Source organism: Lentilactobacillus kosonis, from assembly GCF_003864335.1.
Classification (GTDB): Bacteria; Bacillota; Bacilli; order Lactobacillales; family Lactobacillaceae; genus Lentilactobacillus; species Lentilactobacillus kosonis.
In genome coordinates, this window is the sequence record NZ_BEXA01000003.1 from 1 (window position 1) to 422,355 (window position 422,355).

Annotated in this window: 361 protein-coding genes, 9 tRNA genes, 100 pseudogenes, 4 riboswitches and 1 other annotated feature; of the genes and pseudogenes, 136 read left to right on the forward strand and 334 right to left on the reverse strand. The window is 38.1% G+C overall.

What is annotated here, in order from left to right:
* Positions 1-98 precede the first annotated feature (98 nt).
* Together NBRC111893_RS05325 and NBRC111893_RS05330 are read right to left on the reverse strand one after the other, a co-directional pair.
* The gene (locus NBRC111893_RS05325; protein WP_125008274.1) at positions 99-1,415 is read right to left on the reverse strand and encodes a DEAD/DEAH box helicase; all 1,317 of its coding nucleotides are present in this window, start codon (positions 1,413-1,415) and stop codon (positions 99-101) included.
* Between the two features lie 30 nt (positions 1,416-1,445).
* Entirely contained in the window at positions 1,446-2,441 is a 996-nt protein-coding gene (locus NBRC111893_RS05330; RefSeq protein WP_125008275.1) for a Gfo/Idh/MocA family protein, read from the reverse strand.
* Positions 2,442-2,597: 156 nt separating this feature from the next.
* Here NBRC111893_RS05330 and NBRC111893_RS05335 point away from each other — a divergent pair, with 156 nt between their 5' ends.
* A complete protein-coding gene (locus tag NBRC111893_RS05335; protein WP_160114450.1) occupies positions 2,598-2,930 on the forward strand; it encodes a DUF4828 domain-containing protein in 333 nt (110 codons plus the stop codon).
* Here the strand turns inward: NBRC111893_RS05335 and NBRC111893_RS05340 are convergent.
* From NBRC111893_RS05340 to NBRC111893_RS05345, 3 genes are read right to left on the reverse strand one after another with little or no spacing between them, the layout of a single operon-like run.
* Positions 2,924-3,694 carry a GH25 family lysozyme gene (locus NBRC111893_RS05340; RefSeq protein ID WP_125008277.1) on the reverse strand — a complete coding sequence of 257 codons (771 nt, stop codon included), beginning with the start codon at positions 3,692-3,694 and terminating at the stop codon, positions 2,924-2,926. The two genes, NBRC111893_RS05335 and NBRC111893_RS05340, sit on opposite strands and share 7 nt — an antisense overlap.
* A gap of 28 nt (positions 3,695-3,722) precedes the next feature.
* Positions 3,723-4,013: a MurR/RpiR family transcriptional regulator gene (locus tag NBRC111893_RS11235; protein ID WP_225417666.1), complete on the reverse strand. Its 291-nt coding sequence runs from the start codon at positions 4,011-4,013 to the stop codon at positions 3,723-3,725.
* Positions 3,961-4,569, reverse strand: coding sequence for a MurR/RpiR family transcriptional regulator (locus tag NBRC111893_RS05345; protein ID WP_225417606.1), 609 nt, complete (start codon positions 4,567-4,569; stop codon positions 3,961-3,963). The genes NBRC111893_RS11235 and NBRC111893_RS05345 overlap by 53 nt, the downstream gene beginning before the upstream one ends.
* A gap of 284 nt (positions 4,570-4,853) precedes the next feature.
* Between NBRC111893_RS05345 and gntK the strand changes: the two are divergent.
* Together gntK and NBRC111893_RS05355 are read left to right on the forward strand one after the other, a co-directional pair.
* Positions 4,854-6,418, forward strand: a pseudogene (gene gntK / locus NBRC111893_RS05350) (gluconokinase).
* Between the two features lie 44 nt (positions 6,419-6,462).
* On the forward strand, positions 6,463-7,815 hold the full coding sequence (locus NBRC111893_RS05355) for a gluconate:H+ symporter (protein ID WP_125008278.1): 1,353 nt from the start codon (positions 6,463-6,465) through the stop codon (positions 7,813-7,815).
* An 87-nt stretch (positions 7,816-7,902) separates the two neighbouring features.
* Here the strand turns inward: NBRC111893_RS05355 and NBRC111893_RS05360 are convergent, their stop codons facing one another.
* The 25 genes and pseudogenes from NBRC111893_RS05360 to NBRC111893_RS05480 form a co-directional block, all read right to left on the reverse strand.
* Complete coding sequence (locus NBRC111893_RS05360; protein ID WP_125008279.1) at positions 7,903-8,475, reverse strand: TMEM175 family protein; 573 nt, start codon at positions 8,473-8,475, stop codon at positions 7,903-7,905.
* Positions 8,476-8,595: 120 nt separating this feature from the next.
* Entirely contained in the window at positions 8,596-9,165 is a 570-nt protein-coding gene (locus tag NBRC111893_RS05365) for a TMEM175 family protein (protein WP_160114451.1), read from the reverse strand.
* 109 nt (positions 9,166-9,274) lie between these two features.
* Positions 9,275-10,896: pseudogene (locus NBRC111893_RS05370) on the reverse strand (ABC-F family ATP-binding cassette domain-containing protein).
* A 285-nt stretch (positions 10,897-11,181) separates the two neighbouring features.
* On the reverse strand, positions 11,182-12,006 hold the full coding sequence (locus NBRC111893_RS05375) for a biotin--[acetyl-CoA-carboxylase] ligase (RefSeq protein WP_125008281.1): 825 nt from the start codon (positions 12,004-12,006) through the stop codon (positions 11,182-11,184).
* 126 nt (positions 12,007-12,132) lie between these two features.
* A pseudogene (gene fabI, locus NBRC111893_RS05380) lies at positions 12,133-12,890 on the reverse strand (enoyl-ACP reductase FabI).
* A 20-nt stretch (positions 12,891-12,910) separates the two neighbouring features.
* The gene (accA, locus tag NBRC111893_RS05385) at positions 12,911-13,678 is read right to left on the reverse strand and encodes a carboxyltransferase subunit alpha (RefSeq protein ID WP_125008282.1); all 768 of its coding nucleotides are present in this window, start codon (positions 13,676-13,678) and stop codon (positions 12,911-12,913) included.
* Positions 13,679-13,688: 10 nt separating this feature from the next.
* Positions 13,689-14,516: an acetyl-CoA carboxylase carboxyltransferase subunit beta gene (locus NBRC111893_RS05390; protein ID WP_125008283.1), complete on the reverse strand. Its 828-nt coding sequence runs from the start codon at positions 14,514-14,516 to the stop codon at positions 13,689-13,691.
* Positions 14,503-15,876: an acetyl-CoA carboxylase biotin carboxylase subunit gene (locus NBRC111893_RS05395; protein WP_125008284.1), complete on the reverse strand. Its 1,374-nt coding sequence runs from the start codon at positions 15,874-15,876 to the stop codon at positions 14,503-14,505. Before NBRC111893_RS05395 ends, NBRC111893_RS05390 begins: the two co-directional genes overlap by 14 nt.
* Positions 15,877-15,894: 18 nt before the next feature.
* Positions 15,895-16,311 (reverse strand): 3-hydroxyacyl-ACP dehydratase FabZ family protein, encoded by a 417-nt coding sequence (locus NBRC111893_RS05400; RefSeq protein ID WP_125008285.1) that lies wholly within the window; start codon positions 16,309-16,311, stop codon positions 15,895-15,897.
* Between the two features lie 4 nt (positions 16,312-16,315).
* Positions 16,316-16,759: an acetyl-CoA carboxylase biotin carboxyl carrier protein gene (gene accB / locus NBRC111893_RS05405; protein ID WP_225417607.1), complete on the reverse strand. Its 444-nt coding sequence runs from the start codon at positions 16,757-16,759 to the stop codon at positions 16,316-16,318.
* Positions 16,760-16,791: 32 nt separating this feature from the next.
* Positions 16,792-18,021 carry a beta-ketoacyl-ACP synthase II gene (fabF, locus tag NBRC111893_RS05410; protein ID WP_125008286.1) on the reverse strand — a complete coding sequence of 410 codons (1,230 nt, stop codon included), beginning with the start codon at positions 18,019-18,021 and terminating at the stop codon, positions 16,792-16,794.
* Between the two features lie 13 nt (positions 18,022-18,034).
* Entirely contained in the window at positions 18,035-18,766 is a 732-nt protein-coding gene (locus NBRC111893_RS05415) for a 3-oxoacyl-ACP reductase family protein (protein ID WP_125008287.1), read from the reverse strand.
* Positions 18,767-18,771: 5 nt separating this feature from the next.
* Complete coding sequence (locus tag NBRC111893_RS05420) at positions 18,772-19,680, reverse strand: ACP S-malonyltransferase (protein ID WP_125008288.1); 909 nt, start codon at positions 19,678-19,680, stop codon at positions 18,772-18,774.
* A 9-nt stretch (positions 19,681-19,689) separates the two neighbouring features.
* Positions 19,690-19,932, reverse strand: a complete 243-nt coding sequence (locus tag NBRC111893_RS05425) for an acyl carrier protein (protein WP_125008289.1) — start codon at positions 19,930-19,932, stop codon at positions 19,690-19,692.
* Positions 19,933-19,964: 32 nt separating this feature from the next.
* On the reverse strand, positions 19,965-20,948 hold the full coding sequence (locus tag NBRC111893_RS05430; RefSeq protein ID WP_125008290.1) for a beta-ketoacyl-ACP synthase III: 984 nt from the start codon (positions 20,946-20,948) through the stop codon (positions 19,965-19,967).
* Entirely contained in the window at positions 20,945-21,358 is a 414-nt protein-coding gene (locus NBRC111893_RS05435; RefSeq protein WP_125008291.1) for a MarR family winged helix-turn-helix transcriptional regulator, read from the reverse strand. The genes NBRC111893_RS05430 and NBRC111893_RS05435 overlap by 4 nt, the downstream gene beginning before the upstream one ends.
* 77 nt (positions 21,359-21,435) lie before the next feature.
* Positions 21,436-21,882 (reverse strand): 3-hydroxyacyl-ACP dehydratase FabZ, encoded by a 447-nt coding sequence (gene fabZ, locus NBRC111893_RS05440; RefSeq protein WP_125008292.1) that lies wholly within the window; start codon positions 21,880-21,882, stop codon positions 21,436-21,438.
* Positions 21,883-22,147: 265 nt separating this feature from the next.
* Positions 22,148-23,449, reverse strand: coding sequence for a pyrimidine-nucleoside phosphorylase (locus NBRC111893_RS05445; RefSeq protein WP_125008293.1), 1,302 nt, complete (start codon positions 23,447-23,449; stop codon positions 22,148-22,150).
* A 45-nt stretch (positions 23,450-23,494) separates the two neighbouring features.
* Positions 23,495-24,438: pseudogene (locus NBRC111893_RS05450) on the reverse strand (sugar-binding transcriptional regulator).
* A 17-nt stretch (positions 24,439-24,455) separates the two neighbouring features.
* The gene (deoD, locus tag NBRC111893_RS05455) at positions 24,456-25,172 is read right to left on the reverse strand and encodes a purine-nucleoside phosphorylase (RefSeq protein ID WP_125008294.1); all 717 of its coding nucleotides are present in this window, start codon (positions 25,170-25,172) and stop codon (positions 24,456-24,458) included.
* An 11-nt stretch (positions 25,173-25,183) separates the two neighbouring features.
* A pseudogene (locus NBRC111893_RS05460) lies at positions 25,184-26,376 on the reverse strand (phosphopentomutase).
* A 27-nt stretch (positions 26,377-26,403) separates the two neighbouring features.
* Positions 26,404-27,063, reverse strand: a complete 660-nt coding sequence (gene deoC / locus NBRC111893_RS05465) for a deoxyribose-phosphate aldolase (RefSeq protein WP_125008295.1) — start codon at positions 27,061-27,063, stop codon at positions 26,404-26,406.
* 154 nt (positions 27,064-27,217) lie between these two features.
* Positions 27,218-28,132 carry a glycine betaine ABC transporter substrate-binding protein gene (locus NBRC111893_RS05470; RefSeq protein WP_439957178.1) on the reverse strand — a complete coding sequence of 305 codons (915 nt, stop codon included), beginning with the start codon at positions 28,130-28,132 and terminating at the stop codon, positions 27,218-27,220.
* A 3-nt stretch (positions 28,133-28,135) separates the two neighbouring features.
* Positions 28,136-28,986: pseudogene (locus tag NBRC111893_RS05475) on the reverse strand (ABC transporter permease).
* A pseudogene (locus tag NBRC111893_RS05480) lies at positions 28,979-30,177 on the reverse strand (quaternary amine ABC transporter ATP-binding protein). Before NBRC111893_RS05480 ends, NBRC111893_RS05475 begins: the two co-directional pseudogenes overlap by 8 nt.
* Before the next feature lie 333 nt (positions 30,178-30,510).
* On the opposite strand from NBRC111893_RS05480, the gene NBRC111893_RS05485 reads away from it, so the two are divergent.
* Positions 30,511-31,158: an MIP/aquaporin family protein gene (locus NBRC111893_RS05485; RefSeq protein ID WP_125008296.1), complete on the forward strand. Its 648-nt coding sequence runs from the start codon at positions 30,511-30,513 to the stop codon at positions 31,156-31,158.
* 40 nt (positions 31,159-31,198) lie between these two features.
* Here the strand turns inward: NBRC111893_RS05485 and NBRC111893_RS05490 are convergent, their stop codons facing one another.
* From NBRC111893_RS05490 to NBRC111893_RS05545, 12 genes and pseudogenes are all read right to left on the reverse strand, one after another.
* Positions 31,199-31,561 (reverse strand): DUF1304 domain-containing protein, encoded by a 363-nt coding sequence (locus tag NBRC111893_RS05490; RefSeq protein ID WP_125008297.1) that lies wholly within the window; start codon positions 31,559-31,561, stop codon positions 31,199-31,201.
* A 104-nt stretch (positions 31,562-31,665) separates the two neighbouring features.
* On the reverse strand, positions 31,666-33,033 hold the full coding sequence (gene rlmD / locus NBRC111893_RS05495; protein WP_125008298.1) for a 23S rRNA (uracil(1939)-C(5))-methyltransferase RlmD: 1,368 nt from the start codon (positions 33,031-33,033) through the stop codon (positions 31,666-31,668).
* Positions 33,034-33,107: 74 nt separating this feature from the next.
* Positions 33,108-34,120: pseudogene (locus NBRC111893_RS05500) on the reverse strand (diacylglycerol kinase).
* Positions 34,121-34,136: 16 nt separating this feature from the next.
* Positions 34,137-35,558, reverse strand: a complete 1,422-nt coding sequence (gene gatB / locus NBRC111893_RS05505; protein ID WP_125008299.1) for an Asp-tRNA(Asn)/Glu-tRNA(Gln) amidotransferase subunit GatB — start codon at positions 35,556-35,558, stop codon at positions 34,137-34,139.
* Positions 35,558-37,021, reverse strand: coding sequence for an Asp-tRNA(Asn)/Glu-tRNA(Gln) amidotransferase subunit GatA (gene gatA / locus NBRC111893_RS05510; protein WP_125008300.1), 1,464 nt, complete (start codon positions 37,019-37,021; stop codon positions 35,558-35,560). Before gatA ends, gatB begins: the two co-directional genes overlap by 1 nt.
* Positions 37,021-37,332 (reverse strand): Asp-tRNA(Asn)/Glu-tRNA(Gln) amidotransferase subunit GatC, encoded by a 312-nt coding sequence (gene gatC / locus NBRC111893_RS05515; RefSeq protein WP_125008301.1) that lies wholly within the window; start codon positions 37,330-37,332, stop codon positions 37,021-37,023. Before gatC ends, gatA begins: the two co-directional genes overlap by 1 nt.
* Positions 37,333-37,376: 44 nt before the next feature.
* Positions 37,377-38,507, reverse strand: a complete 1,131-nt coding sequence (locus tag NBRC111893_RS05520; protein WP_125008302.1) for a CamS family sex pheromone protein — start codon at positions 38,505-38,507, stop codon at positions 37,377-37,379.
* Positions 38,508-38,521: 14 nt separating this feature from the next.
* Positions 38,522-40,551, reverse strand: a pseudogene (gene ligA / locus NBRC111893_RS05525) (NAD-dependent DNA ligase LigA).
* Positions 40,552-40,564: 13 nt separating this feature from the next.
* Positions 40,565-42,807 (reverse strand): annotated as a pseudogene (gene pcrA / locus NBRC111893_RS05530) (DNA helicase PcrA).
* Between the two features lie 89 nt (positions 42,808-42,896).
* Positions 42,897-44,057 carry an ATP-grasp domain-containing protein gene (locus NBRC111893_RS05535; RefSeq protein ID WP_125008303.1) on the reverse strand — a complete coding sequence of 387 codons (1,161 nt, stop codon included), beginning with the start codon at positions 44,055-44,057 and terminating at the stop codon, positions 42,897-42,899.
* A gap of 30 nt (positions 44,058-44,087) precedes the next feature.
* The gene (locus tag NBRC111893_RS05540; protein WP_125008304.1) at positions 44,088-44,663 is read right to left on the reverse strand and encodes a xanthine phosphoribosyltransferase; all 576 of its coding nucleotides are present in this window, start codon (positions 44,661-44,663) and stop codon (positions 44,088-44,090) included.
* 14 nt (positions 44,664-44,677) lie between these two features.
* Complete coding sequence (locus tag NBRC111893_RS05545; RefSeq protein ID WP_125008305.1) at positions 44,678-45,253, reverse strand: glycoside hydrolase family 73 protein; 576 nt, start codon at positions 45,251-45,253, stop codon at positions 44,678-44,680.
* A gap of 210 nt (positions 45,254-45,463) precedes the next feature.
* Between NBRC111893_RS05545 and NBRC111893_RS05550 the strand changes: the two genes are divergently transcribed.
* The gene (locus tag NBRC111893_RS05550; RefSeq protein ID WP_125008306.1) at positions 45,464-45,724 is read left to right on the forward strand and encodes a DUF2187 domain-containing protein; all 261 of its coding nucleotides are present in this window, start codon (positions 45,464-45,466) and stop codon (positions 45,722-45,724) included.
* Positions 45,725-45,764: 40 nt separating this feature from the next.
* Here NBRC111893_RS05550 and NBRC111893_RS05555 read toward each other — a convergent pair whose 3' ends face one another.
* The 40 genes and pseudogenes from NBRC111893_RS05555 to rpsL all read right to left on the reverse strand — a co-directional run bounded on the left by NBRC111893_RS05555 (position 45,765) and on the right by rpsL (position 68,833).
* Positions 45,765-46,364: an ECF transporter S component gene (locus tag NBRC111893_RS05555; protein WP_125008307.1), complete on the reverse strand. Its 600-nt coding sequence runs from the start codon at positions 46,362-46,364 to the stop codon at positions 45,765-45,767.
* 219 nt (positions 46,365-46,583) lie between these two features.
* Positions 46,584-46,940, reverse strand: coding sequence for a DapH/DapD/GlmU-related protein (locus NBRC111893_RS11820; protein WP_305775322.1), 357 nt, complete (start codon positions 46,938-46,940; stop codon positions 46,584-46,586).
* Between the two features lie 172 nt (positions 46,941-47,112).
* Positions 47,113-47,504, reverse strand: a pseudogene (gene rpsI / locus NBRC111893_RS05565) (30S ribosomal protein S9).
* 13 nt (positions 47,505-47,517) lie between these two features.
* A pseudogene (gene rplM / locus NBRC111893_RS05570) lies at positions 47,518-47,960 on the reverse strand (50S ribosomal protein L13).
* 132 nt (positions 47,961-48,092) lie between these two features.
* Positions 48,093-48,881, reverse strand: a complete 789-nt coding sequence (truA, locus tag NBRC111893_RS05575; RefSeq protein WP_439957179.1) for a tRNA pseudouridine(38-40) synthase TruA — start codon at positions 48,879-48,881, stop codon at positions 48,093-48,095.
* A gap of 14 nt (positions 48,882-48,895) precedes the next feature.
* Positions 48,896-49,689: pseudogene (locus NBRC111893_RS05580) on the reverse strand (energy-coupling factor transporter transmembrane component T family protein).
* Positions 49,682-50,547 (reverse strand): annotated as a pseudogene (locus NBRC111893_RS05585) (energy-coupling factor transporter ATPase). The pseudogenes NBRC111893_RS05580 and NBRC111893_RS05585 overlap by 8 nt, the downstream one beginning before the upstream one ends.
* On the reverse strand, positions 50,517-51,350 hold the full coding sequence (locus NBRC111893_RS05590) for an energy-coupling factor transporter ATPase (protein WP_125008309.1): 834 nt from the start codon (positions 51,348-51,350) through the stop codon (positions 50,517-50,519). The pseudogene NBRC111893_RS05585 and the gene NBRC111893_RS05590 overlap by 31 nt, the downstream one beginning before the upstream one ends.
* 164 nt (positions 51,351-51,514) lie before the next feature.
* A complete protein-coding gene (gene rplQ / locus NBRC111893_RS05595) occupies positions 51,515-51,898 on the reverse strand; it encodes a 50S ribosomal protein L17 (RefSeq protein WP_125008310.1) in 384 nt (127 codons plus the stop codon).
* A gap of 23 nt (positions 51,899-51,921) precedes the next feature.
* A complete protein-coding gene (locus tag NBRC111893_RS05600) occupies positions 51,922-52,872 on the reverse strand; it encodes a DNA-directed RNA polymerase subunit alpha (RefSeq protein WP_125008311.1) in 951 nt (316 codons plus the stop codon).
* Positions 52,873-52,970: 98 nt separating this feature from the next.
* Positions 52,971-53,360, reverse strand: coding sequence for a 30S ribosomal protein S11 (gene rpsK / locus NBRC111893_RS05605; RefSeq protein WP_125008312.1), 390 nt, complete (start codon positions 53,358-53,360; stop codon positions 52,971-52,973).
* 25 nt (positions 53,361-53,385) lie between these two features.
* Positions 53,386-53,751, reverse strand: coding sequence for a 30S ribosomal protein S13 (gene rpsM, locus NBRC111893_RS05610; protein ID WP_125008313.1), 366 nt, complete (start codon positions 53,749-53,751; stop codon positions 53,386-53,388).
* A 24-nt stretch (positions 53,752-53,775) separates the two neighbouring features.
* Positions 53,776-53,895 carry a 50S ribosomal protein L36 gene (rpmJ, locus tag NBRC111893_RS05615; RefSeq protein WP_008855781.1) on the reverse strand — a complete coding sequence of 40 codons (120 nt, stop codon included), beginning with the start codon at positions 53,893-53,895 and terminating at the stop codon, positions 53,776-53,778.
* A gap of 33 nt (positions 53,896-53,928) precedes the next feature.
* Positions 53,929-54,147 carry a translation initiation factor IF-1 gene (gene infA, locus NBRC111893_RS05620; protein WP_125008314.1) on the reverse strand — a complete coding sequence of 73 codons (219 nt, stop codon included), beginning with the start codon at positions 54,145-54,147 and terminating at the stop codon, positions 53,929-53,931.
* A 120-nt stretch (positions 54,148-54,267) separates the two neighbouring features.
* A complete protein-coding gene (locus NBRC111893_RS05625; RefSeq protein ID WP_125008315.1) occupies positions 54,268-54,924 on the reverse strand; it encodes an adenylate kinase in 657 nt (218 codons plus the stop codon).
* 32 nt (positions 54,925-54,956) lie between these two features.
* Positions 54,957-56,272: pseudogene (gene secY / locus NBRC111893_RS05630) on the reverse strand (preprotein translocase subunit SecY).
* The gene (rplO, locus tag NBRC111893_RS05635; RefSeq protein WP_125008316.1) at positions 56,272-56,706 is read right to left on the reverse strand and encodes a 50S ribosomal protein L15; all 435 of its coding nucleotides are present in this window, start codon (positions 56,704-56,706) and stop codon (positions 56,272-56,274) included. Before rplO ends, secY begins: the two are co-directional and overlap by 1 nt.
* A 29-nt stretch (positions 56,707-56,735) precedes the next feature.
* Positions 56,736-56,921, reverse strand: a complete 186-nt coding sequence (gene rpmD / locus NBRC111893_RS05640; RefSeq protein ID WP_035168186.1) for a 50S ribosomal protein L30 — start codon at positions 56,919-56,921, stop codon at positions 56,736-56,738.
* Positions 56,922-56,934: 13 nt separating this feature from the next.
* On the reverse strand, positions 56,935-57,438 hold the full coding sequence (rpsE, locus tag NBRC111893_RS05645; RefSeq protein WP_125008317.1) for a 30S ribosomal protein S5: 504 nt from the start codon (positions 57,436-57,438) through the stop codon (positions 56,935-56,937).
* A 21-nt stretch (positions 57,439-57,459) separates the two neighbouring features.
* The gene (rplR, locus tag NBRC111893_RS05650) at positions 57,460-57,822 is read right to left on the reverse strand and encodes a 50S ribosomal protein L18 (protein ID WP_305775323.1); all 363 of its coding nucleotides are present in this window, start codon (positions 57,820-57,822) and stop codon (positions 57,460-57,462) included.
* Positions 57,823-57,848: 26 nt separating this feature from the next.
* Positions 57,849-58,388 carry a 50S ribosomal protein L6 gene (gene rplF, locus NBRC111893_RS05655; protein ID WP_125008319.1) on the reverse strand — a complete coding sequence of 180 codons (540 nt, stop codon included), beginning with the start codon at positions 58,386-58,388 and terminating at the stop codon, positions 57,849-57,851.
* 31 nt (positions 58,389-58,419) lie between these two features.
* The gene (gene rpsH / locus NBRC111893_RS05660; protein WP_125008320.1) at positions 58,420-58,818 is read right to left on the reverse strand and encodes a 30S ribosomal protein S8; all 399 of its coding nucleotides are present in this window, start codon (positions 58,816-58,818) and stop codon (positions 58,420-58,422) included.
* A gap of 27 nt (positions 58,819-58,845) precedes the next feature.
* Entirely contained in the window at positions 58,846-59,013 is a 168-nt protein-coding gene (locus NBRC111893_RS05665) for a type Z 30S ribosomal protein S14 (protein ID WP_225417668.1), read from the reverse strand.
* 32 nt (positions 59,014-59,045) lie between these two features.
* Complete coding sequence (gene rplE / locus NBRC111893_RS05670) at positions 59,046-59,588, reverse strand: 50S ribosomal protein L5 (protein ID WP_125008321.1); 543 nt, start codon at positions 59,586-59,588, stop codon at positions 59,046-59,048.
* Positions 59,589-59,618: 30 nt separating this feature from the next.
* On the reverse strand, positions 59,619-59,927 hold the full coding sequence (gene rplX / locus NBRC111893_RS05675; RefSeq protein ID WP_125008322.1) for a 50S ribosomal protein L24: 309 nt from the start codon (positions 59,925-59,927) through the stop codon (positions 59,619-59,621).
* 31 nt (positions 59,928-59,958) lie between these two features.
* Positions 59,959-60,327, reverse strand: coding sequence for a 50S ribosomal protein L14 (gene rplN / locus NBRC111893_RS05680; protein WP_125008323.1), 369 nt, complete (start codon positions 60,325-60,327; stop codon positions 59,959-59,961).
* Positions 60,328-60,389: 62 nt separating this feature from the next.
* Positions 60,390-60,655: pseudogene (gene rpsQ / locus NBRC111893_RS05685) on the reverse strand (30S ribosomal protein S17).
* A gap of 25 nt (positions 60,656-60,680) precedes the next feature.
* Positions 60,681-60,875, reverse strand: a complete 195-nt coding sequence (gene rpmC, locus NBRC111893_RS05690; RefSeq protein WP_125008324.1) for a 50S ribosomal protein L29 — start codon at positions 60,873-60,875, stop codon at positions 60,681-60,683.
* Entirely contained in the window at positions 60,865-61,299 is a 435-nt protein-coding gene (gene rplP, locus NBRC111893_RS05695) for a 50S ribosomal protein L16 (RefSeq protein ID WP_125008325.1), read from the reverse strand. Before rplP ends, rpmC begins: the two co-directional genes overlap by 11 nt.
* A gap of 2 nt (positions 61,300-61,301) precedes the next feature.
* A pseudogene (gene rpsC, locus NBRC111893_RS05700) lies at positions 61,302-61,966 on the reverse strand (30S ribosomal protein S3).
* Positions 61,967-61,969: 3 nt separating this feature from the next.
* Positions 61,970-62,326, reverse strand: a complete 357-nt coding sequence (gene rplV / locus NBRC111893_RS05705) for a 50S ribosomal protein L22 (RefSeq protein ID WP_125008326.1) — start codon at positions 62,324-62,326, stop codon at positions 61,970-61,972.
* 17 nt (positions 62,327-62,343) lie between these two features.
* Positions 62,344-62,607: pseudogene (rpsS, locus tag NBRC111893_RS05710) on the reverse strand (30S ribosomal protein S19); the annotation flags it as partial.
* A gap of 51 nt (positions 62,608-62,658) precedes the next feature.
* A complete protein-coding gene (rplB, locus tag NBRC111893_RS05715) occupies positions 62,659-63,498 on the reverse strand; it encodes a 50S ribosomal protein L2 (RefSeq protein ID WP_125008327.1) in 840 nt (279 codons plus the stop codon).
* A 27-nt stretch (positions 63,499-63,525) separates the two neighbouring features.
* A complete protein-coding gene (gene rplW, locus NBRC111893_RS05720) occupies positions 63,526-63,813 on the reverse strand; it encodes a 50S ribosomal protein L23 (protein WP_125008328.1) in 288 nt (95 codons plus the stop codon).
* The gene (gene rplD / locus NBRC111893_RS05725) at positions 63,813-64,436 is read right to left on the reverse strand and encodes a 50S ribosomal protein L4 (RefSeq protein WP_125008329.1); all 624 of its coding nucleotides are present in this window, start codon (positions 64,434-64,436) and stop codon (positions 63,813-63,815) included. The genes rplW and rplD overlap by 1 nt, the downstream gene beginning before the upstream one ends.
* Before the next feature lie 20 nt (positions 64,437-64,456).
* The gene (gene rplC, locus NBRC111893_RS05730) at positions 64,457-65,089 is read right to left on the reverse strand and encodes a 50S ribosomal protein L3 (RefSeq protein ID WP_125008330.1); all 633 of its coding nucleotides are present in this window, start codon (positions 65,087-65,089) and stop codon (positions 64,457-64,459) included.
* A gap of 28 nt (positions 65,090-65,117) precedes the next feature.
* Positions 65,118-65,426, reverse strand: coding sequence for a 30S ribosomal protein S10 (gene rpsJ / locus NBRC111893_RS05735; RefSeq protein WP_035168163.1), 309 nt, complete (start codon positions 65,424-65,426; stop codon positions 65,118-65,120).
* Positions 65,427-65,701: 275 nt separating this feature from the next.
* Positions 65,702-67,804: an elongation factor G gene (gene fusA / locus NBRC111893_RS05740; RefSeq protein WP_125008331.1), complete on the reverse strand. Its 2,103-nt coding sequence runs from the start codon at positions 67,802-67,804 to the stop codon at positions 65,702-65,704.
* 90 nt (positions 67,805-67,894) lie between these two features.
* On the reverse strand, positions 67,895-68,365 hold the full coding sequence (gene rpsG / locus NBRC111893_RS05745; protein WP_125008332.1) for a 30S ribosomal protein S7: 471 nt from the start codon (positions 68,363-68,365) through the stop codon (positions 67,895-67,897).
* A gap of 54 nt (positions 68,366-68,419) precedes the next feature.
* Positions 68,420-68,833: a 30S ribosomal protein S12 gene (rpsL, locus tag NBRC111893_RS05750; RefSeq protein WP_125008333.1), complete on the reverse strand. Its 414-nt coding sequence runs from the start codon at positions 68,831-68,833 to the stop codon at positions 68,420-68,422.
* A 241-nt stretch (positions 68,834-69,074) separates the two neighbouring features.
* Here rpsL and NBRC111893_RS05755 point away from each other — a divergent pair, with 241 nt between their 5' ends.
* Positions 69,075-69,761, forward strand: coding sequence for a prepilin peptidase (locus NBRC111893_RS05755; RefSeq protein WP_125008334.1), 687 nt, complete (start codon positions 69,075-69,077; stop codon positions 69,759-69,761).
* Positions 69,762-69,819: 58 nt separating this feature from the next.
* Here NBRC111893_RS05755 and rpoC read toward each other — a convergent pair.
* From rpoC to NBRC111893_RS05900, 30 genes and pseudogenes are all read right to left on the reverse strand, one after another.
* Positions 69,820-73,466 (reverse strand): annotated as a pseudogene (gene rpoC / locus NBRC111893_RS05760) (DNA-directed RNA polymerase subunit beta').
* A gap of 15 nt (positions 73,467-73,481) precedes the next feature.
* Positions 73,482-77,067 (reverse strand): annotated as a pseudogene (gene rpoB, locus NBRC111893_RS05765) (DNA-directed RNA polymerase subunit beta).
* A gap of 250 nt (positions 77,068-77,317) precedes the next feature.
* Complete coding sequence (locus tag NBRC111893_RS05770) at positions 77,318-79,807, reverse strand: ATP-dependent Clp protease ATP-binding subunit (RefSeq protein WP_125008335.1); 2,490 nt, start codon at positions 79,805-79,807, stop codon at positions 77,318-77,320.
* Between the two features lie 15 nt (positions 79,808-79,822).
* Positions 79,823-80,290: a CtsR family transcriptional regulator gene (locus tag NBRC111893_RS05775; protein ID WP_125008336.1), complete on the reverse strand. Its 468-nt coding sequence runs from the start codon at positions 80,288-80,290 to the stop codon at positions 79,823-79,825.
* Between the two features lie 84 nt (positions 80,291-80,374).
* A tRNA-Pro gene (locus NBRC111893_RS05780) sits at positions 80,375-80,448 on the reverse strand.
* Between the two features lie 164 nt (positions 80,449-80,612).
* Positions 80,613-80,686: transfer RNA gene (locus NBRC111893_RS05785), tRNA-Pro, on the reverse strand.
* Between the two features lie 28 nt (positions 80,687-80,714).
* Positions 80,715-80,788 (reverse strand) — tRNA-Arg (locus tag NBRC111893_RS05790).
* A 44-nt stretch (positions 80,789-80,832) separates the two neighbouring features.
* A tRNA-Gly gene (locus NBRC111893_RS05795) sits at positions 80,833-80,904 on the reverse strand.
* 4 nt (positions 80,905-80,908) lie between these two features.
* Positions 80,909-80,982 (reverse strand) — tRNA-Thr (locus tag NBRC111893_RS05800).
* Positions 80,983-80,998: 16 nt separating this feature from the next.
* Positions 80,999-81,080, reverse strand: a tRNA-Leu gene (locus NBRC111893_RS05805).
* A 22-nt stretch (positions 81,081-81,102) separates the two neighbouring features.
* Positions 81,103-81,175: transfer RNA gene (locus NBRC111893_RS05810), tRNA-Lys, on the reverse strand.
* A 3-nt stretch (positions 81,176-81,178) separates the two neighbouring features.
* Positions 81,179-81,251 (reverse strand) — tRNA-Val (locus tag NBRC111893_RS05815).
* Positions 81,252-81,549: 298 nt separating this feature from the next.
* Positions 81,550-82,839, reverse strand: coding sequence for a serine--tRNA ligase (serS, locus tag NBRC111893_RS05820; protein WP_125008337.1), 1,290 nt, complete (start codon positions 82,837-82,839; stop codon positions 81,550-81,552).
* Between the two features lie 272 nt (positions 82,840-83,111).
* Positions 83,112-83,750 (reverse strand): deoxynucleoside kinase, encoded by a 639-nt coding sequence (locus tag NBRC111893_RS05825; protein ID WP_125008338.1) that lies wholly within the window; start codon positions 83,748-83,750, stop codon positions 83,112-83,114.
* An 83-nt stretch (positions 83,751-83,833) separates the two neighbouring features.
* Positions 83,834-84,877 carry a tagatose 1,6-diphosphate aldolase gene (locus tag NBRC111893_RS05830; protein WP_125008339.1) on the reverse strand — a complete coding sequence of 348 codons (1,044 nt, stop codon included), beginning with the start codon at positions 84,875-84,877 and terminating at the stop codon, positions 83,834-83,836.
* A gap of 135 nt (positions 84,878-85,012) precedes the next feature.
* Positions 85,013-86,488 carry an amino acid permease gene (locus NBRC111893_RS05835; RefSeq protein WP_125008340.1) on the reverse strand — a complete coding sequence of 492 codons (1,476 nt, stop codon included), beginning with the start codon at positions 86,486-86,488 and terminating at the stop codon, positions 85,013-85,015.
* Positions 86,489-86,581: 93 nt separating this feature from the next.
* A riboswitch (Lysine riboswitch) is annotated at positions 86,582-86,759 on the reverse strand.
* 82 nt (positions 86,760-86,841) lie between these two features.
* Entirely contained in the window at positions 86,842-87,345 is a 504-nt protein-coding gene (locus NBRC111893_RS05840) for a GNAT family N-acetyltransferase (RefSeq protein ID WP_125008341.1), read from the reverse strand.
* A 42-nt stretch (positions 87,346-87,387) separates the two neighbouring features.
* Positions 87,388-88,074, reverse strand: a complete 687-nt coding sequence (locus NBRC111893_RS05845; protein ID WP_125008342.1) for a phosphatase PAP2 family protein — start codon at positions 88,072-88,074, stop codon at positions 87,388-87,390.
* 195 nt (positions 88,075-88,269) lie between these two features.
* Positions 88,270-89,610: a DUF4097 family beta strand repeat-containing protein gene (locus tag NBRC111893_RS05850; RefSeq protein WP_230402950.1), complete on the reverse strand. Its 1,341-nt coding sequence runs from the start codon at positions 89,608-89,610 to the stop codon at positions 88,270-88,272.
* Positions 89,611-89,621: 11 nt separating this feature from the next.
* Positions 89,622-89,777, reverse strand: coding sequence for a hypothetical protein (locus NBRC111893_RS11245; RefSeq protein ID WP_225417608.1), 156 nt, complete (start codon positions 89,775-89,777; stop codon positions 89,622-89,624).
* A 2-nt stretch (positions 89,778-89,779) separates the two neighbouring features.
* Positions 89,780-90,091: pseudogene (locus tag NBRC111893_RS05860) on the reverse strand (PadR family transcriptional regulator).
* A gap of 123 nt (positions 90,092-90,214) precedes the next feature.
* A complete protein-coding gene (locus NBRC111893_RS05865; RefSeq protein ID WP_125008343.1) occupies positions 90,215-90,679 on the reverse strand; it encodes a threonine/serine exporter family protein in 465 nt (154 codons plus the stop codon).
* Between the two features lie 10 nt (positions 90,680-90,689).
* The gene (locus tag NBRC111893_RS05870) at positions 90,690-91,445 is read right to left on the reverse strand and encodes a threonine/serine exporter family protein (RefSeq protein WP_125008344.1); all 756 of its coding nucleotides are present in this window, start codon (positions 91,443-91,445) and stop codon (positions 90,690-90,692) included.
* Positions 91,446-91,468: 23 nt separating this feature from the next.
* Positions 91,469-92,377 carry a cation diffusion facilitator family transporter gene (locus NBRC111893_RS05875; protein ID WP_125008345.1) on the reverse strand — a complete coding sequence of 303 codons (909 nt, stop codon included), beginning with the start codon at positions 92,375-92,377 and terminating at the stop codon, positions 91,469-91,471.
* Positions 92,378-92,736: 359 nt separating this feature from the next.
* Positions 92,737-92,958, reverse strand: coding sequence for a hypothetical protein (locus tag NBRC111893_RS05880; RefSeq protein ID WP_125008346.1), 222 nt, complete (start codon positions 92,956-92,958; stop codon positions 92,737-92,739).
* 62 nt (positions 92,959-93,020) lie between these two features.
* Positions 93,021-93,416 carry a hypothetical protein gene (locus NBRC111893_RS05885; RefSeq protein WP_125008347.1) on the reverse strand — a complete coding sequence of 132 codons (396 nt, stop codon included), beginning with the start codon at positions 93,414-93,416 and terminating at the stop codon, positions 93,021-93,023.
* A gap of 77 nt (positions 93,417-93,493) precedes the next feature.
* Positions 93,494-94,084: a GNAT family N-acetyltransferase gene (locus tag NBRC111893_RS05890; protein WP_125008348.1), complete on the reverse strand. Its 591-nt coding sequence runs from the start codon at positions 94,082-94,084 to the stop codon at positions 93,494-93,496.
* 86 nt (positions 94,085-94,170) lie between these two features.
* Positions 94,171-94,899, reverse strand: coding sequence for a DUF1003 domain-containing protein (locus tag NBRC111893_RS05895; protein ID WP_125008349.1), 729 nt, complete (start codon positions 94,897-94,899; stop codon positions 94,171-94,173).
* 114 nt (positions 94,900-95,013) lie between these two features.
* Positions 95,014-95,190, reverse strand: a complete 177-nt coding sequence (locus tag NBRC111893_RS10820; RefSeq protein WP_191984827.1) for a hypothetical protein — start codon at positions 95,188-95,190, stop codon at positions 95,014-95,016.
* A gap of 149 nt (positions 95,191-95,339) precedes the next feature.
* On the reverse strand, positions 95,340-96,134 hold the full coding sequence (locus NBRC111893_RS05900) for an RluA family pseudouridine synthase (RefSeq protein WP_125008350.1): 795 nt from the start codon (positions 96,132-96,134) through the stop codon (positions 95,340-95,342).
* 393 nt (positions 96,135-96,527) lie between these two features.
* Between NBRC111893_RS05900 and NBRC111893_RS05905 the strand changes: the two genes are divergently transcribed.
* The 4 genes and pseudogenes from NBRC111893_RS05905 to crcB all read left to right on the forward strand — a co-directional run bounded on the left by NBRC111893_RS05905 (position 96,528) and on the right by crcB (position 99,255).
* On the forward strand, positions 96,528-97,865 hold the full coding sequence (locus NBRC111893_RS05905) for an FAD-dependent oxidoreductase (protein WP_125008351.1): 1,338 nt from the start codon (positions 96,528-96,530) through the stop codon (positions 97,863-97,865).
* Between the two features lie 190 nt (positions 97,866-98,055).
* A pseudogene (locus tag NBRC111893_RS05910) lies at positions 98,056-98,378 on the forward strand (heavy metal-binding domain-containing protein).
* Positions 98,379-98,516: 138 nt separating this feature from the next.
* The gene (locus tag NBRC111893_RS05915) at positions 98,517-98,972 is read left to right on the forward strand and encodes a fluoride efflux transporter FluC (protein WP_125008352.1); all 456 of its coding nucleotides are present in this window, start codon (positions 98,517-98,519) and stop codon (positions 98,970-98,972) included.
* Positions 98,905-99,255 (forward strand): fluoride efflux transporter CrcB, encoded by a 351-nt coding sequence (gene crcB, locus NBRC111893_RS05920; protein ID WP_125008353.1) that lies wholly within the window; start codon positions 98,905-98,907, stop codon positions 99,253-99,255. The genes NBRC111893_RS05915 and crcB overlap by 68 nt, the downstream gene beginning before the upstream one ends.
* On the opposite strand, the gene NBRC111893_RS05925 is transcribed toward crcB, so the two are convergent.
* From NBRC111893_RS05925 to NBRC111893_RS11825, 11 genes and pseudogenes are all read right to left on the reverse strand, one after another.
* On the reverse strand, positions 99,248-99,649 hold the full coding sequence (locus tag NBRC111893_RS05925) for a GNAT family N-acetyltransferase (protein ID WP_125008354.1): 402 nt from the start codon (positions 99,647-99,649) through the stop codon (positions 99,248-99,250). The two genes, crcB and NBRC111893_RS05925, sit on opposite strands and share 8 nt — an antisense overlap.
* Positions 99,625-99,798 (reverse strand): hypothetical protein, encoded by a 174-nt coding sequence (locus NBRC111893_RS10685; RefSeq protein WP_160114452.1) that lies wholly within the window; start codon positions 99,796-99,798, stop codon positions 99,625-99,627. Before NBRC111893_RS10685 ends, NBRC111893_RS05925 begins: the two co-directional genes overlap by 25 nt.
* 57 nt (positions 99,799-99,855) lie before the next feature.
* Complete coding sequence (locus tag NBRC111893_RS05930; RefSeq protein ID WP_369689710.1) at positions 99,856-100,893, reverse strand: endonuclease/exonuclease/phosphatase family protein; 1,038 nt, start codon at positions 100,891-100,893, stop codon at positions 99,856-99,858.
* Between the two features lie 127 nt (positions 100,894-101,020).
* Positions 101,021-102,208, reverse strand: a complete 1,188-nt coding sequence (locus tag NBRC111893_RS05935; protein ID WP_125008356.1) for an MFS transporter — start codon at positions 102,206-102,208, stop codon at positions 101,021-101,023.
* Between the two features lie 159 nt (positions 102,209-102,367).
* Positions 102,368-103,018 (reverse strand): CBS domain-containing protein, encoded by a 651-nt coding sequence (locus NBRC111893_RS05940; RefSeq protein WP_125008357.1) that lies wholly within the window; start codon positions 103,016-103,018, stop codon positions 102,368-102,370.
* 4 nt (positions 103,019-103,022) lie between these two features.
* Entirely contained in the window at positions 103,023-103,727 is a 705-nt protein-coding gene (locus NBRC111893_RS05945; RefSeq protein WP_125008358.1) for an ABC transporter ATP-binding protein, read from the reverse strand.
* Positions 103,728-103,729: 2 nt separating this feature from the next.
* Entirely contained in the window at positions 103,730-104,509 is a 780-nt protein-coding gene (locus NBRC111893_RS05950) for an ABC transporter ATP-binding protein (protein ID WP_125008359.1), read from the reverse strand.
* A pseudogene (locus NBRC111893_RS05955) lies at positions 104,506-105,458 on the reverse strand (branched-chain amino acid ABC transporter permease). The gene NBRC111893_RS05950 and the pseudogene NBRC111893_RS05955 overlap by 4 nt, the downstream one beginning before the upstream one ends.
* Positions 105,459-105,467: 9 nt before the next feature.
* A pseudogene (locus tag NBRC111893_RS05960) lies at positions 105,468-106,375 on the reverse strand (branched-chain amino acid ABC transporter permease).
* An 8-nt stretch (positions 106,376-106,383) separates the two neighbouring features.
* Positions 106,384-107,575 (reverse strand): annotated as a pseudogene (locus NBRC111893_RS05965) (ABC transporter substrate-binding protein).
* 185 nt (positions 107,576-107,760) lie between these two features.
* Positions 107,761-107,883, reverse strand: coding sequence for a hypothetical protein (locus NBRC111893_RS11825; RefSeq protein WP_261341430.1), 123 nt, complete (start codon positions 107,881-107,883; stop codon positions 107,761-107,763).
* 440 nt (positions 107,884-108,323) lie between these two features.
* Positions 108,324-108,578, forward strand: a binding site (T-box leader).
* A 60-nt stretch (positions 108,579-108,638) separates the two neighbouring features.
* Between NBRC111893_RS11825 and asnA the strand changes: the two genes are divergently transcribed.
* From asnA to NBRC111893_RS11830, 3 genes and pseudogenes are all read left to right on the forward strand, one after another.
* On the forward strand, positions 108,639-109,646 hold the full coding sequence (gene asnA, locus NBRC111893_RS05970) for an aspartate--ammonia ligase (protein WP_125008360.1): 1,008 nt from the start codon (positions 108,639-108,641) through the stop codon (positions 109,644-109,646).
* Between the two features lie 10 nt (positions 109,647-109,656).
* A pseudogene (gene asnS / locus NBRC111893_RS05975) lies at positions 109,657-110,951 on the forward strand (asparagine--tRNA ligase).
* Between the two features lie 90 nt (positions 110,952-111,041).
* Entirely contained in the window at positions 111,042-111,167 is a 126-nt protein-coding gene (locus tag NBRC111893_RS11830) for a hypothetical protein (RefSeq protein ID WP_261341431.1), read from the forward strand.
* 34 nt (positions 111,168-111,201) lie between these two features.
* On the opposite strand, the gene NBRC111893_RS05980 is transcribed toward NBRC111893_RS11830, so the two are convergent.
* Positions 111,202-111,669: a MerR family transcriptional regulator gene (locus tag NBRC111893_RS05980; protein ID WP_125008361.1), complete on the reverse strand. Its 468-nt coding sequence runs from the start codon at positions 111,667-111,669 to the stop codon at positions 111,202-111,204.
* A 71-nt stretch (positions 111,670-111,740) separates the two neighbouring features.
* Between NBRC111893_RS05980 and NBRC111893_RS05985 the strand changes: the two are divergent.
* Positions 111,741-112,471: pseudogene (locus tag NBRC111893_RS05985) on the forward strand (SDR family oxidoreductase).
* 59 nt (positions 112,472-112,530) lie between these two features.
* Here NBRC111893_RS05985 and NBRC111893_RS05990 read toward each other — a convergent pair.
* Positions 112,531-115,066 (reverse strand): annotated as a pseudogene (locus NBRC111893_RS05990) (M1 family metallopeptidase).
* A gap of 170 nt (positions 115,067-115,236) precedes the next feature.
* Between NBRC111893_RS05990 and NBRC111893_RS05995 the strand changes: the two are divergent.
* Both NBRC111893_RS05995 and NBRC111893_RS06000 read left to right on the forward strand, forming a co-directional pair.
* Positions 115,237-115,652, forward strand: a pseudogene (locus tag NBRC111893_RS05995) (HIT family protein).
* A gap of 52 nt (positions 115,653-115,704) precedes the next feature.
* Positions 115,705-115,965, forward strand: coding sequence for a hypothetical protein (locus NBRC111893_RS06000; RefSeq protein WP_125008362.1), 261 nt, complete (start codon positions 115,705-115,707; stop codon positions 115,963-115,965).
* A 57-nt stretch (positions 115,966-116,022) separates the two neighbouring features.
* Here the strand turns inward: NBRC111893_RS06000 and NBRC111893_RS06005 are convergent, their stop codons facing one another.
* Positions 116,023-116,391 carry a rhodanese-like domain-containing protein gene (locus NBRC111893_RS06005; RefSeq protein WP_125008363.1) on the reverse strand — a complete coding sequence of 123 codons (369 nt, stop codon included), beginning with the start codon at positions 116,389-116,391 and terminating at the stop codon, positions 116,023-116,025.
* Positions 116,381-116,899, reverse strand: coding sequence for a MarR family winged helix-turn-helix transcriptional regulator (locus NBRC111893_RS06010; RefSeq protein ID WP_125008364.1), 519 nt, complete (start codon positions 116,897-116,899; stop codon positions 116,381-116,383). The genes NBRC111893_RS06005 and NBRC111893_RS06010 overlap by 11 nt, the downstream gene beginning before the upstream one ends.
* A gap of 230 nt (positions 116,900-117,129) precedes the next feature.
* Between NBRC111893_RS06010 and NBRC111893_RS06015 the strand changes: the two genes are divergently transcribed.
* Positions 117,130-117,981 (forward strand): DegV family protein, encoded by an 852-nt coding sequence (locus tag NBRC111893_RS06015; RefSeq protein ID WP_125008365.1) that lies wholly within the window; start codon positions 117,130-117,132, stop codon positions 117,979-117,981.
* A 22-nt stretch (positions 117,982-118,003) separates the two neighbouring features.
* Positions 118,004-118,504: a DUF1836 domain-containing protein gene (locus NBRC111893_RS06020; RefSeq protein WP_125008366.1), complete on the forward strand. Its 501-nt coding sequence runs from the start codon at positions 118,004-118,006 to the stop codon at positions 118,502-118,504.
* Between the two features lie 37 nt (positions 118,505-118,541).
* Here NBRC111893_RS06020 and NBRC111893_RS11250 read toward each other — a convergent pair.
* Together NBRC111893_RS11250 and NBRC111893_RS06030 are read right to left on the reverse strand one after the other, a co-directional pair.
* Positions 118,542-118,655: pseudogene (locus tag NBRC111893_RS11250) on the reverse strand (peptidoglycan endopeptidase); the annotation flags it as partial.
* Between the two features lie 115 nt (positions 118,656-118,770).
* Positions 118,771-119,697 carry a spore germination YkwD domain-containing protein gene (locus tag NBRC111893_RS06030; protein ID WP_125008367.1) on the reverse strand — a complete coding sequence of 309 codons (927 nt, stop codon included), beginning with the start codon at positions 119,695-119,697 and terminating at the stop codon, positions 118,771-118,773.
* Positions 119,698-120,006: 309 nt separating this feature from the next.
* Between NBRC111893_RS06030 and NBRC111893_RS06035 the strand changes: the two genes are divergently transcribed.
* From NBRC111893_RS06035 to NBRC111893_RS11260, 4 genes are all read left to right on the forward strand, one after another.
* A complete protein-coding gene (locus tag NBRC111893_RS06035; protein WP_125008368.1) occupies positions 120,007-120,555 on the forward strand; it encodes a MarR family winged helix-turn-helix transcriptional regulator in 549 nt (182 codons plus the stop codon).
* A gap of 122 nt (positions 120,556-120,677) precedes the next feature.
* Complete coding sequence (locus NBRC111893_RS06040; protein WP_125008369.1) at positions 120,678-122,393, forward strand: ABC transporter ATP-binding protein; 1,716 nt, start codon at positions 120,678-120,680, stop codon at positions 122,391-122,393.
* 93 nt (positions 122,394-122,486) lie between these two features.
* Entirely contained in the window at positions 122,487-123,155 is a 669-nt protein-coding gene (locus NBRC111893_RS11255; RefSeq protein ID WP_225417610.1) for an ABC transporter permease, read from the forward strand.
* A 27-nt stretch (positions 123,156-123,182) separates the two neighbouring features.
* On the forward strand, positions 123,183-124,181 hold the full coding sequence (locus NBRC111893_RS11260) for an ABC transporter ATP-binding protein (protein ID WP_225417612.1): 999 nt from the start codon (positions 123,183-123,185) through the stop codon (positions 124,179-124,181).
* A gap of 73 nt (positions 124,182-124,254) precedes the next feature.
* On the opposite strand, the gene NBRC111893_RS06050 is transcribed toward NBRC111893_RS11260, so the two are convergent.
* The 3 genes from NBRC111893_RS06050 to mmuM all read right to left on the reverse strand — a co-directional run bounded on the left by NBRC111893_RS06050 (position 124,255) and on the right by mmuM (position 127,446).
* On the reverse strand, positions 124,255-124,836 hold the full coding sequence (locus NBRC111893_RS06050; protein WP_125008370.1) for a hypothetical protein: 582 nt from the start codon (positions 124,834-124,836) through the stop codon (positions 124,255-124,257).
* A 143-nt stretch (positions 124,837-124,979) separates the two neighbouring features.
* Positions 124,980-126,386 (reverse strand): C69 family dipeptidase, encoded by a 1,407-nt coding sequence (locus tag NBRC111893_RS06055; RefSeq protein WP_125008371.1) that lies wholly within the window; start codon positions 126,384-126,386, stop codon positions 124,980-124,982.
* A gap of 97 nt (positions 126,387-126,483) precedes the next feature.
* Positions 126,484-127,446 carry a homocysteine S-methyltransferase gene (gene mmuM, locus NBRC111893_RS06060; RefSeq protein ID WP_125008372.1) on the reverse strand — a complete coding sequence of 321 codons (963 nt, stop codon included), beginning with the start codon at positions 127,444-127,446 and terminating at the stop codon, positions 126,484-126,486.
* An 87-nt stretch (positions 127,447-127,533) separates the two neighbouring features.
* Between mmuM and NBRC111893_RS06065 the strand changes: the two are divergent.
* Positions 127,534-128,947, forward strand: a pseudogene (locus NBRC111893_RS06065) (amino acid permease).
* Between the two features lie 48 nt (positions 128,948-128,995).
* Here NBRC111893_RS06065 and guaA read toward each other — a convergent pair.
* The 4 genes and pseudogenes from guaA to helD all read right to left on the reverse strand — a co-directional run bounded on the left by guaA (position 128,996) and on the right by helD (position 134,898).
* Positions 128,996-130,547: pseudogene (guaA, locus tag NBRC111893_RS06070) on the reverse strand (glutamine-hydrolyzing GMP synthase).
* 82 nt (positions 130,548-130,629) lie between these two features.
* Positions 130,630-131,553 (reverse strand): type I pantothenate kinase, encoded by a 924-nt coding sequence (gene coaA, locus NBRC111893_RS06075; protein WP_125008373.1) that lies wholly within the window; start codon positions 131,551-131,553, stop codon positions 130,630-130,632.
* 206 nt (positions 131,554-131,759) lie between these two features.
* Positions 131,760-132,590: a magnesium transporter CorA family protein gene (locus NBRC111893_RS06080; RefSeq protein WP_160114453.1), complete on the reverse strand. Its 831-nt coding sequence runs from the start codon at positions 132,588-132,590 to the stop codon at positions 131,760-131,762.
* A 10-nt stretch (positions 132,591-132,600) separates the two neighbouring features.
* Positions 132,601-134,898, reverse strand: a complete 2,298-nt coding sequence (gene helD / locus NBRC111893_RS06085) for an RNA polymerase recycling motor HelD (protein WP_125008375.1) — start codon at positions 134,896-134,898, stop codon at positions 132,601-132,603.
* Between the two features lie 190 nt (positions 134,899-135,088).
* Here helD and NBRC111893_RS06090 point away from each other — a divergent pair, with 190 nt between their 5' ends.
* Positions 135,089-135,742: a histidine phosphatase family protein gene (locus NBRC111893_RS06090; RefSeq protein WP_125008376.1), complete on the forward strand. Its 654-nt coding sequence runs from the start codon at positions 135,089-135,091 to the stop codon at positions 135,740-135,742.
* 52 nt (positions 135,743-135,794) lie between these two features.
* Here NBRC111893_RS06090 and NBRC111893_RS06095 read toward each other — a convergent pair.
* The 5 genes and pseudogenes from NBRC111893_RS06095 to NBRC111893_RS06115 form a co-directional block, all read right to left on the reverse strand.
* Positions 135,795-136,753 (reverse strand): annotated as a pseudogene (locus tag NBRC111893_RS06095) (ABC transporter ATP-binding protein).
* On the reverse strand, positions 136,753-137,850 hold the full coding sequence (locus tag NBRC111893_RS06100) for an ABC transporter ATP-binding protein (RefSeq protein WP_125008377.1): 1,098 nt from the start codon (positions 137,848-137,850) through the stop codon (positions 136,753-136,755). The pseudogene NBRC111893_RS06095 and the gene NBRC111893_RS06100 overlap by 1 nt, the downstream one beginning before the upstream one ends.
* 11 nt (positions 137,851-137,861) lie before the next feature.
* A complete protein-coding gene (locus NBRC111893_RS06105; protein ID WP_125008378.1) occupies positions 137,862-138,893 on the reverse strand; it encodes an ABC transporter permease in 1,032 nt (343 codons plus the stop codon).
* Between the two features lie 12 nt (positions 138,894-138,905).
* Positions 138,906-139,823: pseudogene (gene opp3b / locus NBRC111893_RS06110) on the reverse strand (oligopeptide ABC transporter permease).
* A gap of 87 nt (positions 139,824-139,910) precedes the next feature.
* Positions 139,911-141,531: pseudogene (locus tag NBRC111893_RS06115) on the reverse strand (peptide ABC transporter substrate-binding protein).
* A gap of 391 nt (positions 141,532-141,922) precedes the next feature.
* Here NBRC111893_RS06115 and hflX point away from each other — a divergent pair.
* Positions 141,923-143,213 (forward strand): annotated as a pseudogene (hflX, locus tag NBRC111893_RS06120) (GTPase HflX).
* A 30-nt stretch (positions 143,214-143,243) separates the two neighbouring features.
* On the forward strand, positions 143,244-144,614 hold the full coding sequence (locus NBRC111893_RS06125) for an APC family permease (protein WP_125008379.1): 1,371 nt from the start codon (positions 143,244-143,246) through the stop codon (positions 144,612-144,614).
* Between the two features lie 68 nt (positions 144,615-144,682).
* Here NBRC111893_RS06125 and NBRC111893_RS06130 read toward each other — a convergent pair whose 3' ends face one another.
* The 10 genes and pseudogenes from NBRC111893_RS06130 to NBRC111893_RS06175 all read right to left on the reverse strand — a co-directional run bounded on the left by NBRC111893_RS06130 (position 144,683) and on the right by NBRC111893_RS06175 (position 152,236).
* Positions 144,683-145,399, reverse strand: a complete 717-nt coding sequence (locus NBRC111893_RS06130) for an amino acid ABC transporter permease (RefSeq protein WP_125008380.1) — start codon at positions 145,397-145,399, stop codon at positions 144,683-144,685.
* Between the two features lie 13 nt (positions 145,400-145,412).
* Positions 145,413-146,053 (reverse strand): annotated as a pseudogene (locus tag NBRC111893_RS06135) (amino acid ABC transporter permease).
* Positions 146,050-146,879, reverse strand: a pseudogene (locus NBRC111893_RS06140) (transporter substrate-binding domain-containing protein). The pseudogenes NBRC111893_RS06135 and NBRC111893_RS06140 overlap by 4 nt, the downstream one beginning before the upstream one ends.
* A gap of 29 nt (positions 146,880-146,908) precedes the next feature.
* Positions 146,909-147,648, reverse strand: a pseudogene (locus NBRC111893_RS06145) (amino acid ABC transporter ATP-binding protein).
* Positions 147,649-147,958: 310 nt separating this feature from the next.
* Positions 147,959-148,762, reverse strand: a complete 804-nt coding sequence (locus tag NBRC111893_RS06150) for a DUF6681 family protein (protein ID WP_125008381.1) — start codon at positions 148,760-148,762, stop codon at positions 147,959-147,961.
* A gap of 38 nt (positions 148,763-148,800) precedes the next feature.
* Positions 148,801-149,421 carry a hypothetical protein gene (locus NBRC111893_RS06155; RefSeq protein ID WP_125008382.1) on the reverse strand — a complete coding sequence of 207 codons (621 nt, stop codon included), beginning with the start codon at positions 149,419-149,421 and terminating at the stop codon, positions 148,801-148,803.
* Positions 149,422-149,493: 72 nt separating this feature from the next.
* Positions 149,494-149,934: a Fur family transcriptional regulator gene (locus NBRC111893_RS06160; protein WP_125008383.1), complete on the reverse strand. Its 441-nt coding sequence runs from the start codon at positions 149,932-149,934 to the stop codon at positions 149,494-149,496.
* Positions 149,935-150,080: 146 nt separating this feature from the next.
* A pseudogene (locus NBRC111893_RS06165) lies at positions 150,081-150,637 on the reverse strand (guanylate kinase).
* Complete coding sequence (locus NBRC111893_RS06170) at positions 150,630-151,067, reverse strand: bis(5'-nucleosyl)-tetraphosphatase (RefSeq protein WP_125008384.1); 438 nt, start codon at positions 151,065-151,067, stop codon at positions 150,630-150,632. The pseudogene NBRC111893_RS06165 and the gene NBRC111893_RS06170 overlap by 8 nt, the downstream one beginning before the upstream one ends.
* A 2-nt stretch (positions 151,068-151,069) precedes the next feature.
* Complete coding sequence (locus tag NBRC111893_RS06175; RefSeq protein WP_125008385.1) at positions 151,070-152,236, reverse strand: cation:proton antiporter; 1,167 nt, start codon at positions 152,234-152,236, stop codon at positions 151,070-151,072.
* A 126-nt stretch (positions 152,237-152,362) separates the two neighbouring features.
* Here NBRC111893_RS06175 and NBRC111893_RS12120 point away from each other — a divergent pair.
* From NBRC111893_RS12120 to NBRC111893_RS06185, 3 genes and pseudogenes are all read left to right on the forward strand, one after another.
* Positions 152,363-152,779: pseudogene (locus NBRC111893_RS12120) on the forward strand (Xaa-Pro dipeptidyl-peptidase); the annotation flags it as partial.
* Positions 152,777-154,776, forward strand: a pseudogene (locus tag NBRC111893_RS12125) (Xaa-Pro dipeptidyl-peptidase). The pseudogenes NBRC111893_RS12120 and NBRC111893_RS12125, both read left to right, overlap by 3 nt.
* A gap of 64 nt (positions 154,777-154,840) precedes the next feature.
* Positions 154,841-155,752, forward strand: coding sequence for a proline iminopeptidase-family hydrolase (locus NBRC111893_RS06185; protein ID WP_125008386.1), 912 nt, complete (start codon positions 154,841-154,843; stop codon positions 155,750-155,752).
* 47 nt (positions 155,753-155,799) lie between these two features.
* Here NBRC111893_RS06185 and NBRC111893_RS06190 read toward each other — a convergent pair whose 3' ends face one another.
* The 3 genes and pseudogenes from NBRC111893_RS06190 to NBRC111893_RS06200 form a co-directional block, all read right to left on the reverse strand.
* Positions 155,800-156,951: an MFS transporter gene (locus NBRC111893_RS06190; protein ID WP_160114454.1), complete on the reverse strand. Its 1,152-nt coding sequence runs from the start codon at positions 156,949-156,951 to the stop codon at positions 155,800-155,802.
* A 176-nt stretch (positions 156,952-157,127) separates the two neighbouring features.
* Positions 157,128-157,709, reverse strand: a complete 582-nt coding sequence (locus tag NBRC111893_RS06195) for a peptidylprolyl isomerase (RefSeq protein WP_125008388.1) — start codon at positions 157,707-157,709, stop codon at positions 157,128-157,130.
* Positions 157,710-157,721: 12 nt separating this feature from the next.
* Positions 157,722-159,283 (reverse strand): annotated as a pseudogene (locus NBRC111893_RS06200) (ABC-F family ATP-binding cassette domain-containing protein).
* 135 nt (positions 159,284-159,418) lie between these two features.
* Between NBRC111893_RS06200 and NBRC111893_RS11270 the strand changes: the two are divergent.
* The 3 genes from NBRC111893_RS11270 (at position 159,419) to NBRC111893_RS06210 (ending at position 160,455) form a co-directional block, all read left to right on the forward strand.
* Positions 159,419-159,547 (forward strand): VOC family protein, encoded by a 129-nt coding sequence (locus tag NBRC111893_RS11270; protein WP_225417613.1) that lies wholly within the window; start codon positions 159,419-159,421, stop codon positions 159,545-159,547.
* Between the two features lie 77 nt (positions 159,548-159,624).
* On the forward strand, positions 159,625-159,771 hold the full coding sequence (locus tag NBRC111893_RS11275; protein WP_225417614.1) for a hypothetical protein: 147 nt from the start codon (positions 159,625-159,627) through the stop codon (positions 159,769-159,771).
* Positions 159,772-160,455 (forward strand): CPBP family intramembrane glutamic endopeptidase, encoded by a 684-nt coding sequence (locus NBRC111893_RS06210; protein ID WP_125008389.1) that lies wholly within the window; start codon positions 159,772-159,774, stop codon positions 160,453-160,455. It begins immediately after the preceding gene.
* Between the two features lie 47 nt (positions 160,456-160,502).
* On the opposite strand, the gene NBRC111893_RS06215 is transcribed toward NBRC111893_RS06210, so the two are convergent.
* The 5 genes and pseudogenes from NBRC111893_RS06215 to NBRC111893_RS06235 form a co-directional block, all read right to left on the reverse strand.
* A complete protein-coding gene (locus NBRC111893_RS06215; protein WP_125008390.1) occupies positions 160,503-160,862 on the reverse strand; it encodes a YxeA family protein in 360 nt (119 codons plus the stop codon).
* Positions 160,863-160,899: 37 nt separating this feature from the next.
* Positions 160,900-162,072, reverse strand: coding sequence for a DUF2075 domain-containing protein (locus NBRC111893_RS06220; RefSeq protein ID WP_225417615.1), 1,173 nt, complete (start codon positions 162,070-162,072; stop codon positions 160,900-160,902).
* 17 nt (positions 162,073-162,089) lie between these two features.
* Positions 162,090-162,803, reverse strand: coding sequence for an alpha/beta hydrolase (locus tag NBRC111893_RS06225; protein WP_125008392.1), 714 nt, complete (start codon positions 162,801-162,803; stop codon positions 162,090-162,092).
* A gap of 332 nt (positions 162,804-163,135) precedes the next feature.
* Positions 163,136-163,379: pseudogene (locus NBRC111893_RS06230) on the reverse strand (cytochrome b5 domain-containing protein).
* A 95-nt stretch (positions 163,380-163,474) separates the two neighbouring features.
* A pseudogene (locus NBRC111893_RS06235) lies at positions 163,475-164,847 on the reverse strand (uracil-xanthine permease family protein).
* Between the two features lie 553 nt (positions 164,848-165,400).
* On the opposite strand from NBRC111893_RS06235, the gene trpX reads away from it, so the two are divergent.
* From trpX to NBRC111893_RS06300, 13 genes and pseudogenes are all read left to right on the forward strand, one after another.
* Positions 165,401-166,411: a tryptophan ABC transporter substrate-binding protein gene (gene trpX / locus NBRC111893_RS06240; protein ID WP_125008393.1), complete on the forward strand. Its 1,011-nt coding sequence runs from the start codon at positions 165,401-165,403 to the stop codon at positions 166,409-166,411.
* Positions 166,408-167,301, forward strand: a complete 894-nt coding sequence (locus tag NBRC111893_RS06245) for an ABC transporter permease (RefSeq protein WP_125008394.1) — start codon at positions 166,408-166,410, stop codon at positions 167,299-167,301. The genes trpX and NBRC111893_RS06245 overlap by 4 nt, the downstream gene beginning before the upstream one ends.
* The gene (locus NBRC111893_RS06250) at positions 167,294-168,067 is read left to right on the forward strand and encodes an ABC transporter ATP-binding protein (protein ID WP_125008395.1); all 774 of its coding nucleotides are present in this window, start codon (positions 167,294-167,296) and stop codon (positions 168,065-168,067) included. Before NBRC111893_RS06245 ends, NBRC111893_RS06250 begins: the two co-directional genes overlap by 8 nt.
* Before the next feature lie 150 nt (positions 168,068-168,217).
* Entirely contained in the window at positions 168,218-168,739 is a 522-nt protein-coding gene (locus tag NBRC111893_RS06255) for a TetR/AcrR family transcriptional regulator (RefSeq protein ID WP_125008396.1), read from the forward strand.
* Between the two features lie 11 nt (positions 168,740-168,750).
* Positions 168,751-169,806 carry an ABC transporter permease gene (locus NBRC111893_RS06260; RefSeq protein WP_125008397.1) on the forward strand — a complete coding sequence of 352 codons (1,056 nt, stop codon included), beginning with the start codon at positions 168,751-168,753 and terminating at the stop codon, positions 169,804-169,806.
* 3 nt (positions 169,807-169,809) lie between these two features.
* A complete protein-coding gene (locus NBRC111893_RS06265; protein ID WP_125008398.1) occupies positions 169,810-170,481 on the forward strand; it encodes an ABC transporter ATP-binding protein in 672 nt (223 codons plus the stop codon).
* A gap of 154 nt (positions 170,482-170,635) precedes the next feature.
* A pseudogene (locus tag NBRC111893_RS06270) lies at positions 170,636-172,155 on the forward strand (YfcC family protein).
* Between the two features lie 21 nt (positions 172,156-172,176).
* Positions 172,177-173,520 carry a M20 family metallopeptidase gene (locus NBRC111893_RS06275; protein ID WP_125008399.1) on the forward strand — a complete coding sequence of 448 codons (1,344 nt, stop codon included), beginning with the start codon at positions 172,177-172,179 and terminating at the stop codon, positions 173,518-173,520.
* A 319-nt stretch (positions 173,521-173,839) separates the two neighbouring features.
* Positions 173,840-175,194 (forward strand): annotated as a pseudogene (locus tag NBRC111893_RS06280) (gluconate:H+ symporter).
* 173 nt (positions 175,195-175,367) lie between these two features.
* Complete coding sequence (locus NBRC111893_RS06285; RefSeq protein WP_125008400.1) at positions 175,368-176,129, forward strand: lysophospholipid acyltransferase family protein; 762 nt, start codon at positions 175,368-175,370, stop codon at positions 176,127-176,129.
* A gap of 33 nt (positions 176,130-176,162) precedes the next feature.
* Positions 176,163-176,975 carry a glycosyltransferase family 8 protein gene (locus NBRC111893_RS06290; protein WP_125008401.1) on the forward strand — a complete coding sequence of 271 codons (813 nt, stop codon included), beginning with the start codon at positions 176,163-176,165 and terminating at the stop codon, positions 176,973-176,975.
* Between the two features lie 148 nt (positions 176,976-177,123).
* The gene (locus NBRC111893_RS06295; protein WP_125008402.1) at positions 177,124-177,981 is read left to right on the forward strand and encodes a lysophospholipid acyltransferase family protein; all 858 of its coding nucleotides are present in this window, start codon (positions 177,124-177,126) and stop codon (positions 177,979-177,981) included.
* Between the two features lie 21 nt (positions 177,982-178,002).
* Positions 178,003-179,910 (forward strand): ABC transporter ATP-binding protein, encoded by a 1,908-nt coding sequence (locus NBRC111893_RS06300; protein ID WP_225417617.1) that lies wholly within the window; start codon positions 178,003-178,005, stop codon positions 179,908-179,910.
* Positions 179,911-179,931: 21 nt separating this feature from the next.
* Here the strand turns inward: NBRC111893_RS06300 and NBRC111893_RS06305 are convergent.
* From NBRC111893_RS06305 to NBRC111893_RS06315, 3 genes and pseudogenes are all read right to left on the reverse strand, one after another.
* Positions 179,932-180,576, reverse strand: a pseudogene (locus tag NBRC111893_RS06305) (glycosyltransferase); the annotation flags it as partial.
* Positions 180,577-180,679: 103 nt separating this feature from the next.
* Positions 180,680-181,996 carry a solute carrier family 23 protein gene (locus tag NBRC111893_RS06310; protein ID WP_125008404.1) on the reverse strand — a complete coding sequence of 439 codons (1,317 nt, stop codon included), beginning with the start codon at positions 181,994-181,996 and terminating at the stop codon, positions 180,680-180,682.
* Between the two features lie 191 nt (positions 181,997-182,187).
* Positions 182,188-182,676: a GNAT family N-acetyltransferase gene (locus tag NBRC111893_RS06315; protein ID WP_125008405.1), complete on the reverse strand. Its 489-nt coding sequence runs from the start codon at positions 182,674-182,676 to the stop codon at positions 182,188-182,190.
* Positions 182,677-182,745: 69 nt separating this feature from the next.
* Here NBRC111893_RS06315 and NBRC111893_RS06320 point away from each other — a divergent pair, with 69 nt between their 5' ends.
* The 5 genes and pseudogenes from NBRC111893_RS06320 (at position 182,746) to NBRC111893_RS06340 (ending at position 187,965) form a co-directional block, all read left to right on the forward strand.
* On the forward strand, positions 182,746-183,363 hold the full coding sequence (locus tag NBRC111893_RS06320; protein ID WP_225417619.1) for a hypothetical protein: 618 nt from the start codon (positions 182,746-182,748) through the stop codon (positions 183,361-183,363).
* 20 nt (positions 183,364-183,383) lie between these two features.
* On the forward strand, positions 183,384-183,887 hold the full coding sequence (locus NBRC111893_RS06325; protein WP_125008407.1) for a YbhB/YbcL family Raf kinase inhibitor-like protein: 504 nt from the start codon (positions 183,384-183,386) through the stop codon (positions 183,885-183,887).
* Between the two features lie 68 nt (positions 183,888-183,955).
* A pseudogene (locus NBRC111893_RS06330) lies at positions 183,956-184,433 on the forward strand (universal stress protein).
* A gap of 162 nt (positions 184,434-184,595) precedes the next feature.
* A pseudogene (locus tag NBRC111893_RS06335) lies at positions 184,596-186,208 on the forward strand (FAD-dependent oxidoreductase).
* A 157-nt stretch (positions 186,209-186,365) separates the two neighbouring features.
* A pseudogene (locus tag NBRC111893_RS06340) lies at positions 186,366-187,965 on the forward strand (APC family permease).
* 265 nt (positions 187,966-188,230) lie between these two features.
* Here the strand turns inward: NBRC111893_RS06340 and arcD are convergent.
* Positions 188,231-189,673, reverse strand: coding sequence for an arginine-ornithine antiporter (gene arcD / locus NBRC111893_RS06345; protein WP_125008408.1), 1,443 nt, complete (start codon positions 189,671-189,673; stop codon positions 188,231-188,233).
* A gap of 205 nt (positions 189,674-189,878) precedes the next feature.
* On the opposite strand from arcD, the gene NBRC111893_RS06350 reads away from it, so the two are divergent.
* Positions 189,879-190,535 carry an SDR family NAD(P)-dependent oxidoreductase gene (locus tag NBRC111893_RS06350; RefSeq protein ID WP_125008409.1) on the forward strand — a complete coding sequence of 219 codons (657 nt, stop codon included), beginning with the start codon at positions 189,879-189,881 and terminating at the stop codon, positions 190,533-190,535.
* A 61-nt stretch (positions 190,536-190,596) separates the two neighbouring features.
* On the opposite strand, the gene NBRC111893_RS06355 is transcribed toward NBRC111893_RS06350, so the two are convergent.
* On the reverse strand, positions 190,597-190,965 hold the full coding sequence (locus NBRC111893_RS06355; RefSeq protein WP_125008410.1) for a MerR family transcriptional regulator: 369 nt from the start codon (positions 190,963-190,965) through the stop codon (positions 190,597-190,599).
* A 99-nt stretch (positions 190,966-191,064) separates the two neighbouring features.
* On the opposite strand from NBRC111893_RS06355, the gene NBRC111893_RS06360 reads away from it, so the two are divergent.
* Positions 191,065-191,790, forward strand: a complete 726-nt coding sequence (locus tag NBRC111893_RS06360) for an SDR family NAD(P)-dependent oxidoreductase (RefSeq protein WP_125008411.1) — start codon at positions 191,065-191,067, stop codon at positions 191,788-191,790.
* 99 nt (positions 191,791-191,889) lie between these two features.
* Here NBRC111893_RS06360 and NBRC111893_RS06365 read toward each other — a convergent pair.
* Together NBRC111893_RS06365 and NBRC111893_RS06370 are read right to left on the reverse strand one after the other, a co-directional pair.
* Positions 191,890-194,031: pseudogene (locus NBRC111893_RS06365) on the reverse strand (heavy metal translocating P-type ATPase).
* A complete protein-coding gene (locus NBRC111893_RS06370; RefSeq protein WP_125008412.1) occupies positions 193,988-194,446 on the reverse strand; it encodes a CopY/TcrY family copper transport repressor in 459 nt (152 codons plus the stop codon). The pseudogene NBRC111893_RS06365 and the gene NBRC111893_RS06370 overlap by 44 nt, the downstream one beginning before the upstream one ends.
* Before the next feature lie 371 nt (positions 194,447-194,817).
* Here NBRC111893_RS06370 and NBRC111893_RS06375 point away from each other — a divergent pair, with 371 nt between their 5' ends.
* Positions 194,818-195,426: a LysM peptidoglycan-binding domain-containing protein gene (locus tag NBRC111893_RS06375; RefSeq protein ID WP_191984829.1), complete on the forward strand. Its 609-nt coding sequence runs from the start codon at positions 194,818-194,820 to the stop codon at positions 195,424-195,426.
* Positions 195,427-195,827: 401 nt separating this feature from the next.
* Positions 195,828-196,469: a LysM peptidoglycan-binding domain-containing protein gene (locus NBRC111893_RS06380; protein WP_125008414.1), complete on the forward strand. Its 642-nt coding sequence runs from the start codon at positions 195,828-195,830 to the stop codon at positions 196,467-196,469.
* Positions 196,470-196,526: 57 nt separating this feature from the next.
* Here NBRC111893_RS06380 and NBRC111893_RS06385 read toward each other — a convergent pair whose 3' ends face one another.
* From NBRC111893_RS06385 to NBRC111893_RS06400, 4 genes and pseudogenes are all read right to left on the reverse strand, one after another.
* The gene (locus NBRC111893_RS06385; protein WP_125008415.1) at positions 196,527-197,516 is read right to left on the reverse strand and encodes a glycoside hydrolase family 3 N-terminal domain-containing protein; all 990 of its coding nucleotides are present in this window, start codon (positions 197,514-197,516) and stop codon (positions 196,527-196,529) included.
* A gap of 254 nt (positions 197,517-197,770) precedes the next feature.
* Positions 197,771-199,535: pseudogene (locus NBRC111893_RS06390) on the reverse strand (ABC transporter ATP-binding protein).
* A 130-nt stretch (positions 199,536-199,665) separates the two neighbouring features.
* Positions 199,666-200,088, reverse strand: a complete 423-nt coding sequence (locus tag NBRC111893_RS06395; RefSeq protein ID WP_160114455.1) for a MarR family winged helix-turn-helix transcriptional regulator — start codon at positions 200,086-200,088, stop codon at positions 199,666-199,668.
* A gap of 162 nt (positions 200,089-200,250) precedes the next feature.
* Entirely contained in the window at positions 200,251-200,625 is a 375-nt protein-coding gene (locus NBRC111893_RS06400; protein WP_160114456.1) for a winged helix-turn-helix transcriptional regulator, read from the reverse strand.
* Positions 200,626-200,758: 133 nt separating this feature from the next.
* Here NBRC111893_RS06400 and NBRC111893_RS06405 point away from each other — a divergent pair, with 133 nt between their 5' ends.
* The gene (locus NBRC111893_RS06405; protein WP_125008417.1) at positions 200,759-201,940 is read left to right on the forward strand and encodes an MFS transporter; all 1,182 of its coding nucleotides are present in this window, start codon (positions 200,759-200,761) and stop codon (positions 201,938-201,940) included.
* Positions 201,941-202,041: 101 nt separating this feature from the next.
* On the opposite strand, the gene NBRC111893_RS06410 is transcribed toward NBRC111893_RS06405, so the two are convergent.
* The 15 genes and pseudogenes from NBRC111893_RS06410 to NBRC111893_RS06480 form a co-directional block, all read right to left on the reverse strand.
* Entirely contained in the window at positions 202,042-202,287 is a 246-nt protein-coding gene (locus tag NBRC111893_RS06410) for a hypothetical protein (protein ID WP_125008418.1), read from the reverse strand.
* Positions 202,288-202,503: 216 nt separating this feature from the next.
* Positions 202,504-203,894: pseudogene (locus NBRC111893_RS06415) on the reverse strand (amino acid permease).
* A 325-nt stretch (positions 203,895-204,219) separates the two neighbouring features.
* The gene (locus NBRC111893_RS06420) at positions 204,220-205,158 is read right to left on the reverse strand and encodes a GGDEF domain-containing protein (protein ID WP_160114457.1); all 939 of its coding nucleotides are present in this window, start codon (positions 205,156-205,158) and stop codon (positions 204,220-204,222) included.
* A gap of 29 nt (positions 205,159-205,187) precedes the next feature.
* Entirely contained in the window at positions 205,188-205,343 is a 156-nt protein-coding gene (locus NBRC111893_RS10690; RefSeq protein WP_160114458.1) for a hypothetical protein, read from the reverse strand.
* A gap of 26 nt (positions 205,344-205,369) precedes the next feature.
* Positions 205,370-206,719 carry an FAD-dependent oxidoreductase gene (locus NBRC111893_RS06425; protein ID WP_125008420.1) on the reverse strand — a complete coding sequence of 450 codons (1,350 nt, stop codon included), beginning with the start codon at positions 206,717-206,719 and terminating at the stop codon, positions 205,370-205,372.
* Positions 206,720-206,738: 19 nt separating this feature from the next.
* A complete protein-coding gene (locus NBRC111893_RS06430) occupies positions 206,739-207,419 on the reverse strand; it encodes an EAL domain-containing protein (RefSeq protein ID WP_125008421.1) in 681 nt (226 codons plus the stop codon).
* A 102-nt stretch (positions 207,420-207,521) separates the two neighbouring features.
* Positions 207,522-208,241, reverse strand: coding sequence for a hypothetical protein (locus NBRC111893_RS06435; protein WP_125008422.1), 720 nt, complete (start codon positions 208,239-208,241; stop codon positions 207,522-207,524).
* A gap of 67 nt (positions 208,242-208,308) precedes the next feature.
* Positions 208,309-208,668 carry a hypothetical protein gene (locus NBRC111893_RS06440; RefSeq protein WP_125008423.1) on the reverse strand — a complete coding sequence of 120 codons (360 nt, stop codon included), beginning with the start codon at positions 208,666-208,668 and terminating at the stop codon, positions 208,309-208,311.
* Between the two features lie 11 nt (positions 208,669-208,679).
* A complete protein-coding gene (locus NBRC111893_RS06445) occupies positions 208,680-209,540 on the reverse strand; it encodes a GGDEF domain-containing protein (RefSeq protein WP_125008424.1) in 861 nt (286 codons plus the stop codon).
* On the reverse strand, positions 209,533-211,581 hold the full coding sequence (locus tag NBRC111893_RS06450) for a cellulose biosynthesis cyclic di-GMP-binding regulatory protein BcsB (protein WP_225417672.1): 2,049 nt from the start codon (positions 211,579-211,581) through the stop codon (positions 209,533-209,535). The genes NBRC111893_RS06445 and NBRC111893_RS06450 overlap by 8 nt, the downstream gene beginning before the upstream one ends.
* A 22-nt stretch (positions 211,582-211,603) precedes the next feature.
* Positions 211,604-212,872 (reverse strand): annotated as a pseudogene (locus tag NBRC111893_RS06455) (glycosyltransferase family 2 protein).
* Positions 212,873-212,883: 11 nt separating this feature from the next.
* Complete coding sequence (locus NBRC111893_RS06460) at positions 212,884-213,594, reverse strand: hypothetical protein (protein WP_125008426.1); 711 nt, start codon at positions 213,592-213,594, stop codon at positions 212,884-212,886.
* A complete protein-coding gene (locus tag NBRC111893_RS06465) occupies positions 213,573-214,439 on the reverse strand; it encodes a hypothetical protein (protein ID WP_125008427.1) in 867 nt (288 codons plus the stop codon). Before NBRC111893_RS06465 ends, NBRC111893_RS06460 begins: the two co-directional genes overlap by 22 nt.
* Positions 214,439-215,814: pseudogene (wsfD, locus tag NBRC111893_RS12300) on the reverse strand (glycan biosynthesis hexose transferase WsfD). Before wsfD ends, NBRC111893_RS06465 begins: the two are co-directional and overlap by 1 nt.
* Positions 215,815-215,970: 156 nt before the next feature.
* Positions 215,971-216,492 (reverse strand): GNAT family N-acetyltransferase, encoded by a 522-nt coding sequence (locus NBRC111893_RS06480; RefSeq protein ID WP_125008430.1) that lies wholly within the window; start codon positions 216,490-216,492, stop codon positions 215,971-215,973.
* A 101-nt stretch (positions 216,493-216,593) separates the two neighbouring features.
* Here NBRC111893_RS06480 and NBRC111893_RS06485 point away from each other — a divergent pair, with 101 nt between their 5' ends.
* Positions 216,594-217,559: a D-2-hydroxyacid dehydrogenase gene (locus tag NBRC111893_RS06485; protein ID WP_125008431.1), complete on the forward strand. Its 966-nt coding sequence runs from the start codon at positions 216,594-216,596 to the stop codon at positions 217,557-217,559.
* Between the two features lie 232 nt (positions 217,560-217,791).
* Positions 217,792-219,486, forward strand: coding sequence for an oleate hydratase (locus tag NBRC111893_RS06490; RefSeq protein ID WP_125008432.1), 1,695 nt, complete (start codon positions 217,792-217,794; stop codon positions 219,484-219,486).
* Positions 219,487-219,535: 49 nt separating this feature from the next.
* On the opposite strand, the gene NBRC111893_RS06495 is transcribed toward NBRC111893_RS06490, so the two are convergent.
* Complete coding sequence (locus NBRC111893_RS06495) at positions 219,536-220,576, reverse strand: zinc-binding dehydrogenase (protein WP_125008433.1); 1,041 nt, start codon at positions 220,574-220,576, stop codon at positions 219,536-219,538.
* Positions 220,577-220,745: 169 nt separating this feature from the next.
* Between NBRC111893_RS06495 and NBRC111893_RS06500 the strand changes: the two genes are divergently transcribed.
* Both NBRC111893_RS06500 and NBRC111893_RS06505 read left to right on the forward strand, forming a co-directional pair.
* On the forward strand, positions 220,746-221,258 hold the full coding sequence (locus tag NBRC111893_RS06500) for a hypothetical protein (protein ID WP_125008434.1): 513 nt from the start codon (positions 220,746-220,748) through the stop codon (positions 221,256-221,258).
* A complete protein-coding gene (locus NBRC111893_RS06505; RefSeq protein ID WP_125008435.1) occupies positions 221,231-221,647 on the forward strand; it encodes a hypothetical protein in 417 nt (138 codons plus the stop codon). Before NBRC111893_RS06500 ends, NBRC111893_RS06505 begins: the two co-directional genes overlap by 28 nt.
* A 34-nt stretch (positions 221,648-221,681) precedes the next feature.
* Here the strand turns inward: NBRC111893_RS06505 and NBRC111893_RS06510 are convergent, their stop codons facing one another.
* Together NBRC111893_RS06510 and NBRC111893_RS06515 are read right to left on the reverse strand one after the other, a co-directional pair.
* The gene (locus tag NBRC111893_RS06510; protein WP_125008436.1) at positions 221,682-222,698 is read right to left on the reverse strand and encodes an aldo/keto reductase; all 1,017 of its coding nucleotides are present in this window, start codon (positions 222,696-222,698) and stop codon (positions 221,682-221,684) included.
* A gap of 117 nt (positions 222,699-222,815) precedes the next feature.
* Positions 222,816-224,194, reverse strand: a pseudogene (locus tag NBRC111893_RS06515) (amino acid permease).
* 414 nt (positions 224,195-224,608) lie between these two features.
* Between NBRC111893_RS06515 and NBRC111893_RS06520 the strand changes: the two are divergent.
* A complete protein-coding gene (locus tag NBRC111893_RS06520; RefSeq protein ID WP_125008437.1) occupies positions 224,609-224,839 on the forward strand; it encodes a hypothetical protein in 231 nt (76 codons plus the stop codon).
* A gap of 626 nt (positions 224,840-225,465) precedes the next feature.
* On the opposite strand, the gene NBRC111893_RS06525 is transcribed toward NBRC111893_RS06520, so the two are convergent.
* The 4 genes from NBRC111893_RS06525 to NBRC111893_RS06540 form a co-directional block, all read right to left on the reverse strand.
* Complete coding sequence (locus tag NBRC111893_RS06525; RefSeq protein WP_125008438.1) at positions 225,466-226,323, reverse strand: hypothetical protein; 858 nt, start codon at positions 226,321-226,323, stop codon at positions 225,466-225,468.
* A 133-nt stretch (positions 226,324-226,456) separates the two neighbouring features.
* Entirely contained in the window at positions 226,457-227,302 is an 846-nt protein-coding gene (locus NBRC111893_RS06530) for a D-alanyl-D-alanine carboxypeptidase (protein ID WP_125008439.1), read from the reverse strand.
* Between the two features lie 374 nt (positions 227,303-227,676).
* Positions 227,677-227,748: transfer RNA gene (locus NBRC111893_RS06535), tRNA-Arg, on the reverse strand.
* A 46-nt stretch (positions 227,749-227,794) separates the two neighbouring features.
* Positions 227,795-228,118 (reverse strand): hypothetical protein, encoded by a 324-nt coding sequence (locus NBRC111893_RS06540; protein WP_125008440.1) that lies wholly within the window; start codon positions 228,116-228,118, stop codon positions 227,795-227,797.
* Positions 228,119-228,252: 134 nt separating this feature from the next.
* Between NBRC111893_RS06540 and NBRC111893_RS06545 the strand changes: the two genes are divergently transcribed.
* From NBRC111893_RS06545 to NBRC111893_RS11290, 5 genes and pseudogenes are all read left to right on the forward strand, one after another.
* Positions 228,253-228,897 carry an NAD(P)H-hydrate epimerase gene (locus tag NBRC111893_RS06545; protein WP_125008441.1) on the forward strand — a complete coding sequence of 215 codons (645 nt, stop codon included), beginning with the start codon at positions 228,253-228,255 and terminating at the stop codon, positions 228,895-228,897.
* A 25-nt stretch (positions 228,898-228,922) separates the two neighbouring features.
* Positions 228,923-229,476, forward strand: a pseudogene (locus tag NBRC111893_RS06550) (M15 family metallopeptidase).
* Between the two features lie 18 nt (positions 229,477-229,494).
* Positions 229,495-230,391: an FAD/NAD(P)-binding protein gene (locus tag NBRC111893_RS11280; RefSeq protein WP_225417620.1), complete on the forward strand. Its 897-nt coding sequence runs from the start codon at positions 229,495-229,497 to the stop codon at positions 230,389-230,391.
* On the forward strand, positions 230,370-230,627 hold the full coding sequence (locus tag NBRC111893_RS11285; RefSeq protein ID WP_225417621.1) for a hypothetical protein: 258 nt from the start codon (positions 230,370-230,372) through the stop codon (positions 230,625-230,627). Before NBRC111893_RS11280 ends, NBRC111893_RS11285 begins: the two co-directional genes overlap by 22 nt.
* Before the next feature lie 85 nt (positions 230,628-230,712).
* Positions 230,713-231,372: a hypothetical protein gene (locus NBRC111893_RS11290; protein ID WP_225417623.1), complete on the forward strand. Its 660-nt coding sequence runs from the start codon at positions 230,713-230,715 to the stop codon at positions 231,370-231,372.
* Positions 231,373-231,429: 57 nt separating this feature from the next.
* Here NBRC111893_RS11290 and NBRC111893_RS06560 read toward each other — a convergent pair whose 3' ends face one another.
* Positions 231,430-232,053, reverse strand: a complete 624-nt coding sequence (locus NBRC111893_RS06560) for an LVIS_2131 family protein (protein ID WP_125008442.1) — start codon at positions 232,051-232,053, stop codon at positions 231,430-231,432.
* A gap of 90 nt (positions 232,054-232,143) precedes the next feature.
* Here NBRC111893_RS06560 and NBRC111893_RS06565 point away from each other — a divergent pair, with 90 nt between their 5' ends.
* Positions 232,144-233,085 (forward strand): linear amide C-N hydrolase, encoded by a 942-nt coding sequence (locus NBRC111893_RS06565; RefSeq protein WP_125008443.1) that lies wholly within the window; start codon positions 232,144-232,146, stop codon positions 233,083-233,085.
* Here the strand turns inward: NBRC111893_RS06565 and NBRC111893_RS06570 are convergent.
* Positions 233,077-233,883 (reverse strand): HAD family hydrolase, encoded by an 807-nt coding sequence (locus NBRC111893_RS06570; protein WP_125008444.1) that lies wholly within the window; start codon positions 233,881-233,883, stop codon positions 233,077-233,079. The genes NBRC111893_RS06565 and NBRC111893_RS06570 overlap by 9 nt on opposite strands.
* 114 nt (positions 233,884-233,997) lie before the next feature.
* Positions 233,998-234,088, forward strand: a riboswitch (TPP riboswitch).
* Positions 234,089-234,194: 106 nt separating this feature from the next.
* Between NBRC111893_RS06570 and NBRC111893_RS06575 the strand changes: the two are divergent.
* The 6 genes and pseudogenes from NBRC111893_RS06575 (at position 234,195) to NBRC111893_RS06595 (ending at position 237,557) form a co-directional block, all read left to right on the forward strand.
* A pseudogene (locus NBRC111893_RS06575) lies at positions 234,195-234,798 on the forward strand (ECF transporter S component).
* A 15-nt stretch (positions 234,799-234,813) separates the two neighbouring features.
* On the forward strand, positions 234,814-235,728 hold the full coding sequence (locus tag NBRC111893_RS11295; protein WP_225417625.1) for an ABC transporter ATP-binding protein: 915 nt from the start codon (positions 234,814-234,816) through the stop codon (positions 235,726-235,728).
* Positions 235,629-236,243 (forward strand): ABC transporter ATP-binding protein, encoded by a 615-nt coding sequence (locus tag NBRC111893_RS11300; protein ID WP_225417626.1) that lies wholly within the window; start codon positions 235,629-235,631, stop codon positions 236,241-236,243. Before NBRC111893_RS11295 ends, NBRC111893_RS11300 begins: the two co-directional genes overlap by 100 nt.
* Positions 236,240-236,886: pseudogene (locus NBRC111893_RS06585) on the forward strand (energy-coupling factor transporter transmembrane component T family protein). Before NBRC111893_RS11300 ends, NBRC111893_RS06585 begins: the two are co-directional and overlap by 4 nt.
* Positions 236,887-236,985: 99 nt before the next feature.
* On the forward strand, positions 236,986-237,216 hold the full coding sequence (locus tag NBRC111893_RS06590) for a hypothetical protein (RefSeq protein WP_125008445.1): 231 nt from the start codon (positions 236,986-236,988) through the stop codon (positions 237,214-237,216).
* A gap of 158 nt (positions 237,217-237,374) precedes the next feature.
* Positions 237,375-237,557, forward strand: coding sequence for an LBP_cg2779 family protein (locus NBRC111893_RS06595; RefSeq protein WP_125008446.1), 183 nt, complete (start codon positions 237,375-237,377; stop codon positions 237,555-237,557).
* Between the two features lie 42 nt (positions 237,558-237,599).
* Here the strand turns inward: NBRC111893_RS06595 and NBRC111893_RS06600 are convergent, their stop codons facing one another.
* The 10 genes and pseudogenes from NBRC111893_RS06600 to NBRC111893_RS06640 form a co-directional block, all read right to left on the reverse strand.
* Positions 237,600-238,202, reverse strand: coding sequence for a sugar O-acetyltransferase (locus NBRC111893_RS06600; protein ID WP_125008447.1), 603 nt, complete (start codon positions 238,200-238,202; stop codon positions 237,600-237,602).
* Positions 238,203-238,351: 149 nt separating this feature from the next.
* Entirely contained in the window at positions 238,352-239,254 is a 903-nt protein-coding gene (locus NBRC111893_RS06605; protein ID WP_125008448.1) for a hypothetical protein, read from the reverse strand.
* Between the two features lie 11 nt (positions 239,255-239,265).
* Positions 239,266-240,051, reverse strand: a complete 786-nt coding sequence (locus NBRC111893_RS12130; protein ID WP_369689718.1) for an ABC transporter ATP-binding protein — start codon at positions 240,049-240,051, stop codon at positions 239,266-239,268.
* Between the two features lie 147 nt (positions 240,052-240,198).
* A pseudogene (locus NBRC111893_RS12135) lies at positions 240,199-241,142 on the reverse strand (ABC transporter permease); the annotation flags it as partial.
* A complete protein-coding gene (locus NBRC111893_RS06615) occupies positions 241,135-242,874 on the reverse strand; it encodes an ABC transporter ATP-binding protein (RefSeq protein ID WP_125008449.1) in 1,740 nt (579 codons plus the stop codon). The pseudogene NBRC111893_RS12135 and the gene NBRC111893_RS06615, both read right to left, overlap by 8 nt.
* Before the next feature lie 196 nt (positions 242,875-243,070).
* On the reverse strand, positions 243,071-243,340 hold the full coding sequence (locus NBRC111893_RS06620) for a hypothetical protein (protein ID WP_125008450.1): 270 nt from the start codon (positions 243,338-243,340) through the stop codon (positions 243,071-243,073).
* Positions 243,341-243,371: 31 nt separating this feature from the next.
* Entirely contained in the window at positions 243,372-243,587 is a 216-nt protein-coding gene (locus NBRC111893_RS06625; RefSeq protein ID WP_125008451.1) for a zinc-ribbon domain-containing protein, read from the reverse strand.
* A gap of 5 nt (positions 243,588-243,592) precedes the next feature.
* Complete coding sequence (locus NBRC111893_RS06630; protein ID WP_125008452.1) at positions 243,593-243,949, reverse strand: hypothetical protein; 357 nt, start codon at positions 243,947-243,949, stop codon at positions 243,593-243,595.
* A gap of 11 nt (positions 243,950-243,960) precedes the next feature.
* On the reverse strand, positions 243,961-244,998 hold the full coding sequence (locus NBRC111893_RS06635) for a hypothetical protein (RefSeq protein ID WP_225417628.1): 1,038 nt from the start codon (positions 244,996-244,998) through the stop codon (positions 243,961-243,963).
* Positions 244,999-245,145: 147 nt separating this feature from the next.
* The gene (locus NBRC111893_RS06640; RefSeq protein WP_125008453.1) at positions 245,146-246,120 is read right to left on the reverse strand and encodes an asparaginase; all 975 of its coding nucleotides are present in this window, start codon (positions 246,118-246,120) and stop codon (positions 245,146-245,148) included.
* Between the two features lie 83 nt (positions 246,121-246,203).
* On the opposite strand from NBRC111893_RS06640, the gene NBRC111893_RS06645 reads away from it, so the two are divergent.
* From NBRC111893_RS06645 to NBRC111893_RS11310, 8 genes and pseudogenes are all read left to right on the forward strand, one after another.
* Positions 246,204-246,575, forward strand: a complete 372-nt coding sequence (locus NBRC111893_RS06645) for a hypothetical protein (RefSeq protein ID WP_125008454.1) — start codon at positions 246,204-246,206, stop codon at positions 246,573-246,575.
* Positions 246,576-246,602: 27 nt separating this feature from the next.
* A pseudogene (locus NBRC111893_RS06650) lies at positions 246,603-247,696 on the forward strand (ABC transporter ATP-binding protein).
* A gap of 5 nt (positions 247,697-247,701) precedes the next feature.
* Positions 247,702-248,517, forward strand: coding sequence for an ABC transporter permease (locus NBRC111893_RS06655; protein ID WP_125008455.1), 816 nt, complete (start codon positions 247,702-247,704; stop codon positions 248,515-248,517).
* Positions 248,514-249,334: pseudogene (locus NBRC111893_RS06660) on the forward strand (ABC transporter permease). Before NBRC111893_RS06655 ends, NBRC111893_RS06660 begins: the two are co-directional and overlap by 4 nt.
* Positions 249,334-250,404 carry an ABC transporter substrate-binding protein gene (locus tag NBRC111893_RS06665; RefSeq protein WP_125008456.1) on the forward strand — a complete coding sequence of 357 codons (1,071 nt, stop codon included), beginning with the start codon at positions 249,334-249,336 and terminating at the stop codon, positions 250,402-250,404. Before NBRC111893_RS06660 ends, NBRC111893_RS06665 begins: the two are co-directional and overlap by 1 nt.
* Positions 250,405-250,452: 48 nt before the next feature.
* Entirely contained in the window at positions 250,453-250,785 is a 333-nt protein-coding gene (locus NBRC111893_RS06670) for a hypothetical protein (RefSeq protein ID WP_125008457.1), read from the forward strand.
* Between the two features lie 288 nt (positions 250,786-251,073).
* Positions 251,074-251,607: an acyltransferase family protein gene (locus tag NBRC111893_RS11305; protein ID WP_230402956.1), complete on the forward strand. Its 534-nt coding sequence runs from the start codon at positions 251,074-251,076 to the stop codon at positions 251,605-251,607.
* A 161-nt stretch (positions 251,608-251,768) separates the two neighbouring features.
* Positions 251,769-251,996, forward strand: coding sequence for a hypothetical protein (locus tag NBRC111893_RS11310; RefSeq protein WP_225417630.1), 228 nt, complete (start codon positions 251,769-251,771; stop codon positions 251,994-251,996).
* A 49-nt stretch (positions 251,997-252,045) separates the two neighbouring features.
* Here NBRC111893_RS11310 and NBRC111893_RS06680 read toward each other — a convergent pair whose 3' ends face one another.
* From NBRC111893_RS06680 to lysA, 8 genes and pseudogenes are all read right to left on the reverse strand, one after another.
* Entirely contained in the window at positions 252,046-254,757 is a 2,712-nt protein-coding gene (locus NBRC111893_RS06680; protein ID WP_125008458.1) for an HAD-IC family P-type ATPase, read from the reverse strand.
* A gap of 148 nt (positions 254,758-254,905) precedes the next feature.
* The gene (locus NBRC111893_RS06685) at positions 254,906-255,985 is read right to left on the reverse strand and encodes an aspartate-semialdehyde dehydrogenase (protein ID WP_125008459.1); all 1,080 of its coding nucleotides are present in this window, start codon (positions 255,983-255,985) and stop codon (positions 254,906-254,908) included.
* A gap of 24 nt (positions 255,986-256,009) precedes the next feature.
* A pseudogene (locus NBRC111893_RS06690) lies at positions 256,010-257,157 on the reverse strand (aminotransferase class I/II-fold pyridoxal phosphate-dependent enzyme).
* Positions 257,158-257,201: 44 nt separating this feature from the next.
* Positions 257,202-257,978, reverse strand: a complete 777-nt coding sequence (dapB, locus tag NBRC111893_RS06695; RefSeq protein WP_125008460.1) for a 4-hydroxy-tetrahydrodipicolinate reductase — start codon at positions 257,976-257,978, stop codon at positions 257,202-257,204.
* Positions 257,979-257,996: 18 nt separating this feature from the next.
* A pseudogene (gene dapA / locus NBRC111893_RS06700) lies at positions 257,997-258,880 on the reverse strand (4-hydroxy-tetrahydrodipicolinate synthase).
* Positions 258,881-258,898: 18 nt separating this feature from the next.
* Complete coding sequence (locus NBRC111893_RS06705) at positions 258,899-260,053, reverse strand: N-acetyldiaminopimelate deacetylase (protein WP_125008461.1); 1,155 nt, start codon at positions 260,051-260,053, stop codon at positions 258,899-258,901.
* A 4-nt stretch (positions 260,054-260,057) separates the two neighbouring features.
* Positions 260,058-260,767: pseudogene (gene dapD, locus NBRC111893_RS06710) on the reverse strand (2,3,4,5-tetrahydropyridine-2,6-dicarboxylate N-acetyltransferase).
* Positions 260,768-260,783: 16 nt separating this feature from the next.
* A pseudogene (gene lysA, locus NBRC111893_RS06715) lies at positions 260,784-262,087 on the reverse strand (diaminopimelate decarboxylase).
* Between the two features lie 105 nt (positions 262,088-262,192).
* Positions 262,193-262,374, reverse strand: a riboswitch (Lysine riboswitch).
* 208 nt (positions 262,375-262,582) lie between these two features.
* On the opposite strand from lysA, the pseudogene NBRC111893_RS06720 reads away from it, so the two are divergent.
* A pseudogene (locus tag NBRC111893_RS06720) lies at positions 262,583-263,955 on the forward strand (aspartate kinase).
* Entirely contained in the window at positions 263,952-264,944 is a 993-nt protein-coding gene (dapF, locus tag NBRC111893_RS06725) for a diaminopimelate epimerase (RefSeq protein WP_125008462.1), read from the forward strand. Before NBRC111893_RS06720 ends, dapF begins: the two are co-directional and overlap by 4 nt.
* Before the next feature lie 39 nt (positions 264,945-264,983).
* Here the strand turns inward: dapF and NBRC111893_RS06730 are convergent, their stop codons facing one another.
* Positions 264,984-265,199 carry a hypothetical protein gene (locus NBRC111893_RS06730; RefSeq protein ID WP_125008463.1) on the reverse strand — a complete coding sequence of 72 codons (216 nt, stop codon included), beginning with the start codon at positions 265,197-265,199 and terminating at the stop codon, positions 264,984-264,986.
* Positions 265,200-265,330: 131 nt separating this feature from the next.
* Between NBRC111893_RS06730 and NBRC111893_RS12305 the strand changes: the two are divergent.
* Both NBRC111893_RS12305 and NBRC111893_RS06740 read left to right on the forward strand, forming a co-directional pair.
* Positions 265,331-267,686, forward strand: a pseudogene (locus tag NBRC111893_RS12305) (ATP-dependent DNA helicase).
* Positions 267,687-267,762: 76 nt separating this feature from the next.
* Positions 267,763-268,614: a fumarylacetoacetate hydrolase family protein gene (locus NBRC111893_RS06740; protein ID WP_125008464.1), complete on the forward strand. Its 852-nt coding sequence runs from the start codon at positions 267,763-267,765 to the stop codon at positions 268,612-268,614.
* A gap of 59 nt (positions 268,615-268,673) precedes the next feature.
* Here NBRC111893_RS06740 and NBRC111893_RS06745 read toward each other — a convergent pair whose 3' ends face one another.
* Positions 268,674-269,705, reverse strand: coding sequence for a lactonase family protein (locus NBRC111893_RS06745; protein ID WP_125008465.1), 1,032 nt, complete (start codon positions 269,703-269,705; stop codon positions 268,674-268,676).
* A gap of 267 nt (positions 269,706-269,972) precedes the next feature.
* On the opposite strand from NBRC111893_RS06745, the gene NBRC111893_RS06750 reads away from it, so the two are divergent.
* From NBRC111893_RS06750 to NBRC111893_RS06770, 5 genes and pseudogenes are all read left to right on the forward strand, one after another.
* Positions 269,973-270,314 carry a hypothetical protein gene (locus NBRC111893_RS06750; protein WP_125008466.1) on the forward strand — a complete coding sequence of 114 codons (342 nt, stop codon included), beginning with the start codon at positions 269,973-269,975 and terminating at the stop codon, positions 270,312-270,314.
* 86 nt (positions 270,315-270,400) lie between these two features.
* Positions 270,401-270,868, forward strand: coding sequence for a Fur family transcriptional regulator (locus NBRC111893_RS06755; protein WP_125008467.1), 468 nt, complete (start codon positions 270,401-270,403; stop codon positions 270,866-270,868).
* 258 nt (positions 270,869-271,126) lie between these two features.
* Positions 271,127-272,281: a peptidoglycan recognition protein family protein gene (locus tag NBRC111893_RS11975; RefSeq protein WP_125008468.1), complete on the forward strand. Its 1,155-nt coding sequence runs from the start codon at positions 271,127-271,129 to the stop codon at positions 272,279-272,281.
* A 233-nt stretch (positions 272,282-272,514) separates the two neighbouring features.
* A pseudogene (gene proB / locus NBRC111893_RS06765) lies at positions 272,515-273,344 on the forward strand (glutamate 5-kinase).
* Positions 273,341-274,585 carry a glutamate-5-semialdehyde dehydrogenase gene (locus NBRC111893_RS06770; RefSeq protein ID WP_125008470.1) on the forward strand — a complete coding sequence of 415 codons (1,245 nt, stop codon included), beginning with the start codon at positions 273,341-273,343 and terminating at the stop codon, positions 274,583-274,585. The pseudogene proB and the gene NBRC111893_RS06770 overlap by 4 nt, the downstream one beginning before the upstream one ends.
* A 65-nt stretch (positions 274,586-274,650) precedes the next feature.
* On the opposite strand, the gene NBRC111893_RS06775 is transcribed toward NBRC111893_RS06770, so the two are convergent.
* The 4 genes from NBRC111893_RS06775 to NBRC111893_RS06790 all read right to left on the reverse strand — a co-directional run bounded on the left by NBRC111893_RS06775 (position 274,651) and on the right by NBRC111893_RS06790 (position 277,677).
* On the reverse strand, positions 274,651-275,415 hold the full coding sequence (locus tag NBRC111893_RS06775) for a YibE/F family protein (RefSeq protein WP_125008471.1): 765 nt from the start codon (positions 275,413-275,415) through the stop codon (positions 274,651-274,653).
* Positions 275,415-276,515: a YibE/F family protein gene (locus NBRC111893_RS06780; protein ID WP_125008472.1), complete on the reverse strand. Its 1,101-nt coding sequence runs from the start codon at positions 276,513-276,515 to the stop codon at positions 275,415-275,417. The genes NBRC111893_RS06775 and NBRC111893_RS06780 overlap by 1 nt, the downstream gene beginning before the upstream one ends.
* A 162-nt stretch (positions 276,516-276,677) precedes the next feature.
* Positions 276,678-277,103 carry a universal stress protein gene (locus NBRC111893_RS06785; RefSeq protein WP_125008473.1) on the reverse strand — a complete coding sequence of 142 codons (426 nt, stop codon included), beginning with the start codon at positions 277,101-277,103 and terminating at the stop codon, positions 276,678-276,680.
* Positions 277,104-277,179: 76 nt separating this feature from the next.
* Positions 277,180-277,677: an acyl-CoA thioester hydrolase gene (locus tag NBRC111893_RS06790; protein ID WP_125008474.1), complete on the reverse strand. Its 498-nt coding sequence runs from the start codon at positions 277,675-277,677 to the stop codon at positions 277,180-277,182.
* A 133-nt stretch (positions 277,678-277,810) separates the two neighbouring features.
* On the opposite strand from NBRC111893_RS06790, the gene NBRC111893_RS06795 reads away from it, so the two are divergent.
* On the forward strand, positions 277,811-279,742 hold the full coding sequence (locus NBRC111893_RS06795; protein WP_191984830.1) for a M13 family metallopeptidase: 1,932 nt from the start codon (positions 277,811-277,813) through the stop codon (positions 279,740-279,742).
* 175 nt (positions 279,743-279,917) lie between these two features.
* Positions 279,918-283,010, forward strand: a complete 3,093-nt coding sequence (locus NBRC111893_RS06800) for a YfhO family protein (RefSeq protein WP_125008476.1) — start codon at positions 279,918-279,920, stop codon at positions 283,008-283,010.
* Positions 283,011-283,061: 51 nt separating this feature from the next.
* Here the strand turns inward: NBRC111893_RS06800 and NBRC111893_RS06805 are convergent, their stop codons facing one another.
* From NBRC111893_RS06805 to NBRC111893_RS06815, 3 genes are all read right to left on the reverse strand, one after another.
* A complete protein-coding gene (locus NBRC111893_RS06805; protein ID WP_125008477.1) occupies positions 283,062-283,670 on the reverse strand; it encodes a matrixin family metalloprotease in 609 nt (202 codons plus the stop codon).
* Positions 283,640-283,966 carry a hypothetical protein gene (locus NBRC111893_RS06810; RefSeq protein WP_125008478.1) on the reverse strand — a complete coding sequence of 109 codons (327 nt, stop codon included), beginning with the start codon at positions 283,964-283,966 and terminating at the stop codon, positions 283,640-283,642. The genes NBRC111893_RS06805 and NBRC111893_RS06810 overlap by 31 nt, the downstream gene beginning before the upstream one ends.
* A gap of 144 nt (positions 283,967-284,110) precedes the next feature.
* Positions 284,111-285,811, reverse strand: a complete 1,701-nt coding sequence (locus tag NBRC111893_RS06815) for a phosphoenolpyruvate carboxykinase (RefSeq protein WP_125008479.1) — start codon at positions 285,809-285,811, stop codon at positions 284,111-284,113.
* Positions 285,812-286,097: 286 nt separating this feature from the next.
* Here NBRC111893_RS06815 and NBRC111893_RS10825 point away from each other — a divergent pair, with 286 nt between their 5' ends.
* The 3 genes and pseudogenes from NBRC111893_RS10825 (at position 286,098) to NBRC111893_RS06825 (ending at position 287,811) form a co-directional block, all read left to right on the forward strand.
* Positions 286,098-286,268, forward strand: coding sequence for a hypothetical protein (locus tag NBRC111893_RS10825; protein WP_191984831.1), 171 nt, complete (start codon positions 286,098-286,100; stop codon positions 286,266-286,268).
* A gap of 103 nt (positions 286,269-286,371) precedes the next feature.
* Positions 286,372-287,166: a type I methionyl aminopeptidase gene (gene map / locus NBRC111893_RS06820; protein ID WP_125008480.1), complete on the forward strand. Its 795-nt coding sequence runs from the start codon at positions 286,372-286,374 to the stop codon at positions 287,164-287,166.
* Between the two features lie 143 nt (positions 287,167-287,309).
* A pseudogene (locus NBRC111893_RS06825) lies at positions 287,310-287,811 on the forward strand (phosphatidylglycerophosphatase A family protein).
* A gap of 25 nt (positions 287,812-287,836) precedes the next feature.
* On the opposite strand, the gene NBRC111893_RS06830 reads toward NBRC111893_RS06825, so the two are convergent.
* Positions 287,837-288,430, reverse strand: coding sequence for a DNA-3-methyladenine glycosylase (locus NBRC111893_RS06830; RefSeq protein WP_191984832.1), 594 nt, complete (start codon positions 288,428-288,430; stop codon positions 287,837-287,839).
* A gap of 37 nt (positions 288,431-288,467) precedes the next feature.
* Here NBRC111893_RS06830 and NBRC111893_RS06835 point away from each other — a divergent pair, with 37 nt between their 5' ends.
* A complete protein-coding gene (locus tag NBRC111893_RS06835) occupies positions 288,468-288,830 on the forward strand; it encodes a DUF488 domain-containing protein (protein WP_125008481.1) in 363 nt (120 codons plus the stop codon).
* Here the strand turns inward: NBRC111893_RS06835 and pgmB are convergent.
* The gene (gene pgmB / locus NBRC111893_RS06840; RefSeq protein WP_125008482.1) at positions 288,815-289,486 is read right to left on the reverse strand and encodes a beta-phosphoglucomutase; all 672 of its coding nucleotides are present in this window, start codon (positions 289,484-289,486) and stop codon (positions 288,815-288,817) included. The two genes, NBRC111893_RS06835 and pgmB, sit on opposite strands and share 16 nt — an antisense overlap.
* Before the next feature lie 124 nt (positions 289,487-289,610).
* Complete coding sequence (locus NBRC111893_RS06845; protein WP_125008483.1) at positions 289,611-290,054, reverse strand: VOC family protein; 444 nt, start codon at positions 290,052-290,054, stop codon at positions 289,611-289,613.
* A gap of 120 nt (positions 290,055-290,174) precedes the next feature.
* Here NBRC111893_RS06845 and NBRC111893_RS06850 point away from each other — a divergent pair, with 120 nt between their 5' ends.
* Positions 290,175-290,738, forward strand: a complete 564-nt coding sequence (locus NBRC111893_RS06850) for a DUF2179 domain-containing protein (RefSeq protein ID WP_125008484.1) — start codon at positions 290,175-290,177, stop codon at positions 290,736-290,738.
* 112 nt (positions 290,739-290,850) lie between these two features.
* Here NBRC111893_RS06850 and NBRC111893_RS11335 read toward each other — a convergent pair whose 3' ends face one another.
* Entirely contained in the window at positions 290,851-291,075 is a 225-nt protein-coding gene (locus tag NBRC111893_RS11335; RefSeq protein WP_225417635.1) for a ribonuclease H family protein, read from the reverse strand.
* Between the two features lies 1 nt (position 291,076).
* Positions 291,077-291,604 (reverse strand): ribonuclease H family protein, encoded by a 528-nt coding sequence (locus NBRC111893_RS06855; protein WP_225417637.1) that lies wholly within the window; start codon positions 291,602-291,604, stop codon positions 291,077-291,079.
* Between the two features lie 106 nt (positions 291,605-291,710).
* Here NBRC111893_RS06855 and NBRC111893_RS06860 point away from each other — a divergent pair, with 106 nt between their 5' ends.
* Positions 291,711-292,142: a hypothetical protein gene (locus NBRC111893_RS06860; protein ID WP_125008485.1), complete on the forward strand. Its 432-nt coding sequence runs from the start codon at positions 291,711-291,713 to the stop codon at positions 292,140-292,142.
* 124 nt (positions 292,143-292,266) lie between these two features.
* On the forward strand, positions 292,267-293,127 hold the full coding sequence (locus NBRC111893_RS06865) for a fructosamine kinase family protein (RefSeq protein WP_125008578.1): 861 nt from the start codon (positions 292,267-292,269) through the stop codon (positions 293,125-293,127).
* A 59-nt stretch (positions 293,128-293,186) separates the two neighbouring features.
* Here NBRC111893_RS06865 and NBRC111893_RS06870 read toward each other — a convergent pair.
* Positions 293,187-294,222: pseudogene (locus NBRC111893_RS06870) on the reverse strand (YeiH family protein).
* Between the two features lie 101 nt (positions 294,223-294,323).
* On the opposite strand from NBRC111893_RS06870, the gene NBRC111893_RS06875 reads away from it, so the two are divergent.
* Positions 294,324-294,788: a LysR family transcriptional regulator gene (locus NBRC111893_RS06875; protein ID WP_125008486.1), complete on the forward strand. Its 465-nt coding sequence runs from the start codon at positions 294,324-294,326 to the stop codon at positions 294,786-294,788.
* Positions 294,785-295,207: a LysR substrate-binding domain-containing protein gene (locus tag NBRC111893_RS06880; protein WP_160114459.1), complete on the forward strand. Its 423-nt coding sequence runs from the start codon at positions 294,785-294,787 to the stop codon at positions 295,205-295,207. Before NBRC111893_RS06875 ends, NBRC111893_RS06880 begins: the two co-directional genes overlap by 4 nt.
* A 58-nt stretch (positions 295,208-295,265) precedes the next feature.
* Here the strand turns inward: NBRC111893_RS06880 and codA are convergent.
* Positions 295,266-296,505 (reverse strand): annotated as a pseudogene (gene codA / locus NBRC111893_RS06885) (cytosine deaminase).
* Positions 296,506-296,625: 120 nt separating this feature from the next.
* Between codA and NBRC111893_RS06890 the strand changes: the two are divergent.
* Positions 296,626-297,962, forward strand: a pseudogene (locus NBRC111893_RS06890) (TrkH family potassium uptake protein).
* 13 nt (positions 297,963-297,975) lie between these two features.
* Entirely contained in the window at positions 297,976-298,644 is a 669-nt protein-coding gene (locus NBRC111893_RS06895) for a potassium channel family protein (protein ID WP_125008488.1), read from the forward strand.
* Between the two features lie 60 nt (positions 298,645-298,704).
* Here the strand turns inward: NBRC111893_RS06895 and NBRC111893_RS11835 are convergent, their stop codons facing one another.
* A complete protein-coding gene (locus NBRC111893_RS11835) occupies positions 298,705-298,827 on the reverse strand; it encodes a hypothetical protein (RefSeq protein ID WP_261341432.1) in 123 nt (40 codons plus the stop codon).
* A gap of 151 nt (positions 298,828-298,978) precedes the next feature.
* On the opposite strand from NBRC111893_RS11835, the gene thiD reads away from it, so the two are divergent.
* Entirely contained in the window at positions 298,979-299,785 is an 807-nt protein-coding gene (gene thiD / locus NBRC111893_RS06900; RefSeq protein WP_125008489.1) for a bifunctional hydroxymethylpyrimidine kinase/phosphomethylpyrimidine kinase, read from the forward strand.
* 3 nt (positions 299,786-299,788) lie between these two features.
* Here the strand turns inward: thiD and NBRC111893_RS06905 are convergent, their stop codons facing one another.
* Together NBRC111893_RS06905 and NBRC111893_RS06910 are read right to left on the reverse strand one after the other, a co-directional pair.
* On the reverse strand, positions 299,789-299,968 hold the full coding sequence (locus tag NBRC111893_RS06905; RefSeq protein ID WP_125008490.1) for a hypothetical protein: 180 nt from the start codon (positions 299,966-299,968) through the stop codon (positions 299,789-299,791).
* Between the two features lie 163 nt (positions 299,969-300,131).
* Positions 300,132-300,659, reverse strand: coding sequence for an NAD(P)H-dependent oxidoreductase (locus tag NBRC111893_RS06910; protein ID WP_225417639.1), 528 nt, complete (start codon positions 300,657-300,659; stop codon positions 300,132-300,134).
* Between the two features lie 86 nt (positions 300,660-300,745).
* Between NBRC111893_RS06910 and NBRC111893_RS06915 the strand changes: the two genes are divergently transcribed.
* Positions 300,746-301,162: an OsmC family protein gene (locus tag NBRC111893_RS06915; RefSeq protein WP_125008491.1), complete on the forward strand. Its 417-nt coding sequence runs from the start codon at positions 300,746-300,748 to the stop codon at positions 301,160-301,162.
* A 99-nt stretch (positions 301,163-301,261) separates the two neighbouring features.
* Positions 301,262-301,864: a YczE/YyaS/YitT family protein gene (locus tag NBRC111893_RS06920; RefSeq protein WP_125008492.1), complete on the forward strand. Its 603-nt coding sequence runs from the start codon at positions 301,262-301,264 to the stop codon at positions 301,862-301,864.
* Positions 301,865-301,926: 62 nt separating this feature from the next.
* Here NBRC111893_RS06920 and NBRC111893_RS06925 read toward each other — a convergent pair whose 3' ends face one another.
* Entirely contained in the window at positions 301,927-302,319 is a 393-nt protein-coding gene (locus NBRC111893_RS06925; RefSeq protein ID WP_125008493.1) for a DUF1398 family protein, read from the reverse strand.
* A 489-nt stretch (positions 302,320-302,808) separates the two neighbouring features.
* Between NBRC111893_RS06925 and NBRC111893_RS06930 the strand changes: the two genes are divergently transcribed.
* On the forward strand, positions 302,809-303,012 hold the full coding sequence (locus NBRC111893_RS06930) for a cold-shock protein (protein WP_125008494.1): 204 nt from the start codon (positions 302,809-302,811) through the stop codon (positions 303,010-303,012).
* A 181-nt stretch (positions 303,013-303,193) separates the two neighbouring features.
* On the opposite strand, the gene NBRC111893_RS06935 is transcribed toward NBRC111893_RS06930, so the two are convergent.
* The 3 genes from NBRC111893_RS06935 to NBRC111893_RS11345 all read right to left on the reverse strand — a co-directional run bounded on the left by NBRC111893_RS06935 (position 303,194) and on the right by NBRC111893_RS11345 (position 305,247).
* Positions 303,194-304,177 carry a ketopantoate reductase family protein gene (locus tag NBRC111893_RS06935; RefSeq protein ID WP_125008495.1) on the reverse strand — a complete coding sequence of 328 codons (984 nt, stop codon included), beginning with the start codon at positions 304,175-304,177 and terminating at the stop codon, positions 303,194-303,196.
* A gap of 166 nt (positions 304,178-304,343) precedes the next feature.
* Positions 304,344-304,925, reverse strand: a complete 582-nt coding sequence (locus NBRC111893_RS11340; protein ID WP_225417640.1) for a lipoate--protein ligase family protein — start codon at positions 304,923-304,925, stop codon at positions 304,344-304,346.
* Positions 304,888-305,247 (reverse strand): lipoate--protein ligase family protein, encoded by a 360-nt coding sequence (locus NBRC111893_RS11345; protein ID WP_225417642.1) that lies wholly within the window; start codon positions 305,245-305,247, stop codon positions 304,888-304,890. The genes NBRC111893_RS11340 and NBRC111893_RS11345 overlap by 38 nt, the downstream gene beginning before the upstream one ends.
* Before the next feature lie 179 nt (positions 305,248-305,426).
* On the opposite strand from NBRC111893_RS11345, the gene NBRC111893_RS06945 reads away from it, so the two are divergent.
* On the forward strand, positions 305,427-305,807 hold the full coding sequence (locus NBRC111893_RS06945) for a glycine cleavage system H family protein (RefSeq protein ID WP_125008496.1): 381 nt from the start codon (positions 305,427-305,429) through the stop codon (positions 305,805-305,807).
* Positions 305,808-305,871: 64 nt separating this feature from the next.
* Positions 305,872-306,090 (forward strand): P8 family protein, encoded by a 219-nt coding sequence (locus tag NBRC111893_RS06950; protein ID WP_125008497.1) that lies wholly within the window; start codon positions 305,872-305,874, stop codon positions 306,088-306,090.
* 45 nt (positions 306,091-306,135) lie between these two features.
* Here NBRC111893_RS06950 and NBRC111893_RS06955 read toward each other — a convergent pair whose 3' ends face one another.
* From NBRC111893_RS06955 to NBRC111893_RS06970, 4 genes are all read right to left on the reverse strand, one after another.
* Positions 306,136-306,903: an ABC transporter ATP-binding protein gene (locus NBRC111893_RS06955; protein ID WP_125008498.1), complete on the reverse strand. Its 768-nt coding sequence runs from the start codon at positions 306,901-306,903 to the stop codon at positions 306,136-306,138.
* The gene (locus NBRC111893_RS06960) at positions 306,896-307,813 is read right to left on the reverse strand and encodes an ABC transporter permease (RefSeq protein WP_125008499.1); all 918 of its coding nucleotides are present in this window, start codon (positions 307,811-307,813) and stop codon (positions 306,896-306,898) included. The genes NBRC111893_RS06955 and NBRC111893_RS06960 overlap by 8 nt, the downstream gene beginning before the upstream one ends.
* A gap of 29 nt (positions 307,814-307,842) precedes the next feature.
* Entirely contained in the window at positions 307,843-308,808 is a 966-nt protein-coding gene (locus NBRC111893_RS06965; protein WP_125008500.1) for an ABC transporter substrate-binding protein, read from the reverse strand.
* A 329-nt stretch (positions 308,809-309,137) separates the two neighbouring features.
* On the reverse strand, positions 309,138-309,446 hold the full coding sequence (locus tag NBRC111893_RS06970) for a DUF7671 family protein (protein WP_125008501.1): 309 nt from the start codon (positions 309,444-309,446) through the stop codon (positions 309,138-309,140).
* Positions 309,447-309,568: 122 nt separating this feature from the next.
* On the opposite strand from NBRC111893_RS06970, the gene NBRC111893_RS06975 reads away from it, so the two are divergent.
* The gene (locus NBRC111893_RS06975; protein ID WP_125008502.1) at positions 309,569-310,408 is read left to right on the forward strand and encodes a DegV family protein; all 840 of its coding nucleotides are present in this window, start codon (positions 309,569-309,571) and stop codon (positions 310,406-310,408) included.
* A 53-nt stretch (positions 310,409-310,461) separates the two neighbouring features.
* On the opposite strand, the gene NBRC111893_RS06980 is transcribed toward NBRC111893_RS06975, so the two are convergent.
* The 3 genes from NBRC111893_RS06980 to NBRC111893_RS06990 all read right to left on the reverse strand — a co-directional run bounded on the left by NBRC111893_RS06980 (position 310,462) and on the right by NBRC111893_RS06990 (position 314,499).
* The gene (locus NBRC111893_RS06980) at positions 310,462-311,244 is read right to left on the reverse strand and encodes an MMPL family transporter (protein ID WP_125008503.1); all 783 of its coding nucleotides are present in this window, start codon (positions 311,242-311,244) and stop codon (positions 310,462-310,464) included.
* A complete protein-coding gene (locus NBRC111893_RS06985) occupies positions 311,241-313,190 on the reverse strand; it encodes an MMPL family transporter (protein WP_125008504.1) in 1,950 nt (649 codons plus the stop codon). Before NBRC111893_RS06985 ends, NBRC111893_RS06980 begins: the two co-directional genes overlap by 4 nt.
* A gap of 295 nt (positions 313,191-313,485) precedes the next feature.
* Entirely contained in the window at positions 313,486-314,499 is a 1,014-nt protein-coding gene (locus NBRC111893_RS06990) for a LacI family DNA-binding transcriptional regulator (RefSeq protein WP_225417644.1), read from the reverse strand.
* Positions 314,500-314,664: 165 nt separating this feature from the next.
* Between NBRC111893_RS06990 and NBRC111893_RS06995 the strand changes: the two are divergent.
* The 4 genes and pseudogenes from NBRC111893_RS06995 to NBRC111893_RS11350 all read left to right on the forward strand — a co-directional run bounded on the left by NBRC111893_RS06995 (position 314,665) and on the right by NBRC111893_RS11350 (position 319,350).
* Positions 314,665-316,385: pseudogene (locus NBRC111893_RS06995) on the forward strand (phospho-sugar mutase).
* Between the two features lie 135 nt (positions 316,386-316,520).
* Positions 316,521-317,929 (forward strand): annotated as a pseudogene (locus NBRC111893_RS07000) (MFS transporter).
* 81 nt (positions 317,930-318,010) lie between these two features.
* Positions 318,011-319,231, forward strand: a complete 1,221-nt coding sequence (locus tag NBRC111893_RS07005) for a dihydrolipoyl dehydrogenase family protein (protein ID WP_225417645.1) — start codon at positions 318,011-318,013, stop codon at positions 319,229-319,231.
* 11 nt (positions 319,232-319,242) lie between these two features.
* Positions 319,243-319,350 (forward strand): hypothetical protein, encoded by a 108-nt coding sequence (locus NBRC111893_RS11350; protein WP_225417674.1) that lies wholly within the window; start codon positions 319,243-319,245, stop codon positions 319,348-319,350.
* Here NBRC111893_RS11350 and NBRC111893_RS11840 read toward each other — a convergent pair.
* From NBRC111893_RS11840 to NBRC111893_RS07020, 5 genes and pseudogenes are all read right to left on the reverse strand, one after another.
* Positions 319,341-319,472, reverse strand: coding sequence for a hypothetical protein (locus NBRC111893_RS11840; RefSeq protein ID WP_261341433.1), 132 nt, complete (start codon positions 319,470-319,472; stop codon positions 319,341-319,343). The two genes, NBRC111893_RS11350 and NBRC111893_RS11840, sit on opposite strands and share 10 nt — an antisense overlap.
* Positions 319,457-319,726, reverse strand: coding sequence for a hypothetical protein (locus tag NBRC111893_RS11355; protein WP_225417646.1), 270 nt, complete (start codon positions 319,724-319,726; stop codon positions 319,457-319,459). Before NBRC111893_RS11355 ends, NBRC111893_RS11840 begins: the two co-directional genes overlap by 16 nt.
* Positions 319,723-320,310 (reverse strand): ATP-binding cassette domain-containing protein, encoded by a 588-nt coding sequence (locus tag NBRC111893_RS07010; protein ID WP_225417649.1) that lies wholly within the window; start codon positions 320,308-320,310, stop codon positions 319,723-319,725. Before NBRC111893_RS07010 ends, NBRC111893_RS11355 begins: the two co-directional genes overlap by 4 nt.
* Before the next feature lie 2 nt (positions 320,311-320,312).
* A pseudogene (locus NBRC111893_RS07015) lies at positions 320,313-321,838 on the reverse strand (ABC transporter permease/substrate-binding protein).
* A gap of 53 nt (positions 321,839-321,891) precedes the next feature.
* Positions 321,892-322,547, reverse strand: a pseudogene (locus tag NBRC111893_RS07020) (histidine phosphatase family protein).
* Positions 322,548-322,779: 232 nt separating this feature from the next.
* Between NBRC111893_RS07020 and NBRC111893_RS07025 the strand changes: the two are divergent.
* Complete coding sequence (locus NBRC111893_RS07025; protein WP_125008505.1) at positions 322,780-323,805, forward strand: aldose epimerase family protein; 1,026 nt, start codon at positions 322,780-322,782, stop codon at positions 323,803-323,805.
* Between the two features lie 113 nt (positions 323,806-323,918).
* Here NBRC111893_RS07025 and NBRC111893_RS07030 read toward each other — a convergent pair whose 3' ends face one another.
* The 4 genes from NBRC111893_RS07030 to NBRC111893_RS11850 all read right to left on the reverse strand — a co-directional run bounded on the left by NBRC111893_RS07030 (position 323,919) and on the right by NBRC111893_RS11850 (position 328,959).
* Complete coding sequence (locus NBRC111893_RS07030) at positions 323,919-325,088, reverse strand: acetate/propionate family kinase (protein WP_125008506.1); 1,170 nt, start codon at positions 325,086-325,088, stop codon at positions 323,919-323,921.
* 177 nt (positions 325,089-325,265) lie between these two features.
* Positions 325,266-326,171, reverse strand: coding sequence for a phosphogluconate dehydrogenase (NAD(+)-dependent, decarboxylating) (gene gnd / locus NBRC111893_RS07035; RefSeq protein WP_125008507.1), 906 nt, complete (start codon positions 326,169-326,171; stop codon positions 325,266-325,268).
* Between the two features lie 197 nt (positions 326,172-326,368).
* Complete coding sequence (locus NBRC111893_RS11845) at positions 326,369-327,283, reverse strand: YfhO family protein (protein ID WP_369689712.1); 915 nt, start codon at positions 327,281-327,283, stop codon at positions 326,369-326,371.
* Between the two features lie 20 nt (positions 327,284-327,303).
* Entirely contained in the window at positions 327,304-328,959 is a 1,656-nt protein-coding gene (locus NBRC111893_RS11850; RefSeq protein ID WP_160114461.1) for a YfhO family protein, read from the reverse strand.
* Between the two features lie 357 nt (positions 328,960-329,316).
* Here NBRC111893_RS11850 and NBRC111893_RS07050 point away from each other — a divergent pair, with 357 nt between their 5' ends.
* Complete coding sequence (locus NBRC111893_RS07050) at positions 329,317-330,213, forward strand: GH25 family lysozyme (protein WP_125008510.1); 897 nt, start codon at positions 329,317-329,319, stop codon at positions 330,211-330,213.
* 92 nt (positions 330,214-330,305) lie between these two features.
* Positions 330,306-330,731, forward strand: a complete 426-nt coding sequence (locus NBRC111893_RS07055) for a C40 family peptidase (RefSeq protein WP_125008580.1) — start codon at positions 330,306-330,308, stop codon at positions 330,729-330,731.
* Positions 330,732-330,856: 125 nt separating this feature from the next.
* Here NBRC111893_RS07055 and NBRC111893_RS07060 read toward each other — a convergent pair whose 3' ends face one another.
* Together NBRC111893_RS07060 and NBRC111893_RS07065 are read right to left on the reverse strand one after the other, a co-directional pair.
* The gene (locus NBRC111893_RS07060; protein WP_125008511.1) at positions 330,857-331,075 is read right to left on the reverse strand and encodes a DUF4430 domain-containing protein; all 219 of its coding nucleotides are present in this window, start codon (positions 331,073-331,075) and stop codon (positions 330,857-330,859) included.
* Positions 331,076-331,088: 13 nt separating this feature from the next.
* Entirely contained in the window at positions 331,089-331,886 is a 798-nt protein-coding gene (locus NBRC111893_RS07065) for a helix-turn-helix transcriptional regulator (RefSeq protein ID WP_160114462.1), read from the reverse strand.
* A 360-nt stretch (positions 331,887-332,246) separates the two neighbouring features.
* Between NBRC111893_RS07065 and NBRC111893_RS07070 the strand changes: the two genes are divergently transcribed.
* Both NBRC111893_RS07070 and glpK read left to right on the forward strand, forming a co-directional pair.
* Positions 332,247-332,684: a EutP/PduV family microcompartment system protein gene (locus NBRC111893_RS07070; protein WP_125008513.1), complete on the forward strand. Its 438-nt coding sequence runs from the start codon at positions 332,247-332,249 to the stop codon at positions 332,682-332,684.
* An 87-nt stretch (positions 332,685-332,771) separates the two neighbouring features.
* A pseudogene (gene glpK / locus NBRC111893_RS07075) lies at positions 332,772-334,291 on the forward strand (glycerol kinase GlpK).
* Between the two features lie 57 nt (positions 334,292-334,348).
* On the opposite strand, the pseudogene NBRC111893_RS07080 reads toward glpK, so the two are convergent.
* From NBRC111893_RS07080 to NBRC111893_RS07325, 57 genes and pseudogenes are all read right to left on the reverse strand, one after another.
* Positions 334,349-335,055, reverse strand: a pseudogene (locus NBRC111893_RS07080) (MIP/aquaporin family protein).
* 26 nt (positions 335,056-335,081) lie between these two features.
* Positions 335,082-335,876, reverse strand: coding sequence for a tyrosine-protein phosphatase (locus NBRC111893_RS07085; RefSeq protein WP_225417651.1), 795 nt, complete (start codon positions 335,874-335,876; stop codon positions 335,082-335,084).
* A gap of 2 nt (positions 335,877-335,878) precedes the next feature.
* On the reverse strand, positions 335,879-336,865 hold the full coding sequence (locus NBRC111893_RS07090) for an oxidoreductase (RefSeq protein ID WP_160114463.1): 987 nt from the start codon (positions 336,863-336,865) through the stop codon (positions 335,879-335,881).
* 10 nt (positions 336,866-336,875) lie between these two features.
* The gene (locus tag NBRC111893_RS07095; protein ID WP_125008516.1) at positions 336,876-337,220 is read right to left on the reverse strand and encodes a BMC domain-containing protein; all 345 of its coding nucleotides are present in this window, start codon (positions 337,218-337,220) and stop codon (positions 336,876-336,878) included.
* A gap of 13 nt (positions 337,221-337,233) precedes the next feature.
* Positions 337,234-338,417, reverse strand: a pseudogene (locus NBRC111893_RS07100) (acetate/propionate family kinase).
* 16 nt (positions 338,418-338,433) lie between these two features.
* A pseudogene (locus NBRC111893_RS07105) lies at positions 338,434-339,553 on the reverse strand (1-propanol dehydrogenase PduQ).
* Positions 339,554-339,557: 4 nt separating this feature from the next.
* A pseudogene (locus NBRC111893_RS07110) lies at positions 339,558-340,993 on the reverse strand (aldehyde dehydrogenase family protein).
* 1 nt (position 340,994) lies between these two features.
* Positions 340,995-341,471: a GlcG/HbpS family heme-binding protein gene (locus NBRC111893_RS07115; RefSeq protein WP_125008517.1), complete on the reverse strand. Its 477-nt coding sequence runs from the start codon at positions 341,469-341,471 to the stop codon at positions 340,995-340,997.
* A gap of 4 nt (positions 341,472-341,475) precedes the next feature.
* Positions 341,476-342,050: pseudogene (locus NBRC111893_RS07120) on the reverse strand (cob(I)yrinic acid a,c-diamide adenosyltransferase).
* Between the two features lie 13 nt (positions 342,051-342,063).
* Positions 342,064-342,345 carry a EutN/CcmL family microcompartment protein gene (locus tag NBRC111893_RS07125; RefSeq protein WP_125008582.1) on the reverse strand — a complete coding sequence of 94 codons (282 nt, stop codon included), beginning with the start codon at positions 342,343-342,345 and terminating at the stop codon, positions 342,064-342,066.
* A pseudogene (gene pduM, locus NBRC111893_RS07130) lies at positions 342,275-342,631 on the reverse strand (PduM family microcompartment protein); the annotation flags it as partial. The pseudogene pduM and the gene NBRC111893_RS07125, both read right to left, overlap by 71 nt.
* A gap of 207 nt (positions 342,632-342,838) precedes the next feature.
* A complete protein-coding gene (gene pduL / locus NBRC111893_RS07135; RefSeq protein WP_125008518.1) occupies positions 342,839-343,471 on the reverse strand; it encodes a phosphate propanoyltransferase in 633 nt (210 codons plus the stop codon).
* A 23-nt stretch (positions 343,472-343,494) separates the two neighbouring features.
* Positions 343,495-343,770: a BMC domain-containing protein gene (locus NBRC111893_RS07140; protein ID WP_305775324.1), complete on the reverse strand. Its 276-nt coding sequence runs from the start codon at positions 343,768-343,770 to the stop codon at positions 343,495-343,497.
* A 23-nt stretch (positions 343,771-343,793) separates the two neighbouring features.
* Complete coding sequence (locus NBRC111893_RS07145) at positions 343,794-344,240, reverse strand: BMC domain-containing protein (RefSeq protein WP_125008520.1); 447 nt, start codon at positions 344,238-344,240, stop codon at positions 343,794-343,796.
* The gene (locus NBRC111893_RS07150) at positions 344,218-344,604 is read right to left on the reverse strand and encodes a glycerol dehydratase reactivase beta/small subunit family protein (protein ID WP_225417652.1); all 387 of its coding nucleotides are present in this window, start codon (positions 344,602-344,604) and stop codon (positions 344,218-344,220) included. Before NBRC111893_RS07150 ends, NBRC111893_RS07145 begins: the two co-directional genes overlap by 23 nt.
* Positions 344,604-346,436: a diol dehydratase reactivase subunit alpha gene (locus NBRC111893_RS07155; protein WP_125008521.1), complete on the reverse strand. Its 1,833-nt coding sequence runs from the start codon at positions 346,434-346,436 to the stop codon at positions 344,604-344,606. The genes NBRC111893_RS07150 and NBRC111893_RS07155 overlap by 1 nt, the downstream gene beginning before the upstream one ends.
* Before the next feature lie 14 nt (positions 346,437-346,450).
* Positions 346,451-346,987, reverse strand: coding sequence for a diol dehydratase small subunit (locus NBRC111893_RS07160; protein ID WP_125008522.1), 537 nt, complete (start codon positions 346,985-346,987; stop codon positions 346,451-346,453).
* Positions 346,988-346,999: 12 nt separating this feature from the next.
* Complete coding sequence (locus NBRC111893_RS07165; protein ID WP_125008523.1) at positions 347,000-347,737, reverse strand: propanediol/glycerol family dehydratase medium subunit; 738 nt, start codon at positions 347,735-347,737, stop codon at positions 347,000-347,002.
* A gap of 18 nt (positions 347,738-347,755) precedes the next feature.
* Positions 347,756-349,430: pseudogene (locus NBRC111893_RS07170) on the reverse strand (propanediol/glycerol family dehydratase large subunit).
* A 16-nt stretch (positions 349,431-349,446) separates the two neighbouring features.
* On the reverse strand, positions 349,447-350,133 hold the full coding sequence (gene pduB, locus NBRC111893_RS07175) for a propanediol utilization microcompartment protein PduB (protein WP_125008524.1): 687 nt from the start codon (positions 350,131-350,133) through the stop codon (positions 349,447-349,449).
* 93 nt (positions 350,134-350,226) lie between these two features.
* Positions 350,227-350,513 (reverse strand): annotated as a pseudogene (locus NBRC111893_RS07180) (BMC domain-containing protein).
* A gap of 246 nt (positions 350,514-350,759) precedes the next feature.
* On the reverse strand, positions 350,760-351,164 hold the full coding sequence (locus tag NBRC111893_RS07185; protein ID WP_125008525.1) for a uroporphyrinogen-III synthase: 405 nt from the start codon (positions 351,162-351,164) through the stop codon (positions 350,760-350,762).
* Positions 351,165-351,460: 296 nt separating this feature from the next.
* The gene (cobC, locus tag NBRC111893_RS07190) at positions 351,461-352,042 is read right to left on the reverse strand and encodes an alpha-ribazole phosphatase (RefSeq protein WP_125008526.1); all 582 of its coding nucleotides are present in this window, start codon (positions 352,040-352,042) and stop codon (positions 351,461-351,463) included.
* Positions 352,039-352,815 (reverse strand): adenosylcobinamide-GDP ribazoletransferase, encoded by a 777-nt coding sequence (locus tag NBRC111893_RS07195; RefSeq protein ID WP_125008527.1) that lies wholly within the window; start codon positions 352,813-352,815, stop codon positions 352,039-352,041. Before NBRC111893_RS07195 ends, cobC begins: the two co-directional genes overlap by 4 nt.
* Positions 352,816-352,824: 9 nt before the next feature.
* Positions 352,825-353,409: a bifunctional adenosylcobinamide kinase/adenosylcobinamide-phosphate guanylyltransferase gene (cobU, locus tag NBRC111893_RS07200; protein WP_125008528.1), complete on the reverse strand. Its 585-nt coding sequence runs from the start codon at positions 353,407-353,409 to the stop codon at positions 352,825-352,827.
* Positions 353,409-354,167: an AIR synthase related protein gene (locus NBRC111893_RS11365; protein WP_369689719.1), complete on the reverse strand. Its 759-nt coding sequence runs from the start codon at positions 354,165-354,167 to the stop codon at positions 353,409-353,411. The genes cobU and NBRC111893_RS11365 overlap by 1 nt, the downstream gene beginning before the upstream one ends.
* Positions 354,159-355,436 (reverse strand): annotated as a pseudogene (gene hemL, locus NBRC111893_RS11370) (glutamate-1-semialdehyde 2,1-aminomutase); the annotation flags it as partial. The gene NBRC111893_RS11365 and the pseudogene hemL, both read right to left, overlap by 9 nt.
* Before the next feature lie 2 nt (positions 355,437-355,438).
* A complete protein-coding gene (gene hemB / locus NBRC111893_RS07210; protein WP_125008530.1) occupies positions 355,439-356,422 on the reverse strand; it encodes a porphobilinogen synthase in 984 nt (327 codons plus the stop codon).
* Positions 356,423-356,447: 25 nt separating this feature from the next.
* Entirely contained in the window at positions 356,448-357,359 is a 912-nt protein-coding gene (gene hemC, locus NBRC111893_RS07215; RefSeq protein ID WP_125008531.1) for a hydroxymethylbilane synthase, read from the reverse strand.
* Positions 357,360-357,363: 4 nt separating this feature from the next.
* On the reverse strand, positions 357,364-358,017 hold the full coding sequence (locus NBRC111893_RS11375; RefSeq protein ID WP_230402951.1) for a glutamyl-tRNA reductase: 654 nt from the start codon (positions 358,015-358,017) through the stop codon (positions 357,364-357,366).
* Positions 358,018-358,150: 133 nt separating this feature from the next.
* Complete coding sequence (locus NBRC111893_RS11855) at positions 358,151-358,375, reverse strand: hypothetical protein (RefSeq protein ID WP_369689714.1); 225 nt, start codon at positions 358,373-358,375, stop codon at positions 358,151-358,153.
* Positions 358,320-358,625, reverse strand: a complete 306-nt coding sequence (locus NBRC111893_RS11860; RefSeq protein ID WP_261341435.1) for a glutamyl-tRNA reductase — start codon at positions 358,623-358,625, stop codon at positions 358,320-358,322. The genes NBRC111893_RS11855 and NBRC111893_RS11860 overlap by 56 nt, the downstream gene beginning before the upstream one ends.
* Before the next feature lie 15 nt (positions 358,626-358,640).
* The gene (locus NBRC111893_RS07225; RefSeq protein WP_125008532.1) at positions 358,641-359,087 is read right to left on the reverse strand and encodes a precorrin-2 dehydrogenase/sirohydrochlorin ferrochelatase family protein; all 447 of its coding nucleotides are present in this window, start codon (positions 359,085-359,087) and stop codon (positions 358,641-358,643) included.
* A gap of 14 nt (positions 359,088-359,101) precedes the next feature.
* Positions 359,102-360,603: pseudogene (locus NBRC111893_RS07230) on the reverse strand (cobyric acid synthase).
* A 13-nt stretch (positions 360,604-360,616) separates the two neighbouring features.
* Positions 360,617-361,441, reverse strand: coding sequence for an energy-coupling factor ABC transporter ATP-binding protein (locus NBRC111893_RS07235; protein WP_125008533.1), 825 nt, complete (start codon positions 361,439-361,441; stop codon positions 360,617-360,619).
* On the reverse strand, positions 361,438-362,133 hold the full coding sequence (gene cbiQ, locus NBRC111893_RS07240; RefSeq protein ID WP_125008534.1) for a cobalt ECF transporter T component CbiQ: 696 nt from the start codon (positions 362,131-362,133) through the stop codon (positions 361,438-361,440). Before cbiQ ends, NBRC111893_RS07235 begins: the two co-directional genes overlap by 4 nt.
* Before the next feature lie 9 nt (positions 362,134-362,142).
* Entirely contained in the window at positions 362,143-362,466 is a 324-nt protein-coding gene (locus NBRC111893_RS07245) for an energy-coupling factor ABC transporter substrate-binding protein (protein WP_125008535.1), read from the reverse strand.
* Positions 362,463-363,211 (reverse strand): annotated as a pseudogene (locus NBRC111893_RS07250) (energy-coupling factor ABC transporter permease). Before NBRC111893_RS07250 ends, NBRC111893_RS07245 begins: the two are co-directional and overlap by 4 nt.
* 16 nt (positions 363,212-363,227) lie before the next feature.
* Positions 363,228-363,737: a precorrin-2 C(20)-methyltransferase gene (locus tag NBRC111893_RS07255; protein WP_369689715.1), complete on the reverse strand. Its 510-nt coding sequence runs from the start codon at positions 363,735-363,737 to the stop codon at positions 363,228-363,230.
* Positions 363,734-363,928, reverse strand: a complete 195-nt coding sequence (locus tag NBRC111893_RS12140; protein ID WP_369689716.1) for an SAM-dependent methyltransferase — start codon at positions 363,926-363,928, stop codon at positions 363,734-363,736. Before NBRC111893_RS12140 ends, NBRC111893_RS07255 begins: the two co-directional genes overlap by 4 nt.
* The gene (locus tag NBRC111893_RS07260) at positions 363,921-364,697 is read right to left on the reverse strand and encodes a sirohydrochlorin cobaltochelatase (RefSeq protein WP_125008536.1); all 777 of its coding nucleotides are present in this window, start codon (positions 364,695-364,697) and stop codon (positions 363,921-363,923) included. The genes NBRC111893_RS12140 and NBRC111893_RS07260 overlap by 8 nt, the downstream gene beginning before the upstream one ends.
* On the reverse strand, positions 364,690-366,069 hold the full coding sequence (gene cobA / locus NBRC111893_RS07265) for a uroporphyrinogen-III C-methyltransferase (RefSeq protein ID WP_125008537.1): 1,380 nt from the start codon (positions 366,067-366,069) through the stop codon (positions 364,690-364,692). The genes NBRC111893_RS07260 and cobA overlap by 8 nt, the downstream gene beginning before the upstream one ends.
* Before the next feature lie 10 nt (positions 366,070-366,079).
* Positions 366,080-366,574, reverse strand: coding sequence for a precorrin-6A/cobalt-precorrin-6A reductase (locus NBRC111893_RS07270; protein ID WP_261341436.1), 495 nt, complete (start codon positions 366,572-366,574; stop codon positions 366,080-366,082).
* A gap of 43 nt (positions 366,575-366,617) precedes the next feature.
* On the reverse strand, positions 366,618-366,815 hold the full coding sequence (locus NBRC111893_RS11865; RefSeq protein ID WP_225417654.1) for a precorrin-6A/cobalt-precorrin-6A reductase: 198 nt from the start codon (positions 366,813-366,815) through the stop codon (positions 366,618-366,620).
* A complete protein-coding gene (cobJ, locus tag NBRC111893_RS07275) occupies positions 366,812-367,537 on the reverse strand; it encodes a precorrin-3B C(17)-methyltransferase (RefSeq protein ID WP_125008538.1) in 726 nt (241 codons plus the stop codon). The genes NBRC111893_RS11865 and cobJ overlap by 4 nt, the downstream gene beginning before the upstream one ends.
* Positions 367,538-367,541: 4 nt before the next feature.
* On the reverse strand, positions 367,542-368,042 hold the full coding sequence (locus NBRC111893_RS11390) for a cobalamin biosynthesis protein (protein ID WP_225417657.1): 501 nt from the start codon (positions 368,040-368,042) through the stop codon (positions 367,542-367,544).
* Entirely contained in the window at positions 368,039-368,299 is a 261-nt protein-coding gene (locus NBRC111893_RS11395) for a hypothetical protein (protein ID WP_225417659.1), read from the reverse strand. Before NBRC111893_RS11395 ends, NBRC111893_RS11390 begins: the two co-directional genes overlap by 4 nt.
* Before the next feature lie 73 nt (positions 368,300-368,372).
* Positions 368,373-368,609 (reverse strand): hypothetical protein, encoded by a 237-nt coding sequence (locus tag NBRC111893_RS11400; RefSeq protein WP_225417660.1) that lies wholly within the window; start codon positions 368,607-368,609, stop codon positions 368,373-368,375.
* Positions 368,590-369,369 carry a cobalt-precorrin-4 methyltransferase gene (locus NBRC111893_RS07285; RefSeq protein WP_125008539.1) on the reverse strand — a complete coding sequence of 260 codons (780 nt, stop codon included), beginning with the start codon at positions 369,367-369,369 and terminating at the stop codon, positions 368,590-368,592. The genes NBRC111893_RS11400 and NBRC111893_RS07285 overlap by 20 nt, the downstream gene beginning before the upstream one ends.
* Before the next feature lie 5 nt (positions 369,370-369,374).
* A complete protein-coding gene (locus NBRC111893_RS07290; RefSeq protein ID WP_125008540.1) occupies positions 369,375-369,935 on the reverse strand; it encodes a decarboxylating cobalt-precorrin-6B (C(15))-methyltransferase in 561 nt (186 codons plus the stop codon).
* The gene (locus NBRC111893_RS07295) at positions 369,928-370,527 is read right to left on the reverse strand and encodes a cobalt-precorrin-7 (C(5))-methyltransferase (RefSeq protein WP_125008541.1); all 600 of its coding nucleotides are present in this window, start codon (positions 370,525-370,527) and stop codon (positions 369,928-369,930) included. Before NBRC111893_RS07295 ends, NBRC111893_RS07290 begins: the two co-directional genes overlap by 8 nt.
* Positions 370,524-371,653, reverse strand: a pseudogene (gene cbiD, locus NBRC111893_RS07300) (cobalt-precorrin-5B (C(1))-methyltransferase CbiD). Before cbiD ends, NBRC111893_RS07295 begins: the two are co-directional and overlap by 4 nt.
* A 10-nt stretch (positions 371,654-371,663) precedes the next feature.
* Positions 371,664-372,317 carry a cobalt-precorrin-8 methylmutase gene (locus NBRC111893_RS07305; RefSeq protein ID WP_125008542.1) on the reverse strand — a complete coding sequence of 218 codons (654 nt, stop codon included), beginning with the start codon at positions 372,315-372,317 and terminating at the stop codon, positions 371,664-371,666.
* Between the two features lie 18 nt (positions 372,318-372,335).
* Entirely contained in the window at positions 372,336-373,304 is a 969-nt protein-coding gene (gene cbiB, locus NBRC111893_RS07310; RefSeq protein WP_125008543.1) for an adenosylcobinamide-phosphate synthase CbiB, read from the reverse strand.
* Positions 373,305-374,663 (reverse strand): cobyrinic acid a,c-diamide synthase CobB, encoded by a 1,359-nt coding sequence (locus NBRC111893_RS07315; RefSeq protein ID WP_125008544.1) that lies wholly within the window; start codon positions 374,661-374,663, stop codon positions 373,305-373,307. It abuts the gene before it with no gap.
* A gap of 18 nt (positions 374,664-374,681) precedes the next feature.
* Positions 374,682-375,761, reverse strand: coding sequence for a threonine-phosphate decarboxylase CobD (gene cobD, locus NBRC111893_RS07320; protein WP_125008545.1), 1,080 nt, complete (start codon positions 375,759-375,761; stop codon positions 374,682-374,684).
* A complete protein-coding gene (locus tag NBRC111893_RS07325) occupies positions 375,758-376,243 on the reverse strand; it encodes an ECF transporter S component (RefSeq protein ID WP_225417662.1) in 486 nt (161 codons plus the stop codon). Before NBRC111893_RS07325 ends, cobD begins: the two co-directional genes overlap by 4 nt.
* Positions 376,244-376,639: 396 nt before the next feature.
* Between NBRC111893_RS07325 and NBRC111893_RS07330 the strand changes: the two are divergent.
* Positions 376,640-377,213, forward strand: a pseudogene (locus tag NBRC111893_RS07330) (cob(I)yrinic acid a,c-diamide adenosyltransferase).
* Positions 377,214-377,302: 89 nt separating this feature from the next.
* Here NBRC111893_RS07330 and NBRC111893_RS07335 read toward each other — a convergent pair.
* From NBRC111893_RS07335 to lplA, 8 genes are all read right to left on the reverse strand, one after another.
* On the reverse strand, positions 377,303-377,728 hold the full coding sequence (locus tag NBRC111893_RS07335) for an OsmC family protein (protein WP_125008547.1): 426 nt from the start codon (positions 377,726-377,728) through the stop codon (positions 377,303-377,305).
* A gap of 132 nt (positions 377,729-377,860) precedes the next feature.
* Positions 377,861-378,277 carry an amino acid permease gene (locus tag NBRC111893_RS11625; RefSeq protein ID WP_230402952.1) on the reverse strand — a complete coding sequence of 139 codons (417 nt, stop codon included), beginning with the start codon at positions 378,275-378,277 and terminating at the stop codon, positions 377,861-377,863.
* Positions 378,246-378,458: a hypothetical protein gene (locus NBRC111893_RS11630; protein ID WP_230402953.1), complete on the reverse strand. Its 213-nt coding sequence runs from the start codon at positions 378,456-378,458 to the stop codon at positions 378,246-378,248. Before NBRC111893_RS11630 ends, NBRC111893_RS11625 begins: the two co-directional genes overlap by 32 nt.
* Positions 378,401-378,775, reverse strand: coding sequence for an amino acid permease (locus NBRC111893_RS11870; RefSeq protein ID WP_261341437.1), 375 nt, complete (start codon positions 378,773-378,775; stop codon positions 378,401-378,403). The genes NBRC111893_RS11630 and NBRC111893_RS11870 overlap by 58 nt, the downstream gene beginning before the upstream one ends.
* Positions 378,721-379,212 (reverse strand): amino acid permease, encoded by a 492-nt coding sequence (locus NBRC111893_RS11875; protein ID WP_261341438.1) that lies wholly within the window; start codon positions 379,210-379,212, stop codon positions 378,721-378,723. Before NBRC111893_RS11875 ends, NBRC111893_RS11870 begins: the two co-directional genes overlap by 55 nt.
* An 87-nt stretch (positions 379,213-379,299) precedes the next feature.
* Positions 379,300-380,013: a hypothetical protein gene (locus NBRC111893_RS07345; RefSeq protein ID WP_125008548.1), complete on the reverse strand. Its 714-nt coding sequence runs from the start codon at positions 380,011-380,013 to the stop codon at positions 379,300-379,302.
* Positions 380,014-380,020: 7 nt separating this feature from the next.
* Complete coding sequence (locus NBRC111893_RS07350) at positions 380,021-380,458, reverse strand: hypothetical protein (protein ID WP_125008549.1); 438 nt, start codon at positions 380,456-380,458, stop codon at positions 380,021-380,023.
* An 81-nt stretch (positions 380,459-380,539) separates the two neighbouring features.
* Entirely contained in the window at positions 380,540-381,550 is a 1,011-nt protein-coding gene (lplA, locus tag NBRC111893_RS07355) for a lipoate--protein ligase (RefSeq protein ID WP_191984833.1), read from the reverse strand.
* A 153-nt stretch (positions 381,551-381,703) separates the two neighbouring features.
* Here lplA and NBRC111893_RS07360 point away from each other — a divergent pair, with 153 nt between their 5' ends.
* A complete protein-coding gene (locus NBRC111893_RS07360) occupies positions 381,704-382,180 on the forward strand; it encodes a universal stress protein (RefSeq protein WP_125008550.1) in 477 nt (158 codons plus the stop codon).
* A gap of 63 nt (positions 382,181-382,243) precedes the next feature.
* Positions 382,244-383,158, forward strand: coding sequence for an RluA family pseudouridine synthase (locus tag NBRC111893_RS07365; protein ID WP_125008551.1), 915 nt, complete (start codon positions 382,244-382,246; stop codon positions 383,156-383,158).
* On the opposite strand, the gene NBRC111893_RS07370 is transcribed toward NBRC111893_RS07365, so the two are convergent.
* Positions 383,155-383,496: an APC family permease gene (locus tag NBRC111893_RS07370; RefSeq protein WP_125008552.1), complete on the reverse strand. Its 342-nt coding sequence runs from the start codon at positions 383,494-383,496 to the stop codon at positions 383,155-383,157. The two genes, NBRC111893_RS07365 and NBRC111893_RS07370, sit on opposite strands and share 4 nt — an antisense overlap.
* Entirely contained in the window at positions 383,460-384,419 is a 960-nt protein-coding gene (locus NBRC111893_RS07375) for an APC family permease (protein WP_125008553.1), read from the reverse strand. The genes NBRC111893_RS07370 and NBRC111893_RS07375 overlap by 37 nt, the downstream gene beginning before the upstream one ends.
* Before the next feature lie 268 nt (positions 384,420-384,687).
* Between NBRC111893_RS07375 and yjeM the strand changes: the two are divergent.
* Positions 384,688-386,174: pseudogene (gene yjeM, locus NBRC111893_RS07380) on the forward strand (glutamate/gamma-aminobutyrate family transporter YjeM).
* A 62-nt stretch (positions 386,175-386,236) separates the two neighbouring features.
* Here the strand turns inward: yjeM and NBRC111893_RS07385 are convergent.
* Both NBRC111893_RS07385 and NBRC111893_RS07390 read right to left on the reverse strand, forming a co-directional pair.
* Positions 386,237-387,247, reverse strand: a complete 1,011-nt coding sequence (locus tag NBRC111893_RS07385; RefSeq protein WP_125008554.1) for an AEC family transporter — start codon at positions 387,245-387,247, stop codon at positions 386,237-386,239.
* 25 nt (positions 387,248-387,272) lie between these two features.
* Positions 387,273-388,894 (reverse strand): annotated as a pseudogene (locus NBRC111893_RS07390) (malolactic enzyme).
* A gap of 108 nt (positions 388,895-389,002) precedes the next feature.
* Between NBRC111893_RS07390 and NBRC111893_RS07395 the strand changes: the two are divergent.
* Both NBRC111893_RS07395 and NBRC111893_RS07400 read left to right on the forward strand, forming a co-directional pair.
* The gene (locus NBRC111893_RS07395) at positions 389,003-389,875 is read left to right on the forward strand and encodes a LysR substrate-binding domain-containing protein (RefSeq protein ID WP_160114464.1); all 873 of its coding nucleotides are present in this window, start codon (positions 389,003-389,005) and stop codon (positions 389,873-389,875) included.
* Positions 389,876-389,896: 21 nt separating this feature from the next.
* Positions 389,897-391,360, forward strand: a complete 1,464-nt coding sequence (locus NBRC111893_RS07400; protein ID WP_125008556.1) for an amidase family protein — start codon at positions 389,897-389,899, stop codon at positions 391,358-391,360.
* A gap of 80 nt (positions 391,361-391,440) precedes the next feature.
* Here the strand turns inward: NBRC111893_RS07400 and NBRC111893_RS07405 are convergent, their stop codons facing one another.
* Both NBRC111893_RS07405 and NBRC111893_RS07410 read right to left on the reverse strand, forming a co-directional pair.
* Positions 391,441-393,831 (reverse strand): phosphoketolase family protein, encoded by a 2,391-nt coding sequence (locus tag NBRC111893_RS07405; protein ID WP_125008557.1) that lies wholly within the window; start codon positions 393,829-393,831, stop codon positions 391,441-391,443.
* Between the two features lie 185 nt (positions 393,832-394,016).
* Positions 394,017-394,748, reverse strand: coding sequence for a GntR family transcriptional regulator (locus NBRC111893_RS07410; RefSeq protein WP_125008558.1), 732 nt, complete (start codon positions 394,746-394,748; stop codon positions 394,017-394,019).
* 92 nt (positions 394,749-394,840) lie between these two features.
* Between NBRC111893_RS07410 and ybaK the strand changes: the two are divergent.
* Together ybaK and NBRC111893_RS07420 are read left to right on the forward strand one after the other, a co-directional pair.
* A pseudogene (gene ybaK, locus NBRC111893_RS07415) lies at positions 394,841-395,372 on the forward strand (Cys-tRNA(Pro) deacylase).
* A 66-nt stretch (positions 395,373-395,438) separates the two neighbouring features.
* Positions 395,439-396,098 (forward strand): hypothetical protein, encoded by a 660-nt coding sequence (locus tag NBRC111893_RS07420; protein ID WP_125008559.1) that lies wholly within the window; start codon positions 395,439-395,441, stop codon positions 396,096-396,098.
* Between the two features lie 10 nt (positions 396,099-396,108).
* Here NBRC111893_RS07420 and NBRC111893_RS07425 read toward each other — a convergent pair.
* Positions 396,109-396,761 (reverse strand): annotated as a pseudogene (locus NBRC111893_RS07425) (HD domain-containing protein).
* A 49-nt stretch (positions 396,762-396,810) separates the two neighbouring features.
* Here NBRC111893_RS07425 and NBRC111893_RS07430 point away from each other — a divergent pair.
* On the forward strand, positions 396,811-397,221 hold the full coding sequence (locus NBRC111893_RS07430; protein ID WP_125008560.1) for a peptide deformylase: 411 nt from the start codon (positions 396,811-396,813) through the stop codon (positions 397,219-397,221).
* A gap of 58 nt (positions 397,222-397,279) precedes the next feature.
* On the opposite strand, the gene adhE is transcribed toward NBRC111893_RS07430, so the two are convergent.
* The 3 genes and pseudogenes from adhE to NBRC111893_RS07445 all read right to left on the reverse strand — a co-directional run bounded on the left by adhE (position 397,280) and on the right by NBRC111893_RS07445 (position 403,108).
* Entirely contained in the window at positions 397,280-399,883 is a 2,604-nt protein-coding gene (gene adhE, locus NBRC111893_RS07435) for a bifunctional acetaldehyde-CoA/alcohol dehydrogenase (RefSeq protein WP_125008561.1), read from the reverse strand.
* A 227-nt stretch (positions 399,884-400,110) separates the two neighbouring features.
* On the reverse strand, positions 400,111-400,635 hold the full coding sequence (locus NBRC111893_RS07440; protein WP_125008562.1) for a DUF1836 domain-containing protein: 525 nt from the start codon (positions 400,633-400,635) through the stop codon (positions 400,111-400,113).
* Between the two features lie 103 nt (positions 400,636-400,738).
* Positions 400,739-403,108: pseudogene (locus NBRC111893_RS07445) on the reverse strand (HAD-IC family P-type ATPase).
* Between the two features lie 165 nt (positions 403,109-403,273).
* On the opposite strand from NBRC111893_RS07445, the gene NBRC111893_RS07450 reads away from it, so the two are divergent.
* The 3 genes from NBRC111893_RS07450 (at position 403,274) to NBRC111893_RS07460 (ending at position 406,798) form a co-directional block, all read left to right on the forward strand.
* A complete protein-coding gene (locus tag NBRC111893_RS07450) occupies positions 403,274-404,116 on the forward strand; it encodes an aldo/keto reductase (RefSeq protein WP_125008563.1) in 843 nt (280 codons plus the stop codon).
* A gap of 288 nt (positions 404,117-404,404) precedes the next feature.
* Positions 404,405-405,646 carry a hypothetical protein gene (locus NBRC111893_RS07455; RefSeq protein ID WP_125008564.1) on the forward strand — a complete coding sequence of 414 codons (1,242 nt, stop codon included), beginning with the start codon at positions 404,405-404,407 and terminating at the stop codon, positions 405,644-405,646.
* 18 nt (positions 405,647-405,664) lie between these two features.
* Positions 405,665-406,798 carry a D-alanyl-D-alanine carboxypeptidase gene (locus NBRC111893_RS07460; RefSeq protein WP_125008565.1) on the forward strand — a complete coding sequence of 378 codons (1,134 nt, stop codon included), beginning with the start codon at positions 405,665-405,667 and terminating at the stop codon, positions 406,796-406,798.
* 57 nt (positions 406,799-406,855) lie between these two features.
* On the opposite strand, the gene NBRC111893_RS07465 is transcribed toward NBRC111893_RS07460, so the two are convergent.
* Complete coding sequence (locus NBRC111893_RS07465) at positions 406,856-407,176, reverse strand: hypothetical protein (protein ID WP_125008566.1); 321 nt, start codon at positions 407,174-407,176, stop codon at positions 406,856-406,858.
* A 164-nt stretch (positions 407,177-407,340) separates the two neighbouring features.
* Between NBRC111893_RS07465 and NBRC111893_RS07470 the strand changes: the two genes are divergently transcribed.
* From NBRC111893_RS07470 to nrdI, 3 genes are all read left to right on the forward strand, one after another.
* A complete protein-coding gene (locus NBRC111893_RS07470) occupies positions 407,341-408,717 on the forward strand; it encodes a hemolysin family protein (RefSeq protein ID WP_125008567.1) in 1,377 nt (458 codons plus the stop codon).
* A gap of 119 nt (positions 408,718-408,836) precedes the next feature.
* Entirely contained in the window at positions 408,837-411,932 is a 3,096-nt protein-coding gene (locus NBRC111893_RS07475; RefSeq protein ID WP_125008568.1) for a YfhO family protein, read from the forward strand.
* A 76-nt stretch (positions 411,933-412,008) separates the two neighbouring features.
* Complete coding sequence (nrdI, locus tag NBRC111893_RS07480; protein WP_125008569.1) at positions 412,009-412,461, forward strand: class Ib ribonucleoside-diphosphate reductase assembly flavoprotein NrdI; 453 nt, start codon at positions 412,009-412,011, stop codon at positions 412,459-412,461.
* A gap of 47 nt (positions 412,462-412,508) precedes the next feature.
* On the opposite strand, the gene NBRC111893_RS07485 is transcribed toward nrdI, so the two are convergent.
* Both NBRC111893_RS07485 and NBRC111893_RS07490 read right to left on the reverse strand, forming a co-directional pair.
* Positions 412,509-413,687 carry an MDR family MFS transporter gene (locus NBRC111893_RS07485; RefSeq protein ID WP_125008570.1) on the reverse strand — a complete coding sequence of 393 codons (1,179 nt, stop codon included), beginning with the start codon at positions 413,685-413,687 and terminating at the stop codon, positions 412,509-412,511.
* A gap of 131 nt (positions 413,688-413,818) precedes the next feature.
* Positions 413,819-414,559 carry an Ig-like domain-containing protein gene (locus NBRC111893_RS07490; RefSeq protein ID WP_125008571.1) on the reverse strand — a complete coding sequence of 247 codons (741 nt, stop codon included), beginning with the start codon at positions 414,557-414,559 and terminating at the stop codon, positions 413,819-413,821.
* A gap of 292 nt (positions 414,560-414,851) precedes the next feature.
* On the opposite strand from NBRC111893_RS07490, the pseudogene zwf reads away from it, so the two are divergent.
* Positions 414,852-416,335: pseudogene (zwf, locus tag NBRC111893_RS07495) on the forward strand (glucose-6-phosphate dehydrogenase).
* A gap of 151 nt (positions 416,336-416,486) precedes the next feature.
* A pseudogene (gene gnd, locus NBRC111893_RS07500) lies at positions 416,487-417,919 on the forward strand (NADP-dependent phosphogluconate dehydrogenase).
* A 52-nt stretch (positions 417,920-417,971) separates the two neighbouring features.
* Here the strand turns inward: gnd (NBRC111893_RS07500) and NBRC111893_RS07505 are convergent.
* A complete protein-coding gene (locus NBRC111893_RS07505; RefSeq protein WP_225417664.1) occupies positions 417,972-418,130 on the reverse strand; it encodes a hypothetical protein in 159 nt (52 codons plus the stop codon).
* Positions 418,131-418,241: 111 nt separating this feature from the next.
* Complete coding sequence (locus NBRC111893_RS07510; protein WP_125008572.1) at positions 418,242-418,586, reverse strand: hypothetical protein; 345 nt, start codon at positions 418,584-418,586, stop codon at positions 418,242-418,244.
* A 99-nt stretch (positions 418,587-418,685) separates the two neighbouring features.
* On the opposite strand from NBRC111893_RS07510, the pseudogene NBRC111893_RS07515 reads away from it, so the two are divergent.
* Positions 418,686-420,200, forward strand: a pseudogene (locus tag NBRC111893_RS07515) (multicopper oxidase family protein).
* A gap of 56 nt (positions 420,201-420,256) precedes the next feature.
* Positions 420,257-420,423, forward strand: a riboswitch (M-box (ykoK) riboswitch).
* 605 nt (positions 420,424-421,028) lie between these two features.
* On the opposite strand, the gene NBRC111893_RS07520 reads toward NBRC111893_RS07515, so the two are convergent.
* Positions 421,029-422,306 carry a cation:dicarboxylate symporter family transporter gene (locus NBRC111893_RS07520; RefSeq protein ID WP_125008573.1) on the reverse strand — a complete coding sequence of 426 codons (1,278 nt, stop codon included), beginning with the start codon at positions 422,304-422,306 and terminating at the stop codon, positions 421,029-421,031.
* Between the last annotated feature and the right edge of the window lie 49 nt (positions 422,307-422,355).

Consider the following 422,355-nt stretch of genomic DNA (forward strand, 5'->3'; position numbering starts at 1 on the left):
CCGGGATCAACCGCTTAGGAGGCGGGTGCCCTATCCAGTTGTGCTATGAGGCCAAAACAACCTCTTAATTTTCTCATTTTTCAAAGAGGTTGTAAAGCTTAATTATTGCTCTGACGCTGATGACGCATTCCTTTACGCTTTGAATGCTTATTCTTTTTCTTCTTAGAACTCTTAGGCTGACTCGTGACGGTCTTATCCGATTTAACTACTGGTTTACCCGATTTCAAACCTGGTTCTGTTGACTTAGACTCGGTATTCTTCAACTGCTTTGTGTCTTTGCCTCGTTGGGCCGGCTTCTTGTCAGCAGCCGGACGTTTATCAACCAACTTGTTTTCATCAAAGTATAGTTGCGTTAACTCAGTCTTATCCCCAAGCAATTTCTTAAAATCACGGAAATCATGATCATCGCCTAAACTTAACACTAGTCCTTCTTGGTGCATACGAGCTGTTCGACCAGAGCGGTGAGTATACGTCTTATCATCTCGAGGCAACTCATAGTTAATGACTGCCGGCAGGTTATCAATATCGATTCCCCGAGCGGCAACATCCGTTACCATTAACAACCGAATCTTACCTTTACGAAAATCGCGCAAGGCATTTTTCCGGGCTAGCTTAGTTTGTTCACTCGTTAGCCGGCCAACTTCACGAATGTTTCGATGAGTTAAGTTACTGTATGTTTTTTGAAGTGTCGTTACCTTATCAAAAAATACTAAAGCTTTAAAGTTCGGAATGGCTAGTAATCTGGCTAGCATCAAGGGCTTTTTAATATTGGAAACCATCAAAAAGCCATGTGTCATTTTACCTTTACTATCATCAATATCGGTAACATCAATTAATTCAATATTCTGGTTAAACCATTGGTTAATGTTATCAATCACATTATTTCTCGTGGCTGAGAATAATCCTAACGTAACATCATCTGGAGCCATGTCAGCCATATCTCTAATGGGATCCAAGGTTTCTTCACTAAGCAAATTATCAGCTTCATCAATTACGATTGAATCAAGTTCGTGTAGATTCAACTTTCCTTTATCGATTAATTCAGAAATCCGGCCAACCGTACCAACGACAATTTCAGGATGCTCCTTTAATTTATCAATTTGCCGACTAATATTGGCTCCACCAATCGCTGACATAGCGGTTAAACCAATCTCTTTAGCCCAATCAGAAACCACTCGAAAGACTTGCATTGCTAACTCCGCCGATGGTTCCAAGATTAACATACTAATCTCACCGTCAACGCTCTCAATTCTTTCTAATAACGGCTCCATAAACGCAACCGTTTTTCCGGAACCAGTTGGAGAAATTCCAACCACACTTCTACCATCCAAAAGTGGTTTATAAACCTCGCGTTGGATAGCAGTTACCTCAGTAAATCCTAAGCGTTTCTTAAGTTGTTCAAATTCAACTAACAATAAATCTCTCCTATACTGCTCTTATGACTATTATTCATTAACAAAAACGATATTTGCGTCTTGGCGCAAATTATATAATACCTTATTAACATTAATACTTAATTGATTCCAATAACGATATAGCTTTTGATTATCGACATCATCTGGTGCCAAGATCACCTTTGCAAAATCAGCCGCTTCCTCAAGCATCGGATTATCTAAATTCTTATTACCAATTACAGTTCGCTTACTTTCATCATTATGGTAACTAACCTCAGTAATTTCACCGGCATCATCAATTTCAATAAAGTCTTTTAGCCCAGCAATTTCTGATGTCATTTCTGAATTCGACATCTTTGAAAAATTAAGTGTTACCACAAACTCAACATATTTCAATACTGCGGTTCCTTTGCCATCCACCCCAGTGTTAACCAATTTAGGGAAATAAGCCACTTCATCCGGTAAACCGAATAAGGTGACTGCATCATAAACCGTGTAAACTCCTAGATCTTGTAAGGCTCCCCCCGCATACTTCAGTGAAAAGACGTTTGGCTCTTCGCCAGCTAGCACCTTATCATATCTTGATGAGTATTTCGAGTACGTAAATTCAGCTCCAGAGATCGTATCCATTTCATTAACTTGCTTTTCAATTGCATGAAAATTAGCTGTATGGATATTACGAGCAGCTTCAAAGAACTTCACTTCAGGATGAGCTGCCAAAATTTCCTGAAATTGGGCCATTTGTCGCTGATTACTAAATGCTGGTTTTTCAATAATTACATTTTTACCATTTTCAACGGCTAACTTAGCTTGTTCAAAGTGCAAACTATTGGGTGATGCAATATACACCGTGTCAAAATCATCACTATTAAAAAATTGTTCTAAATCAGTAACTGTATTTTTCGCACCATTTCTAGTAGCAAATTCTTCAGCAGTCTCAATCTTTCGCGAATAAACAGTTGTTAATTCATACTCCTGTAAAGTCTGAATTGCCTCAACGAATTGTTGCGTAATCCAATTTGTGCCAATAACTCCAAGTTTAATCATTCGAACAACCTCCCTTTATTTATAATTGTAACAATGTTTTTACATGATTGACATTATTCATTAGTCATCCTGTCATTTTCTTTCGTTACAATACTACAAATTACGATAATCGCGAAACCTAACAACTATTGAATTAATGAATTGGGAGGTAATTCTTTGAAGTTAAACTTATTAAATAATCTTTGGCCCGCTAACAAGCCAGCCTATAAAAATCACAATCAAAATTCAGATCAAATTCCAGTATCTTTAGGAAAATACCAATATACTGATAAACAAGCTAATACCCATATTCTCGAAATCAATTCGACAGATAATTTCAAAATTGATCGTCATCCCTTAACTGTTCGCATGCAGCAAGCTATCCAAAATAAGCTTGTTTTTGTTGACAACTTTGGGTACAAGATCGAAATTAAAACTAACGCTGGCCAACCAGTTAAGTTTTATGATGAATCAACTAACTCAACTTATGATTTATCTGCTGCCTACTGACTCAAGTTACGGTTTAGATAGTTATGCCACTGATGGGCATTACCATTAAATACTGATTCGTTTAAAAAGACTGTCTGATTGTCCATCTTAACGTCAGCGTTTGAATCAACAAAAATAAACATTGCATCCGAGTTAGGGTGCCCTAGTTTACCATCACTTGTCCATAGTTGCTGACGACTATTTATTCTCATTCCTAGTTTCGATATCATTGACCGTCTAGTCCAAATTAAAACGGGGCGTTTATAATAATTCTTCAGCTTAGATATGAATAGTTTCAAATCCTTAGACACTCTCTTATAATTGAGAGTGTCTTCGTTATATTTATCGTAAGGTTGAACGGAAATTGCAATGGGCAAGCTTCCGGTATCGTATCCCACCTGCCGGGTAAAGTTTTTAAATTGTGCGTTTGGCGAACTACTAAAAGAAAAGACATGATACACTCCGATTGGGAGCTGAGACCCTTGGCTCCGCTGAAAATTATTGCTAAAACTGTCATCCGTGTAGACTGATCCTTGCGATGCCCGGAGATATACAAATTTATAACCATCGGTTTTTAACTGTTCAAAATCGATATAACCATCAGTTTGACTTAACGAGACACCTTTAATTGGATACTGTTTTAATAATTGGTTACGTTGATACCGATAAATTCCGTAACTCCCACCAACCACAATTAAGACCACAAAAAAGACAAGACTCCATCTCCAAAAGAGCCTATGCTTCTGAGCTCGTTTATATATTGGCTGAACGTCTTGTCTTTTCATTTAATAACATCACCCTATTGAGTTAAATTCAATTACGAGTACTTTCGATGATTCCTTGCACATTTAGAATCGTTTCCTCAGTATCTGGCCCCATGCGAACCGTTGACATCATAAATAAGGTATCAATGATGGTCATCTGAGCAATTAATGAATACATTCCTTCAGACCGATAATTTGCTTCGTCACTAGAAGAAATAAATGTAATATCACTATGCATCGCCAATGGTGAATCTCGATAACTCGTAATTCCAATGACAGTTGTTCCGTTATTTTTTAATGTTTCTAATATTTTTAAAGTTTTGCCGGTTTTTTCCTGAATGTGATACTACAACTGCACAATCTTCAGGCCCTAATTTCACTGCTTGCATCAACTGAACATCAAAGTCTGGATGATAAAAACAGTCAATTGAAGTTCTTAAAAATTTATGATATCCATCCAAAGCAGCAACCGCAGAACCACCTAGGCCAAAAAAGCCCAGTTGACGACAATTGATAATTCTAAGGACACTTCTAGCAAAATCACTTTCTTCAATACCTGCTCGAGTATCCTGCAATGCTCGCTGGGAACTATTAAAGGTCTTATCAGCGATAGTATTCAATGTATCATTAGCATCAATATCTTTAAATATTGGCAAATTCTGTGGACGAAGCTGAGTATAAGCAAGCGCCAGCGTGAACTCTCTAAAATTATTGTATCCTAACGTCTTAACCAGTCGCGAAACTGAGGCCGTTGATGTATTAGTCTTATCAGCCAGCTCTTCAATATTTGCTTCAGATGCCTCTTGTGGATGTTCAATAACATACCTAGCAATCTTTTTATTTGTTCTACTTAAATCGTCAAAATACTGTTTTAATAACTGCACCGGTGTACTCACAAACTTCACCCCTTAATGTTTTTCGTAATCTTTGTAAATATTTTACAACAAAAAGGTTGCTTTGTGAAATTTTTTTCCATATAATCTATTATAGCAATTAATTACAAACTTATAGAACACTTTAGTTGTTCTCGGGTTTACAAAATGCTAAATTTTAATTTGAAAGCGGTATCTGTAGAGAAAAATGTCTTAATTTGTTGATACAATTTATATTTTATCATTTAAGCTATTATATTTCGATACGATACCGCTCTTTTTGACTTTAAGAAAGGAAGTTATTTTTTATGGATTACACTTTGGGAGTAGACATTGGAACAACCAGTGTAAAAACCGTCCTTTTCGATACAAACGGAAAAGTTCATGGTTATTCAAACAATGGCTACACTTTGTATCAAGACATTCCTGATATGGCTGAAGAAGATCCAGATGAAATTTTCTCTGCAATGTCAGACGGAATTTCTTCAGTTATTAGAAAAGCGAACCTGGGAGAAAACGAACTTAAAGGTGTTTCGTTCTCTTGCGCCATGCACAGTTTGATTCTATTAGATGCTGACCACAAACCTCTAACCCGGGCTATCACTTGGGGTGACAACCGGGCCGTTAAGTACGCTGATGAATTGAAGAACAGTGATAAAGGTATGGAAATTTACCAACACACTGGTACGCCAATCCATCCAATGACCCCACTTTCTAAAATCATTTGGTTACGTAATGACAAGCCTGAATTATTCAAGAAGGCTCACTGCTTTGTCGGAATCAAAGAATATATCATTTACAAATTATTTGGTGTATTAAAAGAAGATTACTCAATTGCTAACGCAACTGGTCTATTTAACATTTACAACATGGACTGGGATGAAGAGGCCCTATCAGTTGCCGGTATTACTGCTGATCAACTGCCTGAACTAGTTGATACAACTTATCAATTAAAGGGTATTCATGAAGAATATGCTAAGGTATTAGGCATCTCTGCCGATGTACCATTTATTATCGGTGCTTCTGATGGCCCATTGGCTAACTTAGGTGTTAACGCTATTAAGCCAGGAGTTGTCGCTGTAACTATTGGTACTTCAGGTGCCGTTCGGGTGATCACTGACAAACCTCGGACCGATCCTAAGGCTCGAGTATTCTGTTACTACTTGGCTAAAGATATGTGGGTTGTTGGTGGACCAGTTAACAACGGTGGGGTTGTCTTCCGTTGGGTTCGTGATCAACTTTGTGCCCCAGAAAAAGTTACTGCTGAACAAATGCAAATCGATCCATATGACTTACTTACTGACATTGCAGCTAAAATTCCAGCAGGTTCTGATGGATTATTATTCTTCCCATTCCTTGGTGGCGAACGTGCCCCAATCTGGGATGCTACGCCCGTGGTTCATTCTTCGGTCTTACTAGAACCCATACCCGTGCTCACATGATTAGAGCCGCTCTTGAGGGTATCGTTTATAACCTGTACACAGTTATGTTGGCGCTCGAAGAAGTTGTTGGTAAGCCAACTAGCATTCAAGCTAGTGGTGGATTTGCCCGATCTGAGTTATGGCGCCAAATGTTAGCTGATATCTTCGAACAAGATGTGGCTATTCCTGAAAGTTTTGAAAGTACTGCACTTGGTGCCGCTACTCTTGGAATGTACAGTCTTGGCTTGATTGATAATTTATCAGATGTTGCACAATTTGTGGGGACAACCAATGTGCATCACCCAGAACCAGAAAACTTCACTGCTTACCGTGAATTGATTCCAATTTACATTCGCTTAAGCCGCTCACTTCAACCTGAATACAAAAACATTGCGGAGTATCAACGTCGAAATGTTAATCCAGATGAAAATAGTAGCGAAAGTAAAGCATAGTTTTTATTAAATAAGATACCAAATATTTTTAAAGGGGAATGAATATGAAATTAATTGCATTAGTAATCGGAATTATATTCCTATTAGTATTAATCATAAGATTCAAGATCAACACTTTTGTTTCATTAGTTTTAACCGCTGTAGTTACTGCTATTATGTTAGGGATGCCTCTTGGAAGCATTGCTGATTCAGTATCAACTGGTATTGGTAGTCAGTTAGGTGAACTTTCCATGGTCTTTGGTTTTGGTGCCATGCTGGGGAGGTTAGTCTCTGACTCAGGTGGTGCTTATATTATCGCTGAAACTATGATTCAACGATTTGGTAAGCAACGTCTTCAATTAGCTATTATGATTGCTTCATTTATTCTTGGAATTGCCCTCTTCTTTGAAGTTGGGATGGTTCTGTTAGTACCAATCGTATTCGCTATTGCCACTGAAGCCGGTGTGCCAATTCTGTTCCTAGGAATTCCAATGGCTGCCGCCCTTTCAGTTACCCACGGATTCTTGCCACCTCATCCAGCACCAGTTGCTATTGCTCAAGTGTTAGGTGCAAATGATGGTCACGTATTACTATACGGTTTCATTATTGCGATTGTGGCTGCTTATATTGCCGGCCCGCTATTCTCAAAAATTGCTCGTAGATACGCACCTGCTGCTTTTGATCGTAAAGGTAACCTTTCATCAATTGGTGAAATTAAACAATACACACCTGAAGAAGCTCCTTCATTTGGTATTTCAGTATTAACTGCTCTATTCCCAGTTATTTTGTTAGCAATTACTACGATTTACACGATGGCGGTTCACGGTGGTCAAGCACCAAAGAATCCATCAACTATTGACTCAATCATTGAATTTATTGGTTCACCAAGTATCGCAATGTTGATTTCACTATTCTTCGCAATGTGGAGCATGGGCTGGAATCGTAAACGAACTACTACCCAAATCATGGAATCACTTGAAAATGCCGTTAAATCAATCGCTATGCTACTATTAGTTATTGGTGGTGGTGGTGCCTTCAAGCAAGTTCTTATTGATGGTGGTGTAGGTAAAGAAGTTGCTAAACTCTTCATTAACTCATCTCTATCACCATTAATTCTTGGTTGGTTAGTGGCTGTTGTTCTCCGGGTTGCTTTAGGTTCTGCTACAGTTGCTTCACTAACTGCCGCAGGTATTGTTGCTCCTTTAATGACTCAGTCTGGAGTTAACCCTGCATTAATGGTTCTAGCCATTGGAGCTGGATCATTAGCCGCATCTCACGTTAACGATGCTGGTTTCTGGATGTTCAGAGAATATTTCGATTTAACAGTTAAACAAACATTACAAACTTGGACAGTCCTTGAAACGGTTATTTCCGTTGTTGGTATTGCCATGGTTATGCTACTAAGCTTAATTGTTTAGTTACTTGTAATTAATAAATAATAAGTAAAGCACCTCAGAGATTATCTCTGAGGTGCTTTTTTATGCCTTAACTTTATTTAGATAAACCTATAATCGTTCTCGCTTTTCATCTCTAAAATTAAATCTAACACTAATAATCATCAATATAAACGTACTAATTAAACCAATCGGTGGCCAAAATGACAAAGCAATCAACGCGACAAACAGGATTGTATATCTAATAACGACAGCAATCGTAGTTTCTCGATTAATCTTGACTTCCGAACTAGGATTAATTCTCACTAGGGTCATTTGCGTCACTGAATACATAATTGTCCATAATGTGGTAATTAACATATATGTTAGCTCTGGTTGCCAGTGAGTTGGATATTTACCCACCCAAGATGTTGCAAACGGGATGCCGGTTAGCACTAAAACCCAAATCGTATTAGCCAAGTAGACCATTAAATCCACCCGTTTAGCCCTAGCAAACATCATATGATAATTATACCAGGACAACATTACAAGTAAGAAACTGACTAAGTAAGCAAGCATTGCTGGGACTTGATGACGTAGTGCTTCAAAAGTAAAACTATCCGGCGCATGGATTTCCAAAACCATGATGGTTGCAGCGATTGCAACAATTCCATCGGTTAAAGCTTCCATTCGACTTTTATTCAATTTTTACCACCATCCTTATCTCAAATATATCGTACCGCAAATCATTAAATATTAAGGAAAATTCAATATGATGCTTGGTTTTCAAAATACATAAAATCATATTATTAAGAGTATGGCGGACTAATGAGGACGTTTTTCATCTCTAAAGTTAAATAACAGGCTGATTATCATTAGAATAATAGTACCAACTAATCCAACTGGTGGCCAGAAAGGCAAGATAATTAACGCGCCAATCAGAATTACATACCGTAAAATAATTGCTGATACAGATTCTTGATTAACATCGTTCTTAAGTGCTGGGTTAGCTCGTTTTAACATTTGAGCCGTTAATGAGTACATAGCGGCCCATAACGTGGTAATCACCAAGTATGTTAATTCAGGCTGCCAATGAGTTGGAAACATCCCGACCCATGAAGTGGCAAACGGAATTGCTGTTAGCACGAGTAACCACATTGTATTTGATAAATATACCCGCAAATCAACCCGCTTAACGTGTAAAAACATTAGATGATAACTATACCATGACAACATCACCAATAAGAAACTAATTAAGTAAGCAAGCATTGCAGGAACTTGATTGCGTAAAGTGACAAAGGTAAAGCTTTCTGGAGCATGAATTTCCAGTACCATGATTGTGGCCGCAATGGCAATAATTCCGTCAGTTAGTGCTTCCATCCGATTTTTATTCACGATTTCCCCCCTTTTATATATCATAACTCATCCTGATAATTTGCTAATAAAGTAACCTCAATAAAAAAGAACCCGCATAAACTAAGGTTTATGCGGGTTCTTTTTTTAATTAATCGTATAGATTAGCTAATTTATTTTGAACATCTGGATGGTTAAGAAAATCATCATAAGTAGTATCAGCTTTGTCAATAATTCCATTATTTGAAACTTCAACAATTCGATTAGCAATCGTTTGAATAAATTCATGGTCATGAGAAGTAAAGAGAATAGCTTCAGGAAAACTAACTAATCCATCATTTAAAGAAGTAATTGATTCCAAGTCCAAATGGTTAGTTGGATCATCTAAAAGTAAAGTATTTCCCTTCTCCAACATCATCTTAGATAGCATACAGCGGACTTTTTCGCCCCCTGAAAGAACTTTGACTTTCTTATCAACGTCATCCCCAGAAAATAGCATTCTACCTAAGAATTGGCGTAAAAAGGCATCATCGTCGCTACCTTTGGGTGCATATTGTCTTAACCAATCGATGATTCGAAGATCATTATTATTAAACTCACTAGTAAAGTCCCGGTTGATTGATGACAACTTAACCGTCTGTCCCCAAATCACTTCGCCAGAATCTGGCTCGACTTTACCAGCTAAAATTGCATCAAGGTCGTTGTGATTAAATCATTTCGACTAACAAACGCTGTTTTATCACCTGGTCTTAATGTGAAGGAAACATTGTCCAACACCTTAACTCCATCAATTGTTTTTGAAATCTTGTCAACTTGCACAAGATCATTACCTAATGGGCGTTCTGGTTCGAATTTGATAAATGGGTATTTTCTTGAAGATGGTTTAATATCATCAAGGGTAATCTTCTCAAGTTGCTTTTTCCGAGAAGTAGCTTGCTTAGATTTAGAGGCGTTAGCACTAAAACGTGCGATAAATTCTTGCAATTCTTGAACCTTTTCAGCTTTTTAGCGTTCGAATCTGAACGCATTTGGCAGCTAGTTCGCTTGATTGTAACCAAAATCGTAGTTACCCACGTACATCGTAATTTCACCATAATCCACATCACACATCATCGTACAAGTCTGATTCAAGAAATGCCGGTCATGAGAAACAATGATCACAATTTTTGAGTAATCAGCTAGGAAATTTTCCAACCAATTAATTGTATAAACATCAAGTCCGTTAGTAGGTTCATCCAGCAGCAAAATATCTGGTTCACCAAATAGTGCTCTGGCTAGCAAGACCTTAACTTTTTGCCCTTCAGTTAGTTCACTCATTAATTGTTGATGCATTTCTTCAGGAATTTCTAGTGATTGGAGTAATTGGGAAGCATCCGGTTCAGCATTCCAACCATCCATCTCAGCAAATTCTGCTTCTAAATCAGCAGCTTTAATTCCGTCTTCTTCAGTAAAATCAGCCTTGGCGTACAGAGCATCCTTGGCTTCCATTACATCAGCAAGATGTTGGTAACCTTGAATTACTGTCTGCATGACTGTTTGATCTTCAAAGCCATAATGATCCTGGCTTAAACTAGAAATCCGTTCGTTTTTATCCACATGAACTTCACCAGTGCTAGGTGAGAGTCGGCCATCAAGTAACTTTAGAAACGTTGATTTTCCAGCTCCATTGGCCCCAATTACTCCATAACAGTTACCTGGAGTGAACTTCAAATTAACATTATCGTACAGTTTTTTCCCTGAAATCTGTAATCCCATTTCTGAAATTGTAATCATTTAAACTAACCTCATATCCTTCTTGTATTATCTCTGTATTATCATCTATTGTTAATTTTAAATATATTAATCAGTGCAACGTTTATTTCTCTAGAATACCATGACGATTGCAATTCAATCGTTGGTTAAACCACCTGACATGTTACTCAGGTTAGTTATTAACACTGATATATTTTTAAACTACCAAGATCATTCATTTTATCATAGATACCCATAGCTTCGTCAAATATATTAAAAACTTAATCGCATAACGTGAGCTCATTTAATCAGCACTTTATTAAATCTTTAATGATAGTTACTATCAGGAATATTAACTTTTAACACATCCCCACTAACAATATGCCGTAATTCACCATTACTTAATTCAACGATGAGGTTACCACTATCATCAATATCACGAGCAATGCCCCGTATAAAGCTATTTCCAACTTGTACTTCAACTTTTTTACCGATTGTATCTAACACTTGCCGGTATCGGTCAATAATATTAACCGAGTTCAGACTATTTAGTTCCGCTATCAAATTCAAATAAATTTGAGCAATAATCGCTTCTCGACTAATTTTATTAATACTAGTGATAGACATTATTGCGCCTGCTTTGTTTTTTAAATCATTAGGAAACTCTTGCGTATTAAGATTAATGCCAATCCCTAAAATTAAATTGGACTTTCCAGAAACATCATCAATCAACTCTGCGAGGATGCCACCTATTTTAAACCCATGTGACAATATATCATTAACCCATTTAGCCGTCAGCTCTACATTAGGAAAATACTTTTTAAGAGCCTTTATAACAGCTACGGCAGCCCCCATTGTAATACGTCCTGGTTGCTCAAAATCAGGCTTAATATCTGGAACCAAAACACTCATATAAATTCCTGTGCCCTTAGGTGAATAAAATGATCGCCCCCGTTTTCCATAACCGTTAGTTTGAGAATCGGCTAATATGATCATTGGCTTGTCTTGAGTTGACTCGCTCAATAACCGTTTCAGATAATCATTAGTCGAGTCAATTTCATCAAAAATTCTGATAGTAAGATTTGGTCTACTTACCATTTTTTTCATTATTAATTTGTAAATCATTTGGTCATCCAATAAGCTTGTTTCCATATTAATTCACCATACTTAACATAAAATCATTTAAATCGATAATCGAAAAAGCCGTCCGGAATTTCCGGACGGCTTTCCTTATATATAAATAATAGCATAATTTTAAAAATCAAAATAAATCAAATATTACATTAGGTGGACGCCTTTGTCGACAAACACAGTGTCACCAGTCATCCCGGTTGAAAGGTCACTCATCAAAAATGCGGCCACATTACCAATTTCTTCAATTGTCACCCCCGCGTTGTCGACCGTAAATCCTTGAGACATTTTCAGCAACTCACTATGGCCTTTAATTCCGGTTACTGCCAACGTTTTAACGGCTCCAGCGGAAATTGCATTAACTCGGATGCCTGCTGACCCTAATTCCTTCGCTAAGTAACGCACGCTGGCCTCAAGCGAAGCTTTAGCAATCCCCATCATATTATAGTTTGGAATAGCTCTGATTGAACCGAAGTAAGTAAGAGTAATAATACTTCCTGGGTTGTTCAAGTATTGCTTAGCATATCTAGACACTGCAATGAATGAATATGCACTAATATTCTGAGCAAGGTCATAGCCTTCCTTTTTAGTATTAATCACACCATTCGTTAAGGTTTCTTTATCAGCAAACGCAATAGCGTGAATCACTCCATCGATTTTGCCATATTTATTACCGATTTTTTAAATGCAATTTCAATATTCGTATCTTCGGCAACATCACACTCAATCAAGTCTAAGTCTTCAGGAACAAATCGTTGAAGGCTGGTTTTAATTCGGTCATTTTGGTAAGTCAAAATAACTTTAGCGCCTTGATTAATCAACGCATTAGTACATCCCCAAGCAATACTTCTTTTATTAGCAACCCCCATTACCACAATGGTTTTGCCTGCTAAAATCCCATCCATTTTTTCTCCTCCGAATCTCTTCAAAACCTATCATAACGCTGATTTCGCTGCTCGATTAGTTCGTCAACACTCAAATCTCTTAACAGTTTAAATCGTTCATTTAAAAAATGTTTAAGGTCGGTAACGTCATCATTTGATTGAATCTCTGGTAAAATCCCTTCAATTACGTGTTCCTTTAGTAAAACCTCTGGAGTTAACCCCAACTCCTCAGCAGCTTCCGGAACTCGTTTGGAATCTTTCCACATAATACTAGCGTATCCTTCAGGAGATAGTACTGAGTAAATACTGTTTTCTAACATGTAAACCTCATCCCCGCAGCAAAGTGCGAGCGCTCCTCCGCTACCGCCTTCCCCAAGAATGATACTAATGTATGGCACCTTGAATTGTAGTCCCCGAATGATGCATTTAGCCACCGCCGAACCTTGTCCATGATATTCTGAATCAACATCTGGATATGCCCCTGGAGTATTTACCAAGGCTAAAATTGGGCGGTTAAACTTTTCTGCTTGTTCCATTGCTCTCAATGCCTTTTCATAACCAGCTGGCGTTGGACTGCCAAAATGACGATCAATATTACTCTCAGTGTCATCCCCCTTTGAGATCCCAACTACGGTGATTGGTTGCTCATATAAATAACCAATTCCAGCAATCACTGCATGGTCATCAGCATAACGACGATCCCCGTGAATTTCAAAGAAGTTCGTTAATAGTTGATTAACCAATGCCGTGGTCATAATTTTACTTTGACTTCGAGCAGCCAATACTTTTTCATAAGCTGAATTTTTCATTGTCAATCTCCTACAATTCATGCAATTTAAGCAATTGATACAATGTTTGCTTCATATTTCGCCGTTCAACGATCGCATCAATAAATCCATGTTGTAAAACCGTCTCAGCTTGCTGAAAATCAACTGGTGGTTTCTGGCGAATTGTTTGTTCAATTACTCGCCTGCCAGCGAACCCCACTAGCGCATGAGGTTCAGCAAGAATAATATCACCGTCCATAGCAAAGCTAGCGGTGACTCCCCCCGTGGTTGGGTCACAAAGGACCACCGCATAGAATAGTCCGGCCTTAGCATGTTCACTAATCGCAGCCGAAACCTTAGCCATTTGCATCAATGACATGATTCCTTCCTGCATCCTAGCTCCCCCTGAAGATGTGAACATAACTACGGACATTGATTTTTTAGTTGCTAGCTTAAATAAACGAGAGATTTTTTCTCCCGTCATTGAACCCAGACTTCCCATTACAAAGAACGGATCCATAATTCCGGCAGCAAATTTGATATCCTTAATTTCAGCAATCCCTGTCAATACACTTTCGTTAATTCCAGTAACCTGCTTCGCCTTTTTTAATTTAGCTAAATATTTGGCATCTTGATAACGACTAGGAGTTGTTAATTCTGCGGCAATTTCTTCAAAATCATCGAAAGTAATATCAACACGTTTTTTGGCTGTGATCCTAAATCCATAACCACATTTTGGACAAACATTTAAAATTCCAGCTCGATTGGCAAAAAATACTTCATGACAGATTGGACATTCTTTAATGAGGTTGTCGGGAATCCCATTCATTCGTTTCCTAAGAATATCATTGCTGGGAGTTTTAAATTTACCTGGTTCCATTTGCAACCTCCTGATGTTTAAGGATTCTATTTTCAAGATATCCAGTATCAAATTCACCACTGGTAAAGCCATCGCTGTTAATAATCACTGTCAGAAAATCTTGGTTAGTAGTGACACCACCAATTTCAAGCTCTGACAGTACCCGTTTCATCTTATTAACAGCAGTTTGTCGATCATCTAAGTGAACAATTACTTTGGCAATCATTGAATCATAAAAAGGCGATATAAAACTTCCCTGGACAATTCCTGAATCGAATCTAACTCCCAAAGTACCATCGGGAAGATAAAGATGGTCAATTTTACCGGGCTGAGGAACGAATCCTTGATATGGATTTTCAGCGTTCAAACGGCACTCGATCGCATATCCTTTTAGTGCTGCCTTATCCTGATTAAATGGTAATTCATCATTATTGGCTACTAAGACCATTGCTTTAATTAACTCAATGCCAGTAACTTCCTCAGTAATTGTGTGTTCTACCTGAAGTCTGGTATTCATTTCCATAAAGTAAAAATTATGATCTTGATCCATCAAAAACTCAAAAGTACCAGTATTAGTGTACTTAAGGCTTTTAGCAGCCTTAGTAACAATGTCACCAAGATACTGTCTTTCCTCAGGACTAATTAATGCACAAGGACTTTCTTCAATGACCTTTTGATGATTTCTTTGTAAAGAACAGTCTCGTTCCGGTAAGTAAACCACGTTGCCAAAGTTATCGGCAATTACCTGCATTTCAATATGCTTGGTATGCGTCAATAATTTTTCAACATAGATGTCATCATCATTATAAGAGATGCGCGCTTCTTGTTGAGTTGATAAGAATGCTGATTCCAAGTCGGCGTCCTTATCAACTCTGCGAATCCCCTTACCGCCGCCCCCAGCAGCTGATTTTAGCAAAATTGGATAACCGATTTTATCGGCAATTTGTTTAGCCGTTGAGACGTCACTAACGACACCATCACTACCCGGAATTACTGGTACGCCTGCCTTCTGCATTGCAAATCTGGCATTCGACTTATCACCCATTAACTTAATCACATCAGAGTTAGGACCAATAAATTTAATATGACATTCTTCACACAACGCAGCAAATTCAGCGTTTTCAGATAAAAATCCGTAACCCGGATGAATTGCTTCACAACCGGTTAAGTTGGCCACACTAATAATTTCGGCCATATTTAAATATGATTCGCTTGGCTGAGGGCCGCCAATTTTAATGGCTTCATCCGCCAAAGAAACAAATAAACTATCCTGATCAGCGCTTGAATAAACTGCTACAGCGGCAATATCCATATCATGAAGCGCGCGAATGATTTGCACAGCAATTTCACCACGATTAGCAACTAAAACTTTTTTAAACATATTCTCACCTCAGGATGTCTATTCGATTGCAAATACAAGATCTGCTTCCGTAACTATCTGATTATCACGAAGAATCTCACCATGACCAACCCCAACATTTAGCTTCAGCTTTTGTAACTTAACCACCATGACTAATTCATCACCGGGTCTAAAATCATCGTAAAATTTGGCTGATCTAATTCCACCAAAGAAGACGTTTTTACCTTGATACTCATCCATGCTTAAGATTGCCGCGACACCGGTTTGCGCAACTGCTTCAATCAGAATTGGCCGGGGAACTATTAAATGATTTTGCGGTTGATTAGCAAAAAACCATTCATTAATAGTTATTAGCTTGGTCGCAGATGCGCTTTCACCAGGAATTATTTCATTAAAGTAATCAATCATTTGAAATGGGTAACGTTGAGGAATAACATCTTGCACATTTAAATCCATTAGTTTACTCCTCCTCTACTTTGAAAATGGGTTGATCAAACTCAACCATGGCACCATCTTCAACTAGCGTGTCCTTGATTACACCATCTATATTACTTTTGACCTCATTGATCATCTTCATTGCTTCAATTACGCAAACAACTTCGCCTTTTGAAACACGATCACCCACACTTTTGAAAACTGGCTTGTCAGGACTTGGCGAGAAGTAAACCACCCCAACTAATGGGGCCTTAATTTCAGACAAGTTTGGATCATCGACTGAACTAATTTCTTCATTTGATTCAGTAGAATCTGTTGTTTCATTAACCAATTGGTCAGCATTTTGCTTATGGTAGTCAGGATTATCAACAATCGTTGGTTCCCCTAACTCTCGCTTACTCAATGAAAGTTTAAAATCTTCATCTTGTAACTCAAAATTCATCATTGATGATTGATCAAATTTTTCCATTTAATTTTTCAATTGATTTCTCATCCATTAGGCTATTCAACTCCCTTGAATGCCAATACAGCGTTATGCCCTCCAAAACCAAATGAATTACTAATCGCAACGTTTACTAAACTGTTCTTGTTGTTCTCAGTAACTAAATCTACTGGGCATTCTTCGTCTTGATTCTTCAAGCCAACGTTGACCGGCATTTCGTTTCTTTGAATTGAACCAACGACTGCAACTGCCTCAATCGCCCCAGCAGCACCCAGCAAATGGCCAGTCATTGATTTAGTGCTACTTACCTTCACATGGTCATTATCCTTGAAGACATTAACGATGGCCTTTGATTCAGCACTATCGTTAGCCTTGGTACTAGTCCCATGAGCATTAATATAATCAACATCTTTGGTCGAAATATCGCCTTCATCCAATGCTTGTTGCATTGCCCGAATAGCACCCTTTCCTTCAGGATCCGGCGCCGTCATATGGTAAGCATCACTGGTTGTCCCATAGCCAACGATTTCGCAAAGCATCTTGGCCCCGCGGTTCTTAGCATGATCGTAACTTTCAAGAATCAGTGTACCGGCTCCCTCACCAAGTACAAAACCATCGCGATCTTTATCAAAAGGAATTGAGGCCCGCATAGGATCTTCACTCTTGCTTAATGCGGTTAAGGCCGCAAATCCAGAAATTCCAATCTCATTGACTGAAGCTTCTGAACCACCAGCGATCATCACGTCAGCTTTACCAGATTTGATAAATTCAAATGCATTACCAATTGAATTGGTACCTGATGAACACGCAGTTACCACAGCTTGACTAGTGTTCAAAGCATTAAATTCAATCGCAATATTACCAGCTGCCATGTTAGCAATTGAATTAGGCACAAACAGTGGTGACACTCGTTTTGGTCCCTTATCATGCATTTTGATAACTTGTTCCTCAATGGTAGTTAAGCCACCAATCCCTGAACCATAGATAACTCCTAACTGATAAGGATCGAGATTATCTTCATTCAAACCGGCCATTTCCATGGCTTCTTTGGCACTGTATACTGCGTAATTACTAAATGCATCATTTCTTCGAGCAGATTTCTTATCTAATCTAACAGTTGGCTCAAAGTCCTTAACTTCACCCGCAACCGTTATTCCAGTTGCAGTAGCGTCAAACTTAGTAATTTTACTAATTCCTACTTTAGAATCGAACATATTATCTAAAAATGAATTGACGTCATTTCCCAATGGGTTAACCGTGCCGATTCCTGTAACAACAACTCTAGTCATAAACGTGCTCCTTTTAAATAGTTAAACCACCATCAACTGTCAAAACCTGACCAGTGATATATTTGTTATTGGCTAAGAACGAAATTGTATCTGCAATTTCTGCAACATTCCCAAATCTTTTTAATGGAATTTGTTCTGCAAATTCTTGCTGACGTTTTTCACTCATCGCTTCAACCATATCAGTCCGCACCATTCCTGGTGCAACCGCATTAACTCGAATTCCTCTTAAAGCGCCTTCGCGAGCAGCAGTCTTAGTCAAGCCAATCACCCCAGCTTTACTGGCTGAGTAGTTTGCTTGACCAACATTGCCATGAATTCCAGAAATACTTGAAAGATTAATGATTGCTCCTGAACGTTGCTTCTGCATGTATTTCATTACATATTTGGTCATATTAAATGTCCCAACTAAGTTAGTATTAATCACAGTTTTAAAATCATCGATGCTGATTCGCGTAAGCAATTTATCTCGAGTAATCCCAGCGTTATTAACTAAAACATCAATTCTGCCATATTTTTCGAATACGCTATCAATAATTGTTTTAGCAGACTTATCATCCGAAACGTCTCCAACCACCACTTCAAAATCATATCCTGATTGGTTAAAAGCATTTTTTTGTTCATCTGAGAGTTCAGCGTGAACGTTAATTACGACGGTAAAGCCATCATCATAGAAACGCTTAGCGGTCGCTAACCCAATTCCCTTTGCTGCACCCGTAACTATGGCCACTTTCTTATCAACTGTCATTAAGATTACCCCAATTTCTTTCTTAGTTCTGTCAATGTTGCGGCACTATCAACGTGATATGTTTCAACCCCGCGATTAATTTTTTTAGTTAATTTACTCAAAGTAGCCCCTGGCCCTAATTCAACAAATGTCGTTGCTCCTAAGTTAGTCATTTTCTGAACTCCGTCCACAAAATGGGTAGGCTCAACTAGTTGCCGTTTTAACACCATTTTAATATTAGTTTGCGTAAATGAATCTGAAATCGTGTTACTAATAACCGGAAAGACCGGTTGATCAAAAGAGATTGTCTCCAATCTCTGTCCTAATTGATCAGCGGCACTTGTCATCAATGGCGTATGCGAGGCAACCGCAACCTTCATGGGAATGACACGCTTAACCCCATGTTGTTTTAAATAAGACGATGCCTTAGTCACCCCAGAATCATCCCCACCTATCACCACTTGCGAACTGGTGTTGTAATTAGCTGGGTACACTCGTCCGGCCTCGTTACCAAATTTAAGAGCTGCTTCTAATAAGTCATTATTCGCATTCAATACTGCAGCCATACTTCCAGGATTGATCTTACCTGCAACGTCCATGTATCTCGATCGATCACGGACTAATTGCAATGCGTCACTAAAAGCAATCGCCTTACTAGCAACTAGGGCACTATACTCACCCAGACTTAAGCCTGCTGCAACCATTGGGTCACCTAGATCTTGACTAATTATTCGATGAATTCCTGTGCTCATCGTTAACACTGCTACTTGAATATTATTAGGATCATCGAAAATCGCCGCATCACTTAGATTAATTCCTAAAATTTCTGCCGCTTCATCAACGGTTTGCTTATAAACTGGTTCGGTTTGGTAAAGGTCTTGGCCCATTTTTTCAAATTGACTTCCCTGACCACTAAACAAATATCCTAACTTCAAAATGACTACCTACTTTTTATTAACCTGATTTGTAACATAGTCTACTAATTCGCCAACGGTTGACATACCATCATCAGTTTCAATTTCAATTTCGTATGTATCTTCTAATTTATCAACAATTTCAAAAATATCTAGACTATCAAGATCCAAATCATTTTTGAAGTTAGTCGTTTCTTTAACCTTGTCAGCTTCTACATCCAATTGGTCCACGATAATATCTTTTACGTTGTTAAATACTTCTTCTTTTGTCATTATAAAATCCTCCAAATATTTTTAATAATAATCTAGTACCTTAAAACAATCGTGCCAATTGTTAAGCCACCACCAAAGCCGGAAAGCACCACAATGTCACCACGGTTAATTTTGCCAGCTTTTACCAACTCATCGAACAAAATTGGTTCGCTTGCAGCAGCAGTATTCCCATACTCGCTAATGTTAGTATCAAACTTATCAAAATTTACCCCAAGCTTTTCAGAAATTCGCTCTATAATACGTACATTTGCTTGGTGTAGGACAAAATGATCGACATCAGCAAGTGAAACTCCAGCTTGCTTGAGGGCTGCTTCGATTGAAAGTGGCACGTTCTTGACTGCAAAATTGTAAACTCTACGACCATTCATAGTGAAAAATCGATTAAATTCTACTGATTCACTTTGAAATGGCGTCGTATCTCCAGTTTGACCTGCCGTTAAGTACTTACCTAACTCACCTAAAGTGTTAAGGTCAGTGCCTAAAATTGCACCAGTATCTTTTGAACTATTCTCTAGTAACATTCCTGCTGCCCCATCGCCAAATAAAACAGCAGTACTACGATCGTGCCAATCAATCAATTTACTTAAAACTTCTCCACCGATTAAAATGGCTTTTTTAGATTCATCACTAACTAATAACTTTTGGACTACTGACAGTCCGTACGAAAATCCAGAGCATGCCGCATTTAAATCAAATGCAATGGCATTTTTAGCTCCAATTTCCCCTTGAACTGTTGCAGCTACCGAAGGAGTTAAATAATCAGGAGACATAGTGGCAATGACAATATAATCAATTTCTTCAGGATTAGTATCAGATGTTGCCATCAGTTCTCGACTAACATCAACACACAAACTAGTAGTTGTCTCTGTATTAGCAATATGTCGCCGTTTAATTCCGGTTCGTTGGGTAATCCACTCATCAGAAGTGGCCATTATTTTAGCTAGGTCATTATTAGTAACTACCCGAGACGGAACTTTTCGTGCTGATTGGCGCACGGAAATATTTTCATATTTCATTTATTTGATACCTCATCAATAAATCCTAATAATTTCTTTAAAACCTGTTCAATTATCTCTATATTGTCATCCGAAAATCCGTCTAATACGCTTTTGACCAAGGTTGAATGAAAAGCACTATGAGCACGATACAAAAGACGTCCTCTATCAGTAAGTTTAAGATTAATTATCCGTCGATCGACTTGATTTGGAATCCTAGTTACGTATCCCTTACGGACCAGAGTATTAATATTCGCTGTTAACGTTCCTTTACTAAGCTTTAAGTAATTCGCAACCTCTGAAGTGGTTTTCTGGCGATGAAGACCAATTGCATGAATTAAATGAAGTTCTTTGGCAGTAATATCTTTAAAACGACTCTTACGAATTTCCGCTTCTTCAATTCTCATAATACTATCGTACACATCAATCATTGACTCACTAATAAAATTAAAATCGGATTTCTTTTTTCTATGCTTCGATCAGCCACTAGTTCCATTTACCTCCAAAACTATAATTTCTGATCAGCATCAGCGACGATAAACGTTAGCTTACATGAACAAGCAACTTTATCATCAACATTAGCTGAACACTTAACCGTTCCCATATTTGATCTTACTTTTTCCAAATCAACATGCAATTTAAGAACGTCGCCAGGTCGAACAACCTTTCTAAACTTGGCGTTATCAATTGCCCCAAGATAAGCTGTCTTACCCTTGAATTCTTCAGATTTTAAAATTAAGATTGACGCTGCTTGTGCTAGCGCCTCAATAATTAAAACCCCGGGCATAACTGGGTTACCAGGAAAATGTCCTTGAAAAAATTCTTCATTAATCGTTACGTTCTTAGTAACCGTAATTGACTTGCCAGGGTTTAATTCGTCCACCTTATCCATAAATAAGATAGGATATCGGTTCGGAATTAAATCCATAATCTCAGACGTATCTAAAACACTCATTGATATTTCTCCTTATCCTTTTAAGCAAAATGTGCGCTTAAATTTAGTTTGAATGTCAAACTATTAGGTAAAAATAAAGCGTCCTTAGTGGACGATAGTCATAATAATATAAATTAGTTTGAATATCAAACTAATTTATTGAAATTATTTTTAGTAGTCTAAGCACACACTTACGGAGGTAACGATTGTAGCCAATTAAAATACAAAAAATATTTTTTATAAATTAATAAAAACCGCTTGCGTATTATTACAAGCGGCTAATAAATTATTCAATTGTTTCATAAATCAAAGTCGGTGCCGTAGCCGAATCAGAAATTTCAATATTATCGTACAAAAGATCCTTGATATCATCAATTTTTTCTCGGTTACTATAAATCGTTAGCAATGATTCTCCAGCGCTAATCGAATCACCAATCTTATGGTGCAAATAAATTCCAACGGAATAATCTAATTTATCATCAGCTTTTTGACGACCACCACCGAGTAACATACTAGCAATTCCAATCTCATCAGCTACAATTTTCGAAACCACTCCTGACACCTTGGCTGGTAATTCAATTTGGTACTTGGCTTGAGGTAAGACACCATCGGGGTTGTCAACGACTGTCGCATCACCATGTTGATCAGCAACCATCTTTTTGAAGCTAGCTAATGCGTCGCCATTTTCAATTACCCGCTGACACATTTGCTTACCATCTTCAGGAGTCGTTGCTACGTTACCCATCACTGCCATATAACCACCGATTGTCGTAGTTAATTCCACTAAATCATGAGGGCCATTATTCTTTAGTAACTCAATGGATTCCTTAATTTCTAGCGCATTTCCGACAGCATTTCCAAGGGGTTGATTCATATCAGTAATCATTGCCATACACTGCATTCCTACCCCTTTGCCAATTCCTACCAAGGCTTTAGCTAAATTCCGAGAATCATCCAATGTCTTCATAAATGCACCGGCACCAGTCTTTACGTCAATAATCAGGGCATCAGTCCCTGAAGCGATTTTCTTGCTCATAATTGACCCAGCAATTAATGGAATTGAATCTACAGTATCAGTAACATCTCTGAGAGCATAGATTTTTTTATCGGCTGGAGCAATATTGCCAGTCGCTCCAATAATGGCACACTTATCCTTGGTAACTTGGTTAATAAAGTCCTGTTCAGAGATTTCAACCTGATATCCAGGAATCGCTTCTAATTTGTCTAACGTTCCCCCAGTGTGACCTAAACCTCGTCCAGAGATCATTGGCACCGGAATCCCTAACGCTGCAACGACGGCAGCTAAAGGAATACTAACCTTATCGCCAACGCCACCAGTTGAATGCTTATCAACTTTAACCCCAGGAATTGAACTCAAATCAAGGTGATCACCTGATTCCATCATCTTCATGGTCAATGATGACTGCTCTTGATCAGTCATTCCCTGAAAATAAATCGCCATTAATAAGGCACTTGTCTGATAATCAGGAATGTCTCCACTTACAACTCCATCCACAAAGAATTGAATTTGATCATCAGTTAATTCTAAGCCTGAACGTTTAGCGTGAATAATATCAACCATTCTCATAAAAAATTCCTCCGCCTTCGGTAACCGCTTACAAAAAAGCAAAACCTAAAAATCTAATAGTAATTGAGCTAGGGTCTGATCAAGAATCACACAATTAGTATACCCAGCTTTAATCGCAGCATGAACTCCGGCTGTCTTCTGATTTCCGTAAGCTACTAAAATCGCATGCTCTTTTTGTTTAAGATCAGCTAGATCGATGCCAATAGTGCGCGCATCAATTTCTGGAGCGACTACTTTTCCATTTTCGTCAATAAACCGTGAGACAATATCGCCAACCGCAGACTCTTGCAGCCGCTTAATTTCTGGTTCTGCAAAATATCCTAATTGAAAAACTAAAGCTTCAGATCTAACTGTGCCGACTGTGAATAAAGCGAAGTTAGCCCGTTTTCCTAACATCAAGATATTATTAATGTACCGATCTTGTTCCACCATTTGTTTGGTAGTAACATTATCAAAAATCACTGGCAATGGTAGGTATTCAGGTGTTACATGATAAGCCTTAGCTAACTCATCTACACTTTCATGAGCATATGTTTTTTCATTAGCGAAACTCACACTTCCCTTTAACTGAACCACCCGCACTCCAGGTACGAACTGATCATCTAAATGTTTAGTGACACTATGAATCGTTTTCCCCAACCAATTCCAATTATGTCCTGAGGTTTAACAATAGTAGTTAAATAATCGGCCGCATACTTACCAACACTATCTTGAATTGCAGTTGTTCCAACATATTTATTAGGAACCACATGAAATTCAATTCCGTACTTAGCTTGTAATTTCTCAGCCAGAACTTGAATGCTAACAACTGGATTAATTATCTGAATCTTAACGATTCCGGCATCCTTAGCATACTGAAGTAGTCTGGAGACGGTTGGTCGAGAAATGTTCAATGATTCTGCAATCACTGATTGACTTTCATTGTCCTGATAATACATTTCTGCCACTCGTAGGCTTAATTTTAATTTATCGGTATCTCGATTTGCCATCATCCAAACCACCTCAATTAGTCTTTCATGTTTTTAACAGCTGTATTTAACGCTAATCTCATCATTTCATCAAATGAAGTTTCCCGGTCCTTGGCTGACATGGCTTCGCCAGTCAATAGATGGTCTGATACTGTCAGAATCGTCAATGCTCGAATATGGTATTTGGCTGCCAATAAGTACAACCCACTGGTTTCCATTTCAGTAGCTAACACCCCATAGTCGATGAGTTTTTGAGTATCAATCTCATCATTATAGAATCGATCAGCCGCAAAGATGTTTCCGACCTTAGTCTTAATGCCCATCTCTTCGGCCGTATGGTATGCAGAATCCAATAATTCAAAGTCAGCAATTGGAGAATAATACACATTAGGACCAAACGTATTTTCAATGATTGATGAGTCAGTCGTTCCAGCTTGACCAAGAATAACGTCGCGCATGTGAACATCCGGACTCATGCCACCGCAACTTCCAACCCGATAAATAGTTTTGACCCCGTATTCTTTGATCAATTCAGTAGTATAAATAGCTAACGAAGGGATCCCCATTCCTGATCCTTGAACTGAGATTCGTTTACCTTGATAGGTTCCAGTAAATCCAAACATATTTCTGACGCTACTATATTGGACCACGTCTTCCAAAAAGTTATCTGCGATAAATTTAGCTCGTAATGGATCTCCTGGCATTAAGACAGTTTCAGCAATTTCACCTGGTTTTGCACCAATATGTGTACTCATTGTGTCGCCCCCTATTTTAATTCGTTAAGAAAACTAGTTCCAACTGGATTACCAGTTACTTCAAAGTTATCTAAGATTGTGGCACCGAAGTCAGCAAAGGTATCCCTGACCCCTAAACTTGCTGTCTTAGCCATGGATGGTGAATATGCAAGTAATGGCACATATTCTCGCGTATGATCGCTACCAGTAAATCCGGGATCATTTCCATGGTCCGCAGTAATCAATAGCAAATCATCGTCTTTAAGGTTATTTAATACCCGTTCTAATCGCTGATCAAAATCCATTAAGGCTTGACCAAATCCAATCGGATTACGACGGTGGCCGTACATTGCATCAAAATCAACCAAGTTAGTGAAGCAGAATCCTTCAAAATCTTCAGCCATTACGTGATCAACATGATCCATTCCATCCATGTTGCTTTCATTATGGTAGCCTTCATCAATGCCATGACCTGAGAATATATCGTTGATTTTACCAACTCCTACCGTGTGAACCCCGGACTTTTGTAAATAATCCAAGTCAGTGGTCCCAGTAGGTTCTAACGTGAAGTCATGTCGGTTAGCGGTTCGAGTAAAGTGATCCTTATCAGGACCAACATATGGTCGAGCAATAATCCGTCCAACGATGTACTCAGGTCCATTCACAATTGACCTGGCAAATTCACAAATTCGATAAAGTTCTTCGAGCGGAATCACTTCTTCATGAGCAGCAATTTGTAATACCGAGTCTCCGGATGTGTAAACAATCAGATCTCCAGTCTTCATCTGCTCTTCACCTAATTCAGCGATAATCTTAGTACCTGATTCAGGACGATTACCAATAACTTTACGACCAGAAAAATCTTCAATTTGGCTAATGATCGAATCTGGGAAACCATTTGGAAAAGTACTTAATGCCTGTTCAACTGGTAAGCCCATCATTCCCAATGGCCATCCATACTATCTTTACCTGCGGAGATTTCTTTCATCTTGCCATAATATCCTAATGGCTGATCAACCTTATCTACCCCTAGAATTGGTGCATCTCTCAAATTAGCTAGTCCTAATTTTTGTAAGTTAGGAATTTTCAAATCGCCCTTGTACGCTTCTCCAACGTGACCAAGGGTATCTGAACCAACATCACCGTACTTGGCAGCATCAGCTGCTTCACCAGTTCCAACAGAATCCAAAACAATTCCAAAAATACGTTTATATTTCTTAGCCATTAAAATGCCCCCTAAAATAAATCCCGATTATGAAAGAATTGTAACTGTAGCACTAACTCCTAATCGACTTGCACCAGCATCAATCATTGCTAATGCTTCTTCTTTAGAATGAATCCCACCTGAAGCTTTAACACCTAATCTAGCGCCAACAGTTTTCCGCATCAGCTTAACATCTTCAAGTTGAGCTCCTGCAGATGAAAATCCAGTCGATGTCTTAACGTAATCTGATCCGGCTTCTTCAGAAGCTTTACAGCCGGCCACGATTTGATCATTGCTTAAATATGAAGTTTCCAAAATTACTTTAAGCAATTTTCCTTTTTCGTGTACAGCATCAGCTACGGCTTTAATATCTTCAGTAACGAACTTAGTATTGCCAGCAAGTAGTTCGCCAATATTCAATACCATATCGACTTCTTCGGCACCATCATCAATTGCTGTTTGGGCTTCAAACACTTTTGTTTCAGTATTGGTTGCCCCAAGTGGAAAGCCAACAACGGTAATTGGATTTACATCGGTATCTTCAAGTTGTTCTGCAACCAATGGAATCCAATGTGAATTTACACATACGGAAGCCGTGTTATATTTTGCAGCTTCCTCACATGTTTTGATAATTTCGTCTCTAGTGGCTTCAGGTTTTAAATTAGTGTGATCTAAATATTTTGCGAGTTCTGAATTTGTAAGTGTCATAATAAATGTAACCCCTTTCATTCTTCCTATGTATTTATCATATCGGAGTCCTGAACAAATGTAAACGCTTTTATAGAAAAAATGTTCATACATTTTATGCACAAAAAAGTGTGAACTACCTGTTAAGGTGGTTCACACTTTGATTTTAGAGCGATTACTTCTTTAAATCTTCGATTGAGTTAACGTTTGTCATGTAGTAAGGAACTGCTAATCCAACCTTAGCTCCTCGCAAATTAATCCCTAAATCATCAATTTGACTTCGGTAATCTTTATAGAAGACAGCTGAAGTATTAGGTAACCAAGCACTAACCATTGCATCAGCGTCGTTACCAGCAACTGATGCCCACATTGGCTGCATCTCCATTGCTTGGATGGTTACTTTGTAGCCCAATGATTTCAAAACCTCAGCCACTACGTTAGTAGAAGCAATTTCAGAATCCCAAGCCACATAAGTCATCTTTATTGATTGGTTATGCACGTGTTTGATTCCTTTGGTCCATTCAGCAACTTGCTTAGGATTGTTTTTAATCCAAGCTTTAGCGGCTTTAGCTGGCTCTTCACCATTATTTACCTTAATCATTACTGATGACATCTGGGCAGGCGTCCAGTAGAATCGATCCAGCATCTCATAAGCTTCAGGTTTATCCTGTTTTAAATTCTTTCTGGTAATAGTATGAATATCTTCAGCCTTACCGTAGACATTTTTAGGATCTTTTAAGAATTTAAGCTTATATTTAGTGAACATCCAGTGGGGAGTCCAACCAGTAATTATAATTGGTAACTTCTTCTGATAATCCTTATCCAAAGTACTAGTCATGGCAGCTGTTGAACTTGTCTGCAATTGCCAATTATTTTTATCTAGCCCATAATCCTTAATTACATTTTGAGTACTAGCCATAATTCCAGCTCCGGCATCGATTCCAGTAATCGTATAGTTTACTTGTTTGCCGATTGACTCCTTAGGATTATATTTAGCAACCTGACTTGAACATCCGGCAAGCACTACTGCTAGAATTCCTAACGCTAAGAAAGTCGTTAATTTAGTGATTTTCTTTAAAATAGTAACCACCTCCTAAGACTTATCTGATGGTGTCTTATTAATTGCCTGAGTTACTCGGTCCAAGATGATAGCTAGAATTACGATTGCTAATCCAGCAGCAAAACCACTACCAGCATCATTCCGACCGACCGCAAAGTAAACTTTGTTTCCAAGTCCCATGGCACCAATCATTGAGGCAATAACGACCATTGACAATGACAACATCATACTTTGGTTAATTCCAGCCATTAACGTTGACTTAGCTAATGGTAATTGTACTTTAAATAACTTTTGCCATGATGTTGATCCATATGAATCAGCCGCTTCAATTAACTCAGTTGGTACTTGTCTAATTCCTAAGTTAGTCATTCTAACTGTTGGTGGCATTGCAAAAATAACTGAGGCAATTACACCAGGAACCATTCCAATTCCAAAAAAGCAACCGCCGGGATCAAATAGACAAAGGCCGGCATTGTCTGCATAAAGTCTAAAATTGGTTTAGCAATCAATTGAACCGTATTTGACTTAGCCATCCAAATTCCAATAGGAATTCCAATTACTAAGGCAATCAGGCTCGATGTCAAAACCAGAGTTAACGTTTGCGTCATATCACGCCAATATCCTTGATTCCAAATATATAGCAATCCAATCACTTCAAAACCAATTAATGTCCAATGCTTCTGGGCTCTTAACAAGTAATAAGTTAATCCAACAATCAAAACAATAAATAACCAAATTGGGATTAAATCAAAAATCCATTGGAAACCATCAATAATGCCTCCAATAAAGTTAGTTATCGCGTTGAAGAAACCTTCAAAACCTGATAGCCACTTAACTAAACTATTGATCCAATCTGAAACTGGTAATTGAGGGATATTATTCATCTTCAGCCACCTCGTTTCCTGAAATTGCGCCAAGAACGGCACCTCTAATGATAATTCCTAATAAATGATTTTGTTTATCAACAACCGCATATGGGTATGGTGATTTAGAGATTTGATCCAAGATTGTAGTGATTGGGGTATCTTCTTGAGTAGTTGGGATGTTGTTTTCAACGATTGAATCCAACCTACGTTCACCCTTTTCAATTAATTCCAACGCATGCTTAGCATCAACGATTCCAACAAATTCACGTTTACTATTAACCACGTAAACAGATGAAATTTCATTTTCACGCATTCGTCGAATAGCAATTCTTGGGCCGTCTTTATCAATATTGACCGTATTTGGTCGAATCATAACATTAGCAGCCGTTAGGACCTTAGTCCGATCAACATCTTCAATAAATCTTTCAACATAAGCATCAGCTGGCTGGGTAAGAATCTCTTCAGGGGTTCCAGTCTGAACAACTTCTCCGTCCTTCATGATCATAATTCGGTCACCAATTCTCAAAGCTTCATTCAAATCATGAGAAATAAAGACGATTGTCTTATGGAGATTTTCTTGTAAATCTAACAATTCATTTTGCATATCTTTACGGTTAAGTGGATCCAAAGCAGAAAAAGCCTCATCCATTAGCAAAATCTCAGTATCGTTAGCTAACGCTCTAGCCAACCCTACCCGTTGTTGCATCCCACCAGATAGTTGAGTTGGCAATTGATCATCGTATCCATGCAGGCCCACTAACTCAAGGGCATCATGGGCTTTTTTTAGCCGTTCTTCTTTATCAACACCCTTAACTTCCAAACCGTAGGCAGTATTTTCAATAATCGTCCGGTTAGGTAGTAAAGCGAATCCTTGAAAGACCATGCTCATTTTTTACGACGAACTTCTAATAGTTCTTTCTTGCTTAAGCTAGTTAAATCTTGACCATCAATTAAAATGTGCCCAGACGTAGGTTCAATTAATCGGTTGATCATTCTAATCATCGTTGACTTTCCTGAACCAGAAAGTCCCATGATTACAAAAATCTCGCCTTCATTTACCTCAAAACTAGCATTTTTAACGCCCACCGTAGATCCGGTTTCTTCTAGGATCTCAGCCTTTGACTTACCAGCGTCAATTAATTCTTGGGCCCGGCCAATCCGGCGACCAAATATTTTGGTAAGATTTTGCACTTGAAGTTTAGTTGTCATGTGCTCCTCCTTACATTCTTTAAAATAAAAAATTTATTTTTATAAGGGCTTAAATTAGTCCCCAAAAATAAATTAACAGATACAACCGTAACAAAATCAGTGAACTAATTCAAATGATTATCCCCTGGTTAAAATTAGTTTACCCGCTTAATTTACCTATATGATAAGGATAGCACTAATTTAATTTATATTGAAAAAATAGTCTTTTTATCATTGCTTCAATGAAATTTCTAGATAATTTATGATGCATAATTGCATTTTTCTTGACACCTAGATACAAAATAATTTAGCATATATCGTGCATTAATATTTTATTTTTATAGGAGAATCGTCATGAAGAAATATCTCGCAGAGTTTTTCGGTACTATGATTCTAGTTTTACTAGGAACCGGTACTGTCGTTATTGCCAAGGGTGATGTTCTAGCCATTGGGCTTGCCTTCGGATTAGCAATCACCATTTCAGCATACTCATTTGGTGCTGTATCTGGTGGTCACTTCAACCCAGCCGTTACAACAGCAATGTTGATCAACCATAAAATTAATGTAACAAATGCCATTGGTTACATTATTGCTCAATTTGTTGGTGCGACAGTTGGTTCTGGTTTTGTATTATACTTTGTTAAATCATTAGGTTTATCAAGTACCTCACTAGGGCAAACTGATTTCCCTAACATTTCTACTCTCACAGCTATTATTGTGGAAATCTTGATTACATTTATTTTTGTAACTATTATATTATTAGTTACTAGCGAAACATTTGGTAATCCTAATATGGCAGGATTGATCATTGGTATCGCTCTTGCATTCTTAATTATTATTGCCTTAAATCTAACTGGTGGTTCATTAAACCCAGCTAGATCATTTGGACCAGCAATTTTCGCTGGGGGCTCAGCTCTTTCTCACTACTGGGTATTCCTAGTCGCTCCCGAAATTGGGGCTATCTTAGCAGCATTTGTGGCAAGATACTTGAAGACTAACTAATTAGTTATCAAAAAGACACTACAATAACGTAGTGTCTTTTTTATAATCCAATAAAAATTGCAATCATGGTAATCATTGCGACCCCACCTTGCAATAAGATAATTTTAGGATTACTAGTTATCCCACCATAAATGGCAACTAACACCGTATAAATCATCAAAATCAGCAATGCAGGCTGACTATTATACATAAAAATTGCTAATAAAATTAAGCCACCAATTAAGCCATTATAAACCCCTTGATTCTTTAATAATGCATTAACAGTTGGCCGCTCGAGCTCCTCTTGAGTTTGATTAAAGACTTTTGCAGTGCGCTTAGATGTCGTTGCAAACGTTTCAAGATATAAAATATAGACAAACTCTATGGCCACTAATGTTCCCAATATTTTGATAATAACACTCATGTTCTTAATGCCCCCACTCCATTATAAATAAAAAGCCGCTATCCACGTATATTGCATTGGGATAACGGTTTTTATTATACTTTAAAATTAGTAAACACGTTGGTTTAAGCGCGTTCCAAAACCGAAACACTTTCCACATGAACGGTTTGTGGGAATTGATCAACAGGTTGAATTGGCTGGTTAAGATGGTAACCAAGGTCACCAAATAACTTAACGTCTCGAGCCAATGTAGCTGGATTACATGATACGTAAACTACCCGTTTAGGATTCATGTCAGCCACACTCTTAATCAATGATTCAGCTAGGCCTTTACGTGGTGGATCAACAATAACAACATCTGGTTTTAAGCCATCCGCTTGCCATTTTTCCATCTGCTCTTCAGCCTTGTTCGTTACGAACTTAACATTTTTAATTTTGTTAATCTTGGCGTTAGTTTCAGCATCCTTAACGGCGTCTTCAACAACTTCAACCCCATAAACTTGCTTAACTGCGTTCGCAACTGACAATGAAATGGTTCCAATTCCACTATAAGCATCGATAACCACGTCATCCTTACTCAGTTCAGCCTTATCAATTGCTAATTGGTAAAGTTTTTCAGTTTGTACAGGATTAACTTGGTAGAAAGAGTTAGCAGAGATTTCAAAATCTAGTCCCATTAGTTGATCATGAATTCGGTCAACTCCACTTAATAAGACATTCTTCTTACCTAACACAACGTTAGTCTTCTCTGGATTGATGTTTTGAATCAAACTAGTTAAACCAGGAATCTTTTCGTTGATTTCTCTAGTAATTTCTTCCACACTAGGTAACTTCTTAGTTCTAGTAACCAGAACAATCATCATTTCGTCAGAGTATTTACCCACTCGAACCATGATGTTTCGAACTACTCCAGTATGGTTCCGTTCATCATATGCTTCCAATTGGAATTTTCGAAGAACATCTCGCACAATCAATACAGCCTTATCGATTCTTTCATCCTGAATCTTAAAGTCTTCCAAAGGAATCATTTCATGTGAATGCTTCTTATAAAAACCAGTTGATAGTAATCCATTAACATTTCTAACGGGAATCTGAGCTTTGTTTCGGTAATGGAATGGATCTTCCATCCCAATAGTTTCATTAACTTCTGCTGGAATCTTTAATTTATCAAAATCAACTTGAACTTGGTGTTGCTTAAATTTCAATTGGGCAGGGTAATTCAAATGTTGTAATGGTGTGATCCCAGTTTGGGTATATGCCTTTTCGATTCCGTGAACCCGGTCTGGACTTTCAACCAATACCTTATCCACTCGCCCAAAGGCGAAGTTTTTCTTAACTTTAGTAACTAAGGCAATTACCTTCTCACCAACTAAAGCATTTTCAATAAAGATTGGAAAATCTTCAATCTTGGCAACACCCATTCCTTCGTAAGTTAAGTCTTGAATCGTTACTTCATAAGTTTCGTTCTTGGCAACTGGGGCCGTAAATTTCATGTATACACCTTTTCCTTTAACCAAATAAAAATTGCGAAGCAAAGTAATCGCCACGCAATCTCTTATTTTATCTCTTAGTTATTATCGTCAGTATCGTTATCTGGAAGCTTATCGACATTTTCAATAAATGTCTTTTCTAAGTTAATTAGTTCTTCACTGTCATCAGTGTACGCCTTATTTGGAATATCGTCTAGGTTAGCGAACGTTTCAATGTGCTGTTTAAGTTAACAAACTTCATTGGTGCATCACCACCATACTCACCATCAAGGTTTATCTGCATACGATTCTTAACAGGTTTGGCAACGACCTTCTTGGTTTTTTTGTAAATAATCCGAGGATCATTGATGTGCTTGCCGCCATTAATTACCTTAGCAGCTAAATGCATGATCTCCACTAAATTACTGGTTTTAACAATAATTAATGTAAATTTACCATCATCAAGAGCAGCGTCTGGGACGATTTGTTCAAAACCGCCAACCGAATTGGTGAGAGCCAAGAAAAACATTGAAGCTTTACCATTGAATTCACCATCATCATACTTAATATTCATTTCAATTGGCTTAATTCGTGGTAATAGTTCAGCTCCCCTAACTAAATAAGCTAAATATCCAAATAAAGTTTTTAAATCTGAAGGAACATCATACGTCAGCTCGGTTAATAATCCACCAGCTGCAATATTGATAAAGTAATTCTCATCAGCCTTACCAACATCCATACGAATTGTTTGATTCTTTAAGACAACCTTAGCTGCCTCAACAGGATCTTCACGGGGAATGTGCAACGCCCTAGCGTAATCATTAGTCGTTCCCGCCGGAATAATGGCCATTTTAGGTCGCTTTTTTAATGGGGCAAGCCCATTTACGACCTCATTAATGGTCCCGTCCCCACCAGCTGCAACCACTAAATCGAATCCTTCTTTTCCAGCTCGACTAGCCTCATTTTTAGCCGAATCGGGCTCTGGTGTTGTAGCAAAAGCACTTGTCTCATATCCCGCTTGTTCGAAAATATTCAGAATATCAACTAGCTTTTGCTTTAATAATTCCCTTCCAGATGTTGGGTTATAAATTACTCTGGCACGTTTACGCATACCCTTACCTGTCCTTCTATTTATTCATTGATGCAATTAATAACTTGTTTACAACCGATGGATTGGCTTTTCCTTGGGTCTTCTTCATAATCTGACCAACTAAGAAACCAATGGCCCGGTCTTTACCATTATGGAAATCTTCGATTGATTGAGGATTATCAGCAAGAACTTCATCAACGATTGGTTGAATTTGAGCAGGATCCGAAAGCTGAACCATGCCTTTTTCTTCAACAAATGCCTTAGGTTCTTTACCTTCTGAAACTGCCTTGAAGACCTTTTTAGCCATCTTTGATGAAATTGTTCCATCTGTAATCAACTTAACCATTGTTGCTAAGTTTTCAGCGGTAATATCGGTTTTTTGCAAATCAACGTGGTTATCATTCAAGTAGGCGTTAACGTCACCTTGAAGATAGTTAGCTGATAATTTAGGATCAGCACCTTGAGATACCATTTCATCAAAGAAATCAGACATCTCCTTGGTTTGAGTAAGCACCATCGCATCGTAATCAGTAATTCCTAATTCATTAACGTAACGATTACGACGCTTCTTAGGAGCCTCAGGAAGCTCTGTTTCAATTGAATCAATCCATGCTTGAGAAATATCCAATTCAGGTAAGTCTGGTTCTGGGAAATAACGATAATCGTCAGCGCCTTCCTTAACCCGCATCAAAATTGTTTGACCTGTAGTTTCATCAAAACGACGAGTTTCTGGTTGAATCACTTCACCTGACATCAGTAGTCGTTGTTGACGTTGTTCTTCATAGGCCAATCCCTTACGAACATAATTGAATGAGTTCAAGTTCTTAAGCTCAGTCTTAACCCCATATTCTTTTTGACCAACTGGACGGATTGAAATGTTAACATCAACCCGCATTGATCCTTCTTCCATCTTAACATCAGAAACACCTGTAAATTGGATAACTTGGCGAAGTTCTTCCAAGTAAGCATATGCCTCATCTGGTGAAGCAATATCTGGTTTGGAAACAATTTCAACCAATGGGGTTCCTTGACGGTTCAAATCAACGTAAGAATATTGATTACTATGGGTGTTTTTCCCAGCATCTTCTTCAATATGAAGTTCTTGAATTCCGATACGTTTCTTCTTACCATCAACTTCAATCTCTACATAACCATCGTGACCTAGTGGTGTCTCAGATTCAGTAATTTGATACGCCTTAGGATTATCTGGGTAAAAATAGTTTTTCCGATCGAAATGTGGATGGCGTTCAATATCAGCATGTAAGGCTAACGCAGCCTTAATTCCTGATTCAACAACCCCTTTGTTGGTTGAAGGTAAAACACCAGGATAACCCCAATCAATAACGTTAGTGTTTGAGTTAGGGTCATCACCGAATTCAACGGGAGATGGACTAAAAATTTTCGAGTTAGTTTTTAACTCCACGTGGACTTCAAGTCCAATTGTTGTTTCAAAATTCATTAGTTGTTTCCTCCCATCTTTGGTGTTTGTTTATGAAAATCAGTTGCTTGCTCAAACGCACTACCAGCTTGGTAAATCGTTGCTTCATCGAATGGCTTACCAATTAATTGCACACCGACTGGAAGTCCGTCAGCAAAACCAGCTGGAATTGACATTCCTGGCAAACCAGCCAAGTTAACTGGTAATGTCAGTACGTCATTCATGTACATTGTCATTGGATCACTAACATCTTCGCCAATTCCATACGCAGGAGTTGGGGCAGTAGGTGCTAAAATTAAGTCATAGTCTTTAAAAATCTTGGTGAAATCATTAATCATTAAAGTTCTAACTTGTGCTGCCTTCTTGAAGTAAGCATCGTAGAACCCAGCGGAAAGTGAAAATGTTCCTAACATAATCCGACGCTTAACTTCATCACCAAATCCTTCTGAACGAGACTTGACGTATAATTCTTCAAGATTCTTCACATCTTCAGCGCGATAACCATAACGAATCCCGTCAAAACGCTGTAAGTTAGATGATGCTTCTGATGAAGAGATAATGTAGTACGCAGCTACCCCATATTCGGTATGCGGTAATGAGACCTCTTCAACTGTCGCACCCATTTTTTTATAGGTTTCCGCTGCATCAAGGACCGTTTGCTTAACGGCATCGTCAATCCCAGCAGCCATAAATTCAGTCGGAATTCCGATTTTCATTCCCTTAACACCAGCATTTAAATTAGCTGTAAAGTCAGGAACTTCCTTATCTGAACTGGTCATATCATGTTCATCATGGCCAGCAATTGCATTTAACAAAGTCGCATTGTCTTCAACGTTTCTAGTAATTGGACCAATTTGGTCTAATGATGAACCAAATGCAATTAGCCCCCAACGAGAAACTCGACCATACGTTGGCTTCATCCCAACCACACCATTAAATGATGCTGGTTGACGAATTGAACCACCCGTATCTGAACCTAAAGCAGCAATCACTTCACCAGCAGCAACGGCTGCAGCAGAACCACCTGATGAACCACCAGGGACTTTGGTTGTGTCCCAAGGATTATGAGTGATCTTAAAAGCAGAATTTTCAGTAGAACCACCCATGGCAAATTCGTCCATGTTAGTTTTACCAATACTAATTGCGTTTAAATTAGCAAGCTTATCAACAACAGTTGCGCTATAAATTGGTTTAAAGTTTTCCAACATCTTTGAGGCAGCAGTAGTTGTAAATCCTTTAGTAACTAAGTTATCCTTTAATGCAATTGGCATTCCTGATAATAAGTTATCAGCATCGATGCCAGCTTCATCAACTGCTTTAGCACGCTTCAAAGCGCCATCTTCGTCAACATTGATGAAAGCATTAATATCTTTATCAACATCAGCAATGTTAGCAAGGGTTTGTTTCGTTAGTTCTTCAGAAGTAATTTCTTTGTTAACTAACTTTTCATGAAGTGAACTCAATGATTGATCAAAATAATTCATTATTCGTTATCCCCACTTTCATCGATAATTGCAGGAACCTTAATATAGCCATTTTCAGCGTCTGGAGCATTATCTAGTAACTCTTCACGTTGATTCCAATTATCAGCAATATCTTCTCTCATCGTGTTTAATTGATCACTAACACTGGTTGTTGGTTCAACCCCTTCGGTATTAACTTTACTTAGGGTTTCAAACATTCCGATAATTTTATCTAGTTGATTCGTGAAATATGGAAGCTGATCTGCTTCCAACTTTAATTTTGCTAGTTCAGCAACGTGGTTTACTTGGTCTTCTGAAATTCTTTCGCTCATTTCGACCCTTCCTTTCAATTAATCACAAGTGACATTTTACCATATCAGTAACTGTTAAAAATATGTGATGTGAAGTTCTTTTCACCAGTTTTTCTACTTAAGAAACTTTGAATTCCATCAGTCGACTGAACCGTGATATCGATTGGGGCATTCCCAGGCAGGTACTTTTGGGCCGCTTGTTGTAAGTATTGTGTGAAACTAATAATCTCAGTTTGACTATAGAACTGAGTAGTTATGCTAACATTCATGCCATTCAGCGTATTACCACTATATTGAGCTTGGGCTGTTACCCCGCTCAGATTTGGAAAGAAATTTTGAACTTGTGACTTAAAGTTGTCAAATGCATCTTCATCATTTTTGTTTGGAGCGGATTTTCCCGATTGAATTGGGAAGACATAATTCTTTTCATTAACATTGGTCCAATTAGAAACCTTAGTTTTACCACTATCATTTACTGAATAAGCGAAGAAGTTTCCACCGACCAAACTATCATCAGAAGCTTGCTTATAAAGGGCAATAACGATTGGAACATTTTTAAGTGATTTTTTAGCTCTTAACCGCTTTAAAACTCGGTTAGCAATAGCCTTTCCTTGCTTCTTAACTTGAGCATCAGAAATATTTGCCTCTAATGTTGGACCATCAGTTTTTTTCGTATAATAATCAACCGAATTGATGGCCAATCCAATTGTAACCCCTGAAAGTGAGATTTTTTGACCATTAGCAGTCATAAAATCTTGTTCACTAATTTGCGATAAGTAGTTAGGTACATATGTGCCAGATTTTTTAGTCTTAGTAGGATTTAGCCCAGTAGGGTTTGACTTAGACTTTCTATCAAGCCAATTCTCAACCGTACCAGTGGACAAATATTGTCCTTCTTGGAAAACATATTTATTAGTTGAAAACTCCTTCTTTGAAATATTCAATAGACCGTTTTCAAAACTTTTGATGTTTAGTTGGTTAGAGACCTGTGAGACGCTAACGCCCCGAGACTTACTTGTTTGGTAATGTCCATTTTTAATAACTCCCTGATAGTAACCACTATCAGTTTGACCAGTCAATTCAGTCTTAGTTGAATTGGATGATTTACCGCTATCATTTAAATTATCGGCACTCCCACACGCTGCTAATAACATCCCCATCAGCGCAACTGAAATTGCCATCCATACTTTTTTCACTGAAACTTCCTCCGTTATTGATTCTCTTTATTCATTTCAGAAACAAACTGCTCCTCATTCCAAATGTCAATTCCTAACTGCACTGCTTTTTCATACTTACTTCCAGGATCAGCACCAACAACTACTAAGTCAGTATTCTTAGATACTGAACCTGTGACCTTAGCCCCACGATTCTCTAGCCATTCACTAGCCGTTCCTCGAGAGGTTGTTTGAAGTTTTCCAGTTAAAACGACTTTTTTTCCATTAAAGAATGAATCGCTGGCTTGGATATCTTCAGGACTATCGCCCAAGTACTCCATGTTTACGCCAACTTGTTTAAGTCGTCCAATTAGGTCGATGGATTCCGGTTGAGAAAAGTAAGTCGCAACACTGTCAGCGATAATCATTCCCATTGTATCAATTTCTGCAATATCTGAAGCATCAGCTTTGATAATTTCATCAATATCTTTAAATTTTTGGGCAATTAACCTGGCAGCCTTGGCACCAACATGTCGAATTCCTAATCCAAATAACAAACGTTCTAACGAATTGTTTCGACTGCTATCAATTGAATTTAATAAATTAGTTGCTGACTTATCCCCGAATTTATCCAGAGTCAATAAATCTTGCATACCAATGGTATACAAACCACTAACATCAGCCAATAATTTCTTATCAAACAATTGGGCAATAATTTTAGGACCTAAACCATCAATATTCATCGCATTTCTTGAAGCAAAGTGGGTTAATCCTTCAGTTAGCTGAGCTGGACATTGTGGATTAATACATCTCAATGCCACTTCATCATCCAGGTGAACTAATTCAGAATCACAGGATGGACAATTGGTCGGAATTTCATAAACCACACTATCTGCCGAACGTTCTTCAGGCAAATACTTCGAAATTTCTGGAATAATATCACCAGCTTTATGCAGTTCAACAGTATCTCCAATTCTGATATCCTTCTCAATCAAGTAATCCGGATTATGCAATGAAGCTCGGGCAACTGTGGTACCTGCCAACTCAACGGGATCCATTACAGCTGTCGGCGTGACAACCCCAGTTCTACCAACCGTCCACTCAATGTCTCTAACAATTGTTCTTGCTTCTTCTGGCGGAAACTTATATGCAATTGCCCAACGTGGGGCTTTAACTGTTGCTCCTAATCTAAGCTGAGTATTTAGATCATTAACCTTAACTACAATTCCATCGATTCCATACGGTAAGCTATCACGTTTTTCATTAAATTCGTCAATATAACTATCAACTTCAGCCATGGAATTGGCAACTCTTGAAGCTGGGTTAGTTGTGAATCCTAATTCGCTTAACTCGGCTAGTAACCCACTTTGAGTATTAGTTTGCAAATCATCATAATCGGCAACGTTATACATAAATGTACTTAATTTTCTTTTAGCCGTCTCTTTAGAATCTAGTTGTCGTAAACTTCCTGCAGCGGCATTTCGAGGGTTAGCAAATGGTGATTTACCATCTCGTTGCCGCTGTTCATTTAAATTAACAAATGATGCTTTAGGCATATAACACTCCCCACGCACCTCAATATCAACTGGACGGGTAAGCGTTTGAGGAATTGATTTGATAGTTTTTAAATTTTCGGTAATATCTTCACCAATTTGACCATTGCCCCTCGTTGAACCTTGGACTAATTTTCCCTGCTCATAACGTAGAGAAATCGCTAGTCCGTCAATTTTTAATTCGCAATTATATTCAAAGTTAACGGCCTCGTTATCAGTCAATCGGGTCACAAAGTTAGCCAATTCAGTTTCTGAAAAACATCTCCTAATGACAGCATCGGAATGTCATGAGTAACTTTACTAAATCCTGGTAATGTATGGTCCCCTACCTTTTGTGTTGGTGAGTCAGGTTCCACGATATTAGGAAACATGGTTTCCAAATCGACTAAACGTTGGTAAGTTGCGTCATACTCAGCATCTTCAACGCTTGGAGCATCATAAGTATAGTACTCATCAGCCCACTTATTTAACTTAGCTCTTAATTCAGCAGCTTGACTTCTAGCTGAATTTTCATCTATCTTTTCAGCCGCCATAGTATAACTTCCTTTAATCTTGTTTTTGAATTGGCGCAAATGCAGCTAACAATCGTTTGATTCCTTGCGAATCAAACGCAATATCTAATTCCATATCTTCACCAGTTCCAGAGACTTTAACCACTGTCCCCACTCCCCATGCTTTATGCGATACCTTGTCGCCGACAGTCCATGTCTTTTTATCAGCGCCTGATCCTTTTGGTTTCTCAACCGTTTGATTGGGTCGATGATACGGGGTAGCAAATGCTCGCTCTGAACGGCGGTCAAACGGTGTCTTTAATGGTTGACTTTCATTACCAACATTTTCTTGTTTCAATAATTCAGGTGTAATCTCCTCGATAAATCTAGATTGCGGATTATTTTGGCGCCGACCATATAAAGTCCGTGAATAGGCATTGGTAATATATAACTTTTTCTTTGCCCGTGTAATTCCAACATATGCAAGTCGCCGTTCTTCCTGAAGATCATCTTCATCAGCAGCAGCTCGACCCAACGGGAATAATCCTTCTTCCATTCCCATAATAAATACAACTGGGAATTCCAGACCCTTAGCAGCATGCAAGGTCATCAAAGTTACTTCGGACGCTTCTTCTTCAACATTATCTTGATCAGATACCAATGCTAAATCGCTCAAGAAATCAACTAAGTTGTCAATTCCCACAGACTCCTGATTTTCATCGTCATATTTTTTTGTTACTGACATAAATTCTTCCAAGTTTTCTACTCGGGATTGAGCTTCCAAGGTCTTAGAACTCTTTAGCACATCCATATAACCACTTTTTTCGAGAATTGCTTCTGTAATATCAGAAACTGATGATTCTTGAGCATCTTTAGCAATCTTATCCATCATATCGGCAAATTGAAATAATGAATTCTTAGTTCGGGCAGCAATTTCATTCGCCAAATCAACATTGAGGGCAGCTTCCAATAAGCTCCAAGAATGATCGTTAGCAAATCTTCTTAATTTTTCAACACTAGTTGCGCCAATACCACGCTTAGGTTCATTAACTACCCGTTCAAAACTCATTGAGTCATTCGGATTAGCAATCAACGTTAGATAAGCCAGTACATCCCGAATCTCTTTTCGGTCATAGAACTTATGACCACCAACCATGGTATATGGAATATTTGATTTCAATAAGGTTTCTTCCATTACCCGTGATTGAGCGTTAGTTCGGTATAAAATGGCAATATCGCCATAGCTTTGGCCATTCTCATTAACTTCCTTTTGAATGTTAGAGACCACATACCGTGCTTCATCATTTTCAGTTTGTCCACGATAATATGAAATTCGATCCCCTTCGTTATTTTCAGTCCAGAGGTTCTTGTCTTCACGATTATCATTGTTAGCAATTACCGCATTAGCAGCATCCAAAATCGTCTTAGTTGATCGATAATTTTGCTCCAACATAGTAACGTGTGCATCTTTATAATCATCTTTAAAGTTCAAAATATTTTGCATGTTAGCGCCCCGCCAACCGTAAATACTTTGGTCAGCATCCCCAACCACACAAATATTTCGATATTTTTGAGCCAATAAGGTTACCAATTGATACTGAGCTTCGTTAGTATCCTGATACTCATCAACGTGAATATATTTAAATTTGTCTTGATAATACTCAAGAACATCCTTATGCTGATCAAATAATTCAATCGTCATCATAATCAAATCATCAAAATCAAGTGATTGATTTTGCTTAAGTTCAGCTTGATACCGTTCATAAACATCTGCAACTAATTCTTCAAATGGCCCTTTAGCCGCTTGACGAAAACTTACAGGATCTTGCATGTCATTTTTAGCATTGGAAATTGCAGATAAGATTGATCTAGGATCAAACTTTTTAATATCAACATTCTTATCAGTTAGAATTCGTTTAACTAATGTTCGCTGCTCGCTTGGATCAGCAATTGTAAACGCTCGATTGTAACCAAGCAAATCAATATTTCTTCTTAAGATTCTCACACACAATGCATGGAACGTTGATACCCAAACATCATTCCACTCTCATCAAGTAAAGCAGAAACTCGCTCGCGCATCTCACGAGCGGCTTTGTTAGTAAATGTAATGGCTAAAATATTCCATGGCATTACGTCCCTACTCTCGATGATGTAGGCAATTCTATGAGTCAACACTCTAGTTTTACCACTTCCTGCTCCAGCCATAATTAAAACTGGTCCCTCAGTATGCAAAACTGCATCGCGTTGCTCTGTATTAAGTCCCTTTATTAAATCTGAATCAGCCAAATTACTGTCCATCCTCTCGCACAATTATCCAATCAATTATACCAGAAAAGCATTATCACTGCTTTCCTGAAAGCAAGCAAAAAAGCCGACGTGACGCCGACTTATGACATTTTCTTATACTTTGTTTCAAAATCAACATCTCGCCAAATATTGGTACCTTCCAATTGCATCAACGTCTTAGAAATTGATTCAGTTGGAATTAATATATGACCAACGATTTTATGAGTACCATTACTTAAACCATAAAAATTAAAATGCCAATTATCTTTAATGACCCATTGTGTCTGAATACGACCATAATCTTCCTCACTAATCGTTTGAAGAACGGTTGGAATGCCGTTAATCGGTTGCATTAATGGTAATCCAGCTACCGCTCTTAAGTGTTGTTCAATCTGATCGATGCTCAATGAATATTCAAACACGAAGCCTGCAATACCAACGTTAGGAGCAATTTTATTGACATAAATCGAACCATTATCAGAAACAAAAAACGAAACTTCAAAGGTACCGACATAATCCAAATTATTAGCAATTTCATTGGCAATTCGCTTCATTTCTTGTTCCATACTCGATTCTATCTTGGTGGGCGTAAACGAAGTAATTAAACGGGTTTGATGATAGATATCTTCAATTACCGGGAATACGACCCGCTCACCTTCAGCGTCTCTAGTTACCACGACTGTATAATCGATATTATGCTTAACATACGACTCCAAGATATATGTCCCTGTATCAAGCATTCCTGACGCCTTAACGATGTCGCTTTGCTTTTCGATATATAGTTCCCTACCGCCAAGTAAACCGCGCTGAATAGGCTTTAAAATGGCAGGATAACCAATTGAATTAATTGCTTGATAAATATCCTCTAACTCAATAATAGTTGAATAAGGAACCATGTTCATATTTAGTGTTTCGAAAAAGCTTCGTTCAATCAATCTATCTTGATTGATATCCAATAATTCAGTCTTTTGCGGAATTCTAGTGTAGTCAGCAAGATAGTTGATAATATCAGAACCAATTTGGTCGTCATTATACATAACTACATCACATCGTTCAGCAAACATTTTAAGCGCTGCTTTATCATCATAATCGCCCATATATTGATAATCAGATACATGGATCATTGTTGGATCTTCATTACTACTAAAGATAGCCACCTTAAAGCCCATCTTTTTTGCGGTAGAAATTAATGAAAGATTACTATTACTTTCACCAATTACCCCAATAATTTGTCCTGGATAAACAACATTATCATTTGCCAATGCCCTCACTACCTCTTCCGCTATTAAAAATTAATCAGTAACAAACTCCACTGTTTCATTATCTAAAGAAGCAATTCTAGCAAGTGATTCTAATCTTACTCCAGCTTCTTCAATCATTTCGCGGCCTTTTTGGAAACTCTTTTCGATGACAATTCCAATTCCGGCCACTTCGACGTTAGCAACTTTAGCAATTTCTAGCAATCCTGAGACCGCTTGACCATTTGCCAAAAAGTCATCGATAATCAAAATTTTATCATTTGGATCCAAAAAGCGCTTGTCAACACTGATATCATTGCTTACACGCTTAGTATACGAGTATACACTGGCAGTATATAAATTATCAGTTAACGTTAGGCTTTTGTGCTTCCTAGCAAAAATCATTGGTACATCTAAGTGAAGGGCCGCCATAAGTGCTGGAGCAATTCCAGAAGATTCAACGGTAACAACTTTAGTTACTCCTTCATCCTTGAATAACCTAGCAAATTCCTTGCCAACTTCATCCATTAATTTGGTATCAACTTGGTGATTAAGAAAGTTATCAACCTTCAGCACATTACCTGGTAATACCGTGCCGTCTTCTCTTATCTTGTCTTCTAATAACTTCATGATTAATATCCTCTCTAATTGTCATATTGATATAAATTATAGGTCCGAATGATTTGAATTAATTTTTGCGTATAAGTAGGATCCGTAGCGTAGCCATCAGTTTGAAGCCCTTTCGCAGCATCGACATAATTGGTCGCGTTCACCACGTCAGTATACTGATTAGGATTCCACTTAGTACCTAACGCTAATAACTGAGCATGATCTCTAAGCGATTCATCATACGATGAATACACTTGGAATTTTGCCTTAATAGTGACATACTCGCCATTAACAAATTCTTGGGTATCAAGATAAACAGATTTCTGTGCACTGCCTTGAGCCTTTACTCCAAATAGATTGTTGTATTTACTAGCTAATTGACTATCTCCCCACTGAGATTCTAAAATGGCTTGAGCGATAGTAATACTAGGCAAAATATTATACTGCCCCTGTAATCTCTGGGCTTCAGGAACAATTTGACTAATAAAGTTTTGTTGATGCTTAGTCATTCCCTGAGTAGGCACTTCAACCTGTTGTGATGGTAAACGATTCTCGTATAAGGCATGGAATCCTAATATTACGAAGAGTCCAAACGCAATAAATACGAACATAACTATTCTATTAGACTGCTTTTTTCGGCTTTTACGGTTTTTATTATATGCTGACAATTAATTTCCAATCTTTCTACGATAAATTAATTCTAACGGTAAACTCTGTTAAAGACAATTAATAAATTATCATTTAAGTGATTTTGTTTGACATAGATGGTAATTTCGGTTATTTTATCATTTGATACTTAAAAAACCTTGGAGATGTGAGCATTGGCAAAAAATACTGAACTTTCAGAACAACAAGCAAAATTTCACGTTGGCGACGAAGTCGAATTCATGATCGAAAAACAAAAATTTACTGGCTTTATCGATAAAGGTTACACCAACTCATTCCTAGTTACATTTGAATCAAAGGACCCTGAGATTATCGATAAATATCATAATAAAGTCATTGTTAACAACGAAGAGCTTAAAATTATCAAAGCGGCTCCTCAAGTAGAAACTGAAGACAACGCTAACGAAGAAGAATAAACCTGTTAAGGCCCCGTTAATCGGGGCCTTTTATTTTATCTTATTTCTGTAGACGCTTGCCAAATGCCTTTTGCAAGGGAACAGCAATCATTGGTGCTACTATCCCACTAAAAATTGCCTCTGGAATCCCATTGGTGCCGACAACCCCTAGCAAGTAAGGCAATAAATCTTTGATATTCAAGTTGTATAATTGTGGGGCTTTAGCTTTGTAAAATAGATAAATCATCCCCAAAACTAACACGGTGTTAGTTAAGCTTCCAAGTACTGCTGCAATTGAAATACTGGCTGGCTTACTTTTAAGACGTTTACTTAAATAGTTATAAGTTGCACCAGCAACTACCGCAATCAAAATTCTTGGAACCACCGAAACAACTGGATTAACAAATACAATGGCTGCTAATGGGCTCGTCGGCCAAGCAAACGCACGGACAAAGGTGATTAGTCCCCAAACTCCGCCAATTACCGCTCCATTAATCGTTCCCATTAAAATGGTAGCAATCACAACTGTAACCTGAATAATCGTGATTTCTAGTGGTCCAACTGGAATATAGCCAATAATTGGAATTGAAGTTTGTAAAATAATAATTGCAATAAACATCGCAAGAACACTTAATCTGAATGTTCTGTTCATTTGGTTCATTGTTATGCCTCCAACAAGTTTAAGTAATTATATACTACCAGATTAACACTTGAAATGACCTATTAATAATCTTGAAGAAATGTTTATTATCTTCGAGAAAACTTTATGATTGTTACAAATTCATAATTAATATGGTCCTTATTAGTTTATTACTATTAGATCTGGATTTATACAAAAGTGCTTGGCAAAATACCAGGACGCTTTTATCGTTATCAATCGCTACTCTTTATCTTTTCTTTGATCAATACTTCTAAGAATTCGACACGGATTTCCAACTGCCACGCTGTTAGCTGGAATGTCTTTGGTCACAACGCTACCAGCACCAATTACTGATCCATCACCTACAGTAACGACCGGTAAAATAATTGCTCCACCGCTTACCCAACAACCTTCACCAATCGTGATTGGTAACGCATAAGTCTTGCAAAAGTATTTTCCACTTTCAGGCTTCCAATCAGGAATTACCCGTTCAGATAATTCAACTGGATGAGTAGCGGTATACATCTGCACATTAGAAGCAATTAAGGTGTTACTACCGATAGTGATTTTATTACAATCAAACAACGTACAGTTCATATTAATAGAGACATTATCTCCAAGATGAATATTGACTCCATAGTCGCAAATAAACGGATTGCCAACAAACCCCGAGCGACATTTGGCTATCATTCTAATTACTTCATATTTAAGTATTAACAAAAAGACACTCTCCAAAAGGAAAGTGTCTTGAACAATAATATATTGTATATTAACGTTTTGAGAATTGTGAAGCTTTACGGGCTTTCTTAAGACCTGGCTTCTTACGTTCTTTCATACGTGCATCACGAGTCAAAAGACCGGCACGTTTTAATGGTCCACGGAAGTCTGGGTCAACTTCTAGAAGCGCACGGGCAATTCCGTGACGAGTTGCGCCAGCTTGTCCAGAGTAACCACCACCATTAACGTTAACTAAAACATCATAGTTTCCTAGAGTTTCAGTAACATTGAATGGTTGAACAACAACTTCACGTAAGTCAGCTGCTGGAATGTAGTCTTCGATTGAACGATCATTCATAGTAATTTTACCAGTTCCTGGTACTAAACGTACACGAGCAACTGAATCTTACGACGGCCAGTGCCGCGATATTGTACTTGAGCCAATGCAATTTCCTCCTTAAATTAGGTTAGTAATGTCTAAAACTTCAGGTTTTGAGCTTGTTGTCCATGTTCTGCACCAGTGTAGACATGTAACTTCAAACCAATTTTGTGACCTAATGAGTTGTGAGGAAGCATTCCCTTAACTGATGTTTCAATCAATTTTTCAGGATCTTTTTCACGAAAATCACCAGCAGTTCTTTGCTTCAAGCCACCGATAAAGCGACTGTGACGGTAATAAATCTTGTTTTTAGCTTTTTTACCTGTCAAGGCAACTTTTTCAGCATTAATTACGATTACATTATCCCCAGTATCAACGTTAGGGGTGAAAGTTGGCTTGTTCTTACCTCTTAAGATAGAAGCAACAACAGTTGAAAGACGTCCCAAAGGAACATCTGTAGCGTCAACCACGTACCAATTACGTTCTACTTCACCAGGTTTTGCCATATATGTTGTACGCACGTTAATTTCCTCCATGTTTCTGTGTTTGTTCGACACCAAAAATAAGTTTCCGGGGCTTATCGTGGGGCAAACAATACCAGTTACAATAATACAAATAAATGTAGTTAAAGTCAATTACTTTTAAAACTATAATCAGAACTTCGGTAACTTAGTCGGATGAAGGGGGTCATCCCCTTCGTAATAAACCTTCTTTAAATATAGTCCGGAAGCAGGCATCGTTAATCTTGCTTGGTCTCGATCCTTAACTTCAAATAACCTCAGTACATCATGTTCCGGTCGATTTCCAGAACCAATTTCCATGGCCACACCAACCATTATTCGAACCATGTTGTACAAGAATCCGTTACCATAAAATTCAATATTAATTTCATTTGCTTCTTTGTCCAAAAAACATTTTGCATCGTAAATTGTTCGAATGTTACTTTTAGCCGTTGATCCTGCTGCTACGAAGCTTGAAAAATCATGCTGTCCAACTAATTCATGAATTGCCGTATCAACTTTATTAATATCAACTGGAAACTTCCAATGACCAGTATAATTACGCTTAAAAGGATTGGTGAATTCCCCAAGATATGCCCGATACATGTAACGTTTACCAGAAACATCGAATCGTGCATGAAATGTATCACTAACCTTCTCAACTTTTAAAATCTCAACATCCAGTGGAAGCATACTATTTAGTCCTCGATACATAGCATCAGTTGGAATATCAAACGGAAAGTCAAAATGGGCCACTTGGGCGAGTGCATGAACTCCTGAATCAGTTCTCCCAGAACCAAATACTTCTATGTGTTGAACAGGATTCTTAGCCATTGTGTTTATTTTACTGGTTAAAATCCCCTCAACGGTTCTTTGCTTTGGTTGTCGCTGAAACCCATTAAAATTAGTCCCATCGTAAGCAAAGGTTACTTTATAACGAATGACGCTCACCTCAATTAATTTCTCAAATAAATAATTAAACTAAAAATCACAATTATTGATAGCCAACTAACTGTATCTTGCATCTGCCACCGATAGACTCGGTATTTAGACCGATGCTCACTATCGCCAAAGCCACGGGCCTCCATTGCTGTAGACAAGTTTTCTGCATGCGTAATCGCGCCACTGAATAATGGAACTAATAAGGGAACAGCAGATTTTATCCGACTAGTTATACTCCCAGACCCGAAATCAACCCCCCTGGAACGCTGAGCATTCATGATTGACTCTAACTCATCCATTAGTGTAGGAACAAATCTAAGCGCAATAGATAGCATCAAGGCTAACGTATCAACAGGGAAATGAACCAACTTTAATGGCTTTAAAATTGTTTGTACCCCATCAGCAATTGCTAGTGGTGTAGTGGTTAACGTTAGAACTGTGGACACCATAATAATTAATATAAATCTGACAAAAATAAACCCACCATTGACCAAGCTTTGATCAGTTATTGAAAATGGCCCCCATGCCCAAATGACTGTTCCATCAGTACTAAACAAAATTTGAAGCAGAACTGTAAAGATAATTAACCATATTAATGGTCGAATTCCTTTAATAAAGTATGAAATTGACACTCCGGACAAAATAATAATACCTAAAATCGTGACAATTAATATACCGTAAGTTGCATAATTATTAGCGAAAAAACTACTAAGACAAAGAAAAAGCACAGTAGCAGCTTAGATTGCGGGCTCATTTTATGAACCCACGATTCTCCAGGTAAGTACCGACCAAAGATAAAATTACTCATCTAACTTATCCTCCCCAGCTTGTGCAACAATTGCATTAGCCAACTCATCAACTGTTAATGGCAAGCCCTCTCGTTTAATTCCTAATGCAACTGCAAATTGGGCAGCCTTAGGTAACGTTAGCTGTTTATCCTTCAACCATTCTGGATCAGCAAATACATCTATCACTCTGCCATCCTTAACTATTTTTCCAGACTCCATCACAATTACGTGAGTTGCGTATGAAACCACATCTTCCATTTGATGAGTAACCAGAATAATTGTAACGTTACGATCAGTGTTTAGTTTTTTACTAATGTCATGATTTCTCGATGTCCCTCAGGGTCTAAACCGGCCGTCGGCTCATCCAAGATTAGAATTTCTGGGTTCATTGCAAGCACTCCGGCAATGGCGACTCGCCGCATTTGTCCACCAGATAAATCAAATGGTGACTTTTCAAATAATTCTTCGTCAATATTAACTAATTTCAAGGCAGCAATTGCAGCCTGTTGAGCATCAGCTGGTGTCTGCCCATAATTTTGTGGGCCAAACATCACATCTTTAATTACAGTTTCAGCAAACAGTTGTTTTTCGGGAAATTGAAATACCATGCCAACATGCTGCCTAAAACGTTTCAAATTTTTATTAGTAGTATGATTCGTTATCTCATACGCCCCTACCTGAATACTACCCGATGTCGGTTTAATTAGTGCATTAATATGTTGAGCAAGGGTCGATTTTCCGCTACCTGTATGACCAATAATTGCTGTAAAGCTTCCCCTATTAATAGTTAAATTAACATTGTCTAAAGCAAGTTTAGCAAGCGGTGAATCAGGTTCATACACATGGTTTACATTCGAAAAAGAGATTTCTTTATCCACGAGATCAGCTCCTCATCATTCATATACTTATCAGGGACGTCAATCCCTAATGTCTTTAATTTAGCAACTAATTTAGTAGTAAATGGCGTATCCAATTCGAATTTGCTGAGAAATTCAGATTGATTTAATAAACTATCAGGAGTGGTATCGGTGACAATAACCCCTTTATCAAGAATCACAATTCGATCAGCCAAAGCAGCCTCTTCAATGTCATGGGTGATTGAGATGATTGTTAAGTTATCACCTCGCTTAACATCTTTAACTAATTGAATGATTTCTTGTCTGCCTAATGGATCAAGCATGCTAGTAGACTCATCCAAGATCAAAATCTGTGGCTTAATTGCTAAAATTCCAGCGATGGCAACTCGCTGCTTTTGACCACCAGACAAACTAGCAGGAATCCGGTCCCGAAATTCCCACATGCCAACTTCTTTAAGACTCATCTTGACAATTTCTTGCATCTCAGACCGTTCAATCCTACGATTTTCCAATCCAAATGCCACATCGTCCTCAACCGTTGCGCCAACAAATTGATCTTCAGGATTCTGAAAGACTAGCCCAATTTTACTACGAACTGCTAACAGATTTTCATCGTTCACTTTGAGTCCCGCAACTCGAATATCACCATTTTCTGGAACCAATAAGCCGTCAACTAATCTGGCTAAAGTACTTTTCCCACTACCATTTTGTCCCAGAATAGCAGTCCATTTATTAGCTTCGATTGTCAAATTTAGATTATTAAATAAGCTATCTTGATCAGGGTATTTAAATGAAAGATTACTAATCTCAATTATATTTTCCATATTAACAGTCCTAAAATTAAATTTATGTACAAAAAATCACTTACAAGTAATCAGTGCTTGGGCAAACCCACATTCAAACTAGACTAGGAATAATCCACCATCATAACGTTCTATACCGAAAACTTGAGTGATTCTCGTAAAACTATGTTAATTATCTATGATAATTAGTCAACCAATTGTAGGATAACCATCTCAGCACCATCACCACGACGTGGCATAGTCTTGTAGATTCGGGTGTATCCACCATTACGGTCAGCGTATTGTGTAGCTAGATCACCAAACAATTTTTGTAAAGCAGTAGTAACAGTAATATCGTCACCGTCTTCTTTAACATCAGCAACAACATCGCGAATGTATGCAGCAGCTTGACGACGAGCATGTAGGTCACCGCGCTTACCAAGTGAAATCATTTTGTCAGTAGTTGAGCGAACTTCCTTTGCTCTTGCTTCAGTAGTAACAATTTGGCCATGAATAATCAATTCAGTAGTCAAGTTACGAAGCATTGAACGACGATGTTCACTAGTACGTTGTAATTTACGATTACGCATAAGTTTAGATATCCTCCTTTAATTTAGTCTTCTTTACGAAGTGACAAACCTAAAGCACCGAGTTTTTCTTTAACCTCTTCCAATGATTTACGACCCAAGTTACGGACCTTCATCATATCTGGTTCGGATTTTTCAGTTAACTCTTGAACAGTATTAATGCCTGCACGCTTAAGACAATTATATGAACGAACTGATAAATCAAGTTCTTCAATAGTCATTTCGAGCATCTTTTCTTTGTGTGTTTCTTCTTTTTCGACCATGATCTCTGTATTTTTAGCTTCATCAGTAAGATCAACAAACATCTCAAGATGTTCAGTTAAAATCTTAGCAGCTAAACTTACAGCCTCACTTGGAGTAATTGAACCATTAGTCCAAACGTCCAAAGTAAGCTTATCAAAGTCATCACGTTGACCAACCCGGGTACTCTCAACTTGATAGTTGACACGTTCAATTGGGGTATAAATAGAATCGACGGGAAGTACACCAATAGGCATTTCTGAACTACGTTGTTTGTTTTCAACAGCAGAAACATACCCACGACCCTTGTTAGCAGTTAGTCGCATATGGAAGTTAGTTCCTTCAGCAACTGTGGCAATATGAAGATCAGGATTTAAAACAGTTACGTCGCTATCCCCAACAATATCACCAGCTGTAACATCAGCAGGTCCAATAACATCAATTTCTAAGTTCTCTTCTTCGTCTTCAGGTCCATCTAATTTTAATGAAATTTTCTTAACATTTAAGATAATCTGAGTGACATCTTCGACAACACCTTTGATGGTTGAGAACTCATGAAGGACATTATCAATTTGGATACTAGTAACTGCTGCACCAGGTAGTGAAGAGAGTAAAGTTCTTCTAAGTGAATTACCTAGAGTTGTACCATAACCTCTTTCTAACGGTTCAACAACAACTTCACCATAGTTATCGTTTTCTTCTATCTTATGAATGTTAGGCTTTTCAAATTCAATCATTCTTATCATTAACCCCTTTCAAAACGCGTGAGTCTTGTTCGTACAATTTGTAAATATGCGGGTACATATTCCACTTAATGAATTGAGTGCGCAAAATACTAAACTCGACGACGCTTTGGAGGACGAGATCCGTTGTGAGGCACTGGAGTAACATCTCTAATAGCTGTAACTTCCAAACCAGTTGCTTGAAGTGCACGAATTGCAGCTTCACGACCTGAACCAGGTCCCTTAACAGCAACTTCAACAGACTTCATGCCATGTTCCATTGATGCCTTAGCAGCAGCTTCAGCGGCCATTTGAGCAGCAAAAGGTGTTGACTTACGACTACCACGGAAACCTAATGCACCAGCAGATGACCATGAAACAGCATTACCTTGTACGTCAGTAATCATCACAAGAGTGTTATTGAATGTTGAGTGAATATGAGCAACACCTGATTCAATATTCTTCTTGACACGACGTTTACGACTTGTCTTCTTGTTTACCATAAAAGCATACGACCTCCCTTTTTAATTATTTTTTCTTACCTGCAATAGCAGTTTTCTTACCCTTACGAGTACGGGCATTGTTCTTTGTGTGTTGTCCACGAACTGGCAAACCACGACGGTGACGCATACCACGGTATGAGCCGATTTCTTGAAGACGCTTAATGTTCATGCTTACTTCACGACGTAAGTCACCTTCGATTTTCAAATCGCCAACAACTGCACGAATCTTATCTTCTTGGTCAGGTGTCAAATCACGCACACGAATATCTTCTGAAACGCCAGCGTCGGCTAAGATCTTTTGTGCAGTGGTGTTACCAATACCAAAAATATATGTTAAGCCAATGACAATACGCTTGTCACGTGGCAAATCAATTCCGGCAATACGAGCCATTTAACAGCACCTCCTATTAATAAATTATTTACCTTGACGTTGTTTATGCTTAGGGTTTGCAGAGCAAATAATCATTACTCGACCCTTACGCTTAATAACTTTACAATGTTCACACATTGGTTTTACAGATGGTCTTACCTTCATCATTAACCCTCCTTGACAGAAATGAAGACATTATTACTTAAATCTATAAGTAATTCTACCCTTACTTAAATCGTAAGGCGACATTTCAACAGTAACTTTATCACCTGGAAGGATTCGAATATAATGCATTCTGATCTTTCCAGAAACGTGTGCCAAAATTTCATGTCCGTTTTCTAATTCAACTCTAAACATTGCATTGGGCAACGTTTCGATGACTTTTCCTTCAACTTCAATGACATTATCTTTTGCCAATAAAAAACACCTCCAACCATTAATGTTAGATTATTTGTTCAAAATATCATGTAATAGCCAAACGATAGTCTACCACATTAAACTAAAATCTTCAATCTAACGCATTCTTACCAATTAAATTTATAGCGAACCAAGAATTTTGTCTAAATCTACCCAAACTTCATTGATGTCCTTGTTACCATCAACATTAAATAACAAGTCTCTATCTTTGTAGTAAGAAATTAATGGCGTATTCATTTTAATGTTTACATCGAGACGATTCTTAACGGCTTCAGGTTTATCATCCTCACGTTGATAGAACTCATGGTGGCCACACACGTCACAAGTGTTTTCAACTTTTGGCATGTGATAAATCTTGTGATAAGTCGCACCACAGTTCTTACAAATGAACCGACCAGTTAACCGATCAGTAAGTATCTTAGGATCAACATCGATATTAATAACTGCATCTAATGGTTTAGCCAGTTCTTCAGACATATCTGAAAGTGCATCAGCCTGTTCCAAAGTTCTTGGATAACCATCTAGAAGAAAACCGTCATCGGTATCAGATTTTGCAAGCCGATCCTTAACGATTCCATTAGTTACTTCATCAGGAACCAAGTTCCCTTTGTCAGTGTATTCCTTAGCCTTCAATCCCATTGGAGTTTCGTTAGAAATTGCTTCTCTAAACATATCTCCAGTTGAAATATGAGGAATTTGATACTTATCAACGATGAACTGAGCTTGTGTACCTTTTCCTGCTCCTGGTAGTCCCATTAAAATTAAATTTAATGACATTATTAGATTTCCTCCTCGATTATAGGTTCTTATTAATCAGTGGTTGGTTTTGTATCCTTAATAAAACCAACGTATTGTCGCTTCATCATCAAACCTCTGATTTGACGAATAGTTTCAATAGCAACACCAACAACAATCAATAAACTAGTTCCACCTAAACCGATTGATTCATCCAAATTCCACACATTTGAGCAATTAATGGAATCAAAGCAACAATACCCAAGAAAACCGATCCAACAGTACTTAGCTTCATTAGTAAACTTGATACATATGCTTGCGTTTCATGACCAGGCCAAACACCCGGAATATAACTCCCTTGCTTTTGCAAGTTTTCAGAAAGTTTTTCTGGATTAACTTGAACAAACGCATAGAAGAAAGTAAACATGACAATCAATACAGTGTATAAAGTTGCACCAGTTGGTGTCTGCATGTTAAATATGTCGGAAAGCACTTGATACCATGTATCTTGTGAGTGAGTAGCAGTAAATGCCATTAGGATAGTTTGCGGAGTTGCGATAAATGAACTCGCAAAGATTACTGGAATAACACCAGCAACATTAACCTTTAATGGAAGATAACTACTATCAGAAGCTCCAGCAACCCGACGAGTATATTGAATAGGTACTCTTCGTTCTGCCTGTTGAACCCAAGTTACAAAAGTAACGATTGCTAACACAGCAATCAACAATACAATACCGAATAAAATTGCCAACCACAATTCGCTTCCACTAGCTCCAACAATGTTTTCTTGATAAAGCTTTTGAAGGCCAACCGGAAGTCGAGCAATAATTCCAGCAAAGATAATCATTGAAATTCCGTTTCCAATACCTCTTTCAGTGATCATGTCACCCATCCATGTGGTAAGCATTGTACCACCGGTAAGAATAACACCAATCATAATGAAAGTTTGGGCATTAGGATGCGAAACTAGATTCAAACTACTTAGTTGGTTAAAACCAGCGGTGATTCCGATAGATTGGAAAAATCCAAGGATAACAGTGAGATACCTTGTCCATTGGTTAAGCTTCCGTCTACCAACTTCACCTTGTTTACCCCATTCGACGAATCTGGGAACGATATCCATTTGTAATAATTGAACGATGATTTGAGCAGTGATGTATGGTGATACTCCCATCGCAAATATCGAGTAGTTAGTCAAACCTCCACCACTAAATGTGTTTAAGATATTAACTAATCCAGATGATGCAACAGATTGAAGTGCTTTCGCATTAATTCCCGGAACCGTAATATAGGCACCTAAACGGAAGATAATCAGTACACCTAACGTAAATAGGAGTTTGTTTCTTATTTCCTTAACTTGAAATGCACTCTTTAATGTTGAGAGCATTAGATCACCTCGATTTTACCGCCCGCATTTTCAATAGTTGTTTGAGCTGTCTTTGAGAATTTGTTAGCTTTAACAGTTAACTTCTTTGATAACTCACCTTCACCAAGAATTTTGATGCCAGATTTAACATTCTTGACAATTCCTGATTCAACAAGTAATTCAGGAGTTACCTCGGTGTCATTATCAAAGGCTTCAAGTTTGGCAACATTCACTACTGCATATTCCTTGCGGTTAATGTTGTTAAAACCACGTTTTGGAATACGACGGTAAAGTGGCATTTGGCCACCTTCAAAACCGATACGTGTCTTACTACGAGCCTTTTGACCTTTTTGGCCACGACCAGCAGTCTTACCCTTACCAGCTGAACGACCACGTCCCTTACGAGTACGTAGTGAACGAGAACCTTCAGCGGCTTTCAATTCGTTCATTTCCATGAAATTAGCACCTCCTTACAAAATAATAATTAGTCTTTAACTTGTTCTACATCAATTAAGTGTGCAATTTGGAAAAGTGCACCCCGAGTTGCTTCATTGTCGGGCTTTACAACTGAGCTGTTAACTCTGTTTAATCCAAGAGCCTTCACAATTTTACGTTGCTTTGGGAGGCGATGTGCAGCACTACGAATTAATGTAATTTTCAATTGAGCCATTACAATAACCTCCTTATTCAGCTAGATGTTGGGCTGAAACACCACGTAAAGCTGAAACTTCTTCAGCATTTCTCAAAGCTTTCAAGCCTTCAAAAGTAGCTCTAATAACATTGACCGGAGTGTTTGATCCCAAACGCTTACTTGTAACATCGTCGATACCGGCAAGTTCCATAACGTTACGTACGGCACCACCAGCAGCAACTCCAGAACCTTCAGCAGCAGGCTTAAGTAAAATTCTACCACCGCCGAATGTTCCTACGATTTCATGAGGAATTGTTGTACCAACAATCGGAACCTCAATCAAGTTCTTGCGAGCTGCTTCGACTGCTTTACGAATAGCTTCAGGAACTTCTTGAGCTTTACCAGTACCAAATCCAACATGACCTTGTTTGTCGCCAACAACAACCAAAGCTGCAAAACGAAGACGACGTCCACCTTTAACAACCTTTGTGATCCGGTTGATTGAAACGACAGTATCTTCAAGCTCTAACTTATCTGGATCAATAAACTTCTTCATGTGCGGTTATTCCTCCTTTTATTAAAATTCTAGTCCGTTTTCACGAGCAGCATCTGCAAGAGCTTGAACACGACCATGGTAAATGTATCCTCCACGATCAAAAACAACATTTTTAATGTTCTTTTCATTAGCGCGTTCTGCGACTAATTTACCAACACTAGCTGCTTGTTCAGTCTTGTTTCCACTGACTGCAGTATCAAGTGTTGAGGCACTAACAAGCGTTACACCCTCTACGTCATCAATTACTTGAGCGTAGATGTTTTTGTTTGAACGGAAAACATTTAAGCGTGGGCGCTCGGCAGTACCAGAAATTTTACTACGGACACGACTATGACGACGTTTCCGGTTTTTGTTTTTATCTGGTTTAGAAATCAAAATAGTCACCTCAATTTAATTTAAACTAGTAAGTACTACTTACCAGTCTTTCCTTCTTTACGGATAATGTGTTCGTTTTCGTAACGAATACCCTTACCCTTGTATGGTTCTGGTGAACGAACGGCACGAATATCGGCAGCTAGGTCACCAACGTGTTGTTTGTTAATACCACTAATATTAATAGTAGTGTTATCAGGAACTTCAACAGTCAAATCTTCAGGAACGGTCATTTCAACCGGGTTAGAATAACCAACATTAAGAGTTAATGTCTTTCCTTTCAATTGAGCACGGTATCCAACACCGACAAGTTTAAGGGTCTTAGAAAATCCGGTAGTAACGCCTTCAACCATGTTGTTGAAGTTTGCCCGAGTTGTCCCATGAAGGGCACGAACACGGTTATTGTATGCACCAATTGGTTCAAAAGTAACTTCGTTTCCGTTAACGTTCATCTTAATATCAGATGAAAGTTCGCGGGTCAAAGATCCTTTAGAACCTTTAACAGTTACAACGTTCCCTTCAGATTTAATTTCTACACCTTCAGGAATAGTAACAGTTTTATAACCAATACGACTCATTGAAATTACACCTCCAGTTTTTTGAAATTTTTTACCAAATGTAAGCTAATACTTCGCCACCGACTTTTTGAGCGCGTGCTTCTTTGTCAGTAACAACTCCATTTGAAGTAGAAATAATTGCGATTCCAAGACCATTTAGGACCTTAGGAACTGAGTCAGATTTAACGTATGAACGTAGACCTGGCTTAGAAATTCTCTTTAAACCTGTGATGACACGTTGCTTGTCCTTACCGTATTTTAGAAATACGCGGATCACGCCTTGTTTATCATCTTCAATATATTCAACATCGCGAATGAAACCTTCTCGTTTGAGGATTTCTGCGATATCACGTTTAATCTTTGATGCAGGAACTTCAACTGTTTCATGGCGAACCATGTTCGCATTACGAATGCGAGTTAAAAAGTCTGCAATTGGGTCAGTCATAGACATTAACGTACAACCTCCTTTTTTAAAATATTACCAACTAGCTTTTTTCATACCTGGAATTTGACCCATGTGGGCAAGTTCACGGACGCATAAACGGCATAAATGGAATTTTTTGTAAACTGAATGAGGTCGTCCGCAGCGTTCGCAACGTGTATAGTTTTGTGTTGAGAATTTAGCAGGGCGTTCACTTTTTACAATTAATGATTTTTAGCCAATGTGAAACCTCCTCATTATTTGGCAAATGGCATACCGAATTGAGTCAACAATTCACGTGATTCTTCATCAGTATTTGCAGTAGTTACGACTACAATGTCCAAACCTCTAACACGGTTAACATCATCGTAATCAATTTCAGGGAAAATCAATTGTTCTCTAACACCTAAGGTATAGTTACCACGGCCATCAAAGGCACGGTTGCTAACACCATGGAAGTCACGAACACGTGGCAATGATACATTGATCAACTTGTCCAAGAAATCATACATTCTGTCACCACGAAGGGTAACTTTGGCACCGATTGACATTCCTTCACGGAGTCTAAAACCGGCAATAGATTTCTTAGCTTTTGTAACTAATGGCTTTTGACCTGAGATCAAAGCAAGTTCAGCAACTGCTTCATCCAAGTTCTTGGCGTTAGTAACTGCATCACCAACACCCATGTTCAAAACAATTTTCTCAATCTTTGGAGCTTGCATAGTTGAGCTGTAATTGAATTTTTCCATCATGTGTGATTTGATTTCACTATCAAATTTTTCTCGTAAACGACTTGACATTTAAAAGGTATCCTCCTTTCGCTTATAAAATTAATCGATTGCTTTTTGAGATTTCTTAGAAAAACGAACCTTTTTACCATCTTCAATTTTGAAACCAACACGAGTTGGTTCATTAGTTGATGGGTCAATAAGCATTACATTTGAAACATGAATAGCGGCTTCAGTATCAACAATTCCACCTTGTGGGTTGGTAGTTGAAGCTTTAGCATGTTTCTTAATCATGTTAACGCCTTCGACAATAACACGGTCTTTTGAAGCAATAGTCTTTTTAACTGTTCCTTCTTTACCTTTGTCCTTACCACTAATAACACGAACTTTGTCACCAGTTTTAATGAACATAACGGCACCTCCTTATATCCTTGGGTTGAAATTAAAGTACTTCTGGGGCCAATGAAACGATCTTCATGAAGTTGTGATCACGCAATTCACGAGCAACCGGGCCAAAGATACGAGTACCTTGAGGGCTTTTATCATCACGAATTAATACCGCAGCATTTTCGTCAAAACGGATGTATGAACCATCGTTACGACGTGTAACTGCCTTAGTACGGACAACAACAGCTTTAACAACGTCACCCTTTTTGACAACGCCACCTGGTGTTGCTTGTTTAACAGTAGCAACGATTGTATCACCGATTCCGGCATATCTTCTAGTTGAGCCACCTAGGACCTTGATTGTTAAAATTTCTCTTGCGCCTGAGTTGTCAGCAACTTTTAAACGGCTTTCTTGTTGAATCAAAGGTATATCCTCCCTTCATTTTTTAAGATCAGAATACGATAAAAAATGATAAATATTTATTATTAAATAATAACCGCTTTTTCAACAATGTCTAAAAGACGGAAACGTTTTGTCTTAGATAATGGACGAGTTTCCATGATACGTACAACATCATTAACTTTTGCTTCATTGTTTTCATCATGAGCAGTGTATTTTTAGAATACTTAACGCGCTTACCGTATACGGGGTGAGTCTTGTATGTTTCGACAACAACAGTGATAGTCTTATCACTCTTAGCAGAAACTACTCGTCCTTGGTATACTTTACGTTGGTTGCGTTCTTCAGCCATTAAACAGTTACCTCCTTATCGTATTCTATTTGTTAAGTTCTTGTTGACGAAGTGCTGTCTTGATACGAGCAATGTTCTTACGAACTTGCTTTAGACGAGCAGTGTTTTCAAGTTGACCAGTGGCCAATTGGAAACGAAGATTGAACAATTCGTCTTTGTAGTCTTGTTCTTTTTCAATCATTTGAGCAGTGGTTAATTCATTAATTTCTTTAGCCTTCATTGGATTCGCCACCTACTTCCTCACGTTTTAAAATCTTAGTTCTAACGGGAAGTTTCATTGATGCAAGTCTTAATGCTTCGTTGGCAACTTCTTCAGTAACGCCACCAACTTCAAAAAGTACCTTGCCCCGCTTAACAGGTGCAACCCATCCAGCAGGTGTACCTTTACCATTACCCATTCGAACTCCGACACCCTTTTCGGTATATGACTTGTGAGGGAAAATCTTAATCCAAACTTTTCCACCACGTTTCATATAACGAGTCATTGCTATACGAGCGGCTTCGATTTGTCTGTTTGTGATCCATTTTGAATCCAAAGCTTGCAAACCGTAATCGCCGAAGCTCACTTGCTTACCACCTTTGGCTTGCCCACGGAGCTTACCACGATGTTCACGACGATGCTTAACACGTTTTGGTACTAACATGTTTATTTCCCTCCTTTGTCCTCATTCTCGGTGTTCTTTTTTTCAGGAAGAATTTCACCACGATAGATCCAAGTTTTTACACCAATTGATCCATATGTTGTGTGTGCTTCTACCCATGCATAATCAATGTCAGCTCTAAGTGTATGCAAAGGAACTGTACCATCTGAGTATGTTTCGATACGAGCCATGTCGGCACCGTTCAAACGACCAGCTGATTGAGTCTTAATACCCTTTGCACCAGAACGCATTGTTCTTTGCATTGCTTGACGCATTGCACGACGGAAGGCAACACGACCTTCAAGTTGACGAGCAATGTTTTCACCAACTAGTTTAGCATCTAAATCAGGTTTCTTGATTTCGATGATGTTGATGTGAACTCTCTTACCAGTAAGGTTGTTAAGTTCTTTACGAAGGTTTTCAACTTCTGAACCACCTTTACCAATAACCATACCTGGTTTGGCAGTGTGGATAGAAACGTTAACCCGGTTTGCAGCACGTTCAATTCAACAGTTGAAACTGATGCGCTTGCAAGACGTTTTTCAATATATTTACGGATTTGTAGGTCTTCACGTAAGTATGCTGCGTATTCTTTATCAGCGTACCATTTAGCTTCCCAGTCGCGAATAACACCTACACGGAATCCATTAGGATTAATTTTTTGTCCCACGTGTTATCCCTCCTCTTTTTCTGAAACTACGATCGTAATGTGACTAGTACGTTTGTTAATTGGTGAAGCAGAACCCTTTGCACGAGGGCGGAAACGCTTGAGCGTTGGTCCTTCATTTACAAAAACTTCGCTTACATACAAATTATCACTGTCTAAGTCAAAATTGTTTTCTGCGTTAGCAACTGCAGATTTCAAAACTTTTGCTACCACTGGTGAAGCTCCACGAGGTGTGAAGTCCAAGATAGCTGCTGCTTCAGCAACGTTCTTGCCTCTAATAAGATCAACTACAAGGCGGACCTTACGAGCGGCAATACGAACAGTTTTAGCAGTTGCTTGTGCTGATGTAACTTGTTCAGCCATTAGTTATCCTCCTTGCTTTACTTAGTTTTCTTATCGTCACCACTGTGACCATGGAAAGTACGTGTTGGAACAAACTCACCGAGTTTATGTCCAACCATGTCTTCTTGAACATACACTGGTACATGTTTACGACCATCATAAACTGCGAATGTATATCCAATAAAACTTGGGAAAATCGTTGACCGACGAGACCAAGTCTTGATTACAGACTTCTTTTCTTGGTCTTTTTGAGCATCAACCTTTTTAAGTAAGTGCTCGTCAGCGAATGGTCCCTTTTTAAGCTACGACTCATTTTGTGACCTCCTCTGTTGACATGCATTAAATGCTATTTATTACATCTTCGATCCTTTACGACGACGAACGATAAATTTATCAGAACGTGCCTTCTTAGAACGAGTCTTCTTACCAACTGTCTTCTTACCCCATGGTGATAATGGTGATGGAAGACCAACTGGAGCTTTACCTTCACCACCACCATGTGGGTGATCGTTAGGGTTCATTACAGATCCACGAACGTGTGGACGTTGGCCCTTGTAACGAGTACGTCCAGCTTTACCAACATTAACAAGTTCATGTTCTTCATTACCAACAGCACCAATAGTGGCACGGTTAACAGAAAGAATCATACGAACTTCGCCTGAAGATAATCTAACAAGTACGTATTTACCGTCACGACCTAATAATTGAGCTGATGTACCAGCAGAACGAACAAGTTGTCCACCCTTACCAGGCTTTAACTCAATATTATGAATAACTGATCCGACAGGAATGTTTGCAAGTGGCAATGTGTTACCAGTCTTAATATCAGCGTTAGGACCTGATTCAACTTTGTCCCCTACCTTCAAGCCTTTAGGTGCGATGATGTATGCTTTGATACCATCTTCATACACGATAAGGGCAATATTAGCAGTTCTGTTTGGATCATATTCAATAGCTTTAACAGTAGCTGTAATATCATCTTTATTACGTTTGAAATCAATAATACGATATTGATTCTTGTTTCCGCCACCACGGTGACGAACAGTCATGTGACCGTAGTTATTACGGCCGGCAGTCTTGCTCTTTGATTCAAGCAATGACTTTTCAGGTTTTGACTTAGTGATATCACTGTAGTCAAGACTAGTCATGTTACGTCGACCATTACTGGTTGGCTTGTATGTCTTAATACCCAAGATGTTTCCCTCCTATATTAAGTATTTTTATTCTTCACCGAATAATTGGATTTCTTTTGAATCGTCGGTTAACTTAACGATTGCTTTACGACGCTTTTTAGTGAAGCCAACATATCTACCTTGGCGTTTTTCCTTACCTTTAACGTTCATAATGTTAACTTTAGTAACTTTAACATCAAAAATGTCTTCGATAGCTTTTTTCACTTGGGTCTTAGTTGCTCGTACATCAACGTCGAAAGTGTACTTCTTGTCGTCCATCTTACTTGTTGATTCTTCGGTAATAACGGGACGTAAAATAATATCGCGTGATTCCATTATGCGAGCACCTCCTCTACTTGAGAAAGGGCAGCTTTTGTAATAACGACTTTGTCGCTGTTAGCAACATCAAGTACGTTAACTCCCTTTGCAGGAACAACTTTAACGTTTTTAAGATTGCGAGCAGATAACAATGCTTTTTCGTTGTCGTCTTCCAAAACTACCAATGTCTTAGTTGCAACTTCCAACTTGTCTAACATTGCAGAAAATTCTTTAGTCTTTGGTGCATCAAATGCAATAGCATCAAGAACTAGGAACTTGTCGTCTGCAACCTTTGCAGATAAAACAGACTTCAATGCTAAACGAGTAACTTTACGTGGTAAATGGTATGCGTATGAACGTGGAGTAGGTCCAAAGACAATTCCACCGCCACGCCATTGTGGTGAACGAATTGATCCTTGACGAGCTCTACCAGTACCTTTTTGACGCCATGGTTTCTTACCACCACCGCGAACAGCTGAACGGTTCTTAACAGCGTGAGTTCCTTGGCGCATTGAAGCACGTTGCATTAAGATTGTATCAAAAACTACGTTTTCGTTTGGTTCGATACCAAAGATAGCGTCATTTAATGAAACACTACCATTCTTACTTCCATCTTGTTTATATAATGCTACATCAGTCATTTATGGTTGCCTCCCTTCTATTATTTTGCACCGCGAGCTGCGGTTTTAATTGTAATGTATGATTTGTTCGCTCCAGGTACGTTACCTTTAACCAAAATCACGTTGTTCTCAACATCAGCACGAACAACTTCAAGGTTCTGAATAGTAACAGTCTTGTTACCCATTCGACCTGGTAGTTTCATACCAGCTGCAACACGGTTAATGATTGGTCCCAATGAACCTGGACGACGGTGATAACGAGAACCATGAGTTTCTGGTCCACGACGTTGACCATCTTTATGAACGTTACCTTGGTATCCATGACCCTTAGTAATACCAGTTACATCAACGATGTCGCCTGGTTCAAAGATGTCAGCCTTAACTTCACCTGATAATTCGTAATCTCCCAGCTCAACATCTTTGATTTCTTTAATGAAGCGCTTAGGAGTAGTTTTTGCCTTCTTTGCATGACCTTCTGCTGGCTTGTTAGTAAGCACAGCACGTTTGTCTGCATAACCCAATTGAATAGCATCGTAACCGTCAGTTTCAGCAGTTTTAACTTGCATAACGACGTTAGGGCTAACTTCAATTACAGTAACGGGAACTAATTCTCCGTTGTCTGTGAAAACTTGGGTCATTCCAACTTTCTTTCCTAAGATTCCTTTTTTGGTCATGAGTACACCTCCAATTTAAATATAATTTTTATAACTTAATTTCAATATCCACACCACTTGGTAAGTCAAGCTTCATTAATGAGTCGACTGTCTTTGGTGTTGGATTAGTAATATCGATTAAACGCTTATGTGTTAAGATCTCAAATTGTTCACGCGCATCCTTAAACTTATGTGGTGAGCTTAAAACAGTATAGATAGTACGTTCTGTTGGCAATGGAATTGGACCTGAAATAGTAGCTCCAGTTCTTTCTGCCGTAGCAACGATCTTTTCTGCTGATTGATCTAAAATACGATGTTCATATGCCTTTAAGCGAATACGAATCTTTTGTTTTGCCATTGTGTTCCCTCCTTCGTCTATTTTAAAAATATGACTAACTCCGTGAAAATTACCGCCGCATCCATGGCAAAGCATCCGGGTGTGTCGCAACCTTTCACATCAAAGCTATCATGTATCATTTTTTGAGCATACTTACCCTTAAAAACAATTACTAGAACAGTGTACAAGAAAAGCTGCCTTATGACAAGACCTATTACTGATAAATTTTAATTTGTAATGTTTTTGTCATAGGTAATAAAAAAAGCGATGAGCTATGTAGCTCATCGCTTAAGGAATTAATCTTCTGAAGATGCGTTTCCGCCGTTCTTCTTAATGATTTCTTCTTGAATGCTCTTTGGAACTGCTTCGTAGTGATCAAATGTCATAGTAAATGTACCACGACCTTGTGATGCAGAACGTAAAGTAGTTGCATATCCAAACATTTCTGAAAGAGGAACAAAAGCATGAATTTCTTCTGATCCGGCAACAGCTTCCATACCTTCAACACGACCACGACGGGCAGTAATTTGGCCCATGATATCACCCATGTACTCTTCTGGCACACGAACTTCAACCTTCATGATTGGTTCAAGGATAACTGGAGCGGCCTTCTTAGCGGCTTCACGCAAAGCGATTGAAGCGGCAACCTTAAATGCGGCTTCACTTGAATCGACATCATGGTAACTACCATCGTATAACTTGGCTTTCAAGTCAACCAAAGGATAACCGGCAAGGACACCGTTATTCATAGCTTCTCTCAAACCTTGTTCAACTGATGGAATGTACTCACGAGGAACAACACCACCAACGATGGCATCTTCGAATTCAAAACCTTTACCTTCTTCATTAGGTGAAAATTCAACCCAAACATCACCATATTGACCTTTACCACCAGATTGACGAACAAACTTACCTTGAGCTTGAACATCTTTGGTGAATGCTTCACGATATGAAACTTGTGGAGCACCAATAGTAGCTTCAACGTTAAATTCACGTTTCATACGATCAACAATAATGTCCAAGTGCAACTCACCCATTCCGGCGATAATTGTTTCACCAGTTTCAGGATTGGTTTCAGCATGGAATGAAGGATCTTCTTCAGCAAGCTTTTGAAGAGCAACATCCATTTTATCTTGGTCAGCCTTTGACTTAGGTTCAACGGCAACCTGGATAACTGGGTCAGGGAATTCCATTGATTCCAAGTGAAGTGGATGATCTGGATCAGTTAAAGAATCACCAGTAGTAGTGTTCTTCAAGCCAATGGCAGCAGCGATATCACCTGAGAAAACTTCAGGAATTTCTTGACGTTGATTGGAATGCATTTGTAGCAAACGACCAACACGTTCACGTTTGTCCTTAGTTGAGTTAAGAACATATGATCCTGATTCAAGAGTACCTTGATATACACGAATAAATGTTAAACGACCAACGAATGGGTCAGTAGCAACCTTAAATGCTAAGGCAGCAAATGGCTTGTCGTCTCCGGCAACCAATTCAACTGTTTCATCAGTATCAGGGTCAGTAGCGTTGTATGGTTTAACATCCAAAGGTGATGGCAAGTAATCAACAACCGCATCAAGCATCATTTGAACACCCTTGTTCTTAAATGCTGAACCAGCAAGAACTGGGAATAGTTCTAGCTTCAATGTACCCTTACGGATGGCAGCCTTAATTTCATCAACTGGAATTTCTTGACCATCCAAGTATTTTTCCATGATGTCATCATCGATATCAGCTAACTGTTCGAGCATTTGTGCACGACGCTTTTCAGCTTCTTCCTTATATTCATCAGGAATATCAACAGTATCCCATTCTGAACCAAGTTCGTCTTCATCGTAGATATCGGCCTTCATTTCAACAAGGTCAATAACTCCTTCGAATTCGTCTTCGGCACCGATGGGCATTTGAATAGCCAAAGCATTTGCTTGCAAACGGTCGCGAAGTGATTTAACAGAAAAATCAAAGTCCGCACCCATCTTATCCATCTTGTTCGCAAAAACAATTCTTGGAACACTGTAATCTGATGCTTGACGCCAAACCGTTTCAGTTTGAGGTTCAACACCAGCTTGAGCATCAAGAACAGCTACGGCACCATCTAGAACACGAAGTGAACGTTCAACTTCAATAGTAAAGTCCACGTGTCCTGGGGTATCAATAATGTTGATACGGTGATCCTTCCATGCAGCTGTAGTAGCAGCGGAAGTAATAGTAATACCACGTTCTTGTTCTTGGTCCATCCAGTCCATTTGTGAAGCACCATCATGGGTTTCACCAATTTTGTGAATTTTACCGGTATAGTACAAGATACGTTCAGTAGTAGTTGTTTTACCAGCATCGATATGCGCCATGATACCGATGTTACGAGTTTTTTCTAGCGGAAATTCTCGTTTGTTTGCCATTGTGTAACTCCTTCCGAAAATCGTGCTTACTTACAGGAAAAACGGTCTAGCGACCGCTATCCTAAAATTATTAGCAATGGTCTGTGCTTATTACCAGCGGTAATGTGCAAATGCACGGTTAGCTTCAGCCATCTTATGAGTGTCTTCACGCTTCTTAACAGCAGCACCTGTGTTGTTAGCAGCATCCATGATTTCACGTGCAAGTCGTTCAGTCATAGTATGTTCACCACGTAGACGAGCATAACTAACGATCCAACGAAGACCAAGAGTAGTACGACGGTCTGGACGAACTTCGATTGGAACTTGGTAGTTTGATCCACCAACACGACGAGCCTTAACTTCAAGTACAGGCATAACGTTCTTCATAGCTTCTTCAAACACTTCAACTGGTTCGTTACCAGTTTCTTCTTTAATCATATCGAACGCTGCATATAAAATCTTTGCAGATGTTCCTCGCTTACCGTCTAACATCATACGGTTAATCAAGCGAGTAACCAATTTAGAGTTGTACATTGGATCTGGAAGTACTTCTCTCTTTTGAACATTTCCTTTTCTAGGCATTTCGTTATCCTCCTATTAATAGATAGAACTTAATTTGAATTAATCGAATAGATATTATTCTTTAGGCTTCTTTGTACCGTATTTAGAACGACTCTTACGACGATCTGTAACACCGGCAGTATCGAGGGCACCACGAATAACGTGATAACGAACACCAGGTAAATCTTTAACACGGCCTCCACGAATAAGAACAACACTATGTTCTTGCAAGTTGTGTCCAATACCTGGAATATAAGCAGTAACTTCGATCAAGTTTGACAAACGTACACGAGCGTACTTACGTAAAGCAGAGTTAGGCTTCTTTGGTGTCATAGTACCGACACGGGTAGCAACCCCACGCTTTTGAGGAGCAGGTACGTTAACTTGCTTCTTCTTGTAAGAGTTATAAGCATAGTTTAAAGCTGGTGCATCTGATTTAGAACTTCTAGATTTACGTCCTTTACGAACCAATTGGTTAATTGTAGGCATCTAAAAAGTCTCCTTTCACAAATATCATTTATAGTATAAGTCCACACATCCAGGCGGTTCTTTTTTAGGTAAAAAAGAATGTGTACCGCCCAACACTTTTTGCCAGAACAGTCAGCATGTCTGATCAATTCAGAAACCTGTTACAAAAAGCACCTTGTATAATTTATCATGAGGATAGATTTCTGTCAATGTTGAATGTTTTATTACTTTTCCCCGTAATTAACTATCAGGGGGATATCAAATGGAAATACTTAAACCAATTATTTTATTTATTTTGGGTAGCTCAATAGCTTCATTCCTTGTGGTAATTGTAATTCGTGGACAACATTGCGAATCCATCTTATGGCCAAAATCACACTGTGATAGTTGTAATAATTCGTTAACCATCATTGAGCTTATTCCAATATTTAATTTTATATATTTACATGGCCTATGTCGATATTGCAAACAATCAATCAATCCAACAAGCTTTATTTCAGAAATTATTTTAGGTAGTCTATTTGCGTCTAGCATCTTTTACTCAACCTCAATTGAAATGATAACCATCAGTACTTGGATGTTATTCCTTAGTCTCGATGATTTAAACGATACTCAGGTGTCCAGACTAGCATTAGTCAGTTTTATAATCATCTGTATCTTATTTGGAAAACCACCGCTTGCCACTCTGACGATCACCTTATCAATAATGATTGTTTTGATTTTGATAAACCGTCAGGAATTATTCATTGGGAATGCTGATATAGAATTCGGTGGTGCCTTAGTCTTACTAATCGGCCTAAAGTTAACCTTACTGGCCATCTTTATCGCTTGTCTGCTTGCATTATCTTATATTTTCCTACGACACGACTGCCACTTAAAATTGCCTTTTGTTCCCTTCTTATCGGTCGCTTATTTAATAACCCAGCAAATTGAAAGTTTTATTTATTAAAAACAAAAAAGGTATCGAGATTAAATCTCGATACCTTTTTGCGAATAACTGGAATAAATTACTTACCTTGTTCTTCGGCTTTCATTTTCTCTTCTAATTCACTAATTGAGTAAACTCCATCAGTTGATGAATCGCCAGTTTCTTCAGGTTTAATTCCACGGTAGTCACCCATACCAGTTCCGGCAGGAATTAACTTACCAATGATAACATTTTCTTTAAGTCCAACAAGCGGATCATTCTTACCACGAATAGCAGCGTCAGTAAGAACTCTAGTTGTTTCCTGGAATGAGGCAGCAGACAAGAAACTGTTAGTTTCAAGAGCAGCCTTAGTGATTCCAAGTAGTACAGGACGAGCAGTAGCAGGAACTGCACCAGAAACAACTGCATCAGCATTACTTTCTTTAAAGTCGTTGATATCCATCAGGGTACCTGGAAGAACATCTGTGTCACCTGGATCCATGATTCTAACCTTACGAAGCATTTGTCTAACCATGATTTCCACGTGCTTATCAGAAACTTCTACCCCTTGTTTACGATAAACGTTTTGTACTTCATGTAGCAAGTAGTTTTCAGTTGAAAGAACATCACGAACTTTAAGAAGTTCTTTAGGATCAATAGAACCTTCATTAAGTGCTGCCCCACGGTGAATGTAATCACCTTCAGTAACTCTCATTCTAGCAGTCATTGGCACAGTATAAGTTCTAGTATCTGATTCACCCTTAATAGTAATCTCTTTGGTTCTCTCAGCAGGATTTTCTTCAATTGATTCAACCGTACCAGTTACTTCAGTGATTTCAGCTTTACCTTTAGGATTACGTGCTTCAACGATTTCTTGAACACGAGGAAGTCCTTGAGTAATATCAGCGTTACCAGCAACACCACCAGTATGGAAGTTACGCATGGTTAACTGAGTACCTGGTTCACCAATTGATTGAGCAGCGACTGTACCAACTGCTTCACCAACTTCAACTTCATCACCAGTAGCCATGTTACGACCATAACATTTCTCACAAACCCCATGAACAGTGTTACAAGTAAATGCAGAACGAATAGTAACTTCTTCGATACCAGCATCAACAATTGCTTGTCCCATTGCTTCATCGATCATTACTCCGGCAGGAACAATTACATCACCTGTCTTAGGGTTCTTAACAGTCTTCAATGCATAACGTCCAACGATTCGGTCATATAATGATTCAATCAATTCGTTACCATCAGTAATTTCACTGATAGTAAGACCACGATCGGTACCACAGTCTTTTTCACGAACGATAACATCTTGGGCCACATCAACCAAACGACGAGTCAAGTAACCAGAGTTGGCAGTCTTAAGAGCTGTATCGGTCATACCTTTACGAGCTCCATGGGTAGAAATGAACATTTCCAAAACAGAAAGTCCCTCACGGAAGTTTGCAGTGATAGGTAATTCCATGATTTCCCCGTTAGGAGCAGCCATCAATCCACGCATCCCGGCAAGCTGAGTAAAGTTAGAAACATTACCACGAGCTCCGGAATCACTCATCATGTAAATAGGGTTTTGAGGATCGAAGTTCTTCATAAGACGATCTTGAATTTCGTCCTTAGCATCATTCCAGATACCAATAACTCGTTCATAACGTTCTTGATCAGTAATCAATCCACGACGGAATTGTTTAGTAACCATGCCAACCTTCTTATGAGCATCATCAATGATTTCTTGCTTGTCAGGAAGTTCAGTAACATCAACAATTCGACAGTAAGACCTGATTTAGTCGAATCGTCATAACCTAAGTCCTTCATTCTATCAAGTAGAAGAGAAGTTTCAGTTACCTTGTATTGTTTGTACACTTCGGCGATAACATCACTTAGGAAGCCCTTCTTAAACGGAAGAACTACTTCAGCGTCTTTAAGATGTTCATGGATATCTTCACCGGGTGCAAGGAAGTAATTATCATCAATGTAACCACCGATGTTAGTATCAGTTGGTTCATTCAAATATGGGAAACCTTCTGGCAGAATTTGGTTAAACAAAATCTTACCAACAGATGTCACCATAATTTTATCACGTTGATCATCAGTAAATGGCTTCTTAGGGTAAGCATCAACCTTGATACCAACTCTAGTATGCCAGTGAACTAATCCGTTTCTGAAAGCTAAGTCAGCTTCATCAGGAGAGTTAAAGATCATACCCTCACCAATCTTATTAACTTCTTCCATAGTTAGATAATAGTTACCGATAACCATATCTTGTGAAGGAACGACAACTGGCTTTCCATCATTAGGAGCAAGGATATGTCCAGCAGCTAACATCAATAAACGTGATTCAGCTTGAGCTTCATCAGATAAAGGAACGTGGATGGCCATCTGGTCACCATCAAAATCGGCATTATAAGCTTCACACACAAGTGGATGCAAACGCATTGCCTTACCGGATACTAGAACTGGTTCGAATGCTTGAATACCTAAACGGTGAAGTGTAGGGGCCCGGTTTAATAGAACTGGATGTTCTTTAATAACGTCCTCTAATACACTAAATACATCATCATCTTGACGTTCGATTTTTCTCTTAGCGTTTTTAATGTTAGAAGCTAAGTTACGACCAACTAACTCTTTCATGATGAATGGCTTAAATAATTCCATAGCCATAGGAACTGGAAGTCCCATTTGGTTCATCTTCAAGTTAGGACCAACATCAATAACTGAACGGCCTGAGTAATCAACCCGCTTACCAAGTAAGTTTTGACGGAAACGTCCTTGCTTACCTTTAAGCATGTGAGAAAGTGACTTAAGTGGACGGTTACCAGGACCAGCTACTGGACGGCCACGACGACCATTATCAATCAAAGCATCAACGGCTTCTTGCAGCATCCGTTTTTCGTTTTGAACGATAATTCCAGGAGCATTAAGATCAAGTAATCGTTTAAGACGATTGTTACGGTTAATAACTCGACGATATAAATCATTCAAGTCAGAAGTAGCAAATCGGCCACCTTCAAGTTGAACCATAGGACGTAAGTCAGGTGGAATAACTGGAACAGTGTCCATTACCATCCATGAAAGATCGTTATTTGAGTTAACGAAGGCTTCCAAGATATCCAAACGTCTTACGGCACGAGTCCGCTTTTGACCAGTTGCTTCCTTAAGTTCTTCCTTAAGTTCTTCAACTTCTTTTTTAACATCAACATTTTTTAATAATGTCTTAATTGCTTCAGCACCAATTTGGGCTTCAAAACGTGGACCATATTCTTGCTTCTTATCACGGTATTCACGTTCTGAAAGTAATTGCTTGTTTTCCATTGGTGTGTTACCTGAGTCAGTAACAACGTATGAAGCAAAGTAAATAATTTCTTCAAGGGCACGTGGGCTCATATCAAGTACAAGACCCATTCGGCTAGGAATTCCTTTGAAGTACCAGATGTGAGTTACGGGTGCAGCTAATTCGATATGACCCATTCGTTCACGACGAACCTTTGAACGGGTAACCTCAACACCACATCGATCACAGACAATTCCCTTATAACGAATCCGCTTGTACTTACCACAAGCACATTCCCAATCCTTGGTAGGACCAAAAATTCTTTCATCAAAAAGCCCATCTTTTTCAGGCTTTAAAGTCCGATAGTTGATTGTTTCTGGCTTCTTAACCTCACCATATGACCAACTACGGATCTTATCAGGAGATGCTAGACCAATCTGCATACTTTCGAATTTGTTAACATCGACCACTAGTTCAACCTCCCATTACTGTTCGTTGTTCGTTTGCGTAGATTCTGCCTGTGATGCTGGCTTAGCAGCAGCTTCTTGCTGTGCCTTTTGTTCAGCCATCTTACTAATTGCATCAACATTTAAGACATCATCTTCTTCGTCTAAATCACGAAGTTCAATTTCTTTCTTGCTATTATCAAGCACTTTCATATCAAGACCAAGTGATTGAAGTTCTTTAACAAGAACTCGGAATGATTCAGGACTCCTGGCTTAGGAATTGGTTCGCCCTTAACGATTGCTTCATAGGTCTTAACTCGTCCAGTAACATCATCAGACTTGTAAGTTAAGATTTCTTGCAATGTATAAGCGGCACCATAAGCTTCAAGAGCCCAAACTTCCATTTCACCAAAACGCTGTCCACCAAATTGTGCTTTACCACCAAGTGGTTGTTGAGTAACTAATGAGTAAGGTCCAATTGAACGAGCATGAATTTTGTCATCAACCATGTGGGCAAGCTTCATGTAATGCATAACCCCAACGGCGATTCGCTTGTCAAATGGTTCACCAGTTCGACCATCATAAACAACTGTCTTACCATCATCAGCCATTCCGGCTTCTTTAACAGCATCCCAGATATCACTATCACGAGCACCATCGAAAACTGGTGTAGCAATGTGAATACCTAATTTCTTAGCAGCCATTCCTAAATGGATTTCCAAAACTTGTCCAATGTTCATACGTGAAGGCACACCCATGGGACTAAGCATGATATCAATTGGTGTTCCATCTGGTAAGTAAGGCATATCTTCTTCAGGAATAACCACTGAAACAGTACCCTTGTTACCATGACGACCGGCCATCTTGTCACCAACTTGAAGTTTACGTTTTTGAGCGATGTAAACTCGAATCATCTTGTTAACACCAGGTGATAATTCATCACCATTTTCTCTAGTAAACACTTTAACGTCTTGGACTGTACCGCCACCACCATGAGGAACTCTCAATGACGTATCACGAACTTCACGCGATTTTTCACCAAAGATGGCATGTAGCAATCTTTCTTCAGCAGATAATTCAGTAACTCCCTTAGGTGTTACCTTACCAACTAAGATGTCACCATCATGAACTTCAGCACCAATCATAACAGTACCGTTTTCATCAAGGTTCTTAAGTGCATCTTCACCAACATTAGGTAATTCACGAGTCATTTCCTCAGGTCCTAATTTAGTATCCCGAGTTTCTGATTCATATTCTTCAATATGAATTGAAGTATAAACATCGTCCTTAACTAATCGCTCATTAATAGCGATGGCATCTTCGAAGTTATATCCTTGCCAAGTCATAAAGGCAACAACTGGGTTTTGACCAAGAGCAAGCTCTCCACCCTCCATTGATGGACCGTCAGCTAAGATTTCGTCAGCATCAACTTTATCGCCAACTTTAACAATTGGACGTTGGTTATAGTTCTTACCACCATTTGAACGATGGAATTTCATCAACTTATAATTGTCTAATGTGCCGTCTTCACGACGAACTCGGATTTCACGAGAATCAACGTATTCAACAGTTCCATCATATTTACAAATTAATGCCACTCCAGAGTCATGGGCAGCTTTATATTCAATACCAGTACCGATCAATGGTGCATGGGGATCAACCAAAGGAACAGCTTGACGTTGCATGTTAGCACCCATCAAGGCACGGTTAGAATCATCATTTTCCAAGAAAGGAATACATGCAGTGGCAACGGCAACTACTTGTTTTGGCGAAACATCCATGTAGTCAATGTTATCGATATTAGTTTCAATGTTATTTGATTGAGAACGGGCCATAACAACGTCATTTACAAATGAACCGTCGTCAGTCAATGGTGAATTGGCCTGAGCGATAACAAAGTTATCTTCTTCATCTGCAGTTAAATAGTCAATTCGGTCAGTAACCTTATGAGTAGTCCAATCAACACGACGATATGGTGTTTCAATGAAGCCATAACGGTTAATGCGAGCATAACTAGATAAACTGTTAATCAAACCGATGTTAGGTCCTTCAGGAGTCTCAATAGGACACATACGGCCGTAATGGGTATAGTGAACGTCACGAACTTCATATCCGGCACGATCACGAGTCAAACCACCAGGTCCAAGGGCTGATAAACGACGTTTATGTGTCAATTCGCCCAATGGGTTAGTTTGATCCATGAATTGGGAAAGTTGTGATGAACCAAAGAATTCTTTAATTGAAGCAACAACTGGTCGAATGTTAATCAATTGTTGTGGAGTTACAGTTGAAGAATCTTGAATTGACATTCTTTCGCGAACAACACGTTCCATTCTTGAAAGTCCAATTCTAAATTGGTTTTGCAATAGTTCCCCAACCGAACGAATCCGTCGATTACCCAAGTGATCAATATCGTCAGTTGAACCAATACCTTCTTGTAAGTTAAAGAAGTAGTTCATTGAAGCAATAATATCAGCGGGAGTAATGTGCTTGAAGTCAAGACTAATGTTGTCATTACCAATAACAGGGACAACTCTTTCAGGATCATTTTCAGATTGAACTTTAATGATTTGAACAGTCATTGGTTCAGTAACAACAGCTTCTTCAGAAGGGTTAAATGTGTAAGCCTTGAAGTCTTTGTTATCAAGATAAGGAGCTAAGTCCTTCATTACATCTTTAGTAATTAAAGTTCCTTTTTGAGCAATAACTTCACCAGTTTCTGGATCAGCTAATGTTTCAGCAAGAGTAAGACCTAATAAACGAGTCTTTAAACTTAGTTTTTTATTAGTTTTGTAACGACCAACTGGAGCCATGTCGTAACGTTTTGGATCGAAGAAACGGGCAGTTAGCAAGCTTCTTGATGAGTCAGCAGTTTTAGGTTCACCTGGCCGTAAACGCTCGTAGATGTCCTTCAATGACTCTTCAACACGTGAATCATCAGTATCTTTGTGGACATCCTTTCAAGAGTAAGTTCCAAACTATCATTATCACCAAAGATTTCGCTGATTTCTGAATCTGAGCCGAAACCTAAGGCACGAACTAATTCCGTTAACGGAATCTTACGAGTTCTATCAATACGTACGTATGAAACGCCCTTTGCATCAGTTTCAAATTCCAACCATGCACCACGGTTAGGGATGATGGTCGTTCCAAAGGAAACCTTACCGTTCTTATCATTTTCTTCATGGTAATAAACCCCTGGAGAACGAACTAATTGAGAAACGATAACTCGTTCTGCACCATTGATGATAAAAGTACCTTGATTAGTCATCAATGGGAAGTCCCCAAAGAACACATCCTGAGTCTTGATTTCGCCAGTTTCGTGGTTGGTCAACTTCAGAGTAATGTGTAATGGAGCTGAATAGTTGGCTTCATGTTCGCGAGCCTCGTCAACGGTATACTTTGGTTCCAAAAGTTGATAATCAACAAACTCTAAGGATAGCTTTCCTTGGAAATCGTCAATTGGCATAATGCCGTCAAATGTTTCCCTTAATCCATCATCCAAAAACCAATTATATGAATCACTTTGGATTTCAATCAGATTAGGTAAATCAAGCACTTCTTTAATCCGTGCATAACTTCGACGGGTGCGGTGTTTTCCATATTTAACTAAATGTCCTGCCAAGTTTTTCACCTCTCACAAAAATTCCAGAATCGAAATGTTACAGTTTGATTACAATTTTGCTTTTTTTTAGCAAATTCACCGGATTTTAAGCAAAAAAAATCCAAAAACAAGCTACGACTTGCTTTTGGTTTTTATGCAGGTCAACCCGGACAATAGATCGCGCCGACCATTTCGATTCACAACAAATACAACAACTAATATAACAACTTATCTAATCAATGTCAATAATTTGCTTGTCTCGAAAACTATTCTACTTTTTACCTTTAACCAAATCCTTACGTTCCGGTTTCTTAACGGAAATTGTGATTTGATCATTACGACCACCAACCGTTACTGAATCTCCTGGAACAATTTCTTTAGCTAATAGTTTAGCGCTTAAACTGTCCTCAAGCTGAGTTTGGATAGCTCTTCTAATTGGTCGAGCGCCATACTCAGGGTCATAACCATTCTTAGCAATGATATTAATAGCAGTTTTGGTTACCTTAATATCAATTCCTTGATCATGGATTCGTTTAACAACTGGTTTAGTCATTAAATTAACAATTTTAGCAAGTTCATCCTTAGTTAATGAATGGAAGATAACAGTTTCATCAATCCGGTTCAAGAACTCAGGCCTGAAGTTTTGCTTTAATTCTTCCTGAATAGTTGACTTCATTGCTTCGTAATCTTCAGTTGCTTCATCAGCACCAAAACCAACCGTCTTCTTATCACGAAGAGTTGTAGCACCTAAGTTAGAAGTCATAATAATTACTGTGTTTCTAAAATCGATCTTGCGGCCCTTAGAATCAGATAAGTAACCATCATCCAGCACTTGTAATAGTAAATTAAATACGTCCGGATGAGCCTTTTCAACCTCATCAAATAGGACAACTGAGTATGGTTTCTGCCGAACTTTTTCAGTTAATTGGCCGCCTTCATCATAACCAACATATCCAGGAGCCGAGCCAATTAATCGACTAGTTGAATACTTCTCCATGAACTCGCTCATATCAACTCTAATAATATCGTTTTCTGAGCCAAACACGGCTTCGGCGACAGCCTTAGCTAATTCAGTCTTACCAACTCCTGTTGGCCCAAGAAACATAAAGGAGCCAATTGGACGGTTAGGATCCTTAAGGCCACTTCTAGCCCGCCGAATTGATCTAGATACGGCCGAAACCGCCTCTTCTTGACCAATTACCCGCTTATGCAAAACGTTTTCCAAGTTAACCAATCGATCTGCTTCAGTTTGCGTCATTTGAGTTACTGGAATTCCAGTCCACTCAGAAACAACTGCAGCAACATCATCGGCAGTTTCTTTTGCCTTATAGCTTTGTTGTTCGTCAGAATCAGTACTTTTAGCCAATTTGGCCTCAAGGTCATTCACTTGCTTGCGCAATTTAGCAGCCGCTTCATAATCTTGAGAAAGCAATGCTTCGTTTAACTCACTATATAGTTCAGAAACTTTTTGGTGGTCCGTTTTAACCTTACCAGTTTCTAACTTATCAATTCTAACCTTGGCAGCTGCTTCATCCATCAGATCAATTGCCTTATCAGGCAAGAATCGGTCCGAGATGTATCGGTTAGAAAGTGAGACCGCTGCTTCCAAAGCCCCATCGGTAATCTCTACCTGATGATGAGCTTCATATTTAGGGCGTAATCCCTTGATAATTTCCAGCGTTTCATCAGCACTAGGTTCGTTAACCGTTACCTTGGCGAAACGACGTTCTAACGCTGAATCAGATTCAATGTATTTTTGGTATTCATCAAGCGTAGTGGCTCCAATTAATTGCAATTCACCACGAGCTAGGGCTGGCTTTAAGATGTTAGAAGCATCAATGGCACCTTCAGCGCCACCAGCACCAATTAACGTATGCAATTCATCAATAAACAAGATAATTTGACCATCTTGATAAATTTCATCAATAACTTTCTTTAGTCGATCCTCAAACTCACCACGATACTTAGTACCTGCAACTAAAGAACCCATGTCAAGCATCATTAAGCGCTTGTTTTCCATGTCTGATGGCACTTCACCGTTAACAATTTTTTGTGCCAATCCTTCAGCAATCGCAGTTTTACCAACTCCGGGTTCGCCAATTAAAACAGGGTTATTCTTGGTTCGGCGAGCAAGAATTTGGATAACCCGCTTAACTTCTAAATCACGACCAATGGTAGGATCTAGTTTATCTTCACGAGCCAACTCAGTTAGATCACGAGCCAAGGAATCAATGGTTGGTGTAGCAGAACCATCTTGCTTATTAGTTTGACCGTTTTGACGACGGTTATTTTTATTATTAGGAGATATTGAATTACCGCTCACTCCCATTTTACGTAACGTTACTTTTCTAATTTGTGCTAAATCCAAACCAAGATTAGTCAAAATTCTTGAAGACAGTGCTTCATCATCAGTTAGTAATGCTAATAAAATATGTTCAGTTCCAACTTTGGGAACTCCATTACGCTTAGCAAAGTCCCCGGCTTGAGCAAGAACTTCTTTAGCCTTTGGAGAGTACGGTAAATAATCATTCGAATCAAGATCCTTTAAAGTACCATATCCAGCAAATCGTTCTACTTCTTCAACGATATCCTCAGAAGTTACTGAAAACTGTGAAAGTGCCTTGTAGGCAATTCCGTTAGTTTCCATTAATAACCCAAGAAGTAAGTGTTCCGTTCCAATTGCTTGGTGTTTGAAACGCTTTGCCTGTTGTTGAGCTACTGAAAGAACATTCTTTGCGCTTGGTGTGAATAAATTATCCATATATACCCTCGCTTCCTAGCGGTCATACTTCAGCCGATTTAAAATTGAAATCATTATATTGGCTCGCAGTATATCCGTTAATTCATTATTGTTCAAGTCAATTGCACTTTTATCAATTGCAGAAAGAATTATACTCGCTTCTTTCCGATTGATTAATTCATTATTATATAACGTCGAAACGATGGTTTCACTATCTCTTTTAGAAAGCCCGTTCCCGATGGCGCTAATTAACGAATCTAAAATTTCAATATCATCTAGCAGATTAACCTTTTCAATTCTAATGTAGCCCCCACCGCCACGTTTACTCTCGACAATGTAACCATTTTGAATAGTAAATCGCGTATTGATCACATAATTTATCTGTGAAGGCACGACGTCAAATAAACCGGCAATTTCCGAGCGACGAATCTTAACAGTCTCATTTTCCGCTAGAATCTTTTTCAAATACTTCTCAATTAAATCTGAAATGTTTTCGTCAGCCATATAATCACCCAATCTTTGACTAATCCTGACTATTATTATACAAACTCAGCCCTAAATTGCAATTAATAACTACCAACGAAAAAATCGGGAAAACAAGATTTGAACTTGCGACCCCTACGCCCCGAACGTAGTGCTCTACCAAGCTGAGCTATTTCCCGATAAATACCAACTATTCAATTACTACCTATTATAGTAGCACATTCTTTAAATTATATTATGGAAAAACTAAACAGGACATGAAGTCTTAAGCTTCATGTCCTGCATTTTATTCATAACCAAAATCAATCATCGATAAACTAACTAATGGTTAACTTATTAACTATCGGGAAGACAGGATTCGAACCTGCGACCCCCTGGTCCCAAACCAGGTGCTCTACCAAGCTGAGCTACTTCCCGAAATATGCCAAAAATTGACATAAAAAAATGCACCCAGTAGGAGTCGAACCTACAACCTTCTGATTCGTAGTCAGACACTCTATCCAGTTGCGCTATGGGTGCAAAATAAATATATAAATGTAAGTGATGCTCCGTCCGGAGACGGAAGCGGAAGACGGGATTCGAACCCGCGACCCCCACCATGGCAAGGTGATGTTCTACCACTGAACTACTTCCGCAAAATGCCGACTAGACGATTCGAACGCCCGACCTCTTCATTACTAGTGAAGCGCTCTAACCAACTGAGCTAAGTCGGCATAAAAATGGAACAACTGCGGGCGAAGGGATTCGAACCCCCACGTCAATAGACACTAGAACCTAAATCTAGCGCGTCTGCCAGTTCCGCCACGCCCGCAATACTTCCGAAAAACCGGCAATGAGCCGTGGCAGTCTCGAACTGCCGACCCTCTGATTAAAAGTCAGATGCTCTACCAACTGAGCTAACGGCTCATATGGAGGATACAGGGATCGAACCTGTGACCTCCTGCTTGTAAGGCAGATGCTCTCCCAGCTGAGCTAATCCTCCATGATACGTTTATTAAAAATGGATGATAGAGACATCATCAACGCAACTATTAAATTATATCATCGCTATCAAACCGCGTCAATAACTAATTTCAACAATTTACTAAGTCGTCATTTCCAATTTTTCGACAAGAATTATTATAGCGTATCTTAGGTTTTTATGGGAAGCCTTTTTTAGCATTTTTTTCATTTTTATTTGCAAAGCTTAAAATCACTGCGATCTTCACATCATTAATCACGGTAAAAAACACTGACCAATAAAGGGATTGTCCCTATTAGTCAGTGCTCTTAGTTAATAATTAATTTTGTTTTTCAATCTTAGTCTTACCATGCATGTACGGTACCAACACATCCGGAATAGTAACTGTGCCGTCAGCGTTTTGGTAATTTTCTAAAATAGCAGCCACTGCTCGCCCAACAGCTAAGCCAGATCCATTCAATGTATGAATGAATTGAAGTTTGCCTTCATCGTCTCGGTATTGGATATGAGCTCGGCGTGCCTGAAAATCAGTCGTATTAGAGCAGCTAGAAATTTCTCGATAACGATTCTGGGCTGGAAACCAAACTTCCAAATCGTTGGTCTTAGCTGCGGTAAAACTCATGTCTCCTGTAGTCAAAGTAATTACGTGATATGCCAAACCTAACTTTTGTAGCAACGACTCTGCCTGGTGAGTTAAGTCTTCAAGAGCATCCCATGATTGTTCTGGCTTAGTAAACTTCACCATCTCGACCTTATTAAATTGATGAAGTCTAATTAATCCTCTGGTATCCTTACCAGCACTACCGGCTTCGGATCTAAAAGCTGGTGACAATGCCGTTACTGACATTGGCAACTTTTCCGCTGGTAATACTTCTTCTCTATGATAGTTAACCAATGGCACTTCAGCAGTTGGTATCAAAGTATATTCTCGGTCACCATCCATAGTTTCATATCCAGATTTATTTTCCTTAAACTTCGGAAATTGTCCAGTTCCAAACATTGCATCTTCGCTGACCATGTAAGGCGTTAACATTTCTTGATACCCAGCCTTAGCATTTTCATCTAAGAAGAAATTATAAACAGCCCGTTCTAGTAAAGCCCCGTCACCAACATAGTAAACAAACCGACTACCAGAAACCTTAGCAGCTCGTTCAAAATCTAAAATTCCAAGATCTTCACCAATTTCGAAGTGTTCCTTGGGTTGAAAATCATAGCTAGGAATTTCGCCAACTTTCCTCAATTCCACTGCACCCTCTTCAGTCAAACCAACTGGAACATCATCAGCTGGCACATTAGGTAAGTGCGCAATTAAATCTTTTTGGTCAGTTTCAATTTGGCGAAGTTGTTCATCAAGGCCCTTAATTTCAGCTCCAACTTCTTTCATATCGTTAATGGCGGTTGAAGTGTCTTCTTTATTGCGCTTAAGCTGTGAAATTTGTTCAGAAACTTCATTTCGCTTAGCCTTAAGTGACTCAGATTGTACAATTAATTCTCTTCGTTTGGCATCAAAAGTTAATAATTCATCGATTTTCTCTGGCTTAACATTTCTGGTTGCTAACTTATCCTTAAAAAATTGTGGATCTTTTCTAATTAATTTAATATCTAACATAACTTATCCCTCCGAAAGTATAAAAAAGGACCCCTCGTCATTGGGACGAAGGATCCTGTTCGCGGTACCACCCATGTTTTTAGCCTATATTCCAGCTAAACACTCTAAGTATGGTAACGGCATACAACCGTGCAGAATTACCTGCCCATTTTATCGTACTGGAAGTTTCGATAACAATTCTCACCAACCATTGTCTCTCTGAAATCTACTTAAAGGTACGAAACGTTTTTAACTGATTAAAGTATAACTAATCCAATGAAAGACTGCAATCATTAAATGGCTAGTTCATTGATTTTATCATCGATCAAACCAAGCACTTGCTTGCGATCACTTTCATTTTCTACAAAATCATAACGATCACCGTCAATTTGAATTTTTGGTGATTTATCATAACTATCATACCAGTTAGAATATCTAGAGTTCAAATCTTTATAGTACTCAAATAAGCTAGGATCTGTGTCAATTTGTTCATATGGTCGTCCACGCTTTTGAATTCGTTCAAGCATGGTATCAAATGAAATATTGATGTGAATCAACAAATCAGGGTTCTTTGAATGTTTAGAACTAGGCATCTCTTGCATCATATTTTGCAATAATGAATCGTAAATTTGCACCTCAGTATCAGTCGAACGTCCCAAATCTGCATTTAAATGAAATAATAACGAATCCTCGAAAATCGATCGATCCATTACACTTTGGCCATCCTGCCAAGCTTGCTTGATGTCATCCATTCTTCGATTCAAAAAATCAATTTGTAGTAAAAAAGCATACTTTTTAGGATTTTCGTAAAACAATGGCAAGATTTTATTATTATCAACCGACTCGTAGTAAGCAGGCGTGCTTAGATGGTCTGACAACATTTGTGTCAAAGACGTCTTGCCCGCTCCAATAGTTCCAGCTAACACTAGCATTATAAGTACCCCTTATTCGCAATTATTAATTAACACTATATATTGTACTATCTTAAACAAGGGTTATCAATATCTAGTATTAACTATTTCAATTCAGAGATATCTTCCACTTCAATATTGTCTAGACCGCCATACACGTCATACCATGGAATTGCCGTTTCATTAAGAATCGTCGTTAATCCAGTGACGTTTTTAGTTCCTCGATCCTTCAACCAATCAATTAATGCTTCCCGGCCGTCCTTAACAAAAATGTTAATTCCATCAATCCAAGTTGCTCGACCACTAAGAACTCCAGAGAATGGCACCTTAGCATCTCCAGCAAGTCTTAATTCTCTTTGGAACGTGTCCATCGGCACCCCAGCACTCAAGTAAATAAATGGGCGTGTAGCTTCTTCACCCATTGTCTTCATGTACTCTTGGGCCTCTGCTTCAGTATAAGCAGCCTCTTCAAGTTCAGGATTCCATTCTTTAATGTACTTAGGATTAAATGGCACTTCCATTTTCAAGACATCAATATGGTACTTATCCTGAGTGAATTCCTTCATAGACTTTATGACTAATTCCGGCTTGATCTTAGCAAATTCCAACGAATCGGCAGCATAACGATCATCATAGGTAACAACTTCAAAGAACGTTGGTACTTGGGCAGCGATTGCTTCAGTTCCATAACGTTCAGCAAATGCTCGTTTTAAATCGTTGATCTCATCAGGATCATTAGGATTATAGTAAACCAATACCTTGAGGGCGTCAGCGCCCTTTTCAATCATAATTTGAGCTGATTGTTCTGGGATCAATGCTGGTTGTCTGCCTGGAGTATCTGCATCATAACCAGTCTTTTCGTAAGACATGATTAATCCGGTTTCATCTGCCTTGGCAGCAATTCCCTTAAAGCCCATTTGTTCGTCCAATAAAACTGCTGAGCTAAGTGGACTTAAATATTCGGAAACTGTTTCCTTGAAGTCATATACCATGTTCATTGACCATAGTTTACCAGCATCTTCAGCTGCTTGCTTAGTTGCTTTTACAAGTGATCCTCGTTGGTCAATAGCTAAAGCATCAATTACCCCGTGATCATTGGTAAGTTTTAACATTCGTTCATACTTACCCTTTGAAATAAATTTTTTCATATAAATCCCCACCTTTATCATTAGATATACCAATTAGTTTCAATAATACATAAATCGGCTCAAAACGTCAACGAAAACCCTCTACAAACGCAAACTGGTCTATTCCATAACGGAATAGACAGTTTGATTAACTATTTAGTTTTGATCATTCAACTCTGAAAGATTTTGTTCTTCATTTGAAGGACTAACATCTACCTTATCAAGTGGAATAACTTTAGTATGATGCTTGAACTTGTAAGCCAAGTAAAGAATGACTACTAAAGGAACACTCATGTAAGTTACTAAAATCTGGACCCAATCAAAATTAGCAAAAGCTTGCGGGTTTTGTCCAACAATAACTAATACACATAGAATCAAGCAAAGTACTGGTCCAAATGGGAACCACTTAGCATGATATTTCAATTCAGATAACTGATGTCCTTGCTTAATGAAAGCTCGTCTGAAGCGATAATGAGAAATTGCGATTCCAAACCAAGCAATAAATCCAGTTAACCCAGATGCTGCCACTAACCACATGTAAATTTTAGGACCTGCAATACTAGAAACAAATGTTAATAATGAAACAAATGTCGTTATCAATAACGCATTGTAAGGAATTCCATTGGAACCAGTCTTACCAAGAGCCTTTGGTGCATAGCCACTATTTGACAATGAATATAGCATCCGAGTTGATGCATACATCCCTGAGTTAGCTGATGAGATAACTGAAGTTAAAATAACTGCGTTCATAATACTTGCGGCGGCAGCTAATCCAGCTCGTTGAAATACCAGTGTGAATGGACTAATAGCAATATCGCTAGCACTAGATCCTAATAGTGAATGACTAGTGTAAGGTAAGATGGCGGCAATAACTGCAATTGCTAAAATATAAAATAAGATAATCCGCCAGAACACTTCATTAATTGCTTTTGGCACACTATGTGTTGGATCCTGTGATTCACCAGCTGTGATTCCAACTAGTTCAGTTCCTTGAAATGAGAAACCAGCTACTACGAAAACTGAAATAATTGGCGAAATTCCACCAACGAATGGCGCATCTTTAATAGTAAAATTTCGAAGACCAATAAAGTGGCCACCCATGATTCCAAAAATCGTCAACAGACCTATTACCAAGAAGATAATGATTGTGACTACTTTAATCAACGACATCCAGAATTCTGTTTCACCAAATGTCTTAACTGACATTGCGTTAATTAGGAATATCAAAGCCAACGCAACTCCACTCCAAATCCAAGATGGAACGTCCGGTAACCAGAACTTCATAACTAACGCAACAGTACTAACATCAACTGCAACCGTGATTGCCCAATTAAACCAATAGTTCCAACCCATGGCAAATCCTAATGCTGGATCAACATACTTAGCTGAATAAGCAGCGAAGGATCCGGAAATTGGCATATTAGTTGCCATTTCCCCAAGACTAGTCATCAAGAAGTACACCATCAGGCCCATCAAACCATATGCAACCAAAGCCCCTCCAGGGCCAGCAACACTAATTGCTGAACCACTAGCGACAAATAGTCCCGTTCCAATACACCCACCTAAGGCAATCATCGACACATGTCGTGACTTTAGCCCCCGCTGAACCTGATCATTAGAATTATCACTCATAAAACTCTCTCCCAATCCTTCAAAGTATCATAGAGTTTCAAGTACAAAAAAAGATCTTCCTCAAGAATATTGAAGAAGACCCCTTAATTTCAACATCTTGATAGCACCCCGTAGTAAACAACTACGACAGTTCTTAACTTATTGAGTTAAGCCCCAATCAACAATCGGAAAAGCAATTGCTGATTTCGGCGAACATCCCTTTCACTTTCAATCGTCACTTCTGTTCAAGTTCCTGAAAGCTACTCTTAATGATCGCGCCTCTACTTCGAATATTTATTATTAAATTTTTACAACTGCCAGTGTACTCCTTAAAACGAATTTTGACAAATTTAATCACATTTTGTCTAATCAATTCATTTTTTACTAATTTGAAGTGACCAAATTGATTTAGCTTTTAACGCCAGTGGATCCATCAGTTGAACTTCTTCCACAAAGTTTAGTCGCTTTAATAAATCCATAGAACGTTGGTTTTCTAAAAAGACTTCCGCCTGTAGATGATCAATTCCATTCTTGGGTAGCCGTTTAATCAAAGTGTTTAACGAATTAAACATGATTCCCAGCCCCCAATAATTAGGCTCAAGATAATAACTGATTTCTCGGCCAGTATCGTCAATTTCACCTTCATCAATCAGTATTTCGTTGAATAAGATTCCGCCGACAACTTGACCTGATCTCTCAATTGCATATTCATCGGCCATCGCAAGTTCTTGCACAAACATCTTATTGGTAAACTTGCTCAACGATTCACCGAGTCCCTGAATAATCTCAGGTCTATTACGTAATTCCACTACTATTTCTTGGTCAGAATTATCCATTGGCCTGACTAAAATATCATGCATTGTGAATTTTTCAATCATTAATTGTCACCACCCGATAAAAAAAGAGGCGTCATCCGCCTCTTAGATCTTTGAATTTGAAATAAAGTTAATTTGCTTTAAGTTCGGAGCATATAACGAGTACAAAATTTCAGCTAATTGTAACCAAGTATAAGCAACAAAGCCTGCTCCAATAGTATCAGTCGGATAATGAGCGTTTAAATACACCCGTGAAAACATGACTAACATTAACCCAATTATTAGAATTGCTCTAATCAATATTCGAACACTTGCCTTGCCAATTAGTGGTACTACAAATATCCAAATTATTGCCAACACAATGAATGCACCTAATACGTGACCACTAGGAAAACTATAGCCATCATCAGTAGCCATATGTAATGGTGGACGATCACGTTTAACGACATTCTTAATTATAAAACCAATCACGTCAGCGCCACCTAGTGTAAAGATTGCAAACAAGGCCGGAATTTTGTATTTGAATCCCCATAAGAAAAACGCAATTATCAAAATCCAAAAGATATCCATCTTAGGACTAGCTAAAAATGAAATCATCGTGTAAAAGCCTTCTAGTGGCTGACTGACAGCCTTTCCTTGAATCCCTGTGGTAATCATTGAATCAAGAAACTGAAGATAATCAAAATTCATTGATACTGAAACTGCAATAAATGCCGTTAGCAAAAAGCTAACAATTAATTTAGCCCATCGATTATGATCAGGTTCGATAAACATATAATCTTCGTCATACATTTAAAAACAATCCTCTCTTAACATATACTAACGTTGAGTATATCACAGTTAATCACTATGTTTGATACCTCAAAATTGATTTATCATTCTTTTAATTAAATTGATCAAGAAAATCAGATATTTTTACAAGCATTTACTTTTAATTACCATCACTTTTTAACAGTTATGTCACCATCATTGAGTTTAATTTATAAGTTACTTTACTATGCTTAGCGGACTGACGACTGTTTTTCGTCCAAAAATTGCTAAGTCACCATCTAGTGTCTTAGCCTTGATGTTTATTAGCTTCGGATTAACACCTGCAATTAAGATATCACCGTCTTGAGAACTTGCCGTCATCTTACGATTAAACTTACTATCGTTAATCGTGATGTCTCCATCGCCACTTACGGCTCTCAGCTCACTAAACACCGAGCCCTTAATATCAATATCGCTATCGTTAGCTGTTATTAAGCTTTTATTAGCAGTAAAACTACTATGTTCCACATAAATATCACCATCTGACATCGTTGCCTCAACATTTGGTGCAGTAACTCGGGACAACGTAACATCTCCACTACTATCAAGCGAAAGTTTATGCTTAACGTTGACTTGATTTAAATTGACCTCAGCATCACCATTTAGCGAAATTTGATTAACATTCAGGTGATCAATTGAAATAGAATCTGATGAATTTCCTGAAACAGATTTTAAGGACAGCTTATTAGGCACGGTCACTTGAACCAAATTTCTGCGAGTATTGAGGACTGGATGTAATTCAAATCCTATTGAATTACGTTCATTGACATTATTATTTATTTTCAAAACTTTGTTAGCTGAATCCTTATGAATTTTAATACTGCTTATATAATGAACCCTAACTTGTCTGACGTTTCCCTTTTTAATAATTATCGGATCATCAGACTGAAGCTTAATTGAATCGACATTCGGAAAGCTCTCGGTTACATATTTAGAATTATCGATTCTAAATCCACCATTTTGCCAATAAATATTTTTACTGCCTCCCTTGGAATATCCTAGGCCAAATAAAAAGGTCCCTACGATTACCAAAACCACTCCAGTAATTAGCATTTTTTTCATTGGTAATCCTCCTATTTTTCGTCCCCGATTTTTCGGTACCACTTTACTGTATATCCACTTTGAAATGGTAGAAGTTATGTGAATAACTAAATCTATAAACCATTTGCCAATAGGAACCGCCACTGTAAATATTCCCAAAACTGCTAATCCGATTCCTAGATAATACATTCCCGTCCACAAACTGGCCGGAAGTAACGTAACCCCAGCAAATAGCGATCCAAATGCCATAACTACTAATCCAATTAGCATCATTGCCAGTCCAAAAATGATTCCTACTACCGCAATAATCACCCCAATACCAACAAGAACCAACGCAATTGCTAAGGGAATCGTAACTGGTGTCGATAGTAATGCTAAGACAATTAACCATATCGTTTTGGCATCTGACTTAGACTTTTTGACACGTTTATCATTATCAGTAACAGATTCATTTTCTTTAATTGAATAGTCAGCCAAAATTTTTCTAGCTAATTGTTTGGGTAATCCAAGTTCACTAACCGCGGCATCATAATCTTTAAAGCCACCATCCTGTAAATATTCACGGTAAAATCCACTGCATTCTGTCGTTCATCCATTGATAAATTATGTAGATATGATGTTAGTTCATCAATATATCTATCCATATTTACTCACTTCCCCCTAGTAATAGATCAACTTGCGTTTTAAAAGTTGTCCATTCATTTTTTTATTTTTTCAAATCGTTCTTTACCTTGAACCGTAATCCGGTAATAACGTCGATTTCGACCTTGATATGGTTCGTCGTAAGTTTCTAAAAATCATTCTTGGTCAGCCTTCTCAAGACCGGATACATTGTAGATTCCGATACAGGTAAATATTCCTGCACCTTTTGTGTCAACGAATATCCGTAATAATCGGCTTCTTTAAGTAGCGCTAATACACTGCCATCTAATAATTCTGACGTTATTTGAATTGCCATACTATCACCTCTGTAATACTATACATCATATAATATACTTTTAAATATATCATAACGATTAATTTGTGCCTGGTCAACCCACAAAAAAGAGTGAGACAAATGTCTCACTCTTTTTAAATTAGCTTATCTACGTTTAACTCGCCTCAGGCGTATGGCCCGTCGCACTTTATTATCAATTTTCAGGCATAGTTCGGCGACAATAAAGCCTAACGCAATCGAACCAGCAATCCAAATTACCTCGGACAAGTACGAGAAGGCTGCCTCATAGTGACCAGTTGCAAAACTCTTGATTGAATTATAAGCCTGGCCTCCTGGGACCAAAGGAACTAATCCTGGAACATCAAATAAAATAGCTGGCATTTTTTTAATTCTAGCAAACACGATCGAGCAGACCCCAATCGTTAAGCCACCTAGGAAGTTGGCCGACCCAAGGCCACCATTAACCTGCATCATCATATAATAAACTAACCACCCAATCACTCCAACAAATCCAGCAGAGTTGAGGGCCTTATGTGGCAGGTTAACGATAATGCCAAACCCAACCGCGGCTAAGTACACACATACTATTTTAACGATAAAATCTGTCATGAATTACTCCTCAGAAAAAATGTAGACCAATTGCAACTCCGAAGCCTAATGCGCAAGCACTAATCAAAGCTTCAATTCCACGAGCTGGGCCACTGATTAAATTACCAGACAAAGCGTCACGAACCGCATTGGTTATAGGAATTCCCGGCACTAAAGGCATCATTGCGCCAATGATAATATCATCGGATTGCGACCCAATACCTAATCTAACTGAAATAATTGCGGCAGCTGCAATCACAACCGCAGCTATAAATTCACTTAAAAATCTAATTCTAATGTAAATACTCAAAAAATAATAAATCGACCAGCCAAGCATACCAACGATTCCCGTAATTATTAAATCCGTTGGATCATTACGAAACACCACCACTAACGGTCCTGAAATCAGAGCGGCCCCCAGCATCTGTAGCCATATAGGAAATCGATTTATAATATCGTCGATGTGCTTCAATTGATAATTAAATTTATCGATATCAATCTTATGATTGGCAAAATCTCGGGATAGTTCATTAACCTTCGCAACCTTTTCCATGTCAAATTCCCGTTTTTCAATCTGACCTACCTTAGCCCCAGCTCCATTACTACCAGACATGATAATTCCCGTTAACGTTACGTATGCAGAGACATCTGGCAAGCCGGCATTAACCGCAATCCGGTTAATCGTATCGTTTACTCGATTCATTTCAGAACCACTTTCAATCATTATTGTACCGGCTAATACACAAGTATCAATCACGCGCTGTTCATATTCATCAAATTTTGCCAATTTATACTCTCCAATATTGAAAATTAAATATCTTCACCTTGATCATAAATAATGTCTTCATCTTTTCCCCGATCAGCTTCAGCCTGAATAGTAATATGACAAATATCATATTTTTGTCTCAATACCGCTTCAATCTCCCGATAAATCGGCTGAGCTTCACTGATTTTCATATCATGTAAATTAACGTGTGCTGAAAACACAATATTATGTTCATCGATTAGCCAAGCGTGAACATGATGGACATTGTAGACCCCGTCAATTTTTAACAAGTCATTCTTGATCTGTTCGTAATCAAGTTTTGGAGCCCCTTCCATCAAAATTCGGTTGGTCTGACGAATAATTGGCCAGGATTCATATGCAATATACCCAGCTACTAAAATCGTAACCAACGGATCAACCCAGTTCCAATGAAAAATTTGAATCAAAATACCACCAACAATAATAGCCACTGATGATAGGGCATCACTCATAATGTGTAGATAAGTCGCCTTCATATTAAGATTATGCTTAGCCCCTGAATTCAGTAATAAAGCTGAAGCGGCATTTGCCAATAGACCGATTACTGCCACGGTCAACATCACTGGCCCATCAATTGGTTCAGGATGTGAGAATCGTCTCACGGCCTCAACAATCAAAATAAGACAAATGATTACCAAGGCAATCGAGTTTAAAAACGCCGTAATGATCTGCGCCCGTTTATAACCATATGTATTACTTTCATCCTGATTTCTCAAACTAATTCGACTAGCCGCGTAACTTATGACAATGGACAAACTATCTCCTAAATTATGAAAGGCATCAGAAACCAACGATAAACTTCCAGAGAAAATTCCACCAATAAATTCGGCAATTGTTATCAACACATTTAGGACTGTGACCACAAAAAACCTGCTTCTGGACATTTCTTCGTGATTGTGACTATGTTCAATCATATTAATCACTCCAATCTAGACATCATTATCTCATTGATGAAGTGACAATTCCATACTCACTATCAATAATCTTGCCAAACAAAAAAGGCTAGGACAAATGTCCTAGCCTTCCTTGGAGGGAACCCTACACCTTGCTTTTTTAATTAAATTACACTCCGTTCATAATCGAATCCTGACTCAGCTTAAGCTGAGTACTCAAAGTGCTTTGCTCGCACGCTAAATTCATTATCATGTTCTTAAAAAGTTACAATCCAACATTAGTCTACAAACGACAATCCAATTAATTCAACAATGGTGGTGTAAGGTTCCCCCTATAATTAGGGTAGCATTCCCCAACCAAATTAACAATTGAAACGCTCTTAAGGGTGGCAACGTTTGAGAACTGTTTTTAGTTCTGACATTGGGGTCCCAGTCTCAAGAAAACTGTCAATGGTATTAAGCCAGAATCGATCAGTATCATCTAAGACAACTGCTTGGCTTTCGGCAGTCAAATGACCAATCAAACCATTTTTAGCATATGTTTCAACTGACGCCATTTCAACATCGTAGCGGTGCGCAAATTCACTAATTGATAATTCCATTTCTCTTCTCCAAATTTTAAAATACCAGAATATTCTAACAAATTTGGAGCGAAAAGCAATCCCTATTCAATCATTCGCCAATTTCCTTCGGCCGCTTTTGAGATTTGATTTAAAAAGTGTAGTACACTTTTGGACCTAGTCTCGTTATGCTCGTTCAGCAAGTTGAGCCCTTCACCAGTGATCATGGGTTCACTAAGCGAAAAACCATCTGCTGATTGATTGCCAGTTGAAAACGCCATTACCGTGTTACCATCATCAATTTCGGTGATAATAAAGAACATGCTAAAATCATCATCTTCTTTCATGTAAGCCGGCATGGCCCAAATGCCATCAGCAATTTCGATTAACTCCTCATTTTCATACCGATAATCACGGTGGTTCTTTTTGGTAATTTTTTTATCAAGTACAAACATCATTTTGGCAAACGCAGCGTCACCCATTTTAATATCATCTTTCATTGTCATTCATCCTTTCAAAATTAAAAAGGAGCGAAAAGATTCTATTACTTAATCTCTTCACTCTTTTACCTATTAGTTTAAGCAAACGAAAGGTCAGGAACTACAGCTTCACGCTGCATATGATAATATCGATGATCACCGATCATTTGAATACCAACATCCTTGAATCCTTTTCGCTCATACAATTTTTTGGCATTAGGATTTTCAAAATCAACGTTTAATCCAATTACTGATTCACCATCATTTTCCGCCATTTTGGGAATAGCGTTCAATAGTTTCGAACCAATTCCCATCCCTTGATAATCGGGGTCGACCGCAATCGAATCCAAGTACCATTCGTCAGAATTAGTCTCTGAGTCAGAAATCAGTGGTTGATCAAATTCAGCACAGTTTTTAGATAAGTCGTACAGAACTTGGTTAACAGCATCTTCGTTATCACTTGGATAACCAAATGCCACTCCCACAACTTGACCATCGGCCTCGGCCACCACAGTGGTTGCTTTTTCACCCAGATATTCATCTGTTTGATAAGCACCTGTGATGACCTTCTCTAATCCAGGTTCGGGAACGTCTTCAAGTTCACTCAATTCCATCTCATCATAAATAATATCTATCAGCGGCGCTATCTGACCAGCGTCATCTTGCTGTGCTTCTCTAATGGTTATCAAAAAATCCTCCTAAAATTAAATCATTCATCATAGTCATAAGCAAAAGGATACCTATAATGGTTAAATTTGTCAAAAACTAACTCCGATTAATCATTTTCTTTATCCTTTTGTAAAGAATCAATCTCGCTTCTAATTTGTCCTAAAATCTCGATCTCTAACTTTTGGATTTCCAAAGTATGGGGAATCTGATTCTGGGCCAAGTTATCAAGTTTCGCATGCAAAATTCTTAGTTCGTGTTCCGACTTCAAATTAACATGATAATCATTTTCTGAATTCATTCGATCGCGATCAGCTGCTCGGTTCTGACTCATCATAATGATTGGTGCTTGAATGGCAGCAATACAACTTAATGCTAAGTTAAGTAAGATAAATGGAAACGGATCAAAATGAACTCCAAATAAACTCAACCCGTTAATTAGCATCCAAACAATCAACACTAATGAAAATATTAAAATAAATCCCCAGCTACCACCAAATCTGGCAACCGCATCCGATACTTTTTGTCCCATGGTTAAACTCTTATTCAACGTATCATTGACATCGATAATGTCATAATCATCGCTTTGCATCGCTTTAGTTAACCGCCGATTAATCTTATTAGTTTGTTTAACATCGGCATTAATTAAACCGTCCACCCGCATCAGTTGATATTTAAGTAAATGATGATCACAAATAAAGTCCGTTACCTTCGCCTCAGGATAATCACCCTTAATCAAATTCCTAACGGCTGGATCGAGCTCTCTAAGTAATCGGCCATCTGTGATTGGATGAGTCCGGTGGTCAACGATACACGCTACTTGTTGTTCTTGTTCCATCAAAATTCCTCCCAAAAATATCAGTAAAAAAGTCCTACCGATATTATATCAGTAAGACTTCTACGATCATTAGAATTTTAAAAACTAGTTAGTCGCCAACATCATAACAGTTAATTATGCCTTTACTAAATCTTGCTTAGCATCTAGAAGTGCAGCCTTCAAGGCACGGATATGCTCTGCAGTTCCTTCATCATGCTTGGATGCATTCATCCAAGTTAACACACTTAAGTTAGTTTCCATTTCAGCAATAATTTTTTGAATAGCCTGGTCAGATTCCCCATTGGTAGACATGTCTAGTCTCCTCCTAATATTTGATAACGATATCATAACCGATATTTCGCTTTATCTCAACCCAAATGGCCCACTTTTCATACTTTTATAATTTTTTCACATAGTAATCAATTTAACCCTATGCTTATAGGCTTTTAAATGAGAGTAACCTAATCAAAATACTGTTTCATGTCACTTGGAAGATCCACATTAAATTTCAATTCTTTATTAGAGAACGGATCAATAAATGATAGCTTGGCAGCATGTAATGCTTGCCGGTCAATCCCTAATTCCATTGGTCCTGAATATAGTTCATCTCCGATCAAGGGATGCCCGATTGATGCAAAGTGTACCCGAATTTGATGAGTCCTACCAGTATGCAAGACAACTCTCACGGTCGTGTAACTTTTACTATCACTAATTTTCCAATATTCCGTTCTAGCTGGTTTTCCATCATCAGAAATCATTTGACCAAAGCCAACATCTCGTTTAGCAATTGGCTTATCGATTTCCGCATGGTCTGATAATCCAGTACCAGATACTACAGCAACATATTCTTTAAAAATTTCTTTTTCATCCATTAACACATTTGCAAGACTGTTAGCCAGTCGATGCTTAGCCACTAACACCACGCCACTAGTGAATCGATCTAATCTAGTAATGATGTGAGGAACTAAGTTTTCTTCATGATTTTCCAACCAGTGGCCTTTAACTCGATTAACTAATGTATCCGTTCGGTTAGCCGGACCTGGAACAACTGTTAGGCCAGCAGGTTTGTTAACCACTAACCAGTTTTTGTCTTCATATAAAACATCTAATTCAGCATCACTAGCCGGAACGTCCAGATCACCTTGTTCTGGTGGAAATCTAACGCTCACGACATCCCCTTCGCTAACTCTAGCATCTGAGACTGGCCGGTTGTTCAGATAGAATTTTCCATCACCATCTCGAAGGTCCTTATACATTCGATGACTAATACCAACACTATTTAGAAATTTTCTTAATGTTTCAGTTGGACCTTGGTTATATTCAAATCGATTTTCATCTATTATTTTCCTTGCTTCCCGGTTTAAATTTAAAATTAATTTTAATAACTGATTGCGAGCGTAATTATATCACAGTTCCTGATTGGACAACTGGGGCTTAATATTTCGATTAATTTTATAAATTAACATTGTGCACAATTTTTTTGTAGACGTTTAAACCCCAATTGCCTCTAAGTGTGAATGATAATTTATTAATTCACAAGACAGGCTTCTTTGAAAATTAGGCTTTAATGCGCTTACATTTAGATATATAATGAATATACAAGTTCATTTGTGAACTGATTAATTACCTATTTTGGGGAGGAATTTAAAATGAAAATTGCTGTAATTGGTTGTACTCACGCTGGTACCTTTGCAATCAAAACTGTCTTAGCTGAACATCCTGATGCCGAAGTAACGGTTTATGAAAAGAATGACAACATCTCATTTCTTTCATGTGGAATTGCCCTTTATCTTGGGGGAGAAGTTAAGGACCCACAAGGATTATTTTATTCAAGTCCTGAAGAACTTAGCAAACTTGGCGCAACCGTTAAGATGCAACATTCAGTTGAAAGCGTTGATCCCGATAAAAAAGAATTAACTGTTAAAAATCTCGAAGACAACACTGAATTCACTGATACTTACGACAAGTTGGTGGTTACCAGCGGTTCATGGCCAGTTATTCCTCCAATTCCTGGAGTAGATAATAAGAACGTTTACCTTTGCAAAAACTATGGTCACGCTAAAGCCTTATTTGAAAAAGCCAAAGATGCTAAACGGATTATTGTAATTGGTGCTGGTTATATTGGTGCCGAACTGGCTGAAGCTTATAGTAAGAGCGGTCACGATGTTACCTTACTCGATGGTGCTGATCGTGTAATGCCTAAGTATTTTGATAGCGAATTTACTGATGTCATTGAACAAGATTTCAGAGATCACGGTGTAACCTTAGGATTAGGTGAAAAAGTTCAAGAAATTTCTGGCGATGACGTTGCCACTGTTAAAACAGATAAGAACAGTTATGAAGCTGATTTAGTTGTTCTATGTGTTGGCTTCAGACCAAATAACGACTTAGTAAAAGGTAAGTTAGATATGACTGATAACGGGGCTTTAATCACTAATGATTATATGCAAACTTCAAACCCTGATATCTATGCTGCTGGTGATAGCGTGGCTGTTCACTACAACCCTACTCACGGATTAGCTTATATTCCATTGGCTACTAATGCGGTTCGTCAAGGAATCTTAGTTGGTAAAAACATTGAAACCCCAACCGTTAAATATATCGGAACCCAATCATCATCAGGATTGAAGTTATACGATCAAATCATGGTTTCAACAGGATTAACCCTAGATTCTGCTAAACGTGCTGGCATCAATGCCGACCGAGTTGTGGTTAAAGATAATTACCGTCCAGAATTCATGCCAACCACCGCTGAAGTCTTAATGTCCTTAGTTTACGATAAGGACAGCCGTAAAATTCTTGGCGGTTCATTGATGAGTACTTACGACATTTCTCAATCAGCTAATACATTGTCAGTATGTATTCAAGATGGTGATACCATTGATGAATTGGCAATGGTCGATATGCTATTCCAACCACAATTTGACAGACCATTCAACTACCTCAACATTTTAGCTCAGGCTGCTCAAGCCAAAGCTGACAAATAATTTAATCGGCTAATTATTAAAATTTAATTTTGTAAACCATTTTTGAAAACGTTATAATTAAGCTGCATCGTGATAAGGATCTTTTTCAACCACATGAAAAACCTAATTTCGATGTTTGCCCCACCGATCACGCAAATTGCTTAGGTTGGTGGGGTTTTCTATAGAATCTTTATAACTAAGGAGAATTCATATGGCAGATAATTTTATCGTTACAACAACTGAAAATATTCCAGGTAAAGATTACGAAGTAATTGGTGAAGTCTTTGGACTAACCACTCAATCAAAAAACGTGGTTCGCAATATCGGCGCAGGTTTAAAAAACATCGTTGGTGGCGAAATTAAAGACTACACTAACATGCTAGAGGAAGCTCGAGACGTTGCTGTTAATCGGTTACGTGATAACGCCAAAAAATGGGTGCTGATGCAGTTGTCATGATGCGTTTCGACTCAGGTTCTATTGGTACTGATATGCAATCCGTCGCTGCTTATGGCACGGCAGTTAAATTTAAATAGTTAAACATAAAATGGTTTCCTAAATTGGAAGCCATTTTTTTATCAACTTTTTAATGAATCCTAAATTAATCTATAGTATCGTTTTAATATAGAAGATTTAAGAGAAGATTTAAGAGAAGATTTAAGAGGAGTTTTAATATGGATGAATTATTAATTGCATTATTTGCAATTTTGGGTGGCATGGCCCGATTTGGCGTAGATAACTTAATTTCCGTCAGTAACTTGCCCCTTGCTACCTTACTAATCAATTTAAGTGGTTGCTTTTTGTTGGCCTTAATTAATACCACGATTGCCATATCCCAACGTTTTCCTGCTCAATTATCATTGGCGATGGGAACTGGAATGATTGGCGCCTTCACAACATTCTCAACATTCAGTATTGAAATCGTCAAACTATTTATCAATCACCATCCTATCATTGCCCTCATGTACTTGATTTTAAGTATTGGTCTAGGAATCATCTTGGCTAGCCTTGGTAACTTATTAGGCAAAAAATCACCTCACATACAATGCGAGGTGATCAAAGATGAATTCATATTTATTAATTGGTCTTGGAGCGGCTGTTGGTGCAGTTGCCAGATACGATGTCACTAAATTAATTAATCGCCATAAAGAAACTATTTTTCCAACTGCGACCCTCATCATTAATTTACTGGGAGCATTTTTATTAGGCATCTTCACGACCCACTTAATTCATGATCCTTCTTGGTTGTCATTATTAGGAACTGGCCTTTGCGGCGGTTTCACCACATTTTCAACAATGGCCAACGAATGCTTGATTATGTGGCAAGAACGCACTTTCCACGCGCTCCTATGGTACTTATCATTAACCATTATTGGTGGTATTGGATTGGCGACCTTAGGATTACTTATTTAGGATGAATCCGCGTTTTGATATACCACCGGAAAATAACCCCGCCATAATTTCTAATTAATGCTAAGTATTCATTAGGATCAACATCACCATTGAAACTCAACAATTCATAGTCAGTATGACCTTCAGTCAAAGTGAAATCGGCTGGGACAAAGCCATTCTTCAGATAAAATGCTTTTCGTTTCAGTCGCTGCTCATAATTGGGCGCGGCTGTTTTTACTTCCTCGATAATTAAAGCAAGTTTATTACCAACGTATTGTTGTTTAATTGCCATCAATGCTTGACTACCATAACCTTGCGAACGATTGCTTGGATCAATTGCTAAGAAAAAAACATATGTTAATTTATGATGCGTAATACAGTAGGTTAAACCTACCCAGCGATTATCATCATAGATACCCCAAAATCGACATTTTCATGTTTAGCATTTTTCAGCAAATACCACAGTGGAATTTGTTCATCCTTTGGAAATGCATGCTTAAACAGATGTCTCACCTTAACAAAATCAGTTGATTGCCGATTAATGGTAATTAACTTAAGACTCATATAAACCTCCTTGTTCCTGAGTATTATGAACCATCATGCCAGATTTAATTCCAAAAGTCACTTATCATTTGCCAATTTAAAGCTCAAAACAACCGGGTTGTGATCCGAATGCGCAAAATGTAGATTTTTCACATGAATTCGTTCTGGAATCACATTTTTAGAAACTATAAAACCATCTGCAAATGAAACATATGTTTCACCTTGCTTATACCTCATATTGTTATTTCTAACTGACGGAACTTTAGCTTGTCGCAAGCCATTAGTCACTAATTTAAATTCTTTAGGAATCTTAGCAACTGGAAATGGATGTGTCCAACTTAGCCGTTTTGAGGTGGTATTGAATACCGCGGGACTGTTTTGAAGCATATCGTGATTGTAATCACCACCTACCATCACATAATTTCCATGTTTAGCCTCAATTTTCATTCGATTAAACACTTTGGCTAGCTGTGCGTTCATCACCTTTTGATTCTTAGTAAATGCCGATAAATGCACATTAATTAATGATAAGCGTTTACCATTGTCAACTGGAATTCTGGTTACGGAAATTGCTCGATCTAAATCCACAATTTTACTGAAGTTGGTATCAATTGGCAATTTATACCTGGTACTCTTAGTAATCTGCGTTTTAGTCAAGGTCACAATGCCAGACTTGGCTTTGCCAATTGGCCTAGTTACTGGATAAAACAGATAAGCCGAATCATAATTTTGGGCAAACACATGTGAATATGCGGGCAAGTTTTGCGTTAACCAATGATATTCATTAACATGTTGTGCTCGATCGCCATCAGTATCAACTTCTTGAAACGACACCAAATCGGGATTTTCCGATTTAACTGCGCCAACAAATGCCTTCATCCCCTGTTCCACGCTTCGTTTACTAAATGCACGCGAATAGTAGCCGCCGTCCATAAAGAACGTGTAATTATGCGGATATGATCCGTAACCAATATTAAATGTCATGGCTTTATATGACTTATTAACTTTCATTTTTTGTGCGCTTCGATTAACCACTGCTAACTTTTGATTATCTGGGATTCGATGATAACTACCAAATACATAAGCTACATAACCCCCAACAATTATTAATATCACTATGATTACCCAAAACGACCACTTCAATATTTTTTTCATCATATTCCCCACTAATATCTTTATAAATTCACCAAAATAAAAGACCAATTACGCCAAGATTTTCTGGGTAATAGGTCTTTTCTAATTTCTACGCTACTCGATGTTTAACCGATCTAATCATCGCAAACCCAATGATAATTGTCACTACCGAAATTGCCATTAGGATCATCATGGTTGTGGTCCATCCATTAAGAGCTCCTTCGATGATTCCAAATAATGTTGGCCCAACACTAGCTAAAACGTAACCGATAGCTTGAACTAACCCGCCAATTGCCCCGGCGTCTTGTGGAGTATCGGAAATTACCGAGATCATGGTCAACGATAATGAGAACGATGCTGAAGTCGTAATACCGATAATTGCGCAGGCAATTACCTGAAGTGCCACATTACTACCAACGAATGCTAACATCCCAATTCCCAAAATATAACCAATTAATTGTAATGTCATGACCATAATTAACTTAGCATGGCTTTCAGTAGCTCTAGGAACAAAATATGCAAACGGAACGCCCGTTAGTTGAAAGACTCCAAATAAAATTCCGGCGGTTGCTGCTGAAATACCGCTAGCAGTTAGCACGCTTGGAACCCATGCCACTAATGTATAAAAGACAAATGATTGCATGCCCATAAAACCAGCTAGGAACCAAATCTCCGGTTTCTTCCAGTGTTTAGTTCTGGGCTGTTTACTTAAGTTATCCGTTTTGAGCCTCTTAATTTGCTGATTAGGATTTTCACCAACGAATAGCCAGCAAATAACCGCAATAATCGCTGGAATTGAAAATAGCTGAATCGTAAATCGCCATCCCAAGGCGTTAGCGATTGGAACTGAAATTGCCCCAGCAACTGCTGACAACAAACTAAGTGATGAGGTATAAATTCCATTCAGTTTTGCCGACTGCTCTGGGTGCCACTCAATAATTAGTGTTGGCATTAATACGTTTAACATCGAAATCGCGGTCCCAACTAAAATAGTTCCCGCAAACAAACTCCATGTCGTATACACCCGTAAGATATTAGCCACGGCTAGTAGCAATAAGGCAATTTTTAACGTCATGCTTGTCCCAATCCGATCGATTATTCTAGATACTAAAATCGATAGTCCGGCAAAACACAGCAATGGGATTGTTGTTAAAACTCCCATTTGGCCATTACTCAATTTTAATGACGCTTGAATCGTACTAACCAACGGTGGTAATCCTGTGATGGTTAGCCGCAAATTGGCTGCCAGCATAAAAATCATAAACGTAAAATTAATGCCTTTTCGTGAATTACTCATAAGTTTGAACAATCCCTCCCGAATATTTTTTAATTAAATCAACATTATTATTAATAATTAAGCTTAACATTCCATCGATTAACGTGACAAGCTCTAATCACAGTGAAGCCACAAAAAAAGAGCTCCCAAATTTTTCTGGAATCTCTTAATTAAAAATTTTTATATCCGTTCTTTATAATGAATCGCTTCTTGAGCTTGAAAACCAGCCTGAGTCAGCTTATTCACTACTGCCTTACCATCAACCTGATCCACATGAATTTCAACCACCTTAACTTCACCTTGATGAGTAACCATTAAGGTTTGGATATTCAGGTTATTGTCCTTCATTACTTCACCGATTTCAAAAATAATTCCCGAATGATCCTGGTTGATGAATACCTGAACAACTGTTGCGGTTTCCGCGTAATCGGTTACGTCTAAGAAAGCGTCTAGAATATCGTTATTAGTAATAATCCCAACTAACTCATCGCCTTCCATGACTGGAAGAACTCCGATTTGAGCTTGGCGCATGACATAAATCGCATCCTCCAAGAATTCATTTTCATTAATGGTCTCAACGTCCTTAGACATCACATCGGCGACCGTCATTTGATTTAGTAAGTAGTTCATTTCATAAATGGATAAACTTGTCGCCGATGACGGGGTTGCCCGTTCAATATCATGTTGCGTGATAATACCGGCTAACTGACCATCATTAATCACAGGTAATCGATGGATATCCTGTTCTTTCATTTTACTAATCGCAACGCTAATTTTGGTATCTGGTGTTACCGTACTAACTTTCTTAGTCATAAAATCCGCGACTGTCATTTAATTACCCCCCTAGATATGCTTTTTGAACTTCGCTATTGGCTAATAATTCATCCCCAGTGCCAGTTAACATAATTTCACCAGTGGCTACCACATAAGCACGATCCGAAATCGACAGAGCTTTTTTGGCATTCTGTTCAATTAACAAAACCGTGGTGCCTGCTTTATTGATTTCCTTGATAATATCAAAGATTTCATTAATGAAGATTGGCGCTAATCCCATGGATGGTTCATCCAATAAAATCAATTTGGGATTGGCCATTAATGCTCTTCCCATAACCAACATCTGTTGTTCACCACCAGATAATGTAGCGGCATCCTGGTTTTGCCGTTCTTTTAAAATTGGAAACCGATCAAATACCTGGTGGTAATTTTCTTGAACCCGTTGTTTACCTTTGGTTAAAAAGGCGCCCATTTGTAGGTTTTCCATCACAGATAACCCCGCAAAGACGTGTCGGCCTTCAGGAACTTGTGAGATCCCCGCACCCACGATTTTAGGCGCGCTATCTTTTTGAATATTGCGACCAAGGTACGTGATCGTGCCACCTTTGGCTTTGAGTAACCCTGAGATGGTTTTTAAAATGGTGGTTTTTCCTGCCCCATTAGCACCAATGAGCGAAACAATTTCTCCTTCATTGATTTCAAACGACACATCTTTAACCGCGTTAATCACGCCGTAATTTACGCTTAAATTATCAACTTTCAGCATGGTTACTCTTCCTTTCCCAAGTATGCAGTAATCACATCTTGATTATGTTTAATATATTCAGGACTGCCTGAAGCCAACAATGAGCCATGGTCTAACACATAGATTCGTTGAGCAACATTCATTACTAAGGACATATCATGCTCAATTAATAGAATCGTGATGTGGAATGTCCTTTGAATCTTAATAATTAAACGGGTCAAATCAGCAGTTTCTTCAGGATTCATCCCAGCTGCTGGTTCATCTAAAAATAAGATTTGCGGCTTGGTAGCAAGTGCACGAACAATTTCCAATCGGCGTTGAATTCCATAAGGTAGGTTTTTAGCTTTAGTACTTAGCTGATCGGTTAAGTCGAAAATGGATAATAACTCAATTGCTGCTTGTTTCATCTCAGCTTCAGTCTTGTAATAGTGTGGTGTTCTGAAGATTGAATTAATAAATCCTTCATGATATCGACTAGTCATCGCAATCATGACATTGTCCAGAACAGATAACTCTTTAAACAACCGAATGTTTTGAAATGTTCGCGCTAATCCCATTTGAGACACTTCATACGCAGGAACTTTATTCAATGTTTGCGTGCCGGTTTTACCTGTCAGAACAATTGAACCAGACGAAGGCTGAATCACACCTGTCAACAAATTAAACAATGTAGTCTTACCGGCTCCATTAGGACCAATCAACGCAACTAATTCATCACTATCCAAGTACATCGACACATCTGAAACTGCTGTTAGGCCGCCAAAATTTTTAATTAAGTGATCAACTCTCAATAAGTTTGTCATTCGGAAACCTCCTTTGGCTTACGTCTGAATGCCTTAGTTAATGACAATTCCCAAGTGCCCATCAATCCAGATGGTTTGAACACCATGATCAAAATCAATGCAATCGCATAGATTACCATTCGCAATGTTCCAAAATTTGCAAGATAGTATCGATAACTCCTAATACAGTTGCTGCTACAAATGTTCCAGTAATACTCCCAACACCACCAAGAACAACAATAATTAAGATTGAAATTGAGGCCATAATATTAAAATCATTCGGACCGATTGTTTGAATATACGAAGCATGCAGCGAACCCGCAATGGCCGCGGTTGCTGCTCCCAAGACAAACGCTGCCAGTTTCCATTTAAAGACATTAATTCCAACGGATTCAGCAGCAATTTCATCTTCTCTAACCGACTTCACTGCTCGACCGCCCTGACTCCGAATGAAATTCAAAATAATAATCGTGGTTAGACATACCATTACATATACCGTTGGCCAAGCCGCCAATGCTGGAATGTTAAATATTCCGGCAGCCCCGCCAGTAATTTTTAAGTTGTTAATAATAATCCGAATAATTTCGGCTGCTCCCATTGTCGCAATCGCAAGGTAATCGCCGCGCAACCGCAAGGTCGGAATACCAACAATCAACGCAACGATAATGGTTAAGATAACCCCAACGACCAATGAGATATAAAATCCTGCGGGTGATTCAACACTGCTGGTAATAATGGCGGTTGAGTATGCCCCAATAGCCATGAAGCCCGCATGCCCCAGTGAGAACTGACCAGCAAACCCAATAATTAAATTCAACCCGGTTGCCAGAATAATGTTAATACCAATCGTGACTAACATATTTTCAATAAAGGCATTAATGACCCCAACTAGGATCAACGTATTCATTAAGTAAAAGCCAGCAATCATAATTACAATCCAAGCTACATTGGCTTTCCAATTTGCTTTCATCAATTTCACCTACACTTTTTCCTTCACATTTTTGCCAAAGATTCCTGCTGGTAGCACTAAAAGAATGATAATCAGTACCCCATATACCACCGCATCTTTGTAAGCTGATAAACCAATCGATTGAAATAGTGTTTCAAGCATTCCAATCAGGAATCCCCCAACTGAAGCCCCTGGAACTGAACCAATTCCACCTAAACGGCAGCCACGAATGCTTTGATTCCAGGAGTCATTCCCATCAATGGATCAATCGAGTTGTAGTAAAGGCCAATCAAGACCCCAGCAGCCCCCGCCAGTGACGAGCCTAATGCAAACGTAAATGAAATTGTTCGGTTAATATTAATCCCGACCATTTCTGCAGCGTCAGAATCCACTGACACTGCTCGCATGGCTTTGCCCATTTTGGTTTGCTTAATAATCAATTGAAGTAAAATCATTAACACACAAGCAGTGACCAAAATTAAAACTTGGATATTAGAGATCAATACTCCACCAATATTGTAGTTATGTTGGGCAATAATTTGAGGGAAGTCTCTTGTATCGGAAGTGAAGAAATAAGCCATCCCATTTTCCAACAAGAAAGATACTCCAATCGCCGTAATTAAAGCTGTGATTCTTGGTGCGTGTCGCAATGGTCGGTAAGCAAAGTACTCAATAATCACTCCACTGATTGCGCCCACCACCATTGAACTAAGTAGCGCTTCAATAAAATTAAAGTGCCAAGTATTGATTGAGTAGTATCCCCAAAACGCTCCCAGCATGTAAATATCTCCATGTGCAAAGTTAATCAGCTTAATAATGCCGTAAACCATTGTGTAACCCAAAGCCAGCAATGCGTAAATACTGCCTAGCGATAATCCATTAATAACTTGTTGAAAAATGTTTGCACAATTCTCTCCTCCTTTAAAATAAATGAACATTAAATTGATTATTTAATTTCATACGTTTTTGAAACTTTACCGTTAGTCAATTGTTCGATTGCAATTGGCTTTTCAGGATCATGGTTCTTATTGATCGTAATGTCACCAGTTACACCGTTAAAGTTCTCAATTTTGCTAAGTCCTTCAGCAATCTTAGTTGAATCGGCCGATTTTTCGATTTCAATTGCTTGCTTGATCATGTTAATCGAATCGTATGCAAGCGCGGAGAAGTTGGAGCTTCAGCATGATACTTTTTCTCGTAATCAGCCATGAACTTCTTAGCAACTGGATTATTTGCTGATGCCTTGATTGAAATGGTGTTGTGTAATAAACGTTGTGCGCATTTTTATTACCGGCAATTTGAGCCAACTTAGGATCAGCCATTCCATCAGTCCCGATGATTGGCACCTTAATTCCTGCTTGACGAGCTTGTTTCACAATCAGGCCAACTTCGGTGTAATAGCCAGGAACGTAAATCGCATCCACTTTTTTATTCTTAAATGATGTCAGAATTGCGTTAAAATCTTTATCGCCTTCGGTATAGGCTTGGGTATCAACTACCTTACCTTTAAATGAGTTCTTAAACGCTTTTTGCAATCCCGTTCCGTAATCAGTGGAATTATCGTACAATACAGCAACCCGTCTGGCCTTCAAATCATTGTATGCAAACTTAGCTCCGATTCCTCCTTGGAAATTGTTTTGATAACATGCTCTAAATACATATGGTTGAACCTTACCGCTCTTTTGCAATGTAAAATTAGGATCCGTAGCTGACGGACTAACGGCTGGAACTGCGGCTTTAGTAATATTAGGAATTTGAGCGGTCCCAGCATTGGTGGTTGCAGTTCCAACAATTGCATTAACTTTGTTATTGTTAACCAATTGGGTTGCGACAGAGGCTGAGGTGTTAGTTGAGGTTTTATTATCCTTGATGATCAACTGAACTTTTTTCTTCTTACCGTTAACGTTAATGCCGCCGTCCTTGTTGATTTGATCGACGGCCATTTTAATTCCTTGATTCATTTGGTTCCCATAACCTCCGGCGGCTCCAGACAACTCCATATTTTCACCAATCTTAATTGTATTACCGGTTTGAGGATTACCCTTGCTACTTGATGTTGCTGCACTACATCCAGCAAACACCACCGCCATTGCGACCATTGAAGCTATGTAACTGATTTTTTTGATTGTACTTTTCATAATGAATTCCTACTTTCTCTTCTAAATTATTAGTTAGTTTTGGCACCCAAATTTACTCTCCCCCTTTGGATTTTGGGCATAAAAAAACCTCATTCTTTAACGAATGAGGTTTGGATATTTTCCAGTGAGCCCTCATCATTAAAGATGCAAAATAAGGGCTCAACTGTTTGATTAATTTAGGAATGTTACAATTCCCTAATCAAAGTCGGGTCCTTCATCTTTAATAATAAGGCTAAATCTTGGACGGCAGAGATTGCCGCAGGTTGATAACTATTTGAATATGGATTTGCTTGCTTATTGATCAACATGTCGGTAACCTCCTGTATCCTAGATTTATTTGGATAGACTTAGTATAGGTTATTCTAATTAAATGTCAACGTTTTTAATAAAATTACTTTATTTGTTATTTATCCAAAAAGATTGCTTCTATATAATGGCAATCCAAAAATATACCATCGCTTTGCATAGCTTAAGATTAGCTATTAACATGGATCATCTTACCCAAAAATTATTACTAAGGATAATTAGAATTGCATTAATCTCCAAAATTAGCCATATATTTGGTCAAAAAAATATTTAATTCAAATATTTTTTTATTATTAGTGTACAAACGTTATTTCTCTTTATTATCAACGATTAGTGCGCAGAATTCTTCCCAATTTGGCTCTAAAAATTTCTATTTTTTTATTTTTCATACTTTACAAGTTAAATTTCCTGTGCTAAATTTTAACTTGTAAATTTGAAACATTAAAAAACGCAAAGAAAGACGAGTAAGATATTTCAACCTTCCAGTGAGTCGGGATTAGTGGAAACCCGATAAGTTCTTGATATATCTGAAAAACACTTTCTAGTTTCTCTCTGAACCAGCCAGCAATGACTTCAAGTAGGAGCAGACGTAAAACCGGAACGTTATCCTCGGTGGAGTATGTTAGTACTCTTATTGAGGTGGCTTATTTTAGATAAGCAACTTGGGTGGTACCGCGAAAAGTCTTTCGTCCCTTGGCTGGGGATGAAAGGCTTTTTTTGTTCCCAAAAAATAAAAAATGAAGAGGAGCAACACATTATGCAATTAATTATCCCTACGGATTACGATCCTAAATTATCAGTTAAAACTACTCAAGAGGCTATTCGCTACATTCGGGAAACTTTCCAAGACGAATTTGGTCAACAAATGAACCTATCTCGGGTATCAGCCCCAATGGCCGTTAAAAAATCATCAGGTTTAAACGATAACTTAAATGGTGTTGAAACGCCAGTTTCATTCACAATGAAAGAAATTCCTGGTGAAACTATCGAAATCGTTCACTCACTTGCTAAATGGAAACGTTGGGCCTTGAAACGTTTCAACTTCGAAGTCCACACTGGGCTTTACACCAACATGAATGCCATTCGTAAGGATGAAGATTTGGATAACATTCATTCAATTTACGTTGACCAATGGGACTGGGAAAAGGTCATCACTAAAGAAGAACGCACTGAAGAGACCTTAAAGAGTACCGTTCGGCAAATTTTTAAAGTTATCAAACATATGGAACATGAAGTTTGGTACAAGTATCCCGAAGCCGTTTACCACCTACCAGACGAAATTCACTTTGTGACTACTCAAGAGCTTGAAGATCGTTATCCTGACCTTGACCGTCAATCACGTGAAGATGCTATCTGTAAAGAACTTGGTTGTGTCTTCTTGATGAAAATTGGTGGCCCAATGAAGAGTGGTAAAAAGCACGATGGTCGCGCCCCCGACTACGATGACTGGGAATTAAACGGTGATATCTTATTCTGGTATGAACCATTACAACGTTCGCTTGAAGTTTCAAGCATGGGAATCCGGGTAAGTCCAGAATCAATGGCTAAACAACTTAAAATGGCCGATGCTGAAGATCGCCTAGAATACCCCTACCACAAAGCATTAATGAACGAAGAACTTCCTTACACTATTGGTGGTGGGATTGGTCAATCACGTTTATGTATGTTACTTCTTGGCAAGGCGCATGTTGGTGAAGTCCAAGCGAGTGTTTGGCCTGACGAAATGATTGAAAAATGTGCAGCTGCTGGAATTCAGATTCTGTAGGAGGAATATTTTGGAAACTATTAGAATCATCGATTCACCAAAACATGTTAACGAAATTGTTAAAATCGGCGTTTGGGTCACTAACAAACGAAGTAGCGGCAAAATCGCCTTTCTCCAACTTCGAGACGGTAGTGGTTTCTTCCAAGGAGTTGTGTTAAAAAATAACATTTCCGAAGAAAAATTCACCCAGGCCAAAGAACTCCGTCAAGAAACCAGCTTATATGTGACTGGTGAAATTCATGAGGATAAGCGATCTCATTTCGGATATGAAATCCAAATTAATGATTTTGAAATTGTTGGCGAAAGTGAAGATTACCCCATCACTCCTAAAGAACATGGAATTGATTTTTACTAGATCATCGTCATCTCTGGCTACGGTCAAGTAAACCTAACGCTATTATGAAGATTAGAAACGAAGTTCTCCATGCGGCCAATGAATTCTTCTATCAGCAAGGATTCACTAAATTTGACGCGCCAATCCTAACTGGTTCAGCTCCTGAAGGTACGACCGAGTTATTTGAAACCGACTACTTCGGTAAAAACGCCTACCTCTCTCAAACTGGGCAACTTTACGGTGAAGCTGGTGCCATGGCCTTAGGTAAAATTTACACCCTCGGACCAACCTTTAGAGCTGAAAAATCCAAAACTCGTCGTCATTTAACCGAATTTTGGCAACTCGAACCAGAAATGGCTTGGTGGCATCAAGACCAGAGCTTGGAACTTCAAGAACAAATGGTTGCTTATTTGGTTCAGGCTGTGATTGATAATTGTCAACCAGAATTAAAAATCTTGGATCGCGATGTTGACGTCCTCAAGAAGTACACTCAGCTACCTTATCCTCGTATCTCTTACGATGACGCAATTAAGTTACTCCAAGACAATGACTTTGATGTTAAATGGGGAATTGACTTTGGTTCGCCAGAAGAAACTTTCTTGGCCAACCACTTCGATAAACCAGTCTTCGTTATGAATTACCCTAAAGATATTAAGGCGTTTTATATGCAACCACATCCAACCAGAGACGATTTAGTTGTCTGTGCCGACTTGCTTGCTCCTGAAGGCTACGGTGAAATCATCGGTGGTTCTGAACGTTCTGCTGATTACGATTACATCTTAGGTCGCTTAAAGGAGACGGGCCAAGACTTAAGCAACTACGAATGGTACCTTGATTTATTAAGATATGGCGCCGTTCCTCATTCAGGATTTGGAATGGGCCTCGAAAGATTTCTAACTTGGATTACCCTTCAAGACCACCTACGTGAAGTCATTCCCTTCCCAAGAATGTTAAATCGCTTAAATCCATAATAAAAAACCGCTGATTACTTTCTTTCTCGCTAGTAATCAACGGTTTTTATTATGGTAAGCTTTAGTGAAACTATCTTTAGGAGGAAGCATATGAGAGATAAATACGCTACCGCCACTGCTGTGCTCCACATTATTAGTGGAGCCCTGCTTACCATTAGTGGTGCCACACTGCTCGCTTCAGGCATCGTCCAAGCCAGCAAACCAAATACAAAATAACGCAGACGTCCTGCCATTTGGTAGGACGTTTTGCTTAATCAGCTTTGATTGTTTGCTTAGCCAATTCCATTTGATATCTTTCATGCTCTTTGGCGTCAACTTGAGTCGTGCCTGGAATAAAGTGAATCGATTCGGTTCCCGCCTCAGCAGCAGTTTGATAATACCACTTCTTCCACCGCAGAAACGCCAAATTAGCCTCAAGTTCTTTAATCTGCTGTTCTAATTGGTCTTCTTGATCTTCCATAAAAGCTAATCGCTGATTAAGTGTAATATCGCCTTCCATACACCAGTCAATAAATTTACCGATCTCTTTTATTTTAATACCAGACATCTTTAGACAATTAATCACTTCAATATATCCTAAATCATCGTCAGTAAATTGACGCCGACCAGCAGCATCCCGCTTCGCAAATGGCAATAATCCTTCTTTATCATAGTACCGAATTGCGTCAGCTGATACGTTCATTTGTTTTGCGATATCGCCCACTGAATATTTTTTCATACTTTCTCCTTGACTTGGAGTTAACTCCAACTGATAGACTGAATTATATCATATCCAAAGGAGAAATTATTATGACAAAACCATTAATCGTTATTACCGGTGCCAGCTCTGGCTTTGGTGCTGAAATCGCTAAACTTTTCAATGCGGCTGGCTACCCAGAATTATTACTAGGCCGGCGGACAGAGAAGATTACCTCACTACCATTAAACTTCGATCAAGTAATGGTCGAGGCAGTGGATGTAACCGACCAAGAACAATTTAAAGCTGCTATTACTAAAGCCGAAGCAAAATTTGGCCCAGTTGATTTATTAGTAAATAATGCCGGCGTAATGCTATTGGGCAACGTTCAAACTCAATCATCTAAGGAATGGCAACAAATGCTTGATACCAACGTAATGGGTGTGCTAAACGGTACTCAAATCGTTCTTTCCGGAATGGTGGCTCGTGAACATGGAACCATTATCAACATGTCATCATTAGCTGGTAAGAAGACCTTCGTTAACCACGCTGCCTACGTCGCATCAAATTCGGCGTTCATGGTCTTAGCGAAACCATTCGGGAGGAAGTTTCTGGTAGCAACGTTCGAATTTCATTAGTTGCCCCGGGAGCTGCTGAAACCGAATTATTAACTCACGTTACTGACGAAAACGCTTTGACTGACTACAATGCTTGGAAGGATACCATGGGCGGAATTACCCTTGATCCAGTCCATGTGGCCGAATCAGTTAAATTCATTTATGATATGCCACAAGAAGTTAACATTCGTGAAGTAGATATTGCCGCTACTCGTCAAGATTCATAATTTATACCACATAAAAACTCCAGATAGGATATCCTGTCTGGAGTTTTGCGTTACATAATTTATTTAACTGAATCAGCAACCGCTGCGTTAACAGCTACCTTTTCAGCTTCAACCAAGTTGACTCTAGTTTCGATGATATGAATGTCCATTTCAATTTCTCGAGTTAATCCGGGCGTATTTAACTTTGGTTCAAAGAATTCTTTAAATTCAGATAGTCTTGATGAGGTTTTAAATACCCGTGAAGTAACCGTAATAAAGGTTGCGAATTCCATATCACCACCCACGGTATCCTCTAACCACTGCCAATCTTTTCTAATCCAATCCCAATCAGCTTGTTGGCCATCATCATTAGATAACACACCAGCGTACCAACCACGAAGATCTTGGGGCTTGATAGTTCCTGCATCTTCAAACTTATCGACGATTTTAGCAATTAGTTTTTGATCAGGGGTACTAGTTAACGCTGCTCTGATATCGGCTTTGTAGCTGGCGTCAGAAGTTTGCACATAGGTACTCAATAGTTCATCAAATAATGATTCACTACCATAATTCTTAATTTCATTTCTTAATACAAAAGCCCGCACATCCGCTGGTAATGCATCTAAGTGATCACGATTATCGATAAATAATTTATGCGCAGCTGCAATTGAATCGGCATTCTTAGCGTACAATGATGCGCTTAAAACATATGGCCGAGTCAATTGATCATCATTAGACTCACCAGCTTTTAATTGCCAACCTAACCGAGCAACTTGATTCTTACTTAACTTATCATATAACTTACGTAAGGTTGCTTCTTCATCTGAATCTGGTGTCACAAATTTCCGTAAGTCACCAGCGATTTGGTACAAGATTGCATTAACAATGTTTGACTTACTGTCCGCAAAATTAGCTAACAATGGCACGATGCTAGCATAAGAGATTTGGCGACCTTCAGCCAATAAGCGTAAGTCTTGTAACACTTGAAGCTGATCAATTGGAGCTAAGCTGGTAGCACTAGCTAAAATGTCGTTAAGTAACGTTTCATCATACTTCACAATGAAGTGAGAATTGTTACCAACGTTAATTCTAAATGGTTTCCCATTTTGTTGGCGCAATTTTGAGTAATTACCAAGATTAATTGTCTTATCTGCAAAAATTTCGGGAGCAATTTCGTAATTACTGTTAAGTGGAATCTGCCATTGCCGGCCAGCTTCTTTACCCTCACCAATGAAGAACTGTTGTTGTGAAAGCACTAAATCACCATTTTCAACTTTAGCTTCCACAACTGGATACCCAGGTTGTTCCAGCCATGAATTCATAATGCTTCCAACATCTAATCCGGAAGCATCCCCCAAGAGCAGCCCATAGGTCTGATCCCTTGGCATTATCGAATTTATGCGCAGCAAAGTAATTCTTTAATCCCGCTCTTAAATTATCGTCACCTAATAATGCCCGCACCATAACTAACATTCTGGCACCTTTGGCATAAACGATAGCTGGATCGAATAACGCATCAATTTCAGCTGGGTTACTAACCTCAACGTGAACTGGTTGAACCCCATCAGTTGCATCCCTTTGTAAAGCCATTGGTGCATCTGAAGTTTGGAATAATTCCCAAATATGCCAGTCAGGTTCAATGGCATCAATTGAAACATATTCCATCATGTTAGCAAAACTTTCGTTTAACCATAGGTCGTCCCACCACTTCATGGTTACCAGATCACCAAACCATTGATGAGCTAGTTCATGAGCGATTACTGTTGCCACCACTTGTTTAGTTTCAAGGGCGGTATTATCAGGATCTAACAATAAATAAGCTTCTCGGTAAGTTACTAATCCCCAGTTTTCCATGGCCCCGGCTGAAAAGTCAGGTAATGCTAATTGCCAAGAATGTGGTAGTGGATATGGAGTTTGGTAAAAGTCCTCGTAAAATTCAATTGATCGCTTAGCGATGTCTAAGGCAAAGTCTAATTCATTGGCTTTATGAGCCTTAGTAGCAAAGACCCCAACTTTAACCCCGCTCTTAGTGGTTGTGGTTTTGCTTTGTAGATCACCAAAGGCAAATGCAATTAGGTAAGTTGACATTCTTACTGTGGTATCAAAGTAGTGAACGCCAGCTTCTTCCTTAATTTCTGGCATGTTGGCCAAGATGGTCTCACCTGCTTGCTCGTCAAACTTAATTGCAAGATCAAAGGTTGCCTTGGCTTCTGGCTCATCAACTGATGGAAATGCCTGGCGGGCGAACGTGGTTTCAAATTGCGTACCGATGATTTGTTTCTTTTCGCCGTCAACTTCATAATATGAAGGATAAATTCCCATCATACTGTCAGTCAATTTGGCACTATACGAAATGGTAACTTTAATAGCCCCTGTCGTACCCGCTTCAACGTAAAATGCATCGTTAGCGTCATCCTTAGTGAAGTTAACTGGATTACCGTCTACTTCGACCCGTTCAATATTTAAAAATTTTTGATGAAGTGAGATTCTTTCTGATTCAGCTTTTCCGGTAATCGTCGTTTTACCACTGAATTGTTTTTGTTTACGATTAATATCTAAATAAATATCATAATGTTCTGGTTGGAATGTCTCATAAAAATGGGTTATTGCAGTCATGAGTATCTCCTTAGCTTTATTAGAATTACCCTCATTATACCAACATTTGATCGGAGTGCTAAAATTTTGGGCTATTTTAATTAGCAATCTTTTAAGAATTAACGCTCCTGTTAAGATTACAACCAAATCTGCTATGATATCTATAACATCAACAGAACGGAGTAATTAAAATGAAAAAGTCTGACTGCATCTTTTGCCAACTAACTAATATTCCAATTGTGTTAGAGAACGAATTAGCCGTGGCCTTTTGGGACATCCACCCAGTTAGGAAGGGACACCTATTAGTTGTTTTAAAGGACCATAAACAAAACTACTTTGAACTTGATCAATCCGAAATTTTAGCCATGGACGATTTAGTTCGTCGGGGTAAACAACTAATCGATTCCAAATACTCGCCCACTGGTTACAATATTGGAATTAACGTTGGTGAAGATGCGGGACAAACCGTCATGCACTGCCATTTTCACTTGATTCCGAGATATCCGGGAGACGTGAAAATCCCGCCGGGGGTATTCGGAATATGCTTCCCCAAGCAATTAATAAAATAAAAAAAAGCAAAACATCACTTCTTTTAAGGTTCCCTTAAACAACATTCGCTATTCTAATAACAATACAAAAAAGGAAAGCGGGTGTTTGAGATGTCAGTTCTATTAGATGATAAAAAAATCTCGAAAAATATTGTGGCTGGACAACCAGTTAAGGTGTTCTACCCATTTGTAATTGTTAAAACAGAAACCGGAAAAATGGTCAAAGTTAATCTATCAAGTGGCGAAAAAAGTGACTCAATGTTTTGGGAAGTCATGCAGCGAATTTTAGACTCTAAGGTATGGATTCCCATCGGCAAACATTACCACCAAATTTTAGATAACGGCTGGGAAGCTACGGCTGATCCAGTATAAAAATAAAAATGATCTCCGCAACTAACTTGCGGGGATCATTTTATATTTAAATTACAATTATTTAGCCGGCTCCAATGGTAATTTCATACCCTTCCAGCCTTCCAAGGCGCCAGCTAATTCAAATGCTTTGAATTCGTGAGATAACAACATCAACAAAGCGGTCTTACCAAGAGTTGTTCCACCAGTCCAGTCATAAACCACGTAAGTCTTATCATGGTCTAATTCATCAAGATGATCAGCAAGATCCTTAGCAGCAATTGGTAGTGCACCTTTAATTTGGTCACCCTTAACTTGCTTAGGTGCATTCCGAACATCCAATACAACGATGTCAGAGTCATCGGGGTTCTTGAGACTTTCAAGAACCTTAAAGTGGTCAATGTATAAGCTTAAGTATGTTTCTAGTAATTCAATCTTTTTAGTTTCCATTATTTTCATTCTCCCTATTAACTAACAATTTCTGTAGTAAATAACTAAATTGGAACTGTTCGTCATTCGTTAGCCGGCTAAATAACCGATTAACGAAATCAAAATTGGCCGGTAAAAAATGATCTAATAACTCGTCTCCGTGATCAGTGATGCGAATAATTGAGCTTCTTTGGTCAATTTCCGATGCCAGCTTAACAATCATTCCATCCGCAACCATTCCGCGAATCAACTTACTGGCTGTAGCCTTGGTGGATGATAACTTCTGGGCAATCAGCGATGGACTCAACCCATTGTCACCTGCTCGGCGCAAAAACATCAATATTAAAAATCTAGATTCAGATAGATGATGATCTTGTAGCAAATCAGCATATGCGCCATCAATTTCACTGTACACTCTTTGAAACGTAATAAATGATAATACGTTGTCAGGTTCACTATTGGCAACCTGTTGATTCATTTCTTTAATTCTCTCAATACTGGGAACATCTGAAAAATCATATGGCTCCATTTTGCACCTCACATTATTTTGATTAGCCGGCTAACTAAATATAACACAGGTTAATTTTGGACGCAACTATAAATAAAAGTTTTTATGCTAAGGTATAATCTCCAGTAAATCCGCTAAATTCATTATTTATTCACGAAGTAGTTTCCTGAATAAATGTTTTAGTATTGACAACTGAATTATGTAGTTTAGAATACTACATAATTATTAAAACTAGATTCAGGAGATACATTATGCAACCTAAAATTGGATTATTAGTCGACTCTGCCTTAGATATTCCTTCAGAAGTAGCAGTCCAAGATAACGTAGAAATCGTACCTTTAGTAGTGACTGTCAAGGATTCAGAATTTCTTGATCGGGAGACTATTACCCCAGACGAAGTTTATCACTGGATGGATCAGGATATCGTGCCTAAGACGGCCAGCCCCACAATTGAATTAGTTTCAAATTCAATCGCTAAATTAACTGCTAAAGGTTTCAAAGAAATCATTGCTATTACAATTTCAAGTGGTCTTTCCGTAACGAACAATGTCTTTAAACAGGCCACTGTGTTATATCCGGATATTAGCATTACTGTAATTGATTCAAAAAACATTGGGATTGGTGGTGGATTAATTGCCACTTACGCGGAAGATTTAATTAATAATCAGCAATCTTTCGGTCGAATAATCAAGGCCGTTAATCAGTCGGTTGCCAAAAGTCACGTATATTTTTACATTCCGTCATTAAAATATTTACGACTTGGTGGTAGAATTGGACGAGTAGCAGGAATAGTTGGTTCAGCACTAAGTATTAAGCCAATCATTTCTTGTAACCCAGAAGGAATCTATTATCCGGTTGCTAAGGCTCGATCCGAGAAAAAAGCAATCGATAAGTTAGTAAATCTCGCATTAGACGATACTCGGGGACATTCCCAAATTAGAGTTGCCGTTGCCCAAGGAGCTGATCCCGAATTAATGCAGACAGTCACTGAAATGATTCGTTCTCAGTTACCAAACCAGTTTGTCTATAATGGCGATGTATCTCCTGCCTTGGGAGTTCATACAGGTCCTGGCTTAGTGGGCATTGCCGTACAAATTGATTAAACCTGTAAAGGAGCGATGCTTGGTGTCAAACCCTAATTCACAGACACCCCAGTTGCCACTATGGCATGAATTACCAAATTTTAGTTTGCATTTGGATCAAGTCATTGACATTACTAACACATATGTAGAACCAATTGTTGGTGAGAGACTAACAAAGACCATGATGCACAACTATTTTAAATCCGGCGTTTTAGTGTCACCGCAAGGAAAACTATATGGCCAGATTCAATTGGCCGGTGCAATCATTGTTGACTTATTAAAGAAGATTTTTACTCTCAGCGAGATTTCAGCTGGATTAAAAATCATGCTCAAAGACACATCGCCTCAGACTGCTTACGACACTTTTGTAAATATCTTTAATGAACAGGCCAGTCGAGAATCGCTTAGTTCAAAAGCGCTAACCAACTTGGATATTGAAACTGCCACCCCAATTATTCAGATGGAATATGCGGCAGTGGAATCAATTCTGTTCTGGTTGGACTCACGGAAAATTTTATATGATAATATCGATGCAGAAGTATAAAAAAGGAACGGCCCTTATATGGGCCGTTCCTTTTTTATTAGATAAATGGCCGCTTAATTCCAGCGACGTAAGATCTTTGACCATTCCTAATTGGTTGAACCATAATTTTTGGTAGTGGCCATGATTCAATAACTTGGCCACTACCAAGGTAATCATTAACGTCACCATACTAGTAGGATCCATGAATTACGGTTTTTCAAAAATTGTCACAGCCTTCTTAGTTATGTCAATGACCGATTTAATAAGATTATTAAGGTTCAATATTACTATTTAATGCCTAAGACATATAAAGAAACTGACTTATTTGTATTAATGTCAGCCACTCTACCAATTCCAATAGTATTCACCTTTGACTTAAATAGATAGTTGTCTTTCATCTCTCTGTTTGTTTTATTAAGCACCTCAGAACTGACATCAAAATTGGCCAGTTGTTCAGCTAAGCTAACATTTGGGAAGCTTGCTCCACTATCATCATCCAATACGTCATCTAAACTATTTTCAACTTCATATGTCTTAGTAATTCCAGAAACGTTTGTCGATTCAGCTAAATCAAAGGCATCGGGCTGTTCATCATCCGTATAGTGGGGCTGATTTTCCCATGCTAAATCGTCATAAACCTGCTCTTGAGCAATTCTATCATACTGGTCATCTTCTTTAATTGGCTGAAGTCCACGATTTTCTCGTTCGTAATTTAATAAGGATAAGAACTTACTTCGATATTCTGTTAAATTAAATGCATCTTGAGAAGTCATTGAATTATTCGTTGTTGTAATTGTATTTGTTGTATTGGTGCCTGAAATTTGTGTATTGCCGGTGCCGGTATTCGTAGTTCCATCATCATTAGTTGTGGTCACAGCGGTTACTGGTACCTTAGCTGGTGTAACATCCTTCCTAGGATCATTTACTTTCACTAACCAATTAGCATATACCCACCCACTAACCTTGCCGTTAGTAATGTAGCCATACCACTGATTTTTACCGTTCCGTTTAAACCGATACTTCTTAGTGAACTTAAACGTTATTCTTTTATATTTTGAGTGACTCAAGTTAGCAACTTTTTTATTTAAATTAGTATTCGAATACAAATATCCCTTACGCACTTTTACATATGTATTACTTGGTTCTTTAATTCGTCTGATAATCACAGGCTTTTGAAATTTTACTTTAGCATGCGAAGGCATTGGATTTGTCACACCTCCAACTACAATGATGCCTCCAATAATGATACTTAATACTTTTTTTTTGCACGGTAAACTCTCCCTCAAAGTAAGTAATATGGATTTTTTCAATCCAAAATTTAATTATACTTGCTTACCCATAAAATGCCTACTTTTCAAAAAAATAAATTTAAATAAATTTGAGTGGCAAAACCTTTATAACAATGGATTTCAATTACATGCGCAAAACAATCAACAGGTACCTTTTATAAAATCCTTGCATTTTTAACAGGTACCTTTTTATAATATGTTTTCGAAAGGTACCTGTTGAAAGGAGAAAAAATTATGAGTTTGACTAGTAAGGACCTATACCGAAAATTATTACAATTTCAATGGTTGATTAATCGAAAGCAAACCCAGACTACCAAGACCAATGGTCCCCTAGCCGACACAACCCGTGGTCAAGGCAGAGTAATTGCAACATTAAAGGTCCAGGAAGAACTAAGCACTAAAGGATTAGCATTTATATTACGTATCAGTGTGCCGTCCTTAAATGAATTGCTTAGCAAGCTTGAAAAAGGGGGATATATTTCCCGAACCCCTTCTGAAAGCGATCATCGAGTGATGATTATTAGGTTAACTGATAAGGGAAAACAAGTTAAACAAAATAGTATGGATTATGATGATATATTTAAATCCCTTAACGATGAAGAAAAGATTGCATTCGCTGCTTCACTCAGTAAACTAGTGACCTCTTTGGAATCAGATTTAGGAACTGCATCTGACGATAATCAAAATGCATTCCTCAATAAATCATCAGATCCATTAAGTGCAGAGCAATTCGATGAATTTCTTGAAGCTCGGAAGAATAAGCCAGATCAATCTAAAAAATAAATAATATCGATCTAATCACAATCAAAAGCGTTGCTGTAGCAATTCTGCAAAATTGCGACGCTTATTTTTTATACCCAAATTTCATATCATGGCACTGATTTCTGCCATTCGGAGGAAAAATAATGTTCACTCAAATTAAACGATTACCAATTTTTCAAACGATAATTGCCATTCTGTTCTTACTAGTTCAATCAGCAACTTCCCTATATCTACCATATATTACTGCGCGAATTATTAACAACGGTATCGCAAAAGGCAACACAAATTACATTTGGCTGCAAGGTGTCATCATGATTGGCGTTGCCATAATTGGTCTCATAGGTTCAATGCTTAGCAGCTGGCTATTCGTTAAAATCAGTTACACCGTTGGTGGCGAGATTCGCTCTGATTTATATCGTAAAATCCTGAGCTTCTCCAAAGCTGAATTTGACATCTTCGGTTCAGCGTCATTGATCACTCGAAATACTGATGATGTCAATCAAATTCAAACTCTCATCCAAACTGGAACTCAATTTTTGTTAATGGCTCCTATCCAAATGATTGGTGGGATTATTATGACTTGGGTTCTGTCACCAAGATTTGCAATGGTATTTATTATTGCCATCCCATTCTTAGTAATAATTTTCGCAGTGATTTATAAGAAGGTCTCCCCCATTTATGGAAAAATTCAATTTTTCCTTGATAAATTAAATCTTACCTTCCGTGAAGGGCTCACAGGAATTCACGTGATTCGCGCCTTCAATAAAGAAACATCCGAATTTGAAAAATACAGTAACTTGAATAAAGCATATGCTAAAAACTCAGTTGTCGCCGGGACTATCATGGGATTCTTCATTCCAGCATTATCATTAATTCTTAATTTTGCCGCTCTTTTCATTGTCTGGTTGGGAGCTCAATTTGTTACCAACGGAACCATGAATGTCGGTAATATTGTCGGAGCCGTTAGTTATTCCACCCAGATTATCTCTGGCTTCGCAACCATTAGCTACATCATTATGATGATTCCTCGAGGACAAACATCAGCAAACCGAGTCAATGCTGTCCTAAATCAACCACTGTCAATTGATGACAATGGAGTCAACGCTGAAGAATCAACGGATAAAAGCTTGGTATTTGAAAACGTTGATTATCGATTTGAAGGAGCCGAGAAGAAGGCCCTTTCTGATATTAATTTCTCGGTTAAATCTGGTCAGACTTTAGCAATCATCGGTTCAACCGGTGATGGTAAGTCAACACTCGTTAATTTGATTTCCAGACTATATGACGTGGAAAGCGGTCAGGTGATTTTGAATGGCGCCAACGTCAAAGACATCTCACAAGAAAAGCTTCATGATCAGATTAGTTATGTTCCTCAAAATACAATGCTGTTCTTCGGCACGATTCGGTCAAACATGCTAGTCGGTAAGCCAGATGCTACCGATGATGAAATCTGGCAAGCATTAGAAATGGCGGAAGCTAAAGGATTCGTTGACGCATTAGATAATGGTTTGGACAGTATGGTCGCAAAAGCAGGTGATAACTTCTCGGGTGGTCAAAAGCAACGTCTATGTATCGCCCGGGCTTTACTCAAACAAGCCGATGTCTATGTATTTGATGACTCATTCTCTGCTCTCGACTTTAAAACTGATACCGCCGTTCGATATAATATGAAAACTCGGACCGACTCTGCTATGACCATCATTGTTGCTCAACGAATTTCAACCATCACCACTGCTGATATCATAGTTGTCCTTGACCAAGGAACGGTTGCTGGCTTAGGTACTCACGAAGAACTAAAAGAATCGAACCCGGTATACCAGCAAATCATGAAATCACAATCATACCAGGAGGCAAAATAACACCATGCAAAACTTTAATCCAAGTTCACCTGCCCATCTATCTATATGGACAAGCATCAAGAAGTTAAGTAAGTACCTTAAAAATCAACTTGGTTGATCATTTTAACTGTTCTATCAGTTATTCTTGGAACCGTCGCCTCCGTATTCTCGCCCAAAATATTGGGTGATGCCACTAACATTATCTTTGCAGGGGCACACAGACAAGGTGGAATTAATTTTTCATCATTGGAGACTACCATCTGTATCCTAGTTGGTTTATATGTAGTCACGTTCTTAACTTCATTCTTACAACAACGCTTCATGGTAGTGATTACCCAAAGCATTACTCAACGAATGCGGCGTGATTTGCGAGCTAAATTAAATCGTTTACCAATTAGTTATTTCGACCAACATCAAAACGGTGAGCTGATGAGCATCGCCACCAATGATGTTGATAATATTGTGAACGGATTCCAACAAAGTATCACTAGCATCATTTCAAGTGTTATTACTTTTGTTGGGGTCTTCATCATGATGATTACTATTAGCCCAATCCTCACGCTAATTGTTTGTATTATAATTCCAGGAATGGTGCTAATCACTAGAATCATTACTCCTAGAACTCAACAATATAATATGAATTACTTTGGCTCACTCGGTAAATTAAATAGCCAAGTTGAAGAAAGCCTCCAAGGTTTTACCGTCATTAAAAGTTTTAATGGTACCAAAAACGCCTTTAAAAAATTCGACTCCGCAAATGAAGCCATGGTGAAAAATGGTTGACTTGCCGCCTTTGTAGGTAGCTTAAGTATGCCAGTAATGACCTTGCTTCAAAATGTGGTTTATGTATTAGTGGCTGCTGTCGGATCTGTTCAAGTTGTTGCGGGCAAATTATTATTGGGTAATGTCCAAGCATTCCTTCAATATTCAGCACAATTTTCATCCCCATTAATGCAAGTATCTCAAGTTTGGAACACCCTGATTTCAATGCTCACATCAGTTGATCGCATTTTCGCCGTGCTTGATGCCGATGAAATCGATGAAACATTGGGAGAATATCCAGATCAACCTGACAAGGATAGCAAGGTGGTCTTCGAACACGTTCAATTTGGTTACGATGATAATAATCTGTTGATGAAGGATTTCAATATGAACGTGAAGCCTTCTCAAATGACAGCCATCGTTGGTGAAACTGGTGCCGGAAAGACCACCATCATTAACTTGCTGGAACGATTCTATGAAATTAATGATGGTTCATTGAGAATCGATGGTAAAGATATTCGAAATGAATCCCGCCACGATTTAAGATCCAAAATCTCAATCGTCCTTCAAGACACATGGTTATTCTCTGGGACCATATTTGATAACATCAAATATGGTAACGAAAAGGCCACCGATGAAGAAGTATATGCTGCTGCTAAAGCTGCTTACGCGGATGACTTTATTGAAAAATTACCTGATGGTTACGATACAGTCCTAAACGAAAATGCCGACAATATTTCTCAAGGTCAACGTCAATTACTAACAATTGCTCGGGCATTTATTGCCAATCCAGATATTCTAATTTTGGACGAAGCCACTTCCAACGTCGATAGTCGAACTGAATTGATTGTTCAAGAAGCAATGAAACGACTATTAAAAGACCGAACCAGCTTCGTTATCGCCCATCGATTATCAACAATCTATGATGCCGACCAAATTTTGGTTATGGATCACGGAGACATTGTTGAAACTGGGACGCATACTGAATTGCTATCGCATGATGGCCCATACCATCAGTTATACGATAGTCAATATGCAACTAACTAGTTGCCACAAAATAACCCACATTAGATAAATTATCTGATGTGGGTTATTTTTGTAGCTATTTAATTATTGAACTCTATTTAATCCATTCTTCTGCTTTATCGTAGACTGGCTTAACTGTTTCAGGCTTATCAGAACCAATGCCGTCATTACCAATCTTGCCACCTGCTTTAATCCGAGTGTAAGCTAACCAGCGGTATGATACCCGCAGTCCCTTCAACAAATCTTGATCGATGTGCAAATCAGTTCCTGGAACCACTGGAGTTAATGTATCAGCGTTATCAATACTGGTGAGGTCACTAATCTTCCAAACATCGCCACGCTTTTCAACTCGGTAAACTAAGGTCATGAATGATTCAACGATTGCATCATCACCATCTAAATCGACCCAATGACGAGTTGTTGACGACAATTCAACGTATGCCCGATTGCCATTTTGATAAACCAACGGGGTGCCAAAAGTCCCCACCATTGGCTTACTGTAATCAAAATCAACTGGATGACGACCAACAAAGGTGTCGTGAGCTAATCCGCTTTGCCAACTGGTGGTGACTGTTGCGTCATCCCAATAAGAATTCGCCAAAGCATCATCCAAATGCTTGCCCCGTGCTGATCGTTCCTTTAAAACTAACTGACTAATTTCTTCAAAATCTGTCATGGTTATGCCTCCGAATTATTATGGTCAAATTATAGGTTTACGTTTATTAAGTGTCAATTAATACTTAATCACATTAATCACCCAAAAAGACCTCATCCCAAATTGGGTTGAGGTCTTTATTGTTACGATATAATCAATAATCTTTAGTCATTCAATGTGAATTGAAGTTTCATCTTAGGTTCGCCTAATGCTAGCATTTGACCTAATAATGTGTTGGCATTTTTGACATACAGGTCTGCCATCTTTTGGTTAACACTTTCAAGATAACTCTGAACATCACTTTCTGAATCATGGTTAGCATCAGCGTCAATTTGGATATGGCGACATTCAGCAACTGTATTTTCTTCAAAAAGGTTCTCTTGATCTTCATACAAACCAAAGTTATCATCACCCATGAGGGCCATAACATTGGTTAACCAGTATACCTTAGTAGGATCGGTTTCTGGTTTGGTATCACGATATGATGCCGGCGTGTCTTTAACGTTAGCATAGAATGGCACCACCGCATTAAAGGTGTTAGGACCAAAGGCTAACCAATGGATACCAGCAATTTCTGCTGGCACATCATTACGAATTTGTAAGATATGCAATTCTTGGTTACGGTTAATTCCAATTGGGCGGAATTGCTTCTTTTCAACCTCAGTCCCAGTCCCATAAGGGTCAAATGGCGTATTTTGGTAATGGGAACTCAAAACAAACTTAAGATCCTCAACGCTGATTTTTTTATCAGTTCGGCAAATAAATGGCAAATCTTGGTCGATTGGTTCATTGTCGATTTCAGGATTAAAGTACATTTGACCATACCAAGCTCGAGGGTTGTTATAACGAGTATCCTTGATAGTCGAACTACCAAAGATATGGCGCAAGTTAACCCCTTCTGAATCAGGGTTTAAGTGATATTTGTTAATTAATTCAGGTAAATCATCAGCGAAAATTGTATCAGCTGAATCAAAATCATAATCGTCAATGTTAAAGCGATTAGGAGCAATCACATAGGCATCATCAGGAATCTTAATGGCAGCCCAATGGTGACCGGCGATTGATTCGAAGTACCAAACTTCATCCTTATCAGAGAAAGCCATCGCGTTAGTTTCATAAGTTCCGTATTGTTCGAGCAATGCACCTAGGCGTTTGACTCCTTCACGTGCGGAGTGGATGTAAGGCAAAACTAAGGTTGTAAAATCTTCTTCACCTAAACCACTATCAACTAATGGATCAATCCCTAAAATTCGAGCGTTAGTAGTAATAGTTTCAGTCGCGGTCATCGCAACATTTTCACTATTAATTCCGGCCCCTGCCCATACCCCATCTTTTGTGATGACATCAGGCGTGCTGGTATAGCGCATTGGATCATTTGGTAAGTCCATCTCTGCAGTACTTAATTTAGACTTGTAGTGAGTTGGCTGATCTTCCGGATTAATCACAACGAAACGTTGCGGATTTAATGGCCCCGCCCCATCTTCATTTCTAGCAATCATAGTTGAACCATCGATTGAAGCATCTTTACCAACTAAAATCGTGGTACATGAACCTTTTTTACGTTTTGTCATTTTAATTTCACTTCTCCTATATTCAGAGTACGGGTACATTGTAGTCCCTGAGGGGTAAAAAGGCGATAGGGTTTAGAAAATAAAAAAGTAATATGAGTCACAATCTCGTTTCGCCATTCACTACTTTAGCAACCTCTCGAATGTCACTTGGAGTAGTTCTGCAGCATCCGCCAATCAATGACGCTCCAGCAGCTAACCATTTTGGTACTAAATCCTCAAAGGAATTACTATTTGGATTGGAAATCCAAGTTTTAGTGCGCGGATCATAAATATCACCATTATTTGGATACACAATTACTGGCTTACTAGTATTCGGAATAATTACCTTAATCGTGTCTTCGATATTATCCATCGACGTACAATTCACACCAATGGCACTAATTTGGGGATTACTTTCAAAATATCTAATCGCTTCAACTAGAGGTGTTCCATCACATAAATGTTCAGTGTCTTTGATACTAAACGTAATCCATGCGGTTAATTCTGGGAATTCATCCTTAAGTATTTTTGCTAGAGCTTTAGTCTCCTCGAAATTTGGCTGAGTTTCAAATGCAAACATATCAACTCCAGATTGAGCTATTAGTTGCAATCTTTTGATATGAAAATTTCGATACTCCTTTTCGGATAGTTTATATGCCCCAGTATACTCACTTCCATCCGCTAAAAAAGCTCCATATGGTCCAATACTACCAGCAACGATAGGACTAAAATTTCGCCGTTGTTTAATTCTACTATCCAAGTTTGCGTAAAATTTATCTCTAGATTCAACTGCTAATCTAACTGCATCAGTAATTAACTTTTCACTTTGCTGCTCAGTGAAACCAGCATCCATAAAACCTTCGACATTGGCTTGATACGTATCCGTAATTGCAATATCTGCCCCAACATTAAAGTAACTAGTATGAACAGATATTACTGCTTCAGAATTATTAATTAATGCCGTAGCCGACCACAATTTATTACTGGTATCGACCCCATGCTTTTCCAATTCAGTTGCCATCGCTCCATCGACTACAATTGCTTGTCGATTTTTTAATCTGGTTCTAATAGGATTATCCATTATTCACCTCCGCAGAATTTTAGGTTGTAACTTTTCGAATTTTAGTGCATTCTTTAATATATCAGACTCTAATCATTTTATATTAAAATGAGAAAAAATCAATTACAAGGAGGAAATATTTTGGAAGAAAAGCCACATGTAGCGCTTAAGCGTAAGATGGAATCTCGCCATCTTCTAATGATTTCCTTAGGAGGAGTTATTGGAACTGGGTTGTTTTTAAGCTCTGGATATACAATTCATGAGGCAGGACCAATTGGAACAATTCTTGCATACGCAGTTGGCGCACTCGTTGTCTATCTAGTGATGCTATGCTTAGGCGAATTATCTGTCGCAATGCCACAGACCGGTTCTTTTCACGTATATGCATCTAAATACATTGGTCCTGGGACTGGTTTTACTGTCGCAATTTTATACTGGTTAACCTGGACAGTTGCATTAGGATCAGAATTCACGGCAGCCGGTCTTATTATGCACACATGGTTTCCTAATTCGCCGACTTGGATTTGGAGCTTACTATTTATGATCGTAATTTTCATCTCGAATGCATTATCCGTCAGATTCTTCGCTGAAACCGAATTTTGGTTTTCTAGTATTAAAGTTATCGCCATTATTTTATTCATCATTCTTGGAGGATTAGCAATTTTTGGTATTCTACCAATCAAGGGATATTCACATGCACCCATGTTTCACAATTTAGTGAAGGATGGAATTTTTCCTAATGGTATCAAAGGGGTTTTTACTACCATGCTAACCGTTAATTTTGCGTTTTCTGGAACCGAATTAATTGGTATTACAGCTGGTGAAACCAAAAATCCTGAAAAAAACATTCCCAAAGCAATCCACACCACTTTATTACGTTTAATTATTTTCTTCATTGGCAGTATTACCGTCATGGCAGCTTTGATTCCTTGGCAAAAAGCTGGAGTTAATCAGAGTCCATTTGTACTAGTTTTTAAAAGCATTGGCTTACCATTTGCAGGGGACTTAATGAATTTTGTAGTCTTAACTGCCATATTATCAGCTGCAAATTCCGGCCTCTATGCATCAACTAGAATGCTATGGTCACTCGCAAATGAAGGCATGATTCCAATCAAATATGCCAAAACTAATTCTAAAAGGAGTTCCCATGATTGCATTAGTTCTTAGCATGACTGGCGGCGTCTTAGCTCTTATCTCCAGCGTAGTAGCTGCATCAACAGTATACCTAGTGCTAGTTTCAATATCTGGACTGGCAGTAGTAATTGTTTGGATGGCAATCGCATATTCTGAAATTAATTTCAGAAAATCATGGCTCCAATCTGGCCACAAAGTTGATGATTTAAAATTTAAAACACCCTGGTATCCATTAATTCCTTGGGCAGCATTCATCATGAGTTTTCTATCTTGCATTTTAATTATATTCGACCCAACACAAAGACCAGCATTATTCTACATGATCCCGTTCATTATTGGATGCTATGCCGTCTATTATGGTAAAAATAAATTTACGCGAAGAAAATAGCCATACAAAAAGAGCTCTCCCCACGGAGAACTCCTTTTTGTATGGGATTTATTCCCATTCAATTGTCGAAGGTGGCTTGCTCGTAATGTCATACACTACGCGGTTAATCCCATCTACTTCGTTTACCATTCTAACGGAAATCTTTTGCAAGACATCCCATGGAATTCTAGCAAAGTCAGCGGTCATCCCGTCAACTGAGTTAACTCCACGAATAGCGATTGTATAGTCATAAGTTCGACCATCACCCATTACCCCAACTGATTTGAATCCAGGGAGCACAGTAAAGTATTGCCAGATATCACGATCCAAACCGGCCTTAGCAATTTCATCTCTTAGAACAAAATCACTATCACGAACGATCTTTAGTTTATCTTCAGTAACTTCACCGATTACTCGGATTCCCAAACCAGGTCCTGGGAATGGTTGCCGCCAAACAAGTTCTTCAGGCATGCCTAACTCTTCACCGATTGCCCGAGCCTCATCCTTGAACAATGATTTCAAAGGTTCGATTAATTGGAAGTGCATGTCTTCTGGAAGGCCACCAACATTATGGTGAGACTTGATAGTTTGGGCAGTATCAGTCCCTGATTCAATCACATCAGTGTACAAAGTACCCTGAGCTAGGAAATCAATGCCATCTAATTTTGGGCTTCATCGTTAAATACTTGAATAAATTCATTACCAATAATTTTACGTTTCTTTTCAGGATCAGAAACCCCGGCAAGTTTTGATAAGAATCGTTCTTGAGCATCAACTTTAATGATATTCAAACCGAATTTACCGGCTAGACTATCCATTACTTGGTCAGCTTCATACTTTCTGAGCAAACCATGGTCAACGAAAATACTAGTTAATTGGTCACCAATTGCCTTGTGCAAAGCACACCAACAACTGATGAATCAACTCCACCAGAAAGGCCTAATAAGACCTTCTTGTCGCCAACAACTTCACGAATATGGTTAATTTGTAAATCGATGAAGTCATTCATTGACCAATTAGCTTCAGCATTACAAACATCAAACGCAAAATGCTTGAGGATGTCATTACCGTATTTAGTATTACGAACTTCCGCATGGAATTGAATCCCATAGAATTTACGATCTAAATCTTGCATAGCTGAGATTGGACAATCTTTACTAGTAGCAACTGATTCAAATCCTTCAGGGACTTTAGTAACCAAGTCACCATGACTCATCCAAACTGGTTGCTTTTCAGGAAGGCCTTTAAATAAGGTAGCATCATCTGCAGTAATTTCAATATCTGCATGCCCATATTCACTATTTTCAGCTTTCTCAACGCCACCATTAAGGGTATAAGCCATAATTTGCATTCCGTAACAAATTCCAAGAATTGGAATTCCCAGCTTGAAAATATCTGGGTCGACTTTGAATGCACCATCTGCATAAACACTGTTTGGACCTCCAGAGAAAATAATTCCCTTAGGGTTCATTTCTTTGATCTCTTTTGCGGACAATTTATGAGATTTTAGTTCAGAATATACGCCTAAATCTCTAATCCGTCGAGTGATCAATTGGTTATACTGGCTACCAAAATCTAGCACCAGAATCTTATCAAAAGTTGATAAATCAATGTTTGCCAAGTTTTCCACCCTTTCAAAATTAATATATCTATCATAAATGATTAAACGCTTCCAGGTCAACCATCAATTAAAACACAAACAATCAGTACTTTCTCAAGTATAATCGATCAATACTATGACCAATTGATTTGTGCATAATCATATCAGCTCTGGAACGGGTTGGCAAAATATTTTCCTCAAGATTAGGCATATCAATAGTTTGCCAAACCCGCTTAGCCATGTCAAAAGCCTTACTGCGTTCACCAATCGCATACTGATGATAATAATTATCAGGATCTCGAAAAGCTGTATCAATTAGTTTGCCAAATCGTTCAAGATACCACTTTTCAATCAAATCAGGATCGGCATCCATATAAATTGAGAAGTCGGTAAAGTCGGAAATATAAATTTGCTGATTCTGCGGTAACTGCAGGGTATTGATTCCCTCAACAATTAAAACATCTGGTCGATTAATTACCTCAAACTGATCTGGAATAATGTCATACACTTGATGTGAATACACGGGAGTCTTGATTACTGGAACCCCTGATTTAACGCTATTTAAAAACCCAATCAAGGCCTCCATATCGTAACTTTCAGGAAATCCTTTCCGATCTAAAATGCCACGTTTTTTTAACTCGTCTGTTGAATATAAGAATCCATCAGTAGTGATCAATTGCACGTGTTCCCCAGTAAAATAGTGGGTCAATAATTCTTCTAACACCCTAGCCGTCGTTGATTTACCAACCGCAACACTTCCAGAAATTCCTATAATAAATGGCACATTTCTAACCGGTTTATGTAGAAAATGGGCTTTCGTAGTCTGCCACTCAGAAAAATTTTCCTTTTGCAATCGAATCATATGAATCAATGGCGTATAGATGTCAGATACATCCTGCAATGAAATCTGATCGTTAAAAGCTTTAATGTGTTTTAATTCGTTTTCAGTTAATGGTAATTCAGTATCAGGATAAAAGTTTTTCCACTCATCCTTACTAAATGAATAATAATTAATCAATTCAGCCATAGTTTATCTCCGAAGTTTTAGTCCCATAAATTATAACATTATTATTAGTTGGGATTCGTAGTTGAACTGTACTTTATTTTGAAATAAAAATGTGACTACTAGCTTCAATTAAGAAGTCAGTAGTCACATTTTAAATTAATTTCGTTGATGAATATTTAACACAATTGCTCCGATTACAATTAATAAAAGTGACCAGCCAATCGTAATTAACCATCCGCTTGAAACAAGCGGTAGCTTAACGTTTGCCCATAGAAGCCAAATACCAATTGTGGTAAAGCCAACAAAATTGAGTAAATCGTCAATAATTTCATCGTATTGTTCAAGTCCGTATCCAAAACACTCTTATACGCATCAGCAACATGGGAAATCACGTCGCTAGCCATATTTGCCATTTCTAGCCCCTGTTGAAGCTCAATGACATCATCTTCAATCATCTCTAGTTGATCATCAGATGCGCGCATTTCTTTTGAATGCTGCAAGTCTGTTAGTAAACTGGTATTTGATCTCAACGACGTCAAATAATAAACTAACTGGGTCTGTAAACCTGTCAATTGTGTAATTGAAGATTTATTAACCCGCTTTTTCAAACTTTTCTGGAGTCGTTGCCTCGAAGTATCAATTTTATGAATCACATTGAAATAACTTCCCGACAGCATATACATTGCCCTTAAAACGACATCTAATGGTTCATCTTCAGGTTGAATTTTTTTGATAGTCTTAATGCGATCAGTAATAAAGTGGGTATTACTACTTGTGAACACAATTAATTTGGATCGGTTAAACAAAAACATCACTGGTGCTGTTGGATCTAACTCTGGGTTGCGATCACTTGAATCCATAACTGTGTCATAAATGATAGTCATCAAGTTAGCATCTTCATCATATTCCATCCGAGCTCGTTCATCATAATCGTATGCGTAACCCAAATGCTCATCCGTCACACCATATGAATTTTTTAGGTGTTGCTTTTCCTCATCATCCGGATCCACAACATCAATCAATTCACAATTTTCAGATAAATTATCAAATCTAATCACGACGCTCGCCTCAATCTTTCAGCTGGTAAAGTGCTGGGTTAACTTTGTCGAACAATGGCGATAACTCACCAACTGAGATAATTGTTAATCGATGCATCGCTCTAGTGCAAATTGTATAAACTAATTGGCGATCATCTTCAGCGGCATAATTGTCCTTCGATGCATTCCACATAATAATACTATCAAATTCCAATCCCTTAGCGAGGAATGATGGCACAATAATAATTCCGTTAACTAGTCGTTGGTTTTCAGTCCGCACAAAGGTTGCTCGCACTCCAGCGGCTTTAAGCTTCTTGGATAGTTGTTCACACTCCTCGAGCGTCTTACCAATAATTGCAGTGGTCTCATGTTCAGCCACATTCGTAGCAGCTTGTTGCTTCAAGGTTTCAATGGCGGCGGTTTCATTAGGCGCAATTGAAATCACCGGCACCTCGCCTTCCCGGTTAAATGACTCGATTGCGGCACCATCATCCAAGATTTCCTTAGTAAAGTCCGTAATTTGAGCAGTTGACCGATATGACTTAGTTAATTGGACAACACTAGTTTTATCACGATCAAACATCGCACTTAACTCATCTAATAATTTGTGACTATTCTCATGAGTGAAGATTGCTTGGTTCAAATCACCTAAAACAGTGAATCTAGCTCGTGGGAAATTGAACTTCAAGAATGCTAACTGGAACGCTGAATAATCTTGAACTTCATCAATAAACAAGTAACGAATATCTCGTTCGCCACGTTTTCCAGTCATTAAATCATATAGGTAAAGGTATGTTGTCGCATCATCAATCGAAAGCTTACCATTTTTAAGTCGGTCAATCGTGTTCTCAACTACTTGTTTCCAATCATCCTCAGTAAGACCATATTCACCTAAGTTAATAATTTGAGATAAGCTTCTCATCATATGAACAAATTGGTTATTCATACTCAAGAAATGGTTACGGTTAATTTGTCGTTGCACTTTTCTGAATGACTTAATGACAATTTGTCTCGCTAAGAAATTGAATTCTTTATCCGCATTTTCAATTTCTTCTTCCGCGTCAGCATGCATCCGTTGAATATCTTCTTTAGTTAAGTTTTGCACGGCTTCTTCGACCCAGTCCTTTTTCATTTCAGCCCGGACCTTGCGATTTAAAATCTTAAGAAGTGATTCCTTAGTTGCTGACAATCGATTACGAAGGTTATAGTTTTCGTTAAAACCATAGTAAATTTCTTCAATTTTTTCCTTAGGAATCAACACTTTACCTTGAAATACCAAGTTTTTAAAGCGCATATCTTCCTTGTTTAAATGATTAGCGTAGGCACTAACCGCCTTGAAGTAATCAAGACTCCCTTTAATCTCATTAACCTGACGGGCATTACCAGTAAACTGTTCATCAAAGCGTTGAGATAATGTTTCGACTTCAATACTTGGTAGTCGATGTGAACTATATTGATAGAACGTCATCTGCACCATGTTTTGTTCACCAAGTTCTGGTAACACCTGGTTAATATAATCATTGAATAATTGGTTAGGGGAAAATAAAATGATTTGTCCCGAATGGAGTTTCCCTGAATATTGATATAACAGATAAGCTACCCGTTGTAGCACGGCAGCCGTCTTTCCTGAACCAGCAGCCCCTTGAACAAATAACAGTTCTGAACTAGTATCACGGATAATCTTATTTTGCTCTTTTTGAATTGTGGTAACGATACTCTTCATCTTAGTGTCAGAATGGCCACCAAGCGCATCAAGAAGCATTTGATCGCCAACGACCTCTTCAGTATCGAACACCGTTTTAATATTACCGTCCTCAATCTGGAACTGACGTTTTAGCTGAACGTCAACCGTTTGGACGCCATCTGGAGTGTCATATGACACATCCCCAATACCACCGTTATAGTAAATACTAGAAATTGGTGCCCGCCAATCATAAATCAAATAATGATCAGGACGGTCAGTAAATGAAGCCATCCCAATATAAATGGTTTCCGGTTTAGCTTCGCCCGTTTCTTGAAAATCGATTCTAGCGAAGTATGGATTTTTCTCTAACTTGGTTAATGTTGCTAATTGCTTAGCAGCATATTCTTGACGATTTTCACGTTCAGCAAGCATTTGTTGTTGCTGTCTAATCGACATTGCCGTTTCCATCATACCGCTGTAAGTATCAGTTTTTAATCTAACATCGTTGCTGAAATTTTCATTAATCCCCTTAATATCTTTCTTAGTAGATTTCACCTTACTAGAAAAGTTATTTTCGGCAACTTTGATTTGATCAGTAACATGATTAAGATGTTGCTGTTCTTGGTCTTTAATACTATCTGCCATATTCTTTCCCCCTAATAACTTGACTAAATAGTTTATCATAGTTAGCCGTATAATTCAAAAAAATGCGATAATGTCGCGGTTTTTTACCGATTTAATTTCACAATTTCAAATTGGTATACGCCACATAACCACGGCACATATGGTAAAATGATAGTGCTTTCAACCAAATGTATACATTGGAGGAATTTTAATGACAATTTCACTATACTTTGTTCGCCATGGCCAAACATTTTTAAATAAGTATCACCGAATTCAAGGCTATGCTGACTCGCCCTTAACTGACAAGGGAATCAATGATGCTGTTGATGCTGGTCGTCGCTTAAGTAAAGTACCTTTTGCTGCTGCTTATGCTAGCGACGCTCGCCGTGCAGTTCAAACTGGTAAGCTAATTTTAGCGGAAAACCCTGTCGCAATTGACACCCCCACAGAGCTCAGTGAACTAAGAGAGTTGAACTTCGGTTACTTTGAAGGAGAAGACGACGTCAAGACTTGGCATACAATCGGAGGTCCCATTGGAGATAATTCATTCCACGAGATGATTAGTCGGTATGGCATTGAAGCTGCTGAAGATAAAATTGCCGCAGCTGATCCTTACGGTGATGCTGAATCAGGTAGTGAATTCTGGCAACGGTTTGTTCCCGGAGTTGAAAAAATTATCGCCAATGCCAAAGATGGCGATCATATTTTAGTTGCGACTCATGGAACTTTGATTCGAAACCTAGTTAGTCACTGGAGTGATATTCCAGTCGATGTCTCAACTAAAAATGGTAGTGTTACTAAAGTTATCTGGGATGGCAATAACTATGCTGTTGAGTACTTTAATAACGTTTCTGATGAAATCTAATCAGAACAGCAAAAAGCGTTACGATATTTAATTCGTAACGCTTTTTTGCTATTTATTGATCAGTTTTTGGAGCGGCCATGGCCCGCTCTTTATACATTGGAATTTCGTCTTCACTTGCTCGAACCCAATGGTGGGGAACAATTTCTACAAGTTTTCTTTCCTTACCATCAAATTCTTGACTAGCATCATAGGCTTTTTGCACCCGTGTTCGTTCATAATCTGGATCAGGCACTGGCACAGCAGATAGTAAACTAGCTGTGTAGTCATGCAAGGATGTGCGTAAATTTCATCTGAAGATGCAATTTCTAGCATTCGACCATAATGCATAACCCCAATTCGGTCACTGATATATTTAACCATTGATAGATCATGGGCGATAAACAAATAAGTGAGGTTCTTTTCCCTTTGTAATTTCTTCAACAAGTTAACTACTTGAGCTTGAATGGACACATCCAAGGCAGAAATAGGTTCGTCCGCAATAATAAATTGAGGTTGTACCGCTAAAGCTCTGGCAATCCCAATCCGTTGACGTTGACCACCTGAGAACTCATGAGGATAACGACTTGAATGATCCTTATTCAAACCAACTGTTTCTAATAAATCTTCAACCTGTTTAGCCCGATCTTCCTTACTAGTTGCTAAATGATTAATATCGATTCCTTCAGCCACGATATCCTTAACCTTCATTCGCGGATTTAGTGAGGCATAAGGATCTTGGAAAATCATTTGCATCTCCCTGCGAAAGTGCTGCTGTTTTTCCTTAGTATTTAGCTTAGAAACATCCTGACCATCAAAGGTGATTTCACCATCCGTAGGTTCATATAGATGAATAATTGCTCTTCCAGTAGTTGTCTTCCCAGAGCCTGACTCACCAACTAGCCCAAAGGTCTCCCCTTCATACACGTCAAAACTAATGTCATCAACCGCATGAACTTCATTGGGCTTGCCAACGTTGAAGTATTGCTTTAAATGGCTAACTTCCAGTATTTTTCTGGCTTTTGAATAATCCATTAAAGTTGTTCCTCCTGTTCATTAACATGAGTTGTTATGTTTCGATCTCGTTCCTTAGCAACTAACTCAGCAAAATGTTTTTGACGTTCAATAATTGGTGCCGGTGGTGTCACTTTAGGCGCCCGCTCATCTAGTAACCAAGTAGCGGCGTAATGCGTATCAGAAACTTTAAAGAATGGTGGTTCCTGTTCAGTGTCGACTTTTAAAGCATAAGGATTTCTTGGCGCAAATGCGTCACCAACTGGTGGATCCAATAAATCTGGTGGTGTTCCTGGAATTGATGGTAATTCTGAGCCCTCGGTGTCCAAAGTTGGCATTGAGTTAAGCAACCCCCATGTGTATGGATGCTTAGGATTATAGAAAATTTCATCAACTGTTCCATACTCCACAATTTTACCAGCATACATAACGGCAACTCGATCTGCCATCCCCGCGACGACTCCCAAATCATGCGTAATGAAGATAATCGATGTATTGATTTTTTCTTGTAACTCTTTCATTAAATCTAAAATTTGGGCTTGAATCGTTACGTCTAAAGCCGTCGTTGGTTCATCGGCAATCAACACTTCTGGATAGTTGACCAAAGCAATCGCAATCACGATTCGTTGACGCATCCCCCCAGAGAATTGATGAGGATAGTTGTTGATTCGCTTTTCGGCGTCAGTAATTCCAACGAGTTTCATCATTTCTAACGCTTGAGCATAAGCTTTGTCTTTCTTCATTCCTTTATGAATCATTAATGGTTCCGCAATCTGCTTACCAATTTTCATTGTTGGGTCTAAAGAAGTCATTGGATCTTGGAAAATTTCGGCGATATCGCGTCCCCGAATCCCATCCATTTCCTTAGCAGATTTTTTAAGCAAATCCTGATCCTTATACATAATGGTTCCGCCAGCCACTTCAGCATTATTAGCTAATAATCCCATAATTGAACGGGTAGTAACTGACTTACCTGAGCCAGACTCGCCAACGATAGCTAACGTCTCGCCTTTACGCAGATCAAAACTTACATTTCGGATGGCGTTAACTTCACCTGCATAAGTCTTAAAGTTGATTTCGAGATTTCTAACCTCTAATATATCTCTTTCATTTTCCATCTCAAAATCACCTACTCTCTACTCTTGGGATCGAATGCATCACGCAAACCATCGCCAAGAATGTTAAATGCAATCATTAAAATCGAAAGTACAATTGCTGGATACCACATCTGATAAGGTAAGAATTGGAAATTCTTCTGACCATCACTAATCAAAGTACCTAGTGAGGCTTGAGGAGCACTAATTCCAATACCAATATATGAAAGGAATGCTTCATTAAAAATTGCTGTTGGAATAGTAAACATCATGTTAATAATGATGACGCTACTCAAGTTGGGCAACAAATGCTTAAATGCAATTTTTAATGGACTTTCACCTAGTGTGCGAGCAGCCAAGATAAATTCCTGATTTTTAAGCTCAAGTGTCTGAGCCCGCACCAACCGTGCCATGTTAATCCAACTGGTAATCGCAATGGCCAAGATAATTGCAGTCATTCCTGGCTTCAATACCAAGATTAAGAGCACCATAATGACGATATACGGAATTGACAGCATGATTTCAATAAACCGTTGCATGAAGTTATCAATACGGCCACCCTTCCAACCAGAAACAATTCCGTAGATAACTCCGATTGTTAAATCGAAGAAGCTAGCTGCCAATGCAATCCACAATGAGATTCTTGTCCCATAAAGAACTCGTGAGAATAAGTCCCGGCCTAAGTAGTCAGTTCCCATCAAGTAGTGAACGCTCTTACCTGCACCAGCTTGCGCGTACGCATCTACACGCGTTCCTGATTGATTTAAAGTTCCGTTGAAACCATTAATATCAACTCCCAAGATCTTAGGTGGTAAGTTTGCAAAATTAGGGTTGGTAGCATTCGGATTATGAGGTTGCCACAAACTCGAAGTAAATGCCAACAAAATGATAATGATCAACACAATTAATGCCGTCATTGCCGCTTTGTTCTTTCTCAAACGTCGCCACGAATCTTGTAAGAAGGTTAATGATGGTGCTGAAATTTTTTCGCGATCTAAGAAATCCTGACCAGTGTCAGAAATCAATTTAAAATCATCTGGGGATAATTTCTTAGCATTATCTGCCATTATTTTTTCCTCCTACTTATTAAGTCTAATTCGTGGATCAATGACCCCGTATAAGATGTCAGTAATCAACAATACAACACACAACAAGAAACTATACATAATGGTCAATCCCATGATGGTTGGATAGTCATTAGTCAATACTGACTTAACAAATTGCTCACCAATTCCGGGAATTGAGAAATATTTCAACAACCATTGAACCAGTCATGATGTTAACAGCTAATGGTCCAACAATAGTAATTAGGGGAATCAAACTGTTTCGTAAGGCATGATGATAGATAATACCAAACTTACTAAGTCCTTTGGACTTAGCCAGTTCAATATAATCAGAATTAAGGACATCCACCATTTCCGTTCGCATAAACCTAGCCGATTCTGCCAACGGGGCTGCCGCCAAAGCTAAGGTTGGCAAGATTGTATATGAGAAGCCTTGCCAATCAGCAATTGGGAAAAGTTGTAATTTAAGCCCCAAATAGTATTGAAGCAAGATTGCTAACACGAATGAAGGAATTGAGATTCCTAAAATGGCAATAATCGTAGAGGTAGTGTCAGCCCAAGTGTCCTTTTGACCGCACTGAATGCTCCCAGAACAATTCCGGCAATTACTCCAACGATCATTGCTTGCGCACCTAGTTGCAATGAGGGCCCAATTCTTGTACCAATTAAATATGAAACGGGTTGATCACTGAACTGGAATGAAGTTCCAAAGTTACCATGGACCACGCCGCCTAGATAAGCTAAATATTGATACCATAATGGTTTAGTTAGCCCATATTGCTCTTTAACTTGTTGAATCTGCTCGGGAGACATCTTCGCTTGGTTCGTAAATGGTGTTCCTGGCATAAATTTCATCAAGAAAAAGGTAATCGTTGTTACTAAGAATAACGTAACAAGGATATAAAAAATTCTCTTTCCGAGATACTTTACCATAAGAAATTCCTCTCATTTCTTTGGGTTCTAATACCGTAAAAGAGACTGGAAAGATAGCCAGTCTCAATTAGATAAACCTATGTTAAATTACTTAACTGATGCAAATTCAAATCCATATTCTGGTGCTGTTGGGAAGAATTCAAGGCCACTAACTCTTGACTTAGTTAATGTTGAAACCCCAGTTTGATACAACGGAATGATTGCGTTTTGGTCCATTAATAATTTTTCAGCCTTAACCATATCATTCCAACGAGCGTTTTCGTTGTTAGCATCTTTACCAGAGTAATCCTTAACCAATTGGTCATATTCAGCACTCTTGAACTTCCCGTTATTTTGTGAATTGGTTGAAGTCATCAAATCAAGGAAGTTACTTGGATCTGGGTAATCAGCAATCCAAGCAGTGATTACTAAATCAAAGTTACCTTGTTGAGAACGTTGTAAACGTGTTTTGAATGGTAAGTTTTGGTTAGTAATATTTAAACCAGGAAGTTTTTCAAGTTGACTTTGAACAAACTCAGTTGCTTTTTTTAGCTTTATCTGTATCATCTGATAACAAATTGAAGCTAGCAGATTTTTTACCAGTTTCCTTTAATCCTTTAGCCCAGTATTTCTTAGCTTGAGCAAGATTGTAAGAAACTCCAGTCTTAGTGTAGGCAGTATCTGCAAAGTCCTTACCGTCATGTTTAGACATGTTAGCTGGAACATAACCCTTAGGAGCAACTGAACCATCAGCCATTACCTTGTCAGCCATTTGGGTACGATCGATTGCTAACGATAAAGCTTTACGAATGTTAGCATTTTTGAAAATGGGGTCCTTTTGGCGGTTCATTTCAAGATAGAAAGTTGAAGCTTCCTTGTTAACTCGATATTCCTTACTCTTCTTAAATTGGTTAACTTGGGTTCCATTTAATGTTGTGAAATCAAGCTTGCCACTTTGGTAACTGTTTAAGGCAGTTGCTGGATCTTTAATTACCTGAACATTAACGTCATTAAGCTTAACCTTGCTCTTGTTCCAGTATTGATTGTTCTTTACTAATTTCCATGAATCATTAGTACCGTTCCAACCAGTCATCTTGAAGGGTCCGTTATATACAAGTGAACTACTTGTTGTTCCGTACTTTGAGCCGTATTTTTCAACAGCCGCTTTAGATTCTGGGAAATAGTAACTTTGAGCAACCATGTACTTAAAGAAACTTTGTGGTTTGATCAAGTGTACAACGAGTTTGTAATCGCCTTTAGCTTCTACGCCTAATTTAGAAAGTGGGAGCTTGCCAGTATTAACTTTGTTAGCATTCACAATGTTGCCAAAGATGTATGCATATTGTGATGCCGTCTTTGGATTAACAGTTCGTTGCCAAGAATACACAAAGTCTTTAGCAGTCACTGGCTTACCGTTGCTCCAGTTTGACTTACGCAAATTAAAGGTCCATGTCTTACCATCTTTAGAAATTTCATAATTCTTAGCAACTCCAGGAATTACTTTATTATCGGCAGCAAGTCGAAGTAACCCTTCGCCAGTAGAATTAGTCATTCTACCTGACACGACATCAGTCGCCTTTGATAGATCCATCGTTGGTAAATTAGCACTTTCTGTCCAATTCAAAGTCTTTGAATTACTACTTTGAGAAGAGTTACTACCACAACCTGCTAAGATTAAAGCAGCAAATGCGGCCGCCCCACCAAGTTTTGCAACCGAGCTTAATTTCATAAACAAGCACCCCTTTTGTTTTTCTGTATTCAGAATAGATTCATTTTAGATTAAAATTAAATTAAAATCAATGGCAAAATACTATTTTAACTCACATTTTTTGCACATGATAAAACACCATACCCTCATAAATCCCGCTATTACGTGAATTATAATTTGCTAATTCCTTTTACTAAAAACTTGGTAAACCGGGTATTTTTTTGAATATTAATACTAAATTTAGCATATTTTATTTCCTAATCTTGATAACGGTTTTAATTTAATGAAGTAAGTGCTTAACTCATAATCTCAAATTAGCTTTTCTACGAAATCGCTATAAATCAAGCTGTTTATCTATAAGTATTTAACACTTATGTGCTATACTATGACGACGTATATTAGGAGGCAATTAATGACAGATATTAATATTAATGAACAAACTCCCGTGATTACAATAGGTTTAAATCGCGGCTCAAAAAACTTTTCCTATTCAATGGAAGAATTAAATAATCTGGTTACTGCAAATAACATGGTGGTGACCGAAACTTTGATCCAGAAACTTGATCGGCCAGATGCTTCAACCTACTTTGGTAAAGGTAAGGTTGAGGAACTAGCTGTCGTTGTCCAAGACACTGGCGCTGACACCGTAATTGCAAATGACGAATTATCACCAAGTCAAATTCGAAACATCGAAAAGCAAACTAATGCTAAAATTATTGATCGAACTGGCTTAATTTTAGAAATATTTGCCAATCGAGCTCAATCTCGTGAAGCAAAATTACAAGTTGAATTAGCTAAGTTACAGTATCAAATGCCTAGATTACACACATCCGCAAGTCAACGTCTTGATCAACAAACTGGTACCGGCGGTGGCGGTGGCTTTACCAACCGTGGTTCTGGTGAATCGCAGCTTGAATTAAACCGCCGAACCTTACAAGATCGCATTACGCACGTTCGCCATGAACTCAAGGAGCTTGCCAAAGCATCTGACGTCAAGCGAAAACAACGTGATCGTAGCGAGCTGCCTACAGTTGCTTTAGTTGGTTATACTAACGCAGGTAAGTCCACTGTGATGAATGGCTTAATCAATCTGTTTGGTGAAGTCTTGATAAACAAGTTATGGTTAAAAATATGCTGTTCGCGACCCTAGACACTTCGGTTCGAAAGCTAACATTACCTGATTCAAAACGTTCCTTCTTAGTGATACTGTTGGTTTTGTTAGTCAACTCCCTCACCAATTAGTTGAAGCCTTTAAATCAACTTTGGCTGAGGCTGCTAACGCGGATTTGCTAATCCAAGTAGTCGATTATTCAGATGATAATCGGGATTTAATGATGAAAACTACCGAGGACACTCTGACTGATATCGGCGTTTCTGGTATTCCAACGGTCATTGCATTCAATAAGGCTGATAAGTTAGAATTAGCCATCCCTAGTCGAGAAGGCGATAACTTAATTATGTCAGCCTTAGAGGATTCATCTCTTGAGGCATTAGTCGACATCATTCGAGAAAAGATTTTTGACAATTATCACACTGTGACGTTAGCCATTCCATTTGATAAAGGTGACATTGTTTCCTATTTAAATGATAATACGCACGTCATTTCCACCGATTATGATGCTAACGGTACCATCATGAAAGTTGAACTGAATGACGTTGATTTCCAACGCTACACCGGCTACATTCTCCCCGATGTAGATTAACACTGGATATTTTAAGGAGGAGTTATCCTTATGCAACAAAATAATCAAGCGGACGTCAAGCTTGACCGAAACATTGGACTTTGGTCAGCTTTATCTTTAGTAATTGGAACCATCATCGGTGCCGGCGTTTTCGTTAGACAATCAGCTGTTCTTGACGAAGCTGGTTCCACTACCATGGGGCTACTTTCCTGGTTAGCAGGCGGGATTCTTACTTTAACTGCCGGACTAACTATTGCTGAAATTGCCTCCCAGTTGCCACAAACTGGCGGATTATATGTATATATGGAAAAGATTTATGGTGAAATTTGGGGCTTCCTCTCTGGGTGGATGCAAATTATCATTTATGGGCCCGCCATGATTGCTTCGCTGGGATTATACCTAGCCATTCTTCTTTCCGATTTCTTTGGATTTCCCTCTAGCTGGAATGTCCCAATTGCAATTACCGCTGTCTTAGCAGTTGGCCTATTGAACCTACTCTCGAATCGCTATGGCTCAATTTTTGCAATTATTACTACCATCTGTAAGTTGATTCCAATCGCCGCACTGATTATTTTTGGACTATTTTTCGGTAATCATAACGCATTAGGACAAAGTATTTCAGATGTCCATGCATCAACTGGTAATTTTGGAGTTGCCATCTTAGCAACCCTTTTCGCTTTTGATGGCTGGATTTTGGTCGCAAATCTAGGTGGCGAAATTAAAAACCCCCGGAAACTATTACCGCAAGCTATCACTTATGGCATTTTAGCCGTGCTGGCAATTTATGTTTTAGTTTCATTCGGTGTTTACCGCGCTATCCCCGCCAATCAAATTCATGAGCTGGGCACTAATGCCATTCCATACATTGCAACCCATGCTTTTGGCGAGTTAGGTGGTAAAGTGCTTAGTATCGGTATCATTATTTCAATCGTTGGTTGTATGAATGGTAAAATCATGACCTTTCCTCGAATCATGTATGCGATGGCTCGGAAACATCAATTACCATTTTCAAAAGCCCTGGGTTACCTTCATCCAAAGAGCCATGCCCCAATTGTTTCAATTGTGGTTGAAATGGTAATCGTTTCCGTTTTAATTCTCTTTGCTAACCCTGACCGGTTATCAGAATTATGTATCTTTACCGTTTACTGTTTCTACCTAATGGCCTTCTTCGGTGTTTTTATCTTACGAAAACGTAATACTGGTCAATCACGTGTTTTCTCAACCCCATTGTTTCCACTAACGCCAATTATAGCTATCTTAGGATCACTATTTGTCATCGTTAGTGAAATCCAATCAGATTTAATCGGGGTCCTAACTTCATTTATCTTCGTTATCCTTGGCATTCCAGTCTTCTATTACGCTCGTAAAAAGCGTGCTGGCTTATCTACTAATGAACTTGATATTGATGAAGAGATAGATTAATTTAAACTATAAAAAAGGATTCAAGCCTAAATAGCTTGAATCCTTTTTTATTATTTATATTTAAATGATTATAATGGCATATCACCGTTAGAAATTTCTTCTGCCTCTGGATCCTTCGCAATCGTCTTTGATTTACTTTGACGACGTTCAAGGTATGAAGCCAATAGTGATAGTGCGTAACAAACAATAAAGTACATTACCGCAAGAGCCAAGAACATTGGAATTGTGTAATTAGTATTTTGACCGTAGATAATTTGAGCGTGATTCATCAAATCTGGCAACACGATAATTGTAGCTAAAGAAGTATCCTTAACCAACGAAATAAATTGACTAACAATCGCTGGAATCATATTCTTAATAGCTTGCGGTAACACAATGTACCGTAACGCTTGCCAGTAAGTTAAACCATTTGCTCGGGCCCCTTCCATTTGACCGGTTGGGATAGAAACAATTCCGGCCCGAACAATTTCAGCAACCATGGCAGCTTCAAAGATTGATAATGCAATAATTGAAGCCCAGACAGGTGCCGGCTTGAACCCTAAATTAGGTAACCCAAAGTACGTAAAGAAGATGATCAAAATTAATGGTAGGTTACGGATAATATCAATCACAAACCCTACAATCGCTGACAACCATTTGATATTTACGTATCTGATAATTCCTAAAACAATTCCTAAGATGTAACTAAAAAAGATTGAAACAATTGAGACAAAGATTGTAACCCAAGCTCCTTCTAAAAGGAACCTGATGTTAACCCATGAATATGCACCTAACACATTTAACATTTAGATTCCTCCCTTAAGCAGCCAATTTCTTTTCCAAGTGACGCATGTAATAGCTCAATGGCAAAGTAATTATCAAGTACAACAATCCAACACACATATAAGCATTCATACTTTGAAGTGAGTCGGAAGCAATTACATTTCCTTGATACATCAAATCAAAACCAGCCACGAAAGCTAATACTGATGAATTCTTGATCAAGTTAATAAATTGGTTTCCCAATGGGGGAATAACAACCTTAAATGCTTGTGGCAACACTATGTAACGCATTGCTTGCCAGAAAGTTAAACCATTTGATCTTGCCCCTTCCATTTGGCCAGGATCACTGATTGAATCCCCGATCGTACAGTTTCAGCAATAAATGCTGAAGAATATAGTGTCAAACCAATTGTCCCAGCAGCGAAACCACTAATTTTAACAATATACATCGGAATAACCACGTAAAAGAACATGGTAATAACCAATAATGGAATATTTCTAAACAACTCGATGTACGCCTTAGCAATAACATGAACCGTTTTGTTAGGAACCACTTCTAAGATGGCAAAACCGGAACCAATAATTACCGCAAAGAATAGGGCGATGATACTACATAAGATAGTTTGCCAAAATCCTTGAAAGAGCAGTCCACCATAATTTTGAAAGATACTTATCATTGTCTGTATGCCCCCTTCAAGTCGAATCCTTTAACATTCCCAAACCACTTATTAATCAAACGATTATACTCGCCTGATTTTTCAACTTTGGTTAAGGCAGCATTAATAGCATTTTTGAACTTAGCTTGGCCCTTATCAACAGCAACCCCATAAGGTTCATTAGTGAATGTGCCACCAACTACTGAATAACCAGGGTTTCAACAGACATCCCGTAAAGAATACCATTATCAGTCGTCAATGCTTGACCCTGACCAGATTTCAATGCTGTTAATGCCTGTGAATAATCAGTTAATTGTAGAACCTTTGCTTTTGGAGCATATTTGCCAATGTTTTGAACAGAGTTAGAACCAACAACCCCAAGAACCACGTCGCCACGCTTATTAAGATCACTCACATTTTTAATGGGGCTACCATCTTTTACTAAGATGGCTTGACCTGCATCAAAATATGAACGGCTAAAATCAACTTGCTTAGCCCGCTCTGGGGTAATGGTCATCGTGGCCATAATGGCGTCAATATTGCCATTTCTCAACAAAGGCATCCGAGTTTGACTAGTAACTTGCAAGAACCTTGCCTTACCATTCTTACCCAAAATTTGTTTAGTCATTGCTTTGGCAAGGTCAATTTCAAACCCTTTAATTTGGTTATCCTTAACATCCATCAAACCAAATAATTTAGTATCGGCTTTAACACCCCAAGTAATGGTATTAGAAGCCTTGTCCTCAGTGAGGACATCTTTTTTAGCGCTCGAACCACATGCACTTAAACTAATGATGGTTATTAAAAGTGCAAATAAAAGTCCAAGCTTCCTGTAGACTTTCTTCATAGTGCATCATCCCTCCAACGAACACAATTTTAGTGCGTAATGATTTTACCTAAGAATTGACGAGCTCGTTCATTTGAAGGTTCGCCATTAAAGAATGTATCACTACTATCGTCTTCAAGAATTTGACCGTCAGCCATGAAGATAACTCGGTCAGCTACTTCACGAGCAAAGCCCATTTCATGAGTAACTACTAACATTGTCATCTTTGAATCTCTAGCGATATCTTTCATAACATTCAAAACATCGTCAATCATTTCAGGATCAAGTGCTGAAGTTGGTTCATCAAACAATAAACACTTTGGCTTCATTGCTAGTGAACGAGCAATTGCAATTCGTTGTTGTTGACCACCTGAAAGCTGGGCTGGATATTTTTCAGCTTGATCAGCTAATCCAACTCGGTCAAGTAGTTCCATTGCAAACTTCTTGTTTTCCGCTTCGTCCCGCTTTAACACGATTCGAGGAGCCAACATAATATTTTCCAAAATTGTCTTGTTAGCATACAAATTAAAGTGTTGGAATACCATTCCAACATTTTTTCTAATCCGGTTAATATCGGTTTTGTTGTTTGCAAGTCTTGGCCATTTACGATCAATCGGCCATCTTGAACCGGTTCCAAACCATTAACTGTCCGAATCAATGTAGATTTACCTGAACCTGAAGGTCCAATCAAAACTACTGTTTCGCCATCTTCAATCTTAAGATTGATATCTTTCAATGCATGAAAATCACCATAGTATTTTTGTACATCGTCAAACTCGATCATTGCCATACCCATTCCTCCAAGTAAAAAGATAACTCTTAGAATTATCTCAGAATTATTACTAAATCAATCATAGGTTAAAAATGTTTCTATGTAAAATAACCTAACTTTAAAAATAAAGATTGCTAATCATCAGCCCTAGATAAGCTCTGAAACAATGCCGAATAATTATCCGATTAATTATAGTAGTAATTAACATTTTACCCGATAATCAATGGAATTGTACAATTTTTTTATAATTTCGATGGCAAAATAAAAAGATTAGTTCTTTAAAAGCCAAGAACTAACCTTATTTTAAACCGGTTTCAGTCGGATTTAATTATTGCTTACTATACGCAACTTTAATGGCAATCTCATAATCTTTTTGATGTTCCATCAAAGCTGAACGGCCAAATTCCTTGTATGGACCACCCACAATGGTTACGGATGCTAAGAAAAACTTAACCTGTTCCTTATCAATTGATTTTATCGATTGAAGACCAATTCGAGAAACTTCACCAACTGGTAATCGTTCAGCCTTATTCAAACCTGCATAGACAACATAACGATTATCGATTCGTTCCATATCGAAGTAAGGTAGTAAGACACCCTTACCAATTGCAAATACTGGCTTGTCATTAGTAGATTTGAGGATTTCTGCTAGTTGGCGATCAGAATTACCACCGTAGTCTTCTCGAAGTAATCCTTGGGCTTTCAAAATACCAACGACCTGCTTTATATTTTCTTCTTGCATTGGGGTACAAGTTACCTTAGCTGGGATCACATGCCGATCATCAAACATCCCATTAGCTGGAATGTTATTAGTAACTACCGAGCCACCCATTCCTGAATTAGCTTGAGTTATCTTTGGCTTATTAGAAATATGCAACGCCTTAGCAATTTTTGGCGTTAAATCAAATTTAGGTTGGCGCTTGGTAAAGTAATAAAACAAATTACAAATCGCAAAATACAACAAGACGATTGCTACCAACATAAACAAGATTCCCCGGGAAAGATATCCATTAGCTAAGAATCTTGAGGCAATATAAAACAGATAAAAGTCACCTAATATACCCAAGACCGTATAAATACGGCTCTTTAAGGTAGGACTAATATTAAAATACCCCAGATAGTGATTAACCATATCCAAAAACTAAACATTAGTCTTCACCCCTTGAGTTGTTACTTTATCATTTGTCGTTTGGGAGTTGTTATCATTAGTTGTAGTTCCTTGTTGGGTACTAGGATTAGCTGAACGTTCAGTCCCTGTCGTTCCAGTAGTCCCCGTGGTCCCATCAGTTTGGTCATCGCCTTCTGTAGGCGTAGTAGTGGTGGTTCCAGTAGTGGATTTTTACCACTATTAGTCGTCGTCCCAGACTTGTTAGTACTATTGCTGCTCTTAGACTTCGTTGTGTTATTAGTATTCGTTTTCTTTTTACTAGTACTGGTAGTAGGTTCGCTACTATCTTCAGTAGTTTGGGATTCAGAATTTTTATTTGTTGCAGTGCTATCATCACTACTGCTATCTTTATCCTGACTAGACTCATCCTTCTTATCGCTGGATGAATCCTTGTCAGTCGATGACTTATCAGCATCGTCGTCACTAGAACTATCCTTGTTAGTCTTAGTCGTTGATCCGTAAATCTTATTAGACAAACTTGATTGGCTCGCGGTTTGAGTTTGGGATGGCGTCCCTTCGTTTGTAGCAGTCACCTTGTTCACCACTACATTGGTCGCACCAAGCGCTAGCGAGATCGACAAAATTGCAAATGGCGTCAGTAATGGTGGAATTCGATTGTCCATGGATACACTTCCTTACTCAAATTATTAAACCAGATTATGACATAAATATATGTTATTCAGATAAAGTTTTCATTAATTATTCTTTAAATTAGCACATTCATTACATAATCCATAAATTTGGAAGTAGTGTCCAGTAATCTCAACTCCGGGCAATTGTTCTAATACTTCTGCGCTTAATGGGCATTCTTTTAGTTCAGTTACTTTACCACATTCATTACAAATAAAGTGATGGTGGTGCTCATTCTTGAAATCACACTGAAATTTGACACATTGACACTGTCCTTGAACTTGTCGTTCAACAATTCCAATTTCCTCAAATTCAGAGATATTACGATAAATTGTATTATGGCTCATCTTAGGAAATGAGCGCCGCATAAATTCATCAACTGCCGTTACTTCAACGTATTTGTGATTGGCGATGTCTGCCAAATATTCAATCATGGCCATTCGTTGTTTTGTGATTTTATAGTTATTACTCTTTAATGCTTTAGTGGCTTCTTCGACTGCAATCATTTGTAATTACCTCCGTTAAATGTAACGATTACTATTTCACTAATGTAACACAAAAAACTAACCTTACAAACCAATGTAGCCTTCAGTTAACAAATCTAGCCAAACAAAAAGTTTAGCAAATAATTTGCTAAACTTTCAAATTACTACTATCTATATTCTTCAACAATCTCGTCAACTAAGTGCTTAGTCCGTTCCCAATTATTGTTATTAATAACATGGGCTTTTCCTTTTAATTCATCAGGCAAACTCAAATCTCGTAAGTATTCATCACTTTTAATTCGATTAGCTAAGATGCTAGTATCGTCACCACGAGCTTTCATACGTTGTAATAGTGTCCCTGAATCATCGACCTTTAAGAAAATAATCACTGCCTTGTCACCTAATTCCCGCTGATACGTAATTGCCCCAGCAGTATCAAGCACAATAGTGATTAAATCTGATTTTTGCCATGCTTGCTCCAAGCCTTCAAAGGATGATCCATACCGATTACCCGCATAAGATACTGACTCCAAGTAATGGTTATTACCGAAGGAAGCCTCTGTTTCAAAATAGTAATCAACCCCATTTTCTTCATGGATCCGAGGCTGACGAGTTGTATGTGTAATTACTTGGGTCATATTAAATTGCTTTGTTAAGTAATTTCTAACAGTTGTCTTACCGCTTCCCGCGCGCCAGTGATCACAAATACGCGTTGTTTACTCATTTTGTTGGCCAACTTTTTCTTTGGATTTAATATACTTATCTGCATCCGCTAATAACTCTCGCAAGTTATCGTACGTGAGTGTGTCATATGCTCGATCGAAAGTAAACCAACCAAATGAGTTGATTTCCTCTTCTTGACGGGTCACCTGCACGTTAGCTGGTACCCGACTAACGTAAAAATTAACGATTTTATGGTTACCATTCTTCATATCATACTCAATCGATTGCTTAAAATTAGTATCAATTGTCGTCGTTAAATCTGTCTCTTCAAAGATTTCACGAACCGCCGTTTGCATTAAATCTTCGCCGGCCTCAACGTGACCCTTAGGAAAGCCCCAAAAATCGTCAACTGCACTTTGTAGCAATAAATAGCAAACCATATTGTTTCGAATTTGATAAACAATAGCCCCACTATCGTTCTCAATAGCCATAATTAATTACTCCCCTCATTTGAGTTATCTAATTTAGCAATTGTCCGCTTCAAAAATAGCGGTGCAATAATCGTTGAGATAATAATAACAATAATAATTTCTGAGTACAATTCAGGCGCAATCAATTTTGCTGAAATTCCAATTTGCGCAATAATTAATGCCATTTCTCCCCGAGAAATCATCCCCGAGCCAACGACCATCGCACTCTGTGAACTCATTCCGGCAACTTTGGCTCCCAATGCACCGCCATACAGTTTGGTGATAATTGCCAATAATGTCATGACAATCAGAAAACCTAAATTCTCAATAACACCATCAAACTTCATATCCAGCCCAATGCTGACAAAGAAAATGGGAATAAAGAACGTGTAACCAACTGAACTTACTGAATTAGAAATTACTTCTTCATATTTGGTTTGTGAAACAGCAACTCCAGCAAAGAACGCTCCCACTACTGCACTTAAGCCAATGGCATCAGCGGTATAAGCCATCAAAAAACAAATCGATAGCGATACAATCGCAACTGATCGATAAATCGGCAGTCGTTCAGCTAGCCGTAAAATAAATGGTACTACCCACTTAACTAAAAAGACTACCGCCACAAAGAAGCAAATTTGCAATATTGTCGCTGTTGCTAGGTTAAGATCAGAATCTCCACCTACGCCAAAGACACTAACAAACACACTTAATAGGACAACCGCAATAATGTCATCAACCACTGCCGCCCCCAAAATCGTTGCTCCTTCGGGAGTATCCAGTTTTTTTAATTCTCTAAGCACTTCAACACTAATAGAAACTGATGTAGCAGCAAAAATAACTCCCCAGAAAATGGATCGTTCAAATCCTTGTCCCATAAATTGTCCATATATGTAAAATAGGACCATTGGCGCAATCACACCACACAGTGCCACTAAGATGGCGGGGCGGAAGTATTTCTTCAGCAATTCCAAATCACTTTCAATTCCAGCAATAAACATCAAGATGATGACCCCTAGTTCCGAGCCAACATGCATCAAATGGTTATTAGTTAGGATGCCTAAAATACCTGGGCCTAACAAGACACCGACTAGTAATTGACCGATCACAGCGGGCAATCCTACTCGTTGACTTAAGGCTGAAGCGAGTAAGGTCGCAATTAAAATTAACGCAATTTGTCCAACGTATTCCATAACTTCTCCGATCTAATTTCAATACTTAAATAAATAATATCATTTACAAAAAGTATCTGCCATCCCAACAGTATTCACTAGATAATGTATAATGACGGTAATTAATCTGTTACGGAGCTAATTATTTTGAAAATCAATCAATTCGCATATGTTCCTACCACTCACGATCAAATTGTTAAAGAACTTGCCGATATTCGTTTTTTAACTCCTAAAACCAAAAAAGTCTTTGACCCGGTAATGCTATACCGGCAGTTCTTAATGAAATTTATGCTTGAAAAGCAAGGTCATGCAACTCGTGAACGATTGTTAACAACGATTATGGCAACCCCTGAACAAAGTGTTGACGAATACACTAAAACCAATGCTACGATTACTCATCAGGCGTTCTATAACGTCGCTTTACAATTACTTCAATTCGAACTTGGAGTCGATTTCTCCGATTTAACTAACCCAATTCAAGTCATGCGTGATTTCGGCTTACCTGTTAGTAAAGCAGCTGATCCCTTTAACCGTGAAGCTTTAGTTGATGCTTGGTATCTAATGCTAAATACCAGAACAAAATATGGTCAAACCTTAATTGACTATTTAGCTGGCCAAGGATACTATGCTCAATTTGGAAGAGATTCCGGACTTAAAAAGCCCCTGTTCTTTAACGGAAAGGCCCAAGCGGTCTTCAATACTTCTAAACTCATTCGGGAAGTCGTTTACGTTGAAGCACCGATTGATTCAGATCATGATGGCAACCGCGATTTGGTTAAACTAGAAGTCATTCGACCAAACGAAACCAATAAAGGAATTAAAGTGCCCGTAGTATTCACTGCCAGCCCTTATGACCAAGGCACTAACGATGAGACTGCAGATAAGCTTACCCACAATGTTAGTAACGATCAGTTAACACATAAGGAACCAAATACGTTAACTAAAGATGATGTAACGGCTGCTGATCCTAACACTTCGTTGCCCCCAGAAACTAAACCTGAACAAATAACCGATACTGCTGAAGAGTCATTCACCAAGACGTGGACCTACACGCTAAATGACTATTTATTGGCCCGTGGTTTTGCTGTAGTATATTCTGCTGGCATCGGAACTAAAGACTCTGATGGTTATCGCACCACTGGAAGCATTGATGAAACGATTTCAACCACCGCTGTTATTGAGTGGTTAAGTCATCAACGAATTGCCTTCACCAATCGCACTGATAGCGTTGGCATCAAAGCTTGGTGGAGCAATGGTAACGTGGGTATGACTGGTAGATCATACCTTGGAACTTTAGCTAATGCAGCCATACTTTCAGGCGTTCCAGGTCTAAAACCGCGGTAGTCGAAGCTGGTATCTCTAACTGGTACGATTACTACCGCGAAAACGGTCTAGTAGTTGCTCCCGGTGGTTTTCAAGGCGAAGATGCTGATATTTTAGCAGAACTAACTTACTCTCGAAAGCAACGCGCTAGTGAATATCTTAAGACCAATGAATCTTGGGGACATCAACTAGCTGCTATTGAAAAAGCGGAAGACCGCAAAACCGGTGACTACAATCAGTTCTGGGATGCTAGAAACTACTTAAACTCAGATAAAGCAACCGCTGATGTTTTGTTAGTTCATGGTTTAAATGACTGGAATGTTAAGCCTTCTCATGCATATCACTTAAGAAACCTACTTAAAAATGATCACTTAACCCTTAAGACCATTCTTCACCAAGGACAACATGAATACCTAAATAATTTCCGATCAGTTGACTATTCCGATATGGTAAACCTGTGGCTAACTAACAAGTTATTCGAAATTAATAACGATGTAGACAATGTCTTACCAGATGTCTTAGTTCAAGATAACGTTAAAGAGCAAACTTGGCACCCCGTTTCTGATTGGGGATCATCTGAAACCAAGCAGTTCATCCTCAACGATGACTGGTTTACCAACATTAATAACAATAATGAATTTCATAATCAAATGGCTACTAATCAATTCAAAGAATACAGTGCCGATACCGCAAAGTGGCGCTCACAACTTTATAAGCTAACAACTTCCACAGTTGATCAAAATACTATTAAATTAGTTAGCCAGCCTTTAAATGAAGACCTCACAATCAACGGTTCAATCCATCTATCAATTAACATGACTAGTGATCAAAATATTGGCATGTTAAGCGCAAAAATTGTTGATTTTGGCGAAGCTAAACGACTAACTGCTACTCCAAACATCCTAGAGCCATTACAAATTAATCTAGGTTATAACTGGCGCAAAGATAATCTCCGTGAATTCGAATACGAAAAGAAAGCTTCACAGTACAAAAAGATTACTGATGGCCACATCAACATGCAAAATCGTCACAACAATTATCAAGTTGATGACGTTCAACCCGGAATCGCTTATCAAGTTGATTTCGATCTTGAACCAGAAATTTTCAAAGTTGCTAAAGGCCATCAAGTTGGTATCATCTTATTCTCTGCTGATCTTGATTTCACCATCCGCACCAATCAGGAAATCAACTACCAAGTCGATCTAAGTAAATCAACGATTACTATTCCAATTCAATAGAGGCTAAATTTTATGCCCGAAAAGTGGTATCATTTAACTTAAATTACAAAGGATAGGTGATAACATGCGTCAAGGAACAAAAATCATCACATTAGATAATGGCTACCATCTTTGGACTAATACTCAAGGTGAAGGCGACATTCATTTGCTTGCCCTTCATGGTGGCCCCGGTGGTAATCACGAATACTGGGAAGATGCCGCTAAACAACTTAAAAAGCAAGGGCTTAACGTTCAAGTTCACATGTATGATCAATTAGGTTCATGGTACTCTGATAGTCCTGACTTTTCAGATCCTAAAGTTAGTGAAGCAATTCTTAATTACGACTACTTCTTAGACGAGGTTGAAGAAGTTCGCCAAAAGCTTGGCATTGATAAGTTCTACTTGATTGGCCAATCATGGGGTGGCGCTTTAGTGCAAATGTACGCTGAAAAATACGGCGATCATTTGAAAGGTGCAATCGTTTCTTCAATGGTTGACAACATCACTGATTACACTGAACACTTAGCAGAAATTCGGGAAAAGACATTTACTCCTGAACAACTTGCATTCATGAAGGAATGTGAAGCTAAAAATGATTACGATAATGAAGAATACCAAGCATTAGTTGATATTCTCAACAAGAACTTCATTGACCGGAAACAACCTTCAACCCTTGATCACTTAATTAGTACCATGAATACCGATATTTACGGGGCCTTCCAAGGTGATAATGAATTTGTTATCACTGGTAAATTAGGCGAATGGAACTTCACTGATAAACTCAAAAACATCAAGGTACCAACCCTAGTTACCTTTGGTGAACATGAATCAATGCCAGTTGCTACTGGTAAACGTATGGCTGAAATGATTCCTCATGCCCAATTCGTTTCTACTCCAGAAGGTGGACACCACCACATGGTTGATAATCCGAATGTTTACTACGATCACTTGGCAACATTCATTCGCGAAGTTGAAGCTGGAACATTTAAAGGTTAATAATTTATACAAAAAGCGATGGCTGAAAAATCAGTCATCGCTTTTATTTAGGCTTCTTTATCTAAACCACTACTAACAATTAATCTATTCAGTATTATTAAGATGACAAACGCCACCATAATAAAACCAATACTACCATAATTAATGTCCTTCAATCCTGAGTTGCTAATAATGACACTTCCACTAGCCGAGCCCAATGAAATTCCTAAATTAAAGAATACTGGATTCAATGATGATGCAAACACCACTGATTGGGGATAAAATTTTTCCGCCACATCTAAAAAATGAATAGTGATTGACGATCCCAAGAAGTTGAACATCGATTCCATCAAGAAAATCAAGGTTAATGCTAACAACACATTATTATATGCAAAACCAACTGCTAGGAACAAGCAAATTTCTATAATAAAGATTGCCGGCATTTTTCGTAATCCATGATGATTAGCTAAGATTCCCGATATCTGACTACTAACGATTGAAATAACCCCAATAATGGCTAGAATCGTACTTAACATCACCGGCCCAAAGTGCAGAACATCAGTGATAATTGGGGCAATATAAGTGTGGAAAGTGTTGATTCCGGCCGACCAGAATAGCGGCACCAATACGCCCAACCAAATTAACGGATCTTTTAATAGTACTAGTGGACTTCCTTGAGCATCATCGTAATCAGCTTGTAAGTCACTAGGAAGAGATAATAGACTCAAGCCAAACGTGATGATCGATAAGATTGCCACAACCCAAAAAGCACTATGCCAACCTGCAATATGGGCAACGTAGGTTCCAACTGGTAACCCCACCACACTAGCAATACTAAAGCCAGAAAAAATCCACGCAATTGTGAAGCCGCGTTTTTCTGCTGGAGCAATCGCATTACCAAATGTCAACGCAACTGACAGTAAGGCCCCTGAAACTGCAGCCGTAACAATCCGCGCAATGACCATCATTAAATAACTGGTTGCCAGTGCACTCATCACTAGTCCAGCAATGTAAACTACCATCAATATCTTGAAGGTTTGATAATACCGAAATCGCCCCACAAACAGCGTAATTAATGGCGTACAAATTGCATAGACTAGCGCGAAAATCGTTACCAGTAAGCCCACACTCGCTAAAGAATGATTGAAAGAGTTTGCTAAATCATTTAAGATTCCCGATACTAAAAACTCACCGCACCCCAGCGTGAATGAAATCAACACCAGGATGAAGAAGCGAAGTTAAAAGATTTCATATTATCCTCTTATTCCATAAATTCGTAATTTGCCCAAGCTACAGGCATTTAACCAACTAAATTATCTTACCAGTAACCATTCAGAGAATCAATGCAACCCCGTACAAATAAAAAAGCGTGTCCTTAATCGGATACGCTTTTCTACTATTCAACAGTAATGTCTTTAATTACAACATCTTCAAGTGGCTTATCAGACGCATCACGTTCAACGCTGCTAATTTCTTTTACCACATCCATACCACTAATTACTTGGCCAAAGACTGTGTGTCTGTGATCTAACCAAGGAGTTCCACCATTCTTGTATTTTTCAACAACTTCGGCAGGATAACCAGCCCTTTCCATTTCAGAAATCATGTTCGCAGGCATGTTTTCACTTGAAACGATGAAGAATTGGCTACCATTAGTGTTAGGACCAGCATTAGCCATTGAAAGGGCTCCATTGAAGTTAAATAATTCGTTTGAGAATTCATCTTCAAATTTCGCACCGTAAATACTTTCGCCACCCATACCAGTTCCAGTAGGATCGCCACCTTGAATCATAAAATCAGGAATTACTCGATGAAAAATCACATCTTGGTAATAACCGGTTTTAGCTAATTCAACAAAGTTTTTAACCGTCTTAGGGGTTAAATCATCAAATAATTGAATTTGAATGTCCCCATGGTTAGTTGCCATAGTGACCTTAGTTCCCTTGGCATTTGCTAAATCTAATTGTGGATACATAATTTCACGCTCCTATTAAATTTCATCTTCTTCGCGATTACGAAGGCTAAGTTTTTCAACATTGAGAACCTTATCGACTAACCCGTCATAAAAACTATTCTCATGACTAACAATAATAACATTTCCTGGGAATCGGTCAATTGAACGCTTCAAAGCTTCCTTAGTTTCCTCATCCAAATGGTTAGTGGGCTCATCCATTATCAAGAAATTGCTATCTTTGAATTCCATCAAGGCTAGCTTAACCTTAGTCTGTTCCCCACCAGAAAGTTGACCAATAGGTTTGATTGCATTTTGAGCATCCAATCCACATTTAGCCAACTTAGTTCTGATTGATCTTTGATTCATCTTAGGATACTCGTCAGAAATAATTTGCATTGGAGTCATTTGATTATTATCCCAAATCAATTCCTGACTAAAATAATTAATTTTAGCTGAAGGTGAGAAACTAACATCCCCGCCCTTAGCAGGGATTTGTTGAAGAATGGTCTTAATTAACGTTGATTTACCAACCCCATTAAATCCACTAAAGCCAACTTTTTCGCCCATAGTCACTGAGAACGTTACAGGTTCCAACAATGGTTTGTTATATCCAACGGATAATTTATCAACCACCAAGGCCTCATGAGAACCAGTATCAGCATATGGGAAGTTGAAGCTAGCTTGGATATTAGTCGAAGGTGGATCAACCTTTTCCATTCGCGCTAATTTCTTCTCACGAGATTTAGCCATTGTTGACTTAGAACCAGCTTTATTCTTCCGGATAAACCGTTCAGCTTTTTCAATTTCAACTTGTTGCTTATCAAATTGTTTTTGTTGGAACTCTTCGCGCTCTTCACGTTGACGCATTGCTTTTTTGAAGCTACCACGATACTTAGTGATTTACCGAAGGCAACATTAATAATACAATTGGTGATTTGTTCTAGAAAATCATAATCATGAGAGACAACTAGTACAGCACCCTTAAAGCTATTAATGTATTCAACTAACCAATCAATTTGAGCAGTATCTAAGTAGTTAGTAGGTTCATCAAGCAAGATCACATCAGGATTAGCAAGTAGCATCTTAGCTAAAATCGCTTTTGAACGTTGACCACCTGACATCTTACCAACTAAGTGATCACGGCCAATACTATCCAAGCCTAGACCAACAATGGTTTGTTCGATTTCAGTATCAAGTTCATAAAAGTTACCGGCATCCAAGTCATCCTGAAGTTGACCAGCTCGTTCCATTAATTTATCATCGCCAGTTTCGGCATAATCTTCATAAATCTTGGTTAATTGCCGATTCTTTTCATACATATCAGCAAATGCAGTTCTCAAAAAATCAGTTAACGTCAGATCTTCTTCAACATCGGCATACTGATCTAAGTAGCCAATTTTAATATTTTTTTGCCATTTAACGTTTCCAGATAAAGGGAGGATACTTCCGGTGATGATCTTAATTAAAGTTGATTTACCAACCCCATTTTGACCAACAATTCCCATGTGATCGCCCTTTTCTAGTTGAAACTCGGCATCTTGGTACAGATCTTTTTCCGCAAAACTCATTGAAAGATCTGATACTTCTAACAGTGGCATTTAATGCAACTCCTTAATAAATTCGAAATAATCATACAAACCCATACGCTACTCCCATTTCAATTTCTAGTCAACCTTTGCAAACCGATAAAATGGTATATAATTGAAGTACTTTTTAAAAAAGGATGTTTAATTATGAACGTAAGAGAAGTCGAGTATATTACTATCCCCGTTACCAATCTTGATGCCAGTCTCAGATTTTACCATGAAGTATTTGATCTTCCCATCATTGAGTTAAATGATGCTCTCAAGGCGCCCAACTAAATAAGCACTTTATCAAGTTCAAACCAGTTGAACGAGTTGACTACCCAGTCGAATTTGGCTTCATCGATAAAGACACCATGGACAACATTCATGCTCATCTAATCAATTACTTTGTTGATATTGTTGAAGACCCTCATGAAACTAATGAACTAAGGAGAAAGGCAACTTCAATCACGATTCTGGACCCTGATAAAAATCGCATTGAAATTACCGTATTTGATTAAATGAAAACCACCTCACGCTATCTGCTAACTAAAATATTACAAATTTTAAAGTGGCTTGGGTTTGTGGCAATTTATCTAATTTCATCATCGATCTTTCAGTTAACAACTTTCTACTTAAATGATCCGGTGAAGTCTCAATATGTCTTAGGAATTGGATTAATTGCTACGGCCATCGCTTTAAGCATCGTCGGTTGGCGTTACTATCGTCAACTAGACACTGCCAATCCCCGAGGATTTAGTCATAAGTCAATGACCGCTAACAAATTGTGGTTCATGCTGGCCCTATTCATTGGTATGATGATTTTTCAATATGGTTGGGCTTGGCTAATCTCCAGTGGTATCATCAATATGCCTGAAAATCAGACAGCTGTAGCCGAGCAATCATTAAAAATGCCAATTTGGAATGGCATTTACTCCATCTTATTGGCACCAATCTTTGAAGAACTAATTTTTCGTGGCATCTACATGAACTATTTCTTTAACAAAGATAATCGATTGAATAATATTTTAGCCATGGTGACCAGTGCCTTGATCTTTGGATTTGCTCATGAAATGCAATTTGATCTTAATTGGATAATGTATTCTATCCTAGGACTGTTCCTATCTTATTCATACATTCACTATCGCGATATTCGATTTAACATCGGATTACACATGCTTAATAACCTGGCTTCATTTCTATAATTAAAAAGCAGCTGATAAGTAATTTACTTATCAGCTGCTTTTTGGTTTTACTTATGTTGATCAATTTTCTTTAACGCTTCAGCTGGAATTTGGCTACGATTAACTCGTTTGTAGTCAATCACACCTTTATGTTGTGACCAGCCAATTTTTAGATAACGGCCCTTGGTAAATTTATGTCCTTGATATGAACCAACGTGTAACTCCCGGAAATTACCATGGCGATCGTATCCTTTGATGTTATACCAATAAACATCTGGGTTATGATGACCCTTATGGGTATCAACATTAGCCAATTCACCTACCTGGCCATAATAATAATCCCGAGCCATGTTTTGATAATACAACATCCCAAAGCCAAGCGTAGCAATGATAATAATGCCAATTATCCAAGCGGAATATTTACTCATACCGTTTCCCCCTAACGTCTGCTCACAGTAAATTCTCCTATATTGTCGTAACCTTTTCAAGGAATGACTCTAGCTTTTCATCATGAGCATGCAGATACATCCCTTTAATTCCTCGTCTCAATAAGACGTTAAGCGCATTTCTCAGCAATAATTGCTTACTTTCATTAATTTCTTCATCAGTCATATCCGGCCGCCGCTTAAACACTTCCAAATCTGTCGCCTTGCTTGGATCAACTCCCAGCGCATGATCATCAGTTAAATAAAATGGCGGACCAACGATTATTCCAATATAGTTCAGATCAAACCCCTGCACCGTGTAAATGCTGCCAACTTCGTTAATTGTTTGGACTTGTTCAGCCCACGGAGTCGACGAAAAATTATACTGGTCCCATGGCAAATGAAAGTTTCCTTCATTAACTAAATGTTTACCACCATCCAAAGTTGATGGATAACCACTAGTGGCCGTCATCCGGGATAAACCAACTCGCCGATTCTGTTTGATAATTTCTTGATACATTTTCTGGGCATCGGCAAATACTCGTAAATCGTAGTCTCCAGATTCAGGCAGCTTAGTAATCGGTTGACCAGCAACCAAATTATCTAACCACGCCATTAGCTCTGAGTTAGCTTGCATCCGAAACTGTTTCTTTAAGTGAACCACCTCATGCGGATAAGGAGCCAGCAGTTCCATTAGACGCTGACTATTCCAAAAACTTTTGGTTTTTAACACCTGAGCTGGATCAAATACTACTACTGTAACCCGACTTAGCTTAATGATATCTTCTAATTGGTTATCGCCATAATAGTTATTGTAATGATCTGGTTTACTTAACAATAAGTGTGCTTCATCAATAACTGTTAAATCCACCTGCTGATTTTGCTTATGCATTTGATTGATAAACGAAGTCGGCCGTTGATAATACTTTTTTAACATTCCGGGTGTCTTACCGGCCAGCTCACGGTAGACCTTCAATAACTCTGGATGGTTGACCAAAAAATAACTATTAGGTAACTCCTGCGCTAATTTAGTAAACAATTGGTTTAAGATTACACTCTTACCCGTACCAGCATCACCCATCAACACGAAAACGGCGTGTTCATCAGTACCTTGGTAGCGATATGTGAACTTAGTGATTTGCGTTAACACTTCCGCTTGGCGGCCAGTCAACTCAATATTGGCGGAAAATGCATTTAAAGTATGGGAATCCAAATTAAAACGCCTCCAGCTTAAATAATCTGTTTTAGCCAATCAATTGCTAATTCAAACCACTTTGAGAAATGTTCATCCACGCGGTCGCCATTGACAACACCAGTATACTTGTTGCCTAATCCCATGCCATGATTACCGGATGCAAATTCATGAAGTTCAAATGGCACGTGGTGATCGGCCAGCGCGTTGGTGTATGGCAAAATGTGCTCGGTAAACGGTGTCAACTCATCTTGAACAGCGCCAAAAATAAAAGTTGGTGGTGTGGTTGACGATACTAATGTAACAATATCTTCAGTCTTAACGCCCATTCGTTCATCTAGCGTTGGTTTAATTACTGGATAACCGAGGATTGCGTAATTTGCCAAGGTTTCATGATCATTAGCGTAAGCAGCAGCCAACTGACCACCGGCAGAAAACCCAATAATGCCAAGTTTATCGACATCAACTTGGAGTTCGTCGGCATGAGCAGTTACATAATTGAACGCTGCAGCGATTGCTTGCTTCGCCCCTTCATAACTGCGATTTTCTCCTACCGGATACTTAACGACAAACGTCTGAAAAGCTTGCGTCGCAAAAGTGACAGCTACCCGCTCAGAATCACGCTCGCGAATTGGGTTATAACTACCGCCACCGATAATCACCAAACCAGGTAATTTTTCATCAGTATTGCTTTGATATATATCTAATAAACTAATTTTTTGATCATCTAGGGCAACCGTTTCAATTTTCATAATGTCACTCCTTAATAAAGTTAATCATGGTTGTTAGCCAATTGAATTTCTTGATATGCAAAGAACGCAAAAGCACCTATTCCAATCACTAATTTTAACAATCTATAATTCAGTGTAGAAAAATTCAACAAGCTATCTGAATATGTAAATATTAATTTTAAACATGCAATTTGAAAAATAATCATAATCGCTAATTTGGGTGAGTTGTTTGTGAGCATTCATGTATCTCCCAACATTCTATATTAATTTAAGACTAGCATAAATCTGGTATTATCAACAATTATTTTCCATACAAAAAAGTTCCACACCTTCGTGCGGAACCCTTCTATAAATTAATCAACTAATTTACCAACAACTTTTAATTTACCTAAAATTGATTTTCCATGCGGGGTGCCCTCAATTTCTTTTGAAAGATCCTTACCAGCAGTTACCCCCATAATGCTTACCGTACTGCCATGATTCTTCATGCGTCACATCATAAACTAAACCATCAACTGCCACATATGCTCGGCGACCGTTGCCATCAAATTGAGCAAGTTCCTCACGAGTAAATGTTTTCAAATCATCATCAGCCATCGGTTAACATCCCCATTCATTATTTACCTTCATTCTAGCTAAGTTCCAATTGATAGTCCAAGGAACCAGCTTGGAAATAATTCAGAGGTCAATGATTACTTAACTTCAACAGTTTTAGTGCTAGTTGATTCATTGGTAGTAACCTCTGAGCTTTGCTTATCGCCCATTACTAAGTTCAAAATAATAGCACTGATTGCGCCAACCGTGATGGGTGATCCTAGCAAGTATTGAACCATTTGAGGTAATGAATTCATTACTGAAGTTGGTAATAAGATAACCCCCATTGTTAATACAATAGGAATACCAAGAATGTAAGTTGTACTTTCGGTCATTTTTAAGTTTCGAATGACATTAAGTCCATTTAACATAATGATGACACAGATAATTGCAAAAATCCCACCGATGACTGGAGCAGGAACAACTGATAAGAATGCTGATAGCTTACCAAAGAATCCTAAGCCAATAAACCAAACACTTGCTGCCATGAAGACCCGTTTGCTGGCAACTCCCGTAATCGAAACAATTCCGGCATTGGTTGAGTAACCTGTCATTGGCGTAGTTCCCAAGAATGCAGCGACCAAACAACTAATTCCTTCACCAATAATGCCCATATTCCATTGCTTTTTAGAAAGGGGTTCTCCAATAATCGCACTCATCGCAAACCAAGTTCCGGTGGTTTCCGTTGTTAATACCATATAGATGACCACAAACGTTAAGATAGCAGGTAATGAAAAATGAAAACCGTAGTGGAGCGCTGTGAATTTAGGTAAGCTAACCCAGCTAGCCTGGCCAACTACTGACCAATCAACCATTCCTTTTGATGAAGCAAATACCGTGCCAATAATCAATGCAATGACAATTGAACTGATTCTAAATAACTTCTGAAATTGTGGCATTCTCAAACCAATGGTAATAGCTAACAGCATTGCACCACCGGTGACAGCCGCAACCTGAATGTTTTGATCAACGTTACCAGCAGCTTTGAAAATATTATCATTCAAGGCTGACGGCAATAATGACAAGCCAACACAGGTAATGATTGTACCGCCGACTAAGGCAGGCACTAATTTGTTAATCACTTTTTGGTAGATTCCTGAGACTCCTAAAGCAATTAAGATTAACGCCCCAATCGCAATTGATCCTAGTACGGTTCCCATCCCACCATTAGCGGCGCCATAGGCAGCATAAATTCCAACTACCGCCCCAATGGGAACAAATGAAGGCCCCTGAGATATCGGGACTTTTAAAAAGAACTTGGTTTGTATGATAGTTCCAATTCCACAAGCCAAAAATGCCGCTTGGAGAAAGCCTGTTTTTGATCCAGTGTCATTGATAATAGTCCTGCCATAATCAATGGTGGCACATAGACGTCCATCGCTAAAACGTGTTGTAGACCTAATAAACCAGATTGAAAGTAAGAAACCTTATCCTCTGGACCATATAGCAAACCATTTTCTTTATTTGTCATCGATATCCATCTCTCCTTTTAGGTAAAACGCGAACATTATTTTATAATAAAAATATAGCATTCGTTATTTGTTGTTCACAAGTATAGTTTATTAAATTCAGTTTTTCAAGCTATTTTTCAATTTAATTCATTTAAATGTTCGTGTTTTGCCATTTATCGTTGGCACAAGCGGTAGATTAAGACCGAAAGTATTCGGAATCTTGCTATTATTTTTCATTACCAAGTCCTTCAACATGCAAATATTCGCTTGACTGTTTTTAAACCTTACATTATGATTAGAAATATCAAAAAACGAAAGGAAAGACTGTCCTTATGAATAAGATTACTCTCCGTCTTTGGCAACTCCGGTAATCAAGCCTCATCTCACACAGATGGCGCTTGATCTCTTTGCGATGATTAAAGCGCATCTGTGCCGGCAGTGTTTCTAACAACGCAACGGTCTGTACAGGTGTTAACCTTGGCAGACCGGAAAAAAGCAACTCGGTTTTCCATGCCGAGTTGCTTTTTTTATCTCTAAATTAAATTTAAAAATTTATATTAAAGGAGAACCATCATGACAAAACGAAGTTATCCACTGCTCACCGCTATTATTATTTTATTAGCTTTTCTAGGCTATGCGTTCTTTGCTGAAAAGAGTGACTTGAATGCTAATAAGGAAAAAACGCCTACTGTTGGCATCTTACAATTAATGTCTCATCCAGCCCTAGATTCAATTCATCGAGGAATTGTGGCCGGTTTGAAAGAAGAAGGATATGTACCTGGCAAAAACATCCACATTGATTTTCAAAATGCTCAAAATGATCAAAGTAATTTAAAGACCATGAGTACCAAGTTTGCTAATGAAAATGCAGACCTTTCAATCGGAATTGCAACTCCCTCTGCTCAAGCTTTAGCTAACAGTATTTCTGATAGACCCGTCATTTTAGGTGCGATTACTGATCCTAAAGGTGCTGGACTAGTTAAAAACAACCAGCGCCCTGGCGGTAATATTACGGGAGTTTCCGATCAAGCTCCATTAAAGAGACAGTTAGGATTAATCAAACGCTTAATGCCTAATCTAAAAACATTGGGAATCATCTACACTTCAAGTGATGATTCTGCAGTCGCTCAATACAAAATGTTTAAAGCCCTTTGTGAGCAGGAAAACGTTAAATTAAAGGCCTACTCAATCGCTAACACTAACGATTTGAATCAGGTTGCCCAACAGGCTGTTAACTCGGTGGATGCCATCTATGTACCAACGGACAACACCATCGCTGGTGCCATTTCTACCTTAGTTGGAGCTGCAGGTCAAGCTGGTGTTCCTGTCTTCCCTGCTGTTGATACGATGGTCAAAGCTGGTGGAGTTGCTACTTACGCAGTTGACCAATATCAACTCGGAGTTGCCACCGGTAAAATGAGTGGTGAAATTCTCAAAGGCAAGAAGAAACCATCAACCACCCCAATCAAGTACTTCAAAAAGGGTAAATTAATTATCAATGAACGAGCTGCTAAACGGTTCAATATCCATATTCCCGCCTCATTAATGAAAGAGGCGCAAACGAAAGGAGAGATCGTCAAATGAGTATTCTAGTATCCGCAATCGGTCAAGGCCTCACATGGGGGATCGTTGGAATAGGATTATTCCTAACCTTCAGAATTTTAGACTTCCCTGATATGACAGTTGAAGGAACATTTCCAATGGGGGCTGCTACCGCAGTCGCTGCCATCTACCACGGTTTTTCTCCATTAGTTGCAACGTTATTGGCCTTCTGTGTCGGAATGTTGGCTGGGTTAGTAACTGGCTTGCTTTACACCAAGGGTAAAATTCCTGTGTTATTAGCCGGAATCCTAACTATGACCGCTGCTTACTCAATCAACCTGAGAATAATGGGCCGAGCTAACCTTTCGCTATATGGAAAGAACAGCCTGCTAGACTTATTTAAGGGACTCCCCCCTTACTTTAACAGTGTGTTTCTTGGCATGATCGTGATTGTCATTGTTACTGCCTTAATCATTTATTTCTTACAAACTAATCTAGGCCAGGCATTTATTGCTACTGGTGATAATTCAACCATGGCTCGCTCATTAGGAATCAGCACCGACGCCATGCAAATTATGGGCTTAAGTGTTTCCAATGGTTTGATTGCCTTAGGTGGCGCTTTAGTTGCCCAAGAAAACGGCTTTGCTGACGTTAACATGGGCATCGGCATCATCGTGGTGGCACTTGCCTCAATCATCATTGGTGAAGTTGTTTTTGGTGAACTAACTATGAACGAACGCTTAATCGCCGTAACTATCGGTAGTATTTTGTACCGATTCGTAATTCTAATTGTGTTGCAACTTGGTTTCAACGCCAACGACTTAAATTTAATTTCAGCAATCGTACTGGCAATCTGCATGATGTTCCCAGCTTTCGAAAAGCGCTTTAACCTAAAACGATCATTATCAAGGGGGATTAGTAAACATGAGTGAACCTATTTTTGAATTAAAAGATGTAGTGGTAACCGTAAACCAGGGAACCCCCGAAGAAATCAATATTATGGACCACGTGAACCTTAAAATTTATGCTGGTGATTTTATTACCGTCCTTGGTTCAAACGGAGCAGGTAAATCAACCTTATTCAACATCATTGGTGGTGACTTAAAAGTTACCAGTGGTGAGATTCTCCTTCACGGTAAAGACATTACCTCGATGTCAGTTGAACACCGGACAAAGTTCTTAAGTCGGGTCTTCCAAGATCCAAAGATGGGAACTGCTCCTAGAATGACCGTTGCAGAAAATTTACTACTATCCAAAAAGCGTGGTCAATCACGCGGCTTAGGTGCTCGAAAACTTAAACAAAGCATGGCCGAATTTGAAGAAATTACTAAAACTATGCCAAACGGACTTGACCAACGACTTAACACCCCTACCGGTGATTTGTCAGGTGGCCAACGTCAAGCTCTTAGTTTCCTAATGGCAACTATCAAGCGGCCTGAAATTCTGCTGCTAGATGAGCATACCGCTGCCCTTGATCCTCAAACTTCTGCTGAGTTAATGCACGCCACAAATATGCGGATTACTGAAGATAAACTGACCTGTCTGATGATCACACATCATCTAGAAGATGCCCTGACCTATGGCAATCGGTTAATTGTATTGGACCACGGTAAAATTTCATATGATGTTAACGACGGTGACAAGGCAGCGCTAACTAAAGAAAAATTACTATCTTTTTTTAATGATATTGATGGCTAAACATTGATTAGCAAAGGAGTCCTATAAATCGGGCTCCTTTTTTATTATGCAAAAACGGCTCAGATATTTGACTTATATTATTAATCTTGATATTGTTATATTCGAAAAGTGACACGATGTCACTTACGTAATTATGAAAGGAGTGCAGCAATGCCCACGACAACTTTTGAAAATCTCAAGGATCAAAAAAGGGCCGTAATTACCAATGCCCTTATTACTGAGTTTAGTGAATATTCTCTAAAAGATGCCCAAGTAGCTCGAATTATTAAAACTGCCGGCATTGCACGAGGGACATTTTATAAATACTTTTCTGATATCACGGATGCTTATAACTATGTCTTTCACTTAGCACTTGCTGATTTTCACATGGGTTTTAATCATATCTCAGAAGAAAACTTCAATCTCGATGCCTTCATTGCTTCCATCTCAACATTTATCGATCAAGTAGTTGATAGCCGCTTCTATCAGTTGTTAAAACAGCATTATTTGTACAACGAAAGTAGTTATCAGCAACATACCCTGTCCGGTATGGACCGGATAACTAACTTGTCACCATTAATATGGACGGTTGCCACCCTTAGCCACGAAGCTATTAAGGAACTACTTGTCTTCCCCGGCCAAAAGAACCAAATTATCCAAAAACTTACTATTAGTCTTAAAAATCTCACTTAGGAGGATTTGCTATGTTTTTAGCTTTAAAAGAAATGAAACGCGAAAAGTTGCGTTATGGTTTAATCATCTCAATGGTTGTCTTAATTGGTTACTTAATCTTTATCCTGACTAGCCTTGCAATTGGTTTAGCTCGTCAAAACACGCTCACAATTGATTCATGGGATGCTAAAACTGTGATTATGAATAAAGATTCCAATATCAGTCTTGATCAATCAATGATCACTAAAGACCAAGTTGGTAAACTAAATCGTAATCAAGCTTTGATTGGTCAAACCCCAGTGGTTACTAAAGCGACTAATCGCAAAAATGAATCTGCTCGCTTTTTAGGAACTAAATCTAACCAATTCATTTATCAACAGCTTAAATTAATCGATGGCCATCGTCCTCAAAATACTAACCAAGTTGTGGTTGATGATCAATTCAAAACTGACGGTTATAAGCTTGGGGATAAAATTGTTATGAATTCAAATTCTGAAAAATATGAAATCGTCGGCTTTATGCATGATCAAAAATATAGTATTGCTCCTGTTATCTATGGCAGTATCAGTACTTGGCAAAAATTAAAGGGCGTCAATCCCAATATTATCGGTAGCGGCCTGATTATTAAGGGCAACAATCCTAAGTTTGATCAAAAATACCTTAAAAGTTATTCAATGAACACCTTCATTAATAAACTCCCTGGATACTCTGCTCAAAACACCACGTTTGGCTTTATGATTGGCTTTTTGATGGTCATTTCATTAGTGGTAATTGCAGTCTTTCTCTATATTCTAACCATGCAAAAATTAGCCAACTATGCCGTGCTTAGGGCGCAAGGAATTCCGTCTAAAGTCCTCGTTAGGGCAACCATCGCCCAATCACTCATTATCGTAATTAGCGGGTTAGTAATTAGTGGCGTGCTTACCCTGCTAACTGCTCAATCCATCCCAATTGGAGTTCCAATGTACTTTGATGTTCCTATTCTTTCTGGCGTCACCATCGCGATGATTTTAATTTCCATCATCGCAGCCCTGATTCCAATCAGAACTATTGTTAAAGTTGATCCCGTTACCGTAATTGGAGGATAAAAAATGACATCTCTTAGTTTACAAAACGTCAATAAAGAATTCGGCTCCGGTACGAATCATGTTCAAGTGTTAAATAATATTAACTTCACAGCGAATCCTGGTGAATTAAGCCTAATCATTGGCCCTTCTGGTTCAGGAAAAAGTACCTTTTTAACCATCGCAGGCGGCCTACAGACCCCTACTAGCGGCGAAGTCATTATTGATGACCAAGCAATTAATCAGCAAAGTACCAAGCAACGGGAACAAACCCGCTTAACTAAGATTGGGTTTGTTCTACAGGCCTATAATTTAGTTCCTTACTTAACGGTTAAAGAACAATTCACCCTAGTTGACCGCGTTAATAAAAATGGTAATTTATCATCTTCAGAATTAGACAAATTATTGGTTTCACTTGGAATTGACAACCTAATAAATAAGTATCCCAATGAACTATCTGGTGGTCAAAGTCAACGAGTTGCTATTGCTCGCGCACTGTATCCAGATCCCGAGATTTTACTTGCTGATGAACCGACGGCTGCCCTTGATAGCGCCCGAGTTATCGAGGTCGGTAAGCTTCTGCAGACATTAGCTCACCAGAATGGTAAAACTATCATTGTCGTTACCCACGACCAACGACTTGAACAATTTGCGGATAACATTTATCAAATTATGGATGGTACTATTAACAAACAATAAAATAAGACGTCATGAAAATGATTATTTTCATGACGTCTTATTTTTATACACACTAGATTATTTGTTTTCGCTTTCTTATAAACAATCACGTATATTGAACTCTGGTTTTGTTTAACTTACAATGAGCTTAGAAAAAGAAAAGGAAGTGATTCACATGCAAAATAACAAAGCTAAGCCTAAACGAAGATTTAAAATGCCTTCGGCGTACACCATATTATTCTTGATTATCATTTTAGTTGCTATTCTTACTTGGATAATTCCTGCCGGACAGTATTCTACTGACAAGGCTGGTAATATTATTGCGCATACTTATAGATCAGTTGCCTCAAACCCTCAAGGAATTTGGGATATTTTTGCGGCACCGATTTATGGAATGATTGGTAACGATAAAACTGAAGGTGCCATTTCAGTTTCCTTATTTATTTTAGTAATTGGTGGATTTTTAGGAGTAGTTAACCAAACCAAAGCTCTTGATGATGGAATTGCATCTGTCGTTAAGAAAAACAAGGGTAAAGAAAAATTATTAATTCCAATTCTAATGATTCTATTTGCTCTTGGGGGTTCAACTTACGGAATGGCTGAAGAAACCATTGCCTTTTATCCGCTTCTAATTCCTGTAATGATTGGGGTTGGCTTTGATTCATTAGTTGCTGTAGCAATTGTATTAATTGGATCACAAGTTGGTTGTTTAGCTTCAACCGTTAACCCATTCGCAACTGGAGTTGCTTCACAAGCCCTAAACATTTCTCCAGGTGACGGAATTTTCTCGCGAATCATTCTCTTAGTGATCGTTCTAGTAATTAGTATCTTCTTTGTATACCGGTATGCTTCAAAGTTGAAAAGAACCCTAAGGAATCATTAATTTTTGATCAACGTGAAGCTGACCTTAAGCGATTTGCTATTAATGACCAAAATACTGATGCCAACAATGAAATGACCGGCAGACAAAAAGCTGTTTTATGGTTATTTGGTTTAACTTTCTTAATTATGATCATGGGCTTGATTCCATGGGACTCAATTAATTCAAGCTGGACATTCTTCAATGATTTCACTAAGTGGTTGACTGGAATTCCAGTTCTTGGAAACTTAATTGGTAGTAACTTAACTCCATTTGGTTCATGGTACTTCACTGAAATTACAACCCTCTTCTTCTTGATGGCTGTGATTATTATGTTCATTTTCAAAATGAAAGAATCAACATTCATTACAGCATTCATGAACGGAATGAATGACTTCATGGGTGTTGCCATTGTGGTTGCTGTTGCCAGAGGTATTCAAGTTATCATGAACGACGGTAACATTACCGCAACGGTTCTTCATTGGGGTGAAAGTGGTCTTTCAGGATTAAGTTCCGTTGTCTTTATTATCCTGACATACATTTTCTATATTCCAATGTCATTCTTAATTCCATCAACATCTGGACTAGCTGCAGCTACCATGGGAATTATTGGCCCAATGGGTAAATTCGCTGGGGTTGATCCAAGTCTAGTAGTGACTGCTTATCAAAGTGCATCTGGTTGGGTAAACTTAATTACCCCAACTTCTGGTGTAGTTATGGGTGCCTTAGCCATTGCTCATGTTGACATTACTGTTTGGTGGAAATTCACCTTTAAATTAATGGCCTTGCTACTAATTGCAACTGCTATCTTCTTAGGAGTCATGGCTGTTATTTAATTAATTAGGAGGAAACAGAATATGGAACAAATTGTAACTGAAGCACATCACGTTGCCGCTGTTGAGGCTTTGAAACGCTTGATTAGTCAAAAATCAGTTTATGATGAATCAACTGTATCTGACACAACCCCATTTGGTGTAGGAATTGATGATGCCTTAACCGAAGTTCTTAAGATTGCTTCTGAATTAGGATTTAAGACTTTTAAGGCCCCTACTGGTCACTATGGCTACGCTGAAATTGGTGAGGGTGACGAAACATTTGGAATTATCGGTCACGTCGATGTGGTTCCTGCTGGTGACGTCAACGATTGGGATCATGATCCCTTTGATGGCTATGTAGAAGACGACAAGGTGTTCGGTCGTGGCTCTCAAGATGATAAGGGCCCATCAATTGCTACCATGTTTGCTGTCAAAGCATTGATGGATGCTGGTTATCATTTCAACAAGAAGATTCGCTTCATTTTCGGAACTGACGAAGAAACCCTTTGGCGGGGGATCGCAGTTTATAACGAAAAGGAAGCCCCTATCGACATGGGAATTGCACCAGATGCCGAATTTCCATTAATCTACGCTGAAAAAGGCTTGGATCAAGCATATCTAGTTGGTCCTGGGATGGATAATTTCAAGATTGATTTGCAAGGTGCCTTCAACGCCGTACCTGCTAAGGCAGCATACAATGGTCCCAAACTTGATGAGGTTAAAGAAGCCCTTAATAATCATGGCTTCTCATTTGAAGACCATGATGATCAAGGGATTGTGGTTACTGGTAAATCAGTGCATGCCATGCTTGCACCAACAGGAACTAACGCGGTCTTAAGACTAGCAATTGCCTTGGATGATGTATTTCCAAGTCCTACGCTTGATTTCATTGGTAAGTTATTTAAGGAAGATGCAACAGGAACTAATGTCTTGGGTGATATTTCTGATGATCAATCAGGACATCTCACCTTCAACATCTCTAGTCTAACCATCAATGAACAAGAAACCCGTATGCAAATTGATATGCGAATTCCGGTTACTATCGAACGCGATGATTTAATCAGTAAATTAAACGACCGCGTTAAGGAATTTGGTTTACACTATGAGGCCTTTGACTACCTTGCTCCCCTATACGTACCAACTGATTCAAAACTAGTAAAAACATTGATGCAAGTTTACAAAGATATAACTGGAGATGACACCCAACCTCAAGTGTCTGGTGGGGCAACCTTTGCTCGGACCATGAATAATTGTGTCGCCTTTGGCGCAATGCTTCCTGATGTCCCAGATTTCATGCATCAAGTTAATGAAAACTGGCCTTTAAAGAGTATGTATAAAGCTATGGATATCTATGCAGAAGCCATTAAAGAACTATGTACTGACTGAAATTGAACCACATTTTTAAGCTAAATATTAAGAAAGTATTAAGTTTAAAATGTTTACTTTCTGCAACTAGCGTCTCAAATGCCGTAATTACAGCGTTTGAAGGCGCTTTTTTTATTTATTTTACTATTAGCAAGAAAATTTATATTATCATTAAAAAATCGTTTACATCCTCCGCGGTAACGGTTTCATTAACTATTTGAAAAAACTAATTAATCCGTTTTCACAACTAATTTAAAAGGGTTGACCTTCTATGTTTCACCTCATATAATTGTATCTTGTTTCGCAATGGATTTTTATTAGATAGAAATGAGGAAGAGTCTTGCAATTTTTAGTACTGCTATTAGGTATTGCTTTACTTTTACTATTAATTATTAAAGTAAAAATGAATACCTTCGTAGCATTAATCCTAACCGCATTTATTGTTGCACTTGGTTTAGGTATGAACCCTGCTGACGTTCCCGGCACCATCACTAAAGGTATCGGTAGCGCCATGGGCGAACTTGCCGTGGTCTTCAGTTTTGGAGCCATGATTGGTCGTTTAGTATCTGATGCAGGTGGATCATACAGAATTTCGGAAACTCTAATCAACTTTTCGGTAAGAAGAGATTGCAGCTTGCTGTAGTTGTTGCTTCGTTTATTATCGGGATTTCGATGTTCTTTGAAGTTGGTTTAGTTCTATTAACTCCAATCATCTTTGCCGTTGCTCTTGAAGCTGAAATCCCTTTGCTTTACTTAGGAATTCCTATGTTAGCTGCCTTGTCAACTACTCAAGCCTTCTTGCCACCACAACCAGCACCTACTGCGGTTGCTATGGCAATGGGCGCAAGTACTGGTAAGGTATTGCTGTTTGGGTTGATTGCCGCTATTCCAACAGTTATCATTGCTGGTCCGGTATTCACGAAACTTGCCCAACGTTATGCTCCGAATGCATTCAAGGTCAAGCATGAATTACCTGCCCTTGGTGAAATGAAGAAATTTGATTTAAATGAAACTCCAGGATTTGGAATTTCGATTTTAACATCACTATTCCCAGTTATCTTTATGGGTCTTTCTACTATCTACTCAATGGTATTTAATGGTGGCGATACCGCAGCTGAGCGTCATGGCTTTGCCGCCATCATGAACATGATTGGTACGCCAACCACAGCAATGTTGCTTTCGTTATTATTTGCAATGTGGTCAATGGGAGTTCACCAAAAGAAAACTGCTAAGCAAATTGGTGACACTCTTAATGAAGCCATCAAATCAGTTGCTGTATTATTGATGATTATTGCTGGTGGTGCCGCATTCAAACAGGTTCTACTTGATGGTGGAGTCGGTACTGCCATTCAACACGCCATGGCTAATGTTTCATTATCACCAATTATCTTGGCTTGGTTAATTGCTGCAATCTTACGAGTATCCCTTGGATCAGCTGCCGTTTCTTCATTAACAGCTGCCGGTTTAGTTATGCCACTAGTTGCTGCTACCCACGCTGATCCAGTAATGATCACCTTAGCCATTGGGGCTGGTTCAATTGCCGCATCTCATGTTAATGATGCTGGTTTCTGGATGGTTAAAGAATACTTTGAATTAGACGTTAAGCAAACACTCCAAATTTGGACGGTGCTTGAAACTGTTATCTCAGTGGTTGGTTTGATTATGGTACTAATTATTAATGCAGTTGTTAATTAGTATCCATTAACCATTGAATTAAAATTATTAATTATCATTTTAAAGCGGTAAGCCAGAGATCGATATTCTCTGGCTTACCGCTTTAATTTATCCAAATTCCTAGTGAAGATATAAGATAGTAATGATATACTTTTAATCGTAATTTATAACGATTATTGAAATGGGGGGATTGATTGGCACATAAAGAACAGCGCACGATTTTTTACCGTAATTTTACCGATGATGTGGTAACCCTAGCTCACCAGGAATATCAAACTCCGGCAAACTTTCGTTACCACCATTCAAAGCTATTCGCTTTAGCTAGCTACCTATTGCAAACCATTGTCAGAATTATCGCCGCCCCACTTGGCTTATGGATCATGCACACTAGGATTAAAAATAAAGTCATTTTAAAGCCATATCGCAATCAAGCAGTTTATATATATGGAAATCATACTGCCCCACTTGGTGATGTGTTCAAGCCCTTTCGGATAGCTCATAGGTTAAATATTATCGTGGCCCCAGCCAACCTTAAGTTACCAATTCTTGGACCTTTGCTGCCAATGGGGGGAGCAATTCCGATTCCCAATAGCCTCCATCAGTATCGAGGATTTTTAAACGAAATCGCTAATTCAATTGACCACCAAAAAACATTATTTATATATCCTGAAGCCCATGTTTGGCCTTATTCAACCATTATTCGGCCATTTGATGATGCGTCATTTCGTTATCCGATACAAAATCCGGCACCAGTTTTTTGTATGACCACCACTTATCAAAAATCACGATGGCATAAGAAGCCTGAGGCTATCGTGTATTTGGATGGTCCATTTTACCCAGATGAAAATCTCAGTCTTAAGCAACAACAGCGTCAATTAAGAGACGCCGTTTTTAATCAGATGACTAAACGTAGCAAACTGAACAATTATGAATACATCAAATACATGAAACGTTAATCCAATAATATATAAGTTAAGAGGAATTTATTTATGACTTCTAGAACCATTCCGATATTCTTTTCAGTTAATGATCGTTACGCAGCTCCACTAGCAGTAGCCATTGCATCATTAATCAAGCATGCTAACTCTAAAGATACCCACTATGACTTAATTGTCTTATACCAAGAATTATCACAAGCAAACCAGACCAAACTCGCGTCATTGGCCACTAATAATATTACCATTCGCTTTATTGCGCTTGATGACAAATTTGGCAGCCGGTTCGATAATGATCAAAACACCTTGCGAGCTGATTACAAAACCTTAACCATCTATTACCGGTTATTTATCGCTGATATGTTCCCAGAATTTGATAAAGCAATTTATGTGGATGCTGATATCATTCTGCGCGACGACATTGCTAAATTATATGCTATCGATTTAATGGATAGCATCGTTGGAGCAACTAATGACCGCTTCATCGCAACCGATCCAGTAGTGGCAGCATATGCAAATGATGCTGTTGGCATTAGCAGTCAACTATACGTTAACTCTGGGGTTTTATTAATGAACCTCAAGAAATTCCGCGATACCAAGTTTACTGACCAGTTCTTGGAATTACTAACCACTTACCACTTCACACTTATTGCACCTGACCAAGATTACTTAAACGCAATTGCTAAACATGATATTTATCAATTACCTATGGACTGGAATTTAGAAACTGCTGCCATGCCAGAAGAATTCAAACCCGCCCGCTTAGTGCACTACAATTTATTTGAAAAACCTTGGCAATACAAAATGTTCCCTTTGCTGATGAATTCTGGTCAGCGGCTAAACAAACTCCTTATTATGAGGAATTAACTAACGAACTAGCCTCAACCACTGATGAAGTCCGGGCTTCAAATGATCAAAAAGCTGGTAAAATTATGCGTCTCGCTAAGGAACTGGTTAATGACCAAATTACCCTCAAAAGCGTATTAGCTAACAATGAAAGTAAGTAGTGACCTCTATGGCTAATTCAAAAGAAGCAGTTATTCAAAATATTCAAAAAGCCGTCGCAGCCGAAAAATTCCATAGTAAAGTCGAAGTTAACGACCCGATCGTTTCGCTTTCGGATATTCGAGATGTCTTAAACTCATATGTAAGTGAGCAATCAACTCTTTCGTATAAGTTCAAACGATTTCTAGCAATGATCACCATTAACAACGTTACCAGAGCGGTTAATCGAAAGACCGAAATTATCGGTGTTGAGAAAATCAGCCACCTTAACCAAGCTGGAATTGTGACAAGCAATCATTTCAATCCATTGGAAAATACTGCTGTTAGAAAGGCCGTTTACAAAGCTGGCTATCATAATAATATGGCAATTGTTAGCCAAGCCAGCAATAATAAAATGAATGGCATGTTAGGATTCTTTATGAACTACGCAAATATTATTCCGATTGCTAATATTCATAATTATTTAGGACATGACTTTCTCGACCTAGTAAAACAGCAATTAAATGATGGTAATCCTGTTTTAATCTATCCTGAACAAGAGATGTGGTTCAATTACCGAAAACCCCGGCCACCGCAGCGAGGTGCCTATTTCTACGCAGCCACTTTTAACGTCCCCATCATTTCTTGTTTCACCGAAATCATTGATTTAGGTATTCCCGATTCATCAACAACGAATTTTAACAAAGTTCAATATCGCGTCCATGTACTTGATCCCATTTTTCCAGATCCTGACTTAGACGTTAAGCAAAATAGCTATGCAATGATGCAAAAAGATTATGACCAAAAAAGACAAGCCTACGAGTTAGCCTATAATAAACCACTAACTTATGACTTTGAGCCTGACGATATTGCAGGTTGGCACGGCTAAACACATTTAGGAGATTCCACTATGTCTAACGCACATTCAAAATTGAATGTATCAGATTTTTTCGCTCTTATAAAATTAATTAAACCTCGGTATCTGTACCTAGTCCTAGGAACTGTGTTAGGGGCAATTGCTGTCGGATTGCAACTATTAGTTCCTATGCTGGCTAAGGACTTGTTAAACCATATTCCCCAAGGGGTAAATTTTCATCTATTATTAATGGTTGGAATTCTATTTGTATTTAGCATCGTGTTGGGAGCTCTTTCCGGGAGCTTTCTAGGCTTTTTTGGTGAAGATGTTGTTTATCGATTACGGGAACGTTTATGGAGCAAAGCACTATCCCTATCGATTCCATACCTGGATAATCACCAGTCTGGTCAAATTGCTTCCCGAATCACTAATGATTCAATGCAAGTCAAAAACTTGCTGGCTGACTCACTGCCCCGCATGGCGACTTCGTTGCTTCAACTGGTAGGGGCCTTAATCTTAATGCTTCTAATGGACTGGAAAATGACTGCAATTATGTTCATAACCATCCCTTTAATTTTGCTAATTCTCTTACCAATTTTTCGATTATCATCAGCCGTTGCACGTAAGCGCCAAGATGCCCTTGCTACCCTCAATGGTAATATCAGTGAAGTTCTTAATAATGTGCGCTTAGTTAAATCATCCACTGCTGCTAAAGTGGAACAAACCAATGGTTCTAAGCATATGCGCAAGTTGTATCAATTAGGAATTAAAGAAGCCATTTACGATTCCGTTATTGGCCCCACCACTGGAGTCATGATGCTGGCACTAATTGTGGCCGTTTTAGCATATGGAATCTACCGTATAAGTCTGGGTTCAATGACCACCGGAACTTTGATGGCCTTTTTAATGTACATGGTTCAATTAATTGTACCGTTTACTACCTTAGGACAATTCGTAACTGAGGTGGCAAAGGCCAGTGGCGCTACAACTAAAATTCAAGAATTGCTAAATGTAACTGAAGAAGATACTAATTCCGGTTTGAACGTGAATGTTGCTAATAAATCACTAACTATGGATGACGTATCATTTTCGTATGATACGGGCCCAGAAGTTCTTCATAATGTTTCATTCACCGCTAATGCTAACGAAGTGGTCGCATTTGTCGGTCCTTCAGGGAGTGGTAAGACCACAATTTTCAGCCTAATCGAACGTTTTTATCAGCCAACCAGTGGCGGAATTTCATTAGGCGATAACAACCTTAATGATGTCAATCTAACCCATTGGCGCAATCAACTAGGGTTGGTCGGTCAAAGTGCAAATATTATGTCTGGTAGCATTCGTTATAATTTAACCTATGGTCTTAATAAACCCGCGACTGATGAAGATCTTTGGCAGGCACTAGAATTGGCCTCAGCTAAGGAATTTGTCGCGGCCATGCCTGATCAGCTTGATACTTACATTGGCGAAAACGGCACTAATATTTCTGGAGGTCAGCGACAACGACTGACCATTGCTAGAGCATTTGTTCGTGATCCAAAGATTTTAATGCTTGATGAAGCAACAGCTAGTTTAGATCCAGAATCAGAACAAATGGTGCAAACCGCCCTTAATAAGTTAATGCACAAACGGACGACTTTGGTAATCGCTCATCGCATCAATACCATCATTGACGCTGATAAAATTTACTTTATTGAAAATGGCCGTATTAGTGGTTCTGGTAATCACAGTTATTTGTTAAAACATCATCCGCTATATCGACAATATTTTGAAAATCAAATCAAAAAAGCGATTCGCCTATTCAGGTTCCTGAATAATGCGATTCGCTTCATCATAAATATCATCATAATCATGAAGGCCCAACTCAGTTTGGACCTTTTTTTGTTCCCAAGGTTTTACCGCTACTGTATGTGGAACCGGCCAGGCAACCCAATTAGCACTAAAATGGTGGAATACCGTTTCTGATTGAACCCCATGCTGTTCATTAAACCGGCTAGCGACTAATCGTTTCTTATGTGAATATCGATTTAATGCCGACTGATCTGGCATCAACATGGGACGAATTTTACATAAATGGCGACACTTCTCCAATAAATGTGTCTCTTTAATCAAATCTAAATTCATTAATAATACGCCTGAATTTACATAATCAAACTTTTTCATTTGATGATGAAAGAACCACTTACCATAGTAATCAAGCACGCCGACAAGTTCAGTATCACTTAAATCTTGATGGTAAAAATCTGCAAATGATTTTCGACACAACACATCCGCATCCAAGTATAGAATTCGCCCATTAAGTTCAGGGACCAAATCTGCATATAATCTAAGCATACTGTATGGTGTGAAAAACGTGTTGGCATTAGCCGTTAGCTGATTATTAGCCACTAATTCACTAATATCAAGCTTCGTGACGGTACTTTGAGGATCATGCTGATTAAGTAACCACCGTAATTTATTGACGTGGTAATCAGTAAATCCGGTATATGCTTTTCGCTTGTTAGTAATTTCTGCTGTCATGACATAAATATCAAGTGGCTCTGTTTGGTGCTTAAGCAACGATAGCGTCGATAAGACAACGCCATTAAACATGCGATCGTCGCCACAATATAAAATTTGAATCGTGAACAGTCCCTTCTAATCCCCAAGTGCTATATTTTTAAGATTAACGTTATCATTATAGCGACTATCCACTATTCCCTCAAATATTATTTGATCAGCCAATTCGATATTATTATTCGTTAGTGTGCATTTTAACTTCCTGTTCAATTTCACTAGCAGCCTTTGGAGGTAAGATTAAATTAAGCACAATTCCAATAATGGTGGCCAAAGCCAAACCAGTAAACTGAAAGCTTGGGCCAATTTGTAAGTAAGCATTCCCAACACCGATTACCATAACTGATGAAGCAATCATTAAATTGCGTTTTAATCCTAAATCTACACGATTTTCAACCATCACTTGAATTCCAGAAGTCGCAATAGTTCCAAATAATAAGAAACTAATGCCACCAATCACTGGCAATGGCATTTGCATAATTAGCACATTTAACTTGTGAACAAATGAGAAGAGAATTGCAAACATGGCTGCCCCCATTAATACATAAACACTATGAATCTTAGTAATCGCCATTACACCAATGTTTTCACCATAACTAGTAACTGCTGGTCCGCCCACTAACCCGGCAAATAACGATGCCGTTCCGTCCCCAGCCAACGTTCGATTTAATCCTGGATCCTTGAAGAAATTTCGACCAGTAATTTCATTAAGCACCATAATATGTCCCATATGTTCGGTCATCGTCACAAATGCAATTGGCGTAATTGAAATAATGGCTTGCCAGTTTATCTTGAAATGATACGAAATTCCCGGAATTTCAAATGCTGGCATCTGAAACCATGCTGCATTATTAATGGCATTGATATCAACCATTCCTAAAAATACCGATAGAGTATATCCACAAACAATCGCTAATAAAATGGGAATTAGACCAATGAACCCCTTAAATACCATATTAAAGAATATCGCTAAGAATAACGTAAATAAAGCCACCATAAAATATTCGAGATCATATCTACCATTCTTCATCATTGCATCTGTTGCCGCACTGCCGGCTAATGAGAGCCCAATTACCATCACAATCGGCCCCACCACAATTGGTGGTAAAATTTTATCAACCCAATCCGAGCCAACCAGCCAGATAATCAAGGCAACTAATAAGTAAACTAGTCCGACCCCAATAACTCCTTGAGCAATTCCTGGATAACCAGTCGTCTTCATTAGTGCCGTCATTGGTAAAATAAATGCAAAGCTCGATCCCATGTAAGCCGGAATTTTGCGTTTAGTAATCATTATATGTAATAACGTTCCAACACCAGATGAAAATAACGCAATACTGGGACTTAAACCCACTAATAGCGGAACGATTACTGTCGAACCAAACATTGAAAACATATGTTGTAATGACAAACCAACCCATGGCCAGAATTTTGGCATATCATGGATATCTAAAATTGCTCGATCATCATGAAAATCATCTTGGTTTTGTTGCATTAGTTGCACCCCATATCTTTTATTTAAACCTAAAACAAAACGCCCACTGCTAGCAAGCAGTGAGCGTTTTGTTTCAGGCAGATAAGGCCAACTTATCCACTCCACCTGTTTCATTAATCGCTGTCTTGCTAGTCTCTCTGGACTAGAGTTAAAGATTCGTTTCTTTAGTGCACAATTATACCTGTTGTCATTTACTTGTCAATTACTTTTGAGACTGGTAATTCCATATCAATGTGGGGAATATCGTCTTCCAAGTACACATCACTAACATCTTTAAATCCAAATGAATGGTAAAAGTTCTTAATGTACTCTTGCCCAGATAAAATATACTTTTCTAAGTTAGGCATTTTTTCCTTTGAAAGATCTAGCGCTTCTTGCATCAAATTTCTGCCTAATCCAAATTTTCTCTGATCTTTTCTAACGATTACCCTGCCAATATGGGCAACTGTGTTGTTGTTTTCAGGGATTACCCGACAATAAGCAACTAATTCTCCCGCATCATTGCGCATGCTAAGATGCCAAGCTGTTAAATCGTCTTCATCAACTTCTTGATATGGACATTCCTGTTCTACAACAAACACCGCTACCCGTAATTGATAAATCTCGAATAGTTGTTTCGGTGTTAAATCTGCTAACTTATCAAATGTTGTTTTGATAGGCCCATCCCTCCCTAAATCCATAAATTTAACCTTTCTGTTATAATATAGTCATTAGTACTTACTGGCAAGCAAAATTAAATGAGGGATTTTTTGAATAACAAAAAAGAATCATCAAATTACACACGTTATGATTTTAATATTGACAGTCCTAGTCAAAGGCAGCCTCGCTCTAAATTTAGTGGTTGGTGGTTTGCCATTATTGTTTTATTGATTGCATTACTAATCGGAGTTAGTGTGAGCAGATTACAGAATCCAAAAAAGAGTGCCCGTGATTCTATTAACAATGATCCAATCACTAAAAGTGTTAACGGAAAATTAGCGACTGAGGTTCAAAATCAACAGGTTGCTAAATTCCAAAATCGTCTCAATCAAGAAGACAATAACGGAATTACTGTATCGCAACGAAAAAAAATGCAATCGCTAATTGATCAAACTACCAACAAATCTGTTAAACGGCGTGAGCAAAGCATTTTAAATAACACTCAAACGAAAGCAGCTGTATTCCAACCAAAGAAAAAGACTGTTCCAAATAAGCCTAAACCAACACCTAAGGACACTCCTTTTTCAACTGATCATACCTTTACTACCATAGAAGATGCCAAAAATTGGGCTAATACTACCAAGAGCCAATGGCTCGCTGCTGGCTATACTAATTATACGATTACCACTAATGGGCAAGGCTACTACAACTTAACGTTTGTTAAATAATTTTATTGAGGTGAATAATTATGAAAATTTCAGTGCCTTTAGAAAACGGATTATTACCTGACAAATACGGAAAATACGCAACTGAACAGCTAGATGATACACCAATTATTTCGTTTCCCATTTCAATTCAAGACGCTCCAATTAGTGCCAAAACATTTGCTTTACTCCTAATTGATTGGGATGCCGTGCCGGTTAGTGGATTCGCTTGGATTCATTGGGTAGCGGCAAATATTGACGGAAACGTTACACAAATCCCAGAAAACAATAGCCAATCGTTAGTGGTACCAATGATTCAAGGAAGAAATAGTACCGCTGGTAGTATCGTTGGCAATCAAAATCCCGATACAGCCTGGCGCTATAACGGGCCACAGCCTCCTGATGCCATTCACAATTATCAATTACACGTTTATGCGCTAGACTCCGTTCTGGATTTATCAGATGGATTCTGGTTAAATGAATTACAAAGTAAAATGGCTAATCATATAATCGAGGAATCAATGGTTAACGTCCCATCTCGAAATTAGTTATCTCAAACTTTTATTAGTGATATAATTAACTTGATTAAAAGATTAGCTTATTGGAGGGAAGAATCATGGAAACTAGCTACAAGAGAGTACTAGTGCCAGTTGATGGATCTAAACAAGCGGAAGGTGCACTTGCCAAAGGGGGCCGCAATTGCTAAACTTAATGGGGCTCATCTTGATGTACTTCACGTCCTCAGCACTACTCAATACGGATATAATTACGGTGGAATGGTCGACGGTGATGTTATCAATAATTTAGTTGAAGATACTACCCAGTATTTAAACAAAATTGTTGCTGACGTCAAACGTGAATCTGGATTAGAGGATATTGATATTCATATTCGGTTTGGTAACCCTAAAACTGTCATTTCATTTGAATTTCCAAAGGACCACAACATTGATTTAACCGTAATTGGGGCTACTGGTATGAGTCGTTTACAACGAGTATTAGAAGGTTCTGTATCTTCATTCGTAAATCGTAATTCAACTAATGATGTCATGGTGGTTAGAACCTCAATTGACAATAAGCCAATCGATGTCGATTAATTTTTAAGTTACTTACAATTAAAATATGCAACCAAGCACTAATAGTTCAGTTCTATTAGTGCTTTTCTTATACTAATTATTAAGTTCACTTTGATTGCTCTACATAAGTATCCTCGGTAAAATTTAAATTATCAAAACACAAGCTCACAGGAGGTATTGGTTATGAAATATATCGTTATCGGTGGAATTGCGGGTGGTCCATCATTTGCTACAAGATTATCTAGAATTGACGAACACGCTGAAATTATTTTACTTGAACAAAATTCAGAAATCTCCGTTGCCAGTTGTGCCATCCCCTATTACTTGAGCAGCATCATTAAGGAGCGCGACGCTTTAGTTGAACGAACTCCGGAAATATTAAAACAAAAAAATAACATTGAAGTTCGCCTTAATAGCCAAGTCACAAACATTGATTCTAGCGATAAAGAATTAACTGTATTAAATCAGGCAACTGGTGAACAATATTTTGAATCCTACGATCGCTTAATCCTAGCAACTGGTGCCCGACCTACCCTACCAACCATTCCCGAATCGATTCCGCCGATAATGCTTTTATGCTTCGTAGCCTAACCCAAGCAGACAAGATTAAAGATTATCTTGATACGAATCATCCTAAATCAGTAATCATTGTCGGTGCCGGTACAATCGGATTAGAGCTTGCCGAAACTTTCAAAAAGATTGGCATGGATGTGACCATCGTTGAGCAGAGCAATCATATTGCAGCTCCATTTGATTCCGAAATCACTGATGTTATTAAGCAACACCTTACTGAACAAGGAGTTCACTTACTATTAAACCAAACCATTACAAGTATTACGAATCATGGCCATACTGTTAAGTATGCCGATGGTTCGTCCCACAATCCTGATATGATTTTCTTAGGGACCGGGGTCCAACCTAATTCTGAGCTTGCTAAACAAGCGGGCATTCAGGTTACTGATGATGGCCATATTACCGTTAATGACCGGTTTGCAACCAGCATGCCTGATATCTATGCCATCGGTGATGTTATCCAAACTACTAGTCTAATTGATCACGAACCCATTAACAGCCTTTTGTCTAGTGCTGCTAATCGTCAAGGCCACTTATTAGCTGATATTCTTAATGGCGAACCTTTCTGTTACAACGGTTTCATAGGCGTAGGTGCAACCAAGATTTTTGATTTAACTGCTAGTTTTGTTGGCTATACTGAACAGGCGCTGGTTCAAAAAGGCGTTACCAATTACAAAACAGTCTTTATCACTCCATATGATCATGCCTATTTCTATCCCAATGCTGAACGAGTTAATTTTAAACTCATCTTTGAAGATGGTACGGGTAAAATCTTAGGCGGGCAAGCCGTCGGTCGCCGAGGGATTGATAAACGAATTTCGCAACTATCCGTTGCCGTTACGGGAAACCTCTCTGTATATGACTTGCCTGCTCTTGAGATCCCCTATTCTCCACCATACTCGTCAACTAGAGACGTTCTTAACATTGCTGGTTACGTTGCCATCAATCAATTAACTAACAAATTACACACCATTAAAATCTCAGATATTCCTATGGAAGATTACCGAAACGCGATTTTTCTAGACATTCGGGAAAAAGATAAAAAGCTAACTGGGACTATTAATCCCACCATTCATATCCCACTGTCCGAATTACGAGACCGGCTTAAGGAAATTCCAACTAATAAGAAAGTCTATATTACCTTTAGAAAGGGATTAGGCCCATACAATGCCAGCCGAATCTTAGCCGGCAATGGAATTAATGCTACAGTTATTGAAGAATAAGATATTTTAAAAAATAAATTTTAAAAAAATAAAATTCGCGTTAATGTGCTTCATTGCAACGATTGAAAGTATATGGAAAACCCATATTTGACGGTGCTTTTTTGACATCATCCTTAAATTTGTTACACTAGGAAGTACTTTATTTTGGGAGGTATGTATGGATTCGTCAAATACAACGAAAATTGGTTTATTTCAACTTGTAATGTTAACCTTAGGATCATTAATTGGTTCAGGATGGTTATTTGGTTCGTGGGAAGCTTCGAAGGTGGCTGGTCCCGCAGCTATTATTTCCTGGATTGTTGGTGGTCTCGTGATTGCGACGATCGCGTACAATTATATCGAATTAGGAACCATGTTTCCGGAAGCCGGTGGAATGAGTAAATACGCTCAGTATTCTCATGGACCAATGCTTGGATTTATCGCTTCATGGGCCAACTGGATATCATTAATTACCTTAATTCCTATTGAAGCCGTTGCTGCGGTTCAATATATGAGCTCTTGGCCTTGGTCTTTTGCTAAATGGACCCATGGGTTCTTGGCAAACGGTAAAATTACCACTCCGGGATTACTAATGGTTTTCGTATTTATCATTATTTTTACCTTTATTAAATTACTGGTCAGTGAGTTTACTCGCTAGGTTCACCAGTTTTATTTCCATTTTTAAAATTGGAATTCCCATTCTGACAATTATTATGCTAACTGTGTCAGGATTTCACCCTGAAAACTATGGCCATTCACTACATGAATTTATGCCATATGGTTCTGCACCAATTTTCTCAGCAACCGCAACCGCTGGGATTATCTTCTCTTTTAATGCTTTTCAAACCGTAATTAATATGGGGAGCGAAATCAAAGATTCCAAACACAATGTTATGCGCGGTATCATGATTGCTCTGTTGATTAGTGGTGCAATTTATATCGTACTTCAAAGTGTGTTCATCACTTCAATGGAACCTGGATTTCTTCATCATTATGGTTGGAATGGTATTAGCTTTAACTCACCATTTGCTGACTTAGCGATTCTGTTAGGGATCCACTGGTTATCGGTTTTGCTATATATGGACGCCTTTGTCTCACCATTTGGAACCGGAGTTTCTTTCGCGGCATCTACTGCTCGCGCCTTATACGCTATGGAATCTAATCAACACATTCCAAGTTTTATCGGGAAAATCAATCATAAGTACGGTATTCCTCGGGTTGCTCTAGTAGTAAATGCTCTTTTGAGCATGTTGATGGTTTCTATCTTTAGATCATGGGCCACCTTGGCAACAGTTATCTGTACCTCAACGTTAATTGCTTATCTAACTGGTCCGGTCACCGCCATTTCATTTAGAAAAATGGCTCCTAACTTCAAACGGCCAATTAGGTTAAAACACCTTAATTTTATGGCGCCACTATCATTTGTATTGGCCTCATTAGCTATTTACTGGGCAATGTGGCCAACCACTGTTGAAGTTATTTTGGTAATCGCCATTGGACTACCGCTTTACTTCTACTACGAATATCGAGCTGGCTTTGTAAACACCAGAAAAGCCTTCTGGTCATCTCTGTGGCTGATTGTTTACCTAGCTTTTCTATCAATTGCATCATACGGTGGGAGTAAGGAATTCAATGGAATGAACTGGGTTCATTATCCATATGATTTCATAGTGATCATCGTCGCCTCCCTCATTTTCTATACTTGGGGGATTCGAAGTCATCATGTATTTGCTGACTTTTATCAAGCTGAAAAACTAAATGATTCGGTTACAGAATAATTAAAAATAAGCAGACTTTCTTAGGAAAGCCTGCTTTTATTTACATTACAGATAGTTAGCTCACATGGCTAAGAATAATCTATATTCTAATTATGTTTACCTCATGTAATAGGATGGTACCAACTACCAGGATTCCTAAACCTAATCCGGTAACCACGTGTGATAGTTTCATTTTATCGACCTCCTTTACTTTCCTATATATTGTCACACCTAACTTAAATCTGACTTAAATAAAAAAGCCGGCGCTTAAGCCAGCTTTTTTACATTAAAATGAAATATTTCCAGTAAAAATCAATATTAGTCCACCAATGGCGCCTGCTAAAATTACCAGCGTTGTAATAATCTCCCGCTTGGATAACCATCGCCGATTATGCTTATTATGCCGGCCCTTCATGAACAAGAAGAATCCGGGGATATATGCGATACAGCATAGTAATAGATACTGTAAACCTGCAAGGTAAATAGCAACTGTTTCGAATATCAAAGCAACTAATCCAATTATTAACTGAACGACATTTCCTTTTTCATGGATGTTTTGAATTGAATATTTAACTTGGTAAGCGGCCACTAGAATATAACTTACCACGATTGCGGCCGTACATAGCGAATAGGCAAAGTTATAAGCCTGATCAGTAAAGATTAAGGTACACAAGAAAGCTTGTATCAATAGTCCACTAATCACTAATGAGAAAGTTGGCGCTCCTTGACGATTTTCTTTTCCAAATCGCTTAGGAAGTAAGTCATGTTCAGACATTAATCTGACCGTTTCTGCAGGTAGCATTGTCCATGATAACCATGAACCTAAGGTTGAAACGAATAATCCTGCACTAATTACAGCACCACCCCAAGTTCCAACCATATCCTTAAAAATATACACCATCGCTGGTTGATTGATAGTGGCCAGCTGAGACTGTGACATGTAACCATACGGCAAAATGGATGCCAAAATATAAATTATCAGCAAGCAACATAACCCAAGAACTGTTGCCTTACCGACATCACTTTTACGTTTAGCCCGAGAGGACATCATGGTGGCTCCCTCGATTCCGACAAAGACCCACATCAAAACCATTAAACAATTTTTGATTTGAGTACCAACACCAGCGCCGCCATTAAAATTACCACTCAGGTTGTTCCAAAAATGGGCTGTGAAAATATTACCTTTGAACATAATAATTGCAAATACAATAAAGGTAAATAAGGGAATTAATTTACAAATCGTAATTACCGCATTAAGAACTGCCGCACTCTCAACCCCGCGATTAACAATATACATTAATATCCACGATACACAACTAGCGACAATGATCGATGGCACATTATGACCAGATTTAAAGATTGGAATAAAGTAACCGATTGCACTCATCATAACAGTGGCAAACGCAACGTTTCCCATCCAAGATGACAACCAATAACCCCAACCACTAATAAAACCGGCATACTCGCCGAAACCTTCTTCAGCGTACGCAAACACCCCTTCAATATCAGGTCGCTTGCCAACCAAGTTCATTAGACTTAGTGCCAGAGCCATAATACCTACTCCCACAATCAGCCAAGCAAGTAAGGCTGGTCCTGGAGATGCGGCACTAGCAAGATCTGATGTTAGAGCGAAGACCCCTGCTCCAATTGATGATGTTACAACCATCGCCGTTAGCGACATAAAACCAATTCCGTTAGGATTACCTTGCGGATGACTATTAGTTTCCATTTAAAACCCCTCTGGGATTAACCCCATCTATATATAGTAATAATTAAGCTAATTACATAATATAACAGAATTAGCCCAAATGCATAATTTATAAAATGCTTTTTTAAGTAAGGGCTTTATTTAACCACTTTTTTGAATCTGTGCTACCATTGATGCATAAAAATATAATCTTATTAAATTAATTATTTTATAGGGGGATTTAATCATGGCAACTAAAATTGCATTAATTGTTGGCCCAGGACATGCCGGACTTGGTAAGGCCCTTGCAATCAACTTTGGTGAACAAGGATATCAAATTGCGTTTATGGGGAAAAACATTGACCCTTTGAACGATTTAGTAGCCCAATTAAAGACAAATAATATCCAAGCATTTACAGTTCCAGTTGACTTAGCCGATCCAGCCAGTGTTGCTGAAGGAATGAAGAAAATTAGCGATACGGGAGAACTCCAAGTTGTGATCTATAACGCCACTATGAGAACCAAAAACAAACCATCACAGCTAACTGGAGAATTATTAACCAATAGTTTGACTAGTAACCTACTCGGTGCCGTTACTGTTACTAACTTAGCCCTTCCATTGTTAAAAGCGACTGGCGATGGTGTGCTACTCTACACTGGATCAGTAGTTGCTGCCAAACCTGGGACCACCGATGTTGAACAGTCGATTGGTAAAGTTGGCCTCCACAACTATGTACTTGCGCTCAACAAAGAATTGGCCAAATCTGGAACATTCGCAGGGATGGTAACTATTAATACCTATATTCGTGAGGGTAAACCTGGCCATATGGATCCAAATGAAATTGCCAAGGCTTATGCTAACCTTGCTGCTAATAAAGACACTGCCAACTATGAATATCATTAAATGCCAAAAAGGATGGGAATCATGATTCTCATCCTTTTTTCTATTAGATACCCTACTAAGATTAAACATATCCATTAGTACCTTTGCGGTAACGACTTAACTTATGATCAATCTGATCAATTTCAGCATACTTTTCTTCAATGTCAGCTAAAACTTTTGCTTTTTGATTTTCTAAAATTTTAATTCTTTCCGGGATGGTCTTAGGACCTGCCTTCATCAATTGATGATATTCCTGAATATTTTTGACTGTCATCCCCGTCCGACGTAAGTACTTAATGAAGTTAAGCCAATGAACTGTCTCGTCGTCATCAAATAGCCGGTTATTATTCTGATCACGATCAACGGCGTCAATTAAGCCTTTTTCTTCATAAAAACGAATTGTTCTAACTGATAACTGCGTTCGCCGGGCTAGTTCTCCAATTAAAATCATTTTTACTCCCTTTTTAGTTGACCTCCAGTTACGTGAGGCGCATATGATATGTTCATACTATATCACAAACTAGCTATAACCTTTAGGAGGTATTATTGAATGAATAAACCACTAACATTAATTACCGGCGCTGATAAGGGCATGGGTTTTGAAATCGCCAAAGAACTTGGTCAAGCAGGCCACCATATCCTACTCGGCTCTCGTAACAAAGACCGAGGTATAACAGCTGTTAATACTCTTCAACAAGAAGGCATTACAGCTAATCTAATCTTGCTGGATGTGGCGGATGAAACCAGCATTATCGCAGCCCAACAAGCCATTACTTCTGACTTCGGTAAACTCGATAATTTAATCAATAATGCGGGCATTACCCTTGATAATTGGGAAAAGCCATCAACCCTCGCAATTGAAAAGATTCGTGGCGACTTTGATGTCAACTTTTTTGGCTTGGTTTCTGTTACTCAGCATATGCTGCCACTGTTAAGCAAATCCACAAGTTCCAAGATCATCAACATTTCCAGTGCGGTTGGCTCACTAACCGTTGCATCTGATCCAACTAGTAGTGTATATAAACACTTTTCTTTTGGCTATCAAGCCTCTAAAGCAGCCGTTAACATGTTTACTATCGATCTTGCGAATGAATTGAAAGATACGCAAATCACCGTTAACTCTGTCAATCCTGGATGGGTGGCAACCGATTCAGATGTTGGCGGTGGCCCTAAGACAATTAAAGAAGGCGTCGCGCGCACTGTTGAGTTAGCCTTACAGCCAACTAATTCAATCAGTGGTACCTTTTCTGATACTGATGGCATTGTTCCCTGGTAGCAAACTCAGTTAAGCATCACAACTAATCTAATTAAAATAGCTCCACCGAAAATATATAATTTCGGTGGAGCTATTTTTGTTTATCACAACTATGATGAATTAATTATTAATTTTATTAGCGGTTAATCCCATCGCATTAATCGCCACTACAACCGTTGATAATGCCATTAAGATAGCACCAACTGCAGGATCTAAGATAATGCCAGCAAATGCCAATACTCCAGCAGCCAAGGGAATTGCTACAATATTATAGCCAGCTCCCCACCAAAGATTTGAACCATTTTTCGATTGGTAATTTTTGCTAAGTCCAAGAATCGTAAAATATCGCTGGGTTCTGATTTAACTAAGATTACATCTGCAGAATCAATTGCAACATCAGTGCCGGCACCAATCGCGATGCCAATTTCAGCAGCTGCTAAACTTGGGGCATCATTCACCCCATCACCTACCATAATTACATGATGACCTTTAGATTGATATTCAGCGACTTTTGCTTGCTTATCTTCAGGTAGCAATCCACCAGAGAATTCAGTAATGCCTAAAATTTCGGCAACATGAGCAGCAGCTTGTGGATTATCACCAGTTAGCATAACGGGAGTAATTCCACGTTGCTTTAAACCAGTAATTAATTTCTGGGCGCCTGACTTGATTGTATCTCCTTCAGCAACCATTCCTAAAACTTTATCTTGCTTAATTAAAAAACTAACCGAGTTTCCTTTAGTTGCCCACTCATTAGCGGAAGCCTCATCAAAATGAATATTGTGTTTTCTTAAATACTTGGCATTAACAATGGTAAATAACTCACCATTAATGTTTCCAGTAATTCCAACCCCAGGAATATTCTCCGCATCACTAGCTGGATCAACCTCACCTAATTCGTCTTTAGCATAGGTGACAATCGCTTGGGCTAGCGGATGATTTGAATTACTTTCCAATGAAGCTAGCTTACTTAACAAATCATTCTTGTCAACCCCATCAACTGGTACTACGGCGTTTACCTTGAATTGGCCTTCCGTCAACGTTCCAGTCTTGTCCAATAACACGTGGGTAATTTTTTGGCTGGCTTCAATTGCTTGACGATTTCTGATCAACAAACCATTTTGAGCCCCAATTGAAGTTGATCTAGCAACAACTAACGGAATTGCCACCCCTAGAGCATGGGGACAAGCGATGACCAAGACCGTTACTAATCGGTTTAATGCAACTGGTAATCCTTCTGGTAACCAAGCAAAGAATGCAATCAACCCAATTGTTGTGGCAGCGTAGAATAAATATTTTGCAACTGTATCAGCTTTAGTTTCAGCACTTGATTTAGCCTTTTGCGCGCTTGAAACCATGTTCATCACTTGAGATAGGTAACTAGAATCACCGGTTCCGGTCACCTTAACCATGATCGTCCCATTATTATTGGTTGAACCTCCAATGACTTTATCACCGACCGTTTTGGTAACTAACTCAGATTCACCGGTAATCAATGATTCGTTAACTGCTGTTGATCCCTCAGTGATTTCACCATCAGCTGGCATACTTTCACCAGCATTTACTTTAACTAATTGACTAACTAGAAGCTGACTAACTGGGACGTCACTGGTTTGTCCATCTGTATCAACTAAATGAGCGGTTTTTGGCAGAAGGGCCGCCATCTTCTCTAATGCATTACCCGCTCCCATGACGGCATTCATTTCGATCCAGTGACCAAGCAACATAATTAAGATCAAAGTTGCTAATTCAAACGAAAAGTCCATGACGTGATTACCATGTAGAAAATTGTTAGCAATAAATGCGTAAATACTATAGAAGAAAGATACCGAAATTCCCAAAGCAATTAAGGTCATCATTGCGGGTTCTTTGCTTTGAAGTTCAGCTTTAGCACCCTTTAAAAATGGCGCGCCCCCATAGAAATAAAGAGCGGTATCAAATATCAAGATGATAATACCTACCAGTATCGAATTGCCAACATCAATAATTGGTCGTTCCAGTCCCATGATGGGAGCTAAAAATAACACCGGAATAGCTAAAATAACTGATATCCAAAATTTTTGCTTTTAAATTACCCATGTGCATCATATGGCCACCATGCATCATCATATCATCCGAGCCCATATCCATATGGTCGTGATCCATATTCATCCCATCCATATCACTATGCTCCATTTGCATGTGGTCATGATTCATATGTTTCATTTCATTATCTTGACTATTTTTCATTACTATCCACCTCACAACAATCATGGTCTCCATCTGGCAGGCAATTACATTCAACCATTTCCGGCGCCGTTTCCTGCTTAGCAGTTAACACTTGCAACAGTTGTTTAATATCCGATTGAGACAATTCTCTACTATTAATTACTTGTTCAAGCGTCTTACCTGCTCGCATTGCACACATTCGGTCAAATAGATCAATGGCAGCGGTAGCCATTGACTCCTGTTCAGTAACAATTGGTTCAAAACTAAACGGCCGGTGTTCACCAATTTGTCTAACAGCGGCTTTCTTAATCAGTCTAGATAATAAAGTCTTAGTAGTCGAATCTGACCACCCCTGCGTTTCATGCATCGTATCAATCAACTGACGACTTGTGACCTGATGAAGTGTCCAAATCACTCGCATAATTTCCCATTCTGAATCAGAAATAGTGACATTTTCAGCATCAATCATCTAAATTCACCCTTTCTAGTTCAATATTTTTTATTAATTGTCTAAAGTTTACAACTGTAAACTTTATTTTGCAACTATTTTTAATGTGACAGAGGATCAAATCTAGTAATTTATGTAATACAAATTCAAAAATAGGTTAGCCCATTAACTTCAAATCACACTAACTTTTCTAATGATTATTATAAATATTGATTGTTAGATTTATGTTACAAGTATTACCTAACTGTAAAATAGGCCCTTTTTCTGACTTCATCTCTTAACTTCACAGATATTTGTCAGTAATAAATCCATAGTAGTATGGCCGCTGTTGAATATGAAGAGGCAAACAAAAATGGTTTGCCCAGAATTTACTTTTTATAGGAGTGTATTTTTTGAAAAAATTAGTTACTACATTACTTGCAACTACTGCTGCCGCTGTTGGTTTGTTCTTTGCTGGTTCAGCAAACGCTGACGCATCAACTAACTATACTGTTAAGTCTGGGGACTCAGTTTGGGCCATCTCACAACAATTCGGTTCAACTATCAACGCAATCGAAAATGCTAACCACATCCAAAACCATATGATTATGCCAGGACAACTACTAGTTATTCCTGATGGAACAAGCACTACAGTAGCTGCACAACCAGCAACTAACACTACAACTGTTGCTCAACAACCTGCACAAACTACTCAAGCTGCAACTGCTACTCAACAAACTCAAACTTACAGCCAACCAGCTGCAACTCAATCTACTACTAATTATGGTAGTTCTAAGAGTGCCGTATTAAGCGAAATGGCTTCAAGAACTGGTGTATCTGCATCAACTTGGAATTACATTATCAATCGTGAATCAAACTGGCAACCAAACGTACGTAACAGTTCATCTGGTGCCTACGGTTTATTCCAAAACATGCATATCAGTGGTGGTTCAGTTCAAGATCAAGTTAACGCTGCTGTAAGCCTATATAACCAACAAGGTTTAGCTGCTTGGTCAATGTAATTTAGCCCTTTAGGTTAAATTCGTTAACAACTAGCGATGACAAAAAGGATTTCTACTATGTGATAGTAGAAATCCTTTTTTATGTCGTAAAATCTAAAATGTTTCAATAAATACTAATTATTACGATAATTCAGTACTTCTCGTAATAATGTCTTAAATTGCATATTTGAATATTAAATGTAAATCCTAATGTACCAGTGATTGTCCCAATGATCTCGTTTGATTACCCGTTACATTTATTACCTGACTGTAAAATAACCCCTATTTGTGACTTTATCTCTTAACTTGGGCGCTATTTGTTAGTAACACTGACCGTGTAGACTATGGTTTGTTGATTGATACTAATCGATCAAAATATAGATTTAAAAACTAAACTTAATTAATTATAGGAGTGTACTCATTTGAAGAAATTAGTTACTACATTACTTGCTACTACTGCCGCAGCCCTTGGTTTATTCTTAGCTGGTTCAGCTAACGCCGATGCATCGACTAACTACACCGTTAAATCTGGTGACTCAGTTTGGGCCATTTCTCAACAATTCGGTTCAACTATCAATACTATCGAAAATGCTAACCACATTCAAAACCATTTAATCACACCAGGACAATTATTGGTTATCCCGGATGCTGCTGGTACTACTAGCACTGCAACTACTAACACTACAGCAGTTGCCCAACAACAACCTACTGCCCAACAAACTCAAACTTATACTCAACCTGCACAAACTACTCAACAAACTCAAACTTACAGCCAACCTGCTGCAAACACTCAATCATCAACTGCTACCCAGTCTACTTCTAGTTATGGCAGTTCAAAGAGTGCCGTATTGAGCGAGATGGCTTCAAGAACTGGTGTGTCTGCATCAACTTGGAACTACATCATCAACCGTGAATCAAACTGGCAACCATCTGTTCGTAATAGTTCATCTGGTGCCTATGGTTTATTCCAAAACATGCACATTAGCGGTGGTTCTGTTCAAGACCAAGTTAATGCTGCCGTAAGTCTTTACAAGCAACAAGGTCTTGCTGCTTGGTCAATGTAATTTAATTATTACTAAAGAGGTTCGGGAAAATTTCCCAACCTTTTTTTATTACATATTTTAATTGATGTTTAAACCAATTTTGTGTTTCATATATAGAATTCGCTCTACCGATTGATTAAGCTGGTTCAATGAAATCTTGTTTTGTTTAATCGCCTGTCTAATTTCTGGAATTCCTGTTTGATAGTCATCAGAAAGTAAAATATCATTACCAGCTGAAAATGCCACTATATCCCTAGAGACATGATATTTATTGACATAATCACTAACCGCTCCCATTTGTAAGCTATCTGAAGCGATTACCCCTTGATAGTTCAAATCGTCCCGTAATATCGAAATATCCTTATTAGACAACGATGCCGGTCGATTAGGATCAATCTTATTTAAAATAATATGGGTAACCATGATTGAATCTGCGCCACTCTTGACCGCCGCTTCAAATGGGACGAAATCCATCCGCTTAAATTCAGATAATGATCGGTCAACTGCAGCTGAACCGGTATGGGTATCGGCAGCCGCGCCATAACCCGGAAAGTGTTTAACTGATGTAGCAATCCCACGAGATTGAATGGTCTTCACCGATTCGCTAATATACTTAGCCGTTGCTTGATATCCCTTACCTAGAGTTCGAGCATAAATAAAGCTACTTGGCTGTTTAGACACATCTGCCACTGGTGCTAAGTTCCAATTTATCCCAAGGCTCTTTAAGTTGTCGGCTTGACTGCGATAATTGGCTAATACTTTCTTCATCCCACCTCGGGTGAGCGCCTCCTGAGGTGATAAATAATAATCACGACCGGAAATCCGCGCATTATCACTTAATCTAGAAACTGACCCCCCTTCTTGATCGGTTGAAATCAAAAGAGGAATTTTAGCAGCCGTCTGATAACTCGCTAGTCGTTGTTTAAACGAGTGCCGATTGCCAACGAAGTTATTTCCCATTAGTAAAATCCCGCCAAGATGATAGCGGCGAATATCACTTTTCACCCGGGTCGAGTCATTCGACACCTCAGTAACAAACAGTTGACCAATTTTATCATCTAGTGACATTTTTGATACCTGCTTAGAAATCTTTTTGCTTAGTCGTTAATGTAACTGGTGGCTTACTGGCTTGCTTTTTAGGTGCTTTAGCAGGCTTATTTGCCGCACAGCCAGCTAGAATTCCAATTAGTAATAGTGGCACGATTTTTTAAAGTTCATGTTCTTATCCCCCAAAGTTAACTCATAATTTTATTATATCTCAAAAAATTACCGACCACTAAGAAACTGTCTCAGTGATCGGTAATCAACCTACATATTAACTTTTATTTTGTCGCTGCATCAAATTGAGTCTCAACGTATTCACGATATAACGCATGACTCTTAACTAATTCAGAGTGGGTTCCTGAACCACTCACTTCACCATGTTCAATAAAGTAAATATTGTCAGCCCCAACAATTGTGCTAAGTCGGTGAGCAATTACTAATGTCGTTCTCCCCTTCATCAATTGATCCAAGGCTTTTGAACCATTGCCTCAGATTCAGAATCAAGGCTAGCCGTTGCCTCATCCAACATCAAAATCTTTGGATCACGAAGGAACGCTCTAGCAATAGCAATTCGTTGCCGTTGCCCACCAGAAACCTTAACTCCTCGTTCACCAACTTGAGTATCCAAACCATTAGGCATGTCATGCACAAATTGATCGGCAAAGGCTAATTTTAGAACGTTCCATAATTGATCATCGGAATATTCGCCAGATAAACCATAGGTCAGGTTATCACGAATCGTGCCAGCCTTAATAGCTGAATCTTGGCTAACAAATCCGATTTGTTCCCGCCAATTCTTCAAATCAACATTATTAATATCGACATCACCAATGGTAATCTTACCAAAATCAGGTTGGTAGAAACGCTCTAACAAACTAAAAATAGTTGATTTACCACCACCTGAAGGGCCGGCAAACGCAACGACTGTGCTAGGTTTGCAGTAAAACTAACATCCTTTAAAACTGGTGTTTCCTGATCGTATCCAAAATCAACATGGTCCATTGATAAGATTTTACCTTCAACATCAATTTCATCACCAGCAGCAAACTTTTCTTCAGGAGCTGCTAATAGATCTTGAATCCGTTCTGTTGAACCGCTGGCCTTGCCAAGCGTTGAAACAAATTGGCCAAGCACCATCGCTGGACTCATTAATTGAAATAGATACATGAAGAAGGAGAACATCTTGCCAAGCGTCATCGTTCCCTGTGATACCCGCACAGCACCATATCCTAGTACCCCGACGAATAATGCTAACATAACCGTTGTCATCAACGGTCCTGAAACAGCATCATAAATGGCCTCCTTCAATCCAATCTGATATAACGATTTGATTGACTTAAAACCTAATTTTGATTCGTAAGCTTCTGCATCAGAAGACTTAACTAAACGAATTTCACTAAGCGTTTCATCGGCTTGACCATTAAATTTGGCCATTTCATCTTGACGATCACGACCAACTCGTCGAGTTCTTTGAGCAATTGGTAACATAATTACCATCACTAGCGGAATGGCCAATGCCATAATAGCAGTCATCTTCCAATCCATCATTACCATCAGTACTAAAGCACCCACGATAGTAATCAAAGCACTAACTAAGTTAGGAAACGAGTTAGCAACTAATTCCTTAACTTGTGATGAATCGTTGATCAATCTAGAAGTCATCTCACCGGATTTAGTTTCGTCAAAGTAAGATACTTTAAGTTTGAGCAACTTAGTCCAAATTAATTTTCGTAGTTCACTGACAATACTCTCGCCAAAGAATCCCAACATTGATCCAGACAAACTACTAATTAAGGCACTGACTAAGAATAATACAATTACTCCAACAATCAACGGTTGGCTAATGCCACTTTTAAACCCATTGATCATACTTTCAGCAACCTTAGGGACTGCTAATTGCATCCCAGTTGCCACCAAACTAAGTGCTAATCCTAACCAGAGTTGCCAATATAGTGGCTTAGTCTTTCGAATCAATTGCAAAAATGCTCTAAGATTGAATTTTCCACCTTTTGGTCGTTGCTGCATCATTGGTCCACGTTGCATGATTAATTATCTCCTATAGTTCATCGTTATTTCCAAAAATGATTGTTTCCGGGAAATCTTCCATGTGGAAATCCAAAACCGTGATGTCCAAATGGTCCTGCAAATGAGTCACTATCATCATCTAAATCCACTAACTGATCGTTAATTTTTTCAAGATTCTGGTGAGCTCAACTTGCTCATCATCGGTTAATAAGCTCATCAATTTTTCCGTTGATTCATCAACCATTGATGATTGGTGTTCAAGAACTTGATTACCCTTACTGGTTATATAAATTAATGATACTCGCTTATCTTCTTGGCTTTCCTTGCGCTCAATGAAGCCATCGAATTCTAATCCTTTAACCTGTATGCTAACTGAACTAGGACGAATATCTAAAATTTCTGATAATTGTGAGTTAGTAACCCCATTATTTTCACTAATCGCTTGAAGCATTCGAGCTCTTCCACGTGAATTATCCTGTTGCTGTTGACGCAGATTCAATAACACTGGTCCCATAAAACTACGATTGGTAACTAGTTTTCCAAGTTCATCAATAAAATTTTTATCTTCCATCATTAGCTTCCTTATTTTAAATTTAGTTAGGTTATTCATAAACGAGCTAACTATTTAACTAACAATGCAATATTCTAGAACGTTAGTTAGGCGTTGTCAACACAAACTAACTAATTAGCAAAAAATAATCCGCTAACCCATGATAATGGCTAGCGGATTAAGTTAATGATTGACATCATCGCGATTTAATAAGCAAATAGACTGTCCCTCTTCAACTTTTCGATCAATATGGTGTTCACCCCAAGTACATAATTGATTCAATATATAACTCAATGATTCACCGTACTCTGACAATGAATATTCAACCTTAGGGGGAATTTGATTATATACTCGACGATCAACAATATGATCATGTTCTAATTCTCGAAGCTGTTGTGTCAACATTTTCTGGGTAATATTAGGAATTAATCGCTTGAGCTCACTGGTCCGTTTTGCACCATGCCGTAAGTGACATAAAATAATCGGCTTCCACTTCCCACCGATGACTTCCATCGTAGCTTCCACCCCGATATTGTAAGTTTTTTCAATCGTATCCATGCTTTTCTCCCTGATATATCAATTTGTTACTAAAAAGTGCCTATAGCACTAAAAAGTACGTACTTGTTACATTGCTCCGTACCAGTATAATACATATTACTTGCTAAAAACACAAGCTCGCTGGAGGAATAACATGGAAAATCAAAGAATCTCACCCGCACTAACTTTAACCGCTTTAGCGATTAACGCTTTTGCAATTGGATCAACTGAATTTATCAGTGTCGGCTTGATGCCATTAATCGTTAACAGTTTTAATGTTTCACTTGCCCAAGCTGGCCTAACGGTTTCAATCTACGCACTAGGCGTTACAATTGGCGCCCCTATCCTAACCGTCTTAACTGCTAATTGGGATCGCCGCAAACTAATGATGGGTATCATGCTGATTTTCATCATTGGTAATATTTTGGCCGCTACTGCACCAACATTTGCCATTCTCCTACTAGGAAGAATTGTTTCTGCATTAGCGCATGGTATCTTTATGTCAGTTTCATCGTTAATCGCTGCCGACGTAGTCTCAATGGACAAGCGAGCTAGCGCCATTTCTATTATGTTTACTGGATTAACGGTCGCCACAGTGACTGGTGTGCCGCTGGGAACCTTCATCGGTCAACACCTTTCATGGCACTGGTCATTTATTTTCATCGCTATTGTTGGTTTGATTGGCTTAATCGCTAATTACTTTCTAATTCCAAATAATCTGCCCCATCCCGAAACTCGACCAGATTTGAAAGGATTCAAGCGTGTCCTAACTAATCAACCAATCGTGTTAGCACTATTAATCACTGCTCTTGGTTATGGAGGCACATTTGCATCATATACTTACCTAACACCAATTCTTGAGAAATATATGCACTTCGGAGCTAATGCAGTTGTCATTATCCTAATCGTTTATGGTTTAATGGTCGCTATTGGAAATACCATTGGTGGTCGCTTAGCCAATACTAATCCTCTCAGTGCCCTAATCAAAATGTTCGTCGGCCTTGCGATAACCTTGGGATTACTATTTATCTTTATTCACCAACCAGTATTAGGATTAGTTTCGGTAATGCTTTTGGGGCTATTTGCCTTTATGAATGTCCCTGGACTACAGCTATATATTGTTCAATTAGCCGAAAAATTTACCCCCCAAGATATTGGTTTAGCATCTGCTCTAAATATCTCTGCATTTAACATTGGAATTACCCTGGGATCTTTCGTCGGCAGTCAGGTAACCGCAAGTTTGTCTGTGGCAATGACCCCAATATTTGGAGTTCTAATGGTAGTAATTGCAATCTTACTCACAATTCGTTTAGCTCATCTAATGAAAACTAGATAGTTAATAAATATGAAAAAAACATAAAAACACTTGCAATCGAAATTATCGATTCGCAAGTGTTTTTATGTTGGCTAGGAAACATCACTATTATATTTACTAGTCTATTTTTTCTTGTTTATCGTATGATTTTTATCATAGTAATCCCAATAGGCTAACCAAAAGCAAAAAATAGTTAATCCTAAAAATATTAAAGGAACAATAATTAAATCACTTGCCCAGTAATTAATATGGTCCCAATTAGCATCACTAACAGTAGTCGCATCAGCAAACTTTTGAATGACTTGTAATCCGAAACATGTTAAAAGTCCAAAGCTTAAAAACATACAAGCTAAATTTATATACTTCATATCACTCGCCCCCCTATTTATCGTATCGCCTTAGTGCGAATATTTTAAAACGTTTAGCTATTTCAAATTTATTTGTTAAACACTGAAACAATAACAATGATCATTTTGGGCAATAAGTATTAAACGAATTGATTTAACATATTGCTTTAACCCCAAAATAGGCATTAAGTCTACGGTAACTTCCCGAATTCTTAATGCCTATTAGATATTCTATTTTTAATTATTAGATTGCTGATCTTTTTTGTTATGACGCCACCAAAAATGAATTGATAAAATAATTAAGAACAATGCCCCAACACTAACTGATGCGCGTGTGTCTGGATTGATAAACATAAAAATCACAATGATTAACAATGAAGCGATTCCAATATAATTACTAATTGGATAAAATGGCATCGTAAATGGATGCATTTTAATTACTTCAGGATTGGAACGTCTAAATCTTAATTCAGAAATCAAAATCACGAACCATGGCACCATCCCTGGTAACACACTAGAACTATAAACCAACACGAAGATATTTTCTGCTGCTCCAAATGCTGATAGGACAATATTCAAAATAATTCCGATTAGAATCCCACCAGAAATTGCCAAAATTGCAACTGATGGCACCTTATGTGGTGAAAGCTTACTGTAAATTTTAGATACTCGGCCTTCCTTAGACAATTTGTACAACATTCGGCTGGCACTATAAATTCCTGAATTAGTTCCTGACATTGCAGCAGTCAAAACAACAAAGTTAATAATTCCAGCTGCTCCAGCAATGCCGACCTTAGAGAAAGTTTCAACAAATGGTGAACCGACAGTTGCTAATTGGTTCCATGGATAAATTGCTACGATTACAAAAATTGCTCCAATATAGAAAATTAAGATTCGCCAAACAATTGATTTAACTGAGGAAACAATTGCGTGCCGGGGATTAGCTGCTTCACCAGCCGTAATTCCCAGTAATTCAATACCTTGATATGATCCAACCACAATTGAAAGGGCAAAGAAGAATCCTTTGAAACCACCAGTGAAGAACCCACCATTTGCCATAAGTTAGCTAATCCAATTGGATGCCAATTGTTACCAAATCCCAAAAAGATCACCATCATTCCAACTACAATCATTAAGATAATTGTGACCACCTTAATCAAAGCGAAGTAGAACTCGATGGTTCCATATGCCTTTGCTGACACAAGGTTGGCTAAAGTCAACGTGATAATGACCACTAACCCAGAAACCCATCCAGGCAGGTTGGGCCACCAATAATTTAAATACTGACTAACTGCAATCACTTCACTAATTCCCACAACAATGAATTGAAAAATATTACTCCACATAGTTAGATAACCAGCTATGGGATGAATGTAATTAGTAGCATAATCGGCAAATGAACCAGTTCCTGGGTTAATATAAATCATTTCTCCCAGAGCCCGCATTACTAGATATAAAATAAACCCAGCAAATCCATACGCTAATAGCACTGATGGCCCGGTCCACTTAATAGTTGCGGTAGATCCCATGAATAAACCAACTCCAATGGTCCCTCCAAGAGCAATCATTTGCATTTGGTTTGACGATAACGACCTCTTTAATTCTGGTTCTGCTTCCTTCTTATCCATAGATCAACCTCTCCTCGCATATTAAAAGCCACCCAATCAGATTTAGTACTACGTAAACTCGTAATGCAATCTGATTGAGTGGCTTGTTTGTTAGTGATAATAATTACAGGCACTTTAAAATCCTCAACCAGGCATAATGGTGGTTGAGGTGGCGGTCATTGTGTTATTAAAATTATGTACGTGAATTGCTTTAATTTTCATATTTATGGCCTCCTTATTTCTTAGTAAGTAATTTTATCATTAAATTTTAATAATTACAATAATATTTTATGCCTTTATTTTTTAAAAAGCAAACTCACTTATTAAACAGCTTGATAATAGTACCCTAATTGTTATCAGAAGTAATTCGATTACGACCGTTTCGCTTAGATGTATACAACATTTTATCGGCTCGATCATACAGATCATCACTATTATCATTTGGATGCTTTGTCGCAATACCAATTGAAATTGTGATTGGAATGGCTATCCCTTTATATTCAATTTCTGCCATTTGGATTTGCTGATTAATTTCACGAGCGATCTCTTCAACATCCGAAATATGAACATCCCTAAATATAATATCGAACTCTTCGCCACCGACCCGATAACAGTCTACTCCTGGCATATCGTTAATGATTTGCTTAAATGACCACCCAACAAATGATAATATCTTGTTGCCCGCCAAATGACCATGCTGGTCATTGATCATTTTAAAATGATCAATATCTAATGCCATCAAATGCAAGGGCTGGTCGTCATTGTCTGAATTTTCTATAGCAAAGGAGAGTTCCTTGGTAAACGCTCCGTCGTTCTTTAGGCCCGTTAAATAGTCCGTTCTTGCCTGTCGTGAGATCATAATAATTTCATTATTATCGGTCATAATCTGAGTCAATTCAAAGCTAAGACACCCGCTCGTTATCATAAAAGCTAAGATCTGATACCACATGTTAGCATTGGTAAACGTACCACCACTTATCCAAAACCAATATCCAATTACCACAACATTAACAACGATCAGCCAAGTCAACATCGTGATTTTTTTCAATTGCAACAATTTAACGAGATATGCAAAGACTGCGTATCCCACAAGGAAAATCGCAATGAACCCCGGTGTATTAGCATCAATTCCTCTAAGGGTAATATAGGAAATCAGGCTGATCATTAATACTGACAATCCTTCGATCTGTCCTAAATAAGCCATGATGTAAATCACTAACAAGATACGAAAGTTAACAAACCCTTCACTACCAATATTACGGAAGCTATTTATTTCTAGTATCACGGCAACGATGCCAAAATACAAAACGCTAATTATTCTTTGAATCCGTTCAAAAGTAATAACGGACCACTCAGTTTTGCATAATTCAAAGCTAGCATCTGCATAATCACTTGGAAAAACAGGGCAACTCCTAATACAAAAAACACGCTTGTCATCAGTGGCGACAATAACCATGCATGATTCGTCATACGAAATACCTCAATCTAAATTCGTCCTAACCTAATTCTTTATCAACTGCTAATTGGGCAACCAGATTTAAATAATTAAATGGTTGATCATAATGGGGATTATACAACATATCAATATATGCTAATTCGTCAATTGTGTTTCGATTTTGAATAATTATCGACATGGCATTCGCTGATTTGGCCACCTCATGCTTGCTAATTAATTGAGCCCCTAACACCCGGCGAGAGTCGCGATCATAAATTAATTTGATGGTTAATTTTTCAGTTGATGGCATATAATCAGGCCGATAATCGCCTTTCCAAGTGACGGATGTAGCATTAATCCCCTTGCGTTCAGCATTTCTTAATGTTAATCCAGTCGAAGCGACGGTATAACCATAAATCATAATTGCGGACGTAGCCTGTGTTCCCATGGATTCTTGAATGTTGCCTACGATATTAATCCCGGCAAGGGCCCCCTGACGAATTGCATTAGTCGCTAACGGGATATATGACTCATTGTCATCATCTGGATTAAAATGCTGCACACTAGCGTCTCCTGCAGCATAAATATCAGGATTAGAACTCTGCATATAATCATTAACAATAATTGCCCCTTCGCGAGTCATCTTAACTTGTCCTTGTAATAAACTCGTGTTGGCTAAGAAGCCCGTGCAAACGATTGCCAAGTCCACATTATATGCTCCCTTGTCGGTCTCGACAACCACTTCATTTGTTTCCGGACTACTATCAAATGATTGGCAACGTTCGCCTAAGTGTACATCAGCTCCATGATCTCGCAATAATTTAACAACGTAATCTGATGTATCAAGATCAACGTAATTATTTAGCAGTTGTGGGTTTCCTTGAATAATTGTGACCTCATGACCAGTTTTAGTATATCCTTCGGCTAGTTCGACGCCGACATAACCACCACCGATAATTGCTATCCTATGATTATCTTTAGCGGTTTTATGAATTTCACGGGCCTGATTATAATCCTTACACAACAAAACTCTTGAATTATCTACTCCGTAAAGCGGTGGTAAAGGGACATATGAACCAGTTGCCATGATTAATTTATCATAATTATCAGTGAAAATTTGCCTAGTTTTTAAATTTTCGACTGTGACTGTTTTATTATCTGAATCGATTTTTAAGACATCGTGGCTAATATTAATTCTCGCCCCAGTTTTAGCTAATTCTTCAGGACTGGAGTAGCACATAGTTTCTAATTTATCGACCATCCCACTCAAGTAAAGTGGTACCCCACTAGACAGAAACGAAACATTATCATGGCGCTCATAAACGACCACTTCAGTTTCTGGATACCGTTTGGTGATTTCATTAATTGCAGCAATTCCCGTATGGGTACACCCAATTATGATTACTTTCATGATTACTTCCCCCTAATAATTATCTTGGATCATCATCTTTAATTCTCAAAAGATGTGGCGCCCCATAGTAGTACCCTTGCCGTAAATCAATTTCAAGTGCCGTCGCAATTTCATCATCCTGTTGATCTTCAATCCCCTCAAGAATGAATCGTAATTTATTATCAATCGCAACTTGATGCCAAAACTTAACACGTTCTTGGATTTTTTTATCAGTAAATGGTTCATCAAAATTTTGCAAAGCAAACTTAATTTCTGAAGAATATGGAATTAATTCAGAAATCCGATCAAGTTGATTTTCCCCAGTACCAACATCATCAATACAGAGTTCCATTCCTCGCTGTTCAAACACTTTAAAATGTGGTTCCATGTCCGCAACTGTAATGCCTTCATCCGCAGGCTCTTCAGTCAATTCAATGTTTACTCTCATTGGGCGCAAGATATCTTGAGCTTCTGCAATAGCCTTGCTAATTGACGGATTCATCATCTGTGTTCGATTTAAATTAACTGATACGGAACCAATCTTTAAAGCCAATTTTTTTGTAGTTTCTAACAAGACATCGGCAATAATATCTGCTGGAATATCGGCAAATCTTACCGGTGGTTCCCAGTGATCTCCCACGTATTTTTTCATCAACAACTCATAGCCAATTAGTGAATTAGTAAATCTATTTAGCTGTGGTTGAATAAAATAACGGTACATATCAATACTCCTTTACATGCCCTCATTTTAATAGCGGTCAATGCGATTAACCTAATTGTTATAATTTTAACACTTAAGGTCATTCAAAATGCTATTTATCAATCATTTTGCCATTTGCGAAGCTAATAGGGAAACCAAGTTATTATATGAATAGAACTCATTATTTTTCGCAATTCCAATTCCACCATTTACTTTAATTCCCGCTTTCTTAACTTGGGACTTCCACACAAGTTTCATTGCTTTTTGGTAATATGCCTGATCGTTGACATTAGCAAAAATCATCGCGGCTAATCCATAATTAGCGGGAGATTGATTTTTGTCCACAATTTGGCCAGTTATTGAGTACGTGTTTGCAAGTTGGTGTTGATCAATTTGTAACCTCAACCAATTCAAACTAGTTGATTTAATCTTGCCAACCTCTGCAAGGTGTAATAACACCACTAGTGCTTCAGAACCATTAAGATTTTGTTGAGAATACTGTTTAGTCTGCCAATTATAATTTGCAGCATATAGCGGGAAGACATCCCCAAGATATCCGTGATTTACAACCTGAAGTTGACGCTGATAGTCTTTGCGACCTTGGTTAGTGGCTGATTCAAAATATTTTAATGTTAAGAGATCAAAGTACGCTAAAGAACCTGTTGAAGTTCCCTTTTTCAAATTAACATCATAGAAATCGGTTAGTTGACCGTGCTGAATCACATTTGGCTTAAGTTTGGCAAATCTTTTAGCGGCAGTTTTTTGATACTTTACACTATTATTAACAGCATCGTAAACTACCATCGATCGAATAATTCGTAAATCATCTAGTGTTGCATTCACGTTCGCTAATTGGTTATTTTCCGGATTGTAGCGATAACTATACTGGTTCCCCTGATTAAAAGTCTGGTCAGTTTGGTTTAGGAATTTTTGGTATGGCTTTTGTTTGCTTATTTAATGCTAAGTAAGTTAACCACATACCCGATGACTCACTTAGCATCTCATGGCCGGTGGCTAGCTCAGCCGGTTGCTTTTGCTGACTAAGGTTAGTATAAATCCCCTGCTTTGCTAACATATTAGCTTTAATAAATCGAGATAACTGTTTAGCCCGTTGCTTATTTACAGGATTGGATCGCATTTGATACTTCGCTAAAACCATCTTGTTAGTCTGTCTGTTTGGGATGGTCACTTGTGCTTCATTATTAGAACTACAAGCAGTGATTAATAATCCACTAAGACAAGCAATTAATATTTTAACTATTTTCCTCATTTCATATCACCCTATGATGTTGGCACATCATATTCTATTTCCTTAACTCCACCATCAATTAAGTCATATGGACTATTCATTTCATCAGCATTCCACATTGAAATTCCAATTGCTAATGAAATATTTAAACCATTTAATTGTTCATTTCCCGCTAAATTCTTCTTGAAGTTTTCTTTAATACGCTCAGCAGCAATTTTTGCGCCGTTGGCATCCGTATAGACTAAAATTCCCCATGTCGGAAGTTCATTATTTAAATAATATGTTACGTCGTTTTCTCGCGTTGATCGTGTAATTACATTAGAGGTGATTTCTAACAAGAACTTCTGTTGCTCAGCACTCATCATCCGTTTTAATTCTTCATAGTAGCGAATCCGAATAATAATTGTCGAGACTGGTAAATTAAAGCGTCGATTGGTTTCAATGAATACATTGGCATCTTGCACGTAAGCAATCGTTGTTCGGAGATTAGTTTCTGTATCAAACGCTCCTTGTTCTGCAATTGCTTTTCGTAAATTGTTGTTAGAAGTTTGGATTTCACGTTGCTTAGTTGTCATCTGATAAACACAACCTGATAATAAAATTGGCATAATCAGCCAAAACGCTAATTCCACTGGTAAATGTTCGTGGTCGACACCATTTAGATAAAGCATGCTGATGATTTGAATAAAGATAAACACTAAATTTTCAACGAATCCTGCATAAATTCCATAAAAGTACGTAATTACTATTGATAGGATGGTCAATCCCATATAAATCGTGTTGATGATGATATTTCCAGTAAAGCTCATTAATAGCGCAGTTAGTCCCATTAACGCCAGAAAAGCTAATAAATAGATGTCTGATAAAAGATTGTTTCGTGTATCATCATTCATGTTTATTCTCTCCTAACTTCAATAGTCCATTTTTTCGTAATAACATAAACCCGATAACTGCAATAATTAATGCCACAAATATGGCTAACCCTAAGTAAATTAATAACTTAGAGTTTTTACTAATTTCATTCCTAACGTTTTGCCGCGGGTTAATTGCGGCAACCTTTTTAAATCGGTAACTATAATGATTATTATCCTGATCAACCAATATTCCATCTGTATTTTGATATTGTTGAATGGTCTTTTGATCGCTAATTTGTGTGGAAGCAATAAATACATCCGCCGGATTAGCTGCGGTAATCACTAACAGTCCGCGCTGTTTATTGTATGGCGATTTCAACAGCTGATCAGTTCCTACATTATGTCCATAGCCACTCTCGATACTTAACTTTTCGTTAGATAAAAAGTGATCAAATCCATCATCAAATTTAAAATACAGTTTTGAATTCAACTGCTTAATCAAACTATTTTGACTAGGGGTTCCAAACGCGATAACACTAGCATTTTCGAGAGTCGTTGAACTTGGATTATTATTATAAACTGTTAATTTTCCTAAATTACTTTGAGTGTAATTACCAATTAAATTAACAATATTTGTAAACGTCTTAAAATCATTGGCAGTCATCGCTTTAGGCCGAACAATTGCTAAGTTATTAAAAGCGCCGTTTTTAATGAACATGCTAGGATAATTTTTAAATAATAAATCATTTTGCGGCTCTGATTTAATGTCTGCTTCTGAATTATTGCTAATTGTTGCCCATGGGGTAGCTTCATTGCTGTCAGCATTGTTCTTCAACTGTAAATCAAAGGCAACTCGGATAGTAAAACTATTGCCTAGTGGTTTATCTTTAGGTAATGACACCGTCACTGAATCGTCATCTGCTCTTTGCTTCGTTAATTTTTTACTACCAACTGCTTGGTTATTGACGTATACCGTAATTAATGAATTATTAAAATCCAGGTTTTTAGCATACTTGTAGTCAATCTTTATCTTAGATCCATTTGCATTGGTTCGATCAACTGGCAGGCTAACAAAAAATGCCTGTTCGTGATGGTTAGCACCTGTTAACTGCACATCTTGATTAGTTAACTGATAACGTCCTTGATATTGCAATACTGAAGTATCAGTATCAGTTTGGTTGGTTACTTCTTTTCTGGCTGATGACGTTTCACTCATCAACTCAGAATTGGCAACGAACTTTGCTGCCCGAGTTAATAAATCACTGCTATTTGATGTAACAATTAAGTCGTGATGGTTACCAGAATTAACACGTTGTAGTACTGCCGATTGATCTAGCCCTTTACCATCAACTGCTTTTTTTAAGTTGGCTGGCAGTTGGTCATACTTAGCCACAATCATTCGATACTTAGCTTGCTCATATTTTTTATCATTAAGCGTCACAATTGGTAACTCATCATCTTCTGTGGTAATTGTTCTGGATTGTCCAGATAACGCTATAGCACTTGCGGCTAAGTCTTGATTATCCGGTTCATTAACCGTTGCTACAACTGCGGCTTGATTACTAATTGTATCTGCGCCAGTAAAGTGATCATAAAATGACTTAATGGAATCGTTAGCTTCTTTTAATTTGTATTCAAAGTTAACATTCGCTCCATCATAAACTGTCAGCCAATTTGCTGGAGTTGGAACTGACTGGTTACTATTTTTATTAGTAATTTGCCCCATAATTTGAAGGTTGTTAGTGCCAGCAATAAGCTTTTTAGGAATTTCAATTTGCTTACTTTGAATCCCACCATTGTTCTTAGGTCGAAACGAATAAAATTTGGTCCCATTGATCATAACAGTAATATCAGAGGACTTCTGATCATTAAGCTGAGTTATTTGAAAGCTCAGGTTCAAGGTAGCTTTTTTAACATCCCAATACCCCATCTTAACGAAATACATATTGGTTTGAACTGAACTCCCAGATAAACTGGTCGTTGAATTTTGAAAAGGCTCTGTATAGGTTAATGGATTGTCCTTCTTAACATCTTTTTTGGCACCTTGTGCGCTGATCCCGCTGCCTAAAAAAATCACCATTACAAATATCAGACCAATTAACTTACTTATACCGCTTGGTTTTATACCATTTTGCTTGTTGATGAAAAACTTGTTCACGAATATACCCCACCATTCCATGGACGGCCACAGCTAACCACATTTGGCTATAAACTGCGTACATCAATAATATTATTAATAGATTTGAGAAGTCATCTCACCTTTCTCGGTTAGGACCGTTACAAACGTAACTTAATACAAATAACAGAATTGCAAAGGCCCACACTGAGTTGCTAAATCCCTGCAAGTTAGAATGAACTACCCCGGAAACTGATAATACAAAAACCGCATCCGACAAAATTAATGACGTCATTAATAAGAAATAAACAGCCATAAAGTAAAATAAGTCGAAGCGAATACGAACTGATTTTGGATCAAATAGCAATTTTGTATTTTTCAAAATCACATAAATATTGCCCTTCACCCACCGCGTTCGTTGATGAAACCATACATCCATCGTTTGCGGCTCTTGTTCCCAGGTAACGGCTCTTGGTTGGAAACGAATGTGATAACCCCGTCGATAAACCTGAAAGCTAATCTCGGTATCTTCCGCAAGGGCCTTTTCATCCCAGCCGCCGATGTCTTCTAATAGATCACGCCGAATAACATAGTTAGTTCCAGGAATCGTACATAGACCAAATAATTGTTGCCTACCAGCCTGTGCCATCCACTGAAATGACAATGTCTCAATATTAATGAATCTGGTAAGTAACGAGGCATCTTTATTTCTCGTTCTAAACTTACCAATTACTGCGCCAGTTTTATCATTTTGTAATAGTTGGGCCACCAAGATCCGTAATGCCCCGGATTCAGGGGTATTATCGGCATCATAGATTGAAATTAAGGATCCCTTGGCCTTAGTCTTTAAGGCAATATTCAATGCATTGGACTTACCCTTACCACCGTTGGTCTTATCAGTATTAATTACCTCTAAATTTCGTCCTTTGTACAAGTCTTGCAATCCCGCTAACAGTTCCGCAGAATTGTCACTTGAGTTATCGTTAATTACAATTACCTCATAGCGATCATGAGGGTAATCAAAATTGAGTAATGACTGAACCGTTTTAACAATTACGATGCCCTCATTATGGGCGGGAACTAAAATGGACACAAATGGTACGTCCTCATGGTCCTCCGGTAGCTTTGGCGTGGGAGTTTTACTCCACTTCAAGTAATACGTATAACCAGCAATCGTCAAAATTAAATTAACAATTAAAATTAACCAAATCGACAATACTGCAATTAATAGAAAAAATCTAAAACGGTCATTGATAACTCCTTTAATTATTTATCGGTAAACATTCTGCGATATATCCGCCGACCCATCCAAATAAACGCAATAAAGATAACCAAAATAACACTAAATAAAATCAACATTACATTCGATTGGGTTTTAAAAAACTGGTTAATAGGTGACACTGCCTGTTTGGGAGCATGTTGGTAGATAATATTTCGCGGTTTAGTAATCTGAACTGGACTATTATTTAAATAATAATTGCCACCTTTTTGACTAAATTGAATCGATCCACTCATAATTTTCATTTCGTAATCAGTAGCCAACGGATTAAGTAAATCAATATTTAACCGATTAATCTTGGCAATTAACTGGTTAATTGCGGTGGACTTCTTTGGCAATGGCATGGTTAAAGCAACGGGCATTGGCCAAGTAACGCTTGTTAGTTGATGAATATTTGTAAACTGATTGATTGATACTCCATAAAAACTATTCTGGGCGACTCCTGCTCGATTGTCTTGATCAGCGTAGCTGAATTCACTTGGGTTAGCTAACAAAATTCGCGTGTTAGCCTTAGTTAATGCGTTATTTCGATAGACCGCATCTTGGTTCCAGTAATTATTTGTCGTGATGCCTACTGGAAATACTTTCTGTTGGCCTAACGAAACCAAGTTGTTTTGAATAATGCTACTTAATTCCAGTCCACTGCTAGCACTGGGTTCGATTGTTGTAGGAGTCTTTAAAAAATTACCCCACCGCACTGTTCAACCAATCGCAAACTGTTGGCAAACTTCGAAAATGCTTGGTAGTTAGCAACATTATTTACACTAGTAGTGCTAACAATAAATGGAATTCCGGCTTGGTAAAATTGCTTACTTAACTGATTAAGTCTGGTTAAATCACTGTATGGCATAATCCCTGTAATAGTGACAACTGGTTGCTGACTAAAAGAACGGTTAAACAACTTAGCAATTAGTTGACCTGCGCTTAGCAAGCCCAACCCGTCTTGATAAAATCGAGGAATATATCCCTGATTGCCATCTATAATGCCATATGGATATTGTTGCTGATTACTGGTTTGCGTTACTAAGTTTCCGAATACTTTCGCAGACTTAGGCACATTCTTTACCAGCACAATCGAGCTACTAAATGGGATTGACTGACTAGATTGGCGACCAGTTTTAATTGCAAACTGTTGGTGAAATACCGTTACAGTTCGCACTTTAAGTTGTTGAACTTCATTATTTGTTATCCCATCACCCAGGTGCAACTTGATACCAGAATATTTATCACGATCCTTATTAAAATTCAGGTTAGCTTGGCGACCATCAGGCCAGTTGATCATCGTAATAACTCCAGCATAGTGGCCTTGCGGCAGCATTCCCTTGTGATAGTCCTGAATTCTAACAGTATCGACTTTAATATTTAAACTACTCAGTAACCGCTGGACAGCATCAATTTTTTCATTTCCTTTATGAACAACATTTTGAGAATCATATGCCAATAGCACCTTAGGGTTATCGGCAGCCTGAGCAGTTTGGGAAAACCAGCCAATGCCAAACAACAAACCAAATAGAATTAATAACGTATTTAATTTATGCTTCATTAACTCGTTCCTTTCCACAAACGTTTTCTGATAATGTCAGCAATTAGAATTAGGTACACCAAATCCAAACTATACGAAACTGGCAGCATGTGCTGTGCCAAGTTAGTTTCCCCAAATGTAAGCAATGTCGTGACGGGCAAAATGGCCGCACCTGTCATTAACCCTATTACTAAGAAAAATTTCATAATCCCGGCAATTTGCTTACGGTTCTTAAAGTTGTTATACATCCCTACTAAATAAACAATTCCTAGCGTTAATCCAATCATGATGTTAAATGCATACTTTTTGGGATAAAATGTACTACTTAATTGACTATATAGCGTAAAGAAACTAAATTGCTGTAATGCTCGCCCATGATTCTTAGTATAATTTCCTAAGGCCGACACCTGTACTATCATCACATTTTTAGCAACATCATTGAGTGAGGTACCAAGTTGATTAAGATTATTTCCATAATAATCAATTAACCAAAATGAATTGTACTTATCAATGAGGTTATGCTTAACATACTTAGAATCTGGTTTCAAAGCCGTATAGTCAGCCGGAAAATAGTCTTGTTCCTTCATCAATGAGAATTGCTTATTAAGCTTACTGTCATTCAGGCTTTCCATAGGATTAGGGTTGTTTACTAGTACCCCCTTAGTAAATGACTGATATTTATTTACTGTTTGTTCCTCTGGAGTTAGCATCTTTGTTGAGATGCCACTAACAATCAAAAGCATGGCCACTCCCGATCCTAAATACCACCGCTGATACTTAATTCTAGGCAAGAAAAATAAGCCGATTGCCGCAATTGCAAATACAATGCCTAAGGGGGCTGCTGAATAATCTCCCATTACTAATAGTCCCACCGCCACAAAGTAAGCAATCACTGCAGCGAATAGTTTTTTCCATGCAACTGAGGAATATAAAGTAACAAAGCCACCGCCAGTACTAAGAAAATTAACGTAGTAGCTTGGGGATAAAATGAATTAAAGTACATCATAAACGCTGAATCGCCAGCAACTAAACCAATTAAGATGGCAACTACATATGCACCTGTTGTACGATTTCCCGGAACCAAAGCCTTAGTGAACAAATAAATACCACTAATATAAACCACTAGGTAAATCACGCCTAAAAAACGAATATCAAATATCTGCGTACTAAACAGTAACTTATTTATCAAAATTGCTAATTGAATAAACATGTTCTGCGTTTTCCATGTTGGACTAGCTAACTCATTGTAATATTGTCTAATGCCGTAGTTAGTAACCACGTACCGTGAATCTGATGCTTTAATTGCATATAACCCATTACTATTCAATACCCTGGTGAAATCACCATTATCGGCATATCCATGAATTGGTGCAATTAATAACAGATATATCCCCATCAATCCGCAGATTGTTACGGTTAGAGCTTCAGGTGAACAATGTTTAGTGACAATAAAAAAAGCTTGCCCTATTTTTAATTTAATTTGCCGCCATCCATTAACAAATGTTGATAAATTCAAATCCAAATCCCCCTTAATGGATTCTTACTAATAAGATTATAAATTCAATTCAAACGCCTCTCTAATAGGATCTAATTTATCGATTACGTTAATTTGGCCACGTCTAACGAAGCCAAATGAAGCTACAAGTCCCTGCAAGGGCTTATTTAACGGATGAGTATCGATCCGTACATTAACAAATTGATGATTTACAATTATCGAAATTAAATTAGACAACATAATCTTGGACAACCGTTGCCCACGATATTCATTGCTAATTGCTAATCGATGAATTACTGCATATGGTTCGGTTTGCCGTTTCCATTGGCCATCAGTAATCTGTTTGTAATTACTTTCAGGTTCAAATGATACTGCGGCATAACCAGCAATTTCGTTATCCACTACCAAAACATATCCACGTTCATTTACTATATCATCATTAATCATCTGTGCATTAGGATGCCCGTCTTGCCACTGTGGGCTACCATACGATTTTAAAAACGCTTTGGCGTTATCAATGATTTGCATAATCACTGATTGATCAGTTTCATCTGCTTTTCTTACATATATTAGTGTCACTATCCGTTCCTCCATAGAAAATTAATCAATTTAATAGTACATCACAATTCGGCTGTGGTAATCTTTAGCTAACAAGATAATCCAGAAAGTGGTGGTTAAAGATGAAAATTGTTGTACTAGATGGTTATGCTTTAAATCCAGGTGATTTAAGTTGGGAACCCCTCGAAAAAATGGGTGACGTTGCCATTTATGATCGAACACCTGTAAATGATGAGCGTGAAATTTTAAAACGAATTGGGGATGCTGAAATCGTATTTGATAACAAAACCCCTTTAACGGCTAGCGTTATGAAACAGGCCCCTAATCTAAAATATATTGGGGTCTTAAGCACCGGCTATGACATTATTGATCTCGATGGTGCCAAAGAAAATGATATTGTAGTAACTAATATTCCCGCCTATGGTACTGACGCAGTAGCCCAGCACACATTTGCCCTACTACTAGAAATTACTAACCGAGTTGGTCTTCATGACCAATTAGTTCATGATGGAGCTTGGTCAAAAAGCCCTGACTATACATTTTGGGATGCCCCTTTAATTGAATTAAAGGACAAGACCATTGGGCTGTTCGGATTTGGTAAAATTGCTCAACAAGTTGCCCGGTTAGCACATGCATTTTCAATGAACGTTATTTACTATAATCACAGACCAAAACCATTTGCTGAAGACTGGGCTACTCAGGTTGAAATGGATGATTTATTTGCTCAATCAGACATCATTAGCATGCATACACCACTTACCCCAGAAACTAACGAAATCATTGACTGTGATAATATCACTAAAATGAAAGATGGCGTAATTATTCTCAATACCGCTCGGGGTGGCTTAATTGAAGAAGTCGCTACAGCAGATGCCCTAAATAGTGGAAAAATTGCGGCACTAGGAACTGATGTCGCTAGTCAGGAACCAATTAACCCTGATAACCCATTGCTTACATCCAAAAATACCTTTATTACTCCCCATATTGCATGGGCCCCACTAACCACACGGAAGCGTCTGCTAAGCATTGCCGTCGATAACTTCCAAGCATACCTTGATGGCAAACCGGTTAATACCGTTTATTCCTAATTTAAGTTCTAAGCCTTATAATTAAACCAGATTTAGCCTAAAATGAAAACCAAAAGTTCCCAACATAGACGATTGTGATAGTCCTTGCTAGGAACTTTTTTATTCTAATTTTTAACGTTTTTGTTAAACCGCTTTCAATTTTAAAATAATGATTTACAATGAAGATGTAATGATATGGGCAACTATTAACAGTGTTACCACATTAACTAATTTTAATTTGGAGGGACCCGCTATGACAAAAAGCAAAGCAATCATGATTGGCGCAGGATTAGCAAATTTAGCTGGTGCAGTCTACTTAATACAAGAAGGCCACTGGCGCGGTGATCAAATCACTTTCTATTCTATTGATGACCATGGTTCAAACGATGGCTCACCGGTTTCTGATGCTGCTGGTGAATATTGGAATGAAAATCACCCGCTAAACAAGACTCAAGGATTCGTTGCGCGAGGCGGCCGGATGTTGAATTATCGGACCTACGTGGATTTAATGGACCTGTTATCTCGGATCCCATCCGCAACTGAAAGTGGCATGACCGCTGCTGAAGATACCCATGACTTTGACGCCAAACATCCAACATTTGATAAAGCACGCTTACTCCAAGGTGGCAAAGGGATTATTGATGGTGGCAAGCTTGGTTTAGACAATAAAGATCGAATGTTATTATCAAAATTAGTGCTAATGCCCGATTCAAAAGAAGAATCCTTAGACAACATTTCAATCGCCGACTACTTTAAATCGAGTCCCCACTTCTTCCAGTCTCACTTCTGGTACATGTGGGAAACCACTTTTGCTTTTAGAACCCAAAGCTCAGTTCAAGAATTACGCCGTTACATGCACCAAATGATTTATGAATTTACTCAAATCGAACATTTAGTTGGGGTTAATCGAACTAGGTATAACCAATATGAAAGTATCATGTTACCACTAATCAATTATTTAAAGAAACAAGGCGTGAAAATCGTGTTAAATCGCCGGGTAACTGATTGGGAGTTCAAAAATACCCCAATGCAAGATGAGATCACTGTTACTGGCTTAAAGATGACTAATACTGAAACCAACGAAGAAGAAACTATCAACGTCGATGATCAAACTGCCGTTTTCTTCACTAATGGATCGATCACCGATTCTTCTACGCTTGGTGATTTAAATACACCCGCAACCGAAAATCCCGATTATGGAGTTGCCGCTAGTTTATGGAAAAAAGCCACGGAGCACTTCTACAATTTAGGTAATCCGGATAAGTTTTTCAATGACCGGAGCGCTAGTGAATGGGTTAGCTTCACCCTAACAACTAAAAATCATATACTACTAAATGAAATTGCTCGCATTACGACCCAGGTACCTGGAAATGCGTTGAATTCATTTCTGTCTACCAGCCCGATTACGCCTCTTGGTCAAGAAGACATTAACATGTCCATTGTCGTCCATCATCAGCCTCACTTTACGGAGCAAAAAGCGAATGAATCGGTGATCTGGGGTTACTTCCTTTACCCACGTCGGACTGGCGAATTTGTAAATAAACAGTACATTAAGATGACTGGTAAAGAAATGGTTCAAGAACTAATTGGCCAGTTATCCAAGGTGGATCCGGGACCAGTTAATATTAAAGAAAAAGAAGCCGAAATTATGGATAGTGTAATTAACAACATCCCGGTTTACATGCCATACGCTTCCGCCCTCTTCAACAACCGTGCCAAAACTGATCGACCAGAAGTTATTCCTGCTCACTCCACAAACCTTGCCTTTACTGGTGAATTTGTTGAGCAGCCTTACCAAATGGTCTTCACCGAGCAAAGCGCTGTTCGGTCTGGCGAAATTGCTGCGTTCCACTTTGCTGGGGTGCCAATGGATAAATTAGTTAAGAATCCACGATTCGATAAAGATCCAAAAGTTTTAGCAAGAGCTACCAAGAAGATGTTTAGCTAAAAAGAAAAAAGCTTATTCCAAATGGAATAAGCTTTTTTACTACATATTATTAGTCAACAACCACATATGACTTGATGGTTGTCCGATCATCCATATCTTTGTATGCTTGATCAATTTCTGATAATGAATAAGTCTTGGTAAATACTTTACCAGGATTAATGACACCATCTAACACAGCTTTTAATAATTCTCGCTTATCATAAGTTGTGACAGATGCTGGTCCACCAGCAATTTGCAGATTACTGTAAAATGCGCCAGTCAAATCTTGGCTAGCTGTATGAGGCAATCCTACACGGCCCACAATGGCACCTGGACGGCCAACCGTCATGGCCGTTTCAGTCGATTGCTCAGTTCCGACACATTCCAAAACGGCATCGGCACCTTGACCGTTAGTCAAATCCATAATTTCTTTAACTGCTTCATCACCACGGCTAGCAACGTTATCAGTGGCTCCGAATTCCTTAGCTAATTTCAAACGATCGTCATGACGACTAGTTGAAATGATCTTCTTTGCGCCCTTCATCTTAGCAGCGATAATGGCACAAAGACCAACCGCACCATCGCCCATAACAACTACCGTATCACCAACGTGCACGTTAGCAACTTGGGCGGCATGATAACCAGTAGCCATAACATCAGCTAAGGTTAACAATGATTTGAGCATGCCTTCACTGTAGTCCTCTGGTTGGCCAGGAACTTTAACTAATGACCATTGACCATATTGGAAACGAACGTATTCTGCCTGAACACCATCACTGAAGTTATCCTGATGGTTCTGACATGAACCGTCAAAGCCAGCTAAACATGCGGCACAATGACCACATCCATGCGTAAATGGTGCGATGACAAAGTCGCCAGGTTTAACAGTTGTTACATCATCGCCGACACTTTCAACGATAGCTAAGGCTTCATGACCTGAATTAATTTGGTCTGGTTTAACATCGTTAATACCACGATAGTTCCATAAATCGGAACCACAGACACAGGTTCTAACTACTTTGAGAATAACATCCCCTGGTTGTTGGATTGCTGGGATCTCTTTATCGACCAGCTGCATTTCACCGGGTTTAACTAAAATTGATTCTTTCATGAATGAATTCCTCCTATAATTAGCGCACTATAACAAGAGCTGCTACTGACATTTGCTTCTTCAATTATTATACCCCTCATTATTCCTTAAAGATTACTAGTTCAGTAGTTTTTCCAAGTCTTAGCTATGATACAATTAGCCTAATGCTACTATAAAGAGGTCATCTATTATGAAACTAAAGCACTTACTACTAATCGGATTGAGTGTCCTTGGACTCTCTTCTTTATCCGCAGTTACTACTCAAGCAGACTCAACAGATCCAGACGCAGTCATGCCTTACTCCTTATCAAAGAAGGAATTCAATAAGATAAAAAAAGATTATAAAGGTATCTGGAATAATGATAAGTACTACCGAGTAAATAAAAATGTAAAAATTTCAGTTAACTTTATGGAACCAAATGAAGATGTACCCACTAAATATATGAATGTAACGATTCCAAAGGGAACCATTCTAGTTGGTTCTCGTGGTTATACTAATGATTCAAAAAAGCACATTTCTTACGTATTTTCAATTGACCTAGATTCATTAAGTTATTATGTAAAGACACCAAAGAGCTCCCCTAATAAAGACTATGAGCAACAATCTGCGGAAGTTGATTCCAAATCCTCGGCTACTCTTAATAAATACTTACTAGGATATCTCAACCAAAATACATGCCATCATATTCACAAGGAGACCTAAGTAAATACCCTGGTGATCACATCAAATTCAGTCCATTCACTGAAGCATACCAGCAAATTAAAGTTACTAGTAATGGTTACGTTGAATATAGAAACATCACTGATAGTATGGAAACCGGACAGATAACCAATCCTAAGCCTATCTCAAGTGCCAAAATAACCGGTTATTTAATAAAGAATGACACCCGTTATCTATATTATTCTCACCATATTACGGGGGTACCCGATACAAAAGTCGCAAAAAGTGGTAACAAACAATATCGTCTAGCCATAACCAACCTTCACCAACCTTTCTCAATGTTCGATGGTGACCAGGGCGCACTGCTTTTCAGTAAATACCAAATAAAGAACACTGCCTACTTTACTAGAATTGGTGCTTTTGGCGTATAAACAAAAAGAATCATCCACTCGGATGATTCCTTTTTTATCGCTTATCCCAATCAATATTAGATTGTTGGCCCAAAATTTGGTCAATTTCCTTCAATTCTTCATCAGAAAATGCCAAATTATTCAGTGCAGCCACATTATCAGCTATTTGTTCTGGCCGGCTCGCCCCAATTAGCACGCTAGCAACTTCGGGTTCTCTGAGGTTCCAAGCCAATGCCATTTCTGCTAAAGACTGATCCCGGCGATTAGCCACTTCATTTAATTTCTTCACCGTCGCAACCGTTTCATCCACCTGAACCGGACTCAAGAATGGGCTAGTGCTCTTCTTAGCCCGTGAATCTGCTGGTACGCCATTAAGATATTTATCGGTTAATAGGCCTTGAGATAATGAACTGTATCCCACTGCTGCCTTCCCTAATTTCTTAAGCACTGGGAATAAGTCGCTCTCAGCTCCCCGATTAAACATGTTGTAACGAGGTTGGGAAATCACGAATGGGGTTCCCAATTTTTCAAACACCTTAGCGATTGCTTCAGTTTGCTGACCATTGTAATTTGAAATACCGATGTACAATGCCTTCCCCTCAACAACCAGCTGATTCAGAGCTCGAGCCGTTTCTTCAACTGGGGTATCTGGATCAGGTCGATGAGTATAAAAGATATCGACATAATCCAATCCCAATCGTTGCAGGCTTTGATCGGCACTGGCAATAATATTTTTCTTGGAACCCCACTCACCATAAGGACCAGGCCACATCAGATAACCAGCTTTAGATGAAATAATCATCTCATCTCGATAAGCCTTCATATCGTTAGCCATAATTCGACCGAAGTTTTCTTCCGCACTGCCAGGAACGGGGCCGTAATTATTCGCCAGATCAAAATATGTAATTCCTGAATCAAACGCAGCATGGATAATCTGTTTTTGATTCTCAAAATCATCGACACTCCCGAAGTTGTGCCATAATCCTAGCGATAATGCCGAGACCTTCAGTCCACTTTGGCCCACCCGGTTATACACCATCTTTGAATATCGCTCGCTGTTTGCTTGATACATAAAGTCGTCCTCCTTAAGCATTTAACTTAAGTATACAAGTCGTTAGATTGTGGCACCAAAAAGTGACTCAAATCGCAATCACAGGCGATTCGAGTCACTTTTTTTACTATTTAATAATTAAGCTTGCTTTCGATGACGAACCAGATAAACGGTCGCCGCCACAATCAACACTAACGCTCCGACAGTCACTGACACTCTGGTATCGGGATTAATAAACATAAATCCAACGATAACTAGTAACATCAAAATTGCGAAGTAATTTGATAATGGGTACAACGGTAACTTAAATGGATGAGTTTCCATGAGCTTAGGATTATTTTGTCTGAATCGTAACTCAGCCAACAAAATCACGAACCATGGAACCATTCCTGGTAATACTGAAGAACTAAACACAACCACGAAAAGGTCGGCCGTTGATTTATTGTAAATTGAGAACAAAATATCGATGATAAATCCAATCAAGATTCCGCCGGTAATTCCGAGAATGGCCTTATTAGGGACGATCCGTTTTGAAATATGGCTAAACGCTTTAGGAGCATCACCATCTTGAGCTAGTTTAAACAACATCCGACTTGAAGAATAAATCCCCGAGTTAGCCCCAGACAATGCAGCGGTTAGAACCACGAAGTTAATAATTCCCGCTGCTGCACTGATTCCGACCTTCGCAAAGGTCGAAACGAATGGTGAACCTAATGTTCCTAACTGGTTCCATGGATAAATCGTCACAATCACAAAGATTGCTCCAACGTAGAAAATCAGGATTCTAAATAGCACTGATTTAACCGATTTAACAATGGCTTGTTGCGGATTAGCCACTTCACCAGCAGAAATCCCAAGTAATTCAATTCCTTGATATGAACCAACTACGATCGACATTGAAAAGAAGAATCCGGTCACGCCACCAGTGAAGAACCCACCATGTGACCATAAGTTACTGAATCCAGTTGGGTGACCACCATTCCAAGGCCAAAGAAAATCACCATGAAGCCTAGGATAATCATCATGATAATGGTAATTACCTTGATCATCGCAAACCAAAATTCAAGTGATCCATATGCTTTGGCACTCGCTAAATTAGCGGCAGCTAGGAAGAAGATAATCACAATCCCAACGGTAAACGAATTGATATGCGGCCACCAGTATTTTAAATATTCAGTGGCAGCGACCACTTCTGACATCCCCACCACAATGTATTCAAAGACATTCGCCCACTCAGCTAGATACCCAGCCAGCGGGTGCACGTACTCAGTCGCATAATCAGCGAATGAACCGGTCCCAGGATTAACGTAAATCATTTCCCCCAGTGCTCGCATAACTATGTATAAAATTACCCCAACAAACGCATAGGCTAAAATAACTGATGGTCCCGTCCACTTAATCGTCGACGTGGATCCCATAAATAGCCCAACCCCAATGGCCCCACCAAGTGAGATCATTTCCATCTGCCCAGCAGTCATTGACCGCGACAACTTAGGCTTATCATTCATTTCTTTCATAATGCTCCTCGTGCAATCAAAATTTAAAATCAATATAAAATAAAACCACAATCCGTTTTACTATATCACATTGCACAGATAGTTGGTCCAATTCAATTGTGAGATTACTAAAAAAGCACCTCAAAAATGTGGTTTTCTATTCTATTAACTGCCCTGTATCAAAAGTTCCTTTTCATGCTAATTTACTAATTTCACTTTATTTTAATTTACAATCATGTAATTAAGACGCAATCCCAACGATTAGCAGCAGTGACCCTATAGCCAAGTTGTTTCAAGTACTCATAACACAGTCGCTACTGTTCTTGTTATGAATCCTAACTGATAGTAATGTTAGTAACTTGCTGCATTACTATAAAAGTGATGTAATTAATATATAAGATTAATCAACGTTCAAACGAGCAAGGAGACTAAAATATGAACAATCCTAAAGAAAACACTAAACAGCACAAGCGCTTTTATAAAACATTCGACTTTTGGTTTGGACTAGTAATCACAATGACAGGTCTTCAAGATGTTCCAAGCGAAAGCAATCACATACTATTTGTATTAGATGCTATTTTATTGGTATATGGAATATATTTAGTAATCCAGTCAGTAAGAACCGACTACAAGACTAAACCACAATCAGGAAAGTCCCATAGTTAAACCATTAAGTGAATGGTACTAGTCAGCCCATCCTTCAGTATTGTTAATGATTTTATGCTAGCCATTTATAATTAAGTATAGATAAGTTGATTGGACAGTAAAAAATGTGATATTCAAAAAAATTCAGATCTCGTCGATCAAGTGGCGAGTTAAACAGGAGTGGTTGTTATGAACTATATAAATTTAGCATGCATGTTTTTAAGCTTTGGCCTTTTAACGATTTTTGCATTACATCCGATGCTAGTTATACCTTTGGTATTTTTAGGATTAACTATCTTTTGTTTTTGGTTAGCTTATTGGGACAATTATGATAAAAAGAATAATCAAAACAATAAAAAATAGATTTATTGTTTCCATGTCTAAATATTTAATTAGTACCAATAATTATTTTTAAATTTAATCAATTGGGAGTAATAAATAGCTCGTTCAACCTAACGCATATCTACGTTTATTTTCTTCCTGATGTGGTGGATGTGACTACTAGAAATAATATTCAAGTATACTGTGATTTCTTTGATAATCACGGTACTTCAGTCGCGGTAATACTTAACTTTGCCAAGCGCTAAAGCAAATAAATAAGCACAATAAAAAAGACACCATTCATGGTGTCTTTTTATACATAATATTTACTTTAAAGCATAAATAGAATCACCGGAGTATACAGATCCATCTTTAGACTTCTGTACATTATCAAGAATTATTAAGCCTATTTGGCCATGGAAAGCAATACGAACATCTGAAGAAAAGCCATCCTTAGTCAAGGCTTCATTAATTTCGGATTGTGATACATTATTCGAGTTCCAAAATAAATGTTCTAAGTTTTTTAATTCATATGCATTTTTAACTAATCCTTCTTTATTTACAATCTTATTTGCAACCGTTCCATAGGAAACCTCGGCATCATCAGATAAGTTTCCTTCACTTGTTGCATATCTTGATAGATTAAGACTTAGACTAGCATTTGGAAGTGCTTTTAATATTAAGCGAGCACCGTTTTGATTAGGTGAATATTTTATAAAGTTAAGGTAATCTTGATCACTTTTATAATTATCAAAAATTGGAATATCACTCATAGAAAAAGTATTACTGTTTTGACTATTATTGTTGCTTGCTTGGATATTTGAACCCTTTACGCCACCTGGAGCAAAATATTGCCGCCAAACGTATCCAATTACTCTTCCGGATGTGTTTTTCACTTGCCAGTAAATTAAGTTACGGCCATTATGGCGTAATTTAACGCTTCGTTGAACATACCAAGTTGTACGTGGATAATTACGTAAGTTGTGCAGTTTTTTAGTATGGTTCCAATTCCACATATAAGCAGATTTTCCAGTAACCTTAACTTTATAAGCTGATGTGCTAACGTAAGTCTTACTTGAGATCCACGCATAATTAGATGCATGTGCAGCTGATTGTTGTGCTACCAGCCCCAAACCCGTAGCTAATAAACCAGTTGCTAAAATACTTGTGATTTTCTTATTCATACTTTATTCATCTCCAAATATGATCATCTCTACAAATTATTATTACAAACTAAAACAGTTCTTAATCTTTATGATTTACAGATTAGAAAATTATTGAATAGAAAAAGGGGAGCAATTTCCCGACTATACACATTTATTTATTTGGAATACCAAGATAAATTTGACATCCATTGTAGTCTATCATGTCGACAAAGTTATTAAGCTGAACTGGATAGAAATATTGTTCAGCTAATGTAAGCCCATTTTTATCGTAAATCGCCTCAGCGTTGCCAACAATGGAAACTCCAATTCGATAATTGGTCATTGATTTACGTTTTTCAGCGTCATAGCCATGGTTATCTAGATACTTTTCAATATACTTAATACCTAATGAAGGCGCCATTTTTTCATAAGAAATTTTTAAGTTGTCATCGTGCGGATATATATTTTGAAGATTTGAAAAGTTTTTAATATATTTTTCTTCTCTAAAGTATGCGTATTTAGATAAATTAACGTTAACTTGAGAATTAGGGAAGAGTTGAGTGACCATTTTAGCTAATTTTGAAGCACGATTGCTATTAAGGTAATTTTCAAACGATTCATTGTTATGAAACAAATTTGGTATTTCTTGCAAATTCTTTTTGAAGTATCCCGACCAAGCAGTTCCTTTAACTTTAGGATCATAAACTGAGTACATTTTGTAATAAACCTCATTGTTCCCCTTAACGCGCTTTACATATGCATTTGAAACCATCCAAATGGTATTTTGATAATTCTTTAAATTATGAACTTTTTTGGTATGTTGGTTATTCCAAATATAAGCATCTTTATTCTTAGAAATAGAATAGTAAGGAACCGGACCGTAGTGCCAATCGCTACTATATGAGTAGTTACTAGGTACACTCTGAGTTTTACTAGCGTTTGCTTGTTGTCCCAGAACTCCGGCAAAGCCAATCAACATTCCTAGTGTTAGCATTGCAAGTTTAATTGTCTTCTTCATGTTATCTCCTCCTAAAGAATCATTATCTAGTGACAATATTACTTAAACAAGACGTTCACATGAAAAGAAACCTGTTCTTAACATTTTGACTTTGGTTAGCTATCAATTATGACATGCCATATAAACATGTTATTTTACGAAATCAAAACATTCATGGACAAATTTTTACAAACAAAAAAGCGAGGTATCCGCCCCGCTCTACTACTATGTAAATCGCCCTTAATAAGGCCTGCTTTTTCCCTTATTTTTTACTGCATTTCTTAAAATTTACGGCATTTAAATTCAATAAATACTAAAATATGCCACAAATTTTAAATTAAGAATGCTGCTATATCAATATTTAGCGACTTACGTCAAAATACACGATGTATATATGCGTCCCCCGAGAATCGAACTCGGATCATGAGGACCGAAATCTCATGTGCTATCCATTACACTAAGGACGCCTTACAAATTTAAGTATAATGGTAAAATGAATAAAACTCAACCGCTTTATTCCTTAGCAATCTCTTCAGCTCGGTTAGATAAGTACATAAACAGCATGTCAGGATTTTGTTTAAAATCCTCAATTAATGAATTACCAGTCATTGGTTTGATGGTGTGAGTAACTCGACCGGTCACTGTCGCTACTTCTAGTTCGTAGTCATAACGAGCTGAGTCATAATGTCCTTCTTCAGCTTCATCTAAGTATCCTTGAAATGATTGCAAAATCGTATCCCGAATCACATCGTCTTCAGTAACATTTTGACCATTAGCATTTAGTTCCTGAACTTTTTGAGCAACTTCCGCCATTGTTAAAGGTACGTCGACTTCCATATTGTTTCCTCCACTTTTTATTTTCTGATAATATTTTACCATGTTTAGCAAACAAAACATCCATCCTGCTTGCATTTATACCGGTAATGAATGAACATATAATATATGATATTTTTAAGGGAGGCGCTTCACCCATGCGACCAGCAATTACCGTTGCCGAATCACGTGATTTAGATAAAAAAACCATCGAAGAAATTGGCATTCCATCAGCCGTATTAATGGAACGTGCCGCACTAGAAATATATCAGGACATAATTACCAATCCAGATCTTAAATTAAACCATACTTTGGTCTTAGTCGGCAACGGAAACAACGGCGGCGATGCATTAGCTGTTGCCCGCTTGTTATTTACACACAATTATAACGTTGATGTGTTACTCACTGGTGAGGCCAGTCAATTAAGCACCGAAGCTCAACGACAACTGAATATTTGCCGTTATTACAACATTAGTGAGGTTCCGATAACAGTTAAGCTTAATGATTACACAACCTTAGTGGATGGCATATTTGGTAGTGGCTTAACTCGAGATGTTGAAGGCGACTATAAAGAATTAATCGCTAGAGCTAATACATCATCTGCCAAGATCCATGCAATTGATATCCCATCCGGGTTAAACGGTGATACTGGTAAACCAATGGGAATTGCTATTAAGGCTATCTCTACTTCCACCATTGCTTATGAAAAAGTTGGTATGATTGAACCTGAATCATGGGATTATACTGGTAAAATATTTGTTGATGATATCGGGATTTATCGCGATAATCATCTTGAAAACTAGTAACTAGCATTAGGAGGGATTCCCAATGGATAAAAAATCACAAGGCTACATGAATGTTAAAGATGCTGATCCAGATATTATTATTGATTTAAAATATGCAACACCTGATAACTTTACTGGTAAAATAGTCTATGATTTTGATCAAGCCATTGCTCGCATCGATACGGTAAAAAGTTAGTTGTTGCTAGTGAGTTAGTTAAGAAACAAGGCTACCGACTGAAGATTTGGGATGCTTATCGTCCAATTTATGCTCAACGAAAATTATTCGAAGTTTACCCGGACCCAATGTGGGTAGCGAAACCCAATCCTAATTTTAGTCACCAAAAAGGAATTACCTTTGACTTAACTCTAGTAACTGCCGACGGGCAAGACGTTGAAATGCCCACACCGTTTGATGATTTCAATGGTGGTGCTAAACGTGATGCGACCTGGACACCAACCGCAACTGCTAACTATCGGATTCTAGATAATGCAATGACCACCGCCGGATTTAACGGCTACGAAAATGAATGGTGGGACTATCGTGACGCCGATGCAGATAAATTTGGTCCTCTAGAAGTCGATCCCAAAAACTATTAATAACGAGGAGACAGAACAATGAAAATCGCAATTATTGGAGCAGGCCCTCGGGGCGTTCTTGTAACATCTGCTCTTTTAAGCCAATACAAACAACGTACCGATCAATCTGAACCACTTGAAATTAAAATCTTTGACCCCTATGGCATTGGTGGCCGAGTTTGGCGTACTGATCAATGGAATGGGTTAGTAATGAACTCACCTGCTGATCAAGTATCCTTATTTACCGATGAATCAGTAAATCTTTCAAGTAAAGTTTACGATGGTCCCGCACTATTTGGCTGGCTCCAAAGTGATATTGCTAAAAAATTCTTAACTGATGAGGGCTTCGATCAAGAAATGATTGAGCTTGCAGAAAATATTGCTCCTAATGATTACGCCCCACGTGCTTTATACGGAGCATACATCCAATGGTTTTACAGTGAACTACTTCGCCAACTATCTCACAATATCTCTATCGAAGTTGTTAAATCACAAATCATTAGTCTTAATACTAATCAAGATTCAAAAATCAACGTGGCAACTTCAGATAAGGAAGAAATCTTCGATAAAGTCGTTATGGCACTTGGTCAACAAGATAACTATTTAAACACTAGTGAGCAACAATTAGCTTCGTATGCGGAAGAAAATGATTTGAAGTACTTCCAACCTACCCATCCTGGCGATGTAAATGTTGACGACTTGCCAGCCGGCGAACCCGTTATTATCCGGGGACTAAGTCTCTCATTTCTTGACTATACTTCAGAATTAACTCTTGGTCGTGGTGGTCAATACTTCAAAATGATGATGGTACCTTATTCTATCAACCATCTGGCAGAGAGCCAAAAATCATTGCCGGTTCTGTCCATGGGGTACCCTACTATCCAAAACCAGTTAGTGAAAAACGATATGGTGAAATGGTACAACCAGTTTTCTTAACTCAAGATAGCGTTGCTAAAAACTTAGAGGGCGGTAAGTTACCATTTGAAAAGTTCATCGATTTAATTCGGTTTGATTTTGAACTGAACTACTACATGTTGTTAATCAATGATTCATACCCCTTTAAAAATGCCAGCGAATTTAAGAAACAATTCATTGCCGCTGATGACAAACAAGCCGTGATTGACAGCTATAATTTAATGAGGAAGATAAATTTGATTGGGACTACATCTTAGATCCATTCAAGGATGTTAAAGTTGTTTCGACTACTGATTACCAAACATTGTCGTTAACTGGTTAAACAACATTGTCGATGATGCTATGAAGGGATCCAAGACCGGTCCTTTAACTTCAACTCTAGAATTATTTAGAGATTTTGCTCCTACATTACGTGAATTAGTGGCTCAGAATGTCTTTTCAAGTGATGAATACGCTAAAGATTTCCGTGGCACATTCATTCGCGACCGAAACTTTCTTGCCGTTGGTGGACCAGCATTTAGATCTGCCCAGTTATCTGCATTGATTCGGGCTGGTATCGTAACCATTATGGCACCTGGAATGGAAGTTAAAGGGGCCGATGGTTGGTTCGTAACGGCCTCGCCTAAGCGCAATAACGATGTGTTTAAATCATCAGTCTTGATTGAAGCCCGGGTTCCAAAGGCTGATATCAAGATTACCGCTAATCCCTTACTGGAAGATATGAAAGCTAATGGAATGCTCCGCGAATACCAAGTAATGGTTCGCGATGAAGCAGCTGGATTGGCTGCAGTTGATGTCAATCCAAGCTCTGACCAACTATTAGCTGTTAATGGTACCAAAGAAGATACCATCTTCTTGTGGGGCGTGCCATTAGATGGACTACGATTAGCAACTACTGCTAGCCCACGTCCAGGAACTAATGATCCTAACTTACAGACAGCCGACAAAATCGCTGCTCTTGTGCTTGGCCTTGACCCTGCTGATGATGTCTTAATGATGTAATTTCGATATAAATAAAAAGCAGCCAACTATCAAATAGTTGGGCCTGCTTTTTATTTATTAATCAGTTGTTTTCATAAATGATTTATCAGGAATTCTAATTAAGCTGTACCGATTTGCTTGGCGACCTGCATGCAAACCGATTCCATTAACAAAATTCTTCTTATACGTAGTTGTCACAACCCCAACCCATGCTTTTTGATAACGTACGTCAAGATGTTTCAACCATTCTTTATTCCAGTTATAGGCACCTGCAGAAACATTCAACGGATTAACTCCATACGAGATGGTGGCGTCATTGCTAGTAACTTCATACTTACCTCCTTCAAGATAGTAAGTGTATAACTGTACTGGTTTGCGCCCTTCAGTATTAGAAACCGTTACATAATGTGATCGCTCGGCATACCGTAATACCAATGGCTTATATGTATAAGTTGTAGTTACTGCACTTTTATCAAGTTTATTAACATCTTGGAACAATGTTACGTAGGCCATTCCCCCAAAAGCTAATAGAAAAATCACTAACTCAATCGCAGACTTAGTAAAATTATTCCAGGAAAATGATTTCTTTTCAGTCACAAGTAATCGTAATCTTCGTGACCGCATGTCGTGGATCATCCATATTAGGTAAATAATTAGAATCAGCCATAAGGCCATTCCAACTAAGTTCCATGCTGATTTCATGGTGTATCTCCTTTTATTGTTAATATCATTAGTTTACACTATTTGTAAGTAAATTGGAAAACGATTCAACCACTAAGGAAGGTAAAAATAATGTGTACTAGCTTAACCAGACAAACTTTAGATCATCATTTTCTCGCTGGCCGAACCATGGACTTTCCCATTAAAGGCAATTGGCATCCTGTGCTGGTAGCAGCTAAAACATACAACACTCCACTTGCAGGAAACCGGCCCATTAAATACCCGTTCATTGGCGGTGGCCAACTGATTGATAACCGCTATTTATTAGTTGCTGATGGCGTCAACAATCAAGGATTAAGCTGCGCGGAATTAATGTTCCCCCTCAAGGCAAGCTATCATCCGACTCCCGTTGATCACAAATTGAATCTCACTCCACAAGACTTTCTTAGTTGGGTTCTAGCTGAGCATCGTTCGGTTGCCGACGTCCTCACTGATTTAAACCAAGTTGCCATCATCGGCCATGAATGGCTATCAGGCCATGAAGTTTATGCGTTTCACTGGCTATTAACTGATAGTTCGGGACAGACCGTAATCATTGAACCATTGAATCAGCAACTAGTCGTTATCACCGATAATATCGGTGTCTTAACTAACTCGCCTGTTTACGTCGATCACATTCAAAACCTTAAGCATCAGCTACATGTAACCACCGATAAATTTTCTGAGTGGCAAAGGGCCTCTAAGCAACTAGTGGTTAACCATGCAGTTCCCCGACCAACCAATACTCCAACCACGCGCTTTGTTTATACGGCAGTCAATAAACTTGGCACCACGCCTTCTGATAATCCTAAAACAGCCGTTAATTTTTTAAATCAACTATTGTCTGATGTGGCCATTTCCTTTGAGCCAGCAATGAATCAGCATCCTAATTTTAATTTTACGCACTATATTTCATCATGGGACTGTACTGCACTGACCTATCAATTTACTGACTGCGAAAATAAAAAAGCCATGACCTTTTCACTAACCGACGCGCTTAATAATAGCTCTCAATCAACTCATTTTTTAGTCTAGATAACTAGTAATTTTTCTTTGGACGCCTGATTCATTATTGGTTAATTCAGTTGTTTGAGGAATAACGGCCAATAAATCATCGGCTGCATTTTTCATGGCAAAACCTTCAGCAGCCTGCCTCAACATTTCATAGTCATTACCATTGTCCCCAAATGCAGCAACATCCGCAAATGATAAATTCCATTCTTGAAGTAGTACTTTGATTCCAGAAGCTTTGCTGATGTCAGCGTTCATAATGTCAACGCCATTCATGCCACTTGAAACTGCACTAACTCTATTTACAAATTTAGTGTTGATATCGTGAGCCATTCTTAAAGCATTTGCACCATCCACCATGACATCAATTTTATAAACCGAATCAAAGATTAAACTAAGATCACTAACTGCTTGTAGATTTTCGTAAAATCGTTGTGAAGCTTTAAACTGTTCTGAGTCAGCTGATAGATTACAATATGTTCCATTCCGGCCAGCTAATATAATTTCTGCCCCAACAAACTCCGCATCAGTCTGTAAAAAATTAACGATTTTCTGAACTAGAACTGGTTCCATTGACGATTCAAAGATAGCGACTCCTCGTTCATCAATCACGTGAGCACCATTGTCACAGACATATGATATGGGTCCAGTGACTTCTTTAAATTGCCGCAATGAATGGGCATAAGTGTTACTAGTCGCGCAGATAAACCGCATGTCTTTAGCTTTCATTTGCTTCAACTGCCTTTGAAACGCCTTGCTATCAAATGCACCATCATCATTTAAAAATGTGCCATCCATATCTGAAGCAATTACTTTAATCATCTAAAACTCCCCTTGCATTACTAGGATTGGTAAAAGTCACCTATTATTCTAACGCATTCATTCTGATTAATCGATTGCTAAACATTTAGTAAACTTGTATACTAAACATGATCATACAACTATCTGGGGTGCCAAACGGCTGAGATAAAACCCATCGAACCTGATCTGGTTAGTACCAGCGAAGGGAGTATAATTCAGTTGCATCCACCTTTGGACACAACTGCACTTACGATGAATTTTATTTACCGTCACCCTGTTTTACTTGGGTGGACCGGTTTTATTATTCATGATCAATAATCTCCATAGTTGTTATGAAATACATTTTGGAGGTCTTGTTTTATGACAAACAAGAAAAAAGTCCTTGGACTTTACACAGTATTATTCTAGTAGCATTAATCGCAATCTTTAGCGGTATTATTTTCTGGGGGGCCGGTTTTTTGTACACTGCCCTAACCGTTGCCTTAACGCCAATTGGCATGGCACCATTCGCAAATGACATTCTAATGGGCTTATGGACAATGGCAGGCCCTCTAACTGGCTATCTAATCAAGACCTTTGGTTCAGCCTTCTTAGGTGAATTTTTAGGATCAGCTGTAGAAGTATTTCTTGGTGGTCAATGGGGGCGGGGCCTTCATATCTGGCTTAGTCCAAGGAATCGGTTCAGAGTTAGGATTTGCGCTCACTGGATACAAAAAATATGGTTGGTTAGCTCTTAACTTATCAATTTTCACGACTGTCGTAATTACATTTGGTTGGGACATCATTAAAAATGGCTATGGTCACTACGCCCCATTGATGATGATTGCTTTGTTCATCACTCGCTACATCTCTACGTTTATCTTTGGTGGTTTACTAACCAAGGCAATTACTAACATGCTCGACCGAAGTCACATTTCAGTATCGACTAACAACTAATCAGAGGGATCATTAATGGCTGACGTAAAAATCACAAATTTCAATTTTAAATATTCAGAAGCCGGTAATTGGGTCCTCAAGGATCTCAACCTAACCTTTCCTAACGGTGAATTTTCACTGCTATCTGGACCATCTGGAAGTGGTAAAACGACTCTTCTGAAATTCATTGCTAATCTCTACCCTAACTTTACTAGCGGTAAATCTTCTGGAACAATTTCATTTAATGGCTATGACATTACCACGGTCTCACCTGCCAAAAAGAATCAGTTGGTCGCGATGATGTTTCAAAATCCTAATCAACAATTCGCCATGAACGTCGTGAAGGATGAGCTGGTTTTTGTATTAGAAAATTTACAGACTAACCCGACGAAGATGGATACCATTATTGATAATGCACTTGAATTTGTCGACATCAGTGATTTAAAAGCTAGACAAATCAGCTCGTTATCAGGTGGACAAAAGCAACGAGTAGCCTTAGCAAGTATTATTGCGATGGACGCTGATGTCATTGTTTTAGATGAGCCATTTGCTAGTATTGACTTTCTTTCTCGAATTGATTTAATCAATAAATTAAAACAGTTGCAAACACAATTTGGTAAGACAATTATTATTGCCGATCATGATTTAAGTAGCTATGATTCAATTATTGATAACTTTTTCTTTTTAAATCCTGATCAACATCAAATCGCTAAACTTGATCAAACAAAAATTCAGCAGCTATTTAAGCAGTTCGCCAATAATGAAATTGAGGAAATCCCGGTAACCTTACCGAATAATGAAGATGATTCAATCATTGGTCTACAGAACTTTCACTTGGGGCCCATGATACGATGCTACTGGGACTTGCGCAATTTAAATTTTATCAACAGAAAACAACCATCATTACTGGGGACAACGGCATTGGTAAATCAACGCTATTTTCGGCGCTAACTAAACTGCTCCCATACACTGGTGTGATTACATTCAGAAACAAAAATATTCGTAAAATTCGACCACTGGCTTATGCAAAACAAGTTAGCCTATTATTCCAAGATGCCGAAAATCAGTTCTTAGCAATTACAGTCCAAGAAGAGATCGAATTGTCTAAGCAACATCGGATTACTGAAAATTATTCTGATCAACTGATTGACAAGCTGATTGACAGTCTGGGATTCACTGAACGAATGGACCAGGTTGTCTATTCACTCAGTGAAGGTCAAAAAAAGAAGCTTCAAATTCTTGAGATGCTAATTATGGATCCACCAGTCTTACTCTTAGACGAACCATTTAAGGGATTAGATTATGAATCAATGCAGATTGTTATTGGTTATTTGATTAATGCAAAGCAGCAGTTTGGCCAAACCCAAATTTTGATTTCTCATCAATTCACAGGGCTAGCGGACCTAATCGACTATCATGTCACTTTTGCGAACCATAACTTACAATATCAGGAGGTAATTCGATGAATCCCGGACTAAAACTACTCTTAGTTATCATCATTGCCTTAGAAATTTCATTCACAACTAACCTAATCGTGAATTTAATATTAATCGGGTTCAGTATCATTTATTTACTATTCCATCACATTACATTTAAGCAATTTGTCGGTTTGGTTTTTTGGCCATTTTTCCCGGCCATTGGGCTATTCGTGTCCCAATGGCTGTACGGAGGTGGAATTGATTTTGGAACGATTTTACTAACCCGGATTTATGCGTACGTCTTTTTAGGGGCAACCTTCACAATTACAACTGAATTTGTGGAACTCGCTTTAACTTTAGAGCAAGACTTTGCGCTACCATCAAAATTTGCCTATGGTGTCTTAGCAGCCTTTAACTTAATTCCCAAAATTCGTCAGGAAGTTAACGTGATTCAAACAGCTGCCTTAATGCGTGGAACTGTTCTTCACTTTTGGTCCCCCAACTATATTTCAAAGCCATCCTCTCTTCAATTCAGTGGTCCCAAAATTTAGCTGAGGCCATGACCTCTCATGGATTTATTGAAGACGAACCACGAACTCATTACAAAGTAATCCGTATCACTGCGTGGGATTGGATGTTCTTTGTGGGAAGCATTTTAATTGTAAATAGCCTCCTGTTTCTTACCAGATAACTAAAAAATAGAATGAGCATACAAAATTGCTCATTCTATTTTTTAGTTAATTTGCACTATACTCTTATTAACAGCAGATAATTTAAGAAGGTGAAATTTATGAAAGTAAATAGATTTGCATTTAGTTTTGGCATCTTAGCTGTTTTAATTGGCCTAATTTTCGACATTTTCGCACTATTCCAAACAATTGGTTCAACCAGTAGTGCAACAGGAATCTTATGGGGTAGTATCATCATTACTGTTGGCTTAGCGTTTCTCTCAATCGACCATAATCGGATTCGTTACACTTGTTTAACGGTGATTGGAGCTGGATTGCTATACTATTTTTGATTCAAACAAATTATAATTACATAGCCAGTGTCTTAGTTGTTGCAGTCGCAATCGCCTTAATTGAATTTGCACTGCGTTATCGATAAGCATCAATCTCAGCAAGAATTTTTTTTATTGGTATAATTAAATTATAAATAAAGTTCAACGGAGGAATTCCAATGGCAAATGAATTTAGTAACTTAGCTGAAGAAATTATCAACTACCAAAAGAAACATGAAATGCCCGATACCCAGCTAGCGTTCAACTTACATATTACAGTTGAACGTCTCCATGATATTAAGTCAATGGAATCCAATGCTAGTGATGAAGAACGAGCAATCATCGAAAAATTTATTCGTTAATAAAAGGACCCGTCAATAAATTGAAGGGTCCTTTTATTGTAGTTAAATATCTAGTTCATGATCCCTAAAGTAGTACTTATCATCGTGATCGCCTATTTCACGAAGAACCTTACATGGTGCACCAACCGCAACCACATTGGCTGGAATATTACTTGTAACAACACTTCCAGCACCAATAACGGTATTATCACCAATCGTTACTCCGGGACAAACCACAACATTTGCCCCCAGCCATACATTCTTACCGATATGAATTGGAAAGTCATACTGATATTCTTGGGCCCGCAATTCCGGTTTGATTGGATGACCAGCCGTTGCAATGGTTACATTAGGACCAATCATCGTTTTATCACCAATATAAATATCTGTATCATCCGTTAAAGTAAGATTGAAATTTGCATAAACCCCATTTCCAAGGTGAACATTATGACCACCAAAATTAGCATGAAATGGCGTCTCGATGTAACAATGATTTCCTACTTCAGCAAACATCTTTTTTAACATCGCTGCTTTAGTTTTGTGATCAGATGGTTTAACTTGATTGTACTCAAATACCTCATCTAGGTATTGAGCTTGCTTTGCCATTACTTCTGGGTCACTTGCCCGATAAACTAAATGCTTGGCTTTGCGTTCGGCATCCTTCATTAAGTTTGTCTCCCTAAAATTAGATTTACATCAATAATAACAAATAAATGATAGCGGATTCAAACGTTAATTAACTTTCACTCAACGTATCAAAAAGGATTGATCATTCTAATTATGAATGATCAATCCTTTTTGATTATCGCCAAATTCTACTTCGTAATATATACATACAATGTCGTGGTCGAATATCCAAGGCTAAATTTAACACCGTTAGACTTCATCACGTTAGTTGTGGTTTGATTTTTATTTTTGCTGCTAGCTTGTTTCTTGAAGTCACCTAGAATTTTTTTCGAATCGGCACCCACCGAGTTTGCAAGAATCGCAAAACTTGTTCCAAAACTCTTAGCATGTTTGGCTGACTTTAGATCCTTAACCGGTACCATTAACGCTAACCCAATTGTCTTACCATCCTGAATATTTCCCCGAACGGTCATGTGGTTAGTACGTAGTAAATTACTTACCCCATTATTAACGTTAGTTGGCAGCATCAAGTTATTAACTTTAGCCTGAGCCTGCTTCATAGCTACCTGAACTTGAGCACCTGATTGTTTCAAAGCAGCAGCTTGCTTCATTATCGCTGCACCTTTAGCGGCTTGCTCTTGGGGAGTAGCATGCTTAAGACCTGCTTGTTGCTTCTTGAGAGTTTCTGACTTAACAGCTAGCTCTTGAGCCACTTTTTGATCAGCTTTTGGCATAGCACTACCAATTAAGGCCTGGTTGTATTTACCTTTAATTTGTGCGTAACTTCCTAATGACGCAATCTTTGCAACCGTTACTTTTTTTGTACGGCTACCAGCCTGAACCTTGACTACTTGTTGACTATCTTTAGCAGGAATCACCAATGCAAAAGCACCACTCTTGGTTTTAACTGTTTTGCTCTTAGAATTATCAATTTGATAGGTCACTTGCTGTTGGTTAGTCTTACCTTGCACCACTGCAGCCAAGCCCTTAGGCTGAACATGGCTATCATTCACACTTAGATTAGCCTTGCCACATCCAGTTAAAATAATTCCTAGTACCACCATGGCAATCGGTAATAATTTTCGCTTCATTATGGTCCTCCTTATCCTAACTGAACGTTGCCAGAAAATTGTGAATTATAAAGGTCTGCATAGAAACCATTTTGAGACATTAATTCATTATGCGTGCCAGTTTCAATTACTGAACCATGATTCATCACAATAATATTATCGGCATTTTGAATTGTTGATAATCTATGCGCAACAACGAAGCTTGTCCTATTCTCAAGTAATCTACTCATTGCGTGTTGAATTTGAACTTCTGTCCGCGTATCAACCGAACTAGTAGCTTCATCCAAAATTAAAATTTCAGGATCAGCCACAAACGCTCTGGCAATCGTAATCAATTGTCGTTGTCCTTGAGAGATATTAGAAGCGTCTTCATTCAAGACGGTGTCATAGCCATCAGGTAGCTTCCGAACGAATTCATCAACGTGGGCAGCTTCAGCCGCTGCCATGATTTCATCATGGGTTGCATCTTCACGACCGTACTTAATATTGTCGTAAATAGTTCCCGTAAATAGCCATGTATCTTGGAGCACCATAGCAAAGTGGGATCGTAAGTCTTCACGATCAAGATCACGAGTATCCTTACCATTTAAGAGAATTGAACCACCTTTAACGTCATAGAACCGTTCCAACAAGTTGATAATCGTTGTTTTACCAGCCCCGGTTGGTCCCACAATGGCCACTTGTTGACCACGCTTTACTTCAAGGTTGTAGTCAGTCATTAGCAATTCACTATTATCATAACCAAATTGAACGTGATCTAATTCGATTAAATTATCAGTGTTTTCTTTAACTGGCCGATTCTCATTAGTGTCCTTCATTTCTTCTTCATCGATTACTTCAAATATCCGTTCAGCCGAAGCAACGGTTGATTGAATTGTATTCAATAAGTTAGAAAGTTGTTGAATTGGCTGTGAAAATTGGTTGGTGTATTGCAAGAACGCCTGAACATTACCTAGAGTAATATTACCGTTAGATACGCCAATACCACCGACAATGGCAACAAATACATACCCAATATTATTCAAGAACATCATTAAAGGCATGATAATTCCAGAAATAAATTGGGCCTTCCAAGCAGCTTTATAATAGTTTTCATTTTGAACTTCAAATTTATCGATCATATCTTGTTCTTTATTGAAACTCTTTAATACGGTATGACCAGCATAATTTTCTTCAACCTGGTCATTAATTAACCCAAGGCTTTTTTGTTGTGATGCAAAAATTTCTGAGATTTAGGTGCAATAACTCCAACAATTATTAAACTAACTGGAATAGTAACTAAAGCAATTAACGTTAGTTTCCAGCTAATTGTCAACATCATCCAAACCGTTCCAATAAATGTCACTAAACTAGTCACAGCTTGAGTCAGACTTTGTTGTAATGTTCCAGCGATGTTATCCATATCATTAACTGCCCGACTCATGATATCACCATTACTATGAGTATCGTAGTAGCCGATAGATAGATTTCGCATTTTACCCTTTACGTTTTTTCGTAATCGATAAACCGTGTTTTGCGAGATTCTAGTCATAATAAATTGTTGCAAGAAGCTAAATACTCCTGAAGCTAGATACATTACAATTACGATTAAAATAATTTGCAGAATTTTATCGTAGTTAATCGGTAATCCTGCAATGTTAAATCCAGCTTGTTGTTGAGAGGTTCCTTTCATAACACCTTTAAAAATTTCAGTAGTTGCTTCTCCTAAAATTTTGGGAGTTCTGATTTGGAAAATCACACTAGCGATGGCGAAGATAAATACCAAAACTAGTCCTACGAGTCGATCGGACATATAACTTAGCAATCGATTAGTTGTTTTCCAAAAGTTCTTAGGCTTCTCAACTAGTCCACCACCCGATCCCGGCCCTCGATGTGGACCAGATTGTGGTGTTGGCTTTCTATCACTCATTTGGAAGATTCTCCCCTCTCAATTGTGAATTAATGATTTCTTGATAAACCTTATTGGTGTTCTTAAGTTCCTCATGGGTTCCTTTACCAACAAGCTTGCCATTATCAAGCACTAAGATGACATCTGCGTCAGCAACAGTTGAAATCTTTTGTCCTACGATGACCGTAATACTTTGTTGGATATGTTCATCTTGCTTCAATGCAGCCCGTAATTCAGAATCTGTTTTGAAATCAAGTGCTGAGAAAGAATCATCAAAAATGTATACTGCCGCTTGTTTAACTAATGCCCTAGCAATTGCTAGTCGTTGCCGTTGACCACCAGAGAAGTTACCTCCACCTTGCTCAACGTGCATATCTAACCCTGCTGGATCTTCTTTAACAAAATCAGTAGCCTTAGCAATATCTAAAGCATGCCAAAGGTCATCATCACTAGCCTTATCATTACCATATAATAAATTGTCTCGTAAGGTTCCAGTAAATAATGTTGCCTTTTGAGGAACTAACGAAACGGCATTTCTAAGGTCCTTCAAAGATAGCTGATTAATATTGATTCCATCAAGACTAATTTCACCATTCTCAATATCATAAAATCTAGGAATTAAATTAATCAATGTACTCTTACCGGAACCGGTTCCACCAATAATGGCCACAGTTTGACCACTAGTAGCTTGAAAATCAATTCCCTTCAATGCCAATAATTCAGCATCACGGTAACGATAATCAACATTCTTGAAGCTTAGTTCATGCTTGTTAGTATCAGGTAATTTTGCAGGTTGCTTGGCTTCTTCAATAGTTGAATTTAGTGCAAAGACTGCCTGAATTCGCTTAGCAGATGCTTGCGCTCGTGGAATAAAAATAAACACCATCGATAGCATCATAAAACTCATTAGAATTTGCATCGCATAAGTCATGAAAGCAATTAGATTTCCCACTTGCATTGCTTGGTTTCCAATTAGGTTCGCCCCAAACCAAATAATCGCAACGCTAGTTCCACCCATAATCACGGTCATCACTGGTAGAGCTAACGACATTCGAGTATTAACTTTAATTGCATTATTTGTATAATCAACGTTAGCATCTTCAAATCGGTCTTGTTCTCGTTGGTCCTGTCTAAAAGCTCTAATAACTCTAACCCCAGTCAATCCCTCACGAAAAACCTGATTAATTTTATCAGTCTTCGTTTGCATTGCTTGGAATAATGGCCCAACTGAACGTAATAATAGTCCAACAAAAACCAACATAATGGGAATTACGACAATAAAAATCATCGTCAATCGTTGATTTTTAGAGTAGGCTAAAAAGCTTGCCCCGATTAACATAATTGGGGCCATCAACATCATTCGTAGCATGATAATCGCCACGTTTTGAATTTGAACCACATCATTAGTGGTTCTAGTAATTAATGATGAGGTTTCAATCTGCTCAAATTCATCGTTGGAAAAACCGATTACTTTTTTGTAAACATCTTTCCGCAAATTTTTTCCCCACTGTTGTGAGGTTCGGGCAGCTAAAAACACATTACAAATAGCTGCTGCAACACTAAGTAGTGAAAAGCCGGCCATTTCGAAACCCACTTTCCAAATATAATTGATGTCGCCCTTGGCAACCCCATTATTAACGATATCAGATGTTAAATTTGGTAAATAAAGGTTCGAAACCACCTGAACAATCATAAATAGGACTGCTCCAAGAACTGCCCAATAGGAAATTCTACCCTTGGCAATTTTTAACATGTTCAAACTCCCTTCAACTTAACAATAATAATTGGTTAAGCCACTATCATTTTTAAATACAAATCGTTATTTTACTCTTATCTTTTAAAAATAAAAACCATTTTTATCGAATTTAAGAAAAAAGTTCGGCACCTAACATTATCTCCAAAAATAATGGCAGCAAACCACCCCATCAGGAATCGTTTACTGCCATTATTTACTTTGATTTATATATATCGTTTCGACCCATATAATAGTTTAACCATCGGCCCACCAGACTAATTAGGAAGAACACTAACCACCCGAAAAATATCCCCATAATCATTACCGTGATTGTCAATAATTTATGATTCGAATGTATCAGGATTTCTGATAAGCCACCTAAGATTGGCCAATGAAACCACATATCCGCAGGAATTACAATAACATTAAAAACTAGCACCACAATCAGGCAATTAAGGCCATCATTTGCCGCCTGCTTTAACATTGCTGTCGCTTCCTCTCCTTAGGTTCTTGGATTAACGCTTAAATATTGCCAAAAATCGTTCCCATAAACTCGGCTGTATTTCACCTTGCTTATACCGTTTCATTCCTTCAGCATACGGGTTCATCATTAGACGGTTCATGCCTGCAGTTTTACTTCTCAAACGCTTACCACACTGTGGACAAAACTCATAATCTTTATCCAGTTTAAATCCACAATATGGACAAAAGGCTTTTTTTTCGTTTTCCATTTTACCTACCTACTTTGTTGCTGCTTAGAGTGATTTCTAGCTCGCCGCTTTTGGGCTTCCACCACATCGTCAACTGCCGCTTGCTGCTGACGAAGTTGTCGTTGTCGCTCTTTTTCAGCATCTTCTCGCTTAATTTCCTGCCTTAACAGGTCCATACGGTACTTTAAAAAGTTCCAGGCCCCCACAATTAATAGCGCTGCTAGCATCGAATAAGGGAAGGTCCACCACGCGAAATACGTTCCGTTGGGATTGATTGTGGGTCCAAAAAAATTATACGCAGCCATTAGTATTCCCATCAACACAACCACTTGGAGAGTATTTTTAATCCATTGAGGCAAATTGAATCGGCCTTTTTTTGTCATTACATCATCCCCTAATCGATATTATTCTCTAACAAGAAGGCTTTATAATAATCAAACGCCATTTCCTTAATTGCTTCCAACCCAACGGTTTGTTTAATGCTGTCAGTGACATCGTCAAAATCAAGTAATCTAATAATCAACTGACCAGTTCGATAATCAATTGCCGTTGGAAAACCAATGATGTCATTTCCATCAACCAATTGAAAACGAATCAACTTATGATGCTTAATGGACTGATCTAACAAATAGCTCAACAAGTTATCATTGTCATCAAAAGCTCGTTGATCATTTAAACCAGGTAACACAAATTTGCCACTAACTCGATTATTAGTAACAAAGTTCTGCATAACTTTAAGATAATCTGAGGCTAACACAATTTTCTCAATATCGTCATAGCGCATCCAAACATAGCCACCAAAACGGCCACTCATATCAACTACCTGCATGACAAATTCCGCTGCATTCGCGGCGATAATTGTTCCCACGTAAAAGTATTTACGATCATCACTAGTTGTGACAATCGAAGGATCACCGCTATTTCGTAATTGCCTAATTGTTTCAGCAAATTCATCGCTAGTTGTCACTACCTGATCTTCAATATGCTCTTCATCACGAATGATGGGCAATGAATCGCCTAGTAGTACGAGCTCACTACCACCAAATTCAATGCCAACGATGTCACTGAGATCAATCAACTTTAACTCTGATTTATCAAAATTAAACTTATTAATAATTCGAAAACTTAATGTTCCACCAGAATATTTTTCAATTAATCCCTCAGAATATTTAAGCTGATTATCTTCCAAAGTAACAATCAATCCCATCGAATTTGTATTTTGGAGGTTTAGAATTACCCGTTCGAATAAATTGTCAGACAAATTAATTGGCATATCGACTGCATCGTCTAAGACAACTTGGTTATCCTCATCAAAGGCAATCCGTTCTTTCATATTCGCTAAATCATAACTATCGGTCTCCACTTGGGAAACAATTGCCAACTTCAAATAAACGGAGCCATCTTGAATACCAAAGTCATTGTAGGTATTCATGATTAAATCATTTGAACTTAGATATTGAATAATTCCGGTATAAACGATATCAGTATGTTTTGGTATACGTTGATCAGCATTTCATCAATTTGAGCTGATCTTAGTTTGTCATATATTTCTATCAAAATATCCCTCTAACCTAATTAATTAAGAAACCGCATTATTAACAAATTCAACCAATTCTTGACCACGTTTACCAGCACTTAAACCAACTAATAACTTGATTCGGGCTTTTTGACCATTCAGTCCTTTACATAAAATTAGCCCTAAACGTTTTAGTTGAATTCCACCGCCTTCATAGTCATAGATATCTTGTGCAACGCCATTGTAACATCTCGATACTAACACAATGGGAACACCATTATCGATCAGTCGCTGAACTGCTGGTAACGTTTCAGGTGGTAAATTGCCGGCACCAAGACCTTCAATAACTAATCCCCTAGTAGTTGGTTGATTAATCGCATCAAATAAAGTGCCATCCATTCCGGCATACGCTTTAAGTAAAAAGACATTATCGAGCACCTTGTCTAGCTCCACAGCCTCCGTTTCAATCAGCTCTTGAAAGTAGTTAGCTCCGCTGTGCGTAACAATCCCAATTGGGCCAAAGGTTGGTGTCCGGAATGTTGCCACATTAGTCGTATGAGTTTTCGTGACGTATCTAGCAGTATGGATTTCATCATTCATTACTACCAAGACGCCTTTGCCATAAGATTCATCGGCCGCAGCGACCTTAATAGCGCTTTGAAAGTTATACAAACCATCTGAACCAATTTCGTTAGATGATCTCATCGCTCCGGTCAACACGATCGGAATTGTATTTGGCAATGTCAGGTCTAAAAAATATGCCGTTTCTTCCAGGGTATCTGTTCCATGGGTGATTACCACGCCATCAATCCCCTCATTCATCGCCTGCTTAATACGATCATTGATTTTCATCATTACGGCTGGCGTAACATGAGGCGAAGGAAGATTAAACATTTCGTCCGTGACTAAATTAATCTTACCGTTTAAAATTACTTGTTGTTCTGCAATGGGATTGTCACTATTTTGGACAACTTCGCCATTTTCGTTTTGGGACATTGAAATCGTGCCCCCAGTGTGAATCGCTAATATAGTTTTCATTTTTATAAACCTCTCATGCTGTTAATCTATCTCATTGTACCGTAAAATATAACAAGATACTTTAATTTTAAAGAGGAATTAATATGACTGAATCAAATCGCTATTATCAACCCCAAAATTCCAAAGATGCCATGCGGCAAATCGAAAAATTATTCAATCAATATAAAGATGCGCCATTAACCCAAGAATTAATGGACTACCATCTTAATTTGATCAATCAATTAAACACGGATATTCGACAGGCTGCCCAACAAGAAGCTATTCCTGAACGAATTCGTTCAGTTGATTCAATGATTGCTGCGATGCAGAAATGGCAATCAATTCGCCTATCAGGTAAGGCATATAATGGCAAAATGGAACATTTTGCATTTGTTGCTAACAACGCAAGACCTAAATTCAAGCGACGTATCCATAAAATGAAGGGCTCTTCCGGACACCGAGCATCACGACACTAACAAAAAAATTATTGGGAGGAATTTTGATTGGAAAAAGCAATTGTTGAACTAAAGGGCGTTCAAAAACAATATGATGACGGGTTTGTCGCTCTGAAAAATATCAATTTCAAATTAAAACAAGGTGAATTTTATACCTTGCTCGGTCCATCTGGATGCGGAAAAACTACTATATTAAGGTCCATTGCTGGATTCACTGAGGTCACTTCAGGCGAGGTTTTATTCGACGGAAAACGCATTAATGATATTCCCGCACACAAACGCCAATTAAACACAGTATTTCAGGACTATGCTCTCTTCCCTAACATGAACGTTTACGATAATGTAGCATTTGGGCTCGTCGTAGCCAAAGTCCCCAAAAATGAAATTAAGGATCGCGTGATTTCAGCACTTAAACTAGTGCAACTAGAGGATTACGCTAATCGTGAGATCAATGAACTTTCTGGTGGTCAACAACAGCGAATCGCGATTGCTAGAGCCATTGTTAACCAGCCAAAGGTACTGCTATTAGATGAACCACTATCAGCTTTGGATGCTAAATTGCGAAAAGATATGCAATACGAATTACGTGATTTGCAGCAACGCTTAGGGATTACGTTCTTATTTGTAACCCATGATCAAGAAGAGGCCTTAGCAATGTCTGATGAGATTTTTGTTATGAATAAAGGAGAAATCCTTCAAACGGGATCTCCCGTTGATATCTACGATGAGCCTATTAACCACTTTGTGGCTAACTTTATTGGTGAAAGCAATATTATTCCCGGCAAAATGATTGAAGATTACTTAGTTGAATTTCTTGGTCATACCTTCGAATGTGCTGATGCTGGAATGCGGCCTAATGAACCGGTTGAAGTGGTTATCCGACCTGAAGATTTAGTAATTACTTCCCCAGAAAATGGCAAACTCCAAGTTAAAGTTAGCACCCAGCTTTTCCGGGGCGATTACTATGAAATTATTGCCTACGATAGCGACAACAATGAATGGTTAATCCATTCAACCAATGCTACGGAAGATGACAAATCGTTGGTCTTAGCTTTGGTCCGCATGACATGCATGTAATGCGATATAACGAAACAGAAGCTAACTTTGATAAACGATTAGACACCTACGAAGATGAGAGGTGAAGCTTATGAATAATCGATTACGGAGTTTATTTTATGCCCCATATGCACTCTGGTTATTGCTATTTGTTATTGCGCCAGTTGCGCTAATTTTTTACTACTCATTTTTTAATATCGCTCATCAATTTACCTTAGCCAATTACAAAACCTTCTTTGAATCAGGAACTTATCTAACAATGACTGCTAATTCAGTGTTCTATGCATTTTTAATTACACTCATCACATTAATAATTAGCTACCCTATGGCCTACTATATTAGTAAGTTAAAACATCGCAACTTGTGGATCTTACTAGTGATTCTACCAACTTGGATTAATTTATTGTTGAAGGCGTACGCTTTTATTGGATTGCTAAGTCATGACGGACTAGTTAATAATCTCTCCCAATTCTTAGGCCTCGGCGTTCATCGCATGCTATTTACCAACACCAGTTTCATTCTCGTAGCTGCTTATATTCAAATTCCATTCATGATTTTGCCAATCTATAATTCACTACTAGATATCAATGACTCGTATATTCGAGCTAGTCATGACTTAGGTGCAACCTCAGCGCAAACATTTATGAGAGTTATCTTTCCACTAACTAAACCGGGAATCCAGTCTGGAATTCAAATTGTCTTTATCCCTTCCCTATCGTTATTCATGCTTTCAAGATTAATTGGTGGTAACAAAATCATCACATTGGGGACTGCTGTGGAAGAGCATTTTCTAACTACAATGAACTGGGGAATGGGTTCAACAATTGGTGTAGTCCTAATTATCTCGATGGCCATCGTAATGTTCTTCACCAGCAACCGTCGTAAACGAAGGGGGCCACTCAAATGAGTTCTAAAGCCTCTAAGTTTGGTAAAATTTACCTGATTATCATCTTTTTATTATTATACATTCCAATTATTTATCTAATTGTCTACTCATTCTCTGCTGGGACAACCATGAATAATTACCACGGATTTACTCTTAAACATTACGCAGATTTATTTGCGGATAAACGAATGTTAGCTATTTTCTTAAATACAATCTTAATCGCATTACTATCATCCTTAATCTCTACAATCATTGGTACGATTGGGGCCTTTAATATTAGTAACGCCAAGCGTCGGCGAACTAAACAAGTATTGCTATCATTAAACAGCATTTTATTAGTATCGCCTGATGTTATTATTGGCGCTAGTTTTCTGATTTTCTTCACAGCTTTAAGTATTCCACTCGGATTTTGGTCGGTATTATTAAGTCATATTGCTTTTGAAATTCCAATTGTCTTATTAATGGTCCTACCCCGTCTTAACGAGATGAGCCCTTCACTGATCAACGCGGCCAAAGATTGGGGGCTAGTCAAAGTCAGATCCTTGCGGATATTGTAATTCCCTTTATTCAACCAGGAATTATTTCTGGATTCTTTATGGCCATTACCTATTCATTAGATGATTTCGCAGTCACCTTCTTTGTTACCGGAAACGGCTTTACCACCCTATCTGTGGAAATTTATTCTCGGGCTCGCCAAGGAATTGACCTTGAAATTAATGCGCTGTCTGGAATTATGTTTATCTTTTCACTGATTCTAGTAGTTGCTTACTACTTCATTGAAAATCATAATCCAAGTGGGTCCTCTAAAAAGAAACGCCGATTGGAGGAAAGACGCTAATGAAACGACTTTTAATAGTTATGACCGGTATCTTACTAATCTGTCTTGGTCTGGCATACGGAAGCAACGAACTCCAAAAATCCTCTGGTGATACTGGTAATAAGGTACTTAACCTCTATAATTGGGGCGATTATATTGATCCAGCACTCATTACTAAATTTCAAAAAGAGACTGGCTACCACGTGAACGTCGAAACCTTTGATAGTAATGAAGCTATGTACACAAAAGTTCAACAGGGTGGCACCAATTATGACATCACAGTTCCTAGTGATTACATGGTTGGAAAGATGAAACAAAGTCATCTATTGTTGCCTTTAGACAAGTCAAAATTAACCGGATTGAATAACTATGGCGCGGCTTACCTCAATAAGAGCTTTGATCCTGATAATAAGTATTCACTTCCATATTTCTGGGGAACACTCGGCATTATCTATAATGATCAGTACATCAAACCTGGATCCATTAAACATTGGAGTCAACTCTGGAACCAAAAATATCGAAATCAAATTATGTTAATTGATTCTGCCAGAGACATCATGGGAATGGCGTTAATTTCTCAGGGCCACTCAGTTAACACTACCAATAGTCAAGAATTACAAGCAGCTAAAAATCAATTAATCAAACTATCTCCAAATGTAAAAGCCATTGTCGCTGATGAAATTAAAATGTACATGGCTGATGGTGAAGCTCCTTTAGCTGTTGACTGGTCCGGAGAAGCCGCTGAGATGATGAGTCAAAACTCTCACCTTCATTATGTTGTACCCACCGAAGGCAGTAACATGTGGTTTGATAATCTAGTCATTCCTAAAACCGCTAAACACTTTACCGCAATTTACAAGTTCTTAAATTTTATGTCCAAACCCGAAAATGCTGCCCAAAACGCTGAATACATCGGCTATTCAACCCCAAATAACGCTGCATTCCGACTATTACCAAAGGCCATTCAAGATGATCAGCAATTTTATCCTAAACCCTCGGTACTAAGCCACCTGCAGGTTTATCAAAACCTAAGTCAACAAAAAGTAGAGCAGTACAATGATTTATACCTTGAGTTTAAAATGCATCACTAATTGGTCGAGTTAGCCATTTAGAGTTAAACTGTAATTGAGGTGAAGATTATGGCAAATGAAAAAACTAATCAAGAAATTATTCTCGATATGGATGAATTTTTAATTACCTATGCTGCAACCATCCTAAACCCAGATGATAATGTTTCACGGATTGTTTATGATGCCGCAAAGGATGATCTCAACCAGCTTGATGCTTTATTTAAAGATAACGGATTTGGTCGAACTAATAAATTTTATGATATTGGCATGGGGCATATCCGCGACATTAACTTGGATATTGCAGATGAAGAACTTGTCAAGCAAGCTGACAGTCTCGCTAAAGAGGCAATTACTTATTTAGGTAGCCATACCGACTTCTTTGAAAAATGGCGGACTGACTAATTAAATTAGCTTAATCAAACCAGCCGGTTTTAATAACCAGCTGGTTTTTTGTTGCTTTTTACATAGACATATTTTTTGACCCCCAACCTCGGAAACTACTAGCATAGAAATTGAACACTGGCTTTAAGCTTGAATTAAGTTCTAGTTGTTAATGTATATCCATAATCAAAATTAACTATGCAACTCATTAATCCGAGGTGATAATCGTAGATATGAATAAAAAAACGCATTGAATGGATCGATATTGCAAAGGCCTTAGGAATCATTGCCGTTGTCTGGGGTCACGCACTGGAAAGTGGCACTACCAGCCAAATGATTTATTGGTGGCACATGCCATTCTTCTTCATTCTGGCTGGTTTTTTCCTAAAACCAATTAAACTAACTCAATGGAAATCATTCTTCGCTAAAAAAATAAAACCCGATTTAATCATTTACTTCATGACTGGAATTATCATGATTCTGCTATTTGGATTAATTCATAACCAAGATCTTCAGTATTTAATCGATACATTACCAAAACTATTAATTGGTGGTCGAACTCTCAATGGCTATACTAGTACTTTCTGGTTCATTAACGTTTACCTACTATCAATTATCACCGTGACTGCCATAATCACCTTTATTAAACCCAGATGGCTACAATTAGTTATTGTTACCACAGCAATTATCTTAGGATCTTCCTATGGTCAAATTCCTGTCCAAATCCAAGGATATACTATGCTTCCTTGGAACTTAGATGGTCTACTATTAGCAGCATTTTACACTTACATTGGCTACTTGTTCTTCCATACAAATTGGCGATGGATTCAAATCCAATCGTAATTAGCAGTCTAATCGCTGTAAGCATGTTAATAATTAGCTTAAGATTACTAACTGATTTCCGCTTTAAACTCTCCATGAAATCTCACCTCATTGAATCCTCGATTCCACAAATTAATGGACTATTAATAATAGTCATCCCACTCCTCCTGTCATTCACTATTATGGGAATAGCAGTGTTACTGACTAAACTTCCCCAAACCATAATCATGCCCTATATTGGTCAACACACCATGGTTATCATGTACCTGCATAAAGTTATTTTAGATTTATGTGACTTAGCTAGTATTGATAATCTAGTTATTGAAATCATAATCGCGATTATCGTCCCGTTAATGATAGTATCAGCATTAAATGTTCGCCGCCAAAAAATCTATCTTCAAACCACATAAAAAAGCAATGATAGCTAATTAGCTATCATTGCTTTTACTTTATTATCAGTTATTTCATTCCTGTTACTTTACCAGTTTTTCGTGTGTAAGCCATTCGTAATAACTTAACCATTTCAGTAACTACTAATACGATTAATCCAGCAAACGTTGGCACTAGCCAACCATAGAAGAAACTAATGTTAGCTGTATGGAAAATCGTTTGCATAAACGGTACATATATTAGGAATAACTGCATAGCAATCAAAATCCCAATAATTATGAATGCAGCTTTATTTTCAAAGAAGTGCTTTGAAAATATTGGGTATGAATTCTTGATATTAAACAAGTAGAAAATTTTACCAAAGATGATAATATTAACCGCCATTGTCGAGCCAAGAATTGGTGTTAAAATCCCTGCATCGACATAGTGGTCAAACAAAAGAATCCCTAAGATAGCGATCAATATTGACACATAAGTGATTTCAATATTATCAAACCAGTTTAAAATTCCTCGTTTAACATCTCGCGGACCACGCCTCATAATGGAATCTTCAGCAGGTTCAAAGATAAAGGCGAATTGGATTGTCAACGCCGAAACCGTGTTGATCCAAAGTAATTGGGTTGGGTAAAGTGGCAATTCCTGCCCCATAATCATACTAATCAACACAACCAATCCTTCAGCAAAACTAGTTGGTAATAAGAATCGAATAGTCTTACGAATATTATCAAACACGTGCCGGCCTTCAAATACCGCATCAACAATCGTCGTGAAGTCATCTTTTACTAAAACCATATCAGCTGCTTCTTTAGCAACTTCGGTGCCCTTCATTCCCATGGCAATACCAATATTAGCTTGCTTCAAGGCAGCCGCGTCGTTAACCCCGTCACCAGTCATGGCCACAATCTTTTTGTTAGCTTGTTGAGCTTTAACGATTCGCAACTTATTTTGTGGAGTCGTTCTAGCAAAGACGTTATATTGACCAATGTTTTGTTGCAGTTCTTCATCAGACATTTCATCTAATTCAGGGCCGGTAATTGCCGAAATACTTTCATCCAAATTAAGTCGACTAGCAATTGCACTGGCCGTATCTGGATGATCACCAGTAATCATGTTAACCCGGACCCCGGCCTGACGAAGATTTCGAATGGCTGGAATAACTTCTTCACGAGGTGGATCAATAATTCCGACCACCCCGGCTAGTTTTACGTCACCTGCAAGCATCTCTGCATTAATTTCGTCTCCAACCACGTTTTCGACTTGAGCTAAGGCGACAACCCGCAAGCCATCTTTGGTTAATTCATTAACTTTAGCATTCCAAGCAGTTTCGTTAAATGCTGTCTCATGAGCCTTGACCATATCAAAAATCGTACCCGGAGCACCCTTGAGCATCAGGATACGTTTGTTATTATAATTAACTAATCGAGCACTGTAACGATATGCCGAATCAAACGGCAATGTATCTACCTCATCAACTTGAGGTTCACGACCCTTTAATTTATGAAATAAAGTCGTCAACGCTCCATCGGTTGGTTCGCCGGTCAATATCCATTGACCATCATCTTTAACTAGCTCGGCATCAGTCGTGGTTCCAGCAATTGTAACCAGTTCGGCAAATTGCGGATCAATTTGATAATCAACTTGGTTACCATTTAGTAAAACATCGCCTTTAACCCCTTGATCACCATCGACGAAGCCAATTCCGGTAACTTGATAATGTTCTGAGTCAGTAATAACGTCAGTAACCGTCATTTCATTTTTAGTTAACGTTCCGGTTTTATCAGTATTAACAATATCAACCGCGCCGAGGGTCTCAACTGCGGGTAACGTTTTAACGATGGCCCCATGCTTGGTCATAGTTTGCACCCCGCGGGCTAAAACAACCGAAGTTGACGCTGGTAAGCCTTCAGGAATCGAACCCACCACCATCGTGATAATCGCAATGGTTAAGGTTGGCAAACTATATATTTTGGTAATTAATCCCGCAATAAACAGTAGAATTGCTACTACGACAATAAAAATTGATAATCCTAAGCCTAATTTATTTAAGTTTCGCATTAATGGGGTAACTTGCGCTTTAACTTCCGAAACGCTGGATTGAATCCCTCCAATTTCGGTGTCGTTCGCTGTCGCCACAACAATTCCTCGACCAGATCCTTGGGTGGCAGCTGTCGAAGCAAATGCCATATTTGAACGTTCTGCTAACGGAACCTCAGAACTATCAAGCGGGTCTTCAGTCTTATTAACTGAATTACTTTCACCAGTTAAGGTTGACTCTTGAATATTTAAATTATCGGCTTCTACTAACCTTAAATCGGCCGGAATTGCATCCCCAGCTTCAATGATAACTACGTCCCCAACGACTAATTCTCGCGCAGGCACTTCGATTTTATGACCATCGCGAATCACAATGTTTTGACTGACTAATAGCTCTTGAATTTTAGTTAATGCATTATCGGCTTGGACTTCTTGGAAAAAGCCGATGAATGCATTTGCGATGATAACTACAGCAATAACCGCTGAATCAGAGTAGTGATGCATCAACAACGTAATCACCGCTGCAGCAATCAAGATATAAATAATACTGTTATTAAACTGTGATAAAAATTGGATGAATTTACTTTTCTTCTTAGCCTCCAATTCATTGTAACCATTTTTAGCTAAGCGTTGCTCAGCTTCCTGATCAGTTAGTCCTTCTTCTAAGTTCGAATCGAACTTTGTGGCCAACTGTTCATTTGTGAGCTGCCATAAATTTTCCCCAGGAGGGTTTTGCTTGTCTTCCATTGAATAAATCACCTGTCCAATCATTATTTGTTAACCCTAATTATAGAGAATCAGGACCAGTTGGTAAACTTATTTATACTTAACCCTAATAATTTTCATAATAAAAACGGCATACCAAAAAAACATTTTGGCACACCGCTATCTGTAATTATTGTTGATATGCAGCCTCTGGTACTCGAACCAAATCACGCTTAACTAATTCTTCAGCGATTTGAACGGTATTCCAGGCAGCACCTTTGAGTAAGTTGTCAGAAACTACCCACATATTAAAGTTACCTTCATTTTCTAAATCTGGTCGAAGTCGACCAACATATGTCTCACGACTACCTTCGGCAGTAATTGATTGAGGATAAACTTGGTGGCTAGGATCATCTTGAACCACCACTCCAGCAGCATTTGCCAAGGCATCTTGAATCTGACTGGCAGTGGCGTGTTTGTCAGCCACTTCAAAGTAGACTGATTCACCATGACCAATTCTAATTGGGACTCTAACACAAGTTGCCGTAACCTTAATATCCTTAGCATCCATATCATTTAACATAATTTTCTTAGTCTCATGAATCATCTTCCACTCTTCATGAGTATACCCATCATCTTCAAACACATCGATTTGAGGCAATAAATTAAATGCCATTTGATAGTGCTTCTTATCACCCTTAGTTGGCAAAATCTGTGGATCAGTTGGTTCACCATCAATCACTTGTTGGCTTTCATCCATTAGCTCGTTCAATGCTGATTGTCCCGCTCCAGAAACCGCTTGGTAAGTTGATACGATGACTTGATTCAAACCAAAACGTTGTCTAATTGGTTCAAGAGCAACCACCATCTGAATTGTTGAACAGTTAGGATTAGCAATAATCCCCTTGTGGTTAACTAATTCATCAGCATTAACTTCTGGCACGACCAACGGTACTTGAGGATCCATTCTAAATGCACTGGTATTATCAACACAGACGGCACCCCGCTTAACCGCTTCAGGTAAAAGTCGCTTAGAAACTGAACCACCGGCTGAGGCTAATACTAGATCAACATTATCAAAACTTTGTGGCTTGGCTTCTTCAATTGTTACATCCGTCCCCCTGAATTGCAGAACTTTTCCAGCAGAACGAGCTGATGCCAAGAACTTAACCTTGCTGACCGGAATCGTAGAATGCTCTAATTGAGAAATCAAACGGGTTCCCACTGCCCCAGTTGCTCCTAAAATTGCTACACTAAATCCTTCTGCCATCGTATTATCCCCTTTTCTGATTTTTTATCTTTGTAAATAATCTGCCATGCGATCCATTGCTAACTGAATGTCTTCATCGGAAGCTGCATATGATAATCGAATATATCCTTCTCCACCATGACCAAATGCTGATCCTGGAGTTACGCCAACTCTAGCCTGTTCAGCAAGTTGAGTTGCGAATGCGACCGAATCCTGATTCTCCGTTACAGGAATTTTAACGAAGATATAAAATGCCCCTTCTGGATTAACAACTTCAAATCCCATTTGACTAAGCCGACCGGAAATATATCTTAGGCGCTTTTCATATGTCTGCTTCATTTCAGCAGGATCCTCCAAACCGTTGGTCAAGGCTTCCGCTGCAGCGTATTGGGCTGGATTTGATGGTGAGGTAATAACGAACGCGTGAGTCTTAGCAGCTTGCGTGACAATTTGCTCAGGAGCCGCAATGTACCCAATTCGGTATCCCGTCATTGCATGGGACTTTGACAGTCCGTTAACAACAATTGTTTGTCCTGGAATCATGGATGCAATCGACGTATGGTCAACCCCATAAGTTAACTCATTATAGATTTCATCCGCAATTACATACATTGAATGTTGCGAAATAATATTAGCTAGAGCTTGAAGTTGGTCACGTGTGTATTCAACTCCCGTTGGGTTAGATGGGTAATTTAAGATAATTGCTTTAACCTGATCACCATGTTCATCTAAGGCCGCCTGAAGCTTTTCTGGTGATAATACAAAACCGTCCTCTGAAGTATCAATCGTAATCAAATCTGCACCAGCTAAGCTAATAATTGGAAAATAAAGAGCAAATGCCGGTGTTGGTACGATGACTTTATCACCAGGATTCAAAATTGTTGTTAGCGCGGTGTAGATTGCTTCGGTGGCCCCAATCGTGGTAATAATTTCTGTGTCAGGATTATATGTAACGGTAGTGACCTTCTTCAAATAATTACTAATTGCTGTTCTTAATTCACGAATTCCCTTTTGCGCCGAGTAATGTGATTCATTATCATTAATGCTCTTAATGGCTGCTTGCTTAACGTGTTCTGGAACATCAAAATCTGGTTCACCAATTGTCAGCTTCACAATGCCATCGATGTCTGAAATTTTTGATCAAATTCCCGGATTCCTGAAGGGCCCACAGCTGCAACCTTTTGATTTACGATATGGCTTAACTTTTGATCTAATTTGGCATTTTATTCACCCACTTTTACAAAATATTCTCTAACCCGATCATCAATGTTTTCGCATCAATCACTGCTGGAATTGCTAGCTTAACTCCACTCATAAATGAAGAACGATCAAATGAATCTTGCCTGAGTGTTAGTGCTTCACCAGGTCCACCAAATAGTACTTGTTCATGGGCAACATATCCCGGAAGCCTAACTGCGTGAACTGGGACCCCAGCCACATCACTTCCTCGCGCTCCGGCAACGGTTTCGTTAGTCGCTGGTGTAACTGGATCCACTCCTCTAGCTGCAGCAATCATCTTTGCTGTGCTAATTGCAGTTCCTGATGGAGCATCTAACTTATCTTCGTGATGCATCTCGATGACCTCAGCATCTGGGAAGTATCTAGCTGCTTCCTGAGCAAATTTCATCAATAACACCGCTGATAACCCAAAGTTTGGAGCAATCAATCCACCAACCTGTTTTTCGGCAGCCAACGTTATTAATTCAGCCACTTGATTATCAGGCACCCCTGATGTCCCAACCACTGGATGGATTCCATGTTCAATGGCAAACTTCACATTTTCATATGCCGAAGTTGGGACTGTGAAATCAACCCAAACATCAGCATCCGTTTCAACTTCACTCAATTGTTCGAATATCTTAACATCTTCATTTAAATGATATTCAGTTCTGTCAATACCTTGCGAATTGGGACCCAACCCAGCCACTAATTGAAAGTTACCAGTCTGATTGATCATTTCCACTGTTTTCTGGCCCATTGATCCCATAAATCCAGCCACCAATACTTTAATCATTCCAATTACTCCTTACTTTTAACTGATTAATGAAGTTTCGGCCATCGATAAATGCTGAGCCAATACCCTTTTTTCCTCATCATTTAATGGCAAAATTGGCAAGCGACAACTGCCAACTTGATATCCGGTCGCGTTCAATACCGCCTTAACTGGTGATGGCGATGGGTACATGAATAGTGCCTGCATCTTCGGTGCCAACTGTCTCATCAAGGTTCCAGCAGTTTCAAATCACCTTTGTCGAAGGCATCGTACATTTCACGCATTTCGCTACCGTAGATATGACTAGCAACCGAGATTACTCCATTTGCGCCGATCATTTTAGCTGATAATGCCTGAACATCTTCACCAGTATAAACATTGAAATCATCAGTATTTTCAACTAAATACTCTAGGTCCTCTATTGAAGTACACTGCTTAACTCCAGCAATATTAGCATTATGCGACAAAGTAACGACTGTATCAGTCGCCATTGTGACTCCCGTTCGACCAGGAATGTTATACATAATCAAAGGCACATTTGAATTTTCGGCTACCACTTCAAAGTGAGCCATCATCCCGCGCTGATTTGGCTTGTTATAGTACGGAACGACAACTAACGCGTAATCAATGCCGGGGATTTCACTAACTTCATGCGTGAAGTTAGTAGTTTCTTGAGTGCTATTACTACCTGTTCCGGCAATAACGGTTGCTCTACCAGCAACAATTTGGGCAAACCTAGTATAAAGTTCAACTTTTTCGTCGTGACTTAACGTAGGTGTTTCACCTGTCGTCCCACCAATTACAAATCCCTGACTACCAGTAGCAATCAAATGATTGGTTAATTCTTCTAGAGCGTTAAAATCAATTTCACCATCTGCCCCAAATGGGGTTACAATCGCTGTCATAATATCTGCATTTATCATATTCTGTCCCCTTATTTTCTAATGTGTCATCCGAAATTCTAAAAATCGATTAATGGAATTAATTCCTTTATTAATTGATGATTCATCAGGTGTTAGAGTCGCTGAGTGCAGCTGAGAGTTATCATCGACTCCCAACCAAAACATCGTGCCCGGAAATTTTGATAATAGGTAACCAAAATCTTCACCCGTCATTGCCGGCGCAGTTTCAATAAATTCCGTCTCTGAATCTTGCTTGCAAAACTTGATTAGTCGTTCAGTTAATGCTGGATTATTTTCAACTGGTAAATAACCACCCTGATTAAATTCAATGTTGACTTCACAATCATAACTACTAGCGATTCCGGTTGCGACTTGCTGCAACCGGTCAACGATTCGCTCAATCATTACTTGAGTTAATCCCCGAATGGTTCCTTCAAGACGAGCACTTCCAGCGATAACATTTCGAATCGTCCCTGCTTGCATCAGACCAAAGGTGATTACCCCACTCTCGATTGGATTGATACTGCGCGAGATAATCGTTTGAACTTGATTAATGAATTGAGATGCTGCAACTACCATGTCGTTTGCATCTTGTGGAAAAGCTGCATGACCGCTTTGGCCAATGAAATCAACATTTACTTCGGTGGTACCAGCGAATAAAGTTCCCATGCGACAACCAATGGCCCCAGCCGGTAAATCAGGATTGTCGTGTAAACCATAAAATTCGTCTGGCCGCCATTTGTCTTGAAATACTCCCTGCTCATAAGCAACCTTTCCACCATTTTTGCTTTCCTCGGCTGGTTGAAAGAAAAATACCAGGTTATCCCTAGGCTGGTACTCCAAAAAGTAATTCAATATTCCCAAAGCTACCGTCATATGAATATCATGACCACAAGCATGCATGATATGTGGATGTCGTGAGGTGTAAGGTAACCCAGTCTGCTCATCAACTGGTAGGGCATCAATGTCAGTACGATAACCAATAGTTCTTTGTGGATCTCGGCCTTCAATTCTAACTAAAACCGCGGTTGGCAACGCTGATAGTTGATCACGAATTTCGGCATGATCAAGATTCATCTGACTAATTACTTCTATTAAATAGTCCCGAGTTTGTGTTTCATGCATTGCCAATTCTGGAATTTGATGAAGATGCCTTCTAATTTGAATTAATTCTGAAGTTGTTAATTGGGTCATTTCATCACAGCTTTCTTAAATCATCTTCCAGACTAGTTTTACTTTCAGTTTTTTCGTCAACGTCTTTGATTTTTCTTGCTGGAACCCCTGCAACCATTGTGTGGGGTGCAACATCTGAGGTGACAATTGATCCAGCCGCAACAACTGCTCCTTCACCAACGTGAACTCCTTCAATTACAACTGCGTTCGCACCAATCAGAACATTATCATCAACTTGAACTGGTTTTGCTGAGGCTGGTTCGATCACACCAGCTAAAACTGCGCCTGCACCAATGTGTGAGTGTTTACCAACAACGGCTCGGCCACCTAGAACCACACCCATATCAATCATCGAATCGGCTCCAATTTCAGCCCCAATGTTAATAGTTGCTCCCATCATAATTACAGCGTTATCGCCAATCGTGACTTTATCGCGAATAATGGCCCCGGGTTCAATTCGAGCATTAATCTGCTTTAGATCAAGTAACGGAACAGCTGAATTTCTCGTATCATTTCGACAACGTAATCTTTAATCACATCCAAATGTTGTTGAATAAACGGTTCAACATCTTGCCAGTCACCAAACAAAATCCCTGTATGATTTTCAAGAAATCCTTTGATTGATTCTGGTACGCTCAGGTCTGTTAGTGATCCCTTAATGAAGACCCTAACTGGCGTTTTCTTATCAGCGTTTCCGATATATTCAATAATCTCTTGAGCATTCATTTCTTCCATAATATATAGCTCCTCGTTAAATAGTTAAGTCATGACTGATTAAGTCATCATAAGTTTCTCGACTAATTACCAACTTAGCTTCACCATTCTCACAAAAGACGACAGCTGGCCGGGGATTGCGATTGTAGTTTGACGCCATCGAATATCCATAAGCACCAGTGGCTAACATTACTAACACATCACCTGGTTTACTTGCTGGTAACGCTTGTTCTTTGATTAAAATATCGCCTGATTCGCAATACTTTCCGGCAACCCTAACGGTTTCAGCGATTGGCGCTGTGGGATTGCTTGCTAAAACAGCTTCATAATCGGCCTGATAAAGAGCTGGGCGAATGTTATCACCCATTCCCCCATCAACCGTTACATATGATCGAATTCCTTCAACGTCTTTTCGTGATCCGACCGTATATAAGTTATATCCAGCAGGGCCAACAATTGAGCGTCCTGGTTCGATCCAAATGGCCGGTGTGATCAATCCCTTACTGCTAGTTTCTTGCTTAACCGTCTTGACGATTGCATCAACGAATTCTTCAGGGGCAATCGGATCATCATCTTCGGTATAGCGAATTCCGAATCCACCACCAACGTTCAAAACCTTTGCTTCATACCCGATTCGCTGATTCCAGTCAGCCAATGTTTCAATCAGCTTTTTAGCCGCCATTTGAAAACCATTAACTTCAAAAATTTGTGAACCTATGTGGGCGTGGATTCCTAACATATTCATTGAATCAATGGCTAGGACCTTTTCAAGGGCTTCGAATGCTTGGCCACTTTGAATATCAAAGCCAAACTTACTATCAACTTGACCAGTCTGGTCATACTCATGAGTGTGAGCTGAAATTCCTGGAGTAACTCGCAACATAACATTGATATGCTGATGCTGTTGTTGTAAAACTTCCTGCAACAATTCAATTTCATGAAATTATCTAAAATGATAACGCCAACTTGGTGTTCAACTGCCATCTCTAACTCGGCAACTGATTTATTATTGCCATGAAAGCTAACATGATTCATTGGAAAACCAGCTTTAACTGCGGTATAAAGCTCACCACCTGAAACCACATCAATGTGGCCCCGTTCTTCATTAACTAATTGAAACATTGCGATACAAGCAAAGGCTTTGCTGGCATAACTAACTGCATAATCCACCTGATTTTGTTCAAAGACTGATTGAAAATGGTGAATTTGATTACGAATCGCTGAGACATCATAAGCTACTAGCGGTGTCCCAAACTGACTAGCTAGTTTTAGGGAATCTACACCGCCAATTTCTACATGACCTTGTTCATTTATTTGATATGCTTGCTCTTGTTCTGCCATAATTACCCTCAAATTTGGATTATCGGTTGTTCAGGGTACAAAAAAGATCTTTTGTCTACGCTACAGAACAAAAAGACCCAAGAATTTTATGCATTCTTTTATCATTATGTTGATAGCGCCCCGTAGCCGACGTATCTGCTACGACAGTCCATAATTTATTAAACTATGGCCCAGCCTCCTAAGTCCCACTTGGCTTAGAGCTTCGGCAACCGTCCCTTTCACTAGTTTCTTGGCTAAAGTAGTAGCTCCACTAGTTACTGTTGTTGGTCGCAACCTCTATACTTTTTAAATTATTAAAATTCTATAATAAATCTCATAAAACGTCAATGGTAAATTTTTATTCAACCTTTTAAATTTTCTTTTATCTACTTAATGCAGCTAATATATCAGCGTTTTATTTAACATTTGAGTTGATAATTAAATTAGAAATGCTAGAATTCTCCTTAACAATTTCAAATTTTTATCATAAATATGCATTAAGGGGAGTAAGGCCATATGAAAATCGTTAAATTCGGTGGCAGTTCACTTGCAGATGCCGCACATTTTCAAAAAGTTATTGATATTATTTCTAGCGATAATAATCGCCGGGTAGTTGTAACCTCGGCTCCTGGGAAACGATTTACTGGCGACATTAAAGTAACTGATTTATTAATTACATATGCCAATAAAGTAATGTCTGAGAAACCATATGCTGATATTCAAAACCAAATTTTTAATCGTTATGAGCAAATTGGCGATGCCTTTAATGTTTCTGCAGCAGTTTTAACCAGTATTCATGACAAACTATTAAGTTTACCAAACGCGTCTTATCCAAATAATGATTACTTAATGGCAGCTTTTAAGGCCCACGGTGAACGGTTAAATGCCGAACTATTTGCTGCCTGCTTGACCCAAAGCGGAATCCCAGCAAATTCATCGATCCAAGTGAAGCCGGCATTATTCTCACCGATGATCCTAACTGCGCTTCAATTGACGAAGCAACTTATCCAAACTTAGCCAAAATCACCATCAATGATGATCGCTTAGTTTTTCCTGGATTCTTCGGCTTCACCAAAGGTGGTAACATTGTCACATTTGCTCGCGGTGGTTCAGATATCACCGGTTCAATTCTCGCTCGTGGACTACATGCAGACCTTTACGAAAATTTCACCGATGTTGATGCAATTTTTGCTGCCAATCCTAAAGTGATCGATAATCCAGTCCCAATCGGTAAGATGACCTTCCGCGAAATGCGCGAACTATCATATGCCGGATTTTCAGTTTTTAATGACGAAGCAATTATTCCAGCCATTCAAGGTCGCGTACCTATTAACGTTAAAAATACCAACAATCCAGCGGCTGATGGGACATTAATTGTCCCGGAAGATGAGCTTGAAGTTAAATCACCAGTGACTGGCATAACCGCATCTAACCGATTTGCAGCGTTATATCTTCATCGCTATTTGCTTAATAAAGAAGCTGGTTTTACAAGAAAAATTTTAAATATTTTGTACAAATACAACGTTTCTTACGAGCACATGCCATCTGGGATTGACGATTTAACAATTATCTTCGATAACAGTCAGCTTGATGAGCAAACAATCAAACAAATGTGTGCTGATATCCGCGACACGGTACAGCCTGATGCTATGGAATGGATTGATGACTATGCAATCATTATGGTCGTTGGCGAAGGCATGCGGGCAAGAATTGGGACAATTGACAACATCATTAAGCCGCTTGCTGACAACAATATCGCTGTCCACATGATCAACCAAGGCGCTTCTCGCATTTCAATTATGATTGGAGTGCGGGAACATGATGCTGACGCAGCAATTCAAGAAATCTACAGTAATTTTTTTCTAACTAATTCGGAGGTACTAGTATGATCCAAATTCAAAAAGTTCATGGCTCAATGAACACTTTCTTTCTTTTAGATCAAACTGAATTAATCCAGCCACTAACTCAAACTGAGTTAGTTAACCTCGCTAAACATATTACTGATAACAATCAAGGTTTACTTAATGGCTCAGACGGTTTACTGGTTGTTGATCATTCGGACCATCCTAGCTGTATTGGTAGTATGCAAGTCATCAATACCGATGGTAGTATTGCTTCAATGTGTGGCAATGGATTACGAACGGTTAGTCGGTACCTAGCCGAAAAATTTGGGCAAACTGAATTTCGGGTTGAAACTCAAGATGCCGATTTGCATGTTAGCCAAGAAGCAAACTTTGCCGAAGGTGTTCCAACTTTTAGCGTCGAAATTTCACCGGTGTCATTTAATCGTGAATCATTACCATTTAGTAATCTAAATACTGACACACTGATTAATCAAGCTATCCCAGAAATCGATGACAATCTAACCTTTACAGCCATTGCCGTTCCCAATCCCCATCTAATTAGTTTTGTATCGGAAGACACGATGACTTCAAATTCACTAGCCAATATTGGTGCCACCCTTAATTCTAAAAATCCATACTTTTACGATGGGGTCAACGTTAGTTACGCCCAAATCATTGGGCATAATTCATTGTTCGTCAGAACATTCGAACGTGGTGTTGGCTTCACTAATGCTTGCGGAACCGGCATGTCGGCGACTAGTTTGGCCTTTTGTTTAAACCACCCGGAAATGGCAGATTACGAACAAACAATTACTGTCTTCAATCCTGGTGGCATGGTTAAAACACGCGTTCATCAACTCAAGAACAACAATTACTATATTGATTTAATTGGTAACGCCACGGTTACTCATCAGATATTAATTTCCGAACAAGACTTGCACACTAATCTACTCGATAACGTCCAAGCCCAGGAAACTGGTGAACAATTAGCTTATGATTCATTCATCACAAACATTAAAGCACCAATAAAATAAAAAAAGACGGTCATTTCCATTTCGGAAATGACGTCTTTTTTAATTACCGAATTCTTGATCAAAAACTTCTTTAATCATTTGATTTGCAAGGACCTTAGCAATTAATTCAATCAATTGATTTTGCATATATGTATTAGCATCAAAATCAACTTCGTGATGATTTATGCCAATGATTTTCATTCCGTTTGTTTCAATAACGACATTATATCGCGCGTACACAGCAACAATCGCTGCCAATCTTGACTCGTTCATCATATTAGCCACCTCCTGTTTTTATAACTAATTAGTAATTATAATTATGCTGATTACAGTGCCACTTTAAGAAAAATGCTGCATTTTGTCTCTCTACAGTATAATGAATGTTGACTAATTTTTGGGAGGATAATATGACCAACATTCAAATCGGTATTCGGACGCTCATTGAGTTTATTTTAAAACGTGGTGACTTAGTGCCAACCAGTACTAGCGATAATTCAATGGCCGCCGGAAGTCGCATCCACCGAAAAATTCAAAAATCCCGTCCCCTAACTTATGCTGCCGAGGTCACTTTAAAAACTAACTTTGAATACTTAGGAACTAATTATGAGATTTCTGGGCGAGCGGATGGTATTAATCGAACAGCCGATGAAGTCCTAATTGAAGAAATCAAAACCTCCGACGTTAAATTTTCTGAGTTAAATGACAATACATTAGATCTTTATTGGGCGCAAGCCAAAGTCTACGGTTATATTTTAATGACTACCGAGAACTTGGATCATATAAGCCTGCAGCTAACCTATGTTCAAACTCCTGACGAGCAGATTACTACGACTAAAATTGAATACAGTAAATCAGCTGCCACCTCATTTTTTAACGAACTAATTAATGAATATAAAAAATGGCTCAAACTGAGACACGATCTCAATGAAAGCCGTATTGCATCGGCCAAAGCCTTAAAATTTCCGTTTCCAGAATACCGACCTGGTCAGTACGATATTTCTAAAGTCGTCTATAAAACCATCGTTAATAAAAAACATTTATTTCTTGAGGCACCCACCGGCACCGGAAAGACTGTTTCAACGCTCTTTCCAGCTGTTAAATCAATGGGTGAAGAGTTGATTAACCGGATTTTTTATTTCACTGCGAAGCAAAGTACTCGCAAAGTCTGTGAAGAAGCCATTGAACTGCTCACAGCCAAAGGATTATCCCTAAAGAGCATCACATTAACTGCCCGGGAACAAATCATTTTTCCTGAAGAACAGGATATTGTAGCCGACCAAAATCCTTATATGATTGGCTATTATGACCGAATTAAACCGGCTATCTTAGACATTATTAACAATGAAGACCAGATAACCAAAGCTATTATTCAGAACTACGCTAAGAAACATCAAGTTGACCCCTTTGAATTCTCATTAGATGTCAGTCTATTTGCGACGTGATTATTTGTGACTATAATTATCTATTCGATCCTCAAGTCCATTTACAAAGATTCTTTGCTGCCCCAGATGATACCAATTGTTTCTTGATCGATGAAGCTCATAATCTAGTATCTCGTGCTCGAGAAATGTACTCAGCAACCCTAAGTATGGCACCAATTTCCGAGCTGATTAGCCACTTAAAAGACGACGATGAGGAAGCAAATGCTAAACTCATTAAGCGTTTGCAATCATTAAAACGGTCATTCATGAGGTACAGTAAAGCTTCCAGAGACCAAAATGAAACTAACTATTCACAAATCGAACCGCTGATAAATTTTAATAGCAAGGTTAGTAAGTTGATTGATACAATTCATGATTGGCTATCAGGAAAACAACCTAGTGAAACCGTTGACGAAATTGTGGCTTACTATTTGAACTGCCGCGCATATAACTTAATCACACAATACTATGACGACACCTATCGAACCAGAATTATTTTAACCGATAGTGATATTTTATTTCGCCAGTTCTGTATTGATCCTGCTGAGCAAATCGCTGAGAGTCTAAATCTAGGTCGCGCTGCGATTTTATTTTCGGCAACCTTAAGCCCTTTAAATTATTATCGGCGGGTTCTTGGTGATGAAAATACAAGCATTCAATATGCCGCTGGCTCATCATTTCCACGCCAAAATTTCAACCTAATTATTGATAGTGGAATTAACACAACCTATAATAATCGACTAGCTAATATTCCTAAAATTTGTACTGATCTAAATACCATGATCACTGGTAAAACTGGGCACTATCTGGCCTTTTTTCCATCAATGACGTTTATGAATCAAGTGGCCGAAGCTTTTATGAATGACAATCCGCAAGTTAAAGTCCATATTCAATCATCTGGAATGACCCATGATCAACGAACTACTTTTTAGACCATTTTCGCACTAACGATCACCAAACAACCTTAGGATTTGCTGTTCTTGGGGGAATCTTTTCTGAAGGCATCGACTTGAAGCATGAACAACTAATTGGTGTGGCCATTGTTGGGGTTGGTCTGCCTATGATTAACGAAGAGTCCAACTTGGTAAAAGAATATTACGATACTGATCATCACAAAGGATTTATGTATGCCTATCAGCTACCTGGATTTAACAACGTAACCCAAGCAGCGGGCCGGTTAATTCGCACTCAAACCGATAAGGGCATCATTATTTTAATGGATCAGCGATTTAATCAAAATCGTTATCGGCAAATTTTTCCCGATCATTGGTCACAGCCCCTAATTGTTAACAATAATCAGCAACTATCGACCACAATTCAAAGATTTTGGGATAACAATTGATAATCACTAAGTTTTTAATTGTATAATGTAAGTATTCACTAACTGGTTTTATCGTGAATACTTAAGGGGGAGTTTTATGAAAATTGGGATGTACGAGGGTAAGCCAGTCTTAATCACTGTTCATAATGAACAACTTTGGGGAACCACCCTTGAAACTTATCAAGACCTCGATGAGATTCTTACAAATTGGGTTGATTTTCAGGAAACCTTTTTAGTAAATCTGACCGACGAAGATGTTCTAAGTAATGATCATGCCCGGTTATTAATGCCTGAAAAACTAGAACAACCTATCAAAAATTCTCGGCAATTACCAGCTATTGGCTTTAATTACCGGGATCATCTTCTAGAAATGAACACTAATTTACCTAAACAACCAAATGTTTTTAATAAATTTGTTAGTTCGCTAGCTGGCCCCAACAACCAAATCTCTTTAAACAGTGATTACGTCGATTGGGAATCTGAATTAGTAATCGTGGTTGGTCGAGGAGGCCGCAATATCTCACGTGAAGATGCTGAGGATGCAATTGCTGGCTTCATGGTCGGCCAAGATTTATCAGACCGTGAGCTTCAAAAGATAAATGGCGATAATACTCAATTCACTTTAGCAAAATCTGCTAAAAATTATTCACCAATTGGACCTTACTTAACCACGCTTGGATCAATCGCAGATTTAGAATCTCAACGACTAACCACAATGGTTAATGGTCAATTGATGCAAGATGCCACGCTTGGACAAATGATTTTTGACTTTCAAACACTAGTTTCATATATTTCCTCGATTATCGAACTCTATCCAGGAGACCTAATCTTCACTGGTACGCCAAGTGGAACTGGAGTTGGTCACGAGCCTCAAGTGTTCTTACATCCTGGCGATATTGTTGAAAGTAACATTGAATCTTTAGGAACTATCACCACAAAAGTAAATTAAAAGCACTCAGAAAAGATTAACCTTGTAATCTTTTCGAGTGCTTTTTTCTGTTTTAATCCTTATTCGGGACAAACACATACGCCTTCTGGAACCTCAAAGTCTTTTTGAACCATTGTTAACTTACCGGTTTCAGGATTGCGAGTATATAACGTGGCATTATCAGTATTTTGATTTACTAAAATTAAAAATGTCTCATCTTGGTTTAAATTAAAGTCCCGTGGAAAATCACCTTCGGAACTAATTAATTGAATTAATTCAGCATCACTATCAGTAACCTGGAAAACAGCTAATGAATTGTGTCCCCGATTCGAAACATATACATAGTTATCATCAGCCGAAATTCTGATTGCGGCCGCCCCATTATGAGCAGTCCAATCATCAGGAATCGTCCGAACAATCTTTTGCACTGTAAATTCACCAGTTTCCCGGTTATAATGCAAAACAGCTAGTTTACTGCTAAGCTCACCTACCAAATAGGCAGTATCAGCATCATGAGCAAACACAATATGCCGAGGACCAAATCCTGGCTCAAGCGCCAATTCACTAACTTTTGCTAAGGATCCTTGATCATCAACATCATAGACAAATACCCGATCTAATCCCAAATCACAAACGACTACCCGATTATCCGGGGTCAGATCCATAAAGTGCGGGTGCGGACCGTCTGCTTGTTCATTCTTTGGTCCCACCTGGCCACTATGAGTTACTCGATCAGCTAATTTAAGTAATCCATCAGATTGAATTGCATAGGTACTAATCTCTGCCGTATGATAATTGGCAGTATATACTAAGTGACGATTATCATCAACCGTAATATAGGCTGGATTAGTATCTTGATCAATCACCCGATCAACTGGGGTTAACGGAAGTGACATGCTGGCAGCATCAAAAATTTGCACGCCACCACCATCATTTTCTTTATCAACCATATATAATTTACCGTTTTTAGATAAGGCAACATAGGTTGGATTTCCAGCCGGTCCCACAAACTGCAAATTTTCAATTTGCTTAGCATCTGAATTTAAATCTAATTGATAAACTCCCTTGCTTGTTTTGTGCGTATATGTTCCAATATAAAATTGTTCAATCATTAGTAATGGCCTCCTAAATTGTCTACGCTTTCATTATGCCATAACAAGCGCTGCTAATGAAATAATATTTGTAAATGAAGGTAAAAAATATGTCAAAAATTCGAAAAATACCATCCCGTTTTAACCGCTAATTACACCTTAGACTGGTTAACTCAAACTCCAGTAAAACAAATCTTTGATTTATATCAAGGCCCAACCTTTGAAACCAGCCTAACAGTTGATCGACCCAAAGATATCTTGGAGACAGTTCATAACGTCAATCACACAATGCAAAAAGTGATGGGCGAACAAGAATTGACTTGGGGCATTACAGATTCTGCAACCGGTGATTTTTTAGGTATTATTAAAGCATTTAACTTAAAAGCAGCTGATGGAACTGCTCAAATTTCATTTATTACCAAAACTCACCAGCCAGAAACATTATTATTACAAGTTGTCCAGCGAACCGTAAAATTTATCATCGACCATTTTGAATCTGACCAAGTTTTAATTCATCTCGAAGAGCTCGATGATAACGTCATTGAAGTCATTGAATCGCTAGGTTTCAAATCTAATGCTAACGCAAACTGGTCGTTTCAGTTAACCGCAGCGATCAGAGCTAACTTCTAATGCAATTTGTAACTAATTGATGTTTTGAGAAAAATAATTTAGAATGATTCTTAGATAATAGGAATGATTTTTAGGGAGGTGGTCAGTTGACCAGTAAAACCTTGGGTGCAGCACTAAGCAGTTTAAAGGAATCTGGAGTGAGAATTACTCCCCAACGAGAAATTATCTTGGATTATTTAATCAAGGTGGACACCCACCCTACGGTTGAAATGATTCATGATGGTATCGATGCCAGATTGCCAAACTTAAGCGTAGCAACTATTTATAACACTTTAAAACTATTAGTAGACAAGGGATTAGTAATTGAATTACCTAATGATGACGGTGGTGTTAGATATGACTTCTTTGGCACACCTCACTACCATGCCATTTGTGAAAATTGTGGTAAAATTGTCGATATTTACTCTAATCAATATGCAGAAATTGTTCGTAGAATCAGAGCCGAAACTGCTGATCAAACCGGGTATACTGTAACCGGTACTCAGTTAGAAGTTACCGGACTATGTCCTGAGTGCCAGCAAAAGCTCCAAGCAACTTCAACAAATAACCATTAGCTTTAATACTGTAGAACGATAACATTGTCATTATTTGATAATGTTTGTCAACAACTCTTAATATGATTGACAACTAGCTTCACTAAGCCCATAGCTGCGCCATTTATCGCGCATTATGGGCTTTCTTTATTCTTGATACTGAGCCTTGAATCATATATAGTATTGGCTGTTAAAACGAATTACAAGTTTATCTAATATATAAATTAAACTTTAAAAATATAAAAATCACAATTATATAGTGAACAGGGAGCGTTCAATTTGAAAAAGAAAATCTTTAAAACTATTTGTACACTATCATTTGCGGCCTTAGGGTTAATCGCATCTTCTGGTGCTCAATCTGCTCACGCTGAAAGTGTTAACAACTACATTGCAAACAACAATATTGGTCATGCAAAAATTACATCCGCCGTTTGGAGCGGTTTTCCCAAAAACAGTTATCGTCACAGTGGCAGGCCTGAAGGAGTTGTTGTTCACGAGACCGCTAACCCTAGCTCAACGATCTATAACGAAATTGCCTATATGAAACGTAACTATAACGCCGCTTTTGTTCATTCATTTGTTGATTCAAGCCGGATTATCAACATTGCAAATACTAAGTACTTAGCTTGGGGAGCTGGACCCATCGCTAACGCTAGATTTGTGCAATTCGAACAGGTTCGAGTTCATAGTAAAACCGCCTTTGCTAAAGAAATGGCCAACTCTGCCTACTATACCGCATACTTATTGAAACAGTACGGTTTAAAACCAAATGATGCTGCTTATGATGGCAAGGGAACGGTTTGGTCTCATGATGCCGTTTCAAGATACCTTGGTGGTACTGACCATACCGATCCCAAAGCTTATTTTGCCTCAGCTGGTAAAACATATTTTGGCACCTCATACACCTTTGCTCAGTTCTATCAATTAGTAAAGACTAATTACAATAATCTTACTTCCAGCGCTCATACTGCCACTGATAGTTATGACAAAGTCAGCTACAAATCTGCCAATGATACTGCATCACTAAGTAAGAATTACAAATCATACCGGCTTTACAACCATGTAAAGAATTCTCGCGCCAACGTTAAGAGTTACTCATGGAACTCCGTTAGTGCCAAGAATGGCAAGAAGGTTTATATCGATAATATCGCTCGTAAAGATTCAGGTAAGTACGCTTGGTATCGCATTCGCTTTGCTAAAAGCAGCACCGCTAAGAAATACTGGGTCTACGAAAAGGCACTTAATGTAACTGCTGACAATACTGAAGACATTACGAATGAAGACGTAGCAACTGTTAGCCAATATACTAACAGCAACGTAACTAGTTCCGCTGTCTCAGACTCAAGTACCAGTGAGAGCGCTAATAGCTCTAGTGACAACTCAGCAAATGCTAGCGCCAATTCAACCAGCACCAGCATTGATTCCAGCAACTAATCAGTTGACAGTCAACTAAAAATTGCCTATTATTACTTTACTGAAAGACCAAGTAGCGCAATCCAGAGAAGAATTTGTTTGGTGCAAGAATTCTAAAGTCGCGAATCCTATCTTTCTTCAATTCATTTAAATAAATACTTAAAAAGTGTAAAGCTCTGCTTTGAATGAGAATGGTACCGCCCAATTGGGTGTCTCAATTTCAAGGCAGAGCTTTTTAGAAAATAGGTGATCATGTGACAATCAATCGAAATATTAACGCACAACGAATTGTCGTCAAATTGGTACTAGTAGTTTGATTCACGCTAACGGGACGGTTAATTTACAAACCTTCGATCAATTAGCGTATGTATTAAGCGAGCTAAATAATCAAGGTAAGGAACTAATTCTTGTTTCATCCGGAGCAATCGGTGTGGGTTTAAATAAACTTAATCTTAAGAGTCGCCCCACCAAAATTGGTGCACAACAGGCACTTGCTGCCATCGGTCAATCAGAATTGATGACATTGTTTACCCAACGATTTAATCACTACTTAACCAATATTGCCCAAGTATTATTAACTCATGATGTTTTTGATTTTCCGCAAAGTAATGCATCAGTTATGAACACAATTAATTATTTATTAAAAGACAATATCATTCCTATCGTAAATGAAAATGATACGGTTGCAACTGATGAATTAGATCACCGAACAACCTTCGGCGATAACGATCAGCTATCTGCAATCGTTGCTAGTCATATGGATGCCGACTTGCTAATTGTTCTTTCCGACGTTGATGGTTTCTATGATGATAACCCTAATAACAATCCCCATGCACACTTGATCAGTCAAATTGATGATATCGACGACAACACCTTTACCATTGCTGGAGGAACTGGTAGTCGCTTTGGGACTGGTGGCATGAAAACCAAATTAGCAGCTGCCAAGCGGATGATTGACGAAGATCGCAAAATGATTCTCGCTAACGGTCAAGATCCTCGAATAATTTTTGACATCCTAGCGGGTCAACCTATTGGAACTCTATTTACTAATAACAATCATCTAACCAAGGAGGTTCAATTATGACAGATGATCTAACTCAAATTGGGGCTAACGCTAAGCAAGCCGCATTTCAATTGGCCAACTTAGATACTGAAACCAAAAATCGGGTTTTAAATACGTTTGCTGACGAACTGCTTAGAAACACTAATAAAATTGTTGCCGCTAACCAAGCTGATCTAAAAAATGCAACTGACTTACCTGCTAAGTTTGTTGACAGATTAACCTTAACTACTGAAAGAATTGCTGACATGGCTGCGGGGTTACGCCAGGTTGCCGGTCTTGCTGATCCGATTGGTAACGTGGATACTGGCTTCACTAACAAAGCAGGATTAATGATCGAGCAACGCCGCGTTCCAATCGGAGTAATTGCCATGATTTTCGAGGCTCGGCCAAACGTTAGTGTCGATGCTTCAGCACTAACTTTCAAGAGCGGGAACGCTGTAATTTTGCGAGGTGGCAAAGAAGCTATTAATTCTAATACTGCACTAGTTAACATCTTACGCAGTGTGTTAAAAGTCAACCAACTTAACGAGAATGCCATTCAGATTATTCAGGACACTAGTCACGAAATGGCTAATCAATTGATGCACCTTAATCAATACGTTGATGTCCTAATTCCGCGCGGCGGGGCTGGGTTAATCAAAACGGTTGTTCAGAATGCTACCGTCCCGGTAATTGAAACCGGAGCTGGTAACTGTCACATATACGTTGATCAGACTGCTGATGCACAAATGGCCACTAACATTATCGTCAACGCTAAGGTTCAACGACCAAGTGTTTGCAACGCTGCTGAGAAGTTGATCATTAATGCTAATGCCGCTGAAAAATTACTTCCAAAAATTGCTCAAGCTTTAGCAGATAATGGCGTTGAACTTCGTGGTGATGACCGCAGTCAACAAATCGTTAATTCAATTTTACCTGCTGCCGATGAAGACTGGTCAACTGAATACAATGATTTGATTATGGCCGTGAAAGTGGTTGATACACTTGATGAAGCAATCAATCACATCAATCAATATAGTACTGGCCATTCTGAAGCAATTATTACTAATGACTACGCCAACGCTAAAAAATTTCAGCAATTAATCGACTCTGCCTGTGTTTACGTCAATGCCTCCACACGCTTCACTGACGGCTTTGAATTTGGCTTTGGTGCGGAAATTGGAATTAGTACCCAAAAGCTTCACGCCCGGGGGCCAATGGGTCTTAACGAAATTACCACCACCAAGTATGTAATTTCTGGCAACGGTCAAATTCGCCAATAATCATTTTTGATAAAAATAAAACTAGGTAAACCCATATTTTGTAAAGCTGGGTTTACCTAGTTTTTTTATTTATGGCTTGATTCAGCCTGACTACGTTTAACTGTCATAATCCACGTAGTAATAGGAATTGTGAGCACCACTCCTATTAACGACAACACAATCGCAATCAACTCGTTTGCAAATACCTTATCATTGATAATGGAGCCAAAGCTATAGCCTAAGCCATTTAACCAAATAAACAAAGCTAGCGAACTACCGAAAAATCCAAAAAATAATGTATTCACAGCTGTACCAATAATCTCCTTACCAATCTCAATTCCGTCCTGAAATAACCATGCACTGGTGATTTTCGTGTGAACAGTTAATATTTCATCTAATCCAGAAGCGATTGCGATCGCTGCCTCCGCAATTGCCCCTAATGAAGTCAAAATTGCTGTACAAATCGCGATCTTAGTAAAATTAATTCCGATTAAAACCGACAATCCTTCAAGCTCTTCACTATCTTCCAATCCGAAGCCACCTACTTTGGCCCAATATTCAATTGGTACAATTGCCAAAACCAAAATGACAAGAATAATTAGCGCCCCGAGAAATGCTGAATTAGTGGCATTATCACTTGCGTTGCTCCAGTAAATAGTAATCGCTAAGACCACAATGCTAGCCGTCACTGTCACGATAATAGGTGGAAATTGAAAGGCTATTAGAACAATCGTAAAGAATATAATGCCGAAGTTAACGACTAAACTTAAGAACGCCCCCATCCCGTTACTGCCACCAACAAATAGCATTAAACCTAATAAGATAATAAATAGTAATGTAATGGTTCCCATTAGCGCCCACCTGCTTTCAGCCACAAACTGGATAGAAAACTAGCAAAGATGACCGTTAATACAATTCCAATTGCACTAACTAGACTCGAAAGCATTCCTAACGACATGTTCATTGAAAATGAGTAGCTCCACGAGTTACCATTTCTTAAATAAATTAGTGTCATCGGGAGTGTTTCAGCCATAAACACAAAGAAAAGTACATTAATTAACGGTCCCATGATTGACCGACCAATTTGACGGCCAGAATTAAAAATTTGACGTTTTGATAGCGTTGGCTGCTCATTTTTTAACGTTGCAAGTGCGGCCACAATATCAACCGACTCATCCATCACAGCCCCCAAAACGCCAATTAAGACTTCAGCTACAAATAGTGGTCGCGGTAGCTGAGTCACATACTGCATTGACTCATAATAAACACCTCGTTCGTGCGTGATTCCAAATACTGCCATTAATAATATAATCGTCACAACGGTAGCCCCAACCACAGCAGCTAATGATACCCACATTCGTTGATTCCAACCAACCACTAATATCAATGTTAATGTACAAAAAATCATTGCAAGAATACTAAAAATCAGAATTACGTTAGCTCCTCGAACATGACCATTTAATTGAATTGCTGTAATAAATAAAATTGTATTAATAATAATACTTGATATAACTGTAATCCCTTGCCACTTCAAAAAAACAAACAACAAACAAACTGCCAAGGTAATCAAAAACGCAATCGGGGTATCCCGTTTAACATCCTTAACAGTCGCCTGTAATTTTTTGTGATCATGAATCGTCAAAAATACTTTCTGCCCTTTATGTAATTTCTGGTCCATCGCTCCAGAATCGGAGTATTCATTGCCAATCGTTAAATGTTCTCCGACATGTCGACCATTAGTGATTACCCCGGAAATTTTTTGCTGGTGTTCATAATCCTGATTTTGAAATTCATCAGTTACTTTAGTTCCGCTCAGATTTTTGACCACTGTTATCTGCATAATCGGTTCAGAATAAAACTGATCATTATGATTAACCGCTATCACTACCCCGACACAAACCATGATAATCGCCATAATTTGTGCCCATTTAATCTTCTTAATTAACCGCATATCACGTCTTCTTTTCAGGTTCATTTTATTGATATTGTATCATTATGTATCTTAACTAATTTTATTTTCCAACTACTATTAATAAAATCTCAACAGTCATTTTAAATTTTACGCAATAAAAAAGGCCCTGCAAATCAACACCAGCAAGGTCAATTTCGTAACTTATTCAATCACTAATACATGGGTAACTGAATGGCGAACAACATACTCAGTTGTTGATCCTAATAAAGATCTCGAAATTCCATTTACTCCAGATTTACCAACTACGGTTAGCTGAGTGTTAAATCGTTGGGGTAATTCCTTTGAAATCGCTTGCTTAGGCACTCCAATTACGAAGTGGGTTTCTGACTCAACTCCTTCATCAGATGCCAGCTGCTTGGCCTTAGCGAGGATTTCTTCTGCTCGTTTTTGAAAGGATTCCATGACGTCTTGTCCCAACGTGACCCCATATTGAACATATCGTTGGTCAGTCGCAACCGATACGATCTCTAAGATTGATCCTAGCTTCTTAGCTAATTTTACGGCTTCTCGTAACGCTGCATTAGCGTTTTCACTACCATCAAGTGGAACTAAAATTCTATCATACATACTAATCCCTCCAAGCAATTATTTAACTTTTATTTTATCATTAAGCATCTAACGCTGATAACAAAACAACTTCTTTTTACTCGTAATCTAACTTGGCAACCAACTGCTTATTCTGCTTAAACTCATTAATTCTTTCTGCCAATCGCAACTCATAATCTTGGCAAAGGTACTTTTCTTCTGCACTTTCCGGAATAACTTGAGGAACTTCGGTAACCGTCTTATCAGTAATTACCAAACTACAAAATGCCGTGAACGCCACCTGCTTGGCTGCAGTTACCTTATCTTGAGTAACAAATTTAGTAAACACCTCAACCGCTTTAGGGATGGCCCCTGTAACATAAGACACACACTTATAAATTTTCTGCTCACTGATTGGTTTAATAAAGTGAACTCGATCATATGATGCCGTCACAAACGGTACGCCTGGCAGAAATTTAACCACCGAAATGCCAGCATTAGCGTCTAAAATTTCTAATGTGCGACCGCCAAATTGAATATCATTATTGTTAAGATTACTTGGGAAAACGTAACCTTCATAAACCGTTCTTGTATCCTTACAATAAATTCGCTTCATATTTTAACCCCCAACTGATTGGAATATACTTTATATAATACCTGAGAATTTAGCGAAATGAATGTTAAAAGCTTTGCTATCAGTTTTCAATGAACTATACTTGTTTCTAACGTTATATTTAGGAGGAATCAAAATGGTTAACACCCCAAAAGAAGTAATTGACGAGTCCTTATTCAAGGATGATCTTTATCAAGCCGTTAATGGTAACTGGTTAAAGGATGCCACGATTCCTGACGACCACGCATCTACTGGTGGCTTTATGGACTTAAATGACAATATCGAAAAAACTTTAATGGCCGATTTTGATAAGCTCCCTGAAACTGACTTATCAACTTTCAATAAGCCATTCCAAGAATTTGCAAAATTATATCAACTTGCACAAAACTTCGATCAACGTGACAAAGATGGCGCTGATCCCATCAAACCACTCCTCAATAAGATTGAAAATCTGAGAGACCTATCAGAGTTGACTAATCAATTAAAGGAATGGAACCTTAGTGGCTTACCATTACCTTTTAACTTTTCAGTGGATGCGGATATGAAGAATACTAAAATCAATGCTTTGTACGCTGGCACTCCTGGCTTGTTCTTGCCCGACAGAACTTACTATGAAAATAACAATCCCGCTTATGAACAACTAATGCCAGCTTTCACCAGCATGGTAACTTCATTATTAGTATTAACTGATTATAGTGGCAGTGAAGCCGACGAGATCATTGAATCCGCTAAGAAATTTGATGCGGCAATTGCCCCTAATGTTAAGTCTGCTGAGGAATCTGCTGATTATACCAAGATGTACAATCCAATGAAATTTAGTGACTTCGCTAAGTACAGTGAGCACATCAACTTTAAATCATATGCTGACGATTTATTTGGTGAAGCTCCCGAACAAATTATCGTTACTGATCCAAAGTATTTCGAAGCCTTTGACAAGCTTGTCAATCCTGATACCTTCAGTGATTTGAAAAATTGGATGTTAGTTAAATTTTTAACATCTGCGACTAGCTACCTATCAGAAGAGTTTCGTCAAACCGGATCAACTTATAGCCGAGCCCTTTCGGGTAAAAAAACTGCTTCTTCTCAAAAGAAATCTGCTTTTTACTTAGCATCTGGTGTTTTTGGTCAGACCGTGGGTGATTATTATGCTCACAAATACTTTGGCCCCAAAGCTAAAGCAGATGTTGAACAAATGGTCCGTAGTATGATTCAAGTTTATCAACAACGTTTAGAGAACAACACTTGGTTAAGTAAAGCTACTAGTGAAAAAGCTGTCCTAAAGCTCAGTAAGCTTGAATTACATGTTGGTTATCCTGACAAAATTGATCCACTTGAATATGAATATAAAGTTATTCCTCAAGGTGAAGGCGGCACATTATTCGCAAATGTAAATCAGTTCATCCGAATCACTAAAGAAGCTCGTTATGCTGAATTAGGCAAGCCAGTTGACCGAACTCGCTGGGATATGAGTGCTAACACTGTTAACGCCTATTACGATCCATCTAAAAATATCATTGTCTTCCCAGCAGCAATTTTGCAAGCTCCATTCTATAGCTTAGAACAGTCAGCTAGTGAAAATTATGGTGGAATTGGGGCCGTGATTGCTCACGAAATCTCGCATGCCTTTGATAACAATGGCTCACAATTCGACGAATTGGGTAATCTAAATAACTGGTGGACAGATGAAGACCGAGAATCTTTTAATAAACTAGCAGATAAGATGATTGCTGAATTCGATGGTATCCCATTTGCTGGCTCCAAGGTAAATGGTAAGTTAACTGTGTCAGAAAATATTGCTGACGCTGGTGGCCTAAGTTGTGCAAATGAAGCCGCCAAAAATGAAGGCGATTATGACCTAAAAGCTTTCTTCATCAATTGGGCGCGCATTTGGCGTATGAAGTCTACTAAAGAATACATGCAACTCTTGCTTAACATTGATGTCCATGCTCCTAATGAGTTACGGGCAAATGTCCAGGTTAAGAATATCGATGACTTTTACACTGCATTTAATGTTGCTGAAGGCGATAAAATGTATCTTCCCACAAATGAGCGGGTAAAAATTTGGTAAAAATTAAATTGAAATAACTAATTAAATAAAATCAGGTAGTTAATCCATTCGTTATGGTTGAGATTAGCTACCTGATTTTTGATTACAATTTAGGATTGTTCGTTAAAGATTGGTTAATTGCCTTGTATTATCATTGTTTTCGCATAACAATTGGAGGTGATATAGGGGGAGCAAAATGAAAAAGCCAACTAGCGTAACATCAAACCATAAATCTTTAATTTATCTGTTTTATACGTTAATTTTTTTAGTTATTTGCGGATTAACGTACTCATTACCATGGTTATCTGGCAAGTCATTAATTTGGAATATTGACGGAATTGCCCAACACTTTCCAATTCTTGCTCAATTTCAAGGTATTCTTCAAGGAACTGTTCATCAATCATTGGCCGGCTGGTCTTGGAATCTTGGAGCTGGTGGTGATCAACTAACCACTTTTGCTTATTATGTCGTCGGTGATCCGTTTAGCTATCTGATTGCATTATTTCCGGCTTCCAAACTAGAACTTGGTTTTCAACTATTAGTATTATTACGGCTATTCTGTGTTGGATTAGCATTTCTTACTTGGGCCAATCGTTTCTCTTTTAGTAACCATAGTAAATTAATTGGAACCCTAGTTTACACATTCTCCGGTTATAATTTCTACGTTTCGATGCATCACCCATTTTTCTTACTACCCATGATTATTTTTCCACTGTTAGCAACAGGTATTGAAATTATGCTTAAACAACGTAACTGGATTCCATTTGCTATTTCCATCGGTCTGGCCTTAATTAGTAATTTTTACTTCGCTTATATTTTATCAATAGGAGCCCTAATTTACTTAATCACTCGAAGCATTCAATTAAAAGCCGAGTCTAATCGCCAGCGGTTTGACTGGTTAATCATCTATCGAACTGGTCAAGCATTCATATCTGGATTGCTCCTCTCAGGAGTAGTCTTGGTCCCAACATTAGTTTCTGTCTTTCAATCGTCCAGATCCATGCATGAAGGTCAGTTTGCTAATGGCTTGCTTCTATATCCCTTAAGCTATTACCTTAGTATCCCTAATCAATTAATTACGACTACGACCGTCAAAAGTTTTTGGTTAGTAGTTAACGTAAGTGGCATTGTCTTCTTAGCGATAATTTATATTTTAGTTCACTTCAAAACTTATAAATATTTGGCTACTGTCTTAAGTGCCATTGGAATTGGCATGTTACTTCCTCAAGTAAGTGCAATCTTCAACGCTCTATCAACACCATCCAATCGCTGGTTACTACTAGCTGTTTTGCCTTTATCACTTGCTACTATGATTTTTATTGATCAGATAGCTGAACTAACTAATCATGATCTGTTATGGCTAATTTGTTCCACCGTTGGTCTTATTATTATCGTCTGGATAACTAGGGGATTCACATTAAAGTTACCTGCTAATGACTTACTCAATTATGGTTGTCTACTATTACTTTTGCTTATTCTAGTAACTGCTAAAGCTACTAGCCTTACGCCAACAAAGTTGGTCACTGCTACCACCGGTATAATCTTAATAAGTCTTATTAACGGCGGTCAAGGATGGTTAAGCCCGAATAATAGTGTCAATACCACTGGTGAGGTCGCTACTGGCGCAGCCACTAAATGGTTACATAACTACTATGACGGCGCTGAAAAATCAGTAAAAACTGATAATAGTTTTTATCGTACTACAACTGCTCGAAACTACTATCCTCATCCAACAGCCGGAAATAACATTCCCGGATTCTTAGGCACTCATGATCTAAACTCCTATTATTCAATTCAAAATGGTCATCTTTATCAATTTAACCAAGCACTTGGAAATGCTCAATCAGTTGCCAATGGCCCAGTTGGTCAAGGAGATAACCGTACTACTCTGCTCAATCTACTGGGAGTTAAATATTTGTTTGCCAAAACCGATATTTTAAACCATCCCCAGTCACTCCCCTATGGATTTAGCCTAATGAAAAATCATCAGGGCAAACCACTTGAATTCCATAACCGGGTTGTTCATGGTTTATCAAACGATTCTGGCACGGTGATTCTAAAATCCAATTTTGCACTTCCACTAGCCTACCTTCAGGAACAAACAATTTCTAAAACATCATATGATCGATTGGACCCCATTCAAAAGGAGCAATCCTTACTTCAAGGAGTACAAGTTAATCGTCCGGTCACAGGCATTAAGAATATCAAACCTTCAATCACAATTAAAAACGTCAAATATTCAACTAAACTTTATACCCAACACATTATCAACAGCGCTTCTAAGACCGTGCGTTATCGTCTCAAGCACTCGCCTAATGCAAATGAGCGTCAGATGGCCACTAAAAAGATGACACGAGCTAACCTAATACAGGCTGCTAAAGCCAACAATGTCCACCCTCGTAGTAAGAGGCTACAATCCATCATCCAGCAAAACAACCGGATAATTGATCTGAATCAATACCATAATCAGTCCGGTTTACATCTAATGACTAGCGATGCTCAGGGACGCCAATTATCATATCAATTAAAAATTGATCAACCGCAACAATTCAAAAATTGCGAACTATATCTGGTCATAAACGGCGTTAATATCACTCCTGATACAATTCATGATCAGCTCAACAAGCTAACCAACCGCGCAACGATAAGTGGCCAACCCGTGTCCCGGCTACAAAAGCTTGATCAATTTAGAAATGCCATTCGATATCCTGACTTAGGAGCATATACACTGTCAGCACAAACCAAAAGCAGCTTTAACTTCTACCGGCAACTGCCTACAAGTAATCTGTCGGATTATTCAAAACGCCAGAATATCGTATTAAATTTAGGATATTCCGCCAAATCACGGGGAGGAGTAGTTATCAGATTTACTGAGGTTAATGCTCTCCACCTTAAGAAGGTTAAGCTAGTTGCTGTCCCATTCAACACGAACAAATATCAACAACACATTACCAAATTACAGCAACAGGGATTGCAACAATTAAGTGTTAAAAACGATAGAATTACTGGACTAACTAATAATTCAAACCAAAAAGCTATCCTGACTACTTCCATTCCTTACAGCAGCGGTTGGCAATTAAAGATCGATGGCAAGAAAACCCCAACTCACCTGGTCAATCAAGGCTTTATTGGTGCAACAATCCCCAAGGGAAGACATCAAATTATCATAAACTATGTCACCCCTGGGCTAAAAATTGGCCAGTTACTTTCAATTGTAGGTATTATTTGGCTAGTTGGTTTCACGATTATTAGATTCATCTACAAACCTAAGAATGAAATTCAAAGCTAGCAAAAAAAGTGTCCGACTTCTTTAATTAGAAGTTGGACACCTTTTTTGCTTTTATTTAAGAGCGCTAAACATCCTTAGCGCCAATTGAGCTCTTGTAACATCTGTATAGGTCAATGGGTTAAAACCATTGGTATTTGCCTTTAATTTATCATAGTCGAAGATTTGAGGAGTTGAACTAGCATAATACATGGCATCATTTTTATTTGGTGAATGATTTAAACCTAACGCATGACCAAATTCATGCGCCAATGTACTAGCATAATCTAAAGTTCTAGCTTTATATCCTAATTTACTAGTAGTAATATCATTCTTCTCAGCCGTTAATTGGGATTGAACTCCCGTAACTTGTTGTTGACGATAAGCATTGAATTTTTGAGTATAATCAGGATCACTATGATCCAATGTAGCAGCATAATTGTCAATATTGGTATTAGCCTGACTAACTAGTTTAGCCATACTATTCCCCATAATTTCATTAGCTAATGTTTTGGGAGCCGCTACATAAAAAGAATAACGAACTTGCATTTTTTTATCGCTTGGTGACCACCAAGCGTCACTTTCATCAGCTAGCGTAGCCTTTTGCTTTGACACAGAAAAAGTTAACGTATGGTTGCTCTTAGTTCCGTACGTCAATGCTTTCCGGCCCAACTTTGATTCCAATAGTTCATCGCTAAATTCAAACTTTGTTTGAGATACTTATTACTGGTCTTAACATAGACACTTGCCGTCTTTTTTGAAGTTAACGCCGTCTGTGAAGCAAGATCCAATCGATATTTTTTAACAATTGCTTTACGATGATCACGATAATACTTATTACTTTTGTTTAATAATGATTTAGTTGGGGTAACGCTTGTCGTACTTGAGGCTGAAGCAGTGACACCAACCATTGGCACAATACCAAATACCCCAATAATTCCAGCAACTAAAATGCGGTTAACGTGTAATTTTTTAAACATTAGTCTCCCCCATAGGTTTCAAATTTAGCTTTATGGTACAAGTCATTCGCCGAGATATCAAGTAATTTGCTAAATACTTATAATTTACTTTAAGCAAAAAACCTGAAGCGAAGATGGCTCTCCGTTTCAGGATTCAAATACTAATTAGCTGTTCATTAAAATATTTAATAATTCTTGTGCGGACTCATTTAAACTTGATTTTTTCTTGTCGTAACCAAGATGCGTATAAATTTCACCAATAAATGTGCCCTTCTTAAATAATGCAGGGAACACCTCATCGATAATTTCTTGAGTTTCAGCTTGCTTTTGAACTGGACCAAATGGGTTTGCAAAGAATGTTGTGCTCATGCCCACTTCATCGGTAGTCCCTAATGCTTTTCGCTTTCCAGCAACAAAGACTGACTTGGCTTCTTGCTCATCTTCAAATTGATGAACTCCAATTTCCTTATCATAGTTGTTAGCATATAACCACATATCAACATGGTGATGTTGAATAATATTTTGATATGTGTTTGCTGGAATAATACAACGAGCATTTGAAAGTTCAGGATTCATATAAATTCCACGATCCATGTTGCTAAAGGCAACTTCAGAACTTAAATCATCTAATCGAACAAAGGCCCCAGTTTCAGTTCCTTGAGCATAGATGGCTTGATCATCCCCAGTTAATGTAAAACTTCCCATATCATCAAAGATTGTTTCAATATTTTCAATCTTGTCATCAGCGATTTCTTGAAGAGCTTCAATTGATTCAGACTTACCGGCGCCACTATCGCCAAAGAAGACAACTGACTTAGTCTTACCATTTGAGAAGGTAATTTTAACCATTGATCCATGAATTGGTAACTTATGCTTACTGATCATGCTTAAGTTGTGTAAGGTTAAAACCATTTTCTTCATGTAACCAAAATAAGTAGTTTTATCATTATATGGAACTTGACCAACGTAAATATCATTTTCTTCATCCAAGAAATAATGACAGTTATCATCAGTATCTGAAGCAGATCCTTCACTACCAAATAGTAAGATAATGTCAGGCTTACGATCTTTAACATCTGCTTCATTAGCTAATTCAAATAGATTTCCCAATGCCAATCCATTGGCAAAATAGTCTCGGTCAAAGTAAATATAGGCTAAGCTCTCACCAACCCACGCTGGATAACAGTACCAGCTATCACGGCCACCTTTGAAGTTTTCAATGGGGTTTTGTTTAGTCTCTGAGAAAACCCCTTCCCGCTTATTACTCTTAGTATGGACCATCATTGGTGGACGCACCATCAATGTATCAATGAATCGAATGCTTGCTAATGAAGCATATTTTGCTGGGACATCCCATTTCACTGATTGGGTAATAATACATGCATTAGTTCCGGCGTTAACTTGGCGATACATATGATTACTATGACCTTGAAGCCGTTCCTCAACACCTCGGTATAAGTTCAAAACTAATTCATTAAAGCGGTTATCAACGTTCATGAATGTCGTTGCCACAATGTCATTTTCGTGTTTGTTAATTGTCGCAATTCGAAGGAGTGATCGATAGTATGTGTACAAATCTTCAATACTATTCAAGATGTCTTCTGATTCGAACTTAAGTTCATCCATGCGATTCATTAAAATATCCTTAATCACATCAACATACTCTTCAACTGAAGCATCATTTAGCGCTGAAGGGGTCTTTTGGAAGCTAGCGTCTGCCAAATAAACCTTGATTACATTAGCTAATTCTTGACTATTAGCTAACTGAAACACGTCTTTAATGTATTTGCTACTGTAATTCAACACTGCAACCCCACGGTCTGAGTTGATGTATAACGGCGCTGTATCAATTTTTTCTTGTACCATAGATTTAAAATCTCCCTCTGACATAAATTTGAATTATTAACATTGTAGACTATTTTGAGGTTTTTTTTAAGCAAATTTTCATTTTTTTGTTTATTCTTTACGAATAATTTCCCCCCCAACAAGAAAATTTGTATGGCTTAGTTAGCTCGATGCTTAAGGATATCTAGCCCATCAAATTAGCATTTAATAGTTACACTAACCAGTACTACCTAAAAACCATTCTAATCTAATGTAAAAATTTATAGTTTAAGCTATAATGATACAAGTAAGATGTGAGGTGATCGACGTGAAACTAAGTGAATATCTCCATAGTCAATTAACATTCTTAAATGAACAGTTAGATGACGCGAAGCAAAATAATAATGAACCAATGCAGTATCTGGTTGACTCAAAAATGTCGGAAGTTAAGTTGATCCTAGAAGCCTTGCAAAAGGGAATTATCAATGAAGTAAATTAGATACCTTTACTTGACATATTTTAATTATCAAATATGCTTAGTTGCGATAATTTAGTTACTTCAGAATTTAATTTTAATAAAGATGAAAAAGGAAGTATATTAATTGATTACATTAAAATCACCACGAGAAATTGAAAAAATGGCCGCATCAGGCGCAGTACTTGCCGGCGTGCACAAAGGTGTTCGCGAAATGATCAAACCCGGTCTTGATACTTGGGAAATTGAAGACTTCGCCAGAAAGTATATTGCTGATCACGGTGCTACCCCTTCTGAATTAGGATTTGAAGGATACAAATACGCTACGTGTATTTCAATCAATGATGAAGTTGCTCACGGGATTCCTCGTAAGGGACTTAAATTAAAGAGCGGTGACATTGTTAAAGTTGATTTAACAGTTAACCTTGATGGTTTTGAAAGTGACTCTTGCTGGTCTTATGCCGTTGGTGACGTTAGCGACGAAGTTAAAAAGTTAATGGATGTCACTCAAAAGTCTTTGTATAAGGGCATTGATAAGGCAGTTATTGGTAACCGGCTGGGTGATATTGGTGCGGCAATCCAAACCTATGTGGAAGATGAAAATGGTTTCGGTGACGTTCGTGACTTAATTGGTCATGGAATCCAACCAACCATGCATGAAGAACCAAACGTTCCTGCTTATGGTAAAGAAGGTCACGGGCTTCGACTTAAAGAAGGTATGACTATTACTATTGAACCAATGGTTAACACTGGCACATGGGAAATCAAAGATCGACTTGATGAAAAAGATGATTGGACATACTATGTATCTGCTGATGGAACGCCATCATCTCAATATGAACATACAATTGCCATTACTAAAGATGGTCCTAAGATTTTAACATCCCAAGGATTAGATATTGATAAGAAATATCAACTTTAGTACTAACAATTAAACGGACACGAATATAATTCGTGTCCGTTTTTTGCAAATCAAAGCATTAGGCATTAACATTAGTTTAACGGTTACCATGGTCGCCTCATGGAGGACGGCCACTTACATAATAATCCTAGGGGGAATCAATTATGAACAACAAAAACTTTAAATTTCCAGACACATCAGCCTATAATTTTGTTATTAACGGGCTTAAAGAGAAAGGCATTTCTCTAGAAGATATTGCTGATATGGCCTATGACTTACAGTCCGTGTTCTTTGATAATCTCACAAAGGAAGAAATGATGAAAAATACAATCAAACGTGATGCATAAACGTGAAGTTCTCAATAATGCAATGGTTGGTTTGGAATTAGATCGATTAGCATCCCAAGGCCTCCTGAAAGAGCCTCTCGAAAGCATCGTCATGAATGACTCCGGCGTTTTCGGGGTTGACGAAGGAATTGCCCTCAACATTGCCAATATTTACGGAACCATTGGGGTCACTAACTATGGATATATCGACCGTGATAAAACCGGTAAGATCAAAGCTTTAGATGAAGGTAAAGACGACATTTCGAATACTTTTATCGATGATATTGTCGGGGCCATCGTCAGCGCGGTTTCAGCTAAAACCGCTCACGAACACAACTAATAACGCCAACCAAAATCAGCAATATTTACTGCTGATTTTTTATTCCAGATACAAAAGGATTATGGCGAACATAATATCTCAATGGCTTATCTGTCCATTCGCCATCAGATACACCAATTCTGCCTGATGAACTAATTTGCCTAGGCATTAATCGGTTATTAACCTCAATGTTCAACTTACCGTCACCAATAATTTCAAAATTCATGGTTTTGTCAGCAATTCCTAAAGCGCTCATTAACTTACCAGGACCATTCGTTAGCTCAACCCCAAATTTAGGGCGGTTACGGTACATAATTTCTTGACCGATTGTTGGCTGAATCGCCCTAATCAATATCCCCTGAGGAACATCTCGTTCCTGAGTGGCAACATCCAATAAATAGCGACCATGGATCGAATATATATAAACCGTTCCTGCTGGCCCGTACAACGGTTCATTCGATGACGTACGCCGACCTTGAAATGCATGAGCTGCAGAATCAAGCTCACCCATATATGCTTCGGTTTCTACAATTCTTCCACCAACCATCCCAATTGGAGATTCATATGTCAAAAGCATTCCTAACATTTGTTGGGCAATTTGATCGGTTGTATCACTATCATAAAAGTTATGAATACTCATAATGTTATTCCTTTCTGCCAAAATGGAGGTAAAATCTATGGAAATAAAAATTGAACGTATCTACGAACATCAACCAACTCCTGGTTATCGAGTTCTCGTTGACCGATTGTGGCCTCGGGGAATTTCTAAGATTACTGCTAAGTTAGACGATTGGGCCAAAGAAATTGCGCCATCAAAAGAACTGCGAACTTGGTTCAATCATGATCCAGAAAAATTTGCCAAATTCAGCGATCGCTACATAACCGAGCTAACAGAAAATGAAAAAACCAGTGATTTTATTTCACTAGTTTCGGAACATCTTAAAAATCAAAATGTAATATTTTTATACGGAGCCAAAGACGTTGAACATAATCAGGCTGTAGTCTTAAAACGCTTTGTTGAAAATCAATTAAACGCCTGACGAATATTTTGAATCGTTAAGTCATTAGTTGTTGGAACAATAATATCTGCTTCATGCAGAATCTGCTTATCACCCACACCAATTGATACCATCTTGGCCGCGTTAATTGATTGAATTCCTATGGCACCATCATCGATTCCGACACATTCATCCACCGTTAAGTTCAACATCTCGGCTGCCTTTAAAAAAACATCTGGTGCTGGTTTATTATGAGCCAATTTGGTTACATCAACGATTTGCTTAAAATAATTTGTTAAACCCAATTTTTCAATCTCCAGCGGCGCATTTTGTGATGCCGAAGCAATAATCATTTTATATCCGTTAGCATTTAAGTCTGCTAATAGTTTCCTAATTCCTGGAAGCACATCATCCGGATTCATTTTTTGTAGATATTTTAAGTAGCGCTTGTTCTTACGTTCAGCAATTGCCTGCTTTTCCTCAGCCGTGTACTTATGTTGAATTCCTCCAGCCTGCAAAATATATTCTAATGAGTCAATTCGATCACGACCCTTAAGCTGCTCTTGAATATCAGCTGTCCAATTGACCCCAAGTAATTCAGCGGTTTCTTGCCAAGCCATTGCATGGTACATCCATGAATCAGTAATTACACCATGTAAATCAAAACACCAGCCTCGAATATTTTTAAATTTATGCATGCTAGTATCCCCCTAAGCACTTTTGTCTTTATGATACACCATTACCCAACAATCTTATTAATTTCAAGATTTAAAAAATAGGCCAGTCAAAACATTTGTTTTGACTGGCCTATTAAACTAAAATTTAGTCGTTACGTACAGCATTAAAAATCCAAGTAATTCCGTACTTATCAACAAATTGTCCATAACGATTACCACTGGACTTTTTTTCAAATGTAACGATTACCTTAACCTCTTCAGAATCAACTGCTCGTTTATAGAGATTCTCCATTTCAGCAACTGCGTCCGAATCGTCCAAGTTAACTTTGAACATCAACGAAATCAAGGAAGAAACTACTGGTTTACCAAGAAAACTGTCAGCACACCAGATTTCCTTGTCCAAGATTTTAAAATGTCCACTCATTGTCATATTTTCAAGATCAACATCATCATTAAATGCCATTTCGGCTGCTTGCTTAGCGGTTGGTGATTCCCGAAAAATATCGGTAGCGCCAAACACATGCTTATAATATTCAAGGGCAGCTTTAGTGTCCTCGAATGTAAGATATGGGATTAATTCTTGATTCATTCACTCAACAGCCCTTACATTTGTTTTAGTACAGCCATAAGAATACCCTAAAACCAAGAGGTCGTCAATTTTAGGTGAATCAAACGGCGTCATCATAAAGTTTTAAAGGAGGAAATTATTTTGCAATTAGCTATCACAATTTTTATTTTAAACGCTCTCTATATTGCCATTAATACTTTCAGAACCATGTTAGTGGTCAAGGGTCATCGATTCCTAGCACCATTAGTTGCTGTGGTCGAAGAATCCATCTACGTTATGGCCTTGGCAATCGCCCTCCAGCATATCGATAGTCCTTTAAATATCGCAGCTTATGCCATTGGGTTTGGGGTCGGAATTTACATTGGTATCGTGATTGAAGACCGGATTGCCTTAGGTTACGTTAACTTTGAAGTCACAGTTCAAATTGATCCTGAAAATCCCATTCATAATAAGAATGAAGACCTGCCAGAAATGCTTCGGGATTTAGGATACGGCGTAACCGTCTCTCACGCTGAAGGTCGTTTTGGACCCCGATTGGTTTTAAGCATCTTAGCTCCCAGAAAGGCTGACCGACGCTTAATGGAACAAATCAGAGAAATCTCACCGGATGCTTTCATCATGGTTCAAGAACCAGTTCAACTCTCAGGTGGCTTTTGGAGTAAAGAAGTTGATCGCAGATATCATAAAGCTAACGGCAATCACTAATCATCAAATAGTCCCAGTTGACGCAAATTTTCCTTAATTGCATCAACCGAGGCTTTTATTTTAGGGTTATCGTCCCGATTACCTTGTAATTTTTCGGCGGCACTTGACTGCTTCATATTTTCGCCAAGATGCTTTTTTCGGGAACTATTAATTGTTCTGCAGCTACACTTTTTTTCGGTTGCTTACCTGCTACCATCTCATCCATGGTTTGATTCAATAATTCATCAACGAAAACATTTCCACTATTGTCGGCATGTCCTTTTGTCCATGAATAAACAATATCAGTAAACTTAGGTAGTAAATGATCAATATCTTGCCATAACTCTCGGTTTTTCAATTCACCCTGACTTCTTTGATATCCCCCGTTTCCGCCAACCAGCCAACCAACCCTTGGTAATGGCATCAATAACGTACTTTGAATCAGCGATAATATGGACGCGCTCATGATTTAAGTTATTATCAAGTAAATACTGAAGGGCGTTGCGAAGACCCATGATTTCCATTCGGTTATTAGTAGCTCCAAACTCACCACCTGTACCTGGAATCTTTTGACCATCCTTAATAATCAAAAATGCCCAAGCGGCAGGATCACTTTGCTTCACATGCCCTCCAGCCACGTTACCGTGATTCCGCGAACCCCCATCTGTATATACGATAATTTCATCTGTTTTTGGTGCTGACTCGGTTAAATTACCAAAACCGCTCTTACCATTAATAAAATCTTCTGCTTCGGCTTTAGTTGGAAAGCTTTTGAAAATTGCTCCTGGAAATTTTGAAATTTGTTTTTGGGCTTCCGGCCAGGTTTTATAAATCCCGGGATTTCGTCCCTGCTTAACAGCATAAAATTTAATAATTCTTACCTCCAAATTATCTATATTAGATTTCAATTTATTAACAATTATTTATATTTTTTCATTATTCTTTTCAATTAGATAAATCTATGCGAAAATATTAGCAAAGGGGGCAATCGCAATGACCCAATTAAACGCAACACTTATTAGTGTTGAAGAAGCTAAGGCACTACTTAAGGATCGCTCAGACCAGATCAACGAGCGATTCCCACAATTAAAACGTCAAGGTAAGTATATACTACCTGATTATCGCTTGACCAGAAAACGTGAAGCTTTTAAGATTCGCAAGCACACTTTTTTGGCCAGACATGCCCGTTCATACGTTGCATTTGACTCAGAAAACGGACAGACACTCTGGATGCATAACTTTTCTAGTTTAACCGAAGCACTTTTCTGGCTCGATACAGGTCTTAAGCCTGGTGATACAGATTCAAGTTCTTCGTATAAGCAATGGAAGATTAAGCACGAAGACGATATCTTGCAGTTAAAAGATATTTTAAGAAGTAGGTCTAAAAAGAACAAGACGTTAGCTACTAATGCCAATAAAAAGTAGTTAATTTACCACGATGACAGGAGTTTACCTGCTCATCGTGGTTTTTTTATTACTAAAGACATCAACTAACTTATCATTATCATTGATTGACTTTCTGATTTACAATTATGATGAGGTGATTTATATGGACGAACAATGGCTTAAAGAACTTCCCCTTACAGAAATCATTTCTGTAACCCCAGTGGGTGGCGGTGACGTTAACCAAGCATATAAGTTAACCACATCAGATGACACCTACTTCTTATTAGTACAACCAAATCACGACGCCGATTTCTACGCTGGCGAAATTGCAGGTTTGGAAGAATTTGCAACGGCAAATATTTTAGCTCCTAGAGTAATCGCCAATGGAGAAATTCATGGTGACGCTTATCTACTAATCACTTATCTATCTAACGGAATTGGCAACCAAGCCGATTTAGGCAGATTAGTAGCTAAGTTACATCGTCATCATAACCCAGATGGAACTTTTGGATTCGATACGGATTATGAAGGTACCGCCATCACTTTTGATAATTCTTGGACTGAATCATGGAGCGATTTGTTCATTAACCGCCGACTGGATAAGTTAAAAGATGAAATTATCAAACAGCACCTATGGTCCGCGGCTGAACTTGCTGAGTTTAACCATGTTCGCCAAATCATTATTAACCAATTAACGGATCATAAAAGCGAACCGTCTCTTCTTCATGGCGATCTTTGGGGTGGCAACTATCTATTTACTGACATTGGCCAACCCGCCCTTATTGATCCAGCTGCCATATATGGCGATCGCGAATTTGATTTAGGCGTGACCACTGTTTTCGGTGGTTTCGATAGTGACTTTTATAAAGCATATAATAAAGCCTATCCTCTCAGTGAAGGGGCCGATCAAAGAATGAAATTCTATCGACTATATTATTTGATGGTTCATTTAGTAAAGTTCGGTGATATGTATGCCAATAGTGTACAATCCGAAATGAACCAAATCGTTAGAAATCTTGGCTAACCTTTAAAAACAAATAACGCGATGTACCCTTAGTTGAGGATACATCGCGTTATTTTTAATTAAAAGAATAATTTAACAACAATAATAGCAAAGATTAACAATATCACTGATGAAATGATGGCTGCAAGAAAAACATTTCTCCCCCGTTGCCAAATCACCCGGAAGTTAACACTAATTCCCAAAGCTGCCATTGCCATCCCTAAGAAAAGATAAGCCGCTTTAACTAACAACTGAATTAAGTGACTGCCTAGTGGTACAAATGTCCCAATAATGCTAGCAAGAATAAATCCGGCCATAAACCAAGGAATTGGTAACTTGGCCTTTGGTTCCTCACCACTACGATCCTTATTGGTACTTCGTTGGTACCATGCACCGATAATCAGTGCCGCTGGCGCTAACATCAATACTCGTGAAAGTTTAGTAACAATCGCTGCATCCATACTTACTGGCCCACCGGCACTACCAGCTGCAACCGCATGAGCAATTTCATGCAATGATGCTCCCGCCATAACCCCGAATTGAGTGGCGGTTAAATGTAGCAATGGTTTTAAACTAATATCAACCAAGGTAAAGATTGTTCCTAAAATGGCAACCACTGCAACAGCTAACACTTCATTTTCTCGTTGGTGTTCAGCTTGTTCTTCTGGAACTTTAATTTGGGGAGAAATTCCCATTACGGCTGCCGCCCCACAAATTCCAGTTCCACCAGCTGCCAGAATCGCTAATTCTTTTTCAACATTTAATTTGCGGGCAATTGTATATGTTAATAAAATTGTTCCAGTAACCACCACCATGGCCAATAAAATGGTTTTAACCCCCCGCACGGGCCAGATCAAGCAAATTAAGTTTAAATCCTAATAAAATAATTCCTAATCGCAAAAATTTATTGGAAATAAATCCGATTCCAAACTTCGCCTGTTTCACTGGTCCTTTGAATACTTGAAAAACCATTCCCATTAATAGTGAAATTACCAATGCGCCAACCAAATTAAGATATGGTAATCCGGCTAAAAACGTTCCAATCAAGGCACAGATTAGCGTTAAAATAGCCGCTAATCCAAAGCTTTTTATTTCAGTCACACTATAATTTTTCATTTTATCTCCTCCATCACAGTAACTAGCTTATCAAAGACGTTGTATAAATGAAAATTATTAAGTATGATAATGATATAAGCATAACTTATGGGGATGACTAAATGTTAGATAATAAATTTATTACGTTTCTTGTGTTATACCAAACTAAATCCTTTACAAATACCGCCAAGCAATTGTTTATTACCCAACCTGCCGTTTCCCAACAGATTCAGGCATTACAACAGGAACTAGCAGTCAAGTTAGTAGAGTATCAGCATTCTCAACTAACATTTACCTCAGAAGGTATTAAATTGGCTAAACTAATTGAACGAATCAGCACGCAAACTCAACAAGGATTAGCCAATATTACTAATCCGGAAAAAAGTCAGAGTATTTCTTTTGGCACCACCCTTTCATTCAATGAAATGATTGAACCACAATTTATTCAACAACTTGCTAATGATTACTCAAAAATCAACTGTGTCATCAAAAACACCGCGACCATTGTGGAACAACTAATCAGTGGTGAAATTGAATTTGGATTAATTGAAGGTAACTTTGATCGCCAAATTTCGCAAACATCTTGATCAGTCAGGATAGGTTTGTCGGAGTTTGCAACCAAAACCATCCCTTTAGTGGTCGCCAAATTTCAATCGATGAACTTTTAACGAACCAGTTATTGATACGTGAACCAGGTTCAGGTAGCCGATTTATCTTTGAAAATTGGTTGGCTGGTATGAATTACGACCTAAGTGATTTTGATCAAATCATTTCAGTTGGAGATATCTTTACTATCCAGCAGCTGCTAAGCCAGAATCTGGGGGTAAGTTTTATGTATCAATCAGCTGCTCGCTCATTACCGGCTTCATTTAACCTTGCTACATTTAGTCTGATCAACTTTAATATCAGTCATGAACTTAACATGGTCTATCTTCCTGGAACCCCCAAGGAAAATCTATTCGCTAGCATGGCTAAACTCATCTCACAAATTTTATCCGAACAATAAAAAACGAGTGAAGCTTTAATTAATCGCTTCACCCGTGTCCATATTTTTATTAAATTAATTAAGCATTAAAGTTATTCTCTACCTGTTTAGGGGATGTCTTAACTAAAATCTCACCGTTATGAATTGAGTATAAAATTTCTGAACGCTCATTAAGAGCATTATAGAAATTATCATTGTTCATAATAATACAGTTAGCTGGTTTACCAACTTCAATTCCATAATGGTCAGCCACATGCATTGCCTTAGCACCATTAAGGGTAATAAATTGATACGAATCTAAAATATCGTTATAACCCATTAAATGTCCCACATGTAATCCCATATGCAAGGCATCAAGCATATTTCCATTTCCCATTGGGTACCATGGATCTTTAATATCATCTTCACCAAAGGCAACATTGATACCATCAGCATGAAGTTCCTTAACCCGCGTCATGCCTCGTCGTTTAGGATAAGTATCAAAGCGGCCACCCAAATTAGTGTTAACCAATGGGTTAGCAATAAAGTTGATGCCTGACATCTTTAACAATCTAAATAGTTTGTAGGCATAAGCATCATTATATGAACCCATTGCAGTAGTATGACTAGCCGTTACTTTATCACCCATGCCACTTTCCAATGCTAATGTAGCTAGGGTTTCAAGACTCCGTGATTGTGGATCGTCGATTTCATCACAGTGGACATCCACTAATTTATTTTTTGTTCAGCTAACTTCATTAAAAATTTTAGTGACTCAACCCCGTATTCACGAGTGAATTCAAAATGCGGAATCCCCCCCATTGCATCGGCCCCTAAGTCAGCAGCCTCGGTCATTAGCTCCTTACCATTTGGGAATGACAAGATACCTTCTTGAGGAAAAGCAACTAATTGTAACTCAACTTGATCCTTAACCTCTTCACGAACTTCAATCAACGCCTTTAATGCAGTTAGATTAGGGTCAGTAACGTCAACGTGGCTCCGAACGAATTGAATTCCGTTTGCGACCTGAATCTTAATTGCTTGCTTAGCCCGTGTCTTAACATCTTCTTTAGTTAACGTCTTTTTTCGTTCACTCCAAATCCGAATTCCATCAAATAATGTTCCGGTCTGATTCCATTCAGGATCACCAGCGGTCATTGTGGCGTCCAAATGAACATGTGGATCAACGAATGGTGGCAAAGTAGTTTATCAGTTGCATCAATCACTTGCTCACCATCACGACTTTCAAGCTTTGGCGCAATTTCAGCAAACTTACCGTCTTCAATTCGAACATCTTGACGGGCCTCTGCATTTTGAATATGAACATTTTTAATTAACATCTAAATATCCCCCGAACTCATAGTCTCAGTAAATTATATCTCAAAACAGGTTTGCTGTTGGAGATATTTGCAATTCAGTGTGATAATAATCATAAAACTTACTAAGAGGTGCCTAAATTGATACAAGTAAACAAGCACTTTTCATTACCTAGAATCCTTACTTTAGGTTTTATTATTATCATCGTTATTGGGACGTTATTATTATCTTTACCAATCGCCACTAATTCCGGTCACTCAACAGGCTATTTAAATGAACTATTTACCGCTACCTCTGCTACCTGTATTACTGGAATGACGGTCGTTAACACGGCTCTTCACTGGAGTATATTTGGCAAAATCGTAATTTTAATTTTAGTTGAAATTGGCGGCTTAGGCTTCATGACGTTTGCCGTTCTTTTATTTTCTTTTTTAAGAAGGAAAGTTGACCTAACCACATCTTTACTTGCTAAAGAATCATTAAGCATCCAGTCCACTGATAAAGTATATCGGGTTGTTAAACTAGTTATCTATTTTTCGTTACTCATTCAAGGATTAGGTACGGCACTATTATTTATTGACTTCGGTCAACGTTATGGCTTTTGGAAGGGCATTGGCTATAGTATTTTTCATTCAATCAGTGCTTTTTGTAACGCCGGGTTTGACCTTTATGCCAATTCACTAACTAAATTTGCGGGTGATTCGTATTTATTGTTAGTTTTATCCGGACTAATCATCACTGGTTCATTAGGTTTTTTAGTTTGGGAAGACTTACTACTGTTCCGGCAAATCATCGGTTATCCCTTCATACCAAACTTGCACTGGTAACTTACTTAGGCCTAATTGGTATTAGTTTTATTGTTTATCTAATTACCGAACAAAATTTTAATAATCAGACTCAATTAACCGATTTTCAGCGGTTGGTTGACACCTTTTTTATCTCGGTTTCACCTCGAACAGCCGGCTTTTACGTATTTAACTACAACAATTTCTCTGACGCCGGGGTTTTGTTTACAATCATCTTAATGTTTATTGGTGGAACTCCCGGATCCACTGCTGGGGGAATCAAAACGACGACCGTGGGCATCTTGTTAATCAAGGTTTGGTCAATTCTTCGGGGGAAACGAGATGCCACATTTATGGGCCGGCGCTTCTCCGATGACAATGTTAATCGATCATTAACTTTAGGATTCCTAGTCGCTGTTACCCTTGGCATTGCTGCCCTAATATTATTGACTACCGAATCAATTCCTAAATATATGGGCTTTGAATACATTATCTTTGACGTTGTTTCTGCATTTGGAACTACCGGCTTAACGCTAGGACTAACTCCTCACCTAACTGTTATTGGAAAATTAATTTTCTGTATTTTAATGTTCATGGGCCGAGTTGGTATCTTTACCGTTATGTACTCTGTCTTAACAACTCACCATCCAGATGATGAATTCAGATATCCAGAAGAAAATATCATGATTGGTTAAAGGAGCGTTTAATATGAAACAAAATTTTGCTGTAATCGGCTTAGGCCTATTTGGTGGTAGTATCGTTGACACTTTGTGTGCTCACGGCCAAGAAATCTTAGTCATCGATAAAAAAGAAGAACTCGTTAATCAATATCGGGATGTCGTTACCGCAGCAGTCGTGGCTGATGCTCAAAACGAAACTGCCATGAAACAACTCGATATTGGTAACTTTGATAATGTCTTCATTTCAATTGCCACGGATGTCGAGGCCAGTGTAATGGCCACTATGATTTGTAAGGACCTAGGAGTAAAGCATCTAGTCTGCAAAGCTGAAAACCAGCGGCACGCCCGTGTGTTACAGCGGCTTGGCGCTGATGAGGTTATCCAACCCGAGCGGGACATGGGTAAACGGACGGCCATTCATGCGATGGATCCTAAAATTATTGGTGATTTAAAACTTTCAGGAACCCTCTCCGTAGCCGAACTGCAATTATCTAATAAAAAATTTACTGATCAGACGCTGGAAGAGCTTAATCTAACGCATAACTTTAAAGTAACTATCATTGCCGTTTCTCGAGCTGATCAAAGCGAAACATTCATCGCTGAACCAACGACAACTCTTAGAGACAATGACATTATTACCATCATCGGTAATCAGGAAGATGTCGAAAAATTCGAAATGCTGGCAACCGCTGATTAATAATTAATGCACAAAAAAGCCTTCGCCGATTGGCGAAGCTTTTAAAACACAAGCACGTAATTACTTAGCTGGTTTTGACTTCAAAAACTTTTGAAGATCAGCAATTTGTTGGTTACGTTTTGCGTCATTTTTCTTGTTGATTGGACGACGTCCTTGAACGCCATTTGGATGACATTTACGCATTGTAGAATTCTCCTTATAAGCTTTAATAATTCTCTTAACTTCAATAGACTTTTATATTGTACTACAATCCATATCAGAAAATCAAACTAACATTAAAAAGTCAAACTATGGTAACATTTACAACCAAATAAGCTAATTGAGGTGATCAATAATGGTAGAACAATATCCCCAAGTCCTAACGATAGCGGGATCTGATAGTGACGGCAGTGCCGGCATGCAAGCTGATCTACACACATTTTTTAGAAGAAAAGTTTATGGCGCGTCAGTTATGACGGCCTGTGTTGCTGGTAATAGTTATGGAATTCATGACGCAGTAAATTTACCATCAAGTTTTATTAATAGTGAATTTAAAGCCCTCGCAGATGACTATCAAATTCGAGCTAGCAAGACCGGAATGTTATCTGACTCTGAATTAATTATGACAGTAGTTGAAAATTATACCAAATACGATTTTGGACCACTAGTTGTTGATCCCGTAATCACCACCAAGCACGGTAATGTGTTATTGGAAGAAAGTGCTTATCAAACACTCCGGGACGAATTAATTCCCTTAGCAACTGTCATTACCCCTAACTTTTTTGAAGCCCAAAAATTAGCCGAAATGACGATTACAACTGAAGATGACACAAAGTTAGCCGCCCAAAAATTACAGCAGCTGGGGGCTAAAAATATCGTTTTAAAGGGCCGACACGATAACGCTGTCCAATCTGAAGTTTCTGATTACGTTCTCCTGGAATCAGGTGAAGGATTCTTTTTAAATGATAAATTTCACCAAACTGACCGGGTCAATGGTACGGGTGACAGCCTTTCTGCATGTATTGCAGCCGAAATTGCCAAGGGAACTAGCGTCAAAGAAGCGATTAACATTGCCAAAACCTTTGTTAATGAGGCCATAGAGGCTGAAATCAATGTTGGTCACAAGTTTGGACCAATTAATCATTGGGCCCCTAAAGAATAATTATCACCACTTATCTGGATTCCAAATTCGCCCATCTAATTCACCTTCATGCTGCTCAATTCGTTTCGACTGCTCGATTACTAGCTCCTTGGTAGCAACAAACAGAGCCCGTTCAATAAATGACGTGGAATCTTTGGCTTGCTGATCTAACTGTGCTAACAACCATTTTTGCTCGTCATCCATAGCTATTCCTCCTCATCACGAATTAATTTAATATTTTCTCGTAAGTCATCAATCCGATCTTTTCTATTGCTAATAGAATCGATAATTAGATTGATGGCTGTTTTATTTTCTCGCTGTGCCATAATCATTTTTAGTTGACCAGTAAGCCACTCAGTTCTGCCCGTTAAAGAAATGGTTGATCAGCGTTTAAATATGCTGCATAATCTCCGACCAGCTGTAACTTCTGCCGTTCATCCATGTAACTAAACTGTTCAATTGGGAATACTGGTAAAAACTTCATGCCCGCTTTATTGGCAAATGCGGCATATGGCGCCATCAATTCTGAAATTGTAAATTGCTCACTGCCGCCTAGTTGAAATTGACTTAGCGCATCACCGAGTGTTACAACGATTCCCAGTTCCTTACCACTTAGAGCCCGTTCACTCTCAATGTACTTTCTAGTAAACACAGTTTGCATATAGCGATTTAAGCTATCTGGTGATTGATACCAATACATTGGAAACTGGAAAACGATTCGATCAGCTGAGCGTAACCGTAATTGTTCTTGCTCAATATCGATTTTGTCAGTTGGATACGTTAAGTCAATCGATTCATAAAAAACATTTGAAAAAAATTTTCCGGTCGTCTCAAGAAACTTCTGCGTGCCAGACCCCTTGATTTCAGGGTGTGAAACTAGTATTTGAGTATTCATATTCTTTGCCTCACTAAATGTATGGGTTTTCATTGGTCTAGATTTGTTGTAAAATAATTTCATAAGCTACGAAGGAGGTTTGTCCAATGGCAAGTTATTCTGTACACACAGCCTACCAAAACATTGGTGCCAAAACTACTACAATAGCTGGCAATCATGAGTTCATATCTGATCGACCTGTTAAAGTACATGGAACAGATGCAGGACCAACCCCAGTTGAATATCTACTTGGTTCAATTGGGGCTTGTCTAGGCGCAACTGCCAGTTACTTAGCTCGCAGAATGGAAAAGCTTGAAATTAAAAAATTCACCGTTGACGTTAATGGCAACGTCCAAGTTTTCCCAGATAAATCATCAAAGATATCTACAATCAACATTATAATTGATTGCAAAACAAATTTAAGTGACAGTGATCAACAAAAATTTGTCGAAGAAGTCATCCACCGATGCACAATTCATAAAACATTAGAGGATGCTACCGAGATGACAATTGAAATTAGATAATATATAGGATGGTAAGAGCGATGGACGGAAGAGTAGAAGCAAAAATGCAAACGGTTACACGAAAAAGAAAAAACGATTATTTTAACCAACAAAACAATTATGTCGTTTGTGGGAATTTTAATTATTTCGATCGGTGAAGCCTTTCTAAAAGCAGCCAACTTAGGGATGGATCCATTTACGGGATTAAACCTTGGCGCTAGCAAGTTATTAGGAATGGGATTAGGAAATTTCCAACTAATCATGAACTTAGCTTTGTTCGTATTTGTGGTATTTGCTAACTTCCGCATGATTGGAATTGGAACCGTGCTTAACATGGTATTAGTTGGTTATGAAATCCAATTTTTCTCAGGCATTTATACTACTTTGTTTGGGACTGTGACTTCTCTACCAATGCAGCTGATCAATGCCATTATTGGATTACTTATCTTCTCTTTTGGTGCATCAATGTACATGTCAGCTAATCTAGGAATGGCTCCTTATGATGGAATTGCGCCAATTATTACTAATTGGACTAAGATTCGTTACCGAGTTATCAGAGTTATTCAAGATGTTGCTTTTATGGTTGCAGCTTATCTAGTTGGTGGTCCAATAGGATTCGTCACAATTATTATCGCCTTCTTCACCGGTCCTTTAATCGAATTCTGGAGCGACCAGGTTAATAGCAAATTACTTAACCGAATTCAAAGCTATCATCAAAAATAATAATAAAAAAGCCATTCAATAACTGAATGGCTTTTTTATGCGTTAAATTGGTCCCCACTTGCTTATAATCCTGGAATAGGCTCAATCAGCAACGGCTTATTTTGATTACCATAATAGGTAACGTGTTTAGAAATCAAATTGGTTTGCCACACTGGTACTCCAGCTTCGCCGGCTAATTCACAAAAATGTTCAAAATCAAATTCTCCTGCTTGAGCACCGTGCACGGCAGCCTTGATTTTTTCAATACTACTAATTTTCGCTACCGGTTTAGGGACGCCGCTCATGGCTAAATCAACATGCGTATTCAAGTCAAAGTAGCGGTAAATGCCTTCGGCAACTAAATAATCGTAGCGGATAACACCTAATGTTTTGAATTTTTGCATTAATTCAGCAAAACCACCAGCATTGGTTTCACTATTAACTGCTGCTTCGATATCGTAATAATTTAATGCCATTTTATCAGCTCCTATTTGGTTTAATTATAATATCCCCAGATTTCAAAGTAATTGTAATTGACTGACAATTAAATTTGAATTAATATCAAACTCTACCAGTATAAAAAAGTAAAAATAAAATATAGAAAAAATTTTAATTGTTTGCTGCTTACTTAATTTCTATGTCAAAATAAAATTATTAATCAATTTTGGATAAACACTGTTAAATCAGCATTCGCACTCAGAAATATCTTTGATTTTATGTGGGTTATGATTAGTTATTAGTTATTTCCGTGGAACAATAAGAAACTATTTAACCAGTTTAGAAATATATGTGGTTCTTTTGATTGACATAGTTGTCCCCTATTGGTATATTATAGCTAATGTGATTTAGGTTCGAGTTTTTAAGGTCTTGTTTTATTTTTATGAAATAACTTCCTTGGAATTACGTACAACTAGATACATTAAACAATTTTTTTATCGCGCAACTGCGCAAGGAGGTTTCATATTATGAAACAAGGTACTGTTAAATGGTTTAACGCTGACAAAGGTTACGGATTCATTACTACTGACGACGGTGACGTATTCGTTCACTTCTCAGCTATCCAAAAAGACGGCTTCAAGTCATTAGACGAAGGCCAAAAAGTTACTCTTGACGTTGAAGACAGCGACCGTGGACCACAAGCTGCTAACGTTAACGTTGTTGAAGACTAATAATTCAACACCATCTAAACCAGTGATTATTCACTGGTTTTTTGTACATAAAATTAGCTACAATAATTAAGGGCTCATTTGCTAAATTGCAAATGGGCCCTTTTTATATGTGAATAACTATATGAATATTCTATGTTTATGTTTTGTATCTATAACCTATGTTTGAGCTATGTTTTTCTGACTATTTTGTGGCAACTACTGACTTAATATAGCTATCAACATCAAACGTTCCGGCAAATTCTGATAGATGTACCAGGTTTCGCAAAAAGTCATGAGTTTTCGCTTCGTAGTGATATTGGGTTCCTAAATCATAAATATAACCATTGATGTAATCGACCTCAGTTGGTCGTTGTTTCGAAATATCTTGGTACATTGATGGGAAATGTAGTGGATTGGTCACCTCACTAACATATTGAATGGTTTGCCATTCTTCTTCTCGCGTGTTTAAAAGGGTGATTCCTGCTCGCTCACACACGTCAAAAGCTTCATCGATTAATTGCACCCCTAACTTGCTAGCGACGTCAGATTGGATGAATTCGCCCATTCTGATCTTAAACATGGTACATAAGGTATTAATTACAGAGTTAAAAACCACTTTAGCCATTAAGGTTCCTAAAAAATTAGTCGTTAAATTAGGATTTAAATTAGCTTGTTGAAATTCATTAACGATTTTATGAGTCATCTCATCAGGAATCTCGGTTTGATTAGCAATGTTCATTGAACCTGCGCCTGATTTACCAATAAAGTCAACATCCCCAGCTTGATTTAACACCGTTCCAATTAAGGCTGTTCCACCAAGGACTTTTTCTTTATCAAAATACTGATTGATTTTCTCAATATGGCCCATCCCGTTCATACAGCTCACAACATACTGGCGATCATTGAAGAATCGTGAACATCGTTGCAACATTTCTGCTAAACCGTATTGTTTAGTAAAAATGATCAACACATCAGGATCACCTTCATAGTCTTCCGGAAAGTAGATATTAACCGGAACTAATCGCTTATTTTGGCCATCACGTGATACATACACCCCATTTTGCTCATGAATCGTGTTGACTTGCGGTTCCCAAGTATCAACGAAATCAACATCATAGCCGGCATCTTGAAGTAACACGCCGTAGCGTAACCCCATTGCGCCTGCTCCTAACACAGCATACTTCATATTTCTAATCCGCCCCTTCTAATTACAGCTGCTCCTTACGGCGGGCAGCTTAAAAATAATTAATAGTGTTATTATGAGATTTACATTAGATAATGTCAATGTATTATTAGACTATGATGTGAAAGTAATCTAATTGTAGATAAAAAAGCACTGAATATATCAGTGCTTAATCATTTAAAAATTGATTTAAAAAATTTGTTAGTTGGCTAAAGTCAATATTTCTTAATTTACCATTCTTAATTGCTCTTTCAATAATATCTAAGGTTGGCGACTTACCAATCAAAGTAGTTTCCACCTGCTTTAAATCACCATCAACCTCAAAACTAGGGTTAAACTTCAGATGAACCACTTGGCCATCCCTTACCGTATAATTGATTCCTAAACGGCCTGCTGTAAAATCTTGGGCCACATAGTGATAATATCCAGGATTTCGACCATAATTCCATTCATCCGTCCCGTATGTTTCTAACATCCGTTGGTCAATAATCTGCCAGTCTTTATCGGTCATGTGGTAAACTTCGATGTCGTCCAAGTTATCGACTTCAAAGATCTCCTTCAATAGATATTCTCGAAGGTCATCAATACTCATTGACTCCGGTAAGAATTCCTTCAAGTTAATCACTGGGCTCCGTCTTGAGGCAACGCCTAATCGCTTAGCTTTTTCTGACTCATCTTCAGTCAGACTATGATGCGCATTATCAAGATTCAAATCATACATAATCGTCCGCCGCGGCCAAACTCGTGCCATTCTTAAACATTGTCATCCCAGAAAACTTCTTATCTCGGAAAATCAAATCACTGCTGTTTTCCTTCATTTTGACATCAATTCCTAGCTTTTGTAACGCAGCTAACACCGATTTCGCAAAGTAAGCATAGTTACCAAATTCAGTGTCGTCATCGACCAAGATATTTTCAAATATCAGGTTCCCCATATCGTGATATACTGCACCACCGCCAGAAGTTCGGCGAACTAATTGGATATCGTGTTGGCGGATATAATCGACGTTAACTTCCGCCCAGACGTTTTGGTTTTTGCCAATAATTACCGATGGTTGATTAATGTACATCATGAATCCGTGTCCCGGTAATTTTTGTCATTAACAAAGTAATTATCTAACGATTGGTTAACCCGAGCATCAAGTATTTGCTGGCCATTTCTTCGCGTATCAATTAAATACATAAGTTGCCACCCCTTTAATTAAATCATGTCTTCATTATACGTTATAATCAAAGTAAATCTAATAATGAGGTGAATGACTATGGCTCAAAATCATTATGGGAACGAATTAAACAAATATTTACAGGGCATTCAGAATCCCCAACCCCACAGGTTAAAGATGGAATTTTATATTCCAAACAATCCGATGGCACCTACTTGCTCAGTATTGATAGATCAGTATTTGAACAACTGGGTCAGATTACATTCGCGGACTTCCCAACCGATCAGGCCGAAGTCGTTGTCGATGATGACCTCTTAGATATTGAAGGCGATAAATCCGTTGAAACCTTAAAGTCCCCAATTGCTGGTAAGGTTATTAAGCGAAATTTCGATCTTGGTCAAGATATCGACAAGTTAAACCAAGCCGATCCTCAGAAAAACTGGATTATGGTTATTGAACCTGCTAATTAATAATGCACTTACTTAACATTCCGATTAGTCGAACTATAATAGAAGTTGTGAGGAGGTAAGTATTATGGCAGAAATCGTAAAAGAGTCTCCATTCTTGAATTTACAAATGAGTGAAGGATTTGATTGGAGCGATAGCACGGTGCCAGTTCGTGATGCTCTATGGAATTACTACATGGAAAATAACGGACACGATACTAACGCCACCGAAAAGGACATGGAAAAGTACCTTACAATGTCCGAAGATGACATTAAGTCTGACGTCGAAAAACTATTACACAAATAACTCTAATAGCAAAAATGACCAGCTAAATTATTAGCTGGTCATTTTTTAGTTTTCAAACAAGGCCATTAATTCTCCTTTGGACAAGTTCTTCTTCTCTTCACTACTCAAGTCAACTTTAATTTGGCCATCCTGAACCATGATCAATCGATTCCCATAGGTTAGGGCATCATCAACCTTATGAGTGATCATTAATGATGTTAATTGCTGTTCATTAACCACTTGATTGGTTAATTCCATGACCTCTGCGCTCGTCTTAGGATCAAGAGCAGCGGTATGTTCATCTAACAGTAATAACGATGGTGAGCTAATCGTAGCCATTAATAATGATAAAGCTTGGCGTTGACCACCTGACAAATACTTAACCGGTGTATCTAATCGGTTCGCAAGACCCATTTTAAGAGTCGTAAGTTTCTGTTTAAATGCTTGGCGTTTCTTTTGCGAATTGAAGAATCGTAAATTAACGTGACCATTAACCTTCTCAGCAACCGCCATGTTTTCATATACGGTAAGGTCGCCAGCAGTTCCTAGCTTAGCATCTTGGAACACCCGAGAAATCCATTTCGATCTTGAAGAAATGGATTTATTGGTAATATCATTTCCCATAATTTGCATCGTGCCGGCATCTGCTTTTAAATTACCAGCGATTACATTCAACAACGTTGATTTACCTGCCCCATTATTGCCAATCACTGAAATAAAATCACCAGGGTGAATATCTAAACTAACATCTTTAAGAATATGACGTTGATTTTCTGTTCCTGGAAAGAAAATTTTATGAACGTGTTGCATTTCTAATACTGAAGGACTATTCATCTGTCTTCACCCCTGAATTTAAATTAAGCTTTTGCAAATACCGTTTCAGTTGTTGTCGTGAACGATACTGGTTTTGAATCATCGGTAATACAATTACAATGACTAAGATAATGGCCGACAGAATTTTCAAGTCGTCTGGAGAAACACCAACATTCATTGCTAAGGTTAACAGCACTCGATAAACAATTGCTCCTAATACCATCGCTATTAATCGCCAAACCATCTTCTTAGCCGGTAGAATAATTTCACCAACCAATACCGACGCTAAACCAATGACAATGGTGCCAATTCCCATTCCAATATCAGCAAACCCATTGCTTTGGGCGATCAACGAACCTGATACGGCAATTAATCCGTTCGAAATTGCGTAACCCAAGACAATCGTCCGATTAGTCTTGATGCCATTAGCGGCACTCATCGTAGTGTTATTTCCAGTTGCCCGAAGCGCTAACCCACTTTGAGTCTTGAAGAACATTACCAATAAAGCAACGACGATGGTACAAATAATTACTCCAATTACGATGGTTTGCACCGTCACATCCCAAGTCTCGGGCAGATAATTTGTTAGGACTTTTTGATCCAATAATGGGATATTTGCCTTACCCATGATGTGCATGTTAACGGAGTACAATCCCGTCATTGTTAAAATCCCAGCTAGTAGTGATGGAATGTGCAATTGGGTATCTAATAACCCAGTTACCATCCCAGCAAGAAATCCTGCCCCAAAGCCACATAGCATCGCCACCACTGCTGATTGCCCTGACAACATTAATTTAATGGTGACGGCAGCCCCCAGTGGAAAACTTCCTTCAGTTGTTAAATCAGGAATATCCAAAATCCGAAATGTAATAAATACCCCAATTGTTAAGCACGCCCACATTAGGCCTTGGCCAATCCCATCAATTATCATTTAAACTACCTTCCTTTTACTTATGATTTCTAAGGTTCTTGAATCTTGGCTGGATCGATTCCCAACGCTTTGGCTCGGTCATTATTTACATATAACCGAAGGGTTTTTGAAGTCTCAACTGGCATGTCTTTGGGATTCTTTTTATCTAAAATTACTTTAGCGGCCATCTTAGCCGTTTGCTTTCCTAAGTCACGATAGTTGATTCCATATGTGGCGGTTCCACCATCTTGAGCCATTTCGATTGAGCCCGTTACAACTGGCAATTTTTTCTCATTGGCAACCTTGCCGATAATCTTCATTGAACTAGCCATTAAGTTATCAGTTGGTAAGTAAAGCCCTGAAATCTTGTTGCTCATGACGCTCAGTGCTGATTGAACATCATTGGATGAATTGACACTGATTATTTTTAGCTTAATGTTATTTTTCTTAGCGTATTGTTTAGCAATAGATACTTGTAACCCAGAGTTTTCTTCGGATGAGTTATACATAACTCCGATTGGTTTGTTGTTCTTAGTTAGGCTCTTTAATAACTTCAATTGTTTCCCAACTGGCCCAAGATCCATTGTTCCAGAAACGTTTGTGTCAGGTTTATTAGTACTCTTAACCAACCCTGCCGACTTTAGATCAGTTACGGCTGTCGTCAGAATTGGGGTTGTCTTAGTTTGCTTAGCAACGGTTTGAGCTGATGGCGTTGCGATTGCTAAAATCATGTCTGGTTTCTTTTGCACGATTTGGCGACTCATGGTATTCAAGTTGGCCTGATCACCCTGGGCATTTTGATAGTTATAATCAACTTTCCATTTAGGATGCTTGGCCTTAATCTCTTTAGTTAGCTCACTTTCAAATCCCTTCCTAGCAGCATCAAGCGAACCGTGTTGCACAATTTGAAGTACCCCTACGTTAACTGTCTTGTCCTTAGATGCTGATGAAGAACAGCCTGCTAGTGTTAGTGCAATGATTGGTAAAGCGATAATTCCCAATAATGATTTTTTCATGATAATTCCTCCCAATTTTTAAGAAACAAAAAAACCAGCTAGACAAAGTTCATCTAGCTGTACGGGCCCGTTATTGTCCCAGCTAGATCAATCTCGTATCTAACTGGCAGTTTTATTTCATGTATAAAAACCTTAGCCATTTGATTAGATACGAACGCAATGCGTGAGCGTCCGTATCCAAAGCATCGAATACAAACGCTATCTAAAGAAAAAGCTAAAGGCAAATTCATTATTCAATTGTGTGTATTTAAGTTTTTGCATAGTTGCAAACCTCCACAAATGATTAAAACTAATTTAACATTAAATGAGAAAAGTTGTCAACAAATTTTTTACAGCTTACGTTGGGCTTCATCAACTGACTGCTCATCAATGAACTCACTAGTGAATCGCTGTAACGGCGTAAAATCATGCCGATCTTTGAACTTAACTGGAACGGCTTTAACCACGGCCACTAACATATTATTTTCGGTAATAAAAATTTGCCCGATGCCTTTGGGCTTACCTTTAGTATGCTTACCAGTTCGCCAACTATGTAATTTAAACTCACCAGTATCGTCTTTTTTAATGATATACTTTCCTGATTCATCAGTTGTTACCGGCACGCCAATGTATTGGAATACTTCATATTGCCCTTTCAAATAAGCACCTCACTTCTAAAATATGAATTGTTTATGAATAACTAAGAATTATTAGTGAACTTTACAACCTCACCACTAATTAATAATATAATTTTACTTGAAATAATTAAAGAGGTGATATTATGACTAATGTTAAAATCGTAACCGATTCTGCCGCATCCCTGTCCCCATCAACTATCCAAAATTCGCACATTACGATTATTGATTTACCCGTATTCATCAATGGCAAATTTTACGGTTCGGTTAATAATATCTCTAGCGACAAATTCCTCCATCTCTTAGCTAACTGTAGTTCTCAGCCAGTCATTGGTCCCGCTAACGTAAATGATTTAACTAAACTATATGATAAATTAGGTAGTGATGGTAGCCAAATCATTTCAATCCATTTAAGCAGTGCATTATCACCAACCTTCAAAACAGCCCAATCAGCTGCACAGGCATCCGTCAGCGATGTACTGGTTATCGATAGCAAAGCCACTTCCAGTGGCCTAGCGTACCAAGTAACTAAGATTGCTGAGCACATTCAGTCTGGATATCCAGTTGAGCTAATCGCGCAAGGATTAACTAATTTGCGCTGTAAAACTAAAACTTATTTTTCTGTAGCCAATAGTGATCAACTGATCAACCGTCAATTAATCAGTCGTTTTCGCGGTGCCATTGAACGAAAATTAAAAACTTCATATATCTACCAATTTACTAATAACAATTTCAATTTAATGATGCGCAGTCGATCATGTCAATCCATTGAAAACTTTTGGCATAACCAAATTCAAAAAATGCATAATGAAAACATCGTTAAATTAACTGTTCTTCATGCTGGTGAAACTCAGTGGGCTAATCTTATACAGGAAGTGTTAGCTAATGAGTTTCCATTTATTACAATTGAATCCAGAATTACCAAACCTGAGATGGCCAGTTATATGGGATTAGAATCAACTGGCATAACCTACTTACTTGGATAATAAAAAGACTCCCACATCGAGTGCATCGATGTGGGAGTCTTTTTAGAAGTTGCTTATTCTTCGGAACTCTTCTTTGCATGCTTTTTCTTAAAGCTAAACAAATTACCAAAGTAATTATCATACGTTAACTTGTTTAGTCCTGGCAAAGTAACTGGAATTGCAATTCCAATAATCACGATCCCAAAAACTAAGCCAACTGCGAGTTGAATCATTGTTAATACTCCCGTTACCGCTAGCGAAGCACTACCTATGATTCCAACCAACATTGCCAGCATAATTGTTGTCCCAATTTTGCCAACGCCAGTAACCATTTGATCACTGGTAGCTGGTTGCTTTGCCTGACGATTAATGATGAATACCGCTAAGGCATAGTTCATCACTAAAGCAAACAAGAGAATAAATAAAATAACTGGTGTAACTGAAGTTAATTGGTTCTGATCCAAAAAGCTATGACTAAACCACTTAGTAAAGCCAAGTGACATGAAGTACGTGATCAAGCCAATAATCCCAATGTAGGTTGCCTGCAAAATTGAGCCCGAGACAAGCATTGATAATCCGATCAATACCGCTGCAAAGATGATTGCCATCTTCACAAAATTGTCCTTTGAAATGGTCTTAGCATTTTGTAATGTTGCTGGCACGCCACCAACAACTACCTTGGCGTCCTTCAAAGTTGTACCGGCAAAATTATTCTCCATTTGAGAACTAATTTGAGCAACATAATTAAGAGCAGATTTACCATTTAGATCATTCTTCAAGATCACCGTAATTTTCGCGGTCTTCTTATCATCTGATAGATACTGCTTAATTGATTGACGGAACGTGCTACTCTTCAAACATCCTCTGGAATGTAGAACGTTTGACCTGCAGGCGACTTTGCCATTTCATTAAGGAAATCTCGTGATTGTTTAACTTCCTTAGTTGAACTTCTAACTTGGGTCCCATATCCTTGAATCTTAGCCTGAATTGCAGCCAGTTCCATTCGGAATTGAGAAACTGTTTGACTTGCACTATCGGTTTGGCTAGTAATACGATTCAATGCATTGTTGACCCTATCTTGTTGGGTTTGATCAGCCATAGCTCGTTTCAAAGCCTCGCGAACAACAGAACGTTGGAATCGGTTCATCCGTTTATGATCAGTTTGTTGCAACTCACTTTGGACTTGAGCAACAATTTCTGAAGGTGTTTCTGTTACATTGTTCATTTCGTTATATTCTTGAATTTTGCTAACTCGATCTGCAATTGATGTCACTGATCGATCAGTTCTAGTCAACGGTCGACTATTTATCTTAGTAGACTTCAGCCCCTTAGCAACTCGATTCAATGAACTCATGTTACTATCTAAACTACCAGTCACGATCTGTAATTGCTCTTGCATATAAAGCTGTTGTAATGGCTCACCTTCTGGTTGCGTAACTGAATTAATTGCACTAACTAACTTATTAGCAGTTAATTGATTGGTTACCCGATCAATTTCTCGTAAATCGGCATCATTGTCTAATGTATGATTAGCTTTAATATAAACAGTTACTGGTTCTGCAACGCCTTCAGGAAAGTGAGTCTTAATCACTTTGTACCCAGCCTTAGCTGATGATGATTGCGTAGATATTTCTCTAGTTGGATCAAAAGAAACTGGTCCCTTGCTGTTAACAATGAACGGAATGGCCACCAAAATTGCCAATACCAATGCAATCAGTGGATATTTAGCAGATTTAGTAGCTAAAAAGTGCCAGCCCTTATTGTAATTATGAGCGGTTAATTTAGCTGCCGGTAGGAATACTCTTTTTCCAAGAACAAAACTAAAGAATGGCAAAAAGGTCAAGGTAGCTGCTAATAAAATTATGATGCTAATTCCAATACCAGAAAAAGATTGAACTAGTGAATAATTAATAAATCCTAATGAACCAAAAGCGATTGCTAGGACAATTGACGAAGTACTAACCAGTTGGGTAAATCGCTTTCTAATTGCTAAGGTTGCTTCGATGTCACCTTTATCAGCTGCGAACTGATTCTTTAAGCCACTAAAGTAAAGCAATGCATATCCAGTTCCCAACGTTGCTAGAACTAGTAACATCCCCGCTTGGGTATCTCTTGAAATTGGTAGACCATATGAAGTGTTAAGACTGCCAATTGCCCATAGTGAAATTACATAAGCAACTGAAGTAGTTAGAACTGAAATCAATGGAATAATCACTGATCTAAATACTACTAGCAGTAATAATAAAACAAAGATAGCAATAATAATTGTCGCTTTAATTATTCCATCAAAAGCAGCTCGATTCGTGTCTCGCTTAATTGTACTAAAACTAGTAACGTAAGTTTTTAAAGATGCTGTCTTAACTGCACTCCTAATTTGAGCATTTGTCGATTGTACAGGAAGGTTCTTATCAACATTTAAAACTACCAACTGAGTTGTCTGGTCCTTAGCAATCAATTGCTTTTGCGCTGACACACTATCAATTGGCGTAATGATTGATTTGATTCCCAACTGCTTTTGCGACCGTTTTAACTTGTTAATCGTGTTACTCATGTTAATGTTTTGCTGAGAATTCATTTTAGTCTTTGAGTTAAACACCACCACTAACCGGCGAGTGTCTTGACCCGACTTATGAAATTCACTGCCAATCTTACTGGCTACCTTGCTGGACATCGAGCTCGGTATCCGAGTATCACCATTTTGATTTACTAGGTGATTAAATCTTGGCATAAAGCTAAAGCTCACGATAATCATGATTATCCAAGCAATAACTACCCCAATATATCTCTTGAAGTACTTATTCATATTTTTTCTCCTTAATAGTTGATTCAAAAAATGTCATAAAAGTAATAAATGCCAATCATTAAATGAAAACGATTGGCATAATTTTATAAAACGTATTTGAGTTAATGCTATTGAACCTATTCTTATTGATAGGTTAATTAGATAAACCATTAATAAACGTAAATTACAATCAGAAATTATGCAAAAATGCCTAAAATTATGATTATAAAACAACTTACTCCACCTCAAATTATAATTGAGATTAACAATAAGTCAATTGGTTATTAAGTTATGGTATGTCTAGATTCAAGATAGTTTAGTGACTGCTTTCTCGAATTACCAACTTATTGGCAACAATCATCTTTTCAGTAGTTCGCTTTCCTGTCTCAATTGCATCTTTAATCATGTTGATTGCAAGTTCACCCATTCGAGTAGTCTCCACCTTAACCGAACTAAGCGCAGGAATGACGTATTTTGCAATCGACGTATCATTAAAACTAATTAGACTTACATCATCAGGAATTCGTTTACCCAACTGGGTCAATGCTTTTTCAGCCCCCACAGCCATGGCATCATTGGACACATATAAGGCACTTGGAAATTCTGGCCCCATCGTTTCAACCTGCTTTAACACTTCGTGATAAGCGCCCTCAACCGTATAATCAGCTGTAAAAATATTTTGTTCATTAAGTAAATTCTTAGCAGCCAAGTATTTCCTAAATGGAGCTACTCGCGGATCAGTCACAGTCAGCCTTCTATCACTGGTAACCTCAGTTCCCGATAACATACCGATATTATTAATTCCTGCGTTAAGAAACTGATCAATTACCTCATTAGTTGAGTTTTCAAAATCAGTTACGACACAATCATATCCCTTGGCTAAAGTATCAAAGTCAACAAATACGATATTAGTTGATTTTTTGGCCATTTTTTTAATTTGTTCATCGCTATATTTACCGATTGCTATAATCGCTCGAACATCACCAATCTCGTTTAGCGAACCGTTTGCAAAATACTGTTGGATTTTATAACCATTCTTGCTGGCAGCTTTTTCAGCACCCATCCGAATTGATAAGTAGTACAGATCATCTAGTTCTTTAGCTTCTGTATACCATTGAACAATTGCAATCGTGTTTTGGGTTGCGGATTTACGTCGATTTTTAGTATAGGACATTGATTCGGCAACTTGAAAAATTTTTTTTCTAGTAGTGTCACTAACTGATAGTGATTTATCGTAATTTAATACTCGAGATACCGTCGTTATTGATACCCCTGCCTTTTCAGCAATATCTTTGATTGTCGCCATAATGTTTTCAAACCCTTCGCACATTTATTTTACTAAAATAAATATATTTTGTTTACTCGATTAAGTCAAGTTCCCTCGGTAACTATAAGGAACTAAGTCTAGTAAAATCATTGACGAAAGATAGGTAAATTTCTATAATTAAGCTAATAATAACTAGGAGGCCGTACTAGTGAATGATTATGATGTTCAATACAAAAATGGACTGAACAACCTAACTTACCAGAAAATTTACTAAATGATTTAACAACTTTAGAAGATGATTCAGCCAAACGTGAAGATGCCTTTGCCACTCCCCTATCATTTGGAACCGCCGGAATGCGTGGACTTCTTGGCGCCGGAATCAATCGGATGAACATTTATACTGTTCGACAAGCAACGGAAGGGCTTGCTTCATTCATGGATACCTTAGATGAGCAAACTCGTAACCGGGGAGTCGCTATCAGTTTCGATTCTCGTTACCACTCAGCAGAATTTGCTCATGAAGCTGCCCGAGTATTGGGTGCTCATAAGATCAAGTCTTACGTCTTCGATGATATTCGACCAACACCTGAACTATCATTGCCGTTCGTCATCTCAATACCTATGCCGGGATTATGATTACTGCTAGTCACAATCCCAAACAGTACAACGGCTTTAAAATTTATGGTGAAGATGGTGGTCAAATGCCTCCTAAGGAATCAGACTTAATCACTTCATATATCCGCAAAGCTGACGATTTATTTGATATTAAAGCTATTCCAGAACAACAGCTTCGTGAACAACAGATTATGAATTTGATTGGCGAAGATGTTGATGCTGCTTATTTAGAGCAAGTTAGAACTGTTAACATTGACACTGACCTAGTTAAGACAACTGGGAAATCCATGAAGTTTGTTTACACTCCACTTCACGGAACTGGTAAAGTCATTGCTCGCCGCGCACTAGAAATGGCCGGCTTCAGCAACTATTCGGTAGTGCCAGAGCAAACAATCGCTGATCCAGAATTTTCAACTGTTCCTTTTCCAAATCCGGAATTCCCACAAGCATTTGATTTAGCTAAAGCGTTGGGTAAAAAAGTTGATGCTGATGTATTAATCGCAACTGATCCCGATGCTGACCGTTTAGGAGCTGCTGTTCGCTTACCCAATGGTGATTATCAATTACTAACAGGAAATCAAATTGCCAGTGTCTTACTTAATTACATCTTAACTGCTAAGCAAAATGCTAACGAACTACCTGCCAATGGCCGCGTCGTTAAATCCATCGTTTCGACCGAATTAGCTACTAAAATAGCCAGCTCCTTTGGAATTGAGACTAAAAATGTCCTCACTGGTTTTAAGTTTATTGCTGAAGAAATTCATAACTACGAAACCAACCATGGCCATACTTTCTTGTTTGGTTTTGAAGAAAGTTTTGGCTACTTAATTAGACCATTTGTCCGTGACAAGGATGCCATTCAAACCGTCTTACTGCTGGCTGAAGTCGCTGCTTACTATAAGAATCAAGGTAAGACCCTCTATGATGGGGTACAAGAAATGTATGCTAAATATGGTTACTTCACTGAGAAAACAGTTGCTAAAGAGTTTGACGGCCTTGATGGTAAACAAAAAATGGCTAACATTATGAATACTCTTAGAACCAACCCAATCACTGAACTTGCTGGTCATAAAGTAGTCCGCCATGCTGACTACTCAACGGCCACGCAAACCGAAGCTGATGGTTCAACGACTACAATTGATTTACCAAAATCAAACGTGCTTAAATACTGGTTTGATGACGAAACCTGGTTAGCTGTTCGCCCATCTGGAACTGAGCCAAAAATTAAATTTTATCTCGGACTAGTTGACGAAAGCGAACAAGCTGTTCAAGCTAAACTTAATCAATTTGAAAAACAACTAGATATCGAAATTAACAATTTGATCAATGATTAAATTTAACGCCCGCAATTCTAAAATAGAATTGCGGGCGTTCGTTTCAGTTTTTATGAACTTATTCTACTTAGAATAAGTTAACAAAATAGCGTAAACTAGCGTTATAAAGCCAACTAATATTAAGGAGTTGTTTATTTGAATCAAGTAATTGAAAGAAAAACATATTTAGCAATTTTTGCTGCAGCACTATTGTCATTTACCGGAATTTTAACTGAAACATCAATGAATGTAACTTTTCCGGAACTAACCAAACAGTTCTCAGTTTCTCTAAATGTCCTACAATGGATCACTACCGGCTATTTATTAATGGTTACGCTAGTCATGGCCACAACTGCATTTCTATTAAAAAAGTACCCGGCAAAAAATCTTTTGATTTTTGCTGCTAGCACTTTTATTATCGGTGATATTTTATGTGCTATTGCCACTAATTTTCCGACCTTATTAATTGGCCGTATCATTCAAGCAGTTGCTACTGGATTATCAACCCCCATCATGTATCAAATTATTTTCGCCAAGATTCCTAAGAATAAAATTGGGACTATGACAGGAATTGCCGGAATGGTAATTTCATTTGCTCCCGCCCTAGGGCCAACCTATGGTGGCATAGTTGCAACCACACTTTCATGGCGCATGATTTTTGGCTAATTTTACCAATTGTCGTTGTCAGTTTAATTCTTGGTTACTTTTATATTGATCTAGAAAACTCTGGAACCAGCAAATCATTTGATATTACCAGTTTAATATTTCTAACCATTGCATTTACTAGTATCATAATTGGCGTCAGCGAAAGCGGATCAGTTGGACTGTTTAGCATCAATTCACTGATTCCAATCCTCATTGGAGTTATTGCCATTATTATCACCCTATTTACCAACCGACATGGGAATTCTCAGTTATTTGATTTCTCAATTTACAAATCACTAAACATTACCTTATCAACCATTACTTACTTCGTTCTACAATTTATTAATATCGGAATATCTTTTCTCATTCCAGTATATTGTCAGTACGTTCTCCATACTAATTCGCTAATTTCCGGGTTGATTTTATTGCCAGGAGCTTTAGTTGGGGCATTTACATCCCCCTTTGCAGGTAAGTTGGCGGATTCGCGTGGATACGCAATGCCCATCATTATCGGTACTTCTGCTGTCACAATCGGTAGTTTTCTATACTTAATTACACAAAACTTACTTAATATCGCATTAGTAACTGCTTTGTATGTATTTTTACGCTTTGGTTTTAATATGGCATTCGCTAATTCTATTGGTAATGCCACTACTTTAGTAAAACCAGAAAACAGCCCTGACGTTAATTCTATTTTTAATATGCTTCAACAATTTGCGGGATCCTTAGGCGTTGGTATTCTAGCCGCTACTCTATCCAATGCACAGCTTAACGGTGCAGGTAGCTTTATTTCTCGAACCGTCGCTGGTGGTCGAATCGCTTTTGTAACTCTAGTTACTTTAGGTATTATTGCTACAATTTCGGCCATTATTAATTTTTCCACTCGGGCTCAAAAAATATTAAGGACTAATTCAATTTAAATTCGTCAGTTCTGAAATACAGTTATCCAAAAAATATCGTGCTAAAATACTATTAAGAACTATTTGTCTGGAGGAATTCATATGGGAAATAAACAAGTCGATGTAATTATCATCGGTGCTGGACCAGGTGGCTTAGCTGCCGCTTATCAGCTTGCCTCTACTAAGTCAGTTTTAGTAATTGAAAATGATTTATGGGGTGGAACCTGTCCCAACCGCGGATGTGATCCCAAAAAAATGTTGTACAGTGTTGTTCATACGAAACAACAGACAACCGATTTGGCTGCCGTTGGCTTGACTAGTGATTCCAAAATTGACTGGGAATCACTGATTGCCTTCAAGACTCGTTATACTGAAAAGGTTCCTTCAGGAACCCTTGCAGGACTTAAATCTACTAACATTCTCACTGAGCACGGTCAGGCTAAGTTTATTGATCAAAATACTGTGGAAGTTAACGAAACTATCTATCAAGCGGATAAAATAATTTTAGCAACTGGCTTACATCCAGTTATCCCACAGATGCCCGGATGTGAATTCATTCATACTAGCACAGACTTTTTAAGTATGCCTCACCTGCCAAAAAAGATCGCCTTTTTAGGTGGCGGATTCGTTGGTATTGAATTAGCTAATATCGCTGCTGAATCAGGATCAGAAGTTCACCTAATTCAACATAATGACCGAATTCTTAAAGCTTATCCGGCCGACTTAACTAAAAAGTTGATTACTTCAATGACTAACCATGGCGTTAATTTCCACTTTGATACTGAAATCAGTGGTATTCAAGAAAAGGCCGACGGTAACTATGAACTAATTGGTAACGATGACTTTAGTCTTGAAGTTGATGAAGTGTTCACATCAATGGGAAGACAACCTCAGTTAGACTCGTTGAATTTGGAAGTTACTGGCATTACCTTTGATAACCGAGGAATTCAGGTGAATGCGTTCATGGAAACCGCTAATCCCAATATTTATGCCATTGGTGATGTTGCCACTAAACCGGTTCCTAAGTTAACGCCTGTTGCATCATTTGAAGGTTCCTACGTTGCCAAACGAATTTTAAACTCAACTAATGAACCAATCAATTACCCTGCCATCCCACAAGTTGTCTATTCATCATTACAGCTTGCAACAACTGGAGTCTCCCTCAGCGATGCCCAGGAGAATCCTGACATGTATTTAGTGAAAACTGCTCAAACTGGTGAGTGGTATACCTTTAACCGCATTCAAGACCATGATGCAGTTGTGATCACTATTTTAGACAAAAAAACAGCACCATCGTCGGCGCGACAGTACTGTCGAAGATAGCTGATGAGATCATCAATTACCTTACATTTGAAATCAATCAGCATGCTGATAAGCAAGTAGCTGCTAGTCAGATTTTAGCTTATCCAACCCCTGCTTCGGATCTAACATATTATCTTTGATATGCTTGAAAGTCGTTCATGCCTCTTAACAATTCAGTTTGATTAAGATAGGCAATTGATCCGTCTTCAGAATCAACTTCGACTTCACCAGCATCATTAATAATTTTTAAAACATCCCCCACTGTGGCGGTATCCTTAATTTTTGGGACTGCTGCAGTGATTTTTTGGTTTCCGTTAAGTAGCCTAAGAGCTTAAGCTTGCTTAAATACACACCATAAATATCATAAGCCAACGAATTAGCAAACATCTGAGCCACAAAATCATTAGCGGGTGCCGTTACCACCTCACTAGGTGTTCCAACCTGTTCTAAATTACCAGACTGCATTACCGCAATTCGATCGCCTAATTCTAAAGCCTCATCCATATCATGGGTCACAAAACAATAGTACTATTAGTATTTTCGTGGATTTGCTTAACTAAACTACGTAGCTGTCGTCTTGCGATTGGGTCCAAAGCACTAAAGGGTTCATCCATCAAAATAAGTTGCGGATTTGCTGCAAACGCTCTAAGAATTCCAATTCGCTGCTGTTCACCACCAGATAACTCTTTAGGGTATTTTGATAAATACTGCTTGGGATCCATATCAACTTCCTGCAATAATTCTTCAGCCAATGATAAAGCTGTCTTGCTGGATTGCCCCCGCATTTCTGGAATTAGTGTGATATTTTGCTGAACCGTCATATTAGGAAATAATGCACTTCCCTGCAATACATAACCAATAGACATTCTTAATTCTCTCAAATTGTAATCCATGCTGTTTTTACCACGGAGCTTGATTAGTCCAGATGATGGATCAATCAGTCGATTAATCATTCGAAGGGTCGTTGTTTTCCCACTCCCTGAGGCACCGACTAGCACAAAGAACTCGCCCTCATTAACTTGAAAGGAAATATCATCAACACTCATTTGGTTATCGAATCGTTTACTAACATGATCAAACTCTAAAATTGGTTCTGCCATAATTATTTCCCTCCAATCAAGTGATGAGCAACCAAATAGTCTTTAGCAACAGCAGCAGCCGAACGCTTTTGAACGTTAACTTCATAATTCATTTGTTGCATATCAGATTCGCTAATTTGTCCTGCTAGTCTATCCAAAGCCTTAACAATTTTAGGATTTTTCCTAGCAAAACTATTCTTCATCAGTGGTGCTCCTTGGTAAATTGGGAATAAATTCCTATCATCCTTCAATACAATTAAATGATATTGACGAATTTGTGAGTCAGTCGAGTATCCATCAGCAATGTTAACTGCACCCTTATTAAGGGCTTCATAACGTAGATCTGGATCCATCGATTGATACTTTATATTTAACCCATATTTCTTCTGGATTCCCTTGTAGCCATCTTTGCGATCAATAAATTCCAAATCAAATCCAGCATGCAGTTTGCTACTAATCCGATTCAAGTCAGAAATCGTTTTTAGATGATACTTCTTAGCGAATGATTTTTCACTACTAACGCGTACGTATTGTTATACTTCATTGGTTTTAAAAACGTCATCTTAAACTGTGAATTCAAATCGTTCTTAGCGGTTTGATAGAGTTTCAATGCAGTCATTCCTTGCACTGAGTGATTATCCTTCACTAATCCTTGTAACACCGTCCCAGAAAATTCTGGATACATAGTAATTTGATCAGATTTTAACGCGCTAAACAAGAAACTAGTTTGTCCAAAATCAGGTTTTAACGTAACTTGAACATTTGGATTACTATCTTTAATCAAGTCTTGATACATATTAATTAGAATTTCTGGTTCTGATCCCATCTTGCCAGCAATTGTGATTTGTTGCTGGGGCTTTTGGAACCCTTGATAAGTCTCAAATCCTGCAAAGCCAATCACTATTACGCCTAATGATATTAGGAGAGTTCGTATCTTAACCCGCTGCAATAGCTGGATTAGGCCACTAAATATAACCGCAACCATAGCCGAAGCAATGGCACCAATCAAAATTAGTGAATTATTATTTCGACTAATTCCCAATAAAATGAACGTTCCTAAACCACCAGAACCAATCAAAGCAGCTAAGGTAGCGGTCCCAACAATCAGCACCATTGCCTGACGAACCCCAGTTAAAATCACTGGCATCGCGATTGGCAATTCAAATCTTCTTAACTTTTCCCAGCGTGTCATTCCAAACGCATCGGCTGCTTCTTCAAGCAAACTATCAATGGATGATAATCCAACATAAGTATTTTGAAAAATTGGAAAAATTGCATAAGTTACCAAAGCGATAATTGCGGGAACTTGACCAATCCCGACTAGTGGAATCAGTAATCCTAACAGAGCTAAAGAAGGAATAGTTTGTAAAATCCCTGCAATCTGATTTAATAATTCAGCTAACCGTTTATGCTTCTGAACTGAAATAGCCAATGGAACCGCGATAATAATGGCAATTAAAAGTGAAACTACTGACAACCAGATATGTTGACCAGTCGCTTGCCATAAATCATCTCGTCTCTCGGCTAATGTTGCTAACAAGGTACTCATCTCGTCACTCCTTACAAATAAAAAAAGCCAGAAAACTGGTCTTTTTTACTTAGTTAAACTTCACCAAGATTATTAAAGTATTCTACGCTAATGTCATCATCGTCAATAATCAACTTAGTTACACTACCATTAGCCGTAGCTTCGCCGATATCTAATTCCGGAGCATAGCGATCAACAATTGAACGAATGGTCATTCCATGGGATACGATTAAGATTTTATCATCATCATTAGTGTTTTCTCTGATTTTGTCAAAACCAAAATTCAGTCGCTCCCAAAACATTGCATTGTTTTCAGCATGATTATACAAATCTGCTCGGTGAATCAAATCCCGAGCCCGTTCCAAGCCAAAGTTTTAAGCACTTCACTTTCAGTGGTCTCTTGAACTTGGACCCCGACGAATTGCCACATTTGGCTTAAGTCGCTGCCTTCGAAGTACCCGTGAAATTGTTCTCGTAATTCAGGGTATTGATAACTAATAATATTCATATTATTAGGATTTTGCTTCAAGATTAGTCGAGCTGTGTCGATTGCTCTTCCTGAATCACTACTAAATGCAGCGTTAAATGGAATATCCTTTAGACGTTTACCAGCATTCTTCGCATCTTCGATTCCTTTATCAGTTAATGGTGAATCAATCCATCCTTGTACTCGGTTGTAATAGTTTAAATATGTTTGACCATGGCGAACCATATAAGCAGTTACAGTCATCTCAAATCATCCCCACTTTCTGAGTTTCTTATCTCAATTATAAACTAATTAATAATCAATGCATGTAGTTAGTCTGTGAACTAAAGCAAATATTCAGTTAGATCAATCAAAGTAAATTTTGTGAAATTTATTTACGTAAGTTCAGCCATGGCATTGCACACTTGGTTTAATAAGAATTATAATATAGTTAAGCGTTTTCATAAAGCTGATTATGATAAACAAGGAGATCAATATGACAGTTAAACAAGAAGCTTTTGGATCTTATCAAGGAACCCCTGTTATTAAATATACGATTACTAATAAAAATGACGTTTCAATCTCTGTTTTAACCTTAGGAGGTACCCTATACGAATTTCTCGTTCCTACGAATAACGGTGAAAAACATAATCTTATTCTGAGTTTTGAAACTGCTGAAACTTACTTAGATAATCCATTTTACTTATGTATGGCAGTCGGACGAACTGCTGGACGAATCACTAAGGGAGCTTATACATTAAACGGCAAGACTTTCCATCTTGATCAAAATGAAGGGGAAACTAACCTTCACGGTGGTAAACATGGTTTTTCTTCTTTTGTTTGGGATGGCTCAATTAATGATAATAAAGTCATCCTTACCAAGCATATTGACACTGTCGTTGACTCATTTCCTGGAAACTTAGATGCAACTATTGAATATTCATTAAGTGACGACAACGAGCTAAAGATTAAATATACTGCCAATAGTGATGCTGACACTATTTTTAACCCCACTCAACATATCTACTTTAACTTGGGTAATACTGATAACATTCTTAACCATACCTTACAAATCAACGCCGATCGCCACTTGGACTTAAACAAGGATGACAAAACCCCAAATGGCAAATTTTTGGACGTCAAGTCGACCGCGTTTGACTTTGAAGATACTCACAACTTAGGAGATTCAATTGAAAAGAAACGGGCCCAAACTGGTAGCGACTTTGACGATGTTTTCGTAATCAATGATCATCAAGCTAGTGAACCAATCGCAGTACTTACTGATCCTGAATCAAATCGAAAGGTTACCATTAAATCAGCTCGAAATGGTTTGGTCGCCTTCACCCCAGACGACTTAAGTTCCCTCACATTTAAGAATTATGGGATTGGCACCAAGTACATGGCCATTGCTCTTGAAGCTCAAAATTTACCAGATGCAATTAACCATGATGATTTTGGGGATATCTTATTGCCAGCCAATCAAGAACGAAGCTATGAAATTTCATACAAGGCTGAATTCTAACTCTCGCTATTGCAAATTAATTAATAATAGAAAGTCAGCGATTTTCCGAAATGGGAATCGCTGACTTTCTATTTTAACATTGATTAGTACGCTTCAAGCTGCACTTATACATGTTATTTCTGATATGCATAAACGTCCCTTACCATTGCAATTTCTTCATCGGCTGGAATCAAGAATACCTTAACCTTAGAATCAGTCGAACTTAAATCACCTGGTTCTTGCGCCTTATTTTTCTCTTCATCTAGCTCGACTCCAAACCAGCGAAGCTTCTTACATACTTCTGAACGGACCCATTCATCATGTTCACCAATTCCACCAGAGAACACGATTGCATCGACCCCATCTAATTCTGTGATATACGATGAAGCATACTTAATTACCCGATTCAAAAACATATCTAATGCTAATTTGGCCTGGGGATCAGAGGACTCTTCTAAGTCTCGCATATCTGAAGAAATGCCGGAAACCCCAAGCATTCCTGAACGTTCGTTAAACATTTCAATTACTTCGTCAGCTGAAGCGCCCATTCGTTTCATTAAATATGGAACCAATGCAGGATCGACATCTCCGGCTCTAGTCCCCATTAAAAGACCATTCATTGGCGTGTAACCCATTGAAGTGTCATAACACTTGCCGTCTCTTTCAGCAGCAACTGACGCTCCTGAGCCCAAATGAAGGGTCACTATGTCGGCCTGATTAGTCCCTAACATCTTCATCGCCTCTTGAGTGATGTAAGTGTGATTAATTCCATGTTCTCCATACCGCTGTATCCCAAATTTCTCAGTTAATTCGTGGGGAATACCATACTGACCATTCATGGCGGGCACATCATGGAAAAATGCACTATCAAAAACCGCATACTGAGTAGCCTCAGGTAAAATCGACGTCACAATATCAATATACTTGGCTTCACTTGGATTATGAATTGGGGCAATTTCTCCTAATTCAACAATTCGGCGTAAAGTTTTAGGCGTGATTTTAGTCACCTTATCAAAATCATTGGCCCCTGCAACAACTCGATGGGCAACTAATTTGATATCACCAAGGTGATCGATTACATTGAGATCCTTTAAACGGTTCAACATAATCCCGGCGGATCTTTCATAACTAATATTGTCTTGTTGATCTTTAAATACTTGACCATCACCATACTTAATTTTGACCTTTGAACCTGGCATATTCAATCTTTCGATTTCACCGGCCGCTAAGACATCCTCATTAGGCATTTCAAACAGTTTAAACTTCAACGATGAGCTTCCTGCATTAACAATCAATATTTTCATGGTCTTCTGATCCCCTTTAATATAGATTATGATATCTATATTAAACCATAAATTCGCTATAATGAAAAAACGCTTACATTGAACTTTTCAAAAGTTCAAAATCTAAACAATTTTTGATCAAAATTAAATTAACCCATAAAAAAACAGCATCTCATTAATGAGATGCTGTCGTTGATTTTAATTATTTTTCATGTCCATTGCGTGGCCACCAAAACCATTCCGCAATGATGAAACAACTTTACCAGTAAATGTGTCATCTTGTTCTGAGTAGTTACGAACAAACAATGAGTTAGCAATAACTGGAACTGGAACACCAAGTTTAAGGGCTTCTTGGATAGTCCATTTACCTTCACCAGATGAGTGCATAACACCAGTAATGTTATCCAAATTTGCATCCTTAGCAAAGGCTTCTTCAGCAAGTTCCATTAGCCATCCACGAATAACTGATCCGTGTGACCAAACTTTAGCAACTGCTTCATTATCGTATTCAAATTGACTGTTTTGAAGAACGTCATAACCTTCACCGATAGCTTCCATCATACCGTATTCGATACCATTGTGAACCATCTTAAGGTAATGACCTGAGCCTGGTTTACCAGTGTATAAGTAACCATCTTTTTGTGAGATTCCTTCAAATAAAGGTACTAAGTGATCAAAGGCTTCCTTACTTGGGCCACCAATCATGAAGTTACCACCGTTCAAGGCACCATCTTTACCACCTGAAGTACCACAATCGAAGAAGTTAATTCCTTTAGCAGCAGCGATTTCATTATGACGTAATGAATCTTCGTAGAATGAGTTACCACCATCAATTAAGTAGTCGCCAGATGAAAGTAGGCCAACTAATTCTTCAACAGTTGAGTCGGTTGGTTTACCAGCTGGAACCATGATCCAAACAGTTTTAGGAGCTTGTAATTTACTTACAAGATCTTCATTACTTGTAGCAGCAATTGCACCCGCTTCTTCAGCAAGTCGAACGTTTTCAGCGTTCAAATCAAATGCAACAACTTCATTTCCGTTACGAAGCATGTTCTTAACTAGGTTAAGACCCATTTTACCTAAACCAATCATACCAATTTGCATATTCTCTGTCTCCTGTTCTTAATAAAACATCATCTTTAAATACTTCCAAGTATGATTATATAATTTGAAAATAATTTTCACAAGGGAAAAGTGAAAAAAATTCAAAAAAACTTTTCATTTAAGACAAAAACGCCTATTTATAGGCGTTTTTCTTTCTTAATAAATATTTACAGGTGTTGACAGATTTTGAAATAAATTTACATTTTGTGTCGTCTAACCCTTACTAATTCAGTAATTACAACTAATACCAGAGTAGCAATCGATAATACTATACCTAATTTGAGGCCAGCAGCTTCATATTTAAAATGCAGTCGATTATTGCCTGGATGTAATTTAATTCCCATCAATCCATCGGCCACCTTAATAACCTTACCTGGTTTGCCGTTAACTTCAATATGCCAACCCATGTCAAACGGCATACTCATAAATAACGTTTGGTTATTTTGCGTAACATTAATATTACCCTTAAAATTGTCCCCTTGGTAGTTAATTTCTTTAGGCTTATCAAATTTCAAAGTGCTAATTGGTCTATTTACAACATCGCGGTTAAATGCCTGATTATCTAGACCCGCAAAGTCATTTTCTACTCCCGTTAATGAATTAGGTGATGTAATCTGTACACTAAATTTATGACCAGCTCGAATATTTCCTAACGGAATAACCTCTGTCCCTAAACCACTGTAGATTGGCGGAATCATTTGGCCATTTACTGAAATACTAACTCCACTTAGTCTTATTTTGGGGATATATAGATACTGTGACCCTGAAGTTTGAGCTTTAAGGATCAACTTATAATTATGAACGCCATCTTTATCAATACTATTTAATGACACTAATTTAGGAGCTTTAAAATATTGATACTCATTTCCCGCTTCAATTTGTACAACTCGATTTAGGTTTTTAAACACCATATTTTTCTCAAAGGTTAAATTTTGAATATCATCATTAACCATAAAACCAATAGGTGCAGCTTTCATATCGTGGTTAGCGGTAATTTGGTTATTGCCAATTGCCACAATGTTTCGTATGCCCAACAAGTGATTAGTAACTTCGGTTCCCCCAAGCATATCAATTCGTCGAATATTTCTTGTTGAAAAGCCGAGGCTCTCCAAAACATGGTGTGTTTGCGAATTTAACGTTGAGCTATACGAACTAATACCCCGATTTGAAAAATTAATGAATCATTGTAGCCAGAATATGGATTCACATATAAAGATCTAATTGGCTGATTAACAACTAAGGATCGATATACTCGACCATCAGCAATACTATTAGCATTATCACGTTTAATTATTCGCTCACTGTAAGTATATGCTTTAGCATAATCATTTTGATTAATAAAAGTTGCACCACCAGATGCTAATACGAAATTAATTCCCATTTCCAAAACAACCGTTAAACATAATAAATATTTTTTTATTCTTGATTGAGAAGGGATTCCCATCATTAACAGTGACGTAACTAAAATAAAGCCAAATCCAACTAGTAAATGCCAATTATTCACGGAATATTTAATATTATTAAAGCCAAAATTATGTAGTAGCTCACTAAATATATTGGCGCCTATATAACCAATTACTATGCTAATGCCAACATACTTAGTCGCTGTAAATACTACTTTACGATTTGTAAAAACATTCTTAGTATAGGCTTCAAAACCAAACATAATTATTAAGAAGCTGAGCATAAACACCATTCTAAATGGAAACCCAGCTGGCTGTTGCAGCATGTGCCAAATGGTATTAAATGGTAGGATCCACATACCTAAAATTACGGTAGTCAAAATAAAACCGGCTGCCCGTTTACTTTGTTTATTAATTTGTTTAGATAAAAAATAACCAATTAAGCCAATTATAAAAACTGTGCCACTAAAGAAACTAGGATCATGAAATAATCGATCATTAAAATTATTAGCCCCCACTCCCAAGTTAGTTAAGGCACTCGGTCCAAAACAAACAATGGGCAGGAAATTTTTAAGGGCAAAACTCCCCTTACCAGTGGTCATCATTGCAATCCCAGTTGGAATAAGCACTACCGCAGACAATCCGCCAGCTAACAGGGAATACCAACTAAATCTGCCAATTAATTGCTTTTTAGTGGCAATAAACTTACTAAACTTAATTCCATCAGGTTTTTCATTAATCAACAGATAGCCTAAATACATCACCATAAATATGCACATCATGTAACCCATATAATAATTAGTAACAATTGTATACGTCAGTGCCAATACATATAACCAGACCCGATTATTGCTAACCAACTTCTCCAGTCCGTATACAACAATTGGTAACATAATCAACGCATCGAGCCACATTAAATCATAGAAATACATAGCTGCAAAACCGCATAAACCATATGCAACTCCTGCAGCGATGGCCATTAAATCATATTTTTGATATTTCTTAGCCAAAAACACGCTCATTGAAAAATTAGCGAAGATTAATTTCAACCAAATAATCAGGTCGATTGCCATCGGTAACTGGGCATTTTTAAAGAACACGATTATCAAGTTGAACGGACTTAGTAAATAATAAGAATAAATTGGCACAACACTATCACCAATCGAAACCAAAAATGAATAACTTGAAAAATGTAGGTGTAATAATTGCCGACGCAATTCTGTAAAGAACTGCAGATATTGAGTAGATAAATCACTAATCATAAAATTCTTCGGCCCAAACGGACTAATTTGTAAAATTAAAAAAATTGTCGTTAAAACAACCATCGGAATAATGATTGCCATTAGATAAAATGTTTTCTTCTCACTTAATTTATTCGTTATCATCATAAAACTCTTTCTATTTTTTCAGTGCCTTTTTATTGTAACTGATAATTTTCGCGAACAATACTGCAAAATTGAATAATCTGTTAACTAAAATGGCCAACCTTATATTACATTATTAACTAATATTGAAACAATTGACTAATAAAACCCATAATTTACAAAATTTGTAACGAATTTTAAGAAATTCACCCTCATCAGTAACCATTTATCAACTTAATAAATCTTGGTTTATAAGTAATCCGCAACCTTTTTGCTAATCTGCAATCATTTTTAACAATTATGAAATGACCTTGATATTGTTTAGTAGCATTAATCTCATATAATACTCTTTGTATCTTTTAGAGGAGGATCACTTACATGACAATTAATTTTAAAAAAGTTGCTGGCCTATTTATGGGAGCAATAGCTGCCTTCACCTTGGGAACTACTGCATACGCTAGCAAAACTAAAATCGCAGATGTTTCTCAGTATCAAGGAAACATTAACTGGAGCAAAGCTTCAAAAGAACTAAAGATGGCAATTATCCGAGTTCAACACGGAGATAACGGTGACGCTGACTTTAGTATTGATACTAAAAAAGATGTAAATGCTGCTGGAGCATATAAATATAAGGTTCCATTTGGCCAATATGGATACGCTGAATTCAGTAGCGTTGCCGATGCTAAGAAAGAAGCTCGTGACTTCTATAAACGAAGCAGCAAAAATGCTCGCTTCTATGTTTTAGATAACGAGCATCGTAAAGGCAAAGGCAGTGAACAAAGCTATGTTAACGCTTGGTTATCAACGATGCGTTCACTAACCAATAAACCATTAGTTTATTATTCATACCAAAACTATGTAAATACTTATAAAATTAACTATTCAAAATTCGATGGCTCATGGATTGCTAACTACTCTACTAAGCCAAATGTTAAGGCCGATTTATGGCAATATACATCAACTGGTCGCGTAAGTGGAATCACTGGTAACGTTGATTTAAGCAGGGTTTTAACCAGTAAAGTTGCTAATTGGTACAGCACGTCTAGTGCCCATGTAACTCCTAGTTACTTCACTAACTTGCCTACTAGTAAAAAAATTACCACTACCAAAGCTATTTACCAGTACTCAGATAAAAACTTCAAAAATCGCATTAAAAAAGTCGCTGCTGGTACTAGTCTATCAGTAACTAACGTTGTTAAATCAGACGGTAATGCTTATAGATTCCAACTAGCAAATGGAAACTACATTACTGCCAATAAATCTTACGTTCATTAATTAACCGTCAAAAAGGAGAATTCAATATCGTTTCCAACAACAATATTATCAAAAACGTCGTTAAATCACTATTGTTCATCGCAACTATTGCAATGATGCTCGTAGCAATCAATCCATCATCAGAAACTGCTTCTGCTAAGAGCAACACATCATATGATTCAGTACTTAAAACTGCTAAGAAGCATCTAGGTGCTCGATATGTTTGGGGGGCTACTGGACCCACTCATTTTGATTGTTCAGGGTTTACGAAATACGTTTATAAAAAATCAATTAAGAAAACCATTCCGCGAACTGCTCAACAACAATATAACCATACTAAAAAAGTATCTAAGTCAAACATAAAAAAAGGCGACCTAGTATACTTTGGTGGTAGTAAACATAGTATCTCACACGTTGGTATGTATATTGGTAACGGTAAAATGATTGACTCCCAAAACCGAGGAGTCATTGTTGAACGAGTTTACTCACCATGGTGGCATGTCGTTGGTTTTTCAAGACCTGCTAACTTAACGTATTAATATCCAAAATCCCCTGTTAATTAAAGTCATAACTTTAAATTAACAGGGGATTTTTTATTTTCAGATAACTTATCGTTTCTTAAATTCTGTATATATCCACTGAATTTCTGAAACGTCTGTAACTTTTATTCTATTAACAGGATCATCTGGTTGAAGACCGTCGACGTGAATAGCCAACCGCTAACCTCAGCTGAATCAGTCAAGTTATCAATACTATTTACGTATAAGTTATTATTTCCAGATTGGTAGAAAAAATCAATTCCCTTATCTTGGAAATATTTCTTTGATACCTCAAAAACGGTGCTACTTTCATCCCAATCAATAGTATGCGGAATAGTAAACATTCTCTCGGTACCTTTATATTGATCTCGAAATTTTGATGGCGTAGTTTTTAGCCATTTTTTTAAATGTCTTAGTAAAATAACTTGTTTGTGAAAAGCCCACGGAAAGCGCAATAGAGCTAACCGGTTGATTAGTTAAGGCAAGTTTCTCCTTCGCCTTAGCCACTTTTAAATGATTAACATAATCGATAAACGTAATGTGTAAATCCTTTTTGAAAAGTCGACTTAAATATGAGGGAGATAGGTAAACTTTATCAGCAAGATCATTTAAAGAAAATGACTTGTTAATATTTTTCAAAATATAATCAATTGCTTTTTTTAGACTTTTAGATGCTTCAGAAGATGCTGTAACCTGCTTATCTACTTGTTCTTCAACTACGTTGCTATATCTAAAAGAAAGTTTTAACAAAATACTAAGATAGTTAATTTGACCAAATTGTTCATTACTCAACGCATCAAGCACAACTTGTTTCCCTGATCCCTCTTCATCGAAAACCTGAGTAAATATATTATTCAAGTATTCTTTAGAAAGTTTAACTCGTTGTTGGGATACATTATCGCAATTGCACAAAACGAATCCCAATAATTTTGAATCTAAAATGATTGGAAAAATTGTATACTTAACAATCTTATTAACATCTAGCTCACTTTGAATAATTTTATCATCTGAATAAACATTATTATTATGAACCAAAACCCCCGTTAAGCTATAAAACAGCGCATCAATTTGTGTAATATCTGAGAATGACTGAAGGTATGAACCCAAACTCGAATACTCTGTCAAAGATGGCGCATTAATTGTTTGATCTGTCACAAGCAGTATCCCCCTGAAGGCCGTTTTTTCTGAAAGCCCTTTCTAAATATCATTATATCTTAAAGTAGCTAATCTTCAACACAAAGTAGTACAAATTTCAAAGTTTAATTGTATTTTCTTTAACAAAAATACCACTTTATCGCTTAATAACGGCAACTATAATTAATTATTAACAATAAAATGTTTTATTTTATTCGTATCAAAGTAAAACAATTTATTAAAATGTATAATTCTAAGTTTCATTTTTTATAAGATAACTCTTCACATAATATTAAAATCATTCCTGAAAATAATTTTTGGAGGCTTAATTAAACATGTTATACTTTACACAAAGTATATACAATGCTAGGAGGCGTGTTTTTGAAAAAAGCAATGTTGATTGGCGCTATTGGCTGTGGAAAGACCACGTTAATCCAGGCGTTACATCATATCCAGATAAATTATAATAAAACTCAAGCATTAGATTTTTATGATGACATAATTGACACTCCAGGAGAATATGTTGAACATCGTCGACTTTACTCTACTTTAATTACGACTTCTGCAGAAGCTTCCATTATTTTTCTCTTACAAAGTTCGATAGATAAACGAGCAATTTTTCCACCTGGATTTACTACGATGTTTTCAGCTGATGTAGTTGGAATAATCACTAAAGTCGACGAAGCATCAGAATCTGATATCGAATATGCCCGTAGTCGCCTTTTAGAAACTGGTATTAATCATATTATCGAAGTGTCTTCAGTAACGAACCAAAATGTTGATCAAGTAAGAAAATTAATCGATTCGCATAACGGTTAAAACTCCTAGTTACAATTTAACGTAACTTATTTACGTACTATCGCTGATTAGGAGCGATATGAATGATCATCATAGGAGATTAAGCCAATGACAAAGAAATATATACTATCCTTAGATATCGGAACTAGCCGTGTTACTGCCCATATTTTTGATCACAATGGTGATAATGTGGCTTCCACAACCAAAGAAATCAGCCATTACTCCGTCCAACCCGGTTGGTTTGAACAAGATCCGCAGGAAATATGGGAAAAACTAATTTCATGTGTCACTAATATTCTGATTTTAGGCCAAATTAAACCTGCAGAAATCGCCAGCATTGGGATAACCAATCAGCGGGAAACGACAATCCTTTGGAATAAGATTACTGGTAATCCAATTCATAATGCCTTAATGTGGGAATCACGCCAAAGTGAATTCATTTCAAATAAATTAATTGACGATGGATACTCAAATTTTATTCATGAACGGACCGGGCTATTTATTGATCCATATTTTTCAGCAACTAAAATCGTGTGGTTATTAAATCATGATCCTGAATTGGGTCAAAAGTTATATAAAGGTGATTTATTATTTGGAACTCTCGACTCTTGGATTGTTTGGAAACTAACTTCTGGAAAGACCCACGTCACTGATTACACAAATGCATCACGAACGATGCTATTCAACATTAATACTCTTGAATGGGATAAAGATATTTTGAAATTACTAAAAATTCCTGAAAAGATGTTACCTGAAGTTCATTCGAACTCGGAAATCTATGCTTACACTGATCAGGATGTTTTCTTTGGTGCTAAAATTCCAATCGCCGGCATTGCTGGTGACCAACAGGCAGCTATGATTGGTCAATTAGCACTGGATAAAGGGAATATCTCCGGAACATATGGTACCGGAGCGTTTATCATGCTAAATACAGGACAAACCATAAAAAGATCGGAGAAACGGCTCATTACAACGATCGCATACGGCATAGATGGCACTGTTTCATATGCTGTTGAAGGAAGTATCTTTGTTGCTGGATCAGCTATCCAGTGGCTTAAAAACGGTTTGAAACTAATTAATTCCACAAGTGAAGCTGGTAAATTAGCAATGATGTCGACCGACAACCAAGAAATGTATGTAGTGCCTGCATTCACCGGACTCAGTGCTCCTTACTGGGATTCAGCAGCTAAGGCTGCATCTTTCGGCATGACACAGGAAACCACAAATTACGATTTTATTAGAGCGACGCTTGAATCGGTTGCTTACCAAACCACAGATGTTGTTAATCTAATGAATTCAGAAACTAGTATTAATATTAATCAGATGATGATAAATGGTGAATTTCGCGTATTGATTATCTCGACCAATTCCAGGCCGATATTCTTAACCTTAATTTACGAAGATCACAAGTTTCGGATGCTGATGCATTAGGAGTCGCCTTTCTCGCTGGTTTGGCTGTCGGATTTTGGCAAGACTTTGACGAGATTAGGGAATTAGTTCACCCTGATACAGAATTTTATCCAAATATCGATGATGAAAAACGCCAACTGCTTTATGATGGCTGGAAAGATGCCGTCTGGGCAACTCAAGAATTTTCGAAACATCATTCTCATAATTTTAATTCGTAATATAAAAGAGCGTTCCTGTCATTCGATGACAAGGACGCTCTTTTTAGTTAATAAAAATTAATTAATTGCAACTTCTAATAAACTAGCAATAATTGCACCAACAATTGGCCCAACCATTGGTACCCATGCATATCCCCAATTTGATCTTCCCTTGTTAGGAACTGGGAGAATTGTATAAGCCAGTCTAGGAGACCAATCACGAGCTGGATTCAAAGCAAATCCCGTTGTTGTTCCTAGAGCACTACCTATAACTAAAATTAATGTTCCGACAATAAATGGCTTTAAACCTTCTGTGAAATCACCTAAGTTAAGTAAGATGAACACAAAAGCAAATGTCGCAATTACTTCAGACATAAAATTCCAAAATGGAGAACTAATTGCTGGAACCGTGGCAAAAATTCCAACTTGGTTTCCCTCTTCTTCAGTCTTAGTTGCTTTGAAATGTGGGTAGTAATGAATAATAACAATTGCTGCCCCAACAAACGCTCCTAAGAATTGACCAAGTAGATAAGGAACTACTAAACTCCACTTGAATAATCCCGCAGCAGCAAACCCAATAGTAACCGCTGGGTTCAAATGACCATCAGAACCAAGCATAGCTGCAACGTAAACCCCCATTGTTACTGCAAGGCCCCAAGAAACACTGACAAATAACCAATCTGATCCTTTACCATAAGTCTTCTTTAGGTTAACACCTGCTCCTGTACCTGTTCCTAAAATGATAAGAATCATTGTTCCAAAAACTCACCGATAAATCCATTCATAATATTCACCACTTTTTCTATATTATTTAGTTGTGTTCCAAAAAATTATTTCTAATCTTTATAATTACTGAATTATCTAAGCCAACCTCATTAAAAATAAATTCTGACAGTCCCCCGTACACTTCATTAATAATGGAAGTTGCCTGTTCTAAGTAGTCATCATTGACAACAATTAAGTCGCTGATTGATTTTACAAAATCCCGACCCAATTTCATCTTTTTTGCTTCATCAAGTCGCCATTGAATTCTCTTTTCGGATGCATCATTTGATTCTAGATAATTCAATTTAATATCAGTTTGATTAACTCCAAGAATCGACAGCAATAAATATGTACATATTCCTGTACGATCTTTTCCTGCAGAGCAATGAAATAAAATGCCATTATCTTGTTGTCCAAACTCAGCCACTGCATAAAAGAACTCTCGAAATGCGTTAATCGCATGTGGATCGGTAACGAATTTACGATAAGATCTCATCATTCGTTCATAACCATACTGGTTATCATTTGCATAAGCTCGATTGATTTCAGCCAAAGACTTGGTACTACTAGTTGTGTCATCATCAAATAGTGGAATATTCAAATAGTTTATTGATGACGACAGCCGATCAGGATATTGGGAAATTTCTGACGATGATCTCAAATCAATCACTGTTTTTATCCCATAATCCTCAATCATCTTGACCCCACCATCAGAAATATCCGTTAGGTATCCACCCCGCAATAACTTATGAGCTTTCACCGTTTTATTATCGTTAGCTTTTAATCCTCCTAAATCTCTGAGGTTAAAAGTTCCCGGAATTTCTAAAATGCTATCGGTCATGATCAATCTCCTACCTTTTTCAGCCAATCAGGATCATTGATAAGCGCCATTCCAACGGCTAAGAAGTCCGCTTTATGACCTGCTTCAATAATGTCCTGCTTGGTTTTTATCCCACCAGCAACAACTATTTGACACTTGACAAACTTTTCAAAAATACTGACAATCGACATTTCCGTATCCACAGTTTGAGGTATCTGCGCGTAATTACTAATCGATAAACTTAAGTAATCAATTCCCAGTTTATCCAAAACAATTGCTAATGAGACTGTCTCGTCTAGTGTCATTCCACCATCTTCAATTTCCTCGGGAGACAATCGATAGCCCACGATAAAATTACTTGATAGTTTTTTGGCATGTTCAATAACTTTCGTTACTAATAAAGTGACAAAAGTTAGTCTACGATACAAATTACCACCAAACATATCAGTTCTCTGATTTGATTGTGGTGATACAAATTGCTGTAATAAAAACGTATTTGCCCCGTGAAGTTCTATGCCATCAAAACCTGCGGCATAAGCTCTATCAACTGCATCAGTAAATTCCTGAATCACCTGATAAACATCACCCTTAGTCATTTCTCTTGGGATAGGAAAATCCCCGTGTTTAGCCTTAACTGCACTTGGCGCTATCACGGGTAATCCTCCGTTAGTATTACTATTTGTCATTCTTCCAGCGTGAACCAGTTGAATGAAAGCCCTGCTTCCATTCTGATGAATCGCATCAGATAAGTATCTTAACTGGTTAACATCACTGTCTTTACAGATACTTACTGAGTTGGTTGATGTCTTGCCAGTTTGAGACACATAAGCCGAACCAACCACATCAACTCCAACATCCTTTGATCGACTTGAGTGAAACATAAGATCATTTTGACTTACCGTGCCATCAATCGATGATTTATTGATGTCAAGTGGCGAAAGAAAGATATTATTTCTGACTGAAAGCTTACCATTAATTTTGAGTTGTTTTCGAACAATACTATTTAACATATTATCCCTCTCAAGTTCTGGTAATATTGGCTGTGTCGAATCCCAAAAGATCATGTAAAGTATCTAATACTTTTCTTAAAGCAATCTCCACTTCAGAGACATCTCCAACCACAACGACGGAACCACTAAACCGGTCAATGAAGCCTAATGTAACGTTACCTGCTTTGGTAGCTACGTCACCGGCAATAATTGATGCCTCACTAGGAGTAATTGTTAGAATTCCAATTGCATTTTTAGGTGACTGGATTCCCAACTTGTCATAGATATCCATTGTCGGATTGGCAACAATATGTGCCATCGTAACTTGTTTTCCTGGAACATATTCTTGAATTGTTCTTTCGATATCTCTAGCCAATTTTCTACTCCTTTCAGAGTTTAGCAACGCTAACTACATCTCTAGCAATTACAATTTCTTCGTCAGTTGGGATAACGGCTACTTTAACTTTACTGTTTGCCGTTTCAATTGACGTTTCATTGTTAGCATTCTTTTGCTCATCAATTTCAACACCCAAATAACTAAGCTTTGAACAAACCATTGAACGAATCATACTGTCATGTTCACCAATTCCGGCAGTGAATACTAATGTATCAAGACCATTTAAATCTGTTACATAAGAACCGATATAGTGTTGAATTTGGTGGACAAACATTGATAATGCCAATTCTGCTCGCTTATTACCATTTTTAGCCGCATCTTCCACTTCTCGAATATCATTTGATACTCCAGAAATTCCTAGAATTCCCGATTCCCGATTCAGAACTCGTCTGACGTCTTCAGAATCTAATTTGAATTTCTCTTCAATGAATGGAATTATTTCAGGATCAATATCACCTGATCTACTTCCCATCATTAAACCAGCAAGCGGTGTGAATCCCATTGAAGTATTCACAGATTTTCCATCCTTCAAAGCACACAAGCTACTACCATTACCCAAATGACAAGAAATTACTCGATGTGTTTGTTCGCTACCGAACAATTCCCGTGACTTTTCACTAATATACTGATGCGAAGGTCCGTGGAATCCGTATCTTCTGATGCCGTCATTCTTATAATAATCATATGGCAATGCATACATATATGCTTCTTCAGGCATCGTCTTGTGGAATGAAGTATCAAAGACTGCAACTTGAGTCGCATTAGGTAACGCCTTTTCAAATTCAACGATTCCCTCAAGGTTAACCGGATTATGCAAGGTGAAAGAACGCTAAGATCCTTAATCGTCTTTTTCACATCGTCATCAACCACTACAGAATGAGTATATACAGGACCACCATGAGAAATCCGGTGACCAACACCAGCAATTTCATTCTTTGATTGAATAACCCCACTGTTTAAAAGGATGGCAATCACTTCAGAGATTGCGGTGCGATGATCTAAGATAGATTCAACTTTTTTGCTGGACTTATCATTGATTGTATATGAAACTTGAGCATCATCGTTTCCAATTCGGTCAACTTGACCACCTGCTAGAACCACTTCTTCAGGCATATCGTATAGTTTGAATTTTATAGAAGAGCTACCTGAGTTTATTGATAAAACTTTTTTTGACATAGTTAGCACCCCAGTATTATTTGATAATTTGTTTATAAATTGAAATCAGATCATCATCAGTAGGAACTACTGGATTACCTGGAAAGGTACCATCTTGTCTTGCGTCTCTCACAATTTTGGCAGTCATTTTAACTGCAGTAGCTTGATCGATTCCAAAGGCATCTAAAGTAGCAGGACAATGCATTTGACGCATCATTGTTTGAATTTGAGAAATCAAATGACGAACGGCCACTTTATCTCCCATCCCACTTGATGCCAAGCCGGCCTTTCTAGTAGCCTCTGCGTACTTTCTAAGAGCAGTATCGCTCTTAGAAGCGTTGTAGCTAACTACGTATGGTAACAACATTGCATTTGCCAATCCATGTGGAATATGGAAAGCGGCACCTAATTGGTGAGCAATTGAATGATTGATTCCCAATCCAGCAGTGTTAAAGGCAATTCCTGCTGCACAAGAAGCTTCATGAACAATCTTTCTTGAATCAATGTCATTACCATCGTTATAACAATCAACTAAATGATGAACAATGGTATCAACACCCTTTCAGCAAGCGCATCGGTCATTAGGTTAGCGTCTTTGCAACCAATGATTCAAGTGAGTGAGTTAACACATCAAGTCCTGAATATGCAGTGACACTCTTTGGCGCACTAGTGACTAACTTAGGGTCAAGCAATGCGTAATCTGGAGTCAGGTGGTCATCCATAATTGGAAATTTTCTTTGGGTTTCTGCATCTGAGATAACGCTGGTATTAGTTACTTCTGAACCAGTTCCACTAGTTGTTGGAATGGCAGTGAAGAACTTAATATTTTGCTTGAGAATTTTTTCACCGAAGAAGCGGATTGCTTTCCCAGTATCAATGGCAGAACCGCCACCGATGCCGATAACGACAGTTGGCTTCACGTTAATATATTTTTTAACTCCCTTGATAATGTTTGCCAAAGGAGGATCAGGTTTAACGTCTGAAAAAATACTTAATTTATTAGTGTTATTAATATGACCAGTAATTTCCTTAAGTGTTTCAGTATTAGGAAGGAATGAGTCACAGACCATAAACACCGTTTCATTTGAAATGTTGTTTAATTCGTCGAGGCTATCTATTCCAGAAAAAATCTTGGTTGGAATTGAAATTGTTTCCATAAATTTATGCCTCCCATGAACGAAGTGAAAATGCCTCAGGTGAGTTTAGACGGCGACGTCTTGTAAATGATTTTGCAGTGGTTGTACCTTCACCAGTTGGCGTTGCAATTGTAAGTGCAGAAGCACCTGAGTGAGCACCATTAGCAGCAACCCCAGTACCAGCATATGTTGGGCCATTAACAACAAAAATTGATGTATTCATTCTGTGAGCAGCCTTATTGATATGTGGTAAGTTTTCTGAATGGATTGAAGCAGTATGGTGTAGTCCACCTTCAACTTCAACTGCAGTTGCCAATACGGCATCAAAGTTAGGACATGATACGATTGGCAAAATTGGCATCAACATTTCAGTAGTTACTAATGGATGATCTTTGCTGGTTTCAACGATGATCAATTTTGGCTTGCCAGTGTAACTAATACCAGCTTCGTCCAAGATAAATGTGGCATCTTTTCCAACAAACTTACGATCCGGAGCTCCCTTAGGACCAATGGCCATTTGTGCTAATTTATCAGCATCTGAAGAATTAGTTAACAAGAATGCGCCTTCATTTTGCATGTCACGAATAAGTTCATCTTTAACACTTGATTCAACAACGACTTCTTTTTCAGCAGTACATAGAATATTGTTATCAAATGCAGCGGATTCGACAATGTTATGTGCAGCTAATTCGATATTAGCAGTTGCATCAACCATTGCAGGTGGGTTACCAGCACCAGCACCAATAGCTTTCTTACCACTAATTAATGCTTGGTGAACAACTGCAGGGCCACCAGTAATTGAAAGCATTGCGATATCTGGATGGGCCATCATTTCTTGAACAGATTCAATTGAAGGTTCTTCAATTGAAACGACAACATCGGTCATACCAGTTGCTTTATATACAAATTCGTTTAACTTTTCAATCGTCCAGCGAGTAATGTTCTTTGCACCTGGATGGGCACCAAAGTACACGGTATTTCCACCAGCAATCATTGCAATCCCGTTAGCGATTACAGTTTCTGAAGGGTTAGTACTTGGACCAACGGCACCAATAACACCAAATGGTGCGTATTCGTACATGACTAGTCCGCCATCACCGGTTTCAGCTTCTGGTTGAAGAATTTCTGTTCCTGGTGTGTTGTAAAGCGCGTTGTTAAGTTTAGCAACCTTTGCTTCTACTGTCCCCATACCAGTTTCTTCTTTAATATCCTTTGCCATCTTATCGATATATGGTCGGAATCCGTCTTTAATTGCATCGATAATTTTTCGCGAAATGCAAGGGGCTTATCCACTAAGATTTCTTGCGTGTGCTTAGCAGCAGCAACCGCTTCATCAACTGTCTTATAGATTCCACGGTTAACGTTATTTACACTACCAGAATTGCTGTTATTGTTGCTTTGAGCGACTGTTGATAATTCTTCGCTCAAAATCTTTCGAATTTGCTCTTCTAATTGATCCATATTAACTAATCTCCTTCATAAATGATGCAACTGTTGCTTCACAAATTGCTTGATCTTCTTCAATTAGTCCACCACTAACACCAATGGCACCAATGATTCTGCCATTAACAGTTAATGGAATTCCACCAGGGAATGAAACTAATTTTCCGTCTAACATTGTTTCCATTTGATACAACGGAGCGCCTGGTTGGATATCTTTACTGATTTCCTTAGTTGGTTCCTTCATTGAGATGGCTGACCATGCCTTTTTAGGTGCCAATTCACTACTTACAAGGTTGGCATTAGGCATATGGTATAGCATTCTTTCAACGCGGCCAGCATCCATGAAGCAGAAAGTAACTCCGACTTTTAATTCATCGGCTTTGGCAATCCCATCATCGATGGCTTTTTCCATCTTATGTTTATCGAAAATTCCATCTGTACTGCTGGTACCTGCAAGAATTCCCTTAACAATTTCTCCAATGTGTTCTTCGTTCATATTATTACTCCTTAACGTCTCGTTTATATCGTTCGACTACCTTATCAATTACAGTTTCGATATAGTCCTCATGATCTTCTGATCTAGCCATAATATAGAAAAATCCGACATTCTGTTGACGTATTTTTCTAGTACTGGTCTAATTGTTTCTTCCTTAGCAAATCTAACTAATTGACGTTCCGCTCTTCGACACACCGTTCTACAGATATGAAGTTGAGCTCCAGCCATACTAGCGCCGGGCAAAATAAAGCTCGTTACCTTAGGAAGTTCATCAGTATATTTATCTATAATTGATTCAAGATAATTTACATCATCTTCAGTGATAATTACGCTATTAGCAATAAACTTGTCAGTATCCTCAGTAGCGATTTCTCCCTGAAGAAAGAACATTTTATATTCAATTTTTTGTAAAATCTCTTTATTTTCTTTAGATACACACATTTTATCTGCCAAACTAACATTAGCGTTCAGCTCATCAAATAATCCATATGTTTCTACTCTTAAGGAGTCTTTACCAATACGCTGTCCATCGTAGAGACTAGTATTACCCTTGTCTCCACCTTTTGTATAAATTGCCAAAAACGATCATCCCCTATTGCTTATCAAACTGGTCAATAATTCCAACAATTGCACAATCAACAACATCTCGGACACTCGTCTCAGTATGGTTTGCTAATCGTGCACCAGCACCCCGGACAATCAATACGTATTCACCAACTCCAGCCCCAACTGAGTCTGCAGCTACTTCTTCAGCACGTGATGGATTACCTTTAGAATCGACCGGTTGAACTATCATCAATTTTCTACCAATTAACGATTTGTCCTTCTGAGTAGAAACTACGCTTCCCACTACTTTGCCATATACACTCTTCATCATTCCTCACTTGTAGTTGAATATCCTTATAGCTAACGATATCTTCCGCGTCAGATGTTAATTTTTGTTTGTTTGTTAGTACTATGATTGACTTATCAGGCTTACTAGCAATATCTCCTCGCGTGATGTGTGAACCATCAACAACATACATTGGTCGAATCGCATCAACTACGAATAAACATGGCCAATCCCGAATCATCCTCAGGGGAATGAATTTGGAAATCTGAGTTGAGACCTCAAACCTAAAGTTAATGTCATACTCAAAGCCCTTAGCTATCCACCGAACCCAGTCATCTTCAAATTAATCTTGAACATGTCTACAATTAGCTCTAGTGGTGTAGTCATAATATCGACATTAGCATTATCAATAAATACTTTTCGCTAGGGACACTCTGGGAGTAAGTTAGTTCGATAGATTGTGCTTGACGAAGATTTAGTTTTTCCTTAACTTCGCAACAAGTTCATCCACAGAACCTTCCCCCTTGCTAGTTAATTATTTTTTGTTAACCATAATTTTTCCGACAGTATTTGGACCAACATTAGCTGCACTTGCTTCATCGGTATCGATGTGCATTTCTAATAGGAAGTCTTCCCGTGGACGGGCAATAACATCATCAAAAATTGTCTTTCGATCTTTACTGTCAATTTCAACAGAAACAGTATCGCCAAGCTTAACTCCTAAACGTTGTGCATCGTCTAAACTCATGTGAATATGACGTTTAGCAACAATTACACCTTGGACGGTAACTTCACCATCTGGAGTAACTAACTTAACGCTTGGCGCACCATCAAGGTGCCCGGACAATCTAATTGGAGCATCAATTCCTAAGGTGTATGTTTCAGACTTAGCAATTTCAACTTGTGAATGACTACGGTTAGGCCCAAGAATTCTGACGTGTTTAACCGTCCCCTTAGGACCAACAATGTCAGCAAATTGATTAGATGCAAATTCGTTATGTTGATATAGTGGTTTGAACACCGTCATTTTTTGTCCTGGAAATAGCGTATTGAAATCTTCATCAGTTAAATGAATATGATGATTTGAAACGCCAATTCTGACGGTATTAGACTGTGTTTCTTCAATGATAATTTTCCTAATTATCTGTCTTAATTCTTCTTCATTCATAGTCAATTAATACCTTCGTTATCTTATTTTGTTGGTAAAATGTTTTCAACTTCTGCGTGTGGACGAGGAATTACGTATGATGTAATAACCTCACCAATGTTTTCGGCTGCAGATACACCAGCATCAACGGCTGCTTTAACGGCACCAACATCACCACGTACCATGATAGTAACTAACCCACTACCAATTTTTTCTTGGCCAACCATTTCAACGTTAGCAGCCTTAACCATTGCATCAGCTGCTTCAATAGATGCAACAAGTCCTTTAGTTTCAATCATTCCTAATGCGTTATTCATAATAAATTCCTCCATTTATTGGGTCTTTATTTTTTCTTGTTATTTTTTTTACTACTTTTTGAACTTTTGGTACTCTTTGATTTCTTAGTATCCTTAAGTTCATTTTCCGTACTATTAGTATTCACGTCTGAAGTGTTTAAATTGTTATCCTTAACTTCTTCAGGCTTGGCTTCCTCTGTTGGAGTCTGTTTATCAAATCCTTTAATTGCATCTGATACTGATAATTCATCAACCCCATCAGCTGGATTTGCAATCACTGTTGATGATACATAACAGCTACCTACAGCATCCTTAGCCGTGTCGATTGCAACAGAAACTGCTGCAACATCACCAGTCACACAAATTGTAACCCAGCCAGCTCCCTTAGTATTTTCTACTGAAGAAAGCTCAACATCAGCTGTTTTTAACATTTTATCTGCCGCAACAATCGCTGTTGAAAGACCAGTTACTTCAAGATATCCTAATGATTTCAAACAAGGTTCCTCCCTTCAATTTTTTAAAAGGTGTCCCTTTAACTAACCTAGCTGCGTTGGCTCCAAGTGATCTCAACATTTGTTGATTGCTGCGATCAATCACAAACAACGGTTCGCGCTCCTTCAAATTCTTATGATGTAAAACAACCATATCTTGGTCAAACGCGATTCCAACAGCAAGTTTAGAACTCAATGCTGCTTTATGGGCTCTGATAAACGTGTCACCATCAGCAATCGATTGAATTGAAACCGGAATTTCCTCTTCTTCAATTCCATTGAATAGCTCATCTAGGCCACTAAGTGATTTATCTGCTTCAGAAACCGCTAATACGATTGACGGAATTTTTTCATTTTCTTCAATCACTAGCCATTCCTTCTTTCATTTGCATAAGATAAAATCAACCCAGTTGCTACAGCATTTCGTGGTCCTTCGATTGATCTCACGTTTCCTCGACCAGCAACAAGGTTATAGTGTGAAAGTTCATCCGTTACAAATTGTGGTATTTCAAAGTCCAATGCTGAGCCACCAACAATCACCACAAATGGAATATCTCGAATATTCCCAGTTGGACTAACATGTTGTAGTGCCCGCCTAGCATTTTGAACGAATACTCGCTTCTTAGCACTCTGGCGAATTAATTTAACCTGTTCGATGCTAAGATTTCCTGGAATTGGTGAATATCCATCAGGCTTAATAACCACAGTCTTAGCAAAAATATCTGCTGGTAACGGCTTGTCGAAGAACTGAACCGTACCATCTTCATGACGAATCTGGAATAGGTTCTCAACTTTGGCCAATGGATATCTCTTAATTTCTTCTGCTAGATAAATATCATCGATTCCCAACTCTGAATTAATAATCATCGTGACCATATCACCAGCACCTGCTAAATGAATGGCAACAATCTGGTTTTCTTTATTGATAATTGATGCATCAGTTGATCCAGCACCTAAATCAAGAATTGCAATTGGTTTGCTTGTTCCAGGAGTTGTCAATGCCCCTAAAATAGCAGCTTCCGCCTCGGCACCACCAATTTCAACATCAATGCCAAGATCGTCTTTAATTAAATCAGCAATTCTTTGCATTTGCAGATGATCTGACTTAACCATTGCAGCAATTCCAACGGCTTGTTCAGTCGAGAATTCTCCCGCAAGACCACCTTGGACCTTGACGGGAACGGATGTATCCACTGCAAGTAAATCTTGGATAGCAATATCTTTATTTTCCTTACCAGTAAGTTCCGCCATTGTTTGACGAACCTTTTCCAACATTCCACCAACGTTTGTTCCTGATTCACCGGTAATATCAGCAATTGATGAGAAATTATTAACTTTATTCATAATTGCGTCTGCACCACCAGCAACATCAGCAGTTTCAGTACCACCATCGCCTTGAATTGTAATCTTTCCTGCAGGGATAGTTCTTGCTTTAACATCCCCTTCGGGAGTCTTGATTACAACTGCAGAACGGTTACCAATCAACGCTCTTGAAACTGGCACAATGTTTTTGGTTTCATCGGAAGTAAGGCCAAACAACGTCGCAATCCCATATGGGTTTGAAAGTTGTGAAATAACCTTACCTTTATCAGCAACTTCAACCGCTGCCAACATTCCAAGTGGGACTTTTTCAATTAGGGAAACCTCATCAACAATCGGAATCTTTTTGTCCAATCGATTGCTAACCAAAACACCATCATCATTTTGTAGAATAGCAGCAGTGATTTTAAAACCACTAGCTACATACATATTGATTAATTTAGCTGCATCAGCGTAGTCAACTTGGCCTGGAATAACAACAATATACGAATCTTCTTTATCGTTTTCACGGACCAAGTCAAGAATGCCAATGGTTTTCCCAGCACCAATGCCTAGACCACCTGGAGTATTCGGATTATGACCAATCATTGTCGACTCAGTAATAATCGTTTCAGATATTGTTTCCATTGCAACATCACCAATAACTGGGGTCGCTTCATTAATTCTAATCAGATCAATATCATTTACTTCAAGGCTGGCCTTATTAAGAACTTGGTTAATTGATTTTTTAATTCCAATTAAATTTTGCTTGGTACCCTTAACACCTGTTGTCTCAGCAATTCCTGAGTCAACAAACTTAACTTGGCCATCATCAGAAACTTCTGCTAAAGCAGTTTCTGTTGATGAATTACCAATATCAACTCCGATAACTCGCTTCATAAAAATGCTCCTAACTAATTATCACCTTTGAGCTTTTTTTGTACTTCGTAATTTTCAGCGGCTTCTTTAAACCAGTTTGAACAAACTTTAGCATTGTATTTCTCTAATAGTTCTTGAGAAATGTCTAGTAGTTCTTGCTTAGTTGAACGATAAGGTCTCAAAGCATTGTACATTTCCAATAATCGATCATCAGGAATCGAAGTTAGCTCGGCAGCTCGTTGCATATTCTTTTGGATTGCAGGACGGCCAGCATTACTTGCAATTTCACCTTGCAAACGTAAGGTATCAGGGGTAATTCTAAGATCCTTTGAATCAACGGAACCGCTCAATACGTTATCAATAGTGATCTGGTCAAGACTCTTTCCTGATGGTGAATGAACTAATTCCGGATGCTTACTATATAATGGGTAGTCCTTTGCTCCTAATTCTTCACCATTGTTACTTGAGATGGTAGAAGATGTAGAAGTTGATGAACTGTTTGTGTTTGAGCTGTTAGATTGTGCCCCTAATTCGCGGGCAACCTTAGCTACTAAATCGTCAATTTCACTCATAGAACTCTCTCCTTAGTCAAAGTTAACTTCAATTTCTTCAGCAGGCTTACCAGGAACAACTTGCTTAGTTTCTTTAATATGCATCAAAGCAGAAATTGCTTGATGAGCGACCCGGGCCATCTGATCGTTAACCGTTGGAACAGGACTTGGAGACATATTCTTAGCATACTCAGCAGCGTTTTTCCCAATAGCTCTATAAGTATCAAGCGTCAATACGGGTGCTTGAGGGAATAATTCAAGATTTGATAAGACTTCTTGGTCTTTTTGGTGAATAATTGTTGTTCCCTTTGATTGGATGGCAACGGCAATCCCTGAGCCTGATAGTTTATCAACTTCAGCTCCACAGAATGACACATCAGAAGTCCGGTAGACTTTAACTACTCGAGCCTTAAGTCCTTCTTCTTCAATACCTGCAATCACTTGTCTTAAGATGTCTTTATGTGATAATCCGGTCATATTGTGAGTCAAAACCTCAGCGAAAGCTGGACAAACACCGATAACAACCTCATCTTGAGAAAATCCTGGTTTAGCAATACCTACGTGTTTAAACCAGTCAACTTTTTGTTCAGGTACCGCGTGAGATAATGTGTTGCGATCATCATCGTCAGCAACTGCTACAGAAGATGTTTGTTGCTTTGATTCTGTATTATCTGAGTCACTAAAGGATATTGGACTATCTACTTTAGCGGACTCCGAAATAACTTCTTTAACAATTTTACGTAATAATTCTTCATCTATTTCGCCATTCATGTATATATCCTCCTTCCTCTAGAACTGCATGTGACCTGGATCGAGAGCAAATGGTACATCTTTAATACGATCCCATTCTTCAGTATCTTCTTCCAAACGGTATCCAGTACCTGGTCCTTGGTAATCATTAGCATCATTGACAGCTGAAATAACATTCCAGTCTTTATCAAAGATTGCTGATGTTTGTAAGAAATCACCACAAACCTTTTGTTTTGAAGATTAAGAACAGCATCTGAAACGTCCTTAAATCCGTGGTTATAAAGTGCCTTAACGATGTCAACAGCAGTAATACCTCTGTCAAAGAGGTCTTGAGCAGCTTTCATATCTTCAACCATGTTACGATCTGGCATGTCTTGTGAAGTGTTGGCATAGGTTGCTGATTCAACTTCTTCGTCAGTAATCTTTGGTAATCCAAGGTCTTCAAAGACAGCCTGAATTGCTTTAGCAGCTTTATTTCTTACTTTAATAACATCTTGTTCATCAACTGGGTGAATACCACCATTGATTGTGAGGTCACGTTCCATAATGTAGTAATCGTCGTAATCCATGGCATCAGTGTTAGAACCAGCAAAGGTATTATCATAGTTTGGTGTTGATGAATAACCTGATGATACATAGTCGGTACCAGCGATGAATTGTCCAAGCAAACGTTCAGTTCTTCTCATATCTGAGTGAGAGAATGCTTGGTCATTACCAGAAGCACATTCAAGATCCATCATCATACAAATTAAGTTTTCACCTAAAACGGATCTGATTCCTGAAGGAACGGCACCGGGGATTCCGATACAACTAACCCCACCATTTTGTAGTCCTTGAACACCAGAAGCTTTGGTAATGAAAATACATCTTGCTTCAAGATACAACATTGACTTACCTTCGGTGTAACCCATCATGGCTTCTGAACCAGAACCTGAAGTAAATCTCATCTTCAAACCTCTTGATGCATAACAAGAAGCTAAGAATCCTTTTGACCATGGTGTATCATCACCATCAGTAAATACTTGGTCAGTCCCATAAACAGATATGGTTTCAGCATATCCAGTGAAACCTTTCATACCTAGGTTCAATTCAAGAGCTTCCTCAACAGAACATTGAGTTAATACTCCTGGACGACCTGTTTGTGAACCAACTAGAATTGCGATGGCGTTTAATGGAGCGTAACGTGCAACTGCTGTGGTAGTTTCTTGTTCTGGAATCCTCTAAGAGCTGCATCAGCTGCATCAGCTGCGATTTGAACAGGATTATCACGAATGTTAGTAACGTGACATTGAGTAGCTGGTGTTCTACGTGGACGCATCTTTTGCGTTGCCATGATCATTTCACCAAAGTTAAGTTTACTAATAACTTCCTCAGCCTTTGCGGGTGTCATCGCAGTTGTAATATCAATGATTTCTTTTCTAGAAACATTAGGATCAACCAACATATGAGCAATCTGAACAGAATCCATTGCCATAACTTTTTCAGCATTAGATAATTCAATCCCGTAAGTTGCGATATACATATCGATTAAATCAAAATCTTCTCGCTTTTTACCATCAAGTTCAGTTACAATCCCATTTTCTACCTTAATGCTAGGCTTCGGATCATTAGGACCCATCATTGCAACTAACCCTTCATCAGGCCATTCCTTAACGAAACCGTCTTCATGAATTGGACGTTTCTCTAATTCTTCAAATCTTTTTTGTCGTTTCAATATTTAAACCTCCTTGCTATTTAATGTATGAAGGAAAATCATTCTTAGGTTCAACGCCCATTTCAGACAACAGTTTAATACCCACTTCTCTACCAGCCATAACTGCCTGTCTAACAGCACCAGAATCACCGCTGATATGAAGAGTCCCTTCGTTTGAGAAACTTGTTCCGCGGGATGGAGATGCAAACGATAGCACATCGACGCCTGCGGTTTTAACTGCAGTATCACCCATAACTACCCCAATACCTGCTGGGGCGCCACAGATAAGACCATAAGCTTTGCCAATTGGAGCACCAAAAGCAACGTGGCAAGCTCCAGCCGCACTAGCAGTAAATTGAAGCTCCAAATGTCCTGCTGGTGAATTGTAAACATCACCAAAGGTTCTGCTTAAATTATCTAATGCTACTTGGATTGCTTGACGAACATCTGAAGGGTCATACCCACCAATGATGATCAATGAACCATGACCTGCTCCGCCTTTAGTATCTCTTGGCCATTCAATATCAATAACCTCAGTATTAGTAGCTTTCACAGCTTCATCCATTGCCATTACTTGAGGACCAGCACCAGTTCTGGCGCTTAGAATTCCAATGACTGAATATTTTTTGTTTACTCTTAAGTTGTCAAGTAAAAGTGGATCAACGCTGGGAATGCACATTCCAATCGTGTCACCAATTTCGCTTGAGCCAACAAATTCTGGAATTGAACTTGTTGAATTTAGAAGTTATTCAATTTCTTTCCTCCTCTTTCGATCACTTATCTTGACGAATAAGTATGTTGCTCAAGCTTAGAATTATTACTTCTTGTCCAAGCCTGTTGGCAAAATCTTTTCAACGTCAGTATGTGGACGAGGAATTACATAGTTAGAAAGAACTTCACCAATGTTTTCCGCAGCGGTTACACCAGCATCAACAGCGGCTTTACGGCTCCAACATCCCCACGAACCATTACAGTAACTAATCCATGACCAATTTTTTCTTGACCCACAAGGTCAACATTAGCAGCCTTGACCATTGCGTCGGCAGCTTCGATAGATGCAACTAAGCCTTTAGTTTCAATTAATCCGAGAGCTTCTTGTTCCATAAGAATAAATCCTCCTAATATATATAATATTTAGTGTACTTTCTTTTCTGAAAGCACTTTCATTATATTGAAAATAAATAGCAATATTTTGGGAACTTTGCACTTTTTTATGATTGATAAGAACATCACAATGACAAACAAATACAAATTAAGACAATAATTTAACATTCCAAAAATAAAAAACGACCATTAACACTCTCTGCATCAGCAAAGAACATTAATGGTCAATATTTTCATTTCTAACAATTAAAGTGAATCATCATAAATCTTATAAATTGCATCCTCAAGCCGCTTAGATCCCTTGGCACAGTAAGCATTACTACCCAATACATCCTTAATTACCTTTTGCGTTGCTTTGCCTAAAGTATAGTATTCAGCACTATTTATAAATGACAAATCTGTTCCAATCAACCTTCTAAAGTTAGACGGACTAGTAACTAAGATTTTCTGATAATCTCGAGTTCCTAATTGTTTCATAACCGCTAACCGGTCTGCTCGGCTCCACTCATTCCGATATACAATTACCTGATTAATATTTATGTCACTATCATCAATGAGGGATTTGTTTCCGCGCAAAAACACGGTCGTTTTCAGCAAATTATTGGCTTTTAAACTAGCGATTATTTTCATTTCATCAGCATCTTTAGCCACTACGATGTGATTATTAATCCCTGATGAACTGTGGCAGCAATCTTAGCCGTTAGTGCAATTATTATTGAATCACGATTTATTATTAAATGGCCTTTTTTATTGTATTAGCAACGAAATTACTTGTTACCAAGAGATACCTACTTGTATCAATCATTCGATTATCTGCTTCAGAAATATCTTGAAGTACTAATCTATTGAACGGAACGAAAATGGCCTTCCAACTGATGATAATCGTCTTCTTAATTCTGTACTAACCTTACTTTCAGCATATGTAATCAAAATATTCATAATTTCTCCTACAAATTACTTTCAAAGCTTAGCTCCCCATTATTAGTGTTTATCACTGAGTAGTATCCAGCTTTAAAATTATCGTCATAAAAACTACTATCACTATCAAAATATTGGTGAATTAATCTTAATACGCCCTGATGAGCCACTATCAAGATACTTTGGTTTCCATATTTAGAAACAATCTCATCTAATGAACTGAATACCCTGTGCTTAAAATTTTTAAATCCCTCGGCTTTTGGTGGCACATACCCAAAAGTATCATCCAACCATGCCTGCCATTCGACTGGAAATTCAGCTTCAATCTGGTCAGCATCTGCGCCTTCCCATGCGCCAAAATCCATTTCATTTAGGCGTGGATCTTTAATCCACGGGATATTATGCCGATTATTTAAGATAACTTCAGTTGTGGCAACCGCTCGTTTAAGCGTACTTGAGATCACTACTTGAAATTGACAATCTGCAAGTTTATCAGCTAACTCTTGGGCTTGCTCATAACCTTTATCATCAAGATCAACATCCATCGCACCGTAAAACTTATGTTGTTTATTCAGTTCAGTTTCTCCATGTCGGGTCAGATAAATTATCACAACATTCCACCTAGGTTAGAAAGATTTATCCCTACGTAAACTAGTAGGAATACCACTTGGCTAATTTCAGCAAAACAACCAACTGTATCACCGGTCATTCCACTGAAAAGGCCATAAATATATCGTCGATACAACACGGCAACTATGAACACAGCAACGTAACTAATAAGTCCCGAAATTCCTAAAAGTAAGAATGTGACTACCATTGCAAATATCTGATCGAACACAATTCTCCAAGTTGATATGCCTTCCCAAATGCTGGCTAATCCGCCACCTTTACCGGCGTACTTCATCTTGTAAAAGTTAAAACTAATTCCTGTTTTAGCATACATAACCACAACTGCCGCTAATAATGACATCTTAGAGATTGAAAAACCAGCGTTGCTCAAACAAACTCCTAGACCGATCATAATGGCATAAAAATATAGCAATGCAAGGGTTCCCATAGTTCCAAGGCGACTATCTTTCATAATGGTGAGCATTTTGTCGACTGTTCTCGAAGAAAAAATTCCATCTGCTGAATCAGCTAGGGCATCCAAATGGAACCCGCCAGTAATAATGCCATCACCAATCAAGAACAAGATCCATGCAAACCAAATCGGAAAAATTTGACACCAAATCCAAAAGATTCCTGCCTCGATCAGTCCTAGAATGATTCCAAACAGTGAAAAGTATTGAATGTTATTCTTGAATTTCTCCTCTGGATGCTGAATTTCTACTGGAATGGAAATTCTAGTAAAAAACTGCGCATACAATATTAAGCCCTTTAACATATATAACCCCTACTTTATTTTATTAGGTATCCCGGAAATTACGAACGTAACTTCAGATGATTCCTTTGCAAGAAGCTGATTAACTAGTCCATATAAATCACGAAGAATTCTAGTTTGTTTAGTGCCCGGCACAACCCCTAAGCCAACTTCGTTAGTTACCAAAACTATCTTAGAGTTGCTCTCCTTAACAGCTGTGATAATTGCCTTTATTTCCTGGATTACTCGGTTATTAATGGCGTTAATATCGTCGGTCGAAAAACGTTCTATTTTTTCATCTATCTGTGCGAAATCATTTGTTGGACTAACAAAGTTATAAAATAAATTTGTTACCAGCATAGTGACATCATCCAACAAAAATAATTCTGCTGCCGATTTAGAAATAAATGTCGCCAATCCTTCATATCGTTCCTCAGTAGTCCAAGAATCCGGACGGCGTTCCTGGTGTCGTTTAATTCTTAAATCCATTTCTGGATCGTTGGCAAGCTTGATTCCGGTAGCAATGTAGCAGACATCTTTGGTCTCCATAGCTAACTGCTCTGCATATTCAGACTTGCCACTTTTGGCACCACCGGTTACTAGAACGATATTATTCATTATTTATTTACTTCCTTATCAAGATTAAACAAATATTTTGTCTGAGGAAATGCTCGTTCAAACTCAGCCTTTCCGTCACTCTTAACAGCAACCAAAACAACCGTTGCTGGACCAGCTGATTTATGAAAAGAATCATCTTGTAACAATTCAGAATTCACCGCTAATCCATGAGTTTTAGCCATTTCAGTCACTTCATAGGCGATTCCCTTAGAACCAACCGGAAGCATATCAACAACCTGACTGTTATCTCTGATAGTTCTTACCAAGTCGTATGAGAAAATGCCGTCCAAGTTAGCTTTAACTTCTTCACCAACCAATGGCCGACCAATTTGATATATGCTTGCCTGATTAAGTGGTGAGTCATTGATGTTTTTATCATACTTACCAATTACGGTAACCCCCACTGATGTGGTTTTAGTCACCATATTATCTTCAGTACTTCCATTAATCGAAATATCTAAGCCTGCTGTTTGTAATTCGCCCTTTAATCCCTGAATAATCGTTTTCCCTGTTGGATTCATCTCATTACCAATTGTATCAACAACGGCAATCGGGGTAGCTCCAAAGCAAATCAACTCTAACAAAGGGACTCTAAGTGAATAAGCGGCAGAAATAGCAGGATCAATGTCAACTTCATCTAAATCTTTATGACCAATTCCAGCACTGACATCACAGGCAATAGCTAAATTATTATCACCCAAACCAATTAACGTTAAATCTCTAAACTGCGTCATGTCTTTATTCCTTAGCTTTTTCATAGCAACATCGAAGGCAGTGATTGTCTTTTGGATGTCTCCATCAGTATGTTTACTAGTCATAAAGTTGGTTTCGAATTCAGAAGGAGCGGTGTAAATTCCTTGTTTAATTAGTTCATTAAAGAATTTAGCAAAGAACTTTTGATCACTCTTTTGAACATCCGCAAAGTTATTCACAGGTCCGGCATTGAAGAAGTAACTCCACATAGTTCCGACGTGATGCACAGTAATCGGAACGTTATTTTGGTCAGCAACCTTTTTAATACCTTCAGTTAAGGTATCAACTTTACCGATCATTTGTGCATACAAATCATCATTTAACTGTTTTAAAGTACTAATTCCACCAGTCATTGCCAGTGGATTACCAGACAACGTTCCTGCATGATAAATTTTTCCGGCTGGAGTGATTTCGCTCATGATATCTTTACGACCACCAAATACTCCAACGGGAAGTCCACCACCGACCACTTTACCTAGTGTGGTTAGGTCTGGGGTGATGTTGTATAGTGATTGGGCACCATGGAAGGCTGCCCGGAAGCCAGACATGACTTCATCAAAGATTAATAATGAGCCATGCTTAGTCGTTTCACTTCTTAACGTATCCAAGAATGCTTGAGTCCCAGGAATAACTCCCATGTTCCCAGCAATTGGTTCTACGATTGCACAGGCAATTTCATCACCATGGTTATCAAACAATTCCTTAACTGCATCAATGTCATTGTATGCAACGGTATATGTGTCATAAGCCAAATCCTTAGGGACACCAGGTGATGTATTGATATCAAATGTGGCAACTCCTGATCCAGCATCCACGAGCAGTGAATCACTATGACCATGATAATTACCAACAAACTTCAGAATCTTTTCACGATTAGTGAATCCACGAGCTAATCTGATTGCACTCATCGTTGCTTCAGTTCCTGATGAAACCATTCTCATCATTTCAATTGAGGGCACAATTGAAGTAATCATTTTTGCTAAATCAGTTTCCAAGGTTGTTGGCGCACCATAACTAGTTCCCTTTTCGACTGCGCCCTTTAATTCTTTAACAACTTCATCATCGGCATGCCCCAAAATTAGTGGTCCCCATGATAAAACGTAATCGACATACTCATTACCATCGATATCAAAAATATGTGATCCCTTTCCATGGTCAATAAAAAGTGGGTTTCCACCAACATTCTTAAAAGCCCGAACAGGACTATTTACCCCGCCAGGAAAGTATTTGCTTGCTTCAATATAAGCATTTTTAGAATTCTCAGTTGGATTCATTATTAAAAGTTTTCTCCTTCATTGATTCTCTTTGCAACATCTTTTGCAAAGTAAGTGATGATCAAATCAGCACCGGCCCGCTTCATTCCTACCAAGGTTTCTTGAACAATTTTGTCTTCATCAATCCAACCGTTTTGAGCTGCGGCTTTAATCATTGAATATTCTCCAGAAACGTTGTAAGCAACTAATGGTAGTACTGTATGATTCTTAATTTCTCTCATTACATCAAGAAAGGCCATTGATGGTTTTACCATTACAAAATCAGCGCCTTCTTTTTCATCACTAAGGACTTCCCGCATAGCATCCAACCGATTTGCTGGATCCATTTGATATCCCTTACGATCACCAAATTCTGGTGAACTGTCTGCAGCTTCTCTAAATGGGCCATAGAAGCTTGAAGCATATTTAACAGCATAAGACATAATTGGTGTATTAATAAAACCTGCCTCATCTAGACCAGCTCTGATTGATGCAACATAACCATCCATTGCATTAGATGGGGCGATGATATCTGCTCCTGCCTTCACTTGGCTAACAGCTGTTTTTGTGATGTAAGTCAATGATTCGTCATTAAGAACTTCACCATCTTTAACTACCCCACAGTGGCCAGTTGAAGTGTATTCACAAAGACATGTATCGGCAATCACAATTAGTTCAGGATAATTTTTCTTAATTAATCTAATTGCTTGTTGAACGATTCCATCGTCCTCCCAAGCACCAGTACCAACTTCATCCTTATGGTCGGGAAGGCCAAACATAATAACAGATTTAACCCCTAATTTAACAATCTCATCAATTTCGTCTAAAACTGAATCAATTCCAAATTGAAAAACTCCCGGCATGGATGAAATTTCTGTTTTCCCAGTAATGTTTGCATCAACAAATACTGGCATAATCAAATCATCTTTGTTCAAGTGGGTTTCTCTAACTAAATCTCGCATTGCTGCACTACTTCTAAGTCTCCGGTGTCTATCAAAATTCATCATTAAACTCCCTTTCAATTAATTCCCATTAATATAGTAGATCCATTATTCCATTAGCTTGCATCTTGATGGCCATATCCCGGCCAACATTTGCATCATCTTTAGTTAATGCGCTATCAGTAACAAAGTGTTTACCATCTGAAGATGCAACCAAACCAGTAAATTTAATCTGATCATCCTTAGGTTCGGCAAAGCTACCAATTGGAAAATTACAACTGCCACCAAGACCATCTAAAAATGACCGTTCAATGTCAACACATCTTCTAGTTACTTCGTCATTGATCTGATTCAAAAGATTCAAAGTGTCTTTATCCGCTGCCCGACATTCAACTGCAATTGCACCTTGGCCAGCAGCAGGTAATAACTCATTTTTTAAATTAAGCACATTGTACTTACTAATATCGATTCCTAACCGGCTAATTCCAGCTTCCGCTAGAATGACACCATCAAGATTTTCAGATTCGATTTTGTTAATTCTGGTTTCAACATTCCCTCGAATTGGAATAATCGAAACATCATCTCGTAGATGAAGGATCTGTCCTTGTCTGCGAACACTATTTGTACCGATTCTTGCTGCTCTTGGTAAATCAGCTAAACTGGCAAACTTCTGCTTTGAAATGAGCAAATCGAACGGCGAAGCTCGCTTCAAAATGGCACCAATTGTAACTCGAGAATCAAGTTCAGGAGTAACATCCTTTAAACTATGAACTGCAAAATCAATTTGACCTTCTGCCAATTCATTCTCAATTTCCTTAATAAAAACTCCCTTACCACCAATTTTTTGAAGACTTTCTTTTAATCTGACGTCTCCTTCAGTGGTAATTTCTTTGATTTCAAACTCAATATCAGGATTCAGCTGGCTTAACTGCTTAACAACCATTCTAGTTTGAACAAGTGCTAAATTACTTTTTCGTGAGCCAACAACAAACTTAGATTTCATAAATTTACCTCTCGTTTAAAAAGTTCTTTGGTAGCCCAAAAATGTCACAAAAGAAGTCCAAATCAACTTTCGCATCGTCTTGAACAGAAAGCTCTTTAATCTGCTTAATTGGTTCTTTGATAATTTGATTGATGATGCTCTTCATATGCTTGCTAATGACTTTCTTCTCATGATCATCTAAATCAGGAAGTTTTCGCATTAAACTATCATAGGCATTAGCCTCAATTGACAGTGAAGATTCCCGAAGTTGTTTAATTACTGGCACAACATGCAATTGCTTTTGCCAGACATAAAATTCTTCAACCGCTTGGGGAATAAACTGCTTAACTTGTTCAATCATGTCGTGTTTTAAATCTGAATTAGCGACTAAAATACCATCTAAATCGTCGATGTTATAACCATGAATGTTATCGACATCATTATTTATATGAATATTTCTTGGCACTCCAAGATCAACTGCAACCTGAAGTCGTGAATACGAGCCATCTAATTCTAAAATTGCTCGTCGACTCGATGTTGCAGCAACAACGGCATCGAAATTATCAATATCTTCAGTTAACTTACCAAACTCTCTGGCAGTCACCGAAGGAAATTCACTAGCAATTTCATCCGCACTTGCCATAGTCCGATTATACACAACGATTTCATCGTATCCCATTGTGCTAGCATTTTCGATTACGTGTCTACCAATTTCACCAGTCCGACAACTGCTAACCTTTTACCAGTTAATGTTCCTAAATGCGCTTTGATCTCATGCAATCCCGCTTGGTAGGAAGTCATCGAAAGTTCTGTCATTCGATACTCCGTATGCATTTTTTTAGAGAAGGTAATCGCTTGTTTGAATAAGTGTTGAAAATAGCCCCTACAGTCTGCCGCTTTTCGCTAATCGCAAATGCATTCTTGACTTGCCCAAGAATTTGAACTTCACCGACATTTAGTGAATCAAGACCTGTTGTAACTTCAAATAAATGAGTAATCGCGTCCCGTTTTGATTGAATAACTGCCAAATTTTTCAATTTCTTTTAATGATACATTAAACCACCGGGCAAGAAATCGCTTAAGGTAGTACTGCCCAGTATGGATTTGATCAACAACTGCGTAAATTTCGGTCCGATTACAAGTCGATAGAATAACATTTTCTAGGATACTTTTTTCCGAATTTAATGCACTGTTAGCTGCTGGTAATTCACTTTTTGAGAATACAAAGTTTTCTCTGATATCTAACGGCAACTTTTTAAAGTCTAATCCAATATAAATTACAAACATGCCTTTTCCCCTTCATTAACTTAAACTACTACTTAACCATTGCTTAATCTTGTTTTTTATCTGTTTGGCCTTACTAGGAGAATCCCCGTTGGTCGAAACAGTTATCATAATTCCATTTTCTTCAATGACCGCTAAATTATAGAAACTTGATTGTTGCTTATTACTGGTGTTATTAACCAGTTGAAACTGACTAGCTTCAGCAACAATCTGTTCATTGACATCATTATTATCGGTACAGGCAAAAATCAATTCCATGTTTTCGACTAATGATCGCTCATATTTCTTTTTAATCCACGTTACCTTAGCACTATCAATTTTATCGCTAATCGCTGGACTAATCACGGTAACTTTAGCATTTTTTGCCAAAAGACCGGCAACTTTTCTTGCAGCAACGTTTCCCCCGCCCACAACCGCGATCTTTTTATTGGCAATATCAATTAGAATTGGGTACGGTTCCTTCATCAATCTGCTCCCTATTATTCACCGGACTGTTTTAAAATTTCGGATATTCTGTCCATATCAACGTTTTCTTCGAAAACATCGGCTAGTTTTTCGTACTGTTCTTCCTTATATTGTAAGAACGACTCTTCTTCATTAGGTAAAGGTGCTAACCCTTTTGATGATCGGATATCGTTTAACAATTTCCGTGTCCAAACAGAGTTATCAAATATTCCATGCAGATAAGTGCCAAACACGGTCTGATCATCATTAACTCCACCATCTGGACGGTCTTCGGCCTTACCGTTAGTTGAAATAATTGTTGAGAACGGCTTTGTTGTTCCAAAGAGGACCGTCTTGCCCATATGAATTTCGTATCCCTTTAGGGTCTGGTCATCAACCTTGGCAACAGCTTGCGTCGTCGTCTTGGTATCAGTAAACACTGTCGACGCTGAAAGCAATCCCAACCCATGTTGTTCAGATAATGCTGATTCAACATGTTCTGGGTCTGATAATTGCTCGCCCAGTATCTGGTAACCACCACAAATTCCGATTACCAAGCTACCATTATTATGAGCATTGATGATTGCTTGATCTAATCCGCTATCTCTAAGAAATGCCATATCTTCATTCGTGTTCTTACTTCCAGGGATGATTAGAAGATCTGGATTACCAAGTTGACTTACATGTCTAACGTATCTGACTGAAACGTCAGGTTGAATCTCTAAACTATGAAAATCAGTAAAGTTAGAAATTTTGATAATGAAATTACTGCAATATCAATATCCTTGGTATCATCTTTTAGCAATCGTTTACTAGTCAAAGCAACGCTATCTTCATCATCCAAGTCAACGTCTGTCATTGGCAGAACACCGAGTACTGGAACCCCAGTTAATTCTTCAATCATATCATTTCCGGAGGTTAGCAAACTTGGGTCTCCACGAAATTTGTTAATAATAATTCCTTTGATCCGTTTTTGGTCTTCAAGAGGCAATAACTTAATCGTTCCATAAATCGATGCGAACACACCACCACGATCAATGTCAGCCACTAAAATTACTGGCGAATCAGCAATCCGGGCCATGCCCATATTAGCAATATCATTCTCATTCAAATTAATTTCTGCTGGACTACCGGCACCTTCAAGCACCATGACGTCGTTTTCACTTGCTAGCGAGTTAAATATTTCTCCGACCTTAGTTCTTAACTTTGGTTTGAATCTCTGATAAGAAGCAGCGTCCATGTTACCATAGACATTTCCCATAATAACTACTTGAGAATCTGAATCAGTTGTTGGCTTAAGTAAAATTGGATTCATTCTAACATCTGGGGCAACCTTAGCTGCTTCAGCTTGAAACACTTGAGCACGTCCCATTTCAAATCCTTCACTGGTAATGAAAGAATTTAAAGCCATATTTTGCGATTTGAATGGAGCAACCCGTAATCCTTGCCGTTTTAGTACCCGACAAAGCGCAGCGGCTACCCAACTCTTACCTGAATCAGATGCTGTGCCTTGAAACATTACTTTCATAGTAGTCAACGTTATCACCTCGTCATTTCTCAGTAGTCGTTTGTGCTAAATTATTAAACTGGTTAAATTCTTGTTCGTTAGCGAACAATGGCAACCCTAGCTTTTCATGAATTCTTACTAACCACGGTTGTTCTAATTTACATAATTTTAAGAATCCTTCATCTCTAAAAACTGAATCCTTAGTTCCTGATTTAACTATTTGACCATCTTGTAAAATGTGAAAATGGTCGCATACTTCATACATAAAATCCATATCATGACTGGATACGATTATTTTTTGACCTTTTGATTTTAGTAAAGCAATCAACTTGACCATACGCTGCTTACCGTCTGGATCTAATCCCGCCGTTGGCTCATCTAACAGAATCCATTCAGAATTAAGAATTAAGATTCCTGCAATAGCGACTCTTTTTTTCTGGCCACCACTTAAATATTGCACAGGTCTATCCTTCAATTTTACGATGTCTAAATCGATCAATACTTGCTGCAACCGCTCTTGAATAATCGATTCCTCGACGCCCAAGTTGTGCAATGCGAATGTGATATCATCTTGAACTATTGAATAAAAGATTTGTTGGTCAGAATTTTGGAAAACAATTCCAATCTTCCTTCTTAACTCATTTAAGCCTCTTTTGGAATACTTGATTGGCTGATCATCAACCAAGATTTCTCCCTTGGTTGGTTTTAACATCCCAACCAAGTTTAGAAACATAGTTGATTTCCCTGCTCCATTAGGTCCCAGAATTCCAATAACTTCTTCTGAAGTATCACCGAGTTTTAAATTAATATCTTTTAAAATTGGTGCGCCCTTTTCATATGAGAATTCAACATTTTTAAACTCTATCATTTATGATCACTCTTTCTAACATCAAAATCGCCATTGTATAATTTCGCATCCAATGCATGAACCATTGCCTGATAATTAATAATTATTTGTTCAAATAACATCTTAACCAGAATTCCGGATGATCTAAGCGATACCTTGAAGTTACGATAACCAAACCTAAGCTTTTGGGCTCGATATATTTGTTCAAATGAATCGATAAATATAAAGATAAACCGGTACATTAACATCGTTTCTTCAATTAAAAGTTTAGGTAACCGTAACGAAACCAGTAACTCGATTATTTGTTGAAATGGTGTTGTCAGAGCAAACCAATAAGTGCCTACGACTGCAGTTAACACCCGTATTCCCAGCTTTAGTCCTTCCGGTAGCATAACTTTTGACACTCCAAAATAGTGTCCAAAAATATGTATTGGAAAGTAGATACTAGCCCTCTCAGCTGACATAGTAAATACAATTCCGATGATACTAAGAAGTAGGAATGGCAATAGCGCGTAGAACCACTTAATATATCTTGAAAAACCCACTTTAGTAACATACATGGTATACCAAGCAGTTACTACGACTAAAACACACTTAAACCAAATGACGGGCTGAAAGGCCCCAACCATAATTAACAACCATAATAACCCCTTAGTTTTAGGGCTCCAATTAACTAATCGATTGGAATAAGCATATTTGTCTATTACCATCATGACGATCACCTACTTAGTTTCTTCTTTTTCGTCTCTCTTACCTTTTGCTTTTGCAGCGGTTCGCTTACCATGGGCATTTCCAATAACATAGGCAATTATACCAGTACCTAAACTGCCTTGAACTGTGAATAGCAAACTTTCAATTTCTCCCGAAGGTGGTGTCCATAGCGGATGCGCCCACACCTTATAATGGGGATCATTCTTAAAAATTTGTTCAGTTCCTTGATCATCGCTCCCACCAAACTTACCGTTACTAGCAACAATGAATGGGGCAATAACTAATGCCAATACCAGAACTAGTAAAATAACATTTTGTTTTGTCTTACTCATCATGCCAATTGATTCTCCTTCCAAAGGTTGTTACTAATCACTAAGTTATAAACCACAACAGTCAATAGACCTTCAGCAATAGCTAATGGAATTTGAGTAATTGCATAAATACTCAAAAACTTAATTGCTGCCCCAACAACACCACTTGAGGGGTCTGGAAAGACTACTGCCAATTGAAAGGATGTTGTTACATATGTTGACCAATCAGCCAGCATGGCACAAAGGAAAAGTGAAACTGAACGATTAACTTTTAATGCCCGACAAACTTTGTAAACTGCAAAACCAACGAATGGACCCACAATCGTCATTGAAAAACAATTTGCCCCCAACGTTGTTAAACCACCATGGGCTAATAATAGAGCTTGAAATAATAACACGATTACTCCCAAAACAGCCATGACCCCGGGACCAAACATCACGGTTCCTAGTCCAACTCCAGTTGGTGAGATGACGAACCGGTAACTGAAGGCATCTTCAATGAAGATAAGACAAACACAAACGCTCCACAAAGTGCTAGCATTACCTTTGCATTTTGCTCTGAAGACTTAACTATCTTACCCATTCTATATAATCCATAAATAAAGAATGGTGCACTAAGCGCAAACCAGAAAATACACCATCTTGGCGGTAACATTCCCTCCATAATGTGCATTGCATTCGTAGTAGTGGGATATAAAAAATAGCATAAGAATGCGAAGCCACTAATCGCAAGTGATTGAATTAATAATTTGTTCGATTGTTTTTCCATTGGATATTCTCCTCCTTTAAAACACAAAATTCTTCTTAACTAACAATGTTGAGAAATATGGTAATTTCGCTGCTGGATCGATTTGATTAAATGGTGTAATTTTTTCTTCAGCCATCGAGGCACCTTGAACTAACACGGCCTTATCAAGTAAATTCTTATCTTTGATCAAGTCATAAATGGCCTTTGAATGAGCTGAAATTTTCATAATAACAATGTTATCGTTCACATCAATTGCGGCTGAAATTTTATCCATTGGAGCCGTTGCAGGTAATACTTCCAACATCTCTTCATCAATCATTAATGGAATTGACAACTGAGCTGCAATTTGGGTGTATGAAGCAATTCCAGCAATCGTTTCGACAGGAATCTGATCACCAATGATATTAAGCAAATATGTATACGTGCTGTACACTGAAGCGTCACCCAAAGTAACAAAGCCAACATTGTTGCCGGCTTTGACATCGATAATAATCTCATCTGAAACAAGATTCCACGCCCTTTGCTTTTCTTCTAAATCTTTAATCATTGGAAACCGGCGACGCTTAATTTCAGTTTTGTCTGAAATATAAGGCTCCACAATTTTTCAGCGGTACTTAACGAATCATTATGTGCTTTAGGTGTATATAAAATATCAAGTGACTTAACTGTGTTAGCAGCCTTAACTGTTACTAGCTCACTATCACCAGGTCCAATTCCTATTCCATAAAATTTAGCCATTATTTTCCTCCATCGCATTAACTAAATGATTTACAAACATCTGTTGGATTTCCGGATATTCTCCTAATCCAGTCAAATTAAAATCTACATTGATTCCGTTTGCTTTAAACTTAGACTGCCAAGAATCTGGACTTTCACCAATCATATCTTCATGGGCGTGATTACCAGCGACAATCATGAATGGTTGTAAAACCACATCAGAAATATTTTGATCAATTATTCTTTGAATAACGCCATCAATATCGGGATAACTTTCAACCGCAGCCATAAAGGTCTTTGTATTTAAAAGCATGTGATCTAAACATGCATATGCAGAAAACTGACTATCCGAAGTTCCGTGGCCCATCAACACTAATGATTTAGGATCATCTTTTGCTTGTAAACCATGAATAAAGTTGATTACTGATTCGTAATCCGAAAAATCACTTAGAAGTGGTTTCCCGACGATAACATTTTTAAAATTAGGTCGGTTTTGATCAATCACTTCTTGAAGGGACTTATATTCAATTCCCGAAAGTAAATGCAGTGGTTGAACCATTAATTCATCGAAACCTAAATCAATAATTCGCTTAACCGCGGCTTCTGGATTATCAATCTGAATCCCTTCATTTTTAGAAATCCGACTAATTACAATCTTTGAGGTGAATGCTCTAAATACCTTAGCATCTTTGAAGTTGTCAGCAATCCGTTTTTCAACCGCGCCGATTGTTTTCTCACGAGATTCAGGATATGTTGTCCCAAAACTAACTACTAATATTGCCTTAGTCATGAACATAGCCTCCATTACTAATCATTTGGCTAACTAACGTTTCAATATTTGGAATCAATTCAACAACATTCTCCCAACCAAGCGCAGTTGCTCTGTCAGCGACCTTCTGGCCGAGGGCAAAGATAACTAGACTTTTCCGACTAGCTGCATCGACTCCAGCCGATATTTCTTCAACCACGTTAGTACTTGGAAAAATGATTGAATCGACTTCGTCAAGATCCACCTGAATGTTAGAATTATGCCTCTCATCAGTAACGATTGTATTTTGTACTTCTGACTGATGGTGACCTATCACATATTCCCGATAGTTTAAAATTTTAATTCCCAATACCGGTTCAGTAACGGGAAGAATTCCACTATCTTCGAAAACCTGCCTAGTTTTCGGACCATTAGTTACAAAGTGCCAGTTACTTGTTTGTCTTATATCAACACCCGCATTAAACAAATGTTGTAAAAATAGTGTGGCACTAGTTGGATTGTCAAAATCTAGGTTTAATTCTTCATTAATGTCCGGAAGCTCAAAAGATACTTGCTTAGCTTCAGGTCGTTTAAAGAACGTTAATGAAGCGCCAGCATCTGTGAGCTTGTTGAACATTCTCTTACGCTTGCTATAAGGAATCATGATCCGTTTGCCCTGTAATGGTAGCTGGGGCATCAGTTCGTCAGCAACTTTTACAACATCCCCAACTGTAATTAATGCTGGTGAACCTAAACCAGCGTTATTTACATCGGTAACTACGTTTGCTAAGTCAGAAACAATGGACTTCTGGCGCCATTGAGTTGCCCATTGAATTACAGCAACTGGTGTTTGTGGTGATCGACCATTACCAATTAAATTCGTGGAAATGTTGGCTAATTGTTCCATACCCATTAAAAAGACTAAGGTCCCCTCAGAATTAGCAATGTTTTGCCAATCCAATTCAGACCCATCCTTTTTCTTGTGGGCGGTAATAATATGAAAACTAGATGCAAAGTCACGATGAGTAATTGGAATTCCAACTGATGCTAATCCAGCAATCGCGCTAGTAATTCCGGGAACAACTTCAACTTCTATCCCATGTTTCTTTAAATACTGGGCCTCTTCACCACCCCGGCCAAAGACATATGGATCACCAGCTTTTAACCTAGCAACCCGTTTGCCCTCACTAGCTAACTTAACCAACAGATCATTGATTTCATACTGGCTATACTGATGGTGATGGGGCAACTTACCGACATTAATTTTTTCAGCATCCGACGATGCCATTATGGCAGGATCAATTAGCCGATCATACAGAATAACATCGGCTTCTCTAAGTCGTCGCTGTCCTAAAACAGTGATTAATTCAACGTTTCCTGGACCAGCACCGATTAATGAGACCATCCCATTCATTCAAATTCCCCTACCTTTCCAACAGCGAGTGAACATCTGAGCACACCACTGGATAATTTAATTGTGGTCGTTCAACAACGATACATAGAATTCCTAACTGTTCACACGCAGCAATTTTTTCTTGAACTCCGCCTTGAGTCCCACTGGCCTTAGTGATCACTACTTGAGCACCAGATCTTTTGAACAATTCCATATTTAATGCCGTAGTAAATGGTCCTTGAAGTGCATCAATTTGGTTTGCTTGAAAACCGGCATCTGTCAATTTTTCAAGAACATTCGTGGTTGGTAAGACTCGTACGTGTAACCGCTCAACTCCCAACACTGATGCAAAGTCAGGTGCTGTCTTACTCCCAGTTGATAAGTAAACTTGATCTTGATTATCTTCCAATAACTTAATTGCATCTTCAATACTCTTAACGACTTTTAAAAATTGACCTTGTTCAGGAATTTCTTCTCGTTCATACCTAATATAGGGAACATCTTCAGTTAATGATGCTTCCATCATGTGAGTAGAAATACTTCTAGCAAAGGGTGAGTCGCATCAACGATTAAATCAATCTGGTTAGTCTTAAAAAATCATGAATTAGGCTAGGAAGCAGTAACATATTTGATACATATTTTGCATGCTTTGATGCAACTTCAGCCCCATAATCGGTTGTAACTGACAAGATAAAGTCTAAATTGGCATCATTAAAGCTATCCGCAATTTCTAAACTTTCACTCGTACCCCCAAGCAGCAAAATCATAGTGTATATCCTCTAGGAGTTACCATGTGGCCATCGTATACATAGCTATTCTTATTACCAACGATGACTACCGTGGTCATATTAATTTCTTCTTCATCCAAATCTTTGATAGTGGTAACTTTTTCAATTTCTTTAGAACGATCAACATCTTTACCAATCCCCACAACTGTATCCTCTGATTTGTACTTAAGCATGATGTCCAATGCTTTTCTAAGGTGGTGAGGTCTTCCCTTACTTCTTGGGTTATACAGACAAATGACAAAGTCACCCTTAGCAGCTGCTTCAAGTCTTGTTTCAATAACTTCCCAAGGGGTCATCAAATCACTCAAACTAATATGACAAAAATCGTTCATTAATGGTGCCCCTAATGCAGCAGCAGCGGCCACACTAGCTGTAATTCCAGGAATAATCTTAACGTCCAATTTTTGATCTTTGCTCTTCAATAATTCAAAAATCAAACCAGCCATACCGTAAATTCCGGCATCACCACTGGAAATAATCGCAACGTTTTTACCTTCAGCTGCTAGTTCAATCGCTTTTTCACAACGTTCAACTTCCCCACGCATTCCGGTTGTAACCATCTCTTTGCCTTGGATCAAATCCTCAACTAAGTGCATGTAAGTGATATAACCCACAACTGTATCCACTTTATCGAATACTCCGAGGGCTTCTTGACTCATATTATCTTTTGATCCTGGTCCTAAACCTACAACGTATAACATATTTTTACTTCCTTTCTTGATGGGCTCTACTCAAAGCCATCGTCACTTCATCGAGTGATTCTTTGTCTTTTTTTAAAGTTCTGTTTCCAGTAGCATATTCGGCAGCTGAGTTAGCAACATTGCCAACCCCAACCGTCTTCTCAACAAATTTAGATGTTGGATAATGTTGTGAAACATCCTTTAACTGCATGGCACTATAAGTTTCAAACTCGACCCCTAATACACTTGCAAGATAATGGATTGCTGCTTCGTGTTGCTTTACATCAATTGAAACCAACTTACTAATCGATTTCCAAACTAAATTATTATTGTTACAGAATTGATTGAACGCATCTTGCATCATTTTAAAAGTAACGTTTTTGCGACAACCAATTCCTAAAACATTAACTTGAGGAACAATCTGTAGGTTGTTGTTTAACTTTGGAAATGAATTTTTATCTGAAATGATCACGGTTGGATAATCCGAATCCTTATTGATCAGTTCATCGTACGTCAGAGCGGTCATCCCTTTAGAGTTGAATTCAAAATTCTCAAATCGGGATCAACATAGATTCCAACTGGTTTATGGTCTGCCAGCAAGCCATTATAAAGTTTCGTATTAGCCTTAAAATCTGGATACCAACCATTAACTGACTGGGACAAGGTATCAATTGCTGCAACGTTTTCAGTATCGGTTGCTGTCGTAATAACAGGATCAGCACCAATTAATTCAGCCAGATCTCTTGTATATTCATTTGCCCGACCGACGTGGCCAGACAGCAAGCTAATTACATGATTCCTAGTTCATCAACTACTAATATCGCTGGATCAACAGTTTTATCTTCAACTAATGAACTTAACTTCGAACAACAATCCCGGTAGCCATGATACAAACCACACAATCAAAGGACCTAAAAGCATTCTCAAATTCCTTTGTGAAGCCGCCTTTAGCGTACCCTGACTCACCATCAATTGCGTACTTTGCTGGAATAACCAACGCACTACCCGGTATTTGATCATGAATGTTTCTTGCTAATTTACTGCCACCTGACGTCAGAGAAATTAGGCAAATCTTATTCTGACTTTGTAGCATTTTTAATGCCTTTTCTGTAGGTATGAGTGAATGTTTCATCGTATAGTTTTGAATAATTATATTCATCACCCAAGAAATCGCCGACCATAATCAAAGCGGTTCTTGAAATACCAGCTTCTTTTACTTTATGAGCAATATCAGCCAAGGTTCCTCTGACTGTCTTTTCGTCTTCCCAAGTTGCTTTGTAAATAACCGCCGCAGGAGTTTCTTCTGTATATCCACCCCTTATCAACTGCTTAACAACTTTTTGAATGCTTTGAACTGACAGGAAGATAACCATTGAAGTATGATGTGAAGCTAGCTTTTCAAGCGATTCATCTTCTGGTACTGGAGTTCTTCCAGAAATTCGAGTGATAATAACACTTTGTGATACTTCAGGCACAGTGTATTCAACTCCCATACTTGAGGCAGCACCTAAGAAGGAACTAACTCCTGGAATACATTCAAATTCAATGTTTAATTTTCTCAATTCCTCAACTTGTTCACGAATAGAACCATAAATCGAGAAGTCACCAGTTTGTAGACGAACGACCTTTTTGTCTTCAGCAATTCCTTTAGCCATTGTGTTGATAATGTCTTCAAGCGTCATTGACTTACTATCGTATTTTTCAGCGCCTTCCTTACAGTAATCTAGTAACTCTGGGTTAACTAATGAGCCGGCGTAAATAATGATATCGGCATCGGCTAAACGTTTATATCCCTTAAGAGTAATTAAATCTGTATCTCCAGGTCCGGCTCCAATAAAACTAACTTTTGTCATAATATTTATCCCTTTCTTGTTGCACTAATTATTATTGTTGGATTTTGTGGTTTAAAGTAATGTCCTTTACCTAAGCTATGCCATTTAGAAATGGCTGCTTGGATCACTTCAACATTCTCTAATGGTTGAGTGGCAATCAAGTCAACTGCACTTTGAGCATTTTCAAACAAAATAAAGTTGAGAACCAAGGTTCCTCCTACCTTAAGATGCTTGATTGAGTAATCGATAATCTCAGCTTGGTTTCCACCACTACCACCGATAAAGATTGCATCATACTCATCATCGGGAAGGTCATCGGGGGCTTCCCCCTCAATCAAATTGATATTATGAATATTAAATTTCTCAATGTTTTGATTCATAATATCGATTCCATCTGGATTATGTTCAATCGCAGTTACCTGTAACTTAGGGTCTTCAATTGCTGCTTGAATGCTCACACTACCGGTTCCTGAGCCAATGTCGAGCATTGATTTTTTATCTTGTAATTTCAATTTATCAATACTAATCGCTCTGACTTCTGATTTAGTCATTGGCACTTTATTTCTCAAAAACTCATTATCACGCATTTTTTATAATCACCACATTCAATTTGTATTTACGATTCTCAACATTTGTTTCATCAAAAATTGATAATTTTTCAGTCGGATAACTGAGATCTTCACCAACATAAATCATTCGATGCTGATGTCTCCGCCTGATTTCTGCTGCAATTTCGTATGGTCCGATTTCATCATCGGTTACCATGCCAACCTGTTGATGCATTAATAAGAAATCAAAATCCGGTTTGCGTCCATGGCTACTAGTGAAGAATGTATCATTTTCGGAAAGTCCAAATCGGTGAAAGCAGTACTGAATCGAACTAATTCCGGGTAAGATCCTGACATTTTCTCTACCAAAGTTATTAATTGCCCAGGTCCCAATTCCATACATTAATGGATCTCCTGATGCCAACAAGATAATATTCAAGCTAAGGTGGTTATTAACGTATTCTCTTAAATCTGACAGTTTTGGTAGCTTCATCCGTTTATTCTGGTCAATCTTCAAAGTGTCTAACTGACGAACTGAACCTACCACTACGTCAGCGTCAGCTAAGCAAGATTCAACCCCATAAACTCTAAGTTGTGAATCACCTGGGCCAATTCCAGCGATAGTTATCATTTCCACTCCTCCTGAATTTCAGGTAGGGGTTTAGTTGAACCAAGATAACCAATGCTCCTTGAAAAGATAACAACTTCCGTGTCAACCTCTGAGCCATGGTGCAACAATAACTTATCGATTCGGTATTTGATCCGATCTACGATTCGTTGGAAGACGTGGTCATAACCGGCTTCCTGGATTTTATTAGTCATTGAAATCGTGGTTTTGCATTCGTAGATTTCCTTTAAAAATTCATTTGGGACGCCTTCAAGGGCTAAGTTAGCAACCATGATTTCGGCTCTGGCATCTGCATCCTTACTGTGGGTTGAAAAGATTCCTCCAGCGACCTTAATTAATTTACCAAGATCTCCAACAATCAAAACCTTCTTAAATTCTAAACGTTGAACTTCCTTAAGCACGTACCCGACAAAGTTACTCATTTGAACCACTTTATCTGGTGAAATATTCATTTCATCCTTAACAAAATCTTCTCCATATTCACCTGGCGTCAAGATTAATGTATCTTCGCCACGTTGCTTATGAATGTTCATTTCAATAGAAATTGAATGTTTCCAACTTTCCTCAGACATTGGCGTAACAACACCACTAGTTCCTAAAATCGAAATACCGCCAACAATTCCAAGCTTGGGGTTATATGTCAGTTTAGCAACCCGTTCGCCTTCAGGAGCCGAGATAACAATATCCGCTCCACGATCAGCGCCTAATATCTTTCTGGCGCTCTCCTTAATCATTCGAGTGGGGGTAGGATTAATCGCGGCTAACCCTGGCTTATTTGCAAGACCTTCTTCAGTAACTCTGCCAATTCCAATCCCACCATCTAGAGTAATTTGATTGTCATCGCGAAGATTTACTGTTGAATATATCAGCATTCCATGGGTGGCATCTTGATCATCACCACCATCTTTTTAATCGCTACAGAGGCATGGTCATGATCAAATGTACACTCCTCAACATCAAACCGAGCTCGTTTACCATTTGCAGCATTTACTTCAACAATGACCTGTTCTTGCTGTTTTAAAAGAGCTTGCAGGGCGGCGACAGTTGCCCCGGTTGCTGTAGTTCCAGTCGTGAATCCTTTTCTTAACTTCCTACCGTTGTAGTAAACGTAATCATCATCTTCTGCCACTACGATCACCTCATTCAATAATGTCCAAGTTATAAAGAATTGCGTTAGTTAAGGCTGCAGCTAAGTTACTGCCGCCTTTTCTGCCGAGAGCCGCAATGGAAGGCGTATTGCTTTCATCTAAGGCCTGCTTACTTTCAGCAGCTTCAACAAATCCTACCGGCACCCCAATAACTGCGTTAACGTCTAAGCGACCCTCATCAATCATTGAAAGAATTTTGTAAACGGCGGTTGGAGCGTTACCGATAACAAATACCTTTTCGGTTGGTAATTTTGCTGCTACCTCGATTGCTGCCATTGAACGAGTGATTCCCTTTTCTTCAGCCATTTTGAAAACTTCTGGATCACTAATGAAACACTTATAGTTACAGCCAAGTTCATCTAGTTTTCGTTTATTAATTCCAGATAAAGCCATAGTGGTATCGGTAATGATCGTTCCGCCATTTAACATTGCGTGTTTGATTTTTGAAATTGCATCATCGGTAAAGCTTAATGAATGCATGTAATCAAAATCCGCAGTAGTATGTATGGCCCGAGTAATAATCGCATCTTCAATCGGTGAATTGAATTTATAATTCGGGTCAATTTTATTAATTTCATCATGAATCATTTCAAAACTTTTTTCTGTGATTTTATTTGGCACAGTAATATAGTGATTATTTGTCATTACAAAACACCTTTTCCTTTAAATAATTATCGAGATTATTGAAATTATTAATACGCTTTCCAATGCACTAACATATAAAATACGATTAGTTTTTAAGATTTCTTGGTAACCCGCTACCTGAGAACCATTACCAATAAATGGTTTTGAGACCGGTTTACCAAAATAAGTATGTGGGCCGCCAAGCGTTAAGTTCAACGCCCCAGCGACCACGGATTCTGAAAAGCCGCTGTTAGGGCTGCTGTGATTCTCGCGATCTTTTCTACCGACTGCCAATGCATCCTTAAAGTCATAACCTAAAACCCTAACAGCTAACAGTAATACTAACCACGTAACCCTTGCCGGAACATAATTAAACACATCATCCAACAATGCAGAAACTTTACCAATATCTGCGTATTTTTTATCCTTATAACCAATCATCGAATCAAGCGTATTAACCGCTTTATATGCAATTCCTAATGCAGGTCCACCAATGGCCAGATATATCATTGGTGCAATTACCCCGTCACATGTATTTTCAGCGACCGTCTCAATAGTGGCTTTGCAAACCTCTTCTTTACTCAGAGTCTCCGTATCTCTACCAACAATCATGCCGACTTGATTTCTGGCTGCTGTTAAGTCATCGGCTCGCAAGCAGTCAACTATCGACTTAGCCGCATCGGCCAGTCCCTTTACTGATAAACATGTATAAGAAATGTAGCTCCCAAAAATAAATTGGAAGAGCAATACTACTTGGGTATTATTCGAAATCAGTGTGAATAACCACATGACTAGAAGAACTGAGCCGAACGATAATCCAACTGTAACGATCCAAATAAATGCACCAAAAATTTGCTTTAACCATGATGGAATCGAATCTCGATTGAATATCCATGTAAAGAGTGCAATTAGTTTGCCAATTAATTTTACTGGATGAGGCCAACTTGGTGGATCAGCTAATACTAGGTCTAGGGCGAACCCACAGATCAGCATTTCAACATATAGCATCTATTTAGCCCCCATATTTTGTAAAAACTTCGCAAACAATTCACGATTTTGGTAAAAATGCATATGAAGATAACTAGCAAACGTATTGTTAACTTGATATCCGCCTGGCCATTTACTAGTTGTCTCGCCATCGATTTCTTTACTCATCTGAAGAACGCTTGAAGTATTTTCATCGGGGACAAAGTTAGAATGGTGAAATTCATGTCCCCTAATTGTCATTCCTGAGTCGCCAATCAAGCAATCTTGCAATGGTCTGGCTACGCAGTATCCAAACTTTCTAAGTCTAGGAGTCATCTCACTTTTACCTGCAATCACTCCAACCATTTCATACGTCCCATCATCTGTAGTCAGGTCTGAGCCTAAATACATTAAGCCACCACACTCAGCGAATATTGATTTACCACTATCTGAAAATTCTTTAATTGACGTCCTCATCGAGTGATTCTCTGATAATTCCTTAGCAAACTCTTCCGGATACCCACCGCCAATGTATAGCGCATCAACATTATCTGGTAATTTCCGATCCTTAATTGGGCTAAATGGTACGAGGTTGATTCCAACTTGCTTCAACAATCTCAAATTATCGTCATAGTAAAAATTAAATGCATCATCCATTGCAATCCCTAAATTAAGGGAGGTCTTCATTTCTTTGAAAGGATCGTCAACATTGGTCTCAACATCAACTGCTAAATCTAATAACTGATTCAAATCCACATGTTCAGACATTAATTCAGCAATTTTAGCAATTTTTTTATCAATTCCTGGCATTTCATTATCCGGAACCAAGCCAAGCTGACGAGACGGTAAAGCAATGTCTTCTGAAAATGGTAAGTAACCTAAAACCGGGATATTATCATATCGTTCAACCGCTCTTTTTATTAATTGGAAATGATGTTCAGATTTGAGGTTATTAATAATTACTCCTGCGATATTAACTTGCTCGTCAAAGTCTATAAATCCTCTAACAATCGCCGCCACTGAAGTTGATGCCGCATGACCATCCACAACTAAGACCACCGGAATTCCCAATGACTTAGCAATACTAGCGCTACTATGAGCATCCTTATCAGTTCCCAAGCCGTCATACAGACCCATAACACCTTCGATGATCCCCATATCAACGTCATTAGTTTGATGAGAAAAAAGCCACTTCAGGGCTTGGCTATCTGGAACTAGGAAACTATCAAGGTTTCTTGACTTTAAGCCGGTGATTCTAGAGTGAAACTTGATATCAACATAGTCAGGACCGACTTTATATGGTTGAACCCGCATTTTTTCAGATAACAGTTTTAATAATCCTAAAGTTATACTGGTTTTACCAGATCCACTGGTAACGCCAGAAATCATGATGCTTTTCATGACCCACACCCCCAAAAATTAATCTGCAATTACCTTTTTCAACTTTTCAATAAGACTCACGTTATTTTGGTGTGATTTAACCGCAATTCTAAAATATGAATCATCCAATCCAAGATAATCCTTGCAGGAACGAATCATGATATTCTCTCCCCATAACTTTTCTCTAAGTTGATTTGAATTAGCTTTAATTAAAAAATAGTTTGTACTAGATGGGAAAACGTGGATTTGAGGGATTTTTCGAAGCTCAGCACCCAAATAGGCGTTTTCCTTTCGAAACCATTTTTGAGTTTTATTAATATAATCCTTATCCGTGTACATTACCGTACCAACAGCATCAGCAAACGTGTTAACCGACCAAGGTTCTTGTTGTTCAATCATTCGCGCTTTCATTTCAGCATTCTTAGTAATTGCAAACCCAAGTCGCAAGCCTGGAATTGCAAAAAATTTGGTTGCCGATCTTAAAACAATGACTGGAAGTGGCTCAGTCAAACTTCTTAAAAAGCTCTCATCACTCTCTGTGGTCAAGTCCATAAATGCTTCATCAATAACAAGCCAGATATTATGTTTAGAACAAAAATTAGCTAATTTAACCATTTGGTTATTCGGTACCACTTGCCCGGTTGGATTATTAGGATTGCAAATACACACCAGATCAATTTCACTATTTTCCTTAAGTTTTAAAATTAATCGATCTACATCGACCTTAAAGTCGTCATCCTGAGAAAGTACAAAGTGATCAACTTTCATATTCAGCCGGTTAAATGCCCGTTCGTACTCACCAAAAGTTGGGGACAATACTAGGGCATTTTGTAAGTTCAATGAGCTAGTCACATCAAAAATCAATTGCACCGCCCCATTACCTACAAACACATCATCCATCCTGACATTAAATTGTTTGGCAATCGCCTGTTTCAAGTTAGGATAATTGGGATTTGGATAGTCAACTATCTTAGAAGTTGCATCCTTAATGGCCTGTAGAACTACATCAGAAATTCCTAAGGGATTGATATTGGCACTGAAGTCAATTAATTCTGATTCATCTTTGCCTAAATCTTTGGCGATTTTTTCACGATTGCCGCCATGAACTATTTGTCTCACTTCACATCACCCATGAATGGAGCTAATCGCTTAGCAAAGATTTTGTATAATATTTCACATATAACTAAGTTAACAATTGTAGCAATTGTGAGTGGCAAGAAGAATGCCACAATGGTTCCTTTTAGTAAGGGATACATCAATACCAATTCCAGCGGTACATTAATCACATAAGCAATTACATCAGAAACCAAAATAACTGACAATTTATCGCGACCAAACCGTTTTCTAATGTATCCAAACGCTGCCATACAAATCGCCATTAACACACCAATAATCAAGTGAATTGGTAATGTCAGCGGAAATCCAGCAAGCAATGCTGAAATCATGTGACCAAAGAATCCCAAAACCGCTCCATCAACAGGGCCTAGCACAATGGCTCCCAAAAATGCCGCAAAAGAATCTAATGCAATAGATCCCATTAATTTGACATTTGCTCCAACCACACATAATGCTAAAAAGACTGCTGCTAATACGATTCTCATCAACCGTGTTCTATTAACTGTACTTCCCAATATAACCATCCCTTTTAATTTATTTCTTTTCTAAGAGTAAAATGTTTCACAAACTCGGTCAAGCGCTTACAGAACTATTGATATAATAGTCTTAGACATCAACCAAATTATCCTAATTGCACTATTTCGCATACAATTAAAATTCACGACATTAAACTATATAATCCCAGTCATAATAGCACTTCTCGCACCTTTTTAAACACAATAAAATAATCATTCGATAAATTTTGTTATTATTTATACCATGATTGTGACTTTTTTGCTCAATAACTAATTTACTAGTAATCTGATGTTTGATGGCGGTTTGACAAGCACTCAGCATATGGTATTAATTAATTACTTAATTAGAAATTAGGAGTGTTTTTTATGAAAATATATACTCGCGCTGGTGACAAGGGACGAACCCAAATCGTTGGCCATAAAGTTGTTCCAAAGAACGATGCCCGGGTCGAATCTTATGGTTCAATCGATGAGTTGAACTCATGGGTTGGCTATACTATCTCGATTTTGACTGACAAAACTAAAGAATTGCACGATGAATTGGAGGAAATCCAACAAATCTTATTTGATGTTGGAAGAGATCTCGCAACCCTCAATACTGACGATAAACATGAATTTATTTTCACAGATGAAGAAAATCAGCGTCAGACTAAATGGCTGGAAGAAAAGATCGACAAGTATACCGAAGCTGTTCCTCAGACTAAGCGTTTCGTTCTTCCTGGAGGATCTGTTGAAGCGTCAGCACTTCACTTTGCAAGAACGATTACCAGACGAGCTGAGCGAAAATCGTTGAATTACAACAAGAGGATTCCATTAATGAAAACACAATTATTTTCGTTAATCGGCTTTCGGACTATTTTTTGCTGCTGCAAGATATGCTAACCTTCTAAACGACATTGAAGATATTAATTATCGAAATGGGCGTCCAGTCTTCAGATAGGCATTATTATACAAATAAACAAAAAAGTACCAACATCCGATAATCGGGATGTTGGTACTTTTTCATTATCTATTACGTATCAAGTCTAATTAAAAGCTAAATTTATCAACTACTTCAAAATTAACGTTCTCGTTATCCTTCAGTAATTTAGCAACCGGACATTGGTCCAATGCTTCAGCAACCATCTGTTTTCCTTGTTCATTATCAATTTCATGAAACATGATCTGACAACGAACCACGAACTTATAGCCCTTAGTGTCTTTGAGAATATCAACACCTGTATGAATGACACTGTCATGCTTTAAGCTATGTTGCTCTTCAACGATACCAATTGTTGCATTAAAACAAGTGCTAAGTGCAAAGCCAATAAACTGTTCAGGGTTAGTACCTGGACTTTGAATCAGCGAGCTACTGACCCCTAAGGATAATCCTTCGTTACCACGAACATAACTTTGACCAGTTAATCCACGTTCATTAACAACTTCAGTATGATAAAGAGATCCTTCAACAGCCATAATTATTCCTCCTTAATTAACACCATAATCCAACTTAATCATAGGTTATTTAATTGGGAGAAGCCATTATTTTGACTATCTAAATTAACCATGAATTATTGAGAATTTAGTCGGCTGTGCTTTATTCCATAGCTAAAGTATAAAATTAGGCCAAAACGCAAACCAAATTAGCGAAGCAATCCATGTTTCCAATTGAAGTTGAGTCAACATTAATAAACATAATAATGCTGATAAAATTGGTAGCCACGGATAAAGTGGCACTTGAAAACCTTTTGAATTATCAATTTCTTTATTTTTTCTCAACGGAATTATCCCAATTGAAACAAAGAGGAACGCAATTAAAGTACCAATATTAACTAAGTTGGTAAGTTGTTCAAGTGGTACAAAGCCGCCCATAAAGGCAATAATAATGGTAATTACGATCATACTATTCTTGGGTGTTCCTTTATCGTCAATTTTGCCTAAAAATTTGGGTAAAAGTCCATCACGACCAATTGAATAAATTAATCTAGAAGAACTATAAATCATCGTCACCATCATAGTAAACATTCCCGCAAGCTCCTAAAGAGATGATACCTGCTGTCCAATTCTGATGGACCATGTTCATGGCAAACGCAACAGGATCAGGAACATTAAGCTTAGTGTATGAAACCATTCCGGTTAAGACAATCGCTACGCCAACATATAGTACCGTTGCGATGACCAAAGTTCCGATAATGCCAATTGGCATATTTTGCGAGGATTCTTAACTTCTGCAGCAGAACTTGAAACAACATCAAACCCTAAGTAGGCAAAGAAAACGGCAGCTGCTCCATGAAGTACACCACTACCGCCAAACGGAAAGAACGGATGCCAGTTAGTTGGTTTAACAAAGAACGCTCCAACAACAACAAATAAAATAATAATGGCAATTTTAACTATCACAATAAAATTATTGATTCTAACTGACGAGCGCACTCCATGATTAAGCATTAACGAAATTGCAATTACAACTAACACGGCAATCCAGTTACCATAAGTTCCCTTAGCAGGATCAAATGAACCCACAATAGCGTCCGGAATATTAAGTTTAAACCCAGCAAGAAACGACTTAAGGTAAGCCCCCAGGCACTAGATACCGCGGCAACTGCCAGAACATACTCCAGAACTAATGCCCAGCCAAGGATCCAGCCAATTACTTCTCCGAAAACTAGGTTTCCATACGAATATGCACTACCTGCAACCGGCAATGCCGAGGCAAATTCTGCATAACACATCGCTGCAGTTGAACAAACAACTGCAGCTAAGATAAATGACAGCATGGTCGCTGGACCAGCTTTAGTAGCCGCAACTGTCCCAGGTAAAATAAAAATTCCCGTTCCAATAACGGCCCCAATTCCAAGGGAAATTAAATCGAACGCCGTCATGGTTTTACTAAATTTCTTATCAGTCTCTAAATACCGATCGATCTTTTCCTTTCTAAATATCCGCGAACCAAGTGACATCGGTGAATCCTCCGTTTTCATTAAATTATAATGAGATTTATATTGTTATATTCTAACTTTCGTTACTAGCAAAAGTCAATTTTCAGATTATTCAAAATAAAAAAGCCAACCATTAAAAATGGTTGGCTTTCTACGGCGCTTATTGCTAAGCGAGTTCCTTGGATTCCACAATCCTCTAGAACCAAACACCTGCAGATCCGTGCAGAAATGTGTCCCGCTCAAAATATCACCAAAGCCGCTTGCGCGAACAGCCGAAGCTGCGTGATCTCTCGACTCATCGCATACCCTGAAGTATACATTAGTTTTATCAATAGTGCAATTTATTTTTTGGTTAGTTTTTTCACTATCCTTATTTTCTACAATCTGGCTAGCCTTTTCAGAAATCCAATTGGTTATAAAATTCAAATAACTATCAGGATCATTAATCAATTCATCAGCTGATGATACTTTATCAATCCGTAACCCTGAACGATTAACATTTTCTGATGTAACCACTAAATAAACATTAACTGGCAGACTATCCTGATCAGAAATCATTTTATTAATTCGATCGATTTCATCAAGAGGCAAATTAATTAAATTACTTTCAAGTCTAAATACCGCATCATCATCTGTAAGTTTAATTCTAGAAATCACTGCTTGGTTACCTGATTGTAAACCATTAATCAATTCATCAACAATTGGCTTAATTTGGCTATCACTAACATTAACCAAGTCAGCTAATTTTAAGGTTGTCTGATCACTAATCAGTATGTTCCCAGCTTTAACTTCTTCAACAAACGTTGATACCTCAGCGTCCATTATTTAATCACCCAATTTCTTTATTATGCTTCTCTGCTCGCCGTTTAAGCATATCCGTTTGAAGAGCAGATCGCATTTTAAATGCTAACATGTACCAATATACATTAACAACAATTCCAAAAATAACAAGCGCCAAAACTAGCAATCGCAAGATTAGATTTCCTGAACTTCCTTGAACTAAGGTAATTCCCATTCCAACGAAGCCAACAGAATAAATTGCAATAACTACTGAAAGTAAATAATAACTAATTTTGATCTTTAATACTGCCAAAATAATGGTTGCGGCATAAAATGCAATCGCAATATATGTTACTTGAAGCATTTCAGACATAACAACTGGTCGATCTAAATTCATCCACTTCAAAGTCATTAGCGCATTAGATAATAAGAATACAACGAGTGAAACAATGGCCCAATAAATTACACGTTTCTCTTCTCTCTTCATACAATCCTCCAAATAAAAAAGATAAATTCATCCTGAATTTACCTTTTTAAGTCTAAATCAAGTTTACCGTATTTATATATGTTAGAAAAGTAACTCTAATAAGTCATCTTTGGTAATGCCACTAAAATATTGATTTACATCGACAGTATCAAGAACCTTTTCAACTTCCGCTCTTTCAAATTTAACTCCAACTAACTTTTCAGCTAACTCTGCCGCATCTTTTGGTCCAAAGAAATCACCATAAAATTTAGCTGTTGTAACCTTACCATCGTCAACAACAAACCGGGCATCAATCGTTCCACTATTAAAGTGCTGACGTTTTTTAACTGTGAATTCAGGAGAATTTCCGTAAACCCAGTCCCAATTGTTAAAAATTTCTTCATTGATTTTATCAATGCCGATTTCATCTTCAGGGGTTAACTTATATTCCTTATCCTTGATTTCATCTAAACTATCCACATGGAATAATTCTTTTAATAGTTCATCTCTAAACTGAGGAGTGGTCATATCTTGGTATTCAGAAGATAAGAATGGTCGAAGATTAGTAACTCTTGAACTAACCGACTTAATTCCCTTAGATTTAATCTTGTCTTCTGGAACCGTCAATGCATTGGGCAATACGCTCAAGTCGACATCCAACATCAACGTACCATGAGAAAATGTCTTCCCATTCTTAGTATACATTGCGTTACCAGAGAATTTTTTGCCATCAACTAAAATATCATTTCTACCAGAGACCTCGGCAGTCGTTGCCCCCATTCGATGAAGTGCATCCACAACCGGCTGAACAAATGATTTGAAATCACCAAATTCTTCACTGTCACTATCAACCACAAAGCTAAAGCACAAGTTACCAAGATCTTGATATACCGCCCCGCCACCTGAGGTTCTCCGAGTGACAACGATGCCGTGTTCATCAACGTATTGCTTGTTGATTTCTTCCAAAGTATTTTGATTACGACCTACAATAATGCATGGGCCTTCAATGTAAAATAGCAATAATGGTTCATCAAAGCTTTTTTCATTCATTAAATATGTTTCTGTGGCCAAATTTAGACGAATGTCGTCTGACTTCATTATGTGAAAATACATTAGGAAAGCCCCATTTCGATTTATTTACAACTAATCATAACACCGAAAGAAAGCGATTTCAAATGCATGTAAAATTTGTGAAATGGGTTACATTTTAACCAGACAATGGTATAGTTTAAGTTAATAACATAATTCATTTCAGGGGTGATTAATATGGCATTAGGTGGATACAAAAATATTTTAGTACCAGTCGACGGTTCAGCCGTTACCGAAAGCATTTTAGATCGGGGAATCGAAGTTGCAAAGGATTCTGGTGCCCATCTTGATATCCTTAATATTTTGGAAGTTAATCAATTTAACCAAACTTATGGATCAGCCGTTAGTGGCGACGTTGTGTTTAAGCTTACCGAAAACACTGAAAACAAACTTAAGCAAATGAAGGAAAAAGCTGCAGCAGCTGGCGTTGATGCCGATATTCATATTCGGTTTGGTAATCCAAAGCCAATCATCGCGCGTGAATTTCCAAAAGACCACAATACTGATTTAATTATCATCGGCTCAACTGGTTTGACCGCTGTTGAACGGTTGATCATCGGATCAGTTACTAGCTTCGTTGTTAGAAATGCGGTTTGCGATGTATTAATCGTACGTCCTAACGACGTTAAAAATAAACACAGTTTAAAATCATAATTATATGGGAGCAACTGAGCGTTCACAACTCGGTTGCTCCTTGTTTATTAAAGAGGAGAATTGATGAACAAACAATGGCAGTACCATTTAACCGTTCCAAAAAGTATCAAGAGCATGTCGCTAAAACAATTTCTGGGAATATATTATAAATTACCTAAACATCTAATATACAGTATCCGAAGGGCCGAACGAGTTACTGTTAATTCAAAGTACCAACCAGTTAATTTTGATATCCATCCAGGAGATAAAATTGCCCTTTGTTTTATACCAGACGATTTTACTAATCCATTTCCAAACATTCAAATCGCTCATAATCAGAAGCTTAAAATTTTATATGAAACTAAAGATGTAATTGTAGTTGATAAACAACGCGGTGATAAAACTCATCCTAATCAGCCTGATGAAAACGGTGCAACCATTAATCAACTTGCTGGATACTTGGAGACCAAAGGTACCGTTCCATATATGATTCACCGTTTAGATCAAGAAACGAGTGGCGCGATTATCTTTGCAAAATCCCCCGCAGCAGTTCCAGCGTTAGTCGATGATATTCGACATAAGTTAACCAAGCGGAGTTATTTAGCATGGATTCACGGAATCCCCTCTCATTTATCAGGCACAATTAACATTCCAATAGGCCAAGATCCTGATGATAAACGAAAACGCAAACCTGATGAAATAGCTGGCCAATCTGCCATCACTCACTATCAAGTTTGCGAATCGATTAATAATTATTCACTTGTTAAAATTAACTTAGAAACTGGTAGAACCCACCAAATCCGTGTTCATTTTTCAGCAATTGGCCATCCACTAGTCGGTGACCCACTTTACGCGAGTGATGAATTCGCAAACTTACTGTTACATTCAGAAACAGTAACGTTCACGTTACCGTTTTATCACGATACAGTTACTGTTACGTCACCAATTCCAAAAGACTTCCTTGAATTTAAACAATACCTATTAAATCAAGCGAACTAACTCTTCTTATGATCATCTAGCAAATAAAATGCAGTTCCAATCACTAACATTACAATGATTAGTAACCATACCTTGAATGACACTCCGGTTGCTAGGTAAACACATAATAGCACCACGATAATTGGAATTACTTTACCACCTGGCACATTCCAGCCTGGTGACTTGGTTTTTTGAAAATGCATTACTGACAATGCAGTTGGAATGTATTGAATTAATGAAATTAAAACCACACATGATACTAAGAAAATATAGTCTCCTGACAAAAATAGTAAACAACTTAATACAGCAGTCACGATAATTGCTAGCCAAGGAACTTGGCGCTTATCGTCCTTACCCAAAATGATGGTAATAACTTATGCTTACTTGCCAATGAATAGGCAATGTATGGCGTACTGAACGTGACTGAAAAAGCCACTCCCAAAATTGAAATCCCCATACCGATAATAATGACAATAAAACCAGTTTGACCAAATACCTGACTAAATGCAGTCGCCAGTGGTGATTTGGCATTAGCAATTGCTGGTCCCAGCAATCTAGTAACGGCAAATTGAACTAATGAATAAATAATCCCCACCGTTACAATAACTGAAACTAATGCTTTGGGTAAATTTTTCTCTGGATTTTGCATATTCGCTGCCGCAATCGGCAAAAAAGAAAAACCACTATACATGTAAAAAGCCGTATTGAATGCTGAGCTTGGTTGAAATTTTATTGCGTCAGTTGCAAAATGAGCGGTTCCCTTACTGATCTGCCAAACCGCTAATCCAATAAACCCAACCAATATTACAATTTTAATTGCTGATGATAAATTATCCGAAATTGAAGTTACCCCAGAACCTAGCAAACAAATTCCGGCCAAACAAATGATGATGACGATTCCCGTTATTTTATACACTGACGGATTTTTAATAGCCGGTACTAGCGTCATCATTATGTTGAGTAAAGCCGCAACTTCAGCCGAGATAGTAATGATTCCTTGAATCCACGAAAACAACCCAACTTCAAATCCCGGGAATCTTCCAAAAGCATTATACGAGTATAACCACGCAGCCCCGTCTCCCGTTGTTCGACTAGCCATATCGGCATAACATAAAGTAATCAACAACGTTGCTAACGCAGCAACAAAAATAACCAGATATCCTTGATTACCAGCAGTTTTGTATATCTGATTAGGTAACAAGAAAATCCCGGATCCAATAATTCCATTAATTCCTAATAAATAAATTGAGCCAAAGCCCATTTTCTTAGCATTGTCACTCATTAAATGCCACCTCCATTCTCACTTACAGTTTTATTTTAGCCTACTTTATCAATTTTCATTAATAAAACGACTTCTTTAAATATGCATAAAAGTTATCATAATATTCCGAATTTAACCTAATTATTAACCAATTCTAATCAAAGTAACCGCTTCTTTATACATTTAGGTGCTAAAATTAACTGGTAAACTTGGTGGAGTGTAGCCTTAATTATCTCATTACAACTTCCCTGCCACCTTTACAAATACCAATTAGTGGGGATTGAAACAAATGGCACAATCAAAAAAATTAAAAACCGTAAGTTTAATTCTGATGATTTTCACCACCATTTACGGTTTTGCAAATACTACGGTAGCCTTTGATCAAATGGGATACTCAAGTATTATCTGGTACATCTTAGCTGCAATCTTATTCTTTCTACCTAGTGGCTTAATGTTTGCTGAGTATGGTTCAGCTTTTAAAGAAGCTAAAGGCGGGATATATTCCTGGTTAGCAGGATCGATTGGCGAAGAATGGGCATTTATCGGTACGTTCATTTGGCTATCATCATGGATTATTTGGATGATGTCGACCGCATCAAAGGTTTGGATTCCATTTTCGACGTTTTTATTCGGTAGCGATAAGACTCAAACCTGGAGTTTTATGGGCTTTAATGCGACTGAAACTGTCGGTATTCTAGCAATTGTTTGGATTGTCGTAGTTACCTTATTTGCAGTTCATGGAATTGATTCCATCTCTAAGGTTGCATCAATTGGTGGGGTTTTTGTCATGATTCTTACAGGTGTATTCGTTGTTTTAAGTCTATTAGCCTTATTCTTAAATGGTGGTCACCTTGCTGAACCTATTAATGGGATTAGCAGCTTTGTAAAATCACCCAACCCAGAATTCCAATCGAACTCCGCAGTGCTTAGTTTCGTGGTGTATGCGATCTTTGCGTACGCCGGTAGCGAATCTATGGGGGGAATTACTGACCAACTAGATAAACCTGAAAAAACCTTTCCAAGAGGAATCATTATTTCAACGGTAGTTATTACGTTTACTTACTCAATTTCAATCTTTCTTTGGGGAATCACAACTAACTGGGATAAAGTTCTTGGAACCAAAGGGACTAACTTAGGCAATATCACCTATGTTTTAATGAATAACCTTGGAGTTTACATTGGCCAAGCCTTCCACTTATCTAATCAAACTTCTCTTTTATTTGGAACTAGTTTGGCTAGATTAGCTGGTTTGAGTATGTTCATGGCTTACCTGGGATCATTCTTTGTTCTAATTTATTCACCACTTAAATCATTCATCATGGGATCTAATAAAGACTTCTGCCGCAAATGACCAAGTTAAACAAAGCTGGCATGCCAGAATTCTCAATGTGGCTTCAAGCAATTATCGTTTGTGTATTTATCTTCTTCGTATCATTCGGTGGCTCTGGCGCCAAACAGTTTTACACGATTCTTACTGATATGGGAAACATTTCAACATCATTCCCTTACATTTTCTTAATTGGCGCATTTCCTTTCTTTAAGCGCAGGACTGATCTTGAAAGACCATTTGTCTTTTTCAAGAATCGAATAATTACTAATATAATCGTTGTCGTGGTCTTAATAGTCCTAATTGGTGGTATTGGCTTTTCAGCAGTTCAACCATTCCTAGATCATGATTATCAAACTGGTTTCTGGACAATTGGTGGTCCAATTATCTTTGGATTAATTGCTTGGTTATTCTTAATTCAAGCTCACCATCGACAAAGAAAAATTTAAAACTAACCACCAAACAAAAATAGAGGATTACCAATAAATTATTGGCAATCCTCTATTTTTATTTATAAAAGTAATTTAAATTCTGATAGCAATGATCCTAAGGAAATTAAACAAAAGCGAATAATTTCCATTAAAATGGGAACCACAATCACGAATAGAATGGTACTGGTAGTAACTAAGTTCGTTGCATACTCAACATCCCCATGTGATTGACCCACTAATATTGGTAAGACCGCCAATCCAGGAGCGGCTGATTGAATAATCAAACTGCTAGATTCCAATCCATAAATTGGATGACCCATATTTTTAAAGGTCAAAATGATGCCAATCATGATTGCTGGAGAGATAACAAACCGCCCAATCAATGCCATAATGGTATCCCGATCAAAATGAATTGAACTTAACCCAGCATCTGCCAAAACGATTCCGATATATATCAACGATAATGGCGTAACGATTCCACCGACCATTGAGAATGTTGAATCAACTAATTTTGGCAAAGGTAAATCTAATAGCAGCCAGACCAGAGCCACTAAAAATCCTAATAAAGGCGCTGGTAACAATTTTTTCCAATTAAACTGCTTTTTATCTGGGCTATCGCTTTTAGTTGGATCATCATTGGAAATAAAGAATACTCCAATTGCCCAAGTTGATACTGTATTGGCAACATAGTAAATCAAGAAATACGGTAAACTAATTTTTCCAAACAGCGCCATATTCAATGGCAAACCAATAAAAATTGTGTTGGCATTAACAAACATATTGATAAAAGTCCCTTGTCTTCCTTTTCGAACTCTTAAAACTTTGACCAATATCCAAGCAACAAGATAGCCTAACGCGAAACTAATTAAAACGTAAATCAGTCCACCAGATAAACTAACCAACTTATCCCTATTTAAATTATCAAGGACAGATACAAAAATCGAAAGTGGTAAAGCCACATTCATAATTAGAAATGAAATACTTCCCTTAAAGTTGTCGTCAAATTTTTTAGTTCTTCTTAGAAAATATCCTAAGATAATTACTAAGACAATCTCTGCAACACTAGACACAGACGTTAAAAATGCATTCATAATTATCCTTCTCTTTATTTAATAATTAATATTCTGGGTTCCATTTGATGTCAGTAATATCGGCCTCAACAGCAGATTTATTATGATTACTGATTCCAGCTTCGATGGCCGCTTTAGCAACTGCAACCGCAACGGTTGTAGAAAATTCATCTAACTTAGAAACTGGTGGTAGAACCGCTGCCCCTGGTACCGTAGTATCAACAATTCCTCCCAATGAATGTGCGGCAGCACTAATCATCTGATCAGATAACACTTTAGACTCAGCTGCAATCGTACCCAATGCTAGCCCTGGGTAAACTAATGCATTGTTAGCCTGACCAATTTCATAAGTAATACCCTTATAGTGAACTGGTTGGCTAGGAATACCAGTAGCTACAAGTGCTCTTCCATCAGACCACCGAATAACATCTTCAGCACTTGCTTCAATTAATTTAGTTGGGTTGGAAATTGGAAAATAATTGGTCTGTCGGTGTGGTCCGCCATTTCTTTAACCACATTCTCAGTAAAAGCACCTGGGACTGTAGATGTTCCAACCAAAATAGTTGGATGGACAGCCTTCACAACGGATTCTAGATCAACTAAGTCAGAAGCTTTATCAAATTCGGACCGACTACGCGCAAAAGGCTTTTGTTCTGGGGTCAGTGTTTCATCATCATCAAATAATAACCCTTGCTTATCAACTAAATAGAAATGACTTTTTGCTTCGTCTGGTGAAAGTCCTTGGAGAATCATTTCATCATAAATACGTTGGACGATTCCAGCACCGGCAGTTCCTGCACCAAATGATACATATCTTTGTTCTGTTAATTTTTCACCTGAAATTTGTAAAGCACCGAGAATTCCAGATAATACAATAATTCCAGTTCCCTGAATATCATCATTAAATGTAGTAATCTTATCCTTGTACCGATTTAAAATGTTCGCTGCGTTACTTCTACCAAAGTCTTCCCAATGCAAGTAAACCTTAGGGAATAAATCTTCAACAGTGGATACAAACTTATCAATAAAGTTATCGTATTGTTCACCACGAATTCGTTTGTGACGATTACCTAAATAAAGCGGGTCTTCTAACAAGCTTTGACGATTAGTTCCATCATCAATAACTACCGGTAAGACTTGGCTGGGATCAATCCCGGCTGCGGCAGTATATACCATCAACTTACCAACAGAAATATCCACACCTTGAACTCCCCAATCACCGATTCCAAGGATTCCTTCTGAGTCGCTAACTACGATTAATCTAATATCTCTACCATCAGCACCATTTCGAAGCGCAGATTCAATATCATCAGGATCATCAACTGATAAAAATACGGCTCCTTGAGGTCTAACATACCAGTGACTGTAGTTTTCAATTGTATCTGCAATCGTTGGATCATAGACAATAGGCATTAGTTCTTCAATGTGTTGACTAAAAACTTTAAAAAACAATGTTCGATTCTCGTTGAAAATGTTCATTAGGAAGAAGCGTTTTTCTAAATCGCTCCCTTTAGTTTGTAGGATTCCATATGTTTCAGTTGCTTGCTCATCAATTGTTTGAATTCTTGGTGGGATAAGCCCATTGAGTCCTAGTTCATCCCGTTCTTCTTGAGTAAATCCAGTTCCTTTATTTAAAAATGGATTATTTAAAATTTCTTGTGAATTCATTTATATTACCTCTTAAAATTTTTAGAATACCCATACCCTATTCCGATATAAAAAATATAGTCAAATATTAAGCGTATGATAAACTTTATTTATAGTGAGGTGCTAAACATGCAAACAAAAGATTTAGAGTATTTTATGAAACTGGTTGATAAAAAAAATTATTCTCGTGTAGCTAATTTTTTCAAAGTCTCTCAGCCTACAATTTCATATGCCATCAAACGACTGGAAGAGTCCTTGGGAACTAAACTAATTCGTAACGACCCCGGACATCACACCATAATTATTACTGATGCCGGAAGACAATTTTACCAACGTGCCCAAGTTGCTACTCACCAATTAGAGCTTGCCAAATCTGAAATTATTAGTGCAACTTTACCTAAAATTAGGCTTGGCCTACCCCCTATCTTAGGAACCTATTTTTTCCCCCAGTTTGTTGCTAGCCTCCAAGAGCATCAACTACTAGACAAAATTGAAGCTTATACGACTGGATCATCAGAAGCGCTTAATGATTTACTTGATGGCACAATAAATATCGCGTTACTTGGATCAACTGATCCGCTCAGTGCTAACGACTTAGAGACTAAATTGCTAGCAGAATACCCATTCGTAATTGTTGCTCCTGAAAATAGTTCATTTACAGGCGATTCAATTTCATTTAAAGAGGCCTCTCAGAATAACTTCATTAATTTTGAGGAAGGCTTTGTTCATAATCGAGTTTTTTCACTATTAAAGCGGTCCGTTGGGGTTGATCCAAATATCATCTTTAAAACTACCGAAGCAGAAATTTTAAAACGAGTAGTTGCGGCAGGTGGAGGAATTGCACTCTTAACTAAGCTAGCTGTGACATCTAATGATAAACTTAAGATATTAACGCTAACTGATTCATTCATTCCAACTTTTAAAATCTATGTAACTTTTAGAACCGGATATGTTTTGGATGCGAATGAGGCAGCCTTTATTGATATTATCAGTAACTTTTAGTTTCCGAGGAGGGGCTATATTATGAATAAACTATTACAAACACACTCTGCGACTGACCTATCCCAATTGATTCGAAATCACAAGATAACGCCACTCGAGCTGGTTAATGAACTACTAAATACCATTGATGAGCGAAATGCACGGTTAAATGCGGTTACTTCAGTCTGGCCAGAATATGCACGAAATTTGGCCACTAACTTCAAAGATACTGGGCAACCATTTGCTGGAATTCCAATTCTGTTAAAAGGATTAGGACAAAGTCTAGCCGGCAAACCCGATACCGGAAGTTCTAAGTTGCTTAAGGATTCGATTGCTCCTCTCACTAATAATTTCGTCAGCCAAGTTTTAAAAGCTGGCTTTATTCCAGTCGGTGAGACGAATGCACCCGAGTTTGGCTTTAAAAACATTACTGATTCTGAACTATATGGGGATGCCCATAATCCTTGGAATTTAGACTATTATTCTGGTGGGTCATCAGGTGGGTCAGCGGCGGCAATTAGTGATAATTGGCTCCCAATCGCCACCGCTTCTGATGGCGGTGGTTCCATCAGAATTCCAGCATCATTTTCTGGCGTGGTCGGGTTTAAACCAACCCGTGGCCGCGTTCCCGTTGGACCTGGTGAATGGCGAGGATGGCAGGGAGCTGCAATTAACTTTGCTATTGCTAATAATATTCAAGATATCTCAACTACATTAGATGCCCTCAGCGTTGTTCAACTAGCTGCCCCATTTCAGGTTCCATTGCCACAAAACCCTTTCACTGAAATTACTGAAGTACCTAAAGATATCTCTATTGCCTTCTCAACCGTATCGCCAGTTGGGACACCCGTTTCTGAAGACGCGATTAATGCCGTCCATGATGCTGTTAATTTTCTAACATCATTAGGATTCAACTTGGAGGAAGTGTCAGCACCAATCGATGGTACTAAATTAATGCAAAGTTACTATCAAATGAACGCTGGCGAGACTGCCACGATGTTTGCATCAATGGGCATTGACGATAAAACTATCAAACATAATGTTGAAACCCTCAGTTGGGCGCTCGGTTACACTGGCCGGGGAATTTCAGCAGTCGATTACAGTAGTTCGCTCACCTTCTGGGACAATATCAGCGCCAAAATGGATGAGTTTAGCACAAAATATGATTTATACCTAACGCCCACAACTGCTTATACGGCACCCAAAATTGATGAGCCATTAGTCTCAGCTGATAACATGGAAAAACTCAAACACATTGAAGATTACAATCCCCATGACCAATTACAAATAATTTGGGATCAATGGTTACCATCGCTAACCTTGTCTCCATTTACACAGTTAGCAAATATCAGTGGACAACCAGGGATTAGCTTGCCAACCCACGTTAGCTCTAATGGTTTACCCTTAGGGATCCAATTTATGGCCCGTAAAGGTCGTGAAGATTTGTTACTATCAATTGGAAAACTTTTCGAATCCGCTAATAAATTTAAAATGCTAAAAAGTTAAAATTAATTTTATCAACAAAAAAGCGTTAAGTTTATAACTTAACGCTTTTTTGTCGCAGTGAATTACTAACAAGTAAACAATTACTTGTTAAGACCTTCCCACTTCCAGTTAGTAACTTCTGGTAAGTCAGTACCTTCTGTATGTGTGTAGGCAGTATGCTTATCAAGCATATCGTTCATTCGTTGAATGAAGTAACTGCCCTTAACTGAATATTCAGGAACATCTTGGATGGCTTCCTTAGCAAGATTGAAGCGATCTAATTTGTTCAATACTCGCATATCAAATGGAGTGGTGATATCACCATTTTCACGATACCCATGAACATGCAAGTTATGATTATGACGATCGAAGAATAGATCTTTAATCAAGTCTTCATAGCCATGGAATGCAAAGACGATTGGCTTGTCAGTAGTAAACAAGTTATCAAATTCTTCATCGCTTAAGCCACGAGGATCAATCTTAGGTGAGCGAAGTTTAAGAATATCAACCACGTTGATAAATCGAATCTTCAAATCAGGGAATTCTTTGTTAAGAATTGAAATTGCAGCAAGCGCTTCAAGGTTAGGCTCACTACCAGCAGCAGCAAAGACGACGTCTGGTTCTTGACCTTGATCAGTAGATGCCCAGTCAATGTAACCAAGTCCGTTGTTAACCAAGTTAGTTGCTTCTTCCATTGAGTACCATTGAAGACGTGGGTGCTTAGAAGTGACAATTAAATTGATCTTTTCTTCACTAGCAAAGGCAACATTACCAACAGCTAACAATGTGTTAGCATCAGCTGGTAAATATTCACGAATAAATTCAGGTTTCTTTTCAGCTAAATGAGTAATCATACCTGGATCTTGGTGAGTGTATCCATTATGATCTTGTTGGAACACAGTTGATGTATCAACAAAATTCAATGATGGATAATGGTTACGCCAATTTTGTTCTGAAGCCTTACGTAACCACTTGAAGTGTTGAGTCAACATCGAGTCAACAACTCGTCCAAATGATTCATAAGTGGCAAAGAATCCATGACGACCAGTCAATACATAACCTTCAAGCCAGCCTTCTGCTTGGTGTTCTGAAAGTTGTGAGTCAATAAGTCGACCACTGTTGGCCATATTTTCATCAAATGTTGGATGAATATCTTCCAACCATTGACGTTTTTGATCATCAATTAAGCTGTATAAACGATTTGACTTGGATTCATCAGGACCAAATGCGCGGAAGTTAGTGGGATTAAGTCTTGCAACTTCATTCAACCAATCTGACCAAACAACCATGTCCTGACGCTCTTCATTACCTGGCTTATCGAATTTAACTGCGAATTCGTTAACATCCGGTAATACCAATGGTTTAGGAGCAATTCCACCGTTAGTAATTGGGTTAACTGACATTCGCTTATCACCCTTAGGAGCAAGTTCACGAAGTTCCGGTTTCAAGGTTCCATCATCATTAAATAATTCTTCTGGTTTATATGACTTTAGCCAATCAACTAAGATATCAGCATGGTCCATATCGTTTGCATCGACAGGGATGGGAATTTGGTGAGCCCGGAATGATCCTTCGATTGGTTCACCATTAAGATCCTTTTTAGGACCAGTCCAACCCTTTGGTGACCGGAAGATAATCATTGGCCAGTTTGGTAACTTAACGTTATCAGGGGTCTCATTCTCACGAGCATTCTTTTGAATTGATTTGATTTCTTCAATAACTGTATCCAAGGTCTTTGAGAAATCTTCAGATACTTTGAGATGATCTGTTTCAGCATCCGCTTCAACAAAATAAGGCTTCCATCCCATACCACTAAAGTAACTAGTTAATTCTGGGTCACTTATTCGTGAAAGTATTGTTGGGTTAGAAATCTTAGCCCCGTTCATATTAATAATTGGTAAAACGGCACCATCAGTAATTGGATTAATAAATTTATCTGAGAACCATGATGTAGCTAATGGACCGGTTTCAGCTTCACCATCACCGATTTCAACAGCGGCAATAACATCAGGATTATCTAAGATAGCCCCAACACCGTGTGAAAGTGAGTAACCAAGTTCTCCACCTTCGTGAATTGAACCTGGGGTTTCAGGAGCAGCATGAGAAGCCACACCGCCTGGAAATGAAAATTGCTTGAATAGCTTAGCCATTCCCGCTTCATCTTGAGTGATGTTGGGGTAAATGTCTGAGTATGATCCGTCAAGATATGAGTTAGAAACCATAACTTGACCACCATGACCTGATCCTTCAATATAAAACATATTTAAATCGTATTTATTAATAACACGATTCAATTGAGCATAAATGAAGTTTTGAGAAACAATTGTTCCCCAATGTCCGATAGGCTTAACCTTAACATCTTCAGCCTTTAGAGGTTCTTTCAACAACGGATTCTTACGTAAGTACAATTGACCTACTGAAAGATAATTAGCAGCACGCCAATACTTATCAACCAGTTCCAAGTATTCTTTGGAATCGTAATCTACAGCCATTAATTAACACTCCTTCTATTAGCAATATTAATGCGTACAGAATATTTGCAAAATTTACTAATCGATAAGGTCCAGTTATCAAATTTTCCAAACACCTATACACCGTCATTATGAACGTTAATTTTTTAATAGTCCAGTTATTGGTAGGGGTATAAATAAAAAACTAGGTCATAATTAGCCTAGTTTTATATCTCGCCGTCAAGATTGACAAACGTATTATAATTTAAGTATTTATAGTGAAGGCGCATGTTAGAAACTTCAACTGGGGTCCCATCATCCAAGAAGAAAATACCTTCCATCATCCCCACTGGTTCATTTTCCTTCAGCCCAAGTAATTCTCGATCCTCTTCATTTGAAGGTTCTGCCTTAATTGACATAAACGACTTAGTAACCGACTTACCAGCGGTATCCTCGAAGTAGTTAAAAATTGAACCAACAACCACTTCTTGAGTCAGCTCTGGGGCAACCTTGATTGGGATATATCCTTGCTCAATCATAAATGGATGATCATCAAAGGTCCTTAACCGCTTAACCTGGTATACAAAATCTCCTGGTTTCAAAAACAAATCAGTTTGTAACTCCGCTGTAGCCGGCACTACTTTAAAATCGAGCAATTTAATTTGAGGAATTTGGCCGTCACTCTTAAAACTATCAGTGATTCCTAAATTAGAACCTTCATATTGAAAAATTGACTTATTTTTTTGATATAACGGATTAATAAATGTCCCTGAACCCCGTTTTTTAAAAATGATCCCCTGATTAGCAAGCACATTAAGAGCTCGCTTAACCGAGCTTCGGCTCACCCCGTACGATTCACTAAGGCTTCGTTCATCAGGTAACCGCTTATTGTCGAATTCGTTATTTTCAATTCGGCGTTTCAGGTCGGTCATAATATTACGATAAACTAAATCCACCATTTTTTCTCCTTAATAACCTGTTCATCTGAACTATCAATGCTAAAGTATACCAGATATTTATAACTAGACCATCAGTAAAATAGTCAGGCAATGTGCTAAAATTATCTCGAGGTGTTTTATATGGCAAAAAAAGAAAACAAAAGAAAGTTCACAAAACTTTAGTTGAACAAATTCTAGATAAAAATAAAATTTCATTTGAACAAATGGAGTTTCCAACCCATCAAGAAGGTGACGTGGCCCAACTAAGCGTTGACCACATTGGTCAAGACGAACATACGATTTATAAAACCTTGGTCCTTACTGGCAATAACACTGGTCCAGTAGTTGGAGTGATTCCTGTCGACGAACATTTAAGCTATAAAAAATTAGCCAAAACGTCAGGCAATAAAAAAAGTTGGCATGGTCCCGCTAAAAGACCTACTAAAAACAACTGGTTATGAGCATGGTGCCAACACACCAATCGGAATCTGGGAAAAATTTCACTATCCGATCTACATTGACCAAGTTGCTCAATCAATGGGTGAAATCATCGTTTCTTCCGGTCAAATCGGCCGTTCAGTCAAGCTAAATGCGGAAGACCTAGCCAAGCTAGTTCACGCCGACTTCGCTGATCTTAAGGAATAATTAATGCTTATTCAAATCATTAAAAATATTTTACTAATTATCGGACTCCTTTTGGGGGTACCGTTTTTGTTTACCATAGTACTATCCAAACTAAATCAGGATACTAAGCGTATCGTTAGCTCGCGGCTTGGTAGCAAGAGTCAGGTAATTATTGGTAGTCTCGGCATTATCATCCATGAAACTTCTCACGCTCTAGTAGCCCTGATTTTTGGTCACCATATTATTTCAATGCGGCTAATTAAATTTCCATCTCCACACGATTCATCTCTTGGCTATGTTAACCATAGTTGGAATCCCAATAATTTCTACCAACGAATTGGCAACCTGTTTATCGGTATTGCACCAACATTTGGTTGTTCACTAGTCGTGTTACTAGCTTACCGCATCCTATTCCCGATTAGCTTTAATTCAGTTTTGCTAGCGATTAAGGTCAATAATTTGCAGTCAATCAAATTGCCAGATTTTAATATCTTCAACTACCTAATTTTTTTAATCATGGCAATTACTATCTGTGTTGGTGGGTTCGATCTTAGTTCAGCCGACTTTGATAATTCAAAGCAAGGAATCCTACCTACCCTCATTGCGCTATCCTTAATCACAATTGCTCTTAGCGTCACACCTTTCTTTTCAAATATCATCCGAGCAATTAATCATTTTATGATTGGAATAGCCATCATCTTTAATTTTCAGCTTGGTAGTTTCGTTCATTATCCATGGCCTAACTAAATTATTTTAATTATTTTTTACCATTCCATTCGTCATAAAATTCGTCTAAAAAGTCTAGCATGACTTGTTGGCGCTGCTCAGCCAGCTGTTTGGCAGTTTCAGTATTCATCTGGTCCTTTAGTTTAAGTAATTTTTCGTAGAAATGATTAATAATGGTGTTGCGTTTTCGATACTCAGACTTATCCATTTCTTTGCGAGGCATAATTCTAGGATCATACATGATTTCACCAAAGTGACCGCCAAAGTAAAAAGTCCGGGCAATTCCAATTGCCCCAATAGCATCAAGACGGTCAGCATCTTGCACGATTTGGCCTTCAATAGATAACGTGTGTTTGGACTTAAGATTGGCACTGTAAGACATGTTTTCGATGATTTCAAACATTGACTGGATAAAGTTATCATCGTACCCCATGGATGTTAATTTTAATTTGATAGCTTCCTTTTTGCTGCTGGGTTATCCGTCACCTTATCATCAATTACGTCGTGCAAGTATGCAGAGATTAGGACTAATTCTCCATTGGCCGACTCACCTGCTAAAATCAGTTTGGCCAAGTTAACCACCCGTTTAATATGTTGGTAGTCATGGCCTGAAGTTTCATGGCCCAATTCTGACTGTACAAATTCACTAATTGCTTTTAAATTTCTATCCATAATAATCCCCATTCCATTGTCTATAACTTTAATTATATCGATAACGAGGACTGATAAAAACATGCAACAACAAATTATTAAGGATCAAGCATTTCTAACTAAAACATCAACCACTGCAACGCTTAGTGACACTGGCCATGTAACCGATTTAGTTGATACATTAACAGCTAATGCTGATAGAGCCGTTGGGTTAGCCGCCAATATGATTGGTGTTAATAAGCGCATCATCGCCATTCAAGTCGGCATTATGAGTATTCCAATGATTAATCCCGAAATCATCAGCAAGAATGGTAAATATATCACTACCGAAGGTTGTTTATCACTTCTTGGTGAGCGGCAAACTGCTCGTTACAATAAAATTATCGTCCGCTATCAAGACACTAAATTTAAAACTCATACTCAAGAGTTCACTGATTTTGTTGCTCAAATCATTCAACATGAAATTGATCATTGCAATGGTATTTTAATTTAATCTTTTATTCAATAAAAAAGCAGGTGCTAATTAGCACCTGCTTTTTGTCGGTTATTGATTATTTTTCAACGCCTTTTCCATCGTATTCATCAATCATGATTTGTTTCAAATCAGCCATCAATGGTTCCTTAGGATTAGCAGTTGTACATTGGTCTTCGTAAGCAAGAACTGATAGACGATCAACAGCTTGATCGAATTGCTTCTTGTCAACGCCCCATGCCTTAAGACTGAGAGTTACCCCAACTTTGTGAGCTAAATCAATCATCTTGTTAACTAAGGCTTCAGCAAGTTCGTTATCATCCTTACCAGTTAGGCCAATGTAACGAGCAATTTCAGCATAGTCCTTGTTAGCACGGAAATATTCGTACTTAGGCCAAACAGCAATCTTTTCTGGTAGTTTAGCATTATATCTAATTACGTGAGGCATAGTAATTGCAATTGCAATTCCATGAGTTAATCCAAATTCTCCACCAAGTTTGTGGGCGATTGAATGGTTGATTCCTAGGAATGCATTACCAAATGCCATTCCGGCAAGCGTAGCGGCATTATGCATTTCAGCACGAGCATCAGCATCACCATTGTATGATTTTTCCAAGTTTTCAAATACTAACTTGATTGCTTGAAGTGACAATGGACGAGTGTAGTCTGAAGCCATTGTTGAAACGAATGATTCAATTCCGTGACTTAATGTATCAAGTCCTGAAGCAGCAACTGTTCCCTTTGGTACAGTTTCCACGAATTGAGGGTCAACGATCGCAACATCTGGAGTCAATGCATAGTCAGCTAATGGGTACTTAACATGAGTCTTTGAGTCAGTAATAACAGCGAATGGCGTTACTTCTGAACCAGTACCTGAAGTAGTTGGGATAGCGATCATTTGAGCCTTACGAGGCTTGTTGAAACGGTATGCCCGCTTTCTGATATCGATGAATTTTTGCTTTGCACCGAAGAAACTAGTACTTGGGTCTTCGTAGAATAGCCACATGTTCTTAGCAGCATCTAGTGGAGAACCACCACCCAAAGCAATGATTGTATCAGGTTCAAAGGCCCGCATTTGAGCAACACCCTTGTTAACTGTATCAGTTGAAGGATCTGGTTCAACATCTGAGAATAGTGAGTATTGAATGTCATTTGTCCGACGTTTTAATTCGTCTAGAACTTTGTCAACGTATCCATGTTCAACCATCCCTGGGGTGGTTACGATAAATACTTTGTTAATACCTGGCATATCGTTGAGGTATCTGATTGAAGTCTTTTCGAAGTAAACTCTTGGTAATTTAACCCATTGCATATTATTTCGTCTCTTTGCGATAGTTTTGATGTTCAATAAGTCAGTATCAGTAACGTTATGAGAAATTGAGTTTCCACCCCATGAACCAGTACCTAATGTAAGAGATGGTGTCATTTCGTTATAAAGGTTACCAATTCCACCAAATCCACCTGGTGTGTTAACTAGCACCCGAGTAGCTTTCATTTTCTTACCAAATTCAAGGGCAAGATCGTCATCAGTAGTTTGAATTGCAGCCGTATGGCCTAATCCACCATAGTGAAGAAGATCGTCAGCGATCTTGAAGGCTTCTTCATGACCAGCAGCACGGTAAACACTGATAACTGGTGATAGTTTTTCGCCTGAAAGAGGTTCTTTAATTCCAACTTCACTAATTTCAGCAGCTAATACTTTAGTGTTGTCAGCAACTTTGATTCCGGCCATCTTAGCAATCTTCTTAGCTGATTGACCAGCGATTGGTCCAAGAACATTTCCTTTTTCTTGGTTAAACATTGTTTCAGAAAGTTTCTTTTGGTCAGCTTTCTTAACGAAGAAGACACCGTTCTTCTCTAATTCTTTTTTAACAACATCGTAAATATCGTTATCAATAATGGCACTGTTTTCAGTGGCACAGATCATACCGTTATCAAATGTCTTAGAAAGAACTAGGTCATTAACTGCCCGTAAGATGTTAGCAGTCTTTTCAATATATACAGGACCGTTACCAGGACCGACACCTAACGCTGGTTTACCAGTTGAGTAAGCGGCCTTAACCATGCCAGGACCACCAGTTGCCAATGTTGAAGCAACCCCAGGGTTGTTAATCAACTTGTCAGTGGCTTCGATACTTGGTTCAGTGATCCATTGAATTGCACCTTCAGGAGCACCGGCAGCAATGGCAGCATCACGAACAACTTTTGCAGCAGCAATTGATGACTTCAATGCTTGGGGATGAAAACTAAAGATAATTGGGTTTCTTGTCTTCATTGAAATGATTGACTTGAATAATGTTGTTGAAGTTGGGTTAGTAACTGGAGTAATTCCTGCTAATACCCCAAGAGGTTCAGCAACGGTAATTAATTGGCGTTCACGGTCGTCTTTGATGACTCCAACAGTTTTATGATCACGAATGCTGTGCCAAATTTCTTCGGTTGCATACATGTTTTTAATTGCTTTATCTTCTGCAACCCCACGGCCAGTTTCTTCAGCGGCCATAATTGCAAGGTCCATATGTTTGTCTTGACCAGCCATTACCATTGCATGGGTGATGTGGTCAACTTTTTCTTGGTCGAATGAATCCATAATTTCAAGAGCTTTTTGGGCTTTTTCAACTAAACTATTGATCATTGCATCTACATCAGTAGTTTGTTTCTTTTCTACTTTGTTATCTATCATGAGTTGCCTCCAAAAAGGTTTGTTTTATTTGTTTGTTATTTATTTCACAAGAATATAATAACACGTATCATTTTTTTGTAAATAGTTTTTGCTCAAAAAATCACAAAAAAGTTTAAAATAAAAACACGGTTCCTTATATATCAAGGATATTCCGTGTTTTTAATCATATATACTTTGTTCATTCCTCTGAAAACGTTTTCATTAGCTTTATGTGAACGATTTCACTACTACTCAACTTTAGGTAATGGCTTTTGGATAATCTCAAGTAACTTTTCAGATTGCACTCGATCAATCACCACATTTACAGCAACCTGCATTAATTTCTCATTCAAATCATCTTCTTTAATTGCATGATTTGAAATATTATCAATATTTTTGAATGAAAACGAAAGTCGCTTAACGAAGTTATCATATGCCTGTTGCGGATACATATTAGCCGTTACCTGATCGATTGCATGCCGAATTGTTTCTAACGAAAATGCAGGTTTAAGCAAACTAATCATAATGATATCTGCGATTTGCATAGTTTGATATTTCTTTTTAACTGGCGCAATAATCGCCTTATTTTTAACATAATTGTTAATCATAGCGGGGGTAACTGGTGACATCCCAATTTGTCCCAATATTCCATTAACAAACACCGTCACTTGATCCATGTACAAATCAAATTTTGGTAACTCTGACCATAATGGCAATTCAACGTTCTTTAAGTTCTGTTCCCATCTCTGGTATTGTTCTTCATTATTTGTCATAGTACACCCCTCTAATTTAGATTCTTGTATTGTATTATCTAGTTTAACACACTAGATAATAAAGAGTAAAAGAAAAGGTTGCCTCTTGGCAGCCTAACTTAGCTTATGCTCTTTTTTTAGCAAGTCTTCGCTCACGTGCATCCAATATTTTGCTAATAATGCCTTGAGCAAATATATAAATTGGGTATGCAGTTAAGATTAACGGAATTGCAATCCACCAAACCCATGGATTAAATAGCGAAACCAATGAAAATAGATTATTGAAAAATACTAGGATTAGCAAAAATGCTGCAAGAACTCCTACATCTAAAGCAATTTTAAGTCGATTAAATGGTCTTGAAACCAGAACTAACGCTAACCAACAAATTGCGCCAGTAATTAACACGCTTAGTGTTGAGGTAAATTGATAATTTAGTCCTAATAGCATCCCTATCCCTTGAATAATCATGATATAGCCAACGATACAAGTGGCAGCTGGGGCTGAGATTATCAATACTTGCCGCATAAATTGATTGGTAATTTTATTAAAGTTTGGTTGTAACGCTAACACGAACGACGGAATCCCCACCATCAAGGTAGTAATGGGCGTTAGTTGAATTGGCTCAAATGGATAACCATCTTTAAAGAAACATAAATAAAATTGCAAGGGCGACTGAGTACATTGTTTTAATCAAATACATGGCTGCTACTTGCTGAATATTATTAATTACTCGTCGACCTTCATTCAAAACATCAATCATTGCATCGAAATTCGAATCAATCAATACAAAATCAGCAATACTCTTGGTACTTCGCTACCAGATGCCATGGCAATTCCACAATCTGCCTGACGTAAGGCCAGAATATCATTTACTCCGTCCCCAGTCATTGCAACTGTATGTTTACTATCTTGTAACCCACTAATCAATCGTTTCTTTTGATCTGGAGTTACTCTACCAAAGACTGTATTATCAGCAGCTAACTTACCAAAATCATCATTATCATTAACAGTGGACATATCAATAAATTGATTTGCATTTTCAATTCCCGCGTTCTTAGCAATTGACGACACAGTAACAGGATCATCACCAGAAATCACCTTTATATTTACATCTTGACTTCTAAAATAGTTAAACGTATTTTTAGCATTTGGCCGAATCACATCGCTTATAAGTAATAGTCCAATTATTTTGGGATTTGATAGTGGTTGTTCAGTTGCCAAATGGTCTGCCTGAGCAATCGCTAATACCCGATAACCATCAGCAGCATATTCATTAATTTGCTTTTGAACTTTAGAATTTAATTTTTTGGTAATGAATTGTGGAGCCCCTAAGATATAGGCGCCTTCCCCCGCAACCTCAACGCCGCTCCACTTTCTTTCAGATGAAAAAGCTTCCACTGCCGTTACCGGAATTTGAGGGTTCACAACTTCATTTTTTATCGCCATGGCCGTTTCGTTACTATCACCGGTCCCATAAGTGATTGCCCCTACCATCTCTTTAAGTTGGTCAATTGACGTACTATCAACTAGCGAGATAATACTTTCAAATTTAAGGTCACCACTAGTGATAGTCCCAGTTTTATCCAAACAAATCGTATCAACTCGTGCTAATGCCTCAATTGCTGGTAAATCACGCACCAACGTCCGCTTTCTAGCCAGTGTCATAGCAGAAACTGCTAAAGTCATTGAGGTCAGCAATACTAACCCCTCCGGAATCATGCCAATCATGGCTGCAACGGTTCCTAAAATTGACCGATTAATTCCCAGTCCCTGATATAACTTAACTACAAATAAAATAACTCCTAATGGTACAATCACAATCGATAAGGCCTTAATAATTCGGTTAATAATATTCAAAAGAATACTTGGAGCGTCCTTACCTTGGCTAGCCTCATTAGATAAGTGATTAACGAACGTATCACTCCCTACCTTAGTAACCAACATGCGACCAGACCCACCAACCAAGTAACTACCTGAAGTTAGCTCATCTCCTGATTGTTTCGTAATTGTTTTAGCCTCACCCGTAATTTGAGACTCATCAACTTGCATCGACTTACTGATAACAACTTCGCCATCGACTGGAACCTGATCACCGCGAGATAATTGCACAATATCGCCTAATACGATATCTTCTGGGAGTAACTGGACTTCCTTACTATCTCGGATAACGGTATTTTTATCCTCGGCCAATAACACCATCTTATCTATTTGACGTTTCGACCGAATTTCTTGAATAATCCCAATAATTGTATTAATAACGGCAATTCCCAAGAAAAGTAAATTTTTATAGCTACCAGTATAAAAGACCAGCGCACCTAATACGATATTGATTAAATTAAATAATGTGAATATATTATCGGTCAAAATTTCTTTAACACTTTTTGTTAAAGACTTTTCAGCCGTGTTTTTATTGCCAGATTCAATTTGCTTTTGAACTTGGCTGCCGGTTAAACCTTGTTCAGGATTTATATCCGCCAATTTAATATTGTCCATCGGTTTAACACCTCTCTTTAACAAACATTGTACAAAAAATATCTTAAAAAGCCTATTTTTAATCATCTATTATTAAAGTTTTAACAATTCCTTTAATCGTTGGTTTAACAGCATTACCCAATAATGTATGATAAACTGAAAGCGTTAACTAAGGAGGGCAAACTCATGAGCAACATTTTAACTAATACATACAAACTGGCAGACGGTAATGAAATTCCGCTAGTTGGTTTGGGAACCTACCTACTTGATGATCCTAACAAAATGGATACAGCAGTTACTGCAGCCTATGAAGCTGGTTACAGATTATTTGACACTGCCCAACTTTACCAAAATGAAGCATTACTTGGTGAGGCAATCAGAAAGTTAGGTATTAACAGAAATCAAATTTTTATTACTGATAAAATCACTGAAATGAATCAAGGGTATGACCTAACGATTAATAGTGCTGAGTACTCCCTTCAACAACTCGGAACCGACTACTTCGATCTACTGCTAGTACATTGGCCAATCTCTGACAAGTTCTTTGATACTTGGAGAGCATTTGAAGAATTAAAAAAGCAAGGTAAAGCCAAATCAATTGGCGTTTCCAACTTTACTCAAACCCACTTGCAGCTATTAAAAACCCAAGCGACGGAAATGCCAGTGCTTAACCAAATCGAAACTCACCCATATCTTACCCAAAGACCAATGGTTGAATTTGACAAACAAGAATCGATTCTTACGCAAGCTTGGAGTCCACTAGGTCGTGGATTAGTACTAGATAATCCAATGATTGCCAAAATGGCTGACCACCACAATCGTTCAGTAGCCCAGATTGTTTTGCGTTGGCAGCTTCAGCGCGGAGTTGCCGTAATTCCCAAGTCACAAACCACATCTCGCATTCAAGCAAATATCGATCTTGATTTTAAGCTTAGTGATGATGAGATGACAATGATTGATATCCTTAATAAAAACCAACGAACCGGAAATGAACCAGAACTAGTTTATGAAACGGGAAATCAATATTAATAATCAACATAAGCTCCAGACATCATAATGATATGATATCTGGAGCTTATTTTTACACTTATTTATCACTACCAAAATTCACCCCAAAAAATTTAAATATGAGCTACTTTTTTATTAAGATGCGCTTTCGTTTTCAGAAATCTTCCCGCAAGATTGCCAAAACTTTGTATACTGATTTAACTGGGAGGAGTACAACTATGAAAAAAAATTCTGATTAAACTGACCGTCGGATTGGCTTTAAGCATTTCTTGGATAGCCATATGTCAAGCAACAATTCATGCAGCCACTATGACCAACCCCAAAATAACAACTGTTCAACAATATACCCCGAAACAAGCACTAGTAACTAAAAGCCAATCAAACAATTATTTATGGAATGCTAGTCATACCAAAAAAATTGCTAACCTAAAGAACTATTCTAAAACAACATTTTATGCTTCGAGATTGGTTTCAATGAGATTCCCGCACTATCAATATTCAGTAAACTACTATTACGTAACCAGTAATAACTCTAAATTAAAGGGATATGTTTGGGCCAAAACGATGGTTCAAGGAAAATACATCAAAGGTGGCTATTACAGCTACCCCAAATTCAATGTTCTATTGACTACTAAACGAATTACTAAACAATCTGAATTTAGTGATAGTTCACAATATTCACTGGGTGGATATAGTACCAGGACATCCCTTCAAAATTTCACTAAAATTCCTAGCACCAGTTCCATGATTAAAGTCATCAATTACTACCGCCAACATGATAGTGATAAGCGACTACCGGCAACCTTACAAAATGGCGCTAAACAGGGTGTCAAAATTGCGACTGTCCAATCATGGACCACTAATCCTAACGGCCCTGTTAGAATTCCAGTAATTGAATTTCCGCTAGGGAAGAGTGTTTCTTGGTATCCACGGGCAACATTTGCGGTTGCCCAAGACGTCATGACTGCCAATCTTAACAAGGTCGTCTCATATGGAGCAAATAATGACAGTTTTTCCGGCGCCGTTTATCTAAATGGTCTCGTTTTTAACTTCGATGATTCAAGCGCTCAATTTAGGACCGCTTATAGCAGCACTATCAAAAAGGTCTATAAAAACAATATTGGTCCTCATCACGATCTCTCATTGGTTCAATTTTCTGGTCGAACGAAGTATGTATTAACGAGTAGCATTATGTATATCAATCCCCTTAAACCTGTGTTAAAGGATGGTATTTGGTACGGATCAGGTAATGCCATCTCTGGGACCCAACAAGGCAGAACCATCCTTAGTAAGTTGGATCCTTCTAAATCAAAACTTTATCGCGTAATCGGTAGTGGCGGATTTACTCAATATCAATACCAATCAGGAAAATGGAAACAACAATTTTCCATTAACTTTCATCAGCACAATGCTGATGAACCAGCTTCCACAACTGACAAAAAAAACGTAGATGTGATTCTATCAACTGGTCAAAAACGATTGCAGTCATCAGTTCCACAACTGATGTCCGGCCTTACCTATATAAACCATCTGCCTATTATCAAAATATAATCAACGGAGAGAAATAAAATGATTAAACGAGTTAAATTTACCCATATCTTGGTGACCATTGGTACTATGTTGGTCATTATCTTTGCATCAGCCAATGCATCAGCTGCAATAAAGTTCCGTCAGATTTCTCAAGTATCATATTCCTCCAAGCCTGAAGACAACGCCTATCACACTCGTAATCTATCAAAAAGCACTTGGGTTTATAACAGTGATCAAAAGAAACCATTTTCTAAACGCGTCTTCAACTTGAAGTCATATCCAGACACTACCTGGTTTATTTCTTCAACCGTCAGAACTTATAACAAGGGGAAAACTGCTGACTACTACGAAATTGCTAATAAAACTGGCAATCTGAGGGGATATGTCAAAACTAGTGCATTAGCAAAAGGATTTAGCCCAAATGGATATCAAATCATTAAAGAATATTGGGGAAATCAACGAGCCACATTCCACATAAAAAATCCTAAGGCAAACCTTTATGTATGGAACTGGAACCATACAAAAAAGAGAGCCAACTTGAAAAATTATCCCGGAATGAACCTGTCACGAAGCGAAACCGTCATTATGCAGCATAACAATCAACAATCCAAATATTATTGTTTGAGTGGTTCTTTGGATGGCACTAACAAAAGTGTCAACGGATATGTCGCTGCCAAAGATTTACTCATCGGTAAAAATCCGAATCATACGGGGATGAAAATCGTCAACATCGACGAATTCGTCAACAATACCGATTTCAACAACTACTTAAAGACTGGAACTAATCAAAAACTTGCGCGAGAAGTCCTAGACTTATTTCCAAATAGTCAGCCAGATCTAGGATTATCAAAAATTGCCGTTTATAACTATGGAGGAATTTTCAATTATGACGGTGATATTGAACCAATCTCAACAACTGGTTACTCTGACTTCATTTCATTTCCCGAGATTCAAAAGAATCTTTATAAAAACTCATCCGCTTCAAACGCTACGAAAATCTCCATAATCAAAAATGGTTTAAAAAAATTAGGCTATACCGATGCTAAGCGAAAATCATTTAAAGGCTATAAGCTTGGCATCCAGATCATCAATAATATTAAAAGTTATGACTCAATTTCTGGGAATGGCCGAAACAATAGTTACGTATTTATCTTAGGTAAATCCAATAAATAAAAAATAGAGCAATGCCAATTAAACACGGCATTGCTCGTCTATTATCTATGATAAATTCTACTTAGTTTTTTCGTGCAGGACATCTGCCAGCTTTTCGAGGGCTAATTCACGAGACTTAATGATATCCATATTAAAGATAATGGAATCAATATCTCCGCCTACAAAATCAAAACGTTCATAATACAGGTATGGATCGTCCTTACTATCTTGAAAAGTCTTATCAACGGCTTGTTCAAATTGCTTGGTCCACTCATAGTCTTTCATCTCAGGAAATTCAAGCTTCGTAACATATCCTTGGGTCTCCAATAATTTGGCAGCTTTTGTAACTTGGTCGCCGGAAAAGTTGATTTTTGTTGCCGTAGCAGTTTCTTCTGCCATATCAACATCCCCTAACTATTTGATTAGCTTAAGCCTAACACTTTTAACAACTTTTGTTTAACTAAAAGAATTGCTACTATCAACTTTAAAAAATTTTTTCTTTAAGTGTATAATTCAAGTATTGTCATTAATAAATATAGACAATACTATCTATTTTTTACGAAATGAGGAATTTTACTTTGGGCGATGGCCAGATAATAACTAATTTAATTATCGTGATTATCACTTTTATTTTTGCGGCATTTTTTGTTGCCAGTGAATTTGCGTTAGTTCAGTCACGACTTAGTGCGCTGGAAGAACAACGTAAAAAGATGGGCAAGAAAACTAAGAAGATTGATCGAGAAATCCATATGGTGACTAACTTGAATGAGTATCTTTCCACTACTCAGGTTGGAGTTAGTTTAGCTGGAATTATTCTAGGTTGGGTTGGTGAATCTTTTGTGGTAACCGTGCTGGTTGATATTATGGAAGTTCACAACTCCCCTATCAACCCCGCAACTGCTCATGCAATTGGAGCGGTTTTAGGAATTATTATTCTAACTTACTTAGAAGTTGTTATAACTGAAATTGTTCCGAAAAACATTAGTATCGATATGCCCTTGAGGGTACTAAGCATCGTTACTACCCCACTTCATTGGTTCCACGTTATTTTTTACCCATTCGTTTGGTTATTAAATTCTTCAGCCAATGGGATCGTTAAAATGTTAGGCCTTCCCGTTGCTAATGAGAACTCGGAACAATTTTCTCAAGCAGAAATTTTGAGCTTATCTAAAAATGCAGTTAAAACCGGTGAGCTAGAACAAAACGATTACTTGTATATGCAGCGTGCATTTGACCTTAATGACAAAGTTGCTAAAGACATTATGATCGACCGGACTCAACTAGAAGTAATTGATATCACCGCAGATGTTCATGAAGCGATTCAAATGTATCTTCAAGAAAAATTCAGTCGACTTCCAGTTGTTGCTGATAATGATAAGGATAAAATTTTAGGTTACGTTTATAACTATGATTTAATTCGACAATCTCAAGTTGACTCGAAAATCAAAGTTGACAGATTATTAAGAAACATTTCTACCACTCCTGAAATGACACCAATTACCGAAGTTTTAAATCAAATGATCAAAAAGCGGACACCAATTGTTGTCGTTGTCGATGAATATGGTGGAACATCGGGAATTATCACTGATAAAGATATTTATGAAGAATTATTCGGAACTGTTCGTGATGAAATTGATCCTTCATTCACAGAATATATCTTTAAGCAACCTAATGGAACGTATCAGGCAAATGGTAAGTTAACGACCCATGATTTCGAGCGGTACTTCCAACTCGACTTTCCTGAATTTACAGATTCAGATGCCGTTACTTTGGCGGGTTACTTTATCGATAACTACCCTAACTTAAAAGCTGGCGATACGATTTCATTCCATAACTTTGATTTCAAGATTATCGATTATGAAAACTCATTTATTAATTGGTTTGAGGTAACTGTTAAAAAGCCTCTCAAACCTGAAGATGAAGATGATAACAATAATTAATTTAGCTACTTTATAAACAATAGTTACTAAACAAGCTTAAAGGAGTAGAAAGCCGGACAACAAGCATAATTTGTTTCCAACTTTCTACTCTTTTTGATACATATTAAGGGGGATCCACTTTGAAAACTGTATGGAAGAAAACGCCAACTTTCGTTATTTATACGCTATTCTTTTTTCTATTTATCGGCGTAATGATTAGTTGCCTATCTTTAAGTGGCAAAACAATGATTTGGCAGTTAGATGGTTTGGCCCAACATTTTCCGATTTTAGTCCAATTTAGACAAATGATTTTAGACTTTTTAGCTAATCCCAGTCACGGACTAACTAATTGGGCTTGGAACATCGGTTTAGGTTCAGATACCTTAACTAATTTTCAATATTATGTCATTGGGGACCTATTTAATTATTTAATCGTTTTATTTCCAAAAAGCCAGATTGAAACTGGATTTGCTGTCCTAGTATTTTTGCGAATGTATGTCTCGGGGCTGTCGTTTCTACTATTCACCCACCACTACAAATTTAAAAAAATTAGTACGCTAATTGGCTCGTTGGCATATGCCTTCAACGGTTATGCAATTTCGACTGGTTTTCACCATCCATTTTTCATCCTACCTTTAATATTCTTCCCATTATTAGCGTATGGTATCGATAATGTTCTAAAAAATAAATCGTTCGTACCACTAGTTATTGCTGTCTTCTTAGTATTAATTGGTAACTTTTACTTTGCTTGGATTCTTGCAATTGGTGCTACAGTTTACACGCTAATTAGACTTCTAAGTATGTACAAAGATTCTGAATTTCATTTTTTAAAATCAATTAGCAAGTTAATCGGTTCAGCAATTCTAGGTCTAGGGATGGCCGCAATTGTCTTCTTACCAACAATTATGCTGGCCGCTAAATCGACTCGTATTAATCAAAAATTTGCGAATGGATTGACTTTCTTCCCACTTGAATATTACTTAAAGATGCCCAATGCGATTTTACTTAACGGTCGGGCAATGAACTTTTGGCTCGTAATTGGCATCACTGGCTTATCATTCTTAGGGGTTGTCTATATGGTTAGCCACTTTAAAAAGTACCTTTGGGAAAATATTTATCTGCTAATAATTATCATTGGTCTGTTAATTCCAGCCTTTGGCGCCATGATTAACGCTATGACTACCCCATCTAATCGTTGGATCCTTTTAGCTAACTTATTATTTGCATTTGCAACGATGATTTTAATTGATAACTTAAACTCCCTGACCATTCGTGATGTTTATTGGCTACTTGGAAGTAGTCTAGGATTAATCGCGATTGTTTGGCTCAATAACGGAATGATTATGAACATTACTAGGCACGATTTTATTGAGTATGGCATGCTGCTCCTGACAATCATTGTAATTTTGGCAATGTTATTTTTCCGATGGTCACACACCACAAACTTTGTTGTAATGACCTTAGTCTTCTCATTAAACCTCATTGTGAATATTATTGGGGTATACAGCCCTAACGCGACTAATTTGGCCACCCAGCAGATGGATCAGGGACTCTCGACTAGGTTCTCGAATGATTACTATAATGGAGCCCAAAAGTACGTGATAGAGCAACCAGGCTTCTTTAGAACTTCCAAAGCTCCCCGTTATCAATATAATCAAAATATCGATAATCTTGCGAACTTCACCAATACCAACACCAATATTTCAATCAACACCGGAATTAATGACGAGTCAATTTATCTAACCCTTCAAAACGGTTACTTAGGAGATTTTTCACGAGCTGTTGCAAATAGTCAATTTTCCATGAATACTCCGATTGGTCAAAATGATTATCGAACCGCACTTAATAATTTAATGGGGGTTAAGTACCTATTCGCCCGAGCCAATGATAATAAACAAATGATTCCATACGGCTATACTCCTGTTAAAGACCGTAACGGCAAGATTAAGGTCTTTCAGGCTAAAGAGCGGACTAATGCTGATCCAAACATTGAAAACTTGTCTGGAACCATTATTTACAAATCAAGCAATGCTCTCCCACTCGTTTACACCCAAGTAAAAACCGTTGCACCAGCTACATTTAATCAACTTGATCCGCTTGATAAAGAACGAATCATGACTCAAGGTGCGGTGGTCTATAAAACATCTCAATCACGATCACCACTAAACTACACTTCGCCAAGAAAGAATATTAAGTACAAAGTCAAAGTAGATACTAGCACCTTAATTAACTCACCTGAACAATTAACCAAATACCGCTTAAATATCTTAGGTAAAAAAGATGCCAATAAGACTATCAGCAATCCTCATGACCAAGTTAGTTTAGGTGCAAATTATCAAAAGACCCGTAACCTGTTATTCCAAAATCAAGATATTTTAGCAAATAACAAATACCATAACCGGAATAATTTAACTGAAATGACCACTGATGCCACTGGAAAACCACTTCAATACTCACTAAAAGTTAATAATCCTAATGAAACTAAAAACAGCGAATTGTTCTTAGTGATTGATGGGATTCATCAGTCTGATGGGAATTTAAATGACCAAATAAAATGGCTTGAAAATCAGCATCTATTGGACAATAAATCATATTCAAAAATGCAAAAGCTCAATGATTTACGATCAAATATTCTTGATCCCAAATTTGGTGGCTATTTACTAAATGCTTATACAAATGGTTATCATACTGGATTTGCTCAGTATGACAGCGATAACTTATCAAACTATCGCCAAATTAATAGCATTGTTTTGAACTTAGGATACTCCAAGGACGCTCGTAAGAGTGTCAAATTACTGTTTAATCAGGTTAAGAACATTAAATTTAAGTCTGTGAAATTAGTGGCTATGCCATTTAACAAACAGTATGACACCCAAATGCAACAATTAAAGCATGCCGGGTTAACCAATCTAAAAGTCAACAATAATCATGTCTCTGGTATTACTAATGCTCAGTCCGGACAAACTATGGTTAGTTCAATTCCTTATTCCAGTGGTTGGCATTTAACCATTGATGGCAAAGCAGCCAAAACATTCGTTGTTAACAAGGGATTTGTGGGCGCTAATCTATCGGCAGGACGCCACCAAATTAGATTAACCTACACCACCCCAGGATTTAATTTAGGAATGCTAATCACTATCATTAGTACAGCTATCCTAATAATTTTATGGATTATCTCTGCGATAATTTCAACCAATCGGCGTAAGCATGAGCCGGGTCATTATCGATCTCGATAACTTACAGTATTCCAATTAATTTAATTTGCTTGTATATTTAAACTAACAATTAGGAATTATTCCAGGAGGTAATTCAATGAAAACCGTTAGAATTTTATTTATTTCCATTGAGGGTAATACTCGTTCATTTTTAAAAAATCTCACAAAATATGCTGAATCTATAACTGATCAAACTTCTAATCCAATCAAAATCGAATTGACTGAGATTAGTGAGCAAACTGACTTAGCTAATGAGAGCGCACCATTCTTCGCATTTGTGCCAACTTATCTAGATGGTGGCAATGGGATCGATAATGGAGTCACCGAATTAATGACTAATGCGCTAGGTGAGTACATTGAATATGGTAATAATGCCAGGCTACTAAAAGGCGTGGTTGGCAGTGGTAACCGAAACTTCAATGAGCAATACTGTTTAACCGCTAAACGGTATGCTAGCAAATTTAACGCCCCATTTTTAGCTGATTATGAGTTACGTGGTACGGGTGCTGATGTCGAAAGAATTTACAAAATTTTATCTGAAAATGCATAAATAAAGAGAGCCACATGATGATATCCTCGTGCGGCTCTCTTTTTTATTTATATCTGATCTAACTGACGTTGTTTAAACCAATTAACTATGATTAATCCAGCAAGAGTAATAATAATAATTCCTGCAGCAAACCCAAATAGATACTGGTATGAAGCGAAATCAATAATAAAGCCACCGATTAACGGTCCAACTGCTCGGCCAAAAGACATGAATAAATTATAAATTCCTTGATATTTGCCTCGTTCAGAAGGCCCTGATAGACTGTCAATCCAAGCAGGAACACCTGGGAATCCAATCATTTCACCAATAGTCGTAACAATCATCACTATTACGAATGCGGTGTAGTTTTTGGCAAAAATTAGTCCTAAAAATGCAATTGCAAAAATAAATATTCCCACATATGTTTGTGTGCTTAACTTAAATTTTTCACCAATTCGATTAACAAACGGCTGTAGAAATACAATCATCAATCCATTTAAAGTCCAAAGTAAACTATACTTTTCAAATGAGATCCCCAATTCAGTCATATGAACCGAAATCACACTTTCCCATAGCGTATATGACAAGTAAACTGTTAATACTACTAAACAAATTGCTGCGATAATCGCTTTAGTATTGACCTTAGTACTGCCACTTTCGCTAATGCTACCACTGTCTTCTCGCTTATCAATATCAACATTGAACATCGTAATAGTTAATATTAACAACCCAATATAAAAACCAAACGCAACTGTAAATACGGTTGCAACCCCATATTTAAGTAAGAATCCTACTAACAATGTTCCGATTACCACTCCAAGATTGGTACCAATATATAAAACGTTAAAAATAGTTCTGGTAGATTGGCTCTTAATCGTTGCTGCATAAGCATTAAATAGCGTCATACAAGCTCCATCCCCAAAACCAACGAATAATAGCATAATCGTAAATATTGGCCAACCGTGGAAAAATATCAAAATGAAAATTGCGATTGTGGAAAAAGAGACACTTAAAATTGTCGCTGAATAAGGGGACCACTTATCAAATAACCTTTCCCCTAAATAATTTCCCAACATCATACAACACGACATCAACAACAATGACATTCCAGCCAGGGTCAATGATTTGTGTAAATAATTGTGCATATAAATCGTAACTAGTGGCCACATAAATGCTGCACCAGCATTCAATAATAATGAGCACGCAATTACGGAAATAAGGTTAACCTCTGACCTTTTCTTTAACACAACTGAACCCTCCTTATTAATTGATCACTTCCTCCATTTTCGCATATCTAACAGTTAAAACAAGCAAATTATCCCTAATAAAAAACACTAGGGAAGACTCACGGTCTTCCCTAGTGTTTTTTAATCAAATATTATTTTTGGAGTGCAAATCGGTAGTAGTGAACTGGGGCATTGCCAAATTTAACTTTGGTTGCCTTGTTCTTGCTATTAACAATCCAGAATGACTTGTTACTTGTAAATCTAATATACATTGTCTGAGCTTTCTTTTGACCACGTTGAGTGTAAGTGATCTTCCAGAAAGAACCATTCGCATCAACATCATACTTTGCATAGTTGATCAATTTTTTAACGAATTTACCATTGTAGTAAAGATATTGGTTCAACCCAGTGTTTTGGCTGAACTTAGTAACTACAGTGTACCCGGCATTAGCGCCCGATTTCCAAGTACCAGTTGGCGTATTGACCTTAATACCATTATTAGTGGTATTTGTAGTCTTATTACTTGAAGTTGCTGTCTTTTTAGCATTACTATTCTTGTTTGCGGTTGTCTTATCAGCCACATTTACTTTACTGTTAACTGGTTTAACAGTAATAATTCTATAAAAGTATGAATTACTACTTTGTCTTGCATAAACATAAACTTTTTGGTTAGCTTTTAGTTGATTTGGCAAGCTAACTTGGAATTTACCATTTACTGAATCAGCTGTTGATTGAGCTAATACTTTTTTATTAGTATCTCTCACAATTACTGATACACCTTTAGTGGCATCTCCTGTGATACTGGTTGAATTTGTATATACATTATCAACATTTAACGTAAGTGAATTAGCAGAAACTGCTTTAGCACCAAACAATAACGCAAACAATGCCACAGCGAAAACTAATAATTTAGATTTTTCATAAACTTACTCCTCTTTTAAAATTGCATGCTTCATTATATAGTCAATTTCAAATAATAGCTGTAATTTTATTTTAGTTTATGCCTTTCTTAAAAAAGCTGTTAAACCAGGCAATTTGTGTAAGCGATTTAAACATTTATGCTAAAAGCTCAAACTAATTTTATGGAACCCTTTTTTTACTGAAATATGTGTTATATAATATTACCGAAATGGTATAGACATTTATACCAATTACTTAGTTAATTATTGATAGGAGTGGAGTATTTTGCCAACTGAAAGAAGTTCACTGATCATGCTCTTTGGGGCAACTGGAGATTTAGCAACTAGAAAGTTGTACCCAGCTATTTTTAATCTTTATAAAAAAGGTAATATTAAAGATCATTTTGCTGTCCTTGGTACTTCTCGTTACAAGTTTGACGACGATAAGTTCAGAGAAACGGTTAAAAAATCTGTGTCTGGCGAAAGTGATGACAAGAAATTAATTGAATCATTCATTCAACATTTCTACTTCGTTACTCACGACGTTACAGACTTAGAACATTACTCAGCTTTGAAAGATAAAGCTAACGAACTAGATAAGAAATTTAAGCTTGGTGGCAACCGAATCTTCTACGTTTCAATGGCTCCTAACTTCTTTGGCGTTGTTGCTAAAAACCTGAAGAATCAAGGACTTCTTACAACTGGTAATGGCTTCAATCGTTTAGTTATTGAAAAGCCATTTGGTCGCGATTTTGAATCTGCTAAAGAATTAAATGATGCTCTTAGTGAGTCATTTAATGAAAATCAAATTTACCGAATTGATCATTACTTGGGTAAAGAAATGATTCAAAATATCGAAGCTGTTCGCTTTGGTAACACCATTTTCGAAGCTCTTTGGAATAACCGTTACATTGATAATATTCAAGTAACGCTTGCTGAAAATCTTGGGGTTGAAGAACGTGCAGGTTACTACGATAACTCTGGTGCCCTCCGTGATATGGTCCAAATCATATTATGCAAATCGTTAGTTTGCTAGCCATGGAGCAACCGGTTGCCTTTCAAGATACTGACATCCGAGCTGAAAAAGTTAAGGCCCTCCGTAGTTTACGAGTTTACAACGTGGCAGAAGCATCAACTAACTTCGTTCGTGGCCAATATGGCGCATCAGTTGATGGATCAAGTAAGGAATACCGTAAAGAAGATGGCGTTCCTGCTGATTCTAACAATGAAACGTTCGTGGCCGGCAAATTGTTATTTGATAACTACCGGTGGTCTGGGGTTCCTTTCTACATCCGAACTGGTAAGAAGTTAGCTGACAAGTTTACTCGTGTGGACGTTGTCTTCAAAAAACCACTAGTTGACATCTTCTCATTCCCACAAGATGGTAACACCCTTCTTAGCCCTAACGTTTTGACAATCCATATTGAACCTGAACAAGGTTTTTCACTCGTTGTTAATGCTAAGAACAGTGAACAAGGTTTCCATACTGAACCGGTTAACTTGGATTTCTATGAAAATTCACAAAGAACTCAAGCAACACCTCAACCATACGAACGTTTAATTCACGATGTTCTTAAGGGTGATGGCACTAACTTTGCAAGTTGGCCAGAAGTGGCTAGTGCTTGGAAGTTTGTTGACCAAGTTCGTCGTGTCTGGGATATTCAACAACCTATGTTCCCTAACTACATCCCTGGTTCAATGGGACCTGTAACTGCCGATGAGTTGCTTGCCCGTGATCACCGTGAATGGGTTTACAAATTAAATCAATAATAAAAAGATCCCCGTTTACCGGGGATTTTTTTGTAACATTATTTTTTATTGATTTTTTGCAATGATTACCCATTCACATTAGGCTTGTGCAGTGTTACACTATTTCTGTAGAACTTTTACAATTTTTTTATACGCAAAGGATGGTATTACAATGGCTGATCAAAAAGCAAACATTGGTGTTGTAGGTATGGCCGTTATGGGTAAGAACCTTGCCCTTAACATTGAAAGCCGCGGCTTTACTGTTGGTATCTATAACCGTTCAGAATCAAAAACTAAGACTGTTATGGCAGATCATAGTGAAAAGAAATTGGTTCCAAGCTACTCAGTTGAAGACTTCGTTAATTCACTTGAAACTCCTCGTCGAATTGTGATGATGGTTAAAGCTGGAAAACCAACTGACGCTGTTATCGATGAACTTCTTCCTTTGCTTGATAAAGGTGACGTTTTAATCGATGGTGGTAACACAAACTTCCACGATACAATGGCAAGAAATGCTAAACTAGACAAATCTGGTATTAACTTTATCGGAATGGGTGTATCTGGTGGTGAACTTGGTGCCCTTCAAGGACCTTCACTTATGCCAGGTGGCCAAAAAGAAGCTTACGATTTAGTTGAACCAATCTTGACTCAAATCGCTGCTAAAGCTCCTGCTGATGGCGAACCTTGTGTTACTTATATCGGACCTAACGGTGCTGGTCACTACGTAAAAATGGTTCACAATGGTATCGAATATGGTGATGAAGAATTAATCGACGAAAGTTACAACATCTTGAGAAACGTTGCTGGTTACTCAGTTGATGAACTTGCTGACATCTTCAAAGAATGGAACAAGGGTGAACTCGAAAGTTACTTAATCGAAATCACTGCTGATATCCTTACTCGCAAAGATGATCTTGGCGAAGATAAGACTAAGCCAATCGTTGATATGATTCTTGACCGTGGTGCTAACAAAGGTACTGGTAAGTGGAGTTCACAAGATGCTCTTGAAGTTGGTGTTGACCAATCACTTATTACTGAATCAGTTTACGCTCGTTTCATTTCAATGATTAAAGACGAACGTGTTGCTGCTTCTAAGGTACTTCCTGCACCTAAGGCTGACATCGAATTCGATAAGAAAGAAATCGTTGAAAAGTTCGTGAAGCATTATACTTCGGTAAAGTTATGAGTTATGCTCAAGGATTTGCTCAATTAAAAACCGCTTCAGATCAATACGAATGGAACCTACAATTGGGTGAAATGGCTAAGATCTGGCGTGCTGGTTGTATTATCCGTGCTCGTTTCTTACAAAACATCACTGATGCATATGACAAGAACCCTGAACTACAAAACTTACTTCTTGACCCTTACTTCACTGAAATTTGTAAGAAATATCAAGAATCTGCTCGTGACGTTGTTGCGTTGTCAACTAAAGCTGGTATCCCAGTACCATCACTTGCAGCTGCTGTTTCATACTACGACTCATATCGTTCAGAAGTTGTTCCTGCAAACTTATTGCAAGCACAACGTGACTACTTCGGTGCTCACACTTACGAACGTACTGACCGTGAAGGCAACTTCCATTACCCATGGTATGAAGAACAATAAAACTAACTTATTAAATAAAAAAAGCGTTGAGAATTATTCTCAACGCTTTTTTCTATTCATAATGAATTCCACTTAAACGACTTAAGGTTTCTTTTTTCAAGTAATAAGGGGTGATACCTTGATCAACATTATCTGAAATCATCTTTTGAGCTTGAATTCTAGCTTGAATTGTCGGCACCTTTAAAGTCATTAATGAACGATTAATCATCATTTGATTTAAATCACTTTGGTTTTATACCGTAACTTATCAGCCATGACAATTCCCCCTATCTATTGTTAATTAAATCATAGCAAAATCAATTTCGAATGTATAATCAAAAGTCTAATCACGAACTGGAATCGTGGCAAATTTTTGCTCATACCATTCATCCCAAGAACCACTAACTAAATTACCAGTATCAAAATACTCAGGATCTATTACTGAAATAACTTTATTAATTTCAGAGTTACACCGACGGAACAGTTCTTCTCGGAGCTGATTCGGGGTGAGCGACTGATTCTCAGAGATAAAGTGATTAATATCATTTAAATAATAATCAACCTTATAATCGGCAAGAATTTCGAGATTGTTTAACTTAAACCGATCAAAATAAAAATTAATAAAATCAAAAACAGCTTGTTCATTCGCATCTTCACTCAATAAATCGAACTTTACTTTCTTCGCCACAGTGCCACCTCCTATTTTTATACTATGCCAGTTTTATTTTATAAGCAAACATTTAAGTAGTAAGATGGAATTGGATACATAAGAATAGGAGGAAGTTTAATGAATTCGAATAAAATTTATACTAACTATTTTTTTGATGAACCAGCTTTTAACACTCACGATGGTGGCTATGTTCCACTTGAACGCCCAGAGATTGAATCCCAACCGCTTAACATCCCCAGCGTTTTAACTCCTGATAAAGAAACTGATACTGATATGTACTACACAGTAATTGCCCAGAAAGGCGAAACACAATTTTTGCCTGGTATGAAAACTAAGACTTGGGGATATAACGCTAATTATCTAGGACAAACTATTATTTTTAAAAAAGGTAAAGCACATTCACATTACTTTAAAGAATAAACTTCCAGAATTAACCACCTTTCACTGGCATGGATTAAACGTTCCAGGACCAATCATTGATGGTGGCTGCCATGCGCCTGTCTATCCTGGTGAGAGCAGTGAAATTGAGTTTGATTGTGACCAACCGGCAGCAACGCTTTGGCTTCACGCCCATCCATGTCCTTCAACAGCTCAACATGTATGGAAAGGCTTAGCAACTGGGGTAGTTGTTAAAGATGACGTCGAGGCAAAACTACCATTTCCAAGAAATTACGGCGTTGATGATATCCCTGTGATTTTACAAGATCGTAAGTTTCATGAAGATAATCAGTTGGATTACATGGCTGATTATGATCCTGATGGTGTTCAAGGTCCAACACCTGTCATTAACGGTACAATCAACCCATACTTTGATGTAACTACCCAACAAATTCGCCTAAGACTTCTTGATGGTGCTAACCGTCGCGAATGGCGACTCCACTTTAGTGATGATCTTGAATTTACTCAAATCGCATCAGATGGTGGCATTTTACCATCACCAGTGAGATTTACCCACCTAATGCTTACATGTGCAGAGAGGGCCGAAATTATCGTTGATTTTGGTAATTATCATCCAGGTGATGAAGTTACACTATATAGTGACGACATAGCAATATTAACTTTCAAATTCATGAATTTACGCCCAAAAATTTGAATTTGCCAGATCATTTAGTAGATGTTCCTGATCCTGAAATAACCCCTAATTCAACTATTCACCAAGTTGAAATGTCCGGAATGGACGAAGAAGTCGCCATAAATGACAAAAAATTTGATATGCAACGTATTGATGATCGCCAACAGGTTGGCAACGTCGAGGTATGGAGAATTACCAATACTAATGATATGGAGGGGGGGATGCTTCACCCATACCACATGCATGGAACACAATTTAGGATTATTTCTAGAAACGGCCATGCTCCTTATCCAAATGAACTTGGGCTTAAAGATACAGTTAGTGTTAACCCTGGTGAGGAGGTCAAAATCAAGGTATGGTTTAACCATACCGGAGTCTTTATGAATCACTGTCACATCATCGAACACGAGGACGGCGGAATGATGGCTCAATTCGAAATTTTTGATCCTGATAATCCGAAAACTTACAAACTAATGGATATGGATACTTTGATGAATGCTTTCGCTAAAGAACGTGGTGTCAGCATAGATGATTTAGATATCCCTGGAATGGATATGTAAAGCTTTTGCTTGCCACAGTTATAGCAGCATGATAAGATAAACATAGATTGATAACTGAATATGGCTGTTAGGTGAGGCTCCTATATGGAAAATGCTACTGCTCAGAAACGTCGAAAGACGCCAATGAGTCAGCTGTTCAAGTCAAATTAAGGCTTGAACTAACGTAGCTGTTAATTTATTAACTACGCTGTATAGTGCTAAAACTCAACGATTGGCTGACAACGTTTATTTGACGTCCGGCTAATCGAAGCCGGACGTTTTTATTTATCAATCACGACTAATTAAATGGAGGTGAGATTCATGACAACTGAAATTATAGATCCTGGAGCGTCGTCTAAACATCAGTCTACATTGGGAGAATTGGTCGTCATGACTCACTAGCTAAACTAGTAGAAATTGTGATAATCGATTTTCCCATCATCAAGTAAATAATAATTGTTAACTCATTAAGGTGTTCCTATTTTCTGCTTGTTGGTTTTACGCCAAATACTTCACAGAAAAACTCTCGTATCCGTTTACTTAATTAGTTAACTTTTATTTCAGGGAATTCGATTAAACCAATTTCTCAGTGGTTTTGGTTATATTACGTTGTTGACGCAGCGATACCAATCGACTTGTTCGAAAAACGCTTCACCTCTTAGGAAACTAATTGGGGAGAAATTAATTAATCGTGGATATTGCCAATTATTTATTAACAGATAATATCGGTAATCTTGAGGGACCTACCTCCATCAATTATGTGGAAGCCTAATTGACGTAACTAGACTGCCATTTATCTCAATAAAATTATAAAAACACCAACGTTAATATCGTTGGTGTTTTTTCATATTATTTTCGTCTAAATTCAGCCAAATATTCGTCTGATCGAACCTGATCAAATTCCTTTTCTGACTTTCCAATTACCATTGTAGCTAATGAATTACCCACAACATTAACTGCAGTCCGTCCCATATCGACAATTCGATCGATTCCAGCGATGAATGTTAATCCAGTAACAGGAACTCCAATTGTTGAGATAGTAGCTAATAACACCACAAACGACGCGCCAGGGACCCCAGCCATTCCTTTAGAGGTAATCATTAACACAACTAATAAAGTGATCTGTTGGCCCAATGAGAGATGAATATGGTAGGCCTGAGCTAAGAATAGAGCCGCAATTGATTGATAGATCGCTGAGCCATCTAAGTTAAATGTATATCCTGTAGGAATAACAAACGAAACAATTCCTTGATTAGTTCCAAATTTATCCATCTTTTCAATCATTTTTGGTAAAACCGCCTCAGAACTAGCAGTTGAGAAGGCCAATACAATTTCATCTTTAATCACCGTTAGTAAGTCAAAGATATTAAAGCCAAAGATTCTAGCAACAATTCCCATAACCACAACCACAAAAACGATCATTGTCGCGTAAGTAATTATTACGAAGTACCCTAATGGAATTAACGCAGAAATTCCCATCTCAGCAAGCGCGACTCCAATTAATGCACATACTCCGATTGGAGCAAAATGCATAACCCAATTAGTAACCTTGAACATTACTTCTGAAGCTGACTGAAGAACATCGATTAAAATCTTTCCTCTTTCTCCAGTTGCAGCAATTCCAAGTCCAAAGAATACCGAGAAGAAGATAACCGGCATCATATCTCCGTTGGCTAGTGAACTAAAAATATTAGTTGGAATAATTCCCATTAACGTATCCCAGATTCCTGTATGCTTAGCAGATTTGGCAGTAGCCATATATTGGCTAATATCAGAACTATGTAATGAATGAATATCAATCATTGTTCCTGGATGTAATATGTTAGCAACTATCATACCTAATGCAATTGCAACGGTCGTCATTAACTCAAAATAAATTAGTGTTTTTAGACCAACACGTCCTAGTTTTTTAATATCACCAATACTTGCAATTCCGACGGTTAAACAAGTCACAACAATTGGCAAAACAATCATTTGAATTAAACTAATAAACATTGTTCCAATGTTCTGCATAGTGGTAATTGCAACTTGATTACCATAAAATATGATTCCTAATATAATCCCTAAAACAAGACCAATCATTATTTGCCAGCCTAATGATAGTCGGTACCACTTGTATTTTTTCATATTTCCCCACCTAATCTAAAATTTCTATATATATCAATATAAAACAAAA

Excerpts from the sequence above, each read along its gene's own strand:
- NBRC111893_RS11625 (WP_230402952.1), bottom strand. The coding sequence starts at position 378,277 with ATGTTTACTATGATGGTGACGATGATTTATAGTTCTTCTAGATTAATT.
- NBRC111893_RS07455 (WP_125008564.1), top strand. The coding sequence starts at position 404,405 with ATGACCAACCCCAAAATAACAACTGTTCAACAATATACCCCGAAACAA.
- rplP (WP_125008325.1), bottom strand. The coding sequence starts at position 61,299 with ATGTTAGTACCAAAACGTGTTAAGCATCGTCGTGAACATCGTGGTAAG.
- NBRC111893_RS06895 (WP_125008488.1), top strand. The coding sequence starts at position 297,976 with ATGAAACAAAATTTTGCTGTAATCGGCTTAGGCCTATTTGGTGGTAGT.
- NBRC111893_RS07405 (WP_125008557.1), bottom strand. The coding sequence starts at position 393,831 with ATGGCTGTAGATTACGATTCCAAAGAATACTTGGAACTGGTTGATAAG.
- NBRC111893_RS11820 (WP_305775322.1), bottom strand. The coding sequence starts at position 46,940 with ATGAACTGTACGTTGTTTGATTGTAATAAAATCACTATCGGTAGTAAC.
- NBRC111893_RS11875 (WP_261341438.1), bottom strand. The coding sequence starts at position 379,212 with ATGTCACTTGGTTCGCGGATATTTAGAAAGGAAAAGATCGATCGGTAT.
- NBRC111893_RS06105 (WP_125008378.1), bottom strand. The coding sequence starts at position 138,893 with ATGGCAGATAATGCTAAGAAATTATCCCCAGATGATTTTAAATTGATT.
- NBRC111893_RS05375 (WP_125008281.1), bottom strand. The coding sequence starts at position 12,006 with ATGGAAACAAGCTTATTGGATGACCAAATGATTTACAAATTAATAATG.
- NBRC111893_RS06155 (WP_125008382.1), bottom strand. The coding sequence starts at position 149,421 with ATGGACAATCGAATTCCACCATTACTGACGCCATTTGCAATTTTGTCG.
- rpmD (WP_035168186.1), bottom strand. The coding sequence starts at position 56,921 with ATGGCTCAATTGAAAATTACATTAATTCGTAGTGCTGCACATCGCCTC.
- cobU (WP_125008528.1), bottom strand. The coding sequence starts at position 353,409 with ATGAATAATATCGTTCTAGTAACCGGTGGTGCCAAAAGTGGCAAGTCT.
- NBRC111893_RS07055 (WP_125008580.1), top strand. The coding sequence starts at position 330,306 with ATGATGCTCGTAGCAATCAATCCATCATCAGAAACTGCTTCTGCTAAG.
- NBRC111893_RS07335 (WP_125008547.1), bottom strand. The coding sequence starts at position 377,728 with ATGGCTGTTGAAGGATCTCTTTATCATACTGAAGTTGTTAATGAACGT.
- NBRC111893_RS07050 (WP_125008510.1), top strand. The coding sequence starts at position 329,317 with ATGACAATTAATTTTAAAAAAGTTGCTGGCCTATTTATGGGAGCAATA.
- NBRC111893_RS06845 (WP_125008483.1), bottom strand. The coding sequence starts at position 290,054 with ATGAATCAAGAATTAATCCCATATCTTACATTCGAGGACACTAAAGCT.
- NBRC111893_RS06495 (WP_125008433.1), bottom strand. The coding sequence starts at position 220,576 with ATGAAAGAATCAATTTTAGTTAAACCCGGTGAAATGCAGCTGGTCGAT.
- dapB (WP_125008460.1), bottom strand. The coding sequence starts at position 257,978 with ATGATTAAAGTATTGGTGGCTGGATTTATGGGATCAATGGGCCAGAAA.
- rpsH (WP_125008320.1), bottom strand. The coding sequence starts at position 58,818 with ATGTCTATGACTGACCCAATTGCAGACTTTTTAACTCGCATTCGTAAT.
- serS (WP_125008337.1), bottom strand. The coding sequence starts at position 82,839 with ATGTTAGATATTAAATTAATTAGAAAAGATCCACAATTTTTTAAGGAT.
- NBRC111893_RS06260 (WP_125008397.1), top strand. The coding sequence starts at position 168,751 with ATGTTTTTAGCTTTAAAAGAAATGAAACGCGAAAAGTTGCGTTATGGT.
- rpsE (WP_125008317.1), bottom strand. The coding sequence starts at position 57,438 with ATGAAGAAGTTTATTGATCCAGATAAGTTAGAGCTTGAAGATACTGTC.
- NBRC111893_RS06920 (WP_125008492.1), top strand. The coding sequence starts at position 301,262 with ATGTCGTTTGTGGGAATTTTAATTATTTCGATCGGTGAAGCCTTTCTA.
- rpsL (WP_125008333.1), bottom strand. The coding sequence starts at position 68,833 with ATGCCTACAATTAACCAATTGGTTCGTAAAGGACGTAAATCTAGAAGT.
- NBRC111893_RS06265 (WP_125008398.1), top strand. The coding sequence starts at position 169,810 with ATGACATCTCTTAGTTTACAAAACGTCAATAAAGAATTCGGCTCCGGT.
- NBRC111893_RS07295 (WP_125008541.1), bottom strand. The coding sequence starts at position 370,527 with ATGATAACTATCGCTGGAATTGGCCCAGGTGATTCACAACTTAGAGTT.
- dapF (WP_125008462.1), top strand. The coding sequence starts at position 263,952 with ATGATCCAAATTCAAAAAGTTCATGGCTCAATGAACACTTTCTTTCTT.
- hemC (WP_125008531.1), bottom strand. The coding sequence starts at position 357,359 with ATGAAATCTAAGTTTGTTGTTGGCTCACGAAAAAGTAATTTAGCACTT.
- NBRC111893_RS06040 (WP_125008369.1), top strand. The coding sequence starts at position 120,678 with ATGTTCACTCAAATTAAACGATTACCAATTTTTCAAACGATAATTGCC.
- NBRC111893_RS06490 (WP_125008432.1), top strand. The coding sequence starts at position 217,792 with ATGACAAAAAGCAAAGCAATCATGATTGGCGCAGGATTAGCAAATTTA.
- NBRC111893_RS11835 (WP_261341432.1), bottom strand. The coding sequence starts at position 298,827 with ATGCGTAAATGTCATCCAAATGGCGTTCAAGGACGTCGTCCAATCAAC.
- NBRC111893_RS06620 (WP_125008450.1), bottom strand. The coding sequence starts at position 243,340 with ATGTTAAAGCAGGCGGCAAATGATGGCCTTAATTGCCTGATTGTGGTG.
- NBRC111893_RS06560 (WP_125008442.1), bottom strand. The coding sequence starts at position 232,053 with ATGAAATCAGCATGGAACTTAGTTGGAATGGCCTTATGGCTGATTCTA.
- NBRC111893_RS10690 (WP_160114458.1), bottom strand. The coding sequence starts at position 205,343 with ATGACGAATCATGCATGGTTATTGTCGCCACTGATGACAAGCGTGTTT.
- NBRC111893_RS07375 (WP_125008553.1), bottom strand. The coding sequence starts at position 384,419 with ATGAGTGACAATGCTAAGAAAATGGGCTTTGGCTCAATTTATTTATTA.
- NBRC111893_RS11280 (WP_225417620.1), top strand. The coding sequence starts at position 229,495 with ATGAAAATCGCAATTATTGGAGCAGGCCCTCGGGGCGTTCTTGTAACA.
- NBRC111893_RS06520 (WP_125008437.1), top strand. The coding sequence starts at position 224,609 with ATGAACAATCCTAAAGAAAACACTAAACAGCACAAGCGCTTTTATAAA.
- NBRC111893_RS06530 (WP_125008439.1), bottom strand. The coding sequence starts at position 227,302 with ATGAAGAAGACAATTAAACTTGCAATGCTAACACTAGGAATGTTGATT.
- rplQ (WP_125008310.1), bottom strand. The coding sequence starts at position 51,898 with ATGCGTAATCGTAAATTACAACGTACTAGTGAACATCGTCGTTCAATG.
- NBRC111893_RS11830 (WP_261341431.1), top strand. The coding sequence starts at position 111,042 with ATGAGAGATAAATACGCTACCGCCACTGCTGTGCTCCACATTATTAGT.
- pduL (WP_125008518.1), bottom strand. The coding sequence starts at position 343,471 with ATGAATGAAGAAGAATTAAGACAGATAATTAGGAAAATTATCATTGAA.
- NBRC111893_RS07315 (WP_125008544.1), bottom strand. The coding sequence starts at position 374,663 with ATGAAAAGCATCATGATTTCTGGCGTTACCAGTGGATCTGGTAAAACC.
- NBRC111893_RS12140 (WP_369689716.1), bottom strand. The coding sequence starts at position 363,928 with ATGGCTAAATTTTATGGAATAGGAATTGGACCTGGTGATAGTGAGCTA.
- NBRC111893_RS07385 (WP_125008554.1), bottom strand. The coding sequence starts at position 387,247 with ATGAATGCATTTTTAACGTCTGTGTCTAGTGTTGCAGAGATTGTCTTA.
- NBRC111893_RS06485 (WP_125008431.1), top strand. The coding sequence starts at position 216,594 with ATGAAAATTGTTGTACTAGATGGTTATGCTTTAAATCCAGGTGATTTA.
- NBRC111893_RS07270 (WP_261341436.1), bottom strand. The coding sequence starts at position 366,574 with ATGATGGAAGCATCATTAACTGAAGATGTTCCCTATATTAGGTATGAA.
- NBRC111893_RS11340 (WP_225417640.1), bottom strand. The coding sequence starts at position 304,925 with ATGGCACGAGTTTGGCCGCGGCGGACGATTATGTATGATTTGAATCTT.
- NBRC111893_RS05390 (WP_125008283.1), bottom strand. The coding sequence starts at position 14,516 with ATGGAACCAGGTAAATTTAAAACTCCCAGCAATGATATTCTTAGGAAA.
- NBRC111893_RS07325 (WP_225417662.1), bottom strand. The coding sequence starts at position 376,243 with ATGAGAATCGTATTAGCAGCAGTCTTTTTAGCATTATGTGTGGTTGGA.
- NBRC111893_RS06370 (WP_125008412.1), bottom strand. The coding sequence starts at position 194,446 with ATGATTGATGCTGAAAATGTCACTATTTCTGATTCAGAATGGGAAATT.
- nrdI (WP_125008569.1), top strand. The coding sequence starts at position 412,009 with ATGAAAACCGTTAGAATTTTATTTATTTCCATTGAGGGTAATACTCGT.
- NBRC111893_RS05490 (WP_125008297.1), bottom strand. The coding sequence starts at position 31,561 with ATGAGTGTTATTATCAAAATATTGGGAACATTAGTGGCCATAGAGTTT.
- NBRC111893_RS05400 (WP_125008285.1), bottom strand. The coding sequence starts at position 16,311 with ATGGATTTAAATGTGCAAGATGTTATTCCTCAACGTTACCCATTTCAA.
- NBRC111893_RS05770 (WP_125008335.1), bottom strand. The coding sequence starts at position 79,807 with ATGGATAATTTATTCACACCAAGCGCAAAGAATGTTCTTTCAGTAGCT.
- NBRC111893_RS07160 (WP_125008522.1), bottom strand. The coding sequence starts at position 346,987 with ATGAGTGAAATTGACGATTTAGTAGCTAAGGTTGCCCGCGAATTAGGG.
- NBRC111893_RS11365 (WP_369689719.1), bottom strand. The coding sequence starts at position 354,167 with ATGAAAAAGCTAAGGAATAAAGACATGACGCAGTTTAGAGATTTAACG.
- crcB (WP_125008353.1), top strand. The coding sequence starts at position 98,905 with ATGAATTCATATTTATTAATTGGTCTTGGAGCGGCTGTTGGTGCAGTT.
- NBRC111893_RS06615 (WP_125008449.1), bottom strand. The coding sequence starts at position 242,874 with ATGTTAAAAATTGCCAAGGGTAGAATTTCCTATTGGGCAGTTCTTGGA.
- NBRC111893_RS06795 (WP_191984830.1), top strand. The coding sequence starts at position 277,811 with ATGGTTAACACCCCAAAAGAAGTAATTGACGAGTCCTTATTCAAGGAT.
- gatC (WP_125008301.1), bottom strand. The coding sequence starts at position 37,332 with ATGAGCGAAAGAATTTCAGAAGACCAAGTAAACCACGTTGCTGAACTA.
- NBRC111893_RS05875 (WP_125008345.1), bottom strand. The coding sequence starts at position 92,377 with ATGATTGAACATAGTCACAATCACGAAGAAATGTCCAGAAGCAGGTTT.
- NBRC111893_RS06860 (WP_125008485.1), top strand. The coding sequence starts at position 291,711 with ATGACCCAATTAAACGCAACACTTATTAGTGTTGAAGAAGCTAAGGCA.
- rpmC (WP_125008324.1), bottom strand. The coding sequence starts at position 60,875 with ATGAAGGCTAAAGAAATTAATGAATTAACCACTGCTCAAATGATTGAA.
- NBRC111893_RS11310 (WP_225417630.1), top strand. The coding sequence starts at position 251,769 with ATGGGAATAGCAGTGTTACTGACTAAACTTCCCCAAACCATAATCATG.
- NBRC111893_RS06210 (WP_125008389.1), top strand. The coding sequence starts at position 159,772 with ATGAAAACCACCTCACGCTATCTGCTAACTAAAATATTACAAATTTTA.
- NBRC111893_RS06015 (WP_125008365.1), top strand. The coding sequence starts at position 117,130 with ATGCAACCTAAAATTGGATTATTAGTCGACTCTGCCTTAGATATTCCT.
- NBRC111893_RS06090 (WP_125008376.1), top strand. The coding sequence starts at position 135,089 with ATGACAATTTCACTATACTTTGTTCGCCATGGCCAAACATTTTTAAAT.
- NBRC111893_RS06430 (WP_125008421.1), bottom strand. The coding sequence starts at position 207,419 with ATGTACCGTTATTTTATTCAACCACAGCTAAATAGATTTACTAATTCA.
- NBRC111893_RS06355 (WP_125008410.1), bottom strand. The coding sequence starts at position 190,965 with ATGATTTTAATTGGAGAACTAGCCCGGCGAACGCAGTTATCAGTTAGA.
- mmuM (WP_125008372.1), bottom strand. The coding sequence starts at position 127,446 with ATGGATAATCCTATTAGAACCAGATTAAAAAATCGACAAGCAATTGTA.
- NBRC111893_RS12130 (WP_369689718.1), bottom strand. The coding sequence starts at position 240,051 with ATGAAGGACACTAATGAGAATCGGCCAGTTAAAGAAAACACTGATAAT.
- NBRC111893_RS06780 (WP_125008472.1), bottom strand. The coding sequence starts at position 276,515 with ATGCGGTTAATTAAGAAGATTAAATGGGCACAAATTATGGCGATTATC.
- NBRC111893_RS06500 (WP_125008434.1), top strand. The coding sequence starts at position 220,746 with ATGAAACTAAAGCACTTACTACTAATCGGATTGAGTGTCCTTGGACTC.
- NBRC111893_RS05425 (WP_125008289.1), bottom strand. The coding sequence starts at position 19,932 with ATGACAAAAGAAGAAGTATTTAACAACGTAAAAGATATTATCGTGGAC.
- NBRC111893_RS06905 (WP_125008490.1), bottom strand. The coding sequence starts at position 299,968 with ATGGATGACGAGCAAAAATGGTTGTTAGCACAGTTAGATCAGCAAGCC.
- NBRC111893_RS11345 (WP_225417642.1), bottom strand. The coding sequence starts at position 305,247 with ATGATGTACATTAATCAACCATCGGTAATTATTGGCAAAAACCAAAAC.
- NBRC111893_RS06055 (WP_125008371.1), bottom strand. The coding sequence starts at position 126,386 with ATGACAAAACGTAAAAAAGGTTCATGTACCACGATTTTAGTTGGTAAA.
- NBRC111893_RS07465 (WP_125008566.1), bottom strand. The coding sequence starts at position 407,176 with ATGGCAGAAGAAACTGCTACGGCAACAAAAATCAACTTTTCCGGCGAC.
- NBRC111893_RS05845 (WP_125008342.1), bottom strand. The coding sequence starts at position 88,074 with ATGTATGACGAAGATTATATGTTTATCGAACCTGATCATAATCGATGG.
- accA (WP_125008282.1), bottom strand. The coding sequence starts at position 13,678 with ATGAAAAATTCAGCTTATGAAAAAGTATTGGCTGCTCGAAGTCAAAGT.
- NBRC111893_RS06830 (WP_191984832.1), bottom strand. The coding sequence starts at position 288,430 with ATGAGTATTCATAACTTTTATGATAGTGATACAACCGATCAAATTGCC.
- accB (WP_225417607.1), bottom strand. The coding sequence starts at position 16,759 with ATGGAAAAATTTGATCAATCATCAATGATGAATTTTGAGTTACAAGAT.
- gnd (WP_125008507.1), bottom strand. The coding sequence starts at position 326,171 with ATGCAAATTGGTATGATTGGTTTAGGTAAAATGGGTCTTAACCTAGTT.
- NBRC111893_RS05540 (WP_125008304.1), bottom strand. The coding sequence starts at position 44,663 with ATGAAGTTATTAGAAGACAAGATAAGAGAAGACGGCACGGTATTACCA.
- NBRC111893_RS11865 (WP_225417654.1), bottom strand. The coding sequence starts at position 366,815 with ATGATTTTGCTGCTTGGGGGTACGAGTGAAAGTTTAGAAATTGCGGAT.
- lplA (WP_191984833.1), bottom strand. The coding sequence starts at position 381,550 with ATGTATTTTCACATAATGAAGTCAGACGACATTCGTCTAAATTTGGCC.
- NBRC111893_RS05900 (WP_125008350.1), bottom strand. The coding sequence starts at position 96,134 with ATGTATAAGGACCTTCGAGATGGTGATGGAAAATTCTATCTGAACAAC.
- NBRC111893_RS05625 (WP_125008315.1), bottom strand. The coding sequence starts at position 54,924 with ATGTCATTAAATTTAATTTTAATGGGACTACCAGGAGCAGGAAAAGGT.
- NBRC111893_RS05485 (WP_125008296.1), top strand. The coding sequence starts at position 30,511 with ATGAAGAAATATCTCGCAGAGTTTTTCGGTACTATGATTCTAGTTTTA.
- NBRC111893_RS05895 (WP_125008349.1), bottom strand. The coding sequence starts at position 94,899 with ATGGAACAAGAACAACAAGTAGCGTGTATCGTTGACCACCGGACTCAT.
- NBRC111893_RS10820 (WP_191984827.1), bottom strand. The coding sequence starts at position 95,190 with ATGTCTACCAATGGGGAATCTGACCAGGCTATTCAAAAAATTATTGCT.
- NBRC111893_RS06625 (WP_125008451.1), bottom strand. The coding sequence starts at position 243,587 with ATGGAAAACGAAAAAAAAGCCTTTTGTCCATATTGTGGATTTAAACTG.
- NBRC111893_RS07030 (WP_125008506.1), bottom strand. The coding sequence starts at position 325,088 with ATGAAAATATTGATTGTTAATGCAGGAAGCTCATCGTTGAAGTTTAAA.
- NBRC111893_RS06325 (WP_125008407.1), top strand. The coding sequence starts at position 183,384 with ATGAAAATTTCAGTGCCTTTAGAAAACGGATTATTACCTGACAAATAC.
- NBRC111893_RS06250 (WP_125008395.1), top strand. The coding sequence starts at position 167,294 with ATGAGTGAACCTATTTTTGAATTAAAAGATGTAGTGGTAACCGTAAAC.
- trpX (WP_125008393.1), top strand. The coding sequence starts at position 165,401 with ATGACAAAACGAAGTTATCCACTGCTCACCGCTATTATTATTTTATTA.
- cbiQ (WP_125008534.1), bottom strand. The coding sequence starts at position 362,133 with ATGATGGTAATAGACAAATATGCTTATTCCAATCGATTAGTTAATTGG.
- NBRC111893_RS11260 (WP_225417612.1), top strand. The coding sequence starts at position 123,183 with ATGCCAGTAATGACCTTGCTTCAAAATGTGGTTTATGTATTAGTGGCT.
- NBRC111893_RS05840 (WP_125008341.1), bottom strand. The coding sequence starts at position 87,345 with ATGATTGAAAAATTCACAATGCATGATATTTTAGTCAGGCCAATGGAT.
- NBRC111893_RS06745 (WP_125008465.1), bottom strand. The coding sequence starts at position 269,705 with ATGATTGAACAATTTTATATTGGAACATATACGCACAAAACAAGCAAG.
- NBRC111893_RS11825 (WP_261341430.1), bottom strand. The coding sequence starts at position 107,883 with ATGTTGATCAATAAGCAAGCAAATCCATATTCAAATAGTTATCAACCT.
- NBRC111893_RS06670 (WP_125008457.1), top strand. The coding sequence starts at position 250,453 with ATGGCAAATGAAAAAACTAATCAAGAAATTATTCTCGATATGGATGAA.
- NBRC111893_RS06925 (WP_125008493.1), bottom strand. The coding sequence starts at position 302,319 with ATGGCATTAAATTATTACGATATCGAAGCAGCAGTTAATAGTGAAACC.
- NBRC111893_RS11850 (WP_160114461.1), bottom strand. The coding sequence starts at position 328,959 with ATGATAACGAATAAATTAAGTGAGAAGAAAACATTTTATCTAATGGCA.
- deoD (WP_125008294.1), bottom strand. The coding sequence starts at position 25,172 with ATGAGTACACATATTGGTGCAAAACCAGGTGAAATTGCTGAAACTGTC.
- NBRC111893_RS05950 (WP_125008359.1), bottom strand. The coding sequence starts at position 104,509 with ATGACAAACTTATTGAGAGTTGATCACTTAATTAAAAATTTTGGCGGC.
- adhE (WP_125008561.1), bottom strand. The coding sequence starts at position 399,883 with ATGATAGATAACAAAGTAGAAAAGAAACAAACTACTGATGTAGATGCA.
- NBRC111893_RS06595 (WP_125008446.1), top strand. The coding sequence starts at position 237,375 with ATGGCAAATGAATTTAGTAACTTAGCTGAAGAAATTATCAACTACCAA.
- NBRC111893_RS06770 (WP_125008470.1), top strand. The coding sequence starts at position 273,341 with ATGACAGATGATCTAACTCAAATTGGGGCTAACGCTAAGCAAGCCGCA.
- NBRC111893_RS06835 (WP_125008481.1), top strand. The coding sequence starts at position 288,468 with ATGGAAATAAAAATTGAACGTATCTACGAACATCAACCAACTCCTGGT.
- NBRC111893_RS11270 (WP_225417613.1), top strand. The coding sequence starts at position 159,419 with ATGAACGTAAGAGAAGTCGAGTATATTACTATCCCCGTTACCAATCTT.
- NBRC111893_RS11860 (WP_261341435.1), bottom strand. The coding sequence starts at position 358,625 with ATGTTTGTAATTTATATTGGATTAGACTTTAAAAAGTTGCCGTTAGAT.
- NBRC111893_RS07005 (WP_225417645.1), top strand. The coding sequence starts at position 318,011 with ATGGGAAATAAACAAGTCGATGTAATTATCATCGGTGCTGGACCAGGT.
- NBRC111893_RS05340 (WP_125008277.1), bottom strand. The coding sequence starts at position 3,694 with ATGAAAAGACAAGACGTTCAGCCAATATATAAACGAGCTCAGAAGCAT.
- NBRC111893_RS06405 (WP_125008417.1), top strand. The coding sequence starts at position 200,759 with ATGGAAAATCAAAGAATCTCACCCGCACTAACTTTAACCGCTTTAGCG.
- NBRC111893_RS06985 (WP_125008504.1), bottom strand. The coding sequence starts at position 313,190 with ATGAATAAGTACTTCAAGAGATATATTGGGGTAGTTATTGCTTGGATA.
- NBRC111893_RS06540 (WP_125008440.1), bottom strand. The coding sequence starts at position 228,118 with ATGGAAGTCGACGTACCTTTAACAATGGCGGAAGTTGCTCAAAAAGTT.
- coaA (WP_125008373.1), bottom strand. The coding sequence starts at position 131,553 with ATGGCTGAATTGATTAATTATTATTCATTTAGTAAGGATGAGTGGAAA.
- NBRC111893_RS05430 (WP_125008290.1), bottom strand. The coding sequence starts at position 20,948 with ATGAAATATGAAAATATTTCCGTGCGCCAATCAGCACGAAAAGTTCCG.
- NBRC111893_RS05935 (WP_125008356.1), bottom strand. The coding sequence starts at position 102,208 with ATGAGTAATTCACGAAAAGGCATTAATTTTACGTTTATGATTTTTATG.
- NBRC111893_RS06775 (WP_125008471.1), bottom strand. The coding sequence starts at position 275,415 with ATGGGAACCATTACATTACTATTTATTATCTTATTAGGTTTAATGCTA.
- NBRC111893_RS06730 (WP_125008463.1), bottom strand. The coding sequence starts at position 265,199 with ATGATGAACGAGTCAAGATTGGCAGCGATTGTTGCTGTGTACGCGCGA.
- NBRC111893_RS06310 (WP_125008404.1), bottom strand. The coding sequence starts at position 181,996 with ATGCAACAAAACCAAGATGATTTTCATGATGATCGAGCAATTTTAGAT.
- NBRC111893_RS06035 (WP_125008368.1), top strand. The coding sequence starts at position 120,007 with ATGAGTTTGACTAGTAAGGACCTATACCGAAAATTATTACAATTTCAA.
- fabF (WP_125008286.1), bottom strand. The coding sequence starts at position 18,021 with ATGACTAGAGTTGTTGTTACAGGAATCGGCACGGTTAACCCATTGGGA.
- NBRC111893_RS11390 (WP_225417657.1), bottom strand. The coding sequence starts at position 368,042 with ATGACCGCTCTGACGTACGATGAACTGATCAATAAGGATTCGGATTAT.
- NBRC111893_RS06990 (WP_225417644.1), bottom strand. The coding sequence starts at position 314,499 with ATGTGCGAAGGGTTTGAAAACATTATGGCGACAATCAAAGATATTGCT.
- NBRC111893_RS07365 (WP_125008551.1), top strand. The coding sequence starts at position 382,244 with ATGAACAAACAATGGCAGTACCATTTAACCGTTCCAAAAAGTATCAAG.
- NBRC111893_RS06810 (WP_125008478.1), bottom strand. The coding sequence starts at position 283,966 with ATGTTTAAAAAATTACACGTTAACCGCATTTTAGTTGCTGGAATTATT.
- pgmB (WP_125008482.1), bottom strand. The coding sequence starts at position 289,486 with ATGCATAAATTTAAAAATATTCGAGGCTGGTGTTTTGATTTACATGGT.
- NBRC111893_RS11300 (WP_225417626.1), top strand. The coding sequence starts at position 235,629 with ATGCTACTGGGACTTGCGCAATTTAAATTTTATCAACAGAAAACAACC.
- NBRC111893_RS11295 (WP_225417625.1), top strand. The coding sequence starts at position 234,814 with ATGGCTGACGTAAAAATCACAAATTTCAATTTTAAATATTCAGAAGCC.
- NBRC111893_RS06800 (WP_125008476.1), top strand. The coding sequence starts at position 279,918 with ATGAAAAAGCCAACTAGCGTAACATCAAACCATAAATCTTTAATTTAT.
- NBRC111893_RS06590 (WP_125008445.1), top strand. The coding sequence starts at position 236,986 with ATGAAAGTAAATAGATTTGCATTTAGTTTTGGCATCTTAGCTGTTTTA.
- NBRC111893_RS06740 (WP_125008464.1), top strand. The coding sequence starts at position 267,763 with ATGAAAATTGGGATGTACGAGGGTAAGCCAGTCTTAATCACTGTTCAT.
- NBRC111893_RS06300 (WP_225417617.1), top strand. The coding sequence starts at position 178,003 with ATGTCTAACGCACATTCAAAATTGAATGTATCAGATTTTTTCGCTCTT.
- NBRC111893_RS07025 (WP_125008505.1), top strand. The coding sequence starts at position 322,780 with ATGACAGTTAAACAAGAAGCTTTTGGATCTTATCAAGGAACCCCTGTT.
- NBRC111893_RS06225 (WP_125008392.1), bottom strand. The coding sequence starts at position 162,803 with ATGAAAATTGAAACGGTTGCCCTAGATGATCAAAAAATTAGTTTATTA.
- rplO (WP_125008316.1), bottom strand. The coding sequence starts at position 56,706 with ATGGAAATGAACGAATTGAAAGCCGCTGAAGGTTCTCGTTCACTACGT.
- NBRC111893_RS06930 (WP_125008494.1), top strand. The coding sequence starts at position 302,809 with ATGAAACAAGGTACTGTTAAATGGTTTAACGCTGACAAAGGTTACGGA.
- NBRC111893_RS06645 (WP_125008454.1), top strand. The coding sequence starts at position 246,204 with ATGACTGAATCAAATCGCTATTATCAACCCCAAAATTCCAAAGATGCC.
- NBRC111893_RS06635 (WP_225417628.1), bottom strand. The coding sequence starts at position 244,998 with ATGAATACCTACAATGACTTTGGTATTCAAGATGGCTCCGTTTATTTG.
- NBRC111893_RS07010 (WP_225417649.1), bottom strand. The coding sequence starts at position 320,310 with ATGGCAGAACCAATTTTAGAGTTTGATCATGTTAGTAAACGATTCGAT.
- rplX (WP_125008322.1), bottom strand. The coding sequence starts at position 59,927 with ATGTTCATTAAAACTGGTGACAAAGTTCGTGTTATTAGTGGTAAGGAC.
- NBRC111893_RS07115 (WP_125008517.1), bottom strand. The coding sequence starts at position 341,471 with ATGAACGAAGAACACATTGGAGAAATTGTTAAGGGAATTCTTGCAGGT.
- NBRC111893_RS06545 (WP_125008441.1), top strand. The coding sequence starts at position 228,253 with ATGCGACCAGCAATTACCGTTGCCGAATCACGTGATTTAGATAAAAAA.
- NBRC111893_RS07430 (WP_125008560.1), top strand. The coding sequence starts at position 396,811 with ATGCAACAACAAATTATTAAGGATCAAGCATTTCTAACTAAAACATCA.
- NBRC111893_RS06215 (WP_125008390.1), bottom strand. The coding sequence starts at position 160,862 with ATGAGTAAATATTCCGCTTGGATAATTGGCATTATTATCATTGCTACG.
- NBRC111893_RS07245 (WP_125008535.1), bottom strand. The coding sequence starts at position 362,466 with ATGATGAGTAAGACAAAACAAAATGTTATTTTACTAGTTCTGGTATTG.
- NBRC111893_RS05330 (WP_125008275.1), bottom strand. The coding sequence starts at position 2,441 with ATGATTAAACTTGGAGTTATTGGCACAAATTGGATTACGCAACAATTC.
- NBRC111893_RS06150 (WP_125008381.1), bottom strand. The coding sequence starts at position 148,762 with ATGGTTAATCACTATCTGGGGTATTTTAATATTAGTCCTACCTTAAAG.
- NBRC111893_RS06935 (WP_125008495.1), bottom strand. The coding sequence starts at position 304,177 with ATGAAGTATGCTGTGTTAGGAGCAGGCGCAATGGGGTTACGCTACGGC.
- NBRC111893_RS05415 (WP_125008287.1), bottom strand. The coding sequence starts at position 18,766 with ATGACAGTTGATAAGAAAGTGGCCATAGTTACGGGTGCAGCAAAGGGA.
- NBRC111893_RS07155 (WP_125008521.1), bottom strand. The coding sequence starts at position 346,436 with ATGAAGCGAGTTATCGGAGTTGATATTGGTAATTCATCAACAGAAACT.
- NBRC111893_RS05445 (WP_125008293.1), bottom strand. The coding sequence starts at position 23,449 with ATGAGAATGGTTGATATTATTCACGCTAAACGTTCAGGCTTAGAATTA.
- NBRC111893_RS07400 (WP_125008556.1), top strand. The coding sequence starts at position 389,897 with ATGAATAAACTATTACAAACACACTCTGCGACTGACCTATCCCAATTG.
- NBRC111893_RS07470 (WP_125008567.1), top strand. The coding sequence starts at position 407,341 with ATGAGGAATTTTACTTTGGGCGATGGCCAGATAATAACTAATTTAATT.
- NBRC111893_RS07360 (WP_125008550.1), top strand. The coding sequence starts at position 381,704 with ATGGCATTAGGTGGATACAAAAATATTTTAGTACCAGTCGACGGTTCA.
- cobJ (WP_125008538.1), bottom strand. The coding sequence starts at position 367,537 with ATGTTATACGTTGTAGGTTTAGGACCAGGATCAAAAGATAATATGAGT.
- NBRC111893_RS05865 (WP_125008343.1), bottom strand. The coding sequence starts at position 90,679 with ATGACAGATTTTATCGTTAAAATAGTATGTGTGTACTTAGCCGCGGTT.
- NBRC111893_RS05355 (WP_125008278.1), top strand. The coding sequence starts at position 6,463 with ATGAAATTAATTGCATTAGTAATCGGAATTATATTCCTATTAGTATTA.
- NBRC111893_RS07060 (WP_125008511.1), bottom strand. The coding sequence starts at position 331,075 with ATGTTTACTATTCCGCATACTATTGATTGGGATGAAAGTAGCACCGTT.
- NBRC111893_RS07125 (WP_125008582.1), bottom strand. The coding sequence starts at position 342,345 with ATGAAGAGTGTATATGGCAAAGTAGTGGGAAGCGTAGTTTCTACTCAG.
- NBRC111893_RS07460 (WP_125008565.1), top strand. The coding sequence starts at position 405,665 with ATGATTAAACGAGTTAAATTTACCCATATCTTGGTGACCATTGGTACT.
- NBRC111893_RS06360 (WP_125008411.1), top strand. The coding sequence starts at position 191,065 with ATGAATAAACCACTAACATTAATTACCGGCGCTGATAAGGGCATGGGT.
- NBRC111893_RS07345 (WP_125008548.1), bottom strand. The coding sequence starts at position 380,013 with ATGGACGCTGAGGTATCAACGTTTGTTGAAGAAGTTAAAGCTGGGAAC.
- NBRC111893_RS11630 (WP_230402953.1), bottom strand. The coding sequence starts at position 378,458 with ATGCCAATTGGCATTATCGGAACTTTGGTCATCGCAACGGTACTATAT.
- NBRC111893_RS05825 (WP_125008338.1), bottom strand. The coding sequence starts at position 83,750 with ATGCTAGTGTTAGCTGGAACTATTGGAGCGGGCAAGACGTCTTTGACA.
- NBRC111893_RS05435 (WP_125008291.1), bottom strand. The coding sequence starts at position 21,358 with ATGATTGATGTGTACGATAGTATTATGAGAATTGAAGAAGCGGAAATT.
- helD (WP_125008375.1), bottom strand. The coding sequence starts at position 134,898 with ATGGCAGATAGTATTAAAGACCAAGAACAGCAACATCTTAATCATGTT.
- rpmJ (WP_008855781.1), bottom strand. The coding sequence starts at position 53,895 with ATGAAGGTAAGACCATCTGTAAAACCAATGTGTGAACATTGTAAAGTT.
- fabZ (WP_125008292.1), bottom strand. The coding sequence starts at position 21,882 with ATGAGTGTTTTAGATACGTCTGAGATTATGGATTTAATTCCGAACCGA.
- NBRC111893_RS06125 (WP_125008379.1), top strand. The coding sequence starts at position 143,244 with ATGCAACAAAATAATCAAGCGGACGTCAAGCTTGACCGAAACATTGGA.
- NBRC111893_RS06875 (WP_125008486.1), top strand. The coding sequence starts at position 294,324 with ATGTTAGATAATAAATTTATTACGTTTCTTGTGTTATACCAAACTAAA.
- NBRC111893_RS06600 (WP_125008447.1), bottom strand. The coding sequence starts at position 238,202 with ATGAAGGATGCCGAACGCAAAGCCAAGCATTTAGTTTATCGGGCAAGT.
- NBRC111893_RS05880 (WP_125008346.1), bottom strand. The coding sequence starts at position 92,958 with ATGGAATTATCAATTAGTGAATTTGCGCACCGCTACGATGTTGAAATG.
- NBRC111893_RS06640 (WP_125008453.1), bottom strand. The coding sequence starts at position 246,120 with ATGAAAACTATATTAGCGATTCACACTGGGGGCACGATTTCAATGTCC.
- NBRC111893_RS07090 (WP_160114463.1), bottom strand. The coding sequence starts at position 336,865 with ATGTTAAATAGTATTGTTCGAAAACAACTCAAAATTAATGGTAAGCTT.
- NBRC111893_RS07235 (WP_125008533.1), bottom strand. The coding sequence starts at position 361,441 with ATGATAGAGTTTAAAAATGTTGAATTCTCATATGAAAAGGGCGCACCA.
- NBRC111893_RS06975 (WP_125008502.1), top strand. The coding sequence starts at position 309,569 with ATGACTAATGTTAAAATCGTAACCGATTCTGCCGCATCCCTGTCCCCA.
- NBRC111893_RS06630 (WP_125008452.1), bottom strand. The coding sequence starts at position 243,949 with ATGACAAAAAAAGGCCGATTCAATTTGCCTCAATGGATTAAAAATACT.
- NBRC111893_RS06295 (WP_125008402.1), top strand. The coding sequence starts at position 177,124 with ATGGCTAATTCAAAAGAAGCAGTTATTCAAAATATTCAAAAAGCCGTC.
- NBRC111893_RS06790 (WP_125008474.1), bottom strand. The coding sequence starts at position 277,677 with ATGAAGCGAATTTATTGTAAGGATACAAGAACGGTTTATGAAGGTTAC.
- NBRC111893_RS06565 (WP_125008443.1), top strand. The coding sequence starts at position 232,144 with ATGTGTACTAGCTTAACCAGACAAACTTTAGATCATCATTTTCTCGCT.
- NBRC111893_RS07285 (WP_125008539.1), bottom strand. The coding sequence starts at position 369,369 with ATGACAAAAGTTAGTTTTATTGGAGCCGGACCTGGAGATACAGATTTA.
- NBRC111893_RS06445 (WP_125008424.1), bottom strand. The coding sequence starts at position 209,540 with ATGAATGATGATACACGAAACAATCTTTTATCAGACATCTATTTATTA.
- rplF (WP_125008319.1), bottom strand. The coding sequence starts at position 58,388 with ATGAGTCGTATTGGTTATAAAACTGTTACTATTCCTGAAGGTGTAGAA.
- rlmD (WP_125008298.1), bottom strand. The coding sequence starts at position 33,033 with ATGAAATTTACGGCCCCAGTTGCCAAGAACGAAACTTATGAAGTAACG.
- NBRC111893_RS05590 (WP_125008309.1), bottom strand. The coding sequence starts at position 51,350 with ATGGAAAATATAATTGAGATTAGTAATCTTTCATTTAAATACCCTGAT.
- NBRC111893_RS05775 (WP_125008336.1), bottom strand. The coding sequence starts at position 80,290 with ATGGCTGACGAAAACATTTCAGATTTAATTGAGAAGTATTTGAAAAAG.
- NBRC111893_RS07290 (WP_125008540.1), bottom strand. The coding sequence starts at position 369,935 with ATGCGTGATAATGAGTTTTTGAGAAATAAAGTGCCAATGACTAAATCA.
- rplV (WP_125008326.1), bottom strand. The coding sequence starts at position 62,326 with ATGGCTGAACAAGTTACATCAGCACAAGCAACTGCTAAAACTGTTCGT.
- NBRC111893_RS06680 (WP_125008458.1), bottom strand. The coding sequence starts at position 254,757 with ATGGAAGACAAGCAAAACCCTCCTGGGGAAAATTTATGGCAGCTCACA.
- deoC (WP_125008295.1), bottom strand. The coding sequence starts at position 27,063 with ATGACACTTACAAATTCAGAACTCGCAAAATATTTAGATCACACTAAT.
- NBRC111893_RS05830 (WP_125008339.1), bottom strand. The coding sequence starts at position 84,877 with ATGAAAAAATTTATTTCAAAGGGTAAGTATGAACGAATGTTAAAACTT.
- NBRC111893_RS05545 (WP_125008305.1), bottom strand. The coding sequence starts at position 45,253 with ATGTTCGTATTTATTGCGTTTGGACTCTTCGTAATATTAGGATTCCAT.
- NBRC111893_RS05945 (WP_125008358.1), bottom strand. The coding sequence starts at position 103,727 with ATGCTGAAAGTTGATAATTTAAGCGTAAATTACGGCGTGATTAACGCG.
- NBRC111893_RS06510 (WP_125008436.1), bottom strand. The coding sequence starts at position 222,698 with ATGTATCAAGCAAACAGCGAGCGATATTCAAAGATGGTGTATAACCGG.
- rplE (WP_125008321.1), bottom strand. The coding sequence starts at position 59,588 with ATGTCAAGTCGTTTACGAGAAAAATTTGATAGTGAAATCAAATCACAC.
- NBRC111893_RS07085 (WP_225417651.1), bottom strand. The coding sequence starts at position 335,876 with ATGACCGATAGCATTTTAGAAATTCCGGGAACTTTTAACCTCAGAGAT.
- NBRC111893_RS06400 (WP_160114456.1), bottom strand. The coding sequence starts at position 200,625 with ATGGATACGATTGAAAAAACTTACAATATCGGGGTGGAAGCTACGATG.
- NBRC111893_RS06950 (WP_125008497.1), top strand. The coding sequence starts at position 305,872 with ATGGCAGAAATCGTAAAAGAGTCTCCATTCTTGAATTTACAAATGAGT.
- NBRC111893_RS11285 (WP_225417621.1), top strand. The coding sequence starts at position 230,370 with ATGGTACAACCAGTTTTCTTAACTCAAGATAGCGTTGCTAAAAACTTA.
- NBRC111893_RS06005 (WP_125008363.1), bottom strand. The coding sequence starts at position 116,391 with ATGGAAACTAAAAAGATTGAATTACTAGAAACATACTTAAGCTTATAC.
- NBRC111893_RS06245 (WP_125008394.1), top strand. The coding sequence starts at position 166,408 with ATGAGTATTCTAGTATCCGCAATCGGTCAAGGCCTCACATGGGGGATC.
- NBRC111893_RS06010 (WP_125008364.1), bottom strand. The coding sequence starts at position 116,899 with ATGGAGCCATATGATTTTTCAGATGTTCCCAGTATTGAGAGAATTAAA.
- NBRC111893_RS06570 (WP_125008444.1), bottom strand. The coding sequence starts at position 233,883 with ATGATTAAAGTAATTGCTTCAGATATGGATGGCACATTTTTAAATGAT.
- rplC (WP_125008330.1), bottom strand. The coding sequence starts at position 65,089 with ATGACCAAAAAAGGAATCTTAGGAAAGAAAGTTGGAATGACCCAAGTT.
- NBRC111893_RS11290 (WP_225417623.1), top strand. The coding sequence starts at position 230,713 with ATGAAGGGATCCAAGACCGGTCCTTTAACTTCAACTCTAGAATTATTT.
- thiD (WP_125008489.1), top strand. The coding sequence starts at position 298,979 with ATGGTAGAACAATATCCCCAAGTCCTAACGATAGCGGGATCTGATAGT.
- rpsK (WP_125008312.1), bottom strand. The coding sequence starts at position 53,360 with ATGGTAAACAAGAAGACAAGTCGTAAACGTCGTGTCAAGAAGAATATT.
- NBRC111893_RS05755 (WP_125008334.1), top strand. The coding sequence starts at position 69,075 with ATGGAAATACTTAAACCAATTATTTTATTTATTTTGGGTAGCTCAATA.
- NBRC111893_RS06450 (WP_225417672.1), bottom strand. The coding sequence starts at position 211,581 with ATGGTGATTTTTTTAGGCAGCGGGATCAGCGCACAAGGTGCCAAAAAA.
- NBRC111893_RS06815 (WP_125008479.1), bottom strand. The coding sequence starts at position 285,811 with ATGGTACAAGAAAAAATTGATACAGCGCCGTTATACATCAACTCAGAC.
- NBRC111893_RS06655 (WP_125008455.1), top strand. The coding sequence starts at position 247,702 with ATGAATAATCGATTACGGAGTTTATTTTATGCCCCATATGCACTCTGG.
- NBRC111893_RS07305 (WP_125008542.1), bottom strand. The coding sequence starts at position 372,317 with ATGACAAATAATCACTATATTACTGTGCCAAATAAAATCACAGAAAAA.
- NBRC111893_RS06385 (WP_125008415.1), bottom strand. The coding sequence starts at position 197,516 with ATGTCACTAGATGATAAAATTGGTCAACTGTTTGTTACTGAGGTGTCG.
- NBRC111893_RS06350 (WP_125008409.1), top strand. The coding sequence starts at position 189,879 with ATGGCAACTAAAATTGCATTAATTGTTGGCCCAGGACATGCCGGACTT.
- NBRC111893_RS11245 (WP_225417608.1), bottom strand. The coding sequence starts at position 89,777 with ATGGATAGATATATTGATGAACTAACATCATATCTACATAATTTATCA.
- NBRC111893_RS05555 (WP_125008307.1), bottom strand. The coding sequence starts at position 46,364 with ATGAACCAAATGAACAGAACATTCAGATTAAGTGTTCTTGCGATGTTT.
- NBRC111893_RS06750 (WP_125008466.1), top strand. The coding sequence starts at position 269,973 with ATGCAAAAAGTGATGGGCGAACAAGAATTGACTTGGGGCATTACAGAT.
- gatB (WP_125008299.1), bottom strand. The coding sequence starts at position 35,558 with ATGAATTTTGAAACAACAATTGGACTTGAAGTCCACGTGGAGTTAAAA.
- NBRC111893_RS05940 (WP_125008357.1), bottom strand. The coding sequence starts at position 103,018 with ATGACAGTCGCGGATTTTATGACTAAGAAAGTTAGTACGGTAACACCA.
- rpsJ (WP_035168163.1), bottom strand. The coding sequence starts at position 65,426 with ATGGCAAAACAAAAGATTCGTATTCGCTTAAAGGCATATGAACATCGT.
- NBRC111893_RS06965 (WP_125008500.1), bottom strand. The coding sequence starts at position 308,808 with ATGAAAAAATCATTATTGGGAATTATCGCTTTACCAATCATTGCACTA.
- NBRC111893_RS06185 (WP_125008386.1), top strand. The coding sequence starts at position 154,841 with ATGCGTCAAGGAACAAAAATCATCACATTAGATAATGGCTACCATCTT.
- fusA (WP_125008331.1), bottom strand. The coding sequence starts at position 67,804 with ATGGCAAACAAACGAGAATTTCCGCTAGAAAAAACTCGTAACATCGGT.
- NBRC111893_RS07260 (WP_125008536.1), bottom strand. The coding sequence starts at position 364,697 with ATGACTAAGGCAATATTAGTAGTTAGTTTTGGGACAACATATCCTGAA.
- asnA (WP_125008360.1), top strand. The coding sequence starts at position 108,639 with ATGCAATTAATTATCCCTACGGATTACGATCCTAAATTATCAGTTAAA.
- NBRC111893_RS06685 (WP_125008459.1), bottom strand. The coding sequence starts at position 255,985 with ATGGCAGAAGGATTTAGTGTAGCAATTTTAGGAGCAACTGGGGCAGTG.
- NBRC111893_RS06315 (WP_125008405.1), bottom strand. The coding sequence starts at position 182,676 with ATGGATTTAGGGAGGGATGGGCCTATCAAAACAACATTTGATAAGTTA.
- cbiB (WP_125008543.1), bottom strand. The coding sequence starts at position 373,304 with ATGCTATATGTTGAAATGCTGATCTGTGGGTTCGCCCTAGACCTAGTA.
- NBRC111893_RS06290 (WP_125008401.1), top strand. The coding sequence starts at position 176,163 with ATGACTTCTAGAACCATTCCGATATTCTTTTCAGTTAATGATCGTTAC.
- NBRC111893_RS05905 (WP_125008351.1), top strand. The coding sequence starts at position 96,528 with ATGAAAATTGCTGTAATTGGTTGTACTCACGCTGGTACCTTTGCAATC.
- NBRC111893_RS06910 (WP_225417639.1), bottom strand. The coding sequence starts at position 300,659 with ATGAATACTCAAATACTAGTTTCACACCCTGAAATCAAGGGGTCTGGC.
- NBRC111893_RS07195 (WP_125008527.1), bottom strand. The coding sequence starts at position 352,815 with ATGTTAAAGGGCTTAATATTGTATGCGCAGTTTTTTACTAGAATTTCC.
- NBRC111893_RS06175 (WP_125008385.1), bottom strand. The coding sequence starts at position 152,236 with ATGGAATACGTTGGACAAATTGCGTTAATTTTAATTGCGACCTTACTC.
- NBRC111893_RS06395 (WP_160114455.1), bottom strand. The coding sequence starts at position 200,088 with ATGGAAGATAAAAATTTTATTGATGAACTTGGAAAACTAGTTACCAAT.
- NBRC111893_RS07395 (WP_160114464.1), top strand. The coding sequence starts at position 389,003 with ATGCAAACAAAAGATTTAGAGTATTTTATGAAACTGGTTGATAAAAAA.
- NBRC111893_RS05980 (WP_125008361.1), bottom strand. The coding sequence starts at position 111,669 with ATGAAAAAATATTCAGTGGGCGATATCGCAAAACAAATGAACGTATCA.
- NBRC111893_RS07350 (WP_125008549.1), bottom strand. The coding sequence starts at position 380,458 with ATGAAGAGAGAAGAGAAACGTGTAATTTATTGGGCCATTGTTTCACTC.
- NBRC111893_RS07255 (WP_369689715.1), bottom strand. The coding sequence starts at position 363,737 with ATGATTAAAGATTTAGAAGAAAAGCAAAGGGCGTGGAATCTTGTTTCA.
- gatA (WP_125008300.1), bottom strand. The coding sequence starts at position 37,021 with ATGAATTATTTTGATCAATCATTGAGTTCACTTCATGAAAAGTTAGTT.
- NBRC111893_RS06440 (WP_125008423.1), bottom strand. The coding sequence starts at position 208,668 with ATGAGGAAAATAGTTAAAATATTAATTGCTTGTCTTAGTGGATTATTA.
- rplW (WP_125008328.1), bottom strand. The coding sequence starts at position 63,813 with ATGGAATCACGCGATATTATTTTACGTCCCGTTATTACCGAAGAATCA.
- NBRC111893_RS07520 (WP_125008573.1), bottom strand. The coding sequence starts at position 422,306 with ATGAAAAAATACAAGTGGTACCGACTATCATTAGGCTGGCAAATAATG.
- NBRC111893_RS06160 (WP_125008383.1), bottom strand. The coding sequence starts at position 149,934 with ATGATTGCAGTCGAAGAAGCCACTAAAGCATTAAAGAGTAATAACTAT.
- NBRC111893_RS07450 (WP_125008563.1), top strand. The coding sequence starts at position 403,274 with ATGAGCAACATTTTAACTAATACATACAAACTGGCAGACGGTAATGAA.
- rpsG (WP_125008332.1), bottom strand. The coding sequence starts at position 68,365 with ATGCCTAGAAAAGGAAATGTTCAAAAGAGAGAAGTACTTCCAGATCCA.
- NBRC111893_RS11375 (WP_230402951.1), bottom strand. The coding sequence starts at position 358,017 with ATGGGATACGATGAAATCGTTGTGTATAATCGGACTATGGCAAGTGCG.
- cobA (WP_125008537.1), bottom strand. The coding sequence starts at position 366,069 with ATGAATGGGATGGTCTCATTAATCGGTGCTGGTCCAGGAAACGTTGAA.
- NBRC111893_RS06865 (WP_125008578.1), top strand. The coding sequence starts at position 292,267 with ATGGACGAACAATGGCTTAAAGAACTTCCCCTTACAGAAATCATTTCT.
- NBRC111893_RS07410 (WP_125008558.1), bottom strand. The coding sequence starts at position 394,748 with ATGGTGGATTTAGTTTATCGTAATATTATGACCGACCTGAAACGCCGA.
- NBRC111893_RS06960 (WP_125008499.1), bottom strand. The coding sequence starts at position 307,813 with ATGATAATTGATGGGATTGGCCAAGGCCTAATGTGGGCGTGCTTAACA.
- NBRC111893_RS06605 (WP_125008448.1), bottom strand. The coding sequence starts at position 239,254 with ATGAAGCGAAAATTATTACCGATTGCCATGGTGGTACTAGGAATTATT.
- NBRC111893_RS06275 (WP_125008399.1), top strand. The coding sequence starts at position 172,177 with ATGGAACAAATTGTAACTGAAGCACATCACGTTGCCGCTGTTGAGGCT.
- NBRC111893_RS06170 (WP_125008384.1), bottom strand. The coding sequence starts at position 151,067 with ATGGCTATTGAGAACGATAGTGGGGCTATTGTTTATCAAATTCGAAAC.
- NBRC111893_RS06915 (WP_125008491.1), top strand. The coding sequence starts at position 300,746 with ATGGCAAGTTATTCTGTACACACAGCCTACCAAAACATTGGTGCCAAA.
- NBRC111893_RS11400 (WP_225417660.1), bottom strand. The coding sequence starts at position 368,609 with ATGCTACAAAGTCAGAATAAGATTTGCCTAATTTCTCTGACGTCAGGT.
- NBRC111893_RS06525 (WP_125008438.1), bottom strand. The coding sequence starts at position 226,323 with ATGAATAAGAAAATCACAAGTATTTTAGCAACTGGTTTATTAGCTACG.
- NBRC111893_RS06425 (WP_125008420.1), bottom strand. The coding sequence starts at position 206,719 with ATGAAAGTAATCATAATTGGGTGTACCCATACGGGAATTGCTGCAATT.
- NBRC111893_RS06255 (WP_125008396.1), top strand. The coding sequence starts at position 168,218 with ATGCCCACGACAACTTTTGAAAATCTCAAGGATCAAAAAAGGGCCGTA.
- NBRC111893_RS07165 (WP_125008523.1), bottom strand. The coding sequence starts at position 347,737 with ATGAATGGCGAAATAGATGAAGAATTATTACGTAAAATTGTTAAAGAA.
- NBRC111893_RS05915 (WP_125008352.1), top strand. The coding sequence starts at position 98,517 with ATGGATGAATTATTAATTGCATTATTTGCAATTTTGGGTGGCATGGCC.
- NBRC111893_RS06785 (WP_125008473.1), bottom strand. The coding sequence starts at position 277,103 with ATGTATGATAGAATTTTAGTTCCACTTGATGGTAGTGAAAACGCTAAT.
- NBRC111893_RS06505 (WP_125008435.1), top strand. The coding sequence starts at position 221,231 with ATGCCATCATATTCACAAGGAGACCTAAGTAAATACCCTGGTGATCAC.
- NBRC111893_RS06050 (WP_125008370.1), bottom strand. The coding sequence starts at position 124,836 with ATGACAGATTTTGAAGAAATTAGTCAGTTAGTTTTAAAGGAACGATCA.
- rpsM (WP_125008313.1), bottom strand. The coding sequence starts at position 53,751 with ATGGCTCGTATTGCCGGAATTGATTTGCCACGTGACAAGCGTATTGTC.
- NBRC111893_RS05835 (WP_125008340.1), bottom strand. The coding sequence starts at position 86,488 with ATGAGTGATAATTCTAATGATCAGGTTCAGCGGGGGCTAAAGTCACGA.
- NBRC111893_RS06100 (WP_125008377.1), bottom strand. The coding sequence starts at position 137,850 with ATGGAAAATGAAAGAGATATATTAGAGGTTAGAAATCTCGAAATCAAC.
- NBRC111893_RS05600 (WP_125008311.1), bottom strand. The coding sequence starts at position 52,872 with ATGATTGAATTTGAAAAGCCTAACATTCATAAGATAGAAGAAAACGAT.
- arcD (WP_125008408.1), bottom strand. The coding sequence starts at position 189,673 with ATGGAAACTAATAGTCATCCGCAAGGTAATCCTAACGGAATTGGTTTT.
- NBRC111893_RS05395 (WP_125008284.1), bottom strand. The coding sequence starts at position 15,876 with ATGTTTAAAAAAGTTTTAGTTGCTAATCGTGGTGAAATTGCTGTGCAA.
- NBRC111893_RS06000 (WP_125008362.1), top strand. The coding sequence starts at position 115,705 with ATGTCAGTTCTATTAGATGATAAAAAAATCTCGAAAAATATTGTGGCT.
- NBRC111893_RS06130 (WP_125008380.1), bottom strand. The coding sequence starts at position 145,399 with ATGTTAAATGTGTTAGGTGCATATTCATGGGTTAACATCAGGTTCCTT.
- hemB (WP_125008530.1), bottom strand. The coding sequence starts at position 356,422 with ATGATGAATTTTGATAGACACCGGAGACTTAGAAGTAGTGCAGCAATG.
- NBRC111893_RS06665 (WP_125008456.1), top strand. The coding sequence starts at position 249,334 with ATGAAACGACTTTTAATAGTTATGACCGGTATCTTACTAATCTGTCTT.
- NBRC111893_RS07225 (WP_125008532.1), bottom strand. The coding sequence starts at position 359,087 with ATGAAGGAACCGTACCCAATTCTAATTGATATTGCCAATAAAAAGATC.
- NBRC111893_RS05885 (WP_125008347.1), bottom strand. The coding sequence starts at position 93,416 with ATGAAAGATGATATTAAAATGGGTGACGCTGCGTTTGCCAAAATGATG.
- NBRC111893_RS06955 (WP_125008498.1), bottom strand. The coding sequence starts at position 306,903 with ATGAATAGTCCTTCAGTATTAGAAATGCAACACGTTCATAAAATTTTC.
- NBRC111893_RS11275 (WP_225417614.1), top strand. The coding sequence starts at position 159,625 with ATGGACAACATTCATGCTCATCTAATCAATTACTTTGTTGATATTGTT.
- NBRC111893_RS07505 (WP_225417664.1), bottom strand. The coding sequence starts at position 418,130 with ATGATGATTAATCGTTCATTAATGACTTTAAAGGTGCCGACAATTCAA.
- NBRC111893_RS07440 (WP_125008562.1), bottom strand. The coding sequence starts at position 400,635 with ATGACAAATAATGAAGAACAATACCAGAGATGGGAACAGAACTTAAAG.
- rplD (WP_125008329.1), bottom strand. The coding sequence starts at position 64,436 with ATGACTGATGTAGCATTATATAAACAAGATGGAAGTAAGAATGGTAGT.
- NBRC111893_RS06410 (WP_125008418.1), bottom strand. The coding sequence starts at position 202,287 with ATGAAGTATATAAATTTAGCTTGTATGTTTTTAAGCTTTGGACTTTTA.
- NBRC111893_RS06465 (WP_125008427.1), bottom strand. The coding sequence starts at position 214,439 with ATGAAGCATAAATTAAATACGTTATTAATTCTATTTGGTTTGTTGTTT.
- NBRC111893_RS06705 (WP_125008461.1), bottom strand. The coding sequence starts at position 260,053 with ATGACCCAATTAACAACTTCAGAATTAATTCAAATTAGAAGGCATCTT.
- NBRC111893_RS10685 (WP_160114452.1), bottom strand. The coding sequence starts at position 99,798 with ATGAGTCTTAAGTTAATTACCATTAATCGGCAATCAACTGATTTTGTT.